At 68.8% G+C, this 459,736-nt stretch carries 392 protein-coding genes, 3 tRNA genes, 1 other RNA gene, 1 pseudogene and 1 riboswitch (2 of these 398 running past the window's edge); of the genes and pseudogenes, 175 read left to right on the top strand and 222 right to left on the bottom strand.

Annotated elements, in window-relative coordinates; all coding sequences use genetic code 11:
• A protein-coding gene (locus LHU95_RS05815; protein ID WP_248710428.1) for an FAD-binding and (Fe-S)-binding domain-containing protein crosses the window boundary here: on the bottom strand, positions 1-991 show its 5' portion. The gene continues 1,868 nt to the left of window position 1, outside the view; 991 of the gene's 2,859 nt are visible here — the first part of the coding sequence; the start codon lies at positions 989-991; the stop codon falls past the left edge of the window.
• 127 nt (positions 992-1,118) lie between these two features.
• Between LHU95_RS05815 and LHU95_RS05810 the strand changes: the two genes are divergently transcribed.
• The 3 genes from LHU95_RS05810 (at position 1,119) to LHU95_RS05800 (ending at position 4,185) form a co-directional block, all read left to right on the top strand.
• A complete protein-coding gene (locus tag LHU95_RS05810; RefSeq protein ID WP_248710427.1) occupies positions 1,119-2,303 on the top strand; it encodes an aminotransferase class V-fold PLP-dependent enzyme in 1,185 nt (394 codons plus the stop codon).
• A gap of 132 nt (positions 2,304-2,435) precedes the next feature.
• Positions 2,436-3,218, top strand: coding sequence for a 2-oxo-tetronate isomerase (gene otnI / locus LHU95_RS05805; protein ID WP_248710426.1), 783 nt, complete (start codon positions 2,436-2,438; stop codon positions 3,216-3,218).
• Positions 3,219-3,309: 91 nt separating this feature from the next.
• Positions 3,310-4,185: a 2-hydroxy-3-oxopropionate reductase gene (locus LHU95_RS05800; RefSeq protein ID WP_248710425.1), complete on the top strand. Its 876-nt coding sequence runs from the start codon at positions 3,310-3,312 to the stop codon at positions 4,183-4,185.
• 24 nt (positions 4,186-4,209) lie between these two features.
• Here LHU95_RS05800 and LHU95_RS05795 read toward each other — a convergent pair whose 3' ends face one another.
• From LHU95_RS05795 to LHU95_RS05785, 3 genes are all read right to left on the bottom strand, one after another.
• Positions 4,210-5,190 carry a DUF4892 domain-containing protein gene (locus LHU95_RS05795; RefSeq protein ID WP_248710424.1) on the bottom strand — a complete coding sequence of 327 codons (981 nt, stop codon included), beginning with the start codon at positions 5,188-5,190 and terminating at the stop codon, positions 4,210-4,212.
• Positions 5,191-5,270: 80 nt separating this feature from the next.
• The gene (locus LHU95_RS05790; protein WP_248710423.1) at positions 5,271-6,224 is read right to left on the bottom strand and encodes a tripartite tricarboxylate transporter substrate binding protein; all 954 of its coding nucleotides are present in this window, start codon (positions 6,222-6,224) and stop codon (positions 5,271-5,273) included.
• Positions 6,221-7,075, bottom strand: coding sequence for an NAD(P)-dependent oxidoreductase (locus LHU95_RS05785; RefSeq protein ID WP_248710422.1), 855 nt, complete (start codon positions 7,073-7,075; stop codon positions 6,221-6,223). The genes LHU95_RS05790 and LHU95_RS05785 overlap by 4 nt, the downstream gene beginning before the upstream one ends.
• A 68-nt stretch (positions 7,076-7,143) precedes the next feature.
• Between LHU95_RS05785 and LHU95_RS05780 the strand changes: the two genes are divergently transcribed.
• Positions 7,144-7,809 (top strand): DUF2848 domain-containing protein, encoded by a 666-nt coding sequence (locus tag LHU95_RS05780; protein ID WP_248710421.1) that lies wholly within the window; start codon positions 7,144-7,146, stop codon positions 7,807-7,809.
• Between the two features lie 62 nt (positions 7,810-7,871).
• Complete coding sequence (locus LHU95_RS05775) at positions 7,872-10,127, top strand: mechanosensitive ion channel domain-containing protein (protein ID WP_248710420.1); 2,256 nt, start codon at positions 7,872-7,874, stop codon at positions 10,125-10,127.
• A 44-nt stretch (positions 10,128-10,171) separates the two neighbouring features.
• Here the strand turns inward: LHU95_RS05775 and LHU95_RS05770 are convergent, their stop codons facing one another.
• The 3 genes from LHU95_RS05770 to LHU95_RS05760 all read right to left on the bottom strand — a co-directional run bounded on the left by LHU95_RS05770 (position 10,172) and on the right by LHU95_RS05760 (position 18,117).
• Positions 10,172-11,569 (bottom strand): M20 family metallopeptidase, encoded by a 1,398-nt coding sequence (locus LHU95_RS05770; protein ID WP_248710419.1) that lies wholly within the window; start codon positions 11,567-11,569, stop codon positions 10,172-10,174.
• Between the two features lie 87 nt (positions 11,570-11,656).
• The gene (locus tag LHU95_RS05765; protein ID WP_248710418.1) at positions 11,657-14,470 is read right to left on the bottom strand and encodes an AsmA family protein; all 2,814 of its coding nucleotides are present in this window, start codon (positions 14,468-14,470) and stop codon (positions 11,657-11,659) included.
• Entirely contained in the window at positions 14,467-18,117 is a 3,651-nt protein-coding gene (locus LHU95_RS05760; protein WP_248710417.1) for a hydantoinase B/oxoprolinase family protein, read from the bottom strand. The genes LHU95_RS05765 and LHU95_RS05760 overlap by 4 nt, the downstream gene beginning before the upstream one ends.
• A 139-nt stretch (positions 18,118-18,256) precedes the next feature.
• Here LHU95_RS05760 and LHU95_RS05755 point away from each other — a divergent pair, with 139 nt between their 5' ends.
• The 3 genes from LHU95_RS05755 to rnpB all read left to right on the top strand — a co-directional run bounded on the left by LHU95_RS05755 (position 18,257) and on the right by rnpB (position 20,426).
• Entirely contained in the window at positions 18,257-19,018 is a 762-nt protein-coding gene (locus LHU95_RS05755; RefSeq protein ID WP_248710416.1) for a TerB family tellurite resistance protein, read from the top strand.
• A 263-nt stretch (positions 19,019-19,281) separates the two neighbouring features.
• Positions 19,282-19,962 (top strand): N-acetylmuramoyl-L-alanine amidase, encoded by a 681-nt coding sequence (locus LHU95_RS05750; protein ID WP_248710415.1) that lies wholly within the window; start codon positions 19,282-19,284, stop codon positions 19,960-19,962.
• A gap of 36 nt (positions 19,963-19,998) precedes the next feature.
• Positions 19,999-20,426, top strand: an RNA gene (rnpB, locus tag LHU95_RS05745) — RNase P RNA component class A.
• 46 nt (positions 20,427-20,472) lie between these two features.
• On the opposite strand, the gene LHU95_RS05740 is transcribed toward rnpB, so the two are convergent.
• On the bottom strand, positions 20,473-21,807 hold the full coding sequence (locus LHU95_RS05740) for an aminotransferase class III-fold pyridoxal phosphate-dependent enzyme (protein WP_248710414.1): 1,335 nt from the start codon (positions 21,805-21,807) through the stop codon (positions 20,473-20,475).
• A gap of 691 nt (positions 21,808-22,498) precedes the next feature.
• On the opposite strand from LHU95_RS05740, the gene LHU95_RS05735 reads away from it, so the two are divergent.
• The 16 genes from LHU95_RS05735 (at position 22,499) to ftsZ (ending at position 41,341) form a co-directional block, all read left to right on the top strand.
• Positions 22,499-22,954, top strand: coding sequence for a cell division/cell wall cluster transcriptional repressor MraZ (locus LHU95_RS05735; RefSeq protein ID WP_248710413.1), 456 nt, complete (start codon positions 22,499-22,501; stop codon positions 22,952-22,954).
• Positions 22,951-23,892 (top strand): 16S rRNA (cytosine(1402)-N(4))-methyltransferase RsmH, encoded by a 942-nt coding sequence (rsmH, locus tag LHU95_RS05730; protein WP_248710412.1) that lies wholly within the window; start codon positions 22,951-22,953, stop codon positions 23,890-23,892. The genes LHU95_RS05735 and rsmH overlap by 4 nt, the downstream gene beginning before the upstream one ends.
• The gene (locus tag LHU95_RS05725) at positions 23,889-24,707 is read left to right on the top strand and encodes a hypothetical protein (RefSeq protein WP_248710411.1); all 819 of its coding nucleotides are present in this window, start codon (positions 23,889-23,891) and stop codon (positions 24,705-24,707) included. Before rsmH ends, LHU95_RS05725 begins: the two co-directional genes overlap by 4 nt.
• A gap of 149 nt (positions 24,708-24,856) precedes the next feature.
• Positions 24,857-26,683, top strand: a complete 1,827-nt coding sequence (locus tag LHU95_RS05720; protein WP_248710410.1) for a penicillin-binding protein 2 — start codon at positions 24,857-24,859, stop codon at positions 26,681-26,683.
• On the top strand, positions 26,670-28,127 hold the full coding sequence (locus tag LHU95_RS05715) for a UDP-N-acetylmuramoyl-L-alanyl-D-glutamate--2,6-diaminopimelate ligase (protein WP_248710409.1): 1,458 nt from the start codon (positions 26,670-26,672) through the stop codon (positions 28,125-28,127). Before LHU95_RS05720 ends, LHU95_RS05715 begins: the two co-directional genes overlap by 14 nt.
• Positions 28,124-29,509 carry a UDP-N-acetylmuramoyl-tripeptide--D-alanyl-D-alanine ligase gene (murF, locus tag LHU95_RS05710; protein ID WP_248710408.1) on the top strand — a complete coding sequence of 462 codons (1,386 nt, stop codon included), beginning with the start codon at positions 28,124-28,126 and terminating at the stop codon, positions 29,507-29,509. The genes LHU95_RS05715 and murF overlap by 4 nt, the downstream gene beginning before the upstream one ends.
• Positions 29,506-30,594, top strand: coding sequence for a phospho-N-acetylmuramoyl-pentapeptide-transferase (gene mraY / locus LHU95_RS05705; RefSeq protein ID WP_248710407.1), 1,089 nt, complete (start codon positions 29,506-29,508; stop codon positions 30,592-30,594). The genes murF and mraY overlap by 4 nt, the downstream gene beginning before the upstream one ends.
• The gene (gene murD, locus LHU95_RS05700; protein ID WP_248710406.1) at positions 30,591-31,946 is read left to right on the top strand and encodes a UDP-N-acetylmuramoyl-L-alanine--D-glutamate ligase; all 1,356 of its coding nucleotides are present in this window, start codon (positions 30,591-30,593) and stop codon (positions 31,944-31,946) included. Before mraY ends, murD begins: the two co-directional genes overlap by 4 nt.
• Positions 31,946-33,097, top strand: coding sequence for a putative peptidoglycan glycosyltransferase FtsW (locus tag LHU95_RS05695; RefSeq protein ID WP_248710405.1), 1,152 nt, complete (start codon positions 31,946-31,948; stop codon positions 33,095-33,097). Before murD ends, LHU95_RS05695 begins: the two co-directional genes overlap by 1 nt.
• An 11-nt stretch (positions 33,098-33,108) precedes the next feature.
• Positions 33,109-34,224 carry an undecaprenyldiphospho-muramoylpentapeptide beta-N-acetylglucosaminyltransferase gene (gene murG / locus LHU95_RS05690; protein ID WP_248710404.1) on the top strand — a complete coding sequence of 372 codons (1,116 nt, stop codon included), beginning with the start codon at positions 33,109-33,111 and terminating at the stop codon, positions 34,222-34,224.
• Positions 34,224-35,666, top strand: a complete 1,443-nt coding sequence (murC, locus tag LHU95_RS05685; RefSeq protein WP_248710403.1) for a UDP-N-acetylmuramate--L-alanine ligase — start codon at positions 34,224-34,226, stop codon at positions 35,664-35,666. The genes murG and murC overlap by 1 nt, the downstream gene beginning before the upstream one ends.
• Positions 35,663-36,568: a UDP-N-acetylmuramate dehydrogenase gene (murB, locus tag LHU95_RS05680; protein WP_248710402.1), complete on the top strand. Its 906-nt coding sequence runs from the start codon at positions 35,663-35,665 to the stop codon at positions 36,566-36,568. Before murC ends, murB begins: the two co-directional genes overlap by 4 nt.
• Entirely contained in the window at positions 36,565-37,518 is a 954-nt protein-coding gene (locus tag LHU95_RS05675; RefSeq protein ID WP_248710401.1) for a D-alanine--D-alanine ligase, read from the top strand. The genes murB and LHU95_RS05675 overlap by 4 nt, the downstream gene beginning before the upstream one ends.
• Entirely contained in the window at positions 37,508-38,389 is an 882-nt protein-coding gene (locus LHU95_RS05670; RefSeq protein WP_248710400.1) for a cell division protein FtsQ/DivIB, read from the top strand. The genes LHU95_RS05675 and LHU95_RS05670 overlap by 11 nt, the downstream gene beginning before the upstream one ends.
• A complete protein-coding gene (ftsA, locus tag LHU95_RS05665; RefSeq protein ID WP_248710399.1) occupies positions 38,386-39,690 on the top strand; it encodes a cell division protein FtsA in 1,305 nt (434 codons plus the stop codon). Before LHU95_RS05670 ends, ftsA begins: the two co-directional genes overlap by 4 nt.
• 103 nt (positions 39,691-39,793) lie before the next feature.
• Positions 39,794-41,341 (top strand): cell division protein FtsZ, encoded by a 1,548-nt coding sequence (gene ftsZ / locus LHU95_RS05660; RefSeq protein WP_248710398.1) that lies wholly within the window; start codon positions 39,794-39,796, stop codon positions 41,339-41,341.
• A gap of 215 nt (positions 41,342-41,556) precedes the next feature.
• Here the strand turns inward: ftsZ and LHU95_RS05655 are convergent, their stop codons facing one another.
• From LHU95_RS05655 to LHU95_RS05645, 3 genes are read right to left on the bottom strand one after another with little or no spacing between them, the layout of a single operon-like run.
• Entirely contained in the window at positions 41,557-42,510 is a 954-nt protein-coding gene (locus tag LHU95_RS05655; protein ID WP_248710397.1) for a glycosyltransferase family 2 protein, read from the bottom strand.
• Positions 42,503-43,210, bottom strand: a complete 708-nt coding sequence (locus LHU95_RS05650; RefSeq protein ID WP_248710396.1) for a nucleotidyltransferase family protein — start codon at positions 43,208-43,210, stop codon at positions 42,503-42,505. Before LHU95_RS05650 ends, LHU95_RS05655 begins: the two co-directional genes overlap by 8 nt.
• On the bottom strand, positions 43,210-44,694 hold the full coding sequence (locus LHU95_RS05645) for a PfkB family carbohydrate kinase (protein WP_248710395.1): 1,485 nt from the start codon (positions 44,692-44,694) through the stop codon (positions 43,210-43,212). Before LHU95_RS05645 ends, LHU95_RS05650 begins: the two co-directional genes overlap by 1 nt.
• Before the next feature lie 162 nt (positions 44,695-44,856).
• Here LHU95_RS05645 and LHU95_RS05640 point away from each other — a divergent pair, with 162 nt between their 5' ends.
• On the top strand, positions 44,857-45,741 hold the full coding sequence (locus tag LHU95_RS05640; protein WP_248710394.1) for a sugar nucleotide-binding protein: 885 nt from the start codon (positions 44,857-44,859) through the stop codon (positions 45,739-45,741).
• Positions 45,742-45,799: 58 nt separating this feature from the next.
• On the opposite strand, the gene LHU95_RS05635 is transcribed toward LHU95_RS05640, so the two are convergent.
• From LHU95_RS05635 to nth, 14 genes are all read right to left on the bottom strand, one after another.
• On the bottom strand, positions 45,800-47,002 hold the full coding sequence (locus LHU95_RS05635; protein WP_248709661.1) for a TIGR00180 family glycosyltransferase: 1,203 nt from the start codon (positions 47,000-47,002) through the stop codon (positions 45,800-45,802).
• Entirely contained in the window at positions 46,999-48,078 is a 1,080-nt protein-coding gene (locus tag LHU95_RS05630) for a class I SAM-dependent methyltransferase (protein WP_248709660.1), read from the bottom strand. The genes LHU95_RS05635 and LHU95_RS05630 overlap by 4 nt, the downstream gene beginning before the upstream one ends.
• A gap of 85 nt (positions 48,079-48,163) precedes the next feature.
• Positions 48,164-49,354, bottom strand: coding sequence for a TIGR00180 family glycosyltransferase (locus LHU95_RS05625; RefSeq protein ID WP_248710393.1), 1,191 nt, complete (start codon positions 49,352-49,354; stop codon positions 48,164-48,166).
• Entirely contained in the window at positions 49,351-49,995 is a 645-nt protein-coding gene (locus tag LHU95_RS05620) for a hypothetical protein (protein WP_248710392.1), read from the bottom strand. The genes LHU95_RS05625 and LHU95_RS05620 overlap by 4 nt, the downstream gene beginning before the upstream one ends.
• 89 nt (positions 49,996-50,084) lie before the next feature.
• The gene (locus LHU95_RS05615; protein ID WP_248710391.1) at positions 50,085-51,491 is read right to left on the bottom strand and encodes an ABC transporter ATP-binding protein; all 1,407 of its coding nucleotides are present in this window, start codon (positions 51,489-51,491) and stop codon (positions 50,085-50,087) included.
• Entirely contained in the window at positions 51,488-52,309 is an 822-nt protein-coding gene (locus LHU95_RS05610) for a TylF/MycF/NovP-related O-methyltransferase (RefSeq protein WP_248710390.1), read from the bottom strand. Before LHU95_RS05610 ends, LHU95_RS05615 begins: the two co-directional genes overlap by 4 nt.
• On the bottom strand, positions 52,306-54,063 hold the full coding sequence (locus LHU95_RS05605; protein WP_248710389.1) for a TylF/MycF/NovP-related O-methyltransferase: 1,758 nt from the start codon (positions 54,061-54,063) through the stop codon (positions 52,306-52,308). The genes LHU95_RS05610 and LHU95_RS05605 overlap by 4 nt, the downstream gene beginning before the upstream one ends.
• Positions 54,064-54,411: 348 nt before the next feature.
• Positions 54,412-55,167 carry a CmcI family methyltransferase gene (locus LHU95_RS05600; RefSeq protein ID WP_248709657.1) on the bottom strand — a complete coding sequence of 252 codons (756 nt, stop codon included), beginning with the start codon at positions 55,165-55,167 and terminating at the stop codon, positions 54,412-54,414.
• Positions 55,164-55,706 carry a dTDP-4-dehydrorhamnose 3,5-epimerase gene (gene rfbC, locus LHU95_RS05595; protein ID WP_248709656.1) on the bottom strand — a complete coding sequence of 181 codons (543 nt, stop codon included), beginning with the start codon at positions 55,704-55,706 and terminating at the stop codon, positions 55,164-55,166. Before rfbC ends, LHU95_RS05600 begins: the two co-directional genes overlap by 4 nt.
• The gene (locus LHU95_RS05590) at positions 55,706-56,929 is read right to left on the bottom strand and encodes a class I SAM-dependent methyltransferase (protein WP_248709655.1); all 1,224 of its coding nucleotides are present in this window, start codon (positions 56,927-56,929) and stop codon (positions 55,706-55,708) included. The genes rfbC and LHU95_RS05590 overlap by 1 nt, the downstream gene beginning before the upstream one ends.
• A complete protein-coding gene (gene rfbG / locus LHU95_RS05585) occupies positions 56,926-57,981 on the bottom strand; it encodes a CDP-glucose 4,6-dehydratase (RefSeq protein ID WP_248709654.1) in 1,056 nt (351 codons plus the stop codon). The genes LHU95_RS05590 and rfbG overlap by 4 nt, the downstream gene beginning before the upstream one ends.
• A gap of 1 nt (position 57,982) precedes the next feature.
• Positions 57,983-58,756, bottom strand: a complete 774-nt coding sequence (rfbF, locus tag LHU95_RS05580; protein ID WP_248709653.1) for a glucose-1-phosphate cytidylyltransferase — start codon at positions 58,754-58,756, stop codon at positions 57,983-57,985.
• A 154-nt stretch (positions 58,757-58,910) separates the two neighbouring features.
• The gene (locus LHU95_RS05575) at positions 58,911-59,933 is read right to left on the bottom strand and encodes a glycosyltransferase family A protein (RefSeq protein ID WP_248709651.1); all 1,023 of its coding nucleotides are present in this window, start codon (positions 59,931-59,933) and stop codon (positions 58,911-58,913) included.
• 226 nt (positions 59,934-60,159) lie between these two features.
• Positions 60,160-60,804 (bottom strand): endonuclease III, encoded by a 645-nt coding sequence (gene nth, locus LHU95_RS05570; RefSeq protein WP_248711508.1) that lies wholly within the window; start codon positions 60,802-60,804, stop codon positions 60,160-60,162.
• Between the two features lie 116 nt (positions 60,805-60,920).
• On the opposite strand from nth, the gene LHU95_RS05565 reads away from it, so the two are divergent.
• From LHU95_RS05565 to LHU95_RS05550, 4 genes are all read left to right on the top strand, one after another.
• Positions 60,921-61,400 carry a DUF2244 domain-containing protein gene (locus LHU95_RS05565; RefSeq protein ID WP_248710388.1) on the top strand — a complete coding sequence of 160 codons (480 nt, stop codon included), beginning with the start codon at positions 60,921-60,923 and terminating at the stop codon, positions 61,398-61,400.
• Between the two features lie 94 nt (positions 61,401-61,494).
• Positions 61,495-63,030 (top strand): 2,3-bisphosphoglycerate-independent phosphoglycerate mutase, encoded by a 1,536-nt coding sequence (gene gpmI, locus LHU95_RS05560; RefSeq protein WP_248710387.1) that lies wholly within the window; start codon positions 61,495-61,497, stop codon positions 63,028-63,030.
• 2 nt (positions 63,031-63,032) lie between these two features.
• Complete coding sequence (gene gshB, locus LHU95_RS05555) at positions 63,033-63,980, top strand: glutathione synthase (protein ID WP_248710386.1); 948 nt, start codon at positions 63,033-63,035, stop codon at positions 63,978-63,980.
• 67 nt (positions 63,981-64,047) lie between these two features.
• On the top strand, positions 64,048-64,779 hold the full coding sequence (locus tag LHU95_RS05550; protein ID WP_248710385.1) for a hypothetical protein: 732 nt from the start codon (positions 64,048-64,050) through the stop codon (positions 64,777-64,779).
• Positions 64,780-64,940: 161 nt separating this feature from the next.
• Here LHU95_RS05550 and LHU95_RS05545 read toward each other — a convergent pair whose 3' ends face one another.
• From LHU95_RS05545 to LHU95_RS05500, 10 genes are all read right to left on the bottom strand, one after another.
• Positions 64,941-65,828 (bottom strand): PhzF family phenazine biosynthesis protein, encoded by an 888-nt coding sequence (locus tag LHU95_RS05545; RefSeq protein WP_248710384.1) that lies wholly within the window; start codon positions 65,826-65,828, stop codon positions 64,941-64,943.
• Positions 65,825-66,634: an exodeoxyribonuclease III gene (locus LHU95_RS05540; protein ID WP_248710383.1), complete on the bottom strand. Its 810-nt coding sequence runs from the start codon at positions 66,632-66,634 to the stop codon at positions 65,825-65,827. Before LHU95_RS05540 ends, LHU95_RS05545 begins: the two co-directional genes overlap by 4 nt.
• 70 nt (positions 66,635-66,704) lie before the next feature.
• The gene (yghU, locus tag LHU95_RS05535) at positions 66,705-67,580 is read right to left on the bottom strand and encodes a glutathione-dependent disulfide-bond oxidoreductase (protein WP_248710382.1); all 876 of its coding nucleotides are present in this window, start codon (positions 67,578-67,580) and stop codon (positions 66,705-66,707) included.
• A 115-nt stretch (positions 67,581-67,695) separates the two neighbouring features.
• On the bottom strand, positions 67,696-68,670 hold the full coding sequence (locus LHU95_RS05530; protein ID WP_248710381.1) for a dipeptide ABC transporter ATP-binding protein: 975 nt from the start codon (positions 68,668-68,670) through the stop codon (positions 67,696-67,698).
• On the bottom strand, positions 68,667-69,578 hold the full coding sequence (locus tag LHU95_RS05525) for an ABC transporter ATP-binding protein (RefSeq protein WP_248711507.1): 912 nt from the start codon (positions 69,576-69,578) through the stop codon (positions 68,667-68,669). The genes LHU95_RS05530 and LHU95_RS05525 overlap by 4 nt, the downstream gene beginning before the upstream one ends.
• 59 nt (positions 69,579-69,637) lie before the next feature.
• Positions 69,638-70,525: an ABC transporter permease gene (locus LHU95_RS05520; protein WP_248710380.1), complete on the bottom strand. Its 888-nt coding sequence runs from the start codon at positions 70,523-70,525 to the stop codon at positions 69,638-69,640.
• A gap of 67 nt (positions 70,526-70,592) precedes the next feature.
• The gene (locus LHU95_RS05515; RefSeq protein ID WP_248710379.1) at positions 70,593-71,552 is read right to left on the bottom strand and encodes an ABC transporter permease; all 960 of its coding nucleotides are present in this window, start codon (positions 71,550-71,552) and stop codon (positions 70,593-70,595) included.
• Between the two features lie 7 nt (positions 71,553-71,559).
• Positions 71,560-73,356 (bottom strand): peptide ABC transporter substrate-binding protein, encoded by a 1,797-nt coding sequence (locus LHU95_RS05510; RefSeq protein ID WP_248710378.1) that lies wholly within the window; start codon positions 73,354-73,356, stop codon positions 71,560-71,562.
• A gap of 155 nt (positions 73,357-73,511) precedes the next feature.
• A complete protein-coding gene (locus LHU95_RS05505; RefSeq protein WP_248710377.1) occupies positions 73,512-75,302 on the bottom strand; it encodes a peptide ABC transporter substrate-binding protein in 1,791 nt (596 codons plus the stop codon).
• A gap of 78 nt (positions 75,303-75,380) precedes the next feature.
• The gene (locus tag LHU95_RS05500) at positions 75,381-76,577 is read right to left on the bottom strand and encodes a M20 aminoacylase family protein (protein WP_248710376.1); all 1,197 of its coding nucleotides are present in this window, start codon (positions 76,575-76,577) and stop codon (positions 75,381-75,383) included.
• Between the two features lie 167 nt (positions 76,578-76,744).
• Here LHU95_RS05500 and LHU95_RS05495 point away from each other — a divergent pair, with 167 nt between their 5' ends.
• Positions 76,745-80,185, top strand: a complete 3,441-nt coding sequence (locus LHU95_RS05495) for a glycosyltransferase (protein WP_248710375.1) — start codon at positions 76,745-76,747, stop codon at positions 80,183-80,185.
• A gap of 66 nt (positions 80,186-80,251) precedes the next feature.
• On the opposite strand, the gene LHU95_RS05490 is transcribed toward LHU95_RS05495, so the two are convergent.
• Positions 80,252-80,806, bottom strand: coding sequence for a DUF4214 domain-containing protein (locus LHU95_RS05490; RefSeq protein WP_248710374.1), 555 nt, complete (start codon positions 80,804-80,806; stop codon positions 80,252-80,254).
• Positions 80,803-82,143 carry a glycosyltransferase family 1 protein gene (locus tag LHU95_RS05485; protein WP_248710373.1) on the bottom strand — a complete coding sequence of 447 codons (1,341 nt, stop codon included), beginning with the start codon at positions 82,141-82,143 and terminating at the stop codon, positions 80,803-80,805. The genes LHU95_RS05490 and LHU95_RS05485 overlap by 4 nt, the downstream gene beginning before the upstream one ends.
• A 98-nt stretch (positions 82,144-82,241) precedes the next feature.
• Here LHU95_RS05485 and LHU95_RS05480 point away from each other — a divergent pair, with 98 nt between their 5' ends.
• The 3 genes from LHU95_RS05480 (at position 82,242) to LHU95_RS05470 (ending at position 86,720) form a co-directional block, all read left to right on the top strand.
• On the top strand, positions 82,242-83,666 hold the full coding sequence (locus LHU95_RS05480; RefSeq protein ID WP_248710372.1) for a mannose-1-phosphate guanylyltransferase/mannose-6-phosphate isomerase: 1,425 nt from the start codon (positions 82,242-82,244) through the stop codon (positions 83,664-83,666).
• Positions 83,667-83,705: 39 nt separating this feature from the next.
• The gene (locus tag LHU95_RS05475; RefSeq protein WP_248710371.1) at positions 83,706-85,481 is read left to right on the top strand and encodes a glycosyltransferase; all 1,776 of its coding nucleotides are present in this window, start codon (positions 83,706-83,708) and stop codon (positions 85,479-85,481) included.
• Between the two features lie 246 nt (positions 85,482-85,727).
• The gene (locus LHU95_RS05470) at positions 85,728-86,720 is read left to right on the top strand and encodes a tripartite tricarboxylate transporter substrate binding protein (protein ID WP_248710370.1); all 993 of its coding nucleotides are present in this window, start codon (positions 85,728-85,730) and stop codon (positions 86,718-86,720) included.
• A 32-nt stretch (positions 86,721-86,752) separates the two neighbouring features.
• Here the strand turns inward: LHU95_RS05470 and LHU95_RS05465 are convergent, their stop codons facing one another.
• The 5 genes from LHU95_RS05465 to coaBC all read right to left on the bottom strand — a co-directional run bounded on the left by LHU95_RS05465 (position 86,753) and on the right by coaBC (position 90,649).
• On the bottom strand, positions 86,753-87,628 hold the full coding sequence (locus LHU95_RS05465; protein ID WP_248710369.1) for an SH3 domain-containing protein: 876 nt from the start codon (positions 87,626-87,628) through the stop codon (positions 86,753-86,755).
• A 38-nt stretch (positions 87,629-87,666) separates the two neighbouring features.
• Positions 87,667-88,038, bottom strand: coding sequence for a DsrE family protein (locus LHU95_RS05460; RefSeq protein WP_248710368.1), 372 nt, complete (start codon positions 88,036-88,038; stop codon positions 87,667-87,669).
• Positions 88,035-88,835 (bottom strand): molybdopterin-synthase adenylyltransferase MoeB, encoded by an 801-nt coding sequence (gene moeB, locus LHU95_RS05455; protein ID WP_248710367.1) that lies wholly within the window; start codon positions 88,833-88,835, stop codon positions 88,035-88,037. The genes LHU95_RS05460 and moeB overlap by 4 nt, the downstream gene beginning before the upstream one ends.
• A 186-nt stretch (positions 88,836-89,021) precedes the next feature.
• On the bottom strand, positions 89,022-89,459 hold the full coding sequence (gene dut, locus LHU95_RS05450) for a dUTP diphosphatase (protein ID WP_248710366.1): 438 nt from the start codon (positions 89,457-89,459) through the stop codon (positions 89,022-89,024).
• On the bottom strand, positions 89,456-90,649 hold the full coding sequence (gene coaBC, locus LHU95_RS05445; protein WP_248710365.1) for a bifunctional phosphopantothenoylcysteine decarboxylase/phosphopantothenate--cysteine ligase CoaBC: 1,194 nt from the start codon (positions 90,647-90,649) through the stop codon (positions 89,456-89,458). Before coaBC ends, dut begins: the two co-directional genes overlap by 4 nt.
• 43 nt (positions 90,650-90,692) lie before the next feature.
• On the opposite strand from coaBC, the gene LHU95_RS05440 reads away from it, so the two are divergent.
• Positions 90,693-91,049, top strand: coding sequence for a DUF4260 family protein (locus LHU95_RS05440; protein WP_248710364.1), 357 nt, complete (start codon positions 90,693-90,695; stop codon positions 91,047-91,049).
• A 65-nt stretch (positions 91,050-91,114) separates the two neighbouring features.
• Here LHU95_RS05440 and LHU95_RS05435 read toward each other — a convergent pair whose 3' ends face one another.
• The 5 genes from LHU95_RS05435 to LHU95_RS05415 form a co-directional block, all read right to left on the bottom strand.
• Positions 91,115-91,936, bottom strand: coding sequence for a DMT family transporter (locus LHU95_RS05435; protein ID WP_248710363.1), 822 nt, complete (start codon positions 91,934-91,936; stop codon positions 91,115-91,117).
• A 283-nt stretch (positions 91,937-92,219) separates the two neighbouring features.
• Positions 92,220-92,609, bottom strand: a complete 390-nt coding sequence (locus LHU95_RS05430) for a DUF2155 domain-containing protein (RefSeq protein ID WP_248710362.1) — start codon at positions 92,607-92,609, stop codon at positions 92,220-92,222.
• Positions 92,609-92,821, bottom strand: coding sequence for a hypothetical protein (locus tag LHU95_RS05425; RefSeq protein ID WP_248710361.1), 213 nt, complete (start codon positions 92,819-92,821; stop codon positions 92,609-92,611). The genes LHU95_RS05430 and LHU95_RS05425 overlap by 1 nt, the downstream gene beginning before the upstream one ends.
• On the bottom strand, positions 92,818-93,315 hold the full coding sequence (mlaD, locus tag LHU95_RS05420; RefSeq protein ID WP_248710360.1) for an outer membrane lipid asymmetry maintenance protein MlaD: 498 nt from the start codon (positions 93,313-93,315) through the stop codon (positions 92,818-92,820). Before mlaD ends, LHU95_RS05425 begins: the two co-directional genes overlap by 4 nt.
• A 47-nt stretch (positions 93,316-93,362) precedes the next feature.
• On the bottom strand, positions 93,363-93,716 hold the full coding sequence (locus tag LHU95_RS05415; protein ID WP_248710359.1) for an NADH-ubiquinone oxidoreductase subunit NDUFA12 family protein: 354 nt from the start codon (positions 93,714-93,716) through the stop codon (positions 93,363-93,365).
• Positions 93,717-93,863: 147 nt separating this feature from the next.
• On the opposite strand from LHU95_RS05415, the gene LHU95_RS05410 reads away from it, so the two are divergent.
• From LHU95_RS05410 to LHU95_RS05380, 7 genes are all read left to right on the top strand, one after another.
• Positions 93,864-95,366 carry a TSCPD domain-containing protein gene (locus tag LHU95_RS05410; RefSeq protein WP_248710358.1) on the top strand — a complete coding sequence of 501 codons (1,503 nt, stop codon included), beginning with the start codon at positions 93,864-93,866 and terminating at the stop codon, positions 95,364-95,366.
• Positions 95,366-95,830 (top strand): RidA family protein, encoded by a 465-nt coding sequence (locus LHU95_RS05405; RefSeq protein ID WP_349292666.1) that lies wholly within the window; start codon positions 95,366-95,368, stop codon positions 95,828-95,830. Before LHU95_RS05410 ends, LHU95_RS05405 begins: the two co-directional genes overlap by 1 nt.
• A 27-nt stretch (positions 95,831-95,857) precedes the next feature.
• Positions 95,858-97,003 (top strand): GNAT family N-acetyltransferase, encoded by a 1,146-nt coding sequence (locus LHU95_RS05400; protein ID WP_248710357.1) that lies wholly within the window; start codon positions 95,858-95,860, stop codon positions 97,001-97,003.
• Positions 97,003-97,287, top strand: a complete 285-nt coding sequence (locus tag LHU95_RS05395; RefSeq protein ID WP_248710356.1) for an MGMT family protein — start codon at positions 97,003-97,005, stop codon at positions 97,285-97,287. Before LHU95_RS05400 ends, LHU95_RS05395 begins: the two co-directional genes overlap by 1 nt.
• Positions 97,284-98,153 (top strand): DMT family transporter, encoded by an 870-nt coding sequence (locus tag LHU95_RS05390; protein ID WP_248710355.1) that lies wholly within the window; start codon positions 97,284-97,286, stop codon positions 98,151-98,153. The genes LHU95_RS05395 and LHU95_RS05390 overlap by 4 nt, the downstream gene beginning before the upstream one ends.
• 19 nt (positions 98,154-98,172) lie before the next feature.
• Positions 98,173-100,155: a DNA/RNA helicase domain-containing protein gene (locus LHU95_RS05385; RefSeq protein WP_248710354.1), complete on the top strand. Its 1,983-nt coding sequence runs from the start codon at positions 98,173-98,175 to the stop codon at positions 100,153-100,155.
• Between the two features lie 319 nt (positions 100,156-100,474).
• The gene (locus LHU95_RS05380) at positions 100,475-101,032 is read left to right on the top strand and encodes a hypothetical protein (RefSeq protein WP_248710353.1); all 558 of its coding nucleotides are present in this window, start codon (positions 100,475-100,477) and stop codon (positions 101,030-101,032) included.
• A gap of 146 nt (positions 101,033-101,178) precedes the next feature.
• Here LHU95_RS05380 and LHU95_RS05375 read toward each other — a convergent pair whose 3' ends face one another.
• From LHU95_RS05375 to ettA, 4 genes are all read right to left on the bottom strand, one after another.
• Positions 101,179-103,269, bottom strand: coding sequence for a calcium-binding protein (locus LHU95_RS05375; RefSeq protein ID WP_248710352.1), 2,091 nt, complete (start codon positions 103,267-103,269; stop codon positions 101,179-101,181).
• A gap of 350 nt (positions 103,270-103,619) precedes the next feature.
• Positions 103,620-104,144, bottom strand: coding sequence for a GNAT family N-acetyltransferase (locus tag LHU95_RS05370; RefSeq protein WP_248710351.1), 525 nt, complete (start codon positions 104,142-104,144; stop codon positions 103,620-103,622).
• 4 nt (positions 104,145-104,148) lie between these two features.
• A complete protein-coding gene (locus LHU95_RS05365) occupies positions 104,149-104,727 on the bottom strand; it encodes a hypothetical protein (RefSeq protein ID WP_248710350.1) in 579 nt (192 codons plus the stop codon).
• Between the two features lie 3 nt (positions 104,728-104,730).
• The gene (gene ettA, locus LHU95_RS05360; protein ID WP_248710349.1) at positions 104,731-106,410 is read right to left on the bottom strand and encodes an energy-dependent translational throttle protein EttA; all 1,680 of its coding nucleotides are present in this window, start codon (positions 106,408-106,410) and stop codon (positions 104,731-104,733) included.
• 107 nt (positions 106,411-106,517) lie between these two features.
• Here ettA and LHU95_RS05355 point away from each other — a divergent pair, with 107 nt between their 5' ends.
• Positions 106,518-107,066, top strand: coding sequence for a glutathione S-transferase family protein (locus LHU95_RS05355; protein ID WP_248710348.1), 549 nt, complete (start codon positions 106,518-106,520; stop codon positions 107,064-107,066).
• A 3-nt stretch (positions 107,067-107,069) separates the two neighbouring features.
• Here LHU95_RS05355 and LHU95_RS05350 read toward each other — a convergent pair whose 3' ends face one another.
• A complete protein-coding gene (locus LHU95_RS05350) occupies positions 107,070-107,558 on the bottom strand; it encodes a nucleoside deaminase (RefSeq protein WP_248710347.1) in 489 nt (162 codons plus the stop codon).
• A 100-nt stretch (positions 107,559-107,658) separates the two neighbouring features.
• On the opposite strand from LHU95_RS05350, the gene LHU95_RS05345 reads away from it, so the two are divergent.
• Positions 107,659-107,844, top strand: a complete 186-nt coding sequence (locus LHU95_RS05345) for a rubredoxin (RefSeq protein ID WP_248710346.1) — start codon at positions 107,659-107,661, stop codon at positions 107,842-107,844.
• Between the two features lie 354 nt (positions 107,845-108,198).
• On the opposite strand, the gene purQ is transcribed toward LHU95_RS05345, so the two are convergent.
• From purQ to LHU95_RS05305, 8 genes are all read right to left on the bottom strand, one after another.
• Entirely contained in the window at positions 108,199-108,873 is a 675-nt protein-coding gene (purQ, locus tag LHU95_RS05340; RefSeq protein WP_248710345.1) for a phosphoribosylformylglycinamidine synthase subunit PurQ, read from the bottom strand.
• Positions 108,874-108,968: 95 nt separating this feature from the next.
• A complete protein-coding gene (locus tag LHU95_RS05335; protein WP_248710344.1) occupies positions 108,969-109,319 on the bottom strand; it encodes a hypothetical protein in 351 nt (116 codons plus the stop codon).
• Between the two features lie 12 nt (positions 109,320-109,331).
• Positions 109,332-109,559, bottom strand: a complete 228-nt coding sequence (locus LHU95_RS05330) for a hypothetical protein (RefSeq protein WP_248710343.1) — start codon at positions 109,557-109,559, stop codon at positions 109,332-109,334.
• Complete coding sequence (locus LHU95_RS05325) at positions 109,553-109,792, bottom strand: hypothetical protein (RefSeq protein ID WP_248710342.1); 240 nt, start codon at positions 109,790-109,792, stop codon at positions 109,553-109,555. The genes LHU95_RS05330 and LHU95_RS05325 overlap by 7 nt, the downstream gene beginning before the upstream one ends.
• Positions 109,789-110,031 carry a phosphoribosylformylglycinamidine synthase subunit PurS gene (gene purS, locus LHU95_RS05320; protein ID WP_248710341.1) on the bottom strand — a complete coding sequence of 81 codons (243 nt, stop codon included), beginning with the start codon at positions 110,029-110,031 and terminating at the stop codon, positions 109,789-109,791. The genes LHU95_RS05325 and purS overlap by 4 nt, the downstream gene beginning before the upstream one ends.
• A gap of 94 nt (positions 110,032-110,125) precedes the next feature.
• Complete coding sequence (gene purC, locus LHU95_RS05315) at positions 110,126-110,890, bottom strand: phosphoribosylaminoimidazolesuccinocarboxamide synthase (RefSeq protein ID WP_248710340.1); 765 nt, start codon at positions 110,888-110,890, stop codon at positions 110,126-110,128.
• Positions 110,891-111,090: 200 nt separating this feature from the next.
• Positions 111,091-111,801 carry an NRDE family protein gene (locus tag LHU95_RS05310; RefSeq protein WP_248710339.1) on the bottom strand — a complete coding sequence of 237 codons (711 nt, stop codon included), beginning with the start codon at positions 111,799-111,801 and terminating at the stop codon, positions 111,091-111,093.
• A gap of 60 nt (positions 111,802-111,861) precedes the next feature.
• A complete protein-coding gene (locus LHU95_RS05305) occupies positions 111,862-113,916 on the bottom strand; it encodes a protein-disulfide reductase DsbD domain-containing protein (RefSeq protein WP_248710338.1) in 2,055 nt (684 codons plus the stop codon).
• Between the two features lie 105 nt (positions 113,917-114,021).
• Between LHU95_RS05305 and LHU95_RS05300 the strand changes: the two genes are divergently transcribed.
• Positions 114,022-115,188 carry an OmpA family protein gene (locus LHU95_RS05300; protein ID WP_248710337.1) on the top strand — a complete coding sequence of 389 codons (1,167 nt, stop codon included), beginning with the start codon at positions 114,022-114,024 and terminating at the stop codon, positions 115,186-115,188.
• An 87-nt stretch (positions 115,189-115,275) separates the two neighbouring features.
• Here LHU95_RS05300 and LHU95_RS05295 read toward each other — a convergent pair whose 3' ends face one another.
• Positions 115,276-117,390 carry a sodium-translocating pyrophosphatase gene (locus tag LHU95_RS05295; RefSeq protein WP_248711505.1) on the bottom strand — a complete coding sequence of 705 codons (2,115 nt, stop codon included), beginning with the start codon at positions 117,388-117,390 and terminating at the stop codon, positions 115,276-115,278.
• 169 nt (positions 117,391-117,559) lie between these two features.
• Between LHU95_RS05295 and ppa the strand changes: the two genes are divergently transcribed.
• The 4 genes from ppa (at position 117,560) to LHU95_RS05275 (ending at position 119,537) form a co-directional block, all read left to right on the top strand.
• A complete protein-coding gene (gene ppa, locus LHU95_RS05290) occupies positions 117,560-118,093 on the top strand; it encodes an inorganic diphosphatase (protein ID WP_248710336.1) in 534 nt (177 codons plus the stop codon).
• A gap of 69 nt (positions 118,094-118,162) precedes the next feature.
• Entirely contained in the window at positions 118,163-119,170 is a 1,008-nt protein-coding gene (locus LHU95_RS05285; protein ID WP_248710335.1) for a tripartite tricarboxylate transporter substrate binding protein, read from the top strand.
• 38 nt (positions 119,171-119,208) lie between these two features.
• Positions 119,209-119,282: transfer RNA gene (locus LHU95_RS05280), tRNA-Ile, on the top strand.
• Between the two features lie 102 nt (positions 119,283-119,384).
• Positions 119,385-119,537, top strand: a complete 153-nt coding sequence (locus tag LHU95_RS05275) for a hypothetical protein (protein ID WP_248710334.1) — start codon at positions 119,385-119,387, stop codon at positions 119,535-119,537.
• 18 nt (positions 119,538-119,555) lie between these two features.
• On the opposite strand, the gene LHU95_RS05270 is transcribed toward LHU95_RS05275, so the two are convergent.
• Genes LHU95_RS05270 through dnaG form a run of 3 tightly spaced genes read right to left on the bottom strand, consistent with a single transcriptional unit; the run spans position 119,556 to position 123,891 of the window.
• Complete coding sequence (locus LHU95_RS05270; protein WP_248710333.1) at positions 119,556-120,143, bottom strand: GNAT family N-acetyltransferase; 588 nt, start codon at positions 120,141-120,143, stop codon at positions 119,556-119,558.
• A complete protein-coding gene (gene rpoD, locus LHU95_RS05265) occupies positions 120,140-122,056 on the bottom strand; it encodes an RNA polymerase sigma factor RpoD (protein ID WP_248710332.1) in 1,917 nt (638 codons plus the stop codon). Before rpoD ends, LHU95_RS05270 begins: the two co-directional genes overlap by 4 nt.
• Positions 122,057-122,097: 41 nt before the next feature.
• Entirely contained in the window at positions 122,098-123,891 is a 1,794-nt protein-coding gene (gene dnaG, locus LHU95_RS05260) for a DNA primase (protein ID WP_248710331.1), read from the bottom strand.
• A 288-nt stretch (positions 123,892-124,179) separates the two neighbouring features.
• Between dnaG and LHU95_RS05255 the strand changes: the two genes are divergently transcribed.
• A complete protein-coding gene (locus LHU95_RS05255; RefSeq protein WP_248710330.1) occupies positions 124,180-125,163 on the top strand; it encodes a class I SAM-dependent methyltransferase in 984 nt (327 codons plus the stop codon).
• Positions 125,164-125,332: 169 nt separating this feature from the next.
• Here the strand turns inward: LHU95_RS05255 and LHU95_RS05250 are convergent, their stop codons facing one another.
• The 5 genes from LHU95_RS05250 to LHU95_RS05230 all read right to left on the bottom strand — a co-directional run bounded on the left by LHU95_RS05250 (position 125,333) and on the right by LHU95_RS05230 (position 129,736).
• Positions 125,333-125,794 (bottom strand): 23S rRNA (pseudouridine(1915)-N(3))-methyltransferase RlmH, encoded by a 462-nt coding sequence (locus tag LHU95_RS05250; RefSeq protein ID WP_248710329.1) that lies wholly within the window; start codon positions 125,792-125,794, stop codon positions 125,333-125,335.
• Positions 125,795-125,825: 31 nt separating this feature from the next.
• Complete coding sequence (gene rsfS, locus LHU95_RS05245) at positions 125,826-126,650, bottom strand: ribosome silencing factor (protein WP_248710328.1); 825 nt, start codon at positions 126,648-126,650, stop codon at positions 125,826-125,828.
• 12 nt (positions 126,651-126,662) lie between these two features.
• Positions 126,663-127,316, bottom strand: coding sequence for a nicotinate-nucleotide adenylyltransferase (locus LHU95_RS05240; RefSeq protein ID WP_248710327.1), 654 nt, complete (start codon positions 127,314-127,316; stop codon positions 126,663-126,665).
• A complete protein-coding gene (locus LHU95_RS05235; RefSeq protein ID WP_248710326.1) occupies positions 127,313-128,182 on the bottom strand; it encodes a hypothetical protein in 870 nt (289 codons plus the stop codon). The genes LHU95_RS05240 and LHU95_RS05235 overlap by 4 nt, the downstream gene beginning before the upstream one ends.
• A 288-nt stretch (positions 128,183-128,470) precedes the next feature.
• A complete protein-coding gene (locus tag LHU95_RS05230) occupies positions 128,471-129,736 on the bottom strand; it encodes a glutamate-5-semialdehyde dehydrogenase (protein ID WP_248710325.1) in 1,266 nt (421 codons plus the stop codon).
• A 114-nt stretch (positions 129,737-129,850) separates the two neighbouring features.
• Here LHU95_RS05230 and LHU95_RS05225 point away from each other — a divergent pair, with 114 nt between their 5' ends.
• Entirely contained in the window at positions 129,851-130,474 is a 624-nt protein-coding gene (locus LHU95_RS05225; RefSeq protein WP_248710324.1) for a hypothetical protein, read from the top strand.
• Positions 130,475-130,558: 84 nt separating this feature from the next.
• Here LHU95_RS05225 and LHU95_RS05220 read toward each other — a convergent pair whose 3' ends face one another.
• The 8 genes from LHU95_RS05220 to LHU95_RS05185 form a co-directional block, all read right to left on the bottom strand.
• Positions 130,559-131,530, bottom strand: coding sequence for a tripartite tricarboxylate transporter substrate binding protein (locus LHU95_RS05220; protein WP_248710323.1), 972 nt, complete (start codon positions 131,528-131,530; stop codon positions 130,559-130,561).
• Between the two features lie 247 nt (positions 131,531-131,777).
• Complete coding sequence (locus LHU95_RS05215) at positions 131,778-132,227, bottom strand: helix-turn-helix transcriptional regulator (RefSeq protein ID WP_248710322.1); 450 nt, start codon at positions 132,225-132,227, stop codon at positions 131,778-131,780.
• A 236-nt stretch (positions 132,228-132,463) separates the two neighbouring features.
• Positions 132,464-133,984, bottom strand: coding sequence for an apolipoprotein N-acyltransferase (lnt, locus tag LHU95_RS05210; protein WP_248710321.1), 1,521 nt, complete (start codon positions 133,982-133,984; stop codon positions 132,464-132,466).
• Between the two features lie 93 nt (positions 133,985-134,077).
• Entirely contained in the window at positions 134,078-134,956 is an 879-nt protein-coding gene (locus LHU95_RS05205) for a hemolysin family protein (protein ID WP_248710320.1), read from the bottom strand.
• Entirely contained in the window at positions 134,956-135,453 is a 498-nt protein-coding gene (ybeY, locus tag LHU95_RS05200) for an rRNA maturation RNase YbeY (RefSeq protein WP_248710319.1), read from the bottom strand. Before ybeY ends, LHU95_RS05205 begins: the two co-directional genes overlap by 1 nt.
• The gene (locus LHU95_RS05195; protein ID WP_248711504.1) at positions 135,437-136,453 is read right to left on the bottom strand and encodes a PhoH family protein; all 1,017 of its coding nucleotides are present in this window, start codon (positions 136,451-136,453) and stop codon (positions 135,437-135,439) included. Before LHU95_RS05195 ends, ybeY begins: the two co-directional genes overlap by 17 nt.
• 80 nt (positions 136,454-136,533) lie before the next feature.
• A complete protein-coding gene (miaB, locus tag LHU95_RS05190) occupies positions 136,534-137,901 on the bottom strand; it encodes a tRNA (N6-isopentenyl adenosine(37)-C2)-methylthiotransferase MiaB (RefSeq protein ID WP_248710318.1) in 1,368 nt (455 codons plus the stop codon).
• 167 nt (positions 137,902-138,068) lie between these two features.
• On the bottom strand, positions 138,069-139,001 hold the full coding sequence (locus tag LHU95_RS05185) for a lysophospholipid acyltransferase family protein (protein WP_248710317.1): 933 nt from the start codon (positions 138,999-139,001) through the stop codon (positions 138,069-138,071).
• Positions 139,002-139,120: 119 nt separating this feature from the next.
• Between LHU95_RS05185 and LHU95_RS05180 the strand changes: the two genes are divergently transcribed.
• Entirely contained in the window at positions 139,121-140,056 is a 936-nt protein-coding gene (locus LHU95_RS05180) for a hypothetical protein (RefSeq protein WP_283094291.1), read from the top strand.
• Positions 140,057-140,183: 127 nt separating this feature from the next.
• Here the strand turns inward: LHU95_RS05180 and LHU95_RS05175 are convergent, their stop codons facing one another.
• From LHU95_RS05175 to LHU95_RS05160, 4 genes are all read right to left on the bottom strand, one after another.
• A complete protein-coding gene (locus LHU95_RS05175) occupies positions 140,184-140,456 on the bottom strand; it encodes a hypothetical protein (RefSeq protein WP_248710315.1) in 273 nt (90 codons plus the stop codon).
• A 76-nt stretch (positions 140,457-140,532) separates the two neighbouring features.
• Positions 140,533-141,231, bottom strand: a complete 699-nt coding sequence (locus tag LHU95_RS05170; RefSeq protein WP_248710314.1) for a fumarylacetoacetate hydrolase family protein — start codon at positions 141,229-141,231, stop codon at positions 140,533-140,535.
• A 290-nt stretch (positions 141,232-141,521) separates the two neighbouring features.
• Positions 141,522-142,295 (bottom strand): gamma-glutamyl-gamma-aminobutyrate hydrolase family protein, encoded by a 774-nt coding sequence (locus LHU95_RS05165; RefSeq protein WP_248710313.1) that lies wholly within the window; start codon positions 142,293-142,295, stop codon positions 141,522-141,524.
• 64 nt (positions 142,296-142,359) lie between these two features.
• Positions 142,360-142,992 carry an outer membrane lipoprotein carrier protein LolA gene (locus tag LHU95_RS05160; RefSeq protein ID WP_248710312.1) on the bottom strand — a complete coding sequence of 211 codons (633 nt, stop codon included), beginning with the start codon at positions 142,990-142,992 and terminating at the stop codon, positions 142,360-142,362.
• Between the two features lie 417 nt (positions 142,993-143,409).
• On the opposite strand from LHU95_RS05160, the gene lpxC reads away from it, so the two are divergent.
• From lpxC to LHU95_RS05135, 5 genes are all read left to right on the top strand, one after another.
• Positions 143,410-144,390, top strand: coding sequence for a UDP-3-O-acyl-N-acetylglucosamine deacetylase (gene lpxC, locus LHU95_RS05155; RefSeq protein ID WP_349292665.1), 981 nt, complete (start codon positions 143,410-143,412; stop codon positions 144,388-144,390).
• A gap of 89 nt (positions 144,391-144,479) precedes the next feature.
• Positions 144,480-145,331: an outer membrane protein assembly factor BamD gene (locus LHU95_RS05150; RefSeq protein ID WP_248710311.1), complete on the top strand. Its 852-nt coding sequence runs from the start codon at positions 144,480-144,482 to the stop codon at positions 145,329-145,331.
• Positions 145,332-145,476: 145 nt separating this feature from the next.
• Positions 145,477-147,168, top strand: coding sequence for a DNA repair protein RecN (gene recN / locus LHU95_RS05145; RefSeq protein WP_248710310.1), 1,692 nt, complete (start codon positions 145,477-145,479; stop codon positions 147,166-147,168).
• Between the two features lie 20 nt (positions 147,169-147,188).
• Positions 147,189-149,279: an NAD-dependent DNA ligase LigA gene (ligA, locus tag LHU95_RS05140; RefSeq protein WP_248711502.1), complete on the top strand. Its 2,091-nt coding sequence runs from the start codon at positions 147,189-147,191 to the stop codon at positions 149,277-149,279.
• Positions 149,280-149,312: 33 nt separating this feature from the next.
• Positions 149,313-149,795: a CreA family protein gene (locus LHU95_RS05135; RefSeq protein WP_248710309.1), complete on the top strand. Its 483-nt coding sequence runs from the start codon at positions 149,313-149,315 to the stop codon at positions 149,793-149,795.
• 221 nt (positions 149,796-150,016) lie between these two features.
• Here the strand turns inward: LHU95_RS05135 and LHU95_RS05130 are convergent, their stop codons facing one another.
• Positions 150,017-151,789 (bottom strand): aminopeptidase P family protein, encoded by a 1,773-nt coding sequence (locus LHU95_RS05130; protein WP_248710308.1) that lies wholly within the window; start codon positions 151,787-151,789, stop codon positions 150,017-150,019.
• 151 nt (positions 151,790-151,940) lie between these two features.
• Between LHU95_RS05130 and LHU95_RS05125 the strand changes: the two genes are divergently transcribed.
• The 7 genes from LHU95_RS05125 (at position 151,941) to LHU95_RS05095 (ending at position 157,322) form a co-directional block, all read left to right on the top strand.
• Entirely contained in the window at positions 151,941-152,282 is a 342-nt protein-coding gene (locus tag LHU95_RS05125; RefSeq protein WP_248710307.1) for a DUF1127 domain-containing protein, read from the top strand.
• A gap of 253 nt (positions 152,283-152,535) precedes the next feature.
• Positions 152,536-153,762 (top strand): MFS transporter, encoded by a 1,227-nt coding sequence (locus LHU95_RS05120; protein WP_248710306.1) that lies wholly within the window; start codon positions 152,536-152,538, stop codon positions 153,760-153,762.
• A gap of 49 nt (positions 153,763-153,811) precedes the next feature.
• Positions 153,812-154,801 carry a GTP 3',8-cyclase MoaA gene (gene moaA, locus LHU95_RS05115; protein WP_248710305.1) on the top strand — a complete coding sequence of 330 codons (990 nt, stop codon included), beginning with the start codon at positions 153,812-153,814 and terminating at the stop codon, positions 154,799-154,801.
• Entirely contained in the window at positions 154,801-155,118 is a 318-nt protein-coding gene (locus LHU95_RS05110) for a hypothetical protein (RefSeq protein WP_248710304.1), read from the top strand. The genes moaA and LHU95_RS05110 overlap by 1 nt, the downstream gene beginning before the upstream one ends.
• Positions 155,115-155,603, top strand: coding sequence for a hypothetical protein (locus LHU95_RS05105; protein WP_248710303.1), 489 nt, complete (start codon positions 155,115-155,117; stop codon positions 155,601-155,603). The genes LHU95_RS05110 and LHU95_RS05105 overlap by 4 nt, the downstream gene beginning before the upstream one ends.
• Positions 155,604-155,626: 23 nt before the next feature.
• Positions 155,627-156,454: a carbon-nitrogen hydrolase family protein gene (locus tag LHU95_RS05100; protein WP_248710302.1), complete on the top strand. Its 828-nt coding sequence runs from the start codon at positions 155,627-155,629 to the stop codon at positions 156,452-156,454.
• Positions 156,455-156,566: 112 nt separating this feature from the next.
• Positions 156,567-157,322 carry an NAD kinase gene (locus LHU95_RS05095; RefSeq protein WP_248710301.1) on the top strand — a complete coding sequence of 252 codons (756 nt, stop codon included), beginning with the start codon at positions 156,567-156,569 and terminating at the stop codon, positions 157,320-157,322.
• 62 nt (positions 157,323-157,384) lie between these two features.
• Here LHU95_RS05095 and LHU95_RS05090 read toward each other — a convergent pair whose 3' ends face one another.
• Both LHU95_RS05090 and LHU95_RS05085 read right to left on the bottom strand, forming a co-directional pair.
• Positions 157,385-157,852, bottom strand: a complete 468-nt coding sequence (locus tag LHU95_RS05090; protein WP_248710300.1) for a heme-binding protein — start codon at positions 157,850-157,852, stop codon at positions 157,385-157,387.
• A gap of 83 nt (positions 157,853-157,935) precedes the next feature.
• Complete coding sequence (locus LHU95_RS05085) at positions 157,936-159,183, bottom strand: peptidoglycan DD-metalloendopeptidase family protein (protein WP_248710299.1); 1,248 nt, start codon at positions 159,181-159,183, stop codon at positions 157,936-157,938.
• 84 nt (positions 159,184-159,267) lie between these two features.
• Here LHU95_RS05085 and LHU95_RS05080 point away from each other — a divergent pair, with 84 nt between their 5' ends.
• Genes LHU95_RS05080 through LHU95_RS05070 form a run of 3 tightly spaced genes read left to right on the top strand, consistent with a single transcriptional unit; the run spans position 159,268 to position 161,590 of the window.
• The gene (locus tag LHU95_RS05080) at positions 159,268-159,930 is read left to right on the top strand and encodes a glutathione S-transferase family protein (protein WP_248710298.1); all 663 of its coding nucleotides are present in this window, start codon (positions 159,268-159,270) and stop codon (positions 159,928-159,930) included.
• Positions 159,927-160,838 (top strand): VOC family protein, encoded by a 912-nt coding sequence (locus LHU95_RS05075; RefSeq protein WP_248710297.1) that lies wholly within the window; start codon positions 159,927-159,929, stop codon positions 160,836-160,838. Before LHU95_RS05080 ends, LHU95_RS05075 begins: the two co-directional genes overlap by 4 nt.
• On the top strand, positions 160,835-161,590 hold the full coding sequence (locus LHU95_RS05070; RefSeq protein ID WP_248710296.1) for an FkbM family methyltransferase: 756 nt from the start codon (positions 160,835-160,837) through the stop codon (positions 161,588-161,590). Before LHU95_RS05075 ends, LHU95_RS05070 begins: the two co-directional genes overlap by 4 nt.
• 242 nt (positions 161,591-161,832) lie before the next feature.
• On the opposite strand, the gene mdoH is transcribed toward LHU95_RS05070, so the two are convergent.
• Both mdoH and LHU95_RS23330 read right to left on the bottom strand, forming a co-directional pair.
• Positions 161,833-163,494, bottom strand: a complete 1,662-nt coding sequence (gene mdoH / locus LHU95_RS05065) for a glucans biosynthesis glucosyltransferase MdoH (RefSeq protein ID WP_248710295.1) — start codon at positions 163,492-163,494, stop codon at positions 161,833-161,835.
• A gap of 288 nt (positions 163,495-163,782) precedes the next feature.
• The gene (locus tag LHU95_RS23330; RefSeq protein ID WP_283094290.1) at positions 163,783-163,911 is read right to left on the bottom strand and encodes a hypothetical protein; all 129 of its coding nucleotides are present in this window, start codon (positions 163,909-163,911) and stop codon (positions 163,783-163,785) included.
• A 186-nt stretch (positions 163,912-164,097) separates the two neighbouring features.
• Between LHU95_RS23330 and gtdA the strand changes: the two genes are divergently transcribed.
• Complete coding sequence (gene gtdA, locus LHU95_RS05060) at positions 164,098-165,147, top strand: gentisate 1,2-dioxygenase (protein ID WP_248710294.1); 1,050 nt, start codon at positions 164,098-164,100, stop codon at positions 165,145-165,147.
• A 260-nt stretch (positions 165,148-165,407) separates the two neighbouring features.
• On the opposite strand, the gene LHU95_RS05055 is transcribed toward gtdA, so the two are convergent.
• Both LHU95_RS05055 and LHU95_RS05050 read right to left on the bottom strand, forming a co-directional pair.
• Positions 165,408-165,845, bottom strand: a complete 438-nt coding sequence (locus LHU95_RS05055) for a hypothetical protein (protein WP_248710293.1) — start codon at positions 165,843-165,845, stop codon at positions 165,408-165,410.
• A gap of 76 nt (positions 165,846-165,921) precedes the next feature.
• On the bottom strand, positions 165,922-166,920 hold the full coding sequence (locus tag LHU95_RS05050; protein WP_248710292.1) for an MBL fold metallo-hydrolase: 999 nt from the start codon (positions 166,918-166,920) through the stop codon (positions 165,922-165,924).
• A 106-nt stretch (positions 166,921-167,026) separates the two neighbouring features.
• Here LHU95_RS05050 and LHU95_RS05045 point away from each other — a divergent pair, with 106 nt between their 5' ends.
• From LHU95_RS05045 to LHU95_RS05035, 3 genes are all read left to right on the top strand, one after another.
• Complete coding sequence (locus LHU95_RS05045) at positions 167,027-168,055, top strand: zinc-binding alcohol dehydrogenase family protein (RefSeq protein WP_248710291.1); 1,029 nt, start codon at positions 167,027-167,029, stop codon at positions 168,053-168,055.
• A gap of 27 nt (positions 168,056-168,082) precedes the next feature.
• Positions 168,083-170,566 carry an ATP-dependent helicase HrpB gene (gene hrpB / locus LHU95_RS05040; RefSeq protein WP_248710290.1) on the top strand — a complete coding sequence of 828 codons (2,484 nt, stop codon included), beginning with the start codon at positions 168,083-168,085 and terminating at the stop codon, positions 170,564-170,566.
• 82 nt (positions 170,567-170,648) lie between these two features.
• Positions 170,649-171,389: an SDR family oxidoreductase gene (locus LHU95_RS05035; protein WP_248710289.1), complete on the top strand. Its 741-nt coding sequence runs from the start codon at positions 170,649-170,651 to the stop codon at positions 171,387-171,389.
• Positions 171,390-171,423: 34 nt separating this feature from the next.
• Here LHU95_RS05035 and LHU95_RS05030 read toward each other — a convergent pair whose 3' ends face one another.
• On the bottom strand, positions 171,424-172,485 hold the full coding sequence (locus LHU95_RS05030) for an alpha/beta fold hydrolase (protein ID WP_248710288.1): 1,062 nt from the start codon (positions 172,483-172,485) through the stop codon (positions 171,424-171,426).
• An 82-nt stretch (positions 172,486-172,567) separates the two neighbouring features.
• Between LHU95_RS05030 and LHU95_RS05025 the strand changes: the two genes are divergently transcribed.
• The 3 genes from LHU95_RS05025 to LHU95_RS05015 all read left to right on the top strand — a co-directional run bounded on the left by LHU95_RS05025 (position 172,568) and on the right by LHU95_RS05015 (position 177,024).
• Entirely contained in the window at positions 172,568-172,792 is a 225-nt protein-coding gene (locus LHU95_RS05025; protein ID WP_248710287.1) for a zinc-finger domain-containing protein, read from the top strand.
• Entirely contained in the window at positions 172,776-175,547 is a 2,772-nt protein-coding gene (polA, locus tag LHU95_RS05020; RefSeq protein ID WP_248710286.1) for a DNA polymerase I, read from the top strand. Before LHU95_RS05025 ends, polA begins: the two co-directional genes overlap by 17 nt.
• Positions 175,548-175,824: 277 nt before the next feature.
• Positions 175,825-177,024, top strand: coding sequence for an MFS transporter (locus LHU95_RS05015; protein ID WP_248710285.1), 1,200 nt, complete (start codon positions 175,825-175,827; stop codon positions 177,022-177,024).
• Positions 177,025-177,104: 80 nt separating this feature from the next.
• Here LHU95_RS05015 and LHU95_RS05010 read toward each other — a convergent pair whose 3' ends face one another.
• Genes LHU95_RS05010 through LHU95_RS04995 form a run of 4 tightly spaced genes read right to left on the bottom strand, consistent with a single transcriptional unit; the run spans position 177,105 to position 181,403 of the window.
• The gene (locus tag LHU95_RS05010; RefSeq protein ID WP_248710284.1) at positions 177,105-178,475 is read right to left on the bottom strand and encodes a TldD/PmbA family protein; all 1,371 of its coding nucleotides are present in this window, start codon (positions 178,473-178,475) and stop codon (positions 177,105-177,107) included.
• Positions 178,472-179,737 carry a pitrilysin family protein gene (locus tag LHU95_RS05005; protein ID WP_248710283.1) on the bottom strand — a complete coding sequence of 422 codons (1,266 nt, stop codon included), beginning with the start codon at positions 179,735-179,737 and terminating at the stop codon, positions 178,472-178,474. Before LHU95_RS05005 ends, LHU95_RS05010 begins: the two co-directional genes overlap by 4 nt.
• 14 nt (positions 179,738-179,751) lie before the next feature.
• The gene (gene thrC / locus LHU95_RS05000; RefSeq protein WP_248710282.1) at positions 179,752-181,158 is read right to left on the bottom strand and encodes a threonine synthase; all 1,407 of its coding nucleotides are present in this window, start codon (positions 181,156-181,158) and stop codon (positions 179,752-179,754) included.
• Positions 181,159-181,202: 44 nt separating this feature from the next.
• Positions 181,203-181,403 carry a hypothetical protein gene (locus LHU95_RS04995; protein WP_248710281.1) on the bottom strand — a complete coding sequence of 67 codons (201 nt, stop codon included), beginning with the start codon at positions 181,401-181,403 and terminating at the stop codon, positions 181,203-181,205.
• Positions 181,404-181,662: 259 nt separating this feature from the next.
• Between LHU95_RS04995 and rpsD the strand changes: the two genes are divergently transcribed.
• From rpsD to LHU95_RS04980, 3 genes are read left to right on the top strand one after another with little or no spacing between them, the layout of a single operon-like run.
• Positions 181,663-182,304, top strand: coding sequence for a 30S ribosomal protein S4 (gene rpsD, locus LHU95_RS04990; protein WP_248710280.1), 642 nt, complete (start codon positions 181,663-181,665; stop codon positions 182,302-182,304).
• 45 nt (positions 182,305-182,349) lie between these two features.
• The gene (locus tag LHU95_RS04985) at positions 182,350-182,901 is read left to right on the top strand and encodes a sugar O-acetyltransferase (protein WP_248710279.1); all 552 of its coding nucleotides are present in this window, start codon (positions 182,350-182,352) and stop codon (positions 182,899-182,901) included.
• A 33-nt stretch (positions 182,902-182,934) separates the two neighbouring features.
• On the top strand, positions 182,935-183,858 hold the full coding sequence (locus LHU95_RS04980) for a DUF1796 family putative cysteine peptidase (RefSeq protein ID WP_248710278.1): 924 nt from the start codon (positions 182,935-182,937) through the stop codon (positions 183,856-183,858).
• A 69-nt stretch (positions 183,859-183,927) separates the two neighbouring features.
• Here LHU95_RS04980 and grxD read toward each other — a convergent pair whose 3' ends face one another.
• The 4 genes from grxD to LHU95_RS04960 are packed head-to-tail and all read right to left on the bottom strand — an operon-like array spanning position 183,928 to position 187,349.
• The gene (grxD, locus tag LHU95_RS04975) at positions 183,928-184,263 is read right to left on the bottom strand and encodes a Grx4 family monothiol glutaredoxin (RefSeq protein ID WP_248710277.1); all 336 of its coding nucleotides are present in this window, start codon (positions 184,261-184,263) and stop codon (positions 183,928-183,930) included.
• A 25-nt stretch (positions 184,264-184,288) separates the two neighbouring features.
• Positions 184,289-184,522: a BolA family transcriptional regulator gene (locus tag LHU95_RS04970; protein WP_213616283.1), complete on the bottom strand. Its 234-nt coding sequence runs from the start codon at positions 184,520-184,522 to the stop codon at positions 184,289-184,291.
• 5 nt (positions 184,523-184,527) lie between these two features.
• On the bottom strand, positions 184,528-186,738 hold the full coding sequence (gene purL, locus LHU95_RS04965) for a phosphoribosylformylglycinamidine synthase subunit PurL (RefSeq protein WP_248710276.1): 2,211 nt from the start codon (positions 186,736-186,738) through the stop codon (positions 184,528-184,530).
• A gap of 41 nt (positions 186,739-186,779) precedes the next feature.
• On the bottom strand, positions 186,780-187,349 hold the full coding sequence (locus LHU95_RS04960; protein ID WP_248710275.1) for a transposase: 570 nt from the start codon (positions 187,347-187,349) through the stop codon (positions 186,780-186,782).
• 313 nt (positions 187,350-187,662) lie between these two features.
• Here LHU95_RS04960 and LHU95_RS04955 point away from each other — a divergent pair, with 313 nt between their 5' ends.
• Positions 187,663-188,721 (top strand): LCCL domain-containing protein, encoded by a 1,059-nt coding sequence (locus tag LHU95_RS04955; protein ID WP_248710274.1) that lies wholly within the window; start codon positions 187,663-187,665, stop codon positions 188,719-188,721.
• A gap of 201 nt (positions 188,722-188,922) precedes the next feature.
• On the opposite strand, the gene LHU95_RS04950 is transcribed toward LHU95_RS04955, so the two are convergent.
• The 4 genes from LHU95_RS04950 to LHU95_RS04935 all read right to left on the bottom strand — a co-directional run bounded on the left by LHU95_RS04950 (position 188,923) and on the right by LHU95_RS04935 (position 192,162).
• Positions 188,923-189,711: a class I SAM-dependent methyltransferase gene (locus LHU95_RS04950; RefSeq protein ID WP_248710273.1), complete on the bottom strand. Its 789-nt coding sequence runs from the start codon at positions 189,709-189,711 to the stop codon at positions 188,923-188,925.
• An 81-nt stretch (positions 189,712-189,792) separates the two neighbouring features.
• A complete protein-coding gene (locus LHU95_RS04945; RefSeq protein WP_248710272.1) occupies positions 189,793-190,251 on the bottom strand; it encodes an L-2-amino-thiazoline-4-carboxylic acid hydrolase in 459 nt (152 codons plus the stop codon).
• A 31-nt stretch (positions 190,252-190,282) separates the two neighbouring features.
• The gene (locus LHU95_RS04940; protein WP_248710271.1) at positions 190,283-191,479 is read right to left on the bottom strand and encodes an MFS transporter; all 1,197 of its coding nucleotides are present in this window, start codon (positions 191,477-191,479) and stop codon (positions 190,283-190,285) included.
• Entirely contained in the window at positions 191,476-192,162 is a 687-nt protein-coding gene (locus tag LHU95_RS04935; protein ID WP_248710270.1) for a helix-turn-helix transcriptional regulator, read from the bottom strand. Before LHU95_RS04935 ends, LHU95_RS04940 begins: the two co-directional genes overlap by 4 nt.
• A gap of 102 nt (positions 192,163-192,264) precedes the next feature.
• Between LHU95_RS04935 and LHU95_RS04930 the strand changes: the two genes are divergently transcribed.
• From LHU95_RS04930 to LHU95_RS04915, 4 genes are read left to right on the top strand one after another with little or no spacing between them, the layout of a single operon-like run.
• Entirely contained in the window at positions 192,265-193,134 is an 870-nt protein-coding gene (locus LHU95_RS04930) for an endonuclease/exonuclease/phosphatase family protein (protein ID WP_248710269.1), read from the top strand.
• 1 nt (position 193,135) lies between these two features.
• The gene (locus tag LHU95_RS04925; RefSeq protein WP_248710268.1) at positions 193,136-194,374 is read left to right on the top strand and encodes an MFS transporter; all 1,239 of its coding nucleotides are present in this window, start codon (positions 193,136-193,138) and stop codon (positions 194,372-194,374) included.
• Entirely contained in the window at positions 194,371-195,264 is an 894-nt protein-coding gene (locus LHU95_RS04920; protein WP_248710267.1) for a polyphosphate kinase 2 family protein, read from the top strand. The genes LHU95_RS04925 and LHU95_RS04920 overlap by 4 nt, the downstream gene beginning before the upstream one ends.
• A 20-nt stretch (positions 195,265-195,284) precedes the next feature.
• Entirely contained in the window at positions 195,285-196,181 is an 897-nt protein-coding gene (locus tag LHU95_RS04915; RefSeq protein ID WP_248710266.1) for a gamma-glutamylcyclotransferase, read from the top strand.
• A 117-nt stretch (positions 196,182-196,298) separates the two neighbouring features.
• Here the strand turns inward: LHU95_RS04915 and LHU95_RS04910 are convergent.
• Positions 196,299-196,372, bottom strand: a tRNA-Pro gene (locus LHU95_RS04910).
• A gap of 34 nt (positions 196,373-196,406) precedes the next feature.
• A complete protein-coding gene (locus tag LHU95_RS04905) occupies positions 196,407-197,819 on the bottom strand; it encodes an FAD-binding oxidoreductase (protein ID WP_248710265.1) in 1,413 nt (470 codons plus the stop codon).
• Between the two features lie 139 nt (positions 197,820-197,958).
• Here LHU95_RS04905 and LHU95_RS04900 point away from each other — a divergent pair, with 139 nt between their 5' ends.
• From LHU95_RS04900 to LHU95_RS04890, 3 genes are all read left to right on the top strand, one after another.
• Complete coding sequence (locus LHU95_RS04900; RefSeq protein WP_248710264.1) at positions 197,959-199,554, top strand: GMC family oxidoreductase N-terminal domain-containing protein; 1,596 nt, start codon at positions 197,959-197,961, stop codon at positions 199,552-199,554.
• Positions 199,555-199,681: 127 nt separating this feature from the next.
• On the top strand, positions 199,682-200,107 hold the full coding sequence (locus LHU95_RS04895; protein WP_248710263.1) for a hypothetical protein: 426 nt from the start codon (positions 199,682-199,684) through the stop codon (positions 200,105-200,107).
• A gap of 137 nt (positions 200,108-200,244) precedes the next feature.
• A complete protein-coding gene (locus tag LHU95_RS04890; RefSeq protein WP_248710262.1) occupies positions 200,245-201,834 on the top strand; it encodes an NAD(P)/FAD-dependent oxidoreductase in 1,590 nt (529 codons plus the stop codon).
• 4 nt (positions 201,835-201,838) lie between these two features.
• Here LHU95_RS04890 and LHU95_RS04885 read toward each other — a convergent pair whose 3' ends face one another.
• A complete protein-coding gene (locus tag LHU95_RS04885) occupies positions 201,839-202,807 on the bottom strand; it encodes a tripartite tricarboxylate transporter substrate binding protein (RefSeq protein ID WP_248710261.1) in 969 nt (322 codons plus the stop codon).
• Between the two features lie 117 nt (positions 202,808-202,924).
• Here LHU95_RS04885 and LHU95_RS04880 point away from each other — a divergent pair, with 117 nt between their 5' ends.
• Positions 202,925-203,671, top strand: coding sequence for an arylmalonate decarboxylase (locus tag LHU95_RS04880; RefSeq protein ID WP_248710260.1), 747 nt, complete (start codon positions 202,925-202,927; stop codon positions 203,669-203,671).
• Positions 203,672-203,674: 3 nt separating this feature from the next.
• Positions 203,675-205,339, top strand: coding sequence for a M3 family oligoendopeptidase (locus LHU95_RS04875; RefSeq protein ID WP_248710259.1), 1,665 nt, complete (start codon positions 203,675-203,677; stop codon positions 205,337-205,339).
• Positions 205,340-205,390: 51 nt separating this feature from the next.
• Here LHU95_RS04875 and LHU95_RS04870 read toward each other — a convergent pair whose 3' ends face one another.
• From LHU95_RS04870 to LHU95_RS04860, 3 genes are all read right to left on the bottom strand, one after another.
• Positions 205,391-205,816, bottom strand: coding sequence for a DUF3830 family protein (locus LHU95_RS04870; protein WP_248710258.1), 426 nt, complete (start codon positions 205,814-205,816; stop codon positions 205,391-205,393).
• Between the two features lie 68 nt (positions 205,817-205,884).
• A complete protein-coding gene (locus LHU95_RS04865; protein ID WP_248710257.1) occupies positions 205,885-206,115 on the bottom strand; it encodes a DUF167 domain-containing protein in 231 nt (76 codons plus the stop codon).
• A 101-nt stretch (positions 206,116-206,216) separates the two neighbouring features.
• Positions 206,217-206,381 (bottom strand): DUF3309 family protein, encoded by a 165-nt coding sequence (locus LHU95_RS04860; protein WP_248710256.1) that lies wholly within the window; start codon positions 206,379-206,381, stop codon positions 206,217-206,219.
• Between the two features lie 141 nt (positions 206,382-206,522).
• Here LHU95_RS04860 and LHU95_RS04855 point away from each other — a divergent pair, with 141 nt between their 5' ends.
• A complete protein-coding gene (locus LHU95_RS04855) occupies positions 206,523-207,836 on the top strand; it encodes an NAD(P)/FAD-dependent oxidoreductase (RefSeq protein ID WP_248710255.1) in 1,314 nt (437 codons plus the stop codon).
• A 44-nt stretch (positions 207,837-207,880) separates the two neighbouring features.
• Entirely contained in the window at positions 207,881-208,132 is a 252-nt protein-coding gene (locus tag LHU95_RS04850; RefSeq protein ID WP_248710254.1) for a hypothetical protein, read from the top strand.
• 60 nt (positions 208,133-208,192) lie between these two features.
• On the opposite strand, the gene LHU95_RS04845 is transcribed toward LHU95_RS04850, so the two are convergent.
• The 6 genes from LHU95_RS04845 to LHU95_RS04820 are packed head-to-tail and all read right to left on the bottom strand — an operon-like array spanning position 208,193 to position 213,887.
• Entirely contained in the window at positions 208,193-208,987 is a 795-nt protein-coding gene (locus LHU95_RS04845; protein ID WP_248710253.1) for an enoyl-CoA hydratase-related protein, read from the bottom strand.
• Positions 208,980-209,936 (bottom strand): tripartite tricarboxylate transporter substrate binding protein, encoded by a 957-nt coding sequence (locus tag LHU95_RS04840; protein WP_248710252.1) that lies wholly within the window; start codon positions 209,934-209,936, stop codon positions 208,980-208,982. The genes LHU95_RS04845 and LHU95_RS04840 overlap by 8 nt, the downstream gene beginning before the upstream one ends.
• A gap of 56 nt (positions 209,937-209,992) precedes the next feature.
• A complete protein-coding gene (locus LHU95_RS04835; protein ID WP_248710251.1) occupies positions 209,993-210,304 on the bottom strand; it encodes a hypothetical protein in 312 nt (103 codons plus the stop codon).
• Positions 210,305-210,323: 19 nt separating this feature from the next.
• Positions 210,324-211,043, bottom strand: coding sequence for an isochorismatase family protein (locus LHU95_RS04830; protein ID WP_248710250.1), 720 nt, complete (start codon positions 211,041-211,043; stop codon positions 210,324-210,326).
• Positions 211,040-212,236, bottom strand: a complete 1,197-nt coding sequence (locus LHU95_RS04825; RefSeq protein WP_248710249.1) for an FAD-dependent monooxygenase — start codon at positions 212,234-212,236, stop codon at positions 211,040-211,042. The genes LHU95_RS04830 and LHU95_RS04825 overlap by 4 nt, the downstream gene beginning before the upstream one ends.
• A gap of 43 nt (positions 212,237-212,279) precedes the next feature.
• A complete protein-coding gene (locus tag LHU95_RS04820) occupies positions 212,280-213,887 on the bottom strand; it encodes an EAL domain-containing protein (protein WP_248710248.1) in 1,608 nt (535 codons plus the stop codon).
• Positions 213,888-214,068: 181 nt separating this feature from the next.
• Between LHU95_RS04820 and tcuA the strand changes: the two genes are divergently transcribed.
• From tcuA to LHU95_RS04805, 3 genes are read left to right on the top strand one after another with little or no spacing between them, the layout of a single operon-like run.
• Positions 214,069-215,466 (top strand): FAD-dependent tricarballylate dehydrogenase TcuA, encoded by a 1,398-nt coding sequence (tcuA, locus tag LHU95_RS04815; RefSeq protein ID WP_283094289.1) that lies wholly within the window; start codon positions 214,069-214,071, stop codon positions 215,464-215,466.
• The gene (gene tcuB, locus LHU95_RS04810) at positions 215,453-216,550 is read left to right on the top strand and encodes a tricarballylate utilization 4Fe-4S protein TcuB (RefSeq protein ID WP_248710247.1); all 1,098 of its coding nucleotides are present in this window, start codon (positions 215,453-215,455) and stop codon (positions 216,548-216,550) included. The genes tcuA and tcuB overlap by 14 nt, the downstream gene beginning before the upstream one ends.
• The gene (locus tag LHU95_RS04805; protein WP_248710246.1) at positions 216,547-217,500 is read left to right on the top strand and encodes a tripartite tricarboxylate transporter substrate-binding protein; all 954 of its coding nucleotides are present in this window, start codon (positions 216,547-216,549) and stop codon (positions 217,498-217,500) included. Before tcuB ends, LHU95_RS04805 begins: the two co-directional genes overlap by 4 nt.
• 279 nt (positions 217,501-217,779) lie before the next feature.
• Here the strand turns inward: LHU95_RS04805 and LHU95_RS04800 are convergent, their stop codons facing one another.
• Together LHU95_RS04800 and LHU95_RS04795 are read right to left on the bottom strand one after the other, a co-directional pair.
• Positions 217,780-220,209, bottom strand: a complete 2,430-nt coding sequence (locus tag LHU95_RS04800) for a DNA translocase FtsK (RefSeq protein WP_248710245.1) — start codon at positions 220,207-220,209, stop codon at positions 217,780-217,782.
• A 143-nt stretch (positions 220,210-220,352) separates the two neighbouring features.
• A complete protein-coding gene (locus LHU95_RS04795; RefSeq protein ID WP_248710244.1) occupies positions 220,353-222,986 on the bottom strand; it encodes a response regulator in 2,634 nt (877 codons plus the stop codon).
• Between LHU95_RS04795 and LHU95_RS04790 the strand changes: the two genes are divergently transcribed.
• Positions 222,985-223,830 carry an ABC transporter substrate-binding protein gene (locus LHU95_RS04790; RefSeq protein WP_248710243.1) on the top strand — a complete coding sequence of 282 codons (846 nt, stop codon included), beginning with the start codon at positions 222,985-222,987 and terminating at the stop codon, positions 223,828-223,830. The genes LHU95_RS04795 and LHU95_RS04790 overlap by 2 nt on opposite strands.
• Before the next feature lie 91 nt (positions 223,831-223,921).
• Here LHU95_RS04790 and LHU95_RS04785 read toward each other — a convergent pair whose 3' ends face one another.
• Both LHU95_RS04785 and LHU95_RS04780 read right to left on the bottom strand, forming a co-directional pair.
• Positions 223,922-224,677: a class I SAM-dependent methyltransferase gene (locus LHU95_RS04785; RefSeq protein ID WP_248710242.1), complete on the bottom strand. Its 756-nt coding sequence runs from the start codon at positions 224,675-224,677 to the stop codon at positions 223,922-223,924.
• 4 nt (positions 224,678-224,681) lie between these two features.
• Positions 224,682-225,605, bottom strand: coding sequence for a serine/threonine dehydratase (locus LHU95_RS04780; protein WP_248710241.1), 924 nt, complete (start codon positions 225,603-225,605; stop codon positions 224,682-224,684).
• A gap of 85 nt (positions 225,606-225,690) precedes the next feature.
• Here LHU95_RS04780 and LHU95_RS04775 point away from each other — a divergent pair, with 85 nt between their 5' ends.
• From LHU95_RS04775 to ptsP, 5 genes are all read left to right on the top strand, one after another.
• The gene (locus LHU95_RS04775) at positions 225,691-226,137 is read left to right on the top strand and encodes an aldolase (RefSeq protein ID WP_248710240.1); all 447 of its coding nucleotides are present in this window, start codon (positions 225,691-225,693) and stop codon (positions 226,135-226,137) included.
• Entirely contained in the window at positions 226,134-227,087 is a 954-nt protein-coding gene (gene rapZ, locus LHU95_RS04770; RefSeq protein WP_248710239.1) for an RNase adapter RapZ, read from the top strand. The genes LHU95_RS04775 and rapZ overlap by 4 nt, the downstream gene beginning before the upstream one ends.
• Complete coding sequence (locus LHU95_RS04765) at positions 227,084-227,575, top strand: PTS sugar transporter subunit IIA (RefSeq protein WP_248710238.1); 492 nt, start codon at positions 227,084-227,086, stop codon at positions 227,573-227,575. The genes rapZ and LHU95_RS04765 overlap by 4 nt, the downstream gene beginning before the upstream one ends.
• Before the next feature lie 98 nt (positions 227,576-227,673).
• Positions 227,674-227,943, top strand: coding sequence for an HPr family phosphocarrier protein (locus LHU95_RS04760; protein WP_248711500.1), 270 nt, complete (start codon positions 227,674-227,676; stop codon positions 227,941-227,943).
• Entirely contained in the window at positions 227,933-229,762 is a 1,830-nt protein-coding gene (ptsP, locus tag LHU95_RS04755; RefSeq protein ID WP_248710237.1) for a phosphoenolpyruvate--protein phosphotransferase, read from the top strand. The genes LHU95_RS04760 and ptsP overlap by 11 nt, the downstream gene beginning before the upstream one ends.
• A 282-nt stretch (positions 229,763-230,044) precedes the next feature.
• Here the strand turns inward: ptsP and LHU95_RS04750 are convergent, their stop codons facing one another.
• The 4 genes from LHU95_RS04750 to LHU95_RS04735 all read right to left on the bottom strand — a co-directional run bounded on the left by LHU95_RS04750 (position 230,045) and on the right by LHU95_RS04735 (position 235,174).
• Positions 230,045-230,800: an SDR family NAD(P)-dependent oxidoreductase gene (locus LHU95_RS04750; protein ID WP_248710236.1), complete on the bottom strand. Its 756-nt coding sequence runs from the start codon at positions 230,798-230,800 to the stop codon at positions 230,045-230,047.
• A gap of 78 nt (positions 230,801-230,878) precedes the next feature.
• Positions 230,879-232,207 carry an aldehyde dehydrogenase family protein gene (locus LHU95_RS04745; RefSeq protein WP_248710235.1) on the bottom strand — a complete coding sequence of 443 codons (1,329 nt, stop codon included), beginning with the start codon at positions 232,205-232,207 and terminating at the stop codon, positions 230,879-230,881.
• Positions 232,204-233,451, bottom strand: a complete 1,248-nt coding sequence (locus tag LHU95_RS04740; protein ID WP_248710234.1) for an FAD-dependent oxidoreductase — start codon at positions 233,449-233,451, stop codon at positions 232,204-232,206. The genes LHU95_RS04745 and LHU95_RS04740 overlap by 4 nt, the downstream gene beginning before the upstream one ends.
• Positions 233,452-233,548: 97 nt before the next feature.
• Positions 233,549-235,174: a squalene/phytoene synthase family protein gene (locus tag LHU95_RS04735; RefSeq protein WP_248710233.1), complete on the bottom strand. Its 1,626-nt coding sequence runs from the start codon at positions 235,172-235,174 to the stop codon at positions 233,549-233,551.
• Positions 235,175-235,324: 150 nt separating this feature from the next.
• Here LHU95_RS04735 and LHU95_RS04730 point away from each other — a divergent pair, with 150 nt between their 5' ends.
• Positions 235,325-235,774, top strand: a complete 450-nt coding sequence (locus LHU95_RS04730) for a hypothetical protein (RefSeq protein ID WP_248710232.1) — start codon at positions 235,325-235,327, stop codon at positions 235,772-235,774.
• A 110-nt stretch (positions 235,775-235,884) separates the two neighbouring features.
• Here LHU95_RS04730 and LHU95_RS04725 read toward each other — a convergent pair whose 3' ends face one another.
• From LHU95_RS04725 to LHU95_RS04700, 6 genes are all read right to left on the bottom strand, one after another.
• Entirely contained in the window at positions 235,885-236,979 is a 1,095-nt protein-coding gene (locus tag LHU95_RS04725) for a glycosyltransferase family 2 protein (RefSeq protein ID WP_248710231.1), read from the bottom strand.
• Complete coding sequence (locus tag LHU95_RS04720; protein ID WP_248710230.1) at positions 236,979-237,788, bottom strand: lysophospholipid acyltransferase family protein; 810 nt, start codon at positions 237,786-237,788, stop codon at positions 236,979-236,981. The genes LHU95_RS04725 and LHU95_RS04720 overlap by 1 nt, the downstream gene beginning before the upstream one ends.
• A gap of 6 nt (positions 237,789-237,794) precedes the next feature.
• A complete protein-coding gene (crtI, locus tag LHU95_RS04715; protein ID WP_248710229.1) occupies positions 237,795-239,378 on the bottom strand; it encodes a phytoene desaturase family protein in 1,584 nt (527 codons plus the stop codon).
• 2 nt (positions 239,379-239,380) lie between these two features.
• Positions 239,381-240,940, bottom strand: a complete 1,560-nt coding sequence (gene crtI, locus LHU95_RS04710; protein ID WP_248710228.1) for a phytoene desaturase family protein — start codon at positions 240,938-240,940, stop codon at positions 239,381-239,383.
• A 122-nt stretch (positions 240,941-241,062) separates the two neighbouring features.
• Positions 241,063-242,661, bottom strand: a complete 1,599-nt coding sequence (locus LHU95_RS04705) for an acyl-CoA dehydrogenase family protein (protein WP_248710227.1) — start codon at positions 242,659-242,661, stop codon at positions 241,063-241,065.
• Complete coding sequence (locus tag LHU95_RS04700; RefSeq protein ID WP_248710226.1) at positions 242,658-243,773, bottom strand: FAD-dependent oxidoreductase; 1,116 nt, start codon at positions 243,771-243,773, stop codon at positions 242,658-242,660. The genes LHU95_RS04705 and LHU95_RS04700 overlap by 4 nt, the downstream gene beginning before the upstream one ends.
• A 115-nt stretch (positions 243,774-243,888) precedes the next feature.
• Between LHU95_RS04700 and LHU95_RS04695 the strand changes: the two genes are divergently transcribed.
• The 4 genes from LHU95_RS04695 (at position 243,889) to LHU95_RS04680 (ending at position 247,555) form a co-directional block, all read left to right on the top strand.
• Positions 243,889-245,496, top strand: a complete 1,608-nt coding sequence (locus tag LHU95_RS04695; protein WP_248710225.1) for an ABC transporter substrate-binding protein — start codon at positions 243,889-243,891, stop codon at positions 245,494-245,496.
• Positions 245,497-245,565: 69 nt separating this feature from the next.
• The gene (locus LHU95_RS04690; RefSeq protein ID WP_248710224.1) at positions 245,566-246,417 is read left to right on the top strand and encodes a fumarylacetoacetate hydrolase family protein; all 852 of its coding nucleotides are present in this window, start codon (positions 245,566-245,568) and stop codon (positions 246,415-246,417) included.
• Positions 246,418-246,421: 4 nt separating this feature from the next.
• Positions 246,422-246,760, top strand: coding sequence for a YdhR family protein (locus tag LHU95_RS04685; protein ID WP_248710223.1), 339 nt, complete (start codon positions 246,422-246,424; stop codon positions 246,758-246,760).
• Positions 246,761-246,808: 48 nt separating this feature from the next.
• The gene (locus tag LHU95_RS04680) at positions 246,809-247,555 is read left to right on the top strand and encodes a hypothetical protein (protein WP_248710222.1); all 747 of its coding nucleotides are present in this window, start codon (positions 246,809-246,811) and stop codon (positions 247,553-247,555) included.
• An 87-nt stretch (positions 247,556-247,642) separates the two neighbouring features.
• On the opposite strand, the gene LHU95_RS04675 is transcribed toward LHU95_RS04680, so the two are convergent.
• The 4 genes from LHU95_RS04675 to LHU95_RS04660 are packed head-to-tail and all read right to left on the bottom strand — an operon-like array spanning position 247,643 to position 250,991.
• Positions 247,643-248,659, bottom strand: coding sequence for a C-terminal binding protein (locus tag LHU95_RS04675; protein WP_248710221.1), 1,017 nt, complete (start codon positions 248,657-248,659; stop codon positions 247,643-247,645).
• A gap of 45 nt (positions 248,660-248,704) precedes the next feature.
• Complete coding sequence (locus LHU95_RS04670; RefSeq protein WP_248710220.1) at positions 248,705-248,905, bottom strand: hypothetical protein; 201 nt, start codon at positions 248,903-248,905, stop codon at positions 248,705-248,707.
• Positions 248,906-248,915: 10 nt separating this feature from the next.
• Entirely contained in the window at positions 248,916-249,464 is a 549-nt protein-coding gene (locus LHU95_RS04665) for a hypothetical protein (protein WP_248710219.1), read from the bottom strand.
• 3 nt (positions 249,465-249,467) lie between these two features.
• A complete protein-coding gene (locus tag LHU95_RS04660) occupies positions 249,468-250,991 on the bottom strand; it encodes an altronate dehydratase family protein (protein WP_248710218.1) in 1,524 nt (507 codons plus the stop codon).
• Positions 250,992-251,101: 110 nt separating this feature from the next.
• On the opposite strand from LHU95_RS04660, the gene LHU95_RS04655 reads away from it, so the two are divergent.
• A complete protein-coding gene (locus tag LHU95_RS04655) occupies positions 251,102-252,070 on the top strand; it encodes a sialic acid TRAP transporter substrate-binding protein SiaP (RefSeq protein WP_248710217.1) in 969 nt (322 codons plus the stop codon).
• 148 nt (positions 252,071-252,218) lie between these two features.
• On the opposite strand, the gene LHU95_RS04650 is transcribed toward LHU95_RS04655, so the two are convergent.
• The 11 genes from LHU95_RS04650 to LHU95_RS04600 form a co-directional block, all read right to left on the bottom strand.
• Positions 252,219-253,271 carry a glycosyltransferase family 4 protein gene (locus LHU95_RS04650; RefSeq protein ID WP_248710216.1) on the bottom strand — a complete coding sequence of 351 codons (1,053 nt, stop codon included), beginning with the start codon at positions 253,269-253,271 and terminating at the stop codon, positions 252,219-252,221.
• Between the two features lie 64 nt (positions 253,272-253,335).
• Positions 253,336-254,475 (bottom strand): endo-1,4-beta-xylanase, encoded by a 1,140-nt coding sequence (locus LHU95_RS04645; RefSeq protein WP_248710215.1) that lies wholly within the window; start codon positions 254,473-254,475, stop codon positions 253,336-253,338.
• The gene (locus LHU95_RS04640; RefSeq protein ID WP_248710214.1) at positions 254,472-255,323 is read right to left on the bottom strand and encodes an acyl-ACP desaturase; all 852 of its coding nucleotides are present in this window, start codon (positions 255,321-255,323) and stop codon (positions 254,472-254,474) included. Before LHU95_RS04640 ends, LHU95_RS04645 begins: the two co-directional genes overlap by 4 nt.
• Positions 255,324-255,721: 398 nt before the next feature.
• Entirely contained in the window at positions 255,722-256,132 is a 411-nt protein-coding gene (atpC, locus tag LHU95_RS04635; protein WP_248710213.1) for an ATP synthase F1 subunit epsilon, read from the bottom strand.
• Between the two features lie 126 nt (positions 256,133-256,258).
• The gene (gene atpD, locus LHU95_RS04630) at positions 256,259-257,686 is read right to left on the bottom strand and encodes a F0F1 ATP synthase subunit beta (protein WP_248710212.1); all 1,428 of its coding nucleotides are present in this window, start codon (positions 257,684-257,686) and stop codon (positions 256,259-256,261) included.
• A gap of 15 nt (positions 257,687-257,701) precedes the next feature.
• On the bottom strand, positions 257,702-258,574 hold the full coding sequence (locus tag LHU95_RS04625; protein WP_248710211.1) for a F0F1 ATP synthase subunit gamma: 873 nt from the start codon (positions 258,572-258,574) through the stop codon (positions 257,702-257,704).
• Positions 258,575-258,583: 9 nt separating this feature from the next.
• On the bottom strand, positions 258,584-260,116 hold the full coding sequence (gene atpA / locus LHU95_RS04620) for a F0F1 ATP synthase subunit alpha (RefSeq protein ID WP_248710210.1): 1,533 nt from the start codon (positions 260,114-260,116) through the stop codon (positions 258,584-258,586).
• A 1-nt stretch (position 260,117) separates the two neighbouring features.
• Positions 260,118-260,708 carry an ATP synthase F1 subunit delta gene (gene atpH, locus LHU95_RS04615; RefSeq protein ID WP_248710209.1) on the bottom strand — a complete coding sequence of 197 codons (591 nt, stop codon included), beginning with the start codon at positions 260,706-260,708 and terminating at the stop codon, positions 260,118-260,120.
• A gap of 125 nt (positions 260,709-260,833) precedes the next feature.
• Complete coding sequence (locus tag LHU95_RS04610; RefSeq protein ID WP_248710208.1) at positions 260,834-262,267, bottom strand: GTPase domain-containing protein; 1,434 nt, start codon at positions 262,265-262,267, stop codon at positions 260,834-260,836.
• A 13-nt stretch (positions 262,268-262,280) separates the two neighbouring features.
• Positions 262,281-262,919 carry a CoA transferase subunit B gene (locus LHU95_RS04605; RefSeq protein WP_248710207.1) on the bottom strand — a complete coding sequence of 213 codons (639 nt, stop codon included), beginning with the start codon at positions 262,917-262,919 and terminating at the stop codon, positions 262,281-262,283.
• Positions 262,920-262,940: 21 nt separating this feature from the next.
• A complete protein-coding gene (locus LHU95_RS04600; RefSeq protein ID WP_349292687.1) occupies positions 262,941-263,681 on the bottom strand; it encodes a CoA transferase subunit A in 741 nt (246 codons plus the stop codon).
• A gap of 150 nt (positions 263,682-263,831) precedes the next feature.
• On the opposite strand from LHU95_RS04600, the gene LHU95_RS04595 reads away from it, so the two are divergent.
• The 4 genes from LHU95_RS04595 to LHU95_RS04580 all read left to right on the top strand — a co-directional run bounded on the left by LHU95_RS04595 (position 263,832) and on the right by LHU95_RS04580 (position 268,123).
• Positions 263,832-263,907 (top strand) — tRNA-Ala (locus tag LHU95_RS04595).
• Positions 263,908-263,977: 70 nt separating this feature from the next.
• Positions 263,978-266,041 carry a prolyl oligopeptidase family serine peptidase gene (locus tag LHU95_RS04590; RefSeq protein WP_248710205.1) on the top strand — a complete coding sequence of 688 codons (2,064 nt, stop codon included), beginning with the start codon at positions 263,978-263,980 and terminating at the stop codon, positions 266,039-266,041.
• Between the two features lie 47 nt (positions 266,042-266,088).
• A complete protein-coding gene (locus tag LHU95_RS04585; protein ID WP_248710204.1) occupies positions 266,089-267,078 on the top strand; it encodes a tripartite tricarboxylate transporter substrate-binding protein in 990 nt (329 codons plus the stop codon).
• A gap of 7 nt (positions 267,079-267,085) precedes the next feature.
• A complete protein-coding gene (locus LHU95_RS04580; protein ID WP_248710203.1) occupies positions 267,086-268,123 on the top strand; it encodes an amidohydrolase family protein in 1,038 nt (345 codons plus the stop codon).
• Positions 268,124-268,233: 110 nt separating this feature from the next.
• Here the strand turns inward: LHU95_RS04580 and LHU95_RS04575 are convergent, their stop codons facing one another.
• Positions 268,234-268,923: a DJ-1/PfpI family protein gene (locus tag LHU95_RS04575; RefSeq protein WP_248710202.1), complete on the bottom strand. Its 690-nt coding sequence runs from the start codon at positions 268,921-268,923 to the stop codon at positions 268,234-268,236.
• Positions 268,924-269,094: 171 nt separating this feature from the next.
• Here LHU95_RS04575 and LHU95_RS04570 point away from each other — a divergent pair, with 171 nt between their 5' ends.
• From LHU95_RS04570 to LHU95_RS04550, 5 genes are all read left to right on the top strand, one after another.
• A complete protein-coding gene (locus LHU95_RS04570) occupies positions 269,095-270,069 on the top strand; it encodes a tripartite tricarboxylate transporter substrate binding protein (protein WP_248710201.1) in 975 nt (324 codons plus the stop codon).
• Positions 270,070-270,084: 15 nt separating this feature from the next.
• Positions 270,085-271,533 (top strand): amidohydrolase family protein, encoded by a 1,449-nt coding sequence (locus LHU95_RS04565; protein ID WP_248710200.1) that lies wholly within the window; start codon positions 270,085-270,087, stop codon positions 271,531-271,533.
• 170 nt (positions 271,534-271,703) lie between these two features.
• Positions 271,704-271,979: a hypothetical protein gene (locus LHU95_RS04560; RefSeq protein WP_248710199.1), complete on the top strand. Its 276-nt coding sequence runs from the start codon at positions 271,704-271,706 to the stop codon at positions 271,977-271,979.
• Between the two features lie 226 nt (positions 271,980-272,205).
• Positions 272,206-274,143 carry an acetate--CoA ligase gene (gene acs, locus LHU95_RS04555; protein WP_248710198.1) on the top strand — a complete coding sequence of 646 codons (1,938 nt, stop codon included), beginning with the start codon at positions 272,206-272,208 and terminating at the stop codon, positions 274,141-274,143.
• The gene (locus tag LHU95_RS04550) at positions 274,140-274,829 is read left to right on the top strand and encodes a hypothetical protein (protein ID WP_248710197.1); all 690 of its coding nucleotides are present in this window, start codon (positions 274,140-274,142) and stop codon (positions 274,827-274,829) included. The genes acs and LHU95_RS04550 overlap by 4 nt, the downstream gene beginning before the upstream one ends.
• 366 nt (positions 274,830-275,195) lie before the next feature.
• Here the strand turns inward: LHU95_RS04550 and LHU95_RS04545 are convergent, their stop codons facing one another.
• The 7 genes from LHU95_RS04545 to LHU95_RS04520 all read right to left on the bottom strand — a co-directional run bounded on the left by LHU95_RS04545 (position 275,196) and on the right by LHU95_RS04520 (position 281,515).
• A complete protein-coding gene (locus LHU95_RS04545) occupies positions 275,196-276,308 on the bottom strand; it encodes an IS4 family transposase (RefSeq protein WP_248710196.1) in 1,113 nt (370 codons plus the stop codon).
• A 101-nt stretch (positions 276,309-276,409) separates the two neighbouring features.
• Positions 276,410-277,171 (bottom strand): hypothetical protein, encoded by a 762-nt coding sequence (locus LHU95_RS04540; RefSeq protein WP_248710195.1) that lies wholly within the window; start codon positions 277,169-277,171, stop codon positions 276,410-276,412.
• Positions 277,172-277,304: 133 nt separating this feature from the next.
• On the bottom strand, positions 277,305-277,433 hold the full coding sequence (locus LHU95_RS23325; protein WP_283094288.1) for a hypothetical protein: 129 nt from the start codon (positions 277,431-277,433) through the stop codon (positions 277,305-277,307).
• Positions 277,430-278,350, bottom strand: a complete 921-nt coding sequence (locus LHU95_RS04535) for a heme o synthase (protein WP_248710194.1) — start codon at positions 278,348-278,350, stop codon at positions 277,430-277,432. Before LHU95_RS04535 ends, LHU95_RS23325 begins: the two co-directional genes overlap by 4 nt.
• Before the next feature lie 129 nt (positions 278,351-278,479).
• Positions 278,480-280,066 carry a cytochrome c oxidase subunit I gene (gene ctaD, locus LHU95_RS04530; RefSeq protein WP_248710193.1) on the bottom strand — a complete coding sequence of 529 codons (1,587 nt, stop codon included), beginning with the start codon at positions 280,064-280,066 and terminating at the stop codon, positions 278,480-278,482.
• A 38-nt stretch (positions 280,067-280,104) separates the two neighbouring features.
• A complete protein-coding gene (gene coxB / locus LHU95_RS04525) occupies positions 280,105-280,956 on the bottom strand; it encodes a cytochrome c oxidase subunit II (RefSeq protein ID WP_248710192.1) in 852 nt (283 codons plus the stop codon).
• Between the two features lie 217 nt (positions 280,957-281,173).
• Entirely contained in the window at positions 281,174-281,515 is a 342-nt protein-coding gene (locus LHU95_RS04520) for a metalloregulator ArsR/SmtB family transcription factor (protein ID WP_248710191.1), read from the bottom strand.
• Between the two features lie 128 nt (positions 281,516-281,643).
• Here LHU95_RS04520 and LHU95_RS04515 point away from each other — a divergent pair, with 128 nt between their 5' ends.
• The 6 genes from LHU95_RS04515 (at position 281,644) to LHU95_RS04490 (ending at position 289,942) form a co-directional block, all read left to right on the top strand.
• Positions 281,644-282,624, top strand: coding sequence for a zinc ABC transporter substrate-binding protein (locus LHU95_RS04515; RefSeq protein ID WP_248710190.1), 981 nt, complete (start codon positions 281,644-281,646; stop codon positions 282,622-282,624).
• Positions 282,621-283,340: a metal ABC transporter ATP-binding protein gene (locus LHU95_RS04510; protein WP_248710189.1), complete on the top strand. Its 720-nt coding sequence runs from the start codon at positions 282,621-282,623 to the stop codon at positions 283,338-283,340. Before LHU95_RS04515 ends, LHU95_RS04510 begins: the two co-directional genes overlap by 4 nt.
• A gap of 10 nt (positions 283,341-283,350) precedes the next feature.
• Positions 283,351-284,181 carry a metal ABC transporter permease gene (locus LHU95_RS04505; protein ID WP_248710188.1) on the top strand — a complete coding sequence of 277 codons (831 nt, stop codon included), beginning with the start codon at positions 283,351-283,353 and terminating at the stop codon, positions 284,179-284,181.
• Positions 284,178-285,149, top strand: coding sequence for a metal ABC transporter permease (locus tag LHU95_RS04500; protein ID WP_248710187.1), 972 nt, complete (start codon positions 284,178-284,180; stop codon positions 285,147-285,149). Before LHU95_RS04505 ends, LHU95_RS04500 begins: the two co-directional genes overlap by 4 nt.
• A 104-nt stretch (positions 285,150-285,253) precedes the next feature.
• Positions 285,254-287,587 carry a xanthine dehydrogenase family protein molybdopterin-binding subunit gene (locus tag LHU95_RS04495; protein WP_248710186.1) on the top strand — a complete coding sequence of 778 codons (2,334 nt, stop codon included), beginning with the start codon at positions 285,254-285,256 and terminating at the stop codon, positions 287,585-287,587.
• Positions 287,588-287,677: 90 nt separating this feature from the next.
• Entirely contained in the window at positions 287,678-289,942 is a 2,265-nt protein-coding gene (locus tag LHU95_RS04490; RefSeq protein ID WP_248710185.1) for a methyl-accepting chemotaxis protein, read from the top strand.
• A gap of 149 nt (positions 289,943-290,091) precedes the next feature.
• Here the strand turns inward: LHU95_RS04490 and LHU95_RS04485 are convergent, their stop codons facing one another.
• Positions 290,092-290,952 (bottom strand): amidohydrolase family protein, encoded by an 861-nt coding sequence (locus LHU95_RS04485; RefSeq protein WP_248710184.1) that lies wholly within the window; start codon positions 290,950-290,952, stop codon positions 290,092-290,094.
• Positions 290,953-291,016: 64 nt separating this feature from the next.
• On the opposite strand from LHU95_RS04485, the gene LHU95_RS04480 reads away from it, so the two are divergent.
• On the top strand, positions 291,017-291,970 hold the full coding sequence (locus LHU95_RS04480) for a tripartite tricarboxylate transporter substrate binding protein (protein WP_248710183.1): 954 nt from the start codon (positions 291,017-291,019) through the stop codon (positions 291,968-291,970).
• Positions 291,971-292,079: 109 nt separating this feature from the next.
• Here LHU95_RS04480 and LHU95_RS04475 read toward each other — a convergent pair whose 3' ends face one another.
• Both LHU95_RS04475 and LHU95_RS04470 read right to left on the bottom strand, forming a co-directional pair.
• Positions 292,080-293,033: a tripartite tricarboxylate transporter substrate binding protein gene (locus LHU95_RS04475; protein WP_248710182.1), complete on the bottom strand. Its 954-nt coding sequence runs from the start codon at positions 293,031-293,033 to the stop codon at positions 292,080-292,082.
• Complete coding sequence (locus tag LHU95_RS04470; RefSeq protein ID WP_248710181.1) at positions 293,033-293,782, bottom strand: SDR family oxidoreductase; 750 nt, start codon at positions 293,780-293,782, stop codon at positions 293,033-293,035. The genes LHU95_RS04475 and LHU95_RS04470 overlap by 1 nt, the downstream gene beginning before the upstream one ends.
• 156 nt (positions 293,783-293,938) lie before the next feature.
• Here LHU95_RS04470 and LHU95_RS04465 point away from each other — a divergent pair, with 156 nt between their 5' ends.
• On the top strand, positions 293,939-295,390 hold the full coding sequence (locus tag LHU95_RS04465; protein ID WP_248710180.1) for a hypothetical protein: 1,452 nt from the start codon (positions 293,939-293,941) through the stop codon (positions 295,388-295,390).
• Between the two features lie 327 nt (positions 295,391-295,717).
• Here LHU95_RS04465 and LHU95_RS04460 read toward each other — a convergent pair whose 3' ends face one another.
• From LHU95_RS04460 to LHU95_RS04425, 8 genes are all read right to left on the bottom strand, one after another.
• The gene (locus tag LHU95_RS04460; protein ID WP_248710179.1) at positions 295,718-296,707 is read right to left on the bottom strand and encodes a tripartite tricarboxylate transporter substrate-binding protein; all 990 of its coding nucleotides are present in this window, start codon (positions 296,705-296,707) and stop codon (positions 295,718-295,720) included.
• Complete coding sequence (locus LHU95_RS04455; protein ID WP_248710178.1) at positions 296,704-297,354, bottom strand: polysaccharide deacetylase family protein; 651 nt, start codon at positions 297,352-297,354, stop codon at positions 296,704-296,706. Before LHU95_RS04455 ends, LHU95_RS04460 begins: the two co-directional genes overlap by 4 nt.
• Before the next feature lie 4 nt (positions 297,355-297,358).
• Positions 297,359-299,122, bottom strand: coding sequence for a gamma-glutamyltransferase (locus tag LHU95_RS04450; RefSeq protein ID WP_248710177.1), 1,764 nt, complete (start codon positions 299,120-299,122; stop codon positions 297,359-297,361).
• A 162-nt stretch (positions 299,123-299,284) separates the two neighbouring features.
• A complete protein-coding gene (locus LHU95_RS04445) occupies positions 299,285-300,250 on the bottom strand; it encodes a tripartite tricarboxylate transporter substrate binding protein (protein WP_248710176.1) in 966 nt (321 codons plus the stop codon).
• Between the two features lie 78 nt (positions 300,251-300,328).
• On the bottom strand, positions 300,329-301,153 hold the full coding sequence (locus tag LHU95_RS04440) for an SDR family NAD(P)-dependent oxidoreductase (RefSeq protein ID WP_248710175.1): 825 nt from the start codon (positions 301,151-301,153) through the stop codon (positions 300,329-300,331).
• A complete protein-coding gene (locus LHU95_RS04435) occupies positions 301,153-302,106 on the bottom strand; it encodes a tripartite tricarboxylate transporter substrate binding protein (protein ID WP_248710174.1) in 954 nt (317 codons plus the stop codon). The genes LHU95_RS04440 and LHU95_RS04435 overlap by 1 nt, the downstream gene beginning before the upstream one ends.
• Positions 302,107-302,140: 34 nt before the next feature.
• Positions 302,141-303,148: an NAD-dependent epimerase/dehydratase family protein gene (locus tag LHU95_RS04430; RefSeq protein ID WP_248710173.1), complete on the bottom strand. Its 1,008-nt coding sequence runs from the start codon at positions 303,146-303,148 to the stop codon at positions 302,141-302,143.
• 62 nt (positions 303,149-303,210) lie between these two features.
• Entirely contained in the window at positions 303,211-304,146 is a 936-nt protein-coding gene (locus LHU95_RS04425) for a DUF2125 domain-containing protein (RefSeq protein WP_248710172.1), read from the bottom strand.
• Positions 304,147-304,338: 192 nt separating this feature from the next.
• On the opposite strand from LHU95_RS04425, the gene LHU95_RS04420 reads away from it, so the two are divergent.
• The 3 genes from LHU95_RS04420 to LHU95_RS04410 all read left to right on the top strand — a co-directional run bounded on the left by LHU95_RS04420 (position 304,339) and on the right by LHU95_RS04410 (position 307,570).
• Positions 304,339-304,884 (top strand): gamma-glutamylcyclotransferase, encoded by a 546-nt coding sequence (locus LHU95_RS04420; protein WP_248710171.1) that lies wholly within the window; start codon positions 304,339-304,341, stop codon positions 304,882-304,884.
• 100 nt (positions 304,885-304,984) lie between these two features.
• A complete protein-coding gene (mdlC, locus tag LHU95_RS04415; RefSeq protein WP_248710170.1) occupies positions 304,985-306,604 on the top strand; it encodes a benzoylformate decarboxylase in 1,620 nt (539 codons plus the stop codon).
• Positions 306,605-307,570 carry a tripartite tricarboxylate transporter substrate binding protein gene (locus LHU95_RS04410; RefSeq protein ID WP_248710169.1) on the top strand — a complete coding sequence of 322 codons (966 nt, stop codon included), beginning with the start codon at positions 306,605-306,607 and terminating at the stop codon, positions 307,568-307,570. It begins immediately after the preceding gene.
• Between the two features lie 34 nt (positions 307,571-307,604).
• Here the strand turns inward: LHU95_RS04410 and LHU95_RS04405 are convergent, their stop codons facing one another.
• Positions 307,605-308,654: an NAD(P)-dependent oxidoreductase gene (locus LHU95_RS04405; RefSeq protein WP_248710168.1), complete on the bottom strand. Its 1,050-nt coding sequence runs from the start codon at positions 308,652-308,654 to the stop codon at positions 307,605-307,607.
• A 155-nt stretch (positions 308,655-308,809) separates the two neighbouring features.
• Here LHU95_RS04405 and LHU95_RS04400 point away from each other — a divergent pair, with 155 nt between their 5' ends.
• Positions 308,810-310,015 (top strand): CoA transferase, encoded by a 1,206-nt coding sequence (locus LHU95_RS04400; RefSeq protein ID WP_248710167.1) that lies wholly within the window; start codon positions 308,810-308,812, stop codon positions 310,013-310,015.
• Positions 310,016-310,017: 2 nt separating this feature from the next.
• On the opposite strand, the gene LHU95_RS04395 is transcribed toward LHU95_RS04400, so the two are convergent.
• Both LHU95_RS04395 and LHU95_RS04390 read right to left on the bottom strand, forming a co-directional pair.
• On the bottom strand, positions 310,018-310,665 hold the full coding sequence (locus tag LHU95_RS04395) for a hypothetical protein (RefSeq protein WP_248710166.1): 648 nt from the start codon (positions 310,663-310,665) through the stop codon (positions 310,018-310,020).
• A 65-nt stretch (positions 310,666-310,730) separates the two neighbouring features.
• A complete protein-coding gene (locus LHU95_RS04390; protein WP_248710165.1) occupies positions 310,731-311,168 on the bottom strand; it encodes a hypothetical protein in 438 nt (145 codons plus the stop codon).
• A 161-nt stretch (positions 311,169-311,329) separates the two neighbouring features.
• On the opposite strand from LHU95_RS04390, the gene LHU95_RS04385 reads away from it, so the two are divergent.
• The gene (locus LHU95_RS04385) at positions 311,330-312,910 is read left to right on the top strand and encodes an ABC transporter substrate-binding protein (RefSeq protein ID WP_248710164.1); all 1,581 of its coding nucleotides are present in this window, start codon (positions 311,330-311,332) and stop codon (positions 312,908-312,910) included.
• A 94-nt stretch (positions 312,911-313,004) separates the two neighbouring features.
• On the opposite strand, the gene LHU95_RS04380 is transcribed toward LHU95_RS04385, so the two are convergent.
• The 5 genes from LHU95_RS04380 to LHU95_RS04360 all read right to left on the bottom strand — a co-directional run bounded on the left by LHU95_RS04380 (position 313,005) and on the right by LHU95_RS04360 (position 316,468).
• Entirely contained in the window at positions 313,005-313,952 is a 948-nt protein-coding gene (locus LHU95_RS04380; RefSeq protein ID WP_248710163.1) for a beta-ketoacyl-ACP synthase 3, read from the bottom strand.
• A 6-nt stretch (positions 313,953-313,958) separates the two neighbouring features.
• Entirely contained in the window at positions 313,959-315,056 is a 1,098-nt protein-coding gene (gene plsX / locus LHU95_RS04375; protein WP_248711499.1) for a phosphate acyltransferase PlsX, read from the bottom strand.
• A gap of 33 nt (positions 315,057-315,089) precedes the next feature.
• Positions 315,090-315,290, bottom strand: a complete 201-nt coding sequence (rpmF, locus tag LHU95_RS04370; RefSeq protein ID WP_248710162.1) for a 50S ribosomal protein L32 — start codon at positions 315,288-315,290, stop codon at positions 315,090-315,092.
• A 156-nt stretch (positions 315,291-315,446) separates the two neighbouring features.
• Positions 315,447-315,941, bottom strand: coding sequence for a DUF177 domain-containing protein (locus LHU95_RS04365; RefSeq protein ID WP_248710161.1), 495 nt, complete (start codon positions 315,939-315,941; stop codon positions 315,447-315,449).
• Positions 315,938-316,468, bottom strand: coding sequence for a ubiquinol-cytochrome C chaperone family protein (locus LHU95_RS04360; protein ID WP_248710160.1), 531 nt, complete (start codon positions 316,466-316,468; stop codon positions 315,938-315,940). The genes LHU95_RS04365 and LHU95_RS04360 overlap by 4 nt, the downstream gene beginning before the upstream one ends.
• A 98-nt stretch (positions 316,469-316,566) precedes the next feature.
• Between LHU95_RS04360 and bamE the strand changes: the two genes are divergently transcribed.
• The 3 genes from bamE to argF all read left to right on the top strand — a co-directional run bounded on the left by bamE (position 316,567) and on the right by argF (position 319,573).
• Entirely contained in the window at positions 316,567-317,109 is a 543-nt protein-coding gene (bamE, locus tag LHU95_RS04355; protein ID WP_248710159.1) for an outer membrane protein assembly factor BamE, read from the top strand.
• A gap of 305 nt (positions 317,110-317,414) precedes the next feature.
• Positions 317,415-318,632 carry an aspartate aminotransferase family protein gene (locus LHU95_RS04350; RefSeq protein ID WP_248710158.1) on the top strand — a complete coding sequence of 406 codons (1,218 nt, stop codon included), beginning with the start codon at positions 317,415-317,417 and terminating at the stop codon, positions 318,630-318,632.
• Positions 318,629-319,573: an ornithine carbamoyltransferase gene (argF, locus tag LHU95_RS04345; protein WP_283094287.1), complete on the top strand. Its 945-nt coding sequence runs from the start codon at positions 318,629-318,631 to the stop codon at positions 319,571-319,573. Before LHU95_RS04350 ends, argF begins: the two co-directional genes overlap by 4 nt.
• 67 nt (positions 319,574-319,640) lie before the next feature.
• On the opposite strand, the gene LHU95_RS04340 is transcribed toward argF, so the two are convergent.
• From LHU95_RS04340 to LHU95_RS04320, 5 genes are all read right to left on the bottom strand, one after another.
• Positions 319,641-320,624, bottom strand: coding sequence for a tripartite tricarboxylate transporter substrate binding protein (locus LHU95_RS04340; protein WP_248710157.1), 984 nt, complete (start codon positions 320,622-320,624; stop codon positions 319,641-319,643).
• 61 nt (positions 320,625-320,685) lie between these two features.
• Positions 320,686-321,684 carry a tripartite tricarboxylate transporter substrate binding protein gene (locus tag LHU95_RS04335; RefSeq protein WP_248710156.1) on the bottom strand — a complete coding sequence of 333 codons (999 nt, stop codon included), beginning with the start codon at positions 321,682-321,684 and terminating at the stop codon, positions 320,686-320,688.
• Positions 321,685-321,783: 99 nt separating this feature from the next.
• Positions 321,784-322,179, bottom strand: coding sequence for a hypothetical protein (locus tag LHU95_RS04330; RefSeq protein ID WP_248710155.1), 396 nt, complete (start codon positions 322,177-322,179; stop codon positions 321,784-321,786).
• 52 nt (positions 322,180-322,231) lie between these two features.
• On the bottom strand, positions 322,232-322,534 hold the full coding sequence (locus LHU95_RS04325; protein ID WP_248710154.1) for a hypothetical protein: 303 nt from the start codon (positions 322,532-322,534) through the stop codon (positions 322,232-322,234).
• A gap of 132 nt (positions 322,535-322,666) precedes the next feature.
• Complete coding sequence (locus LHU95_RS04320; protein ID WP_248710153.1) at positions 322,667-323,005, bottom strand: hypothetical protein; 339 nt, start codon at positions 323,003-323,005, stop codon at positions 322,667-322,669.
• 144 nt (positions 323,006-323,149) lie between these two features.
• Here LHU95_RS04320 and lpdA point away from each other — a divergent pair, with 144 nt between their 5' ends.
• A complete protein-coding gene (gene lpdA, locus LHU95_RS04315) occupies positions 323,150-324,541 on the top strand; it encodes a dihydrolipoyl dehydrogenase (protein WP_248710152.1) in 1,392 nt (463 codons plus the stop codon).
• A gap of 180 nt (positions 324,542-324,721) precedes the next feature.
• Positions 324,722-325,705, top strand: coding sequence for an amidohydrolase family protein (locus LHU95_RS04310; RefSeq protein ID WP_248710151.1), 984 nt, complete (start codon positions 324,722-324,724; stop codon positions 325,703-325,705).
• 100 nt (positions 325,706-325,805) lie between these two features.
• Here LHU95_RS04310 and LHU95_RS04305 read toward each other — a convergent pair whose 3' ends face one another.
• A complete protein-coding gene (locus LHU95_RS04305) occupies positions 325,806-326,579 on the bottom strand; it encodes a helix-turn-helix domain-containing protein (RefSeq protein WP_248710150.1) in 774 nt (257 codons plus the stop codon).
• Between the two features lie 61 nt (positions 326,580-326,640).
• Between LHU95_RS04305 and LHU95_RS04300 the strand changes: the two genes are divergently transcribed.
• Positions 326,641-327,867: an MFS transporter gene (locus LHU95_RS04300; protein WP_248710149.1), complete on the top strand. Its 1,227-nt coding sequence runs from the start codon at positions 326,641-326,643 to the stop codon at positions 327,865-327,867.
• A gap of 21 nt (positions 327,868-327,888) precedes the next feature.
• On the opposite strand, the gene LHU95_RS04295 is transcribed toward LHU95_RS04300, so the two are convergent.
• The 8 genes from LHU95_RS04295 to LHU95_RS04260 form a co-directional block, all read right to left on the bottom strand.
• Positions 327,889-329,463, bottom strand: coding sequence for an ABC transporter substrate-binding protein (locus LHU95_RS04295; protein WP_248710148.1), 1,575 nt, complete (start codon positions 329,461-329,463; stop codon positions 327,889-327,891).
• A 114-nt stretch (positions 329,464-329,577) separates the two neighbouring features.
• Complete coding sequence (locus LHU95_RS04290) at positions 329,578-330,003, bottom strand: hypothetical protein (RefSeq protein WP_248710147.1); 426 nt, start codon at positions 330,001-330,003, stop codon at positions 329,578-329,580.
• Between the two features lie 34 nt (positions 330,004-330,037).
• Positions 330,038-331,402, bottom strand: coding sequence for a HAMP domain-containing sensor histidine kinase (locus LHU95_RS04285; RefSeq protein ID WP_248710146.1), 1,365 nt, complete (start codon positions 331,400-331,402; stop codon positions 330,038-330,040).
• Entirely contained in the window at positions 331,402-332,073 is a 672-nt protein-coding gene (locus LHU95_RS04280) for a response regulator transcription factor (protein ID WP_248710145.1), read from the bottom strand. Before LHU95_RS04280 ends, LHU95_RS04285 begins: the two co-directional genes overlap by 1 nt.
• An 11-nt stretch (positions 332,074-332,084) precedes the next feature.
• The gene (locus LHU95_RS04275) at positions 332,085-332,831 is read right to left on the bottom strand and encodes a hypothetical protein (RefSeq protein ID WP_248710144.1); all 747 of its coding nucleotides are present in this window, start codon (positions 332,829-332,831) and stop codon (positions 332,085-332,087) included.
• Between the two features lie 81 nt (positions 332,832-332,912).
• On the bottom strand, positions 332,913-333,797 hold the full coding sequence (locus tag LHU95_RS04270) for an amidohydrolase family protein (RefSeq protein WP_248710143.1): 885 nt from the start codon (positions 333,795-333,797) through the stop codon (positions 332,913-332,915).
• A 32-nt stretch (positions 333,798-333,829) separates the two neighbouring features.
• A complete protein-coding gene (locus LHU95_RS04265) occupies positions 333,830-334,795 on the bottom strand; it encodes a TAXI family TRAP transporter solute-binding subunit (RefSeq protein WP_248710142.1) in 966 nt (321 codons plus the stop codon).
• Entirely contained in the window at positions 334,795-335,268 is a 474-nt protein-coding gene (locus LHU95_RS04260; RefSeq protein WP_248710141.1) for an Lrp/AsnC family transcriptional regulator, read from the bottom strand. The genes LHU95_RS04265 and LHU95_RS04260 overlap by 1 nt, the downstream gene beginning before the upstream one ends.
• Positions 335,269-335,527: 259 nt before the next feature.
• Between LHU95_RS04260 and dnaK the strand changes: the two genes are divergently transcribed.
• Positions 335,528-337,435, top strand: coding sequence for a molecular chaperone DnaK (gene dnaK / locus LHU95_RS04255; protein WP_248710140.1), 1,908 nt, complete (start codon positions 335,528-335,530; stop codon positions 337,433-337,435).
• 108 nt (positions 337,436-337,543) lie between these two features.
• Positions 337,544-338,674, top strand: coding sequence for a molecular chaperone DnaJ (gene dnaJ / locus LHU95_RS04250; protein WP_248710139.1), 1,131 nt, complete (start codon positions 337,544-337,546; stop codon positions 338,672-338,674).
• A gap of 127 nt (positions 338,675-338,801) precedes the next feature.
• On the opposite strand, the gene LHU95_RS04245 is transcribed toward dnaJ, so the two are convergent.
• Positions 338,802-339,590 (bottom strand): class I SAM-dependent methyltransferase, encoded by a 789-nt coding sequence (locus LHU95_RS04245; RefSeq protein WP_248710138.1) that lies wholly within the window; start codon positions 339,588-339,590, stop codon positions 338,802-338,804.
• Positions 339,591-339,596: 6 nt separating this feature from the next.
• On the opposite strand from LHU95_RS04245, the gene LHU95_RS04240 reads away from it, so the two are divergent.
• The 3 genes from LHU95_RS04240 to LHU95_RS04230 are packed head-to-tail and all read left to right on the top strand — an operon-like array spanning position 339,597 to position 341,931.
• Positions 339,597-340,277 carry a DUF533 domain-containing protein gene (locus LHU95_RS04240; protein ID WP_248710137.1) on the top strand — a complete coding sequence of 227 codons (681 nt, stop codon included), beginning with the start codon at positions 339,597-339,599 and terminating at the stop codon, positions 340,275-340,277.
• A 2-nt stretch (positions 340,278-340,279) separates the two neighbouring features.
• A complete protein-coding gene (gene acdA / locus LHU95_RS04235; RefSeq protein ID WP_248710136.1) occupies positions 340,280-341,536 on the top strand; it encodes a 3-sulfinopropanoyl-CoA desulfinase in 1,257 nt (418 codons plus the stop codon).
• Positions 341,533-341,931 carry a VOC family protein gene (locus LHU95_RS04230; protein ID WP_248710135.1) on the top strand — a complete coding sequence of 133 codons (399 nt, stop codon included), beginning with the start codon at positions 341,533-341,535 and terminating at the stop codon, positions 341,929-341,931. Before acdA ends, LHU95_RS04230 begins: the two co-directional genes overlap by 4 nt.
• On the opposite strand, the gene LHU95_RS04225 is transcribed toward LHU95_RS04230, so the two are convergent.
• Positions 341,932-342,405, bottom strand: coding sequence for a MarR family transcriptional regulator (locus LHU95_RS04225; protein ID WP_248710134.1), 474 nt, complete (start codon positions 342,403-342,405; stop codon positions 341,932-341,934).
• A gap of 152 nt (positions 342,406-342,557) precedes the next feature.
• Between LHU95_RS04225 and LHU95_RS04220 the strand changes: the two genes are divergently transcribed.
• The 4 genes from LHU95_RS04220 (at position 342,558) to LHU95_RS04205 (ending at position 346,598) form a co-directional block, all read left to right on the top strand.
• Positions 342,558-343,694 (top strand): TRAP transporter substrate-binding protein, encoded by a 1,137-nt coding sequence (locus LHU95_RS04220; RefSeq protein ID WP_248710133.1) that lies wholly within the window; start codon positions 342,558-342,560, stop codon positions 343,692-343,694.
• Between the two features lie 73 nt (positions 343,695-343,767).
• Positions 343,768-344,487, top strand: a complete 720-nt coding sequence (locus LHU95_RS04215; protein ID WP_248710132.1) for a TRAP transporter small permease subunit — start codon at positions 343,768-343,770, stop codon at positions 344,485-344,487.
• A gap of 6 nt (positions 344,488-344,493) precedes the next feature.
• Positions 344,494-345,906 (top strand): TRAP transporter large permease subunit, encoded by a 1,413-nt coding sequence (locus tag LHU95_RS04210; RefSeq protein ID WP_248710131.1) that lies wholly within the window; start codon positions 344,494-344,496, stop codon positions 345,904-345,906.
• Positions 345,903-346,598 carry a hypothetical protein gene (locus tag LHU95_RS04205; RefSeq protein WP_248710130.1) on the top strand — a complete coding sequence of 232 codons (696 nt, stop codon included), beginning with the start codon at positions 345,903-345,905 and terminating at the stop codon, positions 346,596-346,598. The genes LHU95_RS04210 and LHU95_RS04205 overlap by 4 nt, the downstream gene beginning before the upstream one ends.
• A gap of 50 nt (positions 346,599-346,648) precedes the next feature.
• Here the strand turns inward: LHU95_RS04205 and LHU95_RS04200 are convergent, their stop codons facing one another.
• Together LHU95_RS04200 and LHU95_RS04195 are read right to left on the bottom strand one after the other, a co-directional pair.
• A complete protein-coding gene (locus LHU95_RS04200) occupies positions 346,649-347,602 on the bottom strand; it encodes a hydroxymethylglutaryl-CoA lyase (RefSeq protein ID WP_248710129.1) in 954 nt (317 codons plus the stop codon).
• Positions 347,599-348,066 carry a DUF3237 domain-containing protein gene (locus LHU95_RS04195; protein ID WP_248710128.1) on the bottom strand — a complete coding sequence of 156 codons (468 nt, stop codon included), beginning with the start codon at positions 348,064-348,066 and terminating at the stop codon, positions 347,599-347,601. Before LHU95_RS04195 ends, LHU95_RS04200 begins: the two co-directional genes overlap by 4 nt.
• A gap of 125 nt (positions 348,067-348,191) precedes the next feature.
• On the opposite strand from LHU95_RS04195, the gene LHU95_RS04190 reads away from it, so the two are divergent.
• The 4 genes from LHU95_RS04190 (at position 348,192) to LHU95_RS04175 (ending at position 353,965) form a co-directional block, all read left to right on the top strand.
• Positions 348,192-348,797, top strand: a complete 606-nt coding sequence (locus tag LHU95_RS04190) for a TetR family transcriptional regulator (RefSeq protein ID WP_248710127.1) — start codon at positions 348,192-348,194, stop codon at positions 348,795-348,797.
• Positions 348,798-348,861: 64 nt separating this feature from the next.
• Positions 348,862-349,938 (top strand): efflux RND transporter periplasmic adaptor subunit, encoded by a 1,077-nt coding sequence (locus LHU95_RS04185; RefSeq protein WP_248710126.1) that lies wholly within the window; start codon positions 348,862-348,864, stop codon positions 349,936-349,938.
• Positions 349,935-353,018, top strand: coding sequence for an efflux RND transporter permease subunit (locus tag LHU95_RS04180; protein WP_248710125.1), 3,084 nt, complete (start codon positions 349,935-349,937; stop codon positions 353,016-353,018). The genes LHU95_RS04185 and LHU95_RS04180 overlap by 4 nt, the downstream gene beginning before the upstream one ends.
• Before the next feature lie 101 nt (positions 353,019-353,119).
• A complete protein-coding gene (locus tag LHU95_RS04175; RefSeq protein WP_248710124.1) occupies positions 353,120-353,965 on the top strand; it encodes a TauD/TfdA family dioxygenase in 846 nt (281 codons plus the stop codon).
• A 139-nt stretch (positions 353,966-354,104) separates the two neighbouring features.
• Here the strand turns inward: LHU95_RS04175 and LHU95_RS04170 are convergent, their stop codons facing one another.
• Positions 354,105-354,785 (bottom strand): RMD1 family protein, encoded by a 681-nt coding sequence (locus LHU95_RS04170; protein ID WP_248710123.1) that lies wholly within the window; start codon positions 354,783-354,785, stop codon positions 354,105-354,107.
• A 95-nt stretch (positions 354,786-354,880) separates the two neighbouring features.
• Positions 354,881-355,297 carry a rhodanese-like domain-containing protein gene (locus tag LHU95_RS04165; RefSeq protein WP_248710122.1) on the bottom strand — a complete coding sequence of 139 codons (417 nt, stop codon included), beginning with the start codon at positions 355,295-355,297 and terminating at the stop codon, positions 354,881-354,883.
• Between the two features lie 189 nt (positions 355,298-355,486).
• Between LHU95_RS04165 and LHU95_RS04160 the strand changes: the two genes are divergently transcribed.
• From LHU95_RS04160 to LHU95_RS04100, 13 genes are all read left to right on the top strand, one after another.
• A complete protein-coding gene (locus LHU95_RS04160; RefSeq protein WP_248710121.1) occupies positions 355,487-356,533 on the top strand; it encodes an ABC transporter substrate-binding protein in 1,047 nt (348 codons plus the stop codon).
• The gene (locus tag LHU95_RS04155; protein WP_248710120.1) at positions 356,533-357,330 is read left to right on the top strand and encodes an ABC transporter ATP-binding protein; all 798 of its coding nucleotides are present in this window, start codon (positions 356,533-356,535) and stop codon (positions 357,328-357,330) included. The genes LHU95_RS04160 and LHU95_RS04155 overlap by 1 nt, the downstream gene beginning before the upstream one ends.
• Positions 357,330-358,163: an ABC transporter permease gene (locus LHU95_RS04150; RefSeq protein WP_248710119.1), complete on the top strand. Its 834-nt coding sequence runs from the start codon at positions 357,330-357,332 to the stop codon at positions 358,161-358,163. Before LHU95_RS04155 ends, LHU95_RS04150 begins: the two co-directional genes overlap by 1 nt.
• Before the next feature lie 75 nt (positions 358,164-358,238).
• The gene (locus tag LHU95_RS04145) at positions 358,239-358,949 is read left to right on the top strand and encodes an aspartate/glutamate racemase family protein (RefSeq protein ID WP_248710118.1); all 711 of its coding nucleotides are present in this window, start codon (positions 358,239-358,241) and stop codon (positions 358,947-358,949) included.
• Between the two features lie 67 nt (positions 358,950-359,016).
• A complete protein-coding gene (locus LHU95_RS04140) occupies positions 359,017-359,670 on the top strand; it encodes a hypothetical protein (protein ID WP_248710117.1) in 654 nt (217 codons plus the stop codon).
• A gap of 36 nt (positions 359,671-359,706) precedes the next feature.
• Positions 359,707-361,803, top strand: coding sequence for a TonB-dependent receptor (locus LHU95_RS04135; RefSeq protein ID WP_248710116.1), 2,097 nt, complete (start codon positions 359,707-359,709; stop codon positions 361,801-361,803).
• A 172-nt stretch (positions 361,804-361,975) separates the two neighbouring features.
• Positions 361,976-363,631 (top strand): gamma-glutamyltransferase, encoded by a 1,656-nt coding sequence (gene ggt / locus LHU95_RS04130; RefSeq protein WP_248710115.1) that lies wholly within the window; start codon positions 361,976-361,978, stop codon positions 363,629-363,631.
• A gap of 103 nt (positions 363,632-363,734) precedes the next feature.
• Positions 363,735-364,595, top strand: a complete 861-nt coding sequence (locus LHU95_RS04125; protein ID WP_248710114.1) for a glycine--tRNA ligase subunit alpha — start codon at positions 363,735-363,737, stop codon at positions 364,593-364,595.
• 26 nt (positions 364,596-364,621) lie between these two features.
• Complete coding sequence (locus LHU95_RS04120; protein WP_248710113.1) at positions 364,622-364,885, top strand: type II toxin-antitoxin system VapB family antitoxin; 264 nt, start codon at positions 364,622-364,624, stop codon at positions 364,883-364,885.
• Positions 364,882-365,271 (top strand): type II toxin-antitoxin system VapC family toxin, encoded by a 390-nt coding sequence (locus LHU95_RS04115; protein WP_248710112.1) that lies wholly within the window; start codon positions 364,882-364,884, stop codon positions 365,269-365,271. The genes LHU95_RS04120 and LHU95_RS04115 overlap by 4 nt, the downstream gene beginning before the upstream one ends.
• On the top strand, positions 365,271-367,427 hold the full coding sequence (gene glyS / locus LHU95_RS04110) for a glycine--tRNA ligase subunit beta (RefSeq protein WP_248710111.1): 2,157 nt from the start codon (positions 365,271-365,273) through the stop codon (positions 367,425-367,427). The genes LHU95_RS04115 and glyS overlap by 1 nt, the downstream gene beginning before the upstream one ends.
• Positions 367,428-367,439: 12 nt before the next feature.
• Positions 367,440-370,115 carry a pyruvate, phosphate dikinase gene (gene ppdK / locus LHU95_RS04105; RefSeq protein WP_248710110.1) on the top strand — a complete coding sequence of 892 codons (2,676 nt, stop codon included), beginning with the start codon at positions 367,440-367,442 and terminating at the stop codon, positions 370,113-370,115.
• Between the two features lie 83 nt (positions 370,116-370,198).
• Positions 370,199-370,531, top strand: coding sequence for a hypothetical protein (locus LHU95_RS04100; RefSeq protein WP_248710109.1), 333 nt, complete (start codon positions 370,199-370,201; stop codon positions 370,529-370,531).
• A gap of 60 nt (positions 370,532-370,591) precedes the next feature.
• Here LHU95_RS04100 and LHU95_RS04095 read toward each other — a convergent pair whose 3' ends face one another.
• From LHU95_RS04095 to sdhC, 5 genes are all read right to left on the bottom strand, one after another.
• On the bottom strand, positions 370,592-372,175 hold the full coding sequence (locus LHU95_RS04095; RefSeq protein ID WP_248710108.1) for an ABC transporter substrate-binding protein: 1,584 nt from the start codon (positions 372,173-372,175) through the stop codon (positions 370,592-370,594).
• 241 nt (positions 372,176-372,416) lie between these two features.
• Positions 372,417-373,199 (bottom strand): succinate dehydrogenase iron-sulfur subunit, encoded by a 783-nt coding sequence (locus LHU95_RS04090; protein WP_248710107.1) that lies wholly within the window; start codon positions 373,197-373,199, stop codon positions 372,417-372,419.
• A 105-nt stretch (positions 373,200-373,304) separates the two neighbouring features.
• Positions 373,305-375,116, bottom strand: coding sequence for a succinate dehydrogenase flavoprotein subunit (gene sdhA / locus LHU95_RS04085; protein ID WP_248710106.1), 1,812 nt, complete (start codon positions 375,114-375,116; stop codon positions 373,305-373,307).
• Between the two features lie 117 nt (positions 375,117-375,233).
• Complete coding sequence (sdhD, locus tag LHU95_RS04080) at positions 375,234-375,638, bottom strand: succinate dehydrogenase, hydrophobic membrane anchor protein (RefSeq protein ID WP_248710105.1); 405 nt, start codon at positions 375,636-375,638, stop codon at positions 375,234-375,236.
• Between the two features lie 5 nt (positions 375,639-375,643).
• Positions 375,644-376,081 (bottom strand): succinate dehydrogenase, cytochrome b556 subunit, encoded by a 438-nt coding sequence (gene sdhC / locus LHU95_RS04075; RefSeq protein WP_248710104.1) that lies wholly within the window; start codon positions 376,079-376,081, stop codon positions 375,644-375,646.
• A gap of 303 nt (positions 376,082-376,384) precedes the next feature.
• On the opposite strand from sdhC, the gene LHU95_RS04070 reads away from it, so the two are divergent.
• Together LHU95_RS04070 and LHU95_RS04065 are read left to right on the top strand one after the other, a co-directional pair.
• Positions 376,385-377,371: a tripartite tricarboxylate transporter substrate binding protein gene (locus LHU95_RS04070; RefSeq protein WP_248710103.1), complete on the top strand. Its 987-nt coding sequence runs from the start codon at positions 376,385-376,387 to the stop codon at positions 377,369-377,371.
• 49 nt (positions 377,372-377,420) lie between these two features.
• Positions 377,421-377,762, top strand: a complete 342-nt coding sequence (locus LHU95_RS04065) for a hypothetical protein (RefSeq protein WP_248710102.1) — start codon at positions 377,421-377,423, stop codon at positions 377,760-377,762.
• Between the two features lie 389 nt (positions 377,763-378,151).
• Here LHU95_RS04065 and LHU95_RS04060 read toward each other — a convergent pair whose 3' ends face one another.
• From LHU95_RS04060 to LHU95_RS04015, 10 genes are all read right to left on the bottom strand, one after another.
• Positions 378,152-378,409 (bottom strand): hypothetical protein, encoded by a 258-nt coding sequence (locus LHU95_RS04060; RefSeq protein ID WP_248710101.1) that lies wholly within the window; start codon positions 378,407-378,409, stop codon positions 378,152-378,154.
• Between the two features lie 457 nt (positions 378,410-378,866).
• Positions 378,867-379,211, bottom strand: a complete 345-nt coding sequence (locus tag LHU95_RS04055; protein ID WP_248710100.1) for a hypothetical protein — start codon at positions 379,209-379,211, stop codon at positions 378,867-378,869.
• Between the two features lie 23 nt (positions 379,212-379,234).
• Complete coding sequence (locus LHU95_RS04050) at positions 379,235-380,638, bottom strand: amidase family protein (RefSeq protein ID WP_248710099.1); 1,404 nt, start codon at positions 380,636-380,638, stop codon at positions 379,235-379,237.
• Between the two features lie 51 nt (positions 380,639-380,689).
• Entirely contained in the window at positions 380,690-381,313 is a 624-nt protein-coding gene (locus LHU95_RS04045; RefSeq protein ID WP_248710098.1) for a DsbA family protein, read from the bottom strand.
• On the bottom strand, positions 381,310-382,479 hold the full coding sequence (locus LHU95_RS04040) for an acyl-CoA dehydrogenase family protein (RefSeq protein WP_248710097.1): 1,170 nt from the start codon (positions 382,477-382,479) through the stop codon (positions 381,310-381,312). The genes LHU95_RS04045 and LHU95_RS04040 overlap by 4 nt, the downstream gene beginning before the upstream one ends.
• A 255-nt stretch (positions 382,480-382,734) precedes the next feature.
• Positions 382,735-383,517 carry an enoyl-CoA hydratase-related protein gene (locus LHU95_RS04035; protein WP_248710096.1) on the bottom strand — a complete coding sequence of 261 codons (783 nt, stop codon included), beginning with the start codon at positions 383,515-383,517 and terminating at the stop codon, positions 382,735-382,737.
• Positions 383,514-384,590 (bottom strand): acyl-CoA dehydrogenase family protein, encoded by a 1,077-nt coding sequence (locus LHU95_RS04030; protein ID WP_248710095.1) that lies wholly within the window; start codon positions 384,588-384,590, stop codon positions 383,514-383,516. The genes LHU95_RS04035 and LHU95_RS04030 overlap by 4 nt, the downstream gene beginning before the upstream one ends.
• Positions 384,587-385,231 (bottom strand): 3-oxoacid CoA-transferase subunit B, encoded by a 645-nt coding sequence (locus tag LHU95_RS04025; protein WP_248710094.1) that lies wholly within the window; start codon positions 385,229-385,231, stop codon positions 384,587-384,589. The genes LHU95_RS04030 and LHU95_RS04025 overlap by 4 nt, the downstream gene beginning before the upstream one ends.
• Positions 385,232-385,255: 24 nt before the next feature.
• Positions 385,256-385,936, bottom strand: coding sequence for a 3-oxoacid CoA-transferase subunit A (locus LHU95_RS04020; protein ID WP_248710093.1), 681 nt, complete (start codon positions 385,934-385,936; stop codon positions 385,256-385,258).
• 170 nt (positions 385,937-386,106) lie between these two features.
• Positions 386,107-386,916 carry an isocitrate lyase/phosphoenolpyruvate mutase family protein gene (locus LHU95_RS04015; protein ID WP_248710092.1) on the bottom strand — a complete coding sequence of 270 codons (810 nt, stop codon included), beginning with the start codon at positions 386,914-386,916 and terminating at the stop codon, positions 386,107-386,109.
• A 181-nt stretch (positions 386,917-387,097) separates the two neighbouring features.
• Here LHU95_RS04015 and LHU95_RS04010 point away from each other — a divergent pair, with 181 nt between their 5' ends.
• Together LHU95_RS04010 and LHU95_RS04005 are read left to right on the top strand one after the other, a co-directional pair.
• Positions 387,098-388,141, top strand: coding sequence for a helix-turn-helix domain-containing protein (locus tag LHU95_RS04010; protein ID WP_248710091.1), 1,044 nt, complete (start codon positions 387,098-387,100; stop codon positions 388,139-388,141).
• A 288-nt stretch (positions 388,142-388,429) separates the two neighbouring features.
• Positions 388,430-389,431, top strand: a complete 1,002-nt coding sequence (locus tag LHU95_RS04005) for an AraC family transcriptional regulator (protein ID WP_248710090.1) — start codon at positions 388,430-388,432, stop codon at positions 389,429-389,431.
• Between the two features lie 152 nt (positions 389,432-389,583).
• Here the strand turns inward: LHU95_RS04005 and LHU95_RS04000 are convergent, their stop codons facing one another.
• Together LHU95_RS04000 and LHU95_RS03995 are read right to left on the bottom strand one after the other, a co-directional pair.
• Positions 389,584-390,435 carry a TSUP family transporter gene (locus LHU95_RS04000; RefSeq protein WP_248710089.1) on the bottom strand — a complete coding sequence of 284 codons (852 nt, stop codon included), beginning with the start codon at positions 390,433-390,435 and terminating at the stop codon, positions 389,584-389,586.
• Positions 390,432-391,169 carry a hypothetical protein gene (locus tag LHU95_RS03995; protein ID WP_248710088.1) on the bottom strand — a complete coding sequence of 246 codons (738 nt, stop codon included), beginning with the start codon at positions 391,167-391,169 and terminating at the stop codon, positions 390,432-390,434. Before LHU95_RS03995 ends, LHU95_RS04000 begins: the two co-directional genes overlap by 4 nt.
• A 497-nt stretch (positions 391,170-391,666) precedes the next feature.
• Here LHU95_RS03995 and LHU95_RS03990 point away from each other — a divergent pair, with 497 nt between their 5' ends.
• Positions 391,667-392,251, top strand: a complete 585-nt coding sequence (locus LHU95_RS03990; RefSeq protein WP_248710087.1) for a transposase — start codon at positions 391,667-391,669, stop codon at positions 392,249-392,251.
• A 5-nt stretch (positions 392,252-392,256) separates the two neighbouring features.
• Here LHU95_RS03990 and der read toward each other — a convergent pair whose 3' ends face one another.
• Genes der through LHU95_RS03975 form a run of 3 tightly spaced genes read right to left on the bottom strand, consistent with a single transcriptional unit; the run spans position 392,257 to position 395,724 of the window.
• Complete coding sequence (gene der / locus LHU95_RS03985; protein ID WP_248710086.1) at positions 392,257-393,666, bottom strand: ribosome biogenesis GTPase Der; 1,410 nt, start codon at positions 393,664-393,666, stop codon at positions 392,257-392,259.
• A 42-nt stretch (positions 393,667-393,708) separates the two neighbouring features.
• Positions 393,709-395,073: a PQQ-binding-like beta-propeller repeat protein gene (locus LHU95_RS03980; RefSeq protein ID WP_248710085.1), complete on the bottom strand. Its 1,365-nt coding sequence runs from the start codon at positions 395,071-395,073 to the stop codon at positions 393,709-393,711.
• Positions 395,074-395,724 (bottom strand): tetratricopeptide repeat protein, encoded by a 651-nt coding sequence (locus tag LHU95_RS03975; protein ID WP_248710084.1) that lies wholly within the window; start codon positions 395,722-395,724, stop codon positions 395,074-395,076.
• 145 nt (positions 395,725-395,869) lie between these two features.
• Between LHU95_RS03975 and LHU95_RS03970 the strand changes: the two genes are divergently transcribed.
• Entirely contained in the window at positions 395,870-396,292 is a 423-nt protein-coding gene (locus tag LHU95_RS03970) for a hypothetical protein (protein ID WP_248710083.1), read from the top strand.
• A 197-nt stretch (positions 396,293-396,489) separates the two neighbouring features.
• Here LHU95_RS03970 and LHU95_RS03965 read toward each other — a convergent pair whose 3' ends face one another.
• Positions 396,490-397,170, bottom strand: coding sequence for a type 1 glutamine amidotransferase (locus LHU95_RS03965; protein WP_248710082.1), 681 nt, complete (start codon positions 397,168-397,170; stop codon positions 396,490-396,492).
• A gap of 27 nt (positions 397,171-397,197) precedes the next feature.
• The gene (locus tag LHU95_RS03960) at positions 397,198-398,514 is read right to left on the bottom strand and encodes a dihydroorotase (protein WP_248710081.1); all 1,317 of its coding nucleotides are present in this window, start codon (positions 398,512-398,514) and stop codon (positions 397,198-397,200) included.
• 105 nt (positions 398,515-398,619) lie between these two features.
• Positions 398,620-398,863: riboswitch (cobalamin riboswitch) on the top strand.
• 134 nt (positions 398,864-398,997) lie between these two features.
• Here LHU95_RS03960 and LHU95_RS03955 point away from each other — a divergent pair.
• Together LHU95_RS03955 and metE are read left to right on the top strand one after the other, a co-directional pair.
• On the top strand, positions 398,998-399,213 hold the full coding sequence (locus tag LHU95_RS03955) for a DUF1289 domain-containing protein (protein ID WP_248710080.1): 216 nt from the start codon (positions 398,998-399,000) through the stop codon (positions 399,211-399,213).
• 72 nt (positions 399,214-399,285) lie between these two features.
• Positions 399,286-401,586 (top strand): 5-methyltetrahydropteroyltriglutamate--homocysteine S-methyltransferase, encoded by a 2,301-nt coding sequence (gene metE / locus LHU95_RS03950; RefSeq protein WP_248710079.1) that lies wholly within the window; start codon positions 399,286-399,288, stop codon positions 401,584-401,586.
• A 19-nt stretch (positions 401,587-401,605) separates the two neighbouring features.
• On the opposite strand, the gene LHU95_RS03945 is transcribed toward metE, so the two are convergent.
• Positions 401,606-402,562, bottom strand: a complete 957-nt coding sequence (locus LHU95_RS03945) for a tripartite tricarboxylate transporter substrate binding protein (protein WP_248710078.1) — start codon at positions 402,560-402,562, stop codon at positions 401,606-401,608.
• A 111-nt stretch (positions 402,563-402,673) separates the two neighbouring features.
• On the opposite strand from LHU95_RS03945, the gene LHU95_RS03940 reads away from it, so the two are divergent.
• Positions 402,674-403,450 carry an ABC transporter ATP-binding protein gene (locus LHU95_RS03940; protein WP_248711497.1) on the top strand — a complete coding sequence of 259 codons (777 nt, stop codon included), beginning with the start codon at positions 402,674-402,676 and terminating at the stop codon, positions 403,448-403,450.
• A 134-nt stretch (positions 403,451-403,584) separates the two neighbouring features.
• Positions 403,585-404,385: an ABC transporter permease gene (locus tag LHU95_RS03935; protein WP_248711496.1), complete on the top strand. Its 801-nt coding sequence runs from the start codon at positions 403,585-403,587 to the stop codon at positions 404,383-404,385.
• Here the strand turns inward: LHU95_RS03935 and asnB are convergent, their stop codons facing one another.
• The 5 genes from asnB to LHU95_RS03910 are packed head-to-tail and all read right to left on the bottom strand — an operon-like array spanning position 404,386 to position 409,807.
• Positions 404,386-406,137, bottom strand: coding sequence for an asparagine synthase (glutamine-hydrolyzing) (gene asnB, locus LHU95_RS03930; protein WP_248710077.1), 1,752 nt, complete (start codon positions 406,135-406,137; stop codon positions 404,386-404,388).
• Between the two features lie 11 nt (positions 406,138-406,148).
• Entirely contained in the window at positions 406,149-407,132 is a 984-nt protein-coding gene (locus LHU95_RS03925; RefSeq protein WP_248711495.1) for a glycosyltransferase, read from the bottom strand.
• Positions 407,133-407,149: 17 nt separating this feature from the next.
• A complete protein-coding gene (locus LHU95_RS03920; protein WP_248710076.1) occupies positions 407,150-408,109 on the bottom strand; it encodes a glycosyltransferase in 960 nt (319 codons plus the stop codon).
• Positions 408,110-408,119: 10 nt separating this feature from the next.
• Entirely contained in the window at positions 408,120-408,899 is a 780-nt protein-coding gene (locus LHU95_RS03915; protein WP_248710075.1) for a glycosyltransferase family 2 protein, read from the bottom strand.
• Positions 408,896-409,807, bottom strand: coding sequence for a glycosyltransferase family 9 protein (locus LHU95_RS03910; RefSeq protein ID WP_248710074.1), 912 nt, complete (start codon positions 409,805-409,807; stop codon positions 408,896-408,898). Before LHU95_RS03910 ends, LHU95_RS03915 begins: the two co-directional genes overlap by 4 nt.
• 72 nt (positions 409,808-409,879) lie before the next feature.
• On the opposite strand from LHU95_RS03910, the gene LHU95_RS03905 reads away from it, so the two are divergent.
• The 4 genes from LHU95_RS03905 to LHU95_RS03890 all read left to right on the top strand — a co-directional run bounded on the left by LHU95_RS03905 (position 409,880) and on the right by LHU95_RS03890 (position 412,587).
• Positions 409,880-410,713 carry a folate-binding protein gene (locus tag LHU95_RS03905; protein ID WP_248710073.1) on the top strand — a complete coding sequence of 278 codons (834 nt, stop codon included), beginning with the start codon at positions 409,880-409,882 and terminating at the stop codon, positions 410,711-410,713.
• Positions 410,706-411,164 (top strand): isoprenylcysteine carboxylmethyltransferase family protein, encoded by a 459-nt coding sequence (locus tag LHU95_RS03900; protein WP_248710072.1) that lies wholly within the window; start codon positions 410,706-410,708, stop codon positions 411,162-411,164. Before LHU95_RS03905 ends, LHU95_RS03900 begins: the two co-directional genes overlap by 8 nt.
• A 211-nt stretch (positions 411,165-411,375) precedes the next feature.
• The gene (locus tag LHU95_RS03895) at positions 411,376-412,119 is read left to right on the top strand and encodes a hypothetical protein (protein WP_248710071.1); all 744 of its coding nucleotides are present in this window, start codon (positions 411,376-411,378) and stop codon (positions 412,117-412,119) included.
• Between the two features lie 45 nt (positions 412,120-412,164).
• Entirely contained in the window at positions 412,165-412,587 is a 423-nt protein-coding gene (locus tag LHU95_RS03890) for a DUF1489 domain-containing protein (protein WP_248710070.1), read from the top strand.
• Positions 412,588-412,659: 72 nt separating this feature from the next.
• Here LHU95_RS03890 and LHU95_RS03885 read toward each other — a convergent pair whose 3' ends face one another.
• The 4 genes from LHU95_RS03885 to LHU95_RS03870 form a co-directional block, all read right to left on the bottom strand.
• Positions 412,660-412,887, bottom strand: coding sequence for a hypothetical protein (locus LHU95_RS03885; protein WP_248710069.1), 228 nt, complete (start codon positions 412,885-412,887; stop codon positions 412,660-412,662).
• 3 nt (positions 412,888-412,890) lie between these two features.
• Complete coding sequence (gene odhB, locus LHU95_RS03880; RefSeq protein WP_248710068.1) at positions 412,891-414,123, bottom strand: 2-oxoglutarate dehydrogenase complex dihydrolipoyllysine-residue succinyltransferase; 1,233 nt, start codon at positions 414,121-414,123, stop codon at positions 412,891-412,893.
• Between the two features lie 78 nt (positions 414,124-414,201).
• The gene (locus LHU95_RS03875) at positions 414,202-417,093 is read right to left on the bottom strand and encodes a 2-oxoglutarate dehydrogenase E1 component (protein WP_248710067.1); all 2,892 of its coding nucleotides are present in this window, start codon (positions 417,091-417,093) and stop codon (positions 414,202-414,204) included.
• Between the two features lie 442 nt (positions 417,094-417,535).
• Positions 417,536-418,222, bottom strand: a complete 687-nt coding sequence (locus tag LHU95_RS03870; RefSeq protein ID WP_248710066.1) for an N-acetylmuramoyl-L-alanine amidase — start codon at positions 418,220-418,222, stop codon at positions 417,536-417,538.
• Positions 418,223-418,928: 706 nt separating this feature from the next.
• On the opposite strand from LHU95_RS03870, the gene LHU95_RS03865 reads away from it, so the two are divergent.
• The 3 genes from LHU95_RS03865 to LHU95_RS03855 are packed head-to-tail and all read left to right on the top strand — an operon-like array spanning position 418,929 to position 422,865.
• Entirely contained in the window at positions 418,929-421,730 is a 2,802-nt protein-coding gene (locus LHU95_RS03865) for a ribonuclease E/G (RefSeq protein WP_248710065.1), read from the top strand.
• Positions 421,727-422,524: an enoyl-CoA hydratase-related protein gene (locus tag LHU95_RS03860; RefSeq protein ID WP_248710064.1), complete on the top strand. Its 798-nt coding sequence runs from the start codon at positions 421,727-421,729 to the stop codon at positions 422,522-422,524. Before LHU95_RS03865 ends, LHU95_RS03860 begins: the two co-directional genes overlap by 4 nt.
• A gap of 14 nt (positions 422,525-422,538) precedes the next feature.
• On the top strand, positions 422,539-422,865 hold the full coding sequence (locus tag LHU95_RS03855; protein WP_349292686.1) for a transposase: 327 nt from the start codon (positions 422,539-422,541) through the stop codon (positions 422,863-422,865).
• Between the two features lie 299 nt (positions 422,866-423,164).
• On the opposite strand, the pseudogene LHU95_RS03850 reads toward LHU95_RS03855, so the two are convergent.
• A pseudogene (locus LHU95_RS03850) lies at positions 423,165-423,796 on the bottom strand (transposase); the annotation flags it as partial.
• Positions 423,797-424,030: 234 nt separating this feature from the next.
• On the opposite strand from LHU95_RS03850, the gene LHU95_RS03845 reads away from it, so the two are divergent.
• On the top strand, positions 424,031-459,736 hold the 5' portion of the coding sequence (locus LHU95_RS03845; protein WP_248710063.1) for an Ig-like domain-containing protein. It continues 17,823 nt past the right edge of the window; the window shows 35,706 of its 53,529 coding nt (coding positions 1-35,706); it begins with the start codon at positions 424,031-424,033; its stop codon lies beyond the right edge, outside the window.

Genomic DNA, 459,736 nt, shown 5'->3' with positions numbered 1-459,736 from the left:
CATGGAATTCGACGATCAGCAGGCTGTCCGGCTCGCCGATCAGCATCTGGTCGATCGTCGCTCGATAGATCGGGATGGAACGCCCCAGATCAATCATGGTGCGGTCCACCAGCTCGACCGCCTCGGGGTCGAGCGTCACCAGATGCTTGGACGCCTCCATGGCGCGGCGGAAGCTCGGGAACTGGCAGATGCCCACCACCTTGCGCGGCTTGATCGGCCAGAGCTTGAGATCAAGCGCCGCCGAGAAGGCCAGCGTTCCCTCGCTGCCGACCAGAAGGCGGGCGAGGTTGCCACGGCCATGCAGGCGCGCATCAGGCGTCAGCGCATCGAGGTTGTAGCCGCCGACACGGCGCAGCTGCGCGGGGAATTTCTCTGCGATCTCGGCGGCCTCGCGCTCACCCAGGCGGTGCAGCCGCGCGACGAGGTCGGTGTTGGGAGCGTTCTCGCCGAACACATGGCGTGAGCCATCGGCGAGGATGGCGTCAATCGCGCGCACATTATCGGCCATCAGCCCGTAGCGGATAGATTTGGAGCCGCAGGAATTATTCCCCGCCATGCCGCCGATGGTGCAGCGCTGCCAGGTGCTGGGGTCCACCGGGAAGAATTTCCCCGAAGTTTTCAGCGCCTCGTTCAGCGCGCCGAGCGTGATGCCGGGCTCCACGCGCGCCGTGTCGCCCTCCACGCTCAGCACGCGGCGCAGATGCTTGGTGCAGTCCAGCACCAGCGCGCGGTTGACGGTCTGGCCGCATTGGCTGGTACCGCCGCCGCGCGGCAGGATGGGGATGCCCTCCTCGCGGCAAATGGCCATGGCGGCCTCCACATCGGCCGCGGTTTTCGGCACCAGGACGCCGATGGGCTCGACCTGGTAGATGCTCGCATCCGTCGCGTAGCGGCCGCGGTCGGCGGGGGTGAAGCGCACTTCCCCTTCCGTCTCTCGACGCAGCCTCTCGGCCAGGCGGGAATCTCCGATGCGGGGTGTGATGGCGTTCATGCCCGACCTTCTACCGCGCCACGCGCGTCGCGTCAGATGCATAATCCTCATCGGCCGCACAAGCCGAACTCATTGGCAGAAGACGCCGGTTCGGGGCATGAGAGGTCAACCCAGGAGGAATCCACCCATGGCCTATTTCCAGACCCGCGCCACACCCGGCCGCCACTTCCTGCAAATCCCGGGGCCATCCAACGTGCCGGACCGCGTGCTGCGCGCGCTGGACAACCCGACGATGGATCATCGCGGCCCGGATTTCGGCGTGATGGGAGCCTCGATCCTCGGCAAGGTGAAGAAGATCTTCCAGACTGAGAGCAACGTCATCATCTTCCCCGCCTCCGGCACGGGCGCCTGGGAAGCGGCGCTGGTGAACACGCTCAGCCCGAATGACCGCGTGCTGATGTGCGAGACGGGTTGGTTCGCCAGCCTCTGGCGCGAAATGGCCGAGCGGCTGAACATCCGGCCCGAATTCCTCAAGGGCGACTGGCGCCGGGGCGCCGAGCCTGAGGCCATCGAGGCCTATCTGCGCGCCGATAAGGGACATGAGATCAAGGCCGTCTGCGTTGTCCACAACGAGACGAGCACGGGCTGCACCAGCCGCATCGCCGAGGTGCGGGCGGCCATCAACGCCGCCGGCCACCCTGCCCTGCTGCTGGTGGATACGATCAGTGGCCTCGCCTCCATGGATTTCCGCCATGATGAATGGGGCGTGGATGTCACTGTTTCCGGCTCGCAGAAGGGGTTGATGCTGCCGCCGGGCCTGTCCTTCAACGCGGTTTCGGCCAAGGCGATCGCAGCCAGCAAGACGGCGAAGCTGACGCGCAGCTTCTGGGATTGGGGGCCGATGATCGCATCCAACGCCACGGGCTATTTCCCCTATACGCCGGCGACGAACATGCTCTACGCGCTGGATACGGCGCTGGACATGATCTTCGAGGAAGGGCTCGACAATGTCTTCGCGCGCCACGACCGCATGGCCGAGGCCACGCGCCGCGCCGTGCGCGCCTGGGGCATGGAGATCCAATGCCAGGAGCCGCGCCACTATTCCTCCGTACTGACGGCCGTACGCCTGCCGGAAGGCCACAGCGCCAATGGCCTGCGCGCGGCGATCGTCGAGAAATTCAACATGTCGCTGGGCAATGGCCTCGGCCAGTTGAATGACCGCGTCTTCCGCATCGGCCATCTGGGCGATATCGGCGAATTGCAGCTGATGGGCACGCTGACCGGCATCGAGATGGGGCTGCGCATCGCGGGCATTCCGCACAAGCCGGAAGGCGTGCGCGCGGCGATGGATTATCTGAGCGGAAACGCTTAAAGCGTCCAACCGGGGAACGTCTCCGGGCGCATGCCGTCCGGCGGCGCCCGTGCAGGATCAACAACCAAAGGGACCGCCGGGGCGCTAAGCCAAGCCGCCGCAAGCGGCGCCCGGCGTCTGAGGGTGGAAACAATGCCGAAATTCGCGGCGAACATCTCCATGATGTTCAACGAAGTGCCGTTTCTTGACCGCTTCGCCGCCGCCCGGGCGGCCGGTTTCGAGGCGGTGGAATTCCTCTTTCCCTATGAGCATCCGGCCGCCGAAATCGCCAGGCGGCTGGAAGGCAACGGCCTCGCCAATGTCCTGTTCAACGCGCCCCCGGGTGACTGGAATGCGGGTGAACGCGGCATGGCCTGCCTGCCCGAACGCCGCGCCGAATTCCGTGAGGGCATCAAGCGCGCCCTTGAATACAGTGCCGCGCTGAAATGCCCCCGCCTGCATGTCATGGCCGGCCTGACGCCGGCTGGTGCCGCGCGCGACACGCTACTCTCCACCTATGCCGCCAATCTCGACTTCGCCGCCGAGGAATGCGCGAAACTCGGCGTGAAGCCGGTGATCGAACCAATCAACCACCGCGACATTCCAGGCTTCTTCCTGAACACCACCAAGGAGGCCACGCGGATCATTGACGGGCTCGGCATGGATCGCGTCGGCCTGCAATTCGACCTGTACCACTGCCAGATCACCGAGGGTGATGTGGCGCGCAAGGCAGCCGAGTTGCTGCCCTATATCGCGCACATGCAGGTGGCCGATAATCCTGGCCGCAATGAGCCTGGCACGGGCGAGGTGAACTGGGATTTCGTCTTCAACGCGATTGACGCGAGCGGCTTCCGCGGCTGGATCGGCTGCGAGTATCGCCCGAAGGGTGAGACGGTGGCCGGGCTCGGCTGGTTCGCCAAGCATCGCGCGGGTTAGCCGCATCCGGCTGGTTCAGATCTGCGCGCCAATCGGCGCTTTGGTCACCAGACGCCCCCCCACTTCCTGAGAACAAAGGACACGTCCCCACATGAATATCGGTTTCATCGGCCTCGGCATCATGGGCCTGCCCATGGCGCAAAACCTCGTCAAGGCGGGCCATACGATCATCGCCCCCGAGCGTGCCTCGCTCACCGCCGAGGCGCGCGCCGCCTTCACCATCTTCGCCGATGCCACGGCCGTGGCCAAGGCGGCCGAGATCATCATCATCATGGTGCCCGATACGCCGGATGTGGAGCGCGTGCTGTTCGGCGCGAATGGCGTGGCGGCCGGGCTTTCGGCCGGCAAGCTGGTGATCGACATGTCCTCCATCAGCCCGACGGCGACCAAGGATTTCGCGGCCAAGGTCAACGCGCTGGGCTGCGACTACATCGACGCCCCCGTTTCGGGTGGCGAGATCGGCGCGAAGAACGCCGCGCTGACCATCATGATCGGCGCTTCGCAGGCGGCCTTCGACCGCGCCCTGCCGCTGTTCCAGGCGATGGGCAAGAACATCACGCTGGTGGGTGAAAACGGCGCGGGCCAGGTCACCAAGGTCGCGAATCAGATCATCGTTGCCCTCAATATCGAGGCCGTGGCCGAAGCCCTGGTCTTCGCCAGCAAGGCGGGCGCCGACCCGGCCAAGGTGCGTGCCGCGCTGATGGGCGGCTTTGCCAATAGCCGCATCCTGGAAGTGCATGCCGAGCGGATGATCAACCGCACCTTCAACCCGGGCTTCCGGATCGAACTGCACCAGAAGGACCTGAACCTGGCGCTGCAATCGGCCAAGGAACTGGGTGTGGCGCTGCCGAACACCGCCTCCGCGCAGCAGCTTTTCTCAGCCTGCGCGGCCATGGGCGGCAGCCAGTGGGATCATTCGGGCCTCGTGCAGGCGCTCGAAGCCATGGCGAACCACAAGGTCGCGTAAGCGAAGTGAAGCGCTGAGTGGCCCTCAGCGCTTCACGATTTCCACCCGGCGATTCTGCTGCCGGCCTGCGTCATTGTCATTGCTCGCCACCGGGGAGGCCATGCCCGCCCCAAAGGGCGTGAGCCGCGCGGGCGCGATCTGGAACTCCCGCGTCAATGACGCAATCACGCTTTGCGCCCGCCGCATCGAGAGGCCGAGGTTATGCTCGAAGCTGCCCTGGGAGTCGGTATGGCCGGTGATCACCACATTCATCGTGGCATTGGCGCGCAGGAAGCGCGCGATCTCCTCCAGCGTCGGGCGTGAGGCCGGCTGGATATCGGCCGAATCCGTGGCGAACAGCACGCCGTAAAGCGCCACCCGCCCGGTGCGTTCGACCGATTGCTGCATGGCCGAGGCATCGATGAAAACGATACGCCCCGCCTCCATCGGCCTTGCCTCCACCACATCCACCAGGATGTTGCTGCGGCTTTGGTAATCCACGGCGAGGATCGACACGAACACATCCCCCTCCGGCCGCGCGAGCCTCGCGAAGCTGTAGCTCTGCGTGGCCCAGCCCGGCGTCATGCCGTGGGCGGGCGGCTGCGGCACCGCGTTGACCACGGCACTCCAGTGGTCCGGCGGGGTGCCGCAATCAGCACCTCGGCACTCGAAGGCAATCTCAAAGCCATTGGCCCGCAGCCGCTCCTGATGGTTGCGCAGCACCTCCAGCGCCGAGCGCCCCTCCGGCCCCTCATAGCGCAGGCGGGTTGCCCGGCCAGCCACGGCGATGCTGTTGCGTTCATGGCGTTGGGCACCCTGCTCCCGCACATCCCGCGAGAGGGAGGGACGGTTCACCAGGCGCAACTCCTCATAGTCGCGCTGGCGGTAGAAGCGCAGCGTGGCGCCCTGGTAGCGCCCCACCAGCGGATGATCCCGCCCACCGGCGACATCACCCGCGGGTGCGGGCTGGCGTTGCGGCTGCGCGGACGCCATGGGCGCAGGCAGGATCAAGGCCAGAAGCAACATCAGTCGGCGCATCAATTCGACCTTTTCGAGGAGAGGGAGGGATCAGGGAAGGCCGTATCGCGTTTTCAAAGCTGCAGCGATCACGAAGGCTCCAGGCCGACTTCGCGCGCCAGTCGCGTGAAGGTGGTGATCTGGCTTTGCAGATAGTCACGCCATTGCTCCGGCGGCATCGCGCGCGGCGCAAAGCCAAGGCGGCCCAGCCGCTCACGCACCTCGGGCAGGCCGAGCACCTTGGTGAGCGCCTCGCTGAAGCGCGCCACCACTGGCGCTGGCGTGCCAGCGGGCGATGCGAGGCCAAACCACACTGTCAGCTCGTATCCGGGCACCGTGGCGGAGATGGGCGGGATTTCCGGCGCCAGCGGGAAGGCGCCTGGCGTGGTGACCCCCAGCGCCCGCACGCGGCCTTCGCGCACCTGGGCCAGCCCCGCCGCGAAATCCGTCAGCGTCGAATCGATGCGGCCCGCCAGCACTTCGGTCAGTGCTTCCGGCCCGCCGCGCGAGGGGATGGCCAGCATGCGAAGCCCGGCCATGCGGCTCAGCAATTCACTGCCGATCAGCGCGCTCGCATTGCCGTGGCTGAAGGTGAGTTCGCCCGGCCGGCTGCGCGCCAATGCGATGAATTCCGCCAGGTTGCGCGCGGGGGAGCTGTTGGGCACCACCATCAGATAGGGCGCCTCGGCCAGGAAGCCCAACTGCGTGAAGTCGCGGATCGGGTCGTAGGCGAGGTTGCGCACCAGATAGGTATTCAGCGCACCGTTGGTGACGCTCAGCACGGCCATGCTGTAGCCATCAGGTGCTGCGCCCTTCACCGCCATGGTGCCCACCACACCATTGCCGCCCGGACGGTTGTCGATGATCACGGATTGCCCGAGCTCGCGCGAGAGCGGCTCGACCAGGTTTCGCACCAGGCTGTCGGTCACGCTGCCGGCGGGGAAGGCGACGACGATGCGGATGGGCCGGTCGGGCCAGCTTTGCGCGGCTGCCGCGAAGGGCAGGAACGGCGCAGCGAGCGCCGCGCGGCGGGCGATCTTCATGGCTTGGCCTTCCCCGTGATGTAGCGATGGATTTCCGTGTTGTCGGCGCGCGGACCCAATTCGGCCAACGCCGCGCTCCAGCGTGCGCGCAGCAGCGCAAGCAAGGGCGCCTCGGCTCCCGTTGCCGCCGCGATGCCGCCCGCCGTCTCCAGATCCTTGCGCATCAGTCCCAGCTGGAAACCGCCCGCATAGCGGCGCGAGGTGATCTCCTGCGCGAGCTTGGTCTCGGAGGCGATGTTGCGCCCCGAACTCGCATTGAGCACCTGGGCGAAAATGCCAAGGTCTAGCCGCTGCGCTTCCGCCAACTGCGCCGCCTCGCTCACCGCCAACAGCCCGGCCGCATAGACGTAGTTGTTCAACGCCTTCATCGCATGCGCGCTGCCCACGGCACCGGTGCGGATGATCGTGGCCCCCATATGACGCAGCACGGGTTCGGCGCGCGTGATATCGGCATCGGCGCCGCCCACCATGATGGCGAGTGTGCCGTCCCGCGCCTTGGGCACCGAGCCCGAGACCGGTGCATCCAGCATCCCGCTCCCCGTCTCGGCCAGGGCCAGGGCCCAGCGCCGCGTCTCGCCCGGTTCGCTGCTCCCCATATCCACGATCAGGGAGCCTGGTTGCAGCGCCGGCAGCAGCGCCGTCATCACCGCGCCGACCGTGCGGCTATCGGGCAGCATCAGGATGATCAGGCGGCAGCCGCGCGCCAGTGCCGCCGCATCGCCAGCCACGGGCACGCCTTCCAGCGCCACCCCCGCGGCGTCCAGCGTGATGAGCGGCACTTGCCGGGCCGCCAAATTCATCGCCATCGGCCGGCCCATCATGCCCAGTCCGATGAAGCCCACGGGTTCCATGCCGCACCCCTCCCCTTTTTTCATCAGGCATGTTCGGATGCGTCACACCGCTTGTCCAGGACAGCCCCATGCGCATGCTCGACTTCACCGTTGATTCCCGGCCGATCCGCCTGGCCGTCACGGATCTCGTCATCGCCGGCTGGACCGGGCGCGATGCGCACAAGCTGCAGGAGCATATTGATGAGCTTGCGGCACTCGGCATCGCGCCACCCTCCAGCGTGCCCTGCTACTATCGGGCGGGGCTGGAAAGCCTGACGCAATCGCCCAGCGTGGATGTGCTGGGCGGCGACAGCAGCGGCGAGGGCGAGTGGATCCTGCTCGAAACGCCGGAAGGCCGCTTCATCGGCTGCGGCTCCGACCACACCGACCGCAAGGTGGAGGCCTATTCCATCCCGGTCTCCAAGCAGATGTGCCCCAAGCCGATCAGCACGGCGCTCTGGCGCTGGGAGGATGTGGCGGCGCATTGGGATCAGCTGGAAATCCACAGCGAAATCCATGAGGACGGGCGCTGGATCACCTATCAGCGCGGCCCCGTGGCCGCGATGCGCCACCCGGATGACCTGCTGGAACGCGCCCGCGCGCTGCACGTGCCAACCGGGCCCGGGATGCTGATGTTCGGCGGCACGCTGGCCGTGCATGGCGGCATCCGGCCCGCGGCGGATTTCATCGTGACGCTGCATGACCCGGTGCGGGACCGCCGGCTCGCCCACAGCTACACGACGCGTCGTCTTTGACCGGTGATCGGCGCATGATGTCCCGCCGGACAAACCGGCACCCGGGAAGGAAGTTCCAAGCCATGCGCGTTCCAGGGCTGCGCCGCATTCTCTCCGCCATCGGATTGCTCCTGATGCTGCCGCTGGCGGCGGCGGCGGCGGAAGGCCCGTGGGCCGGTGCATGGACCACCAGCTGGCGCGATGATGGCGACCAGCTCACGCTGGAACAGCAAGGTGAGCGCGTCACCGGCAGCTACCCGTTGTATGGCGGGCGGATCGAAGCCGTGGCGGAAGGGCGGACGCTTCGCGGAACCTGGACCGAGGGGACGCAGCGCGGCCAGTTCATCTTCGTCATGGACCGCGACGGCAACAGCTTCTCAGGCCGCTATGACGAGGGCGAGTGGTGGACCGGCGCCCGCCATGATGGGAGCCCCATGACCACGGGACTCAACCTGACCACCCCGCGCGATGCCTTCCGGCAATTCATCGTCAGCGGCAATCTGGCGCGCGGCGGGCGGCCGGATGCCTGGGCGCTGAACATCATGGCGCTGGATTTCTCAACCGATGGCCAAAGCCTGGCCCGCCCGGACCATCTGCGCCTGGCGCAGGAACTCTATGCCCTGGCGGACCTGACGACCTTCCGCATTTCCACCATCCCGCGCGAGACGGACGCGAATGAGGTGACGATCACCCTCGCGCAATCGGGCAGCGAGGCCGTGCTGCCCTTGACCCTCACGCGCGGCGCCGATCAGCTCTGGCGCATCCGCATGCCGACGGCCGAGGCGCGTGCCGCCGCGCGGCACCAGCTCCTTGCGCAGTTGGGCGGCCGCTTGCCGGCGGCGGATGCCTTCCGCCAGATGCGCAACCCGCGCGACACGATGCGCAGCTTCCTGGAAGGCATGGCCGACTGGGACGGCACGGGCCAGGCCCTGGCGCTTTCCACCCTTGATCTCTCTGCGATCCCGGAGGTGCTGCGTGATGGGCAGGGCCGGCTGATCGCGCATTTCCTGCGCCGCGCGCTGCACCAGATCGGCCTGGTCGGGCTGCAATCCATCCCCAATGACGGCACGGACCGCTCCCCCTATGTGCATTTCAGCCATCCGGCCGGGCGCATCGTCATCGCACCGCTGGGCCCCGAGGCGGATGCGCCCTGGCGCTTCACCACGCAGACGATCCGCGAAGCCGCCCAGGTCTTCGCGGCGGTGGAGGGGCTGCCACCCCCCATCGCGGCACCGCCCGGGCTGATCCCGGATTCGCCGTATTTCCGTGTGCGCGATTGGGTGAAGCGGCAGGCGCCCGGCCTGCTCAACCGGCTGGGCCATACGGAATACTGGCAAATCCTCGCCGGGCTCCTGGTGCTGAGTGGCGCCGCCCTGATCGGCACCATCGGCGCGCGGTTGGCCCGGCGCGGAATGGATGCGCTGGTGGGCGGCGCGGAGAGCGGCGCCAGCTTCACCTGGGCGCTGGGCATCGTCATCGGCCTCAGCCTGGCCGGCGCCTTTCCCGGCATGATCGGCATGCCCGAGGAGGTGCGCCGTTTTTCGCTGCCCTTCTTCGGGATCTGCCTGACCGTGGCGGTCTGTGTCGTGCTCTGGCGCATCCTGGGCGTCGCCGGCATCATCCTGGCCCGCATTTCGACCCGCTCCGCCACGGCCGCCGACGACATCCTGTTCACGCTGATGCTGGCCACGGCGCGGCTTGGCGTCGTGACGATGAGTTTTCTCAGCCTTGCGCATTTCCTCTCGCTGCCCACTGGCGGCATCCTGGCGGGGCTGGGGATTGGCGGCCTTGCCTTCGCCTTCGCCTCGCGCGAGACGCTTTCCAACGTCTTCGGCGCCGGCATCCTGGTCACGGACCGTCCCTTCCAGCGCGGCGACTGGATCGCCAGTGGCGAGATCGAAGGCGCGGTGGAGCATGTCGGCATCCGCTCGACCCGCGTGCGCACGGCGCAGGACAGCGTGATGGTCATCCCGAATGGCAAGCTTTCGGATTCCACCATCAATAACCTCGGCTCCCGCCGGCTGCGGTTGCTGAAGACGACGCTGCCGGTGACCGCCGGCGCCTCGCCCGAGGCGCTGGAGGGCTTCACCCAGGCGCTGCGCCAGCGCATCGCCGAAGATGGCGCCTTTGTCGCCGAACGCACCGATATCGGCCTCTCGGGCATCACGGAAGCCGGCATTGGCGTGGATGTGATCACCTACATGAAGGTCAGCACCACGGCGGCCGAGCGTGCGGTCCGGCACGCCTTCCTGCTCGATGCGGTGCATCTGGCCGGCGCCTGCGGGCTGACGCTCGGCTCCGGCATGCTGCCCCCCGGCACCGTGCCGCCCATGGGATGAGCGCTCCGGGACTGGCGCCCAGTCCGAGCCTCACCCTCCTCCTGTCAGGCGGGCTTGTCGCCCAGATCCCACCACATGCCGGCGAAGGCCAGCAGGCCCTCACGCGCCGGGGCGGGCAGCAAATGCTCATCCGGCCCATGCTGCTGGCAGCCATTGTAGCTGTGCGGCACCCAGACCAGCGGCACGCCCAGATGGTCCACGAACACATCCCCCGGCAGCCCGCCGGAGGAGTTGGGGATGACCTGCACCGACTTGCCGAGAGAGCGCTCGATGCTCTCCCGCGCCCAGCGCACCCAGGGGTGGTCGGGTGAGGTGCGGGAGGCGGGCATGCGCACGCCCGCATTCTCGATGGCGATGTTCTGGAAACCCGCCGCATCCAGGTGCTGGCGCAGGCTGGCGGCGAAGGTATCTGGGTCGGTGTCCACGGTGTAGCGGATCTGGCAATGGGCCCGCGCATCCGGGGCCACGGCGTTCACCGGCGCCTGCGGCTGGCCGCTGGTCATGGCCAGGATGATCAGGCTGTTCCAGCCATAGATTTTCTCGGCAGCACTCAGCCCCGGCTCGCCCCAGGCCGGGTCAATCGTCGCGGCTTCGCCGCCGCCGCCCACTTCGCAGCCGGCCAGTACGCCGCGCACCTCGGTCGGCAGGCCGTTGCGGGGCAGCCAGTCGCGCACCAGGATCTTGCCCTGGCGGTCCATCATGCTGCCGATGGCATGGGCCAGCACCACCGCGGGGTCGGTGGTCAAGCCGCCCCAATGGCCGGAATGCACCCCGCCCTCGCGCAGCTTCACCACGAGATCGAAATGAAAGGTGCCACGCGTGCCTGTGGCGATGGTGGGGATGCCCGGCATCACGCGCGGGCCGTCACTGGCAATCAGCGCATCGGCGGCCAGCAACCTGGCATTCTGCGCCACGAATTCGCGCAAGCCCTTGCTGCCGCGCTCCTCGGCCATTTCCAGCACCAGCTTCACATTGGCGCCGAGCTTCCCGCCGCGCGCTTCCAGCACGGCCTCCAGCGCCATCAGGTTGATGGTGTGCTGGCCCTTGTTATCGGCCGTGCCGCGCCCGTACCACTTGCCGTCCCGCTCGGTGAGCGTCCAGGGCGTGAGTCCCTCGCTCCATTGCTCATCCATGCCGCGCACCGTGTCGCCATGGCCGTAGAGGAGGATGGTGGGGCGGGCGGGGTCCTCGATGCGCTCGGCAGTCAGGATGGGGCCGAAGCCAGCCAACGGATTGGGATGGATGGTGACGCTGAAGCCCAGACGCTCGACCCAGGGGCGGATCGCGGCGTCGAGATACTGGTGCAGCGCAGCCTCGAAGGCCGGGTCCTGCGCGGTGGAGGGGATGGCAACGAATTCGGCGAGCCTGGCCTGCAGGCCGCCCCCGTCGAACATCTCCGCGGCGATGGCCAGGGCCGCACCACGATCCGCCGTCTTCGTCATCTGTCTCGTTCTTTCATTGCGTTGCCACGCGGCGCACCCTGCCCCGGCTGACGGCATGCGTCCACGGTGGGCCCCTGCCCTGCACGCCTATGGTCGGTTATCGGCTCGCCAGGCCAGCCAGGCCGCGATCTCGGGACGGCGGGTGGGGTCCATGCTGGGTCCGCTGAGATGCAGCGCCGGCGGCGGCGCGCCATCCGGCACGGGAAGCGCGAGGCGCAGATCCAGCGTATCCCGCGGCAGGTCCAGCCCACCTGAAAGGCTGAGGGCCAGCCCGGCCTCGGCACTGAGACTGACCTCCGACAGCGTCGCCTGGCCTTCCTGGAGGGCCAGCCGAAGCATGCCGCGCTCGATCGGGGTGGCCCCACCCGCAAAGGCCGCCCGGAGCGCAGCCTCAGCCGCCGCCATGTCAGACCAGCCCAAGGCCGCCGCGGCGGCGGAGGCGTCGAAGCCCTGCACCACGCCATCCCGCAGCGCGAGGCTCGCCTCGCCCGTCAGGCTTTGCAGCCAGGCTGGCGGCACGGCGCCGCGCGCTTCCAGCCGCAGCGCGCCCGAAAGCCGGCCCGCCGCGATGTCCACCGGCCGGCCAGTCAAGGGCCCTGGCAGCACCACATCGGCAAAATTCCCCTCGACGAGAAGGCGCGGCGGGGTGGCGTGCTCCAGCCGCAGCCCGCCCGCCAGCACGCCGCCGGCCAGGCTCGCGCGGAGTTCCTCCAGGCGCAGGCCGGCCGCATCCGCCCGCAACTGCGCGGCGAAGCCCTCCAGCACAGGCAGGCCGCGCGCGGCTAGGCGCTCGGCCGTCAGCGCAAGATCCAGGTCGAGTGCTGGCATGGGGCCCAGCTCGAGCAGGTGCCAATCGGGCAGCGGCAGGCGCTCCATCGCAAGGCGGCCGCTCAGGGCCGGGCGACCTTCCGTCCAGGCCAGGGCGGCTTGCCCCCGGCCGCGCATCTCGCCCGCGACGAGTTCGAAGCTCTCGGCGCTCCAGGCGCCAGGCCGCCAGCCGAGATTGGCAATGAGCGAGAAGGAACCCTCGCCGATCCAGTCCGGTGGCGGGCTGGCCAGCATCTGGCCGATCAGCCGCACCGCGCCGGGATGCCGCAGTGTCAGCCGCGCCTGCAACCGCTCCTGCGGCACATCGAGCGTCGCCTGCGCTTCCAGCCGAGCCTCGGCGAGGTCGCTCTCCACGCGAAGCACCAGCGCATCGAGCGGGCCGGCACCTGCCACGCGCAGGCGCAGCGGCGCGGCGGCAAGGTCGGGGCGCTCGATGCCCAGATGCCCGAGCAGCGGTCCGGCGGGGCCCTCCGCCTCCAGCGTCATTTCACTGACCCGCGCGCCGGCGCCCAGGCTGGACAAGGTGCCCGCCAGCACAAGGTCCAGCCCCAGGTGCCGCCCGGCCAGGCGCCGCAACACCAACCGCCCGCCCTCGGCCGCGCCATCCAGGGCCAGCCGCTCCCACACATCGGGACCGAGGGCGAGACGACCAAAGCCCAGGCGCAGCTGCAAATCCGTGTCACCCGCGGCGTCACGCAGCGCGCTGAGAAGCTGCCGCGTGCTCAGCGGCGTCTCCAGCGCGTCGAAATCGAGGCCGAGGGCGAGGCTCGGCCGGGCGGCCTGGCGCCAGACGAAGCCGCCCGTGGCGCGTGTTGCCCCGAAGCGCGCCGCCAGCTCCGTCACGGCAAAGGCGCCGCCCTCCCAGGAGAGACGGAGATTGCCGTCCGAAGCACCAGCCGGCAGCGCGAGGTGCCTCGCCCAGCCCATCGCCTCCAGCCACTCCGCCGAGCGGGCTGAGCGCCAGCGCAGTTCCAGTTCCAGCCGCGCGGCACCGCCGCCACCCGAAAGCTCCAGCGCGGTTCCGCCGGGCATCACGGCACTGACGCGGGCCAGCGTCAGCCGCTCATTCTGCAAGGTGGCCGCCGCGCGGAGCTGGGTCATCCGCAAGGGGCCGAATTGCGCGGCCTCGGCCGAGAGATCGAGCGCGACCGGCACCGCCTGGGCACCGGCGCCGCGCATGGCGGCGAGCCATGGTTCGAGATCGAGGCTGGGCGCCGTCAGGGTCAGTTCGAAGCGCGGCTCGGGCACCAGGCGGAGCAGCGCGCCGCCCCGCACCGCATCGCTGCCCAGGGTCAGCTCCAGCTGGTTGGCCACCATCAGCTCGGCCCCGGCGGCAAGGTTGGCGGTGGCGCGAAAGGCCCCGGCCGGTGCCGGGACCAGCGCCGCGAGATCGGGGCCCGAGGCTTCCAGCCGGCCCGCGAAGCCACCCTCGGTCAGCAGCACGCCCCGCGCGCGCAAGGTGGCGCCAGCGGCCGTCGCCGTCACATCGAGCGGCGCCACCCCGGCATCCCCGGCCCGGCCCAGCACGGCCTGGAACCGCATGGGGCGGCCGCGCCAGGCCAGGCTGCCCTCGGCGGTCAAGGCCTCGCCCAGGCTGCCCGCCATGAGGCGGGCATTCACGCCTTCGATCACGGCGCCGCCGATCTGGATGCGGCTTTCCTCCAGCCGGGCATCCAGCGCGGTCAACCAGGGTGGCGGGGCAAGGCCGGGCAAGGCGGTGGGCGGCCAGGGCAGGTTGATCTCCGCACCCACCAGCGCCAATTCGCGGACTTCGATGCGGCCCAGCAGCAGGGCCCAGAGATCCAGCCGCAAACGCAGGCCTCGGGCCGACATCTGGATTTCATCCGCCGCCTGGCCGATGGCGATGCGCGAGGCTTCGAGACGCGGCTGCGGCAGCAGTACAAGCCCCACCCGCCCCTCCAGCACCACCGGGCGCCCAAGGCGTTCTGAGGCGATCTCCGCCAGCGCATCGCGATGCCGCTCCCAATCGAGCCAGCGCGGCAGGACATAGGCCGATCCGCCCGCCAGCAGGAGCAGGCCGGCCAGGAGGGCGAAAAGGAGGACCCGCCTCACACGGCTCCCCAGCCGCCGCCGCCCGGCGTCTCGACCACCAGCACATCGCCGGGGAGGAGGTCAGCCTTGCCCGCATTGCCGGGGATGGGCGTCACGCTGCCATCGGCGCGCTCCACCCATTGCCGGCCCGGCGCGCCATTCCCGCCGCCATGCAGCCCATGCGGGGGGACGTTGCGGCGCGAGGCGACGACCACGGCCTGCATCGGCCGCAGGAAGCGGATGCGCCGGCGTGAGCCATCGCCGCCATGCCACTTCCCCGCACCGCCCGAGCCACGCCGGATGGCGAATTCCTCCAGCCGCACCGGGTAGCGCATCTCCAGGATTTCCGGGTCCGTCATGCGGGTGTTGGTCATGTGGGTCTGCACGGCACTCACGCCATGAAAGCCGGGGCCGGCGCCGGTGCCGCCGCAGATGGTCTCGTAATACTGGTAGGTGGCATCGCCAAACAGGCTGTTGTTCATGGTTGCCTGGGCACTGGCGCAGGCATCCAGCGCGGCCAGCAGCGCGTTGCAGGTCATCTGGCTGACCTCGGTATTGCCGGCGACCACCGCGCGGCCGGGCGTGGGGCTCAGGAAGCTGGCCGGCGGAACGATGATTTCGATCGGCTTCAGGCAGCCATCATTCAGCGGGATATCCTCTCCCACCAGGGAGCGGAAACAATAGAGCACCACGGCCCGGCAGACGGCCGTTGGGGCGTTGAAGTTGTCCGGGCGCTCCGGGCCGGTGCCGGTGAAATCAATCACCGCGCGGCGCCCTTCGCGATCCACCCGCACCGCCACGACGAGCGGCGTGCCGTCATCCGTCGTCGTTGCGAATTGGCCATCCTTCAGCGTGGCGAGCACGCGGCGCACGCTTTCCTCCGCATTGTCCATCACATGGCCCATATAGGCGCGCACCGTGCCCAGGCCGAATTCGCGCACGGCGCGTTGCAGCTCCTGCACGCCCATCTCATTGGCGGCGATCTGCGCCTTAATGTCGGCGACATTCACATCCGGGCTGCGGGCGGGATACTTCGCCCCGGCGAGCAGCGCGCGGAATTCCGCCTCGCGGAAATGGCCGCCATCCACCAGCAGGAAGTCGTCAATCACGACGCCCTCCTCCTCCAGCGTGGCGGAGCCTGGCGGCGTGGAGCCGGGTGTGAGGCCCCCGATATCGGCGTGATGGCCGCGGCTGCCCACGAAGAACAGGATTTCGCGCCCCGTCGCCTGGTCGAAGACGGGCGTAATGACGGTCACATCCGGCAGATGCGTGCCGCCATTATAGGGGTTGTTCAGCGCCACCACATCGCCAGGCCGAAGGGTCGCCGCGCGCGAGCGGATGACGGTGCGCACGCTCTCGCCCATCGCCCCCAGATGCACCGGCACATGCGGCGCATTGGCGATGAGCTGACCCTCGGCGTCAAAGATCGCGCAGGAGAAATCCAGCCGCTCCTTGATGTTCACGCTGAGCGAGGTGTTCTGCAGCACCACGCCGGTCTGTTCGGCGATGGACATGAAGAGGCTGTTGAACAGCTCCAGCATCACCGGGTCCACCCGGCCGGTCTCGGCCGTGCGGGCCGCGGCACGCGCCTCGATGCGGTGCAGCACCAGATGGTTCAGCACGGTGACACGCGCTTCCCAGCCGGGCTCGACCACCGTGGTCGCGATCGCTTCGCGGATCAGCGCCGGGCCGCGAATGGCATCGCCGGCACGCAACGCCTCGCGGTCATGCACCGGGGCGTCATGCGGGGCGCCCTGGGCAAAAAGCGTCACCCGGCCGAGCAGCGGGATCGCCTCGCCCGGGTTGCGCGGCGCCAGCTTTTCTTCCTCGACCGCTTCGCCCGGCATGGTGATTTCAGCGAGCGCGGCCTCGACGATGACTTCCCGCTCCGGGGTCGCGAAGCCGAAGCGGGCGCGATGGGCTTCGGTGAATTCACGCAGCACCTCGGCATGGCCACCGGCGGCCACGGGCAGAAAGGCATCCGTCCCGGCATAGCGCAGATGCAGCCGGTGGGTGGCCAGCAGCCGCGCCGCATCGGCGCCCTGGCGGATCAATTCCGCACGGCCGGCGGCTTCGAGTTCGGCGAGCTTGGTGTCCAGCGCCGCCATGCCCTGGGGCGAGAGCGCGCGCTCGATCGCCGCCTCGCGGATCACGGATTGATCCGCCAGCCCCATGCCATAGGCGCTCAGCACGCCAGCGAAGGGATGGATGAACACCGTCTCCATGCCCAGTTCATCGGCGACAAGGCAGGCATGCTGCCCACCCGCACCGCCGAAGCAAGTGAGCGCGTATTTCGTGACATCATAGCCACGCTGGAGCGAGACCTGCTTGATGGCATGCGCCATGTTGGAGACGGCGATGCGCAGAAAACCCTCGGCCACATCCTCGGGCCGCGGCGTCGTGCCGGTACTGGCCGCGATCTCGGCGGCGAGGGCCGAGAATTTCTCACGCACCACGGCCGCATCCAGCGGCTGGTCGCCATCGGGGCCGAAGATGGCCGGGAAATAGGCGGGCTGGATCTTGCCGACCATGACATTGGCGTCCGTCACCGTCAGCGGGCCGCCGCGCCGGTAGCAGGCGGGGCCGGGCACCGCGCCGGCACTCTCGGGCCCGACGCGATAGCGGGCACCGTCGAACTTCAGGATCGAACCACCGCCGGCCGCCACCGTGTTGATCGCCATCATCGGCGCGCGCATCCGCACACCGGCCACCACCGTCTCGAAGGCGCGTTCATACTGGCCGGCATAAAGCGCCACATCGGTGGAGGTGCCGCCCATGTCGAAGCCGATGATCTTCTCGAACCCCGCCATGGCGGCGGTGCGCGCGGCGCCCACGATGCCGCCGGCCGGGCCGGAAAGAATGGCATCCTTGCCCTGGAAGGAGGACGCTTCGGCCAGGCCGCCCGATGACTGCATGAAGTACAGCTTGATGCCCTCCATCCCGCCCACCGCATCGGAGGACCGGACGGGCCCACCCAGCTCATCCGCCACCTGCGCCACGTAGCGCCGCAGGATGGGCGAGAGATAGGCATCCACCACCGCCGTATCGCCACGCGGGACGATGCGCGGCAAGGGGCTCGCCTGGTGCGAGAGGCTGATCTGGGTGAAGCCCTCCTCGGCGGCGATCTGCCCCACGCGGATTTCATGCGCCGGATGCGCCCAGGCATGCATCAGCACCACCGCCACGGCGCGAATGCCATCCGCATGGGCCGCCCGCAGAGCGGCCCGCGCCGCGGCCTCGTCCAGCGGCGCGATCTCGGTTCCATCCACCGCCACGCGCCCGCCGATTTCCGCGACGCGCTCATGCAGCAATTCCGGCAGCTTCACGTTGAGGTCGAACAGCCGTGGCCGGGCCTGGTTGCCGATGCGCAGCATGTCGGCGAAGCCCACCGGCACCAGCAGCAGCACCCGCTCGCCCTTGCGCTCCAGCAGGGCGTTGGTGGCGACCGTGGTGCCCATCTTCACCGCTTCGACCACGCCGTCGGGCAGCGGGGCGCCCGGGGCGAGGCCCAGCACCTGGCGAATGCCCGCAACGGCGGCGTCCTTGTAGCGTTCAGGATTTTCGGAAAGCAGCTTGGTGGTGGAAAGCGCGCCATCGGGGTGGCGCGCCACGATATCGGTGAAGGTGCCGCCGCGATCAATCCAGAACTGCCACTTGCCGACCGACATGCACCCATCTCCTTCAAGCCCTCCCTGGTTTGCAGGGGTGGGGCGGGGCGCGCAAGAGGGATTGGCCGCGGTTTTGGCCCCCGGCGCTGCCAAATCGCCCGGGCCGTGCTATCTGGCCCGCTCTGGGAAAGGGTCCGAATTGAGTTTTTGGGGCAAGATCATCGGCGGGGTCACCGGCTTCGTGACCGGGGGGCCGATCGGCGGGCTGCTGGGCGCCTTGGCCGGGCATGCGGCGGATGGCGGCCCGCGCCTCGGCCCCAACGCCGCCAACCTCGCTTCCATGCTCGGCTCGAAGGAGCAGCTCTTCGCCATTTCGGTGGTTGTGCTCTCGGCCAAGCTCGCGAAATGCGACGGTCCGGTGGTGCGCGCCGAGATTGATGCCTTCAAGCGCATGTTCCGCATCCCGCCCGAGAACATGCGCGATGTCGCCGCACTCTTCGACGAAGCGCGCGAAACAGCCCAGGAATTCGAGCCCTTCGCCGACAAGCTGGGCGAAGCCTTCGCCGACAACCGCGCCATGCTGGAGGATGTGCTGGGCGCGCTGTTCCAGATCGCCCGGGCTGATGGTCCGCTGACCCGCGGTGAGGTCCGCTTCCTGCAGCGCGTGCAGGTCGGATTTGGCCTGGAGGCGCGTGAGTGGGAACGCGCCCGCGACGGCCACGCCCGGCCTGGCGGCAATGCGGGCCAAGCGCCCGGTATTGATGCCTATGCCGTGCTGGGCCTGCCCGCCAACGCGACCGATGAGGAAGTGCGCGCGACCTGGCGCAAGCTGATGCGCGAGAACCACCCCGATGCCCTGGCTTCACGCGGGGTGCCGAAAGAATTCATTGACCGCGCCAGCAACAAGGTGGCCGAAATCAACAACGCCTGGGACCGGATCAAGCGCGAGCGAAAACTGTGAGCATCACCCGGCCGGCCCCAGGCATCGTTCAGAACCCGCTTCGCCAGCAAAGCGGCGCGGACCGCATCAAGCGCGAGCGAAAACTGTGAGCATCACCCGGCCGGCCCCAGGCATCGTTCAGAACCCGCTTCGCCAGCAAAGCGGCGCGGACCGCATCAAGCGCGAGCGAAAACTGTGAGCATCACCCGGCCGGCCCCAGGCGTCGTTCAGAACCCGCTTCGCCAGCAAAGCGGCGCGGACCGCATCAAGCGCGAGCGGAAACCGTGACGCTGCGACTGATCGAAGCTCCATCGCCGAATACGGAGCCGCGCCCGGACGACACGGCGATTGACACCCTCATCCTGCATTACACCGGCATGCGGACGGGTGAAGAGGCCATCGCCCGGCTGCGCGACCCCGCGGCCATCGTCTCGGCGCATTATGTGGTGGAGGAGGATGGCGGCATTTTCCGCCTGGTGCCCGAGGGTCTGCGCGCCCGCCATGCCGGCATTTCCCACTGGCGGGGCCGATCCGCCCTGAATGCCAATTCCATCGGTATCGAGATCGTCAATCCCGGACATGAATGGGGCTACCGCCACTTCCCGGCGATGCAGATGGCGGCCCTGGCCGATCTCTGCCTGGACATCCTCGCCCGGCACCCGATCCCGCCGCGCAATGTCGTGGGGCACAGCGATGTCTCGCCCGACCGCAAGCAGGACCCGGGCGAGCTCTTTGACTGGGAGGGGCTGGCGGCCAATGGCATCGGCCTCTGGCCGAGGGGCGATGGCCCGGCCGAAGGCGATGCGCTGGAGCTGCTCGGCCGCATCGGCTACCGGACTGATCTGCCGTTGCCCATCCTCCTCACCGCTTTCCAGCGCCATTGGCGGCAGGAGGAGGTGAATGGCCTGGCCGATGCAGGCACGCTTGGGCGCCTGCAAGCCGTGGCAGCCCTCACCGAGGCTTGACCCCCGGGGCCCTTGAGGCGCAACAAGCCCGCGATACCGGATGGCTGGACGACCGCTGGGCCCGCGAGAGATCGCGGGGCTGGAGGAAAGTCCGGGCTCCACGGAAATACGGTGCCGGTTAAGGACCGGCGGGCGAAAGCCTAGGGAAAGTGCCACAGAGAACAGACCGCCGTTCCAGCCCCATGCGCAAGCAGAGGGCTCGGGCGGCAAGGGTGAAACGGTGGGGTAAAAGCCCACCGCGCTTCCAGCAATGGCGGCGGCACGGCAAACCCCACCGGGAGCAAGGCCGAATAGGGAGGGCTGTCGCGGGATTTCGGTCCCAGCGGCAGGGGCATTTCCGCCCCGCTCTCCGGGTTGGCCGCGCGAAGCCTGCGGCAACGCAGGCTCCAGAGGAATGGTCGTCCATGGCCCAGGGGGTGACCCCGAAGCCAAGACAGAACCCGGCTTACAGGCCGTCCGGTATCGCCCTCATCGCAGTTCCGGCGCCGGCATGCGTGGCACGGGGCTGGTTTACGCCGCCGTCAGCAGGGGCCGGCGCGTGGCGCAAAATGCCTCGACCGCCGCGACATAGCGCGCGCATTCCGCGTCACCCACGGGCAGGCTGAGGGCCACCATCCCCCGCCGTGCGATGTAGATGCCGGCGGCCATGAGATCGAGGAAGAACAACTCGCGCAGGGCCTCCTCGGCCGGGCTTTGCACATAGGGGCGCAGCACCTCGCCCTTGCGGAAATGCGGCTGGATCATGCTGCCGATGCCGGTGAACTGCATCTGTGCGCGATGCCGCTGGCAGACGGCGTTCAGCGCCTCTCGCAGCGCATCGCCGCGCGCGCGCAGCGCCTCGGCCGCCGCATCGTCGAAAATCTCGCCCATCGCCACCACGCCGGCCGCCATGGAGAGCACGTTATTGTTGAAGGTGCCGCCATGCGGCAGCGCCTTGGGATGTGCCGGGTCATAGACGGACATGATATCCGCCCGCCCGCCAAAGGCACCGAAGGACATGCCGCCCGCCACATATTTGCCGAGCGTCGTGAGGTCCGGCGTGATGCCGTGCAGCTTCTGCAGGCCGCCGGCGCTGTGGCGGCTGGTCATCACCTCGTCAAAGGTCAGCACGATGCCGTGCTCGGTGGCTTCCGCGCGCAGCATCTCCAGGAATTCGCGCGTGGCGGGGATGCAGCCGCCGCTTCCCATCATCGGCTCCAGCAAGATGCAGGCGAGTTCATCGCGCTGCGCGCGGATCAGTGCCCGCGTCGTTGCCACATCGTTGTATGGCGCCAGCGTCACCGGAAAGGGGGCGTTCACGGCGTTCGCGCCACTCACGAAGGTGAGCATGCCGCCATGGTAGCCGCCATGCATCGCCAGCACCCGCGTGCGCCCGGTGAAGGCGCGCGTGGCAGACAACGCCATCAGATTGGCTTCCGTCCCGCTATTGGTAAAGCGCACCAACTCGATCGAAGGGAAGCGCGCGCAGAGAATGCCGGCGAGCACCGTCTCCCGCTCCCCTGCCGCGGCCAGGTTGAGGCCGCGGCCAATGGCGCCCTCGATCGCGCGAATGATCCGCGCCTCGGAATGGCCGAACAGTCCGGCGGTGTATTCGCCACAGAGGTCGAGGTAAGCGTGCCCGTCAATATCTTGCAGGAAACAGCCCTCGCCGCGCTCCATCGCCGTCGGGAAGGGCGTGTAGTGCAGCGTGGAGCGCGTGTTGCCGCCGGGCATGACTTCCCGCGCGCGGGCATAGGCGGCAGCACTTTTCGGCCTGGCAGCGACATAGGCGGCCCGCGCCTCCGCCAGGGCCGTCTCCATATCCGTGTTGCGCGGTGCGGCGGCGGGGTGGTCGAGCGGTGGCATGGCGTTGTTTCCCTGTTGCCGGCGCCAGGTCAGCAACAACCAGCCCGGGCAACGGATGCGGTCTGGCCCGCGATCCCGCCCCAGGCCGCCAGCGCCGGCCGTGCGATCAAAGACACGCCCATTGTGGCCGACTGGCAGGTGATCTCAAAGGCGAAACCTGCCGACTGGCCGAAACCCACGCCAAACTGACAGGAAAGACGCGGGACGCGACGGATGCCCGGCTTCTCTCCACCGTGAGGGATGCCGCCCGGCAACTGCCCCTCGCGCGGCTGCGCCGAGAGGGACACGGCGCGTCGAAGTCATGCGCCACATGTCGCTGCTGAGGCCATCCATCGCCTGGTGTTGCCTGATTGCCACAGCGCCCGGCAAACGCAGGGGAGATGACAGATCACATCTGAGGGAACTTCAACAACCGCCTGACGCAAAATGAGAAAATGACTCGTTCGGCGATCTGGTCAAAAGCAGTTATCCCTTGATTACCCATTTCAGCCCATCTACAACCAGTTCAGCCCAATACGGATGCCGCAAGCTCGGGGGGGCGAGCGCATCTGGAAAAGGGCTGGTCGGGCGAGCCGACGGGGTTCCGGGGGGGACCTCGTCGGCCGCTGCCACCGCCCGCAAGGGCAAAGATGCTTCCACCCCCCATTGACGTCGAATTCGGCTCAGCGAGCGGGGGGCATCCAGCGGCACGATGACCCAATTCCGGGGCAAATTCATCAACGGCTTGGACAAGAAGGGGCGCTGCAGCGTGCCAGCCCCCTTTCGCGCGCGCCTCGCCGGGGATTCCCTGGTGCTGCGCCGCTCCGTCAGCCCCGATCACGTGTACATCGAAGCGTGGCCCGTTTCGCAATTCGACACCGCCAATCGCGACACCAACCCGCTGAGCCCCCTCAGCGCCGAGCAGAATGCCGAGGATTACGCCTTCATCGTGGACGTCGCCGAGGTGACCCCCGATCCGGAGGGCCGCATCATCCTGCCGCGCGACCTGATCGAATATGCCGGGCTCTCCGATGGCGTGGCCTTTCTCGGCCGCCTGAACTGGTTCGAGCTTTGGGAGCCGGCCGCCGCCGAACGCCGCATCGAGGAAGCCCGCCGCGCCATCGCCGCCCGGGCCGCCGCCCCTGCGCCCCCGCGGACTGACGCATGAGCCACATCCCGGTCCTCCTCACCGAAGTGCTGCAAACCCTGGCCCCCCAGGCTGGCGAGAGCATCCTGGACGGCACCTTCGGCGGCGGCGGCTATGCCAGCGCCATCCTGGAGGCCGCTCCCTGCACCGTCTGGGCGATGGATCGCGACCCCGAGGCGATTGCCCGCGGCGCGGCGCTCGCCGCGGCCCATCCGGGCCGCCTGCACCTCATCGAAGGCCGCTTCGGCGACATGCTGGCGCTGCTGGCGGAACGCGGCATCACGCAGCTCGATGGCGTGGTGCTCGATCTGGGCGTTTCCTCCTTTCAGATTGATACGCCCGAGCGCGGCTTTTCCTTCCGCTTCGACGGCCCGCTCGACATGCGCATGGGCCAGACCGGCCCGACCGCGGCCGATCTCGTCAACACCCTGCCCGAGGCGGAGCTCGCCAACCTGATCTGGGAGTTCGGCGAGGAGCGTTTCTCCCGCCGCGTCGCCCGCGCCATCCTCAAGGCGCGCGCCGAGACCCCCTTCACCACCACGCTGCAACTGGCCGAAGTGATCCGCCGCGCCGTCCCGCGCGACCCCTCGGGGATCCATGGTGCGACGCGCAGCTTCCAGGCGCTGCGCATCCGCGTGAATGACGAACTGGGCGAGATCGAGCGCGCGCTGGAACAGGCGCTGCAACTCCTGGCCCCCGGTGGGCGGCTGGTCATCGTCTCCTTCCATTCGCTGGAGGACCGCCTGGTGAAGCGCGCCTTCCAGAAGGCCACGGGCCGCACCCCCGGCACCTCGCGCCATGACCCGCGCATGTTGCTGGCGCCGCGCGGCCCCGCCCCCTTCACCTTGCTCACGCCGCGCTCGGTTCGCCCGGGTGCCGCCGAAACCGCCGCCAATCCACGCGCCCGCTCCGCCCATCTCCGCGCCTTGCAGCGTTCCCCGGAAAGTCACGCCGCATGATCCATCCGCTGACCCTCATCACCTTCGCCGCCTTCCTCGGCTCCGGCCTGTATGTGTTCCAGACCAAGGAGGAGGTGGCCAAGCTCGATCGTGAACTGCGCGAAATCCGGCGCGAAACGGAGGCTGAGCGCGGCCGCACGCAAACCCTTTCCGCCGAATGGGCGCGGCTGAATGACCAGGACCGGCTGCGCCAGATGGCGGCGGCGCATCTGCGCCACATGCAGCCCATGGAACCCGCGCAATTCCAGCGCATCGAGGATGCGCAGCGCCGCATGCCGCTGGCGGTGGCCTTCACGCCCCTGCCTTCCGGTTTCCAGCGCCGCGCCGACGCGCCCTCTGCCCCCGGAGATGTGCTGGTCTTCACCGCCGCGAGCCAGCGGCGGGAGGCTGAGCCCGTGAGCGTCGCGGCAGCGCCGCGCCCTGCATCCACCCCGACGGCTGGGCCCGCCGCAGCACCCGCACCCGCGCCTGCCCAGGTGGCGGCCGCGGCTGCCCCGGTGGTTACGCCGGCGCCTGCTCCCGTGCCGGCTTCCACGCCTGCCGTCACGGTGGCCGCGGCGCCCCGCGCCGCCGAAGCGCGCCCTTCCGAGCCCAGGCCAGCCCCGCGGCCCCGCCCTGAGGTGGCCGCCCTGCCGCCGATTGCCGGCCCCGCTGCGGCGCCGCGCGCCCAATATGCGCAAGGCAACGTGCCCTCGCCGATCGCAGCGCCGCCCCAGGCCTTGCGCACCGCGCTGCATGTGCAGCCGGCGCCGTCGGGCTCCATGCTCGGTGGCGGCGCGGGCAGTCTGCCTCCACCGGTGCCCTTCAGCCGATGAACGACCTCCCCCCGCCCTCCCCCGACTTCGTCCCGCATGCCCATGCGGAACCGCTTCGGCCGTCAGCACCGCCCGAGAGCCCCTCGCGCGCCGTGATGCGCGTGGCGGGCGATCGGGCAAAGGGCAATCAGGCGCGGCATCAGCACCGCATGCCCGGCCGCCTTCTCGTCGCTTCGCTGGGCTTTGGCGTGCTGTTCGTGGCCATCGCCGTGAAACTGACGGATGCGACCATCCTCTCGCCCGCGCCGTCGCGCATCGCACAGGCGCCGCGCCTTCCCTCCGCCGAGCCAGCCGTCAGCCGCGCCGCCATCACCGACCGCAATGGCGAAGTGCTGGCCGTGACGGTGCGCGGCACAGCGCTCTATGCCCGCCCCGGCGAGATTGACAATCCGGCGCGCGTCGCGGACCAGCTCGTGCGCATCCTGCCGCATCTCGACCGGGACCGGCTGTTGCCGCGCCTCAGCCCGCCACGCCAATTCGCCTATCTCGACCGCTTCATCACGCCGCGCCAGCAGCAGGCGATCAATGACCTCGGCGTGCTCGGCCTTTACTTTGAAACCGCCGAGCGACGCACCTATCCGCGCGGGCGCGATGCCGCCCATGTGCTGGGCGCCGTGGATGTGGATGGCGAGGGCATCGCCGGCGTCGAGAAATGGTATGATGAGCGCTTGCGTGTAACGCGCGACGCGCTGCGCCTGTCCATTGATATCCGCATCCAGCGTGAACTGCGCGAGGCGCTGGAATGGTCCATTGATCGCTTCAACGCGATCGGTGGCTCCGCCATCCTGATGGATGTGAACACGGCCGAGGTGCTGGGCATGGTCAGCCTGCCCGATTTCGCCGCCGCCAACCTGGCCACCGCCCCCGCTGAGCAGCGCTTCAACCGCGCCGTCACGGGTGTTTATGAGCCGGGCTCCACCTTCAAGCTCTTCACCGCCGCCATGGCGCTGGAACATGGCACGGTGCAGCTGCATGGCGGCTTCGATGCCTCGCGGCCCATCCGCATCGGCCGGCACGAGATCAATGATTTCAAGGGCAAGAATCGCTGGCTGAGCCTGCCGGAGATCATCGCCTATTCCTCCAACCTCGCCAGCGCGCATATGGCGATGTCGGTGGGCCCCACGCGCCACCGCGAATTCCTGGGGCGGGTCGGCATGCTGAACCGCACGGGGATCGAATTGCCGGAATCCGCCGCGACGCTGGCCCCCTCGCAGCGCAACTGGCGCGACATCAACACCATGACCATCGGCTTCGGCCATGGCATCTCGGTGACGCCGCTGCACATCATCAACGGGGTTTCGGCACTCGCCAATGGTGGCACGCTGCGGCGGCCCACCATCCTGGCCGTACCACCCGGCGAGGAGCGCGAGGGTGTGCGCGTGATCAGTGAGCGCACCTCGGAGCAGATGCGCCGCCTGATGCGCATCGCCGTCACGGATGGTTCGGGGCGGCAATCCGATGTCCCGGGCTATTTCATCGGTGGCAAGACCGGCACGGCGCAGAAGGTGGGTGAGCGCGGGCAGTATATCGAGAACCGCCGCATCTCCTCCTTCGTGGGCGCCTTCCCGATGAATGCGCCGCGCTATTCGCTGCACGTGCTGGTGGATGAACCCAAGCCCCGCGCCGATACCGGCGGCTACGCGACGGCCGGCGTGGTGGCCGCCCCCACCGCCCGCCGCGTGGTGGAACGCATTGCTCCCATTCTCGGCATGGTGCCGGAGACCGATCGCATCGCGCAGATCCAGGCGAGCATCGCATTGCCGCTCAATGGCGGGCGGCCGCGCGCTGCACCGGCCACCGCGGCAAGGCCCCCAACCACCGCCACCCCCGCCATGCTGCCGCGCACCCCCGCGCCCAGCCTGGAACAGCCCGGCGCCCCCATTCGCCGCACCGATGCATCCGACGGCATCGCCATGCCGCGCCTGGTTCTAGCCCCCCTCTCCAGCCCTCCTGAGCCAGGCCGTGCGCTGCGATGACATCCTCCCCCTGTTCCCTGGCCTGAGCGCCGAGGGCTTCCCCGACATCCTGGGTGTCACGGCGGATAGCCGCGCCGTTCGCCCCGGCTTTCTGTTTGCCGCCCTGCCCGGCGCCCGGGCCGATGGCATGCGCTTCGTCGCCGATGCCGTGGCGGCCGGCGCCGCCGCCATCCTCGCCCCCGAAGGCGCCGACTGGCCGGCCGAGGCGCCGCAGCGCCCCTTCCTGCGCACCGCCGATCCGCGCCGCGCCCTGGCACTCATCGCCGCCGCCTTCCACGGGGCGCAGCCCGAGCGCGTGGCGGCCATCACCGGCACCAACGGCAAGACCAGCACCGCCGATTTCCTCCGCCAGATCCTGGGGGAGCGGGCCGCGTCGCTGGGCACCCTCGGGCTGATCGCGGCCGGCTTTCCGCGTGGTGAAAGCCTGACCACGCCGGACCCGGTGGCCCTGCACGCCACATTGGCGGCGCTGCAACGCGCCGGCATCAACGATCTGGCGCTGGAGGCCAGTTCCCATGGGCTGGACCAGCGGCGGCTGGATGGCGTGCGCCTCGCCGCCGCCGCCTTCACCAACCTGACGCGCGATCACCTCGACTACCACGGCGACATGGCCGCCTATCGCGCGGCCAAGCTGCGGCTTTTCGACACGCTGCTGCCGCCCGGCGCGCCCGCCGTGATCCAGACCGAGATGGAAGCGCCGACGCTGGAGGCGCTGCGCGGCATCATCGCGAGGCGCGGCCTGCGCGGCATCGAAGTGGGTGAAGCGGGCAGTGATCTGCGCCTCATCAGCCAGCGCGTCTTGCCCGCCGGGCAGGTGATCGAGGTTGACGCCTTCGGGCAGCGCGCCGAGATCCCCCTCGCCGTGCCCGGGCGGTTCCAGGCGGATAATGCGCTGGTGGCGTCGGGGCTCGCCGTCGGCATGGGTCGGCCGGTGCCGCAGGTGCTGGACGCCCTGGCGCGCCTGGCCCCCGTGCGCGGGCGAATGGAACTGGCCGCCACCCTCGCCCATGGCGCCGCCATCTATGTGGACTACGCCCATACGCCCGATGCGCTGACGCGGCTGCTGGCGGCACTCCGCCCGCATGTCGGGTCAGGCGGTCGGCTGCATGTGCTGTTTGGCGCGGGCGGTGACCGGGATCCGGGGAAGCGTCCGCTGATGGGCGCCGCCGCCGCGGCCGGCGCCGATCAGCTCTGGGTCACGGATGACAATCCGCGCAGCGAGGACCCGGCCGCAATCCGCGCCGCCATCCTGGCCGCAGCCCCCGGCGCGCGGGACGCCGGGGAGCGCGCGGCCGCCATCGCGCTGGCGCTTGATGCGCTGCGGCCCGGCGATGTGCTGGCCGTGGCCGGCAAGGGGCATGAAAGCGGCCAGACCATCGCCGGCGTCACCACCCCCTTCGATGATGCCGACATGGTGCGCCGCCTGGCCGGAGTCCGCCCATGATCCCGCTCTGGACCACCGAGGAGCTGCGCGCGGCAACAGGCGGTTTCTGTGCCGATGGCCTCACCGCCACGGGCGTCTCGATCGACACGCGCAGCGTGGCAGCCGGAGATCTCTTCATCGCGCTGCGTGACCAGCGCGATGGGCATGACTTCGTGGCGGAGGCTTTCGCCCGTGGCGCCTCGGCCATGGTGGAGCGGGACATGCCGGGCCCGGTGCTGCGCGTGGCGGATACGCTGGCTGGCCTCACCGCGCTGGGTGCGGCGGGGCGCGCGCGGATGGACGGGCGGGTCATCGCCGTGACCGGCAGCGTGGGCAAGACGACGACGAAGGAAATGCTGCGGCGCGCCTGCGCGGCGCTCGGCGCCACCCACGCCTCCGCCGCCAGCTACAACAACCACTGGGGCGTGCCACTCACCCTGGCGCGCATGCCGCGTGGCACCGACTGGGCCGCCATCGAGATCGGCATGAACCATCGGCATGAGATCGCGCCACTTGCGCGCCTGACGCGACCCCATGTGGTGATCGTGACCAGCATCGGCACGGCGCATATCGGCCATCTGGGCAGCCAGCAGGCGATTGCGGAGGAAAAGGCGGATATCGCGGCCGGCATCGAGCCCATGGGGCTGGAGAGGGCCGGCATCGCCGTCCTGCCACAGGACAGCCCGCATTTTGATCGCATGGCGGAGATTGCCCGGCGGCATGGCGCGCAGGTGCTGGGCTTTGGGGAAAGCCCCGAGGCCTCGGCCCGCATGCTGGCCTGGACCGGCTCCGCCGCCGCGAGCGAGGCGGAGTTCGAGCTCTCGGGCCGCCATGTCACGCTGCGCCTGGAGCAGCCGGGCAAGCACATGGCGATGAACGCCCTGGCGGCCCTGGCGGCCATCCAGGCCGCCGGCGGTGATACGGGGCTGGCGGCGGCAGCGCTCTCCGGCTTTGGTGCGGGTGCCGGGCGCGGCGAGATGCGCCGCGTCGCCACCCCCGACAATGGCACGGCCCTGTTGCTGGATGAGAGCTACAACGCCTCGGACAGTTCCATCCGCGCGGCGCTTCTGGTGCTCGCGGCGCAAAAGGCGAAGCGGCGCATCGCCGTGCTGGGCGATATGCGGGAACTGGGCGATTTCGGGCCTGACCTGCACCGCGCGCTGGCCTCCGATGCAGCGCACGCGGCCGATCTGGTCTATGCGTGCGGCCCGTTGATGGGGCATCTCTTCGCTGCCCTGCCGGCCCGCCGCCAGGGAACCCACACAGAGGATGCGGCAAGCCTGGCTCCCATCGTCGCCGCAGCCCTGCGCGATGGCGATGCTGTGCTGGTCAAAGGCTCGCTCGGCATGCGCATGGCCGAGATCATTCGCGCCATCACCGGCGCCGACAGGAAAAATGCATGATTCCGCTGCTGCTCTCTCCGCTCGCGGATGACTTCATCCTCTTTAACCTGGCGCGCTACCTGACGTTCCGGGCGGGTGCGGCCTGCATGACGGCGCTGTTCATCGCACTGGTCTTCGGCAATGGCATCATCAACTGGCTGCGCAGCTTTCAGCGCGGCGGCCAGCCGATCCGCGAGGATGGGCCGGAAAGCCACCTCATCACCAAGAAAGGCACGCCAACCATGGGCGGCGTGCTGATTCTGCTGTCCCTTTCGCTCTCGGTCCTGCTCTGGGCCGATCTGCGCAATGGCTTTGTCTGGGCGGTGCTGTTCGTGACATTGGGCTATGGCGCGCTGGGCTTCGTGGATGACTGGCTGAAGGTGACCAAGCGCAACACCAAGGGCGTGTCCGGCCGTGCGAAACTGGTGGCTCAGGCCGGCATCGCCTTCATCGCCGCCCTCTGGTTCATGTGGCTGCTGCCCGCCGGCCTGTCCGACAATCTCGCCGTGCCCTTCCTGAAGGAGACGCTGATCCCCCTCAGCCTCCTGTTCCCCTTCGCCGCGGCCTTCGTGATGATGGGGTCCTCCAATGCGGTGAACCTCACCGATGGGCTGGATGGCCTGGCGATCGTGCCCGTGATGATCGCCGCTGCGGTGTTTGCGCTGATCGCCTATCTCGTCGGCAACCGCATCTTCGCCGACTACCTGCAACTGCATGGCGTGCCGGGGGCCGGTGAACTGGCGGTGTTCTGCTCGGCGCTGATCGGCGCCTCGCTCGGGTTTCTCTGGTTCAACGCGCCACCCGCCGCGGTCTTCATGGGTGATACGGGCAGCCTCGCGCTGGGCGGGGCGCTTGGCTCCATCGCGGTGGCCACCAAGCACGAGATCGTGCTGGCCATCGTGGGCGGGCTCTTCGTGGTGGAGACGCTTTCCGTCGTCATCCAGGTGTTCTGGTACAAGCGGACGGGGCGGCGGGTCTTCCTGATGGCGCCGCTGCATCACCATTTCGAGAAGAAGGGCTGGGCCGAGGCCACCATCGTGATCCGCTTCTGGATCATCGCCATGGTGCTGGGGTTGATCGGGCTCTCGACGTTGAAGATTCGATGACCCCCTTCCTGCGGCAGCGCATCGCGGTGGTGGGGCTCGGCAAGGCCGGGCTTCCTGCCGCACGACGCCTGCACGCATGGGGTGCCGACGTCACCTGCTGGGATGATGGCGAGGCAGCCCGCGCCGAGGCTTCGGCCCAGGGCCTGCGCGTCGCCAATCCCGCCGAGGGCTTCGAATTCGACGCGCTGCTGCTCTCGCCGGGGATACCGCATCTGTTGCCGCGCGTGCATCCGGCGGCAGCCGCTTCCCGCGCCGCCGGCAAGCCGATCCTGGCCGATGTGGAGTTCCTGTTCCGGGCGGTGCGCGCTGCCGGCAGAAAGGCGCGCTTCGTCGGCATCACCGGCACCAATGGCAAGAGCACCACAACGGCGCTGATGGCGCATCTGCTGGCGCGCGCGGGCATTCCGGTCGAGGTGGGTGGCAATCTCGGCCCGGCCGCGCTGGATATGCAAATTCTCGGCGATGACGGCGTCTATGTGCTCGAAATGTCCAGCTATATGCTGGAACGAATCGCTGATCTTCGATTCAATGCGGCAGCGATGCTCAACCTCAGCCCCGATCACCTGGACCGCCATGGCGACATGGCCGGCTACCTGGCCGCCAAGGCGCGAATCTTCGCGACGCAGACACGCGATGACGTGGCGGTCCTCGGCCAGGATGACGCGCCCACCGCGGGTCTCCGCGCGGGGCTGGCGGCACGGTGGGTGCCGATTTCCGGCACCACGCCGCAACCAGGCGGCATCTGGGCCGAGGGCAGCCTGCTGCGCGACAGCCAGGGCGTGATCGCTGATCTCGCAACCTGCCCAACCCTGCCTGGCACGCATAACGCGCAGAATGCGGCCGCCGCCATCGCCATGGCGCTGGCGCTGGGCTTGGACCGCAATTCCCTCGCCGAAGGGCTGCGGAGTTACCCTGGCTTGCCGCACCGGCAGGAATTGGTCGGGCGCATTGGCGCGGTGCGCTTCGTGAATGACAGCAAGGCGACCAATGCCGACAGCGCGGCACGGGCCCTCGCCAGTTATGAGCGCATCCTCTGGATCGCCGGCGGCATGGGCAAGGAGGGCGGAATCGCGCCGCTCGCCGAATACTTCCCGCGCATCGCCGAGGCCTTCCTGATCGGCCGTGACGGGCCCGAATTCGCCGCCACCCTCGCGGCATCCGGCGTGAAGCATCGGCTCTGCGGCACCTTGGCCGAGGCCCTGCCCCTGGCCGCCCGTGCCGCATCGGGTGGTGCGGCCGATGTTGTCCTGCTCTCCCCCGCCGCTGCCTCCTGGGACCAGTTCACCGGCTTCGATGCCCGTGGCGATGCCTTCCGCGCGCTGGTCCGCGCCCTGCCCGGAGTGGAATTCTGATGGCTGTCTCGCGCACTGATACCTCGACGCTTGGCCGCTGGTGGTGGAGCGTGGATCGCTGGACGCTGGCGGCGCTGCTGGCGCTCATCGCCATCGGCTATGTGATGATGCTGGCTGCCTCGCCTGCCGTGGCGCAGCGCATCGGCGCCGCCTCCCGCCACATGTTCCTGGAACGGCAGGTCTTCTATTCGACGCTCGCGGTGCTGGTGATGGTGGGCTGTTCGCTGCTCAATCCGCGCTGGGTGTTGCGCCTGGCCATCCTGGGTGCGCTGGGCGCCTTGGCGCTGACGGCGCTGACGCTGGTGGCCGGCACCGAGATCAAGGGCGCGCGGCGCTGGCTTTCGCTGCCGGGCATGTCGCTGCAACCCTCGGAGTTTCTCAAGCCCTGCCTCGCTGTCGTGTGCGCCTGGCTGATCGCGGAAGGCAAGCGCAGCCGGCGCTTCCCGGGGCTCATCCTGGCCTTCCTGATCATCGGCGTGGTGGCTGTGCTGCTGAAGCAGCAGCCGGATATCGGCATGCTGGCGGTGATTGTCGCGGTGTTTCTGGCGCAGGTCTTCGTCTCGGGCATCAACCTGATGTGGGTGGTTGCGGGGGCTGGCGGCGTCGCGGGGCTGGCGGTGCTGGCCTTCACCCTGCATGGCCATGTGCGCTCCCGCGTGCAGCGCTTCCTCGATCCCGAGGCAGGCGATAATTTCCAGATCCGCATGTCGCTGGAAGCCTTCGGCAATGGCGGCTTGCTGGGGCGCGGCCCGGGCGAAGGGCGCGTGAAGGATGCGCTGCCCGATGCCCATGCGGATTTCGTGTTTCCCGTGGCGGCGGAGGAATTCGGCCTGGTCGCCTGCCTCATCATCCTCGCCATCTTCGCCTTCGTGGTGATCCGCGGGCTGCTGCGCCTGATGAATGAGCGCGACGTATTCCTGTCCCTGGCAGCCACCGGGCTCCTGGTGCAATTCGGCCTGCAGGCCTTCATCAACATGGGCTCCTCGCTGCACCTCATCCCGACCAAGGGGATGACGCTGCCCTTCGTGAGCTATGGTGGCTCCTCTTCCATCGCGCTCGCCATCGGCATGGGCTTCCTCCTGGCGCTGACACGCCGCCGCAGTGCGCGGACGGAGGATTCGCAACCCTTCGCCCACGCCGTGCCGACATGAGGGGCCCGGCCATGCGTCCCATCGCCATCGCCGCCGGGGGCACCGGCGGGCATCTCTTTCCGGCCGAGGCGCTGGCCGCCGAGCTCTCCGCGCGCGGCGAACGCATCGTGCTCTTCACCGACGCGCGCTCCGCCGCCTTTGACAGCCCGGCCTTCGCCAATGCCGAGCGCTTCGTGCTGCGCGGCGAAGGGATCGCCGGGCGCAGCCTGCTGCGCGCCGCGCGTGGCGCCGCGCTGCTGGCCTCAGGCACGCTGACAGCGCGGCGGCTGTTGAAACAGCTGGACGCCGCCGCCGTGGTGGGGTTCGGCGGCTATCCGGCGATCCCGCCGGCGCTGGCGGCTCTCACGCTTGGCGCGCGCAAGCCCGCGCTGATCCTGCATGAGCAGAACGCCGTGCTGGGCCGCGCCAATCGCGCCTTGGCGACCCGGGCCGATATGCTCGCCCTGGCCTACGAGGACACGGCGCGGGTGCCCGCCGGGGCACGGACCAGCTGGGTGGGCAATCCGGTGCGGCCGGCGCTGGCCGCCCTGGCCGGTGCGGGCTATCCGCCGGCCAATGGCCCGCTGCGGCTGCTGGTCACGGGGGGCTCGCTCGGCGCGCGGATTTTCGCCGATCTCGTGCCCGCGGCGATTGCCGCCCTGCCGGAGGCCATTCGTGGCCGGCTGCTGATTGCCCAGCAATGCCGCGTGGAAGATCTGGAGCGCGTGCGCGCCGCCTATTCCGAGACCGGCATTCCGGTGGAGCTCTCGCCCTTCTTTCCCGACATCGCGGGCCGGCTGGCGGGCGCCCATCTGGTCATCGCCCGCGCCGGCGCCTCCACCGTGGCCGAAATCGCGTGCGCGGGGCGCCCTTCCCTGCTGGTGCCACTGCCCTCCGCGATTGACAATCACCAGGTGGCCAATGCGCGCGCGCTTGAGGCCGCCGGCGCCGCGCTGGTGCTGACCCAGGCCACGACGAATCCGGCGCGGCTGACCCAACTGCTGGCAGAATGGCTGGGGTCACCGGAAAGGCTTGCCGAAGCGGCCCAGGCTGCGGCATCCCTGGCGCGCCCCCAGGCGGCACGCGAACTCGCCGACCTCGTCCTTGCCCATGCCGCCCGAACCCAATCGCTCCAGGAATCACGCTGATGCGCGCGCTGCCACTCTCCATCGGGACGATCCATTTTGTGGGCATCGGCGGCATCGGCATGTCGGGCATCGCTGAGGTGCTGCACAATCTCGGCTACGCGGTGCAGGGCAGTGATATCGCCGAAGGCTACAATGTCACGCGCCTGCGCGAGGCCGGCATTCCCGTCATGATCGGCCATGCCGCCGAGAATCTTCGCAACGCGCAGGTGGTGGTGGTCAGCACGGCGGTGAAGCGCGACAACCCGGAGGTCCAGGCCGCGCGGCGCCGGCTGTTGCCGGTGGTGCGGCGCGCCGAGATGCTGGCGGAACTCATGCGCCTCAAATGGGGCATCGCGGTCGGCGGCACCCATGGCAAGACGACGACCACAAGCCTCATCGCCTGTGTGCTGGAGCAAGCCAAGCTCGACCCCACTGTCATCAATGGCGGCATCATCAATGCCTATGGCACGAACACGCGCATGGGCACGGGCGAGTGGATGGTGGTTGAGGCGGATGAGAGCGATGGCAGCTTCCTGCGCCTGCCGAGCACCGTCGCCGTCGTCACCAACATGGATGCCGAGCACCTCGACCACTGGGGGACCGAGGAGGCGATGCGCGAGGGCTATGCGCAATTCGTCGGCAATATTCCCTTCTATGGCTTTGCCGTCCTTTGCGCCGACCATCCGGCCGTGCAGGCGATGATTCCCAAGCTGGATCGCCGGCTGGTCACCTATGGTTTCTCGCCGCAGGCCGATGTGCGCGCCGAAAAACTGCTCACCAATCGCATGGGCGCCAGCTTCGAAGTGACGGTGCAGGACCGCGTCAGCGGCCGCGCGCGCACCATGCAGCCCTTCCGCCTGCCGATGCTGGGCAGCCACAATGTGCAGAATGCACTGGCCGCCATCGCGGTCGGTGTCGAGATGGATGTACCCGAGGATGTGATCCGCGCCGCATTGGCCGGTTTCAAGGGCGTCAAGCGCCGTTTCACCCGCGTGGGTGAAACGGGCGGCATCACGGTGATCGACGATTATGGGCACCATCCGGTCGAGATCGCGGCCGTGCTGAAGGCGGCGCGCCAGGCGGGGGCGCGCGATGTGATCGCCGTGGTGCAGCCGCACCGATACTCCCGCCTGAACCAGCTTTTCACCGAATTCTGCACCTGCATGAATGATGCGGGGACGGTCATCATCGCCGATGTCTATGCCGCCGGCGAAGCGCCGATCGAGGGCGCCGACAAGGATGCGCTGGTGGAGGGGCTGCGCGCCGCCGGCCATCGCAGCGTGGTGCCGCTGCCCGAGCCCGCCAGCCTCGCCGAGATGATCAACGCCATGGCCAAGCCCGGCGACTATGTGATCTGCCTGGGGGCCGGAACCATCACCAACTGGGCGCATGCGCTGCCGGCGCAATTGGCCGAATTGCAGTCGCAAGGAGGGGCGCGCGTCTCGCCCCTGAAACGCGCATGAGGCCGATGCCGACCACCCACGCCATGCCGGTGATCCGTGGCCGCGTGGAGGCCTCGGCGCCGCTCGCGCCCTTCACCTGGTTCCGCGTGGGTGGGCCGGCGCAATGGCTGGCGCGCCCGGCCGATACGGATGATCTGCTGGGCCTGCTCGGCGCACTCGATGCGGCCATGCCGCTGGTGGTGCTGGGTGCCGCCTCCAACCTCATCATCCGTGATGGCGGCGTGCCGGGCCTGGTGCTGCGCCTGCCCGCGCGCGGCTTCGGCGCGGTGACGGTGGAGGCGGATGGGATCATCGCCGGCGCCGCCGCCCTCGATGCGACAGTGGCCGAGCATGCGGCGGCCGCGAACCTCACGGGGGTTGAATTTCTCAGCGGGATTCCGGGCAGCCTGGGCGGCGCCATCGCCATGAATGCCGGCGCCTATGGGCGTGAGATCGTGGATGTCCTGGATTGGGCCGAGGTGGCGACGCCGCAGGGGCTGCTGCGCCTGGATGCGGCGGCACTCGGCCTTTCCTATCGGCATGCGCGCCTGCCCCTGCGCGGCGTTGTGACGCGCGCGAGGTTACACGCCACCCCGGGCGACGGCAGGGCCATCGCTGCCCGCATGGCCGAAATTCGCGCGGCACGCGAAGCGACGCAGCCCGTCCGCGCCCGCACCGGCGGCAGCACCTTCCGCAATCCGGACGGGCACAAAGCCTGGGCGCTGATTGACGCGGCCGGCTGCCGCGGCCTCACGCTCGGCGGCGCGCAGGTGAGCGAGAAGCATTGCAACTTCCTGCTCAATACCGGCACCGCCACGGCGGCCGATCTGGAAGGCCTAGGCGAGGCTGTTCGCACCCGCGTGCTGGCAGCTTCGGGCGTGGATCTGCATTGGGAAATCAAGCGCATCGGAGTACCGGCATGAGCGCCACGAACCAAGCCGGCCGTTCGCAGGTCCATAGCGTGGCCGTGCTCTATGGCGGTATCTCCGCCGAGCGCGAGGTGAGCCTCTGGACCGGCACGCAGGTGATCGCCGCGCTGCGCGAGGCGGGCTTCGACGTCTCGCCCATCGAGGTCACGCAGGATTTGCCGGCCACGATCGGCGCGCTCAGCGCCGCAAGGCCGGATGCCGTGTTCAACGCGTTGCATGGCCGCTTCGGGGAGGATGGCTGCATCCAGGGCGTGCTGGACTGGATGGGGTTGCCCTATACGCATTCGGGCGTGCGCGCTTCCTCCGTCGCGATGGACAAGGCCGCCGCCAAGGCCGTGTTTTCCGCCCATGGCCTGCCGGTCGCGGCACATCGGGTGATCAGCCCCGAGGAGCTGGAAGCAGCCGATCCGCTGCCCCTGCCCTATGTGGTGAAGCCGGTGGATGAGGGTTCCTCCGTCGGCGTCACCATCCTGCGCGAGGGCGACAACCGCCGCCAGGAGATCGCCCGCAACTGGCGCTTCGGGCAGCGCATCATGGCCGAGAGCTTCATCCCGGGCCGGGAACTCACCGTCGCCGTGATGGGCGATGAGGCGCTGGCCGTGACCGAGATCGCCACCGGCAACGTCTTCTATGATTACGAGGCGAAATACGCCGATGGCGGCAGCCGGCACCTGCTGCCCGCGCCCATCCATCCCGATGCGACGGCGGAGGCGATGCGCGTGGCCGTTGCCGCGCATCGCGCCCTGGGCTGCCGCGGCGTGTCCCGCTCCGATTTCCGCTACGATGATACCGACGGCGAGCCGGGGCGGCTTTACCTGCTGGAGGTGAACACCCAGCCGGGCATGACCAGGACGTCCTTGCTGCCCGAGCAGGCGGCCCATCGCGGCATCGCCTTTCCGGCCCTGTGCGCCTGGATGGTCGGGCAGGCCTGCCATGGCCCGTAAACCCGCCGAGCCCACGACGCGTTCGCGCAGCGCGCCGCAGCCCAAGCGGCCCTCGGCCACGCGGCTGTGGTTCAAGAAGCGCCGCGCCTGGCTGCGCGGCATCGGCATGGCCACGCTGGCGCTGGGCACGCTGGGCATCGCCAGCATCGGCGTGATCGCGCTCGATCCCATGGCGCGCTTGCGCGACACCACCTCCTGGCTGGCCGAGTTGGGCCGTGGGCCTGGGCTGTCCGTCCAGGAAATCCGCATCGAGGGCCGGGAATTCGCGCCGCGTGAAGCCCTGCTGGCCGCCATCGGCATCACGCCTGGCGAGGCGATGCTCGACTTCCAGCCGCAGGTGGCCCGGCAGCGCCTGGAACAGATCGCCTGGGTGGAAAGCGCCCATGTGGAGCGCCGGCTGCCCGGCACCATCCTGATCCGCATCAGCGAGCGCCGCGCCTTCGCCATCTGGCAGCGCGACGGACGCTTCTCGGTGATTGACCGCGAAGGGCGGGTGATGGCGACCGAACGGCTCGAAGCCTTCGGCCCACTCCCCCTCGTGGTCGGCGCCGGCGCCGAGCGCGTGGCGGCGCAGATGATCGATCTGCTGCGCAGCGCGCCCGAAATCTCGGACCGCGTGCAGGCCATCATCCGCGTTTCCGAGCGGCGGTGGAATCTGCGCCTGCAGAACGGCGCGGATATCCTGCTGCCCGAAGGGCATGAGGAAGCGGCCATCACGCGCCTCGCCGAGTTGCAGGCCCGCGATCGGCTGCTCGATCGCCCGCTCGCCGCCGTGGATATGCGCCTGCCGGACCGCCTGGTGGTGCGCATGCACCCCCCCGGACAACCCGCCCCACCGACGCCAACACCTGCACGGAGCCAACGCGGATGAACGAGATCGTTCGCTACCAGCCACCCCGCACCGAGCTTCCCACGCGCGGCATCAAGCTCGGCCGCGCGCGCCCGGGCGTGTTTGGCGTGCTGGATATCGGCTCGACCAAGGTGGTCTGCCTCATCGCGCGCATCGAGAGCGACGGCACGCCGCGGGCGCTCGGCTTTGGCTGGCAGAAATCCCGCGGCGTGAAGGCCGGCTCCATCGTGGATATGGAGGAGGCGGAGCGCAGCATCCGCGCCGCCGTGGCGAGTGCCGAGGAAATGGCGGATACGCTGCTCAAGGGCGTCATCGTCAACCTCTCCTGCGGGCAGCCGGAGAGCCGGACGCACAACATCCTGTGGCAGGTGGGCGGGCGGGCCGTCACCACGGCCGATCTGGGCGGCATCATGACCGAGGGCGTGCGCCGCACCCATGCCGAGGGCCGCGAAGCGGTGCACAGCTTCCCCCTGGGCTTCACCGTGGACGCGACCGGCGGCGTGGATGATCCGCGCGGCATGGTGTGCGATACGCTCGGCGCGCGGCTGCATGTGCTGGATTCCGCGAGCCATGCGCTGTTCAACCTGGGCCAGTGCCTGCAGCGCTGCGAGCTGGAGGTGGAGGAATTGGTCTCCTCGCCCTTCGCCGCCGGGCTGGCGACGCTGGTGGATGATGAGCGCGAATTGGGCGCGGTCTGCGTGGATATGGGTGGCGGCACCACCAGCCTCGCCGCCTTCGCCGAGGGCCGCCTGATGCACACGGCGCAGCTCCCGGTGGGCGGCTGGCAGGTGACCAATGACCTGGCACGCGTGCTCTCGACGCCCATCACCCATGCCGAGCGATTGAAGACCATGCATGGCAGCGTGCTGGAATCGGCCGAGGATCGCGGTGAAATGCTGCCGGTTCCCATGGTGGGTGAGGATGACGACCAGATCGCGCGGGTTCCGCGCGAAATGATCGTGAAGATCATCCGCCCGCGGCTCGAGGAGAGCTTCGAATTGCTGCGGGACCGGCTGGATGGCAGCGGTTTGCCGGCCGAAATGCGCCGCCGCATCGTGCTGACCGGTGGCGCCAGCCAATTGATCGGCGTGCGCGAATTGGCCGGGCGCGTGCTCGGCCGCGAGGTGACGGTGCGCAATGGCCGCCCCCGGATGGTGCGTGGCCTGCCCGAGACGGCCTCGGGTGCCGGCTTCGCTTCGGCGATCGGCCTGCTCGCCTGGGCGGCGGGCGAAGGCAAGCCCCTGCTCGACGTGGCGCCGGCCGCGATCAGCACGCCTGGCATGCTGCGCCGCGGTATTGCGTGGCTTCGCGAACGTTTATGACGAAATTCCGAGTGCTGCCCTGTGGATAACGGGGACAGTCTGCGAAGATGGGCAGACTCGAATCGAATGCGGTGGTTTAAGCTCGTCTGAGGAGAACCTGTCCATGACATTGAACCTGACTCTGCCGGTCACCCAGCACACGGATTTCTCACCCCGCATCGCCGTGATCGGCGTGGGCGGAGGTGGCACGAATGCCGTGAACAACATGATCCACCTGGGTCTGGACGGAGTCGAATTCATTGTCGCGAACACCGACGCCCAGGCGCTGGTCAACAGCCGCGCGGAACGCCGCGTGCAGCTGGGGCCGCATCTGACGCAGGGCCTGGGCGCTGGCGCCAAGCCCGAGATCGGCCGCGCCGCGGCCGAGGAAGCGACGGACGAGCTGGCCCGCCACCTCGAAGGTTGCCACATGGTCTTCGTCACCGCCGGCATGGGTGGCGGGACTGGCACGGGTGCCGCCCCGGTCATCGCACGCATGGCACGGGAGCGGGGCATCCTGACCGTGGGCGTCGTCACCAGGCCGTTCGATTTCGAAGGGCCGAAGCGCCGCAAATCCGCCGATGCGGGCCTGGAAGAACTTCAGCAATTCGTGGACACGCTGATCGTCATTCCGAACCAGAACCTGTTCAAGCTGGCGAATGACCGCACCACCTTCGCCGAAGCCTTCAAGATGGCCGACAACGTCCTCTACATGGGCGTGCGCGGCGTGACGGACCTCATGGTCAATCCGGGCCTGGTGAACCTCGATTTCGCCGATATCCGCACCGTCATGGCCGAAATGGGCAAGGCGATGATGGGCACGGGCGAGGCCGAAGGCGAAGGCCGCGCGACGCAGGCCGCCGATTCCGCCATCAACAACCCGCTGCTGGAGGATACCTCCATGCGCGGCGCCAAGGGCGTGCTGATCAACATCACCGGCGGCCTGGACATGACCTTGTTCGAGGTGGACGAGGCCATGGCCCGCGTCCGCCGCGAGGTGGATGAGGAAGTGAACATCATCTTCGGCTCGGCAATCGACGAGACGATGAATGGCCGCATCCGGGTCTCCGTGGTCGCGACCGGCATTGATGTGGCCTCCATGGGTGCCGCGATGAACCCGGCCGGCCCGCGGCTCGCCGTCGTGAACCAGCCCGCGCCGGCGGCAGCCCCTGCGCCGGCCGCGGCGCGCGGCCCCTCCGGCCCCTTGGGCGCCCCTGTGGTGCCGGCGCCGCGTCGGCCCGTGCAGGTTGGTGGTGGCGCGGGTTTGCTGCGCCAGCCCGCCGCTGCCGGCCCGGCCACCTCTGCCATGACGACGGCAGCGACGGCCACGGCCCTGGCCGCCGCGCCCGTCGTTGCGCAGCAGCAGGCCTATGTCGAGGAAATGCCGCAGCCCGTGATGGTGCAGCCGGTTGCGGCACCGCCCGCCGCCTATCAGCCCCCCTTGCAGCAGCCCTCACTGCCGGAGCCCGGCCAGGGCGCCGGCTGGCGTGGCCTGTTCCGCAATGCGACCGGCCTCATGCGCCGCAACATGGAGGAGGCGCCAGTCCCGCAGCGCGCCGAACCCGTGGCGAGCCAGCAGCCGCGGCCGCCGCAGCCCATGCGCCCCGCACAGCAGCAGCCGGATGAGATGGGCCTGGATATCCCGACCTTCCTGCGCCGCCAGAGCAATTGAGGAGTGCCCGCCATCCTGCGGGGTGGCGGGACAGAAAGAGCCACGGCTGCTTGATGTTGCTCGGCGCCAGCCGGGGCGCTGATCATGGTGGTGGGGCCCGTTGACCGCTGCCTCATCAGGACGCAGCCCAGTCGTATATCCTGCGTCGGTGAATGCCTTTGGAGGCCGCGGCTCCCAGTTCTCGCGCGGGTGATGGCTGGTTGTCTGGCCGGAGGTCAGCCCGCACCGGCGCGCGAGGCAATACGCCGCACAAATCGCCGGAAAGAGGCCGGAACCCGGCCTGAAATGCCGTGCCACGCGCCAATCGCCAGGCAGCGCGCAGCCATGCGCGGCGTGACATAGCGCCGGCCTTCCGGGCTCGACAGCAGCAGGCGCAGCATCCGGACATCATGCTTGGGAAGGACGCCCACGGCGCGAAATTCCGGCGCCACATCGGCGAATTCGCCCTCGAGGGCGAGCAGCATGGCGCGGGTGAGGCCAGCCAGGGCCGCCGGATCCGCCCTTTCCCGATGCGAGAAAGACCCCGGATCATTGCAGAATACGCCCAGCACACGCGGCACATAGACCGCACCATGGCGCAGCCCCAGGGCGAAATTCACGAAGCTGTCGGCGAAGCTCGAAAGCCGGATCGGCATGCCGCCGGCGGCGCGCATCGGCCCGGTCCGATAGAGAATGGTGTTGGTGGCGAAGGTGAAGTAACTCGCCTCCAGCCGCCGCCGCAGGCTTTCAGGCGTAAACGCGTGCGGCGCGGTTGCAAGATAGAGCGGGAATTCCGTGACCCGGCCGGAGGGGTCGGAGAAGGCCGGATCGGCAAAGCAGAAGGCCGCGGCAGGGTGGGCCTCCAGCTGGGCCGCCGTGACGGCCACGAAATCGGCGGTCACCACATCATCGCTGGCCAGGAAGGCCACGCAATCGGTGCGCACCTCGGCCAGCCCGTCATTCGTGGCGATAGCGGGCCCGGCATTCTGCGCCCGGCGCAGCAGGCGGGCACGCGGATAGCCGGCCAGCATGGCGCTGAGGGCCGCGACATCCTCGGGCGGTGAGGCATCATCCACCACGATGATTTCGTCAAAGGGCCGGCTTTGCGCGGCCAGCGCGGCCATCTGGCGTTCCATCCGTGCCACGTCGCGCCAATGCGGCAGCACCGCGGTGACGGTCAGGTCAGCCACGCGGCGCCGGGAATTCGGCGTGGGCGCGCGCGAGGCTCTCGGGGTTGCCGATGTCGCGGTGGTAGCCCGCCGTCTCGAAGGCCAGGATGCGGCCGACCAAGGGTGGGATCACCTCGGTCGAGAGGTCCACGACAGGGCGTCCGAATGCCGCGGCGCGGGCCACCACCTCGGCGCCGATCATATAGACGGCGGCATTGGCAAGGTTGCCCGGTGGATTGGGCACCTTTTCATGGAAGGCCTGCACCAGGCCCTGCGAATCCAGCTGCAGGATGCCGCAGGAGCTTGGCTCATCCGTGCGAAAAGCCAGCATGGTCATGGCCACATGGGCGGGGCGCGCGGCATGGGCGGCGGCCAGGGCGCGGACGTCGAAATCGGTGAGGTTGTCGGCATGCGCCACGAGGAAATCAGCCGCGCCGAAATAGGCCTGGTTGGCCAGGATCGTCCCACCGGTGCCCAGCAATTCAGGCTCATGCACCAGATCCACTCGGTCCCGCCAGGGAGAGGCCGCGACATGGCGCTCGACCACCGGGGCCAGGTAATGCGTGTTCACCAGCGCGCGCTCGACCCCGGCGTTGAACAGCAGGTCAAACCAGTAATCCAGCAGGGGCCGGCCATGGATCGGCACCAGGCATTTCGGAATCGTGTCGGTGATCGGCCGCAACCGCGTCCCGAGCCCGCCGGCGAGCAGCAGCGCACGCATCAGCTTGGGTCGTCAATCTCGGCAAAGAGGTCCCGCAGGCCGAGCGGCGTGTTGCCCACCCGGCTGACCTGGCATGCCGCGGCAAGCGAGCCGAGATAGGCTGAGCGCCAGATATCCACGCCACGACACAAGGCCATGGCCGCGCAGGTGAAGAAGCTGTCGCCCGCGCCGGCCACATCCTTGGGCGTGGTGTTAAAGGCCGGGAGCCGGTCGGTGACTTCCATGCCGCCCTTGGCGGCACGGATCAGCATGCCCTCCGAGCCCAGGGTCACCACCATGTTCTCCGTGCGGCCCTTGGCCTTCAGCCGCTCGGCGATGATGACCAGCCCGGATTCGAAATCCTGCAGCGCCAGCCGCGCCTCGCGCTCGGTCGGGGTCACCAGGCGCATGCCGGTGAAGCGGGAAATGTCGGAGAGCTGCGAGGAGGCCTGGCTATCCGCCGCCATGGCAATGCCCCGCTCGGCCGCCGGCCCCACGATGCCGTCCACCACATATTGCGGCAGGCAGCCGTAGTTGAAATCGGCGAACAGGATGAGGTCGGTCGTGTCGAGCCGCGCGACGGCGGCGGCAATCATGGCGCGCCCGATGGCGGGGTCCACAGGGTGCTGGCGCAGCTCATTGACCCGCAGCAGCGTCTTGCCCTGTGCACGGAAGCGCTGCTTGAGCGTGGTGGGGCGCGTCGTGTCCTCGAAGGCTTCCAGCACCACGCCCTGCTCGGCAAGGCGCTGCTGGGCGAAGGTCGCCTGCTCATCGCGCCCCGTGACGGTGATGAAATGCACCGAGGCACCCATCCCGCGCGCATGCGCGGCCACGATGCCAGCACCACCCAGAAAGGTCTTCGACTCGATCGGCGTGACGACGATCGTCGGGTCTTCCTGTGACATGCCCAGCGGATCGCAATTGATATAGCGATCCACGATCAGGTCTCCCACCACCAGAACCCGAAGGCCCTGGAACCCGGTGAGAATGGATTTCAGCTCGGCGATGTCAAAGCCATGGCGGCGCGGATAATCGCGCGGCTTGATGATCGTGGAGAAATTCGTCTCCGAATATTCACGCTGCAACAGCGAGAAGGTGGAAAAGCGGACCTCGCCGGAGGAGAAGACCAGTTTGCCGCCATAAGCCTCGACCGCGGCCAGCTCGGCATTGTGCCGCTGGGCGTATTCCTTGCCCTTCACGACCACATCCGGGCGCAGCTCGGTGACCAGTTCCTCGGGCGCGCCATCGAGCAACACGGCGTGGTCGATCAGCGTATTGTTGAGCAGGCCTTCCAGCCGCAGATCAGCCGGGACGGTCACGCCGGCCGTGCTGTCGGGGTTGACGCCGACCACCAGCACATCGGCCGTGTCACGGGCGAATTTGAACAGGCGCAGATGGCCGGCATGCAGCACATTGAAATTGCCCGAGACAAAGGCGATCCGCGCGCTGCCCACCTGCTCCCTGATACGGCCGATCTCTGCGGCAATGTCATGTCGTGCGGTCACTGCGGCGCGACTTCCGGACGGTGCTGGGAGGCTGGCTTCATATGGGCAACAATTCGATCTTCGTCAGGGCAGGGAATCGCCGGCGGCCGGGCCGTGAAAGCAGCCGGTTGCCGAAGGTGAAGTCGCGTAGCAGAAGGGTTCTGAGGCGGCAAGGAGCGGTGGATGCGCAAGAAAATCATGGTGATCGGCGCCGATGGCACGCTGGGTGCTGCGCTGCGCCATGCCGCAGCGGCGCGCGGCCTCGCGGTGATGGGCACCAGCCGGCGGCCTGGCGGTGCCCTTCTGCCGCTCGACCTCACTGCCGCGCAGGAGAGCTGGCAGCTTCCCGAGGCGGTGGACACGGCCTTCCTGCTTGCCGGCAACACCAACATGGCAGCCTGCGAGGCAGACCCCGAAGGCACCGCGCGGATCAACGTCGAGGCCACGCTGACACTGGCGCGGCGCTTGGCAGCGCAGGGCGCGCAGGTGGTCGTGGTCTCGACCAATCTCGTGCTCTCCGGCCGCACGCCGAATGCCGCACCCGGGGAGGCGCCCGCGCCGCAGAACCGCTACGCGGCGCAGAAAGCCCTGGTCGAGGCGGCGATGCTGGCCCCGGAGTTTCCAGGGCCGGCCGCAATCCTGCGCATCACCAAGATCGCCGAGAGCCTGCTGCCGCTGCTGCGGGGCTGGGCCCAATCCCTGCGCGCCGGCCAGCAACTGCGCCCCTTCGATGACCTGGTCTGCGCGCCCATGCCGTTGGAGGCCGCGCTTGCCGCGCTGCTGCGCATCGCCGAGACCCGCGCGAGCGGCCTGTTTCACCTCGGCGCCGATCTGGATCTTTCCTATACCGAGATCGCCCGGCGGCTGGCGGCCACGCTTGGTGCTGACCCTGCGCTGGTGCAGGGAACCACCTCCCTCGCCGCATGCGTCAAATTGCCCGCGCGCCCGGCCCACACGACGCTCGACGACGTAGCGACCCGTGCGCGTCTTGACCTGCCGCCCATTGGCAGCGAGGCAACGCTGAAGGCGCTGTTCGCCCAGATTGCTGCGGAATGCACCGCAGGTTGAAGCGGTACCGGGCGGGCCGGCATGGGTGCAATTTGCCCCCCGCCCGCACGGCCCTCCCTCAATCTGGCGGATAGGCGTCCAGGCTTCGGCAGAGTTGCCTGATCTGAGCCGCGTCAATCTCGACGACGCCCGAGAGCCTCTCGTCGATCAACGAGCCATAGAAGCGGTAGTGCCGCACCTCGGTCGTGCGGACCAGCGGCCAGGCACCGACATGGCCCCGCGCATCAATCGCCCCGGCCGGAAAGGCCGAGGCGATCCAGCAGGCCAGCGGCGTCGCCGCAGGTGGCGGCGCAAAGGAGTTGTTGTGCGCCTCCAGCAGGCTGTTCTGCAGCTTCGGGCTCGACCAGTAGTCGTCAATGCCCATCCCATGGATCTCATGATCCACCGCAACATCCACGACCGCATCGGGGAAATGCCGCGCCAGATAGCGCAGATGGATCACGTCAATCGTCCGCTGCCACACAGCCATCCGCGCCGCATCCGCATCCGGCGTCCAGCGATGCAGTGCCTCCAGCAGCACGCCCCGATACTCGACATAGGCGCCAAGCAGTTCCGGCGCGTCGCGCATGAACCACTCGGTCGGGTGCCAGCGGGTGCGCTTGGCGTCATCGCCCGTCGCATGCTGCCGCGCCATGTAGAATTCAGGCACACGCAGCACCTTGCCCCGCAGCACGGGCAAGGCGCCCGAAAGCAATTCACGGAACATCAGACCGCCAAGCCGGCCCAGGAACCCGTAAACCTCCTGCAGGACGCCTGTCCGGAACACGCCATAGGTCAGCGCCTGGTACGAGGCCATCAACCGGTCCAGCCGGGCAATCGGGTCCGCCGCGTCAATGCTGGGCGAGGCATAGAGCATGGTCGTCAGGTCCATGTTCTGCGCGTCTTGCAGAAAGCCGAACAGGAAGTAGTAGCCATGCGCGCAAACCGCCTCGGGCTCCGCCTCCAGCGCGGCCAGGCTGGCCTGCAGACCCTCCAGCAGCAGCAGGTCATCATCGGCGCACAGGCTGGCATAGGGCGTCTGCGCGCGGCCAATCCCATCGGCGAATTTGTCGAAGGGATGCAGCGTCACCGGGTATTCGATGTACTCCAGGTCCAGCCGCAGATCGGCCAGCGCCGCCTGGTTGGCCGCACGCGCCTCAGGCGCCGAGGAGTCCAGCACCAGCACCTTCGAGCGCAGCCCCTGCGCGTCGAGAAAGCGCAGGTTGCGCGTCAGGTCCGAAGGGCGGTTATAGGTCGGGATGATGAGGGTGTGCAGCGTCATGCCGCGGCCTCGGGCGGTTGCAGCACCGTCAGCCCGGGACGCGCCAGCCGTGCGGCGATGGTGGAGGCGATGGCCGGCGCCAGCCCCACGAACACCGTGGCGCCGGGCGGGATCGCATCGGGTGCGATGATCGGCCGGCCCATGAATTCGCGGCCCTGGCGGCTCGGATCCTCATCCACGTAGAAATCAATGCTGCCGGCCAGCGCCCCGCTCAGCCAGGTCGCCGCGATCGAGGTGCCGAACAGCCCAAAGGGGCGATGCGCGGCAGCCGCGCGCGCCGCCGCCAGCGTACCGGACAGCCAGCCAAGCTGCGCCTCGGCCAGGGCCGGCGGATCACTCTCGGCGGGGGCCGCCGCCTCCAGCGGGTCCCTCAGGCGCGCCAGGACCGACATCTCCTTGCGCACCCAGTCGGTCTCCAGCCGCACGACCTGATAGCCCGCGCGCCCCAGGATCCGCGCCAGCGAGCGCGGCGTGAAATGCGACACATGGTCGGCGATCAGCAGGTCAAAGGGGTTTTCCGACACATCGGGGATCTGGATGAAGACATGCCCGCCGGGGGTGAGGTTGCCGCGCAGCGCAAGCAACGTCTGATAGGGGTCGAGGAAATGCTCCAGCGCATGGATCATCGAGATGAGGTCGTAGCGGCCCTGGAGTTCCTTGACATCGCCCGTCAGCAGCCCGGCGAAGCCCGGGATGTCCTGCATCGCGGCCAGGCTGCGGTCATCGAGCTCGAGGCCAAAGAGCTGCCAGCCCTGGAAGGCGCCGGCCAGGGCGCGCAGGAAGGCGCCATTGCCGCAGCCCAGATCCATGGCGCGCAAGGGCGCGGCGGTGGGCGCGGCGGTGGGGGCCGCGGCAGGCAGCACACCGCTGCCCCGCAGCCGCTCCGCCAGCAATTCCGAGCGCCGGACCGGACGCCCAGTCCGGCTGTCAAACACCATCTGCTCCAGCCCGCCGCCCTGGTAATAGACGTCATACGCCGCATAGATCGCGCCAATCTCGGACTGGAAGGACGCCGTCGCGGGCTTGCGGATCGCACCGCACGCATTGCAGACCTCCACCACCCCACCAGACGCCACAGGCCGGCAATCAGAACTCACCCGAGGCATCGGGCCATAGGCCGAAAGAACGCGAAGCTCAGCAGCACCGCAAACATGGCAGGGGTCAGGCATGGCGAGGGAAAGTCCTGTCAGGGGCGGTTGGATGAGCCATGTATTCGGCAACGGCCTGCGCGAGCAAATCCGCCTCGGAGGCCGATGGCGCCGGCAGCTGGGCAAGGCCCGCGCCGAATGCAGGCTCGATCAGGACGCCGCCGGCGGAATCCACCCGCTGCCTTCCGCGCCAGGCGGTCAGCAGCCGGGTGATGGGCACACGTTTCAGCGGGCCTTCCTTGAGCCGGCGGACCAGCGGGAGCCGCCGCAGATGGGATAGCAGGCCATGGGGCTGCAACATCGCCGCAAACTCCGTCCAGCCTTGCGCGGCAAGGCGCTTTTCATCGGCCCCCTCCAGCGCGGCACTCGCGAGGCGGCGGGCGGCATCGGGGCGGATATAGTCGGCAAGATAGGCCAGCGCCGCGTGGTCAAAGAGCCGCAATTCATCGGCCGTCGCATCCGGCAGCAGCACCGCGAGGCGCCCCCGGATATGGGCGAGGCCGGCGACGAGGCGCCCCGGGTCACACGCCAGGAGTTCAGCCGGATGCCAATGCCGCGCCCCCTTGGAGGGCGCATTGTTCCGCAGATGGGAAAACCGCGGCAGCCGGCGCATGCGGCCGCGCGCCAGCGCTACGACGGAGGTCAGGATTTCGGCGGTGAAGAGATCCGGCGCATCACGCGCCTCCTCCAGCACCTCGCGCAGCACCGCCGTGCGATGCGCGCCGTAGAGCGTCGCCTCATAGGCCATCAGGCCGCGCGCCACGCGGTGCATCGGGCACGCATCGGCGATATCCGCCCCGGTATAGCCCAGATGCGTGAGCGCAGGCGGCGGCCCCTCCGAAAAATGCGCGTAAAGGCCATGCGCCACCGCAACGCCCGGCTCCGCCAGCACGAGGGCCGCCTCGGCGATGGCCTTGGGCAGGATCACATCATCATCGGCGCAGAGAATGGTCACTTCGGTCTGCACGCATCGCGCGACGCCATCGGCCAGCTTTGCGTAGAAGACGATATTCCCGGGGTAGCGTTCATGCCGCACATCGGGGTGGGAAGCGGCCGTGGCCGCATTGATGGAAGCCGCCGCATCACTGCTGGAATCCAGCACCAGGACCGGCGCGCTGGCGTCGTGCGAGCGCAGGAACCCCACCAGCCGCGCCAGCTCCGCCGGCCGCTCATAGGTCGGGATCACGATGGTGAAGGCACTCATCTGGCAGGTGGCCGCCAGATCAGCCGCATCACCCGCCGGTACAGCAGAAAGCGAAGGGTCGTGGCGTTGACGTCAATTTCCGCCGAGGGGGTGAGGTAAGTGTACCTGCGCACCGGAGGAGGCGGTGTGGCGTTGCGGACTTCGGCTGGCCGCGTTCGGACAGGCACGGGAAAGCGCTCATGCATCAGGAGGGAATGGCTGTCATGGATGATGGCTGGCAGCGCCTCACGCACCGCCTCCAGCGTCAGCAGCGCCCGCAGGCAGCAAATGGCATTTGCCCGGGCGGCCAGGCTGGCTGTCCGGACCGGATCTTCCACCCGGCCCGCCGAAATCCAGAACCGCATCACACTGGCGCAATCACCTTCAACCGCGGCCAGGATCTGCCAATCCGGCACCGGATCCAGCTCGCCATCCTGCAGCCAGGCCAGGCTGGCCGCCGCGTCACCGCGAATCGCGGCCTCGATCAATTCGACGCGACGCCAGACGACGCCGCGCTCACGCAGCAATTCGAGAACGGGGACGCGGCCATGCGCTGCCGCGCGCAGGGCTGCCTCGGCATTGGTGCTGTCATCCGCAAAGGCGTCCGCAGGCAGGTGGCGCAGTGCCACGGTGCGCCCATCGCGCGCCAATTCAACCAACATCACCCTGACCATCCAATCGCCAACCGGAATATTTCATCCTCCCCTGGCCCGATGGCGTCAAGCCGCATCAGCGTCCCGGGCCGGGCAATCTAGGGCGTCGGCAGCTCGGTGATGCGCGTGGCGAAGCAGGCCAGCCCATGCGAAGGGGTCGGGGTTCGGCCATGCACATGCAGCACAGCCAGCCGCTGGTCATGCAGCAGATCAGTTCCGCTGGCCAAGGCGACATCAACGAACCAGTCCCCGGCGCCGAGCCTGGCTTCGACATCCATCCGATAGACCCGGCTGGCGCCCGCCGGCACCATCGCCAGATGGCTGGCCTGCCAGAGGGCATTCGTCTCGAAGACCAGCACGCCATCCTTGGCGCGGAAGACGAGGCCCAGATTGGGGAGATCAAGCCTTTGGTCGGCCTCGATGCGGACCAGCAGGGAGAGGGTCTCCCCGGCCATCACGGAATCTGGGTTGGCAGCGCCATTGGCCAGCAAGAGCAGGTCCGTGATGCGGGCCTCACCATCGCCGGTCCGGAATTCCCCGGGATTATAGAGGCGGTTGGCGGCCACCCGATCCTCGCCGGGGGCGGCGGCCAGAAAGCGGGCCAGCGCGGCGTCGGCGTCTTCATCCATGCTCAGCGTGACGGCCGCGGCGGGTGGCTTCGGCGCCTCGCCCACGGCTGTGTCGTCGAGCCTGATTTCATCTTCCCCGGCGGCGGAAAAATCATCATCGCCGCGGGTCAGGATCTCGCCATAGAGCTGGGCCGCGCGGTCGGCCGCGCCGAAATGCATCAGCTCACCGCGATGCAGCAGCATCCCATGCGTACAGAGCCTAGGCACCGAGAAGCGGTCATGCGTCACCAGCAGGATCGTCTTGCCCGCATCCTGGAAGTCCCGGAAGCGGCGAAAGCACTTTTGCTGGAATCGGGCGTCACCAACCGCCAGCGCCTCGTCAATGATGAGGATATCGGGGTCCACATGGACCGCCATGGCAAAGGCCACGCGCGCCATCATGCCCGAGGAGTGCGTCTTCACCGGCTGGTCAAAGAACTGGCCAATATCGGCGAAAGCCTCGATCAGCGGCATCCGCGCTTCGACCTCGGCCTGGGTCAGCCCCATGATGACGCCGTTCACCCGGACGTTCTCACGCCCGGTCATGTCCGGGTTGAAGCCGGCGCCGAGTTCAATCAGGGCGGCGATGCGGCCATTCACCTCAAGCCGGCCGCTGCTGGGCGGGATGATGCCGCCAATGATCTGCAGCAGGGTGGATTTGCCCGAGCCGTTGACGCCCAGGATGCCCAGCGTGGCGCCGCGTGGCACTTCGAAGCTGACGTGATCCAGCGCACGGAAATCCGTATGGCGCGGACCCGCCCAAGGGGTCAGCGCCTCCATCACCCGGGCCGAACGGTCAGGGTAAAGCGGATAGACCTTGCTGACATTGTCGGCGCGGATCGCGAAATCCCCGAGCCCCGCCGGAGCGGGACTTGTGGCCGACGGCGCTTCGCTCATGCCTTGAGGATCAGGCCTTGCCCGGTCGGCAAGGTGAAAATTTCAGTGCCATTCGCGCGCGCGAAATCGTCGTAATGCGACTTCCGATAGGCGTATTGCCGCCAAGCGTAGTCATCCATGACAATAATTCCACCGGGCACCAGCTTCGGCCAGAAGTGTTCCAGAGCGCGAAGCTCTGGCTCAAGAATATTCATGTCAATGGAGAGGTAGGCGACCTTCTCGATCTCGACCTCTGCAAGAGATTCCGGCACCCGACCGCGTATCATCCGCGCACTGGCGAAAGGTGCGAAGTTCCGTTGGGCTACGGCATAGCAATCAAAGTAGAAGTCATGCATTTCCTTATGGCCATGCGTGCGCTCATACTCATTCATCTGCTCTTCTGGAACACCTTCGAAAGTATCGAATAAATAAAATTTCTTCCCGAGACGATCAAAATCCAGATAGTCCATGACGGCGAGCGAGAAGATGCCTGTATTGACGCCGCACTCCACGAAGTCGCCAGGCAGACGGGCCGCGTGCTGGGCTGCCCAGGTCAAGGAGTGGATGCGATAGCGGATGCCGATATCGCCACCGGCACCAATGGTATGGCCAGATTCGATTCCGCGCCGATAGGCCCGCTCAAACCGGGGATCGGTCATGAAATCGAGCTGCTTGTTGTAAACCCTCAGATAATCCTCGTTGTAGTCCGGCGGGCCGAACGCAAAGAGCTTGGCATTGAGGTCGGTGGAGTAAGCCTTGAAATGCTCAACTTCAGCCTGCAGCCGGGCGATCTCGGCCTTGAGGGCCGGGACTTCCTTGTCCTTGGAGTTCCAGATCACGCAGCGAGCCCCTGTTTGCGCCAATAGACGCCGCCCCAGTCAATCGCGGTCAACTCGGCGGTGATGCCGTGGGTTGCGCGGAACTCCTCGATCGCGGCCCGGCAGGCCGGCACCGCGCCGAAATCATCCACCACCACGAAACCACCCGGCGAAAGCTTGCCATAGAGCGCGTCCAGCGCGTCCATCGTGGATTCGTAGAGATCCCCATCCAGCCGCAGGATGGCCAGGCGCTCAATCGGCGCACCGGGCAGACTGTCCTTGAACCAGCCCGGCAGGAAGCGAACCTGCGTGTCCAGCAGGCCATAGCGGCGGAAGTTCTCCGCCACCACGGCCTGGGAAATCGCCAATTGCTCGGCCGTGAAATGCACATCCCCGGCATCGGCCGGGTATTGCTCGGGGTTGGGCGGCGGCACGCCTTCGAAGCTGTCGGCGACATACACGGTGCGCCCGGTATCGCCATAGGCGTTCAGCACGGCCCGCATCATGATCGTCACGCCGCCACGCCACACGCCCGTCTCGATGAAGTCCCCCGGGACACCCTCCTGGACCACTTTTTCGCAAAGCCGGCGGATATTGTTCATGCGGCGCCGGCCGACCATCGAATGGGCCTGGCTCGGCCAGTCGGCGCCGATGTCACGCAGATGGTGGTTGAAGGTGGCGCCCGCCCAGGCTGCCGTCGAGCGATCGCCATAGATGCGATTGATCAGCGTGTCCTCGATCAGGTCGAGATAGGCGCCACGCAGGGCCGCGGGCGAGCCGGGCTGCACGGCGGGGGCCTCCGCGGCCAGCGGGGGGTAGGACAGGCGCGGCGCGGCCGGCGGGCGGGCTTCAAGCTCCATCGCTGCCAGGGCCTCAGGCGTCGCGCCATTTCCATAGGCGGTAGCGAGCTCGGCCAACAAGGCGAGGTCACGGGCGAAGCCGCTGGCATCCTCGGCAATCAGCGCATCCAGGCGGGCCTGGGCCAGCGCGTAGAGCTGCAGGTCCCAGTGGTTGAGGGCGCGCAGGCTTTGCAGCCCCTCCCCCTCCAGGCCGGCCTGGTGTGAGACGGGCAAGGGGCGCGACAGCCACGGGCCGATGGCGGCGGCCAAGGGCAGGCCCAACTGGCGCACCAGCGCCACCAGGCTTTCGTCCCGACGCTCCGCCACGCCAAGCAACACGAAGGACTGCGAGACATCGGCCAGGATGCGGGCGAAATCACGCGCGTCAATCGGCGCCAGATCTATGGAGGCGGCGGCATCGGACGGGTCCAATGTGGCGTCGCCCGCCAGGGAGCGGGTGAGATGGTCATGCAGGCTGGCTTCGTATTTCCAGCCGGGCTGGGCTGCGGCGGCCACCTCCGCCAGCGAGATGCCCCCCTGGACGTAGCCCTCCAAAATCCGATCAATCGGGTTGCGGAGCATGGCTGTGAACAGGCGGGAGGGCGGCAAGGCACGGCGCAGGCCGGCGCTGAACGGGCCCGCGACAAAGAGCCTGCCGCTCTGTTCGGCCGGCCGCCGCGTCCGCAACGCCAGTTCGATCACTTCGGGGCGATAATAGCCCAGCAGGGTGCGATCTTCGCCCGGATGATAGCTCACCGCCGCCCCGGGCCCAAGCGTGCGCGCCAGCATCTGGCCCAGCGCCTCGCCATGGCAAAGCGTGAGGTCGAGATAGACAAAGGGGCCACTGACCCGGTTCAGCACATCGCCGCAATCCCAGGCCGTTTCGGGTTGCTGCGTCTGGGCGACCGCTTCCGGAGCGACTTGAGATGAACGCATGAATCATGGACCTTGTTGAGGCAACTGGGTCGGGTCAACGCCCCGAGCAGATGCGCGTCGTCCTACATAGTTCGCCCCCCCAGTGCAAGCGCGGGCGGCTTGGCTGGGGCTGCATGTCAGCCAGTCCATGCAGGGGTTTCCGCCAGGAAATCCCATGCCGCGACGCCTTCTTCAGAAGCAGCGCAGTGATTCCGCTGGCTGTACCAACCAGCGGCGCCGCACGCGGCCAGAGCTCAGCTCGTCAGGAAATCTCAACCATGGCGAGCTTGCGGCTGAAGGACCGCCGGATTGCGAAGCTGGCCGCGTGGCAGGTGATCAGCCCCCTGTGACGAGTATTTTTCTCATATGTTATTCTCGGATGAGCCATCCATCTGGGTGGTGTGAGCAATCTGGGACGTTCTGGCTTTCATCGAAGGGTCTTGCGGCCTTTGCGGCCTTGAATTCCGGGTGTTCGGCCAGGAATTCGGCGATGGCGCTGCGGGGGTTGTTCCAGTTCCAATCGGCGTCGGTGCGCGGCATGCCCGCCACCAGCTCCATCACCCCGTCCTGCACCAGCAAATGGCAGCCCGGCGTCACCAGCGGCGCATAGGCCGCCAGTTCCCCCGCCACATGCGCCTTGGAGTGGTTGGAATCGAGGATCACCATCACCCGCTCGCCCGGGCGGATCATGCCACGCACCTGCGACACCACCGCCGCATCCGTGCTGCCACCCACCACCAGCTCAATGCGCTTCTTCATCGCATGCGCCTCGATCGCCGCCCGGTTATGCGGGCGGATCTCGATATCAATGCCGATCACGCGGCCATGCCCCAGCGCCTCGAACAGGCTCGCGTAGTAGATCAACGAACCACCATGCGCGACGCCCGTTTCGATGATCACATCCGGCTTCGTGGCGTAGATCGCCTCCTGGATGCGCACCATGTCGTCCGGCAGCTGGATGATCGGCCGCCCCATCCAGGAAAACGCGTAGGAGTATTTGCGAACCCAGCCCAGCCGCACCCACAGATCCGCGAGCTCCGCAAAACTCTCAGGGCCAAACAGGTCGATCGTGCGGCCATCGGCCAGCGTCGCGGTGCGCGCTTCGGTGTCAAAGGTGATCTTCATCGGGCGAGGGCTTTCGTCAATGTCGGCAGGGCCAGATCGCGCTCGGAAATCGCGCTGACCGGCAGCGGCCAGGGAATGGACAGGGTCGGGTCGTCATGGCGGATGCCGGCGGCGGCGCCATCCACATATTCGCAACCCATCAGGTAATGCACCTCCGCATCGTCGGAAAGTGTCTGAAAGCCATGCGCAAAACCCGCCGGCGCATAAAGCCGGTCATGATTCTCGGCACTCAACTCAGCGCCATGCCATTGGCCATAGGTGGCCGAACCCGGCCGCAAATCCACCAGAACATCAAAAATCCGCCCCCGCGTGCAGGAGATGATCTTCACCTCCTCATGCGGCGAAAGCTGGAAATGCAGCCCGCGCAGCGTGCCCGCGCGCCGGTTGAACGAAATATTGTGCTGCGGATATTCGGCATGCAGCCCATGCGCCGCCAGGCTGCGCACACAAAAACTGCGCGCAAACCAGCCGCGCTCATCCGCCCGCGGCTCCAGGCGGATCAGCGCCGCACCGGCCAGGGGCAGGGCCTCGATGCGCATCAGAACAGCTTCAGCCCGGGGATCGCCGTCACCCATTGCGCACCCCAATCCCGCACCCCGGGATTTTGCGCCACCACCTCCTCGGCCACATTCCAGGGCAGGATCACGATGTAGTCGGGCCGCGTCTCATAGAGCTTCTCCGGGCCAAACACCGGCAGCCGGCTGCCAGGCAGCAGCTTGCCCTGCTTGGCCGGGTTCTTGTCCACCACATAGGTGATCAGGTCAGACGCGATGCCGCAGAAATTCAGCAAGGTATTGCCCTTGGCCGCCGCCCCATAGGCCGCCACCGTCTTTCCCCCGGCGCGCGCCTCGCGCAGGAATGCCAGCAGGTCATCGCGAACCTTGGCCACGCGCGGGGCAAAATCATCATAGGCGCCAGGCTGGTCCAGCCCGGCCGCCGCCTCCCGCGCGCGCGTCGCAGCCAGGCCCGGCATCGCCACATGCGACGCCCCCGCATGGCAGACGAACACCCGCAGGCTGCCGCCATGGGTCGGCTGCGGCTCCACGTCAAACACCCGCAGCCCATGCGCCGCCAGCAGCTTCTCGACAAACAGCAGCGACAAATACGAGTAATGCTCGTGGTAGATCGTATCGAACTGCACCAGCGCGATCAGGTTCAGCAGATGCGGAAACTCGATCGTCCAGACACCCTCGGGCTTCAGCAGCAGCGGCACGCCAGACACGAAATCATTGATGTCCGGCACATGCGCCAGAACATTGTTGGAGGCCATCAGATCGGCCGTCATCCCCGCCGCGCGCAGCCGCTCCCCCGTGGCGCGGCCAAAAAACGCGACCTCCGTCGCCACACCGCGCGCCCGCGCCGCCTCGGCCACATTGGCCGCAGGCTCGATGCCCAGCACCGGCACGCCGCGGCCCACGAAATACTGCAGCAGATAGCCGTCATTGGAGGCAATCTCGACCACACGGCTGCCCGCCCCCAGGCCGAACCGCGCGGTCATCGCCGCCGCATAGGCCTCGCAATGCGCCAGCCAGCCCGTCGAGAAGGAGGAGAAATAGGCGTAGTCCGAAAAAATCGCCTCGGCCGGAACCGCATCGGCCACCTGCACCAGGAAACACGCATCGCACACCCGCGCGCAAAGCTCATAGGCCGCGTCAGGCCCAGGCGTGCCCGGCGTCACATAGGAATTGGCCAGGGCCGTATGGCCCAGATCAACCAGCACCCGCGTCAGCGGGGCGGCGCAAAAGCGGCAGCTGTGGCTCATGCCAGGCGATCCTCATAGGCGGCGATCTGCGCCGCGGTGAATGCCGCCATGTCAACGCCAGCATCAAAGGCAGCGTACCATTGGGCGGTCCAGGTGATCGCCTCGGCGGCGGAAAGCCGCGGCCGCCAGGGCAGCAGGCCCGCCGCGCGCCCGGCATTGATGGCCAGCGTCGGCGCCTCCTTCAGATGCACCCCAGGCGCCTGCTCCCAGCCCAGGCCCCGCGCGCCATAGGCCGACTGGAACGCCTCGGCCACCGCACTCACCGTCTCCGGACGCTCATCGGGCGGGCCAAAATTCAGCGTGGGCTCGCGCAGGCCCAGGGCCAGCGCCTCCATGAAATCCAGATAGCCCGCAATCGGCTCCAGCACATGCTGCCAGGGCCGCGTCGCCAAGGGGTAGCGCAGCGAAACCGGCCGCCCCGCCTGCTGCGCACGCCACAAATCCGGCACGATCCGGTCGGCCGACCAATCGCCACCGCCAATCACATTGCCCGCGCGCGCCGTCGCCACCGCACCCAGTTCACCGCCAAAGCTGCGCGCAAAACTGGCCGTCGCGATCTCGCACGCCGCCTTGGAGGCCGAATACGGATCCGAACCACCCAGCCGGTCCGTCTCGATGAAAAACCGGCCGCTGCCGTCATTCTCATAGACCTTGTCGCTGGTCACCACGAGAACCGCCTCAAGGCCCGGGCTGCCCCGCAACGCCTCCAGCACGCGCAGCGTGCCCTGCACATTGATCTCGAAGGTCTCCAGCGGGGCAGCATAGCTGCGCCGCACCAGCGCCTGCGCCGCCATGTGCAACACCAGCTGCGGCCGCACCCGCGCCACCACCGCCGCCAGCCCCGCCGCGTCACGGATATCGCCCAGCACCGATGCCCCGCCATCCACCAGGCCCAGCAGCCGGGACAGGTTCGGCGCGGTTTCCGGCGCCAGCGAATAGCCCGTCACCTCAGCGCCCATGCGCCGCAGCCAGGCCATGCACCAGGCCCCCTTGAAACCCGTATGGCCCGTCAGCAGAACCCGGCGGCCACGCCAAAATGCAGCGTCGGGCATCTCAGGACCAGGTGTTCCAGGGCGCGCGCCCAGCCTGCCAGAGCCCTTCCAGATGGTTCTTGTCCCGCAGCGTGTCCATCGCGTGCCAGAACCCGTCATGCTGATAGGCGCCCAGCCGGCCCGCAGCCGCCAGACCTTGCAGCGGCTCCGATTCCCAGGCCGTCAGATCACCCGGAATCGTCTCCAGCACCGAAGGCTCCAGCGCAAAGAAACCGCCATTGATGTAGCCGCCATCACCCGCCGGCTTTTCCTGGAATTCACGCACCATCCCCTGCTCGATCCGCGTCGAGCCATAGCGGCCAGGCGGCTTGACCGCCGTCAGCGTCGCAGCCGCCCCCAATTCGCGATGCCGCGCCAACAGCTTCTCCAGCGAAATATCCGCCACCCCATCGCCATAGGTCATGCAAAAGGTCTCGCCCGGCGTCAGCAAATGTCCAATCCGCTTGAGCCGCCCGCCCGTCAGGGTCTCCGCACCCGTATCCACGATGGTCACACGCCAGGGCTCGGCCGAATTGCGGTGGTACTCCACCGTATGCGCCGCCAGATCAATCGTCACATCCGAACGATGCAGCACGTAATTCGCGAAGTATTCCTTGATCATATAGCCGCGATAGCCGGCACAAATGATAAAGTCCGTCGCCCCCTGCGAGGCGTAGATCTTCATGATGTGCCACAAAATCGGATAACCGCCGATCTCAATCATCGGCTTGGGACGAAGGTGGCTCTCCTCAGAAATACGCGTGCCAAGCCCGCCAGCCAAAATCACCACCTTCATGCTGCGTCTTCCCAAAACATGCCGGCACCCAACAAAATGACCCAACACACAAAAACGAAAAATAAACCCACACAAGCAGCGCCTGCTAAATCATCAATCAAGACATGTCCATGCTGGCTGAAAACGCCCGAAGAAAGGCCAGTAACCATCCCCGTCACCGCAGGGCGCGCTTCAGGCCATAGACAAAAAACCGCGGCCAGGAGAGGCCCATGATCCGGCGGTAGCGCCGCACCAGAAAGCTGCCATAGGCCAGCGCCAGGTCCCATCGCCGCGGCTGCTTGATCAGCACCTTCGCCATCTGCGTGCCAAACACCGCCAAAGCCCCCGGCGCACAACGGAAAATCGCCCGCAAATCATCATTCGGCGGCGTGCACGCCGCATCAATGATCGCCCGCAGCACGCGGGACTGCCGCTCCGGATCGCGCATGCCAGTGCCCGAATAACCGCCCGGGCTCTCGCGGATCACACCAAGCCCCTCCGGCACCACGCAAACACCATGGCGCAGCGCCACCGCGTAATAGGTGAACCAGTCCGAATGCCATTCCTGCGCCGCGATAAAGCCGCCCACCGCCTGCACCGCGTCGCGCCGCGCCACGATGGCGTTGGACGTCATCCACACATAGCCATCGACGAACTCCTCGCGCAGCCGGGTCGCCGGCATGAACTCCGGCAGATGCGCCAAGCCGAACGAGCCAGGCATCATGCGCGACTGGTTGATCACCCGCCCCGTCGTCGTCAGCACCATGTATTCGGAAACGCTCATCCCCGCCTGCGGGTGCCGCGAAAGCGCCGCCATATGCGCCTCGAGAAAGCCGGGATACAGCTCATCATCCGCCGCCGCGCAGACGATGTAGTCGCCCCGCGATTCCTCCAGCAGGCGGTTGATGGTGTATTGCATGCCCCGATTGCGGTCATTGCGCAGCAGCCGCAAATTCGGAAAGCGCGCGGCAAACTCCTCGATCACGGCAACGCTCTCATCCGAGGAGCCATCGTCAATCACCAGAATCTCATCCGCAGGGCGGGTCTGCCCGCACGCGCCACCCAGCGACTGATGCAGATGCTGCGCATGGTTGTAATTCGGAATCAGGATGGAGACCGTCGCCATTGAATTGACCCTTGCATGGCCGTCAAAATATTCGCCGCGATGCCTACAAGCCGATGCAACACTTTGCAACACGGTCCTGCCACGCCAATACCATTCCCAATACCGCCACCAGCAGGGACGCGCCGCAGCCCCTCAACCGCCCAAGCACCCGCATCCGGCACGCAATCCTGGACCAAAGGCAGCGCCAATGCCGCACCGCATCGCCGCGCGAAACGGCCCTGGCCCGGGGCGCATGAAGCGGCCCTGAGACCGGGCGATACGGAGGCCAGCAAAGACCCGGCTGCGCGCGGCGCAGCGCCTATAGGCCAGGGGCTTTGACCTTGTCCTTGTAGTTGCAATGCAGCGCGGCAGGGCAACGCCAGCACTCAGGCGCCCGGGCCTTGCAAATGTAACGCCCATGCAGGATCAGCCAGTGATGCGCATCGCGCAGCAACTCAGGCGGAATGCGCTTCACCAGCCCATCCTCCACAACACGCGTCGTCTTGCCGGGCGCCAGGCCAGTGCGGTTGCCCAGGCGGAAGATATGCGTATCCACCGCCATGGTGGCTTCGCCGAACAGCACGTTCAGCACGACATTGGCGGTCTTGCGACCCACGCCAGGCAGGGCCTCGAGTGCTGCGCGATCGGCGGGCACTTCACCGCCGTGCCGCTCCACCAGCATGGCCGAGAGGGCGGCGACATTCTTCGCCTTCGCCTGCCACAGCCCGATGCGGCGAATCAGCTGGCCGATTCCCTCGGCACCCAGCGCGGCCATGGCGGCGGGTGTGGGGGCCGCGGCAAACAGCCCTGGCGTCACCTTGTTCACCATGGCATCCGTCGCCTGGGCCGACATGACGACGGCAACAAGCAGCGAGAAGGCATCGGTGTAGAGCAGCTCGGTCTCGGGCTCTGGGTTGCTGGCAGCGATGGAGCGGATGAAGGCCCCCGCCTGCTCACGCGACATCAGCCGCGCGCGACGCGGTGCCAGGGCCGAACCGTGCAGGGGCTTGCCGGGATTTCTCAAGCAGGGCGTCTCAAGCTGGGGTTCTCACTCTGGGATTCATCCTATCTGATGGACGGATGCCAAACAGCCCCACCCTTTTCGAGGCCCGCTCCGCGCCACTGAACAGCCTGGGCGATCGGGGCTTCTGGATCGTCGCGGGCATTCTGCTCGCGGGCTTCACCTTCACGGGCACGGTATTCACGCTGCTGGGGGCCTGGCCCGTGCTGGTCTTTGCCGGCGCGGAAACGCTGCTGGTCATCGGCATGCTGGCGCTCTACCGCAGCCAGGCGCGCAGCAGCGCCGAGACGGTGATCTTGGTCTCCGGCCGGCTCACCATCCAGCGGCGCGAAGGGCGGCGGCGTGAGCAAGCGAGCTTTGACCCCTTCTGGGCCCGGCTCCGCTGGGAGGAAACCCGGCTCTTCATCGCCCATCGCGGCGCGGCGATTGAGATCGGCCGCTTCCTGACGCCGGAGGAGCGCGAGGATCTGGCCCGTACATTGGGCGAAGTGCTGCGCCGGTATCGTGACCCGGTGTTTGACAACCCACAGCTGCGTTGACCCCTCGCCTGCCCATCCGCGATGCCCATGGGCCTGAACGGCCACAGCCCGCCCTGCGCTAGCCGCCCGCGCGCGGGCGCTGTAAACCGCGCGCATGGAGAAGCCGCCCCGCCCCGTCATGCTCGTGATCCTCGATGGCTGGGGCCATCGGGAGGACCCCGCGGATAATGCCGTGGTCCTGGCCCGCACGCCGCGTTTCGACGGGCTCTGGGCCACCTGCCCGCATGGCTTCCTGCACACCTCCGGCCTGGATGTCGGCCTGCCCGAGGGGCAGATGGGCAATAGCGAGGTGGGGCATCTGAACATCGGCGCCGGGCGCGTGGTGATGCAGGATCTGCCGCGCATTGATGCCGCCATCGCCGATGGCTCCATGGCGCGGATGCCGGCGCTGCGGGAGTTCGTGGCCAGGCTGCACGCCAATGGTGGCACGGCGCATCTGGTGGGGCTGGTATCCCCGGGGGGCGTGCACAGCCATCAGCGCCATGCGGCGGCGCTGGCGCGGATCCTGGCGGCGGAAAACATCCCCGTGGTGATCCACGCGCTGACCGATGGGCGCGACACGCCGCCGCGCTCGGCCGGGCCGGCACTGGCCTCGCTGCCCACCGAGGCGCGCATCGGCACCGTCATCGGCCGCTACTGGGCGATGGACCGGGACAATCGCTGGGAACGTGTGCGCAAGGCCTGGGCCGCCATGGTGCTGGGCGAGGGCGAGGCGACGGCACCGGATGCCCAGACAGCCGTGGCCCAGGCGCATGCGCGGGATGTGACGGATGAATTCATCCCCGCGACCGTGCTGCCCGGCCATGCCGGCATGCGGGATGGCGATGGGTTGCTCTGCTTCAATTTCCGCTCGGACCGCGCGCGGGAGATTTTGACGGCGCTGCTCGATCCGGATTTCACCGGCTTCGAGCGCGAGCGCATGCCGCGCTTCGCCGCCAGCCTAGGCATGGTGGAATATGCGCAGGCGCTGAACCCCTTCATCGCCACGCTGTTCCCGCCGCAATCCATGGCGGACATCCTGGCCGAAGTGGTCAGCCGCGCCGGCCGCACCCAACTCCACATGGCCGAGACCGAGAAATACCCGCACGTCACCTACTTCCTGAACGGCGGCGAAGAGCAGGCCTATCCCGGCGAGACGCGCATCATGGTGCCATCCCCCAAAGTCGCCACCTACGACCTGCAACCTGAAATGAGCGCGCCAGAACTGACGGCGAAGGCGGTGGAGGCCATCCGCGCCGGCAAGCAGGACCTGATCATCCTGAACTTCGCCAATGCCGACATGGTCGGCCATACCGGCAGCCTCGCAGCAGCCATCCAGGCCGTGGAGGCAGTGGATGCGGGGCTTGGCGCCATTGCCGATGCGGTGCGCGCGGCAGGCGGCGCGCTGCTCGTCACCGCCGATCACGGCAATGCGGAATTGATGCGGGACCCCGAGACGGGCGGCCCGCATACCGCCCACACCACCAACCCCGTCCCGGTCTTCCTCATGGGCGGGCCAGAGGGCGCCCGCCTGCGGGAGGGCCGCCTGGCGGATCTGGCGCCCACGCTGCTCGCCCTCATGGGGCTGCCGCAGCCCGCCGCCATGACCGGCGAAAACCTCATTCAACACAACAAGACTTGGGGAGCCTGAGCATGGCATTGCGCGTCGCGGTCCAGATGGACCCCATGGAGAGCATCGGCATTGATGGCGACAGCAGCTTCGCCCTGATGCTGGAAGCCCAGGCGCGCGGCCATGCGCTCTGGCATTACCATGTGAAGCATCTCTCGATGCAGGCCGGGCGCGTGATTGCCCATGGCCATCCGGTGGAGGTGCGCCGCGAGAAGGGCAACCATTTCACCTTCGGCGCGCCGGTCGAGCTCGACCTGGCGAAGGATGTGGATGTGGTGCTGATGCGCCAGGACCCGCCCTTCGACATGGCCTATATCACCGCCACACATCTGCTGGAGCATATCCACCCGAAGACACTGGTGGTGAATGACCCGGCCAGCGTGCGCAACGCGCCGGAAAAGCTGTTCGTGCTGCAATTCCCGGAGCTGATGCCGGAGACGCTGGTCAGCGCCGACACGCGGGAAATCAACAAGTTCCGCATGAAGCATGGCGACATCATCGTGAAGCCGCTGTTCGGCAATGGCGGCGCTGGCGTATTTCACCTGCAACCCAACGACCCAAATTTGAACTCGCTGATCGAGATGTTCACCGAACGCTCGCGCGAGCCGCTCATGGTGCAGCAATACCTGCCGGCCGTGCGCCAGGGCGACAAGCGCATCATCCTGGTGGATGGCGTGGCGATGGGCGGCATCAACCGCGTGCCGGCGGCGGGCGAGGCGCGCAGCAACATGCATGTGGGCGGCCGCCCGGAACCCACCAAGCTGACCGACCGCGAGCTGGAAATCTGCGCCGTGATCGGGCCGGAACTCAAGAAGCGCGGGCTGATCTTCGTCGGCATTGACGTGATCGGCGGGTATCTGACCGAGATCAACGTGACCTCGCCCACCGGCCTGCAGGAACTGGCGCGGTTTGATGGCGTGCATCTGGAGCGCGCCATCTGGGATGTGATCGAGGCGAAGCGGCGCGGATAATGTTTTTGGTTTGTTGTTGGCATTATTCCTGGTGAATGGCATGAAAAAGCGGTGAAAGAATGCCGCCATGCCCAAGCTTGCGATGAACCGTCAGGAACTCCGCCGCGCCATGCGGGACCCGCGCTATTCCAATAGTGAAGACCGCGATCATGTCCCCTATCGCGGCTGGGTGACTGAGGGATTCCAGGCGCTCCGGGCCGCGCGGCCCGGCAAGGGCGGGAGCATGACGGTCGAGTTTCGCAGCTATGACCGCGTGCGAGACGGCCGACTGGAGCGGGTGGATTCCTATCGTCAGCAGCGCCGCCGCGGGCAGCAGCAGGAGCGCGCATCGCCACGGCCAGAAGCGGCGCCCGCCGAATCCGTGGCGCCGCCGATACCCGCGCCCGTGCTGCTGATCTTCGTGAGCGGCGCGGCGGATGTGAAGATGAATGGGCCGCTGAGGCGATCTGGTCTCGGACCCAGTCTCGACAGACCTGGGCTCACATCTGTCAATTTCACCTGGGACCAGCGGGCCGAGATTGAGGCGTTGATCCGCCAGCAATCGCCCGAGACGCGAATCCGCATTGTCGGCCACAGCTATGGTGGTGATACGGCGGCGCAAATTTCCGAACGGATGGGCATTCTCGGCCGACCACCGCTGGATATGCTGGTGACGGTGGATCCGGTAGGCTCGTTCCAGCGTTTGGGCCCACCCCTTGGATGGACCTCCAAGGCAGGAAGGCCGCCTAGCCTACATGTTCGCGCTCCGACTGAGCGATCGCGCGCCCACAGCTCCACTCCAACCGTGGCCCTTTGCTGAACATGACTTCCGCCAGGCGGATGATGATATCTACTTTTGCCTTGAGGGCGGAGACGGCCTCTACGGCCGCCGCCATCGTTCGCTCGATTTCCGCATCCCCTACGCGATGATCGCGGATGCCCTGGCCCGCGCCGGCCAGCCGCATGCGCCCCTGCCTTGAATCACAGCAGGAACTTCCCCTCGAACACCGGCACGCAACTCCCTGCCACCTTCGCCCGAACCCCATCCCGCGCGCGAAAAGCCGAGGCGCGCAGCAGGCTCGGCCGTCCCATCTCCACGCCTTGCGTGATCTCGACGCTCAGCGTCTTGCGCGTGCTCAGCGCCAGCAGCATTGCGGCGAGCGGTGTCGCGGCACTCCCAGTCGCCGCATCCTCGACTGTGCCGGAGAGCGGCGAGAACATGCGCGCGCGCAGCCTGCCGCGCCCGTTCCTGGCATAGAGATAAAGCGGCAGCCGGCGCGGGCCGAGATGCGGGAATTCCAGGGCCGCCTCGGCAAAGCGTGCCAGATCCGGCTTGGCGCGGCTCAGCGCCTCGCCCGTCACCTCGGCAATCACGAAGGAATTGCCGACGGACGCCATGACCGGCAGATGCGCCGCCGTCACCACATCGTCCTCGGCCAAGCCGACGCAGCCCGCCACCAGGCCAGGGTCCATCTTCGGGCCGACCGCCAGAGGCTGCGGCGCGCCGATCTCGGCACCCGTCACGGCGCCTGTGGCATCACGCTCGATCGCGACTTCGACCAGACCGGCAATTTCCTCAAAACGCAGCAGGCCGTCCTTTGCGTGCTCCGCCAGCACGAAGCCGGTGCCGACATTGGGGTGCCCGGCGAAGGGCATCTCCGCCACACGGTTGAAGATGCGCACGCGGGCCGTATTGGCCGGCGAGGCGGGCGGCAGGACGAAGGTCGTCTCGCTGAGGTTCAACTCGGCCGCGAGGGACTGCATCTGCGCATCCGTCAGGCCACGCGCATCAGGGAAGACGGCGAGCTGGTTGCCGCCGAAGCGGGTTGAAGTGAACACATCGAGAGTGACGAATTTCCAGCTTTTCACAGCGCGAACTCCACCATCACGGGCACGTGGTCACTGGCTTTTTCCCAGCCCCGCGCCGGCTTTAGGATCTCATGCCGCGCCAGGCTGCTCCGCAAATCCTGGCTGACCCAGACGTGGTCCAGCCGCCGGCCACGATCGGCCGCCGCCCAATCCTTCGCGCGATAGGACCACCATGTGTAGAGCTTCTGGTCGGCGGGGACGAAGTGGCGCAACGCGTCATGCCAATCGCCCGCACGCATCCAGCCGGCCAGGGCCTCCACCTCGATCGGCGTGTGGGAGACGACGTCCAGCAATTGCTTGTGTGACCAGACATCATGTTCGAGGGGCGCGATATTCAGATCCCCGACCAGCACGGAACGCCGCACCGGCCCATGCTGCGCGAACCAGGCCGTAGCCTCGGCGATCAGGTCGAGCTTATGCGCGAATTTCGGGTTGGCTTCGCGGTCCGCGATGTCGCCACCGGCCGGCACATAGAAATTGTGCAGATCCACCGGCCCGCCAGGGGCGTCGAGCGTGACACCGACATGCCGGCAATCACCCTTCATGCACCAATCGGGATCTTCGCCGCGCACCGCGAAGGGTAAGCGCGACAGCACGGCAACGCCGTTATAGCCCTTCATCCCGCGGGCGATCACATGCTCGAAACCCAGTGCCCGGATGCCTTCATGCGGGAAATGCTCATCCGGGCATTTGGTTTCCTGCAGGCAGAGCACGTCGGGCTTCAGGGCCGCGTCCAGATCGGCCAGCAGCGGCAGCCGAAGCCGGACGGAGTTGATGTTCCAGGTGGCGATGCGAAGCCGGGGCAAGGGCGGGACTCACTCTCGGGTGAGCCCCTGATGTGCCGCGCCGCGCTGGCTTTGGGAAGCCAGCCCCCCCTCAGGCGGCGGGGGCCACCTTGTCCTGGGTCTTGGTGTCGAAGTCGCTCGCGTCATGGCGTTCGCGCAGCTGGCCCTCGGGTTCGCCCACCATCCGGTTCACCATGCGGCCGCGCAGCACGGCGGGGCGGGCGTGGATCTGGTCGGCCCAGCGGTTCACATTCTTGTATTCATGCACCGCAAGGAACTCGGCCGCGCCATAGGACCAGCCCTTCACCAGGCCGCCATACCAGGGCCAGACGGCGATATCGGCGATGGTGTAGTCGGGGCCGGCCAGATACTCGCTCTCGCCCAGCCGGCGATCCAGCACGTCCAGCTGGCGCTTCACCTCCATGGCGAAGCGGTCGATCGGGTATTCCTGCTTCGTCGGCGCATAGGCGTAGAAATGCCCGAAGCCGCCGCCGAGATAAGGGGCACTCCCCATCTGCCAGAACAGCCAGGAAAGGCATTCGGCGCGCGCCGCCGTCTCGGTCGGCAGGAAGGCGCCGAATTTCTCGGCCAGGTGCATCAGGATGGCGCCCGATTCGAAGACGCGGATGGGCTTGGGCCCACTGCGATCGAGCAGCGCCGGGATTTTCGAATTGGGGTTCACCGCGACGAAACCGCTGCCGAACTGGTCGCCCTCGCTGATGCGGATCAGCCAGGCATCGTATTCGGCACCTTTGTGGCCGAGGGCCAGAAGCTCCTCCAGCATCACCGTCACCTTCACGCCATTGGGCGTGCCGAGCGAGTAGAGCTGCAGCGGATGCTTTCCGACCGGGAGTTCCTTCTCATGCGTGGGGCCAGCGATGGGGCGATTGATATTGGCGAAGCGGCCGCCATTGGCTTTCACCCAGGTCCAGACCTTGGGCGGCGTGTATTCGGTGGCGTCAGTCATGCGGAGGGCTCCAAGTGTTCGATTTGAATGTGGGGTGCCCGACCGCTCATGTCACCGGAGGTCCAGGAACCTAAGGTTCCTGGTAGGGGCTCGGGGGGCAAAGCCCCTGGATAGGCTACCCCCGCAAATGGCAGGACACCCAATGCCCCGGCGTCACTTCCCGCAACTCCGGCGCTTCGCTGCGACACGCGCCGGCATTGGCGATGGGGCAGCGCGTGTGGAAATGGCAGCCCGAGGGCGGGCGCAGCGGGCTTGGCACATCACCCTTCAGCATGATGCGCTGGCGCTTCACCGTCGGGTCCGGGATGGGCACGGCGGAGAGCAGCGCTTCCGTGTAGGGGTGCAGCGGATTGGTGTAGAGATCCCGCGCCGAGGCGATCTCCACGATGCGGCCCAGATACATCACCGCCACACGGTCGCTGATGTGCTCCACGACCGAGAGGTCATGGGCGATGAAGAGGAAGGTGAGGCCGAATTTCTCCTGGAGATCCTCCAGCAGGTTCACCACTTGCGCCTGGATGGAGACGTCGAGCGCGCTGACCGGCTCATCGCAGATGACCAACTTCGGATTCACGGCGAGGGCGCGGGCGATGCCGATGCGCTGGCGCTGTCCCCCCGAAAACTCATGCGGGAAGCGGCGCATATGGTCGGCGTTCAGCCCCACGGTTTCCAGCAGCTCCACCACGCGATCCTCGCGCTGCCGCGCGGTCTTGGCGAGTTTATGGATGATCAGCGCCTCGGCGATGATGCTGCCCACCGTCATGCGCGGATTGAGCGAGGCGAAGGGGTCCTGGAAGATGATCTGCATGTCCCGGCGCAGCGTGCCGAGATGCTCATTATCCAGGGCCGTGACGTCGCGGCCCTCGAAGGTCACCTCGCCGGAGGTGGGCTCGATGAGGCGCAGGATCAGGCGCCCGGTGGTGGATTTGCCGCAGCCGGATTCGCCGACCAGGCCGAGGGTTTCACCGGCCTGGAGGTCGAAGGTGACGCCGCTGACGGCATGGACGTAATCCACCGTCCGTCGCATCAGCCCGCCCTTCACGGGGAAGCGCTTCACCAGGTTCTTCACGCTGAGGAGAGGCTCGGTCATAGGATGCAGGCCACCTTGTGCCCAGGAGCGACCTCGCGCAGCGGCGGCTCGGCCGCGGTGCAGGCCTCGGTCGCGTAGCGGCAGCGCGCGGCAAAGCGGCAGCCGAGGGGCGGGTTGAGCAGGCTCGGCACGGAGCCCGGGATGGCCTCGAGCCGCGTATGCGTGGTGGCGGCCAGGTCAATGCGCGGGATCGAGCGGATCAGGCCCTGCGTGTAGGGGTGGCGCGGATTGGCAAACAGGTTCTCGACCGTCGCATCTTCCACCACCTTGCCGGCATACATGACGATGACGCGCTGCGCGGTTTCGGCCACCACGCCCATGGCGTGGGTGATCAGCAGGATGGACATGCCCAGCCGCTGCTTCATCTCATTCATCAATTCCAGGATCTGCGCCTGGATGGTGACGTCGAGCGCCGTGGTCGGCTCATCGGCGATGAGCAGCTTCGGATTGCAGGAGAGTGCCATGGCGATCATCACGCGCTGGCGCATGCCGCCGGAAAACTGGTGCGGGTAGTCATGCACGCGCTTGGTCGGATTGGGGATCTGGACCAGCGAGAGCATTTCCGCCGCACGATCAAAGGCGGCGCGCTTGGAAAGGCCTTCGTGATGGCGGACTGTCTCGGCGATCTGCTCGCCCACGGTATAGACCGGGTTCAGCGAGGTCATCGGCTCCTGGAAGACGATACCAATCTGCTTGGAGCGAATGCGGCGCATCTCATCCGCGCCCATCGGCACAAGGTCCCGGCCCTCGAAGAGAATCTTGCCCGCCATGATCCGGCCGGGCGGCATGGCGATGAGCTTGAGCACCGTCATCGCCGTGACCGTCTTGCCGCAGCCGGACTCGCCAACAATGGAGACCGTCTCGCCGCGATTGACCGAGATATCCACGCCATCCACGGCGCGGACCATGCCGTCATCCGTCTTGAAGTGGACTTTCAGGCCCGAGATGTCGAGCAGGGGTGGCGCGCTCACTGCACGCGCCTCGGGTCCAGCGCATCGCGCAAACCATCGCCCACGAAATTGATGGTCAGCACGGTCAGGAAGATGGCGAGGCCGGGGAAGATCGCCCAATGCGGTGCAAAGTCGAGATTGTCCTTCGCATCGAACAAGAGGCGGCCCCAGGTCGGTGTATCGGGCGGGAAACCCAGGCCCAGAAAGGAGAGCGTGGATTCCGCGAGAATGGCACCCGCCACATCAATCGAGGCGGCGACAATCACCGGACCAAGCGCATTGGGCAGAATGTGCTGCACCACGATGCGCGTGCGCGAGGCGCCAAGGGCCCGGGCGGCTTCCACGAATTCCTTTTCGCGCAGGGAGAAGAATTGCGCGCGCACCAGGCGCGCCACCTGCATCCAGTTGAACAGGCCGATCACGGCGACGATCATGAAGAAGACGCCCAGTTCCTGGCCAACGATTTCCGCCAGCGCATCGCGGAACAGATAGATGATCAGCAGCAACAGCGGCAGTTGCGGGAGCGAGAGGAACAGATCCGTCACCCACATCAGCGCCACATCCACCGGCCCACGGGACATGCCGGCGATGGCGCCGACCAGCACGCCCACGGTGACGGCCACACCCATGGCCGCGAAGCCGACGGCCAGCGAAATCCGCCCGCCATAAAGCACCCGCGCCAGCAGATCCTGCCCCAGATCATCCGTGCCGAAGGGATGCTCCCAGGAGGGGCCCTGAAGGCGCGCGGTGAAATCAATTTCGTCAATCGGCACGGTCCAGATCCAGGGGCCGAACAGCACGCCCAGGATCATGATGGCGAGCACAGCAGCGCTGACCACCGCGAGCTTGTGCTTGCGGAAGCGGCGCCACGCCTCGGCCGTAGGCGTGACGGGGGCGCGGCGCACCGCACCTTGCTGGGCGGCCGATTCACCGCCGGGGCTGGAAGACGCCCCGTCGGATCGGACGCCGGCGTTAATTGTAGCTGATGCGGGGGTCGAGCCAGCCATAGATCACATCCGCGAGCAGGTTGAAGAAGATGACAAGGCAGGCGAAGACGAAGGTCACGGCCATGATCACCGGCGTGTCATTGGCCAGCACCGCCGAAATCAGCAGCGACCCGATGCCGGGCACGCGAAAAATCTGCTCCGTGACGATGGCGCCGCCGAACACGGCCGGCATTTGCAGCGCCACAAGTGTGACCACCGGAATCAGCGCGTTGCGCACCACATGGCGGTTGATCACCCGACGCTCGGGGATGCCCTTGGCGCGCGCGGTGGTGACGTAGTCCAGCCGCACCACATCAAGCACGGCTGAGCGCACGAAGCGCGTCCAGGCGGCACCCTGGAAGAGCCCCAGCACGGTGATGGGCATGATGGATTGCTTGATGTGCTGCCACCACCATTGCCAGCCGCTCGCGTCGATCTGCGCGCGGTAGACGAAGGGAAGCCAGTCCAGATGGATGGAAAACAGCAGGATCAGCAGCAGCCCGGTGAAGAAGGTGGGCAGCGAGAATCCGACAAAGGCGAGCGTATTGGCCACCTGGTCGAAAATCGAATAGGGCCGCGTCGCCGCCATGATGCCGACCGGCAGGGCGATGCAAAGTGCGAGCACCTGCGACAGGCCGATCACCACCAGCGTCACCGGCAGGCGTTGCAGGATGAGCTGGTCCACATCCACGCGGCTGACGAAGGAAAAACCCCAATTCCCCTGCAGCATGGCGGACAGCCAGCGGAAATAGCGGATATGCACCGGGTCATCGATGCCCAGGCTGGCGCGCAGCGCCATGCGCACCTCGGGCGGGATCGCCGGGTTGGTGGCCAATTCCTCGAACGGATCACCCGGCGCCAGGGCCAGCACCGTGAACAGGATCACGCTGATCCCGAGCAAGCTCGGGATCGCGATCAGCAGCCGGCGGAGAAGATACTGCGCCACGAGAGGCTCAGCTCTCGCGCCACCAATCCTGCAGGGCCCAGAAGGTGCCATCCCAACCGCTCAGCACATGCCGCAGATTGTTCAGGCTGCCACTGACCGTGGGGCGCTTGACCAGCGGAATCACATGGTTGCTGCCGACGATCAGGTCATTCATGCGGATGAAGAGTGCCGCACGCTTGATCGGATCCACCTCGCTATCGGCCGTGCGATAGGCCGTGTCATATTCGTCATTCTTCCAGCGGACGATGTTACGGCCCTGCCAGGAATTCGCCTTGGTGGACATCTCCCAGGAGACATACTGGTTCATGAAGCGCTGCGGGTCCGCCTGCGGCATCGTGGTCGTGTACATCTGCATGTCGGCGTAGAATTTGGTGAAGGTGTCCGGGTTCGCCACATCGGAGGAGAAGAACACCGAGGCCGTGACCGACTTCAGCTCAAGGTCAATGCCGGCCCGCTGCGCCGCCTGCTTGTAGACCGCCTGGGTGCGCTGGCGTGGCGCATTCACCGAGGTCTGGTAGATGAAGCGCAGCCGCACATTGTTCTTCACACGGATGCCATCGCGGGCACGCACCCAGCCGGCTGCGTCGAGGATCTCATTCGCCTTCTGGATGCTGAATTCCCAGCGCATGTTGGGCGAGGTGAAGCGCGGCGGATTGTTCAGGAAATTCGCCGTCGCCGGGCCGCCACGGCCATAGATGAACTGCTCCAGCGCGTTGCGGTCAATCAGCAGGGCCATGGCCTGGCGCACCGCGGGGTCGGAAAAGGCCGGGTGCTGCGTGCTGATATGCGAACGCTCGCCATCAATTTCCCGGTTCGGATCGGTGACGTTGAGCTGCACGAACTCGATGCCACCGCCTTCCACGATATTCACGCGGCCACGATTGGCGGCTTCCAGCCGCTTCAGCAGGTCATCCTCGACCTGGAGGTTCCAGGCATAGTCGTAATCGCCCGTCTGCAACACGGCACGCGCGGCCGAAACCGCATCGCCACCGCCCTTCACCTCGATCGTGTCGAAGAAGGGACGGTTATCCATGTGGTAGTTGGGGTTCAACTCACCGCGCAGCATGTCACCCGGCAGGAAGCTGGAGAAGCGATAGGGGCCGGTGCCGATGGGGCGCAGATTGGTGGGGGCATCGCGCGAATTGGCGCCGTTGAACCCCTGGAACAGGTGCTTCGGGATCAGCTGGCCGGTGGCGGCCACGAAGGCATCCGCCCAGAAGGGCGTGGGCTGCGCGAATTCCACCCGGACCGTGTGGTCATCCACCTTCACCGCATTCACATCGCGATAACTGCCGGAGGTGACGGCCGCGACAGCGGCGTTGCGCGAGTATTCCCAGTTGAAAATCACGTCATCGGCCGAGAAATCCTGGCCGTCATGCCACTTCACGCCGCGCTTCAGCTTCCAGGTGACGGAACGCCCATCGGCCGCGAGCCCGCCATTCTCCAGCGAGGGAATTTCGGCCGCAAGGACGGGGTGCAGCGTGCCATCGGCGGCCCAGCCGGCCAGCGGCTCATAGAAGACGCGGCTCGAATCCTGGTTCGTAGTGCCGACCGCGAAATGCGGGTTGAGCAGGGTCGAAGCCTGCCAATACAGGACCTTCAGCGCACCGCCGCCGCCGCGCCGGGTGGGCCGATAGGTTGGCATGGCCTGCGCCTGGGCCGAGCCCGCACCCGCGATGGACAGCAATTGCGTCGCCATCGGTGCCGTAAGGCCGAGGGCCGCCATGCGCCGCACGAAACCGCGGCGCGAGAGGCTGCCATTCTTCACGCGCCCGATCATCTGGCGCAGATCGTCTTCACCCATACTCATTCTCCCGGCGGCAGGCGGACCCAGATCAGGCCCTTCTGAACACACATTACCGGAACACATAGCAGGGTTGCGCGCTAAATCGAGTCCTGCCGGACCGGGATTGCCCAGGAACGCGCCAACCCTGGCAAACCACTGGGCAGGCTTGGCTTTCACCCCTCGCGCCACCAGTCGCTCAGCATCCAGAAGGTGCCATCCCAGCCACTGCGCGAGGTGCGCAGGCTGTTCAGGCAGCCGCTCAGCCCGGGCCTGCTCAGCAAGGGAATGAGGTGATGGCTGCCCACCACCAGGTCATTCAGCCGGATGAAGAGCGCCACGCGCTTCACCGGATCCAACTCCACATCGGCGGCGCGGAACGTCGCGTCGTATTCGGCATTGCGCCACCGCATGATGTTGCGGCCCTGCCAGGAATTGGCGCGGGTCGCCACCTCCCAGGACGCGAATTGGCTCATGTAGCGCTGCGGATCGCCTGAGGGGCCGTTCGCATACATCTGCATGTCGGCGTAGAATTTCGAGAAGGTGTCCGGATTGGCGACATCGGCCGAGAAAAAGACCGAGGGGGTCACACCCTTCAGATCCAGCTCGATCCCCGCCCGCTGCGCCGCCTGCTTGATCACCGCCTGGCTGCGCTGTCGCGGCGCGTTCACCGAGGTCTGGAACAGGAATTTCAGCCGCGTGCCGCCCTTGGCGCGAATGCCATCCCGCCCACGGACCCAGCCGGCGGCGTCCAGCACCTCATTGGCGCGCTGGATGCTGAAGGGCAGGCCCGCATGGGGCGAGGTGAAGCGCGAATTGTTCAGGATATTCACCGTGGCATTGCCGGCGCGGCCGAAGATGAAACGCTCGATCGAGGCGCGATCCATCAGCATGGCGATGGCCTGGCGCACGGCCGGGTCGGAGAAGGCCGGATGCGTGGTGGCCACACTGGAGCGCTCCCCATCCACCTCGCGATTGGGGTCGGTGGTGTTGAGCTGGAGGAATTCGGTGGAGCCGCCCGGCGTCACCTCGACACGTCCGCGCCCGACGGCTTCCAGCCGCGTCAGGATGTCGTCCTCGACCAGCAGGTTCCAGGCGAAATCATAATCGCCGGTTTGCAGCACGGCCCGCGCGGCGGAGACGGCATCGCCGCCGCCCTTGATCTCCAGTGTGTCGAAATGCGGGCGGTTTTCCTGGTGGTAGAGCGGATTGAGTTCGGCGCGCAGCATGTCACCCGGGGTGAAGCTGACGAAGCGATAGGGGCCGGTGCCGACGGGGCGGAAATTCCCGGGCGCATCGCGCGCATTCGCGCCATTGAAGGCGCCGAAGATGTGGCGCGGCATGACCAGCCCGAAGGAGCCGACAAAGGCATCGGCCCAGAAGGCGGTGGGCTGCGCGAAATCCAGCCGCACCGTATGGTCATCCAGCTTGACCAGGTTCACCTCCCGGTAGGAGCCTGAGGTGGTGGCCGCCACCGCCGGGTTGCGCGCATATTCCCAGGTGAACACAAGGTCATCGGCGGTCACTGGGGCGCCATCATGCCAGCGCACGCCCCGCTTGAGCTTCCAGGTGACCGAGCGGCCATCCGGGCTGAGCCCGCCATTGTCCAGCGAGGGAATTTCAGCGGCCAGGATGGGATGCAGCGTCGCATCCTGCGTCCATCCGGCGAGCGGCTCATAGAAGACGCGGCAGGCATCCTGGTTGGTGGTGCCGACCGAGAAATGCGGATTGAGCAGCGTCGCCGCCTGCCAGTAGAGGATCTTCAGCGCGCCACCGCCGCCCCGCCGCGTCGGGCCATAGGCAGGCAAGCCTTGCGCGGCCGCCGGCGCCGCCCCGGTCAGCGCCAGCAACTGGGTCGCCATCGGCGCCGTCAGCCCCATCGCCGCCACGCGCCGGACAAAGCCGCGCCGGGAGAGCGCGCCGGACCGCACACCCTCGATCATCTCCCGCAACACCTGCTCGGTCATCGCCCGCTCCCGCTCCGTGGCGGGAGGCTAGCCGAGGATGCGGCAGAGCTGCGAAGGAATCAGCGGCGCCTGCCGGGCTCAGCCATCCGGATTGCCCAATTCCTGCGCCACCACGCTCGCCCAATAGGCGACGCCGAGCGGAATCGTCGCGTCGTTGAAATCAAACAGCGGTGTGTGCAGCGCGGGCGAGGCGCCATCGGGCGCGCCGCCGCCGATGGACATGAAGGCGCCCGGCCGCTGTTCCAGCATCAGCGCGAAATCCTCCGCCCCCGTGCTGGGGTCGGGGTTGGGGTCCACCGCATCGGTGCCCACGATGGCGGCGGCGGCGGCATAGGCCACCTTGGTCTGCTCGGGGTGGTTCACGGTGGCGGGCACGCCGCGCTGGTAATTCACCTCCGCGGTGCAGCCATGGGCCGCGGCCAGGCCATGGGCGAGTTCGCCGATGCGGCGCTCCAGCAGGCTGCGCACCGCCTCGGTGTAGCTGCGCGACGTGCCGCTGATGGTCAGTTCCGCCGGCATCACATTGGCGCCGATATGCGATCCGCCGGATATGGCGCCGACGCTCAGCACCGCCGCATCCTTGGCCGCGATGTTGCGCCCGATGATGGTCTGCAGCGCAAGCACGAAATGCGCCTGCACGATGGTGATGTCCGTCGCCAGATGCGGAGTGGAGCCGCCATGCCCGCCCGTGCCGCGAAACACCACGGTGAAGCGGTCCGCCGCCGCCATGGTGGGGCCGGGGCGGATGGCGAAATGCCCGGCCGGGCGGCGCGGCGCATTGTGCAGCCCGTAGATCGCATCGCAGGGAAAGCGCTCAAACAGCCCATCGGCCAGCATGGCCCGTGCCCCGCCCCGGCCTTCCTCGGCCGGCTGGAAGATCAGGTGCACGGTGCCGGCGAAATCACGATTTTCGGAGAGCCAGCGCGCCGCGCCCAGCAGCATGGTGGTATGCCCGTCATGGCCGCAGGCATGCATGATGCCAGGGTTGGTGGAGGCATAGGGCAAGCCGGTCTGTTCCGGGATGGGCAGGGCATCCATGTCGGCGCGCAGCCCGATGACGCGCTGGCCCGGTCGTGTGCCACGAATGGTGCCAACCACGCCAAGCTTGCCGACACCCTCCGTCACCTCCACCCCCCATTCCCGCAGATGCCGCGCGACGAGGCCCGCGGTGCGCACCTCCTCCATGCCCAGTTCGGGATGGGCGTGGATGTCCCGGCGGATGGCGGCAAGTTCGGGCTGCCATTGCTGGGCGGTTTGCAGGGCGGTCTGGTTCATCGGGCTTGCCTTTGGTCTTGCAGCCGAAAGGATGGACCGAGGCGCGCGGCTTGGCGATATGCTGCCAGGCCCGGCCGCCATCACATTCGATTGTTTTTTTGCTCCAGCGGTGCGATCCATCCTGGCAGCCTCAACCCCTTGGCAGCGGCCCCGCGACCGGACAAGCATTGACCCAGACAGGCGACAGCAAGCGCGGCTTCGACCAGAAGGCCTATTGGCTGCAACGGCATGCGCGCTACGCCGGAGACGCACGCTCGGTCGGCAACCTCGCCCTCTCGCACGAGCAGAACCTGTCCGGCGATCGGCTCGTGGCGGAGTTCCTGGCCCATCTCGTCACCCGGCTCCGGCCGCGCTCCATCCTGGACCTTGGCTGTGGCTATGGGCGCGCCTGCGGCGGCTTGCGGCCTGGCTCCGTCGCGTATCTGGGCATTGATCTCTCGCCAGTGGCGCTGGAGACGGCGCGGCGGGACTATCCCTCCTTCAGCTTCGAGGAGGCCGACCTCGTCACTTGGCAGCCGGCCCAGCGGCATGATCTGGTCCTGTGCACCTACACGCTGTCCAGCTTTCCCTCGGACGCCGATTGGGAGCGCGTCCTCGGCCATGCCCTCGATGCGCTGGCGGAAGACGGAACCCTGGTCATCCAGGATTTCCTGCCCGATGCGCGCGAGCAGAAGGTCCAGCATGTCGCATACCGGGGGCGGGCGGATTACGCCCGGGTCCTGGCGGCGCGCGGCTTCCGCTGGGACAGCCAGCTGCGCGAGCAAGCCATGGCCGAGCGGATCGGCGGGATGCTGGCGCGGGAGAGCCATTTCATCCGCGCGCTGAATGCGGCGCCGCTCGGCACCGGCGTCTCGCAGCCTGCCGCGCCGAAGGCACCCAGCCCGGCACCGCGTACGGGGCTGCTGCGTGTCCCGCATCTCTCCGTCCCGGCCGCATCCCCCGCGCTGCGCGAGGCTCCACCGCGCCAGCTCCCACCGCGCGAAGTCCCACCGCATGAGGCCCCACTGCGCGAGACCTTGCCAGCGCGGCAAGGGACCCTGCCGCACGCCCTTCGGACGGAGCGCGCAACGCCACCCCGCATGCTCGTCGTCTCCTGGGATATGGGGCATAATCCGGTCGGGCGCGGCTATCTGCTGGCGGATATGGCCCGCGCGCATTTCCAGGTGGAATACACCGGCCCCTCCTTTCCGCGCTTCGGCGAGGCCCTCTGGGCGCCGGTCCGTGGCCTCGACGAGATCCCGACCAGCCTCTTCCCAGGCGCTGATTTCCCCCAATTCCTCCAGCACGCGCTGGATGTGGTCAGCCGCCATGATCCGGATGTGGTCTATGTCTCCAAGCCGCGCCTGCCCTCCCTGCTCATCGGCATGCTGTTCCGGCTGCTCAAGGGCAGCGCGCTGCTGGTGGATGTGGATGACCATGAGCTCTCCTTCTTCGAGGAGCGCACGCCGCTCACCCTGGAAGAGGCGCTGGCGGCCGCCCGCGCCGATCCGGCCGGCGCGCGCACGCCCTTCGGCGAGATCTGGACCCGGCTGAGTGAAACCCTGGTGGCCGGGGCGGATGCCGTCACCGTCTCCAACATCGCGCTGCAAGCCCGCTTCGGCGGCGAGATCGTGCGCCATGGCCGCAATGAGCAGCGCTTCCAGGCCGACCCTGAGATCCGCGCGCAGCTGCGCCAGGAATTCGGGCTGACGGCGGGCGATGTCGTCATCCTCTTCATCGGCACGCCACGGCCGCATAAGGGCATCTACCGCATCGCCGATGCGCTGGAGCGGCTGGATGATGACCGCCTGGTCTTCGTCATCATCGGCACCATCACCGATGCGCGCATCCGCGCCGCCTTCGCGAAATACCAGAAGGCGCGCATCCGCTTCTTCGGCAACCAGCCCTGGGATCGTCTGCCTGCGCTGATCCAGATGGCGGATCAGGTGGCGATCCTGCAGGACCCCGCCTCCCCCATCGCCGAATACCAGGTTCCTGCCAAGCTGACGGATGCGCTGTCCATCGGCCTGCCCGCGATCGTGACGCGCGTGCCACCCCTGGCCGACATCATCGCGCAGGGCGCGGTGACCGTGGTGGATGATGATGCGGCACTCGACGAAGTGCTGCGCGCGGCCGTGCCCTATGAGGAGCTGCCACCAGCCGAGATCGCCCGCGTGCGCGCGACATTCCTCGCGGAATTCAGCTTCCCGGTGAATGCCGCGCGCATCGCGAAGGCCGAACGCATCGCCGCCGAAGCGAGCCGCGATCCGCCCTCCCCCCTGCTGGCCGAGGCGGTGCTCGGCATCGCCCGGCATTATGCGGTGGAGCACCCGCTGCTGGACCGGCTGCGTGGGCTTGCCGCACCCGCGCTGGTCCAGCGCGACCGGCCACTGGATCTGGTGTTTTTCTGGAAGCAGAACGACTCGGATCTCTACGGCCGGCGCTCGGACATGATGGTGAAGTATCTGCTGCGCAGCGGTCGGGTTGGCCGCATCCTGCATTTCGACCGCGTGATCTCCATCGGTGACCTGGAGCGCGATGTGGACCACAGCGCGCATGCGCGGCTGCATCAGGGCAATCTGGTCTATCTCAACACCCTGCGCCGCGTGCTGCGCATGGCGGATTCCCCCCGGCTGATCCGGCGCAGCTTCCTCTGCCGCGATGGCAGCCGCCCGCAGACCGCCCTGGGCCAGGAGTTGCCCGCGCGGCACGAATATCCCGACTTCATCCGGGCGACGATGCGCGAAGTGGGCTTCGATGCTTCCGCCATCGCCTGGGTCTGCCCCGTGGTGTTCGATTTTCCGCAAATCCAGGCGGAGATCGGCTTCCGCCGGGTCATCGCCGATGTGATTGACGACCAGCGCAAATGGCCGGCAAGGCCCGAGCATGCCGAGCGCGTCGCGCGCAACTACAACGACATCCTCACCAGCGCTGACCTGGTGATCGCGAACTGCGCGCCACTGCGCGAAAGCTTCGGCCATCTGCGCCAGGATATCCATGTGGTGCCCAATGGGGCGGAGATCTTCCCAGCCGACCAGAGCTGGGAATTGCCGGAGGATCTGGGCGCCCTGCCCTCGCCCCGGATCGGCTATGTCGGCAATCTGCGGGACCGCGTGGATCTCGGCGTGATCGAGGCCATGGCCCAGCTTCACCCGGAATGGAGCATTGTCCTCGTGGGTTCCGCGCATGATGCGCCGGAGGTGATCGCCCTGGCCAGCCGGATCCCCAACATCCACCTCCTGGGTGTGCGGCCCTATCAGGAGGCGCTGGCCTATATCCGGCATTTCGACGTGGCGATCATGCCGCATCTGAGCAATGACCTCAGTGAGAGCATGAACCCGCTGAAGCTTTATGTTTATGCGGCGCTGGGGGTGCCCATCGTCTGCTCCGAGGTCGCCAATATCGGCGATATCAGCGCCCATGCCGCAGTGGCACGGACCCGCACCGGCTTCATCCAGGCGGTCGAGCAGGCGCTGGGGAAGCGGGGCAGCGGGGGGGGATGGGACCCGGCCATCCTGGCCCGGATCAGCTGGCCAGAACGGGTCAAGACCATCCTGGGGCTGTTCGACCAGCTGGACGGCGCGGCCACGAGCGGCCTGGCGAACGCGCCGTTCGTCACTGGCGGATGATCACCCCAGGCCGGGCCACCCGCCTGGACGGAAAGCCTGGCGCGCCTGCTTCGCGCCGGCGATGCATCATGCCCCGGTCAGGCGCTTTTCCAGGCTGCGTAGCCGATGCGCCCATTGCGCCTCAGCCGCTTCGATCACTTCATTGACGTAGTCCAGCGAGACCGCCGGCGAGAGTTGCGGCGGGGCGGGCAGCTTCCCCGCCACGGTGGCCTCCAGCGCGGCCATGCGCTCGCGCATCTCCACGCCAAGGGCCGAGAGGGCGACGCCCAGCCCCGACACTTCGGCCAGCAGGGCAGAGCCCGCCACATGGGCAACCACCGCCTCACGCAGCGCCGCGATCTCGTGGCGCAACACCTCGGTCCGCAGCCTGAGCTGGGCCGCCAGGGCCTGCTCCAGGGGCACGGGGCCCGCATCGGGCGAAAGCGCGCAGCCCGCGCGCTGCCCCTCCTCAGAGGCATGCATCCGCCGCAGCATCTCGGCCCGCTGCTCCGGCTGCCCGGCAATGGCAGCCAGGTGGTGCTCAAAGCCCCCGGCATCGGGCCAGCGCCCCAAAGCGGCCAGATAGGCGTTGGTCACGAAATCCGCGTCGCTGCCCGGCAGCAATTCGCCGATCGAAATCATCCCGTCTCCCTCCCCGGCAACACGCCCAGCCTGGCGTAAAGGGCCCGCAGGCGCCCGGCATAGCGTTCAGGGCTGAAAAAAGCCGCGCGCACCGGGCCGGCCGCCTCAAGCCGGGCCCGCAGCCCGGCATCCTGGTCCAGCGCGCGAAGCGCCTCGGCCAGGGCGCGTGTGTCGGTGGGCGTCACGGTCATCGCCGCATCACCGACGATTTCCGGCATGCAGGAGGTGTTGGAGGTCAGCACGGCCGTTCCCGCGCGCATCGCCTCCATGGCGGGCAGGCCGAAGCCCTCATACAGCGAGGCGAAGCACAGGGCGCGGGCATGGCGCAGCAGGATTTCCACATCAAGCTGCGGCACATAGCCCAGATAGCGGATCCGCCCATCGGCCGAGCGTGTGCCATTGGCCTCGGTGAGGAGGCGAAGCTCCTGCTTGCCGTGATGCGCGAGGCCACCCACGATGATGAACGGGGTTTGTGAGCCGGACGCGATATAGGCATCCAGCATCCGGGCCAGGTTCTTGCGCGGCTCGATCCGCGAGAGAAAGAGGAAATAGCCGCGCGGTTCCAGCTGGTGCGCCCGCCGCAGCCGCGCGACCGACATCGCCTCATCCATCTCGTATTGTGGGGGAAAGACCGCCTGGTAGGTGTTGGTGATCCGCTCCTCAGCGATGCCGACCTGCGTGATCATGTCCTGCCGGGCATGCTCCGACACGGCGACGATATGGTCGGCCCGGCGGGCCAGCATGCGGATCGCGTTCAGCCAGTTCGCCTTGAAGTCCAGCGTCGCCCAGGGCAGCCGCAGCGGAATCAGGTCATGCACGGTGTAGATGTTGCGCGTGCCGGCCAGGCGGATCGGGTGGATATGCGTCCAGTGCATCAGGGCGGGGGGTGGCGTGGGCGCCCGCACCGGCATGAGGCTGCCGCGCAGCGCGAAATGCAGCTGCGCCCGCCCGAAGATGTCATCGGCGTTCCAGAGTTCATCCACCTGTGGGAGATTGGCCGTGGCGAAGCTCTCATAGGTGATGGCCGAAGTGGCTGACGTATCCACCATGCGCGACAGGGGGATGGCTTGCGCAAGCGGCCCGCGGGGGTGGCGCAGCAGGCTCAGGAAACGCTGATGCAGCGGACGGCCGGCGAGGACCCGCGCATCGAAGAAGCGCACCTCGCGCTCCGCCGCATCGGCGATGCCAGGAAGCGGCCGGCCGTACAGCATGCCGAGCGAGACGCCGATGGCGCGCAAGGTGGCCGCATGGCCGCGCGCATAGGTGGTGATGCCGGTGCCATGCGAGAGGGTCAGGGGGAAGCCATCCATCCAGACCCGAGGGGCGCCATTTTGCATGCCGGCAACTTGCCTTTCAGGCAGCGAGGCGACAAGGGTGCCATGAAATCACCGGGATTTGCCCCCACAAGGTGCAGGCTTTGCAGGAAAGGTTCACCATGAGCGCGCCCAATATTGTGCCTGTCATTCTCTCCGGCGGCACCGGCAGCCGGCTCTGGCCGCTTTCACGCGAGTCGCATCCCAAGCAGTTCTGGCCGCTGCTTTCCCCGATGACCATGGTGCAGGAGACGGCGCGCCGCGCCATGGGACCCGGCTTCGCGCCCCCGGTCGTGGTGGTGGGCGAAGGCCATCGCTTCCTGGTGGCCGAGCAGCTGCGCGAAGCGGGCATCGCCGAGCCGCAGATCATCCTGGAGCCGGAGGGCCGCAATAGCGCCCCGGCCATCGCCGTCGCCGCCCTGCTGATCGCCGAGGCGCAGCCGGATGCGGTGCTGTGGATCATGGCCGCGGACGCGGCAATCAGCGATGTGCCCGCCCTGCATGCCGCGCTGGAGCTGGCGGCCCAGGCGGCCCGAGGCGGCCGCATCGTCACCTTCGGCATGCGCCCGACCGAGCCGCAGACCGGCTTCGGCTATATCGAGCTGGGAGAGCCCATCGCCGATATGCCAGGTGTCCGGCTGGTTCAGAGCTTCACGGAAAAGCCCGATCTCGCCACCGCTGAGCGGCTTTCGACCGATGGCGGACATGTCTGGAACAGCGGCATGTTCGTCGCGACCGCGAGCACCCTCATCGCCGAGCTGCGCGAGCACGCCCCCGCCGTGCTGACCGCGGCCCGCGCCGCGCTGGAGGGTGCCGCGCGCGACCTCGACTTCATCCGCCTGGGCGCCGAGGCGTTCCGCGAAGCGCCCGCCATCTCGATTGACTATGCCGTGATGGAGCGCACCCGCCACGCGGCCGTGGTGCCGGCCGATCTGGGCTGGAGCGACGTCGGCAGCTGGGATGCGCTGTGGCAGACCGCGCCCAAGGACGCGGCGGGCAATGTGGTGCAGGGACCGGTGGAGATGCTGGACTCGACCGGCTCCTATGTGCGCTCGGAAGGGATCCTGACGGCGGTCCTGGGGCTGCAGGATGTGGTCGTCGTCGTCACGGATGACGCCGTACTCGCCATGCCTCGCTCACGCGCCCAGGACGTGAAGCGCGTGGTCGAGCGGCTCAAGGCACGCGGGGCCAAGCAGGCCGTGGAACACCGGCGGATGTACCGCCCCTGGGGCCATTACGAGGGCCTCATCATGGGGGACCGCTTCCAGGTGAAGCAGATCGTCGTCATGCCGGGCGGCAGGCTTTCGCTGCAAAAGCACCACCATCGCGCGGAGCATTGGGTGGTGGTCAAGGGCACGGCGCGTGTGCAGCGCGATGCCGAAAGCCTGCTGCTCTCGGAGAACCAGAGCGTCTATCTGCCGCTCGGCTGCATCCATCGGCTGGAAAATCCGGGCATGATCCCGCTGGCCCTGATCGAGGTGCAGGTGGGCTCCTATCTGGGCGAGGATGACATTGTCCGCCTGGAAGACACCTATGGGCGGAGCTGAGGCGGCTTCGCCCGGGCACATGGGCTGAGCGCGAAGAACATGGCTTCCCCCCGCTTCGTCGTGGACCTGACGGATCTGCTGGAACTGCTGGAGTTGCAACGCACGCCGGTGGGGGTTGCGCGGGTGCAGATGGCGTTGCTGGAGGCGGGGCTTGAACCCGGCACCCCAGCGCTGTTCCAGCTCGCGCTGTTTTCGCCCGAGCAGGGGCGCTTCGTGCAATTTCCGGAGGCTCTGCTGCTCGCGATCATCCGCGCCGCGCGTGAGGGCGGGCGGCGTGACGAACCCGCCTGGCTGGCCCTGCAGGAGGCGCGGCGGACCGCCCAGCAGGGTGCCCCGGCCTTTGCCTTTGCCGCCGGGGACCGGGTGCTGGCGCTCGGCCTCACGGGCAGCAACCCGATGCAGCTGCGGCGCCTGCGGGAACTGCGCCAGGCCCATGGCGCGGTGGTCTGCGTGCTGTTCTACGACGCGATCCCGCTGGCGACGCCCGAGCATTGCGATATCAGCCTGTCGCGCAGCTTTTCCGAGCATCTCCTTGCCATGTGCCTGCAGATCGACCGGGCGGTGGCGATCAGCGCCTGCACGGCGCGGGATTTCCGCTTCTGGCAGCGCCGCCTTCTGCCGCATCTGGACATTCCTGTCGGCATCATGCCGCTGGACGCGCAATTCCCGCCGCTCAGCGGCGCGGCGCCCGCCGAATTGCCCGCCGTGCTGCGCGAAGGCCGGCCCTTCGTGCTCTGCGTCGCGACCATCGAATCGCGCAAGAATCACCTGCTGCTGTTGCACGCCTGGCTGACCTTGCTGCGACGGCACGGCGACGCCGTGATGCCGGATCTGGTCCTGCTCGGCCGCCAGGGCTTCCAGGCGGAGCCGGTGCTGCATCTGATGCAATCCGCCCCGGAACTGCGCAGCCGCGTGACCCATTTGCAGGATGTCGGGGATGCGCTGCTGGCCTTGCTCTATGAGCGCTGCCTCTTCACCGTCTTCAACAGCTTCTACGAAGGCTGGGGCCTGCCGGTCACCGAGGCCCTGGCGCATGGCAAGATCGCCATCACGCCCGATCATACCAGCCTGCGGGAGGCGGGTGGCTCCGCCGCCCTGTATTTCACGCCGCAGAGCGAGCCGGAACTCGCCGAGCTCGCCTGGAGCCTGATCCGGGACCCGGAGCACCGCCGGCGCCTGGAGGCGAAGATCCCGGAACGGACGCAGATCCGCAGCTGGCGTGCCGTGGCGGAAGGCCTGGTCGCCACCCTTGCCACCGACACCACGCCCCTGCCCGAGCCGGCGGCGCGGATCTTCTTCCCGCTGGGGGAACGCGTGGGCTTCGAAAAACCCCAGATCCCCGACCTGCCCGCGTTGATGGCGCCCTTCAGCCTGCTGCATCAGATGCTGTGCGAAGGCGAGGGCTGGGGCCTGCAGGAACGCTGGGGCATCGGCGCCTCCTGGGGCCCGGTTCGGCTGCGGTTTCCAGTGCCCGTGCCGCCGCCCGAAGGGTTGATCCTCACCCTCGAACTCGCGGCACCCGCGGCGGCGCCGGCGCTGGTCCGGCTTCGCGCCCTGCGGCCGCACGAAGCGCCCGGCCCCTGGTTCGCCGAGGAATTGCCCGCCGGGGCCAATCGCCTCATGCGCGTGGATATCCCGCCTTGCGAGCCAGGCGAGCTGGTGATCGAGTTCGACACCGGGCCCGCCCCGCAGGAGCCTGGGCGGCCGGTGCGCATCTTCTTCACGGGGCTGATGCTGTGCGGCGCGGCCGATCATGATGCCCAGCTTCGCTATCTCTCGGCACGCTCCGGCCTGAGCACCTTGCGCCCGGCCTAAGCCGAAGCCGCATTACCTCGCATCAGGCCCGGGCGCCGCTTGCCGGGAACTGCCATACGCCGCCCCCCTCAGCCCGCTGCGCGGCGTGGATGGGGCTCGAATGACGCAGGTTGCGCAGGGCGCGTCCGCCTGCCGCCACGAAACCTCGCCGGGCTTCGGGCCAGCGGATTTTCCTTGACCTCCGGGCGGCTTCTGGCCGTGCATGTGTCAGGGCAAGCGCACCAAAAGCGCGGCCAGGGAGAGACGATGCCGCATTCCGCGATGACGCGCCGCGCAGCACTTGGCCTGAGCATGGCGGCCCTCGCCGCCCCCGCACTCATCGCCCCGGCGATGGGCCAGCCCGCCTGGCCAAGCGGCCCGGTGCGCTTCATCGGGCTGTTTCCGCCGGGGGGTGGCACGGATATCCTCTCCCGCCTCTGGTGCATCAAGATGAGCGAGATCACCGGCCAGTCCTTTGTCGTGGAGAACCGCTCGGGCTCGGGCGGCAATGTGGGCACTGAAGCGATTGCCCGCGCTGTGCCGGATGGCAACACGATCGGCCTTGCCAGTGTCGCGCCGCTGGCGATTTCGCCCACGCTCTACGGGCGGCTGCCCTTCAACCCGGCGCAGGATTTCTCGCTCGTCTCGGGCCTCTGGCAACTGCCCAATCTGCTGGTCGTGAACAACGACGTGCCGGCGCGCTCGGTGCCGGAACTGATCGCGCTGCTGAAGGCCAATCCCGGGCGCTACGCCTATGCCTCCTCGGGCTCGGGCACCACGGTCCATCTCTCGGGCGAGATGTTCAAGGCGATGGCGGGGGTGGACATGCTGCACGTGCCCTATCGGGGTGCGGCACCCGCCCATGTGGACCTCCAGGGGGGGCGCGTGCACATGATCTTTGACAATATCCCCCAGGGCCTGGCGCTGGCGCGCGAGGGCCGGCTGCGGGCCCTGGCCGTCACCGGGGCGACGCGCAGCCCGCAGGCGCCCGAAATCCCGGCCATGGCGGAATTCCTGCCGGGTTTCGAAATCACCTCCTGGGGCGGGGTGATGGGGCCGGCGGGGATGCCGCCCGCCATCATCCATCGGCTCAACGCGCTGACACGGCAATCGCTGGAAAGCCCGGACCTGAAGCGCCGCTTCGAGGAAAACGCCGCCTCCACCTGGTACACCACGCCCGAGGAATTCGCGACCTTCCGCACCCTGAACGAGGCCGCCTTCGCGCCGCTGATCCGCGCGTCAGGCGCCCGGGTGGATTGAAGCCGGCCTGATCCGCGCTGGGACCAGGCGCGCTACTTGATTTCCTCATCCGGCAGGACGCCGAAGATCTCGCCACGCCGGATGAAGCCGCGGCGGTCCTGCACCTGGACTTCGCACCAGTCGCTGCCCGCATCGCAGCCGCGGATGCGGCCGATCACGCCCGGGCGCAGCCTGGCGACGGGGGTGGAGGCTTCCTCAGCACGGCGGCGCAGCGGCACTTCGGCGCTGGCCTCGCCACGCACGATGAAGGTGCGGCGGCCGGGCTGCAGGTTGGAGGCGGCCAGCCAGCCCTCGGTTCCATCCGGGTCCCGGATGCGGCGCCACTGGTCATGCTCGCGAATGATCTGCACCGGCAGGTCCGAGCGCTGGTAGCGCCACTCCACCGGAAAGCGGCGGTCCGGACCGACGCGCAGATTGACATCATTCGAGCGCAGGGCGGCGAAGCGCGGCATGGGCAGGCCGGTGACGCTGCCGATGGGCGGGATGGGCTCGGGCGGCGGCGGGGTTGCCGCCTGGGCGGGCGGTGCGGCGGCGGCGGCCGCGGTGGCAGCCGCTGCCGCCGCTGCGGCCGCGGCGCGGCGCTGCTGCTGGGCCTGCTGGCGCTGTGCCGCGGTTTGCGGCGGGCGTGGCGTGGTGTTGGGGTGGGCGGCCGGGCGGGCCGTGCTGCCCTGGGCATTGCCAGCTTGGGGATTGCCAGCTTGGGCATTACTGGCCCGGGCCGGGCGCGCGGCAGCCCTCGGCGCGGCGGCGGATGTGGCGGGCGGCGTGCTCGTGGGCGCCGTGCTGGTGGGCGCCGCCGCGCGGGGCGGTGGCACGCTGCCCTGCCCACCCAGAGTTGATTGCGCGCCCGCACCGCCCGCCCAGGCAAGCATCAACAGCGCGGCAAGGACGAAACGGATCGGCATCATTCGCCTGGATGCCAAGCCGGGTCGCGCCGGGTCAAGCGTCACAGTGAAATGACCTGGCCTGTGCCGACCGCGCCCAGGAAGGTCACGATGCCGGCAAGTTCCACGCCCGGCGCCAGCCTCTCGCCATCCAGCCCCTCGGCGCGCAGCCCGGCTTCACAGGCGATGCGACGGATCTCCAGCGCCCGCGCCGCCTCCATCAGCGTCGCGATGCTGGCGACGCCGGCCCGGGCCAGCTCCGCCTCGCGCGGGTCACGCTCCAGCGGTGTCGCCTCCAGCAGCAGGCGGCAGCCGCCATTCGTGGCAAAGAGCGTGACCGGCCGGCCGAGGGCGGCGGCGGCGGTGGCCAGCATCAAGGCGTAATGCGCCCGCTCATGCCCGCCCGAGAGCAGCAGGATGCCCAGCGCCGTCACGCGGGATGCGCCGAAAGATCGTGAATGCCGGCATGCTCGCCGCAGAGCGCGCAATCCGGGTCCCGCCGCAGCTTCACCGTGCGGAAGCGGGCATCCAGCGCATCCCAGAGCAGCAGCCGGCCGGACATGTCCTCGCCAATGCCGAGCAGCAGCTTCAGCACCTCGGTGGCCTGCAGCGTGCCCATCACGCCCACCACGGCCCCCAGCACCCCGGCCTCGGAGCAGCTGGGCACCAGCCCTTCGGGCGGCATGTCCGGATGCAGGCAGCGATGGCAGGGGTGAGGTGCGCCCTGATGCGCGCGAAACACCGAAAGCTGGCCCTCGAACCGCAGCACTGCGGCGCTGACCAGGGGCTTCTTCAGCAGATGGCAGGCATCGCCCAGCAGGAAGCGCGTCGGGAAATTGTCGGTGCCATCGCAGATCACGTCGTATTGCGGGATCAACTCCTCGGCGGCGGCGCGATCCATGCGGCGGGTGTGCAGCTCCAGCCGGACCTCGGGGTTGAGCGCGCGCAGGGCCTCGGCGGCGCTGTCCGTCTTGTTCTGACCCAGCCGCGCCGTGCTGTGCGCGATCTGCCGTTGCAGGTTGGACAGCTCCAGATGGTCATGATCCACGAGGCCGAGCGTGCCCACACCCGCCGCTGCCAGATACATCGCCAGCGGCGAGCCAAGCCCGCCGGCGCCCACCACCAGCACGCGCGCCTGGCGCAGCCGCGCCTGGCCGATGGCGCCAACCTCCTTCAGCAGGATGTGGCGCGAGTAGCGGTGCAACTCACTTTCCGTAAAATCGAGATCCATGTCCGCAATATGGGGTGGGCTGCCCCCTGACGACCAGCCCAGGCCGCAGGGAATACGCATGGGGGTTTCCCCGCGGCGCCCCTATGGCGGAAAGCCCGCCGCCTGGGTCTTTATCCGGCGCGCCGGGCCAACAGCGCATCGAAGCTTTCGGCAAACCGGCGCTGGCGGATCCCGCTTCGCGGCGCCCTAGACGCGGCCGGTGCTGCCGAAGCCGCCCGCGCCACGCTGCGTCTCCGGCAGCACCACCACCTCTTCCCACTCTGCCCGTGTGACGGGCGCGAAGACCGCCTGCGCGATGCGCTCCCCCCGTGCCACGGAAAAGGCCTCGGCCGCGGTGTTCAGCAGAATGACACCGACCTCACCACGGTAATCGCTATCCACCGTGCCCGGCGCGTTCAAGACGGTGACACCGTGCTTGAGCGCGAGGCCCGAGCGCGGGCGGACCTGCATCTCGAAGCCGTCCGGCAGCGCGATGGCCAGCCCGGTCGGCACCAGGGCGCGACCACCAGGCGGGATGGTCATGTCGGCCGCGGCCAGCAGGTCCATGCCGGCCGCGCCGGGCGTGGCATAGCCGGGAAGCGGCAGACCCTCCGCATGCGGCAGGCGCTGCACCAGGACCTTCATGCGAAATGCTCCGCCACGCGCGCGGCCAGGCGCGTCGCCACATCTTCCTTCAGCATCCTCGGCCATTCCTCCACGGCATCGGCGGTGACCAGGTGCACGGCATTCTCGGCGCCCCCCATCACATCGCCGGAGACATCATTCGCGATGATCCAGTCGCAGCCCTTACGCGCCAGCTTTTCGCGCGCGTGCTGCACCACATGCTCGGTCTCCGCCGCGAAGCCGATGACGAGACGCGGGCGCTGCGCGTGGCGCGACAATGTGGCCAGGATATCAGGGTTCAGCGCCATGCTGAGCGTGGGCGCCGCGGCCCCCGGCTGCTTCTTCAGCTTCTGCGCGGCCTCCTGCGCCACCCGCCAATCAGCCACGGCGGCGGCGAGGATCGCGATATCCGCCGGCAGGCTCGCCTCGCAGGCGGCCAGCATGTCGCGCGCGGTTTCCACGCGGCGCACCACAACACCCGGCGGATCCGGCAGCGCGACGGGGCCACTGACCAGCGTGACGCGCGCGCCAAGGGCCGCCAGCGCCGCCGCGATGGCGTGCCCCTGCTTGCCGCTGCTGCGATTGGCGATGTAGCGCACCGGGTCAATCGGCTCATGCGTCGGCCCGCTTGTCACCAGCGCATGCCGGCCCGAGAGCGGCCCGGAGCCGAGCAGGGTGCGGATGGCATAGGCGATGGCCTCCGGCTCGGAGAGGCGCCCGGGGCCGGATTCCGGCTCCGCCATCGGGCCATCCTCGGGGCCGATGAAATGCAGGCCGCGCTCGGCCAGGGTGGCGATATTCGCCCGCGTGGCCGGATGCGCCCACATGGCCGGGTTCATCGCGGGCGCCACCAGCACGGGGGCGCAGGTTGCCAGCAGGATGCAGCCGGCAAGATCATGCGCGAGGCCATGCGCCATCTGCGCCAGGCGGTTCGCGGAGGCCGGGGCCACCACCACCGCATCGGCCCAGCGGGCCAGGCGGATATGGCCGATCTCGGCCTCCTCCCCGCCCCTGGGCGCCCAGAGATCATCCTGGACGGGTTCACCCGTCAGCGCCGCGAGCGATTCCCGGGTGACGAAGCGCGCCCCGCCGGCCGTCAGCACCGCGCGCACGCGGGCGCCCTCCGCCCGGAGCAGGCGCACCAGCATCAGCGCCTTGAAGGCGGCGACGCTGCCGGAGACGATCAAAAGGATGTGGCGACCATGGAGCATGGGTTATTCTGCGCAGCAAATCCCCATCTGGCGAAGCCCCTGCATGCCCGACCGCACCATCCTGCTCCTGCGCCTGGAGGGCCTGGCGCTGTTCCTGGCGAGCCTGGCCGCCATGGCCTGGCTGGGTGGGGGCTGGTGGCTGTTCCTCGCGCTGTGGCTCGTGCCGGACCTGTCCATGCTGGGCTATCTGGCGGGGCCCCGGGTCGGCGCCATCGCCTATAACACGGCGCATATGACCATCGGGCCCCTGGTGCTCGGTCTGGTGGCACTCTGGCTGCCCGAGGCGGCGGTGCCGGCCCTGGCCTGGGCCTCGCATGTCGGGGGGGACCGCGCCATGGGCTACGGGCTGAAGCGGGGCGATTTCCATGACACTCATCTGGGCGGTTTGCGGCGCGGTTGATCCGCGGCCGCCAGGGCGCAGTTCAACGCCGCGCGCAGGTCCCAGCCCGCGCGCCGAAGGGCGCCTTATCTCGCCCGGAACATCAGCAGCAACCCGGCCAGGGTGATGGCCCCGCCCAGCAGGTCGCCCCAGGCCAGCCGCTCCTCCATGAAGGACCAGCCGAGCAATGCGGCGACCGGCGGCGCCATGAGTTGCAGCGCCGCCGCATTGGAAGCGCCGAAGCGTCGGATCACCAGGAAGAACAGCGCATAGCCAGCCACGCCAACGACCAGGCTCGCATAGAGCATGCCGCCGATCAGCATGGGGCTGGCCGTGCGCGGCAGCGGCCCGCCGATCAGGCCGGCCAGGGCGATCAGCACCACGCTCGCCACCACCGTCTGCCCGAGATTGGCCGACCAGGGGTCCATGCGCGCCCGGGCCGGCGCATAGGCCAGCACGCCCACCGCCTGCAGGAAGGCGCCGCACAGCGTCAGGCCGATACCCCAGGCCTCGGCCGCTTCCAGCCCATCGGCCGAGCGCAGCAGGCCCAGCGTGGCGACACCGATCCAGCCCAGGCCAAGCCCAAGCCAGCCCAGGGGCGCCAGGCGCTGCCCGCGCCAGGCCTCGCCCAGCGCCACGAACAGCGGCGAACAGGCCGCCAGCAGGGCCACCAGCCCGGACGGGACATGGGCCGAGGCCACCCAGGCGCAGGCGAGATAGCCGCCCATGCCGAAGCCGCCCATCACCGCGAGGCGCCAGCGATCGCTGCCCTGCGCGAAGGGCACCCGCCGCCAGCGCCAGATCAACCAGAGCAGCGGCACCACGCCAGCGAAGCGAATGGCCAGCGCCCAGAGCGGCGGCCATTCCAGCGCCACGATCCGCGCCGCATTGAAGGCGGAGCCCCACATCAGGACATAGAGCGTGGCGAGAAGCAGGTTGATGGGACGTGGCCTGTTGAATGGGGCGCTTCAGCCGCGCGCGGGGATCTTCGCCCACGCGGGCCGGCGGTGGGCGTTACCGGGTGGGCGGCCTCATGCGCCGACGGGCGCGCCGCAATGAGGGAGTGCCCGGCACATCGCGGCAGGCCGGTCGGGGAGCCTCCCTTCGCCAGGGTTCACGACGAGACCTCCAGCCTGTTGTCTTCGTGGCATCAGCATCCATCCGAAGGCTTCGGCCTGAGCGGAAGAGGCTCTACCGGCAGCTCATGATCCGCAGATCATAGACCGGATGCTCGAACATGTTGACCGCCGGCGCATCGGCGAAGAGCCAGCCCCGGAACACTGTGCCGCTCCCCGCGCCGCCACGATCATCAGTGACCTCTAGCCAGGCCGCCGCATCGGGGACTTCATCCGGCGGGCGGGCATGGCAGGCGCGCAGGGTGATGGTCAGCGTGCCGAAGCGCGTCGCCTCCCCCACGGTTGCGCGCAGCGTCGCCACGCGGGCATTCACCTTGTCGAGCGCCTGGATCTCGCCAACCCGGCGCGGCACCCATTCCTGGGCGGCGGCGGGTTGGGCGAGGGCCAGCAGGGCCCAGGCGGTGAAGGTCGAGGCAGCGAGGGCCGGGGCCGGGAGGGCGCGCATCACTTGCGCCTCGGGCTCGGCAGGCCAGCGACGATCTCGCCGAGGATCTGCCGCATCGCCGCCTCATCCACGCCCATCAGAACGGCATCCTCCAGCGCATCGCGCAGCACCTGCACCGCCTCGGCGTGGTTCTCGGCCAGCACTTTCACCTTTTCGCGGCAGGAGATCGGCTGGCCATCGCTGCCCGGCCAGATGGCGGGCGGCGTGCTCATCGTGGCGCCGGGGCGGGTTCGGCGGCGGCCGCACCGCCCGCATTCATCTGCGTGACCGAGAAGATGAAGCGGCCCAGCAGGCTCTCCAGGCTGACCGAGCCCTGGGTTTCGGTGATCCGGCCGCCATCGGCCAGCAGGCGATCCGCGCCGCCGGGCACGATGGAGACATATTTGCCCCCCAGCAGCCCTTCGGAGCTGATCTCCGCCGAGGAATCGGTGGGCAGGCCCAGGTCACGGCGGATGCGGATCGTCACCACCGCCTGGAAGGTGCGCGGATCAATCCGCAAATCGCTGACCGAGCCGATCTTGACCCCGCCGATCTTCACATCGGCACCCTGGTTCAACCCGTCCACGCGGTCGAACTGCGCGGTCAGGGCGATTCCGTCTGTCTGCGGCGAGCGGCCGCCATGCAGGATCGCATAGACCAGGAAGACCCCGGCCGCGGCCAGGACCATGGCGCCGGTCAGGACCTCGGCGATGCTGCGGCCCTTCATGCGCGCCCGCGTGTCGGTAAGTTTTTCATGGGCGGAGAGATGGACTGTCAGCCGCCCGGCGTCCAGGCCTCATAATCGCCGCCGGTCACGCGGCGCTGTCCGCCGGCATAGTCATGGCCCTTCGGGCGCCAGGCCTGGGCGGTGCCCGTCAGGTTAGGCTGATGCGGCTTCTGCCAGCTGTATTTCGGCCCAGGCAGCGGCGCATCGGTCAGATGATGCAGCCAGGCATGCCATTCCGGCGGCACCACCGAGGAATCCAGCCCCTTCGCCAGCGACACCGTCCGCCGCGCCCGGCCATAGACCGGATCGGGCCGCCTCGCCTCGTAATAGGTGTTGCCCGCCGCATCCCGGCCGATCTTGCGGCTGCCCAGACGAGTGAGGAAAAGCTGGATTTTTGACATTCCCTATCCTCCCACAAATTCGCGACGTGGCAAAGCGCCTGGCAGGATGCGAAAGGGCGCAGTTTTCCACAAGATGTTGTGGTCCGTTCCCGTTCTGAACACATCATGCGGCTTCCCGTCACAATCCCCCCGGGCTAGGCTGCGCAGATGGCACGCATCACCGGAAGCTTGTGGGAAGGGGTGGCGCTGCGGCGCACCCGGATTGGCGCGGACCCCGACGCGCCGCCCCGTGCCGTGGCACTGCCCGAGACCTGGGAAGACGAGGCGGCCGCCGCCCTGGCCGCCCTGGCACCCGGCGATGCCCCCATCACCCTACCGCGCGTGGCCGAGGCCTGGATTGCCCGCGCCCTGAAAAGCGGCGGCAAGGCCGGCCTCATCACCCCCCGCGAAGCCCCCCAACTGGCCGAGGGCTGGCGTGCGCTGCTGCTGACGCGGCGCGGCGCCCCAGGCGCCGAGACCTGGCGCGGCGACGCCCGGGCCGAGCCCCGCTTCGTGCTCAACCTGCCCGCCTTCCTCGAACCCGAGGGCGGCTTCGACCTCGAAGGCTATACCGAGGCCTGCGCCCTCGGCGTCGTCTTCCTCGATGCCGCGACGGGCGGCAAGGCGACCAAGCTGCGCCTGGGCTTCGCCGATCTCGCCGGTCTGCTCTCCGCCCTCGGCCTGGCTTATGACAGTGCAGGCGCGCGCGAGGTTGCGGCCGGCATCGCGGCGCTCACCCGGGGCGCCGCCGAGGCGCAAAGCGGGCGCATGGCCGAACGCCTCGGTGCCCGTGAACCCGTGGCGCTGATCTGGCCCGAGCCACCTGCCAGCACCCCCCTGCCCGGCCTTGCCGCCGCCGCGCGCGCGGCCCTGGATGCCGCCATGGCCTCGCCCGGATTGCGGCACCAGGCGCTGGTCGCCCTCGCGCCGGCCGATGCGGCGGAAGCCCTGCTGGGCGCCGAGACGGCGGGCATCGCCCCGGCCCCCGGCGCCACCCGCGCGGTGGAAACCCTGGCGGGCGTGGTGGATGTGCCGACCCGCGCCGCCCTTCGCGCACCCCAAAGCCGCGTGGCGGCCCTGCTCGGGCCGGTCAGCCAGGCGTCGCGCCGGGCGATGCAGGCGGCCGTGACACCCTTCCTGCATGCGGCCCCGCCGAGCCCCGTGGCACTGCCAGCCGCACCGCGCCCCGCACCCGCGCCGCGCCCGGCCCTGCGCCGCCAGGCCGGCCAGACGCTGCATGTGACGGTGGGCGGACATCGCGTCGCCCTGCGCACCGCCGAGGAGGATGGCGCCCTGCGGGAGATCGCCTTCAGCCTCTCGAAGGAGGGCGCCGCCTATCGCAGCCTGATGGATGGCTTTGCCCAGGCGGTGTCCCTCGGCCTCGCGCGCGGCGTGCCGCTCAGCGATTACGTCGAGGCCTTCGCCTATACGCGCTTCGGCCCGGCCGGCGCGGTGGAGGGCGACCCCGACATCCCCCGCGCCACCTCGGTGCTGGACTGGGCCTTCCGCCGCCTCGCCATGGATTACCTGGGCGGCGCGCTGCCCCAGCCGGAAGCCGAGGATGTGGCTCCCGGAAGCCTGAGCCGCGTGGCCGAGCAATCGCCGCTTCTGCCGCTCGACCTGCCTGCCGTCGCCGAACGTCCGAAACGCAATTTAAGGGTGGTTGCCTGATGTCCAAGATTGAAGCGCGGCTTGCCGAGCTCGGCCTGACCCTGCCCGAGGCCGGCGCGCCCATCGCCAACTACGTCCCCTTCACCGTCTCGGGGAAGACCATCTACGTCTCGGGCCAGGTGCCCCGGAAAGATGGCGCGATCCATCCGGTCGGCCATCTCGGCGCCGGGGTTTCCATCGAGGAGGCGAAGCAGGCGGCGCAGCTTTGCTTCCTCTCGATCCTCGCCCACGCCAAGGTGGCGGCGGGCGGCGATCTGGACCGCATCGCCCGCGTCTTGCGCGTGACGGGCTATGTGAATTCCGCCCCGGGTTTCGGCGACCAGCCGGCCGTCATCAACGGTGCCTCGGATTGCGCCGTGGCCGTCTTCGGCGATGCGGGGCGGCATGCGCGCAGCGCGGTGGGTGTCGCGGCGCTGCCGGGCGGCGCCGCGGTTGAGGTCGAGGCGATTCTCGAACTGGTTTAATCGGGGTTTCGCCCCATAGTGTCGGGGATGGATTCAGCCGAACTCACCCTCTCCCTGCATCGGGCCATCGCCGAAATTCCGGCGGCGGAGTGGGATGCCTGCGCAGGGGATAATCCCTTCGTCAGCCATGCCTTCCTCAGCGCCCTGGAGGAGAGCGGCAGCGCCTCGGCCAAGACCGGCTGGCTGCCACAGCATGTGGCGCTGCGGGATGCCGGAGGTGAGTTGCTGGCCTGCGCGCCGGCCTATGCCAAGTCGCACTCCTATGGCGAATACGTCTTCGACCATGGCTGGGCTCAGGCCTTCGAGCAGGCGGGCGGGCGGTATTACCCCAAGCTCCAGGTGGCGGTGCCCTTCAGCCCCGTTCCCGGGCCGCGCCTGCTGCGGCGGCCCGGCGTGCCGGTGGCGGCCCTGGCACAGGGGCTGGCCCAGGCCATGGCGGCGCTGAAATGCTCCTCCACCCACATCACCTTCTGCACGCGCGAGGAATGGGAGGCGCTGGGCGAGGCCGGCTGGCTGCAACGCACCGGCGTGCAATTCCATTGGCAGAACCAGGGTTTTTCCGATTTTGACGACTTCCTGGCCGCGCTCAGCAGCCGCAAGCGCAAGACGCTGAAGCGCGAACGGCGGGCGGTGGCGGAAAGCGGACTGACGTTGCAGACGCTGCGTGGTGCTGAGATCACGCCCCGGCATTGGGCGGCGTTTCACGGCTTCTACCGCAACACCGTGGATGCGCGCTGGGGCAGCGCCTATCTGACGAAATCCTTCTGGCCATTGCTGGGCGAGAAGCTGGGCGAGCGCGTCGTGCTGATGTGGGCCGAGCGCGATGGCAAGCCGGTGGCGGGCGCGCTGAACCTCCTGGGCGGCGAAGCGCTCTATGGCCGCAACTGGGGCTGTGACGAGGAAGTGCCCTTCCTGCATTTCGAGCTGTGCTACCTGCGCGCCATTGATTTCGCCATCGAGCACGGCGTCAGCCGCGTCGAGGCAGGCGCGCAGGGCGAGCACAAGATCCAGCGCGGCTATCTGCCGGCCCTGACCTATTCCGCGCATCTCATCGGCCATCGCGGCCTTTCGGATGCGGTGGCGCGTTTCCTGGAGCAGGAGCGCCCGGCCATCCTGGAACGCATGGCCGAACTCGCCACCCTCTCGCCCTATCGGCGCGACGGCGAGGCCTGATGGCGAAATCGCCCTTCTTCGCGCGGATCAAGGCGGATGTGCTGAGCATCGTGGCCAACATCCCGGAGGGCGAGGTGGTGACCTTCCGCGACATCGGCGCGCATCTGGACGTGATGCCGCGCCATGTCGCCTATATCCTCAAGATGCTGGATGCCGAGGAGCGCGCGGCCTTCCCAGCCGGGCGCGTGGTGGCGAGCGACGCGGCCGCGCTGGATGTGGCCCGCCTGCCGCATGGCGTGCCCCGGCAGAGCGGCCCGGCCAACGCGCCCATCGCACGGAAATGAGGCTCGCCTACGGGCAGTTGGCGCTGGCGATGATCCTGGTCGGCGCCAATGTCGGCGTGGCAAAGCTGCTGGCCGAGGCGCTGCCCATTGCGATGATCGCCTTCCTGCGCTGCCTGCTGGCCGTCGCGGTGCTCTGGCCGCTGGCGCGGATGATCGAGGGCAGGGTGCGGGTTTCGGGCGCGGTGAAGCGGAACCTGGCACTCCAGGCCATTTTCGGCACGGCGATCTACAATGCCGGGCTCCTGGCGGGGCTGCGCTTCACCTCGGCACTGGAGGGCGGCCTGGTGCTGGCGACCCTGCCGGCCGTGGTGGCGCTGGGCAGTCTCCTGTGGCTGCGGGAGCGGCTTTCGGCGCGGCAATGGATCGCGGCGGGGCTGGCCGGCTTCGGCATGGCGGCGATCACGCTGGCACGGCTGGGCGGCGGCGGGGGTGGTTCGGCCTTCGGCAACATGCTGGTCTTCCTGGGCGTGTGTGGCGAGGCGATCTATGTGCTCCTGGCCCGCCGCGTGGCGGGCGCCGTGCCGGTCTTCACCGCCTCTCTCTGGATGCAGTTGTTTTCGGCTGGGGTGCTGCTGCCCTTCGCCGCCCCGGGCTTCGCGGCCGTGGCCGCGCTGGCCGATCCGCAGCTGCTGGCCCTGCTGGTGTTTCATTCGCTGACGGCCAGCGTGCTCTGCCTGCTGCTCTGGTATGCGGGGATGAAGCGCGTCCCGGCGGCCACGGCCGGCGTCTTCACCGCCTTCCTGCCGGCCAGTGCGGCGGTGACCGCGGTGCTGTTCCTGGGCGAGAGCTTCGGCCTTGTCCATGCGGCGGGGTTCGTGCTGATGATGGGGAGCGTGCTGTTGGCGACCTGGCCTTCCCGGCGCTGACCTGGCAGCATGCCTTGGCATGCGCGCATGGTTGACCCTCACCGTTCCGGAATTGCTGGCCCGGGGGGCTGAATCCCTTGCCGCCGAGTTAGCCTTTGCGCAGACCGCACGCCACGCGGCGGTGGAGATGGGCCAGCGCACCGCCTGGACGGACATGCTGCGCGCGCTGCAACAGGCGCTTGGTGCAGCGCCTGCGGCGGGTTGGACGCTGCTGGTCGAGTACGATCTGCTGCGGCTACACAAGCGCATCGATGCCGTGCTGCTGACCGATCGCGCGACGCTGGCGATTGAGTGGAAGAACCGGGAGACCGCCGCCCGGCCGGCTGATTTGCGCCAGATCGAGGATTACGCGCTGGACCTGCATGATTTTCATGCCGGCTGCCGCGGCCATCCGGTGGTGCCGGTTCTGGTCGCGACGGACATGCTGCCGACACTGTTCTCGCCCCCCCTGATCTGGCAGGGCGTGGCGCCACCGCTGGCGGTCAACCAGTGGCAGCTCGGCGCGCGGCTCGGCGAGATTGTCGCGGCCATGGGCGAACCCGCCGTGCCGCTGGATGCCGCGGCCTGGCTTGGCGCACCCTATCGGCCGGTGCCTTCGGTGCTCGAGGCGGCCGCGATGCTGTTCGACCGGCATCGCAGCGCGGCGATGACAAGCGCCCGGGCCGACGCGGCGAACCTCACCCGCACGACTGAGGCCGTGGCCCGCGCCATCGCCACCGCACGCGCCCAGCGGCAGCACGTCGTGGTCTTCGTCACCGGCATTCCCGGCGCAGGGAAGACATTGTGCGGGTTGAACATCGTCTTTGGCGCGCTGCGCGAAACAGGGGCCGCCTTCTTGACGGGCAATGCCCCCCTGGTGGCCGTGCTGCGCGCGGATCTGCATCGGCGCGGTGACGACCAGCGCGGCCTGGCCCGCACCGCCCTGCAGAATGTGCATCGCTTCCTGGAGCATCACGTGCTCAGGCCGCAGGAGACGCCCGAGGCCCGTGTCATCGTCTTCGATGAAGCCCAACGCGCATGGGATGCCGACCAAGCGACCCGTGACACCCAACGCCGCGTCAGCCGCCTCACTCTCAGCGAGCCCGCTCATACGCTGGACATCATGGCGCGCCATGAGGACTGGTCGGTCGTCGTGGCCCTCATTGGCAATGGGCAGGAAATCAATACGGGCGAGGCAGGGCTGGCCGAATGGGGCCGCGTCATCGCCGCGCGGCAAGAATGGCGCGCATTCGCGGCCCCCCGCGCCATCACCGCCCCCGAGGCGGCCCAGCGCCTCAGCGATGGCGCAGCCCCCTGGCTGACGCTGGATGATGCGCTGGACCTGACGGTGCCCATGCGTTCAGTGCGCGACCCGCAGGGCGCACCCTGGGTGGATGCGCTTCTCCGCAATGAGGAAGCGCTGGCCCGCCGGATCGCCCGCGAAGCCGCCGGCGTGCCGTTCTTCGTCACGCGAGACCTCGCGGCGATGCGCGCCGCCCTGCGCGACCTGGCGCGGGGTGAGCGTCGCGCGGGCCTTGTCGCCTCCTCTGGTGCGCGGCGACTGCGCGCCGAGGGGCTGGGTGTGCAAGTGCCGGCGGTGGAGAACTGGTTCCTGGATCGCTGGCCCGATGTGCGCGCCTCGGACGCGCTGGAGACCTTGGCCACCGAATATGATTGCCAAGGGTTGGAACTGGATGTGGTAGGCCTGTGCTGGGGTGGGGATTTGCTGCGCGCACCCTCCGGTTGGCAAATTCGCCGCTTCAGCGGGACGCGCTGGAACAAAGTGCAAAAGCCCGAGGCCCAGAGCCACTTCATCAATAAGTATCGCGTCCTCCTCACCCGCGCCCGCTACGAGACGGTGATCTGGGTTCCCCCCGGCAGCCCCACCGATGATCCCTTCCATGACCCCACGCGCCCCGCCGCCGAGATGGACGCCATCGCCGATTTCCTGCTGGCCTGCGGTGCGCAGCCCCTGGCCACGGCACCGCTGCCGGAGCAGTCGGCCGCCCCGCAACTGCTGTAGCCGGCTGCTGGAGAAGGCCAGCCAGCGAGTGGGCTTCGCCCTATGGCGTTGTCTCCGCTTTGCGGCCAACCCCAACAAGAAACCCAGGTTCTTGGGCCCTCGATCGTACACATCCTGGGATGAAGGTGCAGGAAACTGGTTTCCTGCCGGGGTGCTCGAGGGGCTGGCCCCTCGATCCGTCACGGCGACTTTTCAGCAGGTCGCCAGCGCCGCCGCTCACGATCCCTTAACCTTTTTCCGGGATTCATCGTCTGGAGAGACGCCAGGACGGCGCGTCAGGGCCAGCCCGGCCTTGCAGGATGGAGATCGGGAAAAGCCCATGGCGCAACAACAGCCGCAACAGCCACTCGGCGAAACCGCGCCGGAAATGCCGCCCCTGGCCAGCGAGGCGACGCCCGCCCCGCAGGACGCGGAAACCGCGGCCTTGCAGCCGCTGGTCCTGCGCACCTGCCTGGCGCTGCAAGCCATGGCCAGCAGCCTGGAAGCGCTCGAAAGCGTCTTCGCGCGGATGGAAGCGCTCGATGCCGGAGCCGAGGATCACCGCCAGCTCCTGCATGGCACCGAGGAGACGGTGGCCCATGTCATCGCCTTGCTGCGGCGGGAAGGCCCAGCTTTGCTGTTCCGGGCCCAGGCGCTGCGGCTCCGGCTGCGGCTGCATGGCTATGCGGCCGGACATTCCGCCGCACTGGCCTTGCGCACCCTGCATGCGGATCTGGACGGCCTGGCGGGCTTCAAGCCGGAACGGCCCGCGCGGATCCTGGCCCTTTGGGCGCCGTTCATCCGGCGCGCGCGCTCCAACACCCTCATCATGCTGTCGGAATTCGACCGGCATGCGCGGCAGATCGCGGCGCAGGTCGGCGAAGAGCCGGCCCTGTAGCGCGCGGGGCGCCGCATCACTGATCCCATCCGGATGGCAACTGCCGATGGGCAAGGAACCGCGCGGGGCTGAGCGGATCCCGGTGTCAGCGCAGTTGACCGAAGGCGCGGTCGCCCTGGCCCGAATGGCCAGGGCGCGCCTCGGCTTCAGCCGAAGACCAGGTCCTGCTGCATCAGCGCGGCTCCGGCCTGCAGGACGCAGACAGTGGACTGCCCACCCGCGCCGATGCCGTTCGCGTCGAAGAACAAGGTGTGCTGGAACGGGTCATAGATGAACTGGCTCAAGGATGATGTCGGCGCCACGCCATAGACAAACCGCCCATCAAGCGAGGCCCCGGGTGCGAAGCCGAAGCTCGACCCGATCAACACCATCATATCCACGCCGGCGGAGAAATCACCGACGGTATCCCCGCCTTCGCCATTGACGAAGTAGAAGGCGTCCGCCCCTTCCCCACCATACAACACATCGGCGCCCACGCCCCCGTTCAGGACGTCATTGCCCATGCCGCTGAACAGGGAGTCGATCCCCGCCCCGCCGATCAGCACATCCGCACCGCCATTGCCGACCAGCACATTATTGGCGCCGTCGCCCACCAGGACATCGGCGAATTGCGAGCCGATCAAGGCCTCGCAGGCGATGTAGATGTCACCGGCGGCTTCACCGCCCGTGCCGGTGCCCGTCGCGAGGGAAGCGGTCACGCCGGCCGTCGCGTAGTCGAAGCGAACATAGTCGTAGCCATTGCCGCCATTGACGTAGTCAACACCGGGCCCCGGGTAGAAGCTGTCATCGCCATCGCCGCCATACAGCGCGTCATCGCCCGCGCCACCGAGCAGCACATCATTGCCATTCATGCCGGCGAACACGTTGACGTTGTCATCGCCGACGAACAGATCGCCGAAGCCGGTTCCCAGGAAACCCTCGACGCTGGTGTAGGTGTCGCCCATGGCATCCGCCGTGTTCAACCCTGGCGAGGCCAGGTAGACCGAGACGGCCGCGGCGCCGCCCTGGAAGCTGGCATAATCGAACCCGCTGCCACCATGGATCAGATCGCCGCCGGCACCGCCGTTCAGGATATCGTCGCCGGCATCGCCAAACAATTGATCCACGCCGCCAGCGGCGATGAAGCTGTCATTGCCGGTTCCGCCGCGCAGCACATCGGTCCCGTCACCCGTCGTGATGGTGTCATTGCCGCTGCCGGTGGTGATGGTGAAATTCTCGGTGCCGATGAAATCCATCGTCGCGGTGGCGCCATCCTCGACATGGCCGGTATAGCCGGTGCCCAGATTGCCGCTGGTGATGCCGCCGATCACGTTTGTCGTCATCGCCGCATAGTCGAGGGTCAGGCGGTCAACGCCGGTTCCAGTGTCCAGCGTGGCGGCGCCGCCACGGACGGTGATCAGATCCTGGCCGCCGCCCGCCACGATGGTGGCAGCGCCCGTACCGGAAAGGATGGTGTCATTGCCAGCGCCCGAGGTGAGGGTATTGGTGCCGTCACCAGCATCCATGAAATTGCCGCCATCCAGGGCGGTGAAGGTGTCCGAGCCACCGCCGCCCGTGATGGAATTGGCTCCCTGGCCGGCCACGACGATGTTGGTGCCAGCACCTGCCACGATGGTGTCATTGCCGGTGCCGGTCGTGATCGTGTCGGCATCATCGCCGCCGGTCACGCTGTTCGCGCCGTTGCCGGCGGTCACCGTATTGGCGCCGGCCCCGACATTGATGATGTCATCGCCCGCGCCGGTGGTGATGGTATCCGCCGCAGCGCCGGTCAGCACGGTGAAATGCTCGATGGTGCCGGCCGTGATGGTGACGGAGCGCCCGCCGCCGCCGGCCTCGGTGAAGTTGGAGGTGGAATCGCCGGTGACGGGGCCGATGGCCAGCGCGTAGTTCACAAACAGCCGGTCCGTGCCCAGCCCGCCATCCACGGCATCCACCCCGGCCGAGACCGTGATGATGTTGTCGCCGGCATTGCCGACGATGCCATTGCCGTCGATCGCGTCCAGAATGCGGAAGGGCGCGGTTCCGGTGGTGGTGAAGGTCGGGATGCCGACGCCCAGCTGCAGCACGATGCCGGTCGAGCTCGCATCGCCCGTGATGATCAGGCCGGTCAGCGTGATGACCACCGTCTCGTTGCTGTAGCCGGCCTGCAACTGGATGGTGTCACCGGGGGACGCGGCGAGGAGCGCTGCCGCGATGCTCGGAAAGACGGATAAGGAACCGACTGAGAGAACGGGCATTTACTTTTCCTCGCATGAATGATTGAGTCGGGAATGAAACGACTTCCCATTGCAAGGAACGCGTGGCGTGGCGCTGAGGTTACAGGGGGCGGAAAAGAAGTTGCCGCCCTGCTGGGGCCGCCCCTTGTGGTTGGAACCCGATTCGCGTCAGACGAACGGGACGCGGCGCATCGCACGGCTGGCCTCGCGAATATCTCCTTCGCCGGCGCATGAGGGGCCAGCCGCAACCCATGGCATCATCCGTTCAACCGGCGCCGTTTGGATGGATGATGCCATGGGAACACAGCGGGCCAGAGCTTGTGAAGTGAACCCTTGCGGGCGGACCGTGCCCTGATGTTTTCCAGCCGCCTTTACCCGCGCGGGGCAGTGCTCTCGAAGATCAGCATGCGATGGCCGCGGTTCAGGAATTCGCCCGCTTCGCGCATGCCGCAATCGCGCAGCACCGCGCAGGAGGAGAGGTTCGTCTCCCGCGCCACGCCGATGATGCGCGCAAGCCCGACGGCGTGGCCGAAATCCAGGGCCGCCTTGGCCGCTTCCCGCGCATATCCCTTGCCCCGGCATTCCGGCCAGAGGGCGAAACGCACCGCCACACCGCGCCCGTCGGGCCGCTCCATCAGGCCCGCAATGCCAAGGAATTCGCCGGTCTCGCGCAGAAACACGCTCCAGGTGCCGTAGCCGCGTACCTGCCAGAAATCCATGTCATCTTCCAGCTCCTCACGCGTGCGCTCGGCCGAGCGGGTGCCGTGCAGCATGTAGCCGAAGACATTCTCGTCGGATTTCAGACGGATCAGGTCCGGCAGATGCTCGCTGCCGGGCGGCAGGAGAGAAAGGCGCTCGGTCGTGATGCTGCGCCGCTGGCCCAGGATTTGCGACACGGCCCTAGCCCTCCAGCCGGATATTGTGGCCGCCCGCGGGGCTGGGCTGAAATTCGGCAAAGCCGACAGCGACGCGCGCCTGCGGCTGGGCTGCCTGCAACGCACGGAACAGCGCATCCGGGCTGCCAGGCCGGATCCAGGGGCGTGGCATGGCGCCGATGCGGATCAGCGCCGCCGCGATCACCTGCGCGCAATTGCCGCCAATGGCCAGAAAGAGCGGCGGCCGCTCCGCGATCTCACGCCAGATCGCCACGAAATCCGCCGCGCGGGATTCCCCCACGCGCAGGATGCAGAAGGTGGTCGGGCACAGGCGCTGGCGGGCCAGGGCGGCGCGCATGTAGTGCGGCCTATCGCGCAGCAGCGCTGCGGCATCACGCACCATGCCGGGCGCGATGACAGCGAGGCGGCCATCCCGCCGGGTGCGGGCGTAATATCCGATGGGCTCGCCGCGCGGCAGGATCGCGTCGGCATGGCCGCCCTCATCCGTGCTGCGGGCGAAGGGGCCAGCCTTGAAGCGGCAGGCGATGCCGATCTCATCCGCACCCACCACCAGCGCGCCGGGCGCATAGGCCGATTCGAACATGGCCTATCTGACCAGGGGCCGATACTTGATGCGGTGCGGCTGATCGGCCGCGGCCCCCAGGCGGCGGCGCTTATCCGCCTCATAGGCCTGGAAATTGCCCTCGAACCACTCGACGTGACTGTCGCCCTCGAAGGCCAGGATATGTGTGGCCAGGCGGTCCAGGAACCAGCGATCATGGCTGATCACCACAACGCAGCCGGCAAATTCCATCAGCGCCTCTTCGAGGGCACGCAGCGTGTCCACGTCGAGGTCGTTGGTCGGCTCATCCAGCAGCAGGACATTGTGCGGAACGGCCAGCATCTTGGCCAGATGCACCCGATTGCGCTCACCACCCGAGAGCACGCCCACACGCTTCTGCTGGTCGGCCCCCTTGAAGTTGAAGGCGGCCGTATAGGCGCGTGAGGCGATGCTGCGCTTGCCGATATTGATCTGGTCGTCGCCGCCGGAGATCTCCTGCCAGACGGATTTCTTGTCATCCAGGCTGTCGCGCGACTGGTCCACATAGCCGAGCTGCACCGTGTCCCCGACCTTCAGCGTGCCGGAATCGGGCGTCTCCTGGCCGGTGATCATGCGGAACAGCGTGGTCTTGCCCGCACCGTTGGGGCCGATCACGCCGACAATCCCGCCGGGCGGCAGCTTGAACGTCAGGTCATCAATCAGCAGGCGATTTCCGTAAGCTTTGCGCAGCCCCTCCGCCTCGATGACGGTATTGCCGAGGCGCGGCGGCGGGGAGATGAGGATTTCGACCTCGCCCAGGCCGCGATCCTGGCTCTTTTCCAGCAATTCCTCATAGCGGGAAATACGCGCCTTGCTCTTGGCCTGGCGGGCGGAAGGCGAGCGCCCAATCCATTCCTGCTCGGCCGCCAGCGTCCGGATACGGGCCGTATCCTCGCGGTTCTCCTGCTCCAGCCGCTTGCGCTTCTGTTCGAGGTAGGCGGAGTAGTTGCCCTGGTAGGGGAAGCCGCGGCCGCGATCCACTTCCAGGATCCAGTTGGTGACATTGTCCAGGAAGTAGCGGTCATGGGTGACGACCAGCACCGCACCTGGATAATCGCGCAGCGTGTGTTCCAGCCAGGAAACGCTCTCGGCATCCAGGTGGTTGGTGGGCTCATCGAGCAACAGAAGTTCCGGCTTTTCCAGCAGCAGGCGGCACAGCGCCACGCGGCGCCGCTCGCCACCCGAGAGGTGTTCCACCGAGGATTCGGCCGGCGGGCAGCGCAGCGCGTCGAGCGCGATCTCCACGCGGCGGTCCAGCTCCCAGCCATCGGCGGCGTCGATGGCTTCCTGCAATTCGCCCTGCTCGGCGAGGAGGCTGTTCATCTCCTCCTCGCTCATCTCCTCCATGAAGCGCTCGCTGATCGCGTTGAAGCGGGCGAGTTGCGCTTCCAGCTTGCCGAAGGCGGCGCGGACGTTCTCACCGACATTCTTGGTCGGATCGAGCTGCGGCTCCTGCGCCAGGTAACCCACGCGCGCACCTTCGGCGGCCCAGGCCTCGCCACCGAAATCCTTGTCCATGCCGGCCATGATCTTCATCAGCGTCGATTTGCCCGCGCCATTGGGGCCCAGCACGCCAATCTTCACATCCGGCAAGAAGGACAGGGTGATGCCCTTGAAGACCTCGCGGCCGCCCGGATAGGATTTCGTCAAGTCCTTCATGACGTAGACATACTGGTAGGCGGGCATGGCTTGGTCCTGCACGGAAAAGGTGTGAGCGGTTTCTATCGCATGACGACGCGGATGGGGAGGGCTTGGGCGTGCTGACGCTGTTCCTTGCACCAGGCTCCAGCTCCATGGCTCCACATATCGCGCTGCACGAGGTCGGCGCGGCTTTCACGCCGCGGCAGGTCTCGCTGAGGCGGCGCGAAAACCGCAGCGCCGAATTCCTGGCGCTGAACCCCGAAGGCAAGGTCCCGCTGCTGCTGACGGAGGGGGGGCCGCTGACAGAAGTCGCGGCCATCCTGTTCTGGCTGGCACGGCGCCATCCGCAAGCCGGCCTGCTTCCCATGGGTGATGCCCTGGCCGAGGCGCAGGTGATCTCCTGGATGTCCTTTCTGGCGGCCACGGTGCATCCGGCCCGCCGGCAAGGGGTGGACCATGCGTTGCAGGTCTGGTCATTGGCGGAGGGGCGCCTGGGCGGGGCGCCCTATGCGCTGGGCGCCACCTGTTCCGTGGCGGACATCCACCTGTTTCGCCTGTTCTGGCGCTTCAAGGGCAGTGCCGCCCTGGAGCCAGGGGCGTTTCCGCGCCTGACGGCCCATCATGACCGCATGATGGCGCGCCCGGCCGTGCGGCGCGTGCTGCGGGACGAGGCCGCGATGGGCTATGAATTGCCGGCCTGACGCTCAGCGCTCCCAGGCACCTTCATGCATGGAAGCGGCCTCCGGGTCGTCTTCCAGCAAGGGGCCGAGCACTTCCACCTCGCGCTGGCCCGCCTGCAACACCGTGCGGCAGGGCAGGTCCAGCGTCAGGTTATCCGGATGCGGGCCAATGATCTGGCCCAGCTTGTGCTCGCTCATCGCATAGACCAGCCGGCCGATGCCAGCCCAATACAGGCTGCCCGCGCACATCGCGCAGGGCTCGGCACTGACATACATGGTGGTCTGGGCCAGTTCCTCGGCCGTAAAGGCGGCGCAGGCGCGGCGGCTGAGCACGGTCTCGGCATGGCCGGTGCGGCCTTCGGTGTCGAAGGCGTTTTCCTGCTCCATCAGCACCCTCCCCGCCGCATCCACCAGGATGGCGCCGAAAGGATGCTTGCCATGGGCACGCGCCCGCCGCGCCACGGCAAAGCTGTGGCGAAGGAAGGCGATGTGGTCGAGCTCGGGCAGGGGCATCCGCGCAGCCTGCCATGCCGGGCAGGCTTGACGGAAGCCGCCCATGCTTCGGATGCTCGGCGCCGACCATGCCCCCGCCTGCCTCAGCCCGGAGAATGCCATGAGCACCGACGAAGCCTTTCACATCTGGGAATGCGAGCTGTGCAGCTACGTCTATGACGAGGCGAAGGGCGCGCCGGAGGATGGCCTGGCGCCGGGCACGCGGTGGCGGGATGTTCCGGAGGATTGGTCCTGCCCGGATTGCGGAGCGACCAAGGCGGATTTCGTCATGCGCCGGGTGGCCTGAACCGCACCGGCTCCGTGAAGCCCCGGCGCCTGTCCGGCATCGCGCATCCGGGCCAGAGCAGCGATGCGCTGTTGGCGGGGCCTGGCGGGCTGCCGCAAGAAAGCGTTGCCCTATCGCTTTGTCTCCGCGTTGCGGCCCCCCACCAAGAAATTCAGCGTCTTAGATCTTCTCACTGATGAAGGTGCAGGAAACGAGTTTCCTGCCGGGGAACTCGAGGGGCTGGCCCCTCGATCCCCCCGCAAGGCAACTCACCAGCCTGCGAGAGCCGTCTCATCGCAAGCGAAGACAGGGAAGCCCAGGCCTCTGTTTCCACACATTGCCCGATTTACCGCACGGCCGCGACCGGCCGGTTGTTCAGGCCGGCGCGAGCGCCTCGGCGATCGAGGTAAAGAGCGGCAGGCCATCGGTGCCGCCCACCAGCGGGTCCACGCAGTTTTCCGGATGCGGCATCAGCCCCATCACCCGCGCATTGGCCGAGCAGATGCCGGCGATGGCGTTCAGGCTGCCATTGCGGTTCTCGCCCTCATAGCGGAGCACGACGCGGCCATCGTCCTCCAGCGCGGCCAGGGTTTCGGCGTCGCAGAAGTAGTTGCCATCGCCATGCGCCATGGTGGCGCGGAAGGTCTGGCCGCGCTGGAAATGGCGCGTATAGGGCGTGTCCGCGCGCTCGACGCGCATCACGCAGTCCATCGCGAGGAACCGCAGCGAGGCATTGCGCAGCAGCGCGCCGGGCAGCAAGCCCGCCTCGCACAGCATCTGGAAGCCGTTGCACACGCCCAGGACATGGCCGCCGCGCTCGGCATGGGCCCGCACCGCGGGCATGATGGGCGATTGCGCGGCCATCGCGCCACAGCGCAGATAATCGCCATAGGAAAAACCGCCCGGCAACACGACGAGGTCCGTGCCAGGCGGCAAGGCCGTCTCGCGGTGCCAGAGCATGGTGGGCTTCACGCCGCTCACGCGGTGCAGCGCGATGGCCATGTCCCGCTCGCGATTGGTGCCGGGAAACACCAGGATGGCTGCCTTCATGCCCATATCTCCACACAGCGCTCGGCGCTCAAAACGCGTTCATTCAACACAGCCGGGCCGCCCGGCGGGGCGGCGCCGCGCCGGCGGCCAGGATGTCACTCGGTGCTCTCCGCCGGCCCGGCTCCACGATGGGGCAGCAGGTGGCGAAACAGCGCCTGGCGCTCGCGCACCTGTTCCAGCGTGGGCTTCTCGGTCTCCGCGACGTCGCGCGGCGGGCCGGTCAGGGCCACGCCCATCACGCCCGAGAGCAGCAGGATGGGCGCCACCAGCATGCAGGCCGGGAAGACGGTGCGCGGCGAAAGATCCCGCATCCAGCCCGGCGGCAGCAGCCAATAGGCGATCCACATCAGCGGCAGGGCGGCGATGCCCATGCCCAGCAGCATGCCGGCCAGGACCGCGGCCGGGATGATCGGGAAGAACAGCAGGATGTTGAAGCTGCCCGGCATCGCCCGCCCCCTTCACCCCTGCATCACACGCAACCAGTGCAGCCCGCCCAGCAGCACCGTCGTGCCGATGGCGGCAATGGCGGCGGCCGTCACCCAGCGATTGGCCTTGGCCTTCTGCGTGGCGATCCAGCCCATCCGGGGCTGCGGCTTGCCGCCCGGCAGGCGCTGCTCACGCCAGCGCAGGCCCATGGCCACCAGCACGGTCAGCACCACCATCAGCAGGAGCGAGGCCTTCACCATGGGTAGAAGAACCAGCCCACCGGGTCCCGCCAGCCATCCAGCGCGAAGCTGATCGGCCAGAACAGCCCGCCCAGAAACCCCTTGGAGAGGCGAAAGAACACCTCGGTCAGCCAGTAATTCGAGACGATGGGCGGGCCGAACGCCAGATAGGTCCCGGCCGTGAGCACCCGCCAGGCCGCGAAGCCGAAGGAGGCGATGACGAACCAGCGCAAGGAGGTCTCACGCGCGGTCACATCACCTCCACGGTGAAGCTTTCGATGACCGTATTGGCGAGCAGCTTGCGCGCCATCGCCTCGCCCATGGCCTTGGCCGCAGCGGCATCGGTTTCGGTGACCTCGACGATCATCACCTTGCCCACACGGACCTCACCCACCCCGGTGAAATCGAGTCCGGCCAGGGCGCGTTCGATCGCCTTGCCCTGTGGGTCGAGCACGCCGGCCTTTGGAAACACCGTCACCTTCAAACGCGTCATTCATCCCTCCAACCCGCCCGGGGAAATGGCCCCCCGGCGCCCTGGCGAAGCTGTGCTTCACCAGGCTGCAATCCATTCCCGCACGTCCAGGCGATCACTGGACCATTTCGGGCCCCTTGAGGTCCCGCACGCCGGCCTCGGGCAGGATGCCCAGGCGCCGCGCCACCTCCTGGTAGCCTTCCTCGACCTTGCCCAGATCGCGCCGGAAGCGGTCCTTGTCCATCTTTTCGCCCGTCTTGCTGTCCCAGAGGCGGCAATTATCCGGGCTGATCTCATCCGCGACGACGATGCGCATCTCCTCATTGTCGTAGAGCCGGCCGAATTCCAGCTTGAAATCCACCAGCGTGATGCCGACGCCCAGAAGCAGCCCGGTGAGGAAGTCATTCACCCGCAGCGTCAGCTGCACCATGTCGTCCAGGTCATGCGTGGCGGCCCAGCCGAAGGCGGTGATGTGCTCTTCGCTCACCATCGGGTTCTGCAGCGCGTCGTTCTTATAATAATATTCGATGATGGAACGCGGCAGCCGCGTGCCCTCGGGGATGCCCAGCCGCGTGGCGAGCGAGCCCGCCGCGACATTGCGCACCACGATTTCGAGCGGAATGATCTCCACCTCGCGCACGAGTTGCTCGCGCATGTTCAGCCGGCGGATGAAATGCGTGGGGATGCCGATCTCGCCCAAGCGCGTCATCAGGTATTCGCTGATGCGGTTGTTGAGCACCCCCTTGCCGGTGATGGTGCCCTTCTTCTGCGCGTTGAAGGCGGTGGCGTCGTCCTTGAAATACTGGACGATGGTGCCGGGCTCCGGACCTTCGAACAGGATCTTGGCCTTGCCTTCGTAGATCTGGCGGCGGCGAGCCATGGGGGGCGGTCCTTCTGGAATCGCTTTCGCATATAGCAGGCTTGCCCATGCGTGGCACGCGGGCCTGGGCGCCTGCCACGGCATGCTTGCCGCTGGGTCAAGGAAGGCCAGGTCACCGGCCCACTCCCACACATCGAAGGCAGAGGAAACCGGGCGTCGCGCCGGGGAGCGCGAGGGGCAGCGCCCCTCGCCCCGCTGCATCACATCATCACGGGCGCAAACTCGACCCGATCCGGCGGCCCCGGCGCAAACAGCCACTCCCGCTCACCGGCCCGGCCCAGCGCCAGCAGCGAGGCGCAGAGCGTGCCGAAGCCGCCAATCGGCGGCACGTTCAGTGCCTCGGCCGTGCGCCCCTCGGAATCGGCCAGGAGGGCGGGCCAGCTGCCCCAATCGGGCGGCTCGGGCGGGGTGGCGGCCTGGAAGCGTGGCAGATGCCGGGCGGTGCGCGGGCTGCCCTGATCATTGGGCGGATGGGCCGTGATCATGGAAATGCCCTCGGGCAGGGCCGTCACCTCCGGCTGGCCCGCGCCCAGGCCGGCGATGAACCAGGCGGTCAGGGAATCGGCGACGACCATGTTGAAGGGCCGCCAGAGCCCCGCATCGAGTGCCGCGATGCGGGCCGCCGCCGCCTCGGCCGTTCGGCCCTGAAGGGCGAGGCCCGGCAATTCGCCGCGTGATCGCTTGTCCGGATCAGGGCCCAGGCTGCCCACGCGGTTCAGCACGGTGGCCACCACGCCATGGCGGTTCATGGCCATCCAGGTGCCACCGGCCAGCGTGTCCCGCCCGCCGATGATGCCGGGCCAATGCTCCGCCGGCATCTGCCAGGGGCGGTCCAGGCGTTCATCCCGGTTGGCGGCCAGCAGCAACGGCCAGGTGGCGCCGGGGCGGCGCAGGAGGATCACGGTGCACATGGCACCCCTTTATCACCAGGGGCCCGGGCCCCAAAGGCAGCGGCCCCAAAGGCAGCAACCTCAGCCGCGCAGCGCCTGCAGCAACATCCCCTCCGTCAGGATCTGCGGCAGGATGGCCGGCGCCCCGCCCCCCGCCGGATAGAGCAGATACAGCGGCACGCCATCGCGCCCATGTTCGCGCAACAAGGCCGTGATGGCCGGGTCGCCGCGCGTCCAGTCGCCGGTGAGCTGCACGATCCCGGCGGCGCCAAATGCCCGCTGCGTGGCCTCGGTGCCGATGGCGACGCGTTCATTCACCTTGCAGGAGATGCACCAGGCGGCGGTCAGGTTCACAAAGACCGGCCGCCCCTCCGCCCGCAATTCCGCCAGCCGCGTGGCGGACCAGGCCTCGCCCTGGCCCGGTGCGGCGCTGGCGGGCGGCGCGGAGCCGAGCAGGGGCAGCAGCGCCAGGGCGGCCAGGACCGCGGCCAGGGCCAGCGCCTCGCCCAGGCGGCGGGGCGTGCGGCCGGAATGCTGCGCAACCCCCCAGGCCCAGGCGGCGAGTGCGATGAGCACGGCGCCGACCAGCACCGTCAGCACGCCATCCGGCCCCGCTTGCTGCGCCAGCACCCAGACCAGCCAGGCCGCCGCGCCATACATGGGAAAGGCCAGGAATTGGCGAAAACGCTCCATCCAGACGCCCGGGCGCGGCAGGAAGCGGCCCGCCCCGGGAAACAGGCCGAGCATGGCGTAGGGTGCGGCCAGCCCCAGCCCCATGGCGCCGAAAATGGCCAGCGTGGCGCTGGGCGGCAGTACCAGGGCCGCGCCGATGGCCGTTGCCATGAAGGGGGCGGTGCAGGGGGTGGCCACCACCACGGCCAGGATGCCCGTGAAGAAGCTGCCGAGCGGCCCACCCTGCCCAGCCAGGCCCTGGCCCATCCCGGCCGGCCCGCCAAGCTGGAACACGCCCGAGAGGTTCAGCCCAACCGCCAGCATCAGCCAGGCCATGCCGGCGACAAAGGCCGGATAGGTGAATTGAAAGCCCCAACCTGCCCCGCCGCCCGCGGCCCGCAGCCCGAGCATCAGCCCGCCCAGCGCCAGGAAGGAGAGCACCACCCCAAGGGTATAGCCGGCCGCCTCGGCCCGGATGGCGCCGCGCCCCGCCCCGCCAAGCCGGGCCATGGCCATCGCCTTCATGGCCAGGATCGGGAAGACGCAGGGCATCAGGTTCAGGATCAGCCCGCCCAGCGCCGCGAAAGCCAGGACCTGCCACAGCGGCAAGGGGTTGCCCGGCAACGGCCCGCCCGGCTCGGCCGCCACGAGGTAGGCGCCGCGCACTCCGGCGGCATCGGTGATGGTCAGCACGCCGGTCAGGGGCGCTGGCGGGTCCGCCGCAGCGCGGGCCAGCATCAGCGTGATCTCCCCCTCGCGCGCGGCCAGCCTCTGTTCGGGCGCGTTCTCGATCACATTCTGCGCGTCGGGGAAGAACTCGGCGGCGCGCACGGCGCCGGCCGTGAAGCTCGGGCTGCGGATGGTCAGGGCGCCGCGTGTCCCGGCGAAGCCAAAGCTGGCCTGGAAGGGTGCCGCCCGGGGTAGCGCGGCCTCGGCTGCCTGGAACGCGGCCGCATGCGCCGGGCGGGCCGTCTGCGCCACATCGAGGCCAAGGGTGAAGCGCCCCTCCTCGGGGATGCAGACATCGGCGCAGACCAGCCAGGTGGCATCGGCCGTGATGGTGACGTAATCCCCGGGCTTCAAAGAAGCCGGCGGCGTCACGCTCAGCAGGAAATCCGCCGTGCCGGTATAGCCGAAATTCATCAGCGGGCCGAAGGCGATGCGGCTGGGGGCCGGGAACTGCAACTCCCCCGCCGCCCAGCCCTCGGGCCATTCGATGGTGATCTCGGGCGGGGCGCCGGCATCCCCCGCATTGCGCCAATAGGTATGCCAGCCGGGGGCGAGGCGCTGGCGGAGCATCAGGCGGAAAGGCTCACCAGGGGCGATGGCGGCACGGTCGGCCAGCAGCGTGACCACGGCGCGGGGCGATTCCACGGATGCGGATTCGCTGGCCCGCCCGATGAGGGGGGGCAGAAGCAAGGCCAGGAGAAGCAGCGCACGCAGCATGCCGGATAGAAGGGGCATCCGTGGCCCCGCCGCAACCCTGCCGGAAAGTTTTGCCGTCCTGCGCAACTCGCGGCACCGGACCGGGTTGAGACGCTGATGGCGATTTATGCCCGGAGAGTAGACATGAACCAGTTCAAGACCAGCCTGATGCTTGGCGCCGCGGCGATCGCGCTTCCCCTGGCGGCCGGCGCGCAGCCCGCCCCGCGCAGCGCCTTCGACAATTTCCGCCTGGCCCCCCAGCAAACCGTGACCGGCCTCTACATCGGCGCGGGTGCCGGCGTGAATTTCCTGGAGAACAGCACGCTCAACAGCAATAACACCCTGGCCACCGGGCTGGCCGCGCGCGGCGTTGCCGGCCGTGGCCAGGCGATCTTCGAGCCCGGCTTCGTCGGCGTCTTCTCGATCGGCTATGGCTTCGGCAACGGCCTGCGCATCGAGGCGGAGGGCAATTTCCGCCAGAATGACATTGACAAGGTGGGCGGCTTCCGTGGCGCGGGCTTCACCAACACGGCGGGCGGCATGCAGCGCAGCTACGGCGCCATGGCCAATATGCTCTATGATTTCCGCATCCCGGGCGTGACCTGGATGGTGCCCTATATCGGCGGCGGCGTGGGCTATGTCTGGCGTGACATGCATGGGCTTTCGGTCAGCGCGCCGGGCGGCGTCTCGCTCCGCTCCAGCGATATTGACGGGCGCTTCGCCTACCAGGCCATCGGTGGCGCGGCCTTCCCGATCGCTTCCGTCCCCGGCCTCGCCGTCACGGCCGAGTATCGCTACCTCGGCACCCAGCCGACGGATCTGAACACCCGCCTCGTCAACACGACCAATGGCCGGGTGATCGGCGGCGGCACATTGCGCAGCTCGGACAACAACCACTCCGTGCTTGTGGGCCTGCGCTATGCCTTCAACCAGGCGCCGGCCCCTGTGCCGGTGGCGGCCGTCGCCGCCGCCCCGGCGCCGGCCCGCACCTACCTCGTCTTCTTCGACTGGGATCGCGCGGACCTGACCGACCGTGCGCGCCAGATCATCGGCGATGCCGCCACCAATGCACGGACCGTGGCCTCGACCCGCATCGAGGTTTCGGGCCATGCGGACCGCACCGGGACGGCCGCCTACAACCAGCGCCTCTCGGTGCGTCGTGCCGAAGCGGTAGCGGGCGAGCTGGTCCGTCGTGGCGTCGCGCGGAACGAGATCACCATCCAGGGCTTCGGCTTCGACCGCCCCCTGGTGGCAACGGCCATGGGCGTGCGTGAGCCGCAGAACCGCCGGGTGGAAATCGTGCTGCGCTGAACAGGCGTCAGCCCCGATAAATGGAAAGGGCCGGCGGAGTGATCCGCCGGCCCTTTCTGCGTCTCCCGCCCTCCGGCGGGGTGGGTCTCAATGCGCCAGAATCGCCAGCAGCAGAAGGGCGACGATGTTGGTGATCTTGATCATCGGGTTCACGGCAGGGCCGGAGGTGTCCTTGTAGGGGTCACCCACGGTATCGCCGGTCACGGCGGCCTTGTGGGCTTCGCTGCCCTTGCCGCCGTAATGCCCTTCCTCGATGTATTTTTTCGCATTGTCCCAGGCGCCACCGCCGGTCGTCATGGAGACGGCGACGAAGAAGCCGGTGACGATCACGCCCAGCAGCATGGCACCCAGGGCCGCGAAGGCAGCCCCCTTGCCCGCGATGGCCGCGATCAGGAAGAACCAGACGATCGGGCTCAGCACCGGCAGCAGGGAGGGGATGATCATCTCCTTGATGGCGGCCTTGGTCAGCATGTCCACGGCGCGGGCATAGTCAGGCTTTTCCGTGCCCAGCATGATGCCCGGCTTTTCGCGGAATTGCCGCCGGACTTCCTCCACCACGGCCTGCGCCGCGCGGCCCACCGCCGTCATGCTCATGCCGCCGAACAGATAGGGCAGCAGCCCACCGAACAGCAGCCCGACCACGACGTAAGGATTGGCCAGCGAGAAATCGATGGCGCCCAGGCCGGCGAAGTAAGGATAGGTGGCCGGGTTGGCGATGAAGTAGTTCAGATCCTGCGTATAGGCCGCAAACAACACGAGAGCGCCCAGCCCCGCCGAACCAATGGCATAGCCCTTGGTGACCGCCTTGGTCGTGTTGCCCACCGCATCCAGCGCATCCGTGGTCACGCGGGTTTCGGGCGGCAGGCCGGCCATTTCCGCGATGCCGCCGGCATTGTCCGTGACCGGGCCGAAGGCATCGAGTGCCACGATCATGCCCGCCAGCGCCAGCATGGTGGTGGTGGCGATGGCGATGCCGTAGAGGCCAGCCAGCCCATGCGAGCAGATCACGCCCGCGATGATGATGATGGCCGGGATCGCCGTGCTTTCCATGCTGACCGCGAGGCCGCGGATCACATTGGTGCCATGGCCGGTCTGCGACGCCTCGGCGATGGATTTCACCGGGCGGAACTGCGTGCCCGTGTAGTATTCGGTGATCATCACGATCGCCGCCGTGACACCCAGGCCCACGGCACCGCAGAGCCACAGGCTGAAGGCACCGAATGTGTGACCGCCCGCCGTGGTGCTGCCGAAGCCGAAGAAGATGAAGGAGAGGGGCAGCAGCACCGCGAGGCTGAGCGCACCCGTGACCATGAGGCCGCGATACATCGCCCCCATGATGGACTGGTTGGCCGGCAGCTTCACGTAATAGGTGCCGACGATGGAGGTGATGACACAGACCGCGCCAATCGCCAGCGGAAACAGCATGCCCGAGGTGCGGCCCACATCGCCGAAGCTGATGGCGGCCAGCACCATGGTGGCCACCGCCGTGACCGCGTAGGTCTCGAACAGATCCGCCGCCATGCCGGCGCAGTCACCCACGTTGTCGCCCACATTGTCGGCGATGGTGGCGGGGTTGCGGGGGTCATCCTCGGGGATGCCGGCTTCCACCTTGCCCACCATGTCGCCACCCACATCCGCACCCTTGGTGAAGATGCCGCCGCCGAGACGCGCGAAGATCGAGATGAGCGAGGCGCCGAAGCCCAGCGCCACCAGGCTGTCGATCACGATGCGCGAGTTGATCGCGTGGCCCATGAAGATGACGAGGACGAAGAAATACACCGCGACCCCGAGCAGTGCGAGGCCCGCGACCAGCATGCCCGTGATGGCACCCGACTTGAAGGCGAGGTCGAGCCCCGCCGCCAGGCCCTCACGGCTGGCTTCGGCCGTGCGCACATTGGCGCGGACCGAGACATTCATGCCGATGAAGCCGGCCAGACCCGACAGGACGGCCCCCACCAGGAAGCCGATGGCGACCGTCCCGCCCAGAAGCAGCCAGACCACCACGAAGAGCACGGCACCCACCGCGCCGATGGTCATGTATTGCCGCTTCAGATAGGCCGAGGCGCCCTCCTGGATGGCCTGCGCGATTTCCTGCATGCGCGCATTGCCCGCCGGCTTGGCCATGATTTCCTTGGTCGTGATCCAGCCATAGGCGAGCGACGTCGCCCCCAGCAGGATGACCAACAACAGGGTCACAGTGATCACGTATCTCTTTCCTCTCTTCCCAATCGGGCGGCTGCTTGCCGGCCGCCATTCCCCCGGAGCCTAGGCCGCGTCTTATCTGCTATGCAACCGATGCACCCCTCGCCTCGTGGCGGTTTTTGTGGTTTGACGGCGCATCGTCCAAATCCCAAGGCCGCTGGAGCCCCTGATGAACCTCGACGCCATCCCCATCGGCAAAAATCCGCCGCATGACCTCAATGTGATCATCGAGGTCGAGATCGGGGGCGAGCCCATCAAGTATGAGATGGACAAGGCCTCGGGCACGCTGTTCGTGGACCGCTTCCTGCACACGCCCATGCGCTATCCGGGCAATTACGGCTTCGTGCCGCACACCCTGTCCGATGATGGGGACCCGATTGACGTGCTGGTGGCCAATACGCGGCCCATCGTCCCCGGTGCCGTCATCAATGTGCGCCCGGTCGGCGTGCTCAAGATGGAGGATGATGGGGGCCATGATGAGAAGATCATCGCCGTCCCCTCGCCCAAGCTCACCAAGCGCTATGTGAATGTGCATGAGGTGACGGATCTGCCGCAGATCACGCTCGACCAGATTCGCCACTTCTTCGAGCACTACAAGGATCTGGAGCCCGGGAAATGGGTGAAGGTCATCGGCTGGGGCAATGCGGCCGAGGCGCATAAGCTGATCCTGGAAGCCATCGAGCGCGCCAAGACCGCGAAATAGGCGCGCCGGCGGGCGGTTGCATGAATATTGCATGGCTCGGGTGTAATCTCACCCGAAGGATCGCCCGCCATGCCCACCCGCCGCGCCGCCCTTACCCTGGCCACGGCCCCAATCTGGTCCGCCCCGCTCTTGTCTACCGCGCTCTGGTCGGCGCCTATCCGCCAGGCGCGGGCGCAGGCCGGCTGGCCCGCTGCCCGCCCGATTGAAATCCATGTCGGGTTTTCGGCCGGGGGCGGCGTGGATGTCATGGCCCGCGCGGTGGCGCCCTTCCTGGCCAATCTCCTGCCCGGTGCGCGCTTCGTCATCGTGAACCGGCCGGGCGCCGGCGGCCAGCTCGGCCATGAGGCCGCGGCCAATGCCGCGCCCGATGGCTACGCGCTGGGGGCCACCACCATGCCCGGCCTGGTCTCCCACCCGATTGAACGCGCGGTGCGCTATCGCGTGGCGGACCTCACCTATCTCGCCAACGTGGTGGATGACCCTTGCGCGCTGTTTGTGCGCCCCGAAAGCCCCTATCGCACGCTGGCCGACATCATCGCCGCCGGCCGCGCCCGACCCGAAATCCTGACCTATGGGCTGACCGGCATCGGCAGCGATGACCACCTGACCATGTTCCGCTTCGAAGCGACGACGGGCGCGCGGCTGACCCATGTGCCCTTCCCCGGCATCGGCCAGATGCTGCCGCAGGTGTTCACCGGCCAGGTGGATATCGCGGCGATGAATGTGAGCGAGGCGCTGCCCTTCGTGCGGGAAGGCCGGTTGCGCGGCATCGGCCAGGCCTCGGCCACGCGCTGGCCTGGCCTGCCGGACCTGCCCACCTATCGCGAGCAGGGCGTGGATGTGCTGGGCAGCGCCAGCCGCGGCTTTGTCGGCCCCGCCGGCATGCCCGAGGAGGTGACGCAGCGCCTGATCACCGCCTTCACCACCATGCTGGCCGACCCCAGCTTCATCCGTGAGGCGGAGCGCCTCTCCATGCCGCTGCGCCCGGTTCTGGGGGCGGATTACCGCGCCATGGCATTGGCGATGGAGGCGGAGCTGCGTGCGCTCTGGGCCACGCGGCGCTGGAACCAGGGTTGATCGCGCACGCGGATCACCGCACAAGAAGGCCTCCCTTCGCGCCCGTAGCTCAACTGGTTAGAGCGGGCCGCTCATAACGGCTTGGTTGCGGGTTCAAGTCCTGCCGGGCGCAGGGGGAGGAGTTTCGGCGCAACCCCGGGGGCGCTTGAGGGTTACAACGATCTCAAGGCTTGCGCGTGACGCTCGCCTCCCCCGAACCCCCAGGACGCAATGCATGCCCAACGACGCCGACACTTATCCCGACGAGATCATCATCCGCCAAGGCAAGCTGGAAGAGGGCGAAAACCGTGGCGAAGGCTGGGTCGTGCTGCGCGCCCTCGCCCTGGTCGTGCTGGTGACGGCGGCACTCGCCTATTTCGTGTTCTGACCGGGCGAAAGCCGCGCGTCAGATCTTGAGCCGTTCCGGAATCGGCAAGCCCAGCCGATCCGGAACGGGCCATTCCTCCCGCACCGTTCGCAGCTTGTGGAAGCCTGCCTTCAGGTAATTCGGCAAGGCGCGGGGGTGATCCGCCGTGCAGGTGTTCACCGTCAGCGCCGCCGGCTCTTCTTTCCATGCGGCTGCGATGGCGTGCCGCAGCAGGGCCATGCCGATGCCACCCCCCATGCCCCGCGGATACAGCCCGAAATAGGCCAGGTTCATGATGGGCCAGCCGCGCCGGTCCAGTTCATAGAACCCGAGAATCCCCTCGGCGTCGCGCAGCACATGGATGCTGATGGCGCGGTCCGAGAGCAGGGCATCAAGGTCGCGGTCGCTCAGGGTGCGGCGCAGCCACCAGACATATTCATGCCCGACCGTCGCGTAGAGCTCGCGGTAGAGCGGCACGCCGCAGCGCGGAAACAGCTGCTCCACGACGAGCCCCTCCGGGAGGGGGGCGCCGGGGTCAGCCGGGCGCTTGTCCATCCGCAGGAAGGTGACGTCCACCGCGATGCGGGTGGTGGGTTCCACCAGCTTCATCAAGCTCGGGCGGATCATGTTTCCAGGAAGCTGCGCAGCTTGCGGGAACGGGAAGGGTGCTTGAGCTTGCGCAGCGCCTTGGCCTCGATCTGGCGAATGCGCTCACGCGTCACGTTGAATTGCTGACCGACCTCTTCCAGCGTGTGGTCGGTGTTCATGCCGATGCCGAAGCGCATGCGCAGCACGCGCTCCTCACGCGGGGTCAAGCTGCCCAGCACGCGGGTCGTCGCCTCGCGCAGGTTGGACTGGATCGCGGCATCGAGCGGGATGATCGCGTTCTTGTCCTCGATGAAGTCGCCCAGGTGGCTGTCTTCCTCATCGCCGATCGGCGTCTCCAGGGAGATCGGCTCCTTGGCGATCTTCAGCACCTTGCGGACCTTTTCGAGGGGCATGCCGAGCTTCTCGGCCAGCTCCTCGGGCTGCGGCTCGCGGCCGATCTCGTGCAGCATCTGGCGGCTGGTGCGCACCAGCTTGTTGATCGTCTCGATCATGTGGACCGGGATGCGGATGGTCCGCGCCTGGTCTGCGATGCTGCGCGTGATGGCCTGGCGGATCCACCAGGTGGCATAGGTGCTGAACTTGTAGCCGCGGCGGTACTCGAACTTATCCACCGCCTTCATCAGGCCGATATTCCCCTCCTGGATGAGATCCAGGAATTGCAGGCCGCGATTGGTGTATTTCTTGGCGATGGAGATCACGAGGCGCAGATTGGCCTCGATCATCTCCTTCTTCGCCTGGTTCATGTCCCGCTCGCCGGCGGAGACCGTCTTGTAGACGCGGCGGAATTCGGCGACGGGCAAGCCGGTCGCGGCAGCGATGGCGCCGATCTCGACGCGCACCGCCTCAAGGTCATCGCGCGATTTCAGCGCGAAGGCCGGCCAGGCCTTGCCCTTCAGCTTGGCGACGCGGTCAATGAAGCCCGGGTCCAGCTCGCTGCCGATCCAGTTTTCCAGGAATTCCTCGCGGCGCACCTTGTGGGCGAGCGCCATGCGAAGGACCTGGCCATCCAGCGTGTTCAGCTTGCGGTTCAGCGCCTTGAGCTGTTCGACCAGTTCCTCGATGCGGTTGTTGTGCAGATGCACCTTCTCAACCAGCGTGACGAGTTCCTGGCGGGATTTCTCGTAGGTCTTCTCGCTGCGGCCGGCCAATTCCTCGCCGGAGGTGTAGAGGTCCATCCGCTTGGAAGAGAGCTTGGTGAGCTTGCTGAAGATCGTCTGGATCGCCTCGAAATTGGCGATCACATCGGGCTTCAGCTTCTCCTCCAGCGCCGAAAGCGAGAGGCCCATGCCCTCGCCTTCCTCGCCTTCCTCGAATTCCTCGGGCTCGGGGGGCGTGCCCTCGGGCGTGTCGGCGGCGTTGGTGGCTTCGAGGTCGATCACATCGCGCAGCAGCATGCGCGGCGGCTCGGCCTTCAGCGCTTCATACCAGGCGATGATGGCCTTGAAGGTCAGCGGGCTCTCGCAGAGGCCCGTGATCATCATGTCGCGCCCGGCTTCGATGCGCTTGGCGATGGCGATCTCGCCCTCGCGGCTCAGCAGTTCGACGCTGCCCATCTCGCGCAGATACATGCGCACGGGGTCGTCGGTGCGGCCGAGGCTTTCCTCGTCCACATTGCCGCCGGCCTCTTCTTCTTCCTTTTCCTCGCCATCCTCGGATTTCGCGGGCTTGGCTTCACCCTCCTCGGATTCCTCGGCCTCGACGACGTTGATGCCGGCTTCCGAGAGGGAGGAGAGCGTGTCCTCGATGAATTCGCTGCTCACCTGCTCCTGCGGCATGGCGGCGTTGACTTCGTCATAGGTGACGTAGCCGCGCTCCTTGCCACGGGCGATGAGCTTCTTGACGGCGGCGGAGGTGATGTCGAGCAGCACGCCTTCGACCGCTTCCTCGCGCGCTTCGGCCGTCTCGCTGCCATTCGCCGTCTTGGTCGCCATGCGTCACTCCATTCTCGTGCCGGGGGAGAAATACCCCCCCACTATACCGCGTCCGCTTCGTCCGACTCGCCACGCCGCAGCGCGTCGAGCGCCTCGGTCAGGCGGATCAGGCGGATTTGCGCGGCCGGATCATTGGTCGCCGCAAACGCCATTTGGGCTGCCCGAGCGTCCTCGGCCAGCTCCGCCTCACCCCGGAGGAAACCAAACATCTGCCAGAAAGCGTCCAGAGCCTCCTTGGGTTGCGCGCCAGGGCGTGCCTCCATCGGCAAACCAGAGGCGCGCAGGACCCAGTCAGCGGCTGGAGCGATCCCGCACAGGGCGAGGTGGGCGATCAACTCGCCCGAGTCAAGGCGCGCGGCACCTTCGATCCACGCCAAAAGCGCATCTCTCACCTGCCGGGCGGGGCCATCGGGCAAATCCAGCAGGGCCAGCGGCTCCTGCGCATCCCGCAAAATCTCCGGCTGATGGATGCAGATGGCGAGAATGATGCGCGCGCGCTCGGCTTGGATGCCCTCGGGGTCCACCACCGGGCGGGGGTGCCGCGGCGCTGCCCGCTTGCCCGGCTTGCGCGAGAGCTCGAAGAAGCGATTGAAGAAGGCGCTGCGAAATTCGCTGGCCAGCGCCTTGTCGGGGATGGTCTGCGCGATGCCGGCCAGGCGGTTGCGCAGGGCGGCCCGCGCCTCCGGGGCCTCGGGCAGCCTTCCCCCCACGATCAGGCCGAAGATCGCCTCGGCGAGCGGTTGCGCGGCATCCAGCAGCGTCTGGAAGCCGCGCGGCCCCTTTTGCCGGATCAGGGTATCCGGATCCTCGCCGCCCGGCAGGGTGATGAAGCGCAGCGAGCGTTCCGGGGCCAGCAGGGGCATGGCCAGCTCCGCCGTGCGGGCCGCGGCACGCTGGCCGGCGGCATCGCCATCGAGGCAGAGCACCGGCTCCGGGCTCACCTGCCAGAGGGCTTGCAACTGGTCCTCCGTCAGGGCCGTGCCGAGGGGGGCGACGGCACCCGTGAACCCCGCCTGGTGCAGCGCGATCACGTCCATATAGCCCTCGGCCACCAGGAGGGTGGCGCCGCGAAACACGCCCTCCCGCGCGAGGTCCAGGCCGTAGAGGTTGCGGCGCTTCGAAAACAGCACCGTCTCCGGCCCGTTCACGTATTTCGGCTGGCCATCGCCGAGGATGCGGCCGCCAAAGCTGATGGTGCGGCCGCGCCGGTCACGGATGGGGAACATGACGCGGTTGAAGAACAGGTCCACCACGCGGGCCCCCTCTCCGTTGAAGCCCTCGCGCTCCTGCATCAGGCCGGCTTCGATGAGCTGGGCCTGCTCGATGCCCTCGGCGCGGAGTTCGGCGAGCAAGGCGCCGCGCCCGGCGCCGGACCAGCCAAGGCCGAAATGCCTGATCGTCTCCTCGGTCAGGCCCCGGCGCTGGAGATAGGCGAGGCCCTCGGCACCTTCGGGGGTGCGCAGGCGGCGGGCATAGGCGGCTTCGGCGGCCTGGAGCACGCCGTAAAGATCCTTCGCGCGGCGTTCGCGGGCGGCGGCTTCGGGCGTGGGCTTGGGGATGTCGAGCCCGGCTTCGCCGGCCAGGCGCTCGACGGCCTCCATGAAGCCGCCGCCCTCGGCGCGCATGATGAAGGCGAAGGCGTCGCCATGCGCGCCGCAGCCAAAGCAGTGGAAGCTGTCATCATAGACATAGAAGGATGGCGATTTTTCATTGTGGAAGGGGCAGAGGCCCTTCCAGTTCCGCCCGGATTTCGAGAGCCGCACGCGCCGGCCGACCAGCCCCGGCATCGGGGTCCGGGCGCGAAGTTCATCGAGAAAGTTGGGAGGAAGCGCCATCTGCGGGGCGCAGATTAGACGCTATTGCGGACCGCTGAAATCTCGATGGGGAAACCAAGGCGGACCTGCCACGGTGGGCCGCATTCCGGCGGGCGCCACGCTTGCCGAAGGGGCCCGCTTGCAGGCGGGGGTACACGGCGGCCGGGCAGTTTGGGGCCGGCCGGCGCCGCTTGGCCTGTTGCCGGCCGGGGTCGTCGTCGGCTTGTTTGTGCTGCATCTTTATGGGTGCAAACGGCGTCATTTGGCCGAATGATGTCGATATCTCCCCGCGCAGCAGGAGCAGCGCCCATGTTGCCGAAGACGCTTCAGATCTTGAAGTCCATCCCGCGGGGGCAGTATGTCGCTGACGACGTCGTCTGCTACGATGATGCAGAGATGCAAGAGCTGGCCGCGACACTCAAAAAATTGGTGTTCGCGCCATCCAAGCTCCGTCGCTTTTTACAGGAAGCCGGGGTGACGATTACTCGGTCTGATGTTTATTCGGAGATTCCAAAAATCTCCGAAATTGAAGATGCGTTTTCGAAAAAATCAAATATATGCCTTGATTATATTTTCCAAGACGCAGATTTTTTGAAAAACTTTTTGATTGAACTCAGTATTTTTTCAAATGAATTTGATCCACCAAAACATTCGTCTGATCCAGCAGAATACTCGTGGACGCACGGCCCATTCAGCTATAGCGACGCAATGTCTTACTATTGCATGATTAGGAAATTAAAGCCAAAAAATATCATTGAAATTGGATGTGGCACATCCACACTTGTTGCTCAGGCCGCCCTCAAAAAGAATGGATCAGGTCGCCATATTGCAATTGAACCTTTCCCGAAAGATTTCCTATACGGCATAGAAAATATCGAATTGATCAAATCAAAAGCACAAGATATTCAGCTGGATTTCCTGAACAAAAATCTCTCTGATGGCGATATATTATTCATCGACACAACGCATACGGTTCGTCATAATTCTGACTGTCTCTACATATACCTAACTCTTTTGCCCTTCATTCAGCATGACATTATCGTTCACGTTCATGATATTTATCTACCTGACACGCTACCACTCCAGATGATGCGGGATCACCAGGTGTATTGGGGCGAGCAGTATCTTCTTTATGCATATTTAATCCGAAACAAATCAACAAAAGTCCTGTTTGGCAGCAATTATCACAAGTTGAAAAATCAGAAGCTCCTCCAGAACTTCATGCATGGACGCCATCCCGAAGGGGGAGCGAGCTTCTGGTTCTCCCAAAGCAAGGCGAACTCCCGCGGCTGAACAGGTCGCGCCGCCCGAGAGACTGTTTGGGAACGCTGGCAGGTCGGTTGCGCGGGTCTTTTCCGCCCCTGCTGCGTCGTGCCGAAGGCACGCCTCCGGCGTGACACCAGACTTGCAGGGACGAAAAATTCCTCGCGCATCCGCTGGCGCCAGCGTTCCCAAAGGTTCTCTAAGGCCGCCAGGCCCGATGATAGGGGTGGTTCGCCCGAATGCATTGCGCGCGGAACAATTGCTCCGCCAGCAAGGCCCGCACCAGCAGATGCGGCCAGGTCAGCGCCCCCAGCGAGAGACGATGATCCGCCCGCTGCGTGATGGCGGCGTCCAATCCCTCTGCTCCGCCAATCGCAAAGCAGATCGGCCGCGCGGCCTCTTCCCAGCGAGCGGTCAGCAGGGCCAACGCCTCACTGCTGGGCGCCGTGGCGCCAAGATCCAGTGCCACCAGCAGCGCATTCTGCGGCAGTGCGGCCAGGATGGCGGCGGCTTCCCGGCGGCGCGCTTCGGCCGGGCTGCCGGTCGCTTCCGGGAGTTCCGTCAGATCGAGCGGTGGGCGCAGGCGCGCGTTATACTGGGCGAAGAGGGCACCCTCGGCGCCGGATTTGAAGCGGCCGATCGTGACCAGCCGGGCCTTCACACGCGGGGGGCTTTCACCATCGGCGTCGCCGTCAGATCGGCGATTGCTCGCCCGGCGCTGCCTCACCGAGGGGGCTGTCGGGGCCCCACATCTTTTCCAGGTCGAATTTCAGCCGGCCTTCGGGGGTGAAAAGATGGATGATGAGATCGCCCGCGTTGATCAGGACCCAATCCTCGCTGCTCTCGATCGCGTTGCGGCGCAGTTTGAGGCCCTCGGCGGCGAGGGCCTGGTCCAGATGCGCGGCCATCGCCTCGATCTGCCGGCCGACGAAGCCGGTCGCGATGATCAGGCGATCCGCATAGCTGGCGCGGTTGGTCACATCGAGGATGACGATGTTCTCCGCCTTGTCGTCATCCAGGCTCTTGCGGGCGGCCTCCACCAGGCGGTCCAGCCGGCCCGGATCATGGGCGGCGGCGCGGGCGGATTTGGACGCGGCGCGCTTGGGCGCGGCGGGCTTGGCGGCTGAGGTCGGCTTGGCCTTGGGCTGGGCGCGCAGCACGGCTGTGGTGGCGCGAGGCTTGGGCTTGGCCGGTGCGGCCGCGGGGCGTTCGAAACTGGGGGAGCCCTTGGTCACGCGCGGGCGCGGCGCAGGCGCTTCGGCCGCACGCGGCTTGGCGCTGACGCGCGGACGGCTCGGCGCCTCGGCGCGCGGCGCGGCGGCAGCACGGCCACGCGGCGCAGGCGCTTCAGCGGCGCGGGGCTTTGCACTGACACGCGGACGGCTCGGCGCCTCGGCGCGCGGGGCGGCCACGGCACGGCCACGCGGGGCGGCGGCTTCGTTGTCGCGCGGCTTTCCGGCGCGCGGCGCGGCGGGCTTGCGGGCCGGCTTCTTGGTCTCGTCAGGTGTCCGCGCCATGCGCTGGGTCTCTCACTTCGTCAGTTCAACGGGATCGTCAGTCTGGTGGGGCAGGCCCCGGGCCTTCGCCGACGCCGCCCGGATGGCCGTGGCTGAAATCGCCCGCTCGGCCGCCGGGACAAAGCACCAGGGGGCACCCGCCGTCCAGCGCGAAGCTTGCAGGGCGGCTGCGCGTCGGCGCCGATGGGCCAGCACCGCCGCAGCCCGGCCACGCAATGCAGCCCGGCTGTAGCCCGGACGCGGCAGCACCGCCAGGGGCGTGTGCCGAAGAATATCCTGCCAGCGCTGCCAGCGGGGCAATTGCGTCAGATTATCCGCCCCCAGGATGAGCACGAAGCGCGCGCGGGGGAAGCGCCGGCGCAGCAGATCCAGCGTTCGATACGTATAGCGGGAGTTCAGGCGTTGCTCGATATCACTCGCCATGATCCGCGCATCCCGCGCCACATGCCGCGCACTGGCCAGCCGCGCCGCGAATGGCGCCATCCCCTGCACCGGCTTCAGCGGATTGCCGGGTGAGACCATCAGCCACACCTGGTCCAGCCGCAGCGCCCGCAGGGCGGCCAGCGCCACATGCGCGTGCCCCGCATGGGCCGGGTTGAAACTGCCGCCCAACAGGCCGATGCGCTGGCGCCGCCCATCCCCGAAACGCCCCGGCTGCCCGTTCAACGCGTCCGCACGCTCACGGATACGGGTGCGGCCAACAGCCCCTCATAGGTGACGGTGTAGCTGCGCCCGGCCTCGGTCGGCAAAGCCGGCGAAAATCCACCGAGCGAAATCAACTCCCCCACGCGCAACCGCTCCCCCCGCGAGGCGAGATCCTGCGCGAGCCAGGGGATGACGTTCAGCGGATGCCCCAGCAGCGCCGAACCCGGCGCGCGGGCCAATTCGCGCTGATCGCTCGCCAGCGTGACGGTCATGCTGGCCAGGCGGGCCGCGAACTCCTCGCTGACCTGGACGGGGATCCCCTCGCCCAGCACGCCCAGCCGCGCGCCGACATTGATGCCCAGCAGGTTCGGCCCGTCCATGCCGGAGGCCAGCACCAGGTCCGGCATCTCGATGAAGGGGATCACCAGGTCAATATGGCGCAGCACGTCCAAATGCGTCCGCGCCTGGTTGATCGCCTCGTCCCGCACCCGGACCATGAGATCGGCCTCGACCGTCGGCACGGAACCGAAGCGCGCCGGGACTTCCGCGCCGGAGCGCAGGCGCACCGTGTTCTCGTAGATCGTGCCGGTGACGGGATGCGGCACGCCGAAGCGCGTCTGCGCGGCGGCATTGGTCAGCCCGACCTTGTAGCCCACCGGCCGGCCCCATTGGCGCACCATGATGGCCACAAGCTTGTCCTGCGCGCATTGGCCATCGGCCAGGCTGGTCATGCCGGCCAGCGGCGGCGCCGGCGTATTGCTGAGCAATGCGCGCGACAGCGCCTCGACGGCTTCATCGCTCGGGCAGGCGGCGGCGGCGGGGGTGAACAGCGCGGGGCCGGCGATGGCAAGCCCGGCCGCGGCGGCGAGGAGCAGGTGGCGCATCATGGTTCTCTCCCTGGATTTACGGGAGAGAGTAACGCTTTCGGCCAGGGAAGGAAGATCAGAGATTGGCGGCCACGGTGCCCCGCCACCGCTGCCCCGACAGGTAGCGGAAAGGCGGCGCGGGGGTCGAGAGGCCAGCCCCTCGAGCTCCCCGGCAGGAAACTCGTTTCCTGCACCTTCATTCGGGGACTTGTACCATCGAAAATCCAGGAAATCCGGCTTCCTGGTAGGGTTGGGCGCAAAGCGGAGGCAGGGCTGGAGGGCAAAGCCCTTGCTGCTGAACCTGCGCAGCTAACCGCGCACCTGCCCCGTCCCGGTCACGCGGTAGCGAAAGGTGCAAAGCTGCTCCAGCCCAACCGGGCCACGCGCATGCAGCCGGCCTGTCGCGATGCCGATTTCCGCGCCAAAGCCGAATTCCCCACCGTCGCAGAATTGCGTCGAGGCGTTCCAGAGCCCCACCGCCGAATCGATTCCGGCCAGGAAAACCTCGGCCGCGGCCGCATCCTCGGTGATGATCGCCTCGGTGTGCTCGCTGCCGAAGCGGCGGATATGGGCCAAAGCGCCCTGCACCCCATCCACGACGGCGATGTTCAGCACGGCATCCAGCCATTCCGTGGCGAAATCCGCCTCGGTCGCCGCATCCAGCTCGGGGCAGATCGCCCGCGCGCGGGCATCGGCATGGAAGCGGCAGCCGCGGGCGGCGAGGTCACCGACCAGAAGCGGCAGCAGGCCAGGCGCCACCTCCGCGTCAATCAGCAGGGTCTCAGTGGAGCCGCAGACGCCGGTGCGGCGCAGCTTGGCGTCGAGCAGGATGGCGCGCGCCATCTCGGGCTTCGCCGCCGCATGGACATAGGTGTGGCAGAGCCCCTCGGCATGGGCGAGGACGGGCACCCGCGCCTCCTCCATCACGCGCGTGACCAGGCCCTTGCCGCCGCGCGGGATGATCAGGTCAATCAGCCCGGAGGCGCGCAGCATGGCGCCGACAAAAGCGCGGTCCTGGGTGGGGGCAAGCTGGATCGAGGCCTCGGGCAGGCCGGCGGCAAGCAGGCCGCTGCGCAGGCAGGCCGCGATGGCGCGGGCGGAATGGGTGCTTTCGCTGCCGCCGCGCAACAACACGGCGGAACCAGCCTTGAGGCAAAGCGCCCCCGCATCGGCCGTCACATTGGGCCGGCTCTCGAAGATCATGCCGATGACGCCGAGCGGCTGCGCGACGCGCTGGAAGCGCAACCCATTGGGCCGCGTCCATTCGGTGAGCACGCGGCCGACGGGGTCCGGCAGGGCGGCCACCTCCTCCAGCCCCAGCGCCATGGCTTCGATGCGGCCGGGCGTGAGGGTCAGCCGGTCGCGAAAGGCGGGGGAAAGGCCCGGGGCCGCCGCAAGATCAGCCGCATTGGCGGCCTGGATGCCGTGCTGCGCGGCGCGGATCGCGGCCGCGGCGTGGCGCAGTGCCGCGTCCTTCGCGGCGGCCGGCGCGCGCGCCAGTTCGGCCGCGGCCGCACGGGCGGCACGGGCAGCGGTCTCCAGCAAGGGCGCGGTCTGGTCGGTGATGGCGTTCACGATGGGCCTCCGGCCGCAGGGATAGCGCGGATGGACCGGCTTGCGAAAGAGACTGCATCCCCGCACCCCTGACGACCCGCTTGCATCCGCCGCTGTCTCACACGACGATGCATCGTGCTTTATCTCGCAGCCTGGCTGATCTTTGGCTGGACGGCTTCCGCCCTGGGGCAATCCGGCGGCTGTACCCCCACGCCCGGGCTTGAGATGCGCGTGACACTGCTCGGCTGCGAGGTGCTGCGCCGGGGCGATCTGGGCGGAGGCCTGGCGTGGGAGGTGCAGCAGCGCAGCTATGATCCGCCGCGCGCCGGTTCCGGTCCCACGAGCTTGCGCGTCATGGTGGTCCGCCAGGGCGGGGCGGCCGTGGCCTGGACCGAACCCAGCTTCGGCCATCCCGCCCGGCCGGAGCGCCTGGTCACGCCGCGCGGGACCTTGCTGCGGCTGCCGGTGCGGCCCGCCACCGGGAGTGAGACCTCCCTCGATGAGGTCTGGCTGCGTCGCGAACCGCTGGGCGACTGGGTGCATCTGGATGCCCGGCTCTGGCGCGACGAAGCCGCGTTGCGGCTGGCGCCGGGCGAGACGCTGAGCCCGGCCTCTCGCCTGGAGATTCGCCCTTTGCGCGCCACCGGCCAGGTCGCGCGGCCCGGGGACCGGGCCGGCCAGCCCAGCGGCGGCGCCTATACCGCCTGGCTGGATCTGGGCGAGGACCGGCTGCTGCTGATCGGCTTCAGCCGGCGATAGCGCCGCATTCGCCTAAGGAACAACAGGACGGGCCGGGCTGTCACACGCCGGCGCGATGGCGGTTTGACCGCCCACCAGGGCCGGTCAGCCGTCAGGTGTCGCCCCGCTGGCGCGGACCATGGGCGCCCAGCGCAACGTCTCGGCACGGATGCTGGCGGCGAGTTCGGCCGGGCCGCTCACCGGCATGGTCTCCATCCCGCGCCGGGTGAATTCGGCGCGCAATTCGGGATCGGCCAGCAGGGGGCGCAGGGCGGCCGCCATGCGCTCGGTGATGGCGGGCGGGGTGCCGCGCGGGAACAGCCAGGCATCCCAGTTGGAGACCTCGAAGCCGGTCAGCCCCGCTTCGGCGACCGTGGGCAGGTTGGGCAGCAGCGTGCTGCGCGTGGCCGTGCCGATGGCCAGCGCCCGCACCCGCCCGGCTTCCAGCGCCGAAAGCACGGTGGGCGCCGTGGCGAAAGCGTAATCCAGGTGCCCGGCGATCAGGTCCGTGGACATCGGCCCACCCCCCCGATACGGCACATGGACCGAGCGCGTGCCGGCCAGGTGGTCGAACTGCACCACCGCCAGATGCCCGATGGAGCCCGGCCCGGAATTGCCCGCCCGGACGCGCTCGGGCGCGGCCAGCATGGCGGCCCGCAATTCCGCCACGCTGCGCCATGGGCGATCGGCCGGCACGCAGAGGATATTCGCGACCGAATTGATATGGGCGATGGGCTGGAAACTTTGCTCCGCATCAAAGGGCAGGCTTCGGTAGAGCGTGGGGTTGATCGCCAGCACGCCGATATTGCCCTGGAAGATCGTGTAGCCGTCCGGTGCCGCGCGAGCGACGAGTTCAGCGGCAATATTGCCGCCGCCCCCGCCCCGGTTCTCGATCACGATCTGCTGGCCGAGTGCCGCCCCCAGGCGCGGCGCGATCAACCGGGCCGCGATATCGGAGGAGCCGCCAGCGGCGAAGGGAAGCACGATGCGGATGGGCCGCGCCGGCCAATCCTGCTGCGCCCGGGCCAGGCCCGGCGCGGCGAGGCCGGCGAGAATCAGGGTGCGGCGGCGGGTCATGCGCGTGCTCCGAAGCGAGGCGCTCAGGCTATGGCGAGACGGGGCGGGCACCAAGCCGCGATTGCGGCGCATCATGCCATGCGGCGCCGGGCACGCCAGTACAGCGGGCGATGCGCCCGCGGCCTGCCGGATTTCCATGCAACACGCGGCGCCATGATACGGCGGCAGTCAAACCAGGACGCCTGCCCGCGCTACGGAGACGGCCGGTGAACCCCATCCACGGCGCGTCACGACGCGCGCGCGGCCTCTATTCCGTGGGTGTCATCGCCTTGATGAGGTCGAAGACGCGCTTGCGCACGGAGGGGTCGGAGATGCGGTAATAGGCGCGCACCAGTTCCAGCGTTTCGCGGCGATGCAGCGTGTCATCGCCGAAGCCCTCCTGCGCCTCGGCGAAGCCGGCGACGCGGTTGGCGAAGCCCTGGCTGCCGCTGACGGAGCTTGGCAGGTCATCGAAGAAGAAGCTGATCGGCACGTCCAGCACGCGCGAAAGGTCGAACAGCCGCGAGGCGCCGATGCGGTTCACCCCCCGCTCATATTTCTGCACCTGCTGGAAGGTCAGGCCGAGCGCCTCGCCCAGGCGTTCCTGGCTCATGCCGAGGAGAGTACGGCGCAGGCGCACGCGGGATCCCACATGCACATCAATCGGGCTGGGACGGTGTTCCTTCTCGACCTTCTCGGTCGCTTCGCCACTCGACATCGCTTCTCTCATCTCAAAACGCGCCCTTAGCCAGCGTTGGTCGTTCAACCGCTCGACCTTCGTCGAAATTCCAGCACGGCGCGCCGAGCCTTCTCGCATTTTTTACGCTTGCTGGCGCCAAGACCTCTGATTGTGACGTCCTGGCCGACCTAACCTGCGGGTTGTGTTTACCGTGGGGAGAAGAAAGCGTCAATATTTTTGCCAATTCTCAATAAATAAAATTAAACGCGGAAAAGCTACGGCATCGGGCGCGGGCGACGACGGCCCCAAATCACGCCGAAAACGCAACAAAACAGGGACATCAAACCCGGAATCCAGAGCCCACCCCAGCCAAACAGGGTGGGACCGAGTGCGGCCGGCAAGCCGACCGTGACAAACCCGGATTCCCCAAGGCTCAAACCTCCCGCGTGCCGGCCCGTTGCATCGTAAACCGCCGAAACGCCCGTTTGCGCCACGCGCACCATGGGCAATCCCTCCTCCACCGCGCGCAGCCGCGCGGCCGCCAGGTGCTGATACGGGCCGGCCGACATGCCGAACCAGGCGTCATTGGTGATGTTCAGCAGCCAGCCGGGGCGCTCCCCGCCCACCATCCGGCCCGGAAAAATCACCTCGTAGCAGATCAATGGCCCTGGTGAGGGCAGGCCGCGCGGCAGGCGCAGCACGCCAGGCCCGGACCCAGCCGAGAAATCCACCCCGCCCGTCACCATGCGGATCGGGATTATGCCGGCGAACGGCATGTATTCGCCGAAGGGCACGAGATGCGCCTTGTCGAAGACCCCCACCGCCTCGCCCGAGGGTTCCAGCGCCACCAGGCTGTTGAACAGCGAGCGCAGCTGGCCATCCGCCCCCCATTCCGCGCGGACCGTGCCGGCCAGCAGCAGGCCGTGGGGCGGCAGGGATGCGCCGGCAAGGCGCATCGCCTCGGCATCCTGGGCCAGGAGGAAGGGACTCGCCGTCTCGGGCCAGATCACCAGGACGGGCTGGCCCGGATGCGTTGCCGCAGCCTCCCGCGCGCCAGCGGCCGAGAGATCCAGGTAGCGCTGGAAGATCGGCATGCGCCGCGCCGGGTCCCATTTCGTATCCTGCGCCACATTGCCCTGGACCAGCACCAGCCGGACCGCGTGATCGGCCGGCAGGGGCTGCGCGAGGCGCCAGGCGCCAAAGCCCATCCAGAGGGCCAGCACCGCCGCACTGCCCGCCAGCGCGCGCCAGCTGCGCAGGATTGGCAGCGAGGCCAGCAGCACCGTGAGCAGCGAAAGCCCATGCACGCCGATCACGCTGGCCGGCTGCAAGGGCAGCGCATGGAAGGCCCATACCGTGCCGAGCAGATTCCAGGGAAAGCCCGTGAACATCACCCCGCGCAGCAGCTCGGCCCCCACCCAGGCGGCGGCGAAGCCCAGCACGCGCGGCCAGCCCGGTGCCACCCGCCAGGCGACCAGCGCCGGGATGACGCTGAACAGCGCCACCGGCACCGCCACCCCGGGTGCGGCCACCGGCACCAGCCACCACCAGCGGCCGATATCGGTGAACAGCGAATGGGTGATCCAGTAGAGCCCTGCCAGATGATGCCCGAAGCCAAAGCCGAAGCCCCACCAGGCCGCCCGCCGCCAGCCCGGTGCCCGGCCGATCAGCCAGAGGAAGCCCGGCAGGGTGAGCCACAGCACCGGCACGGCATGCACCGGCGGCAGCGCCAGCACCGAAAGGGCGCCCAGGAGGAATGCGAGGAGCCAGGGGCGCTTGAGCAGGACATCGGGCATCCGGCCCTGCTACAGGAAAACGGGCAGAGGCATCACCCGGTCCGCCCCGGAAGATTTGCCGGGGGTGCGGCCCCCCGCAAGCCTTGCGGCATGCTACTCGGCGGCCGCCTTGCTGCCTTCGACGGGGCGGCGGACGCGCAGCCGGCGGATGCGCCGCGCATCCGCGTCGAGCACGCGGAATTCAAGGCCGGAGGCGTGGGTGAAGATCTCGCCGCGCGCCGGGACGCGGCCGGCCATGGTCAGGACCAGGCCGCCCACCGTGTCGATATCCGCGTGCCGCTCCTCCTCGGTGAGGACCACGCCCATGCGCGCCTCGAAGCTCTCGATCTCGGTGCGGGCATCCATCTCCAGCACGCCCTCGCCGCGCTCGGTGATCATCGGCGCACCGACTTCGTCATGCTCGTCGGCGATGTCACCGACGATGGTCTCGACCAGATCCTCGATGGTGATCAGCCCGTCGATCCCGCCATATTCATCCACCACCAGCGCCATGTGCATCCGTGCCTCGCGCATCCGCAGCAGCAGGTCGAGCACGGGGACGCTGGGCACCACCAGCAGCGGCTTGCGCAGGATGGCGCGCAGGCTGAAGGGCGCCTGCCGCCCGACGGCGCCGATGATGTCCTTGATGTGGACCATGCCCAGCACGTCATCCAGCTGGTTCTGATACACCGGGTAGCGGCTATGCCCCTCGCGCTGGATGGCGGCCACCGCCTGATCGAGGGTGAGATCGGCCGGCAATGCAATGATGTCGGCGCGCGGCAGCATCACGTCATAGGCCGTGGCCCCGCGCAGCTTCAGCACGTTAGAGAGCAGGGAACGCTCATGCGGGTCCAGCGTGCGGCCATCCGTCGCCAGCGCGTCGGGCGCTTCGATGAGTTCCTCCACGCGGTCGCGCAGGCTTTCCTCGCGCTTGGCGAAAAGGCCACGCAGGCGGCGGATCATGTGCGGGCGGGGTGTGGGGTCAGAGGGCATCAGGCGGTCCGCCAGGGATTGGCGAAGCCCAGCCGGTGCAGGATGCGCGCCTCGGCGCGCTCCATCGCCACCGCTTCGCCGGCGGCCAGATGGTCATGGCCGAGGAGGTGCAAGGTGCCATGCACGATGAGATGGGCGAAATGCGCGGAGACGCGGCGGCCTTCCGCCACGGCTTCGCGCCGCACCACGCCGAGCGAGAGCGCCAGATCCCCCAGGGTCAGGCTGCCATAGGGTGCCGGGAAGGAGAGGACGTTGGTTGCCTTTTCCTTCCCGCGAAACCCGCCATTGAGGCGGCGGATCTCGGCATCATCGGTCAGCAGGATGGTGAGGTGGCCATTCTCGCGCTGATCCGCCAGCGTCGCCTCCACGGCGCGCTCGGCCAGCGCTGCGGCCCGGGGCACGGCGCCGCGCCAGCCAGGTGCCGCAAAGATGATCTCGACATTGGCAAGCCCAGCGGTGGAATACCCCCCGCCAGGCAGACTACTTCCCGGTGACATTCATTTCCTTTCCGGGCAACTCCTTCCCGGCAACACGACCACGCGCTTCAGACGAAGCCGGTCCTGCACTGTCCATACGACCATAGGCGGTCACGATCCGACCGACCAGCGGATGCCTTACCACATCCCGCTCATCGAAATGCGTGAAACCGATGCCCGGCACATCCCGCAGAATGGAAATCGCCTCGACCAGCCCGGATTTCTGGCCATAGGGCAGATCCACCTGGGAAGGATCACCCGTGATGGCCATGCGCGTGCCCTCGCCCATGCGGGTCAGGAACATCTTCATCTGGGCGGGGGTGGTGTTCTGCGCCTCGTCCAGGATGGCGAAACAATGGGCGAGGGTGCGGCCGCGCATGAAGGCCAGGGGCGCGATCTCGATCTCGCCGGCGGCCAGGCGCCGCGTCACCTGCTCGGCCGGCAGCATGTCGTGCAGCGCGTCGTAGAGGGGGCGCAGATAGGGGTCCACCTTCTCCTTCATGTCGCCGGGCAGGAAGCCCAGGCGCTCGCCCGCTTCCACCGCGGGGCGGCTGAGCACGATGCGGTCCACGCGCCCAGCCTGGAGCAAGGCCACGCCCTGTGCCACGGCCAGGTAGGTCTTGCCGGTGCCGGCCGGGCCCACGCCGAACACCATCTCGTGCTTGGCGAGCGTCTCCATATAGGCGGATTGCGCCGGCGTGCGGGGTGCGATGGCGCCGCGCCGGGTGCGGATCTGCGGGATATCCTGCAGGGGCAGCCGCGGGTCCTGCTCCATCTCGCCCTCGGCCATGCGGATCGCGGCCTCGACCTCCGAGGCGCTGGGCGCCTGGCCGCGCTCGATCCCGCGCCACAGGCCGCGCAGCACCTGCTCGGCCATGCCGGTGCGCTCGGAATTGCCGGTGATGGTGAGGCGGTTGCCGCGGCTTGCCAATCGCACGCCACATCGCTGTTCGATCCGCGCCAGATGCCGGTCATGCTCGCCATAAAGCAGCGGAAGCAGGGCATTATCCTCGAATTGCAGCGTGACGCTGCGGCTCTCGGATGAGGGAGGGGACCCACTCTGGAAAGAGTTTGGGCGATTGCGGAGGGCGAGGGTGTTGCTCAAGCGGCTGTCTTCTCCTGTTGGGCCAATTCTCCCGAGAGAGAGTTGGGGTTTCCGGCGAGAATGAACACCGGCGCGGTCGTGCCGATGAGAGATAAAGGCCCTGGCACGTGCACCGGTTGCAGCCAGGGCGTGCGCCCCGAAAGCTGCCCCGCCTGCCGCCCCGGCCCGGTGAAGAGCACGGGCACGGTCTGGCCCGTCAGGCTCGCGTTGAATTCCGCCTGCTGGTCGCGCAGCAGGGCCTGGACCTCCTGCAGGCGCCGATCCTTCGTCGCCTCATCCACGCGGTGCGGCGCGCCGGCGGCGGGCGTGCCCGGCCGGGGCGAGTATTTGAAGGAAAACGCCTGGGCGAAGCCCACGCGCCGGATCAGCGCCATGGTCGCCTCGTGATCCGCCTCGGTCTCGCCCGGATGGCCCACGATGATGTCGGTGCTGAGGGCGAGGTCCGGCCGCGCCGCGCGCAGGCGATCCACCAGCTGGAGGTAGTCCTCGGCTGTGTGGCCGCGATTCATCGCCTCCAGCACGCGGTCGCTGCCGGACTGCACCGGCAGATGCAGGAAGGGCATCACCGCCGGAATATCCCGATGTGCGGCGATCAGCGCCGCATCCATGTCCCGCGGGTGGGAGGTGGTGTAGCGCAGCCGGTCCAGGCCCGGAATGTCCGCCAGCGCCCGCAGCAAGCCGGCAAGCCCGCCTTCGGCGCCATGCCAGGCATTCACATTCTGGCCGAGCAGCGTGATCTCCCGCGCGCCCTGCCCCACCAGCTTGCGCGCCTCGGCCAGCACCGCCTCGGCCGAGCGGCTGTATTCCGCGCCGCGCGTATAGGGCACGACGCAGAAGGAGCAGAATTTGTCGCAGCCCTCCTGGATGGTCAGGAAAGCCGTCACCCCCTGGGGCGCGCTGATTTCGGGCAGGAAGTCGAATTTCTCCTCGGTCGGGAACTCCGTCTCCACCACGGCGCGCCCGGTGCGGCCGGCGCGGGCCACCATCTCGGGCAGCCTGTGATAGCTTTGCGGCCCCAGCACGATGTCCACGTAGGGTGCCCTGGCGGTGATTTCGGCGCCCTCGGCCTGGGCCACGCAACCGGCCACGGCCAGCACCATCTCGCCACCCTCGGCCTGCCTCGCCTGTTTCAGCAGGCGCAGCCGGCCGAGTTCGGAGAACAGCTTCTCCGTCGCCTTTTCGCGGATATGGCAGGTGTTCAGGATGATCATGTCCGCCCCCTCGGGCGCATCCACCGGCGCATAGCCGAGGGGGGCCAGCACATCCGCCATGCGGGCGCTGTCATAGACATTCATCTGGCAACCCCAACTGCGCAGGAAAAGGCGCTTCTTGCCCGAGGGCGGAGTGGGGGAGTCTGCGTTCATGCGGGGTCCTCGCTGCCCGCCCATGGGGGGAACCCTGGGGCGATCCAGCGGGAGGAGATGCGGAGCTTGGGCCGCGCGGTCAAGAAGAGCGGCCCCGTTCCGACAAGAGGGGCAGACAATTCATCCCGGTCACGCTGTCAAACCGGCGCCGTATGGGTCAAGCGGATTCAACCGCCCATGGGCCGGGCCACATCGCGATTTTGCCGCAGCGTGGCCGCCGTCTCGGTGATGGAGCGGCCAAGCCGGGCGGCCAGGGCCTTGCGGTCCGGCACGGTGCCGGGCGCGAAGCTCTCATCCAGCACCACCGTCACCCGGGTCCCGGTGCGGCGCAGCAGCTTCCAGGCGTGGCTGCCGGTCTCCATATCGCCATACCAGGCGAAAAGCGGGCGGTCCCGCCGGCCGACGGGCAGCCCGCCCAGACGGTCATAGACCAGCGCCAGCGGCTGGATTCGCTCCGCCGCATCGGCCACGGAGAAAAACGAGGAGCGGAAGGGCAGCACCCGCGCGCCATCGCTCGTGGTCCCCTCCGGGAACAGGATGATGCTGTCCCCCGCCTCGATCCGCGCGCGCAAATCTTGCACCTCGCTGCCGGTGCGGCCACGGCTCCTGCTGACGAAGACCGAACGCCCTAGCTTGGACACCCAGCCGATCAGCGGCCAGGCCGCCACTTCGGCCTTGGAGACGAAGCGCGCATCCAGCGTGGCGCCCAGCACCAGGATATCCAGCCAGGAGGAATGGTTGGACACATACAATGTGCGCGGCTGCTGGCAGGGCGTGCCGATGACGCGCAGCTTGAGGCCGATCAGCCAGCACAGCGTGCGGTGGTAGAAACGCGCGAAGCTGTTCTTGGCGGGGCCGGAAAACTGCACCAGCACCGCCTGGATCGGGATGCAGAACAGCGTGAACAGCACCGCCGTGAAGATGCGGCGGAAGGCCCGCAGCCGGCCACCGAGCGGCCGATCGCCCAGCACGTCATTCCAGATCTGCCCGGGCAGGCGTGGCTGGAAGCGCAGCGGCCGGCCGCGCTTCATGCGGCGCGCCTTGGGCTTGGCGTCATGCGCCACGGAGGCGGCGAGCATGGTCTGCGCTTCGGTGTTCATGTCCTTTGGCTATCGCGCGTTCCGCAACAGGGCAATGACGGCTTGGCGAATCCTGCGTGACACCGGTTGCGGCGCGGGGTGCTGACGGCGCAGTTTGGCCCCTTCAGGGGGTTCTGGGGATGAGGGTCGCTGTTCTGGGAGCCGGGCCGGCAGGAAGTGCCATGGCGGCCATCATGTCGGCCCGCGGCCATGCGGTCTCGCTCTGGTCGCCGCGCGGCGGCGGCACGCGCCATCTGGGCAGCGAGATCGCGACGCGCGGCGCGCTGGAAGGCCGCTGGAAGATCCATGTCGCGGCGGATCTCTGGCGCGCGGCCGAGCTTTCCGAACTGATCCTGATCGCCCTGCCGGAACCGGCCCTGCTGCCCATCCTGCAACGCCTGGCCGGGGCGTTGATCGGCGCGCCAGACATCCTCTTCGCACCGGCGGGCGGGCTGGCGCCGGCCTTGCTGCATCAACTCATGGCCGCGCGCGGGATCGCGCCGCGCATCGGCGCGCTGCCCGCCCCCCCGATCCTCGCCCGGCGTGACGCGGATGGGGTGATCGCCATCACCGCGCTGCGCCCGCGCCTCTGGCTCGGCGCCCTGCCCATGCCGGCGGCACCCGGGCTGGCGGTACTGGCGGAGGCCTTGTTCGGCCTGCCGGTGGAGCTGCTGGCGGATGTTCTCGCCGCCGGCCTTGCCGAGCCAGGCGCCCTGATCGAAGCGGCCCGGCTTTTCGCGCCGGCGGGCCAAGCCCATGGGCTGGGCCGCCTGCTGCTGGCGCTGGCGGCCGAGCGCGATGCGGTCTGCCTCGCCCTTGGCCGGGGCGGGCTGCCCGGGATCGCGACGCTGGTGACCGAACAGGGCGGCCTGGCCGACCCACCGCGCCCGCTGATCGAAACCGGCCTCGGCCTGACCTTCCTGGACGCGATGGCACGGGCGAGCCACACGCCGGCCCCCTTGCTCACCGGGGCGTTGAATTTGCTGGAAGCGGCCATGGGCGAACGCTTTGGTCCGCATCCGGTGCTGGCGGCGCTGGATCAACCCACCCTGGCGGGAATCATGAGCCCGCACTGACCGATGGCATGAATTTCGAGGCAGCGTGTCGCCGCACCGGCAAGGGCCGGAGACCGGCGCGAACCCGCCGAATATGCCTGATCCGCGCGGGATGCGGCGCGCCCGCCGACAGGCCCCAGCGGCCTCGCTATCGGGTGGTGGCGCAGGCCTGGCGCGCCCGCAGGAAATCCGCCTGGGAGGCAAATCGGCTCTGCTGCGCCAGGACGCGATTCTGGCAATCCACGACACGTTGCTGGCGCTGCATTTCCCGCCTGGCCCGATCCGCCTCGCGCCAGGCGGCATCGCCGCCCTGCCCCGCCACCGGCCATGCCCGTGGCGATGTTTCGGCCAAAGCGGCGGCCCAGGGCGGCAGCGCGAGCACCAGGGCGCCCAGCACCAGCCAACATCCGCGACGCGTCATCCTCGCCTCCATCCGCCTCGCCTTCTTTGGCCCGGCCCCATGCCTTGGGTCCGGGCAACAAAGCCCGGGCGCTGAGTCAGACGATCTTCGTCCGCACCTCGAGCCGTGTGCCCCCGGGGCCCTCCACAAAGCCTTCCAGCACATCGCCGCGCACCACGGCGGCCACACCTTCGGGGGTGCCGGTCATGATCAGGTCGCCAGGGGCAAGTTCCACCAGCTCGGACAGGTTGGCGATCACCTCGGGGACGGACCAGATGAGCTTCGAAAGATCCGAGGTCTGGGTGACCTTGCCATTCACCTTCAGCTCGATCTTCCCGCGGGAGGGGTCAAACCCGGCGGCGGGGATCAGCGTGCCCATGGGGGCCGAGAGGTCAAAGCCCTTGCCCATATCCCAGGGGCGGCCGGTCTTCTTGGCCTCGTTCTGGATATCGCGCCGGGTCATGTCCAGGCCCGCGCAATAGCCCCAGACATGCTTCAGCGCATCGGCGATGGCGATGTTCTTGCCGCCGATGCCGATGGCCACCACCAGCTCCATCTCGTGATGCAGCGACTTGGTAACGGTCGGGTAGGGCATGTCGGCGCCGTTGATCACCAGCGCATCGGCGGGCTTCGTGAAATAGAAGGGCGGCTCGCGCGTCGGGTCGCTGCCCATTTCGATCGCGTGCTCGGCATAGTTGCGGCCCACGCAGAAGATGCGGCGGACCGGGAACATGGCGTTGCTGCCCTGGATGGGGACGGCGGAAATGGCGGGGGGCGAGATGACGTAGTCGGGCACGGGGCGCTCCTTCAGGAATTCGCCGCAGGTCTAGACCAGCTTAGCCCACTGTGGAACCGCATCGCCCGCGCAACGGCGCAGCCTGAACGAGCGGGCCCGGAAACAGAAAAGCGCCCGACCAGGGGGGTGGTCGGGCGCCCGTACTGTTCATACTTCCGATCGGAAAGGTCGGGCGAGCCGATTGGGGGAATCGGAGCGTCCACCAGCGGATGAACCACCGCCAGCGGCAAGACTATAGCCCCGGCAAGCGGCAGAAGCCAAGCCCAATCGACTCGGGATGTGGCGTTAGGCTACTCGGCGGCCTGGCGAATCTGTCCGGTCCCGGAACGGGTGGCGCAGGCGGCGCCGAAGGCCTCGAAAATGCGGCGGCTGAAGGCGTCCCGCTCCCAGTCATATTCCGGGTGCCATTGCACGCCCCAGGCGAAGCCGGGCGCTTCGCGGACCCGAACGGCCTCGACGGTGCCATCCGGCGCCCAGCCCATCGCCTCCAGCCGCGGGGCCAGGCGCTGGACGCCCTGGTTGTGCAGCGAATTCACCGGCATGTCCGTGCGGCCGGCCAGATCATGCAGCAGCCCCTCGGGCGCGAGGCGCACCGCATGGGCCTTGCCGGTGCGCACCAACGGAATGGGCTGATCGGAAGGGGTGGAATGGTCCATGCGGCCGGGCAGGTCCTGGATGCGCTGGTCCAGCGTGCCGCCCAGCGCCACGTTCAATTCCTGCATGCCACGGCAGATCGCCAGCAGCGGCACGCCCTGGGCGATGGCGGCCCGGATCAGCGGCAAGGTGGTGGCGTCCCGCTGCTGATCCTCGGGCGTCCCCTCGGCATGTTCCGGCCCGTCATAATGGCCGGGCCAGACATTGCTGCGGCTGCCGGTGAGGATGAGGCCGTCCAGGCGGGGCAGGATTTGCGGAGCCAGGGATTCGCCCGCCGCCGGCAGCAGGATGGGCACCCCGCCCACCGGGCCCAGCACGACGCGGACATAGCTGTCGGAGGCGGCGTGGTTGGGCGTGTTGAAGATCCCGAAGGCTTTCACGCAGCAGGAGATGCCAATGATCGGTCGCATCGCCGTAACAAACCAAGAGGATGCGGCGGATTCAAGGCAATCGGACCCGATTCGCGTCGAAATTTCATCTCTGCTGCTCAAGTTCCTCGCGGAATCGCGGATCGTTGAAGGCAAAAAGGAAAGGATCGAAGCGCTCGCCGGTCTGCGCCTGGGTGAGGGTGACGCGCGTGCTGCGCCCCTGCGGGTCCAGCACCACCCATTGCCGCAGCGCCATGGGCTGCTCCTCCAGGACAAGCTGGATCTGCCCTTCCGCCGCCTGGCCGGTGCGATGGACCGTGACGCGCAGCAATCCACCCGAGCGTTCCAGCCCCGCCACGGTGATGTCGCCCGAGAGCCGCAGCGGGTTGCGCAGCAGGACACTGAGCGGCGTAGAGGACAGCGGCACGATGGTGGGCTGCCGCAACTGCCGGTCATAATGGAAGAACTGGCCGTCGGCAGCGATGAGGAGCGTGGGCTCCGGCGGGTCATATTCGAAGCGCATGCGGCCCGGGCGCCAGATCCAGGCCGTGCCCTCGGCGGCGCCGCCGCCCTGCGCGATCTGCAGGAAGCGGGCGCGCAAGGTGGTCATGGCGTTGAAATACGCCTCGATGCGGGTCAGCGCGGCGCGGTCGGCGTCGCTCAGCGCGGGCGGCGTCTGGGCGGCCAGCGGCGCCGCCGTCAGCAATGCGGGAAGAAAAAGAAGAGAGCGACGATCCATGCGCGTGTTGTGGTCCCGCATCCAGGCCAAAGAAAGGCCCCCATGGGTGAATTATGCTTGGCCCTGTGCGTGGTCGCGCGGGGCTATTGCTTCCCCCAGCGGCACGCTGGATCGCGCGAATCCGCGCGACACGCCCCGCGCGCGGCGCATACCTCCCGCGCGCCAGGGATTTGGCGGAAAACGGCGCGCCGGCGCGGCCAGACCGTGCTGCCGCGCAGCAAGGGAAAGCGACCCGTACCGAAAATGGCAAATTTCGGGCACGAAACGCTCCATTAATTTTCGTTTCTTTTCAGATGGTTATGACGAAACATTGAGAAACAACCCTTGACTGGCAACGCGTCACCCATGCTGTCACACATCCTGCCGGACGCGGTGCTGGGGAGCATCCGTCCGGTCAAACCGGGGGCTACTCAACACATGGATGGTTTCGCTCCATTGACGAACGGCTACGCCGCGATGGGCTACGGAGTGCCGGGTTATGGCACGCTGGGTTCCGCCCTGGTCCGCCGCCGGCTGGCCAGCAGCATCTCCTGCCGCGGGGTGGGCCTGCATTCCGGCCGCACCATTTCCTTGACCCTGCACCCGGGGCCGATCGGCTCGGGCATCATTTTTCACCGCAGCGACCTCGGCCTCGACATTCCGGCCCAGCATGACCTCGTCGTCGAAACCCGGCTGTGCACCCAGATCGGCCTGCCCGGCGACCGCGCGGCGCGCGTCGGCACGATCGAGCATGTGATGGCGGCCCTGGCGGCCGCGGGCATTGATGATGCCGTGGTGGAACTTGATGGCCCCGAGGTTCCCATCCTCGACGGTTCCGCCGCCCCTTTCCTGTTCCTGATCGATTGCGCCGGCACGGCCGAGCATTTCGCGCCCCGCCGCATCATCGAAGTGCTGCGCCATGTGCGCGTCGAGGACAGCAACGGCGCCTTCGCCGAACTCGCCCCCAACACGGAATTCGCCTTCGACGCGGCCCTCACCATTGATTTCGGCGAAACCGCCATCGGCCGCCAGAGCCTCTCCCTGCGCGTCTCTGTCGAGAGCTTCCGCCGCGAACTGGCCGATGCCCGCACCTTCACCCTGGCCGAGGATGTCGCCCGCCTGCGCGCCGCCGGCCTGGCCCAGGGCGGCAGCCTGGCCAATGCCGTGGTGGTGGATGGCCCGATGATCCTCAACCCCGGCGGGCTGCGCCGCCCCGATGAATTCGTGCGCCACAAGCTGCTGGATGTGGTGGGCGATCTCGCCCTCGCCGGCGCGCCCATCGCCGGGCGCTTCTCCGGGCATCGCTCCGGCCATGCGCTGAACAATGAGTTGCTGCGCGCCCTCTTCAGCGACCGCGCCAATTGGCGCGCCGTGGGCAACCACGCCATGGCGGATACGAGCAAGCTCGTCGCGGCCTGAAACCATATGCCGGCCCGGCAAGGGGCGCCCCTTGTGCGCAGCGCCGGCTCCCGTGGTATAGAGCGCTCCGATCGGAGCTGAAATTACCCATGCCCCCCTTGATGCGTGCCCTCCTTTTCGCAGTCGCCATGCTGCCCCTCGCCGGTTGCGGCGTATCCCAATGGGATGGCACGGCCGGCGGGCTGTTCCGCAGCTCCGCCCCCAGCGCCGCGCTGACGGATCGCTCGCCCGAATCGCTTTACGCCGCCGGGATCGAGGCGCTGCAAGCCCAGCGCTATGCCCAGGCCGTCGAGCTCTTCGAGACGCTGGAGCGCGAGCACCCCTATTCCACCTGGGCGACCAACGCGAAGATCATGTCCGCCTATGGCGAATACATGCGCAACCGCTACACCGAGGCCATCGGCACGCTGGACCGTTTCATCCAGCTGCACCCGGCGCATCGTGACATCGCCTATGCCTATTACCTGCGCTCGCTCGCCTTCTATGAGCAGATCGCTGATAGCCAGCGGGACCAGCGCGGGACGGAAGTCGCGCTGCAGGCCCTGCAGGATGTCGCCAACCGCTTCCCGAACACGGCCTATGCGCGCGATGCCCGCCTGAAGATGGACCTGGCACGGGACCACCTGGCCGGGCGCGAGATGAATATCGGCCGCTTCTACCAGCGCCAGGGCCTCTACAGCGCCGCCATCGGCCGGTTCCGCCGCGTGGTCGAGGATTTCCAGACGACCAACCACGTGCCCGAGGCGCTGCACCGGCTGACGGAGCTCTACCTCGTGCTCGGCCTGCGGGATGAGGCGGCGCGCGCCGCCTCCGTGCTGGGACACAACTTCCCCGGCAATGCCTGGTATCAGGACAGCTATGCGATGCTGACGCCCGGCGCCCCCATGGCCCCGCAGGACCGGCCGGGCTTCTTCCGGCGGACCTGGAACAGCGTCTTTTGAAGCATGTTCCGGTCGTCAGGACTTGCTGAACATGCCCAGGAGTATCGCCTTCCCCGCCAGCCCGCCCTGCGCTGGCAGGCACGCCCCAAGCTGCCCGCCCTGCGCCTGATGCCGGGCGCGGCGGCCCAGCGCTGACGGCGGGCGCATGCTCGCCTCCCTTTCCATCCGCGATGTGGTGTTGATCGAGCGTCTCGACCTGAATTTCGGGCCGGGCCTCTCCGTCCTGACCGGCGAGACCGGGGCGGGCAAGTCCATCCTGCTGGATTCGCTGGGCCTTGCCCTGGGCATGCGGGCCGAGGCCGGGCTGGTGCGCGCGGGCCAGCCACAAGCCAGTGTCGCCGCCGTCTTCCAGCCGCCCGAGGGGCATCCGGCCTTCGCCCTGCTGGCCGAGCAGGGCATGGAGGGCGAGGATACACTGGTGCTGCGCCGCGTGCTGCAGGCCGATGGCCGCTCCCGCGCCTTCGTCAATGACCAGCCGGTGGGGGTGGCGCTGCTCAAGCGCCTCGCCGCCACGCTGGTCGAGGTGCAGGGCCAGCATGACCAGGTGGGCCTGGCGGACCCGGCCACCCATGCCGCGCTGCTTGATGCCTTCGGCGCGCATGATGCGGCGCGCGGCAAGGTGGCCACGGCTTTTCGCGGCTGGCGCAGCACCGAGACCGCGCTGGCCGAGGCGGAAGCCGCCGTGGCGGCCGCGCTGCGCGATGAGGAATGGCTGCGCCATGCGGTGGAGGAACTCTCCACCCTCGCGCCCGAGGATGGAGAGGAGGAGCGCCTCGCCCAGGAACGGCAAGGGCTGCAGCAGGCCGAGCGCCGCAATGAGGCCATCGCCAGCGCGCTGGCCGAGATTCAGCCGCGTGACCGGCGCTCCGCCCATCCCGGCAATGCCTTGCGCAGCGCGGCGCGCGCGCTGGAGCGCCTGCCGGGGGTGGGTGGGGCGTCACATGATGAATCCGCCCAGCCCGCACTCGCCGCCCTGACCCAGGCGCAGGATGCGCTGGCCGAGGCGGAGCGCCTGCTGGAGCGCCTGGCGGTGGATGCCCTGCCCGATCCGCGCCGGCTGGAGGTGCTGGAGGACCGGCTCTACGGGCTGCGCTCGGCCGCGCGGAAGCATGGCGTGGCGGTGGTGGAACTCTCCGGCCATCTGAATGACCTGCGCGAGCGGCTTTCGGCGCTGGATGCCGGCACGGGGCGCGTGGCGGCGCTCCAGGCGGCGCGGCAGGCGGCGCGCACGGATTACGTGAAGGCTGGCGAGGCGCTCACCGCCGCGCGGCGCGCTTCGGCCGCCAGGCTGGAAAAGGCGCTGGCCGCCGAATTGCCGCCGCTCAAGCTGGACCGCGCGCGGGTCGTGATAGAGGTCGCCCCGCGGGAGGACAGCGCCTGGGGTGCGGATGGCATGGACCGCGTGACGCTGCTGGTCTCCACCAATCCGGGCCAGACGCCCGGCCCCCTGGTGAAGATCGCCTCGGGCGGCGAGCTTTCGCGCCTCATGCTGGCCTTGAAGGTGGTGCTGGCGCGCGGCTCACCCGTGCCGACGCTGGTGTTTGACGAAGTGGATGCCGGGATTGGCGGTGCGACGGCGGCAGCGGTGGGCGAACGCCTGGCGCGCGTGGCCGAGCGCCTGCAGGTGCTGGTGGTCACGCACTCGCCGCAGGTGGCGGCGCGTGGGGCGCAGCATCTGCAGGTGGCCAAGGCGGTGCGCGGCGGCAAGGCGGAGACGCGCGTCCTGCCGCTGGATGCGCCCGCCCGGCGCGAGGAAATCGCCCGCATGCTGGCCGGCGAAGTGGTGACGGAAGCGGCCCGGGCGGCGGCGGCGAGCCTGCTGGATGGCCTCGCGTGAGCGAGAGCGCCGAAGCCGAAATCACCCGGCTGATCGCCGAGATCACGGAGCATGACCGGCGCTATTACGAGCAGGACGCGCCCAGCATCAGCGATGCCGAATATGACGCCCTCATGCGCCGCCTGCGCGCGCTGGAGGCCGAGCACCCGGCCCTGCTGCGCGCCGACAGCCCGACGCAGAAGGTCTCCGGCCAGGCGGCCGAGGGCTTTGCCAAATCGCGCCACCTGGCCCCCATGCTCAGCCTGGACAACGCCTTCGCTGAAAGCGACTTCACGGAATTCGCCGCCCGCATCCGCCGCTTCCTGAGCCTGGCCGAGACCGAGCCGCTGGATTTCATCGCCGAGCCCAAGATTGATGGGCTGAGCGTGAACCTGCTCTACGAACATGGCCGTTTCGTGAAAGGGGCCACGCGCGGCGATGGGGCGGAGGGTGAGGATATCACCGCCAACCTGCTGACCCTCGCCGATGTGCCGCGCGAATTGCCGGCCCCCTGCCCGGCGCTGATCGAAATCCGCGGCGAAGTCTTCATGGACCGCGCCGATTTCGAGGCGTTCCGCGCCACGCAGGAAGCCGCCCTGGCCGAGCGCGAGGCCCGCAAGGCGCGTGGCGAAAAGCTCGGCCCCGCCGTCACCATTCCGGTCAATCCGCGCAATGCGGCGGCCGGCTCATTGCGGCAGCTCGACCCCGGCATCACGGCGCAGCGGCCCTTGAAGCTCTTCGCCTATGCGATGGGCGAGGCGAGCGAGGTGCCGACCACGACCCATCACGGCTGGCTGGAAACCCTGAAGCGCTGGGGCTTTCGCGTGAACCCGCTCTCCACCCCGCTGCGCGAGGGTGCCACGGATCTGCTGAGCGAAACCCCCGTCGCCTTCCAGGCGCGGCTGGGGCGGGAGCGCCCTTCCCTCGCCTATGAGATTGATGGCGTGGTGTACAAGCTGGACCGGCTGGACTGGCAGGCGCGGCTCGGCTTTGTCGGCCGGGCGCCGCGCTGGGCCATCGCCTGGAAATTCCCGGCCGAGCAGGCGCGCACCCGGCTGCTGCGTATCGAAATCCAGGTGGGGCGCACCGGGGCGCTGACGCCGCGCGCGGTGATGGAGCCCGTTTTCGTCGGCGGCGTCACCGTCACCCACGCGACACTGCACAATGAGGATGAGATCGCCCGGAAGGATATCCGCGAGGGCGATACCATCATCCTGCAACGCGCCGGCGATGTGATCCCGCAGGTGGTGGAGGTGGTGGATGCCGGGCGGCCGGATCGCGGCCCGCCCTACGCCTTTCCCACGCTTTGCCCGGCCTGCGGCAGCCATGCCGTGCGCGAGAATGACGATGTGGTGCGCCGCTGCACCGGCGGTCTGATCTGCCCGGCGCAAACGGTCGAGCGGCTGCGCCATTTCGTCAGCCGCCGCTGCCTGGACATCGAGGGCATGGGCGAGGAGCGGATCGAGACGCTGCACGCCATGGGGCTGCTGGGCAGCCCGGCCGAGATCTTCCGGCTGCACACCCATGCCACACAGCTCGAAGCGCTGGAGGGCTGGGGCAGGCTCTCGACCCAGAAGCTGTTCGACGCCATCGCCGCCCGCCGCAACCCGCCGCTGGAGCGCTTTCTCTTCGCCCTGGGCATCCGCCGCATCGGTGAGCAGAACGCCAAGCTGCTGGCGCGGCATTACCATTCCATTGGCGCGCTGCGCGTGAAGATGGAAGCCGCCCGCATCATCGGCAGCGAGGCGCGGGAGGAGCTGGGCAGCATCCAGGGCATCGGGCCGGCCATCGCCACCGAGCTCGTGGAGTTCTTCGCCGAGCCGCATAACCTCGAAGCGCTCGACGCCCTGCTGGCGGAAGTGACGCCCGAGGATGCGGCGGTGATCGAGGCGGGCGAAAATCCCTTTGCCGGCAAGGCGCTGGTCTTCACCGGCACGCTCGAAACGCTCTCCCGCCAGGAGGCGGAGGCGCGAGCGGAAGCGCTGGGGGCGAAGGTCACGAAGTCGGTGTCGAAAAAGACCGATTTCGTCGTGGTCGGCGCCGATGCCGGCTCCAAGGCGGCCAAGGCGGCGGAGCTTGGCGTCACCGTGCTGAGCGAAATCCAGTTCCGGGAGATGGCCGGCCTCGGCTGAGCAACCCGCCCCCGGCCTGCGCGTTGCCGTTGCATGCGCCACGCCCTCACCCTGCTTGCCCTGCTCATCATCGCCCCGGTCGCGGCCCCAAGCTTGGCCTGGGCCGACGACACGACCGAGATCGGCCATGTCAACACGGCCATCACCAATCTGGGGCTCACCCGCAGCCATCGCGTCGTCGTGGAGCGCTTCACCGATCCGGAGGTGCCGGGGGTGGCCTGCTATATCAGCCAGGCGCGCACCGGCGGCTTTGCCGGCATGGTGGGCATGGCCGAGGACCCGGCGCGCTTCGCCCTGGCCTGCACCGCCACGGGGCCCATCACCATCACCCCCGCGCTGCGCCGCGGCGAGCGGGGGGAGCGCGTCTGGGAGGCTTCGACCAGCCTGTTCTTCAAGGAAACCCGCGTGCACCGCTTCGTGGATGAGGGCCAGAACATGCTGGTCTACCTGGCCTGGAGCACGCGGCTGATTGACGGCTCACCCCATAACGCCCTGGCCACCGTGCCCTATCGCTGAGGCAGCCCGGGCGCCGCCCGCCTCTTCGCCAATCCCGCGCCGCATCCCGCCGACGCCCTGCGCAGAGATCGTTGGCGAATGCTGGGGGCTGCTCAGGCGCGAGGGATTTTTTTGGCACCCGCAAGGCACCGGGTGCCGCCGGTGGCATCAGCGCGCCGGGCCGCGCGGCAAGGGCGGAAAAGACCGGCGCGGCCGAGCCGTCCGGCGTTGCAAGCATTCTCTCAGAGCGGCGCGCATTCCTGTTCCATCCAGGCCCGCACCGGTGCTTCCAGCAGCGGCCCGATCTCGGCCAGCACGCGGGCCTGATAGGCATTCACCCAATCCCGCTCGGCGGGCGTCAGCAGGCCCGGCTCCAGCAGCGCGCGGCAATAGGGCGCCAGCGTCAGCGTCTCGAACTCCAGGAAGGGCTTGGCCTGGTCGGGCTGCATGGGTGCCGCGCGGGCCAGCAGCAGATTCTCGATGCGGATGCCGTAATGCCCCGGCAGGTAATAGCCCGGCTCATCCGAGAGGATCATGCCGGGCTGGATCGGCACGGTCTTGGCCGCCCGGCTGAAAGCGACCGGCCCCTCATGCACCGAGAGAAAACTCCCCACGCCGTGCCCCGTGCCGTGATCATAATCGAGCCCCGCATCCCAGAGCGGCCGCCGCGCGATGGCGTCCAGATGCGGCCCCGCGACACCGGCCGGAAAGCGCAGCGTGGCCAGCGCGATATGCCCCCGCAGCACCGCCGTATAGCGCGCGCGCAGCGCCCCGGGTGCCGGGCCCGGCCCGGTCCAGAGCGTGCGGGTGATATCCGTGGTGCCGTCCGGATATTGCCCGCCGCTGTCAATCAGATAGCACTCCTGGGCGTGAATCGTCCGGTTGGTCGCGGCGGTGGCGCGGTAATGCACGATGGCGCCGTTTTCGCCGGCCCCTGAAATCGCGGGGAAGCTCTCCGCGACAAACCCGACGACCCGCCGCCGCTCATCCAGCAGGCGCTCGGCGGCCGAAACCTCGGAGAGGCCACCGCCTGGCGCCTCGCGGGCGAACCAGGCGAGGAAATTGGCGACGGCCACCGCATCGCGCCGATGCGCCTCGCGGGCGCCCTGCTGCTCGGTGGGGTTCTTGGTGGCGCGTGGCAGGCGCGTCGGATCCTCGCCGGTCACGACGCGCGCGCCGGCCTGGCGCAGCGTGGCGGCAAACCAGGCGGGGGTCGCATCCATGTCCACCCGCACGGATTTTCCCGCCAATTCGCCCAGCGCCCGCGGCAGGTTGCCGCGCGGCTCGATCGAAACGCGATTGCCCAGATGCGCGCGCGTCGCTTCCGGCACGCGCTCCGGCGCATGCAGGAACATCCGCACCGAGGCATCGGCACCCAGCAGCGCGAAAGCCAGCGGCACGGGCGTGTGCGCCAGATCCGCGCCGCGCAGATTGAGCAGCCAGGCGACGGAATGCGCATCCGCCAGCAGCGCCGCATCCTCGCCCGACTGGCGCAGCAGGGCCGCCGCCGCCTCGCGCTTGGCTTCGGGCGATTGGCCGGCGCGGTCCAGGCCATGCGGCAGCACGGCCGCCGTGGGGGGGGCCGGCCGCTCCGCCCAGACGCCATCCAGCGGATTGGGTGAAAGCGCCACCAGCTCAACCCCGGCGAGGCGCTTCAGGAAGGCCTCGCTGTGCAGCCAGGGGTCATAGCCGATGGTCAGCCCCTCTGCATGCTCGCGCAGCCAGGCTTCGGGCGGCGCCTCGGTCAGGTGCCGGCGTTCCCAGAGGGCGCCGTCGGTTTCGGCCACCACCTGCGTGGTGTAGCGGCCATCGGTGAAGATGGCGGCGCGGTCTGGCAGCACGATGGCGAGGCCAGCGCTGCCGGTGAAGCCGCTGAGCCAGGCGAGGCGCTCACCCGAGGGGGGCACATATTCGCCCAGATGCTCATCCGAGCGGGGGATGAGGAAGCCATCCACCTGGAGCCCGGCCAGGGCGCTGCGGAGGGCGGCGAGGCGTTCGGCGGGGGTCGACATCATCTCAGTCCCGTCATTAAAACATGTGTCCACAATAAGACATGCGTTCAACGCATGTGTGCCGCATAAGCTTCGCACAACCTGTCCGGGCCGCAATCCCCTACATCATGGCCATCCGGGCGGCCTGGCCGCTCACCACATGGGACCAGATATCATGAACCGCATCACCACAGCCGAAGCCGCGCTGCTGATGCCCCTCAGCTCCAACCACGGGGCCCCGCGCAACGCCGAGGCCGAGCGCATCGAAACCATCCTCGCCGAAGCGCGCCAGGCGCGCGACGCCGCGCTGGCCGAGCGCATCAAGGGCTTCTTCCAGACGCTCCGCGGCGCGCTGACCGCCATACGCACCCGCCGCGAGACCATCGAGCAGCTGCGTGGCCTGAGCGACCGTGAACTGGCCGATATCGGCATCACGCGCGGCGGCATCATCGCGACCGCGACGGCAGCGACGCCGCTCGCGGCGAATGACCAGGCCGCCACGCAGAACGCGGCGTAAGCCGCCTTCGACCGGCTATCCCACCGCCTGTCCCCCCCCGCCTTGCCCCTATGCGGGGCCAGGCGGTGAAGCCAAAAGTTTCAAGAGCATCCCCACCCCGGCACCTTCCCCAAGGGCCAGCAGGGGATGCTCCTGAGGGTGAGCTCCCGACGGGCTCACCCAACCCTTCCCGCAGACATCATGCGTGTAGAACATGCCCGCCCCGGCGCCACCCTTGGTTGCGCATCGCGGACCGCTTTGGTCTCCTTTGCCGATGCAAGCCGCCGCACCTTCCGCCCGTAGCATCCTCTGGGTCGCGATCATCGCGGCGGCGGCCACCTCCAGCCTCGCCATGGGCATTCGCCAGACCTTCGGGCTGCTGCTGCTGCCGCTCGCGGCCGAACATGGCGTGGCCCCCTGGGCCTTTGGCCTTGCCGTGGCGCTGCACAACCTGACCTGGGGCCTGATGCAGCCGGTTTCGGGCTCCATGGCCGACAAATACGGCTCGGGGCGGGTGATGTCCTTTGGCGGCGTCTTCTATCTGATCGGCTGCGGGCTGCCGGCGCTGCTGCCCTCCAACCTCAGCGTGCTGATCGGCATCGGGTTCTTCTCGGGCCTGGGCGTGGCCTGCGCCGGCACGGGGCTGGCGCTGGCGGCCATCGGACGCCTTGCCCCACCCCAGAAGCGCGGCGAGTATATCGGCATCGCCAGCGCGGGCGGCAGCCTGGGCCAGGCGGCCATGGTGCCCATCACCTTCTCCGCCATTGGCGGCTTCGGCGCGGCGGGGGCGCTGGGCGTCCTGGCCATTTCCGCCGTGCTGATCATCCCCATCGCCCGCAATATCGAGTGGCGGCCGGCCGCGCGCACCGGCGCCCCCGCCGCCGGCCTGCTGGGCCTGCCCGCCCTGGCCCGGAGGTCCCTCGCCGACCGCGACTTCGCGCTGCTCACCGGCGGTTTTTTCGCCTGTGGCTTCCAGCTCGCCTTCCTGACCACGCATCTGCCCTCGCATATCGCGCTGTGCGGCCAGCCGGCGGCACTGGGCATGATGGTCATGATGATGATCGGGCTGTTCAATATCCCCGGCTCCTGGTTCTGCGGCTGGCTCTCCGGCCGCATCAAGCCCGAGACGGGGCTGGGCTGGATCTACCTGGTGCGGACGCTGGCCATCGCCGGTTTCGCCATCGCCACGCCCACCGAATGGGGCACCATCCTGTTCGCCGCCGTGATGGGCTTCGTCTGGCTGGGCACCGTGCCACTGACCTCGGCCGCCATCGCGCGGCGCTTCGGGGTGGCGGATCTCGGCGCGCTCTATGGCGTCTGCTTCTTTAGCCATCAGATCGGCGGCTTCCTGGGCGCCGGCTCGGGCGCGGTGCTGATGGCCTGGACGGGCAGCTATGCCGCCTTCTGGCCCGTCATGATCGTGGTCGGCATCATGGCCAGCGTGTTGAACTGGATGGCCAAGGCGCCCGGCGCGCGCGGCACCCTTGCAACCACGGGATGATCCGCCCCAAATGGGGTGAAGCCACCAACCCGGGGGACCCCCTGCCGTCATGATGGACCCTTTCGGGCGTCATATCAGTTATCTCCGCGTTTCCGTGACGGATCGCTGCGATCTTCGCTGCGTCTATTGCATGGCGGAGGACATGACCTTCCTGCCCAAATCCGAAGTGCTGACGCTGGAGGAGCTGGAGCGCCTCTGCGGCACCTTCATTGACCTGGGCGTGCGCAAGCTGCGGCTGACCGGCGGCGAGCCGCTGGTGCGCAAGAATGTCATGTCGCTAGTGCGGGCCCTGGGTTCGCGCATCGGCTCCGGCCTCGAAGAACTGACGCTGACCACCAATGGCACGCAGCTCACCAGATACGCCGAGGAGCTTGCCCGCGCCGGGGTGCGCCGCATCAATGTCTCGCTCGATACGCTGGATGCGGCGGCCTTCAAGGCCGCGACGCGCTGGGGCGAGCTGGACAAGGTTCTGGATGGCATCTTCGCCGCCAAGGCCGCGGGGCTGCATGTGAAGATCAACGCCGTGGCGCTGAAGGGCCTGAACGAGCATGAATTCGACCGCATGCTGGCCTGGTGCGGCGAACATGGCTTCGACCTCTGCCTGATCGAGACCATGCCGCTCGGCGAGATCAATGAGGACCGCACGGACCAGTTCCTGCCGCTCAGCCTCGTGCAGGCGCGGCTGAAGCAGAGCTGGACGCTGCTGGAGAGCAACCACACCACCGGCGGCCCCGCTCGGTATTTCGACGTGGCGGAAACCGGCACGCGCCTCGGCCTCATCACGCCGATGACGCATAATTTCTGCGAAAGCTGCAACCGCGTGCGGCTGACCTGCACGGGCACGCTCTACATGTGCCTCGGCCAGGATGACGCGGCCGATCTGCGCATGCCGCTGCGCGACCCCGAACTGGGCGAGGCCGGGCTGCGCGCCGCCATCGCGGAAGCCATCACCCGCAAGCCCCGCGGGCATGACTTCATCATTGACCGGCGCCAGGCGGCCCCCGCCGTGGCGCGCCATATGAGCGTCACGGGCGGCTGATGCTGAACGACCTCGCCACCCGCCTGACGCTGCCCGGCCTGCCGGAATGGACCGGGCTGGTGGCGCTGCTGGTGCTGCTGCTGCTGGCGGTCTGCCTGCTGGTGATGCCGTTTTCCGTGTTTGGCCTGAAGGGCCGGCTCGATTCCATTGAAGCGCAGCTGGATGATTTGCGGGCCGAATTGCGCGTGATCGCCGCCCGCCAGCCCGATGCGCGGCGTGAGGGGTGGGACGCCGCCCCGCCGCCCGCCGAAACCTATCCGCCAGCCACCTCCGCCGGCCGTGCCGAGCCGCGCATCTCCTGGCCGCGTCAGTCTTGAGCCTCGCCCGGCGCGCCTTGCCGCTGGCGTTCCTGCTGCTGCCCGTCATCGCGAAGGCGCAGCCGGCGGTGGACCACAAGCAGGGCGTGCTGGGGCATCTTTCGGCGCAGATCGGCACCACCAATACCGCCGCCGTGCTGAGTGACGCTGCGGTGCGGCGCGGCCTTTCGGCGCTGCTCGGCGATCCGGGGCTGCGGCTGCTGCTGAACAACATGCAGATGGTGGCACCCATCGCCTTTGACGGCACCGCGCTGGTGCTGCGCGGCGCCCGCGTCCAGGGCGAGCGCGAGCAGGAGGCGTTCCTCACGATCCGTCCGCGTGACGGGATCATGGAGGTGGCACTCCTCACCGCGGGGCGTGTGCGGTTCGTGTCGCAGCGCCCCTCCGGCGAGCGCAGCGAAATGCTCGATCCGCAACTGGCGCGCTGGGGGGTTTCCCGCGGCGTACCGCTGGACGAACGGCGCGTGCCGCCCCCTGTCAGATGACCGCCCACAAGATAGGTTCCGCCATGCGCCTCTCCGCCATCCAGATGAACCAGACGAGCGACAAGCCCGCCAATCTCGACCAGGCGCGGCGCCTGATCGAGGGCGCGCTCGCGGCCGACCGGCCGGACATGATCACCCTGCCCGAGACCTGGACCAATCTGGGCGGCGGGCGTGAGGCGCGGGCGGCGGCGGCGGAAGCCCTGCCCGAGCCCGGGGACACGGGCGGCGCGGCGTATGAATTCCTGCGCGGGATCGCCAAGGGGGCTGGCATCCATGTGCATGGCGGCTCGATCATCGAACAGGGGCCGGAGAAGTTTTTCAACACGACCCTGGTCTTCGACCCGACAGGCGCCGAGATCGCCCGCTACCGCAAGATCCACCTCTTTGACATCACCGGCCCGGACGGCACCGGCTATCGCGAAAGCGCGCTCTATGGCGCGGGCAGCGACCTCGTCACCTTCGAGGCGAAGGGCGTGAAATTCGGCTGCACCATCTGCTATGACATGCGCTTCCCCGAGCAATACCTGGCCTTGCGGCGGCTGGGGGCGGAGGTGATCTTCGTGCCCTCCAACTTCACGCTGATGACCGGCAAGGATCACTGGGAAGTGCTGCTGCGCGCCCGCGCCATCGAGACGCAATGCTGGATCGCCGCCGCTGCATCCTGGGGCGCCTATGAGGAGCGCGGCGCCACGCGCCAGGTCTATGGCCATTCGCTGATCGCCGACCCCTGGGGCCATGTGGTTGCCAAGGCCAGCGACGGCGTAGGCTGGGTGACGGCGCGGCTGGATCCGGCGGTGACGGCGCGGGTGCGGCGCGACATGCCGGTGCTCGAACACCGGCGCCTGGCATGAGCGCGCCGGATCGCGCAGCACCGCAGATGCGGCGCGTGCATTGGCGGCGCCACACCTCTCGCCCCGATCGCGCAGCGCCGCAGATGCGGAGCGTGAATCGGTGGCGCCGCACATGAAAATCGCGTTCCTCGCCTCGCCTTCCGAGCCCGCGCAGGCAGCGCTGGCACGGCTTGTGGCGCTGTATGGCGATGTCTCGCCGCAGGAGGCGGAGTTCATCGTGGCCCTTGGCGGGGATGGGCTGATGCTGGAAACCCAGCACCGCTTCCTGGGCCGCAACGCGCCGATCTATGGCATGAATCGCGGCAGCGTCGGCTTCCTGATGAATTCCTACCGCGAGGAAGACCTGCCCGCCCGCCTGCGTGCCGCCCAGGCCGCGCATCTGCATCCCTTGCGGATGCGCGCCCATTCAGCGACCGGCACGCATGCCGCGCTCGCCATCAACGAGGTCTCTCTCCTGCGGGAGCAGCGCCAGGCGGCCAAGCTGCGCATCCTGGTGGATGGCAAGGAGCGCCTGGCGGAATTGATCTGCGACGGCATCCTGATTTCCACGCCGGCCGGCAGCACCGCCTACAACCTCTCGGCGCATGGGCCCATCGTTCCGCTCGATGCGAAGCTGCTCCCGCTGACGCCCATTTCGGCGTTCCGGCCACGGCGTTGGCGCGGCGCGCTGCTGCCCTCGGCCGCGCGGGTGGTGTTCGAGGTGCTGGAGGCGGAAAAACGCCCCGTCTCCGCCACGGCCGACTACACCGAAGTGCGCGATGTGCGGCGGGTGGAGGTGCGGGAGGATCGCAGCATCACGATGACCATGCTGTTCGATCCGGATCGCAGCCTCTCGGAGCGGATCATCGCGGAACAATTCACGGTGTGACGGGCGGGGGGGGCATGCCCCCCGCACCGCCATTCCACGGGGCTGGGCCGCGTGGCTTTGCCTCAGGCCGGATCGCCCGTGTCCGGCGCCAGGCCGGCCGCCTCGATGCCCGCGATGCAGCAGACCTCGTCCTGCGCCGAGACATCGCCCGAAATGCCGACGGAGCCCAGCAGCACATGCGCCGCATCGCGCACCAGCACGCCACCCGGGGCGGGCACGGCGCGGCCAGCGGTCAGGTCGGACAGGGCATTGGTGAAGCCCGGCATCGCCTGGGCGCGGCGCGCCAGTTCCCGCGTGCCAAAGCCCATGGCCAGCGCGCCATAGGCCTTGCCCATGGCGATCTCGGGCCGCATCAGGCTCGCGCCATCCTCGCGCTTGGTCACCTTCACATGGCCACCCGCATCGAGCACGACCACGCAAAGCGGCAGCAGGCCGATCTCGCGCCCCTTGGCCAGCGCCGCATCGGCGATGATCTCGGCCTGGGCGAGGGTGAGGCCGTTGACGGCGGCGGGATGGGCGGGTTGCGGCATGGGATTCTCCTGGAATGGGGGGTGCCGCGCGGATGGCCCCTTCCCCCCGGCGCGTCAAGCGCCGTAGCCCGGCAGGCACCGCGTCAGGCGCCGAAGCGGACCAGCGGCCTGGGGTCCACCGCCTCGCCCCGCCGGCGCAGCTCGACATACAGCGTCGGATGGCCGGCACCGGGCAGCACGCCCACCGGCTCACCCGCCTGGATGCGTTGGCCACCGGCCACATCCAGCCGCTCCATCCCCGCCAGCACCAGATGCTGCCCCTGCCCGCAATCCAGGATCACCATGCGCCCATAGCTGCGGAAGGGGGCCGCAAAGGCGACGCTGCCGCCGCAAGGTGCGGTGACCCGCGCCCCGGGCGAAGCCGCGAGGGTCACGCCGCGCGCGGGCCCACCCTCACCGGGGGAATTGAAGGCGCGCACCAGCCGGCCAGCGACAGGCAGCCCGCCGGGGCCTGCGGGATGCGGCGGTTCAACTGCGGGCGGGGGCGCGGGCGGCGGTGTCGTGGCCTGGCGTGAGGCGCGCTGGCTTGGCGCATCGGCGGCCGCGCGCCGCTCCGCCTCGCGGTTCCGCTCGGCCTCGGCCGCCGCGCGGCGGGCCTGCTCACGCTCCAGCCGGCTCAGCGCTTCCTCCAGATTATGCGCGCGGGTCACGGCCTCCTCCGCACGGGCGCTGGCGGCGCGCTCGGCCGCGCTGCGCTCCGCGAGGAGATGGCGCGCCGCCGCCAATTGCCGGTCCAGGCTGGCCGAGGCCTGGCGCGCCTCGGCCTCGGCGATGGCGAATTGGCGGCGTTCCTCGGCGAAGCGCTGTGCTTCGGCGGCGGCACGCGCCTCGGCCTCACGCAGGCCCTGGGCGATGCTTTGCGCCTCGCGCAGCATGGCGCGCAGGGCAGCCAGGCCGAGCGCCACCTCGGCCGGCGGCAGCGGGGCCGCCAGCAGGATGGGCGCGGGCTGGGCCGCCAGCCTTGTGAGCAGCGGCAGAAGCGGCGCCAATTCGGCGGTCAGACGGGCTTGCTCCGCATGGGCCGCGGCCCCGGCCTTGCGCGCGGCCTCGGCACGCAGGGCGGCGGCTTGCGCGGCACTCTCGGCGGCCTGCACGCGGGCCGCGCCGGCGATGCGCTCGGCGGCCAGGCGCCGGGCTTCTGCCGCCGCCTCGCGGGCGTGTTCGGCCGCCTGGGTGGCCACCGCGCGCTCCGTCTCCGCGGCTTGGCGCGCGGGCGCAATCTCCTCGGCCGCACGGCGCGCGGGGGGCGCATCCCGCGCCAGGGCCGGGGGCGCGTCCCGCGCCGGGGCGGGGCCGGCCAGCAGCAGCAGGAGGGCAACGGCGCGGATCATGCGCTTTCGTAGCGGCTGGCGCGGGGGTGTCGCCAGCCTTTCCCGCGCGTGCGAAAACACCGTCATCGCAGCAAGGATTCCACCATGGCCGAGGGCCGTCTTTTCATCGGCAATCGCCGCTATTCCTCCTGGTCGCTGCGCGGCTGGCTGGCCGTGCGCCTGGCCGGGCTGGATGTGGAGGAGGTGGTGCTGCCGCTGGCTGGCGCCGGCGGCAAGGGCAGCCCGGCGGTGCAGGCCGCCTCGCCGAGCGGCCTTGTGCCCTATCTGGAGCATCAGGGCGCCCGAGTGTGGGAAAGCCTTGCCATCGCTGAATACTGCGCCGAATTCGCCCCTTCGCTCTGGCCGGCGGAACGCCTGGCCCGCGCCCATGCGCGCAGCCTGGCGAGCGAGATGCATGCCGGTTTCCGCGAGTTGCGCATGGCCATGCCGATGAATCTCGGCCGGGAATTCGCCGGGCGCGGCCGCACCGAGGGCGCCCTCGCGGATATCGCGCGGGTCGAGCAGCTCTGGGCGGAAGCGCTCTCGGCCCATGGCGGCCCCTTCCTGATGGGCGGCAGCTTCACCATCCCCGATGTGATGTTCGCCCCCGTCGTCGCGCGTTTCCTCACCTGGCAGCCGGAGCTTTCTGCGGTGAGCCGTGGCTATGTGGCGGCGGTGCGCGCCCACCCGCTGATCGAAGCCTGGTATGCCGGCGCCCTGGCCGAGCCGGATGCCTGGCTCCTGCCCAAATATGAGAATCCCGCATGACCGATTCCGCCCTCGCCCTCGACCATGTCGGCCTTTGCGCGCGGGAGCTGGGGCCGATGACGGCGCAGTTCGCCGCACTTGGCTTCTCGCTCTCGCCCATCGCGCAGCAATCGGGGCGCCCCACACCGGATGCGCCGGTGGAGCTTTATGCCACCGGCAATCGCTGCGCCTTCCTGCGGCATGGTTATATCGAGCTGCTGGCGATCCTTGAGCCCCATGACTTGAAAATGGGCCGCTTCGACAATGGATTGGGCAAATTCATCGCGCGGTATGAGGGGCTGCATATCCTCGCCATGGGCATGGATGATGCCGAAGCCAACCTCGCCCGCATGCGGCGCGCCGGCATTCCCATCCCCGGTGTCGCGCATCTGGAGCGCCCGGTGGACAAGCCCGATGGCCCGCGCGCGAAATTCTCCCGCCTGCCCTATCCGGATGCGCCGGAAGGGCGGCTGCAATTGATCACGCACCACACGCCCGAGCTGATCTGGCAGGAGCGCTGGATGGACCACGCCAACCAGGCGGTGGCGCTGACAGAACTCGTGCTGGTCAGTGCCGAGCCTGCGGTGACGGCGGCGCGCTTGTCCAAGCTGACGGGCCTCGTGATCGAGCCGCGCCTGGCAGGCGGCTTCCTGCTGCGCTTTCCGGGCGGTGCCGGTGTGGCCGGGCCGCGCGCGCCGGCGATGGAAACCCGGGTTTCCATCCTGGCGCCCGAGGATCTGCCGGGCACGCTCCCTGGCATCGCCATCCCGGACCTGCCCTTCATGGCGGGCTTCTTCGTGCAGACCGCGGATGGCAATGCGGCGGTCCGGCGCCTGCTCTCGCACCTGCCCCTGGTGGAATTGCCGGGCGGTGGGCTGATGGTGCCGCCCGCCCATGCGGCGGGTGCGGCGCTGGTGTTTCACGCTTGAGCCACGCTGCCACCATCGGCCGCAGCCTTCGGCTGTATCACGCCCCCGCGCGGCGCCCTGTGCTCGACGCGTTCTACCGGCGCTTCCTCGGCATCGGGGACCTCGCCTTCGATGTCGGCTGCCATGTGGGTGACCGGGCGGCGAGTTTTTCGCGCATCGGCGCGCATGTGGTGGCAGTGGAGCCGCAGCCGCGCCTGGCGCGCGCGCTGCGGCTGATCTTTCACGGCGTGCCGGGCTTCACGCTGGTTTCTTCCCTCATCGGCGCCAGCGAGGGTGAGGCGATGCTGCGCCTGAACTCCGCCAACCCGACCGTCGCCACCGCCAGCCGCGACTTCATTGCGGCCGCCGAGGGCGCACCCGGCTGGGAAGGCCAGGTCTGGGACGCCGAGCTGCCGCTGCCCCGCACCACGCTCGATGCGCTGATCGCCACCCATGGCATGCCCGATTTCGTGAAGATCGATGTGGAGGGCTGGGAGGCGGAGGTGCTGGCCGGCCTCTCCTGCGCGCCGCGGGCGCTTTCCTTCGAATTCACGACGATCCAGCGCGGCGTGGCGCTGGCGAGCCTGGAGCGCCTGGTGGCGCTGGGCTTCACACATTTCAACGCCTGCCTCGGCGAAAGCATGGCGTGGGAATTTCCGGCCGCGGTGAAGGCCAGCGCCATGGCCGATTGGCTGCGCGCCCTGCCCGACAGCGCCAATAGCGGCGATGTCTATGCCACGGGGGCGGGCGCCGCATGGCGGCTCAAGAGGTGAGCCAGGTGGGTTCAAGGGGCCTCCGGCGGCTGGGGCCATGGGCCCCAGACCCCAATCCTTAGCCTCAGCCGTTCAAGCGGAAGCGCTTGAAGTGATAAATGTGAATAAAAAACAAGGACTTAAATATTGCTTATGAGTCCCTGCGAACAGCGCAAGCTCCACGGCTGATCGCCTGACAAACGGGGTCTGGGGCCCCGGCCCCAGCCGCCGGAGGCCCTTCGACTTGGCCAAGGACGATACGCTCAACCAGCCATAGCCTCCACCTCCTCCGGCGTCGCGGCCAGGCCGCGCGCGGTGAGGAAGCGCGCGAATGCGGGTGAGGCGGTCAGCACGCAAAAGGGAATGGCCAGCAGCAGGCCGCCCGCCCAGGGCAGCGCGAACCAGATGGCCCAGGGCGCGGTGACGGCCAGGAAGCCGAAGGCCAGCGCGCCGGCCAGGGTGTGGAACCACAAGAGCCGGCCCGCATCGGCCCAGCCGACATCCCGCGCAGCGCGGTTCTGCGCCCCCCAGCCCATCCGCGCGCCAAAGGGCAAGGCCAGGAGAAAGCGCGATTTGTTCAGGCAGGAGATGGGCGAGAGGATGGTGGTGAAGAGAATCTCCAGCAGCGCCCCGCGCGCGAAGACGCCGCGCCCGCCATAGCGCGCGGCCTGGCTGCCCTGCATCAGCACTTGGGCATAGCCGGCCAGCTTGGGCGAATGCTGCGTGACCCAGAACAACGCCATGATGGCGGCCAGATGCGCGGCACTCATCTCATCAAAGCGGCCCAGTGCCGCCAGGAGGGCCGCCAGCATGAAGGCCAGCACCCAGAACGGCGCGCAGAGAAACATGAGGATGGCCTGCAGCAGCTGAAACCGCGCCATGGCCGAAAGCCCCGGCCGGCGCAACAGCGCCAGATACTGCATGTTGCCCGCGGCCCAGCGCAGATCGCGCGCCATGAATTCCGGCAGGGCGGGCGGATTGCCCTCCAGGCTGCCCGCCTCCTCCGGCAGGCACCAGACTTCCCAGCCCGCGCCATGCAGCCGGATCGCCTCCACCTGGTCATGGCTGAGGATGGTGGCGCCATCGGGCAGGGTTTCGAGCTTGCCGTGCTCGCGGAAGGGGGCGATGCGGATCAGGGCGTTATGGCCCCAATAGGGTCCCTTCGGCCCCTGCCACCAGCCCTGCCCCGTGGCCCAGGCGCGCATGCCGGCCCGCATGCCGAACTGAAACAGGCGAGGGAAGGCGGCGGCGACCGGGCGGCCCACGATCAATTGCTGCAGGATGGCGATGCGCGGCGCGGCATCCAGGGCGAAGGCCAGCTTACGCACGGCGGCCGGCGTCATCTCGGAATCAGCGTCGAGGCAGAGGAGATAGTCATAGGCCGCCCCCTCGGCCTCCAGGAATTCCATGACATTGCCGGCCTTGAAGCCGGCATTGTCCGCGCGGCGGCGCAGATGGATGCGCGCGGCCTCCTCCGGCCGGAAGGCGGCGATGGCGGCATCCTCGGCGGCGCGAAAGGCGGGGTCCTGGGTGTCGGAGAGGAACCAGAGCGAAAAATGGCTGGCGGGCAGGCCATCGAGCAAGGGGCCGAGGGCGGCCAGGATGGGCGCCATCTCCTCATTGCGGAGGCAGACGGCGATGGCGGTGCGGCCCTCGGGTGTCGGCGCGTCCAGCCGCAGGCCGCGCAGGGCCGGCACGACATGGGCGGGCGGATCAGGGGCAAAGATCAGCACCACCCAGCCCAGGAGCGCATTGACCGAGGCCAGGGCGATCCAGGGGCTGAGCAGCGCGAGGCAGGCCAGGAACAGGCCTTCCGGAATAAAAAGGGCCTCCACCAAGGGGGGGGTGGGGATGGTGGAGGCCAGGAGCATGGCGCCCCAGATCAGGGCGCCGAGCCCAAGCACGGCAATCGGTCGGTAGCGCATGCCGGGTTCCTTACCGGATAATCCGGGCCGGATCACGGCAGGCGGGGCCATTCATTCGGCCGCTGCTGCCCCTTGGTGTGGCCACCTCGGGGCGGTGTGGCATCCGGTGGGGGCGACCCTCCGGATGCCGGCATAAAAAGGGCCTCCGCCAGGAGAAAGGGGGGGAGTGGCGGAGGCCAGGATCAAGGAACCCTGGGGGAGGGCGCCTGATCCGAAGGCAAATTCGGGTCGGGCAAGGCGGTCACGCGGAGCGGTGCGGGACCATGGTGGCCGCTGTTCTGCTGCGGATCAGGCCGAGAGGATTTTCCAGGCGACGTGACCCAGGACGCCGACCAGCGCGGCCGAGGCGGCGAGGAGGGAGAAGCGCAGGGCCATCAGGACGACTTCACCGCGGTTAATCTCAGAACGGTCAGACATTCTCAATTTCCTTACGTTAAGCGGTTGCACATGCCATTCTTATACACGACTACGTGACGATTGAAACCTATAATTGTGCTTACCCTGCATTTTGTTTATTTAAAAGATAATGTATCGTTTTTTTAGACGTTTTTACTGACGCGCGACAATCCCCTATGCTCGGAATACATCGAGACGGACCGCGTCATGGACACCAACACGCCAAATCCCACCGCCGATCTGCCGCGGCTCTATGCCGAAATGGCGCCGCACAACCTCTTTCCGTTGTGGGAGGTGCTGCACGGGCTGGTCACGCCAACGCCGCGCTCCGCCGCCGCGCCGGTGCTCTGGCGCTATGCCGAGGCCAGGGATTTCCTCATGCGCGCGGGCGCCCTCATCAGCGCCGAGCAGGCCGAGCGCCGCGTTCTGATCCTGGAAAACCCGCAACTCCCCGCCTCCTCCTGCGCGACGCCATCGCTCTATGCCGGGCTCCAACTCATCCTTCCGGGTGAGGTGGCGCCCTGCCACCGCCATACCCAATGCGCCTTAAGATTTGTTTTGGAGGGCAGCGGCGCCTTCACGGCCCTTGATGGCGAAAAGGCCGTGATGCGGCCCTTCGACCTCGTCCTCACGCCGAACTGGCAATGGCACGATCATGGCAATACCAGCGACGCCCCCATGATCTGGCTCGATGGCCTCGATATTCCGATGGTGCGGTTCTTCGAGACGAGTTTCGCCGAGCGCCTGCCGGACATGGCCCATGCCGAAACAGCGCCGCCGGGCGACAGCCTGGCCCGCTATGGGCGCAACCTGCGGCCCTTCGCCGGCTCACCGGCCGCGCGCCGGCCGGCCAGCCTGCCGCTGTTCCACTATCCCTTCGCGGAATGGCGCGCATCCCTCAGCGCCCTGGCCGCGCATGACGCGCCCGATCCGCACCTGGGCCACGCGCTGGAATTCACCAATCCGGCCGATGGCGGGCCCGTCATGCCGACCATCGCCGCCCATGTGCGGCTGCTGCCGGCGGGCTTCACCACCCGGCCACGCCAGGCGACGGATGGCACCATCTTCGTCGTCGTCTCGGGGCGCGGCACGGCGCGCATCCAGGGCCAGGAATTCGCGCTGATGGAGCGCGATACCTTCGTCGTGCCCTCATGGCACCTGCTCGAACTGCAAGCGGAGAGCGAACTTGTGCTGTTCGGTTATTCGGATCGGGCGGCGCAGGCCAAGCTGGGATTGTTCAGGGAGCAGGCACACTGAGGCCCCTGCCAATGTGCGGCACCCAACCCAGCTGACGGATGCAGCACGGCGAGCGCGGCAGCACCCGGGCGCGGCAAACGCCCCCTCCATGGCGGGGCGAACGCCACGGCCGGCTTCATCGCCCCAGGCGTTGGCGGGCCGGGATGGGCCGGCAGACGGGCATGCAGGCGATCAGCAGCCTGCCGCCGAAGCGGCACCCGCCATCACCGCGATGGACCCGGCTGGCGCTGGGCCGCAAGGCGCCCGGGCGCCGCGGCCGCCTATCCCTTGCGGAACAGCGCCGGCAGCCCGCGCCAGAACAGCGCGAGGCCAAAGCCCCAGACGCCATAGATGCCCAGGCTGCGCAGCATCGCCGTGGTGTTGCCATTGGCGAAAAGCGGCAAGCCCTTGATCAGCGGCACCACCACCCAGGCGCCCACCACCAGCGGCAGCGCCAGGCAGAACAGCACCGCGAAGAGCCAGAGCGGCATGCCGGCTGGGCGCTTGGGCTCCAGGATGGCAAAGAGGATGCCCCACATGCCGCCCCAGAAGCAGGAGTTCCAAAGCTGCGGCACGCCCCAGGGCGCAATCGGCGCCTGGCGGAAGGCGGGGCCCGGAATCCAGCCCATGCCGTGGTAGAAGGTGATGGTCGCCTGATGGAAGAACAGCACCCCCAGGAAGGCGCACAGGAATCCGAAGGCAAGGGTGGCAGGCTTCATCGGTCAGTCTCCGGGGGTTGTTGCGCCGCAGTATCGGCGCAAATCGCCGCAAGAGCCAGGACTGAACGCCGCGCCATCAGGTGAACTGCGCCGGGCGCGGCACATAGAGGTAGCCTTCGCCCCCCAGGGACGTGTCGCGGATGATGCGGCCGAAGCCGGGCCAGGGCACATGCACGCCGCCCATCAGCACGCCCTCGGTGGCCAGCAGGTCCAGCGTGCGCAGCCGGCTCTGCACGCCCATCGCGCTGTCCACATCCACGCCCACGCGCCAGCGCGGCCGGGCCAGCTGGATCACCATCTGATGCGCGATGTCGCCCCAGATGAACACCGACTGGTTCTGGCTCGTGACCCGATAGCTGACATGGCCGGGCGTGTGCCCCGGGGCGGGGTCCATGAACACGCCGGGGATGACCTCCAGCCCCTCGCGCATCTCGGTCGTGCGGATGCGGCCGGCATAGGGGCGGATCGCGCGGCGCGCTGCCTCGATGAAGCGTTGGCCCTGCGGCACGCGGCTTTCCATCGCGGGGTCGGTCCAGAACTGGTGGTCAATCTGCGTCAGCACGACCTCCGCGTTCGGGAAGTTGCGCGTGACGCCGTCATAGCTGAGGCCGAGCGCGTGCTCGGGGTGGATATGCGTCAGCACCACCGTGTCGATCTGCTCCGGCGCGTAGCCGCTGGCGCGCAGCGCATCGAGCGTGCCGCCCGTGGTCGGGATGAAGCTGGAATGGCCACCGCAATCAATCATCGCCAGGTTGCGGCCGGTGTTGATCACATAGGCGCCAACCGGCTGGTGCAGCCCCGCCTCGATCGCGAAGGCGCGGGCGCGCAGCGGCACGATCTCCTCCGGTCGGCTGTCGGGAAAGAAATTCTGGATGCCGGCATTGGTGCCGCCCATCGCGCCGTCCAGCAGTGTCGTCACCTCGACATCGCCGACCTTCAGGCGGTGGAAGCGCGGCGGGTTGGCGCCCTGCTGCGGGGGCACTGCGGCGGCGGCCGGCAGCGCGGCCAGTGACGCCACGCCGAGCATCGCGGCCCCCTGAACGAGATTTCGCCGGGCGAGGGAGAGATCGGTCATGACATGGAGCCTCCGTTACGGTGCGGTCAGAAATACGGTGCCGCTCGCACCTTGTCAGCCCTTGGCTTATGACAAGCCACGGAAAAATGTCGCCGGAGGGGCCAGAATGAAAGCAGTTGCCTATACCCATTGCCGCCCGGTTGCGCATGAGGATGCGCTGGAGGATGTGGTCCTGCCCGACCCCGCCGCCCCGCGTGGCCATGACCTGCTGATCGAGGTGCGCGCCGTCTCGGTGAACCCCGTGGATGCCAAGCTGCGCAGCGCGGCCGATCCGGCTGGCGAGCGCCGCGTGCTGGGCTTTGATGCCTGCGGCGTGATCCGCGCGCGCGGGCCGGATGCGCATATCTTCGGCGATGGCGAGGAGGTGTATTATGCCGGCGCCGTGAACCGCACCGGCAGCAATGCCCAGCTCCATCTGGTGGATGAGCGGATCGTCGGCCGCAAGCCGAAGAACCTCTCCTTCGCCGAAGCCGCCGCCATGCCACTGACCAGCATCACCGCCTGGGAGGCGCTGTTCGACAGGCTTCGCCTCCCACGGGCCACGGGCGGGGGAAGCTTGCGTGACGCGGGCGGAGCCGTGCTCATCATCGGCGGTGCCGGGGGTGTGGGTTCCATGGCGATCCAGCTCGCGCGGCGGCTGACGGGCCTGCGCGTCGTCACCACCGCATCGCGCGCGGAAAGCCGGGAATGGTGCCTGAAGATGGGCGCGCATGACGTGCTGGATCACAGCGGTGACCTGGTGGCCCAGGCCCGGGCACTCGGCGTGGCGTTCCCCTGGATCTTCTCCACGACGCAGACGCTGCATCACTGGCGCGCGCTGTGCGAGATCATCGCCCCGCAAGGCGCCATCTGCGCGATTGATGACCTGAACACGCTGGAGATCGGCCGCCTCAAGGCCAAATCCGCGAGCTTCCACTGGGAGGCGATGTTCGCCCGCAGCGTCTTCGGCACCGCCGATATCGCGAAGCAGCATCTGCTGCTGAACGAGGTGGCCGGCCTGCTGGAAGCCGGCACGCTGCGCCACACGATGACGCAGCATCTGGGCCGCATCAGCGCCGCCCATCTGCTGGCCGGCCACGCCCTGGTGGAGAGCGGCAGCATGATCGGCAAGGCGGTGGCCGAAGGGTGGGAATAGGCGCCGCATGGCGGATGATTGACGCCCTTGCCTGACCACCTCGCGCCCGATCTTCCCGTCACGGAAGCGCTGCCGGCGCTGCGCGCAGCGCTGAACAGCGGCAGCAACGCCGTGCTGGTCGCCCCACCCGGCGCCGGCAAGACCACGCTGGTGCCGCTGGTGCTGCGCGAGGAGCCATGGGCGCAGGGCCAGAAGATTTTGGTGCTGGAACCCCGCCGCGTGGCCGCGCGCGCCGCGGCACGCCGCATGGCGGCACTGCTGGGCGAGCAGCCGGGCGGCGTGGTGGGGCTTTCCACCCGGCTGGACCGCGCCGTCTCCGCCGCCACGCGCATCGAGGTCATCACCGAGGGGCTGCTGGTCCGCCGCCTGCAATCCGATCCGGGGCTGGAGGGTGTCGCCGCCGTCTTCTTCGACGAGGCGCATGAGCGGCATCTCGACACCGATCTTGGCCTCGCACTCTGCCTGGATCTGCAGGCCGGATTGCGGCCGGAACTGCGGCTGCTGGCCATGTCCGCCACACTGGATGGCGGTGCCTTTACCAAGCTCATGAACGCGCCGCTGATCGAAAGTGCGGGCCGCGCGCACCCGGTCCGCGTCGAGCATGTGAAGCGCGACATCACCGACCCGCGCGACCTGCCCGAGGCCATGGCCGTCGCGATCCGCGGCATCATGGCGCGCGAGGGCGGCGATGTGCTGGCCTTCCTGCCCGGCTGGGGCGAAATCCGCCGCACCGCCGAGCGGCTTTCCGGCCTCGATGCCGATGTGCTGCCGCTGCATGGCGAGCTTTCTCCGGCCGAGCAGGACCGGGCGCTGAATCCTTTGGGCGGCCGATTCAGCCCTCCGGGCCAAGCGGCCCTTCGGCCATCGGACGCTGCCCCGCGCCGCCGCGTGGTGCTGGCGACGAGCATCGCCGAAACCTCGCTCACCGTGCCCGGCGTGCGCATCGTCGTGGATGGCGGCTATCGCCGCGCGCCGCGCCTGGATGGTGCCACGGGCCTCACACGCCTCGTTACGCTGCGCATCAGCCGCGCCGCCGCCGAGCAGCGCGCCGGCCGCGCCGGCCGAACCGAGCCGGGGGTGGCCGTGCGCCTCTGGAGCGAGGCGGTGCAGCGCGGCATGCCCCTGCAGGATCGCCCCGAGATGCTGGAGGCGGAACTCTCCTCCCTCGTGCTGGATTGCGCGGGCTGGGGGGCGGACCCGCTGGCGCTGCCCTTCCTCGATCCGCCGCCCGCCGGCCAATTGGCGGCCGCGCGCGCCCTGCTGCGCAACCTGGATGCGATGGATGCAGCGGGCCGCATCACCGTGATGGGCAAGCGCATGGCGCGCATGGGCACGCATCCGCGCCTGGCGCGCATGATGTGCGCGGTGGAGAATGAGGGCGAGGCCGCACTCGCCGCCGATCTCGCGGCCCTGCTGGAAGAGCGTGACCCCTTGAGGGGACGCGAGCCGCCGGCCGATATCACGCTGCGCCTCGATGTGCTGCACGGCCACGCGCATGCCGAGAGTGACGGCATGGCGATCCGCTCGATCCGCCGCTCGGCCGCCATGCATCGCCGGCGCCTTGGCGTGCATGGCAATACGCTGCCCGAGGGCGATGCGGGCGCGCTGCTGGCGGCGGGCTTCCCGGACCGCATCGCGCTGAAGCGCGGCACGATGGATGGCGCGTTTCGCCTGGCTTCCGGCCAGGGGGCGCGGATTTCCGGCGCGGACCCGCTTGCCAAGCAAACGCTTCTCGCCGTCGCCGATCTGGAACTCAAGGGCACGGAGGCGCGCATCCGCATGGCGGCCCCCATCAGCCGCGCCGTGCTGGAAGCGCGCTTCCCGGAACGCTTCGTGACGGTGGAAGGGGCGGCCTTCGATGCGCGCGCGGGTGCGGTGCTGGCCCGCCGCCGGGTGATGTTCGGCCCCCTGGTTCTCGAAGAAACCCCCTTGGCGCGCGCCGACCCCGCCGCCATGGCCGAAGCCCTCGCCGAGGCCGCGGCCGAGCGCGGCTTGCGCGACCTCGACTGGAGCGAAGCCGCGAAGCAGCTCCGCGCCCGCATCGCGCGCATGCATGCGCTGGAGGGACCACCCTGGCCCGATGTGAGCGATGCGGCGCTGGCTGCCAGCGCGAAGGACTGGCTGGCGCCGTATTGCAACGGGCTGACGAAGCTGGTGGAGCTGAAATCCCTCGATGTGGCACCCATGCTCCTCGCGCATGATCTGCGCCGCAAGCTGGATGCCGCCCTGCCCGCGCGGATCGAATTGCCGCAAGGCCGCAGCGCAGGCGTGGACTACAGCGCCGAAATCCCGACGCTGGAGGCGCGCGCCCAGCATCTCTATGGGATGGGCGCCATGCCCCCGCTGGCGGGCGGGCGCATCCCGTTGCAGGTGGCGCTGCTCTCCCCCGCCGGGCGGCCCATCGCCATCACGGCGGATCTCGCTTCCTTCTGGCGCCATGGCTGGGCGGATGCGCGCAAGGACATGCGCGGCCGCTATCCGAAACATGACTGGCCGGAGATGCCGGGATAGGCGGCGGACGCTGTCGCAGCCCGGGGCTTGAGGCCAGGATGCTCCGGCGCGATGCTGCCGGGCATTTCCCAGGGACATCCGCATGAGCCACACCAAGACCGCCCTCGTCACTGGCGCTGGCCGCAATATCGGCCGCGCCGTGGCTCTCGCTTTGGCGCGGGAGGGGTTCAGCGTCATCGTCAATGGCTCGACAGACCGCGCGGCGGCGGAAAGCGTCGCGAATGAGGTGCGCGCCCTGGGTGCCAAGGCGATGGTCGCGATGGGCGATGTGGGCCTGCGCGATGAATGCACGCGCATCGTGGCCGCCGCGGTGGCGGAATTCGGGCGCGTGGATGTGCTGGTGAACAATGCCGCGCTGCGCCCGCTGAATGCCTTCCTGGACCTCACCGAGGCGGATTACCGCCGGGTGATGGCGGTGGATCTGGAGGCCGCCATCTGGCTCTCCCAGGCCTGCCTGCCGGGGATGCTGGCGCAGGGCTGGGGCCGCATCGTGAACTTCACGGGCATGAATGCCATCCATGGCTATGCCGGCCGGGCGCCGGTTTCCATCGCCAAGCATGCCGTCTGGGGGCTGACCAAATCCCTCGGCAAGGAATTCGGCCCACGCGGGGTGACGGTGAACGCCATCTCGCCCGGGCCGATCGCGGCGGATGACGAGACGGACGCGCCCTCGGCCTATCGCCAGGCGATGGTGGCGCGGGTGCCGGTGGGGCGCATGGGCCAGCCGGCCGAAGTGGCGGCGCTGGTGCGGCTGCTGGCCTCGGCGGAGGGGGCGTTCATCAACGGGCAGATGCTGGCGGTGAATGGTGGTGCGGAGACGTGAGGGCAAACGGCCTCCGGCGGCCGGGGCCCCAGCCTCAGGGGGGCGTCCGCGCCAGCCAGGCCGCGCCGGCTGCCTCGCGTGAAGTTGGCACATCGGGCATGTTCAGGAATTCGATGATGTCCCGCGCCACGCGTGCCCGCACGCCATCGCGCAGCAGCAGGTGCCAGCCCTCGGTGTAGAGGGCCACGCGCGGCACGCCGGCATCGCGCAGCGCGCGGCGGGCGATGGGGGTGGGCACCACCTGGTCATTGCCACCGACCATGATCAGCGTGGGCACCGCGCGGCAGCATGTGGGGAGTGCGGCGACGGCCTGGTCCATCAGGTCCACCAGGCCACTGACCATGTCGAAGCGGATTTCGCGCAGCGTCAGCGGATCACTGCCGAAGCGCAGCAGCGCCTCGCGATTGTCGCTGGCGGTGATATTGGGCGCGCTGGCCGGCATCGCGACCGGGCCCAGCACATGCGCCGCCCCCCAGAGCAAGGCGCGCAGGAAGCGCGGCATATAGGCGCGGCCCCAGAGTGCGGGGGAGGAAAGGATGATGCCCGTGACATCGGTGCGGCCCATCGCCAGCACCACGGCCCCGCCCATGCTCTCGCCCAGCAGGAAAATCGGCAGGCCAGGATGCCGCGCGCGGATCAGGTCCAGGGCGGCGTGCGCGTCATTCACCATCGTCTCGGCACCGGCCCAATAGCCGCGCGGCCGGGTCCAGCCGAAGCCGCGCTGGTCGTAGGCATAGACCAGCGCGCCGCCGGCTGTGAGCAAGGGGCCGCCCTCCTCCAGCATGTTGCCGCCATGGTCGGCCAGGCCATGGATGGCGAGGATGACGAAGCGCGGCGCGCCCTCCGGCCGCCAGACACGCAGCGGCAGGCGCGCGCCATCGGGCATCACCAGCATGGCTTCCGGCCGCGGTCCCGAGGGCTGCGGCGGCGCGGGAGAGGGTGCGAAGGCCCAGCCGGGGATGGGCATCCAGGGCAGCGGCGGCGGCTCGAAGCCCTCGATGCCGGCGGCGCGCGTGGCAGGACCGGCCGGCACCACCACAGGCGCGCAGGCCGCAAGCGACAGCAGCGCGAGGATCAGGGCGGTGAACAACTTCATCGCCCCCGCATATGGCCCGCTGGCCCATCCGTGGCCAGCGGTTTATGTTGCGCCCACACGCGGCAAAGGATGAATCCCCCAGATGCGCGACCCGCAGATGACCGGCTATGGCCCCAAGTGGACCGAGGGCGTCACCCCCGAGGACGTGACCGAGGCGGAAAGCCGCGCCGTGAGTTGCGATGGCGGCGGCGGTGCTCTCGGGCATCCCATGATCTGGATGCGAATCGAGGAGCACGAGGTCACCTGCCCCTATTGCTCGCGCACCTACCGGCTGAAGGATGGTGCGGGCGATGACGGACATCACTGACGCGCCTTCGGGTGATCCCCACCTCATCCTGATTGACGGCAGCGGCTACATCTTCCGCGCCTTCCACGCCCTGCCGCCGATGACGCGGCCCGATGGCACGCCGGTCAATGCCGTCTTCGGCTTCGCGCAGATCCTGGAGCGCTTCCTCAGCCAGAATGTCTCGACGCATATCGCCGTGATCTTCGACACGGCGCGCACCACCTTCCGCAGTGAAATCTACCCCGCCTACAAGGCGCATCGCCCCGAACCGCCGGAGGAGCTGGTTCCGCAATTCGCGCTGATCCGCGAGGCGACCGAGGCCTTCGGCGTGGCCCGGGTGGAGCTGGCGGGCTTCGAGGCGGATGACCTGATCGCCGCCTATGCGAAAGCTTTTGAAGCCGAGGGCGGCCGCGTCACCATCGTCTCCTCCGACAAGGATCTGATGCAGCTGATCCGCGAGCACGTGATCATGCTGGACCCGATCAAGCAGAAGCCGATCCGCGAGGCGGAGGTGCTGGAGAAATTCGGCGTCGCACCCAACAAGGTGGCCGAAGTCCAGGCGCTGGCCGGCGATGCGACCGACAATGTGCCAGGCGTGCCCGGCATCGGCGTGAAGACGGCGGCGAGCCTGCTGGCCGAGTATGGCGACCTCGAAACCCTGCTGGCCCGCGCCGGCGAGATCAAGCAGCCCAAGCGGCGCGAATTGCTGCTGGAGCACGCTGAGATGGCGCGCATTTCGCTGCGGCTCGTCACGCTGGATGAGAACGCGCCCCTGCCCGCCCCCATCGAGAGTCTGCGTGCCAAGGCACCCGAACCCGCGCGGCTCGGCGCCTTCCTGGCTGAGAACAACTTCCGCAGCCTTGCCGCGCGGCTTGGCCTGGGCGATGGCGGCGCGCCGCAGCGCGCACGGCCGGTGGCGAGCGAGGCGGAGCCCTCACCGGATACAGCCGGCTTCGGCCCCTATGAATGCGTGAGCGACCTCACCGCGCTGGAGCGCTGGATCGGCCTGGCGCGGGAAGCAGGCGTGATTGCGCTGGACACCGAAACCGACAGCCTGGATGCGCTGGCCGCGCGCCTGGTCGGCGTCTGCCTCGCCGTGGCACCTGGCCGCGCCTGCTACATCCCGCTGCGCCATGCGGGGGCCGACATGCTGACCGAAACGCCAGCGCAAATCCCCTTTGACGATGCCATCGCCGCGTTGCGCCCGCTGCTGGAGGACGCAGCGGTTCTCAAGGTGCTGCACAACGCGAAGTATGATTGCGAAGTGCTGGCCCAGGCCCAAAACGGCGCCATCACGGTCAGCCCCGTGGATGACACCATGCTGATCTCCTACGCGCTGGAAGCCGGCGCCCATGGGCATGGCATGGATGAGCTCGCGCAACTGCATCTTGGCCACAAGCCGATCTCCTTCGATGAAGTCACCGGCACGGGCAAGGCGCGCATCAGCTTCGCCCATGTGCCACTCGATCGCGCCACGGCCTATGCGGCTGAGGATGCGGATGTGACTTTGCGCCTCTGGCACAAGCTGCGCCCGCGCCTGCGCCCCGAACGGGCACTTGCGATGTATGAGCAGGTGGAGCGCCGGATGATCCCCGTGCTGGCCCATATGGAGCAGGCCGGCGTGCGCGTGGACGGCGCGGAACTCGCGCGCATCGGCCAGGATTTCGCCGAGCGCCTGGTGGTGCTGGAGGCCGAGTGCCACCGCATCGCCGGCCGCGCCTTCAATGTGGGCAGCCCCAAGCAGCTGGGCGAAATCCTGTTCGACGAGATGGGCCTGAAGGGCGGCAAGAAGGGCAAGACCGGCGCCTATTCCACCGATGCGAGCGTGCTCGAAGACCTTGCCGCGCAGGGCGCTGAATTGCCGCGCGTGGTGCTGGAATGGCGCCAGCTCGCCAAGCTGAAATCCACCTATGTCGAAGGCCTGGCCGCGCAGATCGCGCCCGATGGCCGCGTGCACACCGATTACGCCATGGCCGTCACCAGCACCGGCCGCCTTTCCTCGACCGAGCCCAACCTGCAGAACATCCCGATCCGCAGCGAGGAGGGCATGCGCATCCGCCGCGCCTTCGTGGCCGAGCCGGGCCACGTGCTGATGAGCGCCGATTACAGCCAGATCGAGCTGCGCCTGCTGGCGCATCTGGCCGATGTGCCCACGCTGCGCGAAGCCTTCGAGAAGGGCGAGGACATCCACAGCCGGACGGCCGCAGAAATCTTCCACCTGGAGCCGGGCAGCGTGGACAAGGAAGCCCGGCGCCGCGCGAAGACGATCAATTTCGGCATCATCTACGGGATGAGCGCCTTTGGCCTCGCCGGCCGCCTCGGCATCGCGCCCGGCGAAGCGCGCGGCATCATCGACGCCTATTTCGCGCAATATCCCGGCATCCGCGCCGAGATGGAGCGGCTCAAGGAGGAGGCCCGCAGCACCGGCTATGTGCTCTCGCCCTTCGGCCGGCGGCTCTGGATCCAGAACATCAAGGCGAAGGACGCCATGCTGCGCGCGGGTGCCGAGCGCCAGGCGATCAACGCGCCCTTCCAGGGCGGGGCTGCCGAAATCATCAAGCGCGCCATGGTGCGCGTGCCCGCCGCACTTCGGGAGGCGGGCCTCAAGTCGCGCATGCTGCTGCAGGTGCATGACGAACTCGTGCTGGAAGTGCCCGAGGCGGAGATCGAAGCGGCCGGCGGCGTGCTGCGCCGCGTGATGGAAGGTGTCGCCGAGCTCCGCGTGCCGCTGCTGGTGGAAGTCGGCCACGGCACCTCCTGGGCGGAGGCGCATTGAGCATGTTGGCCGCGCCGATTCACGCGCCCGGCGAAGTGCGCCGGCCACGATCGGAGCGGGTTGCCGCGCCGATCCACGCACGCGGCGAAGCGCGCCGCGCACGATCGGGGTGGGTTGCCGCGCCGATCCACGCACGCGGCGAAGCGCGCCGCGCACGATCGGAGCGGGTTGCCGCGCCGATCCACGCACGCGGTGAAGCGCGCCGCGCACGATCGGAGCGGGTTGCCGCGCCGATCCACGCACGCGGCGAAGCGCGCCGCGCACGATCGGAGCGGACATGACCACCGCCTTCGCCCCCGAGGAGCGCCGCATCCTTGGCTCAGTCTCCGGCGCGCATTTCGTCAGCCACGTGCATATCCTGGCCCTGCCGCCGCTGTTTCCGTTGCTGCGTGACAGCATGGGCGTCACCTTCCTGGAACTCGGCTTCGCGCTGACGCTGTTCAACATCGTCTCGGCCTGCACCCAGGCGCCGATGGGCTTCCTGGTGGACCGCGTGGGGCCGCGCCGCGCGCTGGTCTCGGGCCTGCTGCTGGGGGGCTTTGCCTTCGCCATGGCCGGGATCGGCGGCAGCTATGCCTGGCTGCTGGCGGCCATGGCCCTCGCGGGCCTCGCCAACGCCGTCTATCACCCGGCCGATTACGCCATCCTGGGCAGCTCGATCCAGGAGGCGCATGTGGGCCGCGCTTTCTCCCTGCACACCTTCGCCGGCTATGCCGGCAGCGCCGTTGCCCCGGCGCTGATGCTGGGCGCGGCGAGCCTCGGCGGTGTCGGCTTCGCGCTGGTGCTGGCCGGGTTGCTCGGCCCGCTCGCAGCCCTGCCGCTGCTGCGCGAGGCGCTGGCCGAACGCAGCCAGCCCGCGCGCGCCAAGCCCGCACCCGGCGCACCCCGCCTGCTGAACGCTGCGGTGATGACGCTGCTGGCCTTCTTCGTGCTGATCGCGCTGTCCAATTCCAGCATCCAGGGCTTTGCCGTCTCGGCCTGGAATGCGGCGCATGGCACCTCCCTCACCGCGGGGAATATCGCGCTCACCGCCTGGCTGGCGATGAGTGCCGCCGGCGTGCTGGTGGGCGGCTATGTGGCGGACCGCACCAAGCGCCACGGGCTGGTGGCCGCCGCCGGGCTGGGCTGTGCGGCGCTGCTGTTCCTGGTCGCGGGCAGCATCGCCTGGTCACCCCTGCCGCTGCTGCTGGTGATGGGCCTCTCGGGCTTCCTCTCCGGCATGATCATGCCCTCGCGCGACATGCTGGTGCGCGCAGCGGCACCGCCGGGCCAGGCGGGCGCGGTGTTCGGCGTGGTGAGCACCGGCTTCAATATCGGCGGCATGGCCGGGCCGCTGGCCTGTGGCTGGCTGCTCGATCACGGGCAGCCGCAGATGGTGTTCATCGCGGCCGCCTCCTGCCTCGGCCTGGCGGTGGCGAGCGCCCTCTGGCAGGAGACACGGCGCGTGCGGCGTGTCTCCCTGGCGGCGGCCGAGTAGCGCCACCAAGGCCGGAGAGATCGCCGGTTATTGTGCGAGCCTGCCGCCTTCCCGACATTCCCATCAGGACGGAGGGCGCTCTACGCGCCGGCCAGCGTCATCCCGTCCACGCGGATCGTCGGCGCATCGCTGCCGCGCCGGAATTCCAGGTCATTGGCCGCGCGCATGGCGAGGAACATCTCGGGCAGCTTGCCGGCGATGGTGATCTCGCCCACCGCCTCGGCCAGTTGCCCGTCACGGATCATGAAGCCGGCCGCCCCGCGTGAGTAATCGCCGGTGATGCCGTTCACGCCCATGCCGATGAGTTCCGTGATGTAGAGCCCCTCGCGGATATCGCTCATCAAGGCGGCGGGCGTCACATCGCCCGGCTCCAGCCAGAGATTGGTGGGGGCTGGCGAAGGCGGGCCGCCGGTGCCGCGCGCGGCGTGGCCGGTGGTGGTGAGGCCCAGCTGCTTCGCGCTGCGGCCATCCAGCAGCCAGGTGGTCAGCACACCATCCTCGATCAGCGCGCGGCGAATGCCCGGCTGGCCCTCGCCATCGAAGGGGCGGCTGCGCGGGCCGCGCGGGCGCAGCGGATCATCCATCACGAACATGCCGCGTGGCAGGATCTGCTGGCCCATCGCATCCTTCAGGAAGGAAGTCCCGCGCGCGATGGACGCGCCATTGATCGCACTCACCAGATGCCCGAGCAGCGAGGCCGCGACGCGCGGATGATACACCACGGAAAGCCGCGTGCTGGCCGGACGCGTCGGGTTCAGCCGCGCCACCGCCTGCTCACCCGCGCGCCGGCCCAGCAGGGCAGCGTCATCGAGATCGGCGAGGTGACTGGCGCTGGAGTAATCATAATCGCGCTGCATGCCGGTGCCCGCACCGGCCAGCGCCGTGGCCGAGATGGAATGCGAGGCACGGGTATATTCGCCAAAGAAGCCGCGCGTCGTCGCCAGCGCGCGCGTGGCACGGGACCATCCGGCCGAAGCGCCCTCGCTGTTTGTGACACCCGGCACGGCCATGGCGGCTTCCTCGGCCAGGGCCGCGCGGGCCAGCAGGGCATCCGCATCGGGCTCCAGAGCATCGCCCAGATCAAGACCGGTGAGAGGTGCCGGCGCATCCAACAATGTGGCCAGCGCATCCTCCGGCACGACGCGCGCCATCGCGACGGCGCGCTCGGCCAGGGCCGCGAAACCCGAGGGCGACATATCCGTGCCGCTGACGATGGCGACGCGCTTGCCGATGAAGACGCGCAGGCCGAGATCACTGCTCTCGGCACGCTCCAGCTCCTCGATGGCGCCGAGGCGGCGCTGCACGGAGAGCGAGGCGGAATGCACCAGCAGCGCATCGGCCTGTTCCGCGCCGGCGCGGCGTGCCGCATCCAGCAGGGCGTTCAGAACATCCGCGTTTGGCTGGCGGGGCCGATCCACGCTGCGCTCCGCTTCGCGATCGGACCCGCTCATGCCGCCATCTTCTCCGCGATTTCGGCGAGGCCCATCACCTTGCCGATCGGCCCCATCGTCGCCAGCGTCGGCTTGCCCGCAAAGATGCGCTTGGCCGCGCGCTGAATATCCTCGACCGTGACGGCGGCGATGCGCTGCTTGGTTTCCTCGGTCGGGATGATGCGGCCATGCACCTGCAATTGCCGCGCAATCTGCTCGCAGCGCGAGCCCGTGGATTCCAGCGACATGAGAAGCGAGGCGCGCAGCTGCGCCTTGGCACGGTTCAGCTCATCCTCCGTCACATCGCCGCGCACACGGCGTAGCTCCTCGATGGCGACGGGCAGCAGTTCCGCCACCTGGTCCTCGCCCGTGCCGGCGTAGAGCGCGAAGACGCCCGCATCATCGTAAGGATGCGCGAAGGAATAGATGGAATAGACGAGGCCCCGCTTCTCGCGGATTTCCTGGAACAGGCGGGAGGACATGCCGCCGCCCAGCAAGGTGGAAAGCAGCATCACCGGATAATGATCTGGGTCGGTGTAGTGGGTGGAGGGGAAGCCCAGCACCAGATGCACCTGGTCCAGTTCACGCTCCTCGCGGAATTCGCCGCCGGCATAGCGTGCCAGTTCGGGCTGATGCGGTGTCACGTCGGGCAGGTCGCGGAAATGCTCGCCCACCATGTCCAGCAGCGCGTCGTGATCCAGCGCACCGGCGGCCGCGACCACCATGCGCGAGGGGCCGTAGTGGCGCGCCATGTATTGCGTCAGCGCCTCACGCGGCATTTTCTCGATGATCTCTTCCGTGCCCAGCGTGGGCCGGCCCATCGCCTGATCGGGGAAGCAGGCATGCTGGAAGTGATCGAAGATGATGTCATCCGGCGTGTCATTCGCCTGGCCGATCTCCTGCAGGATCACGCCGCGCTCGCGCTCCAGCTCCTCGGGGATCAGGGTGGAATGGCAGAGGATATCGCCGATGATGTCGGCGGCCAGGCCCATGTCTTCCTTCAGCACCTTGCAGTAATAGGCGGTCTGCTCGCGCGCCGTATAGGCGTTGATGTGGCCGCCGACATTCTCGATCTCGCGCGCAATCGCCGGGGCATCACGGCGCTGGGTGCCCTTGAAGGCCATGTGTTCGAGGAAGTGCGAGGCGCCGTTTTCCTCGGCCGTCTCATTGCGCGTGCCGGCATGCACATAGGCGCCGATGGAGACGGTCTCGACGCGCGGCATATGCTCGCTGACGACAAGAAGGCCGCTGGGCAGGCGCGTGAGGCGGACGGAATCGGTCATGCTGTTCCCGGGGGTCATGCGGCGTTGCGAAGGCTGTGCTGCCGCACGAAACCCTGTGCGGCGGCAAGGTCATTGGGCAGGACGGTGAAGCGCTCCTCGCGCTCATAAAGATCACTCAGCGCGGGCGGCAAGGGCGGGTGAATGCCCGTGGCGCGCTGCACCGCATCCGGGAATTTCGCCGGATGCGCGGTGGCCGCGATGATGACGGGCATATGCGGATCAGCCGGCGCCAAGGCCCGCGCGGCCGCCGTGCCGATGGCCGTGTGCGGGTCCGCGAGATAGCCCGCGGCCTGATGCAGATGGGCGATCTCGGCCAGGGTGCCGGCATCATCCAGCATGAAGCCCTGGAAGTGCCGCGTGGCCGCACGCCAGGCGGCATCGGGGATGGGCATGCGGCCCGTGGCGCGGAAGCCTTGCATCTGTGCCGCCGTGGCCTTGGCGTCGCGGCCCAGCAGCTCGAACAGCAGCCGCTCGAAATTGCTGCTCACCTGAATGTCCATGGAGGGCGAGAGCGAGGGCTCGACCGCGCGGGCACTCATGTCATTGCTGGCCAGGAAGCGCGTGAGGATGTCATTGCGGTTGCTGCCCACGATGAACTTCGCAATCGGCAGGCCCATCTGCTTCGCCGCCCAGGCTGCCAGCACATTGCCGAAATTGCCCGTGGGCACCGAGACCGCCACTTCCCGATCCGGCGCGCCCAGCGCCAGGGCGGAGGCGACGTAATAGGGGATCTGCGCCGCGATCCGCGCCCAGTTGATGGAGTTCACGGCAGCGAGCCGCATTTCACCGCGGAACCCCGCATCCACGAACATCGCCTTCACCAGATCCTGGCAATCATCGAAGCTGCCCTGGATGGCGATATTGGCGACATTGGCCGACATCACGGTGGTCATCTGCCGGCGCTGCACCTCACTGGTGCGGCCCTCAGGGTGGAGGATGACGATGTCCACGGCGGCGCGGTCGCGGCAGGCCTCGATGGCGGCGGAACCCGTATCGCCGCTGGTCGCACCCACGATGGTGATGCGCTCACCCCGCTTGGCCAGCACATGATCGAACAGGCGGCCGAGCAATTGCAGCGCCACATCCTTGAAAGCGAGCGTGGGGCCGTGAAACAGCTCCAGCGCGAAATCGCGCGGGCCGAGCTGCACCAGCGGCACCACGGCGGTGTGGCGGAAGCTCGCATAGGCATCGCGGGTCAGGCCGTGCAGCTCCTCCAGCGTCAGCGCATCGCCGACGAAGCGATGGATGATGCGGGCCGAAAGCTCGGCATAGGGCAGGCCGCGCAGAGCGCGCCATTCGTCAGGCCGGAGGACCGGCCAGGATTCCGGCATGAAGAGCCCGCCATCCTCGGCGAGGCCAGCGAGCAGGACATCCTCGAAACCGCGCGGGGCGGCTTCACCACGGGTGGAAACATATTGCATGGGGTGCGGGTTTAATCCCTGCGGGCGCCCAAGGGTAGCTGCCGTCACTTCCTGTTTGCGAGCTTCCGCGCGAGAAGATAGCCAAGGCCCCCGCCCACCGGCCCGGCCGGCAGGACCAGCAGCCAGCCCATATGCACGCCCTGCCCGATGGCGGCCATGCCGAGCCCAAGCATCATGCCGCCCACCAGGCTGCCGGTGACGCCAGCGGTCAGGCCCAGGACCAGGATTTCTTCGCGCGTTGCCATGACGCGCAGTAGGTGTTTCGGCGCCGGTTTGACAAGGCCCGCCGCGCGACCTAAACCGCCGCCATTCCTGGGAACGAGGACACGCCTTCGGGGCGTGCGCCCGCTCATGTGTGACGGGGACTGATTGACGCGCCGGCCGAAGTGGTCCGGCACGATCAGGCTCCGGGGCACGAGAGACTACCGGGACAATCCGCTGGGCTGAGAATGGCCCCGCAACATGAAGAAGGTCCGGTGCCGAAATGGTGCCGGGGAGTCGCGCATGACGAAGCGCCTTGCCAGCAAGTACAAGATCAATCGCCGCCTGGGTGAGAACCTCTGGGGCCGCGCCAAGAGCCCGGTCGTCAAGGCCCGCAAGGGTGAGCAGGGGGCCCGCACCTACGGCCCCGGCCAGCACGGCCAGCGCCGCAAGAACAAGCCGACCGATTTCGGCATCCAGCTCATGGCGAAGCAGAAGCTTAAGGGTTACTACGCCAATATCGGCGAGAAGCAGTTCCGCAAGTATTACGATGAGGCCGTACGCCGCAAGGGCGACACCTCCGAGAACCTGATTGACCTGCTGGAGCGCCGGCTGGACACCATCATCTACCGCATGAAGTTCGCGGTGACGCCGTTCGCGGCCCGCCAGTTCGTGAACCATGGCCACGTCATGGTGAATGGCAAGCGCGTGAATATCCCGAGCTTCAGCGTGAAGGACACCGACACCATCGAGGTGAAGGAAAAGTCCAAGCAGCTGACCATGGTGCTCGACGCCGCCCAGGAAGCCGGCCGCGACGTGCCGGAATACATCGAGGTGGATCACCGCGCGATGCGCGGCCGCATCCTGCGCACGCCCAAGTTCAGCGATGTGCCCTATCCGGTGCAGATGGAACCGAACCTGGTCGTCGAATTCTACTCGCGTTGATGAATGCCGGTGCGGGCGCTTCGGCGCCCGCACCGGGCCCTGCCCATGCCCACTGAAAAGCAGCGCATGCTCGCGGGCCAGTCCTACCGGCCCGATGATCCCGAGTTGCAGGCCGATCAGGCCGCCACACTCGCTTGGCTTGGCCGCTACAACACCTCCCATCATCTGACGGCCGAGGCGCGTCACGCCTTGCTGGCCGAACGCCTGGGCGCCTTGGGCGTTGGCGCGGTGATCCGGCCGCCCTTCCATTGCGACTACGGCTTCAACATCCGCCTCGGCGCAGGCGCCTTCCTGAATTTCAACGTGGTGATCCTTGACGTGGTCGAGGTCACCATCGGCGCCCGCGCGCAGATCGGCCCGGCCGTGCAGATCTACGCCGCCGATCACCCCCGCGATGCGGCCACGCGGGCCACCGGGGTCGAGTTCGGCCGCCCCGTCCGCATCGGGGCCGATGCCTGGATCGGCGGCGGTGCCATCCTGCTGCCCGGCGTGACCATCGGCGATGGCGCGGTGGTGGGCGCGGGCAGCGTCATCACGCGCGATGTGGCCCCGGGCGCCATGGTCCTCGGCAACCCCGCGCGGCCCAGGCGCAGTTGACGAGGCTACCCCTTCGCCTGCACATCTTCGCCCATGCCGATTCCTGCACAGCTTCCCGCGCGTGACGTCCTGGAAACAGTGATCCGCGCGACCCACCAGGCCTTCCTCGGGCGGAGCGTGGACCCCAACTGGCAAACCGCCTTCACCGAGGAACTCACCCGCCGCGGCGCCACCCAATCACTGGATGAGGTCGTGTCCGACTTCATGCAGCTCGTCTACACCAGCACCGAGGCAAAGACCCGGCTGCTCGCCACCATGGGCGGACGCGGCATCGAGGATGTGATCGCCCCTGGCCTCGCCGCGCGGCCTTCCCCCTTGGCCTGTATCGGCCTGGGCTGCATGCCGGGCACCGCCGGCATGCTCCGGCGCGGCGGCCTGCGCCGCTGGGCCGGCCCCTTCGACTGGATGACCATCCCGGCCGAAGCGGTGCGTGACAGCATCGTGGATGATTGCGCCGGGCTGCTGCTCGCCACCGATTACGAGCCCATCCTCCCCGAGGATCGGCCCGTCGGCAGCGACGGCCATCTCTGCCGCCATGTGCGCCTCTCCGAGCTCTACGGCCCGACGATCTTCCATCGCTACGATCCGTCCGAGGCGACCGGCTATGCCAGCCTGGAACGGGCCACGCTGCGCTTCCGTGAGGCGCTGCGCGGCCTGCATGGCAAGCTCCTGCTGCAGGTCACGCAGGAGACCGAGCGCAGCCTGCCCACCTTCGAGGATACGGCCGACATGCTGGACCGCTCGGCCCGCGGCGCCATCCTGGTGACGGTGGCGCTGGTGGAGGGCCCGCCCGCCGGCCCCTTCCCCGAAATGGAGCTGGCCCAGACCCGCGGCGTGCACCGCTATCTGCGCGCGCGCACCATCTCTGAGGTGAAGGGCACAGCCTTCGTCGACCCTCTGGATGAGATCGTGCTGCTGCGTGGCGCACTGGCCGCGCCGCAGATCAGCAGCATGTAGCCCCGTGGCTGAGCACGGGCCCGGCGGGTTTCGCCGGGCCCGTGGTGCAGCCCCGGGAATCGCGCGGCCTTACGCTTCGGCCTTCGTCGCGATGCCCTTTTCCTTGAGCATCGTCTGCAATTCGCCCGACTGGAACATCTCCATCACGATGTCGCAGCCGCCGACGAATTCGCCCTGCACGTAAAGCTGCGGGATGGTCGGCCAATTCGTGTAGGCCTTGATGCCCTCGCGGATCTCGGCGTCTTCCAGCACGTTCACGCCCTTGAAGGGCACGCCGACATGGCTGAGAATCTGCACCACACGGGCCGAAAACCCGCATTGCGGAAAGACGGGCGTGCCCTTCATGTAGAGCACGACGGGGTTGCCGGTGATTTCGGCTTCGATGCGGGTGGTGGCGTCGGTCATCCTGGACTTCCTTCTTTGGGTTCGTTCAATCGGGGGCGCTGGTCTGCAGCGCCAGGGCATGCAGCACGCCGCCCATGCGGCCTTGCAGCGCGGCATAGACGATCTGATGCTGCTTGACGCGGGAGACGCCGCGGAAGCTCTCGGAAATCACCTTCGCGGCGTAATGGTCGCCATCGCCGGCCAGATCCTCGATCGTCACCTGCGCGTCGGGCAGGGCCGATTTGATCAGCGCCTCGATTTCGGCCGGTTGCATCGGCATGCGGTTCAGACCTCTTGCATCAGCTTGGGCAGCGTCGCCTCATGCGCCGCCACCAGATTGGAGACCGATATGGTCCCCTTTCCGCTCAGAACCAAGTCCCCACCGCCTGATTCTCCGAGCTTCCGCGCTGGCACCCCCACCGCCGCCGCAGCCGCCAGGAAAGCCGCGCCGTCCGTGACGGCGACCACGTAGCGGGATTGGTCCTCACCGAACCAGAAGCCGTGCTCACCCGCGCCATCCAGCGTGGCGCCGACGCCCGAGGCCATGCACATTTCCGCAATCGTCACCAGCAAACCACCATCGGCGCAATCATGGCAGGCGCTGACGGCGCCGGCCAGGATTTGCCCGCGCACGAAATCGCCGTTCCGCCGCTCGGCCGCCAGGTCCACCGGCGGGGGCGCGCCCGCCTCCTGCCCCGCGATCTCGCGCAGCCAGAGCGACTGGCCGAGCCAGCCTTGCGTCTCGCCCACCAGGATGATCGCGGCCCCTTGCGGCATGGCCAGGCCGACCGCCTGCGCCACATCTTCCAGCACGCCCACGCCGCCAATGGCGGGTGTCGGCAAAATCGCGCGGCCCTCGGTCTCGTTGTAGAGCGAGACATTGCCGCTGATTACCGGGAAATCCAGCGCGTTGCAGGCAGCCGCCATGCCGCGCACGGCGGCGGCGAATTGGCCCATGATCTCGGGCTTTTCGGGATTGCCGAAATTCATGTTGTCGGTGATGGCGCGCGGCAGGGCGCCGACGGCGGTCAGATTGCGCCAGGCCTCGGCCACCGCCTGCATGCCGCCCGCATGGGGGTCCGCCTGGCAATAGCGCGGCGTGCAATCGGTGGTCATGGCCAGCGCCCGCACATGATCCTCGATCCGCACCACGGCGGCATCGGCCTGGCCGGGCCGCTTGGCCGTCTGGCCGCCCACCTGCGCGTCATACTGGTCCCAGATCCAGCGGCGCGAGCAGAGGTCGGGGCAGGCCACCAGGGTTTCCAGCGCCGCCAGGATGCCCACCGGGTCCGCGATCTCGCTGGCTTTCAGCACGGGCAGCTTGGGCGTCTCCGCGATCGGGCGGCGATAGAGCGGCGCTTCGGATTCCAGCGGCGCCAGCGGGATATCCGCCTCGACCTTGCCGTGATGGGTGATGACGATCCGCCCCGTCTCGGTCAGCTTGCCGACGACCGCGAAATCCAGCTCCCATTTGTGGAAGATGGCCTCGGCCAGCGCCTCGCGCCCGGGCTTGAGCACCATCAGCATGCGCTCCTGGCTTTCGCTCAGCATCATTTCATAGGCGGACATGCCGGTCTCGCGCTGGGGCACCGCGCCCATATCCATCTCGATACCCATGCCGCCCTTGCCGGCCATCTCGACGCCGGAGCTGGTGAGGCCCGCGGCCCCCATATCCTGGATGGCGACGATGGCATCCGTCGCCATCAATTCGAGGCAGGCCTCGATCAGCAGCTTCTCCGCAAACGGGTCGCCGATCTGCACCGTGGGGCGCTTTTCCTCGGAATCCGCGCTGAACTCCGTGCTGGACATGGTGGCGCCATGAATGCCGTCCCGCCCCGTCTTGGAGCCGACATAGACCACGGAATTGCCGACGCCGGTCGCGGCGGCGGTAAAAATCCGATCCGCCTTCAAAATCCCCACCGTCATCGCATTCACCAGCGGATTGCCGTTATAGGCCGGGTGGAAATTCACCTCGCCCCCCACGGTCGGCACGCCCACGCAATTGCCATAGCCGCCAATGCCGCGCACCACGCCATCCAGGATGCGCCGCGTGCGCGGCAGCGAAGGGTCACCAAAGCGCAGCGCGTTGAGGTTGGCGATGGGCCGCGCCCCCATGGTGAAGACATCGCGCAGGATGCCGCCGACACCCGTGGCCGCGCCATTATAGGGCTCGATGAAGCTCGGGTGGTTGTGGCTTTCCATCTTGAAGACGGCGGCCAGCCCCTCGCCAATGGCGATCACGCCGGCATTCTCACCAGGCCCGACCAGCACCCAGGGCGCCTTGGTGGGCAATTCGCGCAGCCAGACGCGGCTGGATTTGTAGGAGCAATGCTCGCTCCACATCACCGAGAAAATGCCGAGCTCGGTCAGCGTCGGGTCGCGCCCGAGAATCGCCAGCGCGCGCTGGTACTCATCGGGCTTGAGGCCGAATTCGGCGGCCAGCTGGGCGGCCCGCTCGGGGGCCAAGGGGGCGACGCTGGGTGCAACGGATGTCATCCGGCGTTTGTCGGGCGGGGCGGGCGGCTTGTCCAGCGGGGTCACGCCATGGCCAGCCGAAGCGAGCGCGGGATATGGGCGCGGCCCCCCACCATCCCCATCAGGTTGCGCAGCGCCCTGCCCCATTGCAGCACGAAGCGCCCGAAATTTTCACGATGGCGCATTTGCAGCGCCACCAGCCTTTTGGACAAATCCGGATCGGGCAGCATCCAGGCCGGCCCAGGCAGGGCGCCGAGAAACTTCAACCGCCGCGCCAGGACAATGATGCCCATTCCGCGCATCCGATACGCCCGCCGCGCGCCCCGGAAGATCACCCGCCGCAGCGATTGCAGCGGATGGCGCGGCCCGAGATCGGCCAGCGCCTGGAGCAGTTCCTCCCATACACCCGCCTTCGTCAGCCGCCGGAAATGCCGGGCGACAGTGCCCGCCTCGCCATATTCGGGCGGAACCTCCCGCCAGGGGGCGTCGGTGGTCAGCAGCCAGAACATGCCATTCATGCGGTGGCGCAGATCAGCCATGGGGCGGCCCTGCGGGGCGTCGCGCTCCACATAGGGGCGCAGCGCGGCCCATTGGCGGTCGGTGAGGGGGCGGTGGGGGATGCGATGGAACATAACGCGAACAATACGGGAAAATGCATTCGAAATCAATGTAAATTGGGGCGCTGCCCCAAGCCCCGTTGGGGAGCCACGGGCTCCCCAAACCCCTGCGGCAACCGACGCGGGCGGGGAAATGCGGTTCCTGGGCAACTTTTCCCCTACTCGCGCGTTCTACCGCCCTGGACTCAACCTTAAGGAACCCCATCCCATGAACAGCATTGTCTATATCGTCGGCGCCGTGGTCATCGTGCTCTTCGTGCTCAGCTTCCTCGGCCTGCGCTGAGCCCTCTCGCATATCGGGCCCGCCGCGTGCTTCCATCGGCCCACCATGCCGATCCTGCTGCTGCTTGCCCTGCTCCTCTTGCCTGTCCTGCCCCCAGCGGCGGCCCGCGCGGCGGATCTCTGCCCGCGTGACGCCATGGGCCTGCGCGTGGGCGAGAGCCTCACCTGCACCTGCATCCCCGCCGCCGTGCTCGATGCCGGCAGCGTCGCGGGCAGCGATGTCTATACGGGCGATAGCCGCATCTGCCGCGCGGCCCTGCATGCCGGGGCGGTGACGCGCGCGGGCGGCGTGGTCACGCTGCGCGTCATCGCGGGCGTCACGCGCCATCCGGGCGCCTCGCGCCATGGCGTCCGCACGGCCGATTTCGGCCCCTGGCGGCAAAGCTTCACCTTCGAGGAGGAAACGGTCGCCGGCCCGCGCCTCTGTCCCGATACCATGGCCGCCTATGCCGGCAGCGCCGAGCGCCTGTCCTGCATCTGCCCGGGCAGTGCCGCGCTGCGCGCCGCGGCCATCTGGGGCAGCAACCCCTATACCGCCGATTCGGCGCTCTGCCGGGCCGCGCTGCATGCGGGGATGATCCCGATCACCGGCGGCACGCTCAGCGTGGCCATGGTGCCGGGCGATGCCAGCTATGCCGCCAGCCTGCGGAACGGCGTGCAGACCCGGGAATTCGGCCCGTTTCGCGGCGGCTTCACCTTCCAGGGCACGCCCAATACCAGCCCTGGCGCCCCCACCCAGGCCCCCGTCCTGCAAGCCTTGCGGCGCGAAGGCCGCGTCGCGCTCTACATCAATTTCCGCACGGATTCCGTTGAGCTCGACGCCCCCGCCATCGCCCTGCTGACCGAGCTGCGCGAGGCGCTGCTGACGCAACCCACCCTGCGGCTGCGGCTGCTCGGCCATACCGACAACCAGGGCGGACCAGGCGTGAACAACCCCCTCAGCTTCCGCCGCGCCCAGGCGGTGCGGATCTGGCTGGTGCGCGAAGGCATCGCGGAGCCGCGCATCACCGCGGAGGGCCGGGGCCAGAATGACCCGATCGCCGAAAACACCACCGAGGCGGGCCGCGCGCTCAACCGCCGCGTGGAAGCGCTCCGGGTGGATTAGGGGCCGGCAAAAGGCCAGGAAGCGAAAGGGCTTTGCCCTCTCGCGCTCACCCACCAAGAAACCAGGTTTCTTGGATCTTCGATCGTAAAATCCCACTGACGAAGGTGCAGGAAACTGTGAAAACCACGCAGGTTTTCACCCTGCCGGGGAGCCCGAGGGGCTGGCCCCTCGGTCCCACCGCAAGCTCGTGGCCTGAACCGTTCAGGCCCGCCCCATCGCCATCCGCGCTGTCGCGGCGAAGCTGCGCGGCCCGTCGGGGGCGCCGGCGCACCAGGCCTCGCGCAGCCGCGCTTCGAACATCGCGCGTTCATCTTCGCCAAGGCTGCCCAGATAGGGCCCGATGATGCCCTGCTGGCCGCGCAACGGCGCCAGCCAGGCGTCGAAATTCGCGTAATCCATGCGCAGCGGCAGGTCATGCTCGGTCACATCCCGCAGCCCCGCCCCTTCCAGCAGCTGGCCGAGGGTTCCGGGCTGGCCCACCAGCCGGCCGTAATGCGTCTCCCGCCAGGCGACGCCCGAGGGAAACAGCGCGGCCGCGGTGTCGGCAAAGAGCCGCATGCTCGGCATCCCGCCCCAGAAATCCCACATGGCCACCGCGACCAGCCCGCCTCGCCGGGTCACGCGCCGCAGCTCATGCGCCGCCCGCGCCGGATCGGGCACGAAGGCGATGACCAGCAGCGAGAGGGCGGCGTCGAACGCCCCCTCTGCGAAGGGCATGGCCTGGAGGTCCCCCTGGCGGAAATCGCCCCCCGGCACCCGGGCGCGGGCGGCCTCCAGATAGGGCTCCGCGAGATCCAGCCCCGCGATCCGCGCGCCGGCATCACGCGCGCGCAGCGCCTCGCTCAGCGCCCCGGTGCCGCAGCCGGCATCCAGGACATGGCTGCCGGGCGGCAGGGCGCAGGCCGCCAGGAACCCCTCCGCCAGGCGGCGGGACCAGCGGCCCATGCTCTGCTCATAGGCGGCGGCGCTGGTGGCGATGTAGCGCGTCATGGCTCCACACCGGGTCGGCCGGGCGGCGCCGCGGCAATCGGGGCGTCAGGGATTGAGGGTGCGACGGGAAGCCGCATCCGCTCACGCCTCGCGCGTGTAGCGGAAGTTGCAGTGGGTGGCGCCGCCCATGATGGTCTGGGTGCGTTCCAGCTTCAGCTTGGGGTCATAGCCTTCGCAAAAGGCGCCGTCGCGGTTGCAGGAGAGCACGGCGCCCAGCTTGGCCAGCCCCATCTCGCGGTAGGATTCGGCATAGCGGCAGCGCGTCACGTTGAAGTCGAAATGCGTCTCATCCTGGCGCAGCACCTCGATGCGCAGCGCGTCATCCAGCTTCCAGCGCTCCATCGCATCGGCGAAGTGCTGGATGCTGGGCGCGGGGGCCTCGGCGGCGATGGTCGCACCCGCCTGCCGGGCCAGCTTGACGATGGCGCGGGTGAGGATGGCGGTGGCCTGTTCCTCGCCCAGGGTCGCGGCCATTTCCTCGAAGATGCCCTTGGCGAAGGCGGCCTCGATGCGGCGCTGTTCAAGGATGGAAAGGGTCATGGCGCGGGGCTCCTGATCACGGTGGGCCAGCCTAACGCGGGCGTGGCAGGAAGCGGTAGCCGGCCATGCCGGCCATGAGGCAGAGCGCCATCAGCGCGAAGCCGGCGCGAAAGCCGGCCTCGCCCGCGCCCACCTGGCCCACCGCCCAGCCCACCAGCGCCGGCAGCAGGGCCGAGCCCAGCACCTGCGCGAGGTTCACCGTGGTGACACCCCGCCCGACCATCGCCTCGGGAAACAGCGCGCGGCCCTGCGTGACCAGCAGGATGGAATAGGCCGAGAAGAAGCAGCACAGCATCAGCAGCGCGATGGCCACTGGCAGCGGCAGGCCGGGCCAGAGCGCCAGCAGCAGCAGCGTGGCCACCACCGTCGCGGCCGAGGCCAGCACCGCCGCCTCCCGCCCCAGCAGCCGCTCCAGCGGGGGCACGGCCATCTGCCCGGCCGGAACGGCCAGCCCCATGGCGAGGATCACGCCCCCGCGCGCGGCGGCATCAAGGCCATGCACCTCGAACAGATAAGGCCCGGCCCAGAGCGCCAGCAGCGTCGCCATCGCGGCATAGGCGAAGGTATGCAGCGAGAGGATGCGCGGCAGGCCCGGCGTCCGCCAGACGGTAAGCTGCCCGGCCAGCACCTGGCCCAGCGATTCGCGCGGCGGAATCCGGGGCGGGGCGCCGGGTGGATCATCCGCCGCGAAACGCGCCCAGAGCAGGCCGATCAACACCATGAGCCCGGCCGAGAGCAGGAAGGCGCCGCGCCAGCCGAGCCAGCCGGCCATGACCGCCAGCGGCGCGCCGGCGGCCAGGATGCCCGCATTGCTCCAGGCGAAGATGGAGCTCAGCGCGCGGGTCAGGCCGGGGCCCTTGTGCCAGCGGCCAGTGAGGAAGACGGCGGACATGAAGCTCGCCCCGCAGCCCAGGCCCAGCAGGAAGCGCGCCGCCAGGAATTGCGCGCCATCCTGCGCCAGGGCCTGGGCCAGGGCGCCGAGCACGGCGAGGCCGGTCAGCGCCAGCACGAGGCGGCGCGGGCCGATGCGGTCCAGCAGCACGCCCACCGGAATTTGCGCGACCATCAGCGCGCCGAAAAACGCGGTATTGGCCGCCCCCAGCGCGGCCGGCCCGAGATCGAGGTCCAGCGCCAATTCGGGTGCGACGACGCCGATCGCCGCGCGATGGAATTGCGAGGCGCCGGTCATCGCGGCCAGGGCCACGCCGACGCGCGTCGCCGGGCTCACAAGGCCACGCCGAATTCGGCCGAGAGTGCCCGCGCCCCTTCGGGCGTGCAGGCGAGGCGGCGGCGTTGCAGCGTGTCGGTCGCGTGGGGCTCGATCCGTGTGAGCCAGAGGCGGCGGAGCATCATCCCCGTCACCTCACGCCCCAGCCCGCCCGAGAGATGCGGCCGCCGCTCGGACCAGTCCATGCAGTCACAGGCGAAGCGGGGCGCCCGGCGGGCGGCGGGCAGATCCACGCCCAGCGCCGTGCAGCGCGCCTCGCCATGCGGGGTGAGTGCCCAGCCGCCCGGTGCGGCTTCAAGCCAGCGATCCTGGGTCAGACGGTGATGCAGCGCCACGCCCAGCCTTCCGGCCAGATGGTGCCAGCACAGGCGCCCTTGCCGGAAGGCCTCGCCATGCGGCCAGGATTTGCGGGGGCTGGTCTGCGGCAGCGCGATCAGCGTCTCCAGCGCGCCGGCGATCTCCTCGCCCGCCAGGCGGTGATAGCGGTGGCGGCCCTGGGCATGCACGGTGATCAGCCCGGCCTCCGCCAGGGCCTTGAGCTGCGCGCTGGCGGCCGCGGCCCCGATGCCGGCGATGCGCGCGAGTTCCCCTGCCGTCAGCGCCTCGCCCGGAAGCAGGGCCTGGAGCATGGCGGCACGGGATGGGTCGCCGATCAAGGCGGCGATGCTGGCGAGGTTGGGCATGACGGGACGCTACAGGACCACGCCCGGCCATGTTTCGGAACCCGCCGAAACCTCGGCCGCCCTCGCCTCGCATCGGCGGGGGTTTCGCGGCAAGATGGGGGCATGCGCCTCGTCCTCCTGTTCGCCGCCCTTCTCCTTGCGCTGCCGACCCAGGCGGCGGAGCTCAAGATCGCCAGCTGGAACATCGCCTGGCTGACGTTGCGCCCGGCGCATGACCCCGATCTTCCGCGCAACCTGACGCCCCGCCAGCCAGGGGATTTCACCCTGCTCGCCGATTACGCGCGGCGGCTGGATGCCGATGTGGTGGCCCTGCAGGAGGTGGATGGGCCGGAGGCGGCGGCGCGCATCTTCAACCCGCGTGACTATGCCTTCTTCTTCCCCGATGAGCGCGACATCCAGCGCACCGGCTTCGCCGTGAAGCGGAGCCTGCGCGCCATCCGCAACGCCGACCTGGCGGAGCTGGACCTGGCGCCGAATGCCCGCTTCTCGCTGCGGCGTGGTACCGACATCACGGTGGAGAGCGAGGGGCGCATGCTGCGCCTGCTCTCCGTGCATCTGAATGCCGGCTGCCGCGAAGGGCCGATGGAGGCCGGACGTGGCCGCGAATGCGAGAATCTCGGCCGCCAATCCGAAATCCTCGCCGGCTGGATCGCGGCGCGGCGGGCGGAGAACGCCGCCTTCGCCATCCTCGGCGATTTCAACCGCCGCATCGGCGATGCGCGGGATGACATGCTGGCGCAACTCACCCGCGCAGCGCCGCTGACGCGGGTGAATGAGGGCGTCTCCAACCCCTGCTGGGCCGATGCGCGGGGTGGGCGCCCCTTCATCAGCCATATCTTCCTCGGCGGGGCGGCGCAGCGCTGGGCGGTGCCGAACAGCCTGCGCGTCATGGTCTATGCCGAGCGCGAGCCTGCCATGCGGGACCGCCTTTCCGACCATTGCCCGGTCAGCTTTCGCATCAGGATGAACTGAGTTGCCCATTTTTCTGCGCGTCACCCTGCCGCTCGCCTTCGTCAATGTGCTGAACCAGGCGAGCCGGGCGATGCTGGCGGTCATCGGCCCGCTGCTGGCGCTGGAATTCTCGCTCTCCGCCTCGGATCTCGGTCTGCTGGCGGCCGTGCTCTTCGTCGCTTATGCCGGCGCGCAATTGCCGGTGGGTGTGGCACTGGACCGCTATGGCGCGCGGCGCGTGCAGACGGCGCTGGCCACCTTGTCGGGCGGGGCCTTCCTGCTCTGCGCGCTGGCGGATGGTGTGCTGATGCTGGGCTTCGGCCGCTTCCTCACCGGCATCGGCATCTCGGCCGGGCTGATGGCGATGCTCAAGGCCAATACGCAATGGTTTCCGCGCGCGCGCGTCGCGGCGATGACGGGCGGCGGCGTCTTCATCGGCGGCCTGGGCGGCATGATGGCGACACTTCCCTTGCAGGCGCTGCTGCCGCTGGTCGGCTGGCGCGGCGGCTTCGCCGTGCTGGCGCTGATGTCCTTCGCCATCGCCATCTGGATCTGGCTCTCGGTCGCGGATGCGCCGCCGGGCCATGTGCGGCCGAAGACGCGCGGGCTGATCTCCGAGGTGAAGGCCTTCGGGCCGATCTTCACCCACCCGTATTTCCTGCGCTTCGTGCCGGCGATCATCATCCTTTCCGGCCTGAACTTCGTCTATCAGGGGCTCTGGGCCGGGCCGTGGCTGCGCGATGTCGCGGGGCTGGATGCGGCGGCGCGGGCCGTGGTGCTCTTCGCCTATGCCTGCGGGATGGCGGGCGGCAGCCTCGGCAATGGCCAGGCGGCGAGTTTCTTCCAGGCGCGCGGGCATTCGCCCATGCTGGTGCCCTGCATCGCCATGGGCGTGCAGCTTACCCTTCAGGCGGTGCTGATCATCAGCCCGCCGATGAGCCTTTGGGCGCTGTGCCTCATCTGGTTCACCTTCGCCTTCTCGGGCTCGGCCGGGCCGATGGGCTATACCGCCGTCGGCCAGCGCTTCGCGCCCGAATATGCCGGGCGGGTGGCCACCGCGATCAATGGCTCCATGCTCGTCATGGTGTTCATCCTGCAATATGTGATCGGCGCGATCATCGACCTTTGGCCCCGCACGCCGTCGGGCGGCTGGGACAGTGCCGGGTATTTCTGGGCGATGGGCGGCACGCTCGCCTTGCAGGCCATCACCATCCTCTGGGCGTGGCGGCTGCATTCGGTTCTGAAAGGACCCACCCCATGAACATCCCGGCGCTGGATCTCGAAGTCGAGAAGAAGCTCGCCCGCTATCGCGTCGAGGGGCCGCGCGGCTTTCGCCTCGCCAAGCAGGAGCCCGCGGATACGTCCGGCCTCAAGCTTTCCAAGGAGGAGGCCTCGGCCCTGCTGCAATTCGGCGTGGACCGGCTGAGCGCGGAGCAGGACAAGCTCTATGCGCAGGATCGCTGGTCGGTGCTCTGCCTGTTCCAGGCGATGGATGCGGCGGGCAAGGACGGCACCATCAAGCACGTGTTTTCCGGCCTGAACCCGCAGGGCTGCCACGTGGTGAGCTTCAAGCAGCCAGGGCCGGTCGAGCTCGATCACGATTTCCTCTGGCGCCATGTGACGGCACTGCCGACGCGCGGGCAGATCGGCATCCATAATCGCAGCTGGTACGAGGAGGTGCTGGTGGCGCGCGTGCATCCGCGCGTGCTGGCCGGCCAGAAACTGCCCGATGCGCGCGTGACCAAGGATATCTGGAATGAGCGGCTGGAGGATATCGCGGGGTTTGAACGCTACCTCGCGCGGCAGGGCGTCGTGGTGCTGAAATTCTTCCTCAACGTCTCCCAGGCCGAGCAGAAGCGGCGCTTCCTCGCCCGGCTGGACGAGCCCGAGAAGAACTGGAAATTCAGCCCGGCCGACGTGGCCGAGCGCCGCCACTGGGACAGCTACATGGACGCCTATGAGAAGGCGATCCGCGCCACCGCCACCGAGGATTGCCCCTGGTATGTGGTCCCGGCGGACAACAAGTGGTTCACGCGCCTCATCGTCGTGGCCGCCATCAACCGGGCCCTCAAGGCCCTCAAGCTGCATTACCCCGTGGTGACGGAAGCCCAGCGCGCCGCCCTGGCCGAAGCGCGGGCGGCCCTGGGATGACCCCTGGGATGACCCCTGGGATGACCCCTGGGATGACGCTGTATTTCGGCTATGGCTCCAACCTCGATGCGCTGGACTGGGCCGGCTTCTGCGCGCGTTGCGGCTTCACCGGGGCCGAGCTGGCGCCGGTGGCCAAGGCGCTGCTGCTGGACTGCGAACTGGTGTTTGATCACTACGCCGGCAGCCGCAAGGGCGGCGCGCTGAACCTGCGGGCGCGGCCGGGCCAGGCGGCGGAGGGCATGGTGTTCCGCGCCAATGCCATCGCGCTGCAGGCGCTGGACCGCAAGGAAGGCGCGCCGGAGGAATACCAGCGCGTGCAGCGCCATGCGGTGCTGGCCGATGGCACCGCCATCCCGGTGATGACCTATGTGGCGCCCAGCGAGGGCTTCCAGGCCCCGCATGCCGACTACCTGGCCGTGGTGCGCCGCGGCCAGGCGGCGCATGGCATCGGCCATGGCATGATGGAGGCCGCGGCGCGCGATGCGCCGGCGCCGCTCACCATCGGGCACCTCTTCGTCTACGGCACGCTGATGGCAGGCGAGGCGAATGCGCATCACCTGGAGGGGCTGCCACGCGACCCCGGCGTCGTCCGGGCGCGGCTGCATGATTGCGGCCCCTATCCCGCGCTCTCGCTCGGAGAGGGCGAAGTCCGGGGCGAGGTGGTGGCCTTGCCGCTGGAGCGCCTGGCCGCGATGGATGCGCTGGAGGGCAGCGCGCCCGGCGGCGCGCCCGGGGGCATGTACCGGCGCAGCGTGCTGACGGTGCGGACCGCGGCCGGGCCGCGGCCGGCCTATGCCTATGTGATGGATGACGCGCGGCATGTTCCGCTGATCCCCTCGGGGGATTGGCGCAGCCTGGGCGGGCGGCATGCGGCCTGGGCGGAATATGCGGCCCGGACGGCGGAGAGTGAGCGGTAGCGCATCGCCCACCCCGAGCTGGAACGCCGGGCAAACACCGTGGGAAAACCTGCGGCCTGACCGCCGGAGACCCTGCAACCACCCGGCGCCCGACCAACGGCTTCGCGCTGCGGCATTTCGGGGCGAGAGGATTCGAACCTCCGACCTCCTGCTCCCAAAGCAGGCGCACTACCAGGCTGTGCTACGCCCCGTCGGCTGCGTGTTTAGGCGGGCGCGGGTGGCACTTCAAGCTGGCGGCAGAACCTTGCCCGGATTCATCCGCCCCGCGGGGTCCAGCGTCGCCTTGATGGCGCGCATCAGATCCAGCGCCACGGGGGATTTCAGCTTGGCCATGGCGGCGCGCTTGGATTGCCCGATGCCATGCTCGGCCGAGAAGCTGCCGCCCAGTTCCACCGCGATCTCGCCGATCAGGCCCTCGAATTCCGGCGCGCGGGCCTGCCATTCGGGATGGCCCATCCCGGCCGGCGCCTGCAGCGAGAGATGGATATTGCCATCCCCCATATGCCCGAGTGCCACCATCTTCCCTTCCGGCCAATTCGCCTGGATCAGCGCCTGGGCGCGATCCAGGAAATCCGGAATGCGCGAGACGGGGACCGAGGTATCGGTGGCCAGGCCCGGGCCTTCCATGCGCGAACAGGTCGGGAAGGTCTCGCGGATGTTCCACAGGTTCTGGCGTTGCGCCTCGCTCTCGCACAGCACCACATCCTCCGCCTCGCCGGCCTCGATGCCTTCCATCAGGGCGGATTCCAGCGCCTCGCGCACGGGGATGGCGGCGTGGGTGCTGGCGGCTTCGATCAGGCAGTACCAGTCGGTGGAAAGCTCCATCGGCTGGCGGATATTGGTGCCGTGCTTCAGCGTGATCTCGATGCAGATCTTGCGGATGAGTTCGAAGGCGACGAGTTCGGCGCCGCTTTCCTGGCAGCGTGCCAGCAGCAGCAGCGCCTCGGCCGGGGAGCGCACCGCGACCAGCGCCGTCTCGCGCTTGGCCAGCATGGGGAACAGCTTGAGGGTGGCGGCGGTGATGATGCCCAGCGTGCCCTCGGCGCCGATGAACAAGTGCCGCAGCGCATAGCCGGAATTATCCTTGCGCACGCGGCGCAGATCATCCAGCACCCGGCCATCGGGCAGCACCACCTCCAGCCCCAGCACGAGGTCCCGCGCATTGCCGTAGCGCAGCGTGCGGATGCCGCCCGCATTGGTGGAGAGCGCGCCGCCGACCATGGCCGAGCCCTGGGCGCCGAAATGCAGCGGGAAGAAGCGATGGGCCTCGGTCGCGGCGTTCTGCACCGCCTCGATCGTGCAGCCGGCCTCGGCGGTGAGGGAATTGTCCAGCGCATCCACGGCGCGCAGGCGGTTCATCCGCTCCAGGCTGAGCACCACGCTGGCCGGCCCCTGCGCCATGGGCACGGCGGCCCCGGCGAGGGAGGTGCGCCCGCCGGCCGGCACCACGGCCAGGTTCAATTCGGCGCAAAGCCGGAGCGCGGCACTGACCTGGGCGGTCTCCGCGGGGCGCAGCACGGCCACGGGCTGGCCGTGATAAATGCCGCGCCAATCCACCGCATAGGGCGCCATATCCGCCTCGCCGCGCAGGCAGGCGGCGGGGCCGAGGGCTTGGGTGAGCGTATCGAGAGGGGACATACCGCCATGGCAAACCCGCAGCCGCCCCACGTCAAGGTGCTCCACGTCAAGCAGCCGGCCGCACCCCTGCTGATCCTGGCCCTGTTGACCGCATCCCCCGCCGCATGGACCATCGCCGGCAAATCAGGAGGGACGCGCCATGGATGAGACCGATGTGGTGGTGGTGGGCAGTGGCTCGGCCGGCAGCGCCCTGGCCGGGCGCCTCAGCGAGGATCCGCGCATCCGCGTGACGGTGCTGGAAGCGGGTGCCCGCGACATCAACCCCTGGCTGCACGTGCCCATCGGCTATGCCAAGACGATGTATCACCCGACGCTGAGCTGGAACTACCAAACGGAGGCCGAGCCCGAATTGCATGGCCGCTCCGTGCCCTGGCCGCGCGGGCGCGTGCTGGGCGGGTCGTCCGCGATCAACGGCCTGATCTACATTCGGGGCCAGGCGGCGGATTACGATCATTGGCGGCAGCTGGGCTGCACCGGCTGGGGCTTCGATGACTGCCTGGCCTATTTCAAGCGCTCCCAGCGCCAGGAGCGCGGCGCGAGTGAGCTGCATGGCGGCGATGGCCCGCTGACGACGAGCGACCTGCGCGACAAGGGCGTGCTGCCGCAAGCCTTCATTGATGCCGCACTCGAACTCGGCTTCCCGCGCAATGATGATTTCAACGGCGCCGATCAGGAAGGGGCGGGCTGGTACCAGGTGACGGTGCGCAACGGCTTCCGCTGCTCGGCCGCCACCGCCTATCTCAAGCCGCATCTGAAGCGCCCCAATCTGCGCGTCATCACCGATGCGCAGGTGCAGCGCCTCATCATCGAGGAAGGCCGCGTGACCGGCCTTGTGTATCGCGTGGGCGCCGAGGAACGCACGCTGAAGGTGACGCGGGAGGTGGTGCTGAGTGCGGGCGCCATCAATTCGCCGCAGCTCATGATGCTCTCGGGCCTCGGGCCGGCGCAGCATCTGATCGAGATGGGCATCGCCGTGCAGCGGGATATCCCGCAGGTCGGGCAGAATTTGCAGGATCATCTCCAGGCGCGGCTGATGTATCGCGCCAACCAGAATGTGACGGTGAATGAGCGTGTGGGTTCCTGGCTCGGCATGGCAAGGATGGGCATCGAATTCGCGCTGACGCGCGGCGGGCCGCTCAGCTTCGCGGCCGGCACCTCGGGGCTTTTCGCCCGCGTGCTGCCGCAAAGTGCGACACCCGATGTGCAGTTCCACTTCATCCCCTGGAGTGCGGATAGCGTGAAGGAAGGGCTGCACAAATTCCCGGGCTTCACCGTCAGCGTCTGCCAGCTGCGGCCCGAGAGCCGGGGCGAGATCAAGCTCGCCAACCCCGACGCCATGGCCAAGCCGCATATCCATGCCCGCTACCTGACCAGCGAGACGGACAAGCAATGCATGGTGGAGGGGGTGAAGCTCGCGCATCGCCTGGCCGGGACAAAGGCGCTGGGCCGCTTCATCGAAGCCGCCTACGCCCCGCCGCCAGGGGCCGCGCGGGATGACGCGGCCTTGCTGGAATTCGTGCGCCGGAACAGCGGCACGATCTATCACCCGACGGGCACCTGCCGCATGGGTGAGGATATGAACGCCGTGGTGGATACGCAGCTGCGCGTCAACGGCGTGGGCGGGCTGCGCGTGGCCGATGCCAGCATCATGCCGACGGTGGTGAGCGGCAACACCAATGCCGGCTGCATCATGATCGGCGAACGCTGCGCCGATTTCATCAAGCGGGCGGCGTGACGCGCATCATCGGCGCGGCCATTCGGCGGGATCGGTTCAGACGCATGGCCCTTCGGCCGGCAGGGGCGCAGCTTGCCTGCATCGGAACCCGCCCCGGGGGCCTGCACGACCCAAAGGATGCCCTGCCATGACCCGCATCAGCACCGCCGCCATCGCCGCCGCCGCCATGCTCGCCGGCTTTGCCCATCCGGCGGCGGCGCAAGCCCTGCCGCGCTTCTGCAACGGCCAGGTGCTCGCCACCAACGCCTTCTACAGCAACGTCCTGTCGAATGGCCGCACCGCCGAGGTGGAGTATCACGGCCAGTTCCAGAACCAGGATTACCAGGGCGGCCGCTCGATCACGGCGACCATGTCCATCGCCGTGGCGCGCTTCGGCAATTGGGAGATCACCCGCCCGCTGGCGCGCTTCACCCTGGCGCCGAACCAGCAGAATGACGTGGTGCTGATGGTGCTGCGGACGCAGAACGCCGCCGGCCAGGGCGCGCCGACGCCGGCCCAGGTGGGCGCGCAGATCCGCTTCACCTGCGCCTTCGCGGCCCCCGGATCCCGCTGAGGTGACGGCCCTGGCCATATGGCCGGGGCGCCTTGCGCGGGGCAGAGGCGCGCAGCATGCTGCCCATGGCCACGGCGGCGGCAGAATGGCCGGCGAAGGCAGCATCGCATTCACCGAGCAGGAGGCCAGCGCCGCGCATGGCTGATTTCGACGCCATCATCATCGGGGCCGGCATGTCCGGCATGTATCAGCTCATCCGGCTGCGGGAATTGGGGCTGCGGGTCCGTGTGTTCGAGGCCGGCACCGGCGTGGGCGGCACCTGGTACTGGAACCGCTATCCCGGTGCGCGCTTCGATTCCGAGAGCTATTCCTACGGCTTCTCCTTCGACCCCGAATTGCTCCAGGAATGGAGCTGGTCCGAGCATTTCGCCCCGCAGCCTGAAACCCTGCGCTACCTGGAGCGCGTCGCCGGGAAATACGATCTGCACCGCGACATCCAGTTCAACGCCGAGGTGAAATCCGCACATCGCACGGGTGATGCCTGGCGCGTGACATTGGCCGATGGCAGCACGCACCAGGCGCGCTTCCTGATCACCGCGATCGGCCCGCTCTCGGCCCATACCCTGCCGCGCATCGAAGGCATCGAGAGCTTCCCGGGGCCGTCCTTCCACACCGCCCGCTGGCCGAAGGACGGCATTGATTTCAAGGGCAAGCGCGTCGCCGTGATCGGTACGGGTGCGACCGGCGTGCAGACCATCCAGGAGGTGGCGAAGACGGCGGGCCACCTCACGGTGTTCCAGCGCACGCCCAATTGGTGCGCGCCGCTGCACAACCGCCCCATCACCGAGGCGGAGCAGCGCCGCATCAAAGCCGATTACCCCCAGATGTTCCGCCGCTGCGCCGAGACCTTCGCCTGCTTCATCCACACCGCCGATCCGCGCGGCACCTTCGAGGTGACGAAAGCGGAGCGTGAGGCCTTCTACGAGGAACTCTACGCGCTGCCCGGCTTCGGCATCTGGGTCGGCAATTTCCGCGACAGCTACACGGACCCGGCCGCCAATGCCGAGATCTCCGACTTCATCGCCCGCAAGATCCGCGCCCGCGTGAAGGACCCGCGCATCGCCGAGATGCTGATCCCGAAGAACCACGGCTTCGGCACCCGCCGGGTGCCGATGGAGACGCGCTACTACGAGGTCTACAACCAGCCCAATGTCGAGCTGGTGGACAGCAAGGCCACCCCCATCACGCGCATCACGCCCACGGGGCTTTCCACCACCGAGCGTGACTTCGCATTCGACATCATCATCTACGCGACGGGCTTTGACGGGCTGACCGGCGCCTTTGACCGGATTGATATCCGTGGCCGCGATGGCCTCCCGCTTCGGCAGGCCTGGGCCGAGGGCGCGCGCACGCTGGTCGGCATGCTGGCCGAGGGCTTCCCCAACATGTTCATGCTGCTGGGGCCGCATACGGCGCTGGGCAATATTCCGCGCAGCATCGAATACAATGTGGAATGGGTGACAGCCCTGCTGCGCCACATGCAGGCGCACCACCTCACCGAGGCCGAGGCGCGGCCCGAGGCGGTGGCCGAATGGATGGCGCATGTGATGGAGTGCTCCATCGGCCTCCTCTCGAACGAGGTGGATTCCTGGTTCACCGGCGTGAACAAGAATGTCGAAGGCCGGCAGACCCGCGTCGTCGCGCGCTACAGCGGCAGCGCGCCGGCCTATCGCGCGCGTTGCGATGAGGTGGCGGCGGGCGGCTATCGGGAATTGCGCCTGGCCTGACGGCTCAATCCACCGTGGCGCCGGTGGCGCGCACCACGGGCGCCCAGCGCGCCGTCTCCTCGGCCATGAAGCGCGCGAAATCGGCCCGGCTGGCCGAGGCGCGGGGCAGGCTGCCGCCGGCCACCAGCCGCGCCGCCAGGCCGGGCTCGGCCAGGGCGGCCACCGTCTCGCGGTGCAGCCGCTCCAGGATCGGGGCGGGCGTCTGGGCCGGCGCCACCACGCCGAACCAGCCGGTCGAGACAATATCCACCCCGGCCTCACGCAGCGTCGGCACATCGGTGAAGGCGGGCGCGCGTTCGGTGCCGGTCACGGCGAGCGGCCGCACCCGCCCCGCCCGCGCCAGCTCCGCCACCGCGCTGACCGACTGGAACAGCACCTGGATGCGGTTCCCGATCAGGTCCGTGTTCATCTGCCCGCCCGCATTATACGGGATGTGCTGCATCTCGATCCCCGTGGCCTGCGCGAATTGCGCGCCCGCCAGATGCTGCGAGGAACCGGCGCCGACCGAGCCGAAATTGATCTGCCCCGGCCGCGCCCGCGCATAGGCCACGAATTCCGTGACATTCGTGACCGGCAGGCCGGGCGGGATGACCATCAGGTTGGGCACCAGCGCCATCAGGCTGACCGGCGCGAAATCCGCCACGGGATCAAAGGGCAGGCTGCGATACAGCGTGCGGTTCACCGCATGGCTGGCGATGCTGGCCAAGCCCAGCACATAGCCATCGGGCGCCGCGCGGGCCACGGCCGTCATGCCGATATTGGTGCCCGCCCCGGGCCGGTTCTCGATCACGATCTGCTGGCCGATGCGCGCCGCCACGCGCTCCATCACCAGCCGGCCCGTCACATCGCCCGCACCGCCGGCGGGGCCGGGGACGATGAAGCGGATCGGCCCCCGCGCGGGCCAGGCTTCCTGTGCCTGGGCCGCAAAGGGGAGCAGGGGGGCCGTGAGGATCAGGCGGCGGGAGAAGGGCATGGCGGCACTCCGGGTTCAGCCCCGCAATAGGCGGCGGCCCGGCACCTCGCAAGCGCGGCTTGTGCGCGGCGCCGCGCGGCGCAAGACTCCGGCGCTGCAACCGATGGGGCGAGAGTGATGCGCGATGTTCTGGGCTCAAGGGCGAAATTCGGGGTGATGGGGCCTTCCACCAACACGGTGGTGCAGCCGGATTTCGACATGATGCGCCCGCCCGGCGTCACCGCGCATTACAGCCGCATCTTCACCCCCGATTCCGACGCCGTCAGCAACGAGACCTTCCGCGCCGGGGCCGAGCTGATCGGCGCCAACACACTGGACGCCGTGCGCAGCGTAATGACCTGCAAGCCCGACTACCTGGTGATGGGCATGAGCGCGGTCACCTTCTTCGATGGCGTCACGGGGGCTGATCGCTTCGTAAAAAGCGTGGAGGAGGTGAGCGGGCTGAAGATCTCCGTCGGCTCGCATTCCTGCCACGCCGCCTTGCAAGCCTATGGCGGGGTGAAGCGGCTCGCGGTCCTCTCGCCCTACTGGCCCAGCATGAATGCCGAGGTGATCCGCTATTTCGGCGATATGGGCTACACCACGGTGCGTGACCGCGCACTCCAATGCCCGCGCTGGACCGCCATCGCCGAAGTCACCCCGGCTGAGCTGGTGCCCGTACTGCGCGAGCTGGATGGCGATGACGTGGATGCCATCGTGCAGGTGGGCACCAACCTCTCCATGGTGCGCCTCGCCGCCGCCGCCGAAATGTGGCTGGGCAAGCCCGTCATCGCCATCAACACCGCCACCTGGTGGCATGCGCTGCGCGCCCAGGGCATCACGGATAAACTGGACGGCTTCGGCCGCCTGATGGCGGAGTTCTAGATCATGCGTTTCCAGGACATCACGGCCCCGACGCCCACCGAAGAAAGCCTCGCCGCCGAATTCGCCGCCATCGCGGCCCTGCTCGATGCCGGGGATCGCGCCACGGCCGTCGCGCAGTGGGACACGGCGCGCCGCACCTACGACACATGGAGCGCCCTGGTGCATCTGCGCTTTGCCCAGGACACGACGGATGCGGCCGCGAAATCCGCGCGCGAATACGCCGACAAGCTCGCCCCCGTCGCCACCGGGCATGAGGTGGCGATCAAGCGCCGCCTGCTGGGTGACCCCGACCGCGCCGGCATCGAGGCGCTGGTGGGGGCCCATGTGCGGCGCCTGTGGGAGACGGACATCACCACCTTCAACCCCGAAATCACCGAGGATCTGGAGGAGGAATCACGCCTCTCCGCGCGCTACACCGCGCTGCTCGCCTCGGCGAAGATCCCGCTGGATGGCAAGGTGCTGAATCTCTCCGGCCTCGCTCCCTATGCCGAGCATGCGGACCGCGCCATGCGCCACGCAGCCGAGGCCGCGCGCTGGAATTTCTTCGCGCAGAACGGCGCCGAGCTGGACGAGATCTATGACGCGCTGGTGAAGCTGCGGCACCGCATGGCGTTGAAGCTGGGCGACGCCAATTTCATCCCCCTCGCCTATCGCCGCATGCGGCGCGTGGATTACGACGCGGCGGATGTGGCCCGCTACCGTGACCAGGTGGCCGAGCATGTGGTCCCCCTCGTCGCGAGGCTGCTCGAAGCCCGCCGCGCGGAGTTCGGCTGGGACAGGCTGCGCTACTGGGATGAGGCGCTGATCGACCCGCAAGGCAACCCGGCACCCATCGGCGACCACGACACGCTGGTTACCGCCGCGCAGACCATGTTCGACCGGATGGACCCGCGCCTCGGCGAATTCTACCGGGCCATGCAGGCGGGTGGCTTCCTCGATTTGAAGAACCGTCCGGGCAAGGCGGGGGGTGGTTTCTGCACCTCCTTCCCGACCGCGGGCGTGCCCTTCATCTTCGCCAATTTCAACGGCACGCATCACGATATCGGCGTCTTCACGCATGAGATGGGGCATGCCTTCCAGTGCTGGGAAAGCCGCCATCAGCCAGGCATTGACCAGCTCTGGCCCACCATGGAGGCGGCGGAGATCCACTCCATGGGCCTCGAATTCCTGACGCATCCGCAGATGGGACTGCTGGTGGGCGAGGCTGCGGCCGACCGCTTCCGCCGGATGCACCTGATCACCTCCCTCGCCTTCCTGCCCTATGGCGTCTGCGTGGATCACTTCCAGCACGAGGTCTATGCGAAGCCCGAGGCGACGCCCGAGGAACGCCACGCGATCTGGCAGCGGCTGGAACGCCGCTACATGCCCTGGACCGACTACGGGGACCTGGCCTACCCGGCCAAGGGCGGCCGCTGGCAGGCCAAGCAGCACATCTACAACAGCCCCTTCTACTACATTGATTACACGCTGGCCTTGTGCTGCGCGATGCAGTTCTGGGTGAAGTCCCGCCACGACGCCAAGGCCGCGCTGGATGATTACGTGGCGCTCTGTGCCCGTGGCGGCTCGGCGCCCTTCCAGGATCTGGCGCGCGGCGCCGGGCTGGTCTCGCCCTTCGCGCCGGGCGCCCTGGCCGAAGTGGTGCGCGAGGCGGAGCAGGCGCTCAGCTGAGCCGGGGTCTGGGGCCCATGGCCCCAGCGGGTCCAGGGTGGAACCCTGGCCTTACCTCGCCGAGAACACGATATCCTTCGCCCCATCCCACAGCACCGAGCGGCACACCTTCGCCAGCCGCTCCAGATCCGCCGTGATGGTCAGGAAGTGATTGCCGGCGAGCTGCCCCGCCTTGCTGGCGAAGCAGCAGGGCCCGTAGGCCACCAGGATTTCTGTCTCGCTCACCGCGCCCGGAATGCCGCCCGGATAGACAATGAGCTGGCCCGGCGCCGGGTAGCTGGTGGCGTTCTCATAGCCGATGGACAGGTCACGCTCGCCCATCGGGATCCAGCAGGCCTCGCCGCTCCAGCGCACATGGATGATGCGGTCCCGGTAGGGCAGCAGCTGGCGGAAGCGGGCCACGGTGTTGGGCGCGGCTTCGGTCTCGAAGCGGGCCTCGAAGATGTCGCCGCCGATATTGATGGAGATGTCGCTCACGTTCCTGCCCCTTTCCTGAATGCGGGGTTGGGAAAAGCACGCCCCAGGGATGAGGTCGAGGGGGGGCCTCAGGTCGAGAGGGCGATCCAGGCGGTGACGCGCCGGGCCAGTTCCGGCCCATCGCCCGCCAGCGCCAGGCGCTTCAGCCGGGCGCGCTGCCCGGCGATGAGGGTGATGTCGGCTTTGCGCAGATCCAGCGCCTTGGCGAGGAAGGCGATGAGGGCCGCATTGGCCGCCCCCTCCACCGGCGGGGCGGCAAGACGGAGCTGGAGATACGCAGCCCCGTCGGGGGGCCGCACGATCCCATCCACTCCGTCCCGCCCCGCGCGCGGCGTCAACCGGACCGCGAGCCGCAGCCCTGTTGGTATGACCAGGAAGGGTTGCGGCAAGCCATCCCCCGTCAGATGCGCCCGAGCACCATCAGCACGACAACGACGATGAGCACGACGCCCAGCACGCCGATGCTGCCATGGCCGAAGCCATAGCCATAGCCACCGAAGCGGCCGCTGAAGCCCCCCAGCAGGAAGATGATGAGCAGGATGACGAGGATGGTGCCGAGCGACATGGGGAAGGTTCCTGGACCGGGCGCGTGATTGGGCCCATCGCCTTTGAAACGCAGCATGCGCCCCTTCGGTTGCGTGCGGTATGTTTTTTGCCTGCAACGATTTCGCGCGATATTGTGGCGACGCAACAAGAGGGCCTGGGCATGGATCAACCGCACCGCATCGTGATCGTCGGCGGGGGTGCTGGTGGCCTCGAACTCGCCACGCGCCTGGGCAATCGGCATGGCCGGGGCAAGCGCGCGCAGGTCACGCTGGTGGAGCGCAGCCGCACGCATCTGTGGAAGCCGCTGCTGCATGCGGTGGCGGCCGGCAGCCTGGACCGCACGCAGCATGAGCTGAACTACCTGGCGCAGGCGCATTGGCACCATTTCACCTATCGCTATGGCGAGATGGTGGGGCTGGACCGGGAGGCCAAGGAAATCCTGCTGGGCGCCATGCTGGATGATGAGGGCCGTGAGATCACGCCCGCCAGCCGCCTCGGCTATGACACGCTGATCATCTCGGTCGGCAGCGTCACCAATGATTTCGGCACGCCGGGTGCGGCGCAGCACGCCATCCCGCTGGAGACGCTGGAGCAGGCCAGCCGCTTCAACCGCCGCCTGGTGAATGCCTGCCTGCGCGCCAATGCGCAGGCCGAACCGGTGCGCCCCGGGCAATTGCATGTGGCGATCATCGGCGCCGGTGCGACGGGCACGGAACTCGCCGCCGAACTGCACCGCACCGTGCGCGCCGTGGTCGCCTACGGGCTGGACCGCATCCAGCCCGAGCGCGACATCCGCATCATGCTGGTGGAGGCGGCCCCGCGCATCCTGCCCGCCCTGCCCGAGCGGATTTCGGCCGCCACCGCCGATCTGCTGGCCCAGATGGGGGTTGAGGTGCATGCGGGCACGCGCGTGGCCGAGGTGCGGGCCGATGGCGTGCTGCTGGCCGATGGCAGCGTGCTGCCGGCCGAACTCACCGTCTGGGCGGCCGGCGTGAAGGGGGCGGATTTCCTGCGCGACATTGGCGGGCTGGAAACCAACCGCATCAACCAGCTGCGGGTGCTGCCCACGCTGCAAACCACGCGGGATGAGAATATCTTCGCGCTGGGCGACTGCGCCTCCTGCCCGCGGGAGGGCACGGACCAGCCCATCCCGCCGCGCGCCCAGGCCGCGCACCAGCAGGCCAGCCACATGTACAACCAGATCGAGCGGCTGCTGGACGGCAAGCCGCTGGAGCCCTTCGTCTATCGCGATTTCGGCTCCCTCGTCTCACTCGGCAAATACAGCACGGTGGGCAGCCTGATGGGCTTCCTGGTGGGAAAATCCATGTTCATCGAGGGGTATTTCGCGCGGCTGATGTATCGCTCGCTCTACAAGATGCACCAGACGGCGCTGCATGGCAGCGCGCCGACCTTCTGGCGGACCGTGACGGGGCTGGTCTCGCAAAGGGCCGAGCCCGGTGTCAAACTTCACTGAAGCCGGGCGCGGCACCGGCGTGACCGATCGGGAGGAAGACAGGCATGAACCGCAAGATGCGCCGCTTCGGCATCGTGGCGACAACCCTGGGCAGCATCGGCGTGCTCATCTTCGGCCTGCAACTGATGCAGGTGATGGATGACCCCAAGGCGCGCACGGCGCTGCTGAAATGGGGCTTCGTGCTGGCGGCGGCGCTGGGCGGGGGCGGCGTCTTCGCCCTCAGCCTGGCACTCAGCATGGGCAAGGCACAGCGGCGCGCGGGCCAGGGTCTTGGCCACCAGGACGGCATGGGCTGATCCGCGCTGCGGCCTTCACCCAGGGCCGCGCTGCGCGTCGTGGCCGGCCCTCCCTGGCGTTCAGCGCCCGGTGAAGCGGGGCGGCCGGGCCTCGCGCCGGGCCGCGCGGCCCTCGGCATAATCGCGGCTGTCATAGCAGGCATCCGCCAGCGCCTGGGCGCGGGCAAGATCGGGCGGCGCGTCCCGCCGCGCGATCTCGAACAGCGCCGCCTTGGCCGCGCGCAGCGCCAGGGGCGCGGCGGCGGCGATCTCGGCGGCGGCTTCCTCGGCCGCGTCCAGCATGGCGGCGCGGTCCGGCAGGAGGGCGGTGACCAGGCCCATGCGTTCCAGTTCCGCGCCGGCGAAGCTGCGGCCGGTCAACACCATCAGCCGCGTCTGCGCCAGACCGATCACATCCACCAGCTTGGCGATATCCTCCAGCCGATAGGGCAGGCCCAGGCGCACGGCCGGCACGCCCATCCGCGCCTCGGGGCTGGCGAAGCGCAGGTCGCATTGCAGGGCGAGTTCCAGCCCGGCCCCCAGGCAATGGCCGTGGATGGCGGCGATGGCCGGCTTCTCCAGCGCCGCCATGCGCGCCGCCACGTCCCGCTGCCACGCGTTATAGGCGGCCGATTGCGCCGCATCGGCGCGGATCGCCTCGAATTCGGAGATGTCATTGCCGGTGCAGAAGGCGCGCTCGCCCGCCCCTTGCAGCAGCAGCACGCGAATGGCCGGGTCATCCGCCACCTGGTCCAGCAGGCCAGGCAGGGCGCGCCACATGGCCCCGGTGATGGCATTCATCCGGCGCGGATGATCGAAGGTGAGGCGCGCGATGCCGGCCGCAACCTCCAGCGTGACGCGGGCCTGCTCAGTCAAGGCGGATGCCGGCCGCATCCACCACGCGCGTCCATTTCTCCGTCTCGGCGGCGAGGAAGCTGGCGGCCTCCGCCAGGGTGCCGCCCATCGGCGTGGCGCCCAGCGTGGTGAAGCGCTCGCGCAGGGCGGGGCTCGCCAGCACGGCGCGCAAATCCTCGTTCAGCCGCTGCAGCAGGGGCGCGGGTGTGGCGGCGGCGGTTGCGATGGTGAACCAGGCGGTGGCGACATAGCCCTCCACCCCCGCCTCGGCCGCCGTCGGCACCTCGGGCAGGGCGGGTGAGCGCGCGGCGCTGGTCAGGGCCAGCGCCCGCACGCGGCCATCGCGCAGCACGGGCGGCACGGTGGGCAGGTTCTCGAACATCAGCTGGATATTGCCGGCCATCACGTCGTTCAGCGCCTGGGAGGAACCGCGATAGGGCACATGAATGAGCCGCACGCCCGTGACCAGCATGAACAACTCCCCCGCCAGATGCGTGGATGTCGCGTTGCCGGCCGAGCCGAAGGTGAGCTCGCCCGGGCGCTGCCGCGCCAGTGCCACCAATTCGCGCAGGTTCTGCGCCGGCACGGCCGGATGGACGATGATCACATTGGGAAATTCGGCGAGCATGGTGAGGGCCACCAGCTCGGTGCGCGGATTGTAGTTCAGGTTGCGATAGACGCTGCTGGCCGCATGGATGCCGATGCTACCCAGCATCAGCGTATGCCCATCGGGCGTGCCGCGCGCCACATGCTCCGCCCCCACATGGCCGCCGGCGCCGAGGCGGTTTTCCACCACCACGGGCTGGTTCCAGCGCGCCGCCAGCGCCTGGGCGGTGAGGCGCGCCATCACATCGGCCGATCCCCCCGCCGCGAAGGGCACGACGATGCGCACCTGCCGCTGCGGAAAGCTTTGCGATTGCGCCGACAACGGGAGCAGCACAGCCAGCAGGATCAGGGAGAATGCGCGCATCAGGGGGGCCTCCGTTCCGCATTGCGGCATGCGGGGCCGGCCAAGTCCAGGGCGTTTCAGCGCATACTGGAAAACACCTGGCGGTCCTTGTTCTCGCGCATCAGCATGGTGAAGCCCGGCATGTTTTCGAAGCCGAGGCCGAGCGGCATGCCGCCTTCGGAATCCGCCTCGATCTTGCTGTAGGCCAGGCCCGCGAATTTCTGCCACTGGCCGGCCGGCTTCTTCACTTCCAGATGCACCACGGTCGCCTTCAGGACGAGGCGCACGATCGCCTCCTGCGGCCGCGAGGGCTTGGTGAGGCTGGGGGCACCGGCGATGATCTGCCAGCCATTGGCCAGCGCCCAGTCGGTGATTTCGGTCTTGTCCATGGTGCTATCCTCCGCCTGACTACCCTTGGGCCTCGATCTCGGCGCGGGTCATCAGGTCCGCGTATTTCTGGCCCATGTCAAAGAGGTTCGCCTCATGCGGGGCGATGGCACGGTCGCCCACGCAATCGGTGGCGACGATGGTGCGGAAATCATGCTGCAGCGAATCCACCACGGTCGCGCGCACGCAGCCCGAAGTGGTGCAGCCGGTGACGATCAGCGTGTCCACCCGCCGCATCGTCAGGAAGCCCGCCAGATGCGTGTCGAAAAACGCCGAGGCGCCGCGCTTGCGGATGACCAGTTCACCCGGTGCCGGCGTCAATTCGGGGATGATCTGCGAGAGCGGCGAATGCTCGGTCAGCTTGAGCAATGAGGGCGCCTTCAGCGTGAAGACCCCGGCATCGGAGCCATCCTCGGCATAGACCACGCGGGTATGCGCCACGGGCCACCCCTTGCGGCGGGCATGCGCCAGCAGATGCACCGTCTGCGCGATGGCGGGGCCGATATTGCCGCCGCCGAATTGCGACGGGTCGGCGAAGCCCACCACGTAATCCACGATGACCAGCGCCGGCGCCACGCCAAACCCGGCGCGGCGGCCGAGGCCCTGGCGGGCGTAGATTTCCTCATCGGTCTCGTTGTTGGGCGGCTGATTCACGCCCTCGCTGGCGCTCGGCCGATCAGACGAAACTTGGCGCGGCTGATTCACGCCCTCGCTGGCGCTCGGCCGATCAGACGCTGTCATTCCACATTCTCCAGGTCACGCAGGCTCTGCACCATGCTGGTGCGCAGCAGATGCGCGCGGTGCCGCACCGGATCAGCCACCGTCGCGCGCAGGTCATCGAGGAAGGCGCGCCGCGTCTCGGGGTCCTTCTGGTTGAGGATGCTGCGGTTGCGCAGCGCCTGCTGCTGCACCACCTCCAGCGCCACGCGTTGGCGCTGCCGCTCATAGCGGCCCATGCTTTCCAGCGGCGCACCGCGCCAGACGGCGGCGAGTTTTTCAGCCAGGTTCAGCGCGTCATGAATGCCGCCATTCATACCCATGCCGCCCAGCGGATTATTCACATGCGCCGCATCGCCGGCCAGGAAGACGCGCCCATCCACATAACGCTCCGCCACGCGTTCATGCACGCGATAGGCGGTGCGATGCGTGATCTCGTAGCGCCCGGCCTGGGGCAGCACCTGCTGCATGCGCGCCTCGATCCGCGCATCGGAGAGCATCACCGCCTCCGGCTCGGCCGCGTCGGTCGGCAGCAGCAGGCGCCAGAGGTTGCGGTTGCGCAGCAGCACGAACCATTCATCCGGGTCGCTGATATAGGCGATGTTGGTCAGCCCCTCCATCGCATCATGATAGGCGAAGGGGGTGGAGAGCGTGAGGTAGATTTCCGGAATGGTCTGCCCGTCAAAGCCGATGCCCAGGCTTTTGCGCACCGCGGAACGCGCGCCATCCGCGCCGATCAGGTAGCGGCCGCCCAGCGCCTCCTGATGGCCATCGGGGCGCTCCAGCGTCAGCGTGACACCGGCCGCATGCTGCGCGACGGCGATGGCCCTGGCGTCGTAGATGAATTCCACATCGGGGTTCGCGGCCAGTTGCTCGCGCAGCAGCCGCGTCAGCCGCCATTGCTCGCATTGCAGCCGGTAGGGGTGGCGCGTGTCGCCCGCGATCATCGCGTGGTCGAAGGTGGCGATGGGGCCCTGCGCGCGGTCGCGGAACTGCCAGGTCGGGCAGATCAGCCCATCGGCGATCAGGCTCTCCACCACGCCGAAACGCTCCAGCATGTCGAGCGTGGGCGGGTGGAAGGTGCTGGCGCGCATGCCGTCCGGCAGGTCCCGCTCGGCCTCGATGATGACGACGGAAATGGCTTCGGCGGCCAGGGCAGCGGCAGCGACCAGGCCCACCGGGCCGGCCCCCACGATGATGACGCGTTCAGACTTCATGGGGCCACAGCGTTAGATCGCTCTGCCGGGCCTGGGAAGCCCTTCAGCTCCAACTCTCCTGCGGGCCGCCGCGCCGGGCCGCGACCACGGGTGCCGGTTTGGGCAGCGGCCCCGGCCGGCCGAAATGCCACCCCTGGCCCAGATGCACGCCCAGTCCCAGCATCATCATGGCGGTATCCTCCGTCTCGATCCGCTCGGCCACCACGCGCGCGCCCACCGCCACCGAGAGATCCACCATGGCGGCGACGAAGCTGCGGTCCCGCTCGCCACGCATCGCCGCCTCGACGAAGCTGCCATCCACCTTCACGTAATCCACGCCGAAGGCCTTGAGGTAGCGAAAGGCCGCGGCACCCGCGCCGAAATCATCCAGGCAGACCGGAATGCCGCGCCCGCGCAACGCCTCCAGCATGGCGGCGGCGGTGGGCTCATCCTCGATCTCGGCACTTTCCGTCAGCTCCACCATCAGGCGTCGGCCGGCATGGGGGTGGGCATCCAGCAGGGCGAAGAAGGCGGCGCGGAACCCCGTGCTCTGCAAGGACAATCCCGAGACATTGACCGCGATGCGCTGCGTCCCCCACAGGCCGGTGGCCGCCTGCAACGCCGTCTCGGCCACGGCGAGGTCCAGCTCCTCGGTCAGGCCCACCGTCTCCGCCAGGGTCACGAAATCCTGCGGGCCCGCCGCCTGCCCCAGCAGGCCCCGCTCCGGGCGCAGCAGCGCCTCGTAATGGTGCAGGGCACGATCCGCGAGGCCGATGATCGGCTGATACTCCAGGTGAAAGCGCCGCTGCGCGATGGCACGGCGCAGGGCCGCCCCGCGCTGGGTGATCTCCCGCACGAAGCCCGAAAGCCCATCCCCGAAGCCCTCCTCGCGCAGCCCATCGGCGCCGGCGCGGGTGAAGGTGGCCAGGCCATGGCGCAGCGCGCGCACGGCCTGCACGGGTGACAGCCCCTCCGCCGCCAGCGAGAGCACCCGGCCGCTGACGCTGCCGCCCTGGCCCTGCCGCGTCAGCATCGCCTCCAGCCGCTCCGTCACGCCCGCGATATCGGGGGCATGGCCGTCCGCATGGGGCAGCAACCCGTAGCGGCCCGGCGCCAGCTCCGCCGCCATCGCACCGGGCTGCCCGGTGAGGGCCGCGCGCATTTCCGCCGTCAGCGACCCCGTCACCTCGATGAGGCCGAGCGCGCCGGGGGCCGGGCCGGGCCGCCGCAGCCGGGCCTCCGCCTCGCGCAGCAGCGCGGCCCCGGTGGGCGGGGCGGCGGCGTCGAGCGGCACCGGAACAGGCCCCAGGGACAGGCAGAGCCGCGCCGGCTCCCCCGGCAGCGCCAGATGCAGGCCCGAGACGACAAAAGGCGTCTGCTCCGGATTGGCCAGCCGCAGGACGGTGGGCGAGAGGCGGCCGCGCTCAGGCATCAGCGCCAGGGCGGCGGCGAAACTGCCGCGATCCGGGGCGGCGATCAGCCCGGCCACGTCCTGCCCCGTGAAACTCTCGGGTGCCGCGCCGAAGCGCAGCCGAAAGGCGCCGGCGGCGAAGGCGATCTCGCCCACGACATTCGCCTCGATCAGCAGATCCGCCCCGGCGAAGGCGAAGGCGACGAAGCGTTCGCGCTCACCCAAGGGGCGGGGCAAGGGGCGGGGCAAGGGGTGCTGCATGGCGGGCCTCATGGCCTCCTGGCCGGATGGTCCGTCCCGGCGCGATTGGTCCCGTGGCGCATCAGCCTCTCCTTGCAACAGCGCAGGTCTATGGCATGGCATGATGAATCGGCGCTTAAGGCGCGGCCGCCGGCCAAGGGCCCGGCTGGACAGGCGCGGCCGCCGCCGCATATGCAGGCTCATGGTGGATTTCGCGCGGCTGTGGGATGTTCTGGTGGTGGGCGGCGGCAATGCCGCGCTGTCGGCCGCCATCACGGCGGCCCAGGCGGGTGCCAGCGTCATCATCGCCGAGCATGCGCCGAAAGCCATGCGCGGCGGCAATTCCCGCCACACCCGCAACCTGCGCGCCCTGCATCCCAAGCCCACCGATGTCCTCACCGAGAGCTACCTCGAGGAGGAATACTGGGATGACCTGCTGCGCGTCACCGGCGGCCGCACGGATGAGGGCCTGGCCCGCATGTGCATCCGCGCCAGCGAACATGCGCCAGGTTTCCTGCGCGATTGCGGCGTGGTGTTCCAGCCCTCGCTCTCCGGCACGCTGAGCCTCTCCCGCACCAACGCCTTCTTCCTGGGCGGCGGCAAGGCGCTGGTGAATGCGCTGTATCGCACGGCCGAGAAGCTCGGCATCACCATCCTCTACGACACCGAGGTGCAGCACATCGCCATCGAGGATGGCTTCGCGCGGGAAGCGATCGTCAGCTGGCGCGGCTTCCCCGAGCGCATCCGCTGCAAGGCCATCATCGCCTCGGCCGGCGGCTTCCAGGCCAATCGCGAATGGCTGCGCGAATATTGGGGCGATGCGGCCGACAACTTCCAGATCCGCGGCACGCCCTATGCCCAGGGGCGTGTCCTGAAGGACATGCTGGCCAACGGCGTCCAGGAGGTGGGCGATGCCACGCAATTCCACGCCGTCGCCAATGACGCCCGCGCGCCGATGGAGGATGGCGGCCTGGCCATGCGCCTCGATTGCGTGCCCTTCTCCATCGTCGTGAACAAGGATGTGGAGCGCTTCTACGATGAGGGCGAGGATGTCTGGCCCAAGCGCTACGCCATCTGGGGCCGGTTGATCGCGCAGCAGCGCGACCAGCGCGCCTTTGCCATCACCGACAGCCAGGCGCTGCACAATTACCTGCCCAGCGTGTTTCCGCCGATGAAGGCGGACAGCATCGGCGAACTCGCGGGGCTGCTCGGGCTGGATGCTGCCAAGCTTGAAGGCGTGGTGGCGGAATACAACGCGGCCGTGCAGCCCGGCACCTTCCACGGCAACAAGCTGGATGATTGCCGCACCGAGGGCCTCGCCATTCCGAAAAGCCATTGGGCGCGGCGCATCGACCAGCCCCCCTTCTATGGCCACCCGCTGGCGCCGGGCATCACCTTCACCTTCCTGGGCGTGAAGGTGAATGAACGCGCGCGGGTGATGATGGCCGATGGCAAGCCCTCGGGGAATATCTTCGCCAGTGGCGAGATCATGGCCGGCAATATCCTGGGCCAGGGCTATCTGGCCGGCTTCGGCATGACCATCGGCACCGTGTTTGGCCGCATCGCCGGTGAGGAGGCATCAAAGCTTGTCAGAAACTGAAGCCACCATCGAGGTGCGGCGGCAGATGGAAATCTGCAATGCCTGCCGCTATTGCGAAGGCTATTGCGCCGTCTTTCCGGCGATGACGCTGCGGCGGGAATTCACGACCGGCGATCTCACGCACCTCGCCAACCTGTGCCATTCCTGCAAGGGCTGCTACCACGCCTGCCAGTACGCGCCGCCGCATCCCTTCGGCATCAATGTGCCCGAGACCTTCGCCACCATCCGCGCGGAATCCTACGCCGAATATGCCTGGCCCGCGCCGATGGGCCGCGTCTTCGAGCGCAATGGCACGCTGGTGACGCTGGCCGCCTTCCTCTCCGTCACGCTGGTGTTGCTGCTGACCATGGCGCTGCAGGACCCGGCCATTCTCTATACCGCGCAAACCGGCACGGGCGCCTTCTTCCGCGTGATCCCTTACTGGCTGATGGTGGGCCTGGCCTCGCTCAGCTTCGGCTACGCGCTGTTCGCCATGGGGATGGGCGCGGTCCGCTATTGGCGCGGCACGGCGCCAGGCGCGGGCCAAAAGCCGATCACCGTGGCGCCGGTGGCCGAGGCCGCTCTGGACATCCTCACGCTGCGCAATCTCGGCGGCGGCGGCCATGGCTGCAACGACCTGGATGACAGCTTCGCCCAGACCCGCCGCTGGTTCCACCACGCCATGTTCTACGGCTTCATGCTCTGCTTCGCGGCGACGACCACGGGCGCCTTCTACCATCACTTCATGGGCTGGAAATCGCCGCATGCCTTCCTCAGCCTGCCCGTGCAACTTGGCAGCTGGGGCGGCGCGCTGCTGTGCCTCGGCACGGCCGGGCTGCTCTGGGTGAAGACGGTGACGGACCCCGGCCCCGTCGCCAAGCGCCTGCTCGGCGGCGAATATGCCATGCTGGCGCTGCTCTTCCTCATCGGCGCCACCGGGCTGCTGCTGCTGGTGATCCGGCATACCGGGGCCATGGGCGTGATGCTGGCCATCCATCTCGGCCTCGTCCTCGCCTTCTTCCTGGTGATGCCCTACTCCAAGATGGTGCATGGCGTGTATCGCGGCCTCGCCCTGCTGCGGAACGCGCAGGAGAAACGGGCATGATCAAGCGGCGCGCCACCTGGGGCCTGCTGGCCCTGCCCGGCCTGGCCTTCGCGCAATCGCGCCCCTTGCGGCTGGTGATTCCCTTCACGGCCGGCGGCAGCAACGACATTGTCGGCCGCATCCTGGCCGAGGGCATGGGCGCCCGGCTGGGCCAGCCCATCCTGGTTGAAAATCGCGGCGGCGCGGGCGGCATCCTGGCCAATGAAATGGTGGCCAAGGCGGCGCCGGATGGCAGCACCATGCTGCTGGCCGGCAGCGGCTCCTTCGTGATTTCGAGCCTGGTGCATCCCCGCGTGCCCTATGATGTGGTGAACGGCTTTGCCCCGATCGGCTATCTGGGCGCCGCCCCCAATGTGATCGCGGTCCATCCCCGCGTGCCGGTCCGCAACCTGGGCGAGTTGCGCGAATTCGCGCGCGGCAAGAACCCGGCGCTGACCTTCGGCACACCCGGTGCGGGCACCACGGCGCATGCGCTGGGGGCGATGATCGCCCTCACCCTCGGCTTCGAGATCGAGCCCATTCATTACCGCGGTACCGCCCCCGCCCTGACCGATGTGGTGGCCGGGCGCGTGGACATGATCACCAATGCCGCCGCCCCCTTCCTGCCCTTCCTGGCGGCGGGCAGCCTGCGCGCCATCGCCATTGCGGGGCGTCAGCGCGCCTCGATCCTGCCGGAGCTGTCCACCTCCCTCGAGCAGGGCTTCCCGGAGATTGACAGCGCCACCTGGTACGGGCTGCTGGCACCGGCCGGCACCCCGGCCGAGGCGACCACACGGCTGCATGCCGCGCTGAACGCCACGCTGGAGGACCCGGCCATTCGTGCGCGCCTGGTCGAGAATGGCGTGGAGATCGAAACCAGCCCGACCCCGGCCGATTTCGGGCGCTTCATGACAAGCGAGCGGGAGCGCTGGGGCGTGATCGTGCGGCGGGCCAATCTGCGGGCGGAATAGGGCGGGCGCGCTGGCCTGACAGGCCGCTGAGGGAGGCGAGACTACGAGAGGGCTTTGCCCTCTCGTGCTCTCCCACCAAGAAACCCGGTTTCTTGGATCTTCGATTTATGAACGTATCCAAGCCCTGACGAAGGTGCAGGAAACTGTGAAAACCACGCAGGCTTTCACCCTGTCGGGGTGCTCGAGGGGCTGGCCCCTCGATCCCATCACTGGCGCCTTCCAGCAGCCGGCTGCACCTCCACGCGCCGCAGCCTCAATCTTCCGCGCTGCGCCGCACCCTTAATCTTCCGTGCTGCGCCGCACGAGGATCTCGCGCTTGCCCACATGGTTGGCGGGGCTGACGATCCCCTCCTTCTCCATCTGCTCGATCAGCTTGGCGGCGCGGTTATAGCCGATGTTCAGATGCCGCTGGATGAAGCTGGTGCTCGCCTTACCCTCGCGCGCCACCACATCCACAGCCTGGTCAAACAGGGATTTGTCGGCATCCGAGGCGGCGGCGATGCCGGAGAGCCCGCTCTCGCCATCCTCCTCCACTTCGGTCACTTCCTCGACGTAGTCGGGCTCGCCCTGTTCGCGCAGCCAGTCGGTGATGCGCTCCACTTCCTGGTCCGCCACGAAGGGCCCGTGCACGCGCGTCATGCGCCCGCCGCCGGGCAGGAACAGCATGTCGCCCTGGCCCAGAAGCTGCTCGGCCCCCTGCTCGCCCAGGATGGTGCGGCTGTCGATCTTGCTGGTGACCTGGAAGGAAATCCGCGTCGGGAAATTCGCCTTGATGGTGCCGGTGATGACATCCACCGAAGGCCGCTGCGTCGCCATGATGACATGGATGCCGGCGGCACGCGCCATCTGCGCCAGGCGCTGCACCGCGGCCTCGATCTCCTTGCCGGCGACGATCATCAGATCCGCCATTTCGTCGATCACGACGACGATCATCGGCAGGCGGGCCAGGGCCAGCGCCTGTTCCTCAAAGACCGGCTTGTTCGTCTCGGGGTCGAAGCCGGTCTGCACGCGGCGCGTCAGGACCTCGCCGCGGGCGAGTGCGGCCGCCACCTTCTCATTGTAGCCGGCGATGTTGCGCACGCCGATCTGGCTCATCGCGCGGTAGCGGCGCTCCATCTCGCGCACGGTCCATTTCAGCGCGCCGATCGCCTTGGGCGGCTCCGTCACCACGGGGGCCAGCAAATGCGGGATGCGGTCATAGACGCTCAGTTCGAGCATCTTGGGGTCGATCATGATGAAGCGGCATTCCGCCGGGCTGTGCTTGAACAGCAGCGAGAGGATGAAGGTGTTGATCCCGACCGACTTGCCCGAGCCGGTGGTCCCCGCGATCAACAGATGCGGCATCCGCGCGAGGTCGGTGACGATGGGCGTGCCGCCGATATTCTTGCCCAGGATCAGCGGCAGCGCGGCACTGCTGCGCTGGTATTCCTCACTCGCCAGCATCTCGCGCAGCCAGACCGTCTCGCGCTTCACATTGGGCATTTCGATGCCCATGACGCTGCGCCCCGGCACGGTGGCGATGCGCACCGAGACCACGCTCATGCTGCGGGCGATATCGTCCGCGAGGCCGATCACGCGGGAGGATTTGGTGCCCGGCGCCGGCTCCAGCTCATAGAGCGTGACGACGGGGCCGGGGCGGATTTCGGTGATGGCGCCGCTCACGCCGTAATCGCTCAGCACCTGTTCCAGCATGCGGGCATTGGCCTGCAGCGCCTCGGCCGAAGGCCCGCCGGCCACGCGCGGCGGCGTGGGCGCCAGCAGATCGAGCGGCGGCGTGCGCCAGCCCTCCACCGGCAGATCGAGCGAGGCCTGTTCGGGGAGCGGCGCCTTGCCGCGCGGCGGGGGCGCCACGCGCGGGGTGCTGCGCGGGGCGGGGCGGATTTCGGGCTCGGCACGCAAGGGCGGGCGGGGTTGGGGCGGATGGTTTTCCGGTGCCACAAAGGGCGCGGCGGCCGAACGTTCGGCTTCCTGCAGCACATTCATCAGGTCGGCCGCCGGCGCCACCCGGGGCGGGCGGCGGAACATCCCGCCCAGCGCCACGAAGGGCCGCACCAGCAAATGCCGCTTGCGCACGCCATAGACCGCCGCCTCGCCCATGCCGCGCGCCGCGGTATCGGCGGTGACACGGGCCGCATCGGCGGTAACGCGCGCGGCGCGGCGCCAATCGCTGGGCGAGGCGCCGAGCGCCACATAGATCAGCACCGCAGCGAGGCCCCCGGTCAACATCTGGGCCGTCAGCCGGCCGAGCGGGCCGAAGGCGCTCTCCAGCCCGCGCAGCAGCGCCTCGGCCAGCAGCGGGCCGGCGACGCCGGCATCGGCGCCCGGGACCAGCGCAAACAGCGCGGCCAGCATGGGGGCGGCCAGCAGCAGGGCGACGAGGCGCGCGGGCAGCAGGCTGACGCCGCGCTGCGTCATCATCCGCAGCGCCCAGCCCAGCAGCACCGCGCCGGGCAGATAGGCCGCCCAGCCGCAGCTCTGCCACAGCACATCCGCCACCACGGCGCCCAGCGGGCCGGCGAGGTTGCGCGTGGCGGCACTCGTCGCGGTCGAAAGCGAGGGATCGCCGGGATGATAGCTGCCCACGGCGACCAGCAGGGCCAGCCCCGCGAAGCCCAGCAGGACCCCCAACAGCTCATTCACCCGCCGGCCAATGGCGAGCTTGACAGCTGGCGACGCGAAACGGCCGAAGCCGGTGGCGGAATCACTCATGGAAGCCTCGGCAAGTTGACGCGCCATAGGGGCCAGACCTCGTGGGGGGAGGTGCGGAAAAGCCGGGGGGATGCCCAGGATAACAGGGCGCCGCGGGCTTCGCTACCAGGGAAGTTGGCGCCGGGGGGGTCGCCGGCGGCGGCCTATCCCACCTTCTGGCGCAGTCGTTCCAGCAGGGCGGCGCGCTGCACGGGCTTGCCCAGATAGTCATCCATCCCCGCCGCGCGGCACTGCGCCTCGAAGACCGGGCCCACCGCCGCCGTCAGCCCGATGATGCGGGTGCGGCGGTTGGGGCCGGGTGTCGCGCGGATTTGTCGCGTCGCCTCCAGCCCGTCCATCACCGGCATCTGGAGGTCCATCAGGATCACGTCGTAAGCCTCGGCGCCGGCCATGCGGACCGCCTCGCCGCCATCGCCGGCCACATCCACATGGCAATGCGCCTTGCCCAGGATGGTCTTCATGACGAGCTGGTTGGTGGCATTGTCCTCCACCAGCAGCACCCGCTGCAGCGGCCCTTCCGGGGCCTCGGATGCAGCCGCCGCCGCCGGGGCGGCGGGCCGCGCCGCGGTGGGGGCCAGCGCCGCCAGCAGGCTCTCGCGCAGCCTGGCCGGCAAGGCGGGCTTCAGCAGCATGCCCTCGACCAGGCCTTCCTCAGGCTGTTCCCGCCCGAGCGAGGCGCCGGAGGAACACAACAGGATGGCCGGGCGCGGCAGGCCCGGCATGGCACGGATCCGCCGCGCCACTTCCAGCCCGCGCTCATGCTCCAGCTGCCCGTCCATCACCACGGCCCGCACCGGCCGGCCCTGCGCCGCCGTATCGCTCAGCAGGGCCAGCGCCTCACGCCCGTCGCTGGCCAGCAAGGGCTCGGCGCCCATGCTGATGAGCTGGCGGGCGAGGATATCGCGGTTGAGCGGCAGGTCATCCACCACCAGCACCCGCAGCCCGGCCAGCGCCGTGGCCGGCGCGGCCTCCAGCGGCCCTGGCGGCTGGCCCAGCTTGGCCGAGAAGGTGAAGCGGCTGCCGCCGCCGCGCGGCCTGGTCGGGTCGCGCGGCCCGGCCTCGATGCCGCCGCCCATTTCCTCGGCGAGGCGCCGGCAGATGGCGAGGCCCAGCCCCGTGCCGCCATATTTGCGGCGGATCGAGGCATCGGCCTGGGTGAAACGCTCAAAGAGATGCGGCACCTGGGCGGGGTCCAGGCCGATGCCGGTATCCAGCACGGCGCATTGCATCAGCCAGCCGCGCCGCTGGCCCAGCGGCTCCAGCGTCACATCCAGCTGGATCCAGCCCTGGTCGGTGAATTTCACGGCATTGCCGACGAGGTTGAACAGCACCTGCCGCACCCGGCCCGGATCCCCCACCATGATCCGCGGCATGTCGCCCGGCAGGGCCACCACCAGCTCCACCCCCTTGCTCGCCGCCTTGGGGGCAAAGAGTTCGACGATGGTGCCCAGCTCCTTTTCCAGCTCGAAGGGCACGCGTTCCAGCTCCACGGCGCCGGCTTCGAGCTTGGAGAAATCCAGGATGTCGTTCAGCACCATCAGCAGATGCTCGGCCGAGTTCTGGATCGTCTCGGCATAGCGGCGCTGCAGATCATCGAGGCGCGTATCCAGCAGCAGGCCCGTCATGCCGATGACGCCGTTCATCGGCGTGCGGATCTCATGGCTCATGCTGGCCAGGAAATCCTCCTTGGCGCGGGAGCCGGCGCGGGCCGCGGCCTCGCTCTCGGCCAGTTGCTGCCCCTGGGCGCGCAGCCGATGCGCCTGGCGCACCATGAGGCCGAGCGCCATCAGGATGAAGGCCCCCGCCCCCGCGACACCCAGGCCGAGCAGCAGGCCCAGCGCGCGATTGGCGGCCATCGCCTCACCCCGGGCGCGCACCACCTCGACCACGAAAAGCCCCTGGCGGGTCACGGCGAAGCTCGCCATCACCTCCTGATTGTCCTGGTCGGTGCCGACGAAGCTGCCGCGCTCCAGCCGGGGCAGGAAATTGCGGAAGGGCCAGGAGCCGGGATGGATCTGCCCGATTCCCGCCCGGCTGCCATCCGAACGCGCCATCAGCGCGCCATTGAAGGAATGCAGCCGCACCGTGACGCCGAAGCCCTCGGCATATTGCCGCGCGATGGTACTGAGATATTCGGGGTTGATCAGCGCGACGACGACGCCCTCGAACTCGCCCCGCGCATTGCGCACGGCGCGGGCCAGCGGAATGGACCACAGCCCCGTCTCGCTGATCGGCCGGGTGCCGGGTGTCGCGAAATAGCGCCCCGGCTCGGGCGGGCCCAGGCGCAATTGCTGGCCGGTCAGGCGCAGCACGCGGAACCAGTCCCGGTCGCCCAGGTTCAGGCCGGTCAGCCCCTCGACGGTGGAGAGGGTGATCAGGCCCGTGGCATCCGTCTGCACCAGGGCGCGCAGCTGGGAGACGTCACGCAGCAGGTTCGAGCGCTGGGCGGCGAAGCCCTCCGCCGACCGGCCACCACGCTCGGCCTGGTCGAGCATGACGATGTCCACGGTCTGGATCGCGCGGGTTAATTGATCGGCAAGCGCCTCGGCGACAGATTGCGTGAGGCGTTCGGCATCGCGCACCGCCTCGGTCTGGCCCCGGTACATCACAATCCCGTACACCGTCATGAGGCACAGGATGACGAGTGCCGCGACAAGGGCGTAAAGTCGGCTGGGGCGCGGCGTGGTGTCAGGCACGCCTGGCTCCGCCCCGTCCGGCGAAGCGCTGGACGCGCCAAAGGAGAGGCGAATGCTGTTGCGGATGGCGTTGAGGCGCATGGCTCTTGCCATTATTGCAGGATTTTTCCCGCTTTGCGAGGCATGGTCCCAGGCGGGGATACGCCCGGCCCCGCCAACTGCGCCGCCGGCCGCCGCCCCGATTCCGCCGGCCAGCCCCCTGCCCCCCCGCCTCGATGCCATCCGCGCGCGCGGGGAGCTGCGGGTGTGCATCTGGCCGGATTATTTCGCCATTTCCTTCCGCAACCCGCGCAACAGCGAGCTGGAGGGGCTGGATATCGACCTGGCCCGCGCGCTCGCCGCGCGGCTCTCGGTGCGGCTGGCCTTCGTCGAGACCAACTTCGCCAGCTTCATGGACCGCGTGGAGGCGGGCGATTGCGACATCGCGATGATGGGGGTGGGCATCACGCCGGCCCGCGCCCAGCGCGTCGCCTTCAGCCGGCCCTATCTGGCAAGCCCGGTCTATGCCGTGACCACGCGCAACAACCCGCGCATCCGCAACTGGGCCGATATCGATACGCCGGGCACCGTGGTGGCCGTCGCGGCCGGCACGGTCATGGAACCGCTGATGAGCCGCACGCTGCGCCGCGCCGAGCTCATGGTGGTGGCCCCCCCCCGCTCGCGCGAGGCGGAAATCCAGGCCGGCCGCGCCGATGTCTTCATGAGCGACTTTCCCTACACCCGCCGCATGGTGCTGATGCATGACTGGGCGCATGTGATCGAACCGCCGGACCGCTTCGGCGAGACCCTCTACGCCTGGGCGCTGCCGATGAACGACCCCGCCTGGCTGGGCGAGGTCAACAACTTCGTCGGCGCCATGCGGGCGGATGGCACGCTGGGGCGGGCCGCGGCGCGGCACGGGCTGACGCCGATCCTGATCCGCTGAGGGCGCGGATGATGCCGGAACCATCCCTGGATGAGGGTGCAGGAAACCGGTGTCCTGCCGGGGCGCCCAAGGGGCTGGCCCCAAGGTCCCGTCAGGGGGTGGTTCCGCCGCCGATCGGCCCCGGCAAGGCGCGCTCCCGCCGCCGATAGGCGCGGCGCAAGGGCGGGCCACCATCGGCGGGCGGTGGCAGCGGCAGCGGCTTCAGCCGCCGGTCATGGTCGAGGAACACCTCGCAGATCAGCGCCACATGCGGCGTCACGATCTGCTCCTGAGAGTATTGCGCCGCCGTCGGCGGGTGGCGTTCGGGGTTCAGGCTGGGCGACTGGGCGAAGGTCCAGCGGTGATCATCCAGCAGCAGCACCCCGCCCGGCCGCAGCAGCGGGACCAGGGCCAGCGCGGCCGGCGCATCATGGCCCCAGCTATGCGCGCCATCGAGATAGACGAAGTCGAACACGCCATCCTGGCCGGACTGCCGCATGCCGCGCAGCAGCTGCGCCAGGCTCCAGCTGTAGCTCTCGAAGATCTTGCGGCCATTGGGATGCGCCACGGCATTGCGCCAGCCGGCCTGCTCCAGCTCGGTCAGCAAGGTGGCCAAGACGTCGGCGTAGTCGAAAAGATGCAGCTCACCGGCGTGGTTCAGCAGCCGGGCCAGCTCCCGCGTGGTGGCGCCGATGCCGACGCCGATTTCCGCGACGATCGGTGCCGGGCGCCGCCGCAGCAGCTTGCGCAGCAGGGCCACCGCGTCCCGGCTGGGCCGGCTGATCGCCTTGTAGCGCGGGTCCGTCAGGCGTGACGCCGTGCCGCCCTCCCCTGATTTTGCCGCCTCTGATTTTGCTCCCTCTGGCACCGGCTCAGCCCACCAGGCCCGGGTCGGTGTTGGCGCCGCAGACCAGCACGCCGATCCGCGCCTCCGCCGGCGGCGTCCAGGCGCCGCTCAGCAGGGCGGCCAGCGCCGCGGCCCCGCCCGGCTCCGCCACCAGCCGCGCCGTCTCCCACAGGGCTTGCTGCGCGGCGCGGATCGCCGCATCCGTCACCAGGACCGACTCCAGCCGCCCCGCCGCATGCAGCCCGGCCACGATGGGGAACATCAGCCCGCCCACCTGCCGCGCGCCCAGGCTATCAGCCGCCAGCCCGCCCACCGGGGCGGGCACCGGCCGCCCGGCCGCCAGCGCCGCATGCAGGCCGGGGCAGCCCTCGGGTTCCACGGCGATCAGCGTCACGCCGCCGCGTGCATGCCAGGCGGCGATGCCGCCCAGCAGCCCGCCGCCCCCCACCGCAATGAGCAGATGCGTCAGCTCCGGTGCCTGTTCCTGCCATTCCAGCGCCACCGTGCCCTGGCCGGCCAGCACCTCGGCCTGGTCATAGGCATGCACCATCAGCGCGCCGGTCTCGGCCGCCCGCGCCTCGCTCGCCAGCCGCGCCTCGTCATAGGTGGCGCCCCCCACCACCAGCCGGGCGCCGTACGCGCGGATGCGCGCGCGCTTGGCCTCGGCGGCGATCTCGGGGACGAAGATTTCCGCCGTGACGCCCAAGCTCTGCGCCGCCGCCGCCACCGCAATCCCGTGATTGCCGCCCGATGCGGCGATGACGCCCATCCCTCCCACGCCGGCCGCGCGCATCCGGTTGAAGGCGCCGCGCGGCTTGAAGCTGCCGGCCAGCTGCAACATCTCCAGCTTCAGCACGCCCCAGCCGGGCAGCGCGAGCAGCGGGGTCCGCCGGATATCGCCGGCAATGCGGTCGGCGGCGGCCTGGATGTCCGAGGGAGCGAGCGTCATGCGCCCTGGTGCCGTGACGATGCCCTTCCGCGCAAGCCCCAATCCTGCCATAAACTGCCGCGCTGTAACCTTCGGGGCGGCCCGAATGCTCTTGCATGGTAGCTGCGCGGCCCTGGAGGGCGAGGCGATTCTCTTTCTCGCTCCCCCGGGTGGCGGCAAGTCGGACCTGCTGCTGCGCCTGCTGGGGCGCGGCTGGGTCTTGGTGGCGGATGATCAGGTGATGCTGGAGGCGGATCAGGGCCTGTTGCGCGCATCCCCGCCGGCGGCCCTCGCCGGGCGGCTGGAGGTGTTCGGCCTTGGCCTGCTCGCCGGGCTCGCCTGGCGCGCGGCGACGCTGCGCCTGGTGGCCCGCCTGGTTCCGCCGGCCGAGATCCCCCGCCTGCCCGAACCGGAAACCTGGTCCGCCCTGGGCATCGGCCTGCCCGCGCTCCGCCTGCATGGCGCGGCCCCCTCCGCGCCGGATCTGCTGCGCCGCGCGCTCGATGCGCTGGCCGGCCGCGCCAGCCTCACCGCCGGCGCCTTCACCGCATGAGCGAGGAGCCGCGCCCCTTCGTCCTGGTCACCGGGCTTTCGGGGGCCGGCAAGGCCTCCATCCTGCGGGTGCTGGAAGATCTGGGCTTCGAGACGGTGGACAACCCGCCGCTCGCCATCCTGGACGCGTTGGTGCAGGAGGGCAGCGGCCCGATCGCCGCCGGCATTGATACGCGCACTCGCGGATTTGATCCGGCCAAGGCCATCGCCGCCATCGCAGGGCTGCGCCAGCGCCCGGAAATCTTCCCCAGCCTGGTCTATGCCACCGCCGAGGAGGAGGTGCTGCTGCGCCGCTTCACCGAGACGCGGCGCCGCCACCCGCTGGCGCCCGGCGGGCCGCTCGGCGCGCGCGTCCAGGATGGCATCGCGCGCGAGGCGGCGCTGCTCGCCCCCCTGCGCGAGGCGGCGGACCTCATCCTCGACACCTCTACCCTGCCCCTGCCCGAGCTGCGCCGCGTCATCGAGGCGCGCTTCCGGCCCGAGGGCGCGCCCGGGCTGAACATCAACCTGAAATCCTTCGGCTTCCCCCGGGGCCTGCCGCGCGAGGCGGACCTCGTCTTCGACCTGCGCTTCCTCGCCAACCCGCATTATGACGCGCTGCTGCGGCCGATGACCGGGCGGGACGCGGCCGTGGCCGAATATGTCGCGGCCGATCCGGAATTTCCCGGCTTCTGGACCCGGCTGATCGGATTCATCGAGCCGCTGCTGCCGCGTTACGTGGCCGAGGGCAAGAAATACCTCACCATCGCCATGGGTTGCACGGGTGGGCGCCATCGTTCCGTCTTCGTGGCCGAAAAAATGGCAGCCCATCTCCGCCAGCAGGGCTGGCGTGTGGATGTCGCGCATCGGGAACTGGGTCAGACGCCCGATATGGTGCTATCTGCAACCTCGACCCCTGTATCGGCGCCCCCCGCTCCCCCCATGCCACTTTCCGTGAATTCTGAAACATGATTGGTCTTGTGCTCGTCACCCATGGGCGGCTCGCGCTCGAATTGCGCCATGCGATGGAGCATGTGGTGGGGCCCCAGGCGGCCGTCGCCACCGTCTGCATCGGGCCCGAGGACGACATGGAAGGCCGCCGCGCCGATATCCGCGCCCGCATCGCCGATGTGGACCAGGGCGATGGCGTGGTGGTGCTGACCGACATCGCCGGCGGCACGCCCTCCAACCTCGCCTTCTCGCTGGCGGACCACAAGACGATCGAGGTGATCGCCGGGGTGAACCTTCCATTGCTGGTCAAGCTCGCCAAGATTCGTGGCAGCGAGCCCCTGGCCGAGGCGGTGGACCACGCCGCCAAGGCGGGCCGGAAATACATCACCGCCGCGAGTGATCTGGCAAATGGCCATGCGGCGCCCCAGATCACGGAGAAGCTCGGGCTGGACGCCGCGGAAACGCATGCGCCGGATCAGGGCAGGAACGGGAACGGAAACGCCGAATGAACGAGTGGCCCACGGAAGAAGCCGGCACGCCGCATCTGGCCTCGGCGGCGGAAACCCCGCCCGCCCCGGCCGATTGCAGCTGCGAGGGCGGCGGCGGCATGGTGTTGCGGCGCACCATCAAGATCATCAACAGCCGCGGGCTGCATGCCCGCGCCGCCGCCAAGCTGGTGGCCGTCGCTGAACGCTATTCCGCCTGCCTCAATGTCAGCCGCGCCGGGCAGAGCGTGCCCGCCTGCTCGATCATGGGGCTGATGATGCTGGGCGCCGGCCAGGGCAGCGAAGTGATGCTGGACGCCGAAGGTTGGGACGCGCGTGAGGCGCTGGACGCGGTGGCCGGGCTGATCGAAGCCGGCTTCCATGAAGACTGACGCCGCCCCAAAGGCCGAAGCCAGACCCGGCCGCCGCAACGGCAAGCCGGCGGAACAGCGCCTGGCCGGCATCGCCGTCTCGCCCGGCATCGTCATCGGCACCATCTACGACACGACCGAAGCGCCCGCCGAGGCGCCGCGCCGCGACATCACGGCCGAGGCGGTGGAGACCGAACGCCTCAAGCTGCATGACGCGGCCGCCCTTTCGCGCAAGCAGGTCTCCAAGCTCAAGACCCGCCTTTCCGTCCTGCCCGAGGAAGCGCAGGAGGAGCTGGAGCCGCTGCTCGATGCCTATATCCTCATGCTCGGCAATTCGCGGCTGCTGCGCGGGGCGCGCAAGCGCATCGGCGAGGAGCTGCTCTCGGCCGAGACCGCCGTGCAGGATGAGGCCGAGGCCATCGCCCAGGCCATCCTCGCCGCCAAGGGCGATGACAAGGCCGGGCTGAACCGCCGCGCCGGCGAAGTGCGGGAGATCGCCCGCCGCCTGTGCCGCAACCTGACGGCCACGCCGTTTCGCAGCCTCAAGGGCGTGCCCGCCGGCGCCATCCTGGTGGCCGATGAACTCACCCCGGCCGATGCCGCGCTGCTGGAGCCCGGCAAGATCGCCGCCGTCGCCACCGAGGAGGGCGGCGCCGATGGCCATACCGCCATCATGCTGCGCGCCCTCGGCATCCCCGCGATCCTGGGCTGCCATGGGCTGACCGCCGCTGCCCAGCGCGGCGACATGGCGATGCTGGATGGCGGGGCGGGGCTGATCGCGCTGCACCCCGATGCGACCACCCTCGCCCGCGCCAAGGAGGGCCTGGCCGCCCAGGCCAGGGAGCGCGCGCGCCTGGGCAAGCTGCGCCGCCTGCCGGCCGAGACGACCGATGGCCAGGTGGTGGAGCTACAGGCCAATCTGGAAATCCCGGCCGAATTGCCGCTGATCGCCCAGGCCGGCGCGCAGGGAATCGGCCTGCTGCGCACCGAATTCCTCTTCATGAACCGCGAGGACCTGCCGGACGAGGATGCCCAGGTGGAGGCCTATCGCGCCGTCATCGAGGCGATGGGCCAGGACCCCGTCACCATCCGCGTGCTGGATTGGGGCGGCGAGAAGGATATGGAGGCCCTGGCCGAGGGCGTGCCCGTCGCCACCGGGCCCAATCCGGCGCTGGGCCTGCGCGGGTTGCGCCTGCTGCTCAAGCGCCCCCATCTGCTGGAGGAGCAGTTCGCCGCCATCCTGCGCGTGGCGCATCTGGGCCAGGTCCGCATCCTGTTGCCCATGGTGACGGTGCCCTCCGAGGTGGCGCAGGCGCGCGAAATCTATGAGCGCGTCGCCCGCCGCCTGCGCCGCCGGGGTGAGCCGCTGCCCGAGAAGCTGCCCCCGCTCGGCGCCATGATCGAAACGCCGGGGGCGGCACTCGCCGCCGATGCCATCGCGCTGGAGGCGGATTTCTTCGCCATCGGCACCAATGACCTGACGATGTACACGCTGGCCGTGGACCGCGCCGAGATTGACGTGGCGCATCTCTATGACCCGCTGCACCCGGCCGTGCTGCGCCTGATGCAGTTCGCGACCGAGGCGGCACTCCGCCTGCGCATGCCGGTCAGTGTCTGCGGCGAGATGGCGGGGAATCCGAAGCTGGTGCCGTTGCTGCTGGGCCTCGGCCTGCGCAGCTTGTCCATGAATGCGGGCTCCATCCCGCGGGTGAAGCAGGCGGTGCGCAACCTGGATATTGACGATTGCGCGCGCTTCGCGCGGCGGGTGATGGAGCAGAGCGATCCGAAGCGGATCGCCGAGCTTGTCGAGGAATTCGCCGCCAAGAACCACGAGAAATAGCGCCGGCACGCGGGTTCGCGCGTATTGGCCGACGCGACGCTTGGGCAGGCGGCGCAAGCCTTGCGGCGCTCCTGCGGGTTGCGGCTTGCGCTGCCAGGAAAGCGGCTGAAAAGGGCAGGATGCAAGAGGGCTTTGCCCTCTCGCTCTCGCGCACCAAGAAACCAGCTTCCTGGACCCTCGACGGCACAAATCCCCGGATGAAGGTGCAGGAAACGCGTTTCCTGCCGGGGAGCCCGAGGGGCTGGCCCCTCGGTCCCATCACGCGCGCATCACGGCCGCCCGCTAAACTAGGCCCCCATTCACGTGCCAGACTTGGCCGGTGACGTAGCCGGCCTCCGGTGAGGCGATGAAATTCACCGCCGCCGCCACATCATCCGGCGTGCCCAGCCGGCCGAGCGGCACGCTGCGCGCCACCATCTCCCATTGCGCGGCCGTATAGGCCGCATGCGCGCCGGGATCCTTCTGGGTGAAGCCGGGGGCGATGGCATTCACCGTGACGCCCTGCTTCGCGAATTCCATGGCGAGCCCGCGCACCAGCGCCTCCACCCCCGCCTTCGCGGCCGATGTGGCCGGGAAGATCGTCACATCATGGCGAAAGGTATGCGCGACGAAGGAGGAGATCGCGATCATCCGCGCATCCCGCCCTTGGGCCAGCACCGGCATGGCCGCGCGCGCCAGGCGAATGAAGGCCCAGAGCACCGTATCGAAGGTCCGGGCCAACTGGGCGTCATCGGTCTGCAGCAGCGGCGTCTTGTCGGCGAAACCCGCATTGGCGACGACGACATCGAGCCCGCCAAACCGCGCCACAGCAGCCTCCACCAGGGCGGCGGGCGTCCCGGCTTCGGCAATGTCGCCGAGGATGATTTCCGCCAGCCCGCCCTTGGCGCGGATCGCCTGGGCGGTGTGTTCCGCGCCCGCGGCATTCTTGCGCGTATGCACGATGAAGGCGGTGCCGGGCCCCGCCATGCGCCGGCAGCAGGCCGCGCCAATGCCCGTGGCGGCCCCGGTGACAAGGATGATTCGCTCTGGCTTGGCCATTCTCTCACTCCAGGGGGCCGGGGTTCCATGCCGCCCGGATGGGCCTCCCCGGCGGGTGCGGGGCAGCGCCCCACGGACTTACTTGAGGCCCACCAATTGCCGGATGAGCTTCTTCGCAAAGGCAGATTGCGGCCGATCGAACAAACGCGCCAGCGCCCAGCGCCCGTTGCGCATCCGCGCCCGTGGGTTGCTGAACTCCCGAAATCCCGCCTCGCCATTGCGCCGTCCGAAGCCCGAGGCACCGACGCCGCCGAAACCCAGGCCCGGAATGGCCGCGTATTCCACCGCACGCCCGGTCACCAGCGCGCCGGATTTGCTGCCCTGGGCCACCAGCGCCTCCTCCAGGGAGGTGGCGCCGAACAGGTAGATCGCCAGCGGATGCGGCCTTTCGCGGATCCAGGCCAGCGCGTCCTCCAGCGTCGCGCATTCCTCCATGGCGAGGATGGGGCCGAAGATCTCCTCCTCCGCCAATCCGCCGCGCGCCAAGGCGAGGCCGATGGAATGCGGCCCCGGCTCCATCCAGGCGATGGTGGAGCCCTCGCTCAGCGCATCGAGCCGCGCCTGCTGCCGGGCGTTGATGACGGCGGTGCCCGTCTGGTTTACGCCACTGGCGCGCGCGGCGCGGGCGAAATCGGCGGCGCTGTGGCCGATCAGCAGCACCGTATCGGGCGCGATGCAGGTCTGCCCGGCATTGACGGCCTTGGCGACCAGGATATCCCGCGCGGCCCGCGTGAGGTCGGCACCCGGCAGCACCAGCGCCGGGCATTTCCCGCCCAGCTCCAGCGTCAGCGGCGTCAGATGCGCGGCGGCGGCGGCCATGACGCGGCGGCCCGTCTCGGTGCCGCCGGTGAAGACCAGGTGATCCCAGGGCTGGCCGGCGAAATCGCGCGCCACCTCGGCACCCCCCTGCACCACGCGGGCGATGCGCGGCCCCCAGGCCTCGGCCAGGATCGTCTCGATCAGGGCCGCCACGCGGGGTGCCGCCTCGGAAGGCTTGATCACCACGCGGTTGCCGGCGGCGATGGCGTCGATCGCGGGCATCAGCGCCAGCTGCAGCGGGTAGTTCCACGGCGCCATGATGCCGACGACGCCCTTGGGCACGCATTCGGTCCAGGCGCGCGCCGGGAAGAAGGGAAAGGGCACCGCCGCCCGGCGGGGCCTCGCCCAACGGCGCAGATGGCGGCGGGCGTGGTTGCAGGCATCGGCCACCAGCAGCACATCCGCGAGGAAGGTGTCCTCGGCGCTGCGCGCGCCGTAATCGGCCTGGGCGGCATCGGCCACCGCCTGGGCATGTTTCAGCACCACGCGCCGCAATTCGGCCAGCAGGGCGCGGCGCTGGCCCAGATCAGGCGCGCCATCCTCGGCCTCGGCGGCGCGCAGGGCCATCAGCGCGGTCTGGCTGGTCATGCCTGAATCTCCTGGGCCGCAATCTCCTGGGCGGCGGCCTGGCCGGAGCAGATCGCGGCCTCGATGGTGGCGGGCAGATGCGGCCAGGTCCAATCCCCGGCCAGCACGAGATTCGCCAGCGGGCGGCGCGGCGGCGTGGGGATCGGGCCGGGGCGCTGGCGTGGCGTGGCGCGGCGTTCCTTGATGACCCGGCAGGGGGGCGCCGCCTCCGGCCAATCGCCCGGCAGATGGAAGGCGCGGACGGCGCGCAGGATTTCCGACCAGGCGCGGGGGGCGAGTTCCGCCACATCCTGCTCGGCCTCGGCATCGCCGGCGCTGACGGTGACGGCGACCCCTTCGGGCCGCACCAGCACCCATTGGCACAGCGCGCCGAGCAGCCCCAGGAAGCGCACCGGCCCCGCCGGCCGATGCGCGAAATGCAGGTTCACGATGGGGGCGAAGGCCTCGGGCGCGGGCAGCCCGGGCAGCATCCGCTGCGCTTCCCAGGGCGGCAGGGCCAGCACCACGCGATCCGCCTCGCCCAGCAGCAGGTCATTCTCCTGGAAGGTCAGCGCCGTGGCGCGGCCATCCTTCACCTGGATGGCGCGCAGCCGGCTGCCCGGGCGATAGCTGCCACCAGCCGCGGCCAGCACGGCCAAGGCCGGTTCCACCAGATCCGGCCCCAGCCCCCGGCGCGCGACAAACAGCCGCGCGGCACCCGGCGCGCCCAGCCGGCGCAGCACCTGGCCCAGCCGATGGGTCGAGGCCTCGGCCGAGGGGGTGTTCAGCGCCGCGATGACCAGCGGGTCCACGAAGCCGCGCAGGAAATCGGGATGGGCGGCCATGGCCTCGGCGATGGTGCGGTCCTGGCCCAAGGGGCCAAAAGGCGGCAGCGCCATGGCCATCAGCGCCGCCACCCCGCGCCAGGACACCCCGGCCGGGCGGCGCGCGCCATTCCACCAACCGGCCGGCGAGAGTGCGACCATCCGGGCCGACCCATCGGCGACATCATAGACGGGCAGGCCATCGGGCTCGGGCTGCACCCAGTATTGCCGGGCGCCGATGGCATCCAGGAAGCCCAGCGCCGCCCTGTTGCAGCCGATCAGCGCATGGGTGCCGTTATCCGTGCCATCGGGCAGCGCGCGGGCACGGCCGCCGGCACCGGGCGTCGCCTCATGGAGGGTGACGGCATGGCCCTGGGTGGCCAGGGCATGGGCCGCGGCGAGGCCGGCCAGGCCGGCGCCGATGATGTGAATGTGATTCAAAAAAAGGGCCTCCGGCGGCTGGGGCCATTGGCCCCAGACCCCTTGAAGGAATGGGGTCTGGGGCCCGCGGCCCCAGCCGCCGGAGGCATGCTTTCCTTCACTTCCCCGTCACCGCAAACACCGCCATCCGAAACTTCTCCGCGCGCGTCATCCGCGCGCGCGGCCGCGCCCCCGCCCAGCCGCGCCGCAGCATGTGGTCCAGGATGCGGCGATACCCCCACATCATCACCCGCGCCGGCCGCAGCGCCTCGATGTCGTAGCGCGGCAATTCCGCCTCTGCGCGGAAGAAGCCGCCCACGGCGCGGCCGGCCAATTCCTTGCAGATGCCGGCAAAGGCCGGGTGCGTCACGATGGAAGCCGCCGGCCCATCGGGAATGCCGGCCTTGGCGAGCACCGAGAGCGGGATATAGACGCGGTCCCGCAGCGCATCCTCATCCACGTCGCGCAGGATGTTCGTCAGCTGGAAGGTGTGGCCCAAGGCGAGGCCCCAGGCCTCGGCGCGGGGCTCGCCAAAGATGCGGACCGACATGGCGCCCACGCTGCCGGCCACGCGCCGGCAATAGAGATCCAGGGCCGCTTCATCCGGCAGGCGCAGATGGTCCGCGGCATCGGTCTCCATGCCGGCCACCATCGCCTCGCATTCCGCCAGCGGGATGTCGAAGGCCTCGCGCGCCAGGAGAAGCTCGCGGGAGAGGGCGCAATCGGGCAGGGTCAGCTTGCCACGCCAGGCTTCCAGCAGCCGGCGCTTCTCGCTCTCCGGCATGGCCCCATCGGCAATGTCATCAACCACGCGGCAAAAGGCATAGACGGCCCAGAGTGCGCGCCGCCGCTCGCCCTTCAGCGTCGCCATGCCGCGCGCGAAGGAGGAGCCGGCGCGGCTGACGCGCGTGGCGACGATCACGGGGTCGGTCGGGCCGAGGAAGGGGGCCGCCAGCAATTCCCGCGCGAAATCGGGCTTGCCGAGTGCCACGCGCCCCAGCACCGGATCGGCCGCGCGGAGCTTCGCCAGCAGCCGCCGCGCAAGGCCGATGGTCATGGCGGACTGGATGGCCAGGCGGCGCGCGGTGCACAGGCGCGGCAGCGCGGCCGCACGGTCCAGCAACTCCTCCACGCGGTCCAGCGCGGCATCGAGGATATCGCGGCGATGCGGGTTGCCCGGCTCGAAGAAGGCGGCCTCGCCGCCGGCCAGCGCCAGCCAGGATTGCGGCAGATAGACGCGGTCCAGCTTTTCGCGGTCCGGCACCAGGTCCTGGATGTGGTTCAGGATCTGCAGCGCGGTGCAGAGGCCATCGGCCGCGCGCAGCGCCGCCTCGCCCTCGGTGCCGTGCAGACGCAGCAGCATGCGCCCCACCGGATCGGCGCTGCGGCGGCAGTAATCCTCCAGCGCGGGCCAATCGGCATAGCGCGCCTGCTGCGAATCCTGCCGGAAGGCGGAGAGCATGAGGCGGGCTTCGTCGGTGCCCACGCCCAGCGCCTGCATGCGCGCCCCCTCCTCCAGGCTGGTGCGCGGATCATCCAGCGCGGCTTCCATCGCATCCAGCCGGGCCAGCTTTTCGGCCGATGAGAGGCTTTCGCTGTCGGCAATGTCATCGGCCATGCGGACGAAGCGGTAGAAGGCCATGACCTTCGCCCGCACCGGCTTCGCCAGGATCAGCGAGGCGGTGGGGAAGTTCTCCGTATCATGGTCACGATTGGGCGCGCCGGGCGCCTGCACCTTTGTCATGCTTCCTTTGTGGCGGGTGTCGCGGCCGCTTTCCAGCCCATGCGATGCGCCGATTGATGATTGGCGGCGCCGATGGTTCCGAAAGGGACCATTGTCTTGCAGGGCCGGCCCGGCTTCCGCCAATCTCAAGCGGTCCAAGGAGATCCCGCCATGACATCGCGACCCAGCGCGTTGCCCGCCATTCTTGCCTTCTGCCTCCCCCTCGCCGCCCCCCTGGCCCTCGCCCTCCCCCTGGCGGCGCCGGCCGCAGCGCAGAGCATGCACAGCTGGCCCCTCTCATCGGTCAGCGTCACCCAGCGCCCGGGCAATGGCTGCCAGCCGGGCATTGTTTCCATCAGTGCCTTCCCGGGCGCGCAGCGCGTGGAGGTGCGGCTCAACAATCCGGTGGCGGGCAGCATCACCGCTACGCTCGAATTGAACATCCGGCAGGGTGGGCAGGTGCTGGCCTATCGCGGGAGCGACAATCTGCCCCGGGGCACCGGGGCGATCCAGCCCGCAGGCCCCGTCGTGCCGGCCAATCTGGCGGGCAGCACGGTGGAGCTTTCCGTCACCTATTGCATGGTCTATCCGCCGGCCCCGCCGCCGCCGGTGACGCGATAGGGCATCATCCGTTCAACCGGCCGCGGTTGGACGGATCAGGCGATCCGGTGCGCCCGGCGCCGCGCGAGCCAACCGCGCCGCGGCGGCGGGAGCACGCGGCATGCCGCGCGTCACGCCTTGGCCGGCGCATAGGCGCGGCCTTTCCACCCGGCCGGATAGCCCAGCATGGAGCGCACCAGCGCCGTCCATTGGATGGCCAGCGCCACCAGCACCGTGAGCGGATGCAGCGGCACGGTCCACCAGGGCTCACCCGTGCGCCAGGTGACGGCGGCGCGCAGCGCGAACATGAGGAAGATGGTCAGCATCGCCTCGCCAGCCGGCAGCAGCGCCCAGGGCCAGAGATGCCCGCCGGCCAGCAGCACGGTCCAGATCGGCAGGCCGATGGGGGTGGCCATCCCCTCGCGCGCATTCTTGATGAAGCCGCCCCAGGCATGGGCGAAACCCTCATACATGCGGCAGGTGGCCAGCGGCGTGCCGTCCACGATCTCGGTGTCATGGCCCTTTTCGCGGAAGCGCCGCGCCAGGGCGATGCCGTCATGCAGCACGCCCTTGATGGCGCCATGCCCGCCGATCGCCTCATAGGCGCGGCGCTCGACGAGGATGAGCTGCCCACAGGCGGCGGCAAGGCTGGGCTTGCGCTGGTTGGAACGCCCACCGAAGGGCAGGTAGCAGATCAGCAGGAAGTTGATGAAGGGCACGGTCAACCCCTCGCCCAGGCCCTTGATGATCTGGCGCGGCACGCCGCTCACCATCGCGATGCTCTGGACTTCGGCATGCGCGGCCATGGCGGCGGCGGCATGCGGTGCCAAGCGCACATCAGCGTCAATGAACAGGAAATGCGTGCCCGTCGCGGCCTCGGCCAGGCGGGCGCAGGCATGCACCTTGCCGGTCCAGCCGGGCGGCAGGGAGGGCGCCTGCACCAGCCGCACCCGCCCATCCCGCGCCGCATGGGCGCGCACGATCTCGGCCGTGGCATCGCTGCTGCCATCATCCATCACCACCACCTCGACCTCGCAGCCGGTCGAGGCCAGCGCCGCATCCAGGCAGGCGCCGATATTGGCGGCCTCATTGCGCGCCGGAATCAGGATCGAGACGCGGGTCGGCGCAAGCGGCTGCCCGCCCAGCCGCGCCATGCGCCGCAGATTGATGATCCCGAACAGCACGGGCATCAGCGCCAAGGCCAGCGCGAAATGGGCGTATTCCATCAAACTCCTCGTCTGCTGCGGGGATCATGCTGCGGCGTGTGGTCCTCACCACGGATCATGGCCCGAAAATACTGCCATGCGCCATAGAGACCCCCCATTCCCTGCTTGCCATCCACCACAATCCGGAATCGTTCCGGTTCACGACTGATGGCGTCCAGCGCCAGGCGGTCCATCGTTTCGGTCATCGCCGCCCGGATTCGCTCGGTCCGCGCCTCGCGGTCCAGCAGCGCCAGCTCGCGGGCCTCCATCGGCGGCCCGAAGGCGATCAGCGTCTCGCCACGCTTTTCCGTCCAGTGCAGATACTCGACGGCGAGTGGCAGGATCACGGCATCGGGCGCGATTTCAGCGAGGCGCGTGACACCAGGCGCCAGCGGCACCGGCCGCTCCCTGGGGTCGGCGAAGCGGCCGGGCGCGTTCATCCAGAGCATGTGGTCGGGGTTGCGCAGCACGTCGCCCGCGGTGCGCAGGAAGCGCACGGCCCCACGCGGCGAATTCTGCTCGACGCCGAACACGCCGAGGCGTTTCATGAAGGCGTATTTTTCCAGCGCTGCCGCGTCCATCGGCGTGAAGCCCGGCCGCTCCAGGAAGAAGCGGCGCATCAGCAGCATGAACAGCACGCCATCCCACCAGCCCGGATGGTTGGCGAGGATGATGGCAGGCCGCCCGGGGGGGCATTGCGGCTCCCCCCAATGGGCCACCCGCAAGGCCGAGAAGCTGGCGGAAAAGGTGCGCGTGAAGGCCAGGTTGAAGAAGGCCATCATGCGCTCGGAGCGCAAGGCGACGGGCGAGACCACCTCATCCGCCGCCATGGGAAATCAGGCGCCGACGAGTTCGGACTCGCGCCGACCGGCGAGTTCCGCGGCCGCACTCATCCCCTTGCCGCCCAGATCCTGGTCCAGGCTGTCCGCCGCGATCCAGCCCGACATCATCACCATGGGCATGCCAGGCCCCGGATGGGCGGCGCCGCCGGCCAGATAGAGCCCCTTCACCTGGCGCGAGCGGTTGCCCGGCTTGAAGGCGCCCAGCCAGGAACCGTGCGACGCGAGGCCATAGATGGCGCCATCCAGCACGCGGTAGCGGTTGTGGATATCCACCGGCGTCAGCCGCTGCTCCACCACGATATTCTCCTCGATGTCGTCGAGGCCGGCGGTGCGCTTCAGCTTGTCGAGGATGGTCTGGCGATAGCCGGGGAACAGCTGGTCCCAGTCATGGTGCGGGCGCAGATGCGGCGTGTGCACCAGCGCATAAAGGGCCTCGCCACCCGGGGGCGCGCTCTCGGGATCGGTGCCGGCGGTGGCGGCGAGATAGACGGTGGGGTCGGGGGCCGGCTGGCCCTTCTTGTAGATGGCGTCGAACTCCTCGCCCGCATCGCGCGAGAAGACGAAGCAATGATGCGCCAGATGCTCGTAGCGCTTCTTCAGGCCCATATAGAGCACGACGCCGCTGCAGGCGGGCTCGAAGCCCTTCTTCGCATAGGCCTCGCCGGTGCTGCCGCCGACCAGCTCCTTGTAGGTGCGGATGGCGTCCATGTTGGAGATCACGGCATCGCAGGCGATGCGCTCGCCGGTGGCGAGCTTCACGGCCTTGATGGCGCCATTCTCGATGTCAAAGCCGGTCACGTCGCAGGAGGGGCGCAGATCGGCGCCGAGATCCCCGGCGAGCTTGGCCAGCCCCTCGGCCACGGCACGCGTGCCGCCGACGGGATACCAGACGCCCTCGCTCGCCTGCATGTCGCCGATCGAGGCGAGGACGGCGGGGGCGAGATAGGGGTTGCTGCCGACATATTGGCAGAAATGGTCCAGCATCTGCGCCAGCCGCTCATCCGGCACATGGCCGCGGATCACCTTGGCCACGGTCTGGCCCATGCGCAGGCTCAGCACATCCTTCAGCGTGTTCGGATTGAGGTTGGCCTTCATGTCCAGCGTGTCGGTGATGCCCTCCACCGACTTCCAGAAGAAGAACTTCTCCGACACACCATGCAGGTGCTTGGCCACGCGCTGGAACTTGCGGTAGCCGTCGCCCAGGCCACGGCCGGGGGCGAATTCATCCATCAGCTTCGCCATCACGTCCACATCGGCCATCAGGTCGATGCGGCTGCCATCCTCGAAGAAGCAGCGCCATTGCGGGTCCAGCCGGATCAGCGGCAATTCCTTCGCCTGGTCGCGCCCCGCCTCGGCGAAGATGCGGCGCAGCACGCGCGGCACGGTGAGGATGGTGGGGCCCATGTCGAAACGGAATTTGCCCGACCCGTCCGGCGCATCGAGGAACAGCTGCGCGGCCTTGCCACCGAGCCAGGGGTTCTTGTCCAGCAGCGTGACCTTGTGGCCACGCGCGGCGGCGGTGCAGGCAGCGGCGAGGCCGCCGAGGCCGGCGCCAACAACAACGACATGCGACGTCATGGTCAAATCTCCGTGGCGGGCGTCAGGGCCGGCTGGGGCGTCAACGCCAGGTCTTCCTGGATCAGGCGCGCGGTGATGCGCGCACCCTCATAAATCACCGGCAGGCCGGAGCCCGGATGCGTGCCGCCACCCACCAGATAGAGCCCCTGGGTGTCATTGAAGCGGTTGCGCGGCCGGAAGCTCAGCATCTGCATCAGGTCATGGCTGAGGTTGAAGGTGGCGCCATACCCCACCGAGAATTCATCCTGCCAATCCTGCGGGGAGACGACGCGCTCATAGCGGATGCGGGATTCGATATCATGCAGCCCCAGCGTCTTCAGCCGCTGGATGGCGATGTCGCGGTAGCGCGGCCCTTCGACGCTCCAATCCGCCCCGTGGCGCAGATTGGGCACGGGCACCAGCATGTACAGCGCCGAATGCCCGGCCGGCGCCAGGCTCGGATCGGTCACGCAGGGGTTCTGCACATAAAGGCTCGGCACATCCGGCAATTCGCCGCTTTCGATCTGGTGGATGTTGCGCTGGTATTCCTCGGCCAGGAGCACATTGTGGTGCGCGAGATCGGGGTATGTCCCCTCAATGCCGAGATAGAGCATGAAGGTCGAGCAGGAATAGCGCGACTTCTCGATCTTCTGGTCGGACCAGGCCTTGCGGATGGAATTGGGCACGAGCTTGGGCACGGCATGCGCGAAATCGCCGTTCAGCACCACGGAATCGGCCGCGATGTGCTGGCCACCAACCTCGACGCCGACGGCGCGGCGGCCGGCGAAGGTGATCTTGTCCACGGGCGTGTTCAGGCGGATTTCGACGCCCAGGCGCTCGGCCACGCGGGCCATGGCGTCGCTAACGGCGCCGCAGCCGCCGCGCGGGTGATACACGCCGTATTCATATTCCAGGAAGCTCAGGATGGTGAAGAGCGAGGGGCATTTGAACGGCGACATGCCGAGGTATTTGGTCTGGAAGCTGAAGGCGAGGCGCGTGCGCGGATCCTTGAAGTAGCGCTTCAGATCCTGGTCCACCTGCTTGTGCGGGCGCAGTTGCGGGATGCTCTTGAGGATATCCACGCCGACCATGTCGGCATTGGAGAGGAAGGGCCGCTCCAGGAAGGGCCGGAACACGGCCAGCTTCTCGCGGTTTTCGGTCATGAAGCGGCGCACGCCCGCCACATCGCCCGGCGCGAAGCTGCCGATATTTCGCTCCATCTGATCGAGGTCACCCGTCGCATCAATCGTGATGTTGGGCTGGCCCTCGAAGATCAGGCGGTATTGCGGATCGAGGCGGATCAGATCCACCTCCTCCTCCAGCCGCGCGCCGCAGGCCTCGAAGATTTCCTTGAGGATGCGGGGATAGAGGAAGAAGGTCGGCCCCAGGTCGAATTTATACCCCTCGGGCGAGGTCAGGGTGCGGGTGCGACCGCCCACCACGCCATCCTTCTCGAACAGGGTCACCTTGGCGCCGGAGGCGGCCAATTGCATCGCGGCCGCAAGTCCCCCGGGGCCGGCGCCAATGACGGCGACATGCGGGCGCGAGCGGCGGGGCGAAGGGGAGGAAAGAGGTGCGTTCATGCCTGTTGAGTGTCTTGTGATCGGGACAAGATGCTGCGTTGCGTCAATCGCGCAAGTCCCTGTGTCCTGGAAGTCCGGGCGCTTGGCCCCGAATTGTGGCGTTTTGGCGACATGCCGGTCACTCAGGCCGGGATCAGTGCCAGCACCTCCGCCGCCCCGGTGACCTCGGCCGCATGGGCCTGGGCGCGGGGCAGCAGGCGGGTCCGGTAGAATTCGGCGATGGGGGCATAGCGCGCATCCAGCCGGGCGGCGCGGGCCAGCAGGGCCGCCCCCAGCACCCAGCCGCAAGCCTCCAGATAGGCCGAGGCACTGGCCGCCACCTCCTCCGCGGGGGCAGCGAGAATCCAGCGGGTAGCCGCCTCCAGCGCATCCAACGCGGGGCCGAGCCGCGCATCCGTGGCGCGCGCTTCGGCCAGCATGCGGCGCAGCAGCGCCCCCTGGTCACGCGGCAATTTGCGGGTGACGAGGTCCAGCGCCTGGATGCCGTTGGTGCCCTCATAGATCGGCGCGATCCGCGAATCGCGCAGCACCTGCGCCGCACCGCTGCCCTCCACGAAGCCCATGCCGCCATGCACCTGCACGCCCAGATTGGCCGCCTCCACGCCCCGATCGGTGCACCAGGCCTTCACGATGGGGGTGAGCAAGGCGAGCTTCGCCTCAGCCTCGGTGTCGCCCTGCTTCGCGTGATCCGCCGCGATCACCGCCTCATAGGCGAGGAAGCGCCCGGCCAGCGTCATGGCCCGCATCTCGGCCAGCATGCGCGCCACATCCGGGTGGCGGGCGATGGGCCGCCCCCCCTGGATGCGATCCGCCGCATAGGCTTGGGCCAGATGCAGCGCGCGCGCGCCCACGGCCACACCTTCGACGCCGACCTGGAGGCGCGCATTGTTCATCAGCGCGAACATGGCCGGCAGGCCGCGATGCGGCTCATGGATCAACTCGGCCACGGCGCCTTCGAACAGCATGGTGCAGGTGGGCGAGCCATGGATGCCGAGCTTGTGCTCGATGCCGCCGCAACGCAGGGCATTCAGCGTGCCATCCGGCAGGATCGTCGGCGTGGCAAAAAGGCTGATCCCGCGCGAGCCGGGGGGTGCATCCGGCAGCCGCGCCAGCACGAAATGCAGCGTATTGGCGGCCAGGTCATTGGCGCCATAGGTGATGTAGATCTTCTGGCCATGCAGCGCGTAGCGGCCATCGCCCAATGGTTCCGCGCGCGTCCGCACCGTCGAGAGATCACTGCCCGCCTGCGGCTCGGTCAGGCACATGGTGCCGTTCCAGCGCCCGCTGATCAGCTCCGGCAGCCATTTCGCCGATTGCGCGGGCGTGCCGTATTTCTCCAGCACCTCGATCGTGCCGCAGGTCAGCAGCGGGCAGAGCGAAAACGCCATGTCGGCGGTCGCCAACAACTCCGACATCGCGGTCCAGAGGGCGAAGGGCAGGCCCTGCCCGCCATGCTCCTCACCGGCCGCAACCCCCTGCCAGCCGGCCTCGACCCAGGCGGCATAGGCCGCGCGATAGCCGGGCGGGCAGGTCACCGCGCCATCCGCGAAACGCGCGCCGATGCGGTCCGCTTCCAGCCGCCCGGGCTCGATCACGCCTTCGGTGAATTTGCGCATCTCCTCCAGCAGGGCGGCGATGTCATCCTCGCCCAGGCCGCAATCCGGCAGGGCGTGCAGCCGGGTCAGGGCGAAGAGGATGTCTTCGGTTTGCGTCGTGCTCATGCGGGGATCACCTCATCGCCGGCGGCCCAGGCGGGCAGGCGCGCGGCCGTTTCGGGCTGGGCGATGGCCTGGGCCAGGCGCTCGCCCAGCACCGCGCCGAATTTGAAGCCATGGCCGGAAAAGCCGGACATCACCCAGGCGCGCGGCGCCAGGGGCTCGATCACGAAGCGCTCATCCGGCTCCACGTCGTAAAAGCAGGTGGCGGAACCCAGGCGCGCGAAGCCCTCGATGCCCGGGACGCGCTTGCGGGCGAGGGCCAGGATGCGCTCCACCTCACGGCTGTCGGGCGTGCGGTCATCATCCGGATGGCCCTGGCGGGAGAAGCTGTGATCGCCGATCTTGATCGGCGTGCCGGCCACGGGCGGCACCAGATAGAAGCCGCCCTCGGCCGCGAGGTCGAGCAGCATGGGCGCCTGCTTCCAGGCCGCGGACGGCGCATCCAGCCGCACCACCACCTGGCGCGAGGGGGTGACGCGCCGCGCCACCTCGGGCAGCAGGCGCGGAATCCAGGGGCCGGCCGCCACCACCAGCAGATCGGCCGAGCGCGCGGCCCCACCTTCCAGCGTCACCATCGCCCGCGCCGGATCGAGCTGCGTGGCGCGGGCCACTTCGATGACGGCGCCCTGCGCCTCCACATGCCGCGCAAGGGCGGCCACGATGCGCTCGGCCAGCAGCACGCCGCCGGCGGGGCAGAAGAAGGCATCGGTGATGCCCTCGCCCGAGAGATAGGGGAAGCGCGCGGCCACCTGGGCCGCGGTCAGATCCTCATGCGCGCGGCCATCCGCGCGCAGGGCGGCCCGCGTCTGCCGCACCCAGTCGCCCGCCGTGTCATCCAGCGCCAGCACGCCGGTCTGGATGTGCAGCACTTCGCCCAGATCCACCCAAAGGCGGTCCCAGGCGGCATAGGCCTCATCCACCATCCGCATGTAGCCGCGCTGGGTGCCATAGGCGTGGCGGATCAGGCGGTGGTGATCCACCGAGGCGCCGGCCGGGTTGGGTGGTGGCACCTGGTCCAGGACATGCACGGCAAAGCCCTGCCGGAGCAGCGCCCAGGCCGTGCACAGCCCCATGATGCCAGCGCCGAGGATCAGGATTTTCGGGCGTGTTTCCATGCCCCCATCCTGCCCTTTCCCGGCCAGCGCGGGAAGCGGCGGTTGCGGGGGGGGCGGGCGCGTGCCAGCCTCATCCGCGAGGAACGCCGCGCCACGCTTCGAAGGAGCCTGATCCATGCATCGCCGTGACCTTCTGGCGGCGGGCGCCGCCCTCGCCGCCGCCCCCGCCGCGCAAGCGCAAACCACACCCGCGCCCACCACGCTGCGCGTCGGCATGACCGTGGCGGACATCCCCTTCACCACCGGCCAGCCGAGCCAGGGTGCGGAAGGCAACCGCTTCCTCGGCTACACCCTGTATGACCCGCTGATCGCCTGGGACCTGACCCGCGCCGACCGCGCCGCCTCGCTCCGGCCGAGCCTCGCCGAATCCTGGGCGGTGGATGGCGAGAACAAGAAGCTCTGGATCTTCCGCATCCGCCCCGGCGTGCGCTTCCATGACGGCTCCGCCTTCACCGCGGAATCCGTCGCCTGGAACCTCGGCAAGCTGCTCGACCGTGACGCCCCGCAATTCGACCGCGCGCAATCCGCCCAGGGCAGCCTCTATGCCGGCAATATCGAGCGCTGGCGCGTGCGCGACCCGATGACCATCGAGATCGAGACCAAGGCGGTGGACGCCGTCTTCCCCTATCTCATGGCCAATCTGTTCTACTCCTCGCCCGCCCGCTTCGAGGAGCTGGGCCGCAACTGGGAGCGCTTCGCGCAGCGCCCCTCCGGCACCGGCCCCTACATCGCCGACCGCTTCGTGCCGCGGGAGCGGCTGGAGCTGGTCCGCAATTCCGGGCATTTCGACCGCTCGCGCATTCCGCAGCATGACCGGCTGGCGCTGATCCCCATGCCGGACGCGCTGACGCGCGTGGCCGCCCTGCTCTCCAACCAGGTGGATTTCATCGAGGCCCCGCCGCCCGATGCGGTGCCGCGCATCCGCGCCGCCGGGCACCAGGTGGTGACCAATGCTTATCCGCATATCTGGTGCCACCAGCTCTCCTATGTCGAAGGTTCGCCCTTCCGCGATCTTCGCGTGCGGCAGGCCGCGAATCTGGCGATTGACCGCGGCGGGCTCGTGCAGATGCTGGGCGGCCTCGCGCTGCCGGCCAAGGGCATGGTGACCGAGGGGCATCCCTGGTTCGGCAGCCCGACCTTCCAGATCGGCTTCGATCCGGACCGCGCCCGCCGCCTCCTGGCTGAGGCGGGCTTCAGCCGGGCCAACCCTGTGCGCACCAAATTCATCGTGGCCCCCACCGGCTCGGGCCAGATGCAGCCCATGCCGATGAACGAGGCGATCCAGCAGAATTTCCGCGATGTCGGGATCGAGCTGGAATTCGAGGTGATGGACTGGGAGGCACTGCGCGGCCGCCGCCGTGCGGGAGCCGAGGCGCCGGAGAATCGCGGCCTGCACGCCAACAACAACTCCTGGGCCTTCTGGGACCCCGATATCGGCCTGCTCGGCCCGGCCTATGGCGCGGGCCGCATCCGCGGCGGCTTCAACTGGGGCAATTACCAGGACCCAGAGGCCGATGCGCTCATCGTCGAAGCGCGCAACACCTTCGAGATCGAGGCGCAGAACCGCGTCCTGGCGAGGCTGCACAGCCGCCTGGTGGACCAGGCGATGTGGCTCTGGGTGGTGCATGACACCAATCCGCGCGGCCTGTCCCGCCGCGTCAAGAACTTCACCCAGGCGCAAAGCTGGATGCAGGATCTGACGCCGATCCGCATGGAGGGCTGAGGGGCAGCCCTTCGCGCCAGATCGTTTTGCGGGCAGTATCCGGGGCGTCTCTCCAGGAGGAAACGCCCCATGAAACTGCTCCGCTACGGCCCCAAGGGCCAGGAAAAGCCCGGAATGCTCGATGCATCCGGCACCATCCGCGATCTTTCGGGCGTCATCCCCGATGTGAATGGCGCGGCCCTCGCCCCCGGCGTGCTCACCAAGCTCGCCGCCATGGACCCGGCGACGCTGCCGGCCGTCACGGGTTCGCCGCGCATCGGCTCCTGCGTCACGGGCATGACGAACCTGATCTGCATCGGCCTGAACTACGCCGACCACGCGGCCGAGACGGGGGCCGCCGTGCCGAAGGAGCCCATCGTCTTCATCAAGTCGCTCGGCGCGCTGAACGGCCCTTATGACGACATCATCATCCCCAAGAACTCGGTGAAGACCGATTGGGAATGCGAACTCTGCATCGTCATCGGCACCACCGCCCGCTACGTGACGGAGGAGGCCGCGATGGACCACGTGGCCGGCTTCGCCGTCGGCAATGACGTGAGCGAGCGCGAATGGCAGGCCGAACGCGGCCCGACCTGGGACAAGGGCAAGGGCTTCGAGACCTTCGGCCCGCTCGGCCCCTGGATGGTCACGAAGGATGAGGTGCCCGACCCGCAGAACCTGCGCATGTGGGCCGATGTGGATGGCGTGCGCCAGCAGGATGGCAGCACCAAGACCATGATCTTCGGCGTGAAGACGCTGGTCAGCTACGTCAGCCAGTGCATCACGCTGTTCCCGGGCGATGTGATCTTCACCGGGACACCGCCTGGCGTCGGCCTCGGCAAGAAGCCGACACCCTGGTTCCTCAAGGCCGGGCAGGAAGTGCGCGTCGGCGTGGAGGGCCTGGGCGAGCAGGTCACCCGCACCGTCGCCTATCAGGGCTGAGCGGATGGCGGGGCCCGCGCGCGTGATCCTGCAGATGGATTTCGCCACGGCCCCGCCGCCCTATCCGGCGCCGGGGGCAGAGCGCAACGCGCTGCTCCGCCCCCTCGCGCAGACCATCGCGGAGGAGACGCCCGGCCTCGTCTGGAAAATCTGGACGGAGGATGCGGCGGCCGGCCGCGCCGGCGGGCTCTATGCCTTCACGACGCGCGCCCATGCCGAGGCCTATCAGGCCATGCACAGCGCCCGCGTGGCGGCCCGCGGCGCGAGCGACATCCGCGCCGTCCTCTGGGACATCAATGCCGAGCTTTCGGCCATCACCCGCGGTGTGCCGGACGCGGCGTGAGGGCGGCGGCCGTCTTGCGCGAAACCCCTCCCTTGCCTTTGATGTCCCATGAATCCGGAGGCCGAGATGGAAGTTGGTGAAAGCTGCGTGGTGCTGAATCGCGGCGCCTCGCTCCAGGGCGCGGATGCGGGCATCGGCCGCGCCGTGCTGCTGACGGGCAATCCGCGCGGCGGCACCACCTTCGTCGCCAGCGTGGCGCATCACCTGGGCATCCCCCTCGGCAAGGACACGCCGCGCTATGAGGACCGCACGCTGCGCTTCCTGCTGCGCGGCGAGGAACCGGATGAAGGCCATGTGCGCCTGACCGAGACCATCCGCGCGCGGGAAGCGGCGCATCCGCTCTGGGGCTGGAAGCTGCCCGCCATCGTCGAGCATTTCGATGTGGTGGACCGCCTGGTCCGCCGGCCGATCTATGTGATGGTCTTCAAGGACCCGCTCTCCATCGCCATGCGCAAGGTCAATCGCGGTGATCCGGAGCTGGTGGGGGGCATGATGGCCTCCATCCTCTACGCCCAGCGCATGGTGCAATTCCTGGCCGGGACGGAGCGGGAATGCGTGCTGGTCTCCTTCGACAAGGCGATCCGCAAGCAGGGCGACTTCATCCGCACCCTGGCCAGCGTGGCCGGCATCCCCGTGACCGATGCGCGCGTGGCCGAGATCGAAGCCGCGGTGCGGGCCGACAGCCTGCTCTATGACCGCAAGAAACCCGCTGCCCCGCCACTCGCCACCGGCGCGGAGCTTGCCGCGGCCAAGGCGGAGCGCAAGCGGCGCAGGCGGGAAGCGGCCCAGGGCTGAGGCGCGATCTCTTGCCTTGGGGTGGCTTCGAGGAGGAAGGGGCGCTGCCCCTTCACCCCGGCAGGAAACTCGTTTCCTGCACCTTCGTTAGTCTGACTCGGGCGGGATGACGTTGGTGCGGAGGCCGCGGACCAGGACGTCGCGCATCGTTTCGGCCGATTTCAGGCGGATGTCGTCCCAGGCTTCGGGGCTGTGGAAGGCGACGTGGGGCATGATCACCAGGCGGCCCATCAGCCAGGGCTCGCGCGCGCGATAGGCGGCGAGCAGGGCCGGAATGGGCTCGACCGGGGGTTCGACCGGGATCACATCCAGGCCAGCGCCGGCCAGGTGGCCGGAACGCAGCGCGCCCTCCAGCGCGTCCATATCCAGGATGGGGCCGCGCGCGGTGTTCACCACCACGGCATCCTGAGGCAGCAGCGCCAATTCCCGCGCCCCCACCAGGCCGCGCGTGTTGCGCGTCAGCGGGCAATGGATGGAAAGCACATCGGATTGCGCCATCAGCGCATCCAGGCTCTCCACCCGCTCCACGCCGATGGCGCGGTCCGCGCCATTGGGCAAGGCCGGGTCGAAAAACAGCACCTTGAAGCCGAGCGCCTTGGCCCGCAGCGCCACCGCCGTGCCGATGCGCCCGAGGCCGAGAATGCCGAAGCGCTGCACCTCGAAGCGGCGGACGATGCGGTTGGGCAGGACGCCCCATGGCGCGGGCGGCGTGCCGCGCTGCGCGTCATGATGCAGAACGAGGCCGCGGCGGAGCGAGACGGCGAGCGCGATGGCGGTATCCGCCACCTCCTGCGTGCCGTAATCGGGCACGTTGCAGACGATGATGCCGCGCTCGGCGCAATAGGCGCGGTCCACGCGGTCATAGCCGACACCCATGCGGATCACGACCTTGAGCTTGGGGAATTTCGCCAGCGCCTCCTTCGGGACGGCGAGGCGCAGCGTCATCAGGCCATCGGCCTGGGCGCAGAGCTCATCCGGGAGTTCGATCAGGGCCTTTTTGGCGTTGCCCTGGAGGATGCGGACGGTGTCGCCCATCACGCGCTGTTCCAGCAGCGTGTCGGGGTAGAGGGATTCGGGTTCGAGGACGGTGAGTTTTTCTTGCATGCGGCGAGGCTAGCCAGGGGTGGGGCGGGTGCCTAGCCGGGTGGGTTAGTATTGCGCCTTCAAAGGCTTCACGCCGGCCTCGGCGCAACGCTCTTCGATACGTCGCAGTGCGGCGCGCTTCTCGGCGGTGCGCCGGGCGCCCTTGTTTTGTAGGGCTTCCCTCATCTCGGCCGTGAACACAAGGCCCTGTTGCTTCGCCCGGGCGTCCCTTCGGGCCAGGAAGTCGGACAGGCTGGTGGTGCGCATCGCCGCCTCCTTAATCCAGCGCCAGCAGGGAGATATCCCCACCTTCGTCTTGAACGCGCTTTCGCAGATAGGGTTGGTCAATCTCCTCCGCAAGCGAAAGCAGCAGCCGCGCTTGCAGAAGCATGCTGTCATCCGTCGGGCTCGCCACCGCGTATTGCCCGAGCCGATCGGCGATCAGGTCTTCCACCGGCGGCAAGGCAAAAGACGATCCGGACTCCGTGGTCAAGAACCGGATGCGCGTCCTCTCGCATCGGCCATCAAACAATTGGCCACTGACGATTTGCACGCCATAGCAGGCCACTTCCGGGAGATACCAGAAATTCTTGAGATACCCGATCTGATCTTCGCGAATGAACCCAACCTCTTCGAGGAACGAACGAAAGGCTCCAGCATCCGTGACATGCACGTCGAAGTCGCCCGTGCTGTAGGCCCCGCCCGTGTAAAGCTCGACGGCGGCCCCGCCGACGAGGACAGCGGATTCACCCGTTTTCCGGCGCAGCGCCTCAAAGGCGTCAGCCAGTTTCTGCAAGACCAGCAGGAAATCGTCCGGTAGCGCCATGCCTTACATCGTCGCCCCCAACACCCAGGGCGCAAACTCCGCATCCCCAAACCCCAGCGCCTCGCTTTTCGTGGGCGCCCCGCTGGCCGTCGCCAGCATATGCCGGAAGATGCGTTCCCCGCACTCGGAAACGCTTTCCCCCCCGTCCAGCACCGTCCCGCAATTGATATCCATATCCTCCTCCATGTGCTGGAACATCGCCGTATTGGTCGCCAGCTTGAGCGAGGGCGCGGGCTTGCAGCCGAACACGCTGCCCCGCCCCGTGGTGAAGCACATCAGGTTCGCCCCACCCGCCACCTGCCCCGTCGCCCCCACCGGGTCATAGCCGGGCGTGTCCATGAAGACGAAGCCCGCCTCCCGCACCTCCTCGGCATAGCGCACCACATCCACCAAATTCGTCGTCCCCGCCTTGGCCATGGCGCCGAGCGACTTTTCCAGGATGGTCGTCAGCCCGCCCGCCTTGTTCCCGGGTGAGGGGTTGGCGTTCATCTCCGCCCCCTCGCGCGCCGTGTATTCCTCCCACCAGCGCATCACATCCACCAACTTCTGCCCCACCTCGGGCGAGACGGCGCGGCGCGTCAGCAGATGCTCCGCCCCATAGGTCTCCGGCGATTCAGAAAGAATCACCGTCCCCCCATGCCGCACCACCAGATCAGACGCCGCCCCCAGCGCCGGATTGGCCGTAATCCCCGAATACCCGTCCGAGCCACCGCATTGCAGCGCCACCTTCAAGGCACTCGCCGGCACCGGCACGCGGGTTGCGGCATTGGCCTCGCCCAGCACTTCCTTCACGAAGGCAATCCCGGCCTCCACCGTCTTCCGCGTGCCGCCGCTCTCCTGGATGTTCAGCGTCCGCAGCCGCCCGGCCAGGCGCTGTTCCTCCAAGAGGCCGCCCAGCTGGTTCACCTCGCACCCCAGCCCGATGGCGATGACGTGCGAAAAATTCGGATGCCGCGCGAAGCCCGCCAGAACGCGGCGCAGCACGCGCAAGGGCTCGCCCTCCGTCATGCCGCAGCCGGTTTTGTGGGTCAGTGCCACCACGCCATCCACCGCGCCGAACGCGGCCAGCGGGTCCGGCCCATCGGTGAAGGGGTTCCGCGTGAAACTCCGCGCGATCAGATCCGCCACATGGGCCGAGCAATTCACGCTGGTGATGATGCCGATGTAGTTGCGCGTCGCCACCCGCCCATCGGCCCGGAGGATCCCCTGGAAATGCGCGGGCACCGCCACCGGCTCGGTCGGCCGCGCATCCACGCCCCAGGCGTAGTCGCGGGAGAAATCGCCCATGCCGCAATTCTGCGTGTGCACCCATTCGCCCGGGGCGATCGGCGCCGTGGCAAAGCCGATGATCTGCCCGTAGCGGCGGATTTCCTCGCCCGGCGCATGGCCGCGCACCGCCACCTTGTGCCCCGCCGGGATGCGCGCCCGCGCCACCACATTGGGGGCGACGGGCGTGCCCACGGGCAGCGCCCGGCGGGCGATCACCACGCCATCTTCCTCATGCAGGCGGATCACGTGGGTATCCATGGCGGTCTCTCCCTGGGTTTTCCCGCATCCTGCCGTGCGATTCCCCATTGCGGAAGCTGCATGAAAACCGGCAGCATCCGCGCCATAAAAAACCAACCGAGGAAGTCCCCATGATCAGCCGCCGTACGCTCGGGCTTACCGCCCTCGCCGCCCCCTTCGTCTCGAACGCCGCCATCGCCCAAGGCACCCGCCTGCGCTGGGCGCATGTGTATGAGGTGGCCGAGCCCTATCACACCGAGGCCGTCTGGGCCGCGGGCCAGATCCAGCAGCGCACCGGCGGCCGCTGGAATATCGAGGTCTTCGCCGCCTCGGCGCTGGGCAATGAGCCGCAGATCAATCAGGGCCTGACGCTCGGCACGGTGGATCTCATCTACACCGGCGTCGCCTTCGCCGGCGCCAGCTACCGCCCCTTGGCGATTTCCCACGCGCCCTATGCCCTGCGCGACTACGCGCATTTCCAGGCCTACCGCGCCAGTGACCTGCACCGCGAGCTGGTCGCCGCCTATGACCGGCAGACCAATCACCACGCCGTGGCGCTGACCTATTACGGGGACCGCATGGTGACGGCGAACCGCTCCATCATGCAGCCGACCGACATGCGCGGCCTGAAGCTGCGCGTGCCCCAGGCGCCCTCCTTCCTGATGTTCGCCCGCGCGGTCGGCGCCAATGCCACCCCCATCGCCTTCGCCGAGGTTTATCTGGCCCTGCAGAACGGCACGGTGGATGCGCAGGAAAACCCGCTGCCCACCATCCAGGCCAAGAAATTCTATGAGGTGCAAAGCCACATCTCGATCACCGGCCACATCACGGACAGCCTGCTGACCATCATCGGCAGCGGCACCATGCGCCGGCTCAATGAGGGGGACCGCGCCATCTTCCGCGAGGTCCTGGCCCAGGCCGCCGATCGCTGCGGGGCCGCCATCCGCAGCCAGGAGCAGGAGCTGGCCGCCTGGTTCCGCGCCCAGGGCAAGACCGTGCAGGAGCCCGACCGCGCCGCCTTCCGCGCCGCCTGCGTGCCGCTGCACAATGAGAATGTGGGCTGGACGCGGGCCCAGTATGACCGCCTGCAGGCGCTGTAGCCTGGCGCGGTTGCTGCGGGGCGCGCCCCCCCCCCCAAGAACCACCTGGTCAAACCCGTGCCATGTGACAGTCCGAAGATCCAAGAAACCGGGTTTCTTGGTGGGAGAGCGCGAGAGGGCAAAGCCCTCTCGCTAAGCCGTCACCCAGCTACGAAAACCCCAGCCCCGCGCGCCGCATCCGCAGCATCACATAGCCCGCCCAGGCCAGTTGCACCGCCAGCGCCGGCAGCCCCACCAGCGGCTTCATCTCGGCCGGGACATTCAGGAACCACACCGCCAGCCCCGCATGGAACAGGGTGAAGGCCCAATGCAGGGCCGCCACCCCCCGCACGGGCACACCCGCGCGCTGGGCCATCTGGTAGAGATGCGTCCGGTGCGCCGCCCCCAGCCGCTCACCCATCAGCGCCCGGCGCAGCAGGGTGAAGCCGGCATCGAACAACAGCCCGAAGATCAGCAGCGGCACGATCAGGAAGCTCACCTGGCTGTCCTCGAACCCCGCCGCCGCCACCGCGAGGATGGCCAGCATGAACCCCGCGAACTGGCTGCCCACATCGCCCATGAAGATCCGCGCGCGATGCAGGTTGAAGGGCAGGAACCCCAGGAAGCCCGCGGTCAGGAACAACGAGGCCGCATAGATGAACCCACCCCCCAGGCTGAGCGCGATGACCCCCAGCGCCGCGCAGGCAATCACCAGCGTCCCCGCCACCAGGCCATCCAGCCCATCCATGAAGTTCACGGCATTGGTGCAGCCCATGATCCAGAACAGCGTCAGCAGCACGCCGAGGAAGCCGAGCTCCACCGTGCCGATTCCCGGCAGCGAAAGCCGCTCCAGCACCAGCCCCGTCAGCACCGCCACCATCGCGGCGCCGAATTGGCACAGCAGCCGAAGCCCGGCCGAAAGATTGCGGATGTCATCCAGCAGCCCCACGGCCGCGATGGCCACCGCCGCCAGAATCACGCCGAGGAAGGGAAGCTCCGCGATGCGGGCCACATCGGCGCTCTGGTACAGCGCCAACATGCCGAAGATGAAGGCGACCACCGGCCCCAGCCCGCCGCCACGCGGCGTCACCACCGTATGCGCACTGCGCGCATTGGGCACATCGAGGATCGGCCAGCGGATCATCGCCCGCACCACCCCTGCCGAGAGGGCCACCAGCACCAGGGCCAGCAAGAGATGGGTCAGGATCAGGGAAGCTGGCATGGAAGCGCTGCCTATGCCCCGTGCCGCCCCCCGCGACAACCCGGCCCCGCCGTGACGCGGCGGTTCAGCCGGCCAGGAGCTGCGCGATCCGCGCCCGCAGCGCCTTGGGGCGCAGTTCCGCATCGAAGGGATGGCCGCGATGCGTCTGCCCATCGGAACGCGCGACCGCCGGCTCCTGGACCAGCCAGGAATCGCGGTCGGTCAGCCCCCAGGTGAGGAAGCTGCGCGCCCCGCCCGCCATGGCGGCGCTGAGGAAGGTGCCGGCGTATTCGGCCACGGCGGCATCACGCTCGGCCAGGCTGGGCGCCAGCACATCGGGCTCGCGCACATCCAGCTCGGTGATGAGGATGGCGAGTCCCATGCCATGCAATTCCCGCAGGAAGGCGATGAAGGGCTCGGCGCGGAAGGGCTCGCGCATTTGCAGATGCGCCTGGATGCCGATGGCGTCCAGCGGGCTGCGCCGGTCCAGCAGGCCCCGCACCACGCGCAGCAGCCGCGCCCGCTTGGCGGCGGCCCAGGGCGTATCCGCCTCGATGCCGTAGTCATTCATGGTCAGCCGCAGCGTCGGGTCCACCTGGCGGGCGATGCGCAAGGCGCGCTCAGGATAGCCGGGGCCGAGGGCGGCGAGCCAGGGCGTCGGCCGCAGATCGCCATCCGTCGGGTCCGGATTGTCGCTGCCGGGCGGGTTGGAGATGATCTCGTTCAGCACATCCCAGTCGCGGATCGAGTCGCGCGTCTCCCGCAGGACGGCGGTGATGTGCTCCTCCAGGATGGTATTGGCCTGGGGGGCGCCGGCGCGCAGGGCAGGCTCCAGCCAGGCCGGCATCGCGACGTGCCAGAGCAGCGCATGGCCCCGCACGCGCTGATTATGCGCCTGGGCGAAGCGGATCACCTGCCGCAGGGAGCCGAATTCGAAGCGCCCGCGCTCGGGCTGCAGCGAGTCCCATTTGCCCTCCCATTCGGGCACGATCACATCCGCCTCCCGCGCCACCAGGGCCGCGAGGGCGGGATCATCCTCCAGCATCTGACCGCGGACCGATGTGCCGAAGCTCAGGCCCCGGGCGCGGGCAATCTCACGCAGGCCGGGCCCATTGGCGCCGGGGGTGCTGGGCCCAGGCGTCTGGGCGGAGGCGCAGGCGCTGAGCGCGGCGCCGCCGAGGATCAGCCCGGGCAAGGCCAGCAGGGGCCGCCGATGCAGCCTCACGCGGCGCGGGCGAGTTGCGGCGCCGCCTCACGCGCCAATTGTTGGCGAAACTTGTCGCGCCGCCAGCAGAGCAGGCGCCAGAAGGCGCGCGCCGCGAGATCCGACATGCGGCCACGCGGCTCCAGCCCGATGGATTTGAAGATCATGCCCATGCTGCGCTCGATGTGATGGTAGCGATAATACCCCATCGCCCGGCCCATATAGCCGGCCGAGCAGCGCGCATGTTCATAAGCGAGGCCCGGCGGGTCATTGCTGCAATGGAAGGCAAAGGCGAGTTCGTCATCCTCCGTCTCACCCACGCGGCCGAGCGCCACGCGCAACCGCTTCGCGAAGGAGAGATTTTCCCGCGCCAGGTAGCGCTTCATGTGGTCGTAGAACAGCTTGAAATGCCGGTATTCATCGGCGGCGATCAGGCGGCAGACCTGCTTGAGCACCGGCTCTTCCGTGGCCTCGCCCAGCGCCGTGTAGTAGCTGGAGGTGCCCGTCTCGACCATGCAGCGGGCGATCAATTCGCCCGTGCGGGAGCCGCGGATGGAGGCATCGGCCTTCACGTCGATCTTGTAGCCGTCACGGTAGCGGGCGAAGGCGGCCATGTATTCGAATTGCGGGTCCGCCAGGGTCGCCCAGCGGCCCAGCGCATCGCCATGCTGGTTTTCCTCGACCGCCCAATGGTCGGCCGCGGTCTGGAAATCCGGGTCATCGTGAAAGACGGATTTCAGATAGGCGGCGTAGTCATCGCCATTGCGCTCCACCATGGCGGCGGCCTTGACGAGAGACACCACCTCCGGATCGACCTTGGAGGGGTCAAAACGGTCCCAGGCGATCTGCTCGATATGCCAGTGCTTCATCTGTCCGATCCGGGCCTCCGTGCATCAGACATGCGCGCCTTGGGGGGGGAGATCAAGCCGGATGTGCCGGAAATGCCTCGCAATGTGACCAGGACGCCACGCGCCGATGAGCGCGGGGGCGATGCCGCGGCTGAGGATCGCCTGGCTGCTGATGAAGGCAAGGAAGCGAGAGGGCTTTGCCCTCTCGCGCTCTCCCACCAAGAAACTCAGTTTCTTGGATCTTCGATGGGTCACATCGCCGGATGAAGGTGCAGGAAACTGTGAAAACCACGCAGGTTTTCACCCTGCCAGGGAGCTCGAGGGGCTGGCCCCGCGAACGCGCCATGCCAGCCTGTCAGAAAAAGGGCGGCGGCCTTCGGAACGCGCGCGCCCTGGCATCCGCAGGCGCGACCAGCGAATCAGGCAGCTTCGGCGACGTCCCGCATCACGCGCATCGCCAGCAGATTGGCCATGGCGGCATCACGCTTTTCCGGCGTGTCGTTGCTGGCGGCGGCGTAGGCGGCCTCCGCCTCGACGACGCGGCGGTCCGCTTCGACCTTGGAGAGTTCGGCCAGCGGCGTCGCTTCATCCGCGAGGATGGTCACACGCTCCGGCGTGACCTCGGCAAAGCCGCCCGCCACGAAGAGGCGCTCGGCATCCTTGCCGCCTTCCATCACGCGAATCGTGCCGCCACGCAGCGTCACGATCATCGGCGCATGGCCGGGCAGCACGCCCATCTCGCCCTCGGCGGCGGGAATGACGACCATCTCCACCGCGCGGGAGAGCAGGAGCTTCTCCGGGGAGACGAGTTCAAGCTGGAAAGTGGCCATCAGAATTCCCCGTCAGTCCACGGGCGCGAAAGCGAGGCGCCCCACATACCCTGCGCGGTGCGGCCTTGGGTGCCGCCCGCGCCACCGTATCGCCAGGTGCCGGAAATGCCGGCACCCGTCCCTGGATCAGGCCGCCTGCTTCAGCGTCTCGGCCTTCTTGGCGGCCTCTTCGATGGTGCCGACCATGTAGAAGGCCGCTTCCGGCAGATGGTCATACTCGCCATTGCAGATGGCGGCGAAGCTGCGGATCGTATCCTCCAGCTTCACGAAGACGCCCGGCGAGCCCGTGAAGACCTCGGCCACGTGGAAGGGCTGGCTGAGGAAGCGCTGGATCTTGCGCGCGCGCGCCACGATCAGCTTGTCCTCTTCCGAAAGCTCATCCATGCCCAGAATGGCGATGATGTCCTGCAGCGACTTGTAGGTCTGCAGGATCTTCTGCACTTCGCGCGCCGTGTTGTAGTGCTCGGGCCCGACCACGCGCGGGTCCATCGCGCGCGAGGTGGAGTCGAGCGGGTCCACGGCCGGGAAGATGCCCAGCTCCGCGATGGAGCGGTTGAGCACCGTCGTCGCATCAAGGTGCGCGAAAGAGGTGGCGGGGGCCGGGTCGGTCAGGTCGTCGGCGGGCACGTAGATGGCCTGCACCGAGGTGATCGAACCCTTCTTGGTCGAGGTGATGCGCTCCTGCAGGGCGCCCATATCCGTGGACAGCGTGGGCTGATAGCCCACGGCCGAGGGGATGCGGCCCAGCAGGGCGGACACTTCGGCGCCCGCCTGGGTGAAGCGGAAGATGTTGTCGATGAAGAAGAGCACATCCTGGCCCTGCTCATCGCGGAAGTATTCCGCCATGGAGAGGCCCGAGAGCGCCACGCGCGCGCGCGCACCCGGCGGCTCGTTCATCTGGCCATAGACCAGCGCCACCTTGGAGCCATCGGTATTGCCATCGCCGAGCTTGATGACGCCGGCGTCAATCATCTCGTGATAGAGGTCATTGCCCTCGCGGGTCCGCTCACCCACGCCGGCGAAGACGGACACGCCGCCATGGCCCTTGGCGATGTTGTTGATCAGCTCCTGGATGGTCACGGTCTTGCCCACGCCGGCGCCGCCAAACAGGCCGATCTTGCCGCCCTTCAGGTAAGGGGCCAGCAGGTCGATCACCTTGATGCCGGTGACCAGGATTTCGGCACTCGTCGCCTGCTCGTCGAAGGCCGGGGCTTCGCGGTGGATCGGGTAATACATGGCGGCGGGCACCGGGCCGCGCTCGTCAATCGGCTCGCCGATCACGTTCAGGATGCGGCCCAGCGTGCCGGGGCCGACGGGGACGGAAATGCCCTTGCCGGTATCGGTCACTTCCGTGCCGCGCACCAGGCCGTCCGTCGTGTCCATGGCGATGCAGCGCACCGTGCGCTCACCCAGGTGCTGCGCCACTTCGAGGACGAGCTTCTGCTCGCCGATCTGCAGGGTCAGCGCGTTCATGATCGAGGGCAGTTCGGCGGGGAACTGGACGTCCACCACGGCGCCGAGCACCTGCGTCACCTGACCGACATTGTTCTTCATGTGCGGGAATCCTTCTTAAAGGGCTTCAGCACCGGAGATGATTTCGATCAGCTCCCGGGTGATGTTGGCCTGACGCGTGCGGTTGTAGTTCAGCGTGAGCTTGTTGATCATCTCGCCCGCATTGCGCGTGGCGTTGTCCATGGCGGTCATCTGGCTGCCGTAGAAACCGGCGGCACTTTCCAGCAGGGCGCGATAGACCTGGATGGCGAGGTTCTGCGGCAGGATGCGCGCCAGAATCTCCTCCTCGGTCGGCTCGAACTCGTACTGCATGCCGCCATCGGCCGCCGCCTCGGGCATCGGCGAGGGGATCAGGCGCTGATCCACCGGCGTCTGGCTGATGACGTTCTTGAAGCGGTTATAGACCAGGGAGCAGACGTCGAATTCGCCGGCTTCCAGCATCTCGCTGATCTTGGCGGTCACCGCGGAGGCGTCGTCGAAGCCGATGCGCTTCTTGTTGGCGAAGCTGAATTCCGCCACGAAGCGGTTGGCGAATTCGCGCTTGAGATAGACGGCGCCCTTGCGGCCCACGGTCATGATCTTGACCGTCTTGCCCTCGGCCTCCAGCGCGCGGATCAGGATCCGGGCATGGCGGCCGACATTGGTGTTGAAGCCGCCGCACAAGCCGCGCTCGGCCGTCACCACCACCAGCAGATGCACCTTCTCGGCCCCCGTGCCGACCAGCAGCTTCGGCGCATCCGGGCTGCCGGCGACGGAGGCGCCCAGCGAAGCCAGCATCCGCTCCATGCGCTCGGCATAGGGGCGGGCGGCCTCGGCCTGGCTTTGCGCGCGGCGCAGCTTGGCGGCGGCCACCATCTTCATCGCCTGCGTGATCTTCCGCGTGGATTTTACGCTGTTGATCCGCAGACGGAGGCTTTTCAACGTGGCCATGTCAGAGGCTCAGCCGAAGGACTTCAGGAAGCTGTCGAGGAAGGCCACCAGCTTCGCTTCCACATCCTTCTTGATCTCGCGATCATTGCGGATGCTGGCAACGATATCCGGCGCGGAGGCCTTCAGCTCGCTCAGCAGGCGGCTTTCGAATTCGCCCACCTTGTTCAGCGGCAGGCGGTCGAGATAGCCGCGCGTGCCGGCGAAGATGGCAATCACCTGCTCCTCGACCGGAACCGGCTTGAACTGCGGCTGCTTCAGCAGCTCCGTCAGGCGGGCGCCGCGGTTCAGCAGCGCCTGGGTGGAGGCATCCAGATCCGAGGAGAACTGCGCGAAGGCCGCCATCTCACGGTACTGCGCCAGCTCCAGCTTGATCTTGCCGGCCACCTGCTTCATCGCCTTGATCTGCGCGGCGGAACCGACGCGCGAGACGCTGAGCCCGACGTTCACGGCCGGCCGGATGCCCTTGAAGAACAGCTCCGTCTCCAGGAAGATCTGGCCATCAGTGATCGAGATCACGTTGGTCGGGATATAGGCGGACACGTCGCCGGCCTGCGTCTCGATGACCGGCAGCGCCGTCAGCGAGCCCGAGCCGAAATCATCATTCATCTTCGCCGCACGCTCCAGCAGGCGCGAATGCAGATAGAAGACGTCACCCGGATAGGCCTCGCGGCCCGGCGGGCGGCGCAGCAGCAGCGACATCTGGCGATAGGCGACGGCCTGCTTGGAAAGGTCATCGTAGAAGATGACGGCGTGCATGCCATTGTCGCGGAAGAACTCGCCCATGGCGCAGCCCGTATAGGGGGCCAGGAACTGCATCGGCGCCGGGTCGGAAGCGGTGGCGGCGACGATGATGGAATACTCCAGCGCGCCCTGCTCCTCCAGCGTCTTCACCAGCTGCGCCACGGTCGAGCGCTTCTGGCCGATCGCGACGTAGATGCAATAGAGCTTCTTGCTCTCGTCATCGCCGGCGTTGATCGTCTTCTGGTTGATGATGGTGTCCACGATCACGGCGGTCTTGCCGGTCTGGCGGTCACCGATGATCAGCTCGCGCTGGCCACGGCCGATCGGGATCAGCGCATCGATCGCCTTGATGCCGGTCTGCATCGGCTCATGCACCGACTTGCGCGGGATGATGCCCGGCGCCTTCAGCTCGGCGCGCATGCGGACCACGTCGGTCAGCGGGCCCTTGCCGTCAATCGGATTGCCCAGGCCGTCCACGACGCGGCCCAGCAGGCCCTTGCCGACGGGGACGTCCACGATGGCGCCGGTGCGGCTGACCGTGTCGCCTTCCTTCACCGAAAGGTCGGAGCCGAAGAGCACGATGCCGACATTGTCGGTCTCGAGGTTCAGCGCCATGCCCTTGATGCCGGAGGCGGGGAAATCCACCAGCTCACCCGCCATGACGTTCTGCAGCCCGTAGACGCGGGCAATGCCGTCACCCACCGTCAGCACGGTGCCGACCTCGGCCACATTGGCGGAGGCGTCGAAGCTCGCGATCTGCTGCTTCAGGATCTCGGAAATTTCGGCCGGACGGATTTCCATCTCAGGCGGCTCCCTTCATGGCATATTGCAAACGCTGCAGTTTCGATTTCAGGCTGTTGTCGTAAAGCCGCGAGCCGATGCGGACGATCAGCCCGCCCAGGATCGCGTTATCCACCGTCTCGGCCAGCTTGACGCCGGAAAAGCCGCCTTCGGTCAGCCGCGCCACGATCTGCGCGCGCTGCGTATCGGTCAGCGGGAAGGCCGTGGTGACCTGCGCCACCTGCTGGCCCCGCCGTTCGGCCAGCTTGGCGCCAAAGGCGGCGGCCACGGCCGGAAACTGGCTGAGGCGGCGATTGGCGATCATCACGCCCATCAGCTTGCGGACCTCATCGCCGATGCCGGAGCTTTCGATGATGGCGAAGATCGCCTTCTGCTGCTCGGCGGCACCGCGGCGCGGATCGGCCAGGAAGGCGCGGAAATCGGCGTCGTTCCGGTAAACGGAGTACAGCCCCTCGATATCGGCGGCGATGCGGTCCATCGCGCCGGGCTCGGTGGGGCGGGCATCATCGGCGATGCTCAGAAGGGCCAACGCGTAGCGTTCGGCGATACCGCCGATGTGATGCGCGTTCGAGGAAATGGTTTCGGCAGCCACCTGGGTTCCCGGTCCTGTTCCTGGGGTTAGCCGCCAAGGGCATCCTGGCAAGGCAGCGGGCTCTACCATAGGCTTTTCCGCACCGCAACCAAGCGCGGCCTCGGAATCGCAAAGCCCGCAAGCCTTTATTTTCCGGGAGGATCAGCGCGGCGCAGCAGGGCGCGGATCGCGCCCCAGCCGCCCCGGAGAACCTGGCCCGCCTCGGCCCGCAAGCCGGGGGCGGCGGCCTCCCGCAGCAGGCGCTCATGCCGCGACAGTCGTGCGGCATCCCGCCCGGCCAGGATGGCGCGCCAGAGGGGTTCGAGCTCCCCGGTGGGCAGCGCCAGCGGGATCACGGATTCCTCCGGCACCAGGAATTCCTGGGCCAGCGCCTCGGGCGAGGCATCGGGGGCGAGGTCGTGGCGCGTCATCGCCACCAGCAAGGGCGGCGGCCGGTGGCGCGATTGCTGGCCGGCCCAGCCGCGCAGCGCTTCCAGCGCCGCGAGGTCCAGCGCGCGGTCCGCCGCATCTGCCGCCGCGACATAGAGGATCATGTCGGCCCGGACGGCCTCGCGCAGGAAGGGGCCGGCACGGGTCAGTGGCGGCATGTCAACGATGTTCAGCGCCGGGCGGCCGGGGGCTTCCACCCGGTGCTCACGGATGTAGCGGCTGCCAGGCCTGGCCCGCGGCGTTCCCGCCAGCGTGTTCAGCAGCGTGCTCTTCCCGGCCCCCGCCTGGCCGGCCAGCAGCAGCCGCAGCGGCGCCTCCGGCTCGGCCTCGGCCGCATCGGCGCGGGCCAGGGCCGCGAGCTCCATGGAGGACAGCCGCAGCCGGCCCGAATACAGGTCAATCGCCGCCCGGCCGGTCTCCTGGATCAGCTGCGTGGTGGCCTTGCGGCGCATGTTTTCGCCCAGGAAGCTGCCGGTGGTGCCGGCGGCATAGCGCGCCGCCTCCTGCGCCGCGGCCTGGAGCGGGTTCAGCATGCGGCCCAGCCGATACACCGTCTCGCCGATGTTATAGACCGCCCGCGCCCCGGCGCCGTAGCGGTCCACCATGCGCTGCAGCCAGAGCGCGTCACTGATCCGCAGGCGCGACGCGCCAGGCCACTGCACCACCCAGCGGCGCAGCCGCCCGGCCACCTGCTCGGTCAGCAGCAGGGCTTCGGGCAGCGTCACCCGGGCCATGGGGTCGGGCAATTCGGGGTGGAAGTGCCGGGCGACCAGCTCGATCGATTCCCAGGCCAGCGCCTCCACCCGGGCGCGATCGTCGAAATCGAGCGGCTCGGCCCGGGCGGCGAAGGCCTGGATCTTGCCCCAGGCCTCGGCCTCCTCGGCGTTCCAGGCGGCTTCGGGGAAATCATCCGAGGCGCGCATCTGCGCGATTCGCCGCTCGGCGCGGCGGCGAACCATGATGCGCAGCGGCACGCCCAGGATGCCCAGCGCCGCCGCCGCCAGCGCCCATTCCAGGACGCGGGCGTTTTGCCAGAGCCACAGGAAGCCCAGGCCGAACAGCGACAGCCAGGGCAGCGCCAGCAGCGTGGCCAGCGTCAGTTCAAGCCAGTAGCGGCGCAGCCAGGTCACGCGCCGGGCCGCATCAGGCGGCTTGGAACTCCGCCGCCGTCTTGGCGCGCAATTCCTCCAGGCTGACACCGGGGGCGAGTTCCACCAGCGTCATCCCCGCATCGCCGCGCCGGTCAATGCGGAACACCGCAAGCTCGCTCACCACCATGTCCACCACGCGCTGGCCGGTCAGCGGCAATTCGCAGGCCTTGAGCAGCTTGGGCTTGCCGCCCGCCGTATGCTCCATCAGCACGATGACGCGCTTGACGCCGGCGACGAGGTCCATCGCACCCCCCATGCCCTTCACCATCTTGCCCGGGATCATCCAGTTCGCGAGGTCCCCATTCTGCGCGACCTGCAGGGCGCCCAGGATCGAGAGATCGATATGCCCGCCGCGGATCATGGCGAAGCTGTCGGCGCTGCTGAAGATGCTGGTGGTGGGCAGCATGGAGACGGTCTGCTTGCCGGCATTGATGATGTCGGCATCCTCCGTCCCTTCCTCGGGGAAGGGGCCGATGCCGAGCATGCCGTTCTCGCTTTGCAGCTGCACGGAAATGCCGGGCGGAATGTGGTTGGCCACCAGCGTCGGGATGCCGATGCCGAGATTGACGTAGAAGCCATCTTCCAGTTCGGCGGCCGCGCGGGCGGCCATCTGGTCACGGGTCCAGGGCATGTGTGTTCTCCTTTTGCCGGATCAGGCGGTGGCGTCGCTGCCGGCGCCGGCGGCGGCCAGGCGCGGACGGACGGTGCGGTTCTCGATTCGCTTCTCGTAGTCGGCGGGCAGCGCCACGATGCGCTTCACGAAGACGCCGGCGGTGATGACATGGTCGGGGTCGATCTGCCCGGGCTGCACCAGATGCTCCACCTGCGCCACCGTGACCTTGGCGGCCGTCGCCATCATCGGGTTGAAGTTGCGCGCGGTGCGCCGGTAGACGAGGTTGCCCTCGGTATCGCCCATATAGGCGTGCACCAGAGCGAGGTCGGCCACGATGCCGCGCTCCATCAGATAGGTCTCGCCATCAAACACCTGGGTCGGCTTGCCCTCGGCGACGGCGGTGCCGACACCGGTCTTGGTGAAGAAGGCGGGGATGCCGGCGCCGCCCGCGCGAATCCGCTCGGCCAGGGTGCCTTGCGGGTTGAATTCGATCTCCAGCTCACCGGCCAGGAACTGGCGGGCGAATTCGGCGTTTTCACCGACATAGCTGGCGATCATCTTCTTGATCTGGCGGGTGCGCAGCAGCTTGCCCAGGCCCACATCATCAATGCCGCAATTATTCGAGACGACGGTGAGGTCCTTCACACCGGATTCCTTCACGGCGTCGATCAGCAGGGCAGGTATGCCGCAGAGGCCGAAGCCGCCGGAATGGATCACCATCCCGTCCCGCAGCAGCCCGGCCAGGGCGGCCGTGGCGTCCGGATAGACCTTTCGCATCATCATCGTCCTTTGGATTTGGTGAGGATCAAACTAGCCGCGCGGCGTGGCGCGCGAAAGGGCGCGAGAATTTCCCGCCGGTGGGCCCGGGGGTGGGGTTGCGGCCCGCGCGCCGGGTGGCTATACGGCCGCACTCCCGACGGGGTGACCTGGGGGGCCATAGCTCAGTTGGTAGAGCGCTTGAATGGCATTCAAGAGGTCGGCGGTTCGATTCCGCCTGGCTCCACCACCTGACATCCCCGATCCGGCGCGGCACAAGGGCATTCGGCGCAGCGACGCGCCAGAAAGCCAAGCCGCCCATGCCCGCACACACCGCCCCCCGCCCCAGCCTCGCCGCACCGGATGACGACCCCTGGCTCTGGCTCGAGGAAATCGACGGTGAGGCCGCCCTCGCCTGGGTCAACGCCCAGAACGCCGCCACGCTGGCGCGCCTCGCTGATGCGCGGTTCGAAGCCGATCGCGCTGCGGTGAAAGCCCTGCTCGACCGGCCGGACAAGCTCGCCCAGGTCACCCGGCGCGGCCGGCATCTGTATAATTTCTGGCAGGATGCGGCGCAGCCGCGCGGCATCTGGCGCCGCACCAGCCTCGAATCCTATCGCGGCCCGACGCCGGACTGGGAGATCCTGCTCGACCTCGACGCCCTGGCGGCAACCGAGGGCGAGGATTGGATCTGGTTCGGCGCCATCACACTGCCGGGCACGCATGCGCGCGCCATGCTGCATCTCTCGCCCGGGGGCGGCGATGCGGTGGTGTTGCGCGAATTCGATCTCGAAACCCGCAGCTTCGTGCCGGATGGCTTCGTCCTGCCGGCCGCCAAGGGGGGCATGGTCTGGCTCGATCAGGACCGGCTGCTGCTCTCCTCGGCGCATGGCGAGGGCATGGCCACCCGCGCCGGCTATGCCCGCTGCGTGCGGCTCTGGCAGCGCGGCGAGGCGCCGGGCCAGGCGCGCGTGATCTTCGCCGGGGATGACGCGGACATGGCCATCTGGGGCGATGTGGACCGCGAGGTACCGGGCCGGCTGGTCTTCTTCCGGAAGCCCAGCTTCTTCGCCACGGACACCCATCTCGGCGATCTCTCGGGGCCACGGCACCGGCTGGACCTGCCCGGCGATGCGGAAGCCCGCTGGTCGCGCGGCTGGCTCATCGTGCGGCCGCGCAGCCCCTGGCTGGGCCATGCGGCCGATACGCTGCTGGCGATCCGCCTGGATGCCTTCCTGGCGGGGGGGCGCGCTTTCACCGTGCTCTCGATGCCCGCGCCGCGCCGCGCGCTCTCGGGCTTCTTCTGGTGCGATGGGCGGCTGGTCGTCGCGGGGCTGGATGAATTGCGCCCGGTCTTCATCATCCTGACCCCCACGCCCGAAGGCTGGAGCCAGGCCAGCTTGCCGGGCCTGCCGCAGATCGGCGTGGCGCATCTCTGGTCGCTGGACATGGAGGAGGAGGAATCGGACGGCACGCTGCTGATCCAGCGCGAGGACCCGCTGCAACCGCCCGCCCTCCTGCTCACCAGCACGCAGCTCGCGACACCCGCCCTGCTGAAGCAGGCCTCACCCGCCTTTGACGCGCAGGGCCTCGTCGTCACGCGGCATGAGGCGATCTCGGTGGATGGCGAGCGCATCCCCTATGTGCAGACCGGCCCGGCCGGACTGACGGGCGAGGCGCCGGTGCATCTGGGCGGCTATGGCGGGTTCCGCATCTCGCGCCTGCCCGGCTACCAGGGCGTCATCGGCAAGCTCTGGCTGGAGAAGGGCGGCACCAGCGTCGTCGCCAATATCCGCGGCGGGGGTGAGTTCGGCACGCGCTGGCATGAGGCGGCGCTGCGCGAGAAGCGGCATCTGGCGCATGATGACTTCGCCGCCGTCGCGGCCGATCTGGTGCGCCGCGGCGTGACCCGGCCGGGGCGGATCGCCGCCGAAGGCGGCTCCAATGGCGGGCTGCTCATCGCCAATATGCTGACGCGCTATCCCGAGCGTTTCGGCGCGCTGTTCTGCACCGTGCCGCTGATCGACATGCGCCGCTTCCCGCAGTTGCTGGCCGGTGCCAGCTGGATCGCCGAATATGGCGACCCCGCGGTGCCGCAGGATTGGGAGTTCATCCAGCATTTCTCGGCCTATCACGTGGCCGAGCCTGGGCGGACCTATCCGCCCATCCTGCTGGCGACGCGCCGGCGGGATGACCGCGTGCATCCGGGCCATGCCCGCAAGATGGCCGCGAAACTGCAGGCCATGGGCTATCCCGCGCTGTTCCATGAACCCGGCGCCGGCGGCCATGGTGTCGCGACCGACAATGGCGAGGCGGCGAGCTTCGCCGCATTGGGGGCCGCTTTCCTGCGCCGGGCCATCGGCTGGGAAGCGCCATTGGCCTGAGCGCGCCGCCGCCCCATGATGGGCGTGTCTTCGGGAGGATACCCAGAATGAAAGAACTCCGTTCGGGGCGCCGCGCCATGCTGGCCGCCCCCCTGGCCCTGGTGGCGCCCGCCCTTGTCAAACCCGCTGGCGCGCAGGCCGCCTGGCCCAACCGGCCGGTGCGCATGATCGTGCCCTGGCCGGCCGGCGGCGCGGCCGATCTCGTTGGCCGGCTTTACGCCCAGGCGCTGGCGCAGCGCACGGGCCAGCCCTTCATCGTGGAAAACCGCGGCGGTGCCACGGGCACCATCGGCGAACAGGCGCTGATCCAGGCGCCCGCCGATGGCACCACCATCATGAACCAGGCCACACCCATCTCGGTCACCCCCGCGCTGTTCGCCGGGCAGCGCCATGTGCCGGAGCGCGAATTCATCCCCGTCTTCCAGACCATGTCCGTGCCGCAGCTCGTGCTGGTCGAGCGGAATTCGCCGGCACGGAACGTGGCCGAGCTGATCGCGCTGATGCGCGCGGCCGATGGCGATTTCGCCGCCGGTTCCTCCGGCATCGGCTCGCAGCAGCATCTGGTGCTGGAGCTGTTCCTGCGCCAAGCCGGGGTGAAGGCGAACCACATCCCCTATCGCGGCGGCGCGCCCGCCCTGACCGATCTGATCGCCGGGCAGATCAGGCTGTTCTTCGGCAATGTGAACAGCGCCGTGGCGCAGGTGCGGGACGGCCAGGTGCGCGCCCTGGCCCATACCGGCGCGCGCCCGCGCATCAACGCCCTGCCGGATCTTCCGGCGCTGTCGGAGACGCTGCCCGGCTTCGCCACCGTGGAATGGAACGGCATCTTCGTCCGGGTCGGCACGCCGGCCCCGGTGGTGGAGCGGCTTTCGGCCCTGCTGAACGAGATCGTGGCCGATGCCGCCTTCCAGCAAACCCTCCGCGCCAGCGACCTGACGGCCGAACCCAATACGCCCGAGCAATTCGCCGGCTTCTTCCGCAGCGAGAGCGCCAAATGGCAGTCCTTCGTGCGCGAAGCCAATATCCGGCTGGAATAGGGCCCCAATGGTGAGCATGATCCCGCCCCCCTCGATGACCGCCTCGCGCCACATCGCCATCCGCGAGGCCTGGCTTGCGCAGCATGCCGAGGCGATCCTGGAGCCTGACCTGCCGATCATTGATCCGCACCATCACATCTGGGACCACGCGGACCAGCGCTACCTGCTGCCCGAATTCCTGGCCGATGCCGGCACGGGGCATGACATCCGCGCCTCCGTCTTCATCCAGTGCAGCTCGCAATACGACATGACCGAACCGCCCGAGCGCCGGCCGCTCGGCGAGACGCGCTTCATGACGCGCGTGGCGGAAGCCGCCGAAACCGCCACCACGCGCGCCTGCGCCGGCATTGTCGGCCTGGTGGACCTGACGCTGGGGGATCGCGTGGTGCCGCTGCTGGAGGAGCATGTGGCCATCGCCGGCGGGCGTTTCCGGGGCGTGCGCAACCGCACCGCCTGGGATGCCGCACCCAACATTCGCAGCAATCTCGAATCGCCGCCGCCCGGCCCCTTGCCGCTGCCCGCCTTCCGCGAGGGCGCGCGGCGCCTGGCCGCGATGGGGCTGACGCTCGATGTCTGGGCCTATCACCCGCAGCTGGCGCAGGTGCTGGCGGTGGCGCGGGCGGTGCCGGAGGTGACGCTGATCGTCAATCATTGCGGCGGGCCGATCGGCCTTTCGCCCTATCGGCGGGCGGATGTCTTCGCGGCATGGCGCGCCTCGGTCACGGCGCTGGCGGGCTGCCCCAATGTGATGATGAAGCTGGGCGGGCTGGCGATGGATGTGGGCGGCTATGCTTTCCACCAGCAGCCCATGCCGCCAAGTTCGATCATCCTGGCCGAGGCCTGGCGCCCGGCGATCGAGACCTGCATCGAGGCCTTCGGCGCCGAGCGCTGCATGTTCGAGAGCAACTTCCCGGTGGATAAGGGCATGTGCAGCTATCCGGTGCTGTGGAACGCCTTCAAGCGCCTGGCCACCGCCGCCAGTGCGAGCGAACGGACGGCGCTGTTCTCCGGCACGGCAGCGCGGGTTTACCGACTTTCTGTCTGAAGAGCCTCCGGCGGCTGGGGCCTCAGGCCCCAGACCCCGTTTGTTTGAGGAGACCGCCCAGGAATGGGGTCTGGGGCCTGAGGCCCCAGCCGCCGGAGGCCCCCTCTACCTCACCCCAACCGCGCCGCCGCCCTCTCCACCGCCGCCGCGCGAATGGCCCGCCGCGCCGCGCCCGCATGGCGCGCCCGCTCCACGATCGCCGCCGGCGCCACGAAGGGCGTGCCGGCATTGAACGGGGGTGCCGGGTCATATTCGATCTGCAGCTGGATCCCCATCGCCACATCCTCGCCGGCGAGATCCGCCACCACCTGCAAGGCCATGTCGATGCCCGAGGTGACGCCGCCCGCCGTGTAGATATTCCCGTCCCGCGTCATCCGCGCATCGCTGACCTCGGCGCCGAATTGCGTCAGCAGGTCGCGCGCGGCCCAATGCCCGCCGGCGCGCTTGCCGCGCAGCAGGCCGGCCGCACCCAGCAACAGGCTGCCGGTGCAGATGCCGAAGATATGCTTCGCACCCGCCCCCTGGCGGCGCACGAATTCCACCGTTTCCGCATCCAGGATCGCGTCATCCGTGCCCGGGCCGCCGGGGATGATCAGCAGGTCGAATTGCGGCGCCTCGGCAAAGGCGAGGGAGGGGGTGATGACCAGGCCGCGATCGGTCTTCACCGGGTGGATCGTCTTGCCCACCACCTCGGTCCGCCAGCCCGGCAGGCGGGCAATGACCTCATAGGGGCCGGTGAGGTCGAGCTGCGTCATGCCGGGAAACAGCAGAAGCCCGGCGATGGGTTGGGTGGCGGACATGGTGTTCTCCTGTGGCGCTGGGGCAGCCTGCAACGCATCACGCCCCGGGGCGAGGGGCAACGCCCAAGCTTTGGGCAAGGAGCCGACGCGCGGCGCCCATTCCCGGCGAAGGCCCCTTCCCGCCCGGCCCCCGGGGCGCGAGGCTGCGCCAACCTTGCGGAGAATACCCCCATGCCAACCACCCGCCGCGCCTTGCTGCTGGCCCCCCTGGCCACACCTGCCCTGGTCTCTCCTGCCTTGGCGCAGGCCCCCTTCCCCGACCGGCCGATCCGGCTCGTCATCGGCTATCCGGCCGGTGGCGGCGTGGATACGGTGGGGCGGCCCATCATGCAGAAGCTTTCCGAACGGCTGGGCCAGCCGGTCGTCGTGGAAAATCGCGGCGGCGCCAATGGCAATATCGCCATGGAATTCATGGCGCGCGCGGAACCCGATGGGCACACGCTGTTCATGGGCGATGCGGGCAATCTGGGCATCACCCATGCGCTCTATCCCAGCCTGCCCTTCGACACGCAGCGAGATTTCGTGGGTGTCGCGCAGTTGACCGCCGGGCCTTCGGTGCTGGTGGTTTCGGCCGCGGTGCCGGCCCGCAACCTGGCGGAGTTCGTCGCCCTGCTCAAGGCGCGGCCGGATGCGCTGAATTTCGGCTCGGCCGGCATCGGCTCCGGGCCGCATCTCTTCTACGAATCCTGGCGGCGCGCGGCGGGGGTTTCCATGACGCATGTGCCCTATCGCGGGACCGGGCCGGCACTGCAGGGGCTGCTGGCGGGCGATGTGCATCTGATGATCGGCAATTACGGCGTGTTCCGTGGCGCGCATGAGGGCGGCCGGGTGCGCGTGCTCGCTATCTCCTCGCCCGAGCGGCATCCCGGCCTGCCGGATATTCCCACCGTGCGGGAGACCGGCACCGACTGGGTGCTGATGGGCTTCAACGGCATCATCGCCCCCGCCCGCATCCCGCCCGCGCGGCGCCAGCTTCTGGAGGATGGCTTCCGCGCCGTGATGGCCACGCCCGAAATGGCGACCCAGATGACCAGCATGGGCTCCGTCGCCGCCTTCACGACCGGCGTGGTCCTCGATGCCCATATGCGGGAGCAGCGCGCCTTCTGGACGCGGCTGGTGCGCGAGGCCAACATCCAGGCCGAATAGAGGGGGGCACAACCCATGCTGCTGATCCGCCACGCGACCATCGTCACCGGCGATGCCGCCGGCACCATCCATCACGACGGCGCCATCGCGATCGAGGGCAACCGCATCGCGGCCCTCGGCCCCGATGCGGAGATCGTGGCACGGCATCCGGGCGCCGAGATGGTGGACGCCGCGGGCCGCGCCATCTTCCCGGGCTTCGCCAATATCCACACGCATCTGGTGATGACGCTGGCGCGCGGCGTCTTCGAGGATCTCTCGCCGCCGCATGATCCGCCCTTCACGGGCGGGCTCTCGCCCATCCCGCTGCCGCCGCTGACGCCGCATGAGCAGGCGGTGATGTGCGAACTGGGCGCGCTGGAGGCCATCCGCTCGGGCACCACCGCCATGCTGGAGGATGCCTCCCAGATCGAGAATTACGCGGATCGGATGGAAGCGACCGGCCTGCGCATGCTGCTGACCGAGCGCGCCTGGGACCGCATCGGCACCTCCATCGGCGATCCGGCGGAATTCGTGCGCGACGCGAAGGTGGGCGAGGCCGGGATCGCCCGCATCCGGGCCCTGCACGCGAAGTGGAATGGCGCGGGAGAGGGGCGCATCAGGGTCGGTGTCTCGGCCTGGTCGCCCGACATGTGCTCGCCCGAATTGCTGCGGGCGCTGCGGGCCTTGCAGCAGGAGCTGGACACCATCTGCACCATCCATCTCAACCAGATCTGGGGCGAGGTGGCGGCCATCCAGGCGCATCACAACATGCTGCCGACCGAGTTCCTGGATTCCATCGGCTTCATCCATGACCGGATGATCGGCGCGCATTGCCGCTGCATGGCGCCGATGGAGGAAAAGATCCTCGGCAAGCGGGGTGCCCATGTGGCCTTCAACTCCGCCATCGCGGCGCGGCGCGGCCTCAGCCCGCGCGTCTGCGAAATGGCCGAGGCCGGCGCCAATATCGGCATGGGCACCGACAACATGGCCGAGGATATGGTGGAGGCGATGCGCACCGGCCTCTTCATGGAGCGCGTGCGCCGCCGCGATGGCCGCAACCCCACGCCGGAGGAAGCGCTGCGCTGGGCCACGCGCAATGGCTACAAGGCGATGGGCGTGCCCGATGGCGGCTGGCTGGCGGAAGGCAACCTCGCGGATCTCATCATGATCCGCACGGACCGCGCGCATCTGGTGCCCTTCCTGCGCCCCGTCTCGGTCTTCTTGCATCAGGGCCAGGCGGCGGATGTGGAGGATGTGATGGTGGATGGGCGCTGGGTGATGCGCGATGGCGTGGTGCTGACCATGGATGAGGCGCGCATCCTCCGCGAGGCGAACGAGGTTTCCAACCGCGCCTGGGCGCGCCTCTTTGCCGAGCGGCCGGATATCGAAATCCCCGAGGGCTTCCGGCCGCTGCCGGCGGCGACGGCCGATTCGGGGCAGCGCGTTTCGCTGCATCCGGTGGGGCCAGGCCCGCTGGTGGCGTGAGCCCCGGCCGGCGCAGCTGATTGCGGCAGCCCGCCGCAATCGCCTTCAATCCGCCGCGCCTGCCTTCAAGAGACCTTGGCGCCGCCCAAAGCCCGGCACGGGCGGCGCGCAAATTCCTCCTCACACGAAGCCCACCCCGGGCAACGTGGTTCCCCAAGGAGGAACATTCCATGGTCAAGACTTTCCGCCCCGCCTTCCTGACCCTCGCGCTGCTCGTCGGCGCCGCCCCGGCCTTCGCCCAGGGCGTCAGCACCACGCCCGCACCGGCCAGCACCAGCACGCAGCGCCCCTTGGCTGCCGCCCCCGCGACGCCCGCCAACCCGGCCGGCCAGGTCGGCACGCAGCGCCCGGCGACGCCGAGCCAGGCCCAGGCGCCCGCCCGCCCCGCGCAGCCCTCCGGCAGCGCCGCGACCACCCCGGCGCCGACCGCGCCGCGCACCAACTGATCCACCGCCTCTGATCCACCCCCTGCCCGGACTGGCCCACCGGACAGGGGTTCCACCCCAGGGCCGGACTTCCTCTTCCCAACCCGAACTCGCCCTCCCCGGCTCACCCCGGGGAGGGTCTTTTTTTTATGACCCGCGCCGTGACATTGACGCGGCGCAAGGCGGCGTGCGGTTATCCTCCGCAGACAGGCTCGCCAAGCCTGCAAGGTCGAGGAAGGAAACGTTCATGTCGGATGACGCGCTCATCGCCATCAAGCCCAGCATTGCCAGCACGGCCAAGGTCACGGCGGAGATCCGCGCCGCCATGGTGGCGCAGGCGAAGAACGACCCCGACGGCTTCTGGCGCGGCGAGATGAACCGCATCGCCTGGATGAAGCCGCCGACGAAGATCAAGAACACGAGCTTCACCGGCGATGTGAGCATCAAGTGGTTCGAGGATGGCGAGCTCAACGCCTCCGTCTCCTGCCTGGACCGCCACATCGAAGCCGGGCGCGGCGACCAGGTGGCGATCATCTGGGAGGGCGATGACCCCGGCAGCGACAGCAAGGTGACCTATGCCGAGCTGCATGCGCAGGTCTGCCGCATTGCCAACGCCATGCGGGCCCTTGGCGTGAAGAAGGGCGACCGCGTCTGCATCTATCTGCCGATGATCGTGGAAGCGGCCGTCGCCATGCTGGCCTGCGCACGGATCGGCGCCGTGCATTCCATCGTCTTTGGCGGCTTCAGCCCGGACAGCCTCTCCTCCCGCATCCAGGATTCCGAGTGCAAGCTCCTGCTGACGGCCGATGAAGGCCGCCGCGGCGGCCGCAAGGTGCCGCTCAAGGTGAATGCCGATGAGGCGCTGCTCTCCTGCCCCTCGATCGAGCATGTGCTGGTGGTGCGCAACACCGGCTCGCCCGTCGCGATGACCGAAGGGCGCGACATCTGGTGGCATGAGGCCGCCGCCGCCCAACCCGCCACCTGCGCGCCCGAGCGGATGAACGCGGAGGACCCCCTGTTCATCCTCTACACCTCCGGCTCCACCGGGAAGCCCAAGGGCGTGCTGCACACGACCGGCGGCTACATGGTCTGGGCCAGCTTCACGCATGAGATGGTGTTCGACTACCGCCCGGGCGAAATCTACTGGTGCACGGCGGATGTGGGCTGGGTGACCGGCCACACCTACATCGTCTATGGCCCGCTCGCGAATGGCGCCACCACGCTGATGTTCGAGGGCGTGCCCAACTACCCCGATTTCGGCCGCATGTGGCAGGTGGTGGACAAGCATCAGGTCAACATCTTCTACACCGCCCCCACCGCCATCCGCGCCCTGATGCGCGAGGGCGACGCGCCGGTGAAAAAGCACTCCCGCAAGTCGCTGCGCGTGATGGGCAGCGTGGGCGAGCCGATCAACCCCGAGGCCTGGCTCTGGTATTACCGCGTGGTGGGCGAGGAGCGCTGCCCCATCGTGGACACCTGGTGGCAGACCGAGACGGGCGGCATCCTGATCTCGCCGCTGCCCGGCGCCGTGGCGCAGAAGCCCGGCTCGGCCACGCTGCCGCTGCCTGGGGTGTTCCCCGCCCTGGTGGATGCGGAAGGCAAGTTCCTGGAGGGAGCGACCGAGGGCAACCTCGTCATCACCGATAGCTGGCCGGGCATGATGCGCAGCGTCTATGGCGACCATCCGCGCTTCATCCAGACCTATTTCTCCACCTTCCCCGGCCTCTATTTCACGGGCGACGGCGCGCGGCGCGATGCCGATGGCTATTACTGGATCACCGGCCGCGTGGATGACGTGATCAACGTGGCCGGCCACCGCATGGGCACGGCCGAGGTGGAGTCTGCCCTCGTCGCGCACCCGAAGGTGGCCGAGGCCGCCGTGGTCGGCATGCCGCATGACCTGAAGGGCCAGGGCATCTACTGCTACGTCACGCTGAACGCCGGCGAGGAGCCGACCGATGCGCTGAAGAAGGAGCTGATCGCCTGGGTCCGCAAGGAAATCGGGCCGATCGCCACACCGGATGCCATCCAATGGGCGCCCGGCCTGCCCAAGACGCGCTCGGGCAAGATCATGCGGCGGATTCTCCGCAAGATCGCGGCGAATGAGACGGATGCGCTGGGCGATACCTCGACCCTGGCGGACCCCGCCGTGGTGCAGGACCTCGTGGAAAACCGCGTCGGGTGAAGGTGTTCATCGGGCATGACCCGCGCGAGGATCTGGCGTGGCAGGTGTGCCGCCACGCCATCCTCCGCCACAGCCCGACACTGAGCGTGCATCCGTTGCGCCAGGAGGTGCTGCGCGAACTGGGCCTCTATACCCGCGCGCCGGATTTGGCGGCGAGCACGGCGTTTTCGCTGACGCGCTTCCTGACGCCCTATCTGGCGGCGCCCGATGTCGCGGCGGATGACGGCTGGAGCCTCTTTGCCGATTGCGACATCCTGTTCACCGTGGATCTGCGCCGCATCCTGGACGGGCTGGCGCCGGGCAAGGCCGTGCATGTGGTGCAGCATGACTATGCGCCACGCCAGGCGATCAAGATGGATGGCCAGCCCCAGGCGCGATATCCGCGCAAGAACTGGTCCTCCCTGATGCTGTTCAACGGCGCGCATCCCGCCACCCGGGCCCTGACGCCCGCAGTGGTGAACCGAATGACGCCCGCCCAGCTGCACCGCCTCGAATGGGCCGGGGGCGATGCGGCGATCGGCGCCCTGCCCCCCGCGTGGAATTTCCTGGTGGGCGAATATGAGCCGCCCGAAGCGACCCCCTGGGGCATTCATTTCACCAATGGCGGGCCCTGGTTCAGCGAAACGCGCGATGTGGATTACGCGCATCTCTGGGAGGCGGAGCGGCGTCTCTGGGCCGGCGCCTAGCAGGCGGCGGGATCAGGCGAGGCAGCGGGGCCTTTGCCCGAGGGCGCTCCCGAACCAGGAACCCCGGTGTCCTGGATCTTCGATGACACAAACCCCCGAATGAAGGTGCAGGAAACGCGTTTCCTGCCGGGGAGCTCGAGGGGCTGGCCCCATAGGCGCTAACATAACGCTGCTTTTGGCGTTTGCAGGAGCGAGACTTGTCGCTGTCGTCGACGCGGCGTGTCGGCGAGGCGATGGTGGGGAAACAGCCCGCGTTGCAGCAGAGCGGTGATGGAAATCGCGCCTGCGATGGCGGCGCGGAGCGCGTCGAGAGCGAGGCTTTGCAATCGCCACAGCGAGGGCTGTCGGCTCAGTGCGACGTTGTCCTCAGGGGAAAGATTCCAGGAAGTCCTGGCTCAATTCGTCCGACAGCAGTGCCAGGATCAGGTGAGCGTAGAGCCAACTTCGCGAGGCGGCTTCGGTGTGCGTCGGCAACGCGTCGATATGCAGCAGGGACTTCAGTCGCTTGAACGCCAGTTCGATCTGCCAACGCAGGCGATAGGCTGCGACGATCTGATCAGCCGGATATCGCTCTGCCGGCAGGGACGTCGCCAGGATCAGGAACTCCGCTGCGGCCAGGGTTTTCGGCTGCACCGCCTGTTGCCTGCGCTGCGCTGCTTTCAGCACCGTGCGCTGCGTCGCCAGCGTCGCGTCGGGAGATTTGCGCAGGATCACGATGCGCAGTGGTAAGGTCTTGTGCTGGCCTCTCACCTGGGCCTGAACAGCGACCTCATGCAGCACCTCATCTTTCGGCAGCGTCGCCAAGTGTCCTGTCAGGTCAAAGCGCTGGCCCTCATTGCCGAGCAGTATCATGCCCGCAGGGCGCGTCCGTACGATGAAGTCGGCCTGCCTCTCGCCATTCAGGAAGCGTTGCAGGGACGGTGTGCGGCCATAGCCGCGGTCGGCGATGCGCACTTCGCCCGGCACGGCTGCACCCCGGTCGAGCGCCTCGGCGCCGCGGCTATCCGTCACCTCGAAATGTGCAAAGCCGCCACGGTCGAGGTCATAGACCGCATGGATGCGCCAGTCGGCATTGGTGCTGCCGGGCTGTGCCACGCAGGTGCTATCGGCGATCCGCAGGCAGCGGCCCGGCCAATACAGGCCATGGATGGGCAGGCCTTCGCTGGTCGCACGATCCACCAACAGTCGCGTGATCAGGGCCGACAGGAACCCTGCCGCCTTGTCGAGGCGATGCTTGAGCGCGGGATCACTGAGTTGCGCCACGCCGTGCATCCCGGCCCACGCCGCCGTCTGACGCAGCGACATGCCCCCTGGCCCTCGCGCCAGCGCCAGGCGCAGCAGCGCGGCACCACTGCTGACGCCACGTCGCCGGGTCAGCGCACCGTGACGCCGCGCCAAATCATCCAGGTCGAGGCCATCCGGCAGCCGCGCCAGAACCTCCGCGAAAGCGCCGTCACGCGCAGATGCTTCCGTGTGCATCTACACCATGAATCACAGCGCCCCGCGCCGTGACAACCACTTAAGTTAACGCCTATGGGGCTGGCCCCTCGACCCCACCCCCGGAGTCCATCAGCCGCCCGCTACGCATAGGTCTCGGCCACGCGCCGGTCATCCATCCGACGCAGGAAATCCAGGAACCAGCGATAGCGTTCCGTCAGGCTGCGGATGGTTGCGGGCTGCAATTCGGTGCGATGCCGCCCGGGGGCCGTATCCGCGCCCGCCCAGCTCTGGCCGATCCAGGCCTTGTTCCCGGCCAGGTTGGCCACGCGCTCGCGCTCAAGAGCCGCCCGGCGTTCCGGCGGGAGGGTTGCCAGCGGTGCTTCCAGGAAGGTGGCGATGCGCTGCGTCACCTCATCGAAATGCAGGCAATACATTGCATAGCCGATGAAGATGCGATCCGCCGGGGCAATCCGCCGCACGACATCGAGGAAACCTTGCAGCAGGGGCCGGAAATCCTGCGCCAGCACCCAGGCATCCATGCCCATGGCCGCGATATGCTGCCGGCGGGCGGCCTCCGTCTCGGGCGACTCGCCCGGCATGGGATGGACGAATTGCCAGTGGAACTGGTTGCAGAGCAGGTCCCGCGGGTCCCGCGTGTTGAGGATGAAGCGGTAATCCCGCAACGGCGTTGCCGGATTGAAACGCTCGGGCGCGTTATGCTTGATCAGGTGATCCTGAGGGGGCGGCGTTTCGCTGGCCACCCGGTCCATCCGGCCTGCGGCGTAATGATCCGCCACCCAGCCCAGCGGATGATACCGCCCGCGCCCAATGGCCGAAATGGCGCGGAACATCGAGCCATTGGCGCTGGTCGGCGTCGAGAGGAAGATCACGCTGCGGGCCATGGGGTCTTCTGCCGGCGGTGGGTGGACCGGGATGTTGCCGAAGGATCGCCGCGACGCAAAGCCAGGCCGGCGTAAGACTGGGCTCGGCCTTGGCTGTGCCGCCGGAAACAGCCAGCGGGAGCCAACCCCAGGCTCAGCCGCGCAGCAGGCGTGCCACCGAGATGAAGTAGAACAGGATCGAAAGCCCGGCCAGCGCGCCCAGGATCGCCCAGTTCCGCGCGCGGCGGCGGCGCTCGAAGATCAGCTTTTCCTCGGGCGTCATGCGAGGATCAGCCGGTCCAGCGCCAGGGCCCCGAACAGCAGGAACAGATAGGAGATGCTGTATTTGAAGCAGCGCTTGGCCGGCATGTCCTTGGTGAGGGAGACGCCTGCCTCATCCTGTTCGTCGCGCCAGGTGAGCCAGGCATGGCGCAGGAAATTCGCGCCGAGCCCCGCGGCCACGGCGCCATAGACCCAGGTGTTGAAGCCCATCAGCCAGGGCGCCAGCGTCAGCGGCACCAGCAGCACCGTGTAGATCACCACCTGCTTGCGGGTTTCGCGCGCGCCATGCGTCACCGGCAGCATGGGCACGCCGGCACGCTCATAATCCTGATGCGCCCAGAGCGAGAGCGCCCAGAAATGCGGCGGCGTCCACATGAAGATGATGGCGAAGAGCACGAGCGGCAGCGGTTCCATGCTGCCGGTCACCGCGATCCAGCCGATCAGCGGCGGGAAGGCGCCGGCCGCGCCGCCGATGACGATGTTCTGCGGCGTGCGGCGCTTCAGCAGCATCGTGTAGATCACGACGTAGAAGAAGATCGAGAAGGCCAACACGCCAGCGGCCAGCCAATTGGTGGCAAGCCCCATCAGGGCCACGGAGCCCACGGCCAGCACCACGCCATAGGTGAGGGCGGCATCAGCGCTGATGCGGCCGGTCGGGATAGGGCGCTTGATGGTGCGGCGCATGATCGCGTCAATATCGCGGTCATACCACATGTTCATGGCACCCGCCGCACCGGCCGCGATGGTGATGCAGAGAATGGCCGTGACGGCCAACACCGGATGCATGGCGCCGGGCGCCACCAAGAGCCCGATGATGCCGGTATAGACGACGAGCGTCAGCACGCGCGGCTTGAGCAGCGTGATCCAGTCGCGCACCTCGGAGGCGCCGGCGATGTCTGTGGTGGTCACGTCACTCATTTGGGTCCTCGATTGAGGGGCTTTGCCCCTCAAACTCCCCAGCAAGAACCTCAGGTTCTTGCAACTCCGAGGAATGGGGGTGCAGGGGACGAGTCCCCTGCTGGGGGAGTTTGAGGGGGCAACGCCCCCTCAACGGATCTTCGGCAGCTCATCGAAGCTGTGGAAGGGCGGCGGGCTGCTGATCTGCCATTCCAGCGTCGTCGCACCCTCACCCCAGTAATTGGCCGGGACCGGCGCGCCGCGCTTGAAGGTCACGTACATCACGTAGAAGAAGAAGATGAAGCCCGAGACCGAGATATAGGCACCCAGCGAGGCGATCAGGTTCCAGCCCCAAAAAGCGTCAGGATAATCCGGGTAGCGGCGCGGCATGCCCTGGTTGCCCAGGAAGTGCATCGGGAAGAAGGTCAGGTTCACGCCGATGAAGGTCAGCCAGAAATGGATCTTGCCGAGCTTCTCCGGGTACTGCTTCCCGCTCATCTTGCCGATCCAGTAGTAGATGCCGGCATAGATGCCGAACACCGCGCCCAGGCTCAGCACGTAGTGGAAATGCGCCACCACGTAATAGGTGTTGTGCAGGATCTGCGTGATGCCCGCATTGGCCAGCACGACGCCCGTCACACCGCCGAGCGTGAACAGGAAGATGAAGCCGATGGCGAACAGCATCGGCGTGTCGAACCGCATGGAGCCACCCCACATGGTGGCGATCCAGGAGAAGATCTTCACACCCGTCGGCACCGCGATGACCATGGTCGCCGCCATGAAGTAGGCCCGCGTGTCCACATCCATGCCGGAGGTGTACATGTGGTGCGCCCAGACCACGAAGCCAACCACGCCGATCGCGACCATCGCATAGGCCATGCCGAGATAGCCAAACACCGGCTTCTTGGAGAAGGTCGAGATGACATGGCTGATGATGCCGAAGGCCGGCAGGATCATGATGTAGACTTCGGGGTGGCCGAAGAACCAGAAGAGGTGCTGGAACAGCACCGGATCACCGCCGCCGGCCGGGTCGAAGAAGGCCGTGCCGAAGTTGCGGTCGGTGATCAGCATGGTGATGGCACCACCCAGCACCGGCACCGCCAGCAGCAGCAGGAAGGCCGTGACCAGCATGGACCAGACAAAGAGCGGCATCTTGTGCAGCGTCATGCCCGGGGCGCGCATGTTGAAGATGGTGGTGATGAAATTCGCGGCACCCAGGATCGAGGAAGCGCCGGCCAGGTGCAGGGCGAACAGCGCCATGTCCATGGCGGGGCCGGTCTGATACTGGTCATCCGAAAGCGGCGGATAGATCGTCCAGCCCGCGCCGGCACCGCCGCCCACGAAGAGCGAGCCGCCCAGCAGCAGGAAGGCCGGCACCAGCAGCCAGAAGGAGATGTTGTTCAGCCGCGGGAAAGCCATGTCCGGCGCGCCGATCATGATGGGCACGAACCAGTTGCCGAAGCCGCCGATCAGTGCGGGCATGATCACGAAGAACACCATGATCAGGCCATGGGCCGAGACATAGGCGTTCCACATCTGCCCGTCGGAGAAGATCTGCAGGCCCGGCTGCTGCAACTCCAGGCGCATCAGCACCGAGAGGCCGATGCCGATGATCGCGGCGAAGAGCGAGAAGATGATGTAGAGGGTGCCGATATCCTTGTGATTGGTGCTGAACAGCCACCTGCTCACGAAGCCCGGCTTGTGGTCGTCATGTCCATGCGCGTCCGCGTATGCCATGTGCCTTGTGCCTTTCCTGAAGCCTTTTGCCGGCTGCGTTACTGACGCGCCGCTGCGATTCGAATGGTGTCGTTGGCCGCATCCGCAAGGGCGGGGGCGGCGTCATCCTGGCGGGCGAAGCGCGTGCGCGCGCTGGCCACCCAGGCGTCGAACTCCTCCTGCGGCACGGCCTTCACCACGATGGGCATGAACCAGTGATTGGTCCCGCAGATCTGGTTGCACTGGCCGTAGAAGGTGCCGACGCGGTCGGCCCGCATCCAGGTCTCCAGCGTGCGCCCGGGAATGCTGTAGCGCTGCACACCGAGGCTGGGGACGAAGAAGCTGTGGATCACATCGGCGCCATTGGTCATGACGCGGATGGTCCGGCCCACCGGCACCAGCAGCGGCTCGTCCACTTCCAGGCCGCGCAGCTGGCCCGGGCGGATTTCGTCATCCTGCAAGGGGCGGCTGTCGAAGCTGAAATTGCCGTGGTCGGGGAACTGATAGCTCCAGTACCATTGATGACCCGTCACGTTGATCGTGAGGTCGGCGTCGCGCGCCCGGTCCTGGTAGTAGATCAGCCGGAAGGAGGGGATGGCGATGACCAGCAGGATCAGCACCGGGATCACGGTCCAGGCGATTTCGAGCGTGGTGTTGTGGCTGTTCTGCGAGGGGACGGGGTTGCGCGCGGCGCTGTAGCGCCAGGCGCACCAGGCCAGCAGCATCGCCACGAAGATCGTGACGGCGACCATCAGCCAGAACACCAGTTCATTGAAGCTGGAAATGGCGTCCTTGATCGGACCGCCCGATTCCTGCAGCCCCATGCCCCAGGGCACCGGGGCGCCCACCATCGGCGGTTGCGCCTGGGCCCAAGCCATGCCGGCCAGGGCGGTCACGCCCAGGACAGCCATTCCGAGAATTCGTCCGATACGCCCGATCACGCGCCGCACCTTGCCCCAAAACCTGAAGCGATGACCCGGGGCCATCGCCCGGCGGCCACATCGGCCACCTGCCGGCGCAGCATGGCATCCCCCGCTGGAGGGGCCGGCCCGGCGCCGCGGCCGGACCATAGGCTTGGGGCGAAAAGGCCACAAGCCTTGCGGCGGTGCAGCATAGGGTTTTTTGGCCTTACGCCCCCTCGATGATCTCTGTTTCAGAGCCCTCGGCGCCGCCCTCGGCCACGTGGTCCACCATATCCGTCAGCATCGAGCGGATATGCGGGTCCCCCACCATGTAGAACACCTGCCGCCCGCGCCGGTCCGCCGTCAGCAGCCGCGCCGCGCGCAACAACCGCAGATGGTGGGAGACGAGGCTGGGCGAGATGGCGAGCATCTCCGCCGTGGCCCCCACCGAGACCGGCTGGTCCAGGCAGGCCAGGATGATCTTGAGGCGCGTGGGGTCACTCATCAGGCGGAACATTTCCGCCAGCTCCACCACCTCATCCTCGTTGATGCGAACGCCTGATGCCATGGTACCACCTTCGGGCCAGTCGTGGAACGATACAAGCCCTGTGGCGGCGCAACACAAGCCTTGACGCGACGGCGCGCAGGGGCAAGGTAAAGGGGACAAGTTGCTGATTTAATTGGATGAGTGAACAGGTGAATAGCTATTCAGCCATCCCTCGCAGGGGTCTCCTCGCCGGCATCGCCGGCCTTGGGCCACTCGCCGCCGCCGCGCCGATGCAGGCGCAGGCGCAGGCGCAAGCCGCGCGCCCCACCGTGCTCGGCACCACCGGCATGATCGGCGATCTGCTGCGCGGCGTGGGCGGCCCCGCCATCACCGTCGAAACCCTGATCGGCGAGGGGGTGGACCCGCATCTCTTCCGGCCGACGCGCAATGACATCGCCCGAATCCTCCGCGCCGATGCGCTGTTCTACAACGGCCACCGGCTGGAAGGCCGCATGCATGAGGTGCTGGAGCGTGCGGCCAGCCAGGGAAAGCCATCCCTCGCCGTGGCCGAGGCCATCCCCCGCGCCCGCCTGCGCCAGCATGAGGATTACCCCGATGCGGCCGATCCGCATCTCTGGATGGACCCGGCACTCTGGGCCGAGACTCTGCCCGCCATCGCCGCCACGCTGGGCCGCCTGCCGCGCCTCAACCGGGATCTCCAGGCGGGGGCGGCCGAAACCCGCGCCAGGCTGCACCGGCTGGACGCCTATGCGCGGGAGGTCCTGGCCCCCATCCCGGCCGAGCGCCGCGTGCTGGTCACGGCGCATGATGCCTTCGCCTATTTCGGCCTGCGCTACGAATTCCGCGTGGAATCCATCCAGGGCCTCTCGACGGAGGCCGAGGCGAGCCTCGCCCGCATCGAGGCCATGGTCCGGCTGATCGTGGAGCGCCAATTGCCCGCCCTCTTCACCGAAAGCTCCGTGCCGGACCGCGCGGTGCGCGCCCTCGTCGAGGGGGTGGCGGCGCGCGGCCATCAGATCCGGCTGGGCGGCACGCTGTTTTCCGATTCCATGGGCCGGCCCGGCACCTATCGCGGCACCTATGAGGGCATGATGGACCACAACATCACCCTCATCTCCCGCGCGCTGGGCGGCTCCGCCCCCGAGCGCGGCCTGAACGGGCGGCTGTGAGCGCGCCCTTCGCCGTCTCGGGCCTGACGGTCAGCTATGCCGGGCGCCCCGCGCTGAGCGATGTGACCTGGCAGGCGGCCCCCGGGCTGACCGCCATCCTCGGCCCCAATGGCGCGGGCAAATCCACCCTGCTCAAGGCGGCCCTCGGCCTGATCCCCTCCGATGCGGGCGAGGCGCGCTTCTTTGGCGTGGCCCTGGACCAGGCCCGCGCGCGCATCGCCTATCTGCCGCAGCGCGCCAGCGTGGATTGGGATTTCCCGGCCAGTGCCCTCGACATCGTCGCCATGGCGCGGCTGCCGCGGATGCGCTGGTGGGGGCCCGTGCCCCGCGCCGAGCGCGAGCTGGCCCGCGCGGCCCTGGCCTCGGTCGGCCTCGCCGATTTCGCGGACCGCCAGATCGGCCGGCTTTCGGGCGGGCAGCAGCAGCGGGTCTTCCTGGCCCGCGCCCTGGCCCAGGGCGCCGACCTCTTCCTGATGGATGAGCCCATGGCCGCCGTGGATGCCGTGACGGAGCAGACCATCCTGGGCGTGCTGCATGATCTGGCGGCCACCGGGAAATCCGTGCTGATGGTGCATCATGACCTCTCGCTCATCACCGCGCATTTCGACCAGGTGCTGATCCTGGCGGGCCACGTCATCGCGGCGGGCCCGGTGGCCGAGGCCTTCACCGATGCCGCCATCGCCAAGGCCTTTGGCGGGCTTCCGGGGCGCGCGTGAGACAGGCGGCATGATCGGGCACAACACCCTCATCGTCCTGCTGGGCTGCGCGGCACTGGGGGCGGCCTCGGGCGTGGTGGGCGCCTTCGCGCTGCTGCGCGGGCGCGCCTTGCTGGCCGATGCCATCGGCCATGCGGCGCTGCCGGGCGTCGTTGCGGCCTCGCTCATCGTCTCGGCCCTGGGCGGGCCGGCGCGTAGCCTCGGGCCGCTTCTGCTGGGGGCGGCCCTCTCCGCCTGGCTCGGGCTGCTGGCGCTGCGGGCGCTGACGGCAAGCGGGCGCATCCGGCAGGATGCGGCGATCGGCGTGGTGCTCTCGGCCTTCTACGCGCTGGGCACGGTCGGGCTCTCCATCGCCCAGGCCATGCCGGATGCGGCCCAGGCGGGGCTGTCCCACTTCATCCTGGGCCAGGCGGCGACCCTGACCGAGGGCGATGCCATGCTGGCGGGCGGACTGGCGCTGGGCTGCATCGGCGTGATCGCGCTGCTGTTCCAGCCGCTGCGCGCGCTGTGCTTCGACGAGGCCTTCGCCCGCAGCCAGGGCCTGCCGGTGCGCGCACTCGATCTCGCGCTGCTGGCGCTGCTGCTGGCGGTCTGCGTGGCCGGCCTGCCGGCGGTCGGGCTGTTGCTGGTGGTCGCCTTGCTGATCGTGCCGGCCGCCGCCGCACGGCTGGTGACGCGCGGCCTGCCGGCCATGGTGTCGCTGGCGGGCGCGCTGGGGGCGGCGGCCGGGGCCAGCGGCGCGCTGATCTCCACCCGCTTCGAGAATATCCCGACCGGGGCGGCGGTGGTGCTGGCCGGGCTGCTCGGCTTTGGCGCCGCCGTCGTATTTTCGCGCCGATGACGGATTTCCTGCGCCTCGACCTGCCGGCCCTGCTGGCCGCCATCCTGGCGGGTGGAACCTGCGGCCTGCTCGGCTCCTTCCTGGTGCTGCGGCGCGAGAGCCTGCTGGGCGATGCGCTCTCCCACGCGGTGCTGCCCGGCATTGTCGTCGGCTTCGCGCTGACCGGGCTGCGCAGTGCCGGGCCGATGCTGCTGGGCGCGCTGGGCGCCGCCTTGCTGGCGACGCTCGCCATCGGCTGGGTGAAGCGCGCGGCACGGCTGGAGACGGGGGCGGCCACCGGCCTCGTCTTCACCGGCTTCTTCGCCATGGGCCTCGTTCTGCTGGAGTTGACCGGCGCGCGCAGCGCCGACCTCGATGTGGATTGCGTGTTGTTCGGCCAGCTGGAAACCCTGGTCTGGCTGGAGGCGAAGGGCTTCGCTTCCCTGCTCGATCCCGTGGCGCTGGCCGGGCTGCCGCGGCAATTGGGGCTGCTGGCGGCGGTGGCGCTGGTGGCGGTTGTGGTCGTGGCGCTGTGCTGGCGGCCCTTGCAGCTCATCGCCTTTGATCCGGCCTTTGCCGCCTCGCTCGGGCTGCGGGTGGGGCGCTGGGAATTGGGGCTGAACCTGCTGATCGCGGCCGCCGCCGTGGCCGCGTTCGAATCGGTGGGAAGCATCCTTGTGGTGGCGATGCTGGTCTGCCCGGCGGTCGCGCTGCGGTTGCTGACGGATCGCTACCGGGTGCAGGTGCTGGGCGGCGCGGCACTCGGCGCGGGGCTGGGGGCGGCGGGCGTGCTGCTGGCCGGGCCGGTGCCGGCGGCGCTGGGCTTCACGCTCTCGTTGAACGCGGCGGGTTTGATCGGGACGCTGGCGGGGCTGGTGGTGGCCGGCTGCCTCATTGCGCGGCGTGGCGAGGGGGCCTTGCCCCCTGGCACTCCCCCAGCAGGGAACAAGTCCCCTGCACCCCTTTCTGTTGGAGATGCAAGAAGCTGAGGTTCTTGCCGGGGTTTCAGGGGCAGAGCCCCTGATCTTCCCCCTTCCCCTTTCGCCTTTCATCGTCAAATGATGCAGCGAACAGATCCTCAGGGAGACGACCCATGGCAAAATTCGGCTTGAGCCAATCCGTCCGGCGCGTGGAAGACCCCCGGCTGCTCCTGGGTGCGGGCCGCTACACGGATGACATCGCGCTCGGCGGCCAGGTGCATGGCTATGTGCTGCGCAGCCCGCATGCCCATGCGACGATCCTCTCGGTGGATGTCAGCGCGGCCAAGGCGATGCCCGGCGTGCTGGCGGTGATGACGGGGGCTGATCTGCTGGCCATGGGTGTCGGCGAATTGCCCTGCGCCATCCCGATGAAGAACAGCAACGGCACGGATCGCGCGAATACGCTGCACATGCCGCTCGCCACCGACCGCGTGCGCCATGTGGGCGATCCGGTCGCCTTCATCATCGCCGAAACCCATGAGCAGGCGCGCGATGCGGGCGAGGCGGTGGAGGTGGATTACGACATCCTCCCCTCCGTCACCGACCTCGCCGTGGCGGGTGAGCCGGGGCAGCCGCAGATCTGGGACGCCGCCGCCAACAACACGGTGTTCGACTGGGAAGTGGGCGACAAGGCGAAGACCGATGCGCTGATCGCCGGTGCGGCGCATGTGACGCGGCTGACGGTCATCAACAACCGCGTCGTCGCCTCCTCGATGGAGGGCCGCGCCTGTGCCGCGCAATATGACGCGGCCAGCGGCCATTTCACGCTTTATGCCGGCACCCAGGGCTCCTGGCTGGTGAAGAACCTGCTGGCTTCCGCCGTGCTGAAGGTCAGCCCCGATCTGGTGCGGGTGGTGACCCCCGATGTCGGCGGCGGCTTCGGCATGAAGCTGTTTCTCTACGCCGAATATGCGCTGTGCGCCCTGGGCGCGCGCGCGGTTGGCCGCCCGGTGAAATGGGCTTCCGAACGGACCGAAGCCTTCCTCTCCGATACGCATGGCCGCGACAACATCACGCTGGGCGAACTGGCGCTGGATACGGATGGCAAGTTCCTCGCCCTGCGCACGCGCAATGTGGCGAATATGGGCGCCTATCTCTCCACCTTCGCGCCCTTCATCCCGACCGGGGCGGGCACCAAGGTGCTGGCCAGCGTCTATGGTTTCCAGGCGATCCATGCGCGCGTGCTCGGCATGGCGACCAACACCGTGCCGGTGGATGCCTATCGTGGCGCCGGCCGGCCCGAGAGCAATTATCTGGTCGAGCGGCTGATTGATCAGGCCGCGCGCGACCTGAAGCTGGACCGCATCGAGCTGCGCCGCCGCAACATGGTGGGCCAGGCCGCCATGCCCTACGTCACCGCCATGGCGCAGCGCTATGACAGCGGCGATTTTGCCCGCGTCATGGATGCGGCGCTGGCCAAGATTGATTGGTCGGGCTTCCCCGCCCGCCGCGCCGAGGCCGCGAAGCGCGGCAAGAAGCGCGGCATCGGCCTCGCCTACTACCTGGAGGCGACGGGCGGCGGGCCCACGGAAAACGCCTCGGTGAAATTCGCCGAGGATGGCTTCGTGGACGTCTATGTCGGCACGCAAAGCACCGGCCAGGGGCATGAGACGGCCTATGCCATGCTGACCAGCCATGAGCTGGGCATCCCCATGGAGAAGATCCGCATCCGCCAGGGCGATTCCGACACGCTGCCCGCCGGCGGCGGCACCGGCGGCGCGCGCAGCCTTTACTCGGAGGGCCAGGCCATCCTCGTCACGGCGGCTAGCGTGATCGAGAAGGGCAAGCAGGCAGCGTCCGAGATGCTGGAAGCGGCCGTGGTGGATATCGAGTTCAACCCAAAAGGGGCCAATGGGGGCCAGTTCGGCGTCGTCGGCACCGACCGCGGCGTGGATATCCTGAGCCTCGCCGCCCGGCAGCGGCAGCGTGTCGCGGCCGGTGAGGACACCAACCTGCTCGATGCGCTGGAGACGGCGAAGATCGAGTTCCACACCTTCCCCAATGGCTGCCACGTGGCCGAGGTGGAGGTGGACCCCGAGACGGGGATGATCGCCATCCCGCGCTACATCGTGGTGGATGATGTGGGCCATGCGCTGAACCCGCTGATCGTGCGCGGCCAGGTGCATGGCGGTGTGGCGCAGGGCATCGGCCAGGCCTTCCTGGAGCGCACCTCCTACGACCCGGAAAGCGGCCAGCTGCTCTCCGCCTCCTTCATGGATTACGCCCTGCCCCGCGCCGAGGATCTGCCGGATATCGAGGTGGATCTGATCGAGGTGGTCTGCGAGACCAATCCCCTCGGCGTGAAGGGTGCCGGCGAGGCTGGCGCCGTAGGCTCGCCGCCCGCCGTCGTCAATGCGCTGATTGACGCGCTGAGCGATGCGGGTGTCACGGCGATCGACATGCCCGCAACACCCGAAGTGGTCTGGAAGGCGCTGCACGCGGCCTAGGTCTTGCCGCTCAAGGCCACGGGCGCGCTTAAGCTTTTCTTGAGATGCAACGGTGGATAACTCCGCGATCATCGTCGCGGAGATGGATCAGTGGGCTTCACTTTGGGTTTGCGCCAGCAGGTGGGCCTGCTGGCTGGAATTGGGCTGATGGGGCTGGTGGCCGTGGGCGGCATTGCCTTTGTCGGGCAGGGCAACCAGGCGCAGGTCACCACCGCCGCGAACCGGGCCACCGCCCTGGCCGCCGAGTTGAGCCGCCTGCAAGGCGAACTCAATGAGATGACGCGCATCGAGGGCGCCTTCCTGCGCGCGCCCTCGGCCGAGCTGATCGGCCAGCACAGCCGGGCTGGCGCCGCGGTCCGCCAACGTCTCGCTGGCTTCGCGCAGCTCCTGGCCGGTGCCGGGCTGGTGCCGCAGGGTGAGGCCCTCGCCGCGGCCGTGGCGGATCAGGAACGCCGCTTCGCCGCCATGGCCGAGCTGCGCCGCGAAGCCGGCTTCAATGAGAATGCCGGATTGCAGGGCGCGCTGCGCAACAGCGTGCGCACAGTGGAGCAGCGCCTGGGCCAGACCGAGGATCTGCGCCTGGCCGTGCTGATGCTGCAGATGCGCCGCCACGAGAAGGATTTCCTCGCCCGCGTCGAGCCGAGCTACCAGGGCCTGATGCAGCAACGCGCCCGCGAATTCGCGGCATTGCTGCCCCAGGTGGCCATGCCGGGCGAGGCGCGGACGGAGATCGCCGCCCTGATGGCCGCCTACCAGCGCGACTTCACGGCCCTCGTCACGGTCGAACTGCGCCGCAACGAGGCGATGACGGCGCTGGACGCGGCGGTGGCCGCCCTGTCCCGCCCCGCCCTCGCGCTCACGCGCGGGGTGGAGGCGGCCGGGACAGCCGCCCAGCAGGAGGCCGAGGCGATCCAGGCCGCGATCAGCACCTGGCTGCTCTGGGGCATCGGGCTGATCGGCCTCGGTGTCGGGTTGATCGGCTGGTTCGTGGCGCGCGGCATCGGCCGCCAATTGGGCCGGATCACCGCCACGATGACCGAGCTCGCCCAGGGCAATCTGGAGGTGTCCATCACCGGCCAGGGCCGCCGCGACGAGATCGGCGCGCTGGCGGGTGCGATGCTGCGCTTCCGCGAGCAGGGGCAGGAGGCCATCACGGCCAGCGCCGAACGCCGGGCCGAACGCGAAGCCGCCCAGGCGACGCGCACGGAAGCGCTGCGCGCCATGGCCGACAAGGTGGAAGAAGAAGCCACGCAATCGGTCAGCCGCGTGGAGGGCATCATGTCCCGCATGGCGGATGCCGCCGAAACCATGGCCAACTCCGCGCAATCCGTCGCGCAGGAGAGCCGCGCCGTCAGCGCCACCTCGGATGAGGCGCTGCAGGACGCCCAGGCCGTCGCGGCCGCCGCGGAGGAGCTTTCCGCCTCGGTGCGGGAAATCGCGGGCCAGGTCGCCGGGGCCGCCGCCGCCACGCAGCGCGCGGTGGAGCTCGGCCATTCGGGGCGTGAGCGCATTGACGCGCTGGAGCAGGCGGTGGGGCGCATCGGCGATGTGTCCCGCCTGATCGCGGGCATTGCGGGGCAGACCAACCTCCTCGCCCTGAACGCCACCATCGAGGCCGCGCGCGCGGGTGAGGCCGGCAAGGGCTTCGCCGTGGTGGCGGGCGAAGTGAAGTCGCTGGCCGCGCAGACGGCGCGCGCCACCGAGGATATCTCCACCCAGATCGCCGCCGTCAGCCGCGCCACGCGGGAGGCGGCGGGCTCGGTCGCCGGCATCGCCGCCGCCGTTTCGGAGATTGACCAAGTGGCCAGCGCCATCGCCGCCGCCGTGGAGGAGCAATCCGCCGCAACGCGTGAAATCGCCCGCACCGTGGCCCAATCGGCCGACCGCGCGCGCGAGGTGACGGAGCGCATCGGCCTCGTTTCGGCCGAGACGGAGCAGACGGATGCGCGCGCCATCGCCATGCGCAGCGGCGCGATGGATGCGCGCGAAGCGGTGGTGGCGCTGCGCGGCGCGGTGCTGCGCACGCTGCGCACCGCCACCGCCGAAGTGGATCGCCGCCAGGAGCCGCGCCACGCCCTGCCGCTCCCGGCGCATGTCGCGGGGGCCGGGCTGCCGGGCGAGCTGGCGACCGAGCTGCTGGATATCAGCGCATCCGGCGCGGCCATCCGGGAGGTGGTCGGGCTGCAGCGCGGGGCGCAGCTGCGGCTGCGGGTCCCTGGCCTTCTTGCCTTCCCGATCCCGGCCGAGGTCCTGGCCCAGGAAAGCGGCAGGGTCCGGATGAAGCTGCGGCCGGATGCAGCCACGGCCGCCCTGCTCCGCCAGGCGCTGGAGCGGGAGGCCGCGCAGGCCGCCTGATGGCGCTGTCCGCAGGGGTGCCTGCGCTTGAGGGTTGGCGGATGGCTGTTGGTTTTTGAGGGGCGCTGCCCCTCAAGCTCCCCGGCAGGAAACGGGTTTCCTGCACCTTCTTCCGGTCATTGCCTTTGACGGGCTGGCGGCGCGGTGCTTCAGAAATCATAGAGGCGCGCGGCATTCTCCACGAGAATGGCCCGCCGCACCGCCGGGTCCGGCGCCCAGCCGGCCAGCAGGCCCAGCAGCGCCGCCTCATTCGGCTTGGGCTCCGGCGCATTGGGATGCGGCCAGTTGGAGCCCCAGACCACACGCTCGGGTGCCGCCGCGATGATGGCGCGCGCGATGGCGGCGACATCCTCATAAGCCGGCGGGCCCGAGCGCGATACGCCATAGGGCGAGGACGCCTTCACCCAGACACGCCCCGTATCGAGCAATCGCAGCAGCGCCTGGACAGCGGGGGCCGTGGGCGGCACGGGATCGTGAAAGCGCCCCAGGTGATCCACCACCACATCGCAGGGAAGGCTGGCGATGAGCGGGGCGCGCTGCGCCATCTCCCCGCCATCAAATTGCAGCTGCACATGCCAGCCCAGCGGGGCGACATGCGCGGCCAGCGCGGCCAGCCCCTCCCACGGGACGGGGCCGCCCTTCAGCATGAAGGCCCGGGCGCCGCGCGCCCCCGCGGCATGCAGGCGATGCAGCTCGGCCCGCGGCGTCGCGGCCGTCACCGCCACGACGGCCCGGGCGGAGGCTGGTCCAAGGGCCGCCACCGCATCCAGCGTGCAGGCATTGTCGGTGCCATAGGCGGTGGGCTGCACCACCACCGTCCGGCTCAGCCCCAGCCGCGCCATGACGGCGGCATAGGCCGGAAGATCGCGCGTGAAGGGCACGGGCGAAGGGTTGGAGGGCGCCACGGGGTAGCGCGCGGCCGGGCCATAGATGTGCATGTGCGTATCTGTCGCGCCAAGGGGCGTGGAAATCGCGGGCGTCGCATCGGGCGGGGTTGGTTCTGGCGGCATGCCGGCAGCATGGCGCGGTGGCCGCGGCACCGCTATCCTCCCCGCAAAACACGGGGAGGTTTCCATGATCCGACGCAGGGCATTCCTGGCGGGTGCAGCGACACTTGCCACCGGCGCGGCCACCGCGCCGGCCTGGGGCTGGGAGCCGGCACGGCCGATCCAGCTGATCGTCGGCTTCGCGCCGGGCGGTGGCGCGGACCTGGCCGGCCGGGCCATCGCAGAGGCCGCGTCACGCCTCTTCCCGACGCCGATCATCGTGGTGAACCGGCCAGGCGCTGGCGGCGCCATCGCGGCGCAGCAGGTGGCGGGTATGGCGCCGGATGGGCTGAACCTCCTGGTCGGCGGCGGCAGCGAGAGCATTTCGCTGCCCGCCTTCCGTGACCTGCCCTATGACCCCAAGCGCTCCTTCCGGGCCATCATCCGGCTGACGCGCCAGCCCATGCTGATCGTGGCACGGCGGGGCGGGCCCTATGCCGATCTGCGCGCCGTGGTGGAGGCGGCGCGGCGCGCGCCCGGCAGCATCCCGCATGCCTCCTCCGGCCAGGGCTCCATCTATCACGCGGTCTTCGTGCTGTTGCAGCAGGCAGCGGGCGTCGAGTTCCTGCATGTGCCCTTCACCGGCGGCGCGCCCTCGCTCCAGGCGCTGCTGGCCGGCACCGTGGAGCTGGCGGTGCTCGCACCCGAGGAGATGGCCGGCCTGGCCCAGGCGGGCGAGGTGCGGCCACTGGCCGTGGCCTCGGCCGAGCGGCTCGCCGCCTTTCGCGAGGTGCCGACGCTGCGCGAGCTTGGCTGGAATGTCGTGATCGAGAACATGAAGGGGCTGAACGCCCCGGCGGGCCTGCCGGACGAGATCGCGGCCACGCTGCATGAGCGCTTCCACCGCGCCATCGCCACGCCGACCTGGCAGAATTTCCTGGACCGCACCGGGGCGATGAATGGCTATCTGGACGGCCCCGGCTACCAGGCGGCGATGGATGGCGTGCTGGATGCCCTGCGCGGCGCCGTGCGGCGAGGGTAGGGCAGCATCCGGCCGAACGGCATCGCGGGAATGGACGGGGCCGCTCGAAAACCGACGGGCTGCGGGTCATGCAGGACACCGGCTTACTGACGAGCCCGTCTGCGGCCGGCTAATCCGCCTTGATCCCCACCCGCCGGATCAATTCGCCCAGCCGCGCATGCTGCGCGACGTTGCGCGCCTGGTATTCCTCCGGCGTGCCCGGCAAGGCGGCCGCGCCAAGCTCGGCCAGGCGCGACACCATCTCGGGTTTGGTGAGGCCCGCGCGCAGCGCCGCATTGGCGCGCGTGATGATCTCGGGCGGCGTGCCGCGCGGCGCCACCAGGCCGAACCACGCCGTGACCTCATAGCCCGGCAGCGTCTCCGCGATGGCCTGGATCTCGGGCGCGCTGGGCCAGCGCCGCGCCGAGGTGACACCCACGCCGACCAGCGCGCCGGAGCGCACATGCGCGATGATCGTCGGCATGTTGTCCACGCCGAAATCAATCCGGCCGGGCAGCAGATCCACCATCATCGGCGCGCTGCCGCGATAGGGCACATGCGTCGCCTCGATGCCCGCCATCAGGCGGAACATCTCGGCGGCGAGGTGGGTGGAGCCGCCAATGCTGGTCTCGCCGTAGGATAGCCGGCGCGTGCGCGCCAGCGCGATCAGCCCCGGAATATCCCGCACCCCGAGCGAGGGATGCGCCGCCAGAAGATTCGGCACCTCGGCGATCTGGCTGATCGGCAGGAAATCCGTCAGCGGGTCATAGCCGGCATTGCTGTAGAGATGCGCATTGATGGCATTGGTGCCGGGCGAGCCGAGCATCAGCGTATAGCCATCGGGCGGGCTGCGCAGCACGGCCTGCGCCGCGATATTGGAGCCGGCGCCGGGCCGGTTCTCGATGACGACGGGCTGGCCCAGTTCCTCCGTCAGGATCTGGCCGGCGATGCGGCCCAGCAGATCCGTCGTGCCACCGGCGGGAAAGCCCACCAGGATGCGGATCGTACGGCTCGGCCAGGGCGTCTGCGCGACGGCAGGCGCGGCCAGCAGGGAGGCCGCGAACAGCGTGCGGCGCGGGATCATCACAGCGTCCATCCTCCATCGATCACCATGGCCTGGCCGGTGACGAAGGCGCTTTCGTCACTCGCCAGATACACCACCAGCGCCGCCATCTCCTCGGCCGTGGCCAGCCTGCCCATGGCCTGGCGGGCGATGAAGGCGGCGCGCGAAGCCTCGAAGCTGCCCGCCGCCGCCGCATTGGCGGCAATGCGGTCATGCAGGCTGGGCGTGTCCACCGTGCCGGGGGCCAGGCAGTTGCAGCGCACGCCCTGCGTCACGCAATCGGCGGCGACGGCGCGCGTCATGCCGATCACCGCAGCCTTGCTGGTGCCATAGAGGAACCGGTTGGGGGCACCTTTGATGTTGGACGCGGCGGAGGCCATGTTGATGATGCTGCCGCGCCCCGCCTCCAGCATGCCGGGCAGGGCCGCGCGAATGCTGCGCCACATGCTGCGGACATTCAGCGCGAAGGCGAAATCCCACTCCTCATCGGTGCAGGTCAGCGCCGTGTTCTGGTGGACGAAGCCCGCGCAGTTGAACAGGATGTCGAGCCGCCCCGCCGCCGCGATGGCGGAAGCGAGTGCCGCATCATCCAGCACATCCAGCGCATGGGCCGTGATGCCGTGTTCAGCGAGGCCGGCGAGCTTGCCGGCATCGCGATCCGTCGCCACCACGAAGGCCCCCTCGGTGGCCATGGCGATGGCGCTGGCGCGGCCAATGCCCTGGCCCGCGGCCGTCACGAAAGCGCGTTTTCCTGCCAGACGTCCGGCCATGCGTTCTCTCCCCTTCTGGTTCTTGCCGGTATTGCGGCCCTTGAGCGGCGCCGCGTCAATCCTGCCCGGCCTCGCCCCACCTGGGCCGCGCAATTCGTTGACACCTCGGCACCCGGCCGACAGTCTCCGCCCGCAGCGTGGGACGGGGATGCAAGCATGGGCAGGGCACAGGCTTGGCGGTGGACGCGCCGCGGGCTGCTGCTGGGGGGTGCGGCGGCGGCGGGCGGCTATGCCACGCTGAAGCTGCGCCCGGCCGAGACCGAGGCTGATCTGCATCTGCTCTACACGCCCTCCGCCATGCAGCACGGCGTGGACCGCAACCCCATCATCGTCATCCCGGGGCTGCTCGGCAGCCGCCTGCGGGACCCTGCTTCAGGCCAGATCGTCTGGGGCGCCTTCGAGGGCACCGCGGCTGATCCGGGGACGGCCACCGGGGCGCGGCTGGTGGCCCTGCCCTTCACCGATGCGATGCGCACGCCGAGCGAACTCGTCACGCCCGACGGGGTGCTGGACCGCGTGCAGCTGCGCGTGGCGGGCATCCCCGTGGCGTTGCGCGCCTATGCGGAAATCCTCAGCACGCTGGGCCTCGGCGGCTATCGCGATGAGGCTTTGGGCCTGGCGGGCCGGGTGAACTACGGCAGTGACCATTTCACCTGCTTCCAGTTCTCCTATGACTGGCGGCAGGACAATGTGCGCAACGCGCAGCGCCTGATGGCCTTCATGCGGGAGAAGCGCGCCTTCGTGCAGGCGGAATATGCGCGCCGCTTCGGCATGCGCGATCATCCCGTGAAGTTCGACATCGTGGCGCATTCCATGGGCGGGCTGGTCGCGCGCTATGCCATGCTGTTCGGCGATGCCGACCTGCCGGCGGATGGCGCATTGCCACGGCCGAGCTTCGCCGGGGCCGAATACATGGCGCGGCTGATCCAGATCGGCACGCCCAATGGCGGCTCGCTCGATGCGTTTCGCGTGCTGGTGGATGGGCGGGATTTCGGCCAGCCCATCGTGCCGCGCTACAGCCAGGCGATCCTGGGCACCTTCGCCTCGGTGTATCAGCTGCTGCCGCGCGCCTCGGGGCGGCCGGTGGTGGCGGGCGAGGAGACGCTCGATCTGCATGAGCCCGCCACCTGGCAGCAGATGCGCTGGGGCCTGGCCGGCGCCGGCCTGGATGCGGACCTCGCCACCCTCATGCCGGATGTGGCCAGCGCGGAGGAGCGGCGCCGCCTGGCCCTGGCGCTGCAGGCCCGGCTGCTGCGCCGCGCCCGCGCCTTCGCCGCCGCCATGGACCAGCCGGCAACGCCACCGCCCGGGACGGAGCTGATGCTGGTGGCGGGCGATTCCATGCCGACGGCGCTGCGCCTCTCGGCCGATCGGGGGGATGGGCGGCTCACGCAGATCGCCAGCGGGCCGGGCGATGGGGTGGTGCTGCGCGATTCCGTGCTGCTCGATCACCGCCAGGGGCAGGCGCCACGTGGCACCCTGGCGATGAGCCCGATGGGCTTCCGCCGCGCGCTGTTCCTGCCGCGCGAACACCTGGAAATCACCCGCGACGCGACCTTCCGGAACAACATCCTGTTCTGGCTGCTGGAGGAGCAGCGCGGCGCCTGACCACGGGGCGCGCGGTGAGCCCCTGGAATGGGAAAATCTCCTGGTGGGATCGAGGGGCCAGCCCCTCGAGCTCCCCGGCAGGGTGAAAACCTGCGTGGTTTTCACGGCTTCCTGCACCTTCATCCGTGGAGTTGTGCAGTCGAAGATCCAAGAAACTGAGTTTCTTGGTGGGAGAGCGCGAGAGGGCAAAGCCCTCTCGCTTCCTGGCCTGTTTCAGGCGCCTTCCGCAGTTGCTTCACCGGAAGCAGACACGCTGCAACGCCTCCAGCCATTCGCTTTCACAGATTTTCCAAACCGCCGCGCGAAGCCGCACGGCTTGGACATGCATCAGGAATCCGCGGTGATATTCGCCCGCCGCACCACCTCGCGCCAGCGGTCCAGTTCGGCGCGCTGGAAGCTGGCCAGCTCCTCGGCGCTGCCGCCCATGCCTTCCACGCCGTTGCGGGCGAAGGCGGCGCGCGTCTCCGCTTCCAGCAACGCCGCGTTGAAGATGCCGTTGAGGCGCAGCGTCAGGGGCGCGGGCAGCCGGGCCGGCGCGTAGATCGCCCACCAGGCCTCCACATTGATCGCGGGCAGGCCGCCTTCGCCGAAGGTGGGCACGCCGGGCAGCACATCGCTGCGCGTGGCCCCGGTGATGCCGAGGCCCAGCATGGTGCCAGCCTCGATATGCGCGCGGACGAACTGCGTGTGGTAGAACATCGCGTCAATCTGGCCGCTGAGCAGATCGGTCACGGCGCGGCCACCATCACGATAGGGCACATGGGTGGTGGCGATGCCGGTTGCTTCGCCCAGCAGGGCCTGGGCCAGATGCCCCGTGGTGCCCGTGCCGGAGGAGGCGACGGAAAGCGGCCGCGTGCGCGCGAGCGTGATGAATTCCGCCATGCTCCGCACGCCCAGCTGCGGCCGCACCACCAGCAGGATCTTGGTCTTGGAATGCGCGATGATGGGGGTGAAATCCCGCATCGGGTCATAGGGCAGGCCTGGCATCAGATGCGGGTTCACCGTGTGGGTGCCGATGGTGCCCAGCAGCAGCGTCAGCCCATCGGGTGCCGCCTGCGCCACGTATTGCGAGCCGATGGTGCCCCCGGCACCGGCGCGGTTATCCACCACCACGGTCGCGCCATTCAGCCCACGCGAAAGCTGCTGCGCCGCGATACGGCCGAGGATGTCGGTGCTTGATCCACCGGGAAAGGGCACCACCAGCCGGATCGGCCGGTCGGGCCAGGCCGGCGCCTGGGCCGAGTTCTGGGCCTGGGACACACCCGTGGAAATGGCGGGGGCAAAGAGCCCCATGGCAAGCAATGGCCGGCGCTTCATGGCGCGATATCCTCCCCGGAAAGCGTGGCAAGGTCGCACAGCGGCAGGCCATGCCGCAACGGGATGCAGGCGGCAGGGAATTCCTGGGTGAAGCAGGCGCCCTCCGCCGCGAGGCGATCGAGGAAGGCGTCCAGATGCCGCATCGCGCCATTGGGCAGGTCATGCAGCACCAGCAGCACCGGGCCCTGGACCGCCCGGCACTGGGCCAGCGCCACCTCCGGCCAGCCATCCGGGTCGCGGAAATCGCCCGGCACGGCGTTCCACAGCACGATGGTGTAGGCGTTCTCCCGCAGGTGGCGCAGCGCACTCGCGTTGAGCAGATGCGGGCCCATCGCGCCGCCGCCGCCATTCGGGCGGAACAGGCGCTGCGCGTTCAATGGCCCGAGCAGCGCCTCCGCCTCCGTGATTTCCGCGACGGCTTCGGCACCGCCGCGCCGGCCCAGCGGCACGCCATGGGTCAGCGTGTGGTTGCCGATGCGGTGGCCCTCGGCCAGGGCGCGCTCGGCGAGCGCACGCCGCGCGGGGTCGCGCAGTTTCTGCGCGATGGGGAAGAAGCTTGCGCGCAGGCCCCGCCGCGCCAGTGCCGCCAGCACCAGCGGCGTCACCTCGGGCTCGGGGCCATTGTCGAAGCTGAGGCAGATCTCCATGGGCTTACCACCCCACCGCATAGCTGGCGCGGCGGGGATCGGCGCCGGCGGTCAGGATGCCGCTGTTGAGGTCCGCCTGGATCGCGCAGATGGCCCCCGCGCGCCAGATGCGGTCGGGCCACCAAGCCACGCCGTGGCCGCGCGCGGCCAGCGCATCGCCTGTCGCGCGGTCAATCCGGCCTTCGAGGCACAGCCGGCCGGGGTAATAGGCATGCGGCTCGAAACTGTCGGGGAAGCTGTAGGTGGCGACGCGCGGATGCTCCACCGCATCCTGGGGGTCCATGCCAAAGAGCAGGATGTTCATCAGCACCTGCAGCATCGCCTGGGATTGCACATCGCCGCCGGGCGTGCCGAGGGGCAGCACGAATTGCCCCGGCATCACCACCATGATCGGGTTGGGCGTCAGCCGCGGCCGCTTGCCCGGCGCGGCCCGGCTCGGGTGGCCCGGCGCCGTGAAGGATTGCGACCCGCGCGAGGAGGGGCAAAGCCCGGTGCCCGGGATCACCGGCGTATCGCTCGACACATCGCTCGGTGTGGCGGACACGCTGTTGCCCCAGCGATCCACGACCGAGATGTAGGACGTATCGCGCGGCGGGCCCGAGGGCATGCCATCCAGATGCAGCGCCGCCCCGGCCCCCAGGCCCCGCGCAGCACCGCCCTTCGGCTGGCCGGCCGGCGGCATTTCGGGCCAGGCGCGCAGCGGGTCGATCAGCAGCGCGCGCTCGGCGCCGTAGGTCGGATCGAGCAGGCCAGCGAGCGGCACATCCACGTGATCGGGGTCTCCATAGAAGGCCTCGCGATCGGCGAAGGCGAGCTTGATGGCCTCGATGATGGTGTGGATGTAGTCCGTGCTGTTGTGGCCGGCCGCGTGCAGCGCCGCCGGGTCCAGCATGTTCAGGGCCTGGCCCAGCACCGGCCCCTGGCACCAGGCGCCGCAGGTATAAACATCGGCGCCGGCGAAGCGGACGGAGACGGCGCGCTCCACCGGGGAGCGGTATTCCGAGAGATCCTCCGCCGAAAGCCAGCCGCCTTCCTCGCGGTGGTAGCGCAGGATGGCTTGGGCGATATCGCCGCGGTAGAACGCGGCCCGCGCCGCTTCCAGCCCGGCCAGCCGATCCCCGCCACGGGCCAGGGCGGCACTTTCCTCATCGGCCATGTAGCGCAGGCTTTTCGCGAGATCCGCCTGCACGAAGATGTCACCCACCCGGGGCGGCCGCCCGCCGGGCAGGTAGATGGCGGCGTTGGACGGCCAGCGCGCGTATTTCTCCGCATAGCCCGCGATGGTGTTCGCCATGAAGGGATGCACGGGAAAGCCCTCGGCGAAGCGGATCGCCGCCTGCACCACCTCGCCGAAGCGCATCGTGCCAAAGCGGGCCAGCGCCGTGATCCAGGCATCGGGTGCTGCGGGCACCACGGTGCGCAGCAGCCCCTCGGGAATGCTGCCATGGCAGCTGCGGGTGAAGTATTCGGGGTCCATGGCGCGCGGCCAGGCGCCCAGCCCCGCGATGGTCCACACCTCGCCATCGGCCATGCGGATCACGATGGGAGCGACGCCGGCGACATTCACGATATCGGGTTGCAGCACGCCCAGGGCGATGCCACCCGCCACCGCCGCATCCACGGCATTGCCGCCCGCTTCCAGCACGGCGAAGGCGGCATGCGCCGCGCCATAATGCCCGGCCGAAGCCATGTGGCGCGTGCCGCGCAGGGCGGGGCGCTGGGCGTAGGGTTCGGCGAGTTCGGCCATCGGGTTCGGACTTTCGCGCAAGAGGGGCGGCTCTCCCCTCCCCCTTGCCACGCCCCGGCCTCCCGCATCAATCCAACGTGATGCGTGCGCCCCGCATGAACACAACGTGACGCGCGCGTCCCGCATCAATCCAAAGTGATGCGCGCCTCCCGCATCAATCCAAAGTGATGCGCGCCTCCCGCATCAATCCAAAGTGATGCGCGCCTCCCGCACGACCGGCCCCCAGACGCGCGCGAAATCCGCATGCACCTGCTGGTAATCGGCCGAGGAATAGGGCCGCGTCAGCGGATAGAGTCCCGCCGCCACCAGGCGCCGCCCGGTATCGGCATCCGCCAGCACGCGCTGCATCGCCGCATGCATCTCGGCGACGATGGCGGGCGGCATGCCCTTCGGCCCGGAAATCCCGGTCCAGGAGGAGACGGTCAGCTGCGGCAGGCCGAGCTGCACATAGGTCGGCACGCCGGGCAGCGGCGCGAAGGGCTCGGCCGTGGAAACCGCGATGGGCTTCACCTGGCGCGCCTCGATGGCGCCCGTCGTGCCGGCCATGGGCGTGAGGAAACAATCCACCTCACCCGCGATGGTCGCCTGCAAACCCGGGCCGGTCCCGCGATAGGGCACATGGATGAAGCGCAGCCCGGAGAGCTTGGCCATCATCTCCCCCTGGAGGTGCTGCATGCCGGCCACGCCCGAGCTGCCATAGGTCACGCCATTGGGGCGGGTGCGCGCGGCCTCCATCAATTCCTGGAAGCTGTTGAAGGGCGAATTGCCGGGCAGCAGCATCACGGTGGGCGTATCCGCCACCATCGCGATATGGGTGAAGTCGCGGTCGCCATCATAGGGCGCCGGGTTGCTGGCCAGCGGCACGATGCCATGCGGCGAGGTGTTGGAAATGCCGATGACGCTGCCATCCGGCGTGGCGCGCACCACCTGCAGCGTGCCGATGGACCCACTGGCCCCGGCGCGATTTTCGATCACCACGGTGCGCCCCATCGCGGCCGCGAAACCGGGCTGGATCACCCGCGCCGTGGTGTCGGAAGCCCCACCCGGCGCGAAGGGAACGATGAGGCGGATGGTGCCTGCCTGTGCGCGCGCGACATGCGGCGCGGCAAGGCAGGCAGTGCCGAGAATCAGGGCAGAACGACGGCGCATGGGCGGCTCCAGCGAAGGTTTCCGCCTGTGCCTGCAAATCGCGCGCCAGCGCGGGCAAGCCGCGCCACGCCCGGCGCGCTACGGCGTGCGCAGCGTCAGCCCGCCATCCACCACGATCTCGGCACCCGTCACGTATTTCGCCTCGTCCGAGGCGAGGTAGAGCGCCGCATAGGCCACGTCCCAGGCATCGCCCATCCGGCCCATCGGCGGCTGCGCGTTGCGCCGCGCGACAATCGCCGCCACATCGCCCCCGCTGCGCTGCCCAGCGAGCCGCGCCTCCACCAGCGGCGTGTGCATGAGGCCCGGCACCACCACATTGCAGCGGATCCCCTGCGGCGCGTAGCGCACCGCGATCATCTTGGAGAGCGCCACCACCCCCGACTTGGACGCCGCATAGGCCATCAGGTCCGAGCCGATATGCCGCATCGCCGCCACCGAGGAGAGGTTGACGATCGCCCCGGCCCCCTGCCGCACCATGATGGGCAGCACGGCGCGCGTGCTCAGATGCACATAATGCAGGTTGTGATGGAATTGCCGGTGCCAGACCTCGGGCGACATCTCCTCCGGCCCGCCCGGCACGCTGCCGCCGACATTGTTCACCAGGATATCAACCCGCCCGAAGGCCGCCATGGTGGCGGCCACGATGCGCGCGATCTCGCTCTCCTGCGTCACATCCGCGGCCAGGGCGAAGGCCTGGCCGCCCTCGGCCGCGATCAGCGCCGTCGTCTCCTCGGCGGCGGCGAGGTTGAGGTCTACACAAGCGACCTGCGCCCCCTCCCGCGCAAACAGCACCGCCATGGCGCGGCCATTGCCGATGCCCTCACCCACCGAGCCCGCGCCCAGCAGAAGCACGCGCTTGCCGGCAAGGCGGCCGGCGCGCGGTGGGATCTCGGGCGCGGCCATCAGCGCTGCGCCCAGGGCGTGGTCTGCCAGAGTGCCCGATAGCGTTGTTCATCCGCGCGCAACCGCGTGAACCAGGCCTCGCCCGATTCATGGCGCACCAGCAGGGAGCGCGCCTCGATCGCGCGGATGAATTCGGGGTCCTTCGCGATATCATCCGTCGCTTCCCGGAAGCGCGAGACGATATGCGCGGGTGTTGCCACCGGCATGACCAGGCCGCGCTCGGAGGCCATGGTCACGTCAATGCCCTTTTCCTTCAGCGTCGGCAGATCGGGCGCGAAGCGGCTGCGCTCATTCGCCGCCAGGGCCAGCAGCCGCATGCCGTCCATATTGGTCAGCACATAGCCGAGGTTCAGCCCGCTCGCGATCAATTGCCGGCCCAGGATGGCGGTGCGGATCGGCGGGTCGCCCTGGAAGGCCACATGGTTGAAGCGCAGCCCCGTCGCCTGCTGCAGCAGCACGACCAGCAGATGATCATCCGTGCCGATGCCGGGCGAGCCGAAGGAGATGCCCTCCGGCTCTCGCCGCGCCGCCTCGAACAACTGCTCGATGGTCTGATAGGGGCTGTCGGCCCGGACCGAGATCGCCGAGGGATCGCCCACGATATTGCCGATGGGCGTGAAGTCATCGAGCTTGAATTGCGCTGGCCGTTCGATCGGGATGGTCAGCAGCCCCGGCATGTTGGTCGTGCCGATCAGGGTGCCATCGGCGCGCCCGCGCGCGATGGCGGCCAGCGCCACCTCGCCCCCGGCACCCGGGCGGTTCACGACGACGCAGGTGCCACCGATCCGCGGCTCCAGGAAGCGCACGAAAAGCCGCGCATCCACATCCGTGGCGCCCCCCGGCGTGAAGCCGACGACGATCTCGATGGGCCGGTCCGGCCGCCAGGATTGCGCGAGTGCCGGTGCGGCCAGCGTGGCCGCCGAAGCCACCAGAAGCGTGCGACGATGCATCATGGACATTCCTCCCTGCGTGGTTGACATGGCCGCCTTACGCCGCCGGCGGCTGGGTGCGCAGCCAGGTGATCAGGCGCGAAAGCCCCTCGCGCATCTCCACCTGCGGCTTCCAGCCGATGGTGGAGAAGGCCTTCTCATGCGCGATGCGGAACGCGCCGCCGGAGGTGAGGCGAACCTTGCCTGCCGTCTCCCCCACGAAGCGCGGTGCCGGCCCACCGCCGGCCAGCTCCGTCACCAGCGTGACCAGTTCGAGCGTCGTCATCGGTGCAGGGCCCGAGCAATTCACCGCGACATTGCTGGCCGCACTCTCGAAGGCCATGCGGTTGGCGCGCGCCAGGTCACCCACATAGACGAAGTGCTTCGTCTCGCTGCCGTCGCCGAAGATTTCCGGCGGCTCGCCACGCGCCAGCTTGTCCAGCGTCTCGATGATGTAGAGCGCATTGGCGGCGCGATGGTGCTGCCGCTCGCCATAGACGGTGGAATAGCGCAGCACGACATGCGGCAGGCCACGCTTGGTGGTGTAGGTGCGGCATAATTGCTCGCCGATGATCTTCGTCGCGCCGTAGATGATGGCGGCGGGCGGCGCGCCTTCGCTGTGGAAGGGCGTGCCCTCGACCAGCTCGCCCTTGATGCCGGGACCATAGCCATAGACCGCGTTGGAGGAGGCGAAGACCACCTTCTTCACGCCGCGCGCCACGCTGGCTTCCAGCGCGTTCTGCACGCCGCGGATATTCACATCGAGGCCCCCCCAGGGGTCCCGATCCATGTTCAGCGTCATGTAGGCGGCCAGCAGCAGGGCGCCGTCCATGCCCTCCAGCGCGGCGAGGAGATCGCCCATGCGCATCACATCGCCACGGATGATGGTGAGGCGCGGATGGTCCTTCAGATGCGCGACCGCACTCTCCGCCCCCATCGAGAAATTATCGAAGAGACGGACCTCGGCCGCACCTGCCTCCAGCAGCTCGGCCGCGGTGGCGGAGCCCACCAGGCTGCCGCCGCCGATGATGACAAAACGCGCGCCGGCGATGGGAACGGACGCCATGCTTTTCCTCCAACATATTTGTTGGGGTCAGCATGCGGCGGCCCGGCGCCCAGGGCAATGCGCTACCGCCAGTCGAGCGGCGGGAAGATGCCGAGCGGGATGCGCGCCAGCGTCACGCGCCGGTTGCGCAGCTCCAGCGGCAACTCCACCCGCGCCGGCCCGCCTTCGGCCGGCACGCGGGCCGCGAGGCTCAGCACGGTGCGCAAGCCGCCCGCCATGTTGGGGGCAAGGAGCCCGGCCGCGACCAGCGCATTCACCCCCTCCTGCACCCCGATGATGGTCAGGTTGCCGCGCCCCTCGGGCTGCAACTGCGCATCCAGCGTGATGGTGGCGCGCAGCTGGGCCGCGACGTCGCCCATGCGCAATTCGCCATGGCCGATATTCAGCGTGCCGCCCGCCGCCCGCCACGCGGCGGCGCTGCTGCCCGGCGGATGGGTCAGCCGGCCACTGAGCTGCAGGCTGTCCACGCGCGACAAGCCGGGCGAGACCCCGGAAGCGACGATGCCCTCGCCGCGGAGGTCGAAATCCGTGCCGAAGATGTTCACCGCCAGGCGCCGCAGCTCCAGCCCCTCGCCCAGGCGCAGCCCCTCGCCCTCCAGCGTGCCGCCCTGGCCATCCAGCCGCAGCCGCACGGTGAGGAAGCGGCTTTGCACGGGCATCGCGCCGCGCGGATGGATCAGTTGCTGTGCGCCGGTCAGTTCCAGCCGCAATTGCCGGTGATCCTGCGCGAAAAGCCCGAGGGTCGCGCGCTCCGACTGCCAGCCCACCCCATTGGGTGCGCGCAGGGCGAGGCCATCGAGCTTCAGCGCCGCCCCCAGCGGGAAGCCCGTGCGTTCGGGGCGCGCATGGGCCACCTGCCAGCCTTCGGCGCGGCGCGCCTCGCTCCAGCGGGCAAGCTCCGCCTCCAGGCGGAGGGTTGCCTCATGCCAGGTCCAGTACAGGCCGCCAGCGGCCAGGATCAGGGCGAGAAGAAACAGCGCCCACCATTTTCTTGCCATGCTGGGAGGCTTAAACGTCCGTGTTGGTTTCGCAAAGGTTGCCGCGTGGTGCAGGATTTGCCGCCCGAGGCCGTCAGGCCTCCATTATTCCCCGAGGCCGTCAGGCCTCCATTATTCCCCGAGGCCGTCAGGCCTCCATTATTCCCCGAGGCCGTCAGGCCTCCATTAGCGTCCGAGGCCGCAAGGCCTCCATTGCCGCTCGATGCCGATGGGCATCTCTATGTCTTCGCCTATGGTTCGCTGATCTGGCGGCCGGGCTTCGCGCATCTGGGGCATGAGCCGGCGCTGCTGCGTGGCTATCACCGCCGCTTCTGCCTCTGGTCCCGGCATTACCGCGGCACGCCGGAGGCGCCGGGCCTGGTGCTCGGCCTGGATCGCGGCGGCACCTGCCGCGGGGTCGCGTTCCGCGTGGCGCGCGCTGCGGCGCATGAAGTGCTGGACTATCTGGAATCGCGCGAGAACCCGAATGGCGAGAATGTCTATCACCGCCGGTTGCTGAAGCTGCGCCTCGCCTCCGGGCGTGACGTACGCGGCATCACCTATGTGGCGGACCGCGCGCACCCCGCCTATTGCCGCCCCTGCGAGCAGAGCACGGCGGCCACCATCGCGCGCGGCGCGGGCAAGACCGGCACCAACCGCGAATATCTGGAAAACACCGCGCGGCAGCTCGCCGCGATGGGCCTGGCCGATCCCCGGCTGGAGCGGCTGATGCGCCTGGTCATGGCCAGCCCGGGCTGAGCTTCGGCAAGGCGGGCCTTGCGGCGCGTCAGCACAGCGGGCCTTGCGGCCCGGGGCATGGACGCGGCACCCTGCGGCCAAAGCCCAGGGGGAAACCAGCATGCCACATGGTCCGATAGAGACGGGTCTCGTCACCGTGCGCGAGGCGACCTTCGCGCTGATGCGTGACCTCGGCATGACCACGGTCTTCGGCAATCCGGGCTCGACCGAATTGCCCTTCCTCGACCGCTGGCCGGCGGATTTCACCTATGTGCTGGGGTTGCAGGAATCCGTCGTGGTGGGGATGGCGGATGGCCATGCCCGGGCCACCGGCCGCGCCGCCTTCTGCAACCTGCATTCGGCCGTGGGGGTCGGGCATGCGGCGGGCAATATCTTCACGGCCTTCCGCAACCAGGCGCCCCTGGTCATCACCGTGGGGCAACAGGCGCGCTCGCTGCTGCCCGGCAACCCCTTCCTCGGCGCCACCGAGGCCGCGAATTTCCCGCGCCCCTATGTGAAATGGAGCATCGAGCCGGCGCGCGCCGAGGATGTGCCCGCCGCCATCGCCCATGCTCACCGCATCGCCATGCAGCGCCCCTGGGGGCCGACGCTGGTGAGCATCCCGATGGATGACTGGGGCGTACTGACGCGCCCGGTGCCACGGCGCGTGGTGAGCATGGATGTCGCACCCGATCCGGCCCTGCTGGCCACGCTGGCCGAGGCGCTGGCGCAGGCTGGCAAGCCGGTCTTCGTCGTGGGGCCGGAGGTGGACCAGGAAGGTGCCGGGCCGGCCCTGGTGGCGCTGGCAGAACATGCGCGGGCACCCATCATGGCCAGCCCCTTCGCCAGCCGCATGGCCTGCCTGGAGGATCACCCGCTTTTCGCGGGCTTCCTCGCCGCCGCCCCCGGTGCCGTGGCGGCGGGACTGGCCGGGTTTGACCTGGTGGTGGTGATCGGGGCACCCGCCTTCACCTTCCATGTGGCGGGCGAATGCGCGGTGTTCCACGACGGCACGCCCATCTTCCAGCTGACCGCGGATGGCGAGGCGGCTGCGGCCGCCACATCGGGCACGGCCATCATCGGCAGCATGCGCCTCGCCTTGCCCGCCCTGCTGGCCCGGCTGCCGGCCACACGGCGCGGCGCACCCGCCGCGCGGCCGCGCCCGCCGGCACCCCAGGCCGCCATCCCGCTGCCGGCCGAATATCTGTTTGCCGCGCTGCGCGACGCCATGCCGGCGGATGCCATCCTGGTGGAGGAAGCGCCATCGCACCGGCCAGCACTGCAACAGCATCTGCCCATCACGCGCTGGGGCGGCTTCTACACCATGGCCAGCGGGGGCCTGGGCTATTCCCTGCCGGCCGCCGTGGGCGTGGCGCTGGCCAAGCCGGGCACACGCGTTGTCGCCGTGATCGGCGATGGTTCGATGATGTATTCCATCCAGGCGATCTGGAGTGCCGTGCAGGCGCGGCTGCCGCTGACCATCATCGTCGTGAACAATGCGGGCTATGGCGCGATGCGCAGCTTCAGCCGCGTGCTGGGCGTGGAGAACGCGCCGGGCATCGAATTGCCCGGGCTGGATTTCGTGAGCCTGGCGGCGGGCCAGGGCTGCCCGGGGGTTCGCGTGGAAACGGCCGAGGCGCTGCATGCGGGCCTCACCCAGGCCTTCGCGCAGGACGGCCCGATGCTGCTCGACGTGGTCGTGGATCACGCCATCCCCCACCTCTATCACAAGGCCAAGTAGATGATGGATCGCCGTTCGCTTCTGGCCCTGCCCGCGCTGCTGCCGGGCGCGGCGCTTGCGCAGACGCCCTGGCCGGGCAGGCCCTTGCGCATCATCGTGCCCTTCGCGCCGGGGGGGCTGGCTGACCTGCTGGCACGCCCGCTCGCCGCCCGGCTGCAGGCCATGCTGGGCCAGCCGGTGCTGGTGGAGAACCGGATGGGTGCGGGCGGCAATATCGCGGCGGATTTCGTCGCGAAGTCGGCACCCGATGGATACACATGGCTGCTCGGCTCCATCGGCCCGCTGGCCGCCAACCAGTTCCTGTTCGCCGCGATGCCCTATGACACGCGCACGGCCTTCGCGCCCACCTCGCTTCTGGTGAACACGCCAAAGGTGATCGTCGTGGCGCGCGCGCGGCCCTGGCAAACCCTGGCCGAGATGCTGGCGGCGGCGCGGGCGCAGCCGGATGCGGTGCGCGCGGGTTCAGCCGGCAATGGCTCCTCGCTGCATCTGGCGCTGGAATTGCTCAAGCAGCAGAGCGGGGCGCAGATCCTGCACGTGCCCTATCGCGGCGCCGCACCGGCGGTGACGGACCTCGTCTCCGGCCAGATTGACCTGATGGTGGACAATCTGCCGAACATCCTGCCGCAAATCCGCGAGGGCACGGTGCGCGCGCTGGCCGTCGCCACACCCGTGCGCCTGCCGCAATTGCCCGATGTGCCGACCACGGCCGAGGCCGGCTTGCCCGGCTTCCTCTTTGGCACCTGGTTCGGCCTGGTCGCGCCCGCGCGCACGCCGGCCGAGATCGTGGCGCGCATGTCCGCCGCCGTGGATGCCGCCCTGCGCGAGCCCGAGATCGGCGGCCGTCTTGTCGAGCAGGGCGCGGTGCTGGGCGGCGGCACGCCGGAAGCCTTCGCGAGCTTCATCGCGGCCCAGATCACGGCGCTTGAGGCTGTGATCCGCGCCGCGAACATCCGCGCCGAATAAGGGCGCAGCGAGAGGCTGGGAGGGCAGCGCCCTCTCAAGCCTCCAGCGGCGGCCGGCCGAACGCCGCCGTATAGCGCTCCACGAAGCGCGCCTTCACCTCCGGATTGACGATGCGCGGCGGCATCCGCCCCGCCGCCAGTTCGGAAAAGGCGAGGGCCGCGATCTTCGTGATATTGGCCCGGCTTTCCTGCGTGACACCCGCCGTGTGCTGGCTCGCGATCACGGCGCGGTGATGCAGCAGCGGATGATCCGTGGGCGGCGGCTCCACCTCCCAGACATCCAGCCCGGCGCTGGCCACATGCCCGGAGTTGAGGGCTGCCAGCAGCGCATCCTCGTCATGGATGGAGCCGCGCGCGGTGGTGACGAAGACCACACCCTTCTTCATCGCGGCGAAGGCTTCGGCATTGATCATGCCGCGCGTGGCGGGCGTCAGCGGGCAATGCAGGCTGACCACATCGGCCTCGGCCAGGAGGGTCGCGAAATCCACCTTCTCAGCGCCGCGCGCCGCGATGGTGGCGGCATCCAGGAAGGGGTCGCAGACGATGACGCGGCAGCCAAAGGCGGCCTTCACGATTTCGGTCACGCGGGCACCGACATTGCCGCAGCCCACCAGGCCCACGACGCGCCCGCGCAATTCACGCCCCAGCAGCGTGGCGCGGTTGCGCGCGGTGCCGGCGATCATCGAAGCCTGGGCCTCCGGCATGCGCTTGAGGCAGGCGAGCATCATGCCGACGGCGTGTTCGGCGACACCTTCCGCATTGCCGCCGGCCTGGTTCACCAGCAGCACGCCGGCCGCGGTGCAATCCTCAGGGTTGCAGGGGTCGTAGCCGGCGCCGTAGCTCGCGGCCATCAGCAGGTTGGGCAGCTTGCCCAGGAGCTCGGCATGGACATGCAGCGGCACGGGCAATTCATCGCGCGCGGCCATGACGTAGTAGCCATGGCAGGAGGAGAGCGCCTGCACCGCCTCGCCCGTGCTGGCTTCCAGCGGGATGTGCACGATTTCCAGTGCCGGGTCCTTCGCCGCGGTCTCCAGGAAATTGGGGTGCGGCACGAAGCCGACATAGCCGATGCGGAACTTGCTCATGCGTGAAGCGTCTCTCCCTTTGGGCGGAGGCTGGCGCGAAGTGGGGCACTTGCAAAGGGGGGGCGCCCGGCGCCGTGCAAGCCGCTTGATCGCGGCGCATGATTCCGTTTCAGCGGATGATGCTCTAGCCTCGGCCGCCGACAGGGGAGATGGATATGGGCGCCGGACCACTCGCGGGCATTCGCGTGCTCGACATGACGACGGTGCTGTTCGGCCCCTATGCCACGCAATTGATGGCCGAGATGGGCGCCGAGGTCATCAAGCTGGAAGCGCCCGAGGGCGATGTGACGCGCCACACGGAGCCCGCGCGCAATCCCGGCATGGGGGCGATCTTCCTGACACTCAATCGCGGCAAGCGCGGTTTGTGCCTCGACCTGAAGCAGCCCGCCGCGCGCGACGCCGCCCTGGCCGTGGCCCGCACCTGCGATGTGGTGATCACCAATGTGCGGCCACGCGCGCTGACGCGGCTGGGGCTGGATTCCGCGACGCTGCGCGCGGCCGATCCGCGCCTGGTGTTCTGCGCGCTGGTCGGTTTCGGCCAGGACGGGCCCTATGCCGACAAGCCCGCCTATGACGATCTGATCCAGGGCATTGGCGGGCTGGCGCATCTCGCCTTGGCGCAGGGGGGTGCGGCGCCGCGCTACGCGCCCATCGCGCTGGCGGACCGGGTGGGGGGCATGCACGCGCTCTCGGCCATCCTGGCAGCGCTGCTGGAACGCGGGCGCACGGGCCTGGGGCAGGAGGTGGAGGTGCCGATGTTCGAGGTGATGGCGAGCATGGTGCTGGGCGATCATCTGGGCGGCCTGGGCTTCGAGCCCGCCACGGACCAGGGCGGCTATGCCCGCCTCATCAGCCCCGACCGCAAGCCCTATGCGACGCTGGACGGCTATATCGGCGTGATGATCTACAACCAGGCGCAATGGGAGCGCTTCTTCGCCGCCATCGGCACGCCGGAGCGGATGACGGAGGACCCGCGCCTCAAGAACCACACGACGCGGCTGCGGCATATTGATGAACTCTATGCGGAACTGGCCAGCATCTTCGCCACGCGCGGCACGGCGGAATGGCTGGCCCTGCTCGAAGCGGCCGATCTGCCCTGCGCGCCGGTGCATGATCTGCCGACGCTGCGCGCGGACCCGCATCTGAACGCGCGCGGCTTTTTCCAGCCGGAGGATCACCCGAGCGAGGGCGCGCTGACGCGGATGGCGGCACCCGTGCGGTTCTCGGCGCATGGCGAAATCCCGCGCGGGCCGACGCCGCGCCTGGGCGAGCATGGGCGGGAAGTGCTGCGGGAGGCGGGGCTCGGTGAGGCGGCCATCGCGGCGCTGGTGGCAGCGCGGGCGCTGATTCTGCCCGGGTGAGATCAGCGCGCGGGGGCGGCGCGGGAATAGCCCTGAACGGGATGGCCATCCCGGCTGTGCGGCCGGACCTGAACGGGGCCACCGCCCATCGCGCCCGCGCGGCGGTGGATGGATGGGATGGCGTGCCCGGGATAGGCTCGCACATCTGGTGCGGCCTCGATTTCCGGCCAGCTTCGCGGTGGCCAGTTGCTGTCTGGACGGATGGACTCCACCCAGCTTCGTGTCGGGAGCCACGTCGCGGCGCCTCCAACACCGGGGCCGCGCTCATAGGCACGCTCAATCTCGAAACGAGCAGCGTTGAGCACTTCCGTCGGATTGCTGGCCCGGAGGCCGATGCGGATGCCGATGGCGTTGTTGATACGGTCCATCGCACGGTCTTCTTCGTTGCGCCCTGGGCCCGGCTCACGTTGGAGAAAGGCATTGTAGCGTTCCATGAACCAACTGATCGTCTCATTGCCCTCAACGGCCGCGTAGGCCGGCAGCGCGCCGATACGACGCGCCAGTTCGGCGGCACCCACCATGTGCCGAAATGCGTCAGCAAGTCCGGAATCGCGACCCGGCAGGCCCGATGCCGCCGTTGCGGCACGGGCGAAATCATAGACCTCACGAATCAACCGCTCAGCACTCGCTGGTCCTGCCGTAGATGACATGACGGTGTTCTCCTTGTCTGGTATTGGCGTGTGATTGGAAACGGGGAGGAGGAGTTGCCTGATCCTCAATCCCATTCAGAATCGCTGGCAAGTCGGCAAGCGGAGAGGGTCAGAACGCGGCCATCAAGCCGGACGTCCAGATCGCAGACATTGTCCAGGAATGGCATGATCATCCGCTCTGCCTCGAAGGTATCGCCAGCCTCAAAACGAAGCCGAAGCGTCATGAGCATGACGGGCTGACCGCGGTAGCTGAAGCGCAACGTCTTGTTCCGCCCGAGCTTGGCCTTCAGTGCTTCCGGCGAGAACTCCTCGCCGTTGAGTGTGATTGCGACAACCCGAGCGCCTTGCGATTCTGCGACATCAAGTCGGAGCCGAAATTCTGCGTCTTGCCCGCTCCATCGTGTTGGCGGGCGGAGCGCTTCGCGAAGGCCGAGGAGCCCCGCACAGAGCACACAAGCAGCGAGGATCAGAGGAGAGGCCCGACGCGGGATCAAACGAGGCATGTCTCCCTGTATATTTAGAACATAAAGGGAACAATAGGCCGCGTCAAGGAAATTCCTCTCTCGCGCAGAAGCCTGCCGCGCGCGCGATGATCCACCCAAGGATGTCTTGCGCTCGCCACGCCGCTTACCCAGGATGCGGGTGTCCCTACCGGAGCCCTTGCATGACCACACTCCCCCGCCGTACCCTGCTTGCCGCCCCCCTCGCCCTAGCCGCGCCCTCCATGGTCGCCGCCCAGGGCGCGCGCTCGCTGCGCTTCGTACCGCAAGCCGATGTGACCGTGCTGGACCCGCTCTGGTCCACCGCCTTCGTCAGCCGCAACCACGCTTATCTGGTCTATGACACGCTCTATGGCACCGATGCCAACTTCAACCCGCAGCCGCAGATGGCCGAGGGCCATGTGGTCGAGGATGGCGGCCTCACCTGGATCATCACGCTGCGCCCCAATCTGCGCTTCCATGATGGCGAACCCGTGCGCGCCGCCGATGCGGTGGCCAGCCTGCGCCGCTGGGGCTCGCGCGATGCCTTCGGCCAGGCCTTGTTTGCCGCCACGGATGAACTGACCGCCCTGGATGACCGCCGCCTGCGCTTCCGCCTGAAGAAGCCCTTTCCCCTGCTGCCCGCGGCACTCGGCAAGACCACCGTCACCGTCCCCTTCATCATGCCCGAGCGCCTGGCCCGCACCGATGCGGCGACGCAGGTCAGCGAGATCATCGGCTCCGGCCCCTATCGCTTCGTGCCCGGTGAGCGCGTGGCCGGCGCCCGCACCGTCTATTCCCGCTTCGACGGCTATGTCCCGCGCGAGGGTGCGCCGAGCTTCACGGCCGGCGGCAAGGTCGCCAATCTGGACCGCGTCGAATGGATCGTGATGCCGGATGCGGCGACGGCCTCGGCAGCCCTCCAGGCGGGCGAGGTGGATTGGTGGGAACAGGCCGTGACGGACCTGCTGCCCACACTGCGCCGCAACCGCAACATCGAGATTTCCACGCTGGAAACCTCGGGCTGGGTGGGCTTCCTGCGCTTCAACCACACGCAGCAGCCCTTCAACAATCCGGCGATTCGGCGTGCCATATTGGGCGCCATCAACCAGCCGGATTTCATGCAGGCCATCGTCGGCAACAACCCGGATTTGTGGCGCGACAAGGTGGGCGTCTTCACCCCCGGCACGCCGCTCGCCAATGATGAGGCCATGGGTGCGCTCACCTCGCCGCGTGATCTCGATCGCGTGCGGCGCGAATTGGCGGCCGCCGGCTATGCCGGGCAGCGGATGGTGCTGATCGTCCCGTCCGACCTGCCCTTCCTGCGCGCCATGTCCGAGGTGGGGGCGGATATCTTCCGCCGCATCGGCATCAACCTCGATTACCAGGCGCTGGATTGGGGCACCGTGCTCTCCCGCCGCACCTCGCGCGAGCCGGTGGAGCGGGGCGGCTGGTCGGCCTTCTTCACCTTTGGCGGCGGGCAGGATTTCGCCTCGCCTGCCGGGCATCTGGGGCTGCGCGGCAATGGCACGAATGGCTGGATCGGCTGGCCCGACAGCCCGGAGCTGGAGAACCTGCGCAACGCCTGGTTCGACGCGCCGGATCTTGCGGCGCAGCAGGCCATCGCGCGGCGCATCCAGGCGCAGGCGATGCAGGATGTGCCGATGATCCCGCTCGGCCAGTATTTCCTGGCGACGGCGCATCGGCGGAATGTGTCCGGCATCGTCCAGGGCGCGCCGCTGTTCTGGAACGTCCGCAAGAGCTGAGGGCAGATGCGGGGGCGGGGCTGATCCGGCGCATGTGCCTGGTCAGCCCATGGGCGGAAGGAATTTGCGCCCCGCCTGCCGCGAGCCACTCGGCTCAGAAGCGGATGAGCGCGCCGCCCCAGGTCAGGCCACCGCCAATGGCTTCCAGCAGCACCAGGTCGCCGCGCTGAATCCGGCCATCATGCACCGCCTCCGACAAGGCCAGCGGCACCGAGGCGGCCGAGGTATTGGCGTGCCGGTCCACCGTCACCACCACGCGCTCCCGTGGCAGGCCGAGCTTCTTGCCCATGGCCTCGATGATGCGGATATTGGCCTGGTGCGGCACCAGCCACTGCACATCCTCGCGCGCGATGCCATTGGCCTCCAAGGCCTCATCCACCACGGCGGAGAGCTTGTTCACCGCATGCTTGAAGACCTCGCGCCCGGCCATGCGCAGCGGGCCCGTGGTGCCTTCGACCAGCAGGATATCGCCATGCCGGCCATCAGCATGCAGATGGGTGGAGAGCACGCCGCGCTCCCCCTCCTGGGCGCGCAGCAGCACGGCACCGGCGCCATCGCCAAACAGCACGCAGGTCCCGCGGTCGGTCCAGTCGAGGATGCGTGAATAGATCTCGCAGCCGATGACGAGGATGGTCTTCGCCTGGCCGCCACGGATCATCGCATCCGCGACCGAGAGCGCATAGACGAAGCCCGTGCAGGCGGCGGAGATATCGAAGCCGAAGCCGCGCTCCATGCCCAGCAGCGCCTGGATGCGCACGGCCGTGGCAGGAAAGGCGTGGTCCGGGGTGGCGGTGGCGACGATGATCGCATCCACCTCCGCCACCAGGGCGCCGGCATGGGCCAGGGCGCGGCGGGCGGCCTCGGCGCCGAGCGAGGCGCAGGTGTCACCCGGGCCGGCCAGATGGCGCTGCGTGATCCCGCTGCGCTCGCGGATCCAGGCATCGCTGGTATCCAGCCCGTAGCGCGCGGCCAGCGCCTCATTGCTCACGATATCGGGGGGAAGATAGCCGCCGCAGCCGGCGATCACGGAGCGAAGCGTCAAGGCAGTTCAGTCCTGCTGAGCGATGACCGCCGGCGGGGCGACCACGGGGGAAGCCAAGGGGGCAGCATGCGTGGCGAGGCGGGACAGCCCCTCGCGGATATTCTGCGTGAAGCCATGCGTCACCATGTCCATCGCCACATCCATGGCATGGGCGAAGCCCGTCGCATCCGTGCCGCCATGGGATTTCACCACGACGCCGTTCAGCCCGAGCAGGATCGCGCCATTGTAGCGGCGCGGATCCATCCATTCGCGCAGCCGCTCCAGTGCCGGGCGGGCCAGCAGATAGCCGGCGCGGGCGGGGATGGAGGAGGTGAAGACCTGGCGCAGCAGATCGCGCATCAGCTTCAGCGCGCCCTCGCCGGTCTTGAGCGCGACATTGCCGGTGAAGCCGTCGGTCACCACCACATCCACCGTGCCGGCCGCGATGTCATGGCCTTCGATGAAGCCGTGGAAATTGATGCCGGCATGCCCCTCGCGCAGCACTTCGGCCGCCTGGCGCACGCGGTCATCGCCCTTGAGTTCCTCGGAGCCGACATTGAGCAGGCCGATGGTGGGGCTGGGCAGGCCCAGCACGGCGCGCGCGAAGGCATCGCCCATGATGGCGAATTCGATCAGGTTGCGGGCATCGCACTGAATATTGGCGCCGAGATCGAGCATGACCACGTCGCCGCGCGCCGAGGGCGTGATGGCGGCCAGCGCGGGGCGGCCAATCTCCGGCATGGTCTTGATGACGATCTTGGCGAGCGCCATCAGCGCCCCCGTATTGCCGGCGGACACCACGCCTGCGGCCTCACCCTTGGCGACGGCGTCAATGGCCAGCCGCATGGAAGAGTTGCGCCCCTGGCGCAGCGCCGCGGTCGGCTTCATGTCCCCCGGGATGGCATCCGGCGCGTGGCGGATGACGCAAAGCTTTTCGGCGCGCGGACGGGATTTCAGCCCCTCGCGCAGCCGTGCCTCATCACCCACCAGCAGGAATTGCGCCTTGGGATGCCGCTCGGCCGCCAGTTCCAGGCCATCGAGCACGATATCCGGCGCGTGGTCGCCCCCCATGGCGTCAATGGCCAGGGAAAAGCGCCGCAGGCCCCCTTCGGCGGGTGCCGCCATATTCACGTGCGGATCCCCCCGATCTGCACCGGCTCAGCCGCGAACCACGCCCTTCAGCGCATCGGCGGCGGCGACCTCACGGCCGTCATAATGACCGCAGGAGGGGCAGATGTGATGCGGGCGCTTCAGCTCACCGCAATTGGAGCACTCGACATGCACCTCCTTGGGGAGGGCCATGTGGCTGCGGCGCATGCCACGGCGCGAGGGGGAAACTTTCTTCTTCGGGACGGCCATGGAGCCAGCCTTTCAACGGGTAGAGGACCACCGGAACAAGCGCCGTGTGGCCCAGGCAAAGAGGGGGGCGGGGTGCGCCCAAGCGAAAACGGCCGCAGCGGGCATGCGACGGCAGGGAGGGAGCGCGATTAGCACCCATCCTTCCTTCCGCGCAACCTACTCCGTCGGCTTGAGCCGTAACAGCTTTGCAAAGGGGCCATGCGCGCCACCATCGGAGAGGTCCGCCGGCATCTCGGCGCCAGGTGCCCGCGGATAGGGGTCAATGGCGAGGGAGAGCTGCTGTGCCAGCGCCTCGCCCAGATCGGCCGTGCCCTGCTCGGTCTCGATATCATCGGGGTCGTCCTCGCCATCCGTGGGCTCCATCCCCTCGGGCAGCAGGCGCCAGGCGACGGCCTCCCGCACGGATTGCCGGACGGGGGCGAGGGTGATGCCGCAGGCCTGCTCCAGCTCCGCTGTCAATTCGCCCGTCACATGGATCACGCCTTCCGGGCCCGGCGCCAGGCGCAGCTCCGCGGCGAGGGCATGCAGGGCGAAGAGGTCGAAGCGGCGGGCCAGGGCGTCACGCTCGGCGGGCGTGGCCAGGAGGCGTAGGGCCTGGCCGGCGGCCGGCACATGGGCCAGCGGCAGGCGATGGCTGAATTCGGCGCTCACGCGAAGCTCACTTCGCCCCGGAGCATCGCCGCGACCTCCTGCCCGGCGAGGCGCGTGGCCATTGCCCGGGCATATTCGGCGAGGCTGGCGCCGGAGCCGGGGGGCTCTGGCTCCTTCACCCAGATGTTGCGTTCCAGCGCGGTGGCGAGGGCAGCGGCATCCCCCGCATCCAGGGCCGCGGCATAGGATTGCACGCGGCCGTGAAACCCCTCCCACAGCATCTTCACGCGCTTGCCGACGCTGAGATCGCCAATGCCCATTTCGCGCAGGTTCACATCCATGTCGCCAAACATGGCGTCAAAGACGGCCTGGCCCAGCGCATCGGCCGTGGCGTCGCCTTCGCTGCGCAGGCGGCGAATCAGAAGGCCCACATGCAGCGACACCAGCTCGAACCGCCCGGCGGCGGTGTCGGGCACGCCGAGCTCGGCATAGAAGTGCGGCGCGCGCGCGGCGGCGACGGCGGCGCCGTAGAGGGCAAAGCCGGTCCGCTCGTGGGGGCGGCGGCGAAACAGGCCGAGAAGGCCCATGATCTGGAACATCCTGAATGGAGCCCGCGCGGCGCAGGCCCCCCGCGCGAGGAGGGGGACGCATTGACCGCGAGGGCTGGGTGACGTTAATCCGGCACATGGCCCGACACCCCGCCTTGGTCAACATCCGTCTTCTCCTCGCGCTGGCCCTTCCGGCGCTGGCGGGCTGTTCCTATCTGCCGCCGCTGCCCGAGCGCCCGCGCGAAGTCTTCACCACGCCGATCGTCAATCGCGGCCACGCCGTCTCGGACGAGCAGATCGCGCAGCTGACGCCGGGCGTTACCTCCCGCGCGGATGTGCAGGCGCTGCTGGGCAGCCCGAGCCATGCCGGCACCTTCTCGGACGAGAACTGGTACTACATCAGCGGCGTCACGCAGCAGCGCCCCGCCCGCACCATGGCGCTGCGCTCGCAGCGCGTGGTGGTCGTGGCCTTCAACCCGGCCGGGACCGTGGCCGAGGTGCGGCAGCTCAACCAGGACGACATGCCGCGGGTGAATTTCGTGAGCCGCGAGACGCCGAGCCCGGGCACCGAGCGCAGCCTGCTGCAGGCGCTGTTCGGCAATGTGGGCCGCGTCGGGCCTGCGCCGGGTGGCAGCACCCTGCCGAGTGGCGGGCCGGCCGCTGGAGCCAGTGGCCGCTGACAAAGGGCAGATTTTGCGCCCCCCGGTTCCCTGGATCTTCGATCGTCTCATCTTCGGATGAAGGTGCAGGAAACAAGTTTCCTGCCGGGGAGCCCGAGGGGCTGGCCCATCGGTTCCGCCAGGGGGGGGCCGTCCGCAGCCTGCCAAAGCGGACAATGGCGCCCTGATCCGTCCCACGGAAGCGCCCCCTGCGGCCGCCCGGTGACGATGCGGGAGCGCAGGCTTGCCTCCGCCCGGTTTTGCGTCAAACTGGGAGTTTCTCGCCGCATTTTGCGGCCGGGATGACTCCAGAGGAGCGCTGAAGCGTGATCCCCGCCCTGATGCCGACCTACAACCGTGCCGACCTCGCTTTCGAGCGGGGCGAAGGTGCCTATGTGTGGACGGATGCGGGGCGACGATTCCTCGATTTCGGCTCCGGCATCGCCACCTCCTCGCTGGGCCATGGCCATCCGCATCTGGTGAAGGCCATCGCCGAGCAGGCCGCGAAGGTCATGCATGTCAGCAACCTGTATCGCGTGCCGCAGGCCGAGAAGCTGGCCGCGCGGCATGTGGCGGCCTCCTTTGCTGATTCCGTGTTCTTCTGCAATTCCGGCGCGGAAGCCAATGAGGGCATGGTCAAGGCCGTGCGGAAATACCACGCCGAGAACGGCCACCCGGAGAAGTTCCGGATGATCTGCTTCGAGGGCGCCTTCCATGGCCGCACGCTGGCCATGCTGAGCGCCACGGGCAACGAGAAGTATCTCGCGGGCTTCGGCCCGGCGGTCGAGGGCTTCGACCATGTGCCCTTCGGCAACATGAACGCCCTGCGCGATGCCATCACGCCCGCCACCGCCGGCATCATGATCGAGCCGGTGCAGGGTGAGGGCGGCGTGCGCCCGGCCGATCTGCGCTTCCTGCGCGAATTGCGCGCGGTGTGCGACGAGTTCGGCCTGCTGCTGGCGCTGGACGAGGTGCAGACCGGCATGGGGCGCTCGGGCAAGCTCTGGGCGCATCAATGGGCGGGCATCGAGCCTGACGTCATGTCCTCGGCCAAGGGGATTGGCGGCGGCTTCCCGCTGGGTGCCGTGATGGCGAAGGAAGCGGTGGCCAAGCACCTCAAGCCTGGCACGCATGGCACCACCTATGGCGGCGGGCCGCTGGCCTGCGCGGCCGGCAATGCCGTGCTGGATGTGGTGCTGGCACCCGGCTTCCTGGACCAGGTGGATCGTGTGGCGCGTTACCTCTGGCGCGGCATGCTGGCACTCGCCGAACGCCATCCGCGCGTCATTCTGGGCGTGCAAGGGGCGGGCATGCTGCTCGGCCTGCGCCTGGTGCCCGAGGTGAATAACGGCGCCATGCAGGCCGAATGCGTGGAGCAGGGGCTGCTGACCGTCGCCGCGGGGATGAATGTGCTGCGCGTCGCACCGCCGCTCATCATCACCGAGGCGGAGGTGGATGAGGCGCTGGCCGCACTTGACCGCGCCTGCCTGGCACTGACGCCGGCGGAAGCCCCCAAGGCGGAAAAACTGGCGCCCGCCAAGTGAGTGCGCTGTTGAAGCCGGTGACGGGAAGTGGCGCGCCGCGCCACTTCCTGGAATTGATGGATCATGATGCGGCGACGCTGCGCCGCATGCTCGACCTCGGCAGCCGCGCCAAGCGGGGCGAGGTGGTGGGCAAGCCGCTGGCCGGCAAGCACATCGCCATGATCTTCGAGAAGCCCTCCACCCGCACCCGCGTCAGCTTCGAGGTCGGCATCCGCCAATTGGGTGGCGAGGTGGTGACGCTCTCCAGCAAGGACACGCAACTGGGGCGGGGGGAGACGCCGGCCGATACGGCGCGCGTGCTCTCCCGCTATGTGGATGCCATCATCCTGCGCACCGACAAGGTGTCCAAGATGCGCGAGCTGGCCGAATTCGCGACGGTGCCGGTGATCAACGGGCTGACCGATGTCTCCCATCCCTGCCAGCTGATGGCCGATGTGATGACCTTCGAGGAGCATCGCGGCCCGATTGCCGGTCAGGTGGTGGCCTGGACGGGCGATGGCAACAATGTCGCGCAATCCTTCATCCAGGCCGCGGCGCGCTTCGATTTCACGCTGCGCGTGGCGACACCGCCCGAGTTGGCGCCCCAGGCCGATCTCATCGCCTGGGCGCGGGCCGAGGGTGCTAGGGTGGAACTCACCAACAACCCGCAGGAGGCGGTGGCCGGCGCACGCTGCGTCGTGACCGATACCTGGGTCTCGATGAGCGACGACAAGACGAGCGCGCGCCAGCGCCACAACATGCTGGCGGCGTATCAGCTCAATGCGGCGCTGATGAAGCATGCGGCACCGGATGCCATCGTCATGCATTGCCTGCCCGCGCATCGCGGCGAGGAAATCACCGATGAGGTGATGGACGGCCCGCAAAGCGTCGTCTTCGACGAAGCGGAAAACCGCCTGCACGCCCAAAAAGGCGTACTGCTGTGGGCCCTGGGCTTGGCGTAACCTGACGGCGGGGTCCGGGGTCCGCCACGGACCCCGGTGGGGTTTGGGGCAAAGCCCCAGGCGGGCGTCAATCAATGCTGAGATTCAACCGTCGCACCGTATCCCGCTCATAAGCCACGCGTTCCCGCGCGAATTCGTAATAGGCCTGCGGCCCCAGATATTCATTCGGGTTTTCCCAGCGCCGCATGATGGCCTGGCTCGCATCATCCTCGAAGGCCTTCTTGAAGGCCCGGTGCAGCACATCCACCAATTCCGGCTCCAGCCCCTTGGGCCCCACCACGCCATAGGGCGAGGTGACGCTGGTGCCGAGGCCCAGCTCCCGCAATGTCGGCGCATTCGGGGCGGAAGCCAGCCGCGTGGGAGTCCAGACGCTGAGCAGCTTGAACTCGCCCGCTTCGACCTGCGGCCGCCAGGATTGCGCATCGGCCACGATGTCGATCTGCCGGCCCAGCAGCATGGTCACCCCCTCCTGCGCGCCGCGCGTGGGGATATGCTCCATCCGCACGCCGCGCTGGGCGAGGATATCCTCCATCGCCAGGTGGTTCGTGGTGGCGATGCCGGAGGTGGAATAGGTGAGCTCGCCCGGGCGGCGCCGCGCCTCGGCGATCATGTCGTCAAAGCTGTTCCAGCCGCGGTCGGCCCGCACCGCGGTCCCGAAGACGAAGCCTGTGATCTGCATGATGTAGCTGAAATCCGCGATCGGGTCCCAGGTCGGCTGCCGCGTCAGGAAGGGGTGGCGCAGGATCGAGAGGTGGTGATGCGCGAGCGTATAGCCATCCGGCCGGGCCTGCTGCGTCAGGAAGAAGGCGGCACGGGTTCCTCGCGCGCCGGGCATGTTCTCGATGATGATGTTCTGGCCGAGATCCCGGCCCATGATCTCGAACATCTGCCGGTGCAGCGCATCCAGGCTGCCGCCCGGTGGCCAGGGGATGAGGAAGCGGATCGGTCGGTTGGGATAGCGCGCCTGGCCGAAGGCGGGGGTGGCCAGCGTCGTGGCGACGGGCGCCGAAGCGGCGAGCGCGCCGAGCAGCGCGCGGCGTGGGATGTTCATTTTAATGTTTCCTCCCATAAGTCCAAGCGGCCCGAAGCAAAGCCGGACCGAAGCCGAAAGCCTATTCCATGCGGATGCCCAGCCGCGTGACCATGTCACGCTCCCAGACGGCGCGCTGCGCCACGAAATCCTTGTATTCCTGGGTGTTGAGATACACGAGCGGCATGTCGAACTGCGTCCGCACGCGCGTGTTCTCCTCGCTCATCAGGGCCGTCTTGAAAGCGTCATGCAGAACGCGAACAACGCCGGGGTCCATGCGCGGCGGGCCACTGATGCCGTAGTTGGACGTGACGACGATGTCGTAACCCAACTCCCTCAGGGTGGGCACCGTGGGGAAGCGGGGCGCGCGCTCGGCCGACCAGACGCTCAGGCAGCGCATCTGCCCGCCATCCACGGCGGGGGCCCAGGTGCTGCTATCGGCGATCATCGTCACATTGCCGCTGAGCACGGCCGGAATCCCCTCCGACGCGCCGCGGAAGGGCACGTGCGTCATCTCCACCCGCTCCCGCGCGCAGATATCTTCCATCGCCAGATGGTTCGTGGTGGCGATGCCGGAGGTGGCATAGCTGACGGCGCCCGGGTTTTGCCGCGCGAAGGCGATCATGTCCTGCCAGGTGCGAAAGGGACTGTCCGCCCGCACCGCGGCGCCAAAGAGCCAGCCGGTGAGGCCGATGATATGGGTGAAATCCGTCGTGGCATCCCATTGCGGGGTGCGCACCAGGAAAGGGCGGCGGATGACGGACAGGTGCATCTGCCCGATGGTATAGCCATCCGGCCGTGCCTCACGCGCCAGATACACCGCATGCAGGGTGCCGCCGGCGCCGCCACGATTTTCGATGACGACCGGCTGACCGAGCAGGCGGCCCGCCTGTTCGCCCAAGCTGCGCAGCTGCGAGTCCGAACTGCCGCCCGGCGGCCAGGGAATGATGAAGCGGATGGGCCGCTCGGGGAAACGCCCCTGCCCGCTGGCCACGCCGGGCGCGGCCAGGGGCGCCGCCATGGCGGCACCGCCCATGGCCAGCGCATGGCGGCGTGAAAGCCCGTTGGCGGGTCGGCCCATGGAAATCCCTCCGGAATGGTTCGGCGCATCTTACGGCGCCGTCATTCACGATTGGGGCACAGATGCGCGTTGCTTGCCAAGCCCCTGCTTCGGGAGGGGCTACAGCGGGAAGCAGCGCATCGTGGTGGCAGCCCGCAGGGCCTGGGCGCTCAGATTGCGGTCACCCGTGCCGAGCGCGTGCTCGATGCTGTCCCCGGGCGTGAGGTAGCCATGCAGCGCCTCGGCCGGGCGTGTGCTGCCCGCCAGGTTGAAGCTGTAGTTGTAGCGCACCGAAGCCGTCGGGCTGCGATTGGCGATGGCCACCTCATAGAGGAACCGGCCATCGCCGAGCGGCTTGCTGGTGAAGCGGGCATCGGCGAAAATCTGGGCGAAGCAATCGCTGCCCTGGCCCGCGGGATCGCGCCCCGGGGATTGCCCCGGCGACTGGGCGCCGGCGGCCGAGGCGAGGCCGAGCGGCAGGGCAAGGGCAGCGGCAAGCAGTTGAATCCTGGTCATTTGGTCCTCCGGCAACTGGCGCAGGATGCACCGCGCGGCGGGGTCAGGTCCATCAGGGCTGCGTCTGGATCGCCTGGCAGCGCAGCCGGGTGGCGGCGGCGACATCCTCGGCGGAGAGGTTGGCCGCGCCCTCGCCCAGGCGCAGCTGCAGCATGCGCCCCGCCTCGATGCGCAAGGGCGGCGCCGGAGCAGCATCCGCGAAGCGCGGGGCGACCCAGAGCGGGCGCATGCCGGGATTGGACAGCGTCACCCAATAGCCGAAACCCGCGCCCTCGGCCTGGCTGCCGGTGCGCAGGATGATGACCCGCCCCGCGCAACCCTCCCAGCCGGGCGGCTGCGCCGCGGCCCACGGCACCACAACCAGGCAGGGCGCCCAAACCAGGCAGAACGCCAGCCAAAGACATCTCCGTCGCACCACGCGCCAACCCCATTCGTCTTGCGCGGCAAGGACTGGCACGGCCCCCCGCGCCTGGCGAGGGGGCGCGCGTCAGCCCGGCGCGGCGCAGATGAAGGTGGTGGAGGCGCGAAGCGTGGCCTCGGGCACGGCCGAGGGCGTCCGCGCGAGCCATTGGCGGGACCAGCCGCCCGCCTCCATGCGGAAGGCGGCGCGGCTGATGGCGCCCTGGCCGTTATACGCCACCGTCACCTGCACCGGCCGGCCCGAGATGTTCCGCAAATCCACCGAGCTTGCCCAATAGCCACGCTCGGACTTGCTCTGCCAGCCGGAGGGTTCCAGCACGCCGCTGCAATTGGGCGGAACGGCCTGGGCCCAGGCCCCGGCCAGCGGCAACGCCATCAGGGCGGCGACCAAACAGATCTTGTGCATCATTCCCTCCTGTCCTGGTGAAACCAGCATGCCGCGTCCCTGGTCCCGGCGCCAATCGGCGTTGCGGATGGCCATGATCGGCCGCACCTTGCGCCCGGCCCCGCCGCGCGTCAGTTTGCGGCCGAATGCGGTTGAGGAATTCCCATGTCTGACAGCTTTGATGTCATCATCATCGGCGCCGGTCCGGGCGGCTATGTCTGCGCCATCCGCGCGGCCCAGCTCGGCCTCAAGGTGGCCTGCGTCGAGAAGCGCGCCACCCTGGGCGGCACCTGCCTCAATATCGGCTGCATTCCCTCCAAGGCGCTGCTGCAATCCTCCGAGCATTTCGAGGAAACCAAGCACAAGCTGGCTGATCACGGCATCGTGGTGACCGGCGTCTCCTTTGATCTCGCGCGCATGCAGGCCCGCAAGGCCGAGGTGGTGGGTGCGAATGTGAAGGGCGTGGAATTCCTCTTCAAGAAGAACAAGGTGACCTGGCTGAAGGGTGCGGGGCGCATCGTGAACCCCACCACGGTCGAAGTGGCCGGCGTGGAATATGGGGCGAAGAACATCGTCATCGCGACGGGCAGCGAGAGCATTCCGCTGAGGGGCATCGAGGTGGATGAGACGCGCATCGTCACCTCCACCGGCGCGCTGGAGCTGGCGCGGGTGCCGGACCACCTGGTGGTGATCGGCGGCGGCGTGATCGGGCTGGAGTTGGGCAGCGTCTGGGCCCGGTTGGGGGCCAAGGTGACCGTGGTCGAGTATCTCGACCGCCTCACCCCCGGCATGGACAATGAGCTGGGCAAGGCCTTCGAGCGTGTGCTGACCAAGCAGGGCTTCAAGTTCAAGCTGAAGAGCAAGGTGACCGCCGCCGTGGCGGATGCGACGGGCGTGAATGTCACCATCGAGCCCGCCGCCGGCGGTGCCGCCGAGACGCTGCGCGCCGATGTCGTGCTGCTGGCCATCGGCCGCCGCCCGCATATCGAGGGGCTGGGCCTGCCGGAGGTCGGCGTCGCACTCGATGAGCGCGGCCGCGTGAAGACCGATGCGCATTTCGCCACCAGCGTGCCCGGCATCTACGCCATCGGCGATGCCATCGCGGGTGCCATGCTGGCCCACAAGGCCGAGGATGAGGGCGTGGCGCTGGCGGAACAGCTCGCCGGGCAGAAGCCGCACATCAACTACAACGCCATCCCGAGCGTGGTGTACACATGGCCCGAGCTCGCTTCCGTGGGTGAGACGGAGGAGCAGCTGAAGGCGCGCGGGCAGGCCTACAAGATCGGCAAGTTCCCCTTCACCGCCAATGGCCGCGCGCGCGCCATGGGCGATATGGACGGCTTCGTGAAAATCCTGGCCGATGCCAAGACCGACGCCGTGCTGGGTGCCCATATCATGGGCCCCGATGCGGGCACGCTGATCGCGGAAATCGCACTCGCCATCGAATTCGGCGCGAGTGCCGAGGATGTGGCCCGCACCTGCCACGCCCACCCCACGCTGAGCGAGGCGGTGAAGGAAGCGGCACTGGCCGTGGATGGCCGCGCGCTGCATATCTGAGGCGCGATGGGCGGCGGCGGGGGCGGGCAGGCCTTGCGGCGCAGGCCCGGGCCAAAGCCACGCTGGCCCTGCGCATCCGCTTATCGCAGCTGCTCTGCTCGCTTTCGCGTCGCGCGGATGTCCCGCCGGGCGGCGCCACCACCCCTGCTCGCCCGGGCATAATTCCTGCATGGATCCCGCATGATCATTGACGCCCACACCCACACGCTCTGCCCCGAAGTGAATGGCCTTGTCGCCGGCCGGCCGGAACTGGCCGCCATCCCCTATGCGCGGGACATGCGGCCTGACAGCGCCGAGGTGGACCGCGCGCAGTTTCCCGTCCTGGGCAAGCGCTTCAACGACCTGGCCACGCGCCAGGCCGATATGGCGGCGATGGGCGTGACCCACCAGGTGGTGCTGCCGGCCCCCGGCCAGCAGCATTACTGGGCCGAGCCCGAATTGCTGGCGCGGCTGTCCCGCCTGCAGAACGCGCATGTGGCCAAGCTGGTGGCCAGCGATCCGGGCAGCTTCACCGGCCTCGGCACCCTGCCGATGACCGCACCCGAGCTGGCCGTGGCCGAGGCCACGCACGCGGTGGAGAGCCTTGGCCTGCGCGGCTTCCAGATCGATACGCGGGCCGGTGGGATGGAGCTTTCCGACCCCGCGCTCGATCCGCTCTACGCCAGGCTGGTGGCGCTGGACGTGCCGCTGGTGCTGCATCCGCTGGGCTTTTCCGAGGGCGCGCGGCTCGGGGATTTCTTCATGGTGAACACGGTCGGCAATCCTCTGGAGGAGGTGATCGCGGCCAATCACCTCATCCTCGGCGGCGTGCTGGATCGTCATCCGGGCCTGCGCGTGAAGATCGTCCATGGCGGCGGCTTCCTGCCCTTCCTGATCGGCCGGCTGGATCACGCCTGGAAGCGGCGCCCGGAAATCCATCGCCTGACGGCCGAGGCGCCTTCGGCCTATCTCAACCGCCTCTGGTACGACACGGTGGTGTTTGAGCCGCGCCTGCTGCGGATGCTGTTCGAGCTGGTCGGCCCGGGGCGGATCATGCTGGGCAGCGACTACCCCTTCGACATGGGCGAGGAAACGCCGCGCGCCACGCTGGCCGCGGCCGGCATTCCGGCGGCGGAGATCAGCGCGATCGAGAGCGGCACGGCGCGGGGGTTCTTCGGGATTTGAGGCCTCCGGCGGCTGGGGCCATTGGCCCCAGACCCCATGACTTTGACACGCGCTTCACGCCCCCCATCAGCGATGGCCCCAGCCGCCGGAGGCCCCCGCCTCAACGCGCCCCGCCCGGCGTGATGCCGAAGGCCGCCCGAAACGCCGCCCCGAAGGCCGGCGCGCTGGCATAACCCACGGCGGCGGCGGCGCGCGCCGGTGTGGCGCCCTGGGCCAGCAGGGCCGCGGCTTCCGTCAGGCGCAGGATCTGCCGCCAGCGGGCAAAGCCCATGCCGGTCTCGGCCTGGAACAGCCGCGCCAGGGTGCGGGCGCTGGCGCCGCAATGCTGCGCCCATTCCTCCAGGCTGAGATCGCGGGCTGGGGCGGCGGCCAGCGCCTCGGCCAGGCGGCGCAGCCGCGCATCGCGCAGGGCCGGCACGCCGAAGGGCAGGCGCGGCGCGCGGGCCACCTCCTCGGCAATCAGCGCCGCCAGATGCCCGCCGCGCCCGGCCTCGTCCCATTCCAGCGGCTCGGCGCAGGCGGCCAGGATCAACTCGCGCAGCAGGGCAGTCACGCCCAGTACAGCCGGCGCCGCCTCCCCCACCCCGGCCGCATCGGCGCGAAAGAACAGCGCCCGCATGGCGACGCGCCCTTCGGTGCGCACCTCATGCGCCATGCCCGCCGGCACCCAGAGCGCCCGGCCGGGCGGCACCACGAAATCCGCCGCCGGGGTGCCCACGCGCATGACGCCTTTCGTCGCGTAGAGCAATTGCGCGCGGGCATGTTCGTGCCAGCCGGTCGCCTCGCCCCCGGCATAGTCGCGGGCGAAGGCGGCCAGCGGGCGGTCCACCTGCTCATGGGCGATGGTTCTGAGGTTTTGGCCGATCAGCGACATGGATCGTCCTGACGTTGATGAAATGACAGGCTAGGCTTCCCGTACTGAAAAGGAAACACCGATGTCCCCCGCCACGCGCCAGGTCTGCTTCATCAACGCCGCGCACAGCTTCACCCATTACGGGCTGCTGGTGCTGGCCACCGCGGTGCTGGCCATGGTGCAGCAGGATGTCACGGAATTCGGCAGCGATTACGGGCCGATCCTCGCTCTCGGCACCGCCATGTTCGTGCTTTACGGCCTGGGCGCGCTGCCGATGGGCTGGCTGGCGGATCGCTTCGGCCGCAAGGCGATGATCAGCGCCTTCTTCCTCGGCTCGGGTGCCGGCATGGCGCTGGCGGGGCTGGTCGCCGGCCCCTGGGGGCTGGCCATGGCGCTGGCCATGATGGGGGCGTTCTCGGCGATCTATCACCCGATCGGCACCGCCATCATCGCAGAGGCCGGGGGCGACCGCGTGGGGCGCGCCATGGGCATCAACGGCGTCTTCGGCAATCTGGGTGTCGCGCTGGCACCGGTGGTGACGGCCTTCCTGGCCGCGCAATTCGGCTGGCGCTACGCCTTCGTGGTGCCGGGGCTGATCTGCATGGTGGTCGGCCTGCTCTATCTGCGCGAACCACCCTTCGATGCGAAGAAGGCCGGCGTGCAGACCCGCCCCTTCCCCACCATCCCGCCCGATGTGGTGCGCCGCGCGGTGATTTCGCTGCTGATGATCGCCACCGTCTCGGGCCTCGTCTTCAATGCCTACACGCTACTGCTGCCCAAGCTGATGCAGGAGCGCCTGGCGAATAATCCGGATCTGCTGCCGGTGGTCGGGCTGCTGGCTTTCCTTGCCACCATCTGCGGCGGTGTGACGCAATATACGGTCGGCCAGATGATTGACCGCAAGACGCTGAAATCGGTCTTCATGCCGCTCGCCTTCGTGCAGGTGCCGGGGCTGCTGGCACTCTCCTTCCTCGATGGCTGGGCGGTGCTGCCGGTCTCGGCCATGGTCGCCGCCGCCATCTTCGGCCAGGTCACGGTGAATGAGACGATGACGGCGCGCTATGTGGCCCCGGCCTTGCGCGCCAAGCTCTATTCCATCCGCTTCACCGTGGGCTTCCTGGGTGCCGCCCTCGCCTCGCCGCTCGTGGGCTTCCTGCATGAAGCGACGGGCGACATGGCGCTGGCCATGGTGGTGCTGGCCGGGGTGGCTTCCGTCACGCTGGCCTGCGCGCTGTGGTTCCCCAACCGGCCGGAGGAGTTGCGGCCGGAGCTTTGGGCCGCACCGAAAGGCGCGGCACCGGCGGAGTGAGTGGGCGCCGCGCCACGCGCATCATTCGCGCCGGACATTCCACATGAGCGGCAGGCCGGTGAGCACATCCTTGATGTCCCGCCGCCAGGCCGAGGGCTGGAAATACCCGCCGACCGGCATGTAGGGCGCCTCGCGCCAAGCTTCCATCTGGATTTCGCGGGTCAGCGCGCGCTGGGCTGCCGGGTCGGTCGCGGCGAGCCATGCGCTGCGCATCTCCTCCATGCGCGGCATGGTGGGCCAACCGAGCCAGGCCTGCGGGCCATTGCCGCGCAGCGCCGAATGGCAGGCGGGGTCCAGGTAATCATAGCCGCCGGAATAGGCCATGAAGACGCTCCAGCCCCCCGCGCCGGGCGGGTTGCGGTTGCCGAAGCGCTGCGTCACCGTGCCCCAGTCGGTCTGCACGTAATCGAGGTTCATGCCGAGGTTGCGCATGGCCTGGGCCGCCACCTCGCAGATCGCGTTGATGCGCGGCACATCGGTCGCGGCGAGAAAGACGATCCGCTCGCCCTGGTAGCCCGCCGCCGCCAATTCCTGGCGCAGTGCCGCATAATCCAGCGGCCCCTGCATGATCTCGAGACCGACATCGCTGGCGGAGGGGCTGCCCGGCGTGAAGCAGCCCACCTTGTCGTTGAAATTCACGGGGTCGGGGCCGCAGACGGCGGTCATGTATTCGCGCTGGCGCACCGTCTTCAGCAGCACGCGGCGGATCGCCGGCTTGTCGAAGGGCGGGTGCAGCGCGTTGAAGCGCAGGAAGCCGATCAGCCCGGTATTCTCCACCACCTGGAGCACAAGATTGCGGTCGCGGCGCAGGCGGGGGATCAGATCCATGAGCGGCTGCTCCACCCAATCCACCTCGCGCGCCGAAAGCGCCGTGGTCGCCACCGCCGCATCGGGCATGGTGAGCCATTCCACCCGGTCGAAATGCGCGATGCGCGGGCCGGCGGCGAAGCTCGGCGTGCCGCTGGGGCGGGGCACATAGCCCTCGAATTTCGCATAGACATTGCGCGCCCCGGCCACGCGCTCGCTCGCGAGGTAGCGGAAGGGGCCGCTGCCGACCATCTCCGGCAGCTGCGTCGTGGGCGGCGTCAGCGCCAGGCGCTCCGGCATAATGGCGCACATCAGATTGGTGGGCTTGGCCAGCGCCTGGGGCAGCATGGGGAAGGGCTGCTTCAGGCGGAACTGCACCACGCGATCCTCGGGCGCCGAAAGCTCCTCCGTCGCGGCCATCAGCGAGGCGCCGAAGCCGTCCCGGCTGGCCCAGCGGCGGATCGAGGCGACGCAATCCCGCGCCAGCACCGGCGTGCCGTCATGGAAGCGCGGCCCTGCGCGGAGCGTGATGCGCCAGAGCTTGCCATCCTCCGAGACGGTCGCCCCCTCGGCCAGCTGCGGCTGGGCCACGCCCTGCTGGTCGAGCGCGTAGAGCGTGTCGAAGATGGTGATCGCGTGGTTGCGCGTCATGAAGCTGGTGGCCAGCGGATCGAGCAAGGCGAGATCCGCATAGGGCACGAATTTCAGCGTCCGGGCGGATTGGGCGGCAAGGGGGGCGGGTGCGGCGAGGGCGGCGGCCCCGGCGGCGAGAATCTGGCGACGCTGCAAAACACGGCTCCTGATTGGGCCGGCGCTTCCCTGAAGGCGTCGGGCGCTGCGGCCCGTTGGTGGGAAGGCTAGGCCCGAGGCTCCGGCGGCGCAACGATCTTCGCGCGCCAGCCGTTACCGAGGGCGGCCATCCCGGCGGATCGCGGAACGCATGGCCGCCAGCCCGCCAGCGCCGCCCGCCTTCCACAGCACGGTGATCGCCAAGGCGAGGCTCATCGCGTGGCCGAGGAGCCCGAGGGCAGGGCTGACCAGCCAGATCAGCATCAGCAGGCCGAGCCAGCGCCGCGCCTCCCAGGCTTCCGGGCCGCGGCGCCCGTCGCGCAGCCAGCCGGCCTCGGCCTCCCGCGCCAGGCGCCAGCGGGCCGCACCCATCCCAGCGAGGAGCATGATCCACACTGTTTGCGCCAGGGGCGCGGTGCCGCCCATGCCGCCCAGGGCGTGCGCCATGCCAAGGGCGGAGGCGGCCACCAACACGGGGAGGGCGATGTTGCTGGCCAGGGCCCGCCGCCCTGTGCCTTCGAAATCGAGCCATGTGATCATGCGTGAGCTGTCCTTGATGGGCTCCCGCAGTCTCTCACCCCGATATTGCAGCAGGCTGACGCAGCGCCGGCAAAGCCAGGAAAAACGTGGCGCCGCCGCCCGGCGTCTCCTCGACCGCGGCACTCCCGCCATGCAGCCGCGCCACTTCGCGCACGATGGCGAGGCCGAGTCCGGTGCCGGGCGTGCGCTCATCCTTTCGCCAGAACGGCTCGAACAGGAAGGGCCGGTCCTCCCGCGCGACACCCGCCCCGTGATCACTGACAGCAAGCCGCCCGCCAGGCCCGACCGTGACCAGCACGGTCCCGCCCTCGGGCTCGGCGCGCAGCGCGTTCTCGATGAGGTTGGCAAGTGCGCCTTCCAGCGCGCGGGCATTGCCGCGCACCAGGGGGTCCGCTTGCACCTCCAGCGCCAGGCCGCGCCGGGCGCGGATCGCCATGGGGGCCATATCGGCCACCACGGCGCGGGCGCAGGCGGCGAGCTCCACCACCTCATCGGCGCGGGTCTCGCGCTGACCAAGCCGCGCGATGGCCAGCATCTGGTCGAGCAGGATGGTGATGCGGCCAATGTCGCGCAGCAGCGCGCCGCGTTCGGGCAGGGCCTCGTCGAGGGATTCCAGCCGGGCGTGCAGGATGGCGACCGGCGTGCGCAATTCATGCGCGGCATTGGCGGTGAAGACGCGCTGCTGGCGCACCCCTTCCTCCAGCCGCTCCAGGATTTCGTTCATGGCGGCGATGAAGGGCTGCAACTCGGCCGGGCTGCCGCCGCCATCCAGCCGGCGGTCCAGCGAGTGCAGGTCAATCGCCGCGGCCTCACGCGCCATGCGGCGCAGCGGCCGCAGCGTGTGCCGGATGGCGAGCGGCAGGGCCAGCACCATGGCCAGCAGCGCCGGCCCGAAGATGGGGATGAGTTGCAGCAGGAAGACGGTCACGAAGGCGCCCAGATCCTCATCCGCGAAGAAGCGGTTGCCGGCGGTGACCACCACCGCCTCGCCCAGCGGCGTCTCGGCCACGCGGAACAGCGCAAGCCCGCCCGGCACGGGCATGGCCAGCCGCCCCTCACGCGGCAGATTCGGCCCGAGCAGGGCCAATGCCTCGGTCAGCGCGGGGGAGCCGCCCGGCAGCACCTGCCCGCCCAGCAGCACAGCGAAGCCGAGATCGGGCCGCCGCGCCGCGTAGCGCGCGAGGGCCGCGGTGGGCAGCACCGCCGGCCGGCCCGCCTCATCCCGCCCGACGGCTTCAAGCACCAGGCCGGAGGCGCTTTCGGCCCCCACATCCTCCCAGGTCACGAAGGGGGAGGTCAGCATCCAAGCCGCCATGCCGCCCATCAGCACGAAGACCTGCGCGAGCGCCACCGCGCCGATCAGCCGCGCCGCGAGGGATTGCGTGATGCGCCGGCCCATCACGCCGCATCCAGCAGATAGCCGACGCCGCGCACCGGATGGATCGCCACCCCCGCCCCGGCCGCGGCCAGCCGGCTGCGCAGGCGGGAGACATGGGCATCGAGCGTATTGGACTGGATGTCGTCATCAAAGCCGAAAGCCGCATCGGCCAGCCGCTCGCGCGGGACCACGCGGCCCATGCGGGCGATCAGCGCCTCCAGGATGGCCAATTCCCGGCGGCGGAGCAGCAAGGGGCGCTCCCGCACCGAGGCGGCGCGCTGGGCCATGTCGAAGCTGAGCGCGCCGCAGCGGATGGGGGGCGGAATTTCGCCACCCGGGCGGCGGCGGGCGGCGCGGATGCGGGCCAGCAATTCCTGCCCGTCAAAGGGCTTGGTGAGGTAGTCGTCGGCGCCCGCATCCAGCCCCGTGACGCGATCCGCCACCGCATCCAGCGCCGAGACGAGGATCACCGGCACGCCCGGCTGCGCGCTGCGCAGTGCCGGGATGAGGCGCGCGCCATCGCCATCCGGCAGGCGGCGGTCCAGCAGCAGCAGGGCATAGGGGGCCAGGGCCACGGCCTCCAGCGCCTCGGCCCCGCTGCCCACGCGGTCCGCGATGAAGCCGGCGCCGGAAAGGCGGGCCGTGATCAGGGCCGCCATCTCGGCCTCATCCTCGATGACCAGAATCCGCAAGCCCGGCGCCCTCAGAACACGAAGCGGGCGACGACGCCCTGGAAGACAATGCGATTGCCAAAGTCATTGGTCTTTTCCGGCAGATAGCCGCCGAACAGGGTGCGCGATCCTAGCTCGATCGCGCGGCCATGTTCCAAGCCATAACGCACACCCGCGAAGATGTCGTAAAAGCCCGCATTGCGCGTGGCCGGGAAGAAATCGGCGCGGGCCACCAGGCGAAACCGCTCATCCAGGCGCTGGCTGACTTCCAGGTTGAGCAGCGGCACCACCAGGAAATTGGTGCGCTTGAAGCGGGCCGAAGGGCTGCTCAGATCCACCTCGGCATAGCGGGCGATGAGGGAGGCGCCGAGGCGCAGTTCCGTCGCCTCGCCCGCCCAGACGTCGTAATTCGCGGTGAAGCGCACGGAGTTGAACTGGTAGCGCAGCCGCCCCGGCTCGCCCGCCACGAAGTTCTGGCCGCGATAGGCGAGCGGATTCTGGATGGTGCCGCGGAAATTCAGCACCACCGGCTGCGCGACAATGCCGAGGTTCAGCGCATCCGGCCGGGTCAGCCAGGCTTCGGCGCGCACCGTGGGGCTGGTCGCGTTCCAGCCCCGTGTCGCATCGCTCTGCTGATAGCCACGGATATCCATGAGCGGCGTCCAGAGCACGCCCGCCTCCCCCACAAAGCCCCATTGGTGCTGGGAGAGATCAAGCAGCCCGGCCGAGGCGGGGCGGATGGCGAGGGCCACAAGCAGAAAGCCGATGCGAAGGATCAAGGTGCCAGCTCCGAAGGACGCGCCGGTCTGCCCGGCACGCGGGGCGGAGCCTCGCAGGCCAGGATTGCAGCAGCCTGACTGTCAGAAGCCGTAAAGCCTGGCCGGGTTCTCGCTCAGGATCATCGCGCGTCGCGCCGCATCGGGCTCCCACTCGGCCAGCAATCCCAGCAGGTCGCCATCATTGGGCATGGCGCGGTCGAAATGCGCGACATGCGGCCAGTCGCTGCCCCAGATGACGCGATCGGGCGCGGCCGCGATCACGGCGCGGGCGAAGGCCGCGGTATCGGCATAGGGAAATTCCGGCTCGGCCGAGATGCGATAGAGCCCGGTCAGCTTCACCCAGAACAACCCGTCCCGCAGCATCGCCAGGAAATCCTGGTAGCCGGGATGGGCGATGCCGCCGCGCGCCACCTTGGTGTAGCCGATATGGCCGATGGAGACGGGCAGGCGCAGCGCCTCGGCCAATTCCCGCAATTCGGCGGGCTTTTCCTCCACATGCACCAGCAATTCCACATGCCAGCCAAAGGGGCGGATCACATCGCCCACCGCGCCCAAGGCGGCGAGCGAACGGAAGGGCATGCCGCCGCGATCCACAAGGTTCACGCGAATGCCGCGCGCACCCTTTGCGTGCATGGCGGCGATCTCGGCCTCGGTTACGCCCTCGCTGACGGCGACGATGGCGCGCAGGCGGTCGGGATAGGCACTGGCCGCGTCCAGCACGGCGCGGTTGTCGGTGCCATGCACGCTGGCCTGCACCACCACGCCGCGCGCAAGGCCGAGTGCCTCATGCAGCGCCAGCAGCCGCGTCACGTCATTATCGGGCGGGGTGTAGCCGCGCGTCGCCTGGTAGGGGTAGCGCGCGGCATCGAAGACATGCGCATGGGTGTCGCAGGCCCCGGCGGGCATCGCCATGGCGGGGCGGCGCGGATGCGTGTCGGGGCCGGGGCAGTCTCGAATCTCGGTCATGCGCGCCAGCATAGCGCGGGACGCGCCCCGCATCAGCCCAGCAGGCCGAGCCCCCGCAGGAAGCGCCGCACGCCCGGCTGGATCAGCGCCGGATCGGTCACGGCGCTGGCGGTGTTTTCAGCCGTGGTCTCGCTCGCCTGCGCGAGGCGCGTGCCGAGATCGGCGCGGGCACGATGCAGGGCGGCGGCCAGCCGATAGCCCACCTCCTCATCCAGCCCCGGCCGGGCCAGCACCAGGCTCCAGGTGCCGACCGAATCCACGGCCGCCGTCTGCCCCGGATAGCTGCCCGAGGGCAGCGCCATGGGCCGTAACGCCGGATCGGCCGCCAGGATGCGCGCGCGCTCCGCCGCATCGGGGCCAATGAAGCGCAGCCCCTGCGGCCCGCGCGCGATGGCGACAAAGCCCGGCCAGCCCGCCCCCCCGCCCCAGAGTGCCGCGACGCGCCCATCCATCACCATGGCCGGGCCATCGCCGGCACGGTCGAGCAGGACGCCCTGGAAGTCCCGCTCCATGTCGAGGCCGAGCCCCGTCATCACCTGCCGCGCCAGCACGACGAAGCCCGAGCCGCGCGCCCCCCAGGCGACGCGCTGCCCGCGCAGATCAGCGATGGAGCGCGCCGCGTGATCCGCCCGCAGGCCGAACAGGCCAGGCTGCGCATACATCGCAAACAGCAGCGTGGTGCCCCGCCCCGAGGCCAGGGCCGCCGTGGCGGTCTCGCCCGCGACAAGGCCGAGATCCACCCGGCCCTCGGCCAGCAGGTTCACATTTTCCAGGCTGCCGGCGGTGTTGCGCGGTTCGATGATCAGCGTCGGGTCGGCGGCCGTCACGGCGGCGGCGAAAGCCGCGCCATAGGCGGGAAATCCGCCACCCGCCGTCGCGGTGGCGAGCGAGAGGGTGAGCGGCGCCTGGGGTTGGGGTTGGGCCTGGGGTTGAAGCTGGGCCTGGGCGCTGGCGCCGGCGGCCAAGGCGGGGCTGGCGAGCACGGCGCGGCGGCGCATCACGCCTCCTCCTCCTCCGCCGTGCGGATCACCGGCAGCAGCGTGGTTTCCTTCACCGTGCCCATGGCGATCTCGACGGCCAGGCGCTCCATGCCGGCCAGCGGGCGCAATTCCTCGGCCAACAGGGTTTCCAGCGCCGCGATATCCGGCAGGCGCAGCTTCACCAGATAGGACCATTCCCCGGTCAGCTGGTGGCATTCCAGCACCGTCTCCAGCTTGCGGACCAGGCGGCGGAAGGCGATATCCTCCTTGCCCGGCCGGATCGAGACGCGCAGGAAGGCCAGCAAGGGGCAGCCCACCTCGGCCGGATCAAGCTCGGCATGCCAGCCGCGCACCACGCCGCGCTCCTCCAGCCGCTTGAGGCGCTCGGCCGTGGCCGAGACCGAGAGGCCCGAAACCTTGGCCAGATCGGACAGCCCCGCGGCGCCATCCTGCTGCACGGCGATGACAATTTTCCGGTCAATTTCGTCCATGGCGGGAGCCTATTCGGATAAGTTCGGTTTGTAAACGAAAATCCGGCGTCAGCCGTGGAAGAACAAGGCTTTGCCGCAGCGGAAAATCCCGCGAAAGACTTGGGCGCCGCCTCTTGTCCGCACGCCCGCTGCTCAATACATGGGCATCAGAGGCCGCGCATGGTGCGCGGAATGCCGCGCGTGAGCGCGGAGCCAACAGGGGCTATGCCCGGTGCCTGACAGGGGCCGAGCGACAGCCGCCGCATAGGAGCAGGCTCGCATGAGCAAAGTCATCGGTATCGATCTCGGCACAACCAATTCCTGCGTCGCCATCATGGAAGGCGGCGAGGTGAAGGTCCTGGAAAACGCGGAAGGTACACGCACCACCCCCTCCATGGTCGCCTTCGCCAAGAATGGCGAGCGGCTGGTCGGTCAGAGCGCCAAGCGCCAAGCCGTGACCAACCCCACCAATACGCTTTATGCCGTGAAGCGCCTGATCGGCCGCAAGTTCGACGACGCCATGGTGCAGAAGGAAAAGGGCCTGGCCCCCTTCAACATCGTGAAGGCCGACAACGGTGATGCCTGGGTCGAGGTGGACGGCAAGAAATACGCGCCGCAGCAGATCAGCGCCAATATCCTCACCAAGATGAAGGATACGGCCGAGGCTTACCTCGGTGAAAAGGTGACGCAGGCCGTCATCACCGTGCCGGCCTATTTCAACGACGCTCAGCGCCAGGCGACCAAGGAGGCCGGCGCCATCGCGGGCCTCGAAGTGCTGCGCATCATCAATGAGCCGACGGCGGCGGCCCTCGCCTATGGCATGGACAAGAAGACCGCCGGCACCATCGCGGTCTATGACCTGGGCGGCGGCACCTTCGACGTCTCCATCCTGGAAATCGGCGATGGCGTCTTCGAGGTGAAGTCCACCAATGGCGACACCTTCCTCGGCGGCGAGGATTTCGACCAGCGCGTGATCGATTACCTGGCCGATGAGTTCAAGAAGGAAAACGGCATTGACCTGCGCGGCGACAAGCTCGCGCTGCAGCGCCTGAAGGAAGCCGGCGAGAAGGCCAAGATCGAGCTCTCCAGCTCGAAGCAGACCGAAATCAACCTGCCCTTCATCACCGCCGATGCGAGCGGCCCGAAGCACCTGGTGATGCAGATCACCCGCGCCAAGCTCGAAGCCCTGGTGGATGACCTGGTGCAGCGCACGCTGGAGCCGGTGAAGAAGGCACTCGCCGATGCCGGCATGACCGCGGGTGAAGTGGACGAGGTGATCCTCGTCGGCGGCATGACGCGCATGCCAAAGGTGATCGAGGCGGTGAAGGCGCTGTTCGGCAAGGAGCCGGCGCGCAATGTGAACCCCGATGAGGTGGTCGCCATCGGTGCGGCGATCCAGGGCGGCGTCCTCAAGGGCGACGTGAAGGATGTGCTGCTGCTGGATGTGACGCCGCTTTCGCTCGGCATCGAGACGCTGGGCGGTGTCTTCACGCGCCTGATTGACCGCAACACGACGATCCCCACCAAGAAGTCGCAGACCTTCTCGACCGCGGATGACAACCAGACGGCCGTCACCATCAAGGTCTATCAGGGCGAGCGCGAAATGGCGGCGGATAACAAGCTGCTGGGCAATTTCGACCTCCAGGGCATTCCGCCCGCACCGCGCGGCGTGCCGCAGGTGGAAGTGACCTTCGACATTGACGCGAACGGCATCGTGAGCGTCCAGGCGAAGGACAAGGCCACCGGCAAGGAGACCCAGATCAAGATCCAGGCGAAGTCGGGCCTCTCCGACGCCGATATCGAGAAGATGGTGCGCGACGCCGAGGCCAATGCCGAAGCCGACAAGAAGCGCCGCGAATCGGTCGAGGCGCGGAACCAGCTGGATACGCTGGTGCACTCCACCGAGAAGACCATCCGCGAGAATGGCGACAAGGTGCCGGCCGATGAGCGCGCCGCCGCCGAGGCCCTGATCATCGAGGCGCGTGCCGCGATGGAAAGCGGCGATGCGGAGGCCATCAACGCCGCCGCCGAGAAGCTGAGCCAGGCCGCGATGAAGATCGGCGAGGCCATGTACAAGGCCGAGCAGGCTTCGCCCGCGCCGGAAGCCGGACCGGAAGCCGCCAAGCCGAATGACAAGGTGGTGGATGCCGAGTTCGAGGAAGTGGACCCGAAGAAGAAGAAGGGCTGAGCGGCGCCTCGCCCAGCCCGTCAAGCGCCCGGATCAGCGATGGTCCGGGCGTCTCTTTGTTGTCGCTGAGGGGGCGCCTCGTGCCCTCAATTCCCGCAGGATGAAACCATGGCCAAGCGCGATTATTACGAAGTGCTCGGCGTCGGCCGCGAGGCGACCGAGGACGACCTGAAGAAGGCGTATCGCAAGCTCGCGATGCAATACCACCCCGACCGCAACCAGGGGGATGCCAAGGCCGAGGGCCGCTTCAAGGAAGTGAGCGAGGCCTATGAGGTTCTCAAGGATGGCGAAAAACGCGCCGCCTATGACCGCTACGGCCATGCCGCCTTCGAGGGCGGCGGCGGTGGCGGCGGCGGTGGCCCCTTCGGCGGCGGTGGCTTCGAGGATATCTTCGAGGAGATGTTCGGCCGCTTCGGCGGGCGTGGCGGCCGCCAGGCGACCGGCCGCGGCGCCGATCTCCGCCAGGAGGTCCAGATCACCCTGGAAGAGGCCTTCGCCGGCACCAAGAAGACCATCCGCGTGCCCAGCAGCGTGCAATGCGAAGCCTGCAACGGCTCGGGTGCGGAGGGCGGCAGCACGGCGGCCAGCACCTGCGGCACCTGCCGTGGCTCGGGCAAGGTCCGCGCGCAGCAGGGCTTCTTCCTGATCGAGCGCACCTGCCCCACCTGCTCGGGCTCCGGGAAGATCATCAAGAATCCCTGCAAGGTCTGCGCCGGTGCCGGCCGTGTGCAGCGGGACCGCACGCTGAACGTGACCATCCCCCCCGGTGTGGAGGACGGCACCCGCATCCGCCTGACCGGCGAGGGCGAGGCTGGCTTGCGCGGCGCGCCCGCGGGCGATCTCTATGTGGATATCGGCGTGAAGCCGCACCCGATCTTCCAGCGCGAGGGGCCGAACATCATGGTCCGCGTGCCGCTGCGCATGACGCAGGCCGCCCTTGGCGCCAGTGTCGAGGTGCCTTCGATCGATGGCGGGCGCTCGGCCGTGAAAATCCCGGCAGGCACCCAGACGGGCGATAATTTCCGCCTGCGCGGCAAGGGCTTCTCGGTGCTGCGCAACCCGGCGCGCGGCGACATGTATGTGCAGGTGGTGGTCGAGACGCCGCAAAACCTCAGCCCGAAGCAGCGCGAATTGCTGGAGGCCTTCGAGGCGGAAGCCGAGACCGGCGGCAAGAGCAGCCCGGAGAGTGAGGGCTTCTTCGCGAAGGTGAAGGAATTCTGGGACGGGCTGGGGCGGTAGCCCCCCCGCTTAATGCCCCCCGGCAACGCCGCCCCGCGCAGCCGAAGGTTGGGGCCGGCGAGGTTGGGCGCGGCACCGCTTCCGGCATCACGGCCCTGTGTGCCGGCCCGCCTGACGCGCCGGGATCTCAGGCCCGCGCGGTGACGTAGCAGCGCCGCGAGGGGTATTCGACCTCCGGATAGGGCGCGCGCGTCAGGCTCTCCGTCACCTCGAAGCCCGCCGCCGTGAGGGCCGCTTCCAGCTCGCCCTCAGCCATGAGCCGGAAGCCGAGCGAGATCGGCACCCCCCAGAGCGCTTCGGGGCGCAGCACGCCCTCGCCCAGATGAACCGCGGCGCGGAACTCGCCACCGGGCCGCAGCGCAACACGGCAGGCGGCGAGGGCCTGCGGCAATTCCCCAGGCGTCAGATGGATGAGCGAATACATCGCGACCAGGCCGGAAAACCGGGCCGGGCGCGCCGCCAATTCCCGCAGATCGACCACTTCGAAATCCAGCCCGGGATGCGCGGCCCGCGCCTCGGCGATCATGCCCGCCGAGATGTCTAGCCCCAGCATGCGCGCGCCGGCCGAGGCGAGGAACGCCGTCACATGCCCGGGCCCACAGCCGAGATCGCCAACCAGGCCACGCCCGGCATCATCAACCAGGCCACGCCCGGCACCTTCGCCCAGGCCACGCCCGGCCATGCGTGACGCGAAATCCGTCAGCCAGGCGCGATCCATCGGCTTGTGCGTCAGCTCATCCGACAGCGCGCGGGCATAGGCGGGGGCGAGTGCGTCATAGTCGCGGGCAATGGGGTCCATGCGGCGCATGATGGCCGCAAACCCGGCGCGGCTGTCCAGCGCATCCCGATCAGGCCTTGTGGCGCGGGCCGCCGTGGCGGATATGGCAGGGCGGCGGATCAGCCTGCTGGAGGTCATCAACCCATGGATTTCGGACGGATCTTCGGCGCGGTGCTGAATGGCGCGGCCCAACCGCCCCGCCGGCGGGCCGGCACGGCACGGCGCGGCAGCGGCCCCTTCGGCATGACCCAGGCGGAAACGCGGCAGATCGGCCGGGCCCTCGGCGCTCTGGCCGGCATCGCCGCCGAGGCGCTGACCAAATCCAGCCCGCCCGCCGAGCGCGAGCCCGCCGCATCCCGCCCCCCGGCCAGGACCCCGCCGCCGGTGCCTGGCAGCCCCCCCTCTGGCCAAGCTGGCACGGCGCCAGCCCGCCGCCTGCCCGAGATCACCGCCAAGGCGCCGCCCCTCCCCTCCGCCGAACATGCCGAGGCACGGCTCCTGCTGCGCGCCATGATCGCCGCCGCCCGCGCCGATGGCGTGGTGGATCGCGCCGAACGCAGCGCCATCGCGACACAGCTGGACGCCGCCGGTCTGAGCCCCGCCGAGCGCGACCAGGTGCTGGCGGATTTTGACACACCCGCGACGATTGAGCAGTTGTCCGATGGCGCGCATGATCCCATCCTGCGCGCGCAGCTCTACGCGGCCGCCTTCGCGGCGGCGGGCGAGGTCAGTGCGGCCGAACGGGCCTGGCTTGATCGGCTGGCCACGGCGCTGAAGCTTCAACCGGCGGCCCGCAAGGCCATCGAGGACAGATTGGGGGGATAACCATGTTCACGCTCACCACCGCGCAGCAACGGCTCCGGGACGCCGCGCGTGAACTGGCGCAGGAGGCCGCGGCCGGCGCGGCCGAGACCGATCGCAGCCAGCAATACCCCTGGCCCATGGTGGCCCGCATGACCGAGGCGGGCTTCATGGGGCTGACCATCCCGCGCGAATGGGGCGGCCAGGGCGGCTCCTACCTCGATGCGGTGCTGGTCGTGGAGGAGATGGCCAAGGGCTGCGCCGTCTGCGGCCGTATCGCGGTGGAAGCGAATATGGGCGCCGTCGGCGCCATCATGGCCTATGGCACACCGGCGCAGAAGCGCATCGCGGCGGGCCTGGTCCTGGCCGGCGACAAGCCCGCCATCTGCATCACCGAGCCCGATGCCGGAAGTGCCGCCGGCGAGATGACGACCACCGCCGTGCGCCATGGTGACACCTGGGTGATCAATGGCGTGAAGCACTGGATCACCGGTGGCGGCGTGTCCAAGCTGCATCTGATCTTTGCCCGCGCGATGGAACCCAACGCGGATGGCGTGATGGTGGACCAGGGCATCGGCGGCTTCCTCGTGGTGCGCCATGGCCCGCAGGACCCTCCGGGGCTGGTCGTGCACAAGCGCATCCCCTCGATGGGGCTGTGCGGCATGCCCGAGGCGGAGCTGCATTTCCAGGGCCTCGAAGTGGCCGATGCCATGGTGCTGCGCGCGCCCAATTCCGGCGCTGGCGGTGGCTTCAAGCGCGGCTTCGGCAAGCTGATGGATGCCTATAACGGCCAGCGCGTGGGTGCGGCCACCGCGGCCCTGGGCATCGCCGCCGGCGCCTATGACCGGGCGCTGGATTTCGTGCAGCAACGCCATCAATTCGGCCGGCCCATTGCGGAATTCCAGGGCATCGGCTGGATGCTGGCGGACATGTCCATCAAGCTCGAAGCCAGCCGCGCGCTGATCTGGCAGGCGGCGGCCAGTGCGGGGCCGAATGGCTTCCCGGACCGGCTGATGGCCGCCCGCGCCAAGGTGCTGGCGGCCGACAGCGCGCTGGAGGTGACCAATATGGCGCTGCAGCTCTGGGGGGCGGCCGGCTACTCGCGCGAGAACCCGATGGAGCGCGCCGTGCGCGATGCGCGGATGTTCCCCATCGCCGGCGGCACCGCGCAGATCCTGCGCAACCAGGTGGCCGAGCAGCTGCTCGGCCGCAAGCTGCCGCAAACGCGCGACGGCATGCTGCGCCTGGCCATGGAAGACGCCGCCCGGATCGCCGCCGAATGAGGCCCCCGCTCGATCAGCAGGTCACCTTCCTCTACGCGGATGACGCAGAGGCGTGCTGGCGCTTCTACGAGGAGATGCTGGAACTGCCCCTGGTGCAGGACCAGGGCAGCGTGCGCATCTACAGCCTGGATGGCAGCCGCGCCTTCCTGGGCGTGTGCCGGGCGCGCGGCCCGCGCGCCTCGGAGGATCCACGCGTGGTGGGCGGCGTGGTCTTCACGCTGGTCAGTCGGGATGTGGAGGGATGGCACGCCTTCCTGGCCGCCAAGGGCGTCACCCTGCCCATGGCGCCGACCTATTCCGAGGCCTACCGGATCACGCATTTCTTCTTCAAGGACCCGGCCGGCTACACCATCGAAATCCAGCGTTTCGAGCGGCCGGACTGGCCCGCCATCTGATCAGCCGCGCGAAAGGCGGCGCAGCAGGCTGACCAGTTTGGCGCGCTCCGGCTCGGTCAGCGGCGCCATCAGCGCGTCATTGGCCTGCATGCCGGCCTGCTGCGCCTCGTTCAGCAGGGCCTCGCCCTCGGCCGTGATGGTTAGGACGCGCATGCGGCGGTCCATCGGATCATTGGCGGTGCGCATCAGGCCGCGCGCGATAAGGCGCCTGACAACGCCCTGGATGGTGGCCGAATCCATGCCCGCCAGCCGGCCCAGATGGTTCTGCGTGGCACGGCCGATCTCGGAGAGGCGCAGCAGCGTCGCGAATTGCGGGCCGGTCAGGCCAAGCCCTGCCGCACGCTCCTGAAACATGGATTGATAGCGCTGATGCGCGAGGCGCAGCAAATGCCCGGCCGAGGCGTCCAGGCGGTAATCCGCCTTGGGGGCCCTCAGGCACGCCACCTGGTTCAGGCGTTCGAGAAATTCGCTCATGCGTCCTCGGATTTCTGATCATCTCGTTGCGCTTTGCGACCCGCGGAGTCAAGCAAAGACGATGCGAACTGAGGCATTGCGCGCGCCGTGGCATTTCTGTAATCGGGCTGGCAGATCGTCGCAAAAGCGATGCACCGCATGGGAGCGAAACAGTGAGCCAATCCGAAACTTCCGGCCGTCGTGGCATTCTGAAGGCCTCCGCCGTGGCCGCGGTCGGCACGGCCATCCTGGCCACGCCGAATGTCAGCCGGGCGCAGACCGTCACCTTGCGCTTCCAGTCCACCTGGCCGCAGCGCGACATCTTCCATGAATTCGCGGGCGACTATGTCAGCCGCGTCAACGCCATGGGCGGCGGGCGCATTCGCCTGGAATTGCTGGCCGCCGGCGCCGTGGTCGGCGCCTTCCAGCTGCTCGATGCCGTGCATGCCGGCACGCTGGATGGCGGCCATGGCGTCTCGGCCTATTGGTTCGGCCGCAACCGCGCCTTCAGCCTGTTCGGCACGACGCCGCCCTGGTTCGGCGATGCGCACCAGCTGCTCGGCTGGTTCTACTACGGTGGTGGCGAGGCCCTGTACAAGGAGCTGATGCACGACGTGCTGCGCATGAACGCGGTGGGCTTCCTCTCCGGCCCCATGCCGACGCAGCCGCTTGGCTGGTTCCGCAACCCGATCGAGCGGGCCGACCAGATCCGCGGCCTGCGCTACCGCACCGTCGGCCTCGCGACCGACCTGATGCAGGAAATGGGTGCGGCCGTGGTGGCACTTCCCGGCGGCGAAATCGTGCCGGCGCTGGAGCGCGGCGTCATTGACGCGGCCGAGTTCAACAACCCCTCCTCGGACCGGATCCTCGGCTTCCCGGATGTGGCCAAGAACTACTACATCCAGAGCTACCATCAGGCGGTGGAAAGCTTCGAGATCCTGTTCAACCGCCAGAAATACGAGGGCCTCCCGGCCGAGCACCAGGCCTTGCTGCGCCATTCGGCGGAAGCCGCCTCGGCCGACATGTCCTGGAAGCTGCAGGATCGCTACTCGCGCGATCTGCTGGCGATGTCCCAGACCCAGGGCGTCAATGTCCGCCCGACCCCGCGCCCCATCCTGGATGCCCAGCTCCAGGCCTGGAACCGCGTGATCGAGCGCCAGGAGGCTGACAACAGCAACCCCAATGCCGGGCCCTTCTTCAAGAAGGTCTGCGACAGCCAGCGCGACTGGTGCCGCCGCGTCGGCAACTTCATGCTGCGCTACAATGTCAGCCCGGTGGTGTCCTACAATCACTTCTTCGCCCGCGGCTGATCCGCCAGGGTGGATGAGAACGGCCCGGGGAGCTTCTCCCCGGGCCTATTTTGCGTGAGGGGCGAAGCAGAACATGTCGGATAGTCTGATCACCGGAGGCCTCGCCGGGCTGGTCGTCGTGGCGCTGATCATCGGCATCGCCTTTTCCACCAATGAGGTGGTGAGCCGCGCGCTGCTCGCCGTGGACAAGTTCTCCACGCTGATCGGCCAGACCTTCTCCTGGACCATCATCATCCTCACCTTCGCCATCACCTATGAGGTGATTGCCCGCCGCTTCTTCGCCTCGCCCACCAATTGGGGCTACGACGTCCAGTACATGCTCTACGGCACGCTGTTCATGTTCGCGGGCGCCTATGCGCTCAGCCGGAATGGCCATGTGCGCGGGGATTTCCTCTACCGGATGATGTCCGCCCGGCGGCAGGCGATGCTCGACCTGCTGCTCTACATCCTGTTCTTCTTCCCCGCGATCTTCGCCTTCATGGTGGCCGGCTGGCATTTCTTCGAGCTGAGCTGGATGCAGAATGAGCGCAGCATGTTCTCGCCCTCCGGCCCGATCATCTGGCCCTTCAAGGGCATCATCCCCGTCGTCGGCTTCATCATGCTGCTGCAGGGCCTGGTCGAGGTGGTGCGCTGCGTGCGCTGCATCCGCGCCGGCGAATGGCCGCAGCGGCTTTCCGATGTGGAGGAGCTGGACCAGATCATCCTCGCGAAAGCCGCAGAGAAATCGCCCGAGGAACTCGCCCGCGAATTGGCGGAAAACGCCGATGCGGCACTTTCGGTCAAGGGACGCTAACCCGCCATGATCTCCGATGCCGGCCTGGGCCTCACCCAGCTGATCCTGTTCCTGTTCTTCATCCTGCTGGGCTTTCCCATCGCCTTCACCCTCATGGCGATGGGCCTGTTCTTCGGCTATCTCGGCATGGGTGAGCGGGTGTTCGACCTGCTGATCCAGCGCACCTATGCGGTGATGAGCAGCGATGTGCTGATCTCCGTGCCGCTCTTTGTGCTCATGGGCTACATCATCGAGCGCGCGAATATCCTGGACCGGCTGTTCCGGGCCTTGCAGATGGCATCGGGGAACATCCCGGGCTCACTGGCCGTCGCCACCCTCGCCACCTGCGCGCTCTTCGCCACGGCCACCGGCATTGTCGGCGCCGTCGTCACGCTGATGGGCCTGCTGGCTTTCCCGGCCATGCTGCGCGCCGGCTATGATGTGAAGCTGGCTTCGGGCGTCGTCTGCGCAGGCGGGTGCCTGGGCATTCTCATCCCGCCGTCGATCATGCTGATCCTCTATGGTGCGACGGCCGGTGTCTCGGTCGTGCAGCTTTACGCGGCGGCCTTCATCCCCGGCATCACGCTCGCCGGCCTCTACATCGCCTATGCGATCGGCATCGCCATCATCAAGCCGGAAGTGGCGCCGCGCCTGCCGCCCGATGCGGTGCAGGTGCCATTCGCCAAGCTGCTCTGGGCACTGCTGACCAGCTTCTTCCCGCTCGCATTGCTCATTGCCATGGTGCTCGGCGCCATCCTCATGGGCCTGGCCACGCCTTCGGAGGCGGCGGCGATGGGCTCGCTCGGCTCCATCATCCTGGCCATCGCCTATCGCTCCTTTTCCTTCCAGAAGCTGAAGGAAAGCGTGTTCCTGACGGCGCGGACCAGCGCCATGGTCTGCTGGCTGTTTGTCGGCTCCTACATCTTCTCCTCGGTCTTCGGCTATCTCGGCGGCCAGAGCGTGGTGGAGGAATTCGTCAAATCCCTGCCGCTCAACACCTTCACCTTCATGCTGCTGGCCCAGGCCATCATCTTCGTCCTCGGCTGGCCGCTGGAATGGACCGAGATCATCGTGATCTTTGTGCCGATCTTCCTGCCGCTGCTGGATGATTTCGGCGTGGACCCGCTGTTCTTCGGCATCCTGATCGCGCTGAACCTGCAGACGAGCTTCCTTTCGCCACCCGTCGCCATGGCCGCCTTCTACCTGAAGGGCGTGGCGCCCAAGCACGTGAAGATCGAGGATATCTTCAAGGGCTGCATGCCCTTCATCTACATCGTCGTCTTCACCATGCTGATGGTCTATGCCTTCCCCGGCCTGGTCACATGGCTGCCCGAGCAGCTTTATGGGGGTGACAGCGGCCCGCCGGCGGTGTCCATGGAGGCGCCGCCCGCTGGCGGGTTCCAGGAAGAAGAGATGCCTGAATTGCCGCCCCTCCGATGAGTGCCGCCGAAGCCGGCAAATTCCTGGCTGAAGCCTGGGAGACCGGGCATTCCCTCGGCGCCTGGCCCGCCGACCTCGCCCCCGCTGACCAGGCCGCGGGCGAGGCCATCGCCGCCGAACTGGTCGAGGTGCTGAACCTGCCCGTCTGCGGCGTGCGCCTGGCGCCGGGCCCGGATGGGCTGACGCTGCTCTCGGCGCCGATGTTCGAGGCGCGGATGCTGCGCGTCGGCACGCCCGTCACCCTCTCCAGCCTGCGCCAGCCGCGGATCTCCGCCGGCATCATGGGCATCCTGGCGGAACCGCTGGAGCGGGACCTGCCGGTGTTTTCCGCCTTTCATCCCGTGCTGGACATCGCGGCGACACGCTACACGGCCGGCGCGCCGGATGCCGCGCATCAGATCGCGGATCTGGGGGGCCTCGGCTTCGTGCTGGTGGGCAAGCGCTGGATCGGCGCCCTGCCGGAGGAAAGCGAAGCGCGCCTCGGCCTGACCGGCGCGCGGCCCTATCCGTTGCGGGCGCCACTGGCAGCACTCATGCGCCAGGCGGGTGCGGAGGCGATCCGCTGGGGCGGGCTGCCGGCGGGCGCGGTGCTGGTGGTGGCGGGGCTGGCCACCGGGTCACCACCTGTGGCCGGGCAGAAATGGGCGGCGGCGGTTCCGCCTGTGGGTCGGATTTCGGCGGTGCTGGGGTAGAAAAAAGGGGCCTCCGACGGCTGGGGCCGAAAGGCCCCAGACCCCAGAAATTAGGCCGCGCGGAACGCCGCGAGGCCGCCGCTGCGGAGCAGATTTGAGGGCAAGCGGTGGCCTACGATGCGCTCGGCCAGCTTTGCGGCTTCGATCAGGGCGTCGAGATCAATTCCGGTCGCGACACCCATTTCCTCGCAGAGAAACACCAGCTCCTCCGTCGCGATATTGCCGGGCGCGCCGGGGTGCCCCGCGAAAGGGCAGCCGCCCAGACCCGCCACTGCCGCATCGAAGGACGCGACGCCCAGCCGCAGCCCGGCCGCGGCGCAGGCAATGCCCAGCCCCCGCGTGTCATGCAGATGCAGCGAGACCTTGGGCCCAGGGAAGCGCTCCCGCACCGCGCCGACGAGGCGTTCCACCAGCACGGGGTTCGCCCAGCCCATGCTGTCCGCCAGGGAGATCTTCTCGATCACGCAGCCGGTTTCGGCGGCGATCTCCATGGCATCGGAAAGGGCAGCCATGGCCTGGGCGGTGGGCACCGCGCCGGAGAAATTGCAGCCAAAGGCCGCCTGGAGCGAAACCCGCGTCATCTTCACACCCGCCGCCTGGTGTGTGGCCACATGCTTGCGCTGCGCCTCCAGCTGCTCGGCATGGCTGCGGTTGAGGTTCTTGCGGGTGAAGGCCTCCGAACCCGTGACGGTGATGGAGCCTTCCACCGTCAGCCGGTCCGCGAAGGCCTGCACGCGGCTGAGGCCGGCGGCGTTGAACCAGAGCGCCGTGTATGCCACCCCGGGACGGGGCGTGAAGCCGGCCACCACCTGCTCCGCATCGGCCCAGCCGGGGACGATCTTCGGGCTCACGAAGCTCGCCACCTGGATGCGCGGGACACCTGTGCCGGAGAGCGCGTCAATCAGCGCGATCTTGTCGGCGGTCGGGATCGGGCCGGGCTCGATCTGAAAGCCCTCGCGCGGGCCTTCCTCGGTGATCTCGATGCGGGCGGGGAGGTCGCTCATCGCACGGCGTAGATGTCGTAGCGCGGGCCGGAGGGCGGGCGCTGGCCAGTGCCGATGCCGATGATGCGGTTCATCCAGGCCAGCTCGGGCGCTCCGGTCTGGAAGCGCATCGCGGTGCGGAAATAATACTCGGAAGGGTCCACCGCTTCGCCGGCGCCAAGGCGGGCCAGCACCTCGGGCTTGCCGGTGCGGATGCCGGCATATTGCACATAGACCAGGCCGCCGGAGGCCGCCTTGATGGTCAGGCGCACGTCAATATGCGCGGTGCCATCGGCCTCCACGCGCAGCCAATCCGCCGCCGTGCCGCCCAGCACCTCGCCCTGCAAGGCCGGGCCGCTGACCACGCCGCCGGTGACGGGCACGATGCGCAGATCATGCCCATCCGGGCCTTTGCCGGCCATCTGCGGGGCGCCCACGGTGATGTCCATGGAGAACAGATATTCGGTGACGAGGGGCAAGGGCATGGGAAATCCTCCTGGTTTGCGCAGGAGCATGCCCGCCCGGGACCGTTGCGCAAGGGGCTTGCGCGCGGATGGGCCATCGCCCCATGTTGCCTGATAATTTTTACCATTTCTCTCAGAGATTGACCATGAACATCATGGACCCCCAAGCCGCCACCCGCGCCCGCATCGCCGATGCGGCCGAGGCGCTGTTCCGCCAGATCGGCTACCAGAAGACCGCGGTGGCCGACATCGCCAAGGCCTGCGCCATGTCGCCCGCCAATGTGTATCGCTTCTTTCCCTCGAAGAGCGCGATCAACGAGGCGATCACCCACCGCCTGCTGGACATTGTGGGCAGCGAGCTGGAGGCGCTGGCCACAGGCGAGGGCAGCGCGGCCCAGCGCCTGCGCGCCACTGCACGGCAATTCTACCTGCGCGATGTGGAGCTGTTCTTCAACGAAAAGCGCATGCACGACATGGTAGGGGCCGCCATGACTGAGCATTGGGGCGTGATCGAGGGCTTCCTCGCGCGCGTCCTCGCCATCTGGGAGGGCTTGCTGCGCGAAGGCGTGGCCGCGGGCGAGTTCCGCGCCTTGGACCCGGCCAAGACTGCGATGACCTTCAAGCAATGCCTGATGCTCTGGACCCATCCGATTCTCCTGGCCGATTGCCTGGGGCGCGGCCGCACCTGCGAGGAGCTGGAGGCGCAGCAGCAGGCAGCGCTGGACCTGCTGCTGGCCGGGATTGCGAAATGACTCCTGATGATTATTGATTTTCGTCAGTGAATAGTCATTATGGCTCTATTCACGGAGCCCCCGCATGCGCCCCTCGCCCCTCCTCCTCCTGCTGCTGACCGCCTGCCTGCCCGAGGCCAAGACCGCCTCCCCTGCCCCAGAGGAAGCCCCCCGCCCCGTCCAGGTCGCGGAAATCCGCCATCTCCCGGCCGATGCCGGGCCGAGCTTCACGGGCGTCCTGCGCGCCCGGCGCGAGGCGGATGTGGCCCTGCGCGCCGGCGGCCGCATCGCCGAGCGCCTGGTGGATCTCGGCGCCGAGGTCAGCGCGGGGCAGCTGCTCTTTCGCCTCGATCCGCGCGACCTGGAACTCAGCCTGCGCGCCGCTGAGGCTGATGTCCTCTCGGCCGAGGCCACCGCATCCCAGGCGGTGAATGACGCTGGCCGCTCCCGCGCGCTGGTTTCCGCCGGCCATGTCGCCGCCGCCTTCCATGAACAGCGCGAGGCGACGGCCCGCGCCGCCACCCAACGCCTGGCCGCCGCCCGCGCCCAGCGGGACCTGGCGCGCAACCGGCTCGACTACGCCGAACTCCGCGCACCTTCCGCAGGCCGCGTCACCGCCATCCTGGCCGAGGCCGGGCAGGTGGTGGCGGAAGGCGCGCCCGTGCTGCGCCTGGCTGACCCCGCCGAGCGCGAGGTGCTGGTGCAGCTGCCGGAGAACGCCATTGGCGCCGCGCGCGCCACGGCGCGATTCTGGGCGCGGCCCGATGTCACGCTGCCCGTGCAGCTCCGCGAAATCGCCGCCCAGGCGGACCCCAATATGCGCACCTATGCCGCGCGCTTCGCCCTGCCCGATGCGCCGGATTGGGCGCGGCTTGGCATGACCGCCACCATCCATCTGGGCCGCGAGGCCGCCGCCCCCAGCGCCCGCATCCCGCTCTCCGCCCTGCATGATCGCGGGCGCGGGCCGATGGTCTGGCGCCTTGCGGAGGGCGGCCGCATCGAAGCCGCACCCGTCACCGTGCTGAGCCTTTCCGAAAGCATGGCGACCATCCGCGCCGAGCTGCCCGAGGGCACGCGCATCGTCGCCATGGGCGCGCAATTGCTGGCGCCCGACAGCCGCGTGCGCCCGGTGGAAACGCGCCTCGCGGGCAGCATGCAATGAGCCGCTTCAACCCCTCCGAAGGGGCGATCCGCCAGGGGCAGCTCACGCTCTTTGCCATGATCCTGCTGCTGCTGGCCGGCGCCTGGGCCTGGACCAAGCTGGGCCGCGCCGAGGACCCGGCCTTCACGCTGAAGGTGATGGTCGTCTCCGCCGCCTGGCCCGGTGCGACGGCCGAGGAGATGCAGAACCAGGTGGCGGATCGCATCGAGGCGAAGCTCGCGGAACTCCCCTGGCTCGATGTGCTGCAAAGCTTTTCGCGCCCGGGGGTTTCCACCATCACCGTGAATCTGCGCGATAGCACGCCACCCCACGCCGTGGCGGGCCTCTGGTACCAGGTGCGCAAGCGCGTGGGCGACATGCGGCAGAACCTGCCCCAGGGCGTGCAGGGCCCCTTCTTCGACGATGAATATTCCGACGTGTTTTCCGCCGTGCTCGCCCTGCGCGGCGCCGACAATGCCGAGTTGGTCCGCCAGGGCGAGCGCCTGCGGGACCGGCTGCGCCGCCTGCCGGGGATCGAGAAGGTGACGCTGTTTGGCGAGCAGCCGCAGCGCATCCAGGTCGAGATCAGCCATGCGCGCCTCGCCACCCTCGGCATCACCCCGCAATCCGTGCTGGACGCTTTGGCGCGGCACAATCCGGTCACTCCCGCCGGCACGGTCGAGACCGGCAGCACCCGCGTGCATCTGCGCCTGCCCGAGGGGCTGGATGGGCTGGACAGCATCGCCGCACTGCCGCTTTCGGCCGAGGGCCGCACCATTCGGCTGGGCGATGCGGCGCGCATCACGCGCGGCCTGGCCGACCCGCCGGAGCGCGCCATCCGGCATCTGGGCGAGCCCGCCGTGCTGATCGGCCTGACCAAGCAGCCCGGCCAGGATGTGCTGCGCGTGGGGGCCGCGCTGAACGCGGAACTCGCGCGGATTCGCGCGGAATTGCCGCTGGGCCTCAGCCTCGATGCCGTGGCCGACCAGCCGCATATCGTGCGCAAAAGCGTGGATGAATTCCTGATCAAGCTGGCGGCCGCGCTTGGCGTGGTGCTGCTCGTCTCCTTCCTCTCGCTCGGTTTCCGTGCGGGCATCATCGTCGCACTCGCCGTGCCCCTCACACTCTCCTTCGTGTTCCTGTTCATGGTCTGGCGCGGCACCGAATTGGAGCGCATCTCGCTCGGCGCGCTGATCCTGGCCCTCGGCCTCCTGGTGGATGACGCGATCATCGCGATCGAGGCCATGGCGGTGAAGCTGGAGCAGGGCTGGGAGCGCACGCGCGCCGCCGGCTTCGCCTGGACCACCACGGCGGGGCCGATGCTGACCGGCACGCTGGTGACTGTCGCGGGCTTCATCCCGGTGGGCTTCGCCGCTTCCACCTCGGGCGAATATGCGGGCGGCATCTTCTGGGTGGTGGGGGCGGCGCTGATCGCGAGCTGGATCGTCGCCGTCACCTTCACGCCCTGGCTGGGGGCCAAGCTGCTCAAGGCCGCGCCGCACAACCCTGGGCATGATGCGCATGATACGCGGATGTATCGCGCGCTGCGGCGCGGCGTGGAGTGGTGCGTGGATCATCGCTTCGTGCTGCTGGGCGTGATGGTCGGGCTGCTGGCGATTGGCATGGTTGGCATGGCGGCCACGAAGAAGCAGTTCTTCCCCGCCTCGCAGCGGCTGGAATTGCTGGTGGATATCAACCTGCGCCAGGGGGCGAGCTTCGCCGCGACGGATGATGTGGCGCGCCGCATCGAAGCGAGCTTGCAGGGCGATTTCGACGTGGCGCATTTCACCACCTATCTGGGGGCCGGCGCGCCGCGCTTCTTCCTGGCGCTGAACCCCGATCTGCCCAATGAGGCCTTCGCCAAGATCATCATCGAAAGCCGGGACGTACCGGCGCGCGAACGCCTGCGGGAACGGCTCATCGCCCTCGACGAAGCGGGCGCCTTCCCCGAGGCGCGGGTGCGCGTCTCGCGCCTCGATTTCGGACCGCCCGTGCCCTTCCCGGTGCAGTTCCGCATCCTCGGCCCCGATCCCATGCAACTGCGCCGCCTGGCGGATGATGCGGTGCCGCTGCTGCGCGGTGTCACTGGCACGCGCAATGTGCAGACCGACTGGAGCGAGCTGGCCCCCGCGCTGCGTCTCGATCTGGACCGTGAGCGCATCGCGCAATTGGGCCTTTCGCCCCAGGCCGTCGCCACCTCGATGGGCACGCTGCTTTCGGGGGTGATGGCGACGACGATCCGCGAAGGCACACGCGGCGTAGAGGTGCGGCTGCGCGCCGTGCCGGAGGAACGCGCGGCCCTCGACCGCCTGGGCGATCTTTCGCTCGCCACACCGGGCGGGCCGGTGCCGCTCAGCCAAGTGGCGCGGCTCACGCCGGTGATGGAGGAGCCCATCCTCTGGCGCCGCAATCGCGAGCCCTTCATCACGCTGCGCTCCGACATCCAGCCCGGCCTCCAGGCGCCGGAGGTGACGGCGGCCGCCATGCCCGCACTGGCGCCCTTCATCGCGGCACTCCCACCCGGTTACCGGCTGGAGGTGGGCGGGGCGACCGAGCAATCGGCCAAGGCCAATGCCAGCCTGTTTGCGCTGTTCCCGGTGATGGTGGCGGTGATGATGGCGCTGCTGATGCTGCAATTGCGCAACCTCGGCCGCATGGCGCTGGTGATGGCGACGGCGCCGCTCGGCATCCCGGGTGCCGCCGGCGCCCTTCTGCTGATGGGCGCCCCCTTCGGCTTTGTCGCGCTGCTGGGGGTGATCGCGCTGGCGGGCATGGTGATGCGCAACACGCTGATCCTGGTGGACCAGGTGCAGCAGGATCTGGAAGCCGGGATCGAGCTGCGCGAGGCGATCATCGGCAGCACGGTGCGCCGCGCGCGGCCGGTGGTCCTGACGGCGCTGGCCGCGATCTTCGCCTTCATCCCGCTCACGCAATCGGTCTTCTGGGGGCCGATGGCGATTGCGATGATCGGGGGCTTGAGTGTCGCGACACTCGCCACGCTGCTGCTGGTGCCGGCCTTGCATGCGCTGGCCCTGCCCTGGCGGAAGCGGCCGGCGGCACAAGCGGCACCGCTGCGGCCGGAGCCTGTGCCGGCGGAATGAGTGGCTTCGCGGCGGGCGGCTGGTGGCCCATACTGCCCACCAGCCGCCGATCAGAGCGGTTCGCCCGTCATCCGGCCCGCCGCCTCGTCCCGGAGAATACCATGCTTGGCATCCGCCCCCTCGCCGCCGGTTTCGGCGCGGAACTCACCGGCATTCGCATCGCGGGCGATCTGCCCGAGGCGGATTTCGAGTGCTTCCTCGACGCCTTCCACCGCCATCACGTGCTGCTGATCCGCGATGTGCCGAATGACCCGGCGGCCCAGGTGGAATTCAGCCGGCGCATGGGGCCCCTGGAGCATCACGCGGCGGCCAGCGCCGTGCATCCGGCGCATCCCGAGATTTTCTGCGTCGGCAATTACGCGGCGGACGGCATCACCGCCAATTTCGCGCGTGGCGTGGAGCAATGGCACGCCGATAGCAGCTTCCGCGACATCCCCAGCACCGCCTCGCTCTTCTACGGCGCCATCTGCCCGCCCGAAGGCGGCGAGACCTGGTTCCTCGACGCCGTCTCCGCCTACGACACCCTGCCCGAGGCCATGAAGACGCGGATCGCGGGGCTGCGCGGCGTGCATTGCCTCTACACGCTGAGCGAATGGAACCGCCGCCACACGCCGGGCCGCGCGCCGATGGACGAAGCCAAGCGCCGCGCCTTCCCGCCCGTGGCGCATCCGCTGGTGCGGACCCATCCGGTCAGCGGGGTGAAGTCGCTGTTTCTCTGCCCCGCGGTGATCAGCCATATCGAGGGGATGGGTGTGGCGGAGAGCCAGGCGCTGATCGAGGAACTCATGGAGCATGCGGGGCAGGAGCGCTTCGTCTATCGCCATGCCTGGCGCGAGGGGGACCTGGTGATCTGGGACAATCGCTGCACCCTGCACACGGCGAGCCTGTTCGACCATGAGAGGTACCAGCGGCTGATGTTCCGCACGACGGTGGCGGGCAGCGCCTGACGTTTTGCCATATCGCGCTCTCGGACCAAGAAGCCCGGTGGTTCAGATCCCCTGATGAAGGTGCAGGAAACAAGTTTCCTGCCGGGGAGCGCGAGGGGCTGGCCCCTCGATCCCGCCACGGCGGATGTTCGGCAGCGAACTACCGCGCCACCAGCCCATACAGCGTCGCGATCACCTCGATCAGGATGAAGGACGCGACCGCGATCTCCAGCATCAGCGAGCGCTGGCCCTGAATGAGCGAGAGCAGCGTCTGCATGATCTCGCCCACCATCACGAGCTTGCGCTCCAGCGCCGCGCAGCGTGCCGGCAATTCGAATTCATCGCTGAGGCGCTGATGCAGCCGCTCCAGCCCCGGATGCTCCCAGAGCAGATCGGGCTTGTCGCCCGCCTGGATGCGGGCATTGGCGCGGCCCCGCGCCGCCAGGGCGGCGCCGATCGCGCGCATCAGCCCGCGTGAGAGAAAGCCAAGGCGCCCCCGCTCGCGCAGCCGCGTCACCACTGGCTCCATGCCGTCCAGCGTGCGGTCCAGCGCCATTTCCTGGTGGCTGAGGGCGGCGCTTTTCGCCAGCGCATCGGCCAGGATCCCGAGGCGCGGGGTGGAAAGGTCCATCAGGCGGATTTCGCCCGTGTCGCTGATCTCATCGCGCTCGGCGCCGGTTGAGAGCCAGGCGTTTTCCGCCAGCGGCACGGCAAGCGGGTTGGCGATGCGCGGCGCCAACTGCGCCAGCAGGGCCGCGCGCGCCTCGGGCGTGGCGTCGAACAGGACCAGCGCGCCCCAGCGGAAGGCAAAGGCCGGGTGCGCGCCGCCCGTCAGGATCACCGGGTCCGTCCCGCTGCCGGCGGTGCGGGACAGGCCGCGCAGCTCCAGCCGCTCGCCCAGCAGCAGGGCCGTCGCGGCGATGCGTGGGGCTGCGCTCAGCGCTGCCGCCAGGGCAGGTCATCGGCCTTCCAGCCGGCGACGTTGCCGCGATGCCCCTCGGCATCCACCGGGCCCTCGAAGCCATCGGCGACGTTGTAGGCGTGCGGGAAGCCCGCCTGCTGCGCCGCCTGGCCGGCCGCCAGGCTGCGCGCGCCGGAGCGGCAGATGTAGAAGACATGGCTTTCGGCCGTCACACCCGCCTTGCGGAGATGCTCGACGAAATGCCCGTTCACCTGCATGCCGGGGAAGACCTGCCAGGGGATCAGCACCACCTGCTTGCCCAGGCCCGAAAGGTCCGGCACGCCCACGAAATTCCATTCGGCATCGGTGCGCACATCCACCAGGACGGCGTTGGGGTCGCGCTCCAGCGCGGCCCAGGTATCGGTGGGCGAGATATCGGGCACTCCGGCCATGGCATCCTCCAAGATGGTTGGGCGGAGAATGGGGTGCCGGCGGCACGGGAGCAATGCAGGCTTGCGCAATTCATGCCCATCCGGGAGGCAGTTCGGCCTGGCCGGGGTGCAATCGCCAAAGGGCAGGCTTGCATGCCCCCCTCGCGACCCTGCTAGGTGAGAGGAACATTCCCAGGACATGGACCCGAGATGACCCAGCGCCGCTCCCTGCTCATCGCCACCGGCCTTGCCCCGATCCTCGGCCCATTGGCCATGCCCGGCCTGGTCCGGGCCCAGGCCGCGCCCCGGGTGCGCTTTACGCTGGACTGGGCCTTCCAGGCGCCCAACGCCTTCGCCATCGTGGCGCGCGAGCGCGGCTTCTATCGTGAGGCGGGCGTGGATGTGGCGATTGACCGGGGCCAGGGCTCCGGTGGTGTGCCCGTCTCGCTCGCCGCCGGCACGCATGATGTGGGCTATGCCGATCTCAGCCCGACGCTGCGGTTCCTTTCGGAGAATCCGGGGCGCGACATCATCGCCATCGCCATCCTGCATGATCGCAGCCCGCTTTGCGTGATCACGCGGGCGGATGGGCCGATCCGCACGCCCGCCGATCTGGTGGGCCGGCGCCTTGCCGCCCCCGATAATGACGCCGCACGGCAGTTGTTCCCGGCCTTCGCGCGCGCCGTGAATATCGACCCCGCACGGGTGAATTTCCTCTCCGTCTCGCCCGCCCTGCGGGAGCCGATGCTGCTGCGGCGCGAGGCGGATGGCATCACCGCGCATATCGCCACCGCCGGGATCGCGCTGCAGGGGCTTGGCATGCGGCCCGAGGATCAGCGGGTCTTCATGTATAATGACCACGGCCTCGATCTCTATGGCGGCGCCATCCTGACCACGCGCACCTATGCCGAGCGCAACCCCGATGTGCTGCGCCGCGTCGTCGCGGCCTCGATGCGCGGCTTCATCTCCCAGGCGGCGGACCCGAATGGCGCGATGGACATCCTCAAGCGCGTCGAGCCGCTGACCGATGTGCCGCTGGAACTCTCCCGCCACCGGCTGACGATGGAGCGGCTGATCGTCACGGATCATGTGCGGCGCAACGGCATCTCCAGCGTCTCGATGGAGCGGTTGCAGAAGAGCCTGGAGGCCGTGCAGCAGGCCTTCAACCTGAGTGCCGCGCTGCCCGCGGCCCAGGTCTACACCCCGGCCTATCTGCCGCCGGCCGAGCAATTGCGCCTGCCGGCCAGCGCCACCTGATGCGCCCCTTCGTCGAGATTGACCGCGTCGCCATGCGCTATGGCGGGGTGGAAGGCACGCTGGCCCTGCAGGAATGCAGCATGCATGTGCAGCAGGGCGAATTCATCGCCGTGGTGGGGCCCTCGGGCTGCGGCAAATCCACGCTGATGCGCCTCGTTTCCGGGCTCTGGCCCGCGACGGATGGCAATGTGGTGGTGGGCGGCGAGGAGGTGGACAGGCCCCTCTCGCTGGTCGGCATGGCCTTCCAGAACCCGACGCTGCTGCCGTGGCGCACCATTCTTGAGAATGTGATGCTGCCGCTGGAAATCGTGCCCGAGCACCGCAAGCGCCTGCGCTCGGAGCGCGCGAAATACGAGCAGAAGGCGCTGGACCTCTTGAAGCTGGTCGGGCTGGAGGGCTTCGGGGAGAAGCAGCCCTATCAGCTTTCGGGCGGCATGCAGCAGCGCACCAGCCTGTGCCGCGCGCTGATCCATGAGCCGCCCCTGCTGATGCTGGATGAGCCCTTCTCGGCGCTGGACGTCTTCACGCGTGAGGATCTGTGGGATGTGCTCCAGCAGGTCTGGATGGCGCGCAAACCCACCGTGGTGCTGGTCACGCATGATCTGCGCGAGGCCTGCTACCTGGCCGACCGCGTCCTGGTGATGTCGGCCCGCCCCGGGCGCATCATCGCCGAGCGAAGCGTGCCCTTCGCGCGGCCGCGCAGCCAGGAGACGATGCTGGAGCCCGAATTCACGAAGCTGGTGGCCGAGTTGCGCGGCTTCATCGCGCTGGCCCGCAAGGGCGAGGAGGTGGTCTGATGTCCAGCAAGGCACAGAATCGCATCGAGGCGCTGGCCGCTTCCGCCCGCCGCCGCCGCCGGCTGCAGGCCTGGCTGCCCTGGCTGGTGATCGCCGGCACCTTCATCCTCTGGGAGGTCTCGACCGAGGTCTTCAACATCTCCACCTTCATCCTGCCGGCGCCGAGCGACGTGTTCCGGGCGGCGGTGAAATGGTGGAAGCCCTTGCTGGATGACAGCATCCACACCCTGCTTTCCACGCTGGCGGGCTTTGGCCTGGCCGTGGTGGCGGGGCTGCTGCTGGGGGTCGCGATCGGCTCCTCCACCTTGGTCTATAAGGGGCTTTATCCGCTGCTGATCGCCTTCAACTCCATCCCCAAGGTGGCGGTGGTGCCGGTGCTGATCATCTGGTTCGGCATCGGCGTCTGGCCGGCCATCATCACCGCCTTCCTGATCAGCTTCTTCCCCATCGTGGTGAATGTGGCGACCGGGATCGCCACGGTGGAGCCGGAATTGCGCGACGTGCTGCGGGCGCTGGGCGCCAGGCCTTCCGATATCATCCGAAAGGTGGGGCTGCCGCGCGCCATGCCGTATTTCTTCGCCTCGCTGAAGATCGCCATCACGGTCGCCTTCGTGGGTTCCATCATCGCCGAAAGTGTCGCGCCCAATGCCGGCATCGGGCGGCTGATGATGGTGGCCTCCAGCCGCTTCGACGTGCCGCTGGTCTTCGCCGGGCTGATCGTGACGGGGATGATGGGCATCATGCTCTACTGGATCGCCGAGTTCATCGAGCGGCGGACCACGGGCTGGGCCACACGCGGCCAGGATGCGCAGAATTTCGCACCGGGGGGGTGAGGGGCCGGCGAGGCGCCCCGCCCCGGCGGATCCGCGTGGCATTTCCAAACATCGGCCGAAGGGTTAACGGGCCCCATGCGCCTCGGATTCCTCACCCCCTCCTCCAACACCGTGCTCGAGCCCGCGATCGCGGAGCTGTTGCGCGATGCGCCCGGCATCACCGCGCATTTCGCGCGGTTCCGTGTGCTGGCGATCAATCTGGGGGCCACGGCCAACCAGCAATTCGACACGGGCCCCGTGCTGGCGGCCGCGGAATTGCTGGCCGATGCGAAGGTGGATTCCATCTGCTGGGCCGGCACTTCGGGCAGCTGGCTGGGCTTCGCGCAGGATGAGGCGCTGTGCGCCGCGATCACCGAGCGCACCGGCATCCCGGCCACCACGGCAACGCTGGCGCTGCGTGATGCGCTGCGGCTGGCGGGGGTGCGCAAGCTCGCCCTGGTCACGCCCTATCTGGATGAGGTGCAGCGGGCGATCATGGCTAATCTGACCCGCGAGGGCTTTGAAGTCACCGCCGAGCGGCACCTTGAGGACCCCGGCAATTACAGCTTCGCCCTGCATGACGCGCAGACCGTCGGCGCGCTGATGGAAGCCGCGGTGACGGAGCGGCCGACTGAAGCGGTGGTGATCCATTGCACGAATTTCCGCGGCCTGCCGGCATCGCTGGATGTGGAGACGCGGCTGGGGGCCCTGGTTGTAGATTCGGTGGCGGCTTCGCTATGGGGCGGTATTCGCGCCGCGGGCGGGGCGCAACCCAGGCGCGAGGAGCGTCTCTTTTTTCTCGCATAATGGTTAATTTTCCCTTTTTGAGTTAAAATATGATTGCCGGATACACGCTCAGGCTGTATCAAAGGGCATGATCTTCGCCGCCCCTCCCCGCCCCGCCCTCATCCTGGACGCCGCGCCGGGCTTCACCCTTGCCCCGCTGGCCTTTGATCTCAGCTTCACCTGGACGCCCCCCATCGCCCCGGCGCCTGGCTTCGCGCCGGAGCCAGCCTGGCGGGATGCGGCCCCGGCGCTGGCAGAGGGGCTGCCGCCGCAGATCGCGGCCGATGATCTCCCGACAGCACTTCCAGGAGCGCCGGGACATGTGGCCCAACCTGCGGCTTCGCTGCCCCTGCCCGCCACTCCCACCAGCCTGCCCATGGCGCCCGAGCTCCTGGTCGCACCGCCCCCATCCCCCGCCATGCCTTCGCTGCCGCCCGCCCCCGTGATTCTGCCCGCCCCACCTCTGTTCGCCCCGCCGTTGTTCGCCTTGCCTCTGGCCGAGCTGCCTCTGCCGCCGGCGAACCCTGCCGCGCTGCTGCCGGCCGCCCTGCCACTGCCCTTGCCCGCCCTGCCCCTGCCGCCGGCCGATCCGGCCGCGCTGCTACCGGCCGCCTGGGCCATCGCCACTTCGCCGATGGATCGGGCCGCCCAGGCGCAAGCGCTGCTGGATGGCCTCTGGGCTGATCACCCAGCCGTGGAGAGCCATGCGCCCCCACCCCCCTTGGCATGGTGTATGTTATAAAATAACATCTGGAGCGAATCCTCATGAGGTCGCCCCATGCCCCGCTTTTCTCCATGGCCTGCCACCGCCCTTTGCCTCGGCGCCGCGATCCTGCCCGGCGCCGCCACGGCGCAGCCCAGCAACGACGTGCCCGATACGGTGGTCCAGGCGCGCCGCCTGGATGAGGCGCGGGGCGCCATCTCCCCCACGCTCGGCGCCACCATCTCCAGCCTCGACCGCGAGGGCATCAAGGGCCTGCCGCAAGGCGTCGAGGCGCCGATCAACCAGCTGCTGCTGACCTTCCCTGGCGTGGTGCAGGACAGTTTCGGCGAAATCCACATCCGCGGGGAACACCGCAACCTGCAATACCGGGTGAATGGCGTGACCATCCCCGAGGGCATCCAGGGCTTCGGCGCCTTCCTCGATGCGCGGGGCCTGCGCTCGCTCTCGCTCATCACGGGGTCCCTGCCGGCGCAATTCGGCTATCGCACCGGCGGCGTCGTGGATGTGAACCTGCTCTCGGGGGCGAGCAATCCGGGCGGCTGGGCCAGTGTCTATGGCGGCAGCTTCAACACCTTCCAGCCCTCGGCCGGCTATGCGGGCGTCTTCGGCGGCTGGGATGTCTTTGCCACCGGCACCTGGCGCCAGAGCCTGCAAGGGATCGAGCCACCGACCGGCTCCTATGAGTCCATCCACAACCGGACGGATCAGCTGCGCGGGCTGCTCTCCGTCTCGCGCCTGCTGGATGACACGACGCGGATCAGCTTCATCGCCGGCGCCTCGGCCAATCGCTTCCAGATGCCGAACAACCCGGGCCAGCCGCAGGAATTTCCGGTGGATGGCCTCACCGACCTCAACAGCGCACGCCTGAATGCCCGCCAGTGGGAGCGCAACCAGTTCGGCATCCTCTCGCTGCAGGGCAGCCGTGAGGCGCTGGATTGGCAGGTCTCCGGCTTCGGCCGCCGCTCCTCCACGCATTACCTGCCCGATGTGCAGGGTGAGCTGGCCTTCAACGGCGTGGCCTCCGATGTGCGGCGCCAATCCCAGGCCGCCGGGCTGCAGGCCGATGCCTCCTATCGGCTGAATGCCAGCAACACGCTGCGCTTCGGCGTGATGACCATGGCCGAGCGGACCCGCAATTCGAACACCTCCTTCGTCTTCCCGGTGGATGCGGATGGCGAGGCGCTGGACGCGTCCTTCCCGCTTTCCAGCAGCAGCAGCCGCACCTCCTGGCTTTATGGCGTCTATCTCCAGAATGAATGGCGCGTGACGGACCGCTTCACCATCAATGCGGGGCTGCGCGGGGATTATGCGGACCAGGTGGTGCAGGCGGGCCAGGTCTCGCCGCGCATCAACGCCGTCTGGCGGCCCTGGGACGGCACGACGATGACGATCGGCTATGCGCGGTATTTCACGCCGCCCGCGCAGGATCTCATCACGCCCTTCACGGTCAACCAATTCGCCAACACGACCGGCGCGCCACCCGGCAACAGCGGCAGCGCCCCGAGGCCCGAGCGCAGCAACTACTTCTCGGCCGGCATTTCCCAGCGGATCACGCCGCAGCTCACCCTCGGCACCAACGCCTGGTACAAGGACGCGACGGATATGCTCGATCTCGGGCAGTTCGGCCGCGCCCTGGTCTTCACGCCCTTCAACTATGCCCAGGGCCAGACCTATGGCGTGGAGTTCACCGGGCAATGGCGCAGCGAGCGGCTGGACCTTTTCGCCAACCTCACCCTCTCGCGCGCCACCGGCCGCAACATCCGCACCAGCCAGTTCAATTTCGACCAGGAGGAGCTGACCTATATCGCCGGCAAATACGTCCGCACCGACCATGACCAGCTGGTCACCGCCTCCGCCGGCGCGACCTATCGCCCCTGGGAGGGGGCGCGTGCCTCGGCCACGCTGCTCTACGGGAACGGGCTGCGCCGCGGCTTCGCCAATACCGAGAAGCAGCCCAGCTACACGACGATGAATCTCGGCCTCGCGCAGGAGTTTCGCGCCGTGGATGGCGGCGTCTGGACCGCGCGGGTGGATCTGATCAACCTGACCGACCAGACCGTGCAGCTGCGCGATGGCTCGGGCATTGGCGTGGGCGCGCCGCAATTCCTGCCGCGGCGGGCGGTGTATGCGGGGCTTTCGCGGGCCTTCTGAGCCGGGTGCAACCGCGCGAAGCAGGCGCGACGGCCGCGCAGGGGCATGACAGGGCTGGGCCGCGATCTGCCGCCCGCGTGCTTCAACAGCCGGCATGGGCGGGTGCCGATCCGCGGCTGCGGCACCCGGCCACGCGCTTCACGCCCGGGCAGCGCCGTGCCAGCCTGCCGCCATGAGCGATTGGCACGCCCGCGCGGGCACGCGTTTCACCCCTGCCAAGCAGCCCGCCACGGGTGCGCGCGGCATGGTCGTCACCAACCATCCGGCGGCCAGTGCGGCCGGCATGCAGATGCTGGCCGAGGGCGGCAATGCGGTGGATGCGGCCGTCGCCGCCATCCTGGCGCTGACCGTGTGCGAGCCCATGATGGTGGGCATCTTCGGCGGCGGCCTGATGCATCTGGCGCATCCCGATGGCAGCCACGAGGTGCTGGACGGCATGGCCTGCGCGCCCTTCGCCGCCCGGCCCGAAATGTTCGAGGGGCGTGACCCGCGCCGCCAGACCCTGGGCGGGCAATCCGTCGCCGTGCCGGCCAACCTCCTCGCCTGGGAGGCCGCACTCAGGCGGCATGGGCGGTTTTCCATGGCCGATGTCATCGCACCCGCCATCCGCCTCGCCGAGCGCGGCTTCGAGGTGAGCGGCTACCTGAATGAATGCATCCAGGAGACGGCCGCCGATCTGCGGCTCGACTCCGGCATGGCGCGGCTGTTCCTGCCCGATGACGCGCCGCTCGCACCCGGTGCGCGCCTCATCAACGCGGCCCTGGGCGAGACCTTGCGCGCCATCGCGGCCGAGGGCGCCGATGCCTTGCACCAGGGCGATCTCGGCGGTTCGGCCAGCCACGACCTGGCGCGCAAGGGCGGCATGATCACCACGGATGACCTGGCGGCAGCGAAGATGATCCGGCGCGAGGCGGTGCGCGGCAGCTATCGCGGCGTGGAGGTGTTCGGCCCGCCGCCGCCCTCGGCCGGCGGCGTGCATGTGCTGCAGATGCTGAACCTGCTGGAGGCTTATGACATCGCGGCCAGCGGCTTCGGCACGCCGGCCACGCTGCATCTGATCGCCGAGGCGCTGAAGATGGCTTTCGCGGATCGTGCGGTGGCGACGGGTGATCCGGCCTTCCTCACCGTTCCTGTGGCCAGGCTGATCAGCCCGGAATACGCGGCCGAGCGGCGCGGTTTCCTGGACCTGACGCGGGCGAAAACCTGGGCCGCGGGGCTGACCAACCGCGAAAGCGCCAACACCACGCATATCACCGTGGCCGACCGTGAGGGGCGCATCGCCTGCTGCACCCACACGATCAACAGCCTGTTCGGCGCCAAGATCCTGCTGCGCGAGAGCGGGCTGATCCCCAACAACTACATGGCGCTGTTCGATCCTCGCCCCGGCCTCGCGCAGTCCATCGAGCCGGGCAAGCGGGTCACCACCTCCATGTCGCCCTTGATCCTGCGGCGGGATGGCAAGCCCTATGCGGCGCTGGGGCTGCCGGGGGGCCTGCGCATCTTCGCCTCGACCTTCCAGGCGGTGATGAACCTGGTGGATCACGGCATGTCCGTGCAGGAGGCGGTGGAGGCGCCGCGCGCCTGGACCATGGGCGGCCCGCTGGAGCTGGAGCCGGGCTTTGGCGCCGAAACCCGCGCCGCCCTGGCCGCGATGGGGCATGAGGTGCTGGCCGTGCCGCATGTGGCGGGGGGCATGGGCGCCATCCACTTCCACGACAACGGCATGATGGAGGGCGCTTCCTGCTGGCGGGCGGATGGCGCGCCGATCGGCATGGGTGGCGGGCCGGCTTCGGCGGGCGTGCGCTTCTTCCCCGATGCGCGGCGGTAGAGCGTGACCGGCGGCCGCGGGATCATGATCTCCGGCTGGCCTCGGGGATGATTCGCCGCCACGGTGATTCCACCCCGGCGGATCATGCTCTAAGAACCCCCGCATGACGACAAAGCCGCTCAGCTTCCAGGACATGATCCTGACCCTGCATCGCTATTGGGCGGCGCAGGGCTGCCTCATCCTGCAGCCCTATGACATGGAGATGGGGGCGGGCACCTTCCACCCGGCGACCACGCTGCGCGCGCTGGGGCCGAAGCCCTGGAGTGCGGCCTATGTGCAGCCCTCGCGCCGGCCATCCGACGGGCGCTATGGCGAGAACCCGAACCGGCTGCAGCATTACTACCAGTACCAGGTCATCATGAAGCCCAGCCCGCGGGACCCGCAGGCGCTGCTGCTCGGCAGCTACCGGGAACTCGGCCTCGACCCGGCGCTGCATGATATCCGCTTCGTCGAGGATGACTGGGAAAGCCCGACGCTGGGCGCCTGGGGCCTGGGTTGGGAGGTCTGGTGCGACGGGATGGAGGTGACGCAATTCACCTATTTCCAGCAGGTGGGCGGTATCCCCTGCGAGGTTCCCTCCTGCGAGCTGACCTATGGGCTGGAGCGCCTGGCCATGTACATCCAGGGTGTCGAGAATGTGTATGACCTGGATTTCAACGGCCATGGGGTGAGTTACGGCGACGTGTTTTTGCGCGCCGAGCGGGAATACAGCGCCCACAACTTCGAACACGCCGATGTGGCCCTGTTGAAGCGCCAATTCGAGGAAGCCGAGCAGGAATGCCACGCCCTCGTCGCCCAGCATCTGGCGCTGCCCGCCTATGACCACTGCATCAAGGCGAGCCACCGCTTCAACCTGCTGGATGCGCGCGGCGCGATCAGCGTGACGGAACGCGCCGCCTATATCGGGCGCGTGCGCAACCTGGCGAAGGCGTGCTGCGAAAGCTGGCTTCGGGAGGCGGCGTAAGGTAGAACGTGCGCGGAGGTTCTACCATGGGGCAGTTGAACATCAAGGATGAGGTGCTGATCGCGGAAGCCAAGGCCCTGGCCGCAGAGATGGGGACCAGCACGATCGGTGCGCTCCGCCTGGCAGTTCAGAGTCTGAGGGCGACCCGCGAGCGGGAGAAGCGGGCGACGCAAGAGGCCAAGATCGCCGCTGCCATGGCGATCGCGGCAAGGGTCGCGGAATTGGTGCCGCCCCACCTGCGCAAAAGCGACCATTCGGACCTCTACGACGAGGATGGTCTGCCCAGGTGATCATCGACACTTCGGCCCTTGTCGCAGTCCTGTTCCAGGAGGCTGATGGCTTGCGGTATCTGCGCGCCATCGCGGGAGCCCAGGACGCCATCATCTCGGCTGCGACGCTGGTCGAATTGACCATGGTCGTTGAGGGACGCGGTGGAGAGGCTGCGGGACGCGAGGTTGATGCCTTTCTGAGCGAGATGGATGTGAGGATATGGCCCGTGACAGCGCGGCACGCCCAAGCCGCAAGGCAGGCGTGGCGTCGCTTCGGCAAAGGACGGCATCCAGCCGCCCTGAACCTCGGGGATTGTTTTTCCTACGCGCTGGCCGTGAGCATGGATGACGCGCTGCTCTACAAGGGTCACGATTTTTCCCAAACCGATGTGAAAGCCGCCATCTAGTGCCCGAATTGCTGATCGAACTCCTCACCGAGGAAATCCCCGCGCGCATGCAGGCGCGGGCGGCCGAAGATCTGTGCCGCCTCATCAAGCCGGCCTTGGCACCCCTGCTCCAGGGCGAGCCACGCGGCTTCTACGGCCCCCGCCGCATCGGCCTGGTCGCCGAGATGGCGCTTTCGGCCGAGACGGCGGCGAAGGAGGAACGCGGACCGCGCGTCGGCGCGCCGGAGCAGGCGCTGGCCGGCTTCCTGAAGAAGCACAACGCCACGGCCGAAATGCTGGTGGAGCAGAATGGCTTCCTCGTCCTGGTCAAGCCGGGCGAGACCATCACGGCCGAGGCGCTGCTGCACCAGAAGCTGCCCGAACTGCTCTGGGCCTTTCCCTGGCCCAAGAGCATGCGCTGGGGCGTCAGCCAATTCACCTGGGTGCGGCCCTTGCAGCGCATCCTGTGCCTGCTGGATGGGCGCGTGGTGCCGGTGGCGCTGGCGCGGGGCGAGGATGCGGCGCATCGCCTGGTGGCGGGAGATGTGACCGAGGGCCACCGCGTGCATGCGCCCGGCGCCTTCCCGGTGACCGGCCATGCCGATTACGTGGCGCGGCTGCGCGCAGATTTCGTCATCGTGGATGCCGCCGAACGCATGGCGCTGATCCGCGACGGCGTGGCCGCACTGGCCGCCGCGCAAGGGCTGGAAGTGGTGCCGGATGAGGGCCTGCTGGCCGAGGTGGCGGGGCTGGTCGAATGGCCTGTGCCGCTGCTGGGCCGGATTGATGAGGCCTTCATGGATTTGCCGCCCGAGGTGATGCGGACCTCGATGCGGGTGAACCAGCGCTATTTCGCGCTGCGGCATCCGGATGGCCGGGCGGCGCCCTTCTTCGCGCTGGTGGCGAATATCTCCGCGAGCGACGGCGGTGCGGCGCTGGTGGCGGGGAATGAGCGGGTGCTGCGGGCGCGGCTTTCGGATGCGCGGTTCTTCTGGGATCAGGACCGCAAGCAGAGGCTGGAAGACTTCCTGCCGAAGCTGGAAGGCGTGGTGTTTCACGCCAAGCTCGGGACGCAGGCGCAGCGGATCGCACGAATTGAAAACTTAGCGGGGAACTTGGCGTATCGCGTCGGCGCTAGCCGACCGTTATCAGAAAGAGCAGCAAAGCTGGCTAAAGCTGACCTCATCTCAGGCATGGTAGGCGAATTTCCGGAATTGCAGGGCGTAATGGGCAGCTACTACGCCCGCCTACAGGGAGAGGATGCGCGGGTGGCTGATGCCATCGGGCAGCATTATCGTCCGCTTGGGCCAACGGATGAGGTGCCGACTGAGCCGGTCGCAGTGGCGGTAGCCTTGGCGGACAAGCTCGATCAGTTGGCCGGCTTCTTCGCAGTGGATGAACGCCCGACAGGGAGTAGCGACCCCTACGCCCTGCGACGAGCTGCACTGGGAGTTATACGAATCGTGAGGGAGCAACGGCTGAGACTCCCGCTTGGTGAAATCATTGCGCATCACGTTAAGTTCGCGATTAGTGAAGCAGAGGCTGAGACAAAGCTGGGCGCGCTTTACGAAGCTGAGGAAACGTTCGAGAGCAGAACAGGGTTGTCAGCTGGCCTTCCGACTTACCCGATAGTTCAGGTATCCGACCCTCAGGAAACCCTGAAAGCGCTGCGCGAATTCATCACCGACCGCCTCCGTGTCCAACTCCGCGCCGAGGGCGCCCGCCACGACCTCGTCACCGCCAGCATCGGCGAGGATGACGACATCCTCCGCATCCTCGCCCGCGCCGAGGCGCTGAAGGCGCTGGTCGAGTCCGAGGACGGCACCAACCTGCTGGCCGCCTATAAACGCGCGCAAAACATCCTGCGCATCGAGGAGAAAAAGGACGGCCCCCACACCGGCGCGGTGGACGAGGCCCTGCTCGCCCTGCCGCAGGAACAGGCGCTCAACACGGCGCTGGCCGCCGCCGAAACCGCCGTCGCGCAAGCCCTCGCGGCGGAGGATTTCGCCGGCGCCATGGCCACCCTCGCCACCCTCCGCCCCCCCGTGGATGCTTTTTTCCAGGACATTCTGGTGAACGATGCGGACCGGTCTCTACGTCGCAACCGTTTGCGGCTATTATCGCGCCTGAAATCCGCCATGGATTCCGTGGCAGACCTGTCCAAGATTGAATCCTAAGAGGAACTCCGCATGACCCAGTGGGTGTACAGCTTCGGTGCCGGGCACAATGAAGGCCGCGCCGATATGCGCAACCTGCTGGGCGGCAAGGGTGCCAACCTGGCGGAAATGGCCAGCATCGGCCTGCCCGTCCCGCCCGGCTTCACCATCACGACCGAGGTCTGCACCTATTACTACGACCACGGCCAGCAATACCCGGCCGATCTGATGGCCTCGGTGAAGGCGGCACTCGGCCTGGTGGAACAAGCCGTCGGGCTGAAATTCGGCGACACCGAAAAGCCGCTGCTCGTCTCCGTCCGCTCCGGTGCCCGCGTCTCCATGCCCGGCATGATGGACACGGTGCTGAACCTCGGCCTGAACGACGCCACCGTGGAAGGCCTGGCCCGCGCCTCGGGCGATGCGCGCTTCGCCTGGGACAGCTATCGCCGCTTCATCCAGATGTTCGGCGCCGTGGTGCTCGATGTGGACCATCACCGCTTCGAGGACATCATCGAGGGCGTGAAGCTGGACCGCGGCGTGGCTGAGGACACCGCACTCACCGCCGATGACTGGAAGATCGTGGCCGCCGGCTACAAGGATGTGGTGGCCGAGGCCACCGGCAAGCCCTTCCCGCAGGACCCCGAGGCGCAGCTCTGGGGTGCGATCGGCGCCGTCTTCGGCTCCTGGATGAACACCCGCGCCAACACCTATCGCCGCCTGCATGACATCCCCGCCAATTGGGGCACGGCGGTCAATGTCCAAGCCATGGTCTTCGGCAATATGGGCGAGGATTGCGCGACGGGCGTCTGCTTCACGCGCGACCCCTCCACGGGCGAGGACATGTTCTACGGCGAATACCTGGTGAACGCCCAGGGCGAGGATGTGGTCGCCGGCATCCGCACGCCGCAGCCCATGTCCGCCCTGCGCGCCAAGCCCGGCGAGAAGCCGATGGAAGAGGTGATGCCCGCCGCCTACCAGGAGCTGGTCCGCGTCCGCGCCGTGCTGGAAAAGCACTACAAGGACATGCAGGACATCGAGTTCACGGTGCAGCAGAACAAGCTCTACATGCTGCAGACCCGCAACGGGAAGCGCACCGCGGCCGCCAGCCTGAAGATCGCTGTCGATATGTGCGCCGAAGGCCTGATTGATGAGAAGGAGGCCATCAAGCGCGTCGCCCCCGGCTCGCTCGACCAGCTGCTGCATCCCACGCTGGACCCCAAGGCGGCGCGCAAGCTGCTGAGCAAGGGCCTGCCGGCCTCGCCAGGGGCGGCTTCCGGCGTGGTGGTGTTCAATTCGGACGAGGCGGAGATGCGCTCGCAAAAGGGCGAGAGCGTCATCCTGGTGCGTATCGAAACCAGCCCCGAGGATATTCACGGCATGCATGCGGCGCGCGGCATCCTCACCACGCGCGGCGGCATGACGTCGCACGCGGCGGTGGTGGCGCGTGGCATGGGCCGGCCCTGCGTGGCCGGTGCTGGCGGCATCTCGGTGGATTACGCGGCGCAGGCGCTCTCCGCGGGCGGCAATATCGTCCGCGCGGGCGACCTGATCACCCTGGATGGTGCCACGGGCGAGGTGTTCCTTGGCTCGGTCGCCATGATCGAGCCGAAGCTCTCGGGCGATTTCTCCAAGCTGATGGAATGGGCCGACAAGGTGCGCCGCATGAAGGTGCGCGCCAACGCCGAAACGCCGCTGGATGCCGAAACCGCCCGCAAATTCGGCGCCGAGGGCATCGGCCTTTGCCGCACCGAGCACATGTTCTTCGACCCCGCCCGCATCGGCGCCGTGCGCCAGATGATCATGGCCGAGCACGAGGAAGGCCGCCGCGCCGCACTCGCCAAGCTGCTGCCCTTCCAGCGCAGCGACTTCACCGAGCTGTTCCGCATCATGGCCGGCCTGCCGGTGACGATCCGCCTGCTCGACCCGCCGCTGCATGAATTCCTGCCGCATACGGATGAGGAGATCGCCGAAGTCGCCGTTGGCCTCGGCGTCGAGGTCGCGGCCATGCAGCGTCGCGCGGCCGATCTTTCGGAAGCCAACCCGATGCTGGGCCATCGCGGCTGCCGCCTGGGCGTCACCTATCCGGAAATCTACGAGATGCAGGCCCGCGCGATCTTCGAGGCGGCCATCGCCGTCGCCAAGGAAACCGGCACGGCCCCCATCCCGGAAATCATGATCCCGCTGGTGATGAGCAAGCGTGAGCTCGACATCACCCGCGCCCAGGTGGATGGCATCGCGGCCCAGGTCTTCGCCGAGAGCGGCACCACCATCGAATACCTGGTCGGCACCATGATCGAGCTGCCGCGCGCCTGCCTGACCGCCGATTCCATCGCGGAATCGGCCGATTTCTTCAGCTTCGGCACGAATGACCTGACGCAGACCACCTTCGGCCTCTCACGCGACGATGCCGGGAAGTTCCTGCCGGCCTATGTCGAGAAGAACATCATCCCCAAGGACCCCTTCGTCTCCATTGACCCGGAGGGTGTCGGCGCCCTGGTGAAGATCGCCGCCAAGAAGGGGCGGCGCGTGAAGCCTGGCCTCAAGCTCGGCATCTGCGGCGAGCATGGCGGGGACCCGGCGTCGATCCAGTTCTGCGAGACGGTGAAGCTGGATTACGTCTCCTGCTCACCCTATCGCGTGCCGGTGGCGCGGCTGGCGGCGGCGCAGGCGGCGCTGGACAGCGCGGGGAAGACTGATCGGACGGCTTGAGGGGAGTTCCGCAGGGGCTTTGCCCCTGCACCCCCACCAAAGGCCATTGGCCTTTGGAAACCGTTTGTCAGCGAAGAAGCGGCATGCTTCGTATTCCACGGGACGATGCCTTGGACGTCATCGCCTCCACGGTCCTGGAGGTCGATGGCGAGCCGCGCATCCAGATCCAGCTTGGCCGTCCAAGGCTAGCGCCGGACCCCAGTTGCTGGTTCTGCCCCTATGAGATCGTGGACACCTCGAAGGCAAGACGATCCTATGCCTACGGCGAGGATGCCATGCAGGCGCTGGTGCTGACGCTCTACAAGATTTCCGTCGAGATCGAGACCTGCGAATACAACGAGCAGGGCAGGCTGTCCTGGCTCGGCGACTTCAAGGATTTCGGGTTCCCGTCCATCCCCATCCGCCCAGCACTCTAAAACTTACGGTTTCCAAAGGCCTGTGGCCTTTGGTGGGGTGCAGGGGCGAAGCCCTTGCGCTCACGTCCTCCGCACGTTCCAGAACACCGGGATCCCGCCCGGCTGCATCACGCCCGTCAGGTTCCGCCGATGCCCGAGCGGCTGGAAGAACTGGCCGAGCGGGATATAGGGCACGTCCTCGACCATTTGGCGCTGCATATCGGCCGAAATGCGCTGCTGGGCCGGCAGGTCGGGCGCATCGAACCAGGCATCGCGCAGGGATTCGAGGCGGGCACTTTCCGGCCAGCCGATGAAGCCCGCCCGGCCCTGGCCGCGCAGCATGAGGTGCCCCGCCGGGTTGAGGTGATCGAGGCCGCCCCAGTTGGTGCAGAAGGCGCTCCAGCCGCCCTGATCAATCGGGTTCTGCTGGGCGCGGCGCTGCACCACGGTGCCCCAATCCATGGACTGGAAGTCGATGTTCACGCCCAGGCGCCGGAACATGTCCGCCGCCACCTGCGACCAGGCGGCGAGGCTCGCGATGTCGGTGGTGCCCAGCAGGACGATGCGCTCATTGGCATAGCCGCTTTCGCGGACCATGCGGCGCGCCACATCCATGTTGCGCTCGAAGACTTCGAGGCCCGCCGTGCTGGCCAGCGGCGTGCCGGGCGTGAAGGCGCCCACGCTGGCCTTCCACCCGGCCGGATCAGGCCCCATGAAGGCCGTCATGTAGTCGGCCTGGTTCACGGCACGCAGCAAGGCCTGGCGGAATTTCGGGTTGTTCATCGGCGCATGCAGGTGGTTCGGCCGCATCACCGCGATGGAGCCCAGTGGATCAGGCTGCACCACCGCCACATTGCGGTTGCGGGCCAGCATGGGGGCGAGATCCGGCGTCACCGATTCCCACCAATCCATCTCGCCCGAGACGAGGGCCGCGGCGGCGGTCGCGAAATCGGGCATGATGTGCCACTCGACGCGATCGAAATGCACCACCTTCGGCCCCGCCGTGCCCGAGGGCGTGCCATTGGCGCGCGGCGTGTAGCCGGCGAAGCGCTCGTAAACCACGCGGCTGCCGGAGACGAGTTCGTCGCGCTTGAAGCTGAAGGGCCCGCTGCCGATCACCTGGTCGGGGCGGATCTGCGTGAAGGCATCCGTCGCCGCGATGCTGGCCGGCATGATGAAGGGCGCGTTGCTGGTGGGCTTGGCCAGCGCATCCAGCATCAGGCCGAAGGGGCGGCTCAGGCGGATGGTGAAGCGCTTGTCGTCCAGCGCCACCATCTCCTCCGTCAGGGCGGCCAGCCGCGCGCCCATTGCATCGCGCTTGCCCCAGCGCGCCAGAGAGGCCACGCAATCGGCCGCCCGCACCGGCTCGCCATTATGGAAGCGCAGGCCATCGCGCAGCGTGAAGGTCCAGAGCTTGCCGTCATTGGCGATGGTGTGGCCTTCGACCATCTGCGGCTGCGGGCGGTATTCGTCATCCAGGCCGTAGAGCGTGTCCCAGACCATGAAGCCGTGGTTGCGGCTGATATAGGCAGTGGTCCAGACCGGATCCATCACGGTCAGATTGGCGTGCGGCACCATCTTGAGGGTGCGGGTGCCCTGGGATTGCGCGATGGAGGGGGCGGCCGCGACGGCGGCGGCCGCACCCATGAAACTCCGACGATCCATGTTCGATAACCCCGAAAAGCTGTGGCTTGGTGCCGCAGCATGACGAGGGATTCATCCGGCTGTCCACAGGTTTTCGGGGCGGATTGGGCCGGATTTCGGCGGAGATGCCTGTGTTTGAGGCAGCAGGGGGCTCTGCCCCCTGACCCCCGGCAGGGAACACGTTCCCTGCACCCATATCTGTCGGAGATGCAAGAACCTGAGGTTCTTGCCGGGGGTCCGGGGGCAGAGCCCCCGGGCGAAGCTACCCCTGCCGCGCCACCATCATCGTCTTGATCTTGCCGATCGCTTCGGCCGGATTGAGCCCCTTCGGGCAGGTCCGCGTGCAATTCATGATGGTGTGGCAGCGATACAGCCGGAACGGGTCTTCCAGATTATCCAGCCGCTCGCCCGTCGCTTCATCGCGGCTGTCGCTGATCCAGCGATAGGCCGCCAGCAGGATGGCGGGGCCGAGGTAGCGATCGCCATTCCACCAATAGCTGGGGCAGGAGGTGGAGCAGCAGAAGCACAGGATGCACTCCCACATGCCGTCCATCTTGGCGCGCTCCTCCTTGGATTGGCGGCGCTCCTCATCGGGCGGGGGCGGGGTTTCGGTCTTCAGCCAGGGCTCGATGCTTCGATACTGCGCGTAAAGCTGCGACAGGTCGGGCACCAGATCCTTCACCACCGGCAGATGCGGCAGCGGGCTGATGCGGATATCGCCCTTCACCTCGTCAATCGGCTTAAGGCAGGCGAGGGTATTGAGCCCGTCAATATTCATCGAGCAGGAGCCGCAAATGCCCTCGCGGCAGGAACGCCGGAAGGTGAGCGAACTGTCCACCTCGTTCTTGATCTTGATCAGCGCGTCCAGGACCATCGGGCCGCATTTGTCGAGATCGAGCTCGAAGGTATCGGTGCGGGGGTTGGCCCCGTCATCCGGGTCCCAGCGGTAGATTTTGAACGCCTTGACGTTGGTGGCGCCATCCGGCGCCTTGTGCGTCTTGCCACCCTGGATGGTGGAGTTCTTGGGGAGGGTGAAAGTGGCCATCGTTCAGAGTCCGATCGGCTGAGGTTGCTTGCAACCGAAGCCGTGAATCGGCCTCGCAAAAAACGCTGGGACAGAGGCCGCGGGCAGATGCGGGCGGCGCATGGCCTAGTACACCCGCGCCTTGGGCGGAAACACCTGAACCTCATTGGTCAGGGTCCGCATCTTCACATCGCGATAATCGAGCTTCACCTCGCCCTTCTCATTCATCCAGGCCAGGGTGTGCTTCATCCAGTTCACGTCATCGCGATCCGGATAATCCTCCTGCGCGTGGGCGCCGCGGCTTTCCTTGCGGGCCTCACCACCCACGATGGTCGTCATCGCATTGCCGACGAGATTGTCGAGCTCCAGCGCCTCCACCAGGTCGGTGTTCCACACGAGGCTGCGATCCGTGACCTTGAGGTCGCTGAAGCCGGCATGCACGCCCTTCATCTTCTCCACACCCTCACGCAGCAGTTCGGAGGAGCGGAAGACGGCGGCGTGTTCCTGCATGGTGCGCTGCATGGCCAGGCGCAGCTCGGCCGTGCCGGTGCTGCCCTTGGCGTGGCGGATGCGGTCGAACCGGTCCAGGCTGCCCTCACCCGCGCGCGGCGGCAGCGGCGGCTGGGACGCGCCGGGCTTTACCGTCTCGGCGGCGCGATGGGCGGCGGCGCGGCCGAACACCACGAGATCGAGCAGGGAATTGGTACCCAGGCGGTTCGCGCCATGCACCGAGACGCAGGCCGCCTCGCCCACGGCCATCAGGCCGGGGACGGTCGCATCCTCATCGGCGCGCGTGGGGCGCAGCACCTCGGTGTGGATGTTCGTGGGGATGCCGCCCATGTTGTAATGCACGGTGGGGAGCATCGGGATCGGCTCCTTCGTCACATCCACGCCGGCGAAGATGCGCGCCGTCTCGGAAATGCCGGGCAGGCGCTCATGCAGGATATCGGCGCCCAGATGCTCCAGATGGAGCATGATGTGATCCTTCATCGGGCCGCAGCCGCGCCCCTCGCGGATTTCGACGGACATGGCGCGGGACACCACATCGCGCGAGGCGAGGTCCTTCGCGGTCGGTGCATAGCGCTCCATGAAGCGCTCGCCCTGGGAATTGGTGAGGTAGCCGCCCTCGCCGCGGGCCCCTTCGGTGACGAGGCAGCCGGCACCGTAGATGCCGGTCGGGTGGAACTGCACGAATTCCTGGTCCTGCAGGGGCAGGCCGGCGCGCAGCACCATGCCGCCGCCATCGCCGGTGCAGGTATGGGCCGAGGTGCAGGAGAACCAGGCGCGGCCATAACCGCCCGTCGCCAGCACCACCTTCTGCGCGCGGAAGCGGTGGATGGTGCCGTCTTCCAGGTTCCAGGCCGTCACACCGCGGCACACGCCCTCATCATCCATGATGAGGTCGAGCGCGAAGTATTCCACGAAGAACTCGCAGCCATGCTTGAGCGACTGCTGATACAGCGTGTGCAGGATGGCGTGGCCGGTGCGGTCGGCCGCGGCGCAGGCGCGCATCGCGGGCTCCTTGCCGTATTCCTTCATGTGGCCGCCGAAGGGGCGCTGGTAGATGCGGCCATCCTCGGTGCGGCTGAAGGGCACGCCGTAATGCTCCAGCTCGATGACGGCGGGAATGGCCTCGCGGCACATGTATTCGATGGCGTCCTGGTCGCCCAGCCAGTCCGACCCCTTCACGGTGTCGTACATGTGCCAGCGCCAGTCATCCTCGCCCATATTGCCCAGGGCCGCACCCACGCCGCCCTGCGCCGCCACGGTGTGGCTGCGTGTCGGGAAGACCTTGGTGATGCAGGCGGTTTTCAGCCCCGAGGCGCCCATGCCGAAGGTGGCGCGCAACCCGGCACCACCCGCGCCGACCACCACCACGTCATAGGTGTGATCCACGACCCGATAGGCCCCGAAGGATGGCTTGCTGATGGCGTTCATGCGACCCGGTCCGCTCCGCTCGTGCCCGGCCTCGGCCGGGCGATGTGTCTTGCCGGACTGTCCCCGGCCTGTCCTCATGAGCTTGGTGGTCCCGCCGGAACCACAAGCCCCGTTTCGTCAAAGCGCGAAGGCGATCCGCAGCACAGAAAAGCCGCTGGCCAGCGCCATCAGCAACGCGGCGGCCTTGATCAGCAGCACAAAGGCCAGGCGCTTGAACTCGTCGCGCACGTAATCCTCGACCACGACCTGGAGGCCGGCGGCCATGTGGTGGAAGGTGAGGCCGATCAGCACCAGCAGCAGCACCGCATTCACCGGCTGCGCGATCCAGATCAGCGTCTCCAGATAGGAGGCGCCGGCCAGGCTGATCATGCTGGCGACGAACCACAGGGTCAGCGGCAGCAGGGCGATGGAGGTGACGCGCTGCATCCACCAGTGATGCGTGCCGGATTTCGCCGAACCCATGCCGCGCACGCGGCCGAGCGAGGTGCGCAGCGAGGTCTGGGTGACACTTTCCTTGGCCATCGCGCTCAGCCCCAGAACACGAGAACAAGGACCCAGGTCAGCACCGTGAGCACCGCCGTGCCGATCAGCACGAGGCGCCCGCTGCGATACACCGCCGGCATGTCGAAGCCATGCCCCGCATCCCACACCAGATGCCGGATCCCGGCGAGCGTGTGATACCAGGCCGCCACCGTCAGGCCGAACAGGACCAGGAGGCCGAGGAAGGAGGAGAGGAACCATTGCACCGTGGCGAAGGCCGCCTCACCCGTCGCGGCCGCCATCAGCCACCAGACCAGGAGCAGCGTTCCGGCCGACCAGGCCGCGCCACTGATGCGGTGCATGATGGAAAGCGCGCTGGTCATCTGCATCATGTCATAGGCTTGCAGATGCGGAGAGAGCGGGCGGCGGATGATCGTGCCATCGGAACGCCGCGCAATCATTCCGGCTTCACGCGGGTCCGTCATGCGAGTGTCGCCTTCGCAGCTTCGGCGTCCATGGGAACTCAACCTCAACCTTCGTTCTTGCGGTTCTTCTAGGCGTCCCTTCGCAGTTGCGTCAATCCGACGGGGGCTCGGGCGGCGCCGTTCCGGCAGCTTTTCAGCCCAAGTCCAGGAGGATGGCGCCCAGGCTCAAAAAGTGGATTGACCCGCCCCAACTCTCCCGCGAGTGTGCAGCCACATGACCAAATCATGTCCCCACGGCCTGAACTGGATTTTAGGGCCTGGGCTGGATTTCCAGGGAAGATGTCGTCCGGATAGGGTAATCGCGTGGTTCTGCTTCGTCGCCTGGCGTGTTGGGGAGGATACCTGGCTCTCGGCCTGCTCATGGCAGCGCCGGCGGCGCATGCGCAGGCCACCGCCAGCGCGGATGGCCGGGAGGCCATTCGCCTGCTGATCGGCCTGCCGCCGGGCAGCGGCGTGGACCAGGTGGCCCGCATTTTCGCCGAGGCGCTGGGCCAGCGGTTGTTCCGCCCGGTCCTGGCGGAAAACCGCACCGGCGCCCGCGGCAATGTCGCGGCGGAGGAGGTGGCGCGCGCGCTGCCCGACGGCAACACGCTGGGTTTCGTCACCTCGACCACCTTGTTGTTGAGCCGGCATTTATCCCGGCAGATGGGCTATGACCCACAAGCAGACCTGACCCCCATCAGCCGCTTTGCAAGCCTGCCCATGCTGGTGCTGGGCCCTCCCGGCCAGGGGGTGCGGACGCTGGCCGAGCTGACCGAGGTTTTGCGAGCCAGACCAGGGACTTGCGGCACACCCGGGGCTGGCACGGCGCAGCATCTGGCGCTGGAATTGTTGATCCGCTCGGTCGGCGCGCGGTGTGATTTCGTGCATTTCCGGGGCCTGGCCGGTGCACTTCCGGAATTGCTTAATGGAAGCGTCCAGGTCTATGTGGAAGCCGCTGTCATCGGATTGCCACTGATGCGGGAAGGCCGGGTTCGTCTGCTTGCCGTCACCTCGCGGACCCGCTCTGCGCTGCTTCCCGAGACCCCGACAGTCGCCGAGACGGTCCCTGGCTTCGAAGCCGAGACCTGGATGGCACTCATGGGGCCTCGCGGGCTGCCGGATTCCGTCCTGGCAAAGCTGGAGGCAGCGGCCATTGCAGTGGCTCGTGACACTGTCGTGGTGCAACGGCTGCGGGCCCTTTCGGCGGAACCCATCGGGGGCACGCGATCGGAACTCGCCGCCACCATTCGCGCGCAGGATTCCATTTGGGGGCCGGTGGCTCGCGCCGCCGGGTTGACCACTGATTGACGTTGCCATTCAAGCCACCATTCCCCGCAAGCTCGGCTTCAAACCCGGCATGGTCTGCGCTGTGCTGGAGCCGCCCGCCGGCCTCAAGCACGGCCTGCCAGCGACCTCGGCCTCCGAGCCGGAGCTGATCCTGGCCTTCGCGCCGGACCGCGCCGCCCTCGGCCGTGTCGCAGCGCGAGCACTCGATCTTTATGGTGTGGGGGGCCGCTTGTGGTTCGCCTATCCGAAGAAGACGGGCCCCGTCCGCTCCGACCTCGACCGCGAACATGGCTGGGAGCCGCTGACCCAGGCCGGGCTGCTGCCGGTCACGCAGGTGGCGCTCGACGCCACCTGGTCCGCGCTGCGCTTCCGCCTGCGCGAGGAAATCCCGACACTGGCGCGCAAGGCCTGAACCCCGCGCGCATGTGAGCCGAAGCGCTGCCGCCTCCATGTGGGGGGGGCGCGGATGGCCCGCATGGCAGGACCAGGCGGCAGGGCACGGGCTTCGCCCGGCGGTGTTTCTGGCATTCCGCCTCACCAGCCGGCAGCGCGGTTTCAGCGAAACCGAAGACGGCGACGCCGCCCGGGCCTCTGCGTTCACGCGACGCCTGGGCGCCCTGCAAAGGGGCGCGGCTTGCGGCTGCGCGCGCTTGCTTTGTGCGCCGAGGCTTTCGGCACAACCTCCACCCCGTTGTTTTCCAGAGCTTGTTCCGCTCGCAAGGGCTCATGGAACAACCCCTGGCCGATTGATGTCCGGGCAGCTTTATCCGTCCAAGCCAACCCGTTGGAACGGATGCGGCGCTAACCGGCGCAGGCGCTCGGCGCCGGCTTCCCCTTGGCGGCGGCCAGGCTGCTGCGCCAGACCAGGACCAGGGCGCTATCCTGCCAGCCATGCAGGCTGCCGAGCCAATCGCGCGTCGCGGTGATGGGCGCGGCACTGGCGGCCACGCAGGGGCGTGCCCGCTCCAGCCCGCCCGGCACGGCCGAAGCCGCGGGCCCGAGCAAGGGGAGAATGGCCAGGCATGTGCCGGCGATCAGCAGGGGGAGGGCGTTGCGCATGGGGGGAATTCCTCGTGCTCAGCCTGGCCATGCCAGCGGCCGAGGGGCCCGAAGCCCCCTCCCCGCCGATGCATTCCTGGAAGAGTATGCGAGAAACATGGACTCTCTCTTTTTGAGATGATTATCGCTGAAATTAGCGATACGATCTCTCAACATCAAAATACCTACACGAGCTTGGGGAAATGACCAAGCAAAATTTTTAATCGTGATGAAAATTGCATTTTTTAGACGCTCCAAGGCGGCGAATGAGATGGCTGCCCATCCGCGGCGCCAGGCCGCCGGCACGCCAGCGGGGCAAAGAGGCGGCATGGCGGGCATACGGAGAACCGCGCATCCTCCCGTTCAGCCAGCCACAAGGCTGGCGTCCTGCCCGTTGATTTTCCGTTTGGAATCAGAAAGCTCCATGCGACAGGCCAGGGGCCCCAAGGCCCCCGCGCCCAGCCGCACCCCGCGCGCCTCAGCGGCTGGCGAGAAGCCCTGTCGGCTCGATGTTCAGGCTGGGCGTCGCGCAGACATCCATGGCGGGCATTTCGGCGGCCCGCCCATTGGCAAAGATGATCCGCACGGCATTGCGGCCCGGCGCGGCCCGCACCACCTGGCTGCCGCCCGGCGGCAGCGTGCCCGGCGCCAGCAGGTCCGGCCCCCAGCCGCTGGAGCCGGCCGGGCTGAAATAGGCCTGCTCCACCGTCATCCCGCCCACATTGCGCAGGCGCACATCGCCCCCACAGCCCAGTGTCGCGACGCTGCCCCCCCCGCCGCCGGCGCAGGCGGCGAGCAGCGGCAGCAACCAGAATGCGCGCATCAGGCCCCCCATCTGGCCCCCCATCAGGCCCATTGCGGGTCGATCGGGGCGGGCGGCGCGCCGGCCGCCGCAATCGCCTCACCCGCCGCGAGCAGGAGGTCCTCGCGGTAGCGTCCGCCCACCAGCTGCACGCCAAGCGGCGCCGTGCCGGACAGCCCGGTCGCGACGGAAAGCCCGGGCAGGCCCAGCAACGGCAGGCCAACCTGGGTGAGCTGGGCTTCCATGATCCCCGCGAACGCCGCGTCACCGCCCTGATCCGCCTGGTCAGGGAAGGGCAATTCACCGGAAACCGGCATCAGCACCACCGGATAACGCTCGAAAAAGAGGTTCCAGGCGCGCAGGAAGCCGGCGCGCAAGGTCAGCGCATCCTGGAATTCCACGAGGCCGGGCGGCGGCGTCAGCGCCTGCATGTGGCGATAGACGGCCAGGGCGGTCGGCTCGTTTTCCTGCTCCACCGCCGCCATGCCGCCGCGCGGCAGCATGGAGAGCCAGAGCTGGGCTTGCAGCCGCGCGGGCTCGCGCAGCGGCGGCAGGCTGCCCAGTTCCTCGACCTCCCAGCCTGCGGCGCGCAGCCGCTGGGCCGCGTCCCGCAGCGCGGCGACGATCACCGGCGCCACCTTCATGCCATCCGGCGCGACGCAGAGTGCCGCGCGCCGGGGCATGGCCGGCCCCTCCAGCGGTGCCGGCACCCACCAGGGGTCGCGCGGATCGGGCGCGCTCATCGCGGCCAGGCCCAGCCGGAGGTCCCGGATGCTGCGCGCCAGGGGGCCGCTCACCGCCATCAATTGCGGGCCGATATCCCGCTCCGGCAGGCCCGGATTCCAGGCCGGGATGCGCCCCAGCGTGGGCCGCAGCCCGTGAATGCCGCAGGCATAGGCCGGGTAGCGGACCGAGCCGCCGATATCCGTCCCATGCCCGATCGCGCCGATGCCCGCCGCCGTGGCCGAGGCCGCGCCACCGGATGAGCCCCCCGGCGTCAGCCCCTTGTCGCGCGGGTTGAAGGTCGGGCCGTGGATGTCGTTGGAGGTGAACCAGCGCACCGAAAACGCCGGCGTATTGGTCCGCCCGATGATGACGGCTCCCGCCTTGCGGAAGTTCGAGACCAGCGGGTTGTCCTCGCGCGCCACGGCCCCGGCCTGGATCTTCAGGCCATTGGTGGTGGCGAAGCCGGCCTGGTCCGTATTGACCTTGATGGTGACCGGCACCCCGGCCAGCAGGCCGGGCGCCTCGCCGCGGGCGATCCCGGCATCCACCGCATCGGCGGCGGCCAGCGCCTGTTCCGGCATGAACTGGATCACCGCGTTGAGCCTGGGGTTCACCGCATCCAGCCGGCCGAGGGCCGAGAGCGCCACCTCGCGCGCCGAGACCTGCTTCGTGTGCACCAGCCGCGCGATGTCGGTCGCGTCCAGTCGCCAGAGGTCGGTCATCGCGCGCTCCTTCAATTGCGCAATGATTCTTCGGCCAGAGGCCGGGTCAGGTCAACCGCGCCGCCGCTCGATCCCCAGGGGCAAATCGCCGAGCCGGGCCATTTCGCCGCGCTGAAACAGGGCAGGATCGGCCAGGAACGCCTCGGCCATGGGCATGGCGTCAGCACCCCAGAACAGCTCCGCGCCGATGGCCAGGGTGGGCACGCCGAAAACCCCCGCCGCGATGGCCGCATTCGTTGCCGCGCGCAGCTCCTCCTTGGCGGCGAGCAGCGCCTCCTCGGTCACGGGCGGCAGGCGCTCGCGCAGGGCGGCCGCTTCCTCATGCGGGTCCCGCCCCTCGCCCCAGATGAAGGCGAAGGCGGCCTGGACGGCGGCCGGATCACCCCGCAGGGCCGTCAGCAGCCGCAGCGCCTCCAGCGAGCGGAAGGGATGGCGCGGCGGGAAGCGGAACGGGATGCCCGCCTGCTCGGCCTGGAATTGCGTCTGGCGATAGGTCTGCACGCGCTTGGGCGCGATCTCGGCCGGGCCGAGCTGGCCCCAATGGCTGAGCACGGCGCCGAAGACGATGGGGCGCAGCTCCACCTCGCCCCCCATCACTTCACCGAGCGCCAAGACACGCGGCAGCGCGAGATAGGCGAAGGGCGAGATGAGGTCGAAATACCAGGTGCGCTTCACCCGGGAAGCTCAAGCACGTTCTTGGCGATGATGTTGCGCTGGATCTCGTTGGTGCCGCCATAGATGCTGGTCGGCCGCGCCTGGATGTAGAGCGCGCCGGGGTTGAGGTTGCGGTTGCCCTCCATCGGGCCAAAGAGGCCGGCGTTCTCGCCCGCCACTTCCAGCATGGTCTCGGTGATGCGCTGGAAGAGCTCGGACTGGATGACCTTCAGCTGGCTGACATCGGCCCCCAACGGGCGGCCCTGCTTCAGCACTTCGACATAGCGGCCATAAAGCGCCTTCAGATCCTCCAGGTCACAGCGATGGCGGGCATAGCGCTCGGCGAAAAGCGGCTCCTCCGCCACACCCATCCGCTCGGCCAGCTGGCGCAGCCGCGTCAGCGCATAGGCGGACTGGCGCGGGGAGCCGAGATAGATGCGCTCGAAGCTCAGCAGCGCCTTGGCCATGTCCCAGCCCTTGTTGAGCTGTCCGACCAGGTTCGCCTTCGGCACCTTCACATCATCGAAGAACACCTCGCAGAACTCGTCATGCATTTCGAGGTTGATGATGGGGCGCACGGTGATGCCGGGCGTGTTCATGTCCACCAGCAGGAAGGAAATGCCCTCCTGCTTCTTCGCCGCCTTGTCGGTGCGGACCAGCAGGAAGATCCAGTTCGCGTCGGAGGCCAGCGTGGTCCAGGTCTTCTGGCCATTCACCACGTAATGGTCGCCCGCATCCACCGCCTCGGTGCGCAGGCTGGCCAGGTCCGAGCCGGAATTGGGCTCGGAATAGCCCTGGCACCAGATGTGCTCGCCACTCAGGATCTTCGGCAGGAAATGCTGCTTCTGCGCCTCGGTGCCGTAGCGGATCACCAGCGGCCCCAGCATGATGATGCCGTGGTCATTGCACCGGGCGCAGCCATGGCGCTCCAGCTCCTCCGTAAAGATGATCTGCTTCGCCGGCGCCAGACCGAGGCCGCCATATTCGCGCGGCCAGCCGGGGCAGAGCCAACCCTTCTCGGCCAGCTTGAAGTACCAGACCTTGTTCTCCTCCCAGTGGAGGCGCTTCTCGGGGTTGCGGATCTCGGCCGGATAATTGGCCTCGATCCAGGACCGGATATGCGCGCGGAACATCTCGTCCGGCAGCGCATTCAAATCCTCGGGCTCACGGCCGGTGATGGCGTTCATGCTGGACCTCCATGGGATGGTTGGGATGCGGGGCGGTGGCTCTCGGGGAAGGCTCTGCCTTCCCCGAACCCCATCCGCCAGGGGCCTTGGCCCCTGGACCCAGGCACATGGTTCGGTTTCAGGGGAAGGGCATCGAGCATGCTCGATGCCCTTCCCCTGAAATCGAACAAAAGTCTCAAGGGGTCCGGGGACACAAAGTCCCCGGCAGGAGGGTTCGGGAGGGCAGCGCCCTCCTGAGGACCACCATCGCGCATCTCACCGCCCCTGGAAGACTGGCTTGCGCTTGCCGAGGAAGGCGGCGCGGCCTTCCTTGTGGTCTTCCGTCACGAAGAGGGCCGCCTGGAAATCGGCTTCGCGGGCCAGGGCGCGTTCCAGGTCATCGGCGAACCATTGCTTGGTGTAGGCCATGGGCAGCGGGGCTTCATGGGCCAGATGCTGCGCCTTTTCGAGGGCCACCTTCAGCGCCTCGCCCTTGGGCACGACATAGTCCACCAGGCCGATCTTCAGCGCCTCGGTGCCCAGATATTGCGTGTGGTGCAGCAGCATGTCGCGCGCGCGGCCCACGCCGATGCGGGCGGGCAGGGTCGCGGGCATGCCCATGTCGCTCATCAGGCCGATCTTGTGGAAGCCGGCCATGAAGCGCGCATCATCGGCGGCGACGATGGTGTCGCAGAGCAGCGCCATGGAGAGGCCCGCCCCCACGGCCCAGCCCTCGACGGCGGCGACGATGGGGATGTTGCCGCGCGCCATGAGGCGCACCAGGCGATGGGTGCGGCGCATGCGGTCACGCCCGTCAAAGGCGGTCTCGACATTCATGCCCGAGATGTCGCCGCCGGCGGAAAAGACGCCGCCGCCGCCGGTCAGCACGATGGCGCGCGTGACGCCATCCACGCTGGCGCGTTCGAGGGCGTGCTCCATCTTCTCGCGCAGCGGCACGGCGAGCGCGTTGCGCCGCGCGGGGTAGTCAATGGTGAGGACCAGGACGGCGCCGTGGCGCTCCTCCAGGATCTCCATGCGGGTATCTGGCATGTCGTTCATGCGTCTTCGAGCTCCGGCGAGAGTTCCATGAAGCGGCGGCGGTGCAGGGCCGCCCCGCCAAAGGCGGGCACCAGCACCATGGCGCGGCGCATATGCAGGCCGACATCGTAGTCATCGGTGTAGCCGATGCCGCCATGCAGCTGCACGCAGGCCTGGCTCACCAGCATCGCCGCCTCACTCGCGCGCGCCTTGGCGCGGCTGACGGCGTGGGAGGGGGCGCCTTCGTCCAGCGCGGCGGCGGCTTGCTCGACGGCCGCACGGGTCAGCGCGATCTGCATCTTCGCATCGGCCGCCTTGTGCTGCAGCGCCTGGAAGCTGCCGATGATCTTGCCGAATTGCTGCCGCGTGCGGAGGTAATCCAGCGTCATGGCGAAGGCGGCCTCCATGCCGCCCAGCAGGGCGGCGGCGGTGGCGAGTGCCGCGCGGTCCAGCCCCTCGGTCAGGGCGGCGCCGATGTCATCGCCGATGTGACGCCCCGGGCCATGGCCGGTGTAGGGCAGCGGGCGAACAGTACCGAGATGCCCGCCATCCTGCGTCGCTTCGGTGGTGATCTCCATCTGGTCGCGCGTCAGCACATGCAGCGCGATGCGGCCATTTTCGCCGACGGGCCAGAGGATATGCGTGGCCCCGGCCGCACCCGGCACGAAGCTGCGGGCACCATCCGTGCTGGCGGCGAGGCCCAGCGTATTCGCGCGGTCCTGCCAGGCGGTCAGCACCACCGCCTCGCCCGCCAGGAGTTGCGCGAGCAAAACCGTCTCGCCGGCGGCCGCCAGAAGATGCGCCGAGAGCGCGCAGCCGATCAGCGGCTCGGGCGCGCAGGCGCGGCCGATTTCCTCGGCCAGGGCCACCATCTCGGCCATGCCGAGGCCGGTGCCGCCGGCCGCTTCGGGAATGGCGAGGCCGATCCAGCCCGCCTCGCCCATCTGGCGGAGCAGCGTTGTGTCGAAGCCCGGCTCGGTGAAGCGCAGCTTGCGCACGCGCGCCATGTCGGCACCCAGCAATCCGCGCGCGGAATCGCGGATCATCCCGATGCTTTCGGCGCGATCCTCCGTGAAGGGGGAAACGCCGCTCATGATCTTGTGTGCAGCTTGGCGCCACTCTTGGACTGGAGTTCCTCCAGGCTCATCCCCGGCACGATGTCGCGCACGACAAAGCCGAGCCCCTGCACCACATCCAGCACGGCAAGGCTGGTATAGACGCGGCTGACCGAACCCAGCGAGGTCAGCGGATAGCCGCAGCGCTCGACGATCTTGGGGCGGCCATCCTTGGTGGTGTGGTCCATCACCACCCAGAGGCGCTTGGCGCCGGCGCCGAGGTCCATCGCCCCACCCACGGCCGGCGCCGTGTCATTCTCGGAGGTGGCCCAATTGGCGAGGTCGCCATTCTCGGCCACTTCGAAGCCGCCCAGCACACACAGGTCGATATGGCCACCGCGGATCATGGCGAAGCTGTCGGCATGGTGGCAGATGCTGCCACCCGGACGCAGCGTCACCATCTGCTTGCCGGCGTTGATCAGCCAGGGGTTTTCCTGGCCCTTTTCGGGCGCTGGCCCCATGCCGAGCACGCCGTTTTCGGATTGGAAGATCACCTCCCGCGTCAGCGGCACCTGGTCGGCGATGAGCGTGGGCATGCCGATGCCCAGGTTCACCACCCAGCCCTCGGGGATGTCGGCGGCGGCCTTGGCGGCCATGTCGGTGCGGCTGAAGCTTGCCATGACGTTTCTCCTCTTGCCCTGAGCCTAAACCCAGCCTTCGCCCCGGTCCACACGGACCACGCGGTTCACGAAAATCCCGGGTGTCGCGACCTTCTCCGGATCAATGGCGCCCAGCTCCACGATGTGCTGCACCTGCGCGATGGTAAGCTCCGCCGCCATCGCCATCACCGGATTGAAGTTCCGGCCGGAGAGATTGTAGGTGAGGTTGCCCCAGCGATCCGCCTCCCACGCCTCGATCAGCGCGACATCGGCGTGCAGCGCGCGCTCCATCACATATTTGCGGCCGTCGAATTCGCGCTCCTCCTTGCCCTTGGCCAGCAGCGTGCCGTGCGAGGTGGCGGTGAAGAAGGCGGGAATGCCGGCACCGGCGGCGCGCATGCGCTCGGCCATGGTGCCCTGGGGCACGATCTCCAGCTCGATCTTGCCGTCGCGGTACAGCTCCTCGAAGACCACGCTGCCGGCGCTGCGCGGGAAGGAACAGATGATCTTCCGCACGCGGCCGAGTTCCATCAGCTTGGCCAGGCCCACGCGCCCCGTGCCGGCATTGTTCGCCACGCAGGTGAGGTCTTTTGCGCCCTGCTCGATCAGCGCCTCGATCAGCGCATCGGGCTGGCCCACGCTGCCGAAGCCGCCGATCAGGACGGTGCTGCCATCCTTCACGCCGGACAGCGCCTCGGCCAGCGTGTTGACGATCTTGTTGATCATATTTCCTGCCCTCAAACGCCGGGCGCCGCCTCCGGCGGCTTGGCTTGCGCGCCGCAGGTGGGGCATTCCCGGCTCGTCGGTTGCGCACCGCGCGCCGCCGCTATTCGCGCCGGATACTGCGTTGTTGGCGGCGGTTCTGGAAGGGGGCGGCTGGTGGAAAGGCGCTCGGGTCAGCCCTGTGACGGGAGCAGCGCCGTGATTTCGGCGCTGGTTGGGGCCCCGGCCATGAAGTCGAAATCCCCCGCCTTGAGCCGCCGCGCGGCCGTGACCAGCGCGCCCATGGCGTGGCGATACAGCACCCCGCCAAGCGAGACGCGCTTCACGCCGGCCGCTTCCAGCACCGAAAGCGGCACGGGGCCGGAGCGCGGGCCAAACACCACATTCACTGGCCGGGGCGAGACGGCGCGCACCACCGCCTCGATGCTCGCCATATCCGGCAGGCCGGGGGCGTAGAGCACATCGGCACCCGCTTCCGCGAAGGCGACCAAGCGGCGGATGGTGTCATCCAGGTCAGGGCGGCCATGCAGGAAGTTATCGGTCCGGGCGGTGAGCAATATGCGGCCCTTCGCGGCCTTTGCGGCGGCGGCGATGCGCGCCACGGCGTGGTCGAAATCATGGATGGGCCGAGAGGGGTCGGCGGTCGTGTCCTCGATCCCCAAGCCAGCCAGGCCGGCGGCGATGGAAGCCTCCACCGTGGCCACGCAATCCTCGGGCGTGGGGCCGAAGCCATCCTCCAGATCGCCATTCACCGGCAGGCCGGAAAGCCGCGCGATCATCGCCGCGTGCCCGATGGAGAGATCGCGCCCCAGCGCTGCGGCGGCATCGGGCAGGCCCAGCCCGAAGGCGAGGCCGGCCGAGGTGGAGGCCAGTGCGGCAAACCCCTCGCGCTTCAGCAGCAGGCTGGAGGCGCCATCCCAGGGGTTGGGCATGACGAAGATGCTGCGATGCAGGTCGCGGAAGGCTTCATAGGCGGCGGACATGGGCGCGATCCTCGCTGGCTTGGGCGAAGCAGTCTAACCGCCGCCGCCACGCAAAGGGTTCAGCGTTTTCCGAAGCGCAGCCCTGCACCGGGCCAGCACGCTGCTTGATCCCTGGGCAAGCCGGCGCCACACTCCGCAACGAGTTGGGGGGCGCAACCCTCCCTGCCAAAAGGGAGATGCCTTGCCCCCGCCCTCCATCCCCGGCGATGCGGCGCGTCTTGCGGCGTTCAACGTCGTCAGCGCCAGGAACCCCGTGGAGTTCGAGCGGCGGATGCGCGAGGGCACACCCTTCCCGGCCAATAGCCGGAGCTACAAGTACCGCCTGCTCGACCCCGTTCTGAACCGCACGCGCTTCGACCGCCCGATCCTGAGCCTGGCCATCCGCAGCACTCCTTCCATCGTGGCCTGCCATGGCGGCAGCCGCCTGCCCACGGAGGTGCTGCATGAGGGCGAGGACAGCGCCTTCATCGGCTTCACCACGGTGCTCGCGGGCGAGATGGCCGTGATCGAGGGGAATCTCAGCAAGCGGGGCAACGCCGATACGGGCCTCGTGTTTCGCCTGCGCCACCAGACGCGCATGCTGACCGATGAGGAGAGCACGCGGACGCATCTCTCCTTCAAGGTGACGGAGCTGGAGAGCGCGCTGGAGCACATGCTCGACGCGCGCCTGGGCGCCCCCCTCGAATTCGAGACGGAGATCGACTGGAGCCACGGGCTCGCCGCCAGCCTGAAATGGCAGCTGGCCTTCCTCATGCAGGAATTCGAAAGGCCGGACGGCGTGGTGGGCAATGCCGTGGCGCTCGCCTCCATGACCGATTTCCTCCTCACGCTGGCCTTGCGGGCGGCGCCCAATAATTACTCCGGGCAGCTGGCCCTTGGCCCGGCCGTGGCATTGCCGGCCTATATCCGCCGCGCCGAGGAGTTCATGCGCGCCCATTGCGCCACACCGCTGCGGATCGCCGAGGTGGCCGCCGCTGCGGGATGCAGCGTCCGCACGCTGAACGCCGTCTTCCAGCGCTTCCGGGGCCAGGTTCCGCTGGCCGCGCTGCAAGCCATCCGGCTGCAGAAGGTGCATGCCGAATTGAGCCATGGCGGCGAAGGCGAGAGCATCGGCGTGGTCGCGCGGCGCTACGGCTTCACCAATTCGTCGCGGTTCCATCAGGCCTTCCAGCGCCGCTTCGGTGAAACGGCGCTGGACGTGATCCGGCGCAGATCGCGGCTTTAGCCTTATCCGCGTTCCGTGCGGTGTCGTCGGCAAAGCGCGCGGCCATCAACCCCGGCCTTGCTGGCTCAGTTCGATCACATGGCCGGGGCGACCGAGGCGTGACATGCGATGGATGGGCGCAGGCCGTCTCACCACCAAGCCCAGCAGAACACTTCATCATATATTTTCAATGCAACCTATGCGAGAAAGAGGCGTGCCTTTGCGGAGCGAGAACAGCGTGGCTGTTCCTGACATGAGGATGACGCTGTGCGACCGTCGCTGCTTTCGGCCGATTCCGGGTGTCGGACCATGTTCAGTGTCGTGCGTGCAAGCGATCCGGCGGAGCTCGATAGCCGATCGCGCGTGAGTGACCGCCTTCCGGGTTCAAGCCGTGACTACCGCTACAAGCTGCGGGATCGCGCGCTTTGGCGCATGCGCTTCGACACGCCGATCCTCGCTGTTGCAATCCGCAGCGCCGGTTCGATTCTGGCCAGCCACGGCGAGAGTCGCTTCGAGACGGAAGTGTCGATGAAAGGCGGAGAAAGCGATGTCTTCGCTTTCTCCGCGCCGCTGCGGGGCAGCATGACATTGATCCACCGCGGTGTTCCCATAACGGCGAACTCGTCCGGCGGACTCGTCTGTCGTCTCGCCTCCGATACGCGTCTGGTGACCAGCGATGACAGCGTGCGCACCAACGTGTTCGTGAAGGTTGCGCAAGCAGAGGAGGCGCTCGAGCACATGCTCGACAGGCGGCTCACCGAGCCGCTGGCATTCAGCCCTTCCCTGGATTGGGGTCATGGGCTGGCGGCCAGCCTGAAGAGCCAGCTCGACTTCGTCCTGCAGGAGTTTGACCGGCCTGACGGCATCGCCACCAACGCCGTGGCACTCGCCTCGACAACTGACCTGATCCTCACGCTGATCCTGCGGGGCGCAAAACACAATCACACCCATCACCTCGATGCCGGGCCGAGCTGCGCCGTTCCGGCCTATGTTCATCGCGCGGAGGAATTCATGCGCGCGAACAGTGCCTCCCCCATTCGCGTCGCCGACATTGCCGCCGCGGCGGGATGCAGCGTCCGCACCTTGAACGCCGTGTTCCAGCGTTTTCGCGGCCAGGTGCCCCTGGCCGCGCTGCAGGCCATCCGCCTGGCACTGGTGCACACCGAATTGAGCCAGGGAGCGGATGGCCTTTGCATCGGCGCGGTCTCGCGGCGCTACGGCTTCACCAACGCATCGCGCTTCAACCTGGCATTCCAGCGTCGCCATGGCGAAACTCCGCGGGACGTCATCCGGCGCGCATCGCGATCCTAGAGTATGTTCCGTTCGGAAGGCCTGATATCACACGCTCTGGCCTCTTGTTTTTCGGACATCTTTCCCTGTTCCAAAGATTCCGTTTGAACGGGTGATGCTCTGGCTTCCTGGCGGGCGGCCTACCCAGCCGCGGATACCAGCGTGGCCACGCGTCACAGCAGCATCCCGAGCCCGGCCGCGAGCAGCATCGCGTTCATCAGCCGCGCGAAATTCCGGTCCGAGAGCACGCCATGCAACTGCAAGCCGCAGGCCGTGCCGAACAGCGCCGGCCCGGCCACCAGCAACAGCGTAGGGTCAAAGCCGGCCATTTGCCCGCGTGCCGGCGCCAGCCATTGCAGCAGCAGCAGGGCCGCGACCTGCATGACCAGGATATAGGGCTGCGTGATGCCCCAAAGCGCCACCCGCCCCATGCCAAGCCACCCGCACCAGGCGACGAGCGGCCCGGCCGGAAAGCCGGCCATGCCCCCGGTAATGCCGCCCGCGGCGCCGACCATCACCTGCGCCCAGCGCGATGGGTTGCCCGCCTGCACGGCATGCGGGCGCCACATCATCCACGCCGCATAGGCCACCAGCAGCGCACCCAGCGACATCACATGCGCGCGCCCCGTCGCTTCCAGCAGCAGCAGCAGCCCGAGCGGCAGCGTGGCCAGCCCGCCCGTCGCCACCACCAGCGCGCCGGGCCAGTCCATATCCCGCCAGCGGTTCAGCACGCAGAGCAGCTGGACCATGATGCTGGCGGTGATGATCATGCTCACCATCCGCAGCGGATCATCCACCAGGTGAATGAGCATCACGGCGCTGACCGGCGCAAAGGCGAAGCCCGCGACGGAGGAGATCATCGCCGCGACAAAAACGGCGAGCAGCGGCAGCGCCAGGGAGAGCTCCGGCGCCATCCATTGCACGGCCCCGGCATAGGCCAGTGCCGCCAGGCCCGCACAGGCAAGGGCGGGGATGGCCGCGTGCAGCGTGGTCAAGGCGCCATCGCCCACGCGCACCTCGCTCATCGTGCGGGGGCCAGCAGGCTGGTCGCGAAGAAGCCGGCCACCTGGGCTGCGGAAAGTGCGGCCAGGCCTGGATGATGCTCCGCGGCGATGCGGCCTGGGCCATGGGGTGCGGGCAGCATGCTGCGCCCCTCGCCGCCCAGGGCCGGGCGGTCCCAGGCATGGCCGGCACCGGCCAGGCTGCGCCATTGCAACCGCCGAGCCGTGGCACCCAGCCGCGTTTCCAACTCCCCGCAGAGCGCACTGGCGTGCCGCGCATCGGCCGCGCCATGCATGACCAGCACGGCCTCATTCGGCATGGCGGCCGGCGAGAGCGCGGCGCAGCCGGGATAAAGCAAGGCGCGCGCCCGCACCTGGCCTGGCCATTCCGCCACCTGCCGCGCCCCCGCCCCAAAGCCCAGCAGCCCCAGATGGCCGGCCAGGATGCGCGGATGCGCGGCCAAGGCCGCCAGCACGTCACCGAGGTGCATCTGCTCCGCCACGACGAGTTCCAGCACGGCGAGATCGGCGCCCAGAAGCTGGTCCACATACAAGGCCGCCCGGCCATCCGGCCCGAGCGCATCCTGCAGGATGACAATCGCCGGGGTGCGGCGATCCGGCGCGCCGGCCGGAAGCACCAGCGTGCCGACCGCACCGCCGGCTTCGAACAGCGCAACCTCCTCCAGCGGGTCCAGGGGTTCCTCGCGGGGCGAAGCCTGCGCCAGGGCGGGCGTGGCCAGCAGCAGGGTCAGGAGCATGGCGCGCAGCACCGCGCCGGATGATCCGGCGGGGGGCCATCCCGCCGCTCCGCCCCGATCCTGCCGCCCTGCGACCGAAGGCTCCGGCCCGCCAGCGCGTCGCGGCCCGGGCATGATGGCGGCACCTTGCGGGGCTGCGGGAGTTCGAGGCATCGCGCTCATGGGAACAGGCACCAAGGTTGCCTGACCGATCTACACGCCAGGCTGCGGCAGCTGAGGGCCAAGACGCCCGGGCAACAGCGTTTCCCGCCGGATCTGTCAGCCCCCTGCGGGATCTGTCCGGCCGGGCATTGCCGCAGACGCCGGAGGACCGGGGCTCAGCCCAGACGGACGCCCAGAGGGACCCCCAGACGGGCGCCCAGACAGGCGCAAAGACGGGGTGGGGGAGGGACGGCGGAGGCAAACACCAGCCGCCGGCAATCCCGCAGCCAGCGCAAGCGGCGGCCACGCCCGCTGTTTCCTTGACTTTTCAGGGAAATTCGGTATATTTTCCTAGGATGAAGCAGCGCATCCCCTTCACCGCCCTCTCAGACCGCCAATGGGACGCGCTGCGCCCCTATGCCGAGAAGGACCACCCCGCCGGCCGCCCCATGGCGGATCTCCGCCAGCGGATGAACGCCATTCTCTTCCTGATGTCCACCGATGCGCCCTGGCGTGAACTCCCGCCCGAATACGGCCCGGCCGGGACCGTGGCGCGGCATTACCGCCGCCTGACGCATGCGGGTCTCTGGGAAAACCTGCTCATCGCGCTGCATGATCTCGGCCCGCGCCACCCGCTTCAGCAATTGCGCCGGCTGATCTTCCGCGCGGTGCGGCGCGCCGCCAGCTTGCGCGGTTTGCGCATCATCGTGCTGGCGCGCCGATTGAAGCTTCTTGAGGCCCTGCCTGGGCCGGCCTGGATGGTGGCCGATCCGGATTTGTCCCAAAGCCTGGTGGCCTGGCAAATGCGTGAATACCAAAAGCCGGGGCGAAAAAACTTCGGCCGCTTCGTCCAGGAATGGGGCCGGACGCTCCGGAACCTGCTCACCCTGGCCGGCGGGCGGCCCAGCATGGCGCGTTCCGTCCGGCTCGCGCTCGCGTGAGCGCCTCAGTCGGCCTCTTCGGCATAGGGGTTTTCGGTACCGCGCAGCTGCAGGCGGATCGGCACGCCCGGCATGTCGAATTCCTCACGGAAGCCGTTGAACAGATAGCGCTGGTAATCCAGCGGCAGCTGCTCGGCCCGCGTGCCGAAGATGACGATGGTGGGCGGGCGCGCCTTCGGCATGGTGCAATAGCGCAGCTTCAGGCGCTTGCCGTCCACCAGCGGCAATTGGTGCCGCTCCAGCATGGTGGCGAACCAGCGGTTGAGCGCGCCGGTGCCGATGCGGCGATTCCAGCGCTCATGCGTGCGCCGCACCGCGGGCATCAGGTTTTCCACGCCAGCACCGGTGGCGGCCGAAATCGGCACAACCTCGACGCCGCGCAGCTGGTTCAGCGAGGTTTCAAGCGTGTCCGAGACGCGCTTGCGCGCCGCCGCGCGGTCCTCGATGGCGTCCCATTTGTTCAGCGCGATCACCACGGCGCGGCCTTCGCGCTCGGCGAGGCGCGCGATGCGGATATCCTGTTCCTCCAGGCCCAGTGCGGCATCGAGCACCAGGATCACCACCTCCGCCTCGCGCAGCGCCGAGATGGAGGAAGCGACGGACATCTCCTCCAGCCGGTGGTTGATGCGCGCGCGCTTGCGCATGCCGGCCGTGTCCACGATGCGGATCGGGCCGTGCTCATCCTGCCAGGCGCTGGCGATGGCGTCGCGCGTCAGGCCAGGCTCCGGCCCGGTGATCATGCGCTCCTCGCCCAGCAGCGTGTTCAGCAGGGTGGATTTTCCGGCATTGGGCCGGCCGAGGATGGCCAGGCGTAAGAGCTTGGCCTCGCCCTCGAAGGGTTCGGGCTCGGCTTCCGGCAGATGCTCGGCGATGGCCTGCATCAGGCCGGCGATGCCCTCATTATGCTCGGCCGAAACGGCGATGGGATCGCCCAGGCCGAGTTCATACGCCTCCATCGCGGCCTGGGCGCCACCGCGCCCCTCGGCCTTGTTGGCGACGAGGATCACGGGGCGCCGCGCGCGCCGCAGCCAATTGGCGAAGGCGCGGTCGGACGCCGTGATGCCGGATTTCGCATCCACGACAAATACGGCGACATCGGCCTGCTCCAGCGCGGCCTCGGAACTCGCGCGCATGCGGCCATACAGTGTCTCGGGGGCGGCTTCCTCCAGCCCGGCGGTGTCCACCAGCAACAGGTTGCGGCCGGCCATCATGGTCTCGGCCTCCTTGCGGTCGCGCGTCACACCGGGCGTGTCATCCACGATGGCGAGGCGCCGCCCGACGAGGCGATTGAAGAGCGAGGATTTGCCGACATTGGGACGGCCGAGAATGGCCACCACCGGCAGCGCCGAGGTGTCCCGGTGGCGATACTGGCTGCCGCGTTCGACCTCGCGTTCGCCCTTGCCCTCACTGGCCATGGGAAAGGGGCCAGAAAGGGCCCGAGCGGCTTGGAAAAACCATCATCCCACCCCACGCAAAGCGACCACGGAGCCGCCATCCGTCAAGAGATACACGCTGTTATTGACCACGACGGGCTGCAGGCTGCTGCCATCGGGGATGCGCAACCGGGTCAGGATATCACCATTCTCGGCATTCACTTCGAACAATTGCGCGTGGCTGCCGGTGATGAGCAGGCGCCCACCGGCCAGCACGGGCGGCCCCCAGGCGATCGGGTCACGCTGGCGCGCTTCATTGGCGAAGACGGGCAGTTGCGTGATCCAGCGGACCCGGCCTTCATCGCGCGTCATCGCCATCAGGGCGCTGCCGCGGGTCAGCGCGAACACCCAGTCCCCCGCCACGGAGGGAGTCTGCGTGCCACCCACCTCGCGCTCCCAGACCCGGCGGCCGGAGCGCAGGTCGAGCGAGGTGGCCGCACCGGCCATGCCGATGGCAAAGACGCGGCCGCGGTCAACCACGGGCAGTGCCGTGATGGCGCCGATATCGGCGATGGAAACGCCGCCGCGCGTGGTGCCCAGGCTCTCGCTCCATTGCACGCGGCCATCGGCGATGCGGAAGCAGACGATCTCACCGGAGGGGAAGCCGCCCACGGCGACATCCCCCTCCACCGCCGGGCTCGGCAAGCCGAGCGGCAGGGCCTGCACCGGTGTGGCGCGGAAGGTCCAGACCCGCGCGCCATCCTCGGCCGAGAGGCCGATCAGCTGGTTTTCGATGGTGGGCACCATCACCCGGTTGCCAGCGACGGCGATGCCGCCGCGGGCCGGGGCGGGCAGCGGGGCGCGCCAGCGGATTTCGCCCGTCGCGGGGTCCAGCGCCATGATCTCGGCGAGGCCGGTGGCGCAGAACAGCGTGTCATTCGCATAGGCCAGGGCGCCGCCGACCGCGCCGTCACGGTCCCGCCGGGGGCGCGTATCGGTCTGCCAGCGGCGGTTGCCGCGCGCCACATCCAGCGCCGTGACCCAGCCGAAGGCATCCACCGCGAAGACGGTATCGCCCACCACGCGGGGGGCGGCGGTCAGGCGCTGGCGATAGCCGGTGCCCGAGCCGATGGAGGTGCGCCAGACCTCGCCGATCGGGCTTGGCAGGGAAAGATGGCCCGGCGCATGCCCGGCATTGCCGCCGGCCGTGGGCCATTCGGTGTTGAGCGCGGGGGCGGGCAGCGCGAAGGGGCGGTTCGCCGCCGAGGCATCGGGCGTGATGCCGCGCTCGGCCGCCATGACCGGCACGCGATCCCCCGTCAGCGGCACCTTGCTCTGGCCGAGCGCGCTGTCGAACCAGTCCCGCAGCGTGTCGCAGCCGGTCAGCAGGGTGGCGCTGCCCAGCAGCGCCATGCGGCGGCCGATCCGGGCTGGTTTCTGATGTTCCATCTAGCTTCCCAATCCTTGCAGCAGCCGGCCCGCGCGGTCGCGCAGGGCCTGCGGTGTGGCCGCATCGGCCATGATGGCCTGCAACGCGCGGCGGGCCTGATCGGCGTCACCGCGCTTGAGGGCGGCCAATGCCTGCACCTCCTGCGCGGAGGCGCGCCAGGGCGCGCCCGGAGCGGCGAGTGGGCCCATCCGCGCCTCGATCATCGCGGCGTCGCCCTGGTCCAGCGCATGCAGGCCCCAGAGCACGGTCGCGAGATCGCGGTAGAGCTGGTCCGTCTCCTGGTCGCGTGCCAGGGCTTCCCAGGCGGCCAGGGCCGCGTCCAGCTGGCCGGTCTCGGCCAGAAGTGCGGCGGCGCGCAGCCGCGCGAGGGTGCGGTAGCCGGCCGGCGCCCCCTGCGCGATCCCGGCGAAGCGCTCGGCCGAGGCGCGCAGGTCAGCGCCCTCCGCCGCGGCATCGCGGGAGGCGGCGAGGAAGCTTTGCGAGGCCTGGCCGGCCTGGCGGCCTTCATACCAGCGCCAGCCCTCCCAGCCGCCCACGCCGGCAATCGCCAGCAGCAGGACCCCGGTGGCCAGGCCGCCATAGCGCTGGGCGAGCTTCTTCGCGCGCTCGGCGCGAAGCTCCTCATCCACTTCGTCAATCAAATCCGGCAAGATCGGGGGCCTTCAGCGTTCAGGGAGCAGCGGTATAGAGCATCATCCGCCGCGGTGAAATCACCGGGGCCGCGAATCGTTCTGGCGGCACGGCGCCGGCCCGGCATTGGCATGGTGTTAAGCAGGCCGGGTGTTGGATGCGGCCATGCGCCCCCTCCTCTCTTTCCCCATCCTGGCTTTCCCCACCCTGCTGGCCCTGCCCGGTTGCGATGCGACGAGCCTCGCGGTGGGGGCGGCCGTGAATGTCGCCTCCGTCACCCTGGTGGGGCGCAGCGTGCCGGATATCGTTGTCTCCGGGCTGAGCGGGCGGGATTGCTCGATCGTGCGGCTGGATCGCCGACTGTCCTATTGCGGGCCGAGCGAGGCGCCCCCGGCGGCGCCGCCCTATTGCACGCGCAGCCTGGGCCAGGTGGATTGCTGGGTGACCCGGCCCGCCAGCATCCCCATGCAGCGCGGCGTGGTGGATGGACCCACCAGCCTGAACGCGGCCCAGGAGGCGGATCGCACCGCGTGGTGGCCCGGATTGCCGCGGGATCTGCTGCGGATCGAACCGCTGGTGGAGCCGTAGGGCTGCGGCGTTCCTGTAGCGCGACCCGCGACGGGCAGCACCCGTCGCCGGGGGGCGAGATTCCGCGCCATGTATTGATGATCGGCAGGCCTGCATCATGCATCCTTCGGGAAGCCGGGCTTGCCGGAGGCAGGCTCCGGGCCGCGGCCCTGCCCGCCGGCCCCGCCCGGCGCGGCCAAAGCCGTGCGGGCGCCGCATCAGCCCTCCAGAAAACGCCGGATCCATTGCGCGACGCGGGCGCAATCATGGGGCCGCGCGAGCGAGGCGATGGCCGGGCCGGCCAGCGGGCCGAACCTGTCGCGCCGGGATTGCAGCAGGGCGACCCCGAATTCCGGCGTGAATTCGGGGTGGCACTGAAAGGAAACGGCGTCGCCATAATCCAGCCCGGCCAGGGGGGTGAATTCATTGGCGATCGTGACCCGCGCGCCGGCGGGCGCCTCCACCACCTGATCCTGGTGGGAGGCGGGCACATGCACCGCCGCCCGATCCTCCATCCAGGCTGCGGGCTGCCGCACGTCGTAGCGGTGCAGCCCGATGCCCCAGCCCTTGGGCGATTTCACGACGCGGCCGCCCCAAGCCTGCGCCATGGCCTGGTGGCCAAAGCAGATGCCCACCAGCTTCGTGCGGCCGCGCGCCTGCCGCAGGAATGCCATCAGCGGCGCGATCCAGGGCAGGTCGTCATAGACCCCGGCGGGCGAGCCGGTGAGCAGCCAGGCCTCGCAATCGGTGGGGCTGTGCGGCAGATCGCCGGCGGTGACGTCATGCAGCACGGTGTCCCGGGCCGGGGGCAGCAGGCGCTGGACCATCGCGCCGTAGCGGCCATGCTCGGCCTCCAGCTCCTCGGGGACCGCGCCGCATTGCAGGATGCCGATCTTCATGGGGGCGCGGGCCGGCCGGGGCCGCTCCTACCGGAACGCCACGGGCCGCCCGATCGGGCCGCCCAGCACCTCATCCTCGCGCATGGCGACATGGCCGCGAATGATGGTGCCCACCGGCCAGCCCTGGCAGCGATGGCCGTCAAACGGCGTCCAGCCGCAGGGGCTGGCGATCCAGTCATTGGTGATCTCGCGGGACTTCGCCATGTCCACGAGCGTGAAGTCGGCGTCATAGCCCACGGCCAGCCGGCCCTTGTTCACCGCGCCATAGATGCGCGCGGGGCCCGCGCACATGAGGTCCACCAGGCGCATCAGGCTGAGGCGACCGGCACTCACATGGTCCAGCATGACGGGCACGATGGTCTGCACGCCGGTCAGGCCGGCGGCGGTGTCGGGCCAGGGGCGTTCCTTGGCGGCGCGGGAATGCGGCGCGTGGTCGCTGCCCACCACATCCACCGTGCCGTTGCGCACCGCGGCCCAGGCAGCCTCCAGGTGGCGCTGGTCGCGGATGGGCGGGTTCATCACGGCATAGCCACCCAGGCGGCCATAGGCCTCATCCGTCTGGGTCAGGTGGTTCATCAGCACCTCGACCGAGCAGATATCCTTGTAGTCGGCCAGGTAGGCGAGTTCCTCGGCCGTGCTGACATGCAGGATATGCGCGGGGCGCCCGGTCTTGCGGGCGATGGCCATGAGGCGCCGCGTACCCAGCATGGCGCATTCCACATCGCGCCACTCCATGTGGTTCCGGTGCGGCATGCCCGAGCTGTAGTTCGGCTTGCGCGCCTGCAGCCGATACTCATCCTCCGAATGGTAGCAGATGCGGCGGCGGCCGGAGCGCATGACGGCCTCCAGGCTGGCATCATCCTCGATCAGCAGATCACCCGTGGAGGAGCCGGCGAAGACCTTCACCGCGCAGACATTCTCCTCGACTTCCAGGTCGGCGAGGTCGGGGATGTTCTTCTTGGAGGCGCCGACATACAGGCCGACATCACAATAGGCGTTCTCGCTCACATAGGCGCGCTTCCAGGCGAGTTGCGCGGAATCCGTGATGGAGGGTGCGGTGTTGGGCATGTCGAACACGGCGGCGAGGCCGCCCAGGATAGCGGCCCTGGTGCCGGTCGCGATGGTCTCCACCGCGGGGTCGCCGGGCTCGCGCAGATGCACATGGGCGTCAATCAGGCCCGGCAGCACATGCAGGTGGCGGCAATCCACCTCCTGCGTCGCCTCGGCGCCGCGCAGGCTGCCCATGGCGGCGATTCGGCCATCCCGCACGCCGATATCCAGCGGCTCGATGCCCCAGGGCAGCACGGCCTGGCCGCCGCGCAGGATGAGATCGAAATGGGGCATGGAAGTCTCCGGAGGAACGAAGCGCGCAATCTGACGCGTCAGGCCGCCGATGCAAGACGGCGGAGCCCTGGAGGCGAAAATCGCTTGACAGAAAAACCCATAAGGATATGTTGATGACGTGTTGGTCCGGCGCGAGCCGGTGAAAAGGGAATGCCGTGCGGCCCCAGCTGGAACTCCAGCCGGCCAAGTCGGCAGCTGACCCCGCAACTGTCAGCGGTGAGCTGGCGCTTCACCCTCTCCTGACGAGGGGCCCCTTACTGGGGAACGTCACTGGGGTTCGCCCTGGGAAGACGGAAGTGCCGGTGACGACCCGTGAGCCAGGAGACCTGCCAGCACGATCGAAACCCAACCACCGGGGCGGGGTGCCCCTGGCAAGGAGAACCTGACCATGCGCCATTCCCGCGCCCCATTGCACGCCACCCGCCTCTCCTGGCCCCGAATGCGAAGAACATCAGGCCCCGGCCAGACCGGGCCCTGACCCCCATGCCAGCCACCCCCTGGCCCACCGAGACCGGCCCCGCTTCGCCCTGCGTGCAGATTTGCGCGCTGGATGCGGGCGGCATCTGCCTCGGCTGTGGTCGGAGCCTCGACGAGATCGCCCGCTGGTCCACGGCTTCGGCCGCGACGCAGCGCGCCATCCTGGTCAGGGCGCGGGAGCGGCTGGCGCTTCGCACATCAGCCGATCAACAGGGGCGGTAGGGTCAAGGGCCCGCACAGCCGGACCACGCAGAACGGGTTTCGGAATCTGGCCGCCCCGCCAGGAGAATATGCATGTCCGCCTTCAATCTCGGTTTCCCCCGCATGGGTGTGCGGCGGGAGCTCAAGACCGCGCTCGAATCCCATTGGTCCGGCCAGTCGGATGACGCAGCCCTGCTGCGCAGCGCCGCCGATCTGCGGGCCCGCCACTGGGCCCTGCAGTCACTGGCCGGCATTGCCATGCCGCCCAGCAATGATTTCTCGCTCTATGACCATGTGCTGGATCATGCCTGCGCCTTCGGGGTGATCCCGCCAGGCTATGGCTGGCGGCCGGGCGAGCGGGTCTCGCTCGCCACACGCTTCGCCCTGGCAAGGGGTGGCAGGGGCACGGCGGGTGAGGCCGCCGCCGGCATCGCGCGCGGGACGCCCGCGCTGGAAATGACCAAGTGGTTCGATACGAACTACCATTACCTGGTGCCCGTCTTTCAGCCAGGCCAGGAATTCACGGCCACGGGCTTTCCGGCGGTCGAGGCGTTCGAGGAAGCCCTGGCGCTGGGCCAGGTGACGCGGCCCGTGCTGCTTGGTCCTGTGTCCTTTCTCCTCTTGGGCAAGATGGCGGGCGGTGGCGATGCGCTCGACCTTCTGCCGGGTTTGCTGCCGCTCTATGCGGAGACCCTGCGCCGGCTGGAGGCCGCCGGCGCGCGCCATGTGCAGATGGATGAGCCATGTCTCGCGCTCGACCTTCCGCACGCGGCGCGCGCGGCGCTGTGCCACGCCTACACGGCCCTGGCGGCGGTGACGCCCAGGCTTTCCATCATCCTCGCCAGCTATTTCGGCGATTTGCGGGAGAACCTCGAAACCGCGCTGACCCTGCCCGTGGCCGGCCTGCATCTTGATCTGGTGCGCGCACCCCAGATGCTGGACGTGGCGCTGCGCCACGCGCCGCCGCGCATGATCCTCTCGCTCGGCGTGGTGGATGGTCGCAATGTCTGGGCGACCGACCTCTCCCGCGCCTTCCTGAAGCTGCGCGGCGCGGCGGCCGCACGGCGCTTCGAGTTGCTGCAGGTGGCGCCCTCCTGCTCGCTGCTCCATAGCCCCGTGGATCTCGCGCCAGAGACGGGCCTCGATCCGGAATTGCGCGGCTGGATGGCCTTCGCCCGGCAGAAGCTGGAGGAGGTGGCGATCCTCGCGCGGGGCCTGACCGAGGGCCGGGGTGCCATCGCGGCGGAATTGCTGGCGAGCGATGCCCGCCAGGAAGCACGACGCGCCTCGCCGCGTCTGCATGATCCGGCAGTGGCGGCACGCCTGGCCGCTGGCCGGCCCGAGGATGCCGTGCGCGTGCCCTTCACGCGGCGGCGCGTGGCGCAGCAGGCGCGGCTCAATCTCCCGGCCTTCCCGACCACCACCATCGGCAGCTTCCCGCAGACGGCCGAAATCCGCGCGGCCCGGGCGGCGCATAAGCGCGGCACGCTGGATGCGGCAGGGTATGACGCCTTCCTGGCCGGCCAGATGGAAGCGGCGGTGCGCTGGCAGGAGGAGATCGGCATGGATGTCCTCGTCCATGGCGAATTCGAGCGCAACGACATGGTCGAGCATTTCGCCGATTTCCTGGAGGGCTTCGCCGTCACGAAGAATGGCTGGGTGCAGAGCTATGGTTCGCGCTGCGTGAAGCCGCCCGTCATCTTCGGCGATGTCTCCCGCCCCGCGGCCATGACGGTGGAATGGGCGCGGCGTGCCCAGGCCCTCACCACGCGGCCGATGAAGGGCATGCTGACCGGCCCCGTCACCATGATGCAATGGGCTTTCGTGCGGGACGACATCCCGCGCGATGCGGTGCGCCGGCAACTCGCCTACGCCATCCGTGACGAGGTGATGGATCTGGAAGCGGCCGGCATCCCCATCGTGCAGATTGACGAGCCCGCCTTCCGCGAAGGGCTGCCGCTGCGGCGCGATGAATGGGATGCCTATCTGACGGACGCGGTCACCTGCTTTCGCATCTCGGCGAGTGGCGTGCGCGAGGCGACGCAGATACACACCCACATGTGCTACTCCGAATTCAACGACATCATGGACCGCATCGCCGAGATGGATGCGGATGTGATCTCGATCGAGACGGCGCGCAGCCGGATGGAGTTGCTCGAAGCCTTCGTGGATTTCCGCTACCCGAATGAGATCGGCCCGGGCGTCTATGACATCCATGCCCCTGCCCTGCCCGAGGCCGCGGAGATGGAACGGCTGCTGCGCGTCGCGGCGCAGCGCCTGCCGGCGGATCAGATCTGGGTGAACCCCGATTGCGGACTGAAGACCCGCAAATGGGAAGAGGTGCGCCCGGCCCTGATCCGCATGGTGGAGGCGGCCCGCAGCCTGCGCGGGTAGGCTGCGCGCGGCGGGTGGTTCAGCCCGCCCGCCGCGCCACGCCTGAACTGCGCAACGCCGCTTCCACGCCGGGACGAATCTGCTGGATCAGCGCCAGCGTCTCCGCCGCGTCATGCACGCGGGTTGCGATGCTGGCGGTGTTCTGGCGCATCTGCACCTCGGGGTCGCGCGCGGCGGCGAGCAGGGCGCCGGCCAGCCTCTCCCGGATCGCGGGCGGCAGCCCGGCCGGCCCGGCCCAGATGATGGGCTGGCGCGTGGCGGTCTCGAAGCCCTGTTCGATCAGCGTCGGCACCTCGGGGAATTCCGGCCAGCGATCCACGCTGGCGCTGGCCAGCATGCGCAGATTGCCGGCGCGCACCAGGCCGATCATCTCGGGCGTGCCGGTGTAAGTATCGATATGCCCGCCCGCCACCTGGGTCGCGGCATCGGTGATGCTGCCGAACTGGATGTAGTTCATCTCGAAACGCGCGAGGCGCTGGAACTCGAACATCGCAACGGCCGAGCCCGGATTGGTGCTGGCGAAGGTGACCGGCCGCCGCCGCGCCTCGGCCACGAAATCCGCCAGGCTGCGCACCTGCGGCATGGAGGGGCCGACCGGAAAGCCGATGCGCAATTCCGAGGTGGTGCCCAGGAAATCGAAGCTCTCGAAGGGCCGGTAGGGGATGTCCATCGTCAGTGGCGCCACCACCAGCGCGGAGAGACCCACAAGCCCGAATGTGTAGCCATCCGGCCGGGATTGCGCGATGCGCGCCGGCCCCAGCGTGCCGCCGGCACCGGGCGTGTTGCGGACGATGACACTCACCCCCAGCGCGCGTTCCATGTGTGCCGCGATGGAGCGCGCCACGACATCCGTGCCGCCGCCCGGGCCGAAGCCGGTGACCAGGCTGATCTCGCGGCTCGGCCAGGCCGGCTGAGCGTGTGCGTGGAGGCTGGGAATCGCAAGGCTGGCGCCCGCGATGAGGCTGCGGCGATGCATGGCATGTCTCCCCCCGGTCACGGCCCTGCGATGGGGCGGTGATCCATGACCGGAGCCTGTTCGGCCGTGGCCCATGCTGTCAAACAATTCCGCAACACCGGGGGTGACGCCATGGCGCCGCGGCCGCATATCCAGGCGGTGACACACGCCCTGATCGTCGAGAACCTCGTGAAATCCTATGCGCCCGGCCGCGCCAATGCGGTGGATGGGCTGAGTTTCCGCATGGCGCGGGGGGCCACCATCGGCCTGCTGGGCGGCAATGGCGCGGGCAAGACGACGACCATCGCCATGCTGCTCGGCCTGCTGGTGCCAAGCTCCGGGCGGATCACGGCGCTGGGACATGACATGGCGACGGACCGCTTCGCCGCCCTGGCGCGGATGAATTTCTCCTCGCCCTATATCTCCCTGCCGCACAAGCTTTCCGTGCGCGAGAATCTGACGGTCTACGGACATCTCTACAATGTCGCGGACCTCCGCCGCCGCATCGCGCTGCTGGCCGAGGAACTGCAACTCACCGACTTCCTGGACCGCGCGGCCGGCGAGCTTTCCGCCGGGCAAAAGACGCGCGTGGCGCTGGCCAAGGCGCTGATCAACACGCCCGAACTCCTGCTGCTCGACGAACCCACCGCGAGCCTCGACCCGGATACGGGGGATTGGGTGCGCAGCAGCATCGAGCGCTACCGCGAGGCGAATGGCTGCGCCATCCTGCTGGCCAGCCACAACATGGCCGAGGTGGAGCGACTCTGCGGGCATGTCATCATGCTCAAGCGCGGCCAGGTGGTGGATGAGGGCAGCCCCGAGGCCCTCATCGCGCGCTTCGGGCGTGAGGATCTGGAGCAGGTGTTTCTCGACATAGCGCGCGGCACCCGCGTGGGAGAGGGGGCATGACCCCGTCCGATCGCGAAGCGAAGCGGAGCGTGAATCGGCCGGACGCATCTCCCGATCGCGAAGCGAAGCGGAACGTGAATCGGCCGGACACACCTCCCAATCGCGAAGCGCAGCGGAGCGTGAATCGGCCGGGCATCACCCCTTCCCTTCGGCGCGTCTGGGGCCTGGTCTATCGCCATCTCGCGCTGTACCGTCGCTCACCGCCGCGCCTGATCGAGCTCATGTACTGGCCGATCCTGCAGATGATCGTCTGGGGCTTCATGACCAGCTATCTGGCCGGCTTGCAGAACAACGTCGCCAGTGCGGCTGCCGGCGTGCTGCTGGGCGGCGTGCTGCTCTGGGAGGCGACGCTGCGCAGCCAGATGGGCTTCTCGATCTCCTTCCTGGAGGAGATCTGGTCCCGCAACCTCGGCCACATCTTCGTCTCGCCGCTGCGGCCGGGGGAATTGGTGGCGGGGCTGATGGTGATGTCCGTGCTGCGCACCATCGTGGGCGTGGTGCCGGCCATCCTGCTGGCCTGGCTGCTCTACGCCTTCAACATCTTCAACATGGGCCCGGCGATGGTGTTTTTCTTCGCCGCCCTCATCCTGATGGGCTGGGCGGTGGCCTTGGGCTGCACCTCGCTCATCCTGCGCTATGGCGCGGGGGCGGAGAGCCTCGCCTGGTCCGTGCTCTTTGGCATCGCGCCCTTCGCCGCCGTGTTCTATCCCGTCAGCGTGCTGCCCGGCTGGCTGCAGCCCGTGGCCCTGGCGCTGCCGGCGGCGCATGTCTTCGAGGGCATGCGCGCGGCGCTGATGGAAGGCCGCGTGGCCTGGGGCCATCTGCTGGCGGCCTATGCGCTGAACGCCGCCTGGCTCGCGGCCATGGCGTGGCTGTTCATGCGGCAATTCCAGTCGGCGCGCATCCGCGGCGCGCTCCTGAATATCGGCGAGTAGTCAGCCCAGGAAGCTGAACACATCGCCCTCGGGCCGCCGCCCCTCGACATGGCGGCGGTGCCAGATCGCATAGAACAACAGATGCCAGGCGGCGGCACCCGCCTTCTTCTCGCCCGCGCGGCGGAATACCTGCTCCACCCGGCCGGGCTTGCACAGCTCCGCGACGCCGGTCTGCCGCGCCACCAGCGGCCCCAGCACATCGGCGCGGCGTTCGATCCAGGCGCCGATGGGCACGGTGAAGCCCTGCTTGGGGCGAAAGGGCTCGCTGGCCGGAAAGTGGCGGGAGAGCCATTCCCGCAGCAGGTATTTGCCCTGGTTGTCACGCACCTTCAGCGCATCGGGCAGGCGGAAGGCCGCGTCCGTGATGCCGGAATCGAGGAAGGGCGTGCGGCCTTCCACCCCATGCGCCATCAGGCAGCGATCCAGCTTGGTCAGCAGGTCATTGGGCAGCCAGTCGGCGACATCGAGCGCCTGGGCGCTTTGCAGGCGGGTGCGGCCGCCCTGCGCCGCCTCGCCTTCGGCGGCGGCGATGCCGTCCCGCCAGAAGCGCGGCTCGTTGCGCAGCACATCCAGCCGGTCGAAGGTGCCGCGTGCGCGCATGGCGCGGCCCCAGCGCCACCAGGGGCGCATGGCGGCGCGGTAGCGTCCGTAGCCGCCGAAAATCTCGTCGCCCCCCTCGCCCGAGAGCACCACCTTCACCTCCTCGCGCGCGCGGCGGGCCAGGAACCAGGTGGGGATGATGGCGTAGTCCGCCGCCGGGTCATCCATGCAGCCGACGATCTCGGGTAAATGGCGCCAGACCATCGCCTCATCCACCAGCACCTCGACGTGCTCGGCCCCCGCGGCTTCGGCGGCGCGTCGGGCGGCAGCGCGCTCATCGGCCGCGCCCTGGATGTCGAAGCCGGCGGTAAAGGCCTTCACTGGCCGGTCATTCAGCCGCGCCATCATGGCGAGGATGGCGGCCGAATCCGTGCCGCCCGAGAGGAACAGCCCATAGGGCACGTCACTGCGCTGGTGCAGCAGCACGCTTTCCTCCAGCGCGGCATCGAGCCGCGCGAGGGCGGCTTCCTCGGAGATGGTCTCCGGCGGCCCTTCGGGGAGCGCCATGCGGCGATGCCGCTCGACGATCTTGCCATCGGCGATGCTCAGGCTCTCGCCCGGCAGCAGGCGGCGGATGCCCTGGAAGATGGTCTCGGCGCCGGTGGTGAATTGCAGTTGCAGCAATTCATCCCGCGCCTCGGGCCGGATGCGGGGTGCCGCGAAGCCGCCCGCGATCAGCGCCTGCGGTTCCGAGGCGAAGGCGATGCCGAGTTCGGATTCGGCGATGTAGAGCGGCTTGATGCCGAAGGGGTCCCGCGCCAGGACCAGCCGCCGCGCCGGGCGGTCATGCAGGGCGATGGCATACATGCCGCGCAGCGCGTCCACGAAGCCCAGGCCATCGCGCCGGTACAGGTGCAGGGGGGGCTCGCAATCGGATTGCGTGGCGCAGAGCATCTGATTGGCTTCGCGCAATTCGCGGTAATTGTAGATTTCCCCATTGGCCACCAGCGCCGCGCCGCCGGCAAAGAGCGGCTGGTCCCCGGTGACGAGGTCAATGATGGAAAGCCGCGTATGGGCCAGCGCCACGCCGCCGGCCACATGCTGCCCCGCGCCATCCGGCCCGCGATGCGCGAGGGCCGCGACCATCGCATCCAGGGCACCCTCGGGCGGGATCGCGCCGGGGCGCAGGGCGAGGCCAGCCAAGCCGCACATTCAGGACATCCTCATCGCTGCACCTTGTGCAGGAATTCCCGCCACTGCGCGAGGACCGGCGCCTCGGCGAAGTGCGTTTCGAATTCGGCGCGGCCGGCGGCGGCCAGGCGCGCGGCGCGCGGGGGCTCCGCCAGCAGGGCGCGGATGGCGGCAGCCAGGGACTCGGGCGCTTCCAGCGGCACCAGCAGGCCGGTCTCGTTCTCGCGGATCAGGGCGCTGGGCCCGTGGGCGGCGGCGGCGATCACGGGGCGCCCGGCCGACCATGCCTCCAGCACCACATTGCCCAGCGGCTCGTGGCGGGAGGGGCAGATGAACACGTCGCATGCCGCGAGCAGGGCGCCGGCATCCTGCCGCCAGCCCAGCAGATGCAGGCGGGGCGCCACGCCGCATTCGCGCGCCAGCCGTTCCAGCGCCGCGCGCTCCGGCCCCTCGCCCGCGATGCTGAGCTCGGCCTCGGGGATCAGCGCCAGGGCGCGGATCAGCGTGTCGAAGCCCTTATTGGCGTGCAGTCGGCCCATGGCCAGCAGGCGCTGTTGGCCCGGCAGGGTGGCGGGGGCGATGCCGGCGAAATCGGCGGCGAAATTCGGCAGGAGATGAACGCGTTCCTCCGGCCAGCCCTGGGCGATGATCCAGCGCCGCAGGTCCAGCGTATTGCCGACCAGATGATCGCAATGCCGGTAGTATTTGAGGTCGTAATACCCGCCCAGGCGGCCCACCAGCGTCCAGTCGCCGCGCGGGGTCATGCCGGCGGCGCGGTTCATCCAGGCCATGGCCACGCGGGGCCGCCAGTCCTGCAGCATGCGGCCCAGCCGCAGCGGGGTCAGCAGATCCAGCGCGCCGCCGAAGCGCAGCTGCACGGGGGCCGCCTCGGCCAGCCGCGCCGCGCGCGCCGGCTCACGCCGGATGATGGGCAGCACCTCCTCGCCCGCCTGGTGCAGTGCCAGGGTGATGCGCTCATAGAAGGCCTCCGCCCCGCCCAGGGGCGCGCCGGCCATGATATTGGCCAGGCGGATCACGCCAGCGCCTCGAAGGCCTGCGCGATATCGGTCCAGTTCGGGCCAGGGCCCCGCGCCAGGGCGGCACGGTGCAGCCGCAGCCAGAGCGCGTCATCGCCCAGCACGGCCTGGGCCGCCGCGATGAATTCCGCCTCGCTGCGCGCCACCATCCCGGTCAGCCCTTCCTCGATCCGCTCGGCCACCGCCCCGCGATCCATGACGACGCAAGGTAGCCCCACCGCCTGGGCTTCGGCCAGCGCGAGGCAGAAGGTCTCGCCCGGATCACCCGGATAGAGCATGCAGCGCGCCTGGCCGAGCCGCGCCTGCAGCTCAGGCCGTGGCAGGGGCGCGAACAGCCTGACGCCGGGCGTCGCCTCGGCCCGCGCGAGGATGGGCGCCGCGCGCTGCGCGAGGCGCGGATCCCCGCCATAGGTCGCGGCCCCGGAATAGGCATGCAGCTCGCCCCGGCCGATCCGGGGCCAGAGGCCGGCCAGCTCATCCAGCCCCCGCAGCGGGTTGGAGGTGAAGACGGCGATGGGCGGCGGCGGCGCGCGCTCGGCCGGCGGGACGTCGAAGGGCGGCGCCACGGCCAGCGGGATCTGCGCCCTTGGGCCGGGCAGCCAGCCCGGTACCGTCGCCGCGTGATAGCGCCCCAGCGTGACGATGACGGGGCGCGCCCGCAGGATCGGCCAGGCATGGCGCGGCTTGCGCAGATAGCCGGCGGGATTGTGCAGCCAGAGCACCCGCCGCCCGCGCGGCAATGCGCCGAACAGGCGCGGGACACGGGCCGCGATGACCAGGTCGGCCGTGGCGGGCAGCCGGGCGCGCTCCCCCTCGAAATGCAGGATCACCTCATGGCCGCGCCGCTGGAAGGATTGCGCCAGCAAGGCCACCGCCGTCTCGACCCCGCCGAGCGGCCGGAGGCCGATGGCGCTGGCCTCGATGCGGGGGCCTTCATTGGCCAGCACGATCCTCACGGGCGGCGTTTCAAGAGCGGTGTCGCTCCGGCTCCAGCCGCGCCTTGAGGTGGGAGAGCAGCGGGAACAGCCCGGCGCATAGCGCGATCAGCAGCCCCCAGCCGCCCTCCTTGTAGCCCTTGCGCGCCACGTAGCATTTGAAAGTCCGGGACACGAAGCGCCGGACATTGTTGCCGAGCGTGCCGATATCGCCCTGGTCCAGCAGATCCGCGGCCTTGGCGCTGCTGTAGCGGTCCAGGCGGCGCAGCATGTCCGAGATGTCGCGATCCACCTCATGGCGGATGCCATGCGCGGTCAGGCGCTCGCCCTCAAGCGCCATGCCATGGGGGGCCGTCCAGTCCAGGCCGGGATGCACGCGCTGCGCCCGCCAGTGCTTGGCGCCACGCCGGAACAGGATGGGCTTGAGGGTGGTGCCGAAGCTGCCGCCCCAGCCATACAGGATCAGGCGCTCACCCACATAATTGTCGATGCGCACGCGGTGGAACGCCGCGGCGCTGCGGGCGATCAGCGCACGGATCTCGGCGCCGAGTTCGGGCGGCACACGCTCATCGGCGTCCACCTCCAGGATCCAGTCGCCGGTGCAGGCGGCGATGCCGGCATTGCGGCGTTCCCCCTCAAGCGCCCAGGCGCCCTCCAGCAGCACGGCCCCCGCCGCCCGCGCGATCCCGGCACTGGCATCGCCGCTGCGGTCCAGCACCACCACCACCTCATCCGCGAAGCCGAGCGTGGCGAGGCAGGCGGGCAGCCGCGCCGCCTCGTTGCGCGCGACGACCAGGGCGGAGAGCCTCACGCCGGCACCCGGGCCAGGACGCGCTGTGCGGCCTCGATCACGGCTTCCACAGCGAGGCGCTGCATGGGCGACTGCGCCGCCGGCCCCCGCGCCAGCACGGCCATCGCGCGGTCCCCGATGGGGGCGTATTCGCTGGCCGGCGTGGGCCCGAACAGCCCAAGGGTGGGGGCGCCGGTCGCCGCCGAGAGATGCATCAGCCCGGAATCATTGCCGACGAACAGCCCGCCCCGCGCCAGCACCGCCGCCACCTCGGGCAGGGACAGCCGGCCGACGAGGTCCACCGCATCCGGCAATGCGGCCAGCACCGGGGCGGCCATGGCGCGCTCCGTCTCGCCGGGGCCGCCCAGGATGGCGATGCGTGCGCCGGGCAGCAGCCCGGCACTGCCGGTCAGCTTCTGCGCGAGCGCGATGAAGCGCTCGGCCGGCCACATCTTGACCCGCCAATTCGCCGTGGGGGCCAGGATCAGCCAGGGGCCGCCGGGCAGCAGCGCCTCGGCCTGGCTGGCCTCCGCCGCGCCGAACCAGGCGACGGGGCGCGGCGCGGGCGTCACACCCAGCACCTCGGCGATGTGCAGCGAACGGTGGCCGGAGCGCCGGCCGCCCTTCATCACCGCCCGGCGCCGCGCCAGCAGCAGCCAGGCGATGGCCGAGCCGCGCAGGTCCACCACCAGATCCCAGCGGGTGAACGCCACCTGCCACCAAAGCGCCAGCCAATGCAGCGACCAACGCCGCTTGGTGACGGGAATGATGCGCGCGAGGCCGGGCATGCGCGCGAAAACGCCCTCGGCCACGGTGCCGCAGACGATGGTGATCCGCGCCTCGGGCTGTTCCCGCAGCAGATGGTCGAGCAGACCCGTGGAGAGCACGGCATCGCCAATGCGGGTGGAGGTGATGAACAGGATGCGCACGCCAAGCCTTTTAGCAGACACAGCCCTCTAGCAGAATCGGCGCGGCTTGAACCCCCTGGATGAAACCGCCACATGGTGGTGATGCCCATTGCAACACTCGCCGAGCGCGCCGTCCTGGAAGTGACGGGTGAGGACCGCCTCGCCTTCCTGCAGGGGCTGGTTTCCAATGACGTGGCCATGGCAGCACCCGGCCGCGCCATCTGGTCCGCATTGCTGACGCCGCAGGGCAAGTGGCTCGCGGATTTCTTCCTGACCGCCGAGGCCGACCGCCTGCTGATGGATGCCGAGGCCGCCCAGGCGGACATGCTCTGTGCCAAATTGCTGCGCTTCCGCCTGCGCTCCCGCGTGGCCATGGCGGTGCTGCCGGGCTGGGTGGTGCAGGCGGGTTGGGGCGGCGCGGCGCCGCCGCCGGGTGCCACGCCCGACCCGCGCCTGCCCGAGGCCGGCTGGCGCTGGCTGACGCCAAGCCCCGTGCCCGCCGACGCGACGCCGGCCGCCTATGACCGGCATCGGCTGGGGCTCGGCCTGCCGGATGGCTCGCGCGACATGCAGGCGGAGCAATCCGTGCTGCTCGAGGCGGGGTTTGATGAACTGCACGGCGTCTCCTGGTCCAAGGGCTGCTACATGGGCCAGGAATTGACGGCGCGGACCAAGTATCGCGGCCTGGTGAAGCGCCGGCTGGTGCCGGTGGAGATCGAGGGGCCCCTGCCCGCCCGCGGGACGCCGATCACGCTGGCCGGGGTGGAGGAGGATGCCGAGATGGGCGAAATGCGCTCCGGCCAGGATGGCCAGGGGCTGGCGCTGCTGCGGCTCTCCGCCCTCGGTCAGGCGCTGCGCTGTGGCGAGGCCGTGCTGCGCCCGCGCATCCCCGGCTGGATGAAGCTGCCCGAGCCGAGCGATGCCTGACGATCACGGCCCCGGCGTCCGGTTGCCGCCGCCGGTCATCGTGGTGGCTGCCCTGCTTCTGGGCTGGGGGCTGCAGCAGCTGGTTCCCGTGCGGCTCGGGCCGCCGGCGGTGGCCTTCGGCGGGATGCTGATCTTCCTGGCGGTGGGCTGGATCGGCTGGGCGCTGCTGGTGCTGGTGCGCGCCGGCAATGACCCGAGGCCGGACCGGCCCGACCAGGTTTTCGTCGCGGCCGGGCCCTACCGCTTTGGCCGCAACCCGATCTATGCCGGCTTCCTGCTGTTCCTGGCCGGGGTGGCGTTGAGCTGGGGCACGCTCTGGGCCTGGCTTGCCGTCGGCGCCGCCTTCCTGGCGCTGGACCTGCTGGTGGTGCGGCGCGAGGAAGCCTATCTGCGCGGCCGCTTCCCGGAGAGCTACCCGGCCTACGCCGCCCGCACCCGCCGCTGGGTCTGACCTGCTGAAAGCGCTGCGCGGGGTCGAGGGGCCAGCCCCTCGAGCTCCCTGGCAGGAAACCGGTTTCCTGCACCTTCATTCGGGGGATTGATGCGACCGAGGCTCCAGGGAGCTGAGTTTTCTGGGGAGACAACGAAAGAGGGCAAAGCCGTCTCGCTGTCTGGCCGTCGCCTTCACCGGGCGTTAACCGCCCGGCGGTAATTCGTTCCGTGTGGAACCCGTTCAAGCCGCCTCTGGTTCGCCGCAACCCGCTGCCCGCACCCGCGCGGCGGCGCCAGGCTCCTTCACCGTCGCCCTGGCCGGCGCGCAGGAGGCGACGCCACGCATTCGCGGCGTGGCGCTCTCCGGCACGGGCGGGCGGGCCTGGGAGGCCGCGCCCAATGCCGAATTCCGCCAGCGCATCGCCCAGGCCGAGCGCAGCGCCGAGCATGCCCGTGACGGCTATGGCGTGCGCAATCCCCATTCCGGCGCGCTGGGCCGCTACCAATTCCTGCCGAACAGCCTGCTCGACCTCGGCTGGAAGAATGCGCAGGGTGGCTGGACCCCGCTGGCCGAGCGGCATGGCGTGCGCAGCGAGGCGGATTTCCTCGCCAGCCCCGCCGCGCAGGAGGCGGCGATGTCGCATTTCCTGCGCCGCGTCGAGGTCCAGCTGGACCGCAATGGCGTGATGACGCGCCAGGGCGGCACCGTGCGCGGGCTGAACGGCGCGGAAATCCCGCTGACCGAGGGCGGGCTGGTGGCCGCGGCCCATCGGCGCGGCTCGGGCATGCTGGCACGCTACCTGGCGCATCGGACCAACACGCCGGAAGCGACGCTCTCCGCGCGGGAGCGTTCGGCCTTTCAGGCGGTCGAGCGGCGGTTGCAGGATTTCGGCCAGGTGGCCTATGCCAGCATGCGCCAGCAGCCCAACCGCGCCCTGGCGGCCGCACCCGGGCAAACCACGCCGCCCTCGTAACCAAACCCCTTGCCCGACTCCGCCGCATGGCCACATCTGGCCGTGATGTTGCACATGCTGAAGCTCTCCGTCGGCCCTCGCGATGTGGCGCAGCTGCGCGCGATCCAGAAGCTGCGCGCCGTGGCGGACCCGCCCCTGCGCCACCAGACCCGCATGACGCCCAAGCGCCGCGAGGAAATCCTGGACGGCGGCAGCATCTATTGGGTGGTGGCGGGTTTCCTGCAGGTGCGGCAGCGCATCCTGGACATCATCGAGGATGACTGGGGCGATGGCACGGCCTGCGCCGGCCTGGTGCTGGACCCCAGGCTGGTGATGGTGGAGGCCCGCGCCACCAAGGCCTTCCAGGGCTGGCGCTACCTCACGCCGGAGGATGCACCGCCGGATGTGGTGGAAGGCGTCGCGACTTCGGGCATGGAAGCGCTGCCCCCCGCCCTGAAGGCGGCCCTGCGGGAAGCGCGCCTCATTTAAGCGGATCCGGGGCCTTGTCCTGGTAAAATTTGCGGCCCCGGCGGGTCCAGGGCAGCGCCCTGGAACTTGCGCTCAGAACTCGCGGCGCGGCGGCCGGCGGTCACGCGGCGGCGGTGCTGGCTGCGCCAGGTCCGCTTCCAGCTCCTTGATCTTTGCCTTCACCGAATCGCGCAGTGCGGGCGTCGCATGCGCCTTCATCCCCGCCATCACTTCCTTGAGCTCGCGCAGCTGCTTTTCCTTTTCCACGCGGGTTCGGGAAATGGGGCGGTTGTCACTGAGCTGACCTTCGCGTGAACGCATCGCTCAGACTCCCAGCATCAGGCGGCGGGGGTCTTCCAGGGCTTCCTTGACGCGGACCAGGAAGGAAACAGCCTCCTTTCCATCCACGATCCGGTGGTCATAGGAGAGCGCCAGGTACATCATCGGCCGGATTTCGACCTTGCCGCCAATGGCCATCGGCCGGTCCTGGATCTTGTGCATGCCCAGGATGCCCGATTGCGGCGGGTTCAGGATCGGCGTGGACATCAGCGAGCCGTAGATGCCGCCATTGGTGATGGTGAAGCTGCCGCCCGCCATCTCCTCCAGCTTGAGCTGGCCATCGCGGACGCGCTTGCCGAAATCGGCGATGGACTTCTCGATCTGCGCGAAGCCCATGCCATCCGCATTGCGCAGCACGGGAACGACGAGGCCCGAAGGCCCGCCCACGGCGATGCCCATATGGACGAAGTTGCGATAGATGACCTCGTCACCCTCGATCTCGGCGTTGACGGCCGGGAATTCCTTCAGCGCGGCCACGCAGGCCGTCACGAAGAAGGACATGAAGCCGAGCTTCACGCCGTGGCGCTTCTCGAAGGCATCCTTGTACTCGGCGCGCATCGCCATGACCGCACCCATATCCACCTCGTTGAAGGTGGTGAGCATGGCGGCGGTGTTCTGCGCCTCCTTCAGGCGGCGCGCGATGGTGGTGCGCAGCCGCGTCATCTTGACGCGCTCCTCACCGGCTTCCAGGCCACGGGCGGGCTTGGCGGCGCCGGCCGGGGCGGCTTTGGCGGCAGGCTGGCTCAGGAAGTCCAGGACATCGCCCTTGGCGATCCGCCCATCCTTGGCCGAACCGGCGCCGATCTGCGCGGCGGTGACGTTGCTTTCCGCCATCAGCTTGGCCGCGGCGGGCAGCGGCGCATGGCCGCCCGGGGCGGTGCCATGCACTTCGGCGGCGGCAACCGAGCCACCCCCGGTGCCGACCGGCTTCGCGGCCGCGGTGGGAGGGGCAGCGGGCTTCGCGGCGGCGGCCGCGCCGGAACCGGCGGCGATGCTGCCCAGCACGGCGCCCGGCTCGACCTCGGCGCCGGTCTGGGCCGAGATCGCTTCGAGCACGCCGGCGGTGGGCGCATTCACCTCGACCGTGACCTTGTCGGTCTCGAGTTCGACCAACGGCTCATCGGCGGCCACGGCCTCACCGGCCTGCTTGAGCCAGCGCGCGACGGTCGCGGTGCTGACGCTTTCACCCAGGGTGGGCACGAGAATGTCGGTTGCCATGGTTTTCCGCTTTTTCCTGCAAGTCGTCTTAGTGCATTTGGGCCCGGAGCGTCAGCCAGTAACGCTCCGGGAATCGTATCAGAGGCCCAGGGCCTGCCGGACCAGCGCTTCCTGCTGGGCCTGGTGCACCTTGGCGAGGCCGGTGGCGGGGCTGGCCGCGGCCTCGCGCCCCACGAATTCGGGGCGGGACGCCTTGCCGCCGATGTCCTTCAGAACCTTCTCGATGCGGCGGTCCACGAAATTCCAGGCGCCCATGTTCTCGGGCTCCTCCTGGCACCAGACCACCTCGGCATTCTTGTAGGGGGCCAGCGCCATGGCGAGGCTCTTGGCCGGGAAGGGATAAAGCTGCTCCACGCGGATCAGGGCCACATCCTGGATGCCCTTGTCCCGCCGCTCCTGCCAGAGGTCATAGTAGATCTTGCCGGTGCAGAGCACGACGCGCTTCACCTTTTCCTCCGGGGCGATCGCGTCCATCTCGGGGATGACGTAGCGGAAGGCCGAGCCCGGGCCGAATTCCGCCAGGCTGCTGATGGCAAGCTTGTGGCGCAGCAGCGATTTCGGCGTCATCACCACCAGCGGCTTGCGGTAATTCGCCTTGAGCTGGCGGCGCAGCGCGTGGAAGTAATTGGCCGGCGTAGTGAAGTTGCAGATGCGCATGTTGCGCTCGGCGCAAAGTTGCAGATAGCGCTCCGGCCGGGCGGAGGAATGCTCCGGCCCCTGGCCTTCATGCCCATGCGGCAACAGCATGACAAGGCCGGACATGCGCAGCCACTTGGTCTCGCCCGATGCGATGAACTGGTCAATGATGACCTGCGCGCCATTGGCGAAATCACCGAATTGCGCTTCCCAGAGCACCAGCGTCTTGGGGTCGGCCAGGGAATAGCCGTAGTCGAAGCCGAGCACGCCCGCCTCGCTCAGCAGCGAGTTGAAGGCCTCGAATTTCGGCTGGCCTTCGCGGATATTGTTCAGCGGCGCGTATTCGCGCTGATCCACCTGGTCCACCAGGACGCAATGGCGGTGGCTGAAGGTGCCACGCTGCACATCCTCGCCCGAGAGGCGGACGCGGTGGCCTTCCAGCAGCAGCGTCCCGAAGGCCAGCGCCTCGCCCGTCGCCCAGTCCAGGCCCTCGCCGGTCTCGATGGCCTGCTTCTTGGCTTCGAGCTGCCGGATGATCTTGGAATTGGCGTTGAAATCCGCCGGCACGCGGCAGAGCGCGCCGCCCACCTCGCGCAGCGTGTCCAGCGTCACGGCGGTGTCGTGCAGCTGCTCGACCTGGTCCGTGCCGCCGACAGCCTTGAGGCCGGACCAATGCCCCTCCAGCCAATCCGCCTTGTTGGGCTTGAAGCTGGATGCGGCCTGGAAGGCATCCTCCAGCCGCGCGTTGAACTCATCCTGGATGGATTGGGCATCCTCGGCCGTGACCGAGCCTTCGGCGGCCAGGCGCTCGGCGTAGAGGGTGCGCGTCGTCTTCATCTGGCGGATGCGGCTGTACATGGTGGGCTGGGTGAAGGCGGGCTCGTCGCTCTCATTATGGCCGTGGCGGCGATAGCAGACGATGTCGAGCACGATATCCGCCTGGAAACGCATGCGGAATTCGGCGCAAAGCCGCGCGCACCAGACCACCGCCTCCGGGTCATCGCCATTCACATGCAGGATCGGCGCCTGGATGGCCTTGGCCACATCGGTGCAATACAGCCCCGAATAGGCATGGGCGGGGACGGTGGTGAAGCCGATCTGGTTGTTGGTGACGATATGGATCGTCCCCCCGGTGCGGTAGCCGATGAGCTGGGACATGGCCAAGGTCTCATAGACCAGGCCTTGGCCGGCAAAGGCCGCATCGCCATGCAGCAGAATGCCCATGACGCTGGAGCGCGTCTTCACATCGCCCGACATGTCCTGCCGCGCGCGCACCTTGCCGGCGACGACGGGGTTCACCGCCTCCAGATGCGAAGGATTGGGCTGGAGAGAGAGATGGACGGGCTTGCCCTCGATCTCGACATCGGTGGAGGTGCCGAGGTGGTACTTCACATCGCCCGAGCCCTGCACGTCATCCGGCTTGAAGCTGGATCCCTTGAACTCGGCGAAGACCTGCATGTAGGGCTTCTTCACGACATTCACGAGGACGTTGAGGCGGCCGCGATGGGCCATGCCGATCGCGATTTCCTTCACACCTTCGCGCGCCGCCGTCTCGATCACGGTCTGCACGGCGGGGATGGTGCTCTCGCCGCCCTCCAGGCCGAAGCGCTTGGTGCCGACATATTTCTTGGCGCAGAAGGATTCGAAGCCCTCCGCCTCGGTCAGCTGCAGCAGGATCTGGCGCTTTTCGGCCGGGCTGAAGCCGGTGACCCAGGGTGCGCCCTCGACGCGCTGCTGGATCCAGGACTTCTGGTCCGGATCCTGGATATGCATGAACTCGACGCCGATCGGCCCGCAATAGGTGGCGCGGACGCGTTGCATGATCTCGCGCACCGTCGCGGTCTCAAGCCCCAGCACGTTGTCAATGAAGATGCGCCGGTCGAGGTCGCTTTCGGTGAAGCCCCAGAAGGGGGCGGAAAGCTCGGGGTGCTGCGGCGGGACCTGCAGGCCGAGCGGATCGAGCCGGGCCTCCAGATGGCCGCGCACCCGGTAGGAGCGGATGAGCATCAGGGCGCGAATGCTGTCCAGCACGGCCCGGCGGGTCTCCTCCGGGTCGGTCGCGCGGCCATCATTCGGGCGGGCGGCGCCGGCCGTGGGCTTGGCGGCTGACTTGGCATCCTCGGGCGGGGCGAAGCCGCCGCGTGGGCGCGGCGCCCAGGAGGCGCCCATCGCATCCGTCAGGACGGCGCGGGCATCATCATTCAGCGCGGCGAAAAGCTCAGCGAAGGAGGCGTCCACCGCACCGGGATTCTCAACCCAGCGGGCGTAGGTGTCGGCGAGATATGCCGCATTGGCGCCATTCATTGCGCTTGCGAGGATGTCCACTCCGGCCATTTCTTTTTCACGGGCCCGTCTTGCGGCGGCCCGGCCCTTTCGTGTTCACGGCAATGGCCGCGGCCAGATGCCGCGTTGCCTCGCGTCAGCATAGCGCCAAGCCCGGCCCAAAGGCAGCCCCCGCCCGCATGGGAGGGGCGAGCAAATCGGGCGTCTCGCCATGGGGTGCGGCGCTTCGGCGGGCGATCCTGTTCCAGCCAGGCGCCTGCCCCCCGGATCAGGGCATCGGCGCCGGCCGATCGAGGCCGGGGCCACAGCTTCACCGACACGGCGCTGCGCAGCTGGACCGGGGCCCCGGGCAAGATCGGCCAGGTGGAAACATCTGTCCGGAACGGGTCTTGGGAATTGGCATCCGCCGGGAGACGGATCCGCGTGGGCCTCGCTCAGCCGCGCCGATGGCCAGCCACCGCACCGACATCGGGCAGATTCCCTGGCGTGTGGGTCAGGCCGCCACGCGCCGGCCCAGAAAACCATGCACCGCCTCGGCCAGTGCCGCGGCGATGCGGGCGCGGTGTTCGGGCCGGCGCAGCAGCGCCTCCTCGGCCGGATTGGAGAGAAAGCCGCATTCGACCAGGGCCGAGGGCACGTCGGGCGCTTTCAGCACCACGAATTGCGCGCGGCGCAGCGGCTGGTTGAGCAGCGGCACATCGCCATCCAGCGCATTCACCGTCAGCCGCGCCAGCCGCTCGGAGCCGGCACGGGTCTCCTGGCGCATCAGGCTGAGCAGGATGCGCTGCACCTCGGGCGAGACCGAGGGCAGGCGCAGGCCGCCCGCGCGGTCGGCCAGGTTTTCCCGGCGGGCCAGGGCCGCGGCCAGGGGGTCCGTCGCGGTTTCGGCCAGGGTATAGACCGAGGCGCCGCGCAGGCTGCCACCCTGCCCGGCCGGCATGGCATCGGCATGGATGGAGAGCAGCAGCGCCGCCTCCCGCTGGCGCGCGAGTTCAACCCGGCGGGCGAGCGGCACGAAGACATCGCGCGAACGGGTCATCGCGACGCGGCAACGGCCGCTGGCTTCGAGCACGCGCTTAAGTTCCAGGGCGAGCGGCAGGGTGATGCGTTTCTCCTCGGTGCCAGCGGGACCGATGGCGCCCGGGTCCGCCCCGCCATGCCCAGGGTCGAGCACAACCATGGGGAGCGTCGCGCGTGAACGCGCAACCTGGGCTTGTGCCACAGGTGTCAGGCCGAATCCGGCCAGCCCCGCGAGAAGAAATCGGCGATGGAACCCCTGCATGCGGCCGCGACCCCCACCGCGGCAGTCGCATATTAGCTGATTCCGCACGAAAATCCAGCATCCTCTGCCATCTGCTTGGGCATCGGGCGTCGGTCATGGGGATATCTTTCCGCCAGCGGACGGGGCGGCGGGTTGTGAGCCACCTTCTGCGCGCGTAAGGTGCATTGCCCCAGTGATAGGTGCTGCGGGCGAAACAGGGGCAGCTGGCGCGGTTGTTTCGCGCCATGCCCTGGTCAAACCCCGTCGGATGGACGCCCCCTGGGTGGCACTCCGCGGTCAGCCGGCCGGTTTCGCCAGCGCGCCAGCGGTGCAGCCCGGCGCTCGCGTTTCGTCGCTTCGACCTTCGCGCCCCTGGACTGCCGCAATATCGCCCGCCCGTGAAGGGCGCACATCCGTGGGGGTGGAGCCATTGGGCAAGGCGCCCCGCCACCTGCTGTCCCATAGGGCGCAGAAAACGGCGGACGCCGCGCCCCCGAGTGAGGACGAAAGCGCATGTCACGGACATCGCCGCCGATCGGCCCGCACCCGGATTCCGTCTCTCTTTTCCGCCGCCGGTCAGGATCGGGCTCCGCCCGTCCCCGCCGCGGTGCGGAGTTTTCCTTACATGACCAAGCGCATGTTGATCGACGCGGCCCATCCGGAAGAAACCCGGGTGGTCGTGATGGATGGCCACAGGGTCGATGAATTCGACCTGGAGGCCGCCAACCGGCTGCCTCTGAAGGGCAATATCTACCTGGCCCGCGTGGTTCGCGTGGAGCCCAGCCTGCAGGCCGCCTTCGTGGAATACGGCGGCAACCGCCACGGCTTCCTGGCCTTCGGCGAAATCCACCCCGACTACTACCAGATCCCCGTCGCCGACCGGCAGCGGCTGATCGAGGCCCAGCAGCAGGAAGCCCGCGAGGAAGCCGAGGCCGAGGCGCGCGAGGATGAGCGCCGCGCCCAGGCCCAGGCAGCCCGCGCCGCCGCCGCCGCCCGCGCCGGCCAGCCCGCCCCCGCCGAGGAAGCCGACCCGCGCGACGTGAGCGACGATGCGGTGCTGGAAATCCCCGAGGAAATCGCCGGCGAAGCCGCGCCCACCGCCGAGGAAATCGCGGCCGACCTGGCCGCCGAGCTGGAGGCCGAGCAGGCCGCCCGCGAGGAAGCCAGCGACACGGAGGAAAGCCTCCCGCTCGCCCCGCCGCCCGAGACGCTGGGCGCCACCGAGAGCGAGGCCGAGAGCGAGGCCGACACCGAAGAGCGCATGCGCGAGCGCCGGCCCACGCCGAGCTTCCTGCGCAACTACAAGATCCAGGAAGTGATCCGCCGCCGGCAGATCATCCTCATCCAGGTCGTGAAGGAGGAGCGCGGCACCAAGGGCGCGGCACTCACCACCTATATCTCTCTGGCGGGCCGCTTCTCGGTGCTGATGCCCAACAGCCCGCGCGGTGGCGGCGTTTCCCGCAAGATCACCTCCTCCTCCGACCGCCGGCGCCTGCGCGAGGTGATTGACGAGCTGGACATGCCGCCTGGCATGTCGCTCATCGTCCGCACGGCCGGGGCCCAGCGCCCCAAGCCGGAAATCCGGCGCGACTGCGAATATCTGCTCGGCCTGTGGAACCACATCCGGGAGCGGACGCTGGCCAGCACCGCGCCCGCGCTGATCTACGAGGAAGCCGACCTCATCAAGCGCTGCATCCGCGATGGCTATGCGCGGGACATGGACGAGATCATCGTCGAGGGCGATGAAGCCTATTCCCAGGCACGCGAGTTCATGCGGATGCTCATGCCCGAGCATGCCCGCAAGATCCAGGCCTATCGCGACGGCATCGTCCCGCTCTTTGCCCGGTATTCGGCCGAGGCGCAGCTGGATGCGATGCATGAGCCGACGGTCCAGCTCCGCTCGGGCGGCTATATCGTCATCAACCAGACCGAGGCGCTGGTCGCCATTGACGTGAATTCGGGGCGCTCCACGCGGGAGCGCAACATCGAGGACACGGCGCTGCGCACCAACCTCGAAGCCGCCGAGGAAATCGCGCGGCAATTGCGCCTGCGCGACCTGGCCGGGCTGATCGTCATCGACTTCATCGACATGGACGCGAACCGCCACAACGCGATGGTGGAAAAGCGCATGAAGGACGCGCTGCGCGTGGACCGCGCGCGCATCCAGGTGGGCCGCATCAGCCATTTCGGGCTGCTCGAAATGTCACGCCAGCGGCTGCGCCCCTCGCTGGCCGAAACCACCTTCGTCACCTGCCCGCATTGCCTGGGCCGTGGCACAGTGCGTGGCCTGGAGAGCAGCGCGCTGGCCGTGCTGCGCGCGGTCGAGGAGGAATGCGCCAAGCGCCGCGCCGCCGAGATCACGGTGCGGGTGAATTCGCCCGCCGCTCTCTATCTGCTGAACAAGAAGCGGGACCGCCTGGCCGATATCGAGAGCCGCTGGGGTGTCACCGTCCTGTTCGACCCGGATGACAGCCTGCACGGCGCCGAGACGCGCATCGAGCGCAGCAAGACCCCGCCCGCCCCTGTGAGCGAGCGGCCCGCCGCGCTGCGCATGGATTACGCCGCCGAGGAGGAGACCGACGACCTGGCGGAGGAGACGGCTGAGGAGACCGCCGCCGCCGACGCCCAGGAAGCCGGCATGACCGCCGAGGAACGCGCCCGCCGGCCGCGCCGCCGCCGCCGTGGCCGCAGCGGCCGCCGCGATGGCGCGCCCGCCGAACGTACGGAACCCTCGGACGCGGCCCCGCTGGAGGCCGAGCCCGATGCCGAAGCCGGCCCCGCCCCCGAGGAGAGTGAGGCCCCGGCCCCCGGCGAAGCGGCTGAGGGCGATGATCGCTCGCCGCGCCGCCGTGGCCGCCGTGGTGGTCGCCGCCGGCGTGAGGGGGAGGCGCCGCTGGATGCCACCGCCGAAGCCCCGGACATGCCGGCCGAGCCTGTGCCAAGCCCGACCCCCGGCTATGCCGGCCCGACGCCAGCCGATCCCTTCGGCGGCGCGCCCGACTCGCTGATGGCCGCGATGGAAGCGGCCGAAGCCGCCGCCGAGGCCGCCATGGCCCCCCGGCCGGCACGCCCCGCGCCAGCCCCCGCACCGGTGGCGGCCGAGGCTGAAGAGGCCGCGCCTGCGCTGGTCGCTGAGGAAGCCGCGCCGGTTCCTGTCGTCACGGCAGCCGTGCCTGAGGTCGTCGCGCCAGAGGTCGTAGCGCCAGAGGTCGTAGCGCCTGAGGTCGTGGCCCCCGTGGCCGCAGCGCCCGAGGTCTTGGCGCCTGGGGCCGCGCCCGCCTTGGCGGACATCGCGCCGGCGCCGGTTGTGGCGCCCGAACCGGTCGCCGCCGCGCCCGAGCCTGTGATCGGCCCCGCCATCCTGCCCAAGACCGTCGAGGAGGTGGCCGCCGAAGCGCCGCGCCGTGGCGGCTGGTGGAAGCGGTGACCTCCGCCGAACCCCCGATCCTCGTCAACCGCGAGGGGCCGGTGGTTCATGTGACGCTGAACCGCCCCGCGCGCCGCAACGCGATCGGCGGCGGGATGGGCGAGGCACTGGACGCGTTGCTCGATGAATTGCGCGGCGACGCCGCCGCGCGGATCATCGTGCTGCGTGGAGCGGGCGGGCATTTCTGCGCAGGGCTGGACCTCACGGAGGTGATCGCCGGCACGCCGGAGGAACGGCTTGCGGCGATGCAGGCGCGCAATCGCCGCGTCGGCGCCCGCTTCGAGGAGATTTCGAACCTGCCGCAGGTGGTCATCGCCGCCGTGGAAGGTGCCGCGCATGCCGGCGGGCTCGGCTTTCTCTGCTGCGCCGATATCGCCTTCGCCAGCGCTGATGCCCGCTTTGCCGCCCCGGAGGCGCGCCGGGGCCTGGTTCCGGCGCAGATCCTGCCCTGGCTGGCGCGGCGTATGGGGCGGCCCGATGCCGCGCGGATGGTGCTGGAAGGTGGCGTAATCACCGCCGAGGAAGCGGTCCGCCGCGGCCTGGTGCACGAGATGGCGGCGGATCGCGCCGGCCTGGATGCGCTGGTGGCCGCCAGCATCGCGCAATTGCTGGAGGGCGCGCCGGGCGCCCTGGCCGAGACCAAGAAGCTGCTGGCGGCGCTGGGCCCGCTCTCGCCCGAGGGTTATGCCGAAGCGGGTGCCCAATCCTTTGGCCGCACCGCCGCCGGCCCGGAAGCGGCCGAGGGCATCGCCGCCTTCCGCGAGAAGCGCAAGCCGAGCTGGGCTAAAGCGTAGCGGGCTGGCCTCCACTGGCGCTGTTTCGCGCCCTGCTGCTGGCAACCTGGCACGACCTGTCGGATATCCGGCTCGCGGAGCCGCTGCATGACCGCGCCAGCTTCCGCCGGTTCTCTGGCTTGGCCGCTCGGGCGAGACCTCCACGCCATAGAGCTCCAGCAGCCGGTCCAGGATGGCATCAGGAATATGAGGCTCTCTCCGTCGGGCCATGCGGGTTCGCCTTCTTTCCCATCATGACCGGACACACACGACATCCACGACACTCCCGCTGGCCAAGGCGGGAGTGCAGGTCAGGCTGGCCGCGATGGCTTATAATCTGCGCCGAAGCCTCGGTTTGCTGATGCCGAAAGCGGCGTCAACGACACCCGACATCCGTGCCTCGCGGGGCCATCGCCAAGGAAAAGCCGGGGACAGGAACGAGCAGCCGCTTGACCACGGCCCCGCCGCACACGCCGGACGCAACATCCACAAGGGACCGCGCCTGACACACATCCGCGCACAGGTCTCATGAGTTGAGGGCAAATCCAAATTTGACGTGTGGCCTATGCGTGTTCTTCTTGTGCCGGGATCGGAACAGCGCCGCCTCGGGACGCCCACCACTGTGCTGCTTTCGGCGAGCAGATCATCGAAATTGATCCGCAGGCCCCTGGTAGCCGCCATCAGCGCAGAGCTTGCGCGAGAACGGGAGCATGCCGAACAACGCCGCCATCACCAACACCCCGCCGTCGCGGTCCTGGATGCTCGCAGAATGGACCCCGCGTGCAGGTTCAGGCCCAGGGTGTTTACCAGCAGATGGTGCTTCTTTCCGTTGATCTTCTTGCCGACATCGTGGCCGTGTGGATCAATCGAGGCCCCCCCTTTTCCGGGCTCTTGAGGCTGCGGCTGTCGTTGATCGCGGCCGTAGGGCGTCCGGCGCAGTGCCCCGAACCCCGCCCAGCCTGTTCGCAGCATCGCACCTGCAGCGCGTGATGGACGCGCCCCAGCGCGCCGTCCCAGTCCCAGCGGTGGCCAGTCCCAGCGGCGGCTAGTCCCAGCGGTGGAAGTATTTGTGCAGCGTGCTGCGCGGCGGCAGGTCAAGGGGGATCGCCCGCCGCTGCTGAGAATGTTGAGCAGGCCCTGCACCACAGCGCGCTCATCCACCGTGCGTCTGTGCCTGCCACGCTTCGCCGGCGGGATCAGCGGCGCAATGAACGAGCAAGGCGCACCGGTCAGGTCGCTTGGGCAGCGCAGCTCTCTACGATTGTCGTGAGAGCGGTTCTCGGCGGTCCACATCTTCAGATCCTGCGAACCGGGTGGGACTGCAGCGGATCACAAGAGATTCCACAGATTTCATATCCTGGGAGACGGACACCGATCGTTGTGCCAAGGCAAAAATCATGTCTCGTCATAATTAAAAATCATGTAGGTCAGGAGGAATGGAATATAATTATAAATTTTCTCTATCTGCGAGAATTTAATCGTATATAAGGTTATTCACTCTTTAGAAAGCTAGCGAGTGATGGGTTGATGTCCGCTAAGTTCCGGCGTGGCGCGGCATCGCATCCGCCCAAGTTTGCCGTGGAGACGTTGGAACCGCGTGTGCTTCTGGCCGCGGATCTCCAGGTCGCGTCCGGCGGCGGCACCTCGCCATCCATGCCATCCGGGCCGGCGGCGAATGTCACGCAGCCCGGAACCACCCCCGCGGCCGCTTTGCTGGCCGCCCAACTGGCGCAGGCTTCCGCGCTGGCCGTGGTTGCCAATGACGGCTCGCAACGCGACCCCGGTGACGGCTCGGCCGGGCCGCTGGCCATCGGCGCCAGCGAAACCCTGACCGGCAGCGGCAGCTACCAGGGCGCCGTCGCCAATGCAGGCGTGGTGGAGGCCGGGCTGGTGACGCTCGGCAGCTACGCCCAGGCCAATGACGCCACGCTGAAGATCCAGATCGGTGGCCCGACGCCGGACGCCTCGGAGGGCTACGGCCAGGTCGCCGTCACCGGCAACGCCAACCTGGGCGGCAAGCTGGAACTCAGCCTGGCCGACGGTTTCCGCCCCACCGCGGGCCAGATCTACGACATCCTGACCTGGGGCCAGCGCACCGGCGCCTTTGCCTCCTATGGCGGGCTCTATCTGGGCCAGGGGCTGGTCGGGACGCCGGTCTACCAGGCCGACCGCCTGCAGATCCTGGTCGCCAGGCTGCCGGGGCTGACCGATTTCGCCGTGGCGCAGACCTCGGCCGCCCTGGCCGGGCTGGACCAGGCGCTGACCTGGATGAACACGCCGGCCGCGACCGGCAGCGTCACCCTCGATGCCAGCATGCAGGTGGCGGGGCTGCGCCTGACCGGCAGCATGGACCTCACCGTCGGCCGCAGCGGCAGCGACCCGACCCTGACCTTCGGCCTGCGCGACGTCGCGGCAAGCTGGGCCACGGGGTCCTTGACCGGCAGCCTGGGCGGTGTAGCCGGCAGCGTCAGCCTGGCCAGCGGCAGCTACGCGGTGGCGCTTGCCGGCACGGGCCAGCTCGGCTTCGCCGATGGCACGGCGCTGTCCGGCAATTTCGCCGTACAGGCCGGCAGCGGCCAGGCCGGAACCTTCGTGCTGGCCAGCAATGTCGAGGCCCGGCTGGGCGACCCTGGCCGTGGTGCGGCGCTGCGGCTCGGCAACGGCACCCTGGCCATGCTGCTGGAGGGCGATGGCTATGCCGTCTCGGCCAGCGGTGATGCGACGTTGCAGGGCCTGGCGGGCTCCAGCCTGGCCGGTGCCAGCTTGTCCGGGCCGCTGGGCTTCTCGGCCAATACGCTGGGCCGGGCCGTCAACACCACCGTCACGGTCGGCAGCTCCAGCAGCGCACTGAGCTTCGCCACCGGCGATGCGGTGCAGGGCTTCTCGGCGCGCGGCGCCAACCTGGTGCTGCCGGGCCTGGGCAGCCTGAGTGGCGACCTCGCCTTCTCCGCACGCAACAGCGTGGCCGGCGTCACCCAGGTGGCGGAGCTGCTGGTGGGTGGCCGCAACCTCACCGCCAGCCTTGTCTTCGGCGACCTGACGCTGGCGGCGACCAACGCCACCGCAGCACTGGCCATCACCACCCGCACGCCGGCGGCGGGCGGGGCGGGCCAGACCAATTTCGCCCTTCTCGCCACGGCCGACATCAGCGCGACCGTGGACAGCGCGGTCAGCTTCACCGGCACCCAGGTGACCATCCGGCTAAACAACGGCACGGCCGAGGTGTCCGCCCTGGTGCCCACCACCGGCGATGCCCTGGCCCTGGCGCTGCCGGCCAACACCGCCGAGCTCTTCGGGCAACTGGAGCTGAGCATCGCGGGCCTGGCCACCGCCAGCGGCCAGTTCCGCCTGGCGCTGGACACCGCGACGGTGATGCTGTCCGACGGCCGCACCGCGACAGTGCGCGAGCTGGCGATCACCGGCCGCAGCGCGTTGTTCGGCGCCATGGCCGGCGCGGCCAGCGCCAGGCTCTCCGGCGCCGATGTGGCGCTGGTCTATGCGCGGGAGACCGCGGGTGCGCGCAGCTGGGTGACGGCCAAGGTCGTCCCGGCCGAGCTGATGCTGGGCGATGTCCGCATCGGCGCCATCGGCAGCGCCGCGCTGTCGCTGAACAAGGCCGTGCTGGGCAGCGATCCCGCGGTGCTGGCCTGGACGACGCCCCGCAGCATCCCGCTGGAGGGCGCCGCAGAGCTGGTCTTCGACCAGCTGGTGGACAGCTACACGCTGCCCGTCCAGGGCGAGATGAACCTGGGCGGCGCAACGCTTTCCGGTGCGCTGAACCTGACGCTGAGCCAGACCGGCAGCGGCTGGAGCTGGCTGGTGGACGTGGCCGGGGCGCAGCTGACCCTGGCCGCCGGCGCGGCCTTCGTGCGGCTGGGCAATGCCAACGGGCAGCTACGGCTGAACAGCGACAAGACGCGCAGCGGCAGCCTGGCCGGCAGCTTCGCCATCGGCGGCCCGGCGGGGCTGGGGCTTGCCGGCGACGCCACCGCCAGCCTCGGCGCCGGTGGCGATTTCACCCTGGCGGGCACGGCAAGCCTGACGCTCGGCAGTTTCGGCACGGTCACCGGCAATGTCACGGTGCAGCGCGTCGTCGGCAGCAATGGCCCGCAGGTGCTGGTCGGTGCCAGCGGCGTCAGCGGCCGGTTCGGCGATGCCGCCAACGGCGTGGCGCTGCGCGACGCGACGCTGGGTCTTGTGCTGGCGCCCGATGCGCTAGGCCAGGCCGGCTACGCGCTGCTGGCCAGCGGCAGCGCCGCGCTGGATGGCTTCGGCGGCGGCTTCACCCTGGCCGGCGCCGCGCAGGTGCAGGCCAACACGCTGGGCCGCGCCGTCGATGTCACCATCCCCGTTGGCACGGGCCAAATACGCGTGCTGTTCGCCGACGAAACCGCGGTGCAGGCGGTGCAGCTGCTGGACACCGCGCTGAAGGTCGGTGATGCCGGCACCCTCACCGGCAACTTCCTCGTTGCCAGCAGCACGGATGCCAGGGGCACCACGCTGAGCATCGGCGCCGATTCGGTCGCCGGCAGCCTGCTGGTCGGCGGTGTCACCACGACGCTGACGGCTGGGTCCGGCGCGGTGCTGCTGCGCCAGGGTGCCGATGGCAGCACCCGCTATGCCGTCCAGCTGGATGCCGCCGTTGCGCTCGGCGGCGTCACCGGGCTGAGCGTGACCGCCACGCAGATGCGTGTGGGCCTGAACCGCATGGTCGGCGCGGTCGAGACCACGGTGGCGACCGCCGCGGGCAGCTATGCGGTCAGCCTGCTTGCGGGCCAGACGCGGGTCAGCGGCACGGCGCAGCTCGACATCGCCGGCCTGGTCAGCCTGAGCGGCGACGTCTTCATCGAAAGCACGCAGAACCAGGCCGTGACGCTCGTGGGGGCCGGCAGCACCACTCAGGTGGACCTGCTGACCATGGGCGGCACCGGGCTGTTGGTGAAGCTGCTCACCGACAATGATGCGCTGACCGCCGAACTGGACAATGCAAGCCTGGCGCTGGTGCTGGCGACCGAGCGCGGCGGCGCCGCGCGGCGCTGGCTGAGCGGCAGCGGCGCGGCGCTCGATGCCAGCTTCGCCGGCTATGCGCTGGACCCGAGTGCGACCATCGGGCTGAGCCTGAACCGGGCGCTGGCGACCATTGCCGACGCCGAGACCCTGGCGGCATCCTCCATCCCCGCCATCGATTGGTCCAAGGCGAGCCGGACGGTGGCCTTGAGCCAGACCGCCTCCGTCGTGTTCGACATGGCCGGCGGCCGCTTCGCCATGCCGGTCAGCGGCAGCATGGAACTGGCCGGGGCTTCGGTCTCCGGCAGCTTCGAGCTTCGGCTCAACCAGGACAGCCTGGGCGCGCGGACACTGGAGCTCGCGGCCAGCGCGGTCAGCCTCGGCTTCACGGCGGGCGACGCCAGGGTTGCGATCGAGAATGCCGCCGGCTCGCTCGTGCTCGGGCCGAATGGGCAGCGCAGCGGCAGCATCAGCGGCGCCGGCTCCATCACCGGCGTCACCGGGCTCGGCTTCAGTGGCGCGCTTTCGGCCGGCTTCGATGCCACCGGCGCCCTCTCCCTGGCCGGCAACGTGTCGCTGGGCATCGCCGATTATGGCGAGCTGAGCGGCGGCTTCTCGGTGGTGAAATCCCCGGCCGTGACGGCGGTGCCGGTGGAAAGCCTGAACCTCGCGACGCTTGGCGCGACCGGACAGGTCTCCGAAGCCATCGCCGGGGGCGTGCAGACCGATACCGTGCTGCTGCTGCGGGTCAGCGACGCCAAGGGGCAGCTGGCGCGGGAAGGCGTGCACGGCTTCTCCTTCGGTGGGCAGACCGCGACCGCCACCTCGCTCGACAGCCGCGGCACTCCGCTCTCGGATGACGCATTCGCCGCCAATATTCAGCTGGCGCTGGAAAGCCTGCGCGGCATCGGCACCGGCAATGTCCAGGTGGCCGGCACCCGCGCGGCGGGCTTCAGCATCACCTTCGTCGGCGCCCTGGCCGGACAGGCCGTGGTGCCGGGCGCGGCGGGCCTCGGCTATACCCAGCCGCCCGATGCGCCGGACCAGTCCGAATGGGGCGTGATCCGCCAGGTTCAGGGCCCCACGGCCGCGATCAATGAACGGCAGGCGCTGACCATTCCGCCCGGTGCCGGCAGCTTCACGCTCAGCCTGGGCAGCGTCACCACCGATGCCATCGCGGTGCTGCCGCGCACCACGGCCGTCAGCGAACGCCAGGTGGTCACGCTGGTCGGCGACCCGAACCTTGCCGGGCAGTTCCAGCTTTCGCTCGGTGGCCAGACCACGGGGAAGATCCGCTTCGGCACCGGGCCGGTCGCGATCGCCAAGGCGATGGAGGCCGCGCTCACGAAGCTTGTCGGCGACGGCAATGTGCGCGTCACCTACGAAACCGCCTTCGCCGGCAACAACACGATCAGATACGTGGTGGAGTTCCGCGGCACGCTGGCCGGCCAGGATGTGCCGCTGCTCAGCGGCAGCACCACGCTCTCCGGCCTCAGCATCAGTGTGGCAACCACCCGGCAGGGTTCGGCCGGCTTCAGCGTGCAGGACCAGGCGGCGCGCATCCAGTCGGCGTTGGAGGCGAAGCTCGGCGCGGGGAACGTGACCGTCGGCTATGACGCGGCAGGCAATCGCTACATCCTGGACTTCGCGGGCAGCCAGGGCGGACAGGACCAGCCGCAGCTGGTCGCCTCCGGCGGCGTGGTCACGGTCGACACTTTGCGCCAGGGCCGTGCGGCCAGCGGCGCGGTGCAGAGCGTTGACCTGTATGACAACCAGCGCCAGGGCAGCTTCACCCTCTCGCTCGAATTCGGCGGGGCGCGCTTCACCACGGCCGACATCGCCTTCGACGCCAGCGCGGCAGCGGTGCGGCTGGCGCTGCTGGGCGCCACCAGCGCGGCCGGCGGCACGCTGGCGGCGCGCGGCGTGGACCCCACGGTGGCGCTGCTGCCCGCTTCGGGCGGCACACATGTCTGGCAGGTGACCTTCGGCGGCACCGCCAGCGGCACCGATGTGCCGGTGATGAACGGGCTGATCACCAGTGTGGTGACGCCGCCCGACGCGTCGCTCGGCCTGGTCACCGCCGGGGCCACCACCTCCGAAGTGCAGCGCCTGACCTTGACCGGCGGCGGGGCGTTCCGCCTCTCGCTTGGCGACGACATCACGCAGACCGCGACGCTCCGCGCCGGTGCGGGTGCCACGGAGGTCGCCGCGGCACTCGCAGCACTGCCGGGCCTCGGCGCCGGCACGGTGGCGGTGAGCGAGGTGGCCGCCGGCGTGTTCGACATCAGCTTCATCGGCGCCCTGGCCGGCCAGGCGGTCGGCAGCGTCGTCGCCAGCACAGTGCAGACCATCTCCCTGCTGCTGCCCGATGGCCGCGCACCCGATACGGTGTCGCTGCGCCTGGGCGGCGATGGCACCTGGACGGTGCCGTTGAACGTGGCCGACCGCAGCCAGGACCAGATCGCCGCCAACCTGGCCAGTCTGATCGGCCTCTTGCCGGGCATCGGCTTCGGCCAGGGCAATGTCGAGGTCACGGCCCGCGCCGGCGCGCCCTGGAGCTTCGACGTCGTCTTCATCAATGCCCTGCTTGGCGCCGACCCAGGGCAGCTCGCGGTGGCGGCGTCGCGCAGCGATGTGGTGCAGCAGGCGCGCATCCTGATCGGCGCCTCGGGCGTCAGCGGCACGCTGGGCGGCGCGGGGGCGGGGCTGAACCTGGCCGGTGGCAGCCTGGCGCTGGTGATGCAGGACAATGCCGCCGGTGTCGCGGGCTATGCCATGCAGGCGGCGGGCAGCGTGCGGCTTACCGGCTTCGAGGGGCAGGTCAGCCTCTCGGCGACCGCGAGCCTGGCGATCAACACGCTCGGCGAAGCCGTGGCGGTGCTGGTGCCGACCGGGGTGGCGACACCCGCGATCAGCCTCGCCTTCGCCGATGGCACGGACCGGCGCGAGGTGACGATCGCGCAGGGCGACATCACGGTGGCGGGTCTCGGCACGCTCAGCGGCGCGCTGAAGCTGGTCAGCACCTCCAGCCTCGTCAACGGCAATCTGATGGATGAGCTGGGCATCGGCCTCGACGCGGCCCGTGGCACGCTGACCCTGGGCGGGCTGGGCGCCACGCTCAGCGACGGGCGGGGCGCGCTGCTGCTGCGGACGCAGACCAGCAGCGACGGCGTGGTCACGCGCGGCTACGCCGTGCAGGCCGATGGCTCGGTCGGCGTGACCGGCGCCGAGGCCGTGACGCTGAGCGGGGCCGATCTGCGCATCGGCTTCAACCGCTGGGGCTCCGCGCTGACGGCGCAGGTGGCAACAGCCACGGGCGACTACGCCGTCAGGCTGCTCGACAACGAGACCCGGCTGAGCGGGACGATCCACGCCGAGCTCGCCGGTATCCTGACGCTCGATGGCCAGCTCTCCATCGAAGGCCGCAACAGCCAGGTCGCGATGCTGGCCGATGGCAGCCAGGTGCAGGCCAGCCAGCTGGTGATTTCGGGCGCCAATGTCGGCGGCAGTCTGCTGGCCGGCGGCAACGGGCTGGATGTGGCACTCGGTGGCATGGACATCGCGCTGGTGCTGAGCACCGAGGCGCTGCCCGATGGCACGAAGGGTCGGCGCTGGCTGTCCTCCCTCGCGCAGCTCGGCAGCGCCAGCATCGCCGGTTATGCGCTGGAGAACCTGCAAAGCGCGCAGCTGCAGATCAACCGCGCGCTGGATCAGGCGACCGGCGCGCTCGCCGATGCAAGCGCGCAGGTGCTCAGCTTCGCCGGCACTGCGTCGCAGAGCGTGGCGCTCGACGCCACGCGGTCGCTCACACTCGCCATGGCGGGCGCCAGCTTCGCCATTCCGGTCAGCGGCAGCCTGCAACTCGGCCCGGCCCGGCTGGCTGGCGATTTCGAGCTGGCGCTGGCGGGGACCGCAGGCAACCGCAGCTGGACCATCACCGCCAGCGATGCGCGCCTGGCACTGGAAGCCGGGCCGGCCTCGGTCGGCATCACCGGGGCGGCCGGCACGCTGGTGCTGGGTGCCAATGGCGCGCGCAGCGGCAGCCTGAGCGGTGCTGCGGCCATCTCCGGCCTCGGCGACCTGTCGTTGGACGGCCGCTTCACCGCCGCTTTCGGCACCGATGGCACCATCGGCTTCAGCGGCACCGGCGTGGCGCTCGGCGTGGCCGGCTTCGGCACGCTGACCGGCGACATCGCCGCCAGCCGGGGCGCCGATGGCAGCATCCTGCTCGGCGCGGCCAATGTAGGCGCCCGCTTCGGCGACCCGGGCGCCGGGCTTGGCGTCAGCGGTGCCAGCCTCGGTCTCTATGTGACGGCGGCGAGCGAAAGCCGCGCCGGATATGCGCTGGTCGCGACCGGCAACGCCAATCTGAACGGCTTCGGCGCGGTCACGCTTTCGGCCCAGGCCACGGTGCGCATCAACACGCTGGGCCATGCGGTGAATATGGCGGCGATGGGTGTCGCCATCAGCTTCGCCGATGGCGCGGCGGTGCAGGAAGTCAGCATCGCCAGCGGCAGCCTGACGGTCGGTGCCATCGGCACGCTGACCGGCGCGCTCGCGGTGAAGGCGGTGACCGAAGGCGCGGTCACCAGCTTGCAGATCGGCGTGGATGCCGCCTCCGGCACGCTCACGCTGGGCGGGTTGGGCGCAAGCCTGACCGGCGGCCGCGGCGCGGTGCTGCTGCGCAAGGACGCTGCGGGCAGCGGCTACGCCTTGCAGGCGGAAGGTGCGGTCACGCTCTCGGGCGCCGACGCCGTCTCGCTCAGCCTGACCAACTTCCAGATCGCCTACAACGCACTCGGCCAGGCGGTGGCGCCGACGCAGGTGAAGACCGGCCTTGGCAGCTACACGGTGGCCCTGCTGGCCGGCGAGCAACGCATGCGCGGCCATGCCGATGTCGTCGTCAGCAACGTGCTCACGCTCAGCGGCGACGTCTTCCTGGAGAATTCGACCAACCAGGCTGTCGCCCTGGCCGGTGGCGGCAGCGCGCAGGTGGACCAGCTGCTGATCGGCGGCACCGGCCTGACGGCCAATATCGGCAGCGGCGATGCCAGCGCGGCCCTGGCTGACCTCGATCTGGCGCTCGTGCTCAGCACCGAGCGCCCGGGCGGCAGCGGGCGGAAATGGCTGACCGGCACCGGCAGCTTCGAGAGCGGCAGCATCGCCGGCTATGCGCTGGACCAGCTGGGCAGCAGCGCGCTCTCGCTGAACCGTGTCATCAGCACCGCGGGCCTGGTGGACAGCGCCCAGGTGGTGAATTGGAGCGGCGCCGCCAGGGCGGTGACCCTCGCGCCGGGCCAAGTGGTGCAACTGGATCAAGCGGTGCAGGGCTTCAGCATCGCGCTCGATGGTGCGGTGCAGGTCGGCGCGGCGCGGCTTGCCGGCGCGCTGACGCTGGCGCAGGTGCCGGCCAGCGGCGGGATCGCTTGGCAGGTGACGGCCACCGATGTCGCGGTCTCGGTGCAGAGCGGCGGCACCAGCCTGGGCCTGGCGAATGGCAGCGGCACGCTGCAACTCGGCCCCAATCAGGCCCGCAGCGGCAGCATCAGCGGCGCGGCCTTCCTCAGCGGCGTGCCCGCCCTCTCGCTCAGCGGCAGCCTGACCGCCCGCTTCGATGCCGCTGGCGGCATGGGCTTCTCCGGCAATGCCAGCCTGGCCGTGGCTGATATCGGCCGGTTGAGCGGCAGCTTCAGTATTGTGGGCGAGCCCGGGGCCGATGGCCGCATCCTGGTCGGCGCCAGCGGCCTGACGGCAACGCTGGGCGATGGCGACGCCGGCGTGGCCCTGGCCAATGGCAGCCTGGGGCTTCTGCTGGGCCAGGCCGGCTATGCGCTGCAAGCCTCGGGCGATGCCGCGCTGTATGGCTTCGGCACCGATGTCACGCTCAGCGCCACCGCCTCTGTGCGCATCAACACGCTGGGCAGCGCGGTCACGCAGCAGATCGCCACCGGGGCAGCGCCCGTCACGCTCGCTTTCGCCGATGGCACGCGGCGGAGTGAGGTCGCGGTTGACAGCGGCACGCTCTCCGTCGCTGGCATCGGCGCGGTGGCCGGGCGTCTGAAGCTGGCCAGCACCAGCACGACCGAGGGGACGACGCAGGTCAGCGAGCTTCGGATCGGGCTCGACAGCCTGGCCGGCACGCTGACCCTGGGTGGCGTCGGCGCGGCGCTCTCGGCTGGCGAGGGCGCGGTGGTGCTGCGGCGGGAAGCCCCGGCCGGTGGCGCCGCGACCACACGCTATGCGTTGCTGGCGGAAGGCGCCGTCGGGTTGACCGGCGTGGATGGCGTGACCCTCGACGCGCCGAGGTTGCAGATCGCGGTCAACCGCTGGGGCTCGGCCTATGCGACGACGGTGCAGGGCATCGGCCGCAGCTTCGCCCTGAACCTGGTAGACAACGAGACCCGGCTCCAGGGGCAGATGCGCGTCGCCGTGGCCGGCGCGATCAGCCTGGATGGCGACATCTTCCTCGAAAGCCGCAGCAACCAGACGGTGGCGCTGGCCGGTGGCGGCAGCGTCCTCGTCAACCAGCTGGTCTTCGGCGGGGCCGGCGTGGCCGCCACGCTCGGCGATGCGGGTGTCGGCGCAAGCCTCAGCGATGTCGGCATCGGGCTGGTGATGAGCTCCGAGGCCGGCGGCACGCGCCGCTGGCTGACCGCCGGGGGCAGCGTCGGTGGTGCGACCGTGGCCGGCTATGCGCTGACCGCCCCGGATGGCGCGGCGCTGGTGCTGAACCGCGTCATGGGTGTCGCCGGCGATGCCTTCGCCGGCATCGGCCCCGTGCTGGACTTCTCGGCGGCACCGATCGTGCTCGATCTCGGCGGTGGCCTCTCCGCGCGGCTGGCGTCCAGCGAGGCCGCCTTCGCGCTGAATGTCGATGGCGCGATGCAGTTCGGCCCGGCGGCGCTGGCGGGCAGCTTCACGGTGGCCTTGCAGCAGGCGGCCGGCGGCGCGCGCAGCTGGCAGGTCACGGCCTCCGATGCCTCGGTCTCGCTCAGCGCCGGCGCGGCGCGGGTCGGCATCGCGCAGATCACCGGGGGGCTCACGCTCGGTGCCAATGGCCAGCGCGCGGGCGCCTTCAGCGGCGTCGGCTCGGTCAGCGGCGTGGATGGGCTCAGCCTGACCCGGGGCAACTTCACCACCAGCTTCGACAGCGCCGGCAACCTGCAACTGGCAGGCGCGGTGGACCTGACCGTGGCCGGCACCGCGACGCTGAGCGGCCAGTTCGGCATTACCCGCAGCGTCGTCCCCACCGTCCTGGCCGAGGTGGTCACGCGCAGCGACGGCTCTGCCGGCGGCGGCAGCCTCACCGAGGTCACCGCCGGCGGCGTGGCGACGAACACGGTGCTGCTGCTGAACGCCATCAGCGCCGATGGCACGCGCTTCCGCGAGGGCAGCTACGGCTTCGCCTACAACGGCGCCAGCGCCACGGTCGGCACGCTTGATGCGCAAGGCGTGGCGCTCAGCGACGCGGCCCTCTCGGCGCGGCTGCAAGCCGGGCTGCAACTGCTGTTCGGCACCGGCAATGTCCTGGTCGGCGGCGGCCGTGCCGAGGGCTTCTCCATCACCTTCGCCGGTGCGCTCACGGGCCAGCCGGTGACGGGCCTGGCGATGACGCCGCCGGCAGAGCTGGCGGCGGGCGATGGCTGGAGCCAGTCCGGCGTGGCGAGCCAGGCGGCGCCGGGGATCGGCGCCACGCATCTGCTGGACACCTACCCGCCCGGCGCGGTCGGCAGCTTCACCCTTGCCTTCGACTACCAGGCCAAGACCAACACGCGGCTGCAACTTTCGGCCGCCGGCGCCGGCGGCGACTTCCGCGAAGGGGTCTATGGCTTCACCCGCGGCGGCACCACCACCACGGCCAGTTCGCGTGATGCCGCCGGCACGGCGCTGAGCGATGCCGCCTTCGCCGCCAATATCGCCACCGCCCTGGCTGCGCACTACGGCGCCGGCAATGTGCAGGTCAGCGGCAGCCGCGCGGCCGGCTTCGGCATCGAGTTCACCGGCACGCTGGCCGGCACCGAGGTGGCGCTGGGAGGCACCGGCCTGACACTGACGCCGCCGGCCGACCCCTCCGCCGGCCTGGCCGGCACCGGCGTCTCCAGCGTGGAACGCCAGGCCTCGGCCACCGTGCTCGCTACCAGCTATGACCTGCTGATCCAGCGCCCCGAAGGCGCCTCGCGCAACCTGAACAACTTCACCTTCAGCTTTGCCGATGGCACGCGGGACGTGCAGGTGAAGTTCGTCGATATCCAGGTGACCCAGCCGGCGCAGATCAAAACCGCGCTGGAGAAGCTGGTCGGCAAGGGCAAGGTCACCGTCACCGCCGACCTGTCCTCGCCGATGCGGGCGCAGCGCTACACCATCACCTTCGCCGATGGCGCGCTGCAGCAGGGCGCCTTGCAGCTGCGCAACACCGGCCTGCCGGAGGTGACCTATACGCTGGCGCCGCGCGTGGCCTCGGGCACGCCGAGCACGACCGGCGCGGTGCATCTGGTGCAGCAATTCCCGGCGGCCGCGCAGGGCAGTTTCACGCTGGCGGTGCAGGTTGCCGGCAGCATCTTCACCACCGGCGCCATCAGCCTGCACGCCAGCGATGCCGCGGTGCAGGCGGCGCTGCTGGCGGCCCAGACGCCCTTAAACGGCACGCCCGGGGGCAGCACGCTCGGCGGCAGCGGCGCGACGGTCACGGTGGCGACTGATGCCGCGCTCGGCGCCTGGCGCATCAGCTTCGGTGGCGCCGCGCTGGGCCAGGTGATCCCCGCCATGACGGGCGTGGTCACGCCGCTACTGGCGCCACCCGCGCAACTGAGCCTTCTCGCCTCCGGCAGCAGCCTCGGCGCCGGGACCTACACCACCGCGCCGATCAGCCTGCAGGCCACGCCGGACGCGGTGCGGGCCGCGCTGCTCGCCGCGACGGGGCCGAACGGCCATGCCTTCGCCAGCACAGGCGCCAGCATTGCCGTGACGCTCGACAGCACGCTGGGCGCGTGGCGCGTGGCATTCGGCGGTGCGGCGCTCGGGCAGGCCATCCCGGCGATGCAGGTCACCACCAGCATCAGCCCCGCCCCGGCTGCGACGCTGACCATCGTCTCGGCCGGCGCCACCTCCTCGGCGGTGCAGCACCTGGCCTTGCAGCCGGGCACCGGCAGCTTCGCGCTGGCCTTCCAGGGCCGCGTCACGGCGCCGCTGCAGGCCGAAGGGCTGACGGCGACGGCGATCCAGGCGGCGCTGGAAGCGATCGCGGGCAGTGGCAATCTGCGCGTCACCAAGGCCGGCGGCGGGTGGGATATCGCCTATCAGGGCGCGTTGGCCGGGCAGGTGGTGCCGCTGGCGCAGGTGGCCGGGCTGCGCAGCCTGGACCTGGTGCTGGCCGATGGCGCCCAGGCGGATAGCGTGCGCGTCAAGGCCACGGGCGCGGCCGACTGGGCCGCCACCGCCACGCTGACCGGCCTGACCGGCGCGCAGCAGCAGCAGGCGCTGACCCGCGCCTTCGAGGCCGTGTACGGCCGGGGCAACGTCACCGTGCTGGCGGTGGAAGGCCAGAGTGGCCAATACCTGCTGCTCGGCGCCGGCAGCCTGGCCGGCAGCAGCCTCGCCGCCACCACGCTCGGGCTGTCGCGCGCGGTGGCACAGCCGCCGGGCTACCTGCTGATCGGCGCCGCCGATGCCGGCGTGACCTTCGGCAGCGCCAGCGCCGGCCTCGTGCTCAGCAACGTCTCGCTCGGCCTGGTGCTGACCGAGGGCGACGCGGGCACCGGCTATGCGCTGCTGGCCAACGGCACGGCCGGCCTGGTCGGCATGAATGGCGCGGTGGCGCTGAACGCGGCCGGCGCGCTGCGGATCAACACGCTGGGCCAGGCGGTGAACCAGACGGTCCGCACCGGGCTGACCACGCCGGACCAGCTGGTGGCCTTCACCACCGCCGACCAGCTGAACGACGTCAGCATCACCCAGGGCACGGTGCAGGTCGCCAACCTCGGCAGCCTGACCGGGGGCCTGCGCGTCATCTCCAGCACCTCGGTCGAGGCGGGGGTCCGCACCACCGACATCGCCATCGGCCTCCAGGGCATGAGCGCCGCCCTGACCCTCGGCGGGGTCGGCGCCACGCTGGGCCAGGGCCAGGGCGGGATCGTGCTGCGGATGCAGCAGGCGACCGATGGCAGCGGTGCGGTCACCAGCGGCTATGCGGTAGCAGCCGATGGCAATGTGGCGCTGACCGGGGTTTCCGGCCTGACACTGACCGCCGACCGGCTGCAACTCGCGTGGAATCGCTGGGGCTCCGCGCTGGATACCAGCGTCGCCACCGGCAGCGGCAGCTACGCCCTGCGCCTGGCGGATCAGGAGTCGCGGCTGCGCGGCAACATGCACCTCGCGGTCGGCAGCGTATTGGATGTCCGGGGCGAGCTGTTCCTGGAAAGCCGGACCGGCCAATCGGTGAGCCTCGCCGGTGGCGGCAGCGTCGCGGTCAACCAGCTGGTCTTCGGCGGCGCCGGGCTGGCCGCCACGCTGGGCGATGCCGCGGTCGGCGCCACGCTGGAGCTGGCCGATCTCGGCCTGGTGCTGAGCAGCGAGGCCGGCGGCAGCGGCCGGCGCTGGCTCTCCGCGCTGGGTGACCTCTCGGGGCTTACGGTGCAGGGCTACAGCGTCGGCAGCCTGCTGGGCTCGCGGCTGGAGATCAACCGCGCGCTCGGCACCGCGGGCGATGCGCTGGCCAATGCCGGCGCGGCGCTGGACTGGAGCGGCGCGCCACTGGCCATCGCGGTCGGCACCGCCGCGCCGCTCTCGATCGGCTTCAACGCGGCAACGCTGCGCGTGGCGCTCTCCGGCAGCCTGGATTTCGGGTCGGTCAGCCTCGGCGGCGACCTTGATATCGCGCTCACCCAGGCCGGCACCGCGCGCAGCTGGACCATCGCGGTCAGCAACGGCCTGGCCAGCGTGGCGGCCGAGGGGGCCGAGGTCAGGCTCAGCAATGGCACCGGCACGCTCACTCTCGGCGCCAATGGCCAGCGCTCCGGCAGCGTCAGCGGCACCGCCTCGCTGACCGGGGTTGCGGGCCTGACGCTGAGCGGCACGCTGGCCACGCAGTTCGACAGCGCCGGCAACATGCAGATCGCCGGCCTCGCGACCGTGGCGGTCGCGGGCTTCGCCTCGCTCACCGGCAACGTCGCCGTCACGCAGCAGGGCGTGGCGGAAGTGGTTGCGCCCGTGGTGAGCGTGGCGGCGCAGCAGGGCAGCGGCGGCAGCGTCTTCGTCACCACCCAGGGCGGGGCGCGGACGCAGACCCTGTTCCTGCTGACCGGCGCCAGCGCGGATGGCAGCCGGTTCCGCGAAGGCGCTTACGTCTTCACCGCCGGCAGCGCGAGCGTGACGGTGGATACGCGGCTGGGCGGCACGCCCCGCAGCGATGCCCAACTGGCCGCGGCGCTGCAGACGGGCCTGGTGGCGCTGTACGGCGCCGGCAATGTCGAGGTCAGCGGCGGGCGGGAGCAAGGCTTCAGCCTTCGCCTGATCGGCGCGCTGGATGGCCAGGCCGTGCCGCTGCCCACCATGCTGCCGCCCGCCGACCCGTCCACCGCCAGCATGGGCAGCACCTATCTGGAACAGCAGGCGATCGCGGCCGCTGCCGGCGCCACCTATCTGCGGCTCGAGGTCCAGACCGCCAAGCCCAACACGACCACCAACAAGTTCACGCTCTCGCTCGGCGGCCGGTCGGCCGAGGTGCGCTTCCTGCATGACCCGACCGCCCAGAAAGCGGCGATCCAGGCGGCGCTGGACAGCATGCTTGGCCGCGGCAATGCGGCGGTGACGCGCGACACCAGCACCGGGCTGATGACGCAGGGCTATGCCATCTCGCTCGCGCCGACGGCGGCGGCGCTGGGGACGCTGACGCTCAGCGTCACCGGCACGGGGCGGGATGTCGTCTATACGCTGCTGCCGACCAAGGCCGGCGGCACCGCCACCGGCGCGGTGCAGCGGATGGACCTGATCCCGGCGGGGGTGCAGGGCAAGCTGCAGCTGGAGTTCTCCTTCCAGGGTCAGGCCTTCATGACCGCTGCCTTCGATGCGCATGCCGCCGTGGAGCAGGTGCAGGCCGCCTTGCAGGCCGCCACCAACCCGGCGGGCAAGAGCTTCGGCGCCCTCGGCGGCACCGTGGCGGTCACGCTCGACGCTTCGGCGCGGCAATGGCGGATCGCCTTCGGCGGTGCTGCGCTCGGCGTGGCGATTCCGTTGCTGGAGGCCACGCTGACGCCGGTGCGGGCGCCGGCTGCGGCCCTGACGCTGGTGCAGGCCGGCGCCACCACCTCCGCCGTCCAGCGCCTGGAACTCAGCGGCACCGGCCCCTTTGCGCTGGGCTTCGCCGGGGCCGGCACCGCCGCGCTGGCGGCCGACAGCAGTGCCGCCGTGGTGCAGGCCGCGCTCGAAGCGCTGGCCGGCATCGGCGCTGGCAATGTTGCGGTGGTCCAGGCTGGCGCCGGCAAATACGACATCAGCTTCATCGGTGCGCGCGCCGGCGCCGATATCCCGGTGCTGCGCGTGGCGGCGGTGCAGACCATCGACTTGCGTCTCGCCGACGGCAAGCTGGCCGATACGGTGCGGCTGCGCGCGGCGAGCGCCACCGACTGGGCCAGCAGCCTCGGCTTGGGCAGCCTCGGCTTCGGCAGCTTGGGCGCGGAAGCGCAGCGCGCCGCATTGCAGGCCGCGCTCGAACAACTGCCGGGCATCGGGGTCGGGAATGTGGCGGTGCAGGCGGTGGCCGGCGCGCCAGGGTCCTTCACGCTAAACGGCAGCGGCGCCCTGGCCGGCCAGGCGCTGCCGGGCGTGGTGTTCGGCCTCTCGCGCGCGGTGGTGCAGCCGCCAAGCTACCTGCTGATCGGCGCCACTGGCGTCACCGGGGATTTCGGCTCCGCCAACGCCGGGGTGCGTCTCACCAATGGCAGCCTGGGCCTGGTGATCTCGCGCGACAGTACGGGCAGCACCGGCTACGCGCTGAACGCCAGCGGCACGGCGTCCCTGACCGGCTTCACCGGTGTCTCGATGACCGCCGCCGCCCTGGTCCAGGTCAACACGCTGGGGCGCGCCGTCTCGATCGAGGTGCCGAGCGGTATCGCCACCACCCCGGTGCGGGTCAGCTTCGGCGACGGGCTGCGGCTGCGGGAATTGGTCGTCACCCAGGGCAGCATCACCATTGCCGACCTCGGCACCGTCTCCGGCGGGCTGACGCTGCGGGTTGAGCAGCACGCGCAGGCCGGCGGCACGGTCACCGACGTGCAGATCGGCCTTTCGGCCGTGCAGGGCAGCCTGAGCCTCGGCGGTCAGCTGCCGGCCACGCTGACCCATGGCGCAGGCGCCGTGGTGCTGCGCTCCATCCAGGCCGCCGATGGCAGCGTCACCTCGCGCCATGCCGTGCAGGCCGATGGCAATGTCGCCTTCGACGCCGGCGGGGCGGTGCAGGTCACCGCCGAACGGCTGCAGGTCGCGCTCAATCGCTGGGGTGCCGACCTCGACACCTCAGTGGCGAATGGCTCCGGCCGCTACGACCTGAGCCTGCTGGATGGGGAGACCCGGCTGCGCGGCCAGATGAAGGCCAGCATCGCCGGCGTGCTCAGCGCCGAGGGCGCGCTTTCGATCGGGCTGGTCAAGAACCAGCAGGTGAGCCTCAGCGATGCGACCGCCGCCACGGTGGACCAGCTGGTCCTGACCGGCATGGGTCTCGCGCTGCGGGTCGGGAACGGCACCGATGGCCTCGGCCTGGTCATGGCCGGGGTGCAGCTGGCGCTGCTGGTCAACTCGGAAACCACCGGCAGCAAGCGCCGCTGGATGTCCGGCACCGCCACGGTCGGGAGTGCCACCCTCGCGGGTTACAATCTCAGCCAGCTGGCCGGCGGGGTGCTGCAACTCAACCAGGCGCTCGCTTCGGCCAGCAATGTCGCGGCAGCGGCGAATGCGGCGGTCATCAACTGGTCGGCCGCGCCGGCGCGCATCAGCGTCAGCAAGGATGTGGCGCTGAACATCGCCGCCGCGGTCCCGCTGACGCGGTTCACCGCCACCGGCAGCATCGACCTCGGCGCCACGCAGCTCAGCGGCGCATTGCAGCTGTCGCGGCTGACCGACGGCGGCTGGCAGCTGGACGTGGCCGGCGCCAGGCTGGTGCTCAAGGCCGTCGGGATTGAGCTCGCCCTGGCCAATGTCGGCGGTAGCCTCGGCTTCGGCGCCGGGGGGCAGCGCAGCGGCTCGGTCAGTGGCGATGTCACTTTGACCGGGCTCGACCAGGTCAGTCTCTCTGGTCGCCTCGCCGCCAGCTTCGGCAGTGGCAACGACATGGTGCTGAGCGGGCAGGCTGCCTTGACGCTGGCTTCGCTGGCAACCCTGACCGGCAACCTCACCATCACGCGCAGCGTCGTGGCCGGCGCCGAGCAGGTCAGCATCGCCGCCAGCAATGTCACGGCGACGGTCGGCGTCAACGGGGTGGGCGCCACGCTGTCCGGCGGCCGCCTGGCCCTGCTGGCGGCGAAGAAGGCCGATGGCACCGCGGGCTATGCCTTGCAGGGTGCTGCGACGGTCAGCCTCAGCTCCACGCTCCAGCTGCCGCTCAGCGGGCAGGTGATGATCGAGGCCAATACGCTGGGCCGGGCGATAGACCAGACCCTGCAGGTGGCGTCGCAGCCTGTTGCGGTGAAGTTCGGCGCCGCCCTGCTGCCGCCGCGCTTCAACCTCGGCGAACTGAACGCGCAGCTGGCCGGGGCGCTCGGCGCGGCCATGATCACCGCCAGCAATACGCTCGACGAGCTGCGGGCCGATATCACGCCAACTTTCGACGACCGCGGCACCCAGACCAACCTCAACGCGCTGGCCAAGACCCTGCCGGTGGTCAATGTCTCGATCACGCAGCTGCTCTCGCTCGACAAGCTGTTCGGCATCGGCGGCTTCGTGAAGCAGTATCTGGCGGACAACGCCGTGCTGGTGCTGCTCGACCCCGGGCCCGACGTGACGAAGCCCGAGGGTGCCGGGATCAAGGTGACCACCCAGTTCGCCGGCGCCGAGCTGGCCTGGACCGCGGTGATGGCCAATGGCAGCAAGGTCGTGCTGGCGCCGGGCGTGATCCAGGAGGGCTTCAACAGCTGGGCGAGCATCGTCACCGCCGCAAATCTGACCGAGACGCCTGTCGGGCTGATCGTCGGCGTGACCCTGGGCGACAAGGTGGGAACCCAGAGCTTCAGCGCCGACCCCACGCTGCCCGAGATGACGCCGCCCAGCCTGACGGGGCTGATCGACAGCCTGAAGGCGAACTGGCTGCCGACGCTGCCTGGCGTCGGCACCGACGGCCTCGCGATCTCGATGACCAGCACGGGCCTCGATCTCGTGTTCCAGGACACGCTGCGGGCCAGCACCAGCACCAGGCTGGACCTGGGCACCGCCGCCACCGAGCTGGGCCTGACGCTGGATTCCGACCTGCGGCTGACGCTCGCGGCAGAGGCCCGCGTGGGCTTCCGCCTTTCGGTGGACTGGCGGAACGCCACCGCCAGCTTCAAGCTGGATACCCTGGCCTTCGAGGCCACGGCGGCGATCAGCAACATCGCCCTCGGCGCCGCCATCGGCCCGCTGGCCGTCAACCTGGGCGACCCGTCCAGGCAGACCGGCAGCCTTCAGGTGAAGCTTGCCGGCAACGTCGTGCAGGGGGCCGGCGGCGTGCTGGGCTATACCACCACGACGGACAGCGTGACCGCCACGCTGCCGGTCTATGCCAAGCTGGCGGGGCTCGACCTTTCCGGCAGTGCGGTGCCGACCATGGTGCTTGCCGCCAGCCCGCTCCTGGGCAAGGCCGTGACCATCACCACCAGCAACTTCGACAAGCTGGCCGACTTCAAGAACATGTCGGTGATCGACCTGATCACCATGTTCCCAGCCTTCGTCGGCGCGTTGGAGGACATCACGGCGGGCGACAACTTCGCCACCTCGATCCCCTTCGTCGCCAGCACGCTGAACCAGGCGCTCGATTTCGCCACCGGCTTCCAGGAAAACGTCTACGACAAGATCGATTTCCTGAAGCCGATGGTGACGCTGCTGACGCTGGCTTCTGTCAGCACCGCCACCGCCTCCATCAGCGGTCAGCAGGAAATCGTGCTGGTCAATCCGCTCGGCGGCTTCACCGCGGCCGCGCTGGGCACGGCCCAGGTGACCCTCTCGACCACCGTCAGCGGCGTCACGCGGATCATCGGCACCTACACCGTCAAGCAGGTGCTGGACGGCAATACGCTGGTGCTGTCCGGCACGCCGCCGGTTGGGCTGAAGGGCGTGCAAGCCACCATCCACCTGCCGCGGGAGCAGATCACCACGCTGCAGGAGTTCATCATCGCGGTGAACAATGCGGGCGTCCTGCCGCCCGGCCTGCAGATCAGTTTTGACCCGGTGCAGCGCGCCTTCGTCGTGCCGCTCGCCTTCCGCGACGACCTGACGCCGATCGACCTGCCGCTCCAGCTGGACATGGGGGTGGACGGCGTTGCGCTGAGCACCACTGCGACCGCCCGGCTGACGGGCCATGTCGCCGGCAATCTGAGCTTCTTCGTGGACCTCGACGGCCGCAGCCTGGTCGGCAATACCGGCGGCATCGCGGCCGGCACCAGGCTGTTCAGCGATACGAACTTCACCTTCGACGCCAGCATGCTGGGCATGCAGCTGCAGATCGGCACCAGCCGGTTCACCGTGACCGGCCTCGTCAACGCCCATGCCGTGACGCTGGACAAGGCCGCCACCGCCAGCCTGTCCGGCGCCTATCAGTTGCGCCAGAACCAGCTGACGCTGGGCATCCAGGACGTGAAGCTTCAGGGCGTGCTCGCGCTCGATGCGAGCGATCTCACGGTCGGCGTGCAACTCGGCTTCCTGGGCGCCACCATCGGCGGCGCCGGCACCGGGTCCACGGTGCATGTGTCGGCCGATGCCACGATCTCGCTCAACCGCAAGGCCGGCTCCACCGCGCTGTCGGACCGGCAGTTCCAGTTCGCCGATATCACCGGCTCGGCAGTCCAGTTCGCGCTGACGGGCGAGGCCTATGCGACGCTGCGCGGCCTGAAGGTCAACCCCGGCATCGGCTCCAGCATCCCGATGGCGCCGAATGCGCTGATCGAAATCCGGATGCTGGACCCGTTCAATCCGGGCGTGGTGAAGGTGGTCAACCAGAATCCTTCGCTGCTGCCGGACTACGCAGCCTTGCTGAAGACCGGCGCGGTGAATGCCAACAGCATCGTCCTGGTGCTGCCCGACCTCGGCGCCGCCTTCAGCTTCAGCAAGATGAGCTTCGCCGACGTCGTCGGCGCGGTGCGGCAGGGCATCGAGGCGGTGGGCAATGCGCTCTCCACCCAGCCTTTCTACAACACCGAGATCCCGGTGGTCGGCAGTTCGCTCGCCGAGATCTTCCCCTTCGTGGACAGCCTTCTCGCGCAGCTGGACGACGCGGCCAACAATCCCGCCGGCGTGATCAGCGCGGTCGAGGCGGTGGTCGAGAAAGCGCTGGGCATCCAGGACAACAACAACCTGCCGGCGAGCCAGCAGGCCTTCTCGCTCTCGCTGGATGGCGAAGCGCTGAAGATCCATTTCAACCTGACCAAGGTCCTGTCGCAGCGTTTCGGCTTCAACCTGGACCTGACCAGCCTTGCCGCCCTGGCTGGCGGCGGCACCGATGGGCTCGACTTCATCTCCTCGCTGACCGACGTGATCAACCCCGGCGCCACCGGCAATGTCGCGCTCTCCGCGCTGGCAAGCCTCCAGGTCGAGGCCGGGCTTCGCCTGGTGAGCGGCAAGCCGCAGGCCTTCCTCTACGACTACAACCCGACCCAGGCGGTGACCACGGCCATGGCCGCCTTCGGCGCGATGGGCTTCGCGCAGAACAGCAGCAGGGTCACCAACGACCAGTATGCCAGGCTGCTGCAGGAGTTCCGCAGCGTTTTGGCCACGGCCGGCACCGGCGTCACCGCCATCACCGCCACCGTGGACAGCTTCACCAACGCGACGACGGAAGCCGGCAACATCGATGCGGAGGAAGGTGCTGGGAAGCTGCTCGGGCTGCGCCAGAGCAACATCCTGGCGCTGGCCTCGCGGCTGGCCACCGACCTGAAGCTGCAGGTCAATCTCTATGCCGGCGCGCAACTCAGCGTCGCGGACCTGACCAAGGTCCAGCTGTTCCGTGACGTGGCGGTGACCCGCAGCGTCAGCGTGGCACCCGAGCAGGCCTCCGGCACTCGCCTCGTGCTCGGGCTGCAGGTGAACGGGCAGAACCTGAACCTGAACTTCCAGGCCGGCCCGGTGGATATCGGCGCCAAGGGCGGCTGGGTGGCCTTGGACCGCGACGGCATCGCCTCGACCAACGACTACGCCACGCTCACGCTGAAGCTGGCGCCAACCCTGTCCGGCAGCGCGAATGACGGCGTGTTCATCCTCGGCCGCGACCGGTTGGCCGACAATGTGGGTTACCAGGTCTCTGGCGCCTTCGGCGCCAATCTGCCGCTGGACGTCAACGTCTCCGGCATCGGCAACAGATCGGTCGGCGCCCTGACCATCGCGACCGGCGCCGGCGGCCTCAAGGCGCTGATGGACGCGGCGGCGGGCAAGGCGGCCGCTGCCCGCGTGCTGAACATCACCGTCCCGGATGTGCGCGGCCTGCTGACGCAATTCGAGCAGGACTTCTCGGTTCTCGGCATGCTGAACGACCCGTCACGGATCATCGACGGGATTGATAACGTGCTCGGCTTCATCCAGGACGAGCTGAGCGACAACCTTTCGCAGTCCATTCCGCTGATCGGCAGCAAGCTGGCGGAAACCGGCAACTTCATCCAGGACATCCGCGTCGACCTGCTGGGCGACCTGCGCGCGAAGCTGTCGTCCAATGGCGGCGTCATCGGCGTCATCCAGCAGACGCTCTATGACCTTTTCGGCCCCGGCAAGGCGAATATCCTGCTGGATGCGAACCGCGACAGCCGCATCACCATCGATGATGTCTCGGTGCGTTGGTTCGACCGCAGCGGGCGCGAGCTTGGCGTCTGGGCACTTGGTGGCACGCCACCCGTTGGCGCGGATGCGGTGCAGTTCAGCGCACCGATGGGCAAGACGCTGCTCGCCACCGGCATCGACATACCGCTCAGCCTCGACATCCCGGGCTTCACCCTGCAGGTCAATGGCGGCTTCAAGCTCGGCGTCGCCTGGGCCGTTGACTTCGGCTTCGGCATCAGCGCGGCGGACGGCGTCTACCTCGTCACCAATCTGGACAAGACACCCGAGGTCCGGCTGGTTGCGACGGCGACGCTGGACGGGTCGCCGAAGGACGCAGGCAATACCTCGCCCTTCTCCGCCACGGGTACGGTGCTGTTCTTCCAGGCCGAGGTGAAGGACAGCGGCATCGGTGCCGCCGGGGCAGCCTTCAAGCCGAGCGGTGTCAACGCCACGCTGGGCCTCGATCTGCTCGGCGACAGCCGCGGGCGCATGGCCTTCTCCAAGCTGAAGGTCGCGGCCAGCTTTGTCGCCAATGCCGATGTCCACCTTGCGCTGAAGCTGGATGCGCCCGCCATCCCTGGCGTGCCGACGCTGAAGGCGGATCTGGTGCTCGGCTGGAGCTGGGCGCTGAACCAGAAGGTCGTTGCGCCGACCGTCTCGCTCGAGAACCTGCGCGTTGACATCGGCTCGCTGGTGCAGAACCTGCTGCTGCCGATCACGCAGAAGATGGCGGATCTGCTTGATCCGGTGAAGCCCTTCGTGGAGTTCCTCACCGCCGAGATCGAGGGCCTCGGCTTCCTGCGCGAGCTTGGCGTGGAGCCCAACCCGCTCGGCCTGATCAACGCCTTCCTCAAGCTGCGCGGCCAGAAGGAGATCCCGAAAGAGTTCTTCGATGCGGTGACCTTCGTCCTGAAGCTGCCGGACATGGTGAAGAGCTGGTCGGATACCGGCGAGATCCTGCTTGGCGACCTGAGTGGCTTCGGCAGCGGCAAGGTCTCCGCCGAGGGCCTCGACGCCGACATGGCCGAAAAGGCGCTCGCGATCCTGGAGGACCCCGCCTACAGGAGCACGGCGGACCGCGAAGCGGCGATGCGGGCGCAGGGAATCCCGGACCAGTATCTGAAATACGCGGCCGACCCGGCCGGCTCGATCTCCAAGCTGGCCGGCATAGATCTGCCGCCGGGCCTGACCAACGCGCTGAACGACGTCGCTGCCAAGCTGATCGCGCCGAAAAGCAGCCAGCCCAAGGGCGGCGCGCCGCGCAGCGGCTTCAAGTTCCTCGAATACGTCAAGGACATCAACAACTGGAAGCAGCTGCTGACGGGCGGCGACGCGACCCTGTTCAGCTATGAATTTCCGTTGCTGGGCAAGGAGGTCGTCACCGGCTTCAAGGTGGCAATACCGATCCTCCCGCCGCTGGACTTCATTCTGGGTGCCCGGGCCAAATTCAGCGCCTTCGCCGATCTGGCGGTGGGCTTCGACACCTTCGGCATCCGCAAGGCCATCGCGTCGAGTGATCCGGTGGACGTGCTCGACGGCTTCTTCATGTACAATGTGACGCTGCCGACCTTCGCCAAGGGCAAGATCGTGCCGGGCACGGGCGGCGTCGAGAAGCCGCAGGTCAAGATTACCGCGGAGGTCAGCCTGAACGCCGGGGTGGCTATCGGTCCTATCTCCGGCGGGCTGCAAGCCGGCATCGAATTCTTCACCAACCTCCACCTGCACGACATCGCCTTCCCGATCCTGACCAAGGACGATCTGGGCTATGTCACCAACTCCACCTTCAAGTCCGACGGCAAGGTGCGCGGCAGCGAGATCGTCACCCTCTACAACTACGAGGATGGCGGCTTCAAGAACCTGTTCGACATCCATATGGGTGCCGATTTCGTTGGCGACATCTTCGTTGACCTCTTCGACGAGAGGATCGTCGAAGAGGAAATCTTCCGCATCCACCTCTTCAACCTCGACATCCTGGCCCCGAATATCGAGCCGGTGCTGGCGAAGCAGGAAGGCGGCGTCCTGACCCTCAACGCCGGCGCGCTCGCATCCAAGCGGCTGTATTTCAACACCGCGGACAGTGACGAAGCCTTCACGCTCTATGGCAAGGGCGGCACGGTCAGTGTCGAGTTCGACCGCTACTACAAGACCTTCAGCGGCGTGACCTCGGTGGTGGTTGACCTGGGCGAAGGCAACAACCTGCTGGATGCCTCCCGCCTGCTGGACGTGAAGGTCCTGGCCAAGGCCGGGGCTGGCAAGGATACGCTGATCGGCGGCAAGGGCGGCGGCACGCTGGATGGCGGCGGCGGCGACGACCTGATCTATGTTGACGAAAGCAAGGTCGGGGCCTCGCTGAAGTCCGGCAGTTGGTTGCTGAAGGGCGGCGCTGGGAATGACAAGATCACCGCCGCCAGCGGCGACGCCACGATGCTGGGCGGTGCCGGCAATGACACGCTCACGGGCGGCAGCGGCAATGACCGGCTGAACGGCGGCGCCGGCACCAATGCCCTGAAGGGCGGGCTTGGCGCCGACACCTATGCCTTCGACGACAGCTTCGGCAACAACAACGTCTCGGACAGCCTTGGCGGCAGCAACTTCGACTTCTCCGACATGACGCAGGCGGCGTCGGTGACGATGGCGCAGTCGGGCGTTTCCGGCACCTCCAAAGGCTTCGAACTGCGGGCCTCAGGTGTCCAGGTGATCAGCGTCAAGCTCGGCAAGGGCGACGACACCCTCTTCGCGAAGGATTTCCCCTCCTGGCGCGTCGAAATCGGCGATGTCGGCGGCAACGACAAGTATCGCGTGACGCTGGGCGACCCCGGCGGGACGCAGCCTATCGGCACCCTCGCCATCAATGATGACGAGGGCGAGTTCGACGAGACCGTGCTCGAACAGACCCGCAGCTCCGCGACCGTGCTGTTCGGCACCAACATCATCACCAACGGGCGTGAGATCATCAACTACAACACCGCCGGTTCGGGCGTGGATCGCGTCACGCTCAAGGGCAAGGGCGCCAGCTACGACGCAACCGGCGTGCTCACCTTCGGTGGTGACGTGGTCTATGATGGTCTGACATCCGGTGCTGCGTCGCTGCTCAGCAGCACGGGCTTCATGGCAGTGGGCCGCAGCGTGACCGGCAAGGCCGATATGGCCGCGCTCAATGTCACAGTCCAGACCATCAAGACGCTCGATGTGAAGCACAGCCTGGTCGCGCTGGACAATGGTTTCATTGACCTGCGCACCTATGGCGACAAGGCCGATATCAGGCTGAACGGCGGTGACCTGATCGTCGCTGCCGGCTCGGGTGGCGGCGGCGGCGATATCGGCGGCAATGGCTGGCTGCGGCTGCAGGCGGCCGATGGCAGCCTGGTCAACGCCGGCAACAACCGCATCGCCGGCGAAGCCTCCTACATGCTGGTGCGGGTGAAGAACGCCATCGGCACCGCGGCACAGCCGATCATCACCGCGCTCGGCAGCGTGACGCTCGCGACCGCCAGCCATGGCCGCGGCGATATCTATATTCAGGAAGCGACCAGCCTGACGCTGGAGGAGGAACGCGCGCTGACCAGCCCGGAGAACCCGGGCTTCGTGATCGGCGGCAGCGTGACCGATTCCAACTGGGAGAGCGGCGTCAAATGGCTGGCCACGGCGCCGAGCGACTGGCTTTCGCTGCTGACCGGCCGGCGCACCGGGGTTGCCGTCGAGGTTTCGCATGGCGTTCTCAATCTGGACCTGAACGCGCGCGGGTCGCTGCTCAGCCTCGACAGCGGCCGTGTGCAGACGCTCGAGGCCAGCAAGAACATCACGATCACCGCCGACAACATCAACTTCCGCAGCGGTCCGTCGCAGGTCATCGGCACCGGCATTCTGACCCTTCAGGCGCATCAGCTGGCCTGGGCCTACATCATGGGCACGGCGGCCGAGTACCAGTCCGGCCTGGATTATGAGGAAGACAGCTTCTTCCAGAGCACGCCCGGCTTCTATTTCTCCAGCCGTGACCTGGCGGCGCTGGCGGATGGCTTCGCGCATCTGAAGATCGGCCGCGCCGATGCCGGCAACACGATGCTGTTCGGCGACGTGCAGAATTCCGACTACCTGAAGTTCTTCCCGGACACGCTGCGTTCCACCGATTCACGTGTTGCGGCCTTCCGCGACACGGTCACGCTGTATTCGGACATCATGGATGTGCGCGGCAACGTACAGGCGCCGGCAGACACCATCACCATATTTACGCGGCTGCTGAATATCGCCAGCGCCAACATCAAGGTTCCGGCCGGGCTGCCGGACAGCGGCATCTCAGGCCGCACGATCACGCTGAACGTCGCCGAGCAGGCGCAGATCACCGGCTGGGTGAAGGGGCTGGATGCGGTGACGATCACCGTCACCGGGGACCCGCAGGCCGATGCCTATCTCATCACGCCCTATGACGGCGGCGCGAGCCTGATCCTCGACAGTGTCGGCCTCATCTCGACGCGCGACGACCGCGGCCACATCGTCATCACCACCAGCCACGCAATCGAATCGGCTGGCGTCATCGACGTGGGTGGCACGAACGGCCGGCTCGACGTCAATGCCGGCGGGCCGCTGCTGGTGCTGGAGAACAGCGACATCCGTGGGCTTGGCGCGAATTCGGTGCTGAACCTCACCAGTGCCGATGCGATCTCGGTCAATCCGGGCAGCGCCATCCGCGCCGGTGTCGCGGTGACAGGCATCATCCCATCCATTTCCGGCAGCAACGGCACCGTGACGCTGACTGCGGTGAACGAGATGCTGCTGGGTGGGGCGATCTACGGCTCCGGCGCCATGACCTTCAACTCCGGCGCGCAGAAATACGATGGTGCGGCCTTCGGTGACCCGCTGAACGGCGGCAAGACCAAATACGCCATCTTCAACAAGACCGCCTACTTCCAGAACATCGCCCGCGTGAGCCCCAGGAATTACCTGGTGGACCACAATACCGGCTACGGCATGCTGCAGACGGGCACCATCACCAGCCTCGGCGACAACCGCAGCCTGGTGCTGAGATCCGACCAGGACGTCATCACTCGCGGCAACATCAACGTCCTCGGCGCCGATGTGACGCTGACGCTGCAATCCAACAGCTTCCTCTATGTCGAAAGCGCGTTGCAGGTCAGCGAGGCCATTGCGCTGTATGGCGGGCTGGGCCTGACCGGCGACGCGCTGCAAGGCCCCGGCCGGCGCACCGACCAGCATGGCAGCAGCGTCTACATCGCGGATCTCAGCTCCATCCGCACACTGGATGTCGGCAGCACCATCGTCGTGAAGGGCGCCGAGGATGTGGACGTCATGGGCGTCCTTACCGCGGGCGGCATCGCCGGCGCCAATGGGACGATCTACGCGCGGGATGCCGATGGCGATGGTGGCGCCAGCATCCTGGTGGTCGCTGGCCAGCAGGTGCAGCTGGAATCCGGCCTGAACGCCAGCGGCGACATCACCGTCCTCGGCAATTCCGCCGGCCCGGATGACGGGCTGCTGGGCGTGCGGATCGGCACCGCGGGCGGCATCGCCGCGGCGGGGCTTGGCTTCGGTGGGGCCGGCAGCACCGTCCTGATCGAGAGCGGCGCGCGGCTGGAAACCATCGGCAGCGTCATCAGCGGCGGGCAGTTGAGCCAGGTCTTCGACCTGGCCGGCAACCTGGTGTCCGAGGATGTGGTCTGGTCGGGGCGCGACAGCGACATCCGCATCACAGCGACGTTGCAGGCCTATCTCGGCGGCCATGCGGTCAACCAGGCCGGACAGCCGATCGAGACCGGCGGCAGGCTCTATGCCAGCCGGCTGATTGACGCCGCGGGAGGCAGCGACATCTCGGGCACCGGCCTGCTGGTGCATGCGGCGACCGAGGTCGTCGTGCAGGGCACGCGCAACGCGGATGGCAGCGTGCGCGAGGCCGGCACCATCACGCTGTCCGGCGTGCAGGACGTGAATATCCAGGGTCTGCTGCTGAGCGGCGGCCGCGTGGTGCAGGTGCGCGACGCGCTCGGCCGCATCATCGGCCGCGACGTGCAGCGCTACGATGTGGACAGCACCATCACCGCCACGGCCGGGCGCCAGCTGATCATCGGCACCGATATCGCCGCCGGCAAGGACGTCCATCTGATCGGCGGGGTGGACGACCGTGCGCAGAGTGTCGGCTCGCCCTACACGGGCCGCGGCATGGTGCTGTATGGCTCGGCGAGCGTCTCGACCAGCCGCGCCAACAGCGTCGTCTCGCTCGACGCGCCCGGCCGCATCGATATCCTGGCACCCGCCGACATCCACCAGCTGGCGTCGGCCGGCTGGCCCATCTCGGCGGATGGCAGGCTGACCGGCGACGCCAGCTTCAACCTGGCGGTGGACCTGATCAGCTTCCAGATCGCCGGCACGGTCACGCTGCGCGCGGCGGATACCGTCGGCAACAGCTCGATCGCGGATCTGATGATCCAGCTGACGGCCGCACTGGCCAACACTGCCTGGACCGTGACGGCGAGCCAGGTTCCGGCGCAATACGCCGTCGGCTCCGCCTATACCGATTTCGCGGCGACCAGCGTGCCGGACGTGCAGGCCAAGCTGCGCGACGGCCATCTGCTCCTGGCCGGCCCCTATGCCATGACGATGACGGCCGCACCCGACGGCACCGCCGACGAGATCGGCTTCACCTACGCCGCCGGCGTCACGCAGATGGTCTCAGAACGGCGCTATGCGGTGGATGCCGCGGCGGCGGGCTCGGTCGTCAATATCGGACGCGCCGGCGGGCCGAACGACAAGCTGTACATCGCCGGCAAGGTCCGCGCCTTCACCGCCATCGCCCTCAACGCCGGCAATTCGGCCGATGGCCGCGACATCGAACTCGACGCCAGCGGCGTGCTTGAGACGCTGGGCGGCTCCATCGCCTTTGACGCCGGGCGCGATGGCTGGCTGCAGGGCAATATCATCGCCCGGGGTGCGGGCAGCGACATCACCATCGCCTCCAGCCGCAGCCTGACGGTGGGCGGCCTGATCCAGGCCGAGCGCAACGTCACGCTCCGCGCTGGCGACGGCACCCCCATCCTGGACCCCGCTTCGCCCGGCCAGGTCAGCCTGACGCTGCGCAACACCGCCTTCATCGACAGCACCGGCCCGGCCGGCAGCATCAGCCTGACCGGTACGAATGATGTCAGCATCGATGGCGCCATCGGCACCGCCAGCCCGGATGTGGCCCGCATCGCGCTCGCCTCCACGCTGGGCACATTGACGGTGCAGGACGCCAGCGGGCGCATCACCAGCGCCGGCCAGCTCGACATCTCGGGCAAGGACCTGGTGCTGGGCGGCGTGATCAGCAGCACCTTCCTGGCCGCCGATGCGACGCCGGAGGTGCAGGCCAACGCCAGCAATACGTTGAGGCTTGTCGGCTCGCTCACCGCGCTCGGCGATGTCTCCGTCTCGGCGGCGAGCATCCTCGCCCGCGACGGTGTGCTGCGCGCGGGCAGCTTCACGGCCAGCGCTGCGGATATCGGCTTCGGCACGCCCGTGAGCACCGATGCCAGCCTGCAACGCGGCTATCTGCTCGACGTCGATACCGCCCTCAACCTGTCCGCCACCGACTCCATCGCCGTGAATGCCGCCGTGAACCTCGTCAGCCGCGGTGCAGGCTCGGCGATTGCCATGCAGGCCGCGCGCGTCACCATCATCGGCACGGTCGGTGCCGGCGCCATGCTTGTGGGCGGCAGCCTGGTGCGCAGCGCCGATGGCGGCAGCGTCGTCATCACCGCGAGCGACCTGCTGCGGCTTGGCGTGCTCAGCACGGATGGCGTGCCAGGGGCGAGCGTCACCCGCGGCGGCACCGTGCTGGCCACCGGCTCGGTGACGCTCATGGGCGGCACCGGCGGGTCGGCGCAGGGCGTCGGCCTGTTGCTTGATGCCAATAGCCGCGTTGCCACGCTGAACCTGGCCGGCACCGGCAGTGGGGCGATCACCCTTGGTGCCCCGGGCGATGTTCGGCTGGATGGCTTCGTGGATGCTTCCGGCGCCGGCGGCAACCTGGCGATCAGCGCCGACCGCCAGCTGACGGTGAACGGGTTGTTGCTGGGCGATCGGTCCGTGACGCTGCGGGGCGGCTTGACGGATGCCAGCGGCATCTCGGTCCTCACCACCACGCTGGTCTACCAGACCAGCGCCGGGACGATGGATGACGGCACCGGCAACATGGTGCCGACGACCTATTTCGTGGACGCCAATGGCCGGCTGATGACCGCCGAGGGCTGGCTGGTCGATGCTACGGGCCAATACGTGGATGCCGCTGGCGCCGTTTTGGCCAGCGGCGCGGCGCGGGTGGCGGGCGGCGACCCGGTGCGGCTCTCCGGCGCCACCATCGACACGGGCGCCGGCGGCACGGTCTCCATCAGCGGCGGCGGCATGATGGTGCTCTCGGGCAGCATCGGCCAGGTGCAATCCACGGCCGGCACGCTGACGACCAAGGTGGACCAGGTCACCATCGCCGGCCAGGGCGATGTGATCCTGCAGGGCGACGTCAACGCCCGAAGCCTGGTGCAGGTTGGTGGCGTCAACCTCTCGGTGCTGGCGGGCGGCATGCTCGCCACGCGTGCGCCGGGCGGGGATATCCTGCTGACGGCCAGCGGCAACCTGTTGGTGGATGCAGCGACCGGCCTGCTGCCGCAGGCGCAGCTGCTGGCCACCGGCCTGGCCCATCTGCGCGCCCAGGCCATCCAGGTCTCCGGCCTGGTGCAGGCACAGAATCGCGTGCTGCTGAACGCGGCCGCCGATGTGTCACTGTTCGGCACGCTGCTGGCCACCGGCGGCACCGGCGCGGTGGATGTGCGCGCGGGTCTGGCGGCCGGCACGACCGATGAGGCCGCCCTCGGCAGCGTGGCGCGCAGCGCGCTGGCTGGTGGCAGCATCCGCATCTTCAACGCCGGCAGCGTGAAGGCGGATGGCGTGGCCAGCCTGCTGGCCGGCAACGACGTGGTGCTGAGCGCCAATACCGCCGCCGGCAACGACAGCATCGCCGTGCTGACGCCGATCATCAGCAACGGCCAGGTCACGGTGCCCGTCATCACCGGCTACACCAAGGTGGTGGACCAGGTGATCCAGGTGCCCGTGGTGTCCTGGATCAGCACCACCGTCACCGAGCAGATCGGCGTGGAGTCCGTGAAGGCGGGCTACTTCTACCACACCATGGACGTCACGCTGACGCAGACCGGCTACTTCAACGGCACCACCAAGCGCACCTGGTTCGTTTCCGGCGCCGACTACCGCAATACGGCCAGCGCGCCGGGCGAGGGCCCGGTGATCGACTGGGCTGCCAACGGCGTGCGGGCACCGGACCTGATCAACAACCGCCAGCAGATGTTCAGCGAGCTGAGCGACAACCAGAAGGACGCGGTGCTGGCGCAGCTGGGCTACAAGAAGCTCTACGACTTCAGCTACGCCAATCTGGTCACCCATACCGTGCTGCGCGGCAATGAGACCGTGGCCGCCTGGGTGCCGAGCTGGAGCCTGCCGCCGCCCGCCGGCACCACCAAGCCGATGGTGAACGTCAGCATCCCCGTCTCCGGCTGGGAGGACAAGTACATCACCATGCCGCTGGGCGCCGAGGCGGATGTGGCCAAGGTGATCTCCCAGGGCGTGCCGAAGGTGACGCAGGACTTCGTCGGCACCTACCGCAACTCGGCGACAGTGCAGTACGTCCAGACCAAGTCCAGCTTCACGTCCTGGTATAACAGCTTCGGCTACCTCACCCAGGACTACGACAACTCGCCGGCGCAGTGGCAGGTGAACTACGCCGGCGACGGCCAGCAGGTGTTCAACCTGACGGTTGATGGCCCGAAGCAGGTGGCCGACAAGCCGGAATGGGCTTATTCCACCACCTACAGCCTGGGCACCGATATCCTCGGTACCAATTTCTGGAACGGCGTGCGGGACACGACCTATCAGGCATCTTCCAACACCTACGCTCCGGGCTCCTGGAACTACGCCTACCAGCAGAACGGCTACAACCTGGCCACAGCGTCGTTGAGCCCGGTCTCTTTTGCCCCCCGCTATGGGGTGCCGGTGGGCTTTGATGCCCATGATACAAGTCGAGAGGGCCAAGCTTTCATTGGCGAAAAGGTTTCCACTACGCGCGAAGGCATTAAGATCGGAGGTCCATTTTTCCGGTCGCCAGATCCAGGCGGTAGCAGAGCTGAAATTATAGTTATTGGCATCGATGGGAATCACAACGAAGTCAGTAGAAATATTGTATATAATGGTGGTGTCGTAACATTTCCATTGACTCTAAAATTGGATACTAGTGGTAAATTTCCACTTCCATACTTCGCTGGCGTAAACCAATACCTTGTATACCAAATCGACACACTGTGGACTGGTGCCCAGCGGACCGAGACCCAGAAGGACGTCACCTTCAACTGGCTGAGCAAGAACAGCGGCATCTACGACAACCGCTCCACGCTGGACTACCAATGGGTCAGCAACACCACTGACCGGTTCGAGAACGTCCCGAAGTTCCGCACCTATGACACGCAGTCCAAGGTGGTGCAGGCCGCCAGCCTGACGCTGTACAAGGATGTGCCGATCACCGCGGATCAGGTGCTCAACCGCGCCACCCGCGTGGATGGCGGCACCCCGCTGAACTATGGCGCCTTCGCGGACCAGACGGTCGCCGCCGCCCAGGTGCTGATTGATGCCGGGCGCGACGTCTCGCTGACCGGCGTGGTGGCCGCCAGCGGCAGCGGCGCGCTGTCCGGCCAGACCATTCTCGCCGGGCGGGACCTGACCGCCACGGGGCTGACCACGCTGGGCCTGACCTCCGCCTCCGGCGCCCCGCTCGATGGCATCCTGACCGAGCTGCATTCGGCCGGCGCGCTGACCCTGGTGGCGGGGCGTAACGCAAGCTTCGATGCCGCCACGCTTGTCACCGCCGGCTATGGCACGACGCTGGGCACCAGCCAGGGCATCATGAACGCGGCGCAGGTGTTGAGCCTGACCGCCGGCGGCAGCATCGGCGCCAGCGGCACCCTGCGCGCCACCGGCCAGGCGCTGCTGAGCGCCGGGCAGGATGCCGCCGTGCTCGGCACGCTGCAGGCCACGTCCCTGGTCTCGGTCATCGCCGGGACCAGCGGCAGCGGCGGCATCACCGGGGCTGTCACCACCGATATCCTGGCCAGCGCCGGCTCCGTGACCCTGGCTGCCGGCGCCCAGGGCGGCAGCATCGTGCTGTATGGCGCCGGGCTGACCGCGCTTGGCGATACCGGCAGCGATGGCACGCTCAACCTGACGGCTGCCGGCGGCAGCGTGCTGATTTCCGGCAATGCCGCCGCGGCGCGGCAGGCCAGCATCGTGGCCCTCGGCGACATCAGCGGCGACGCGGCCAATAGCACCGGGCTGGCCATCGCCACCGGGCGGCTTTCGGCCAGCAGCACCGGCAGCGGCCTGGTGAACCTTGCCACCTATGGCGCGGTGGATATCACGCAGCTGGCAACGCAGTCGGGCAGCATCAGCCTGATCGCCAGCCCGACCGCGACCGACCCGGGTGCGGTCATCCTGCGCAGCGTCACCGCCGGCGCGCGTGCCGCGCTGGCGGTGACCGTCGTGCAGGGCGACCTTCGCATCGGCACCATCACGGCCGGCGAGGCCAGCCTGACCTCGGGTGGCGTCATCAGCCAGCTCGACGGCTCGGCGGTTTCGGCCGCCGCGCTGAGCCTCACCAGCGCCGGGGCCATGGGCCTTGGCAACCTCGATGTCGCCCTGCTGAACGCCGAAGTGCAGCAGGCCGGCGCGATGACGCTGGCCACCACGCGCTCGGTCACGCTCGGCCGGTTGCGGACCTATGACGGCGCCATCACCGTCACGGTCCCGGGTGACGTGGTGGTGCAAGATCTGGTCGCCGGCCGCACCAGCCTGCGCGTCGTTGTGCCGCCGGACGGCGAGTTGCTGGACATTACGGCGCAGCCTGTCGATGTCTCGCTGACGGCCACGGGCCGCATCAGCGGCACCGGCACGGGCGTGAACCTGGCCACCGTGGTGCCGCCGCTATTCAACGGCCCGTTCAATGGCACGGCGGCCGAGGCCCTGACCGGCGGCGCAATCGCGCTCAGCGCGGCCACCGGCATCGCCGGGCTCGGTGTCTCGGTGGCGGAACTGCGGCTGGTGCGCAGCACCACCGGCGATATCGCCATCACCGACAGTAACGCCGCCGGCAGCGGCCGGAACCAGCTGCGCGTCACCGATGTTGCCGCGCTGGCCGGCAGCCTGACCATCGTTTCCAATGCCGCGCTGGACGTGTTCAAGGCCAGTGCGGCGGGCAGCGATGCCACGCTGACGCTGCGCTCCAGCGCCAGCGACGTCACCCTGCGCAGTGCGGCCGAGGGCGGCGCGGTCAGCACCAGCGCGCATATCGTGCTCGATGCCGGCGTCAACCTGACCATTGACCCCACGCTTTGGGTGGATGCGCCGCAGAGCGTGACCTTCCGGGCCGGCGCCAGCTTCACCATCCCCACCACCCAGCTGGTGAACGGCTTGGTGGTGCCGCGCGGCTACGAGACGCCGGTGCTGGTGGTGTCCTCGGGCGAATCCATCAACGCCAACGCGCCGCTGCAGATCAACGGCGTGGCCGCCATCACGGACCGGGTGGAGCTGCGTTCCGGCCGCGACATCACGCTCGATGCGGCGATCTCGCGCGCCTCCGGCTCCCCGGTGCAGCAGATCATCCTCGACGCCACCGGCGACAATCCGCGCAGCGTCATCGCGCGGGACGGCGCGGCGGGCGGGCGCATCGTGCAGGGCGCCTCCGGTGCGCAATATGTCGAGGTCACGCTGCCGGCCACCAACACCGGCAACGACATCGGCTACACCGCCGCCGGCAGCTACCTGGCCAGCATCATCGGCGGCCGCTTCGTCCAGAACGCCATCGACTACCGCAGCAACCAGGCCGGCCAGCAGGTCCAGGTGCTGACCGCCAATGCCGATGGCACCGGCGCCATGTTCGCCCTGGCCGGCAACGTGACGGATGGCTGGTCCGTGGGTGCCGCGGTGGCGGTGCCGGACCCCGCCAGGCCGGTGCTGGTGATCAGCCGCGGCAGCGTGGACGCCACCGTGCAGGCCACGGCGGAAGCCTCCCTCGCGCTGGTCACCCGGCTGGACAGCAGCAGCACGGTCACGCTGCACCAGGGGCAGATCCCGTACAACCTGATCAGCATCAGCGCCGCAGGCCCCGCCGGCAACGTGGTGCTGGACGCCAGCCAGAAGCTCGACCTC

Source organism: Sediminicoccus sp. KRV36, assembly GCF_023243115.1.
Taxonomy (GTDB): domain Bacteria; phylum Pseudomonadota; class Alphaproteobacteria; order Acetobacterales; family Acetobacteraceae; genus Roseococcus.
This window is presented reverse-complemented; position numbering and strand designations above follow the sequence as displayed.

Excerpts from the sequence above, each read along its gene's own strand:
- LHU95_RS04545 (WP_248710196.1), bottom strand. The coding sequence starts at position 276,308 with ATGCACACGGAAGCATCTGCGCGTGACGGCGCTTTCGCGGAGGTTCTG.
- LHU95_RS04690 (WP_248710224.1), top strand. The coding sequence starts at position 245,566 with ATGAAACTGCTCCGCTACGGCCCCAAGGGCCAGGAAAAGCCCGGAATG.
- LHU95_RS05425 (WP_248710361.1), bottom strand. The coding sequence starts at position 92,821 with ATGAGCACGCCGCCCGCCATCTGGCCGGGCAGCGATGGCCAGCCGATC.
- LHU95_RS04245 (WP_248710138.1), bottom strand. The coding sequence starts at position 339,590 with ATGACCTCCAGCAGGCTGATCCGCCGCCCTGCCATATCCGCCACGGCG.
- asnB (WP_248710077.1), bottom strand. The coding sequence starts at position 406,137 with ATGTGCGGCTTGGCTGGCCTCGCCCTGCGCCCCGGCGCGATCCCGCCC.
- coxB (WP_248710192.1), bottom strand. The coding sequence starts at position 280,956 with ATGGCTGTCCTGGGCGTGACCGCCCTGGCCGGCATGGCTTGGGCCCAG.
- LHU95_RS04950 (WP_248710273.1), bottom strand. The coding sequence starts at position 189,711 with ATGACGCGCTACATCGCCACCAGCGCCGCCGCCTATGAGCAGAGCATG.
- LHU95_RS05135 (WP_248710309.1), top strand. The coding sequence starts at position 149,313 with ATGCGCCACGCCCTCACCCTGCTTGCCCTGCTCATCATCGCCCCGGTC.
- LHU95_RS04665 (WP_248710219.1), bottom strand. The coding sequence starts at position 249,464 with ATGGCGCTACCGGACGATTTCCTGCTGGTCTTGCAGAAACTGGCTGAC.
- LHU95_RS04120 (WP_248710113.1), top strand. The coding sequence starts at position 364,622 with ATGGGGCAGTTGAACATCAAGGATGAGGTGCTGATCGCGGAAGCCAAG.
- rfbG (WP_248709654.1), bottom strand. The coding sequence starts at position 57,981 with ATGCCCGACGCTGCATTTTGGCGTGGCCGCCGGGTTCTGCTGACGGGC.
- LHU95_RS04020 (WP_248710093.1), bottom strand. The coding sequence starts at position 385,936 with ATGATCAACAAGATCGTCAACACGCTGGCCGAGGCGCTGTCCGGCGTG.
- LHU95_RS04700 (WP_248710226.1), bottom strand. The coding sequence starts at position 243,773 with ATGGAAACACGCCCGAAAATCCTGATCCTCGGCGCTGGCATCATGGGG.
- LHU95_RS04055 (WP_248710100.1), bottom strand. The coding sequence starts at position 379,211 with ATGCGCGCATTCTGGTTGCTGCCGCTGCTCGCCGCCTGCGCCGGCGGC.
- rfbC (WP_248709656.1), bottom strand. The coding sequence starts at position 55,706 with ATGCGCATCGAGGCCCTGCCCCTGGCCGGTGCGGCGCTGATCCGCCTG.
- LHU95_RS05395 (WP_248710356.1), top strand. The coding sequence starts at position 97,003 with ATGGCGAAATCGCCCTTCTTCGCGCGGATCAAGGCGGATGTGCTGAGC.
- LHU95_RS05695 (WP_248710405.1), top strand. The coding sequence starts at position 31,946 with ATGGCTGTCTCGCGCACTGATACCTCGACGCTTGGCCGCTGGTGGTGG.
- LHU95_RS04285 (WP_248710146.1), bottom strand. The coding sequence starts at position 331,402 with ATGGGCCGGCGCATCACGCAATCCCTCGCGGCGCGGCTGATCGGCGCG.
- LHU95_RS04195 (WP_248710128.1), bottom strand. The coding sequence starts at position 348,066 with ATGCCCTTGCCCCTCGTCACCGAATATCTGTTCTCCATGGACATCACC.
- LHU95_RS05785 (WP_248710422.1), bottom strand. The coding sequence starts at position 7,075 with ATGGAACCCGTGGGCTTCATCGGACTGGGCATGATGGGCCGGCCGATG.
- dut (WP_248710366.1), bottom strand. The coding sequence starts at position 89,459 with ATGAAGGTCCTGGTGCAGCGCCTGCCGCATGCGGAGGGTCTGCCGCTT.
- LHU95_RS03900 (WP_248710072.1), top strand. The coding sequence starts at position 410,706 with ATGCCTGACGATCACGGCCCCGGCGTCCGGTTGCCGCCGCCGGTCATC.
- LHU95_RS04335 (WP_248710156.1), bottom strand. The coding sequence starts at position 321,684 with ATGGGCCGACCCGCCAACGGGCTTTCACGCCGCCATGCGCTGGCCATG.
- LHU95_RS04585 (WP_248710204.1), top strand. The coding sequence starts at position 266,089 with ATGAAAGAACTCCGTTCGGGGCGCCGCGCCATGCTGGCCGCCCCCCTG.
- LHU95_RS05330 (WP_248710343.1), bottom strand. The coding sequence starts at position 109,559 with ATGGTGAAGGCCTCGCTCCTGCTGATGGTGGTGCTGACCGTGCTGGTG.
- atpA (WP_248710210.1), bottom strand. The coding sequence starts at position 260,116 with ATGGAAATCCGTCCGGCCGAAATTTCCGAGATCCTGAAGCAGCAGATC.
- LHU95_RS04575 (WP_248710202.1), bottom strand. The coding sequence starts at position 268,923 with ATGTCCGCCACCCAACCCATCGCCGGGCTTCTGCTGTTTCCCGGCATG.
- LHU95_RS03965 (WP_248710082.1), bottom strand. The coding sequence starts at position 397,170 with ATGAAGATCGGCATCCTGCAATGCGGCGCGGTCCCCGAGGAGCTGGAG.
- LHU95_RS05795 (WP_248710424.1), bottom strand. The coding sequence starts at position 5,190 with ATGTTGCTTCTGGCCTTGATCCTGCCTGCGCCCATGGCGTCCGCGCAG.
- LHU95_RS05670 (WP_248710400.1), top strand. The coding sequence starts at position 37,508 with ATGGCCCGTAAACCCGCCGAGCCCACGACGCGTTCGCGCAGCGCGCCG.
- LHU95_RS05130 (WP_248710308.1), bottom strand. The coding sequence starts at position 151,789 with ATGATGTCGACCCCCGCCGAACGCCTCGCCGCCCTCCGCAGCGCCCTG.
- polA (WP_248710286.1), top strand. The coding sequence starts at position 172,776 with ATGACGGACATCACTGACGCGCCTTCGGGTGATCCCCACCTCATCCTG.
- LHU95_RS04885 (WP_248710261.1), bottom strand. The coding sequence starts at position 202,807 with ATGCCCTTCTCCCGCCGCCTGATCCTCACGGCCCCCCTGCTCCCCTTT.
- LHU95_RS05090 (WP_248710300.1), bottom strand. The coding sequence starts at position 157,852 with ATGCCGCAACCCGCCCATCCCGCCGCCGTCAACGGCCTCACCCTCGCC.
- LHU95_RS04260 (WP_248710141.1), bottom strand. The coding sequence starts at position 335,268 with ATGGACGAAATTGACCGGAAAATTGTCATCGCCGTGCAGCAGGATGGC.
- LHU95_RS04190 (WP_248710127.1), top strand. The coding sequence starts at position 348,192 with ATGAACATCATGGACCCCCAAGCCGCCACCCGCGCCCGCATCGCCGAT.
- otnI (WP_248710426.1), top strand. The coding sequence starts at position 2,436 with ATGCCGAAATTCGCGGCGAACATCTCCATGATGTTCAACGAAGTGCCG.
- LHU95_RS04915 (WP_248710266.1), top strand. The coding sequence starts at position 195,285 with ATGACCCCTGGGATGACGCTGTATTTCGGCTATGGCTCCAACCTCGAT.
- LHU95_RS05095 (WP_248710301.1), top strand. The coding sequence starts at position 156,567 with ATGAAAATCGCGTTCCTCGCCTCGCCTTCCGAGCCCGCGCAGGCAGCG.
- LHU95_RS04535 (WP_248710194.1), bottom strand. The coding sequence starts at position 278,350 with ATGAGTGACGTGACCACCACAGACATCGCCGGCGCCTCCGAGGTGCGC.
- LHU95_RS05635 (WP_248709661.1), bottom strand. The coding sequence starts at position 47,002 with ATGACGCTGCACACCCTCATCATCCCGACCTATAACCGCCCTTCGGAC.
- LHU95_RS05440 (WP_248710364.1), top strand. The coding sequence starts at position 90,693 with ATGCCCGACCGCACCATCCTGCTCCTGCGCCTGGAGGGCCTGGCGCTG.
- purQ (WP_248710345.1), bottom strand. The coding sequence starts at position 108,873 with ATGAAGGCAGCCATCCTGGTGTTTCCCGGCACCAATCGCGAGCGGGAC.
- LHU95_RS03940 (WP_248711497.1), top strand. The coding sequence starts at position 402,674 with ATGGCGCCGCGGCCGCATATCCAGGCGGTGACACACGCCCTGATCGTC.
- LHU95_RS04265 (WP_248710142.1), bottom strand. The coding sequence starts at position 334,795 with ATGCGCCGCCGCGCCGTGCTCGCCAGCCCCGCCTTGGCCGCCGGCGCC.
- odhB (WP_248710068.1), bottom strand. The coding sequence starts at position 414,123 with ATGGCAACCGACATTCTCGTGCCCACCCTGGGTGAAAGCGTCAGCACC.
- LHU95_RS05015 (WP_248710285.1), top strand. The coding sequence starts at position 175,825 with ATGACCACCGCCTTCGCCCCCGAGGAGCGCCGCATCCTTGGCTCAGTC.
- LHU95_RS03865 (WP_248710065.1), top strand. The coding sequence starts at position 418,929 with ATGACCAAGCGCATGTTGATCGACGCGGCCCATCCGGAAGAAACCCGG.
- LHU95_RS05740 (WP_248710414.1), bottom strand. The coding sequence starts at position 21,807 with ATGCCACCGCTCGACCACCCCGCCGCCGCACCGCGCAACACGGATATG.
- LHU95_RS05215 (WP_248710322.1), bottom strand. The coding sequence starts at position 132,227 with ATGTCGAGTGGCGAAGCGACCGAGAAGGTCGAGAAGGAACACCGTCCC.
- LHU95_RS05500 (WP_248710376.1), bottom strand. The coding sequence starts at position 76,577 with ATGAACCAGACCGCCCTGCAAACCGCCCAGCAATGGCAGCCCGAACTT.
- LHU95_RS04565 (WP_248710200.1), top strand. The coding sequence starts at position 270,085 with ATGCTGCTGATCCGCCACGCGACCATCGTCACCGGCGATGCCGCCGGC.
- LHU95_RS04445 (WP_248710176.1), bottom strand. The coding sequence starts at position 300,250 with ATGCGCCGTCGTTCTGCCCTGATTCTCGGCACTGCCTGCCTTGCCGCG.
- plsX (WP_248711499.1), bottom strand. The coding sequence starts at position 315,056 with ATGGCGGCACCCGCCGAAGGGGGCCTGCGGCGCTTTTCCCTGGCCATT.
- LHU95_RS04040 (WP_248710097.1), bottom strand. The coding sequence starts at position 382,479 with ATGAACGCCATCACCGGCCGTGAGCCCGAGGATTTGAATGCGCTGCCG.
- LHU95_RS04400 (WP_248710167.1), top strand. The coding sequence starts at position 308,810 with ATGGGCGCCGGACCACTCGCGGGCATTCGCGTGCTCGACATGACGACG.
- LHU95_RS23325 (WP_283094288.1), bottom strand. The coding sequence starts at position 277,433 with ATGACGCCCGAGGAAAAGCTGATCTTCGAGCGCCGCCGCCGCGCGCGG.
- LHU95_RS04680 (WP_248710222.1), top strand. The coding sequence starts at position 246,809 with ATGAATCCGGAGGCCGAGATGGAAGTTGGTGAAAGCTGCGTGGTGCTG.
- LHU95_RS05100 (WP_248710302.1), top strand. The coding sequence starts at position 155,627 with ATGCGCCTCTCCGCCATCCAGATGAACCAGACGAGCGACAAGCCCGCC.
- gpmI (WP_248710387.1), top strand. The coding sequence starts at position 61,495 with ATGGAGAAGCCGCCCCGCCCCGTCATGCTCGTGATCCTCGATGGCTGG.
- dnaK (WP_248710140.1), top strand. The coding sequence starts at position 335,528 with ATGAGCAAAGTCATCGGTATCGATCTCGGCACAACCAATTCCTGCGTC.
- LHU95_RS04225 (WP_248710134.1), bottom strand. The coding sequence starts at position 342,405 with ATGAGCGAATTTCTCGAACGCCTGAACCAGGTGGCGTGCCTGAGGGCC.
- LHU95_RS04960 (WP_248710275.1), bottom strand. The coding sequence starts at position 187,349 with ATGTTCCATCGCATCCCCCACCGCCCCCTCACCGACCGCCAATGGGCC.
- metE (WP_248710079.1), top strand. The coding sequence starts at position 399,286 with ATGTCCGCCTTCAATCTCGGTTTCCCCCGCATGGGTGTGCGGCGGGAG.
- LHU95_RS04640 (WP_248710214.1), bottom strand. The coding sequence starts at position 255,323 with ATGAAGCACTGGCATATCGAGCAGATCGCCTGGGACCGTTTTGACCCC.
- LHU95_RS04980 (WP_248710278.1), top strand. The coding sequence starts at position 182,935 with ATGCCGATTCCTGCACAGCTTCCCGCGCGTGACGTCCTGGAAACAGTG.
- LHU95_RS05355 (WP_248710348.1), top strand. The coding sequence starts at position 106,518 with ATGGCTCCACATATCGCGCTGCACGAGGTCGGCGCGGCTTTCACGCCG.
- LHU95_RS04035 (WP_248710096.1), bottom strand. The coding sequence starts at position 383,517 with ATGAACGACATGCCAGATACCCGCATGGAGATCCTGGAGGAGCGCCAC.
- LHU95_RS04655 (WP_248710217.1), top strand. The coding sequence starts at position 251,102 with ATGATCAGCCGCCGTACGCTCGGGCTTACCGCCCTCGCCGCCCCCTTC.
- LHU95_RS04360 (WP_248710160.1), bottom strand. The coding sequence starts at position 316,468 with ATGGGCCTTCTCGGCCTGTTTCGCCGCCGCCCCCACGAGCGGACCGGC.
- LHU95_RS04050 (WP_248710099.1), bottom strand. The coding sequence starts at position 380,638 with ATGACCGACCTCTGGCGACTGGACGCGACCGACATCGCGCGGCTGGTG.
- murG (WP_248710404.1), top strand. The coding sequence starts at position 33,109 with ATGCGTCCCATCGCCATCGCCGCCGGGGGCACCGGCGGGCATCTCTTT.
- LHU95_RS04485 (WP_248710184.1), bottom strand. The coding sequence starts at position 290,952 with ATGCCGCCAGAACCAACCCCGCCCGATGCGACGCCCGCGATTTCCACG.
- LHU95_RS04760 (WP_248711500.1), top strand. The coding sequence starts at position 227,674 with ATGGTGTTGCGGCGCACCATCAAGATCATCAACAGCCGCGGGCTGCAT.
- LHU95_RS03885 (WP_248710069.1), bottom strand. The coding sequence starts at position 412,887 with ATGCGTTCACGCGAAGGTCAGCTCAGTGACAACCGCCCCATTTCCCGA.
- LHU95_RS05220 (WP_248710323.1), bottom strand. The coding sequence starts at position 131,530 with ATGACCCGCCGCCGCACCCTGATTCTCGCCGGCCTCGCCGCGCCGGGC.
- LHU95_RS05800 (WP_248710425.1), top strand. The coding sequence starts at position 3,310 with ATGAATATCGGTTTCATCGGCCTCGGCATCATGGGCCTGCCCATGGCG.
- LHU95_RS04745 (WP_248710235.1), bottom strand. The coding sequence starts at position 232,207 with ATGACCAGCCAGACCGCGCTGATGGCCCTGCGCGCCGCCGAGGCCGAG.
- LHU95_RS04685 (WP_248710223.1), top strand. The coding sequence starts at position 246,422 with ATGGCGGGGCCCGCGCGCGTGATCCTGCAGATGGATTTCGCCACGGCC.
- LHU95_RS04720 (WP_248710230.1), bottom strand. The coding sequence starts at position 237,788 with ATGGCGGCGGATGAGGTGGTCTCGCCCGTCGCCTTGCGCTCCGAGCGC.
- LHU95_RS05675 (WP_248710401.1), top strand. The coding sequence starts at position 36,565 with ATGAGCGCCACGAACCAAGCCGGCCGTTCGCAGGTCCATAGCGTGGCC.
- LHU95_RS03925 (WP_248711495.1), bottom strand. The coding sequence starts at position 407,132 with ATGGCCGGCGCGCCCCTGGGCGGGGCGGAGGCCTTCTATGAGCGCATC.
- LHU95_RS04675 (WP_248710221.1), bottom strand. The coding sequence starts at position 248,659 with ATGCAAGAAAAACTCACCGTCCTCGAACCCGAATCCCTCTACCCCGAC.
- LHU95_RS04880 (WP_248710260.1), top strand. The coding sequence starts at position 202,925 with ATGCGCGATGTTCTGGGCTCAAGGGCGAAATTCGGGGTGATGGGGCCT.
- LHU95_RS04495 (WP_248710186.1), top strand. The coding sequence starts at position 285,254 with ATGGCAAAATTCGGCTTGAGCCAATCCGTCCGGCGCGTGGAAGACCCC.
- LHU95_RS04435 (WP_248710174.1), bottom strand. The coding sequence starts at position 302,106 with ATGATGCATCGTCGCACGCTTCTGGTGGCTTCGGCGGCCACGCTGGCC.
- LHU95_RS05275 (WP_248710334.1), top strand. The coding sequence starts at position 119,385 with ATGCCCAACGACGCCGACACTTATCCCGACGAGATCATCATCCGCCAA.
- LHU95_RS04100 (WP_248710109.1), top strand. The coding sequence starts at position 370,199 with ATGCTTCGTATTCCACGGGACGATGCCTTGGACGTCATCGCCTCCACG.
- LHU95_RS05025 (WP_248710287.1), top strand. The coding sequence starts at position 172,568 with ATGCGCGACCCGCAGATGACCGGCTATGGCCCCAAGTGGACCGAGGGC.
- LHU95_RS05010 (WP_248710284.1), bottom strand. The coding sequence starts at position 178,475 with ATGAGCGGGTCCGATCGCGAAGCGGAGCGCAGCGTGGATCGGCCCCGC.
- LHU95_RS04660 (WP_248710218.1), bottom strand. The coding sequence starts at position 250,991 with ATGGATACCCACGTGATCCGCCTGCATGAGGAAGATGGCGTGGTGATC.
- LHU95_RS04090 (WP_248710107.1), bottom strand. The coding sequence starts at position 373,199 with ATGGCCACTTTCACCCTCCCCAAGAACTCCACCATCCAGGGTGGCAAG.
- rpoD (WP_248710332.1), bottom strand. The coding sequence starts at position 122,056 with ATGGCGACCAAGACGGCGAATGGCAGCGAGACGGCCGAAGCGCGCGAG.
- LHU95_RS04920 (WP_248710267.1), top strand. The coding sequence starts at position 194,371 with ATGAACATCCCGGCGCTGGATCTCGAAGTCGAGAAGAAGCTCGCCCGC.
- LHU95_RS04560 (WP_248710199.1), top strand. The coding sequence starts at position 271,704 with ATGGTCAAGACTTTCCGCCCCGCCTTCCTGACCCTCGCGCTGCTCGTC.
- LHU95_RS04230 (WP_248710135.1), top strand. The coding sequence starts at position 341,533 with ATGAGGCCCCCGCTCGATCAGCAGGTCACCTTCCTCTACGCGGATGAC.
- lnt (WP_248710321.1), bottom strand. The coding sequence starts at position 133,984 with ATGCCCGATGTCCTGCTCAAGCGCCCCTGGCTCCTCGCATTCCTCCTG.
- acdA (WP_248710136.1), top strand. The coding sequence starts at position 340,280 with ATGTTCACGCTCACCACCGCGCAGCAACGGCTCCGGGACGCCGCGCGT.
- LHU95_RS05085 (WP_248710299.1), bottom strand. The coding sequence starts at position 159,183 with ATGATCCGCGCCGTTGCCCTCCTGCTGCTGCTGGCCGGCCCCGCCCCG.
- LHU95_RS05720 (WP_248710410.1), top strand. The coding sequence starts at position 24,857 with ATGCCCGGCCGCCTTCTCGTCGCTTCGCTGGGCTTTGGCGTGCTGTTC.
- LHU95_RS04470 (WP_248710181.1), bottom strand. The coding sequence starts at position 293,782 with ATGGCCGGACGTCTGGCAGGAAAACGCGCTTTCGTGACGGCCGCGGGC.
- LHU95_RS04290 (WP_248710147.1), bottom strand. The coding sequence starts at position 330,003 with ATGATCACATGGCTCGATTTCGAAGGCACAGGGCGGCGGGCCCTGGCC.
- LHU95_RS05055 (WP_248710293.1), bottom strand. The coding sequence starts at position 165,845 with ATGAAGCCTGCCACCCTTGCCTTCGGATTCCTGTGCGCCTTCCTGGGG.
- LHU95_RS04300 (WP_248710149.1), top strand. The coding sequence starts at position 326,641 with ATGTCCCCCGCCACGCGCCAGGTCTGCTTCATCAACGCCGCGCACAGC.
- LHU95_RS05375 (WP_248710352.1), bottom strand. The coding sequence starts at position 103,269 with ATGCCCGTTCTCTCAGTCGGTTCCTTATCCGTCTTTCCGAGCATCGCG.
- LHU95_RS04095 (WP_248710108.1), bottom strand. The coding sequence starts at position 372,175 with ATGGATCGTCGGAGTTTCATGGGTGCGGCCGCCGCCGTCGCGGCCGCC.
- LHU95_RS04995 (WP_248710281.1), bottom strand. The coding sequence starts at position 181,403 with ATGGCAACGCGCGAAGAAATCCTGGTCCTGGGCCTGACCGCTGGCGTC.
- LHU95_RS05435 (WP_248710363.1), bottom strand. The coding sequence starts at position 91,936 with ATGTGGGGCTCCGCCTTCAATGCGGCGCGGATCGTGGCGCTGGAATGG.
- LHU95_RS04695 (WP_248710225.1), top strand. The coding sequence starts at position 243,889 with ATGCATCGCCGTGACCTTCTGGCGGCGGGCGCCGCCCTCGCCGCCGCC.
- LHU95_RS04840 (WP_248710252.1), bottom strand. The coding sequence starts at position 209,936 with ATGCGCGCATTCTCCCTGATCCTGCTGGCTGTGCTGCTCCCGTTGTCG.
- dnaG (WP_248710331.1), bottom strand. The coding sequence starts at position 123,891 with ATGGCGCTTCCTCCCAACTTTCTCGATGAACTTCGCGCCCGGACCCCG.
- purL (WP_248710276.1), bottom strand. The coding sequence starts at position 186,738 with ATGACATCCGTTGCACCCAGCGTCGCCCCCTTGGCCCCCGAGCGGGCC.
- LHU95_RS05735 (WP_248710413.1), top strand. The coding sequence starts at position 22,499 with ATGACCCAATTCCGGGGCAAATTCATCAACGGCTTGGACAAGAAGGGG.
- LHU95_RS04430 (WP_248710173.1), bottom strand. The coding sequence starts at position 303,148 with ATGGCGTCCGTTCCCATCGCCGGCGCGCGTTTTGTCATCATCGGCGGC.
- lpxC (WP_349292665.1), top strand. The coding sequence starts at position 143,410 with ATGGATGGTTTCGCTCCATTGACGAACGGCTACGCCGCGATGGGCTAC.
- LHU95_RS23330 (WP_283094290.1), bottom strand. The coding sequence starts at position 163,911 with ATGTCTGACCGTTCTGAGATTAACCGCGGTGAAGTCGTCCTGATGGCC.
- LHU95_RS04410 (WP_248710169.1), top strand. The coding sequence starts at position 306,605 with ATGATGGATCGCCGTTCGCTTCTGGCCCTGCCCGCGCTGCTGCCGGGC.
- LHU95_RS04705 (WP_248710227.1), bottom strand. The coding sequence starts at position 242,661 with ATGAGCACGACGCAAACCGAAGACATCCTCTTCGCCCTGACCCGGCTG.
- LHU95_RS05380 (WP_248710353.1), top strand. The coding sequence starts at position 100,475 with ATGGCGCAACAACAGCCGCAACAGCCACTCGGCGAAACCGCGCCGGAA.
- LHU95_RS04835 (WP_248710251.1), bottom strand. The coding sequence starts at position 210,304 with ATGGACAAGACCGAAATCACCGACTGGGCGCTGGCCAATGGCTGGCAG.
- LHU95_RS04830 (WP_248710250.1), bottom strand. The coding sequence starts at position 211,043 with ATGACAGCGTCTGATCGGCCGAGCGCCAGCGAGGGCGTGAATCAGCCG.
- LHU95_RS03970 (WP_248710083.1), top strand. The coding sequence starts at position 395,870 with ATGCGCCCCCTCCTCTCTTTCCCCATCCTGGCTTTCCCCACCCTGCTG.
- LHU95_RS04520 (WP_248710191.1), bottom strand. The coding sequence starts at position 281,515 with ATGGCATCAGGCGTTCGCATCAACGAGGATGAGGTGGTGGAGCTGGCG.
- LHU95_RS05005 (WP_248710283.1), bottom strand. The coding sequence starts at position 179,737 with ATGACCGATTCCGTCCGCCTCACGCGCCTGCCCAGCGGCCTTCTTGTC.
- ptsP (WP_248710237.1), top strand. The coding sequence starts at position 227,933 with ATGAAGACTGACGCCGCCCCAAAGGCCGAAGCCAGACCCGGCCGCCGC.
- acs (WP_248710198.1), top strand. The coding sequence starts at position 272,206 with ATGTCGGATGACGCGCTCATCGCCATCAAGCCCAGCATTGCCAGCACG.
- LHU95_RS05485 (WP_248710373.1), bottom strand. The coding sequence starts at position 82,143 with ATGCAAAATGGCGCCCCTCGGGTCTGGATGGATGGCTTCCCCCTGACC.
- LHU95_RS04305 (WP_248710150.1), bottom strand. The coding sequence starts at position 326,579 with ATGTCGCTGATCGGCCAAAACCTCAGAACCATCGCCCATGAGCAGGTG.
- LHU95_RS05565 (WP_248710388.1), top strand. The coding sequence starts at position 60,921 with ATGCCAAACAGCCCCACCCTTTTCGAGGCCCGCTCCGCGCCACTGAAC.
- rapZ (WP_248710239.1), top strand. The coding sequence starts at position 226,134 with ATGAGCGAGGAGCCGCGCCCCTTCGTCCTGGTCACCGGGCTTTCGGGG.
- LHU95_RS03905 (WP_248710073.1), top strand. The coding sequence starts at position 409,880 with ATGGTGGTGATGCCCATTGCAACACTCGCCGAGCGCGCCGTCCTGGAA.
- LHU95_RS05480 (WP_248710372.1), top strand. The coding sequence starts at position 82,242 with ATGAGCGCGCCCAATATTGTGCCTGTCATTCTCTCCGGCGGCACCGGC.
- LHU95_RS04590 (WP_248710205.1), top strand. The coding sequence starts at position 263,978 with ATGCCCGCACACACCGCCCCCCGCCCCAGCCTCGCCGCACCGGATGAC.
- LHU95_RS03945 (WP_248710078.1), bottom strand. The coding sequence starts at position 402,562 with ATGCATCGCCGCAGCCTCATCGCGGGCGCCAGCCTTGCGATTCCCAGC.
- thrC (WP_248710282.1), bottom strand. The coding sequence starts at position 181,158 with ATGCAATATGTTTCCACCCGTGGTGAAGCCGCCCCGCGCGGTTTCGAG.
- LHU95_RS04270 (WP_248710143.1), bottom strand. The coding sequence starts at position 333,797 with ATGACCGAGATTCGAGACTGCCCCGGCCCCGACACGCATCCGCGCCGC.
- rsmH (WP_248710412.1), top strand. The coding sequence starts at position 22,951 with ATGAGCCACATCCCGGTCCTCCTCACCGAAGTGCTGCAAACCCTGGCC.
- grxD (WP_248710277.1), bottom strand. The coding sequence starts at position 184,263 with ATGACCGACGCCACCACCCGCATCGAAGCCGAAATCACCGGCAACCCC.
- LHU95_RS04340 (WP_248710157.1), bottom strand. The coding sequence starts at position 320,624 with ATGAACATCCCACGCCGCGCGCTGCTCGGCGCGCTCGCCGCTTCGGCG.
- LHU95_RS04605 (WP_248710207.1), bottom strand. The coding sequence starts at position 262,919 with ATGCCCTGGACCCGTGACCAGATGGCCGCCCGCGCGGCCGCCGAACTG.
- LHU95_RS05465 (WP_248710369.1), bottom strand. The coding sequence starts at position 87,628 with ATGATGCCGATCCGTTTCGTCCTTGCCGCGCTGTTGATGCTTGCCTGG.
- LHU95_RS04825 (WP_248710249.1), bottom strand. The coding sequence starts at position 212,236 with ATGAAGTCTGAACGCGTCATCATCGTGGGGGCCGGCCCGGTGGGCCTG.
- ftsA (WP_248710399.1), top strand. The coding sequence starts at position 38,386 with ATGAACGAGATCGTTCGCTACCAGCCACCCCGCACCGAGCTTCCCACG.
- LHU95_RS05335 (WP_248710344.1), bottom strand. The coding sequence starts at position 109,319 with ATGCCGGGCAGCTTCAACATCCTGCTGTTCTTCCCGATCATCCCGGCC.
- crtI (WP_248710228.1), bottom strand. The coding sequence starts at position 240,940 with ATGAACGCACCTCTTTCCTCCCCTTCGCCCCGCCGCTCGCGCCCGCAT.
- rpmF (WP_248710162.1), bottom strand. The coding sequence starts at position 315,290 with ATGGCCGTCCCGAAGAAGAAAGTTTCCCCCTCGCGCCGTGGCATGCGC.
- LHU95_RS05760 (WP_248710417.1), bottom strand. The coding sequence starts at position 18,117 with ATGTCGGTCGGCAAGTGGCAGTTCTGGATTGATCGCGGCGGCACCTTC.
- LHU95_RS05160 (WP_248710312.1), bottom strand. The coding sequence starts at position 142,992 with ATGGATCGTCGCTCTCTTCTTTTTCTTCCCGCATTGCTGACGGCGGCG.
- murC (WP_248710403.1), top strand. The coding sequence starts at position 34,224 with ATGCGCGCGCTGCCACTCTCCATCGGGACGATCCATTTTGTGGGCATC.
- LHU95_RS04125 (WP_248710114.1), top strand. The coding sequence starts at position 363,735 with ATGACGACAAAGCCGCTCAGCTTCCAGGACATGATCCTGACCCTGCAT.
- LHU95_RS04390 (WP_248710165.1), bottom strand. The coding sequence starts at position 311,168 with ATGCCTCGTTTGATCCCGCGTCGGGCCTCTCCTCTGATCCTCGCTGCT.
- LHU95_RS05030 (WP_248710288.1), bottom strand. The coding sequence starts at position 172,485 with ATGAAGTTGTTCACCGCCCTGATCCTCGCGCTGCTGTCGCTTGCGGCC.
- LHU95_RS05530 (WP_248710381.1), bottom strand. The coding sequence starts at position 68,670 with ATGACCGAGCCTCTCCTCAGCGTGAAGAACCTGGTGAAGCGCTTCCCC.
- LHU95_RS04060 (WP_248710101.1), bottom strand. The coding sequence starts at position 378,409 with ATGCGCAACGCCCTCCCCCTGCTGATCGCCGGCACATGCCTGGCCATT.
- LHU95_RS05075 (WP_248710297.1), top strand. The coding sequence starts at position 159,927 with ATGACCGATTCCGCCCTCGCCCTCGACCATGTCGGCCTTTGCGCGCGG.
- LHU95_RS04000 (WP_248710089.1), bottom strand. The coding sequence starts at position 390,435 with ATGAGCGAGGTGCGCGTGGGCGATGGCGCCTTGACCACGCTGCACGCG.
- LHU95_RS04500 (WP_248710187.1), top strand. The coding sequence starts at position 284,178 with ATGACGGATTTCCTGCGCCTCGACCTGCCGGCCCTGCTGGCCGCCATC.
- moeB (WP_248710367.1), bottom strand. The coding sequence starts at position 88,835 with ATGGATCTCGATTTTACGGAAAGTGAGTTGCACCGCTACTCGCGCCAC.
- LHU95_RS04385 (WP_248710164.1), top strand. The coding sequence starts at position 311,330 with ATGACCACACTCCCCCGCCGTACCCTGCTTGCCGCCCCCCTCGCCCTA.
- sdhD (WP_248710105.1), bottom strand. The coding sequence starts at position 375,638 with ATGGCCAAGGAAAGTGTCACCCAGACCTCGCTGCGCACCTCGCTCGGC.
- sdhC (WP_248710104.1), bottom strand. The coding sequence starts at position 376,081 with ATGACGGACCCGCGTGAAGCCGGAATGATTGCGCGGCGTTCCGATGGC.
- LHU95_RS04155 (WP_248710120.1), top strand. The coding sequence starts at position 356,533 with ATGCGCCCCTTCGTCGAGATTGACCGCGTCGCCATGCGCTATGGCGGG.
- ggt (WP_248710115.1), top strand. The coding sequence starts at position 361,976 with ATGAGCGATTGGCACGCCCGCGCGGGCACGCGTTTCACCCCTGCCAAG.
- LHU95_RS05770 (WP_248710419.1), bottom strand. The coding sequence starts at position 11,569 with ATGACGAAGACGGCGGATCGTGGTGCGGCCCTGGCCATCGCCGCGGAG.
- ctaD (WP_248710193.1), bottom strand. The coding sequence starts at position 280,066 with ATGGCATACGCGGACGCGCATGGACATGACGACCACAAGCCGGGCTTC.
- LHU95_RS04900 (WP_248710264.1), top strand. The coding sequence starts at position 197,959 with ATGGATGAGACCGATGTGGTGGTGGTGGGCAGTGGCTCGGCCGGCAGC.
- gtdA (WP_248710294.1), top strand. The coding sequence starts at position 164,098 with ATGGACACCAACACGCCAAATCCCACCGCCGATCTGCCGCGGCTCTAT.
- LHU95_RS05475 (WP_248710371.1), top strand. The coding sequence starts at position 83,706 with ATGGCTTCCCCCCGCTTCGTCGTGGACCTGACGGATCTGCTGGAACTG.
- LHU95_RS04320 (WP_248710153.1), bottom strand. The coding sequence starts at position 323,005 with ATGCACAAGATCTGTTTGGTCGCCGCCCTGATGGCGTTGCCGCTGGCC.
- LHU95_RS04625 (WP_248710211.1), bottom strand. The coding sequence starts at position 258,574 with ATGGCCACGTTGAAAAGCCTCCGTCTGCGGATCAACAGCGTAAAATCC.
- LHU95_RS04205 (WP_248710130.1), top strand. The coding sequence starts at position 345,903 with ATGAGTGCCGCCGAAGCCGGCAAATTCCTGGCTGAAGCCTGGGAGACC.
- LHU95_RS05385 (WP_248710354.1), top strand. The coding sequence starts at position 98,173 with ATGCGCGCATGGTTGACCCTCACCGTTCCGGAATTGCTGGCCCGGGGG.
- LHU95_RS05415 (WP_248710359.1), bottom strand. The coding sequence starts at position 93,716 with ATGTCAAAAATCCAGCTTTTCCTCACTCGTCTGGGCAGCCGCAAGATC.
- rpsD (WP_248710280.1), top strand. The coding sequence starts at position 181,663 with ATGACGAAGCGCCTTGCCAGCAAGTACAAGATCAATCGCCGCCTGGGT.
- LHU95_RS04795 (WP_248710244.1), bottom strand. The coding sequence starts at position 222,986 with ATGCGCCTCAACGCCATCCGCAACAGCATTCGCCTCTCCTTTGGCGCG.
- LHU95_RS04405 (WP_248710168.1), bottom strand. The coding sequence starts at position 308,654 with ATGAGCAAGTTCCGCATCGGCTATGTCGGCTTCGTGCCGCACCCCAAT.
- LHU95_RS05600 (WP_248709657.1), bottom strand. The coding sequence starts at position 55,167 with ATGAAGATCACCTTTGACACCGAAGCGCGCACCGCGACGCTGGCCGAT.
- moaA (WP_248710305.1), top strand. The coding sequence starts at position 153,812 with ATGATGGACCCTTTCGGGCGTCATATCAGTTATCTCCGCGTTTCCGTG.
- LHU95_RS04175 (WP_248710124.1), top strand. The coding sequence starts at position 353,120 with ATGCTTGGCATCCGCCCCCTCGCCGCCGGTTTCGGCGCGGAACTCACC.
- LHU95_RS05300 (WP_248710337.1), top strand. The coding sequence starts at position 114,022 with ATGAACCAGTTCAAGACCAGCCTGATGCTTGGCGCCGCGGCGATCGCG.
- LHU95_RS03875 (WP_248710067.1), bottom strand. The coding sequence starts at position 417,093 with ATGGCCGGAGTGGACATCCTCGCAAGCGCAATGAATGGCGCCAATGCG.
- LHU95_RS05490 (WP_248710374.1), bottom strand. The coding sequence starts at position 80,806 with ATGATTTCGATCGGCGAATTGCTGCCGGGCAGCGACGCGGATTTCGTG.
- LHU95_RS04065 (WP_248710102.1), top strand. The coding sequence starts at position 377,421 with ATGGTCTGCGCTGTGCTGGAGCCGCCCGCCGGCCTCAAGCACGGCCTG.
- LHU95_RS04025 (WP_248710094.1), bottom strand. The coding sequence starts at position 385,231 with ATGGCAAGCTTCAGCCGCACCGACATGGCCGCCAAGGCCGCCGCCGAC.
- crtI (WP_248710229.1), bottom strand. The coding sequence starts at position 239,378 with ATGACGTCGCATGTCGTTGTTGTTGGCGCCGGCCTCGGCGGCCTCGCC.
- LHU95_RS05050 (WP_248710292.1), bottom strand. The coding sequence starts at position 166,920 with ATGACCGATCTCTCCCTCGCCCGGCGAAATCTCGTTCAGGGGGCCGCG.
- LHU95_RS05180 (WP_283094291.1), top strand. The coding sequence starts at position 139,121 with ATGAGGGTCGCTGTTCTGGGAGCCGGGCCGGCAGGAAGTGCCATGGCG.
- mlaD (WP_248710360.1), bottom strand. The coding sequence starts at position 93,315 with ATGAAGGGCCGCAGCATCGCCGAGGTCCTGACCGGCGCCATGGTCCTG.
- LHU95_RS05410 (WP_248710358.1), top strand. The coding sequence starts at position 93,864 with ATGGCACGCATCACCGGAAGCTTGTGGGAAGGGGTGGCGCTGCGGCGC.
- LHU95_RS05185 (WP_248710317.1), bottom strand. The coding sequence starts at position 139,001 with ATGAACACCGAAGCGCAGACCATGCTCGCCGCCTCCGTGGCGCATGAC.
- LHU95_RS05650 (WP_248710396.1), bottom strand. The coding sequence starts at position 43,210 with ATGCGTGCGCTGCTGCTCGCCGGCGGGCTCGGGACGCGGTTGCGGCCG.
- LHU95_RS04030 (WP_248710095.1), bottom strand. The coding sequence starts at position 384,590 with ATGAGCGGCGTTTCCCCCTTCACGGAGGATCGCGCCGAAAGCATCGGG.
- yghU (WP_248710382.1), bottom strand. The coding sequence starts at position 67,580 with ATGACTGACGCCACCGAATACACGCCGCCCAAGGTCTGGACCTGGGTG.
- LHU95_RS04505 (WP_248710188.1), top strand. The coding sequence starts at position 283,351 with ATGATCGGGCACAACACCCTCATCGTCCTGCTGGGCTGCGCGGCACTG.
- LHU95_RS05790 (WP_248710423.1), bottom strand. The coding sequence starts at position 6,224 with ATGAAGATCGCCCGCCGCGCGGCGCTCGCTGCGCCGTTCCTGCCCTTC.
- LHU95_RS04140 (WP_248710117.1), top strand. The coding sequence starts at position 359,017 with ATGATCTTCGCCGCCCCTCCCCGCCCCGCCCTCATCCTGGACGCCGCG.
- LHU95_RS04465 (WP_248710180.1), top strand. The coding sequence starts at position 293,939 with ATGGGCAGGGCACAGGCTTGGCGGTGGACGCGCCGCGGGCTGCTGCTG.
- tcuA (WP_283094289.1), top strand. The coding sequence starts at position 214,069 with ATGGTGGATTTCGCGCGGCTGTGGGATGTTCTGGTGGTGGGCGGCGGC.
- LHU95_RS04775 (WP_248710240.1), top strand. The coding sequence starts at position 225,691 with ATGCTCTTGCATGGTAGCTGCGCGGCCCTGGAGGGCGAGGCGATTCTC.
- LHU95_RS04330 (WP_248710155.1), bottom strand. The coding sequence starts at position 322,179 with ATGACCAGGATTCAACTGCTTGCCGCTGCCCTTGCCCTGCCGCTCGGC.
- LHU95_RS04310 (WP_248710151.1), top strand. The coding sequence starts at position 324,722 with ATGATCATTGACGCCCACACCCACACGCTCTGCCCCGAAGTGAATGGC.
- LHU95_RS05305 (WP_248710338.1), bottom strand. The coding sequence starts at position 113,916 with ATGCCCCTTCTATCCGGCATGCTGCGTGCGCTGCTTCTCCTGGCCTTG.
- LHU95_RS05525 (WP_248711507.1), bottom strand. The coding sequence starts at position 69,578 with ATGGTCCGCGCCGTGGATGGCGTGGATATCTCGGTCAATCGCGGCGAG.
- mdoH (WP_248710295.1), bottom strand. The coding sequence starts at position 163,494 with ATGCGCTACCGACCGATTGCCGTGCTTGGGCTCGGCGCCCTGATCTGG.
- murF (WP_248710408.1), top strand. The coding sequence starts at position 28,124 with ATGATCCCGCTCTGGACCACCGAGGAGCTGCGCGCGGCAACAGGCGGT.
- LHU95_RS05345 (WP_248710346.1), top strand. The coding sequence starts at position 107,659 with ATGAGCACCGACGAAGCCTTTCACATCTGGGAATGCGAGCTGTGCAGC.
- LHU95_RS04895 (WP_248710263.1), top strand. The coding sequence starts at position 199,682 with ATGACCCGCATCAGCACCGCCGCCATCGCCGCCGCCGCCATGCTCGCC.
- LHU95_RS05470 (WP_248710370.1), top strand. The coding sequence starts at position 85,728 with ATGCCGCATTCCGCGATGACGCGCCGCGCAGCACTTGGCCTGAGCATG.
- LHU95_RS05615 (WP_248710391.1), bottom strand. The coding sequence starts at position 51,491 with ATGAGCGAAGCGCCGTCGGCCACAAGTCCCGCTCCGGCGGGGCTCGGG.
- LHU95_RS04460 (WP_248710179.1), bottom strand. The coding sequence starts at position 296,707 with ATGAAGCGCCGGCCATTGCTTGCCATGGGGCTCTTTGCCCCCGCCATT.
- LHU95_RS05605 (WP_248710389.1), bottom strand. The coding sequence starts at position 54,063 with ATGCGTTCATCTCAAGTCGCTCCGGAAGCGGTCGCCCAGACGCAGCAA.
- LHU95_RS05780 (WP_248710421.1), top strand. The coding sequence starts at position 7,144 with ATGCGCATGCTCGACTTCACCGTTGATTCCCGGCCGATCCGCCTGGCC.
- LHU95_RS05640 (WP_248710394.1), top strand. The coding sequence starts at position 44,857 with ATGCGCAAGAAAATCATGGTGATCGGCGCCGATGGCACGCTGGGTGCT.
- LHU95_RS04650 (WP_248710216.1), bottom strand. The coding sequence starts at position 253,271 with ATGCCAGCTTCCCTGATCCTGACCCATCTCTTGCTGGCCCTGGTGCTG.
- coaBC (WP_248710365.1), bottom strand. The coding sequence starts at position 90,649 with ATGCTCCATGGTCGCCACATCCTTTTGATCGTCTCCGGCAGCGTCGCC.
- LHU95_RS03960 (WP_248710081.1), bottom strand. The coding sequence starts at position 398,514 with ATGCCCCATTTCGATCTCATCCTGCGCGGCGGCCAGGCCGTGCTGCCC.
- LHU95_RS04215 (WP_248710132.1), top strand. The coding sequence starts at position 343,768 with ATGTCGGATAGTCTGATCACCGGAGGCCTCGCCGGGCTGGTCGTCGTG.
- LHU95_RS05255 (WP_248710330.1), top strand. The coding sequence starts at position 124,180 with ATGTTGCCGAAGACGCTTCAGATCTTGAAGTCCATCCCGCGGGGGCAG.
- LHU95_RS05430 (WP_248710362.1), bottom strand. The coding sequence starts at position 92,609 with ATGCGCGCCCTCCCGGCCCCGGCCCTCGCTGCCTCGACCTTCACCGCC.
- LHU95_RS03870 (WP_248710066.1), bottom strand. The coding sequence starts at position 418,222 with ATGGTTGTGCTCGACCCTGGGCATGGCGGGGCGGACCCGGGCGCCATC.
- LHU95_RS05365 (WP_248710350.1), bottom strand. The coding sequence starts at position 104,727 with ATGTTCGAATCGGCCTATGCGCCCGGCGCGCTGGTGGTGGGTGCGGAT.
- LHU95_RS05625 (WP_248710393.1), bottom strand. The coding sequence starts at position 49,354 with ATGAGTGCCTTCACCATCGTGATCCCGACCTATGAGCGGCCGGCGGAG.
- LHU95_RS05080 (WP_248710298.1), top strand. The coding sequence starts at position 159,268 with ATGGCCGAGGGCCGTCTTTTCATCGGCAATCGCCGCTATTCCTCCTGG.
- ettA (WP_248710349.1), bottom strand. The coding sequence starts at position 106,410 with ATGCCCGCCTACCAGTATGTCTACGTCATGAAGGACTTGACGAAATCC.
- LHU95_RS04780 (WP_248710241.1), bottom strand. The coding sequence starts at position 225,605 with ATGACGCTCGCTCCCTCGGACATCCAGGCCGCCGCCGACCGCATTGCC.
- LHU95_RS04855 (WP_248710255.1), top strand. The coding sequence starts at position 206,523 with ATGGATCAACCGCACCGCATCGTGATCGTCGGCGGGGGTGCTGGTGGC.
- LHU95_RS04180 (WP_248710125.1), top strand. The coding sequence starts at position 349,935 with ATGAGCCGCTTCAACCCCTCCGAAGGGGCGATCCGCCAGGGGCAGCTC.
- LHU95_RS04860 (WP_248710256.1), bottom strand. The coding sequence starts at position 206,381 with ATGTCGCTCGGCACCATCCTCGTCATCCTGCTCATCATCTTCCTGCTG.
- murD (WP_248710406.1), top strand. The coding sequence starts at position 30,591 with ATGACCCCCTTCCTGCGGCAGCGCATCGCGGTGGTGGGGCTCGGCAAG.
- bamE (WP_248710159.1), top strand. The coding sequence starts at position 316,567 with ATGGCCCGACACCCCGCCTTGGTCAACATCCGTCTTCTCCTCGCGCTG.
- LHU95_RS05505 (WP_248710377.1), bottom strand. The coding sequence starts at position 75,302 with ATGACCGAGCAGGTGTTGCGGGAGATGATCGAGGGTGTGCGGTCCGGC.
- rsfS (WP_248710328.1), bottom strand. The coding sequence starts at position 126,650 with ATGGCGCGGACACCTGACGAGACCAAGAAGCCGGCCCGCAAGCCCGCC.
- LHU95_RS04725 (WP_248710231.1), bottom strand. The coding sequence starts at position 236,979 with ATGGAATACGCCCATTTCGCGCTGGCCTTGGCGCTGATGCCCGTGCTG.
- purC (WP_248710340.1), bottom strand. The coding sequence starts at position 110,890 with ATGGCTCGCCGCCGCCAGATCTACGAAGGCAAGGCCAAGATCCTGTTC.
- LHU95_RS03980 (WP_248710085.1), bottom strand. The coding sequence starts at position 395,073 with ATGGAACATCAGAAACCAGCCCGGATCGGCCGCCGCATGGCGCTGCTG.
- mraY (WP_248710407.1), top strand. The coding sequence starts at position 29,506 with ATGATTCCGCTGCTGCTCTCTCCGCTCGCGGATGACTTCATCCTCTTT.
- LHU95_RS04015 (WP_248710092.1), bottom strand. The coding sequence starts at position 386,916 with ATGTCCGCCGCCTATGAAGCCTTCCGCGACCTGCATCGCAGCATCTTC.
- LHU95_RS04135 (WP_248710116.1), top strand. The coding sequence starts at position 359,707 with ATGCCCCGCTTTTCTCCATGGCCTGCCACCGCCCTTTGCCTCGGCGCC.
- LHU95_RS04805 (WP_248710246.1), top strand. The coding sequence starts at position 216,547 with ATGATCAAGCGGCGCGCCACCTGGGGCCTGCTGGCCCTGCCCGGCCTG.
- LHU95_RS04455 (WP_248710178.1), bottom strand. The coding sequence starts at position 297,354 with ATGGAGATCTGCCTCAGCTTCGACAATGGCCCCGAGCCCGAGGTGACG.
- LHU95_RS05775 (WP_248710420.1), top strand. The coding sequence starts at position 7,872 with ATGCGCGTTCCAGGGCTGCGCCGCATTCTCTCCGCCATCGGATTGCTC.
- LHU95_RS04730 (WP_248710232.1), top strand. The coding sequence starts at position 235,325 with ATGACATCGCGACCCAGCGCGTTGCCCGCCATTCTTGCCTTCTGCCTC.
- LHU95_RS04570 (WP_248710201.1), top strand. The coding sequence starts at position 269,095 with ATGCCAACCACCCGCCGCGCCTTGCTGCTGGCCCCCCTGGCCACACCT.
- LHU95_RS05510 (WP_248710378.1), bottom strand. The coding sequence starts at position 73,356 with ATGGGTGAAGACGATCTGCGCCAGATGATCGGGCGCGTGAAGAATGGC.
- LHU95_RS05235 (WP_248710326.1), bottom strand. The coding sequence starts at position 128,182 with ATGATGCGCCACCTGCTCCTCGCCGCCGCGGCCGGGCTTGCCATCGCC.
- LHU95_RS04850 (WP_248710254.1), top strand. The coding sequence starts at position 207,881 with ATGAACCGCAAGATGCGCCGCTTCGGCATCGTGGCGACAACCCTGGGC.
- lpdA (WP_248710152.1), top strand. The coding sequence starts at position 323,150 with ATGTCTGACAGCTTTGATGTCATCATCATCGGCGCCGGTCCGGGCGGC.
- LHU95_RS05350 (WP_248710347.1), bottom strand. The coding sequence starts at position 107,558 with ATGCCCCTGCCCGAGCTCGACCACATCGCCTTCCTTCGCCACAGCTTT.
- LHU95_RS04160 (WP_248710121.1), top strand. The coding sequence starts at position 355,487 with ATGACCCAGCGCCGCTCCCTGCTCATCGCCACCGGCCTTGCCCCGATC.
- LHU95_RS05400 (WP_248710357.1), top strand. The coding sequence starts at position 95,858 with ATGGATTCAGCCGAACTCACCCTCTCCCTGCATCGGGCCATCGCCGAA.
- LHU95_RS04750 (WP_248710236.1), bottom strand. The coding sequence starts at position 230,800 with ATGGCCAAGCCAGAGCGAATCATCCTTGTCACCGGGGCCGCCACGGGC.
- LHU95_RS05285 (WP_248710335.1), top strand. The coding sequence starts at position 118,163 with ATGCCCACCCGCCGCGCCGCCCTTACCCTGGCCACGGCCCCAATCTGG.
- LHU95_RS04185 (WP_248710126.1), top strand. The coding sequence starts at position 348,862 with ATGCGCCCCTCGCCCCTCCTCCTCCTGCTGCTGACCGCCTGCCTGCCC.
- LHU95_RS04165 (WP_248710122.1), bottom strand. The coding sequence starts at position 355,297 with ATGGCCGGAGTGCCCGATATCTCGCCCACCGATACCTGGGCCGCGCTG.
- LHU95_RS05035 (WP_248710289.1), top strand. The coding sequence starts at position 170,649 with ATGAGCCACACCAAGACCGCCCTCGTCACTGGCGCTGGCCGCAATATC.
- LHU95_RS04935 (WP_248710270.1), bottom strand. The coding sequence starts at position 192,162 with ATGCCCAACCTCGCCAGCATCGCCGCCTTGATCGGCGACCCATCCCGT.
- LHU95_RS04395 (WP_248710166.1), bottom strand. The coding sequence starts at position 310,665 with ATGTCATCTACGGCAGGACCAGCGAGTGCTGAGCGGTTGATTCGTGAG.
- LHU95_RS04145 (WP_248710118.1), top strand. The coding sequence starts at position 358,239 with ATGCGCCTCGGATTCCTCACCCCCTCCTCCAACACCGTGCTCGAGCCC.
- LHU95_RS04945 (WP_248710272.1), bottom strand. The coding sequence starts at position 190,251 with ATGACCCTTTCCATCCTTGAACAGCGCCGCATCGAGGCCGCCTTCGCC.
- LHU95_RS04150 (WP_248710119.1), top strand. The coding sequence starts at position 357,330 with ATGTCCAGCAAGGCACAGAATCGCATCGAGGCGCTGGCCGCTTCCGCC.
- LHU95_RS05175 (WP_248710315.1), bottom strand. The coding sequence starts at position 140,456 with ATGACGCGTCGCGGATGTTGGCTGGTGCTGGGCGCCCTGGTGCTCGCG.
- LHU95_RS05165 (WP_248710313.1), bottom strand. The coding sequence starts at position 142,295 with ATGCGACCGATCATTGGCATCTCCTGCTGCGTGAAAGCCTTCGGGATC.
- LHU95_RS04200 (WP_248710129.1), bottom strand. The coding sequence starts at position 347,602 with ATGAGCGACCTCCCCGCCCGCATCGAGATCACCGAGGAAGGCCCGCGC.
- atpD (WP_248710212.1), bottom strand. The coding sequence starts at position 257,686 with ATGAAGAACAATGTCGGTCAGGTGACGCAGGTGCTCGGCGCCGTGGTG.
- LHU95_RS05405 (WP_349292666.1), top strand. The coding sequence starts at position 95,366 with ATGTCCAAGATTGAAGCGCGGCTTGCCGAGCTCGGCCTGACCCTGCCC.
- LHU95_RS03890 (WP_248710070.1), top strand. The coding sequence starts at position 412,165 with ATGTTGCACATGCTGAAGCTCTCCGTCGGCCCTCGCGATGTGGCGCAG.
- sdhA (WP_248710106.1), bottom strand. The coding sequence starts at position 375,116 with ATGAACGCCATCAGCAAGCCATCCTTCGGGGCCTATCGGGTCGTGGAT.
- LHU95_RS04670 (WP_248710220.1), bottom strand. The coding sequence starts at position 248,905 with ATGCGCACCACCAGCCTGTCCGACTTCCTGGCCCGAAGGGACGCCCGG.
- LHU95_RS04970 (WP_213616283.1), bottom strand. The coding sequence starts at position 184,522 with ATGCCGATGCAACCGGCCGAAATCGAGGCGCTGATCAAATCGGCCCTG.
- LHU95_RS04480 (WP_248710183.1), top strand. The coding sequence starts at position 291,017 with ATGATCCGACGCAGGGCATTCCTGGCGGGTGCAGCGACACTTGCCACC.
- LHU95_RS04440 (WP_248710175.1), bottom strand. The coding sequence starts at position 301,153 with ATGGCCGCGCCCGAGATCCCACCGCGCGCCGGCCGCCTTGCCGGCAAG.
- gshB (WP_248710386.1), top strand. The coding sequence starts at position 63,033 with ATGGCATTGCGCGTCGCGGTCCAGATGGACCCCATGGAGAGCATCGGC.
- LHU95_RS04875 (WP_248710259.1), top strand. The coding sequence starts at position 203,675 with ATGCGTTTCCAGGACATCACGGCCCCGACGCCCACCGAAGAAAGCCTC.
- nth (WP_248711508.1), bottom strand. The coding sequence starts at position 60,804 with ATGTCGCGTGAGCAGGCGGGGGCCTTCATCCGCTCCATCGCTGCCAGC.
- LHU95_RS04580 (WP_248710203.1), top strand. The coding sequence starts at position 267,086 with ATGGTGAGCATGATCCCGCCCCCCTCGATGACCGCCTCGCGCCACATC.
- LHU95_RS05150 (WP_248710311.1), top strand. The coding sequence starts at position 144,480 with ATGCCCCCCTTGATGCGTGCCCTCCTTTTCGCAGTCGCCATGCTGCCC.
- LHU95_RS04735 (WP_248710233.1), bottom strand. The coding sequence starts at position 235,174 with ATGACAAAGGTGCAGGCGCCCGGCGCGCCCAATCGTGACCATGATACG.
- LHU95_RS05620 (WP_248710392.1), bottom strand. The coding sequence starts at position 49,995 with ATGTTGGTTGAATTGGCGCGCGATGGGCGCACCGTGGCACTGCGCCAC.
- recN (WP_248710310.1), top strand. The coding sequence starts at position 145,477 with ATGCTCGCCTCCCTTTCCATCCGCGATGTGGTGTTGATCGAGCGTCTC.
- murB (WP_248710402.1), top strand. The coding sequence starts at position 35,663 with ATGAGGCCGATGCCGACCACCCACGCCATGCCGGTGATCCGTGGCCGC.
- ybeY (WP_248710319.1), bottom strand. The coding sequence starts at position 135,453 with ATGTCACCGGGAAGTAGTCTGCCTGGCGGGGGGTATTCCACCGCTGGG.
- LHU95_RS05205 (WP_248710320.1), bottom strand. The coding sequence starts at position 134,956 with ATGCCCTCTGACCCCACACCCCGCCCGCACATGATCCGCCGCCTGCGT.
- LHU95_RS05270 (WP_248710333.1), bottom strand. The coding sequence starts at position 120,143 with ATGATCCGCCCGAGCTTGATGAAGCTGGTGGAACCCACCACCCGCATC.
- LHU95_RS05550 (WP_248710385.1), top strand. The coding sequence starts at position 64,048 with ATGCCCAAGCTTGCGATGAACCGTCAGGAACTCCGCCGCGCCATGCGG.
- LHU95_RS05390 (WP_248710355.1), top strand. The coding sequence starts at position 97,284 with ATGAGGCTCGCCTACGGGCAGTTGGCGCTGGCGATGATCCTGGTCGGC.
- LHU95_RS04765 (WP_248710238.1), top strand. The coding sequence starts at position 227,084 with ATGATTGGTCTTGTGCTCGTCACCCATGGGCGGCTCGCGCTCGAATTG.
- LHU95_RS04985 (WP_248710279.1), top strand. The coding sequence starts at position 182,350 with ATGCCCACTGAAAAGCAGCGCATGCTCGCGGGCCAGTCCTACCGGCCC.
- LHU95_RS04005 (WP_248710090.1), top strand. The coding sequence starts at position 388,430 with ATGTTCAGTGTCGTGCGTGCAAGCGATCCGGCGGAGCTCGATAGCCGA.
- ftsZ (WP_248710398.1), top strand. The coding sequence starts at position 39,794 with ATGACATTGAACCTGACTCTGCCGGTCACCCAGCACACGGATTTCTCA.
- LHU95_RS05810 (WP_248710427.1), top strand. The coding sequence starts at position 1,119 with ATGGCCTATTTCCAGACCCGCGCCACACCCGGCCGCCACTTCCTGCAA.
- LHU95_RS04600 (WP_349292687.1), bottom strand. The coding sequence starts at position 263,681 with ATGATGCGAAAGGTCTATCCGGACGCCACGGCCGCCCTGGCCGGGCTG.
- LHU95_RS04540 (WP_248710195.1), bottom strand. The coding sequence starts at position 277,171 with ATGGCCCGCAGCGTGATCTTCCTCTCGACGCCGACCAGCGCCAATGGC.
- LHU95_RS04890 (WP_248710262.1), top strand. The coding sequence starts at position 200,245 with ATGGCTGATTTCGACGCCATCATCATCGGGGCCGGCATGTCCGGCATG.
- LHU95_RS04240 (WP_248710137.1), top strand. The coding sequence starts at position 339,597 with ATGGATTTCGGACGGATCTTCGGCGCGGTGCTGAATGGCGCGGCCCAA.
- atpC (WP_248710213.1), bottom strand. The coding sequence starts at position 256,132 with ATGGCCACTTTCCAGCTTGAACTCGTCTCCCCGGAGAAGCTCCTGCTC.
- LHU95_RS04930 (WP_248710269.1), top strand. The coding sequence starts at position 192,265 with ATGCGCCTCGTCCTCCTGTTCGCCGCCCTTCTCCTTGCGCTGCCGACC.
- LHU95_RS03955 (WP_248710080.1), top strand. The coding sequence starts at position 398,998 with ATGCCAGCCACCCCCTGGCCCACCGAGACCGGCCCCGCTTCGCCCTGC.
- LHU95_RS03995 (WP_248710088.1), bottom strand. The coding sequence starts at position 391,169 with ATGCTCCTGACCCTGCTGCTGGCCACGCCCGCCCTGGCGCAGGCTTCG.
- LHU95_RS04475 (WP_248710182.1), bottom strand. The coding sequence starts at position 293,033 with ATGATCCCGCGCCGCACGCTGTTCGCGGCCTCCCTGCTGGCCGCGCCT.
- LHU95_RS04820 (WP_248710248.1), bottom strand. The coding sequence starts at position 213,887 with ATGCAGCACCCCTTGCCCCGCCCCTTGCCCCGCCCCTTGGGTGAGCGC.
- LHU95_RS05120 (WP_248710306.1), top strand. The coding sequence starts at position 152,536 with ATGCAAGCCGCCGCACCTTCCGCCCGTAGCATCCTCTGGGTCGCGATC.
- rfbF (WP_248709653.1), bottom strand. The coding sequence starts at position 58,756 with ATGAAGGTGGTGATTTTGGCTGGCGGGCTTGGCACGCGTATTTCTGAG.
- LHU95_RS04905 (WP_248710265.1), bottom strand. The coding sequence starts at position 197,819 with ATGTCCCCTCTCGATACGCTCACCCAAGCCCTCGGCCCCGCCGCCTGC.
- LHU95_RS05725 (WP_248710411.1), top strand. The coding sequence starts at position 23,889 with ATGATCCATCCGCTGACCCTCATCACCTTCGCCGCCTTCCTCGGCTCC.
- ppa (WP_248710336.1), top strand. The coding sequence starts at position 117,560 with ATGAACCTCGACGCCATCCCCATCGGCAAAAATCCGCCGCATGACCTC.
- LHU95_RS04800 (WP_248710245.1), bottom strand. The coding sequence starts at position 220,209 with ATGAGTGATTCCGCCACCGGCTTCGGCCGTTTCGCGTCGCCAGCTGTC.
- LHU95_RS04425 (WP_248710172.1), bottom strand. The coding sequence starts at position 304,146 with ATGGCAAGAAAATGGTGGGCGCTGTTTCTTCTCGCCCTGATCCTGGCC.
- purS (WP_248710341.1), bottom strand. The coding sequence starts at position 110,031 with ATGACGCGTTTGAAGGTGACGGTGTTTCCAAAGGCCGGCGTGCTCGAC.
- LHU95_RS05590 (WP_248709655.1), bottom strand. The coding sequence starts at position 56,929 with ATGAGCCACAGCTGCCGCTTTTGCGCCGCCCCGCTGACGCGGGTGCTG.
- LHU95_RS04955 (WP_248710274.1), top strand. The coding sequence starts at position 187,663 with ATGCCGATCCTGCTGCTGCTTGCCCTGCTCCTCTTGCCTGTCCTGCCC.
- LHU95_RS05310 (WP_248710339.1), bottom strand. The coding sequence starts at position 111,801 with ATGTGCACCGTGATCCTCCTGCGCCGCCCCGGCGCCACCTGGCCGTTG.
- miaB (WP_248710318.1), bottom strand. The coding sequence starts at position 137,901 with ATGAACGCAGACTCCCCCACTCCGCCCTCGGGCAAGAAGCGCCTTTTC.
- LHU95_RS04790 (WP_248710243.1), top strand. The coding sequence starts at position 222,985 with ATGGCTCTTGCCATTATTGCAGGATTTTTCCCGCTTTGCGAGGCATGG.
- dnaJ (WP_248710139.1), top strand. The coding sequence starts at position 337,544 with ATGGCCAAGCGCGATTATTACGAAGTGCTCGGCGTCGGCCGCGAGGCG.
- LHU95_RS05110 (WP_248710304.1), top strand. The coding sequence starts at position 154,801 with ATGCTGAACGACCTCGCCACCCGCCTGACGCTGCCCGGCCTGCCGGAA.
- mdlC (WP_248710170.1), top strand. The coding sequence starts at position 304,985 with ATGCCACATGGTCCGATAGAGACGGGTCTCGTCACCGTGCGCGAGGCG.
- LHU95_RS05045 (WP_248710291.1), top strand. The coding sequence starts at position 167,027 with ATGAAAGCAGTTGCCTATACCCATTGCCGCCCGGTTGCGCATGAGGAT.
- LHU95_RS03990 (WP_248710087.1), top strand. The coding sequence starts at position 391,667 with ATGAAGCAGCGCATCCCCTTCACCGCCCTCTCAGACCGCCAATGGGAC.
- LHU95_RS05125 (WP_248710307.1), top strand. The coding sequence starts at position 151,941 with ATGAACCGCATCACCACAGCCGAAGCCGCGCTGCTGATGCCCCTCAGC.
- der (WP_248710086.1), bottom strand. The coding sequence starts at position 393,666 with ATGGCCAGTGAGGGCAAGGGCGAACGCGAGGTCGAACGCGGCAGCCAG.
- ppdK (WP_248710110.1), top strand. The coding sequence starts at position 367,440 with ATGACCCAGTGGGTGTACAGCTTCGGTGCCGGGCACAATGAAGGCCGC.
- LHU95_RS04210 (WP_248710131.1), top strand. The coding sequence starts at position 344,494 with ATGATCTCCGATGCCGGCCTGGGCCTCACCCAGCTGATCCTGTTCCTG.